Origin of the sequence: Psychrobacter sp. AH5, from assembly GCF_040371085.1 — a bacterium.
Lineage (GTDB): Bacteria > Pseudomonadota > Gammaproteobacteria > Pseudomonadales > Moraxellaceae > Psychrobacter.
Genome location: NZ_JAMBMT010000001.1, coordinates 1 through 461373, shown reverse-complemented (window position 1 = coordinate 461373; position 461373 = coordinate 1). Strand labels below are relative to the sequence as shown.

General features: G+C 43.7%; 380 protein-coding genes, 4 tRNA genes, 3 rRNA genes, 4 pseudogenes and 1 CRISPR repeat array (1 of these 392 only partly in view). Of the genes and pseudogenes, 154 read left to right on the top strand and 237 right to left on the bottom strand.

Going from position 1 to position 461373, the window contains the following annotated elements:
* From cas3f to cas6f, 5 genes are all read left to right on the top strand, one after another.
* Positions 1-3237 carry the 3' portion of a type I-F CRISPR-associated helicase Cas3f gene (cas3f, locus tag M0N77_RS01955; RefSeq protein WP_353103045.1) on the top strand. The gene continues 252 nt to the left of window position 1, outside the view, so 3237 of the gene's 3489 nt are visible here — the last part of the coding sequence; the start codon falls outside the window, past its left edge; it ends in the stop codon at positions 3235-3237.
* 263 nt (positions 3238-3500) lie between these two features.
* A complete protein-coding gene (csy1, locus tag M0N77_RS01950) occupies positions 3501-4862 on the top strand; it encodes a type I-F CRISPR-associated protein Csy1 (RefSeq protein ID WP_353103043.1) in 1362 nt (453 codons plus the stop codon).
* On the top strand, positions 4859-5809 hold the full coding sequence (gene csy2 / locus M0N77_RS01945) for a type I-F CRISPR-associated protein Csy2 (protein WP_353103041.1): 951 nt from the start codon (positions 4859-4861) through the stop codon (positions 5807-5809). The genes csy1 and csy2 overlap by 4 nt, the downstream gene beginning before the upstream one ends.
* A gap of 53 nt (positions 5810-5862) precedes the next feature.
* Entirely contained in the window at positions 5863-6879 is a 1017-nt protein-coding gene (csy3, locus tag M0N77_RS01940; RefSeq protein WP_353103039.1) for a type I-F CRISPR-associated protein Csy3, read from the top strand.
* Positions 6879-7484, top strand: a complete 606-nt coding sequence (cas6f, locus tag M0N77_RS01935; protein WP_353103037.1) for a type I-F CRISPR-associated endoribonuclease Cas6/Csy4 — start codon at positions 6879-6881, stop codon at positions 7482-7484. Before csy3 ends, cas6f begins: the two co-directional genes overlap by 1 nt.
* A 177-nt stretch (positions 7485-7661) precedes the next feature.
* Positions 7662-12370: direct repeats of the CRISPR family, unit length 28 nt; unit sequence CTTCATCACCGCATAGGTGACTTAGAAA.
* 88 nt (positions 12371-12458) lie between these two features.
* Here the strand turns inward: cas6f and M0N77_RS01930 are convergent.
* Both M0N77_RS01930 and M0N77_RS01925 read right to left on the bottom strand, forming a co-directional pair.
* Positions 12459-13103, bottom strand: a complete 645-nt coding sequence (locus M0N77_RS01930) for a transposase (RefSeq protein WP_353103035.1) — start codon at positions 13101-13103, stop codon at positions 12459-12461.
* On the bottom strand, positions 13003-13452 hold the full coding sequence (locus M0N77_RS01925; RefSeq protein ID WP_353103033.1) for a transposase: 450 nt from the start codon (positions 13450-13452) through the stop codon (positions 13003-13005). Before M0N77_RS01925 ends, M0N77_RS01930 begins: the two co-directional genes overlap by 101 nt.
* A gap of 254 nt (positions 13453-13706) precedes the next feature.
* Between M0N77_RS01925 and M0N77_RS01920 the strand changes: the two genes are divergently transcribed.
* The 3 genes from M0N77_RS01920 to M0N77_RS01910 all read left to right on the top strand — a co-directional run bounded on the left by M0N77_RS01920 (position 13707) and on the right by M0N77_RS01910 (position 21447).
* Positions 13707-14018, top strand: a complete 312-nt coding sequence (locus M0N77_RS01920; protein WP_353103031.1) for a transposase — start codon at positions 13707-13709, stop codon at positions 14016-14018.
* Positions 14015-14896: an IS3 family transposase gene (locus tag M0N77_RS01915; RefSeq protein ID WP_353105546.1), complete on the top strand. Its 882-nt coding sequence runs from the start codon at positions 14015-14017 to the stop codon at positions 14894-14896. Before M0N77_RS01920 ends, M0N77_RS01915 begins: the two co-directional genes overlap by 4 nt.
* 872 nt (positions 14897-15768) lie before the next feature.
* Positions 15769-21447 (top strand): UvrD-helicase domain-containing protein, encoded by a 5679-nt coding sequence (locus M0N77_RS01910; RefSeq protein ID WP_353103029.1) that lies wholly within the window; start codon positions 15769-15771, stop codon positions 21445-21447.
* A 94-nt stretch (positions 21448-21541) separates the two neighbouring features.
* On the opposite strand, the gene modB is transcribed toward M0N77_RS01910, so the two are convergent.
* The 7 genes from modB to moaB (M0N77_RS01875) form a co-directional block, all read right to left on the bottom strand.
* Positions 21542-22240, bottom strand: coding sequence for a molybdate ABC transporter permease subunit (gene modB / locus M0N77_RS01905; protein ID WP_353103027.1), 699 nt, complete (start codon positions 22238-22240; stop codon positions 21542-21544).
* Positions 22241-22374: 134 nt separating this feature from the next.
* The gene (gene modA, locus M0N77_RS01900; protein WP_353103025.1) at positions 22375-23331 is read right to left on the bottom strand and encodes a molybdate ABC transporter substrate-binding protein; all 957 of its coding nucleotides are present in this window, start codon (positions 23329-23331) and stop codon (positions 22375-22377) included.
* Between the two features lie 214 nt (positions 23332-23545).
* Complete coding sequence (locus tag M0N77_RS01895) at positions 23546-24010, bottom strand: molybdenum cofactor biosynthesis protein MoaE (protein ID WP_371834212.1); 465 nt, start codon at positions 24008-24010, stop codon at positions 23546-23548.
* Positions 24011-24039: 29 nt separating this feature from the next.
* Positions 24040-24321 carry a MoaD/ThiS family protein gene (locus M0N77_RS01890; protein WP_353103021.1) on the bottom strand — a complete coding sequence of 94 codons (282 nt, stop codon included), beginning with the start codon at positions 24319-24321 and terminating at the stop codon, positions 24040-24042.
* Positions 24322-24412: 91 nt separating this feature from the next.
* On the bottom strand, positions 24413-24910 hold the full coding sequence (gene moaC, locus M0N77_RS01885; RefSeq protein ID WP_353103019.1) for a cyclic pyranopterin monophosphate synthase MoaC: 498 nt from the start codon (positions 24908-24910) through the stop codon (positions 24413-24415).
* 31 nt (positions 24911-24941) lie between these two features.
* On the bottom strand, positions 24942-25643 hold the full coding sequence (locus tag M0N77_RS01880; RefSeq protein ID WP_353103017.1) for an NTP transferase domain-containing protein: 702 nt from the start codon (positions 25641-25643) through the stop codon (positions 24942-24944).
* A 52-nt stretch (positions 25644-25695) separates the two neighbouring features.
* Positions 25696-26226, bottom strand: coding sequence for a molybdenum cofactor biosynthesis protein B (moaB, locus tag M0N77_RS01875; protein WP_353103015.1), 531 nt, complete (start codon positions 26224-26226; stop codon positions 25696-25698).
* Between the two features lie 65 nt (positions 26227-26291).
* Between moaB (M0N77_RS01875) and M0N77_RS01870 the strand changes: the two genes are divergently transcribed.
* Positions 26292-26948 (top strand): IS1595 family transposase, encoded by a 657-nt coding sequence (locus M0N77_RS01870; protein ID WP_353103013.1) that lies wholly within the window; start codon positions 26292-26294, stop codon positions 26946-26948.
* Positions 26949-27109: 161 nt separating this feature from the next.
* On the opposite strand, the gene moaA (M0N77_RS01865) is transcribed toward M0N77_RS01870, so the two are convergent.
* From moaA (M0N77_RS01865) to M0N77_RS01815, 11 genes and pseudogenes are all read right to left on the bottom strand, one after another.
* A complete protein-coding gene (gene moaA, locus M0N77_RS01865) occupies positions 27110-28225 on the bottom strand; it encodes a GTP 3',8-cyclase MoaA (RefSeq protein WP_371834181.1) in 1116 nt (371 codons plus the stop codon).
* Positions 28226-28518: 293 nt separating this feature from the next.
* On the bottom strand, positions 28519-29832 hold the full coding sequence (gene glp, locus M0N77_RS01860; RefSeq protein WP_353105545.1) for a gephyrin-like molybdotransferase Glp: 1314 nt from the start codon (positions 29830-29832) through the stop codon (positions 28519-28521).
* A 57-nt stretch (positions 29833-29889) separates the two neighbouring features.
* Positions 29890-30618, bottom strand: a complete 729-nt coding sequence (gene torD / locus M0N77_RS01855; RefSeq protein ID WP_353103009.1) for a molecular chaperone TorD — start codon at positions 30616-30618, stop codon at positions 29890-29892.
* A gap of 180 nt (positions 30619-30798) precedes the next feature.
* Complete coding sequence (gene torA / locus M0N77_RS01850) at positions 30799-33312, bottom strand: trimethylamine-N-oxide reductase TorA (protein ID WP_353103007.1); 2514 nt, start codon at positions 33310-33312, stop codon at positions 30799-30801.
* A 94-nt stretch (positions 33313-33406) separates the two neighbouring features.
* Entirely contained in the window at positions 33407-34651 is a 1245-nt protein-coding gene (gene torC, locus M0N77_RS01845) for a pentaheme c-type cytochrome TorC (RefSeq protein WP_353103005.1), read from the bottom strand.
* A 130-nt stretch (positions 34652-34781) separates the two neighbouring features.
* Positions 34782-34952 carry a hypothetical protein gene (locus tag M0N77_RS01840; RefSeq protein WP_353103003.1) on the bottom strand — a complete coding sequence of 57 codons (171 nt, stop codon included), beginning with the start codon at positions 34950-34952 and terminating at the stop codon, positions 34782-34784.
* 656 nt (positions 34953-35608) lie between these two features.
* Entirely contained in the window at positions 35609-36874 is a 1266-nt protein-coding gene (ccmI, locus tag M0N77_RS01835; protein ID WP_353103001.1) for a c-type cytochrome biogenesis protein CcmI, read from the bottom strand.
* On the bottom strand, positions 36871-38862 hold the full coding sequence (locus tag M0N77_RS01830; RefSeq protein WP_353103000.1) for a heme lyase CcmF/NrfE family subunit: 1992 nt from the start codon (positions 38860-38862) through the stop codon (positions 36871-36873). Before M0N77_RS01830 ends, ccmI begins: the two co-directional genes overlap by 4 nt.
* A 350-nt stretch (positions 38863-39212) precedes the next feature.
* The gene (locus M0N77_RS01825; protein WP_353102998.1) at positions 39213-40229 is read right to left on the bottom strand and encodes a formate dehydrogenase accessory sulfurtransferase FdhD; all 1017 of its coding nucleotides are present in this window, start codon (positions 40227-40229) and stop codon (positions 39213-39215) included.
* Positions 40230-40239: 10 nt separating this feature from the next.
* On the bottom strand, positions 40240-42630 hold the full coding sequence (locus M0N77_RS01820; RefSeq protein ID WP_353102997.1) for an FdhF/YdeP family oxidoreductase: 2391 nt from the start codon (positions 42628-42630) through the stop codon (positions 40240-40242).
* A gap of 57 nt (positions 42631-42687) precedes the next feature.
* A pseudogene (locus M0N77_RS01815) lies at positions 42688-43428 on the bottom strand (IS5 family transposase).
* Between the two features lie 344 nt (positions 43429-43772).
* Between M0N77_RS01815 and M0N77_RS01810 the strand changes: the two are divergent.
* Both M0N77_RS01810 and M0N77_RS01805 read left to right on the top strand, forming a co-directional pair.
* Positions 43773-44264, top strand: a complete 492-nt coding sequence (locus M0N77_RS01810; RefSeq protein WP_353102995.1) for a M48 family metallopeptidase — start codon at positions 43773-43775, stop codon at positions 44262-44264.
* Between the two features lie 148 nt (positions 44265-44412).
* Positions 44413-44883: a hemerythrin domain-containing protein gene (locus M0N77_RS01805; RefSeq protein WP_353102993.1), complete on the top strand. Its 471-nt coding sequence runs from the start codon at positions 44413-44415 to the stop codon at positions 44881-44883.
* Between the two features lie 6 nt (positions 44884-44889).
* Here M0N77_RS01805 and M0N77_RS01800 read toward each other — a convergent pair whose 3' ends face one another.
* The 11 genes from M0N77_RS01800 to M0N77_RS01750 all read right to left on the bottom strand — a co-directional run bounded on the left by M0N77_RS01800 (position 44890) and on the right by M0N77_RS01750 (position 59609).
* Positions 44890-45132: a MoaD/ThiS family protein gene (locus M0N77_RS01800; RefSeq protein ID WP_353102991.1), complete on the bottom strand. Its 243-nt coding sequence runs from the start codon at positions 45130-45132 to the stop codon at positions 44890-44892.
* Between the two features lie 59 nt (positions 45133-45191).
* Positions 45192-45722 (bottom strand): molybdenum cofactor biosynthesis protein B, encoded by a 531-nt coding sequence (gene moaB, locus M0N77_RS01795; RefSeq protein WP_353102989.1) that lies wholly within the window; start codon positions 45720-45722, stop codon positions 45192-45194.
* Between the two features lie 82 nt (positions 45723-45804).
* A complete protein-coding gene (gene moaA, locus M0N77_RS01790; protein ID WP_353102988.1) occupies positions 45805-46875 on the bottom strand; it encodes a GTP 3',8-cyclase MoaA in 1071 nt (356 codons plus the stop codon).
* 206 nt (positions 46876-47081) lie between these two features.
* Complete coding sequence (locus M0N77_RS01785; protein WP_353102986.1) at positions 47082-48371, bottom strand: molybdopterin molybdotransferase MoeA; 1290 nt, start codon at positions 48369-48371, stop codon at positions 47082-47084.
* Positions 48372-48493: 122 nt separating this feature from the next.
* Positions 48494-49525, bottom strand: coding sequence for a peptidylprolyl isomerase (locus M0N77_RS01780; protein WP_353102984.1), 1032 nt, complete (start codon positions 49523-49525; stop codon positions 48494-48496).
* A gap of 56 nt (positions 49526-49581) precedes the next feature.
* Positions 49582-50769: a globin domain-containing protein gene (locus M0N77_RS01775; protein ID WP_353102982.1), complete on the bottom strand. Its 1188-nt coding sequence runs from the start codon at positions 50767-50769 to the stop codon at positions 49582-49584.
* Positions 50770-50957: 188 nt separating this feature from the next.
* Positions 50958-51683, bottom strand: a complete 726-nt coding sequence (gene narI, locus M0N77_RS01770; RefSeq protein ID WP_353102980.1) for a respiratory nitrate reductase subunit gamma — start codon at positions 51681-51683, stop codon at positions 50958-50960.
* 14 nt (positions 51684-51697) lie between these two features.
* Positions 51698-52495: a nitrate reductase molybdenum cofactor assembly chaperone gene (gene narJ / locus M0N77_RS01765; RefSeq protein WP_371834211.1), complete on the bottom strand. Its 798-nt coding sequence runs from the start codon at positions 52493-52495 to the stop codon at positions 51698-51700.
* Between the two features lie 64 nt (positions 52496-52559).
* Positions 52560-54098: a nitrate reductase subunit beta gene (narH, locus tag M0N77_RS01760; RefSeq protein WP_353102976.1), complete on the bottom strand. Its 1539-nt coding sequence runs from the start codon at positions 54096-54098 to the stop codon at positions 52560-52562.
* 65 nt (positions 54099-54163) lie between these two features.
* On the bottom strand, positions 54164-57922 hold the full coding sequence (locus M0N77_RS01755) for a nitrate reductase subunit alpha (protein WP_353102974.1): 3759 nt from the start codon (positions 57920-57922) through the stop codon (positions 54164-54166).
* Positions 57923-58229: 307 nt separating this feature from the next.
* Positions 58230-59609 carry a NarK family nitrate/nitrite MFS transporter gene (locus tag M0N77_RS01750; RefSeq protein ID WP_353102972.1) on the bottom strand — a complete coding sequence of 460 codons (1380 nt, stop codon included), beginning with the start codon at positions 59607-59609 and terminating at the stop codon, positions 58230-58232.
* Positions 59610-60045: 436 nt separating this feature from the next.
* Here M0N77_RS01750 and M0N77_RS01745 point away from each other — a divergent pair, with 436 nt between their 5' ends.
* On the top strand, positions 60046-62025 hold the full coding sequence (locus tag M0N77_RS01745) for a histidine kinase (RefSeq protein WP_353102971.1): 1980 nt from the start codon (positions 60046-60048) through the stop codon (positions 62023-62025).
* Between the two features lie 102 nt (positions 62026-62127).
* Entirely contained in the window at positions 62128-62787 is a 660-nt protein-coding gene (narL, locus tag M0N77_RS01740; RefSeq protein WP_353102969.1) for a two-component system response regulator NarL, read from the top strand.
* A gap of 77 nt (positions 62788-62864) precedes the next feature.
* Here narL and M0N77_RS01735 read toward each other — a convergent pair whose 3' ends face one another.
* Positions 62865-64349 carry an MFS transporter gene (locus M0N77_RS01735; protein WP_353102967.1) on the bottom strand — a complete coding sequence of 495 codons (1485 nt, stop codon included), beginning with the start codon at positions 64347-64349 and terminating at the stop codon, positions 62865-62867.
* Between the two features lie 406 nt (positions 64350-64755).
* Here M0N77_RS01735 and M0N77_RS01730 point away from each other — a divergent pair, with 406 nt between their 5' ends.
* The 3 genes from M0N77_RS01730 to M0N77_RS01720 all read left to right on the top strand — a co-directional run bounded on the left by M0N77_RS01730 (position 64756) and on the right by M0N77_RS01720 (position 68705).
* On the top strand, positions 64756-65697 hold the full coding sequence (locus tag M0N77_RS01730) for an acyltransferase (protein WP_353102966.1): 942 nt from the start codon (positions 64756-64758) through the stop codon (positions 65695-65697).
* 181 nt (positions 65698-65878) lie between these two features.
* Complete coding sequence (locus M0N77_RS01725) at positions 65879-67507, top strand: long-chain fatty acid--CoA ligase (protein ID WP_353102964.1); 1629 nt, start codon at positions 65879-65881, stop codon at positions 67505-67507.
* Positions 67508-67937: 430 nt separating this feature from the next.
* Entirely contained in the window at positions 67938-68705 is a 768-nt protein-coding gene (locus M0N77_RS01720; protein ID WP_353102962.1) for a DUF305 domain-containing protein, read from the top strand.
* Positions 68706-68848: 143 nt separating this feature from the next.
* Here the strand turns inward: M0N77_RS01720 and M0N77_RS01715 are convergent, their stop codons facing one another.
* Entirely contained in the window at positions 68849-69754 is a 906-nt protein-coding gene (locus M0N77_RS01715; RefSeq protein WP_353102960.1) for a LysR substrate-binding domain-containing protein, read from the bottom strand.
* 226 nt (positions 69755-69980) lie between these two features.
* On the opposite strand from M0N77_RS01715, the gene M0N77_RS01710 reads away from it, so the two are divergent.
* From M0N77_RS01710 to M0N77_RS01655, 12 genes are all read left to right on the top strand, one after another.
* Positions 69981-70367, top strand: coding sequence for a RidA family protein (locus M0N77_RS01710; protein ID WP_353102959.1), 387 nt, complete (start codon positions 69981-69983; stop codon positions 70365-70367).
* Between the two features lie 95 nt (positions 70368-70462).
* Positions 70463-71938 carry an aldehyde dehydrogenase family protein gene (locus M0N77_RS01705; protein ID WP_353102957.1) on the top strand — a complete coding sequence of 492 codons (1476 nt, stop codon included), beginning with the start codon at positions 70463-70465 and terminating at the stop codon, positions 71936-71938.
* A gap of 138 nt (positions 71939-72076) precedes the next feature.
* Positions 72077-73066: a membrane dipeptidase gene (locus tag M0N77_RS01700; protein ID WP_353102955.1), complete on the top strand. Its 990-nt coding sequence runs from the start codon at positions 72077-72079 to the stop codon at positions 73064-73066.
* A 263-nt stretch (positions 73067-73329) separates the two neighbouring features.
* Positions 73330-74988, top strand: coding sequence for a BCCT family transporter (locus M0N77_RS01695; RefSeq protein ID WP_353102954.1), 1659 nt, complete (start codon positions 73330-73332; stop codon positions 74986-74988).
* A gap of 102 nt (positions 74989-75090) precedes the next feature.
* Positions 75091-76887, top strand: coding sequence for a hypothetical protein (locus M0N77_RS01690; protein WP_353102952.1), 1797 nt, complete (start codon positions 75091-75093; stop codon positions 76885-76887).
* Positions 76884-77609: a DUF3726 domain-containing protein gene (locus tag M0N77_RS01685; protein ID WP_353102950.1), complete on the top strand. Its 726-nt coding sequence runs from the start codon at positions 76884-76886 to the stop codon at positions 77607-77609. Before M0N77_RS01690 ends, M0N77_RS01685 begins: the two co-directional genes overlap by 4 nt.
* A gap of 235 nt (positions 77610-77844) precedes the next feature.
* Positions 77845-78519, top strand: a complete 675-nt coding sequence (locus M0N77_RS01680) for a 2Fe-2S iron-sulfur cluster-binding protein (RefSeq protein WP_353102948.1) — start codon at positions 77845-77847, stop codon at positions 78517-78519.
* Positions 78516-79523 (top strand): xanthine dehydrogenase family protein subunit M, encoded by a 1008-nt coding sequence (locus M0N77_RS01675; protein ID WP_353102946.1) that lies wholly within the window; start codon positions 78516-78518, stop codon positions 79521-79523. Before M0N77_RS01680 ends, M0N77_RS01675 begins: the two co-directional genes overlap by 4 nt.
* A 2-nt stretch (positions 79524-79525) precedes the next feature.
* Positions 79526-81988, top strand: a complete 2463-nt coding sequence (locus M0N77_RS01670; protein WP_353102945.1) for a xanthine dehydrogenase family protein molybdopterin-binding subunit — start codon at positions 79526-79528, stop codon at positions 81986-81988.
* An 8-nt stretch (positions 81989-81996) separates the two neighbouring features.
* Positions 81997-83223, top strand: a complete 1227-nt coding sequence (locus M0N77_RS01665) for an XdhC family protein (protein WP_353102943.1) — start codon at positions 81997-81999, stop codon at positions 83221-83223.
* Positions 83216-83899 (top strand): nucleotidyltransferase family protein, encoded by a 684-nt coding sequence (locus M0N77_RS01660; RefSeq protein ID WP_353102942.1) that lies wholly within the window; start codon positions 83216-83218, stop codon positions 83897-83899. The genes M0N77_RS01665 and M0N77_RS01660 overlap by 8 nt, the downstream gene beginning before the upstream one ends.
* Before the next feature lie 652 nt (positions 83900-84551).
* Entirely contained in the window at positions 84552-85412 is an 861-nt protein-coding gene (locus M0N77_RS01655) for a universal stress protein (protein WP_353102940.1), read from the top strand.
* A 3-nt stretch (positions 85413-85415) separates the two neighbouring features.
* Here M0N77_RS01655 and M0N77_RS01650 read toward each other — a convergent pair whose 3' ends face one another.
* The 5 genes from M0N77_RS01650 to M0N77_RS01630 form a co-directional block, all read right to left on the bottom strand.
* On the bottom strand, positions 85416-87599 hold the full coding sequence (locus M0N77_RS01650; protein ID WP_371834210.1) for a transglutaminaseTgpA domain-containing protein: 2184 nt from the start codon (positions 87597-87599) through the stop codon (positions 85416-85418).
* Positions 87600-87664: 65 nt separating this feature from the next.
* Positions 87665-88720, bottom strand: coding sequence for a DUF58 domain-containing protein (locus M0N77_RS01645; RefSeq protein ID WP_353102937.1), 1056 nt, complete (start codon positions 88718-88720; stop codon positions 87665-87667).
* A gap of 36 nt (positions 88721-88756) precedes the next feature.
* Complete coding sequence (locus M0N77_RS01640) at positions 88757-89743, bottom strand: MoxR family ATPase (protein ID WP_353102935.1); 987 nt, start codon at positions 89741-89743, stop codon at positions 88757-88759.
* Between the two features lie 86 nt (positions 89744-89829).
* Positions 89830-90372 (bottom strand): c-type cytochrome, encoded by a 543-nt coding sequence (locus M0N77_RS01635; RefSeq protein WP_353102933.1) that lies wholly within the window; start codon positions 90370-90372, stop codon positions 89830-89832.
* A 77-nt stretch (positions 90373-90449) separates the two neighbouring features.
* Complete coding sequence (locus M0N77_RS01630; protein WP_353102931.1) at positions 90450-92543, bottom strand: EAL domain-containing protein; 2094 nt, start codon at positions 92541-92543, stop codon at positions 90450-90452.
* Between the two features lie 151 nt (positions 92544-92694).
* Between M0N77_RS01630 and M0N77_RS01625 the strand changes: the two genes are divergently transcribed.
* Positions 92695-93621 (top strand): IS30 family transposase, encoded by a 927-nt coding sequence (locus M0N77_RS01625; RefSeq protein ID WP_353102929.1) that lies wholly within the window; start codon positions 92695-92697, stop codon positions 93619-93621.
* 124 nt (positions 93622-93745) lie between these two features.
* Here the strand turns inward: M0N77_RS01625 and epmB are convergent, their stop codons facing one another.
* Entirely contained in the window at positions 93746-94753 is a 1008-nt protein-coding gene (gene epmB, locus M0N77_RS01620) for an EF-P beta-lysylation protein EpmB (protein WP_353102927.1), read from the bottom strand.
* Between the two features lie 158 nt (positions 94754-94911).
* Here epmB and efp point away from each other — a divergent pair, with 158 nt between their 5' ends.
* Complete coding sequence (efp, locus tag M0N77_RS01615; protein WP_353102926.1) at positions 94912-95484, top strand: elongation factor P; 573 nt, start codon at positions 94912-94914, stop codon at positions 95482-95484.
* Positions 95485-95591: 107 nt separating this feature from the next.
* Here efp and M0N77_RS01610 read toward each other — a convergent pair whose 3' ends face one another.
* The 12 genes from M0N77_RS01610 to M0N77_RS01555 form a co-directional block, all read right to left on the bottom strand.
* Positions 95592-97331 (bottom strand): ATP-binding protein, encoded by a 1740-nt coding sequence (locus M0N77_RS01610; RefSeq protein ID WP_353102924.1) that lies wholly within the window; start codon positions 97329-97331, stop codon positions 95592-95594.
* A 14-nt stretch (positions 97332-97345) separates the two neighbouring features.
* Positions 97346-98215, bottom strand: a complete 870-nt coding sequence (locus tag M0N77_RS01605; protein WP_353102923.1) for a tRNA threonylcarbamoyladenosine dehydratase — start codon at positions 98213-98215, stop codon at positions 97346-97348.
* Between the two features lie 75 nt (positions 98216-98290).
* Positions 98291-99049: an IS5 family transposase gene (locus tag M0N77_RS01600; RefSeq protein WP_353102921.1), complete on the bottom strand. Its 759-nt coding sequence runs from the start codon at positions 99047-99049 to the stop codon at positions 98291-98293.
* A gap of 114 nt (positions 99050-99163) precedes the next feature.
* Positions 99164-100216: a TatD family hydrolase gene (locus tag M0N77_RS01595; RefSeq protein WP_353102919.1), complete on the bottom strand. Its 1053-nt coding sequence runs from the start codon at positions 100214-100216 to the stop codon at positions 99164-99166.
* An 82-nt stretch (positions 100217-100298) separates the two neighbouring features.
* The gene (locus tag M0N77_RS01590; protein ID WP_353102917.1) at positions 100299-101237 is read right to left on the bottom strand and encodes a hypothetical protein; all 939 of its coding nucleotides are present in this window, start codon (positions 101235-101237) and stop codon (positions 100299-100301) included.
* Positions 101238-101435: 198 nt separating this feature from the next.
* Positions 101436-101606, bottom strand: a complete 171-nt coding sequence (locus tag M0N77_RS01585) for a hypothetical protein (protein ID WP_353102915.1) — start codon at positions 101604-101606, stop codon at positions 101436-101438.
* Between the two features lie 82 nt (positions 101607-101688).
* The gene (gene gspD / locus M0N77_RS01580; protein WP_371834180.1) at positions 101689-103962 is read right to left on the bottom strand and encodes a type II secretion system secretin GspD; all 2274 of its coding nucleotides are present in this window, start codon (positions 103960-103962) and stop codon (positions 101689-101691) included.
* A 70-nt stretch (positions 103963-104032) separates the two neighbouring features.
* A complete protein-coding gene (locus M0N77_RS01575; protein ID WP_353102911.1) occupies positions 104033-104950 on the bottom strand; it encodes a type II secretion system protein N in 918 nt (305 codons plus the stop codon).
* Entirely contained in the window at positions 104947-105753 is an 807-nt protein-coding gene (gene gspN / locus M0N77_RS01570; RefSeq protein WP_353102910.1) for a type II secretion system protein N, read from the bottom strand. The genes M0N77_RS01575 and gspN overlap by 4 nt, the downstream gene beginning before the upstream one ends.
* 149 nt (positions 105754-105902) lie before the next feature.
* Positions 105903-106226 (bottom strand): H-NS histone family protein, encoded by a 324-nt coding sequence (locus tag M0N77_RS01565; protein WP_353102908.1) that lies wholly within the window; start codon positions 106224-106226, stop codon positions 105903-105905.
* A 443-nt stretch (positions 106227-106669) separates the two neighbouring features.
* Complete coding sequence (ssb, locus tag M0N77_RS01560; RefSeq protein WP_353102906.1) at positions 106670-107254, bottom strand: single-stranded DNA-binding protein; 585 nt, start codon at positions 107252-107254, stop codon at positions 106670-106672.
* A gap of 357 nt (positions 107255-107611) precedes the next feature.
* On the bottom strand, positions 107612-108976 hold the full coding sequence (locus M0N77_RS01555; RefSeq protein WP_353102904.1) for an MFS transporter: 1365 nt from the start codon (positions 108974-108976) through the stop codon (positions 107612-107614).
* Positions 108977-109633: 657 nt separating this feature from the next.
* Between M0N77_RS01555 and uvrA the strand changes: the two genes are divergently transcribed.
* From uvrA to M0N77_RS01535, 4 genes and pseudogenes are all read left to right on the top strand, one after another.
* A complete protein-coding gene (gene uvrA / locus M0N77_RS01550; RefSeq protein ID WP_353102902.1) occupies positions 109634-112528 on the top strand; it encodes an excinuclease ABC subunit UvrA in 2895 nt (964 codons plus the stop codon).
* Positions 112529-112898: 370 nt separating this feature from the next.
* The gene (locus M0N77_RS01545; protein WP_071002207.1) at positions 112899-113339 is read left to right on the top strand and encodes an IS5/IS1182 family transposase; all 441 of its coding nucleotides are present in this window, start codon (positions 112899-112901) and stop codon (positions 113337-113339) included.
* Positions 113340-113347: 8 nt separating this feature from the next.
* Positions 113348-113731, top strand: a pseudogene (locus M0N77_RS01540) (transposase family protein); the annotation flags it as partial.
* Positions 113728-115341, top strand: coding sequence for an AIPR family protein (locus tag M0N77_RS01535; RefSeq protein ID WP_353102901.1), 1614 nt, complete (start codon positions 113728-113730; stop codon positions 115339-115341). The pseudogene M0N77_RS01540 and the gene M0N77_RS01535, both read left to right, overlap by 4 nt.
* A gap of 197 nt (positions 115342-115538) precedes the next feature.
* Here the strand turns inward: M0N77_RS01535 and M0N77_RS01530 are convergent, their stop codons facing one another.
* A complete protein-coding gene (locus M0N77_RS01530) occupies positions 115539-115820 on the bottom strand; it encodes a DUF503 domain-containing protein (protein ID WP_353102899.1) in 282 nt (93 codons plus the stop codon).
* A gap of 117 nt (positions 115821-115937) precedes the next feature.
* On the opposite strand from M0N77_RS01530, the gene M0N77_RS01525 reads away from it, so the two are divergent.
* The 4 genes from M0N77_RS01525 to M0N77_RS01510 all read left to right on the top strand — a co-directional run bounded on the left by M0N77_RS01525 (position 115938) and on the right by M0N77_RS01510 (position 119022).
* Entirely contained in the window at positions 115938-116726 is a 789-nt protein-coding gene (locus M0N77_RS01525) for a threonine/serine exporter family protein (protein ID WP_353105544.1), read from the top strand.
* Position 116727: 1 nt separating this feature from the next.
* Positions 116728-117180 (top strand): threonine/serine exporter family protein, encoded by a 453-nt coding sequence (locus M0N77_RS01520; protein WP_353102897.1) that lies wholly within the window; start codon positions 116728-116730, stop codon positions 117178-117180.
* A gap of 177 nt (positions 117181-117357) precedes the next feature.
* On the top strand, positions 117358-118713 hold the full coding sequence (gorA, locus tag M0N77_RS01515) for a glutathione-disulfide reductase (RefSeq protein WP_353102895.1): 1356 nt from the start codon (positions 117358-117360) through the stop codon (positions 118711-118713).
* A gap of 93 nt (positions 118714-118806) precedes the next feature.
* Positions 118807-119022, top strand: coding sequence for a hypothetical protein (locus tag M0N77_RS01510; protein WP_353102893.1), 216 nt, complete (start codon positions 118807-118809; stop codon positions 119020-119022).
* 11 nt (positions 119023-119033) lie between these two features.
* On the opposite strand, the gene M0N77_RS01505 is transcribed toward M0N77_RS01510, so the two are convergent.
* The 3 genes from M0N77_RS01505 to M0N77_RS01495 all read right to left on the bottom strand — a co-directional run bounded on the left by M0N77_RS01505 (position 119034) and on the right by M0N77_RS01495 (position 122060).
* Positions 119034-119654: a GNAT family N-acetyltransferase gene (locus tag M0N77_RS01505; RefSeq protein WP_353102892.1), complete on the bottom strand. Its 621-nt coding sequence runs from the start codon at positions 119652-119654 to the stop codon at positions 119034-119036.
* Positions 119655-119726: 72 nt separating this feature from the next.
* Entirely contained in the window at positions 119727-120341 is a 615-nt protein-coding gene (locus tag M0N77_RS01500) for a GNAT family N-acetyltransferase (protein WP_353102891.1), read from the bottom strand.
* A 111-nt stretch (positions 120342-120452) separates the two neighbouring features.
* Positions 120453-122060 (bottom strand): FAD-dependent oxidoreductase, encoded by a 1608-nt coding sequence (locus M0N77_RS01495; protein WP_353102889.1) that lies wholly within the window; start codon positions 122058-122060, stop codon positions 120453-120455.
* Positions 122061-122366: 306 nt separating this feature from the next.
* On the opposite strand from M0N77_RS01495, the gene truD reads away from it, so the two are divergent.
* Positions 122367-123572: a tRNA pseudouridine(13) synthase TruD gene (gene truD / locus M0N77_RS01490; protein WP_353102887.1), complete on the top strand. Its 1206-nt coding sequence runs from the start codon at positions 122367-122369 to the stop codon at positions 123570-123572.
* Between the two features lie 51 nt (positions 123573-123623).
* Here the strand turns inward: truD and M0N77_RS01485 are convergent, their stop codons facing one another.
* Positions 123624-125102, bottom strand: a complete 1479-nt coding sequence (locus M0N77_RS01485; RefSeq protein ID WP_353102885.1) for a GGDEF domain-containing protein — start codon at positions 125100-125102, stop codon at positions 123624-123626.
* Positions 125103-125254: 152 nt separating this feature from the next.
* Positions 125255-126136 carry a PHP domain-containing protein gene (locus M0N77_RS01480; RefSeq protein WP_353102883.1) on the bottom strand — a complete coding sequence of 294 codons (882 nt, stop codon included), beginning with the start codon at positions 126134-126136 and terminating at the stop codon, positions 125255-125257.
* Between the two features lie 248 nt (positions 126137-126384).
* Here M0N77_RS01480 and M0N77_RS01475 point away from each other — a divergent pair, with 248 nt between their 5' ends.
* The 5 genes from M0N77_RS01475 to M0N77_RS01455 all read left to right on the top strand — a co-directional run bounded on the left by M0N77_RS01475 (position 126385) and on the right by M0N77_RS01455 (position 130570).
* Entirely contained in the window at positions 126385-126936 is a 552-nt protein-coding gene (locus M0N77_RS01475) for a septation protein IspZ (protein WP_353102881.1), read from the top strand.
* Between the two features lie 83 nt (positions 126937-127019).
* Entirely contained in the window at positions 127020-127328 is a 309-nt protein-coding gene (locus M0N77_RS01470; RefSeq protein WP_353102879.1) for a YciI family protein, read from the top strand.
* A complete protein-coding gene (locus M0N77_RS01465; protein ID WP_353102877.1) occupies positions 127328-127792 on the top strand; it encodes a hypothetical protein in 465 nt (154 codons plus the stop codon). Before M0N77_RS01470 ends, M0N77_RS01465 begins: the two co-directional genes overlap by 1 nt.
* A gap of 47 nt (positions 127793-127839) precedes the next feature.
* The gene (gene mnmC, locus M0N77_RS01460) at positions 127840-129894 is read left to right on the top strand and encodes an FAD-dependent 5-carboxymethylaminomethyl-2-thiouridine(34) oxidoreductase MnmC (RefSeq protein WP_353102876.1); all 2055 of its coding nucleotides are present in this window, start codon (positions 127840-127842) and stop codon (positions 129892-129894) included.
* 73 nt (positions 129895-129967) lie between these two features.
* Positions 129968-130570: a hypothetical protein gene (locus M0N77_RS01455; RefSeq protein WP_353102874.1), complete on the top strand. Its 603-nt coding sequence runs from the start codon at positions 129968-129970 to the stop codon at positions 130568-130570.
* Positions 130571-130615: 45 nt separating this feature from the next.
* On the opposite strand, the gene M0N77_RS01450 is transcribed toward M0N77_RS01455, so the two are convergent.
* From M0N77_RS01450 to ffh, 7 genes are all read right to left on the bottom strand, one after another.
* Positions 130616-131263: a DUF4112 domain-containing protein gene (locus M0N77_RS01450; protein WP_353102872.1), complete on the bottom strand. Its 648-nt coding sequence runs from the start codon at positions 131261-131263 to the stop codon at positions 130616-130618.
* Positions 131256-132194: a 4-hydroxybenzoate octaprenyltransferase gene (ubiA, locus tag M0N77_RS01445; RefSeq protein WP_353102870.1), complete on the bottom strand. Its 939-nt coding sequence runs from the start codon at positions 132192-132194 to the stop codon at positions 131256-131258. The genes M0N77_RS01450 and ubiA overlap by 8 nt, the downstream gene beginning before the upstream one ends.
* A gap of 14 nt (positions 132195-132208) precedes the next feature.
* A complete protein-coding gene (locus tag M0N77_RS01440; protein ID WP_353102869.1) occupies positions 132209-132448 on the bottom strand; it encodes a hypothetical protein in 240 nt (79 codons plus the stop codon).
* A gap of 57 nt (positions 132449-132505) precedes the next feature.
* On the bottom strand, positions 132506-133366 hold the full coding sequence (locus M0N77_RS01435) for a class I SAM-dependent methyltransferase (protein ID WP_353102867.1): 861 nt from the start codon (positions 133364-133366) through the stop codon (positions 132506-132508).
* The gene (locus M0N77_RS01430) at positions 133356-134198 is read right to left on the bottom strand and encodes an undecaprenyl-diphosphate phosphatase (RefSeq protein WP_353102865.1); all 843 of its coding nucleotides are present in this window, start codon (positions 134196-134198) and stop codon (positions 133356-133358) included. Before M0N77_RS01430 ends, M0N77_RS01435 begins: the two co-directional genes overlap by 11 nt.
* A 179-nt stretch (positions 134199-134377) precedes the next feature.
* The gene (tsaB, locus tag M0N77_RS01425; RefSeq protein ID WP_353102863.1) at positions 134378-135070 is read right to left on the bottom strand and encodes a tRNA (adenosine(37)-N6)-threonylcarbamoyltransferase complex dimerization subunit type 1 TsaB; all 693 of its coding nucleotides are present in this window, start codon (positions 135068-135070) and stop codon (positions 134378-134380) included.
* Between the two features lie 115 nt (positions 135071-135185).
* Entirely contained in the window at positions 135186-136742 is a 1557-nt protein-coding gene (ffh, locus tag M0N77_RS01420; RefSeq protein ID WP_353102861.1) for a signal recognition particle protein, read from the bottom strand.
* Between the two features lie 243 nt (positions 136743-136985).
* Here ffh and M0N77_RS01415 point away from each other — a divergent pair, with 243 nt between their 5' ends.
* Complete coding sequence (locus tag M0N77_RS01415) at positions 136986-137777, top strand: cytochrome c biogenesis protein CcsA (protein WP_353105543.1); 792 nt, start codon at positions 136986-136988, stop codon at positions 137775-137777.
* Between the two features lie 101 nt (positions 137778-137878).
* Here the strand turns inward: M0N77_RS01415 and purU are convergent, their stop codons facing one another.
* Positions 137879-138772: a formyltetrahydrofolate deformylase gene (gene purU, locus M0N77_RS01410; protein WP_353102860.1), complete on the bottom strand. Its 894-nt coding sequence runs from the start codon at positions 138770-138772 to the stop codon at positions 137879-137881.
* A 149-nt stretch (positions 138773-138921) separates the two neighbouring features.
* Entirely contained in the window at positions 138922-141000 is a 2079-nt protein-coding gene (locus tag M0N77_RS01405; protein WP_353102858.1) for an Ig-like domain-containing protein, read from the bottom strand.
* 481 nt (positions 141001-141481) lie between these two features.
* Between M0N77_RS01405 and rpmB the strand changes: the two genes are divergently transcribed.
* Together rpmB and rpmG are read left to right on the top strand one after the other, a co-directional pair.
* On the top strand, positions 141482-141718 hold the full coding sequence (gene rpmB / locus M0N77_RS01400; RefSeq protein WP_353102856.1) for a 50S ribosomal protein L28: 237 nt from the start codon (positions 141482-141484) through the stop codon (positions 141716-141718).
* A gap of 60 nt (positions 141719-141778) precedes the next feature.
* The gene (gene rpmG / locus M0N77_RS01395; protein WP_068037488.1) at positions 141779-141934 is read left to right on the top strand and encodes a 50S ribosomal protein L33; all 156 of its coding nucleotides are present in this window, start codon (positions 141779-141781) and stop codon (positions 141932-141934) included.
* Positions 141935-142131: 197 nt separating this feature from the next.
* Here rpmG and M0N77_RS01390 read toward each other — a convergent pair whose 3' ends face one another.
* The 12 genes from M0N77_RS01390 to ispH all read right to left on the bottom strand — a co-directional run bounded on the left by M0N77_RS01390 (position 142132) and on the right by ispH (position 153880).
* Positions 142132-142443: a hypothetical protein gene (locus M0N77_RS01390; RefSeq protein WP_353102854.1), complete on the bottom strand. Its 312-nt coding sequence runs from the start codon at positions 142441-142443 to the stop codon at positions 142132-142134.
* A gap of 213 nt (positions 142444-142656) precedes the next feature.
* Positions 142657-142968 carry a hypothetical protein gene (locus tag M0N77_RS01385; RefSeq protein WP_353102852.1) on the bottom strand — a complete coding sequence of 104 codons (312 nt, stop codon included), beginning with the start codon at positions 142966-142968 and terminating at the stop codon, positions 142657-142659.
* Between the two features lie 94 nt (positions 142969-143062).
* Positions 143063-143416 (bottom strand): hypothetical protein, encoded by a 354-nt coding sequence (locus M0N77_RS01380; protein WP_353102850.1) that lies wholly within the window; start codon positions 143414-143416, stop codon positions 143063-143065.
* 102 nt (positions 143417-143518) lie between these two features.
* Positions 143519-144211: a ribulose-phosphate 3-epimerase gene (rpe, locus tag M0N77_RS01375; RefSeq protein WP_353102848.1), complete on the bottom strand. Its 693-nt coding sequence runs from the start codon at positions 144209-144211 to the stop codon at positions 143519-143521.
* A gap of 202 nt (positions 144212-144413) precedes the next feature.
* Positions 144414-144665 (bottom strand): TIGR03643 family protein, encoded by a 252-nt coding sequence (locus M0N77_RS01370; RefSeq protein WP_353105542.1) that lies wholly within the window; start codon positions 144663-144665, stop codon positions 144414-144416.
* 228 nt (positions 144666-144893) lie between these two features.
* A complete protein-coding gene (fghA, locus tag M0N77_RS01365) occupies positions 144894-145784 on the bottom strand; it encodes an S-formylglutathione hydrolase (RefSeq protein WP_353102846.1) in 891 nt (296 codons plus the stop codon).
* A 127-nt stretch (positions 145785-145911) separates the two neighbouring features.
* Positions 145912-147399, bottom strand: coding sequence for a C13 family peptidase (locus M0N77_RS01360; protein WP_353102844.1), 1488 nt, complete (start codon positions 147397-147399; stop codon positions 145912-145914).
* A 258-nt stretch (positions 147400-147657) separates the two neighbouring features.
* Positions 147658-149622 (bottom strand): molecular chaperone HtpG, encoded by a 1965-nt coding sequence (gene htpG / locus M0N77_RS01355; protein WP_353102842.1) that lies wholly within the window; start codon positions 149620-149622, stop codon positions 147658-147660.
* 264 nt (positions 149623-149886) lie between these two features.
* Complete coding sequence (locus M0N77_RS01350; protein WP_353102841.1) at positions 149887-151407, bottom strand: catalase; 1521 nt, start codon at positions 151405-151407, stop codon at positions 149887-149889.
* A 300-nt stretch (positions 151408-151707) separates the two neighbouring features.
* Positions 151708-152523, bottom strand: a complete 816-nt coding sequence (locus M0N77_RS01345) for a thioesterase family protein (RefSeq protein ID WP_353102839.1) — start codon at positions 152521-152523, stop codon at positions 151708-151710.
* Positions 152524-152580: 57 nt separating this feature from the next.
* Entirely contained in the window at positions 152581-152826 is a 246-nt protein-coding gene (locus tag M0N77_RS01340) for a hypothetical protein (protein WP_353102837.1), read from the bottom strand.
* A gap of 94 nt (positions 152827-152920) precedes the next feature.
* Positions 152921-153880 carry a 4-hydroxy-3-methylbut-2-enyl diphosphate reductase gene (ispH, locus tag M0N77_RS01335; RefSeq protein WP_353102835.1) on the bottom strand — a complete coding sequence of 320 codons (960 nt, stop codon included), beginning with the start codon at positions 153878-153880 and terminating at the stop codon, positions 152921-152923.
* Positions 153881-154191: 311 nt separating this feature from the next.
* Here ispH and gmk point away from each other — a divergent pair, with 311 nt between their 5' ends.
* Entirely contained in the window at positions 154192-154818 is a 627-nt protein-coding gene (gene gmk, locus M0N77_RS01330) for a guanylate kinase (RefSeq protein ID WP_353102833.1), read from the top strand.
* A 152-nt stretch (positions 154819-154970) separates the two neighbouring features.
* Here the strand turns inward: gmk and M0N77_RS01325 are convergent, their stop codons facing one another.
* Entirely contained in the window at positions 154971-156491 is a 1521-nt protein-coding gene (locus M0N77_RS01325) for a YadA-like family protein (RefSeq protein ID WP_353102831.1), read from the bottom strand.
* Between the two features lie 551 nt (positions 156492-157042).
* On the opposite strand from M0N77_RS01325, the gene rpoZ reads away from it, so the two are divergent.
* From rpoZ to M0N77_RS01290, 7 genes are all read left to right on the top strand, one after another.
* A complete protein-coding gene (gene rpoZ, locus M0N77_RS01320) occupies positions 157043-157303 on the top strand; it encodes a DNA-directed RNA polymerase subunit omega (protein ID WP_353102829.1) in 261 nt (86 codons plus the stop codon).
* A 370-nt stretch (positions 157304-157673) separates the two neighbouring features.
* Positions 157674-159854, top strand: coding sequence for an HD domain-containing protein (locus M0N77_RS01315; protein ID WP_353102827.1), 2181 nt, complete (start codon positions 157674-157676; stop codon positions 159852-159854).
* 68 nt (positions 159855-159922) lie between these two features.
* Positions 159923-160303, top strand: a complete 381-nt coding sequence (locus tag M0N77_RS01310; RefSeq protein ID WP_353102825.1) for a RidA family protein — start codon at positions 159923-159925, stop codon at positions 160301-160303.
* Between the two features lie 200 nt (positions 160304-160503).
* A complete protein-coding gene (locus M0N77_RS01305; protein WP_353102823.1) occupies positions 160504-162759 on the top strand; it encodes a primosomal protein N' in 2256 nt (751 codons plus the stop codon).
* A gap of 119 nt (positions 162760-162878) precedes the next feature.
* Complete coding sequence (locus tag M0N77_RS01300; protein WP_353102821.1) at positions 162879-164063, top strand: cation diffusion facilitator family transporter; 1185 nt, start codon at positions 162879-162881, stop codon at positions 164061-164063.
* A gap of 202 nt (positions 164064-164265) precedes the next feature.
* Complete coding sequence (locus tag M0N77_RS01295) at positions 164266-164970, top strand: hypothetical protein (RefSeq protein WP_353102819.1); 705 nt, start codon at positions 164266-164268, stop codon at positions 164968-164970.
* 63 nt (positions 164971-165033) lie between these two features.
* Positions 165034-166923 (top strand): monovalent cation:proton antiporter-2 (CPA2) family protein, encoded by a 1890-nt coding sequence (locus M0N77_RS01290; protein WP_353102817.1) that lies wholly within the window; start codon positions 165034-165036, stop codon positions 166921-166923.
* A gap of 19 nt (positions 166924-166942) precedes the next feature.
* Here M0N77_RS01290 and M0N77_RS01285 read toward each other — a convergent pair whose 3' ends face one another.
* Positions 166943-167872 carry a DUF2628 domain-containing protein gene (locus tag M0N77_RS01285; protein WP_353102815.1) on the bottom strand — a complete coding sequence of 310 codons (930 nt, stop codon included), beginning with the start codon at positions 167870-167872 and terminating at the stop codon, positions 166943-166945.
* 249 nt (positions 167873-168121) lie between these two features.
* On the opposite strand from M0N77_RS01285, the gene trmB reads away from it, so the two are divergent.
* The 3 genes from trmB (at position 168122) to M0N77_RS01270 (ending at position 172295) form a co-directional block, all read left to right on the top strand.
* Positions 168122-168898, top strand: coding sequence for a tRNA (guanosine(46)-N7)-methyltransferase TrmB (gene trmB, locus M0N77_RS01280; RefSeq protein WP_353102813.1), 777 nt, complete (start codon positions 168122-168124; stop codon positions 168896-168898).
* 1074 nt (positions 168899-169972) lie between these two features.
* On the top strand, positions 169973-171037 hold the full coding sequence (gene recA / locus M0N77_RS01275; protein ID WP_353102811.1) for a recombinase RecA: 1065 nt from the start codon (positions 169973-169975) through the stop codon (positions 171035-171037).
* A gap of 46 nt (positions 171038-171083) precedes the next feature.
* Positions 171084-172295, top strand: coding sequence for a regulatory protein RecX (locus tag M0N77_RS01270; protein WP_353102809.1), 1212 nt, complete (start codon positions 171084-171086; stop codon positions 172293-172295).
* A gap of 164 nt (positions 172296-172459) precedes the next feature.
* Here the strand turns inward: M0N77_RS01270 and M0N77_RS01265 are convergent, their stop codons facing one another.
* From M0N77_RS01265 to M0N77_RS01240, 6 genes are all read right to left on the bottom strand, one after another.
* The gene (locus M0N77_RS01265) at positions 172460-173188 is read right to left on the bottom strand and encodes a YidB family protein (protein ID WP_353102807.1); all 729 of its coding nucleotides are present in this window, start codon (positions 173186-173188) and stop codon (positions 172460-172462) included.
* Between the two features lie 184 nt (positions 173189-173372).
* Complete coding sequence (locus M0N77_RS01260) at positions 173373-173858, bottom strand: hypothetical protein (protein ID WP_353102805.1); 486 nt, start codon at positions 173856-173858, stop codon at positions 173373-173375.
* 24 nt (positions 173859-173882) lie between these two features.
* Complete coding sequence (locus tag M0N77_RS01255) at positions 173883-174158, bottom strand: succinate dehydrogenase assembly factor 2 (RefSeq protein ID WP_353102803.1); 276 nt, start codon at positions 174156-174158, stop codon at positions 173883-173885.
* 10 nt (positions 174159-174168) lie between these two features.
* Positions 174169-175074, bottom strand: coding sequence for a dihydropteroate synthase (folP, locus tag M0N77_RS01250; RefSeq protein WP_353102801.1), 906 nt, complete (start codon positions 175072-175074; stop codon positions 174169-174171).
* Positions 175075-175348: 274 nt separating this feature from the next.
* Complete coding sequence (gene ftsH / locus M0N77_RS01245; protein ID WP_353102799.1) at positions 175349-177244, bottom strand: ATP-dependent zinc metalloprotease FtsH; 1896 nt, start codon at positions 177242-177244, stop codon at positions 175349-175351.
* Positions 177245-177626: 382 nt separating this feature from the next.
* Positions 177627-178259, bottom strand: a complete 633-nt coding sequence (locus M0N77_RS01240; protein WP_353102797.1) for an RlmE family RNA methyltransferase — start codon at positions 178257-178259, stop codon at positions 177627-177629.
* A 303-nt stretch (positions 178260-178562) separates the two neighbouring features.
* On the opposite strand from M0N77_RS01240, the gene M0N77_RS01235 reads away from it, so the two are divergent.
* A complete protein-coding gene (locus M0N77_RS01235) occupies positions 178563-178874 on the top strand; it encodes a YhbY family RNA-binding protein (RefSeq protein ID WP_353102795.1) in 312 nt (103 codons plus the stop codon).
* Positions 178875-179030: 156 nt separating this feature from the next.
* Positions 179031-179765: a hypothetical protein gene (locus M0N77_RS01230; protein WP_353102793.1), complete on the top strand. Its 735-nt coding sequence runs from the start codon at positions 179031-179033 to the stop codon at positions 179763-179765.
* Between the two features lie 119 nt (positions 179766-179884).
* Here the strand turns inward: M0N77_RS01230 and M0N77_RS01225 are convergent, their stop codons facing one another.
* Entirely contained in the window at positions 179885-180613 is a 729-nt protein-coding gene (locus M0N77_RS01225) for a CHAP domain-containing protein (protein WP_353102791.1), read from the bottom strand.
* A 216-nt stretch (positions 180614-180829) separates the two neighbouring features.
* On the opposite strand from M0N77_RS01225, the gene M0N77_RS01220 reads away from it, so the two are divergent.
* On the top strand, positions 180830-181345 hold the full coding sequence (locus M0N77_RS01220; protein WP_353102789.1) for a hypothetical protein: 516 nt from the start codon (positions 180830-180832) through the stop codon (positions 181343-181345).
* A 288-nt stretch (positions 181346-181633) separates the two neighbouring features.
* On the opposite strand, the gene lpxC is transcribed toward M0N77_RS01220, so the two are convergent.
* The 12 genes from lpxC to M0N77_RS01160 form a co-directional block, all read right to left on the bottom strand.
* Entirely contained in the window at positions 181634-182551 is a 918-nt protein-coding gene (gene lpxC, locus M0N77_RS01215; protein WP_353102787.1) for a UDP-3-O-acyl-N-acetylglucosamine deacetylase, read from the bottom strand.
* A 384-nt stretch (positions 182552-182935) separates the two neighbouring features.
* Positions 182936-184126, bottom strand: coding sequence for a cell division protein FtsZ (ftsZ, locus tag M0N77_RS01210; protein ID WP_353102785.1), 1191 nt, complete (start codon positions 184124-184126; stop codon positions 182936-182938).
* A 184-nt stretch (positions 184127-184310) separates the two neighbouring features.
* The gene (gene ftsA, locus M0N77_RS01205; RefSeq protein WP_353102783.1) at positions 184311-185645 is read right to left on the bottom strand and encodes a cell division protein FtsA; all 1335 of its coding nucleotides are present in this window, start codon (positions 185643-185645) and stop codon (positions 184311-184313) included.
* A 117-nt stretch (positions 185646-185762) separates the two neighbouring features.
* Positions 185763-186575, bottom strand: a complete 813-nt coding sequence (locus M0N77_RS01200; protein ID WP_353102781.1) for a cell division protein FtsQ/DivIB — start codon at positions 186573-186575, stop codon at positions 185763-185765.
* 413 nt (positions 186576-186988) lie between these two features.
* Positions 186989-188095, bottom strand: coding sequence for a D-alanine--D-alanine ligase (locus M0N77_RS01195; RefSeq protein WP_353102779.1), 1107 nt, complete (start codon positions 188093-188095; stop codon positions 186989-186991).
* A 56-nt stretch (positions 188096-188151) separates the two neighbouring features.
* Positions 188152-189591: a UDP-N-acetylmuramate--L-alanine ligase gene (gene murC, locus M0N77_RS01190; RefSeq protein ID WP_353102777.1), complete on the bottom strand. Its 1440-nt coding sequence runs from the start codon at positions 189589-189591 to the stop codon at positions 188152-188154.
* A gap of 76 nt (positions 189592-189667) precedes the next feature.
* A complete protein-coding gene (gene murG / locus M0N77_RS01185; RefSeq protein WP_353102775.1) occupies positions 189668-190753 on the bottom strand; it encodes an undecaprenyldiphospho-muramoylpentapeptide beta-N-acetylglucosaminyltransferase in 1086 nt (361 codons plus the stop codon).
* A 169-nt stretch (positions 190754-190922) separates the two neighbouring features.
* Positions 190923-191900, bottom strand: a complete 978-nt coding sequence (gene gshB / locus M0N77_RS01180; RefSeq protein WP_353102773.1) for a glutathione synthase — start codon at positions 191898-191900, stop codon at positions 190923-190925.
* A 76-nt stretch (positions 191901-191976) separates the two neighbouring features.
* Positions 191977-192705: an orotate phosphoribosyltransferase gene (gene pyrE, locus M0N77_RS01175; RefSeq protein WP_353102771.1), complete on the bottom strand. Its 729-nt coding sequence runs from the start codon at positions 192703-192705 to the stop codon at positions 191977-191979.
* Between the two features lie 74 nt (positions 192706-192779).
* A complete protein-coding gene (locus M0N77_RS01170; RefSeq protein WP_353102769.1) occupies positions 192780-193817 on the bottom strand; it encodes a hypothetical protein in 1038 nt (345 codons plus the stop codon).
* Between the two features lie 96 nt (positions 193818-193913).
* Positions 193914-194780: an NAD-dependent epimerase/dehydratase family protein gene (locus tag M0N77_RS01165; RefSeq protein WP_353102767.1), complete on the bottom strand. Its 867-nt coding sequence runs from the start codon at positions 194778-194780 to the stop codon at positions 193914-193916.
* 74 nt (positions 194781-194854) lie between these two features.
* Complete coding sequence (locus M0N77_RS01160; protein WP_353102765.1) at positions 194855-197017, bottom strand: DUF4105 domain-containing protein; 2163 nt, start codon at positions 197015-197017, stop codon at positions 194855-194857.
* Positions 197018-197177: 160 nt separating this feature from the next.
* Here M0N77_RS01160 and ampD point away from each other — a divergent pair, with 160 nt between their 5' ends.
* The 3 genes from ampD to M0N77_RS01145 all read left to right on the top strand — a co-directional run bounded on the left by ampD (position 197178) and on the right by M0N77_RS01145 (position 200251).
* Positions 197178-197819: a 1,6-anhydro-N-acetylmuramyl-L-alanine amidase AmpD gene (gene ampD / locus M0N77_RS01155; protein WP_353102763.1), complete on the top strand. Its 642-nt coding sequence runs from the start codon at positions 197178-197180 to the stop codon at positions 197817-197819.
* A 122-nt stretch (positions 197820-197941) separates the two neighbouring features.
* Positions 197942-199492 carry a murein biosynthesis integral membrane protein MurJ gene (gene murJ / locus M0N77_RS01150; protein ID WP_353102761.1) on the top strand — a complete coding sequence of 517 codons (1551 nt, stop codon included), beginning with the start codon at positions 197942-197944 and terminating at the stop codon, positions 199490-199492.
* 120 nt (positions 199493-199612) lie between these two features.
* The gene (locus M0N77_RS01145; protein WP_353102759.1) at positions 199613-200251 is read left to right on the top strand and encodes a hypothetical protein; all 639 of its coding nucleotides are present in this window, start codon (positions 199613-199615) and stop codon (positions 200249-200251) included.
* A 30-nt stretch (positions 200252-200281) separates the two neighbouring features.
* Here M0N77_RS01145 and M0N77_RS01140 read toward each other — a convergent pair whose 3' ends face one another.
* Entirely contained in the window at positions 200282-200881 is a 600-nt protein-coding gene (locus tag M0N77_RS01140) for an N-acetyltransferase family protein (RefSeq protein WP_353102757.1), read from the bottom strand.
* Positions 200882-201037: 156 nt separating this feature from the next.
* Between M0N77_RS01140 and M0N77_RS01135 the strand changes: the two genes are divergently transcribed.
* Positions 201038-202186 (top strand): bifunctional riboflavin kinase/FMN adenylyltransferase, encoded by a 1149-nt coding sequence (locus M0N77_RS01135; protein WP_353102755.1) that lies wholly within the window; start codon positions 201038-201040, stop codon positions 202184-202186.
* A gap of 115 nt (positions 202187-202301) precedes the next feature.
* On the opposite strand, the gene M0N77_RS01130 is transcribed toward M0N77_RS01135, so the two are convergent.
* From M0N77_RS01130 to M0N77_RS01115, 4 genes are all read right to left on the bottom strand, one after another.
* Positions 202302-202541: a DUF2789 domain-containing protein gene (locus tag M0N77_RS01130; RefSeq protein WP_353102753.1), complete on the bottom strand. Its 240-nt coding sequence runs from the start codon at positions 202539-202541 to the stop codon at positions 202302-202304.
* Positions 202542-202795: 254 nt separating this feature from the next.
* Complete coding sequence (locus M0N77_RS01125) at positions 202796-203779, bottom strand: malate dehydrogenase (RefSeq protein WP_353102751.1); 984 nt, start codon at positions 203777-203779, stop codon at positions 202796-202798.
* 378 nt (positions 203780-204157) lie between these two features.
* Positions 204158-204916, bottom strand: a complete 759-nt coding sequence (locus tag M0N77_RS01120; protein ID WP_353102749.1) for a hypothetical protein — start codon at positions 204914-204916, stop codon at positions 204158-204160.
* A gap of 323 nt (positions 204917-205239) precedes the next feature.
* Entirely contained in the window at positions 205240-207288 is a 2049-nt protein-coding gene (locus M0N77_RS01115) for a transglycosylase SLT domain-containing protein (RefSeq protein WP_371834209.1), read from the bottom strand.
* A gap of 518 nt (positions 207289-207806) precedes the next feature.
* On the opposite strand from M0N77_RS01115, the gene miaB reads away from it, so the two are divergent.
* Entirely contained in the window at positions 207807-209297 is a 1491-nt protein-coding gene (gene miaB, locus M0N77_RS01110; protein WP_353102746.1) for a tRNA (N6-isopentenyl adenosine(37)-C2)-methylthiotransferase MiaB, read from the top strand.
* Positions 209298-209428: 131 nt separating this feature from the next.
* Here miaB and M0N77_RS01105 read toward each other — a convergent pair whose 3' ends face one another.
* From M0N77_RS01105 to M0N77_RS01080, 6 genes are all read right to left on the bottom strand, one after another.
* The gene (locus tag M0N77_RS01105) at positions 209429-209674 is read right to left on the bottom strand and encodes a hypothetical protein (RefSeq protein WP_353102744.1); all 246 of its coding nucleotides are present in this window, start codon (positions 209672-209674) and stop codon (positions 209429-209431) included.
* Between the two features lie 174 nt (positions 209675-209848).
* Positions 209849-211063 (bottom strand): RtcB family protein, encoded by a 1215-nt coding sequence (locus M0N77_RS01100; protein WP_353102742.1) that lies wholly within the window; start codon positions 211061-211063, stop codon positions 209849-209851.
* 698 nt (positions 211064-211761) lie between these two features.
* Positions 211762-212532, bottom strand: coding sequence for a LysE family translocator (locus M0N77_RS01095; protein ID WP_353102740.1), 771 nt, complete (start codon positions 212530-212532; stop codon positions 211762-211764).
* 218 nt (positions 212533-212750) lie between these two features.
* Positions 212751-214043 carry an acetylornithine deacetylase gene (gene argE / locus M0N77_RS01090; protein WP_353102738.1) on the bottom strand — a complete coding sequence of 431 codons (1293 nt, stop codon included), beginning with the start codon at positions 214041-214043 and terminating at the stop codon, positions 212751-212753.
* A gap of 30 nt (positions 214044-214073) precedes the next feature.
* Entirely contained in the window at positions 214074-214556 is a 483-nt protein-coding gene (locus M0N77_RS01085; protein WP_353102736.1) for a nucleoside deaminase, read from the bottom strand.
* 168 nt (positions 214557-214724) lie between these two features.
* On the bottom strand, positions 214725-215378 hold the full coding sequence (locus M0N77_RS01080) for a UPF0149 family protein (RefSeq protein WP_353102735.1): 654 nt from the start codon (positions 215376-215378) through the stop codon (positions 214725-214727).
* A 189-nt stretch (positions 215379-215567) separates the two neighbouring features.
* On the opposite strand from M0N77_RS01080, the gene M0N77_RS01075 reads away from it, so the two are divergent.
* Complete coding sequence (locus M0N77_RS01075) at positions 215568-216029, top strand: hypothetical protein (RefSeq protein WP_353102733.1); 462 nt, start codon at positions 215568-215570, stop codon at positions 216027-216029.
* 86 nt (positions 216030-216115) lie between these two features.
* Positions 216116-216565, top strand: coding sequence for a cell division protein ZapA (locus M0N77_RS01070; RefSeq protein ID WP_353102731.1), 450 nt, complete (start codon positions 216116-216118; stop codon positions 216563-216565).
* Between the two features lie 19 nt (positions 216566-216584).
* Here the strand turns inward: M0N77_RS01070 and M0N77_RS01065 are convergent, their stop codons facing one another.
* The 4 genes from M0N77_RS01065 to M0N77_RS01050 all read right to left on the bottom strand — a co-directional run bounded on the left by M0N77_RS01065 (position 216585) and on the right by M0N77_RS01050 (position 220801).
* The gene (locus tag M0N77_RS01065; RefSeq protein WP_353102729.1) at positions 216585-216908 is read right to left on the bottom strand and encodes a hypothetical protein; all 324 of its coding nucleotides are present in this window, start codon (positions 216906-216908) and stop codon (positions 216585-216587) included.
* Positions 216909-217081: 173 nt separating this feature from the next.
* Positions 217082-219175, bottom strand: coding sequence for a glycine--tRNA ligase subunit beta (glyS, locus tag M0N77_RS01060; RefSeq protein ID WP_353102727.1), 2094 nt, complete (start codon positions 219173-219175; stop codon positions 217082-217084).
* Positions 219176-219184: 9 nt separating this feature from the next.
* The gene (gene glyQ / locus M0N77_RS01055) at positions 219185-220165 is read right to left on the bottom strand and encodes a glycine--tRNA ligase subunit alpha (protein WP_371834208.1); all 981 of its coding nucleotides are present in this window, start codon (positions 220163-220165) and stop codon (positions 219185-219187) included.
* 423 nt (positions 220166-220588) lie between these two features.
* Entirely contained in the window at positions 220589-220801 is a 213-nt protein-coding gene (locus M0N77_RS01050) for a PspC domain-containing protein (RefSeq protein ID WP_353102723.1), read from the bottom strand.
* Positions 220802-221196: 395 nt separating this feature from the next.
* Here M0N77_RS01050 and nadR point away from each other — a divergent pair, with 395 nt between their 5' ends.
* The 3 genes from nadR (at position 221197) to M0N77_RS01035 (ending at position 223659) form a co-directional block, all read left to right on the top strand.
* Entirely contained in the window at positions 221197-222261 is a 1065-nt protein-coding gene (gene nadR / locus M0N77_RS01045; RefSeq protein WP_353102721.1) for a multifunctional transcriptional regulator/nicotinamide-nucleotide adenylyltransferase/ribosylnicotinamide kinase NadR, read from the top strand.
* 50 nt (positions 222262-222311) lie between these two features.
* Positions 222312-223055 (top strand): nicotinamide riboside transporter PnuC, encoded by a 744-nt coding sequence (gene pnuC / locus M0N77_RS01040; protein ID WP_353102719.1) that lies wholly within the window; start codon positions 222312-222314, stop codon positions 223053-223055.
* A 151-nt stretch (positions 223056-223206) separates the two neighbouring features.
* The gene (locus M0N77_RS01035; protein ID WP_353102717.1) at positions 223207-223659 is read left to right on the top strand and encodes an Mpo1-like protein; all 453 of its coding nucleotides are present in this window, start codon (positions 223207-223209) and stop codon (positions 223657-223659) included.
* A 141-nt stretch (positions 223660-223800) separates the two neighbouring features.
* On the opposite strand, the gene M0N77_RS01030 is transcribed toward M0N77_RS01035, so the two are convergent.
* Positions 223801-224601: a glucose 1-dehydrogenase gene (locus M0N77_RS01030; protein ID WP_353102715.1), complete on the bottom strand. Its 801-nt coding sequence runs from the start codon at positions 224599-224601 to the stop codon at positions 223801-223803.
* Between the two features lie 331 nt (positions 224602-224932).
* A tRNA-Gly gene (locus tag M0N77_RS01025) sits at positions 224933-225007 on the bottom strand.
* A gap of 515 nt (positions 225008-225522) precedes the next feature.
* Between M0N77_RS01025 and M0N77_RS01020 the strand changes: the two genes are divergently transcribed.
* The 4 genes from M0N77_RS01020 to M0N77_RS01005 all read left to right on the top strand — a co-directional run bounded on the left by M0N77_RS01020 (position 225523) and on the right by M0N77_RS01005 (position 227722).
* Positions 225523-226335, top strand: coding sequence for a M48 family metallopeptidase (locus tag M0N77_RS01020; RefSeq protein ID WP_353102714.1), 813 nt, complete (start codon positions 225523-225525; stop codon positions 226333-226335).
* 167 nt (positions 226336-226502) lie between these two features.
* The gene (locus M0N77_RS01015) at positions 226503-226832 is read left to right on the top strand and encodes a BolA family protein (RefSeq protein ID WP_353102712.1); all 330 of its coding nucleotides are present in this window, start codon (positions 226503-226505) and stop codon (positions 226830-226832) included.
* 54 nt (positions 226833-226886) lie between these two features.
* On the top strand, positions 226887-227246 hold the full coding sequence (locus M0N77_RS01010) for a SirB2 family protein (protein ID WP_353102710.1): 360 nt from the start codon (positions 226887-226889) through the stop codon (positions 227244-227246).
* A gap of 74 nt (positions 227247-227320) precedes the next feature.
* Entirely contained in the window at positions 227321-227722 is a 402-nt protein-coding gene (locus M0N77_RS01005) for a hypothetical protein (protein WP_353102708.1), read from the top strand.
* Between the two features lie 107 nt (positions 227723-227829).
* On the opposite strand, the gene trxC is transcribed toward M0N77_RS01005, so the two are convergent.
* From trxC to M0N77_RS00985, 4 genes are all read right to left on the bottom strand, one after another.
* Positions 227830-228267, bottom strand: coding sequence for a thioredoxin TrxC (trxC, locus tag M0N77_RS01000; RefSeq protein WP_353102706.1), 438 nt, complete (start codon positions 228265-228267; stop codon positions 227830-227832).
* A gap of 54 nt (positions 228268-228321) precedes the next feature.
* Complete coding sequence (locus tag M0N77_RS00995) at positions 228322-228942, bottom strand: methyltransferase domain-containing protein (RefSeq protein ID WP_353102704.1); 621 nt, start codon at positions 228940-228942, stop codon at positions 228322-228324.
* A gap of 81 nt (positions 228943-229023) precedes the next feature.
* Positions 229024-229215 carry a DUF2892 domain-containing protein gene (locus tag M0N77_RS00990; RefSeq protein ID WP_353102702.1) on the bottom strand — a complete coding sequence of 64 codons (192 nt, stop codon included), beginning with the start codon at positions 229213-229215 and terminating at the stop codon, positions 229024-229026.
* 38 nt (positions 229216-229253) lie between these two features.
* Positions 229254-230120, bottom strand: coding sequence for an MBL fold metallo-hydrolase (locus tag M0N77_RS00985; protein WP_353102700.1), 867 nt, complete (start codon positions 230118-230120; stop codon positions 229254-229256).
* Between the two features lie 414 nt (positions 230121-230534).
* On the opposite strand from M0N77_RS00985, the gene M0N77_RS00980 reads away from it, so the two are divergent.
* The 5 genes from M0N77_RS00980 to M0N77_RS00960 all read left to right on the top strand — a co-directional run bounded on the left by M0N77_RS00980 (position 230535) and on the right by M0N77_RS00960 (position 234254).
* Positions 230535-230822, top strand: coding sequence for a metalloregulator ArsR/SmtB family transcription factor (locus tag M0N77_RS00980; RefSeq protein WP_353105541.1), 288 nt, complete (start codon positions 230535-230537; stop codon positions 230820-230822).
* A 74-nt stretch (positions 230823-230896) separates the two neighbouring features.
* Entirely contained in the window at positions 230897-232606 is a 1710-nt protein-coding gene (locus M0N77_RS00975) for a sulfate permease (RefSeq protein ID WP_353102698.1), read from the top strand.
* 311 nt (positions 232607-232917) lie between these two features.
* Complete coding sequence (locus M0N77_RS00970) at positions 232918-233244, top strand: beta-lactamase hydrolase domain-containing protein (RefSeq protein WP_353102696.1); 327 nt, start codon at positions 232918-232920, stop codon at positions 233242-233244.
* Between the two features lie 240 nt (positions 233245-233484).
* Entirely contained in the window at positions 233485-233817 is a 333-nt protein-coding gene (locus M0N77_RS00965; RefSeq protein ID WP_353102694.1) for a TIGR01244 family sulfur transferase, read from the top strand.
* Between the two features lie 164 nt (positions 233818-233981).
* Positions 233982-234254 carry a hypothetical protein gene (locus M0N77_RS00960; RefSeq protein WP_353102692.1) on the top strand — a complete coding sequence of 91 codons (273 nt, stop codon included), beginning with the start codon at positions 233982-233984 and terminating at the stop codon, positions 234252-234254.
* Between the two features lie 81 nt (positions 234255-234335).
* Here M0N77_RS00960 and ahpF read toward each other — a convergent pair whose 3' ends face one another.
* Positions 234336-235922, bottom strand: coding sequence for an alkyl hydroperoxide reductase subunit F (ahpF, locus tag M0N77_RS00955; RefSeq protein WP_353102691.1), 1587 nt, complete (start codon positions 235920-235922; stop codon positions 234336-234338).
* A 472-nt stretch (positions 235923-236394) separates the two neighbouring features.
* Between ahpF and M0N77_RS00950 the strand changes: the two genes are divergently transcribed.
* Positions 236395-236631 (top strand): DUF465 domain-containing protein, encoded by a 237-nt coding sequence (locus M0N77_RS00950; protein WP_353102689.1) that lies wholly within the window; start codon positions 236395-236397, stop codon positions 236629-236631.
* A gap of 103 nt (positions 236632-236734) precedes the next feature.
* Here the strand turns inward: M0N77_RS00950 and M0N77_RS00945 are convergent, their stop codons facing one another.
* Positions 236735-237601: a glucose 1-dehydrogenase gene (locus M0N77_RS00945; protein WP_353102687.1), complete on the bottom strand. Its 867-nt coding sequence runs from the start codon at positions 237599-237601 to the stop codon at positions 236735-236737.
* A 261-nt stretch (positions 237602-237862) separates the two neighbouring features.
* Positions 237863-238429: an alkyl hydroperoxide reductase subunit C gene (gene ahpC / locus M0N77_RS00940; RefSeq protein ID WP_058369458.1), complete on the bottom strand. Its 567-nt coding sequence runs from the start codon at positions 238427-238429 to the stop codon at positions 237863-237865.
* A 346-nt stretch (positions 238430-238775) separates the two neighbouring features.
* Between ahpC and M0N77_RS00935 the strand changes: the two genes are divergently transcribed.
* Positions 238776-239684 carry a hydrogen peroxide-inducible genes activator gene (locus M0N77_RS00935; protein ID WP_353102685.1) on the top strand — a complete coding sequence of 303 codons (909 nt, stop codon included), beginning with the start codon at positions 238776-238778 and terminating at the stop codon, positions 239682-239684.
* 7 nt (positions 239685-239691) lie between these two features.
* A complete protein-coding gene (locus M0N77_RS00930) occupies positions 239692-240345 on the top strand; it encodes a hypothetical protein (protein WP_353102683.1) in 654 nt (217 codons plus the stop codon).
* Here the strand turns inward: M0N77_RS00930 and M0N77_RS00925 are convergent.
* From M0N77_RS00925 to M0N77_RS00895, 7 genes are all read right to left on the bottom strand, one after another.
* Positions 240326-240928: a methyltransferase domain-containing protein gene (locus M0N77_RS00925; RefSeq protein ID WP_353102682.1), complete on the bottom strand. Its 603-nt coding sequence runs from the start codon at positions 240926-240928 to the stop codon at positions 240326-240328. The two genes, M0N77_RS00930 and M0N77_RS00925, sit on opposite strands and share 20 nt — an antisense overlap.
* A gap of 17 nt (positions 240929-240945) precedes the next feature.
* Positions 240946-241623, bottom strand: a complete 678-nt coding sequence (locus M0N77_RS00920) for a M48 family metallopeptidase (RefSeq protein WP_353102680.1) — start codon at positions 241621-241623, stop codon at positions 240946-240948.
* 12 nt (positions 241624-241635) lie between these two features.
* On the bottom strand, positions 241636-243198 hold the full coding sequence (locus M0N77_RS00915) for a DUF1513 domain-containing protein (protein ID WP_353102679.1): 1563 nt from the start codon (positions 243196-243198) through the stop codon (positions 241636-241638).
* A gap of 106 nt (positions 243199-243304) precedes the next feature.
* Entirely contained in the window at positions 243305-244441 is a 1137-nt protein-coding gene (locus M0N77_RS00910; RefSeq protein ID WP_353102677.1) for an imelysin family protein, read from the bottom strand.
* An 86-nt stretch (positions 244442-244527) separates the two neighbouring features.
* Positions 244528-246069 carry a di-heme oxidoredictase family protein gene (locus M0N77_RS00905; protein ID WP_371834207.1) on the bottom strand — a complete coding sequence of 514 codons (1542 nt, stop codon included), beginning with the start codon at positions 246067-246069 and terminating at the stop codon, positions 244528-244530.
* A 325-nt stretch (positions 246070-246394) separates the two neighbouring features.
* A complete protein-coding gene (locus M0N77_RS00900; RefSeq protein ID WP_353102673.1) occupies positions 246395-247840 on the bottom strand; it encodes an imelysin family protein in 1446 nt (481 codons plus the stop codon).
* A gap of 251 nt (positions 247841-248091) precedes the next feature.
* Positions 248092-248748 (bottom strand): OmpA family protein, encoded by a 657-nt coding sequence (locus M0N77_RS00895; RefSeq protein ID WP_353102671.1) that lies wholly within the window; start codon positions 248746-248748, stop codon positions 248092-248094.
* Positions 248749-249301: 553 nt separating this feature from the next.
* Here M0N77_RS00895 and M0N77_RS00890 point away from each other — a divergent pair.
* From M0N77_RS00890 to minE, 5 genes are all read left to right on the top strand, one after another.
* The gene (locus M0N77_RS00890; protein WP_353102669.1) at positions 249302-250258 is read left to right on the top strand and encodes an acyltransferase; all 957 of its coding nucleotides are present in this window, start codon (positions 249302-249304) and stop codon (positions 250256-250258) included.
* A 2-nt stretch (positions 250259-250260) separates the two neighbouring features.
* Complete coding sequence (locus M0N77_RS00885) at positions 250261-251310, top strand: hypothetical protein (protein ID WP_353102667.1); 1050 nt, start codon at positions 250261-250263, stop codon at positions 251308-251310.
* A gap of 161 nt (positions 251311-251471) precedes the next feature.
* On the top strand, positions 251472-252299 hold the full coding sequence (gene minC, locus M0N77_RS00880) for a septum site-determining protein MinC (RefSeq protein WP_353102665.1): 828 nt from the start codon (positions 251472-251474) through the stop codon (positions 252297-252299).
* A 385-nt stretch (positions 252300-252684) separates the two neighbouring features.
* A complete protein-coding gene (gene minD / locus M0N77_RS00875) occupies positions 252685-253497 on the top strand; it encodes a septum site-determining protein MinD (RefSeq protein WP_353102663.1) in 813 nt (270 codons plus the stop codon).
* A gap of 2 nt (positions 253498-253499) precedes the next feature.
* A complete protein-coding gene (minE, locus tag M0N77_RS00870) occupies positions 253500-253790 on the top strand; it encodes a cell division topological specificity factor MinE (RefSeq protein ID WP_353102661.1) in 291 nt (96 codons plus the stop codon).
* Positions 253791-254000: 210 nt separating this feature from the next.
* Here minE and M0N77_RS00865 read toward each other — a convergent pair whose 3' ends face one another.
* The 6 genes and pseudogenes from M0N77_RS00865 to pilG all read right to left on the bottom strand — a co-directional run bounded on the left by M0N77_RS00865 (position 254001) and on the right by pilG (position 263666).
* Positions 254001-254564: a hypothetical protein gene (locus M0N77_RS00865; protein ID WP_353102659.1), complete on the bottom strand. Its 564-nt coding sequence runs from the start codon at positions 254562-254564 to the stop codon at positions 254001-254003.
* Between the two features lie 75 nt (positions 254565-254639).
* Complete coding sequence (locus M0N77_RS00860; protein ID WP_353102657.1) at positions 254640-260636, bottom strand: Hpt domain-containing protein; 5997 nt, start codon at positions 260634-260636, stop codon at positions 254640-254642.
* A 108-nt stretch (positions 260637-260744) separates the two neighbouring features.
* Positions 260745-261794: pseudogene (locus tag M0N77_RS00855) on the bottom strand (methyl-accepting chemotaxis protein); the annotation flags it as partial.
* Positions 261795-262274: 480 nt separating this feature from the next.
* Complete coding sequence (locus tag M0N77_RS00850) at positions 262275-262805, bottom strand: chemotaxis protein CheW (RefSeq protein WP_353102655.1); 531 nt, start codon at positions 262803-262805, stop codon at positions 262275-262277.
* A gap of 3 nt (positions 262806-262808) precedes the next feature.
* Positions 262809-263171 (bottom strand): response regulator, encoded by a 363-nt coding sequence (locus M0N77_RS00845; protein WP_353102653.1) that lies wholly within the window; start codon positions 263169-263171, stop codon positions 262809-262811.
* Positions 263172-263288: 117 nt separating this feature from the next.
* Positions 263289-263666 (bottom strand): twitching motility response regulator PilG, encoded by a 378-nt coding sequence (gene pilG, locus M0N77_RS00840; protein WP_353102651.1) that lies wholly within the window; start codon positions 263664-263666, stop codon positions 263289-263291.
* 375 nt (positions 263667-264041) lie between these two features.
* Between pilG and M0N77_RS00835 the strand changes: the two genes are divergently transcribed.
* From M0N77_RS00835 to M0N77_RS00810, 6 genes are all read left to right on the top strand, one after another.
* A complete protein-coding gene (locus M0N77_RS00835; protein WP_353102649.1) occupies positions 264042-265385 on the top strand; it encodes an HlyD family efflux transporter periplasmic adaptor subunit in 1344 nt (447 codons plus the stop codon).
* A gap of 478 nt (positions 265386-265863) precedes the next feature.
* The gene (locus tag M0N77_RS00830; RefSeq protein ID WP_353102647.1) at positions 265864-266586 is read left to right on the top strand and encodes a response regulator transcription factor; all 723 of its coding nucleotides are present in this window, start codon (positions 265864-265866) and stop codon (positions 266584-266586) included.
* A 37-nt stretch (positions 266587-266623) separates the two neighbouring features.
* The gene (locus tag M0N77_RS00825) at positions 266624-268795 is read left to right on the top strand and encodes an ATP-binding protein (RefSeq protein ID WP_353102645.1); all 2172 of its coding nucleotides are present in this window, start codon (positions 266624-266626) and stop codon (positions 268793-268795) included.
* Positions 268796-269017: 222 nt separating this feature from the next.
* Positions 269018-269788 carry a methionine ABC transporter ATP-binding protein gene (locus M0N77_RS00820; RefSeq protein WP_353102643.1) on the top strand — a complete coding sequence of 257 codons (771 nt, stop codon included), beginning with the start codon at positions 269018-269020 and terminating at the stop codon, positions 269786-269788.
* 114 nt (positions 269789-269902) lie between these two features.
* Positions 269903-270499 carry a methionine ABC transporter permease gene (locus M0N77_RS00815; protein ID WP_353105540.1) on the top strand — a complete coding sequence of 199 codons (597 nt, stop codon included), beginning with the start codon at positions 269903-269905 and terminating at the stop codon, positions 270497-270499.
* 224 nt (positions 270500-270723) lie between these two features.
* Positions 270724-271710: a MetQ/NlpA family ABC transporter substrate-binding protein gene (locus M0N77_RS00810; protein ID WP_353102642.1), complete on the top strand. Its 987-nt coding sequence runs from the start codon at positions 270724-270726 to the stop codon at positions 271708-271710.
* A gap of 100 nt (positions 271711-271810) precedes the next feature.
* Here M0N77_RS00810 and M0N77_RS00805 read toward each other — a convergent pair whose 3' ends face one another.
* Both M0N77_RS00805 and M0N77_RS00800 read right to left on the bottom strand, forming a co-directional pair.
* A complete protein-coding gene (locus tag M0N77_RS00805; protein WP_353102641.1) occupies positions 271811-273067 on the bottom strand; it encodes an amidohydrolase family protein in 1257 nt (418 codons plus the stop codon).
* Between the two features lie 55 nt (positions 273068-273122).
* Positions 273123-274337 (bottom strand): MFS transporter, encoded by a 1215-nt coding sequence (locus M0N77_RS00800; RefSeq protein ID WP_353102639.1) that lies wholly within the window; start codon positions 274335-274337, stop codon positions 273123-273125.
* Between the two features lie 351 nt (positions 274338-274688).
* Here M0N77_RS00800 and M0N77_RS00795 point away from each other — a divergent pair, with 351 nt between their 5' ends.
* Positions 274689-275537, top strand: a complete 849-nt coding sequence (locus M0N77_RS00795) for an aldo/keto reductase (protein ID WP_353102637.1) — start codon at positions 274689-274691, stop codon at positions 275535-275537.
* A gap of 130 nt (positions 275538-275667) precedes the next feature.
* Here M0N77_RS00795 and ccmE read toward each other — a convergent pair whose 3' ends face one another.
* The 5 genes from ccmE to ccmA all read right to left on the bottom strand — a co-directional run bounded on the left by ccmE (position 275668) and on the right by ccmA (position 279238).
* The gene (ccmE, locus tag M0N77_RS00790; protein ID WP_353102635.1) at positions 275668-276168 is read right to left on the bottom strand and encodes a cytochrome c maturation protein CcmE; all 501 of its coding nucleotides are present in this window, start codon (positions 276166-276168) and stop codon (positions 275668-275670) included.
* Between the two features lie 244 nt (positions 276169-276412).
* Positions 276413-276628 carry a heme exporter protein CcmD gene (ccmD, locus tag M0N77_RS00785; protein ID WP_353102633.1) on the bottom strand — a complete coding sequence of 72 codons (216 nt, stop codon included), beginning with the start codon at positions 276626-276628 and terminating at the stop codon, positions 276413-276415.
* A gap of 74 nt (positions 276629-276702) precedes the next feature.
* Positions 276703-277491: a heme ABC transporter permease CcmC gene (gene ccmC / locus M0N77_RS00780; protein WP_353102632.1), complete on the bottom strand. Its 789-nt coding sequence runs from the start codon at positions 277489-277491 to the stop codon at positions 276703-276705.
* A gap of 202 nt (positions 277492-277693) precedes the next feature.
* Complete coding sequence (locus M0N77_RS00775) at positions 277694-278413, bottom strand: heme exporter protein CcmB (RefSeq protein ID WP_353105539.1); 720 nt, start codon at positions 278411-278413, stop codon at positions 277694-277696.
* Between the two features lie 123 nt (positions 278414-278536).
* The gene (gene ccmA / locus M0N77_RS00770; protein WP_353102630.1) at positions 278537-279238 is read right to left on the bottom strand and encodes a heme ABC exporter ATP-binding protein CcmA; all 702 of its coding nucleotides are present in this window, start codon (positions 279236-279238) and stop codon (positions 278537-278539) included.
* 253 nt (positions 279239-279491) lie between these two features.
* Between ccmA and M0N77_RS00765 the strand changes: the two genes are divergently transcribed.
* From M0N77_RS00765 to M0N77_RS00755, 3 genes are all read left to right on the top strand, one after another.
* A complete protein-coding gene (locus M0N77_RS00765; RefSeq protein WP_353102628.1) occupies positions 279492-280568 on the top strand; it encodes a hypothetical protein in 1077 nt (358 codons plus the stop codon).
* A gap of 104 nt (positions 280569-280672) precedes the next feature.
* Complete coding sequence (locus M0N77_RS00760) at positions 280673-281452, top strand: YbjN domain-containing protein (protein ID WP_353102626.1); 780 nt, start codon at positions 280673-280675, stop codon at positions 281450-281452.
* A gap of 19 nt (positions 281453-281471) precedes the next feature.
* Positions 281472-282389 carry a histone deacetylase gene (locus M0N77_RS00755; protein ID WP_353102625.1) on the top strand — a complete coding sequence of 306 codons (918 nt, stop codon included), beginning with the start codon at positions 281472-281474 and terminating at the stop codon, positions 282387-282389.
* A 40-nt stretch (positions 282390-282429) separates the two neighbouring features.
* Here the strand turns inward: M0N77_RS00755 and M0N77_RS00750 are convergent, their stop codons facing one another.
* Both M0N77_RS00750 and coaBC read right to left on the bottom strand, forming a co-directional pair.
* On the bottom strand, positions 282430-283203 hold the full coding sequence (locus M0N77_RS00750) for a sulfite exporter TauE/SafE family protein (protein WP_353102623.1): 774 nt from the start codon (positions 283201-283203) through the stop codon (positions 282430-282432).
* A gap of 51 nt (positions 283204-283254) precedes the next feature.
* The gene (gene coaBC / locus M0N77_RS00745; RefSeq protein WP_353102621.1) at positions 283255-284625 is read right to left on the bottom strand and encodes a bifunctional phosphopantothenoylcysteine decarboxylase/phosphopantothenate--cysteine ligase CoaBC; all 1371 of its coding nucleotides are present in this window, start codon (positions 284623-284625) and stop codon (positions 283255-283257) included.
* A gap of 193 nt (positions 284626-284818) precedes the next feature.
* Here coaBC and radC point away from each other — a divergent pair, with 193 nt between their 5' ends.
* Complete coding sequence (gene radC, locus M0N77_RS00740) at positions 284819-285502, top strand: DNA repair protein RadC (RefSeq protein WP_353102619.1); 684 nt, start codon at positions 284819-284821, stop codon at positions 285500-285502.
* A gap of 299 nt (positions 285503-285801) precedes the next feature.
* A complete protein-coding gene (locus M0N77_RS00735; protein WP_353102618.1) occupies positions 285802-288687 on the top strand; it encodes an acyl-CoA dehydrogenase in 2886 nt (961 codons plus the stop codon).
* Between the two features lie 159 nt (positions 288688-288846).
* Here M0N77_RS00735 and M0N77_RS00730 read toward each other — a convergent pair whose 3' ends face one another.
* A complete protein-coding gene (locus tag M0N77_RS00730) occupies positions 288847-289602 on the bottom strand; it encodes a TSUP family transporter (RefSeq protein ID WP_353102616.1) in 756 nt (251 codons plus the stop codon).
* A 433-nt stretch (positions 289603-290035) separates the two neighbouring features.
* On the opposite strand from M0N77_RS00730, the gene nhaA reads away from it, so the two are divergent.
* Together nhaA and M0N77_RS00720 are read left to right on the top strand one after the other, a co-directional pair.
* Entirely contained in the window at positions 290036-291235 is a 1200-nt protein-coding gene (gene nhaA, locus M0N77_RS00725) for a Na+/H+ antiporter NhaA (protein ID WP_353102614.1), read from the top strand.
* Between the two features lie 204 nt (positions 291236-291439).
* Positions 291440-292801, top strand: a complete 1362-nt coding sequence (locus M0N77_RS00720) for an oxygenase MpaB family protein (protein ID WP_353105538.1) — start codon at positions 291440-291442, stop codon at positions 292799-292801.
* Positions 292802-292829: 28 nt separating this feature from the next.
* Here M0N77_RS00720 and M0N77_RS00715 read toward each other — a convergent pair whose 3' ends face one another.
* Positions 292830-293603, bottom strand: coding sequence for a CoA pyrophosphatase (locus M0N77_RS00715; protein WP_353102612.1), 774 nt, complete (start codon positions 293601-293603; stop codon positions 292830-292832).
* A gap of 330 nt (positions 293604-293933) precedes the next feature.
* Here M0N77_RS00715 and M0N77_RS00710 point away from each other — a divergent pair, with 330 nt between their 5' ends.
* On the top strand, positions 293934-294497 hold the full coding sequence (locus M0N77_RS00710) for an NUDIX hydrolase (RefSeq protein WP_353102610.1): 564 nt from the start codon (positions 293934-293936) through the stop codon (positions 294495-294497).
* A gap of 79 nt (positions 294498-294576) precedes the next feature.
* On the opposite strand, the gene M0N77_RS00705 is transcribed toward M0N77_RS00710, so the two are convergent.
* Positions 294577-297633 carry an insulinase family protein gene (locus tag M0N77_RS00705; protein ID WP_353102608.1) on the bottom strand — a complete coding sequence of 1019 codons (3057 nt, stop codon included), beginning with the start codon at positions 297631-297633 and terminating at the stop codon, positions 294577-294579.
* Between the two features lie 254 nt (positions 297634-297887).
* Between M0N77_RS00705 and M0N77_RS00700 the strand changes: the two genes are divergently transcribed.
* Together M0N77_RS00700 and M0N77_RS00695 are read left to right on the top strand one after the other, a co-directional pair.
* Positions 297888-298349 (top strand): universal stress protein, encoded by a 462-nt coding sequence (locus M0N77_RS00700; RefSeq protein WP_353102606.1) that lies wholly within the window; start codon positions 297888-297890, stop codon positions 298347-298349.
* A 182-nt stretch (positions 298350-298531) separates the two neighbouring features.
* Entirely contained in the window at positions 298532-298987 is a 456-nt protein-coding gene (locus tag M0N77_RS00695; protein WP_353102604.1) for a universal stress protein, read from the top strand.
* Positions 298988-299164: 177 nt separating this feature from the next.
* Here M0N77_RS00695 and M0N77_RS00690 read toward each other — a convergent pair whose 3' ends face one another.
* Positions 299165-300091, bottom strand: coding sequence for a LysR substrate-binding domain-containing protein (locus tag M0N77_RS00690; protein WP_353102602.1), 927 nt, complete (start codon positions 300089-300091; stop codon positions 299165-299167).
* Between the two features lie 304 nt (positions 300092-300395).
* On the opposite strand from M0N77_RS00690, the gene M0N77_RS00685 reads away from it, so the two are divergent.
* Complete coding sequence (locus M0N77_RS00685; protein WP_353102600.1) at positions 300396-301478, top strand: YeiH family protein; 1083 nt, start codon at positions 300396-300398, stop codon at positions 301476-301478.
* A 219-nt stretch (positions 301479-301697) separates the two neighbouring features.
* On the opposite strand, the gene M0N77_RS00680 is transcribed toward M0N77_RS00685, so the two are convergent.
* The 6 genes from M0N77_RS00680 to M0N77_RS00655 form a co-directional block, all read right to left on the bottom strand.
* Complete coding sequence (locus tag M0N77_RS00680; RefSeq protein WP_192524164.1) at positions 301698-301907, bottom strand: cold-shock protein; 210 nt, start codon at positions 301905-301907, stop codon at positions 301698-301700.
* Between the two features lie 238 nt (positions 301908-302145).
* The gene (locus M0N77_RS00675; protein ID WP_353102598.1) at positions 302146-302568 is read right to left on the bottom strand and encodes a YbaN family protein; all 423 of its coding nucleotides are present in this window, start codon (positions 302566-302568) and stop codon (positions 302146-302148) included.
* A gap of 237 nt (positions 302569-302805) precedes the next feature.
* Positions 302806-303294 (bottom strand): hypothetical protein, encoded by a 489-nt coding sequence (locus M0N77_RS00670; RefSeq protein WP_353102596.1) that lies wholly within the window; start codon positions 303292-303294, stop codon positions 302806-302808.
* A 320-nt stretch (positions 303295-303614) separates the two neighbouring features.
* Entirely contained in the window at positions 303615-304622 is a 1008-nt protein-coding gene (locus M0N77_RS00665; protein WP_353102594.1) for a hypothetical protein, read from the bottom strand.
* A gap of 41 nt (positions 304623-304663) precedes the next feature.
* Complete coding sequence (locus tag M0N77_RS00660) at positions 304664-304900, bottom strand: hypothetical protein (RefSeq protein WP_353102592.1); 237 nt, start codon at positions 304898-304900, stop codon at positions 304664-304666.
* 169 nt (positions 304901-305069) lie between these two features.
* Positions 305070-308030, bottom strand: coding sequence for a valine--tRNA ligase (locus M0N77_RS00655; protein WP_353102590.1), 2961 nt, complete (start codon positions 308028-308030; stop codon positions 305070-305072).
* Positions 308031-308222: 192 nt separating this feature from the next.
* Between M0N77_RS00655 and M0N77_RS00650 the strand changes: the two genes are divergently transcribed.
* Complete coding sequence (locus M0N77_RS00650; protein ID WP_353102588.1) at positions 308223-309398, top strand: formate/nitrite transporter family protein; 1176 nt, start codon at positions 308223-308225, stop codon at positions 309396-309398.
* 110 nt (positions 309399-309508) lie between these two features.
* Here the strand turns inward: M0N77_RS00650 and M0N77_RS00645 are convergent, their stop codons facing one another.
* The 6 genes from M0N77_RS00645 to M0N77_RS00620 all read right to left on the bottom strand — a co-directional run bounded on the left by M0N77_RS00645 (position 309509) and on the right by M0N77_RS00620 (position 314104).
* Positions 309509-310432, bottom strand: a complete 924-nt coding sequence (locus M0N77_RS00645) for a bile acid:sodium symporter family protein (RefSeq protein ID WP_353102586.1) — start codon at positions 310430-310432, stop codon at positions 309509-309511.
* A gap of 93 nt (positions 310433-310525) precedes the next feature.
* Positions 310526-311011 (bottom strand): heavy metal-binding domain-containing protein, encoded by a 486-nt coding sequence (locus M0N77_RS00640; RefSeq protein ID WP_353102584.1) that lies wholly within the window; start codon positions 311009-311011, stop codon positions 310526-310528.
* 33 nt (positions 311012-311044) lie between these two features.
* Positions 311045-311488 carry a YbjQ family protein gene (locus M0N77_RS00635; RefSeq protein WP_353105537.1) on the bottom strand — a complete coding sequence of 148 codons (444 nt, stop codon included), beginning with the start codon at positions 311486-311488 and terminating at the stop codon, positions 311045-311047.
* A 72-nt stretch (positions 311489-311560) separates the two neighbouring features.
* Complete coding sequence (locus M0N77_RS00630) at positions 311561-312121, bottom strand: YecA family protein (protein WP_353102582.1); 561 nt, start codon at positions 312119-312121, stop codon at positions 311561-311563.
* Between the two features lie 126 nt (positions 312122-312247).
* On the bottom strand, positions 312248-312490 hold the full coding sequence (locus M0N77_RS00625; protein ID WP_353102580.1) for a PA3496 family putative envelope integrity protein: 243 nt from the start codon (positions 312488-312490) through the stop codon (positions 312248-312250).
* Between the two features lie 126 nt (positions 312491-312616).
* Complete coding sequence (locus M0N77_RS00620; protein WP_353102578.1) at positions 312617-314104, bottom strand: hypothetical protein; 1488 nt, start codon at positions 314102-314104, stop codon at positions 312617-312619.
* Positions 314105-314599: 495 nt separating this feature from the next.
* Between M0N77_RS00620 and serB the strand changes: the two genes are divergently transcribed.
* From serB to hemJ, 6 genes are all read left to right on the top strand, one after another.
* Positions 314600-315799, top strand: a complete 1200-nt coding sequence (gene serB, locus M0N77_RS00615) for a phosphoserine phosphatase SerB (protein WP_353102577.1) — start codon at positions 314600-314602, stop codon at positions 315797-315799.
* 172 nt (positions 315800-315971) lie between these two features.
* A complete protein-coding gene (locus tag M0N77_RS00610) occupies positions 315972-317006 on the top strand; it encodes a DUF368 domain-containing protein (protein WP_353102575.1) in 1035 nt (344 codons plus the stop codon).
* Between the two features lie 122 nt (positions 317007-317128).
* Positions 317129-317533: an AciT family ciprofloxacin tolerance protein gene (gene aciT, locus M0N77_RS00605; protein WP_353102574.1), complete on the top strand. Its 405-nt coding sequence runs from the start codon at positions 317129-317131 to the stop codon at positions 317531-317533.
* Positions 317534-317813: 280 nt separating this feature from the next.
* A complete protein-coding gene (locus M0N77_RS00600) occupies positions 317814-318320 on the top strand; it encodes an SCP2 sterol-binding domain-containing protein (RefSeq protein WP_353102572.1) in 507 nt (168 codons plus the stop codon).
* A gap of 152 nt (positions 318321-318472) precedes the next feature.
* Entirely contained in the window at positions 318473-319684 is a 1212-nt protein-coding gene (bioB, locus tag M0N77_RS00595; RefSeq protein ID WP_353102570.1) for a biotin synthase BioB, read from the top strand.
* 72 nt (positions 319685-319756) lie between these two features.
* Positions 319757-320191, top strand: a complete 435-nt coding sequence (hemJ, locus tag M0N77_RS00590; RefSeq protein ID WP_353102568.1) for a protoporphyrinogen oxidase HemJ — start codon at positions 319757-319759, stop codon at positions 320189-320191.
* A 128-nt stretch (positions 320192-320319) separates the two neighbouring features.
* Here the strand turns inward: hemJ and M0N77_RS00585 are convergent, their stop codons facing one another.
* From M0N77_RS00585 to M0N77_RS00565, 5 genes are all read right to left on the bottom strand, one after another.
* The gene (locus M0N77_RS00585; RefSeq protein WP_353102566.1) at positions 320320-321087 is read right to left on the bottom strand and encodes a hypothetical protein; all 768 of its coding nucleotides are present in this window, start codon (positions 321085-321087) and stop codon (positions 320320-320322) included.
* Between the two features lie 224 nt (positions 321088-321311).
* On the bottom strand, positions 321312-321812 hold the full coding sequence (locus M0N77_RS00580) for a hypothetical protein (RefSeq protein WP_353102565.1): 501 nt from the start codon (positions 321810-321812) through the stop codon (positions 321312-321314).
* Between the two features lie 62 nt (positions 321813-321874).
* Positions 321875-322591, bottom strand: coding sequence for a ribonuclease PH (rph, locus tag M0N77_RS00575; RefSeq protein WP_353102563.1), 717 nt, complete (start codon positions 322589-322591; stop codon positions 321875-321877).
* 205 nt (positions 322592-322796) lie between these two features.
* Positions 322797-324638 carry an AMP-binding protein gene (locus M0N77_RS00570; protein ID WP_353102561.1) on the bottom strand — a complete coding sequence of 614 codons (1842 nt, stop codon included), beginning with the start codon at positions 324636-324638 and terminating at the stop codon, positions 322797-322799.
* A 212-nt stretch (positions 324639-324850) separates the two neighbouring features.
* The gene (locus tag M0N77_RS00565) at positions 324851-326578 is read right to left on the bottom strand and encodes an AMP-binding protein (RefSeq protein ID WP_353102559.1); all 1728 of its coding nucleotides are present in this window, start codon (positions 326576-326578) and stop codon (positions 324851-324853) included.
* A 386-nt stretch (positions 326579-326964) separates the two neighbouring features.
* Between M0N77_RS00565 and parC the strand changes: the two genes are divergently transcribed.
* Complete coding sequence (parC, locus tag M0N77_RS00560; protein WP_353102557.1) at positions 326965-329259, top strand: DNA topoisomerase IV subunit A; 2295 nt, start codon at positions 326965-326967, stop codon at positions 329257-329259.
* Between the two features lie 61 nt (positions 329260-329320).
* Complete coding sequence (locus tag M0N77_RS00555) at positions 329321-329680, top strand: hypothetical protein (RefSeq protein WP_353102555.1); 360 nt, start codon at positions 329321-329323, stop codon at positions 329678-329680.
* A gap of 64 nt (positions 329681-329744) precedes the next feature.
* On the opposite strand, the gene M0N77_RS13180 is transcribed toward M0N77_RS00555, so the two are convergent.
* Both M0N77_RS13180 and M0N77_RS00545 read right to left on the bottom strand, forming a co-directional pair.
* Positions 329745-329900, bottom strand: coding sequence for a hypothetical protein (locus M0N77_RS13180; protein WP_371834179.1), 156 nt, complete (start codon positions 329898-329900; stop codon positions 329745-329747).
* Positions 329901-330536: 636 nt separating this feature from the next.
* Positions 330537-331136, bottom strand: a complete 600-nt coding sequence (locus M0N77_RS00545; protein WP_353102552.1) for a hemerythrin domain-containing protein — start codon at positions 331134-331136, stop codon at positions 330537-330539.
* Positions 331137-331452: 316 nt separating this feature from the next.
* Between M0N77_RS00545 and M0N77_RS00540 the strand changes: the two genes are divergently transcribed.
* From M0N77_RS00540 to M0N77_RS00530, 3 genes are all read left to right on the top strand, one after another.
* Positions 331453-332301, top strand: a complete 849-nt coding sequence (locus M0N77_RS00540; RefSeq protein WP_353102550.1) for an HAD family hydrolase — start codon at positions 331453-331455, stop codon at positions 332299-332301.
* Positions 332302-332364: 63 nt separating this feature from the next.
* Positions 332365-333888 (top strand): cryptochrome/photolyase family protein, encoded by a 1524-nt coding sequence (locus M0N77_RS00535; RefSeq protein ID WP_353102548.1) that lies wholly within the window; start codon positions 332365-332367, stop codon positions 333886-333888.
* Between the two features lie 99 nt (positions 333889-333987).
* On the top strand, positions 333988-334818 hold the full coding sequence (locus M0N77_RS00530; RefSeq protein WP_353102546.1) for a Cof-type HAD-IIB family hydrolase: 831 nt from the start codon (positions 333988-333990) through the stop codon (positions 334816-334818).
* Positions 334819-335567: 749 nt separating this feature from the next.
* Here the strand turns inward: M0N77_RS00530 and M0N77_RS00525 are convergent.
* On the bottom strand, positions 335568-335870 hold the full coding sequence (locus M0N77_RS00525) for a hypothetical protein (RefSeq protein ID WP_353102544.1): 303 nt from the start codon (positions 335868-335870) through the stop codon (positions 335568-335570).
* Positions 335871-336032: 162 nt separating this feature from the next.
* Here M0N77_RS00525 and M0N77_RS00520 point away from each other — a divergent pair, with 162 nt between their 5' ends.
* Positions 336033-337190: an extracellular solute-binding protein gene (locus M0N77_RS00520; RefSeq protein ID WP_353102542.1), complete on the top strand. Its 1158-nt coding sequence runs from the start codon at positions 336033-336035 to the stop codon at positions 337188-337190.
* A 91-nt stretch (positions 337191-337281) separates the two neighbouring features.
* Here M0N77_RS00520 and M0N77_RS00515 read toward each other — a convergent pair whose 3' ends face one another.
* From M0N77_RS00515 to M0N77_RS00505, 3 genes are all read right to left on the bottom strand, one after another.
* Positions 337282-338526 carry an FUSC family protein gene (locus tag M0N77_RS00515; protein WP_353102540.1) on the bottom strand — a complete coding sequence of 415 codons (1245 nt, stop codon included), beginning with the start codon at positions 338524-338526 and terminating at the stop codon, positions 337282-337284.
* 178 nt (positions 338527-338704) lie between these two features.
* On the bottom strand, positions 338705-339697 hold the full coding sequence (locus tag M0N77_RS00510) for an IS110 family transposase (protein ID WP_353102539.1): 993 nt from the start codon (positions 339695-339697) through the stop codon (positions 338705-338707).
* 227 nt (positions 339698-339924) lie between these two features.
* The gene (locus M0N77_RS00505; RefSeq protein WP_353102537.1) at positions 339925-341346 is read right to left on the bottom strand and encodes a glutamate synthase subunit beta; all 1422 of its coding nucleotides are present in this window, start codon (positions 341344-341346) and stop codon (positions 339925-339927) included.
* 28 nt (positions 341347-341374) lie between these two features.
* On the opposite strand from M0N77_RS00505, the gene M0N77_RS00500 reads away from it, so the two are divergent.
* Positions 341375-341557, top strand: coding sequence for a hypothetical protein (locus M0N77_RS00500; protein ID WP_353102535.1), 183 nt, complete (start codon positions 341375-341377; stop codon positions 341555-341557).
* Between the two features lie 11 nt (positions 341558-341568).
* Here M0N77_RS00500 and gltB read toward each other — a convergent pair whose 3' ends face one another.
* From gltB to M0N77_RS00455, 9 genes are all read right to left on the bottom strand, one after another.
* On the bottom strand, positions 341569-346032 hold the full coding sequence (gene gltB / locus M0N77_RS00495) for a glutamate synthase large subunit (RefSeq protein ID WP_353102533.1): 4464 nt from the start codon (positions 346030-346032) through the stop codon (positions 341569-341571).
* Positions 346033-346926: 894 nt separating this feature from the next.
* Complete coding sequence (locus M0N77_RS00490) at positions 346927-348036, bottom strand: hypothetical protein (RefSeq protein WP_353102531.1); 1110 nt, start codon at positions 348034-348036, stop codon at positions 346927-346929.
* Between the two features lie 46 nt (positions 348037-348082).
* Entirely contained in the window at positions 348083-349228 is a 1146-nt protein-coding gene (gene aroB, locus M0N77_RS00485; protein WP_353102529.1) for a 3-dehydroquinate synthase, read from the bottom strand.
* Positions 349229-349300: 72 nt separating this feature from the next.
* Entirely contained in the window at positions 349301-349873 is a 573-nt protein-coding gene (gene aroK, locus M0N77_RS00480) for a shikimate kinase AroK (RefSeq protein ID WP_353102527.1), read from the bottom strand.
* Between the two features lie 376 nt (positions 349874-350249).
* Complete coding sequence (locus M0N77_RS00475) at positions 350250-352634, bottom strand: type IV pilus secretin PilQ family protein (protein WP_353102525.1); 2385 nt, start codon at positions 352632-352634, stop codon at positions 350250-350252.
* A gap of 26 nt (positions 352635-352660) precedes the next feature.
* A complete protein-coding gene (locus M0N77_RS00470) occupies positions 352661-353191 on the bottom strand; it encodes a pilus assembly protein PilP (RefSeq protein WP_353102523.1) in 531 nt (176 codons plus the stop codon).
* Positions 353191-353946, bottom strand: a complete 756-nt coding sequence (locus M0N77_RS00465) for a type 4a pilus biogenesis protein PilO (RefSeq protein ID WP_353102521.1) — start codon at positions 353944-353946, stop codon at positions 353191-353193. Before M0N77_RS00465 ends, M0N77_RS00470 begins: the two co-directional genes overlap by 1 nt.
* Positions 353943-354623 (bottom strand): PilN domain-containing protein, encoded by a 681-nt coding sequence (locus M0N77_RS00460; protein WP_353102519.1) that lies wholly within the window; start codon positions 354621-354623, stop codon positions 353943-353945. The genes M0N77_RS00465 and M0N77_RS00460 overlap by 4 nt, the downstream gene beginning before the upstream one ends.
* Positions 354623-355678: a pilus assembly protein PilM gene (locus tag M0N77_RS00455; RefSeq protein WP_353102517.1), complete on the bottom strand. Its 1056-nt coding sequence runs from the start codon at positions 355676-355678 to the stop codon at positions 354623-354625. The genes M0N77_RS00460 and M0N77_RS00455 overlap by 1 nt, the downstream gene beginning before the upstream one ends.
* A gap of 186 nt (positions 355679-355864) precedes the next feature.
* Here M0N77_RS00455 and M0N77_RS00450 point away from each other — a divergent pair, with 186 nt between their 5' ends.
* Positions 355865-358561, top strand: a complete 2697-nt coding sequence (locus M0N77_RS00450; RefSeq protein WP_353105536.1) for a transglycosylase domain-containing protein — start codon at positions 355865-355867, stop codon at positions 358559-358561.
* 109 nt (positions 358562-358670) lie between these two features.
* Here the strand turns inward: M0N77_RS00450 and M0N77_RS00445 are convergent, their stop codons facing one another.
* The 15 genes from M0N77_RS00445 to M0N77_RS00375 all read right to left on the bottom strand — a co-directional run bounded on the left by M0N77_RS00445 (position 358671) and on the right by M0N77_RS00375 (position 379251).
* On the bottom strand, positions 358671-359198 hold the full coding sequence (locus tag M0N77_RS00445; protein ID WP_353102515.1) for a DUF6586 family protein: 528 nt from the start codon (positions 359196-359198) through the stop codon (positions 358671-358673).
* A gap of 189 nt (positions 359199-359387) precedes the next feature.
* Positions 359388-363608: a DNA-directed RNA polymerase subunit beta' gene (rpoC, locus tag M0N77_RS00440; RefSeq protein WP_353102513.1), complete on the bottom strand. Its 4221-nt coding sequence runs from the start codon at positions 363606-363608 to the stop codon at positions 359388-359390.
* Positions 363609-363786: 178 nt separating this feature from the next.
* Entirely contained in the window at positions 363787-367905 is a 4119-nt protein-coding gene (rpoB, locus tag M0N77_RS00435) for a DNA-directed RNA polymerase subunit beta (protein WP_353102511.1), read from the bottom strand.
* Positions 367906-368527: 622 nt separating this feature from the next.
* A complete protein-coding gene (gene rplL, locus M0N77_RS00430) occupies positions 368528-368899 on the bottom strand; it encodes a 50S ribosomal protein L7/L12 (RefSeq protein WP_353102509.1) in 372 nt (123 codons plus the stop codon).
* Between the two features lie 124 nt (positions 368900-369023).
* Positions 369024-369551: a 50S ribosomal protein L10 gene (gene rplJ / locus M0N77_RS00425; RefSeq protein ID WP_353102507.1), complete on the bottom strand. Its 528-nt coding sequence runs from the start codon at positions 369549-369551 to the stop codon at positions 369024-369026.
* Positions 369552-369952: 401 nt separating this feature from the next.
* The gene (rplA, locus tag M0N77_RS00420) at positions 369953-370654 is read right to left on the bottom strand and encodes a 50S ribosomal protein L1 (RefSeq protein WP_353102505.1); all 702 of its coding nucleotides are present in this window, start codon (positions 370652-370654) and stop codon (positions 369953-369955) included.
* The gene (gene rplK / locus M0N77_RS00415) at positions 370655-371086 is read right to left on the bottom strand and encodes a 50S ribosomal protein L11 (RefSeq protein ID WP_068405081.1); all 432 of its coding nucleotides are present in this window, start codon (positions 371084-371086) and stop codon (positions 370655-370657) included.
* 104 nt (positions 371087-371190) lie between these two features.
* Positions 371191-371721: a transcription termination/antitermination protein NusG gene (gene nusG, locus M0N77_RS00410; protein WP_353102503.1), complete on the bottom strand. Its 531-nt coding sequence runs from the start codon at positions 371719-371721 to the stop codon at positions 371191-371193.
* Between the two features lie 119 nt (positions 371722-371840).
* On the bottom strand, positions 371841-372329 hold the full coding sequence (secE, locus tag M0N77_RS00405; RefSeq protein ID WP_353102501.1) for a preprotein translocase subunit SecE: 489 nt from the start codon (positions 372327-372329) through the stop codon (positions 371841-371843).
* Positions 372330-372381: 52 nt separating this feature from the next.
* Positions 372382-372457 (bottom strand) — tRNA-Trp (locus M0N77_RS00400).
* A 235-nt stretch (positions 372458-372692) separates the two neighbouring features.
* On the bottom strand, positions 372693-373883 hold the full coding sequence (tuf, locus tag M0N77_RS00395) for an elongation factor Tu (protein ID WP_353102499.1): 1191 nt from the start codon (positions 373881-373883) through the stop codon (positions 372693-372695).
* 240 nt (positions 373884-374123) lie between these two features.
* Positions 374124-376247 (bottom strand): elongation factor G, encoded by a 2124-nt coding sequence (gene fusA / locus M0N77_RS00390; RefSeq protein ID WP_353102497.1) that lies wholly within the window; start codon positions 376245-376247, stop codon positions 374124-374126.
* 399 nt (positions 376248-376646) lie between these two features.
* Positions 376647-377120 (bottom strand): 30S ribosomal protein S7, encoded by a 474-nt coding sequence (rpsG, locus tag M0N77_RS00385; RefSeq protein ID WP_353102495.1) that lies wholly within the window; start codon positions 377118-377120, stop codon positions 376647-376649.
* Between the two features lie 218 nt (positions 377121-377338).
* The gene (gene rpsL, locus M0N77_RS00380) at positions 377339-377713 is read right to left on the bottom strand and encodes a 30S ribosomal protein S12 (RefSeq protein WP_025646352.1); all 375 of its coding nucleotides are present in this window, start codon (positions 377711-377713) and stop codon (positions 377339-377341) included.
* A gap of 353 nt (positions 377714-378066) precedes the next feature.
* The gene (locus M0N77_RS00375; RefSeq protein WP_353102493.1) at positions 378067-379251 is read right to left on the bottom strand and encodes an EcsC family protein; all 1185 of its coding nucleotides are present in this window, start codon (positions 379249-379251) and stop codon (positions 378067-378069) included.
* A gap of 481 nt (positions 379252-379732) precedes the next feature.
* Between M0N77_RS00375 and M0N77_RS00370 the strand changes: the two genes are divergently transcribed.
* Positions 379733-380968, top strand: coding sequence for a beta-ketoacyl-ACP synthase II (locus tag M0N77_RS00370; protein ID WP_353102491.1), 1236 nt, complete (start codon positions 379733-379735; stop codon positions 380966-380968).
* Between the two features lie 3 nt (positions 380969-380971).
* The gene (locus tag M0N77_RS00365; RefSeq protein ID WP_353102489.1) at positions 380972-382621 is read left to right on the top strand and encodes an anthranilate synthase component I family protein; all 1650 of its coding nucleotides are present in this window, start codon (positions 380972-380974) and stop codon (positions 382619-382621) included.
* Between the two features lie 54 nt (positions 382622-382675).
* Here M0N77_RS00365 and hisC read toward each other — a convergent pair whose 3' ends face one another.
* The 8 genes from hisC to M0N77_RS00325 form a co-directional block, all read right to left on the bottom strand.
* Entirely contained in the window at positions 382676-383779 is a 1104-nt protein-coding gene (hisC, locus tag M0N77_RS00360; RefSeq protein WP_353102488.1) for a histidinol-phosphate transaminase, read from the bottom strand.
* 188 nt (positions 383780-383967) lie between these two features.
* On the bottom strand, positions 383968-385263 hold the full coding sequence (gene hisD / locus M0N77_RS00355) for a histidinol dehydrogenase (RefSeq protein WP_353102486.1): 1296 nt from the start codon (positions 385261-385263) through the stop codon (positions 383968-383970).
* Between the two features lie 365 nt (positions 385264-385628).
* The gene (gene hisG, locus M0N77_RS00350) at positions 385629-386312 is read right to left on the bottom strand and encodes an ATP phosphoribosyltransferase (RefSeq protein WP_353105535.1); all 684 of its coding nucleotides are present in this window, start codon (positions 386310-386312) and stop codon (positions 385629-385631) included.
* A 58-nt stretch (positions 386313-386370) separates the two neighbouring features.
* On the bottom strand, positions 386371-387639 hold the full coding sequence (gene murA, locus M0N77_RS00345; RefSeq protein ID WP_353102484.1) for a UDP-N-acetylglucosamine 1-carboxyvinyltransferase: 1269 nt from the start codon (positions 387637-387639) through the stop codon (positions 386371-386373).
* Between the two features lie 67 nt (positions 387640-387706).
* Complete coding sequence (locus tag M0N77_RS00340) at positions 387707-387958, bottom strand: BolA/IbaG family iron-sulfur metabolism protein (protein WP_353102482.1); 252 nt, start codon at positions 387956-387958, stop codon at positions 387707-387709.
* A gap of 179 nt (positions 387959-388137) precedes the next feature.
* Complete coding sequence (locus tag M0N77_RS00335; RefSeq protein WP_353102480.1) at positions 388138-389136, bottom strand: alpha/beta hydrolase; 999 nt, start codon at positions 389134-389136, stop codon at positions 388138-388140.
* Between the two features lie 277 nt (positions 389137-389413).
* The gene (locus M0N77_RS00330) at positions 389414-390313 is read right to left on the bottom strand and encodes a BON domain-containing protein (RefSeq protein ID WP_353102478.1); all 900 of its coding nucleotides are present in this window, start codon (positions 390311-390313) and stop codon (positions 389414-389416) included.
* Between the two features lie 85 nt (positions 390314-390398).
* Positions 390399-390905 (bottom strand): YraN family protein, encoded by a 507-nt coding sequence (locus tag M0N77_RS00325; protein WP_353102476.1) that lies wholly within the window; start codon positions 390903-390905, stop codon positions 390399-390401.
* A gap of 128 nt (positions 390906-391033) precedes the next feature.
* Between M0N77_RS00325 and rsmI the strand changes: the two genes are divergently transcribed.
* Both rsmI and M0N77_RS00315 read left to right on the top strand, forming a co-directional pair.
* A complete protein-coding gene (gene rsmI, locus M0N77_RS00320; RefSeq protein WP_353102474.1) occupies positions 391034-391969 on the top strand; it encodes a 16S rRNA (cytidine(1402)-2'-O)-methyltransferase in 936 nt (311 codons plus the stop codon).
* 99 nt (positions 391970-392068) lie between these two features.
* Positions 392069-393088: an adenosine kinase gene (locus tag M0N77_RS00315; protein WP_353102472.1), complete on the top strand. Its 1020-nt coding sequence runs from the start codon at positions 392069-392071 to the stop codon at positions 393086-393088.
* A 161-nt stretch (positions 393089-393249) separates the two neighbouring features.
* Here M0N77_RS00315 and M0N77_RS00310 read toward each other — a convergent pair whose 3' ends face one another.
* The gene (locus M0N77_RS00310) at positions 393250-394554 is read right to left on the bottom strand and encodes an aminotransferase class I/II-fold pyridoxal phosphate-dependent enzyme (protein WP_353102470.1); all 1305 of its coding nucleotides are present in this window, start codon (positions 394552-394554) and stop codon (positions 393250-393252) included.
* Positions 394555-394751: 197 nt separating this feature from the next.
* Positions 394752-395441, bottom strand: coding sequence for a Fe-S biogenesis protein NfuA (nfuA, locus tag M0N77_RS00305; RefSeq protein WP_353102468.1), 690 nt, complete (start codon positions 395439-395441; stop codon positions 394752-394754).
* Between the two features lie 548 nt (positions 395442-395989).
* Here nfuA and M0N77_RS00300 point away from each other — a divergent pair.
* From M0N77_RS00300 to M0N77_RS00275, 6 genes and pseudogenes are all read left to right on the top strand, one after another.
* Positions 395990-396335, top strand: a pseudogene (locus tag M0N77_RS00300) (carboxymuconolactone decarboxylase family protein).
* A gap of 221 nt (positions 396336-396556) precedes the next feature.
* Positions 396557-397462 (top strand): alpha/beta fold hydrolase, encoded by a 906-nt coding sequence (locus tag M0N77_RS00295; protein WP_353102466.1) that lies wholly within the window; start codon positions 396557-396559, stop codon positions 397460-397462.
* A 113-nt stretch (positions 397463-397575) separates the two neighbouring features.
* Positions 397576-398217 carry a glutathione binding-like protein gene (locus tag M0N77_RS00290; protein ID WP_353102465.1) on the top strand — a complete coding sequence of 214 codons (642 nt, stop codon included), beginning with the start codon at positions 397576-397578 and terminating at the stop codon, positions 398215-398217.
* 191 nt (positions 398218-398408) lie between these two features.
* On the top strand, positions 398409-399452 hold the full coding sequence (locus tag M0N77_RS00285; protein WP_353102463.1) for a bifunctional nicotinamide-nucleotide adenylyltransferase/Nudix hydroxylase: 1044 nt from the start codon (positions 398409-398411) through the stop codon (positions 399450-399452).
* 106 nt (positions 399453-399558) lie between these two features.
* Positions 399559-400968 (top strand): nicotinate phosphoribosyltransferase, encoded by a 1410-nt coding sequence (locus M0N77_RS00280; protein WP_353102461.1) that lies wholly within the window; start codon positions 399559-399561, stop codon positions 400966-400968.
* Positions 400962-401771, top strand: coding sequence for an SGNH/GDSL hydrolase family protein (locus M0N77_RS00275; protein WP_353102460.1), 810 nt, complete (start codon positions 400962-400964; stop codon positions 401769-401771). The genes M0N77_RS00280 and M0N77_RS00275 overlap by 7 nt, the downstream gene beginning before the upstream one ends.
* 122 nt (positions 401772-401893) lie before the next feature.
* On the opposite strand, the gene M0N77_RS00270 is transcribed toward M0N77_RS00275, so the two are convergent.
* Positions 401894-402163 carry a type B 50S ribosomal protein L31 gene (locus M0N77_RS00270; RefSeq protein WP_353102458.1) on the bottom strand — a complete coding sequence of 90 codons (270 nt, stop codon included), beginning with the start codon at positions 402161-402163 and terminating at the stop codon, positions 401894-401896.
* A 394-nt stretch (positions 402164-402557) separates the two neighbouring features.
* Positions 402558-403004, bottom strand: coding sequence for a hypothetical protein (locus tag M0N77_RS00265; protein WP_353102457.1), 447 nt, complete (start codon positions 403002-403004; stop codon positions 402558-402560).
* A gap of 574 nt (positions 403005-403578) precedes the next feature.
* Here M0N77_RS00265 and M0N77_RS00260 point away from each other — a divergent pair.
* Positions 403579-405156, top strand: a complete 1578-nt coding sequence (locus tag M0N77_RS00260) for an FAD-dependent oxidoreductase (RefSeq protein ID WP_353105534.1) — start codon at positions 403579-403581, stop codon at positions 405154-405156.
* A 199-nt stretch (positions 405157-405355) separates the two neighbouring features.
* Here M0N77_RS00260 and M0N77_RS00255 read toward each other — a convergent pair whose 3' ends face one another.
* Positions 405356-406033 carry a TIGR00730 family Rossman fold protein gene (locus M0N77_RS00255; protein ID WP_353105533.1) on the bottom strand — a complete coding sequence of 226 codons (678 nt, stop codon included), beginning with the start codon at positions 406031-406033 and terminating at the stop codon, positions 405356-405358.
* 179 nt (positions 406034-406212) lie between these two features.
* Between M0N77_RS00255 and M0N77_RS00250 the strand changes: the two genes are divergently transcribed.
* Positions 406213-407166, top strand: coding sequence for an alpha/beta fold hydrolase (locus M0N77_RS00250; RefSeq protein ID WP_353102455.1), 954 nt, complete (start codon positions 406213-406215; stop codon positions 407164-407166).
* Positions 407167-407182: 16 nt separating this feature from the next.
* Here the strand turns inward: M0N77_RS00250 and M0N77_RS00245 are convergent, their stop codons facing one another.
* Positions 407183-407881 (bottom strand): putative quorum-sensing-regulated virulence factor, encoded by a 699-nt coding sequence (locus M0N77_RS00245; RefSeq protein WP_353102453.1) that lies wholly within the window; start codon positions 407879-407881, stop codon positions 407183-407185.
* 133 nt (positions 407882-408014) lie between these two features.
* Between M0N77_RS00245 and M0N77_RS00240 the strand changes: the two genes are divergently transcribed.
* A complete protein-coding gene (locus M0N77_RS00240; protein ID WP_353102451.1) occupies positions 408015-408650 on the top strand; it encodes a M23 family metallopeptidase in 636 nt (211 codons plus the stop codon).
* 18 nt (positions 408651-408668) lie between these two features.
* Here the strand turns inward: M0N77_RS00240 and dtd are convergent, their stop codons facing one another.
* Positions 408669-409124, bottom strand: a complete 456-nt coding sequence (gene dtd, locus M0N77_RS00235; protein WP_353102449.1) for a D-aminoacyl-tRNA deacylase — start codon at positions 409122-409124, stop codon at positions 408669-408671.
* A 164-nt stretch (positions 409125-409288) separates the two neighbouring features.
* On the opposite strand from dtd, the gene asd reads away from it, so the two are divergent.
* Positions 409289-410122: an archaetidylserine decarboxylase gene (gene asd, locus M0N77_RS00230; RefSeq protein ID WP_353102447.1), complete on the top strand. Its 834-nt coding sequence runs from the start codon at positions 409289-409291 to the stop codon at positions 410120-410122.
* Between the two features lie 32 nt (positions 410123-410154).
* Here asd and M0N77_RS00225 read toward each other — a convergent pair whose 3' ends face one another.
* The 6 genes from M0N77_RS00225 to fadB form a co-directional block, all read right to left on the bottom strand.
* Positions 410155-410814, bottom strand: a complete 660-nt coding sequence (locus tag M0N77_RS00225; protein WP_353102445.1) for an HD domain-containing protein — start codon at positions 410812-410814, stop codon at positions 410155-410157.
* Between the two features lie 36 nt (positions 410815-410850).
* Positions 410851-411378, bottom strand: a complete 528-nt coding sequence (locus M0N77_RS00220; RefSeq protein WP_371834206.1) for a DUF1287 domain-containing protein — start codon at positions 411376-411378, stop codon at positions 410851-410853.
* A 109-nt stretch (positions 411379-411487) separates the two neighbouring features.
* Positions 411488-412063, bottom strand: a complete 576-nt coding sequence (locus M0N77_RS00215) for an isochorismatase family protein (RefSeq protein WP_353102441.1) — start codon at positions 412061-412063, stop codon at positions 411488-411490.
* Between the two features lie 203 nt (positions 412064-412266).
* A complete protein-coding gene (locus tag M0N77_RS00210) occupies positions 412267-413061 on the bottom strand; it encodes an acetoin reductase (RefSeq protein ID WP_353102439.1) in 795 nt (264 codons plus the stop codon).
* A 178-nt stretch (positions 413062-413239) separates the two neighbouring features.
* Entirely contained in the window at positions 413240-414412 is a 1173-nt protein-coding gene (gene fadA, locus M0N77_RS00205; protein WP_353102437.1) for an acetyl-CoA C-acyltransferase FadA, read from the bottom strand.
* Between the two features lie 140 nt (positions 414413-414552).
* Positions 414553-416712 (bottom strand): fatty acid oxidation complex subunit alpha FadB, encoded by a 2160-nt coding sequence (fadB, locus tag M0N77_RS00200; RefSeq protein WP_353102435.1) that lies wholly within the window; start codon positions 416710-416712, stop codon positions 414553-414555.
* A gap of 509 nt (positions 416713-417221) precedes the next feature.
* On the opposite strand from fadB, the gene M0N77_RS00195 reads away from it, so the two are divergent.
* Positions 417222-418238: a polyprenyl synthetase family protein gene (locus M0N77_RS00195; RefSeq protein WP_353102433.1), complete on the top strand. Its 1017-nt coding sequence runs from the start codon at positions 417222-417224 to the stop codon at positions 418236-418238.
* A 38-nt stretch (positions 418239-418276) separates the two neighbouring features.
* A complete protein-coding gene (locus M0N77_RS00190) occupies positions 418277-419095 on the top strand; it encodes a DUF72 domain-containing protein (RefSeq protein ID WP_353102431.1) in 819 nt (272 codons plus the stop codon).
* Positions 419096-419428: 333 nt separating this feature from the next.
* Here M0N77_RS00190 and M0N77_RS00185 read toward each other — a convergent pair whose 3' ends face one another.
* Positions 419429-420058: a superoxide dismutase gene (locus M0N77_RS00185; protein ID WP_353102429.1), complete on the bottom strand. Its 630-nt coding sequence runs from the start codon at positions 420056-420058 to the stop codon at positions 419429-419431.
* Between the two features lie 448 nt (positions 420059-420506).
* Here M0N77_RS00185 and rdgB point away from each other — a divergent pair, with 448 nt between their 5' ends.
* The 6 genes from rdgB (at position 420507) to M0N77_RS00155 (ending at position 428000) form a co-directional block, all read left to right on the top strand.
* On the top strand, positions 420507-421166 hold the full coding sequence (gene rdgB / locus M0N77_RS00180) for an RdgB/HAM1 family non-canonical purine NTP pyrophosphatase (RefSeq protein WP_353105532.1): 660 nt from the start codon (positions 420507-420509) through the stop codon (positions 421164-421166).
* Positions 421167-421510: 344 nt separating this feature from the next.
* Complete coding sequence (gene tig, locus M0N77_RS00175; protein WP_353102427.1) at positions 421511-422851, top strand: trigger factor; 1341 nt, start codon at positions 421511-421513, stop codon at positions 422849-422851.
* A 323-nt stretch (positions 422852-423174) separates the two neighbouring features.
* Positions 423175-423867 carry an ATP-dependent Clp endopeptidase proteolytic subunit ClpP gene (gene clpP, locus M0N77_RS00170; RefSeq protein ID WP_371834178.1) on the top strand — a complete coding sequence of 231 codons (693 nt, stop codon included), beginning with the start codon at positions 423175-423177 and terminating at the stop codon, positions 423865-423867.
* A 97-nt stretch (positions 423868-423964) separates the two neighbouring features.
* Positions 423965-425242 (top strand): ATP-dependent Clp protease ATP-binding subunit ClpX, encoded by a 1278-nt coding sequence (clpX, locus tag M0N77_RS00165; protein WP_353102425.1) that lies wholly within the window; start codon positions 423965-423967, stop codon positions 425240-425242.
* A 292-nt stretch (positions 425243-425534) separates the two neighbouring features.
* On the top strand, positions 425535-426581 hold the full coding sequence (locus tag M0N77_RS00160) for an SDR family NAD(P)-dependent oxidoreductase (protein WP_353102424.1): 1047 nt from the start codon (positions 425535-425537) through the stop codon (positions 426579-426581).
* A 411-nt stretch (positions 426582-426992) separates the two neighbouring features.
* A complete protein-coding gene (locus M0N77_RS00155) occupies positions 426993-428000 on the top strand; it encodes a c-type cytochrome (RefSeq protein ID WP_353102422.1) in 1008 nt (335 codons plus the stop codon).
* Positions 428001-428107: 107 nt separating this feature from the next.
* Here M0N77_RS00155 and M0N77_RS00150 read toward each other — a convergent pair whose 3' ends face one another.
* From M0N77_RS00150 to argS, 3 genes are all read right to left on the bottom strand, one after another.
* Positions 428108-429202 (bottom strand): PTS sugar transporter subunit IIC, encoded by a 1095-nt coding sequence (locus M0N77_RS00150; RefSeq protein WP_353102421.1) that lies wholly within the window; start codon positions 429200-429202, stop codon positions 428108-428110.
* 143 nt (positions 429203-429345) lie between these two features.
* On the bottom strand, positions 429346-430149 hold the full coding sequence (locus M0N77_RS00145) for an SPOR domain-containing protein (protein WP_353102420.1): 804 nt from the start codon (positions 430147-430149) through the stop codon (positions 429346-429348).
* Positions 430150-430382: 233 nt separating this feature from the next.
* Complete coding sequence (gene argS, locus M0N77_RS00140; RefSeq protein ID WP_353102418.1) at positions 430383-432212, bottom strand: arginine--tRNA ligase; 1830 nt, start codon at positions 432210-432212, stop codon at positions 430383-430385.
* A gap of 353 nt (positions 432213-432565) precedes the next feature.
* Here argS and M0N77_RS00135 point away from each other — a divergent pair, with 353 nt between their 5' ends.
* Positions 432566-432784, top strand: a complete 219-nt coding sequence (locus M0N77_RS00135; RefSeq protein WP_353102417.1) for a DUF2788 domain-containing protein — start codon at positions 432566-432568, stop codon at positions 432782-432784.
* A gap of 24 nt (positions 432785-432808) precedes the next feature.
* Positions 432809-433027 (top strand): DUF2788 domain-containing protein, encoded by a 219-nt coding sequence (locus M0N77_RS00130; RefSeq protein WP_353102415.1) that lies wholly within the window; start codon positions 432809-432811, stop codon positions 433025-433027.
* Here the strand turns inward: M0N77_RS00130 and M0N77_RS00125 are convergent.
* The 3 genes from M0N77_RS00125 to cmoA all read right to left on the bottom strand — a co-directional run bounded on the left by M0N77_RS00125 (position 433019) and on the right by cmoA (position 436264).
* Positions 433019-434221, bottom strand: coding sequence for a DUF1176 domain-containing protein (locus M0N77_RS00125; RefSeq protein WP_353102413.1), 1203 nt, complete (start codon positions 434219-434221; stop codon positions 433019-433021). The two genes, M0N77_RS00130 and M0N77_RS00125, sit on opposite strands and share 9 nt — an antisense overlap.
* Before the next feature lie 36 nt (positions 434222-434257).
* Entirely contained in the window at positions 434258-435301 is a 1044-nt protein-coding gene (cmoB, locus tag M0N77_RS00120; RefSeq protein WP_353102411.1) for a tRNA 5-methoxyuridine(34)/uridine 5-oxyacetic acid(34) synthase CmoB, read from the bottom strand.
* A gap of 141 nt (positions 435302-435442) precedes the next feature.
* Positions 435443-436264: a carboxy-S-adenosyl-L-methionine synthase CmoA gene (gene cmoA / locus M0N77_RS00115; RefSeq protein ID WP_353105530.1), complete on the bottom strand. Its 822-nt coding sequence runs from the start codon at positions 436262-436264 to the stop codon at positions 435443-435445.
* A 262-nt stretch (positions 436265-436526) separates the two neighbouring features.
* Between cmoA and msrA the strand changes: the two genes are divergently transcribed.
* From msrA to M0N77_RS00095, 4 genes are all read left to right on the top strand, one after another.
* Positions 436527-437048 carry a peptide-methionine (S)-S-oxide reductase MsrA gene (gene msrA / locus M0N77_RS00110; RefSeq protein ID WP_353102409.1) on the top strand — a complete coding sequence of 174 codons (522 nt, stop codon included), beginning with the start codon at positions 436527-436529 and terminating at the stop codon, positions 437046-437048.
* Between the two features lie 158 nt (positions 437049-437206).
* On the top strand, positions 437207-437863 hold the full coding sequence (gene tmpT / locus M0N77_RS00105; protein ID WP_353102407.1) for a thiopurine S-methyltransferase: 657 nt from the start codon (positions 437207-437209) through the stop codon (positions 437861-437863).
* 38 nt (positions 437864-437901) lie between these two features.
* Entirely contained in the window at positions 437902-438615 is a 714-nt protein-coding gene (locus M0N77_RS00100) for a DUF1499 domain-containing protein (RefSeq protein WP_353102405.1), read from the top strand.
* A gap of 158 nt (positions 438616-438773) precedes the next feature.
* A complete protein-coding gene (locus M0N77_RS00095; RefSeq protein WP_353102403.1) occupies positions 438774-440216 on the top strand; it encodes a lytic murein transglycosylase in 1443 nt (480 codons plus the stop codon).
* A gap of 109 nt (positions 440217-440325) precedes the next feature.
* Here M0N77_RS00095 and M0N77_RS00090 read toward each other — a convergent pair whose 3' ends face one another.
* The 4 genes from M0N77_RS00090 to M0N77_RS00075 form a co-directional block, all read right to left on the bottom strand.
* Entirely contained in the window at positions 440326-440625 is a 300-nt protein-coding gene (locus tag M0N77_RS00090) for a hypothetical protein (RefSeq protein ID WP_353102401.1), read from the bottom strand.
* 323 nt (positions 440626-440948) lie between these two features.
* On the bottom strand, positions 440949-441959 hold the full coding sequence (locus M0N77_RS00085) for a DUF4062 domain-containing protein (RefSeq protein ID WP_353102399.1): 1011 nt from the start codon (positions 441957-441959) through the stop codon (positions 440949-440951).
* Positions 441960-442039: 80 nt separating this feature from the next.
* A complete protein-coding gene (gene murI, locus M0N77_RS00080; RefSeq protein ID WP_371834177.1) occupies positions 442040-442912 on the bottom strand; it encodes a glutamate racemase in 873 nt (290 codons plus the stop codon).
* A 222-nt stretch (positions 442913-443134) separates the two neighbouring features.
* The gene (locus M0N77_RS00075; RefSeq protein WP_353102398.1) at positions 443135-443821 is read right to left on the bottom strand and encodes a DUF1285 domain-containing protein; all 687 of its coding nucleotides are present in this window, start codon (positions 443819-443821) and stop codon (positions 443135-443137) included.
* A 741-nt stretch (positions 443822-444562) separates the two neighbouring features.
* Here M0N77_RS00075 and M0N77_RS00070 point away from each other — a divergent pair.
* A complete protein-coding gene (locus tag M0N77_RS00070) occupies positions 444563-446200 on the top strand; it encodes an electron transfer flavoprotein-ubiquinone oxidoreductase (protein ID WP_353105528.1) in 1638 nt (545 codons plus the stop codon).
* A gap of 89 nt (positions 446201-446289) precedes the next feature.
* On the opposite strand, the gene M0N77_RS00065 is transcribed toward M0N77_RS00070, so the two are convergent.
* On the bottom strand, positions 446290-447786 hold the full coding sequence (locus tag M0N77_RS00065) for an alanine/glycine:cation symporter family protein (protein ID WP_353102396.1): 1497 nt from the start codon (positions 447784-447786) through the stop codon (positions 446290-446292).
* An 888-nt stretch (positions 447787-448674) separates the two neighbouring features.
* Here M0N77_RS00065 and M0N77_RS00060 point away from each other — a divergent pair.
* The 3 genes from M0N77_RS00060 (at position 448675) to M0N77_RS00050 (ending at position 451507) form a co-directional block, all read left to right on the top strand.
* The gene (locus tag M0N77_RS00060; RefSeq protein ID WP_353102394.1) at positions 448675-448935 is read left to right on the top strand and encodes a DUF4212 domain-containing protein; all 261 of its coding nucleotides are present in this window, start codon (positions 448675-448677) and stop codon (positions 448933-448935) included.
* A 4-nt stretch (positions 448936-448939) separates the two neighbouring features.
* Entirely contained in the window at positions 448940-450808 is a 1869-nt protein-coding gene (locus tag M0N77_RS00055; protein WP_353102392.1) for a sodium:solute symporter family protein, read from the top strand.
* A gap of 153 nt (positions 450809-450961) precedes the next feature.
* Positions 450962-451507 carry a hypothetical protein gene (locus M0N77_RS00050; RefSeq protein ID WP_353102390.1) on the top strand — a complete coding sequence of 182 codons (546 nt, stop codon included), beginning with the start codon at positions 450962-450964 and terminating at the stop codon, positions 451505-451507.
* Here M0N77_RS00050 and M0N77_RS00045 read toward each other — a convergent pair.
* Together M0N77_RS00045 and M0N77_RS00040 are read right to left on the bottom strand one after the other, a co-directional pair.
* On the bottom strand, positions 451494-452099 hold the full coding sequence (locus tag M0N77_RS00045; RefSeq protein WP_353102388.1) for a rhomboid family intramembrane serine protease: 606 nt from the start codon (positions 452097-452099) through the stop codon (positions 451494-451496). The genes M0N77_RS00050 and M0N77_RS00045 overlap by 14 nt on opposite strands.
* Positions 452100-452150: 51 nt before the next feature.
* Entirely contained in the window at positions 452151-453200 is a 1050-nt protein-coding gene (locus M0N77_RS00040) for a 5'-nucleotidase (RefSeq protein ID WP_353102386.1), read from the bottom strand.
* 277 nt (positions 453201-453477) lie between these two features.
* Here M0N77_RS00040 and M0N77_RS00035 point away from each other — a divergent pair, with 277 nt between their 5' ends.
* Positions 453478-454371 carry a pirin family protein gene (locus M0N77_RS00035; RefSeq protein WP_353102384.1) on the top strand — a complete coding sequence of 298 codons (894 nt, stop codon included), beginning with the start codon at positions 453478-453480 and terminating at the stop codon, positions 454369-454371.
* A gap of 242 nt (positions 454372-454613) precedes the next feature.
* Here M0N77_RS00035 and M0N77_RS00030 read toward each other — a convergent pair whose 3' ends face one another.
* From M0N77_RS00030 to M0N77_RS00005, 6 genes are all read right to left on the bottom strand, one after another.
* Entirely contained in the window at positions 454614-455324 is a 711-nt protein-coding gene (locus M0N77_RS00030) for a hypothetical protein (RefSeq protein ID WP_353102382.1), read from the bottom strand.
* Positions 455325-455540: 216 nt separating this feature from the next.
* A 5S ribosomal RNA gene (gene rrf, locus M0N77_RS00025) occupies positions 455541-455655 on the bottom strand.
* A gap of 121 nt (positions 455656-455776) precedes the next feature.
* Positions 455777-458634 (bottom strand): 23S ribosomal RNA (locus tag M0N77_RS00020).
* A 318-nt stretch (positions 458635-458952) separates the two neighbouring features.
* Positions 458953-459028 (bottom strand) — tRNA-Ala (locus M0N77_RS00015).
* Positions 459029-459035: 7 nt separating this feature from the next.
* A tRNA-Ile gene (locus tag M0N77_RS00010) sits at positions 459036-459112 on the bottom strand.
* An 85-nt stretch (positions 459113-459197) separates the two neighbouring features.
* Positions 459198-460737, bottom strand: a 16S ribosomal RNA gene (locus M0N77_RS00005).
* The 16S, 23S and 5S rRNA genes sit together here with 2 tRNA genes alongside, the layout of an rRNA operon.
* Between the last annotated feature and the right edge of the window lie 636 nt (positions 460738-461373).

The window sequence follows — 461373 nt, the reverse complement described above, 5'->3', positions numbered from 1 at the left end:
GTAGGTGTGGTTCCTGTTAACCGCACCAAAAGAAATATTCTGCACAGTGAGTGGGAGAATGAATGGAGTTATGCCAGTAGTATTCAAATTATTGCTACTATATCTGCATTACTCCACGACATTGGCAAATCAACCGTTGGCTTTCAAAAAAAGCTCCTTATCGGTAGCAAACAAGGGGATTCTTATCGCCATGAGTGGATATCGTTAAAGTTGTTTGAGCTAATAATTGAGGACTGCAAGACTGATGAAGCATGGCTTAACCGTTTAATGCACTTAAAAAAATGGCTAGATGGCAATAATATAGAAAAGCTACTATCTAGTGCTAATCAAGATGCTGTCAATGTAAGAGTGATGCCGCCCCTAGCGCAGTGGGTCGCTTGGCTGATTGTCACTCATCATCGCTTGCCACCAATTAATAAAGTCTATTATCCTCCAAGACAAATAGAGCGTCTCAGAAGCCCTAGAGGTCTAATAGATATTAAAGTTCAATTGAATCAGTTTTATAGCAAGTTAACTCCTATCGACTACTGGGTTAAAAATCCAAAATCACTAGAGGAGATGACTAAAACTCAGTTAAACAACTTTTGGCAATTTGAGCAGTTAGTGATAAATAGCCTCGCTTGGCAAAAAAATATCAGACGTTGGTCTAAAAAAGCTTTGAATGACCCTGCTTTAATGCAAATAAGCCAGCAAGCGGTTGATGACAATAAAGCCATTAGCGACCCCTTCTTACTGCATTTATCCCGTCTGTGCTTAATGGTAGGCGATCATAACTATTCTAGTCTCAAGCAAGACGACTCTCGCTGCATCAAAGTCGATAGTAGCTTCAAAAATTTAGCCGCTAATACTGATCGGAGCGCTAGCACACCGACGGTTAAACAGTCTCTTGAAGAACACTTATTAGGTGTTGGTGCTTTTACCGCGCACATCGCTCGTGCGCTGCCTATCATCGCTAGTGAGATGCCGACACTGCGCAACCATGACCCATTAGCCAAACCTACTGGAATTGAACGTTTTAAATGGCAGAACCAAGCCTTCAAAATGACCTATGCTTTGGCTGATACAACGCGCGAGCATGGGTTTTTTGGGGTCAATATGGCATCGACAGGCGCGGGTAAAACGATTGGTAATGCTCGTATTATGTACGCCTTAGCTGATCCCAAAAAAGGCGCACGCTTTACTATTGCGCTAGGTCTACGGATTCTAACCTTGCAAACCGGCTTAAGCTTTCGTAAAAACTTAAAATTAGCAGGTGACCAATTAGCCATACTGGTCGGCGGTAGCGCCAACAAAAAGCTGTTTGAAATGGCATACGACAATAAAAACGATGAGTTTACCGATATTATTGGCGAATATAAAAAAGACGATGAGCCTGATAATGAATCTAAAAGCTTTGGTAGTGAATCTAGTGAGGATTTGTTAGATGAAATCGTTGATAGTGATATTGATTATCAAGACTATGAAGCGCTGAATCTCGATACGGTCATCGCTAGCCCTAAAGCACGCGATTTAATATTTGCGCCTATCGTGACCTGCACCGTTGACCATATTATCCAAGCCTCTGAGTGCAAACGCGGCGGTAAATATATTGCCCCCATGCTGCGACTGCTTAGTAGTGACTTGATACTCGATGAGCCTGATGACTTTGATCAAGCGGACTTGCCTGCGCTGTCGCGTTTAGTGCATCTTGCTGGACTTTTTGGTACGCGGGTGCTGTTATCGTCTGCGACCTTGACGCCTGATTTGGTAACAGGATTGTTTGAGGCTTATATGGAAGGGCGCAAATTGTTTAATCAAAGCCAAAATAAACCTGCGCCAAAAGTGGTTTGTGCTTGGTATGACGAACAGCCCAAAGCGATGCTGTCCGAGCAATGTGCCGACGTTGTTGATTTTTATCAGGCTCATAACACCTTTAGTGAGCAGCGAGCCAGCTATTTAGCCAAACAACCTATTCGCCGCAAAGCAGAGATTTTACCCCTGAGTTTAATGAGCTATAACAAAAACCAAGATCATCAGTTTTATAGCAAGCTTGCGCAAACACTGGTTGATGGTGCAATCAAGCTACACCAGCATCATGCGCTCACTCATCAGACGACAGATCAAAAAGTGAGTATCGGGCTTATACGTGTCGCCAACGTCAATAATATTACCAGTATCGCCCAGCAACTCTTTACGCCTGACAATGTACAGCTGCCCGCAGACACTTTCATTCATATTACTTGCTATCACGCCAAGCAGCTTTTGCTACTGCGCAACGCTTTAGAGAATAAGTTGGATAGAATCTTAGACCGTAGCGATAGTAAAGTGAGCATATTTAACCATCTTGAGATTAAGCAAGCCATTGCTAATAATCCTGCCAAAAATCATATCTTTATGGTACTTGCCACCCCTGTCGCAGAGGTCGGACGCGACCATGATTATGACTGGTCAATAGTAGAACCCTCCTCTATGCGCTCTATCATTCAGCTGGCAGGTCGTGTCTGGCGACATCGTCCTGATAAGGTCGCTAATGAGCCAAATATCCTACTGCTGCAATATAACATTCGTTATTTTAAGAAACGTCATGCAAAAGCGCCTATTTTTACTCATCCTGGGTTTGAAACTATTACTATTAAGCCAAAAAGTTATGACTTGAACGAGCTGATAACTGGTGAGCAATTGGCACATGTTGATGCGCGGCCAAGAATTATTAGCTCAATCAATACCGACGAGCGTAAGCACAAAAAAACTGAAACCTTGAGTGAGCTTGAACATCAAGTCATGCATGAACTGCTGAATAGCAGCAAGATAAACTATGTGAATGCTTATTGGCACTCTGACGCTACAGCAAACCGCGCCCATACTCATTTGCAGCAAATCACACCCTTTCGAGCAGGTACTCCACAAGACGATTGGTTGTTAATTCCGCGCATGGTCAATGATGATGAAGATACGAACGAGACTACACAAGGTTTTGATGCTTATTATAGCGAAGACGTGTTTGAAAAAGGCTTGACTCATACCAGTCCACATAATAAAGAGCTGCAAGTATTAAATTTTGAATTCACCCACCCTTATATTAAACCTTGGCTACTGACAACGACTCAAGCAGCGCTCAAAGACATACAGCGCAAACAACCTGATAAAAGCCTGCGCTCGCTTGCTATTACTTACTCGTCTGTATCCCTTGATCGAATAACGCTGAGCAATAACAGAGGCTGGAGGTTTCATGAATTTTTTGGATTTATGCGTGAGTAGGCTGAGTTTAAGTGTGACAGGCATAAAAAAGCACGGCGCTAACCGTGCTTTGCGATAAGCCACCTATGCGGTGGTGAAAAAGTTTTTTACTGTAATAGCATTTTCTAAGTCACCTATACGGTGATATTGCATTATAACAGTTTTAAACAGCCATCTTAAATTATGCTAAAAAAGTGTTTACTATTTATCTTGTTAGTTCTATAGTAGCGGAAAGCCTATATTAGTTTTTAAATGTAACAGCATGGATAAAAAAGGATTTAATAATGTCAGATATCTCCCCTGAACAAGCAAAAGATGCTGTAAAAGCATTTCTATCTCATCTATATGATAAGAAAACTGAGAAAGAACAAAAGCAACTCGCTAAAGCTATTGAAGATGATGATATTGATAAAATATCTGAACTGAATGAATCATTGTCTAAATTCAAAGAGAAATACGAATTAGAGACTTGGATGGATTATGCCGCTAATAAAATGACCAATCAAATCGGCTTTGGTACTCATATCTCAAAAGGAGTACATTCAAGCTCAAAAGGAGATAATATCAATTTTAGCCCTAAAAATGACTTACCAGAGAGCTTAGTTGGGCATCAATCTATCAATAATCACAATCTAGATGCGAGTGGAAACGCTGCTGCTCTTCCACTATTTTCATTTTATGATTATGAGGTTATAGGAGATAAGAAAATTAAAGACCTCATTATTGAAAATAATGAATCATTTAAACAAGCTTTATCAAAAAACACTGAACTCTCAGAACAGTATTTTGAAGTGTTTAGACAGTCTCTTATTGGAGCAAACTCTCAGCCACATACCAGTGAATATAATAAACAAACTCTATGGCATATTAACGATTATGAGTACATATGCATAGTTCCTCTCTACCCTTCTTCTTTGACAAATTATGTTCACAAAAAAATCAATCACATTAAATATTCTGAAGAAATTGTTGCAGCAAAAAAGAATAGATTTTCTAAAAACACTGAAATCGAACAACTTTCTTATCTTACTCTTTCAGAGTTAGCTATTGTGCGAATAGGAGGAAGTAATCCACAAGGTGTCAGTAGACATATGAGTTCACAGGGTGGAATTAACTATCTCCTCCCCTCTCTACCACCAATGCTGAACATAGCAAATAGCACTTTTAAGCCTTCTAAGTTTGCTAGCACTATCTTTGCCAAGTCGTTAGCTAATAAGGTCAATCCTATCATTCAAGATATCTTCTACGTGGTAAAAAGTGCCAAGAACAATGTCGATATTCGCGATGCACGTAAAGAGGCGATGGATGAAATTTTGAAGCGCATTTTTGAGTTTGCCAATTATATGCGTAACGATCTGCCCGCTGGCTGGACAAAGGATTCTGAGCTGGATGAGTGTGAGCAGTTTTGGTTAGACCCCAAGCGTGCCGAATTGCCTGACGAAGAGGAATGGAGTACTCGCCGCGAGCAGACAGAGTGGCACAAAGAAATTATTCATCGCTTTGCTCGCTGGATGAACGCTCTATTGCAAGAGAAGTTTAAGGATATTCGTACCGAGATTGCTGATCCTGAGCACAACCAGTGGGAACGTGATATTGAAGCTATGAAGAGCTTGTATGAGCGAGCAGGTAAAGGAGTGTTTTTATGAGTGATTCAGTGATCGGTTATTTATTGTTCAAAAAAGTAGTTATTGAAGGTGCTAATGCTATCTCTAGCCCACTAACCTTTGGCTTCCCCGCTATCACTGGGTTTTTGGGTAGCTTTCATGCGATGTCGCGTAAAGTAGCAGCACTTGATGAGTTAGATAATTTGTCTCTATGCGGTGTATTGCTTGCTTGCCACGAGTGCCATCCACAGATATACCGAGACAAGAGCTATAGCAACTATACGTTTAATCAAACACGAAACCCTATCAAAAAAGATGGCAAAACCGCTTCTATTATCGAAGAGGGTAAATGCCGATTGGTCATGAGTTTTGCGGTTGAAGTATTAGGCAGCAATAGACCTGATGAGGCGAAAACTGAAATCCTGATGACCAAAACTAAGCAATGGATTCAGCAACAACGCATGGCTGGCGGTAGCGTGCAGGGTATCGATCGTTTCAATCCTGTGCAGTTTATTAGTTATGATGATGTCGATGCTATCACAGCTCATCTATTACCTGCCTTTGTACTGATGGACGCGCAAGAGGAGTTTACTGAGATTATTAATGAGGTACAAGCCGATAATCCAGACGCTACGCCGCTTGATGCATTAATAGAGGTTTGCGCGTTGCATCATATCCCTGAAACCCAAAAAAACGGCGATACTAAATGGGCAGCGGCTTCTCGTAAAACAGGGCGCGGCTGGTTAGTACCGATGCCGATAGGTTATCAAGGTATCTCTGAGCTTTATGATGCGGGCGTCATGCAAAATGTGCGCAATCCTGAATACCCCAGCCAGTATGTCGAAGCCATTTATAGCCTTGGTAAGTGGGTGTATCCGCAGCGCTTAGGCGGAGCCTATAGCGAATATGATATCACTAATGCGTTTTGGCGTTACCATTATGATAATGAACAGAATCTGTACCTAGTAACCCAAGAACCTGAATTTTAATCGCTTTTTTTATCATACTTTTTACCTAAGTTTTAAACCACTGGAGCACTACTATGAGTAAATTAAAAACCGCTAGCGTATTGGCTTTTGAGCGTAACCTCGACATCTCTGACGCTTTTTTTGCCCAACAAAACATTCAAAACAAAGACAGCAAAGCGCAACCTGTTACTATTAAAGAAAAATCAGTGCGCGGTACGATTAGTAACCGTCTAAAAAACCCTGAAAAAATTGACCCTGCCAAATTAGATGCTGAAATCGAAAAAGCTAACCTACAACGCGTAGATTCTGCCGCGTTAGACGAGGACTGCGACACCTTGGTAGTAACTTGGAGCTGTAAGGTATTACCTTTCTCAGGTAAGCCTAGCGTTTGTAACAACCAAGATTATCAACAAGCTTTAGTTTCGACTGTACAGGATTATTTAGAAAACCAAGGTGTCAGTGAATTGGCACGCCGCTATGCTACTAATATCGCTAATGCACGCTGGCTGTGGCGCAACCGCGTAGGCGCTGAAAGTATTCAAGTTAGTGTTAGCTGTACCGTTGATGGCAGTGCGCAGCGCTTTGATTTTGATGCTAAATCAATCTCGCTACGTGGCTTTGATGAGGAGGCGGCACAAAACGATGATATCAATCAACTTGCCAGCCTTATTGAGCAAGGATTAAATGATGACGCTTTTATCATTTTATACGTCAAAGCTACTGCTATCATGGGCTACGGTCAAGAAGTCTATCCCTCGCAAGAGCTAGTACTTGATACTGGCAAAACGAAATCTAAAGAGCTTTATCAAATTAATGGTAAAGCGGGCATGCACTCACAAAAAGTCAGCAACGCCATTCGTACTATCGACGACTGGTATCCTGATGCCGAGTTCCCTATCGCCGTTGAGCCTTATGGTGCCGTAACCACTTTAGGTACTGCCTTTCGCCAGCCCAAAGCTGACATGGACTTTTACACCTTGTTTGATAATTGGGTATTAAAAGGTGAGGCGCCAGACGTCAACCAACAGCATTATGTGATGGGTGTACTTATCCGTGGTGGCGTATTCGGTGCCAGCGCCAAGGAGAAATAATGTCTAACCTTACCCATTACCAAGAAATCACCCTATTACCTGATCCTGAAATCAGTAGCTACTTCATTTGGAGTAAGCTATTTACCCAATTGCACATTGCCTTAGCGGAGATGAAAAATAATCACGGCATCGACTCCATCGGTGTCAGCTTCCCTGATTATCATTATGATGAAAAGGGTAAATCATCCAAGCTGGGACTAAAGTTACGTGTCTTTGCACCTAATCAAAAGGAATTAGAAATTTTAAACCTTGATAAATGGTTAGAGCGATTAACTGACTACGTGCATGTAAAGCGCATCAATGAAGTTGGTGACAAAGCCAAAGGGCACATCGTAGTCAGACGCTACCGCAATAAAAACGTGTTCAAGCAAGCTGAAGCCTTCGCTGAGCATAAAGGCATTACGCTGGAGGCGGCGCTAATACACTGCGCCAAACACAAGCAGGATAATAAACCCTATCCGTATATTAACTTAAGGAGCATTAGCAATAATCAGCCCTACACTTTATCTATTATTCAAGAGATGGTAGATAACGAGGTCAAAGGGTCGTTAAATAGTTATGGCATTAATAATGCGGCAGATACGGTTACTGTACCGCATTGGTAAGTCAATAAAATGGTCATGACGAATGACCCAAAAATTGGGCAAAAAACCCTTTTTTTGAGCTGTTTAAAAACTTGTAATGAAATCAACCAGTTACGATAGAGCGAAAAATGGAGGGTGAAATAGGGTGTTCTGCCCTCCATCCCTTATCGTAGCTGAATTTTTTGAGGTATAATTCCTCTTCATCACCGCATAGGTGACTTAGAAAGCCTAAAAAGCCAACACTAGAGCCAAGTCGAGCTTCATCACCGCATAGGTGACTTAGAAAAATGACTTAAACATTGAGCCGGCAGCACTTAACTTCATCACCGCATAGGTGACTTAGAAATGACATGCCAACTAAGCAGCCGACAATAACAACTTCATCACCGCATAGGTGACTTAGAAATTAATTCGTCCGTTATGCGTCCTAATCGAGCCCTTCATCACCGCATAGGTGACTTAGAAAGGCAACTCAGTAAATAGCATACGTGTGGCTTGCTTCATCACCGCATAGGTGACTTAGAAAGCTTTGGTGCGCTTGCTATAGCTGAGCTTGAGCTTCATCACCGCATAGGTGACTTAGAAAATCGACCACGACCATAAGCGCCCTGTATATTCCTTCATCACCGCATAGGTGACTTAGAAATCAAGCGATTATCGCTCATGGGGCGTGACAGGCTTCATCACCGCATAGGTGACTTAGAAAGTGCTATCTTGCGCGAAGCGCGTGTCGCTGACCTTCATCACCGCATAGGTGACTTAGAAAAGTGGTCTTGACGAAGATAATGCGCTTAATTCCTTCATCACCGCATAGGTGACTTAGAAATAAAAACGGCACTACATAACTAATTGTGTTAACTTCATCACCGCATAGGTGACTTAGAAACTCATCATAAGTCGGTGGTTGTGTGTATTGCTCTTCATCACCGCATAGGTGACTTAGAAAGATATGTCGCCGCCTGTCTGCTCGTAGAAATACTTCATCACCGCATAGGTGACTTAGAAAGATATACCTGCCACCGCGATAATAGCTACTGACTTCATCACCGCATAGGTGACTTAGAAATTTCATAAAATTATCTACGTCATAACTTCGTTCTTCATCACCGCATAGGTGACTTAGAAATGATGCGCTAGGGAGTTTAAATGCCTGATTATCTTCATCACCGCATAGGTGACTTAGAAACTCTCAAATCCCTGTTTGACTATATCTATTATCTTCATCACCGCATAGGTGACTTAGAAACATAGCTGTCACTACCGTTGCGATAGCACTATCTTCATCACCGCATAGGTGACTTAGAAACATAAGCCTATCTACAAGCGCGTTCGGACATTCTTCATCACCGCATAGGTGACTTAGAAAGTAATAGAGTTCTCAATGTCATCAGCACCTTGCTTCATCACCGCATAGGTGACTTAGAAAGTTATCGGACAAAGTGGTGATTGATCAAGGCTCTTCATCACCGCATAGGTGACTTAGAAATGATCCTTGTCTTTATTAATAACCGCTGTTAACTTCATCACCGCATAGGTGACTTAGAAACAAGTCCATGTCAAACTTAGCGTTAAATAACTCTTCATCACCGCATAGGTGACTTAGAAACACTAGAGGGCGGTATCAGATGGGAGTTATTTCTTCATCACCGCATAGGTGACTTAGAAATTTGATGACCGCCTTGATAACGTCTAGCACTGCTTCATCACCGCATAGGTGACTTAGAAATCGTTAAGCAGTAAGACGGTTTCGGCTGTCTCCTTCATCACCGCATAGGTGACTTAGAAAGCATACCTGATATTTACGGCGAGGTTTGGTCACTTCATCACCGCATAGGTGACTTAGAAATCATACTCAATACTAATTGGTTGCATAAACCACTTCATCACCGCATAGGTGACTTAGAAAGCCAACAGCGCCAGCCGATTTTCTAGCACTAGCTTCATCACCGCATAGGTGACTTAGAAATACCCTACGCGCTAGATACATCGAATGACGCTCTTCATCACCGCATAGGTGACTTAGAAATCAATTAGCGATTACAGAGCGAGTAATGGTATCTTCATCACCGCATAGGTGACTTAGAAAGATGTGCAGCGCGTCACAGAGTTTGCGAACCACTTCATCACCGCATAGGTGACTTAGAAATGTGACATCATCAAAACCGCCTTGACTCGGTACTTCATCACCGCATAGGTGACTTAGAAAGCTTGGCAATCTAGCAAGTATCACGCTGTAATCTTCATCACCGCATAGGTGACTTAGAAAGCCTTGTGATACCACTTGATTTTGAATTCGTACTTCATCACCGCATAGGTGACTTAGAAAAACCACGCTAGAGCCTACTGACTTAATGCCATCTTCATCACCGCATAGGTGACTTAGAAATATCTTGCCTAGTGGTGTTTCTTCCTCGATAGCTTCATCACCGCATAGGTGACTTAGAAAATTACCTTATGCTGACTATGATGGTCGCTATGCTTCATCACCGCATAGGTGACTTAGAAATCAAAAATCGCTTCTCTTATCCCTGATAGAGTCTTCATCACCGCATAGGTGACTTAGAAAATCACCGTTGCCATGTTAGATTTGCAACCTAGCTTCATCACCGCATAGGTGACTTAGAAATATCAAATCGTATCTGAGCAAGATGCTGACCGCTTCATCACCGCATAGGTGACTTAGAAATCATTAATCATATCGACTGCGACCAGCACCTTCTTCATCACCGCATAGGTGACTTAGAAAAAGGAGGCTGTTGATAGATGGGGCAGAAATAACTTCATCACCGCATAGGTGACTTAGAAATCAATGCTATGCGTAGAGGCGAGAATCCAAAACTTCATCACCGCATAGGTGACTTAGAAATATTGGCCCAGATAGCGCCATAATCGCTATCTCTTCATCACCGCATAGGTGACTTAGAAACTAAAGCGCAAGTATTTACCAGCACTCCAATGCTTCATCACCGCATAGGTGACTTAGAAAAAAGCGTTGATGACAGCGAGCGAGTTGGTTGACTTCATCACCGCATAGGTGACTTAGAAACTCTGTATAACTAAGCTCGTCTGCGCCTGTGACTTCATCACCGCATAGGTGACTTAGAAAACCGCATTACAAAGATGCAAGCGGCATTGAGTCTTCATCACCGCATAGGTGACTTAGAAAATACAAGCGCGTTTTGACAAGCTCAAAGCTGACTTCATCACCGCATAGGTGACTTAGAAATGTGACAACTAACCCGTAAATCAATATAGAGACTTCATCACCGCATAGGTGACTTAGAAACACAAGACAAGCTCTATAACTTAACTTGTATTCCTTCATCACCGCATAGGTGACTTAGAAAATCAGTTACTCCTAGCTATCATCTAACATTATCTTCATCACCGCATAGGTGACTTAGAAAGTTTAGCGTTAATTAGGTCTTGGTTGTAAAAGCTTCATCACCGCATAGGTGACTTAGAAAATTGGTGGTTAACATCATCCAAAAGCAAGTAGCTTCATCACCGCATAGGTGACTTAGAAAGGGGTCGCCATAGATAAACGTGATAATGTTCTCTTCATCACCGCATAGGTGACTTAGAAAGTTTGAAATGAGCGGTCAAGACTTACTGAGTGCTTCATCACCGCATAGGTGACTTAGAAAATTAACAGAGACAGCAGCAAAAAGACTAATCACTTCATCACCGCATAGGTGACTTAGAAATACAAACTCCTCAACCGTTAAGCCTTGCAGCTCTTCATCACCGCATAGGTGACTTAGAAATTGAATTGCTTTTTCTGCCATGTCATAATCGCCTTCATCACCGCATAGGTGACTTAGAAATGCTAGTGTTGCGGTATTTAACAGTCACAACACTTCATCACCGCATAGGTGACTTAGAAAAGTACATCAAGTACGGACTTGAGCGCAACGAACTTCATCACCGCATAGGTGACTTAGAAATAACAGACTCACCTAAATTTGTTTTTGGTACGCTTCATCACCGCATAGGTGACTTAGAAATGATGGTTTTGTGCTGCCATTAACCCAACTGCCTTCATCACCGCATAGGTGACTTAGAAAGATACTGCAACTGATATAGCAATAGCAATCAACTTCATCACCGCATAGGTGACTTAGAAAACGCCGCTTTGAAGCGCGCCCACCAATTTGTGCTTCATCACCGCATAGGTGACTTAGAAAATAAAGCCCTTAGGGTTTAATGCAGAGATAGCCTTCATCACCGCATAGGTGACTTAGAAAGCCCTCCAAGACTTCTTGAGATAATCCGCCCCCTTCATCACCGCATAGGTGACTTAGAAAATACTCTGTGCGATAAGCGCTCGCTGTAAATGCTTCATCACCGCATAGGTGACTTAGAAAAAACTATGAACAGTAAGCATTTGACAGGCGATCTTCATCACCGCATAGGTGACTTAGAAAAGTATAAGATAAATTAATATTCTTTTAGTTCTCTTCATCACCGCATAGGTGACTTAGAAAGTTGGTTTGGCAAAACACAAGCAACAGCGACTCTTCATCACCGCATAGGTGACTTAGAAATCTGGCGCTGGCTATCGAAATTGAAACCGAGGCTTCATCACCGCATAGGTGACTTAGAAATGACGACTTGTGCAAGTTTGAGCAAGATATTCCTTCATCACCGCATAGGTGACTTAGAAATGAGGCAGACGGGGACGGCTATAAATACCGTGCTTCATCACCGCATAGGTGACTTAGAAAAGAATGAGCCTAACACAAGAAATCTTTGCAGACTTCATCACCGCATAGGTGACTTAGAAATACGTGGCAACAGGTGGCAAGGCAGAATTTAGCTTCATCACCGCATAGGTGACTTAGAAAGTAAACTCAGGGGATAGCTGAGCAACCACAATCTTCATCACCGCATAGGTATAGTGGCATAATTAAATCGGACCATGTTTAAGAGGTTATTATAGTGGCACAATTAAATCGGACCATGTTTAAGAGATACCATCTTAAAAAAGCCAAATCAAGTGCTAATCAGCTCAACTCTTGCTTGGTAAGGTTGCTGATGTTTAACCACGCCGAAACAAATATGCACAAGCTTACGCATCGCCGCACAGACAGCCTGCATTTTGCACTTACCGTTAGCAAGCAGTCGCTCATACTGCGCCTTAATGTCGGGATTATGCTTAATGGCGACTAGCGCCGGCATATACAATTTAGCTCTTACGGCACTTGAGCCATTCTTTGCTAAGCGAGACTTGCCCTTAAATAGCCCTGATTCACTATGCTTGGGAACTAGACCTAAAAAGGCTGCCATTTGCGACGCTTGACTAAACTGCTTATTATGCATCAGCGACATCATCTGCTTTGAGACAACAGGGCCGACGCCTTTAATAGTTTGTAGCAGATATTGGTCTTGCTTTAAATTGGAATGACCATCGATATGGTCATCAATATCACCATTGAGCTTAACAATGGCGGCTTGCAAAGAGACTATCATCTGCTCAATAGACGCTTTAACGATAGGAGCGGTGTCTGTGGCCTCCGTTTTTTCCAATCGATTCAGCTCACGTTGTAAGTCTTCTTGTAGCACGTCTAAGCGCGACAGTAAAGACTTGAGGTGACGCGCCTCTGCTGGGCGGCGGTGTCCACAATTTAGGCTTAGCACTATAGGTGTAGCGGGCTAATAACATACTATCTTTCTTATCCGTCTTGTTGCGACTTCCTAAACTAGCAGCATAGCTTTTGACGTAAGCAGGATTGATGATGCTGACGTTAAGCTTTTTATCAAATAGGTAGTAGGCGATGTTCTCGTGATAGACGCCTGTGGCTTCAAGGGTTATGTGGATGTTGTTTAAGTCATCAGTAATGTTAGCAATTAGCCAGTTGATAAGAGTAGCATAGTCACTGTGATCATTTTTAAAGACTTTAGTTTTGAATTTTAGTTTGTCAGTGTCTTTGAGCCATGCAATATCTAGCTTATTTTTACTAACGTCTATGCCTATATAATGTGTCATCTTATTGTCTTCCCTTGTTTATGCAGTGTCACTCATGGCATCTGATAAGATGTCGAGGCACTTGGATACCATTCAGAATATTAAGATGATAGGATGAGCATTGGGCATAATCTCTTACACAGTGTCTAGGCACTAAGGTTATACTCATACTCTCAATGCTCATGAATAACTGCTTTATTTTATCAACTTTCATCGATAGTATTAAGCGATTATTCAAGATACAAGGTTATACTACCCCAAAGAGGATAACCAGTATGACTACCAAACGCAGAGAATATACCCGAGAATTCAAATTAGAGGCCGTAAGCCTAGTCGTTGATCACAAGCGCAAAATAGCAGAAGTGGCAGAATCTTTAGGGGTTGGTGCATCAACCTTAGATAACTGGGTACGCAAATATAAAAAAGAGCAGCAAGGCATTGCACCAGCTACAGGTTTAGCCCTCACCGATGAGCAAAGAGAACTACAAGAGCTACGTAAACAAGTTAAACGACTGACTATGGAGCGCGACATTCTAAAAAAGGCTTCAGCTCTGCTAGCCTTGGACAGCCTGAACGGCTATCGCTGATTAAGACTTTAGCAGAGCAAGACAAACGACTGAGCAAACGTAAGCTATGCACCCTGTTTGGTGTGGTCAGAAGCAGCTATTACTATGGCATACAGACTAAACCTATCGATATAAAGCGGGTCAAACTCAAAGCCTTGATACGCCAAATATTCAACGACTCAAAGCAATCAGCTGGCGCTCGCACCATCATCGCCATACTATGGAATGAGCATAACATCAGACTGACGCGTTACCTAGCAAGCACTCTCATGAAGAGTATGGGACTTAAAAGCTGTCAGTTTAAGACCCATAAGTACAAGCATGCGGATCAAGAGCATAAAACCCATGACAATATCTTAGACCGCAATTTTAGTCCTGATGCGCCTAACCAAGTCTGGACAGGGGATGTAACCTATATTCGCATCAAAGGCGGCTGGTGTTACCTAGCGGTAGTGTTAGACCTGTTTGCACGGCGTGTGGTGGGCTTTAGTGTCTCAGACTCTCCCAATAGTACTTTGACCGCCAAAGCGCTACAGATGGCGTATCAGACGAGACTCAAGCCTAATGGAGTGCTGTTTCACTCTGACCAAGGCACGCATTATACCAGTCAAGAATTCGCTGAGTCAGTCGCGAGTTGTAATGGCATGGTTCAAAGTATGAGCCGAAAAGGAAACTGTTGGGATAACGCCCCAACTGAGCGTTTCTTTAGAAGCTTTAAGAGTGAGTGGATGCCAAAGGGTGGCTACGAGGATATGGCTGAAGCATCAAGTGCTATTAGCGACTATATTTGGGGCTATTATCAAACTGTGAGACCGCACAGCTTCAATAATTATTTACCACCAGTAGAAAAAGAGAAGCGCTACTTTAATCAAAACCTCTTATCAGGTGTCCTAAATTAGTTGACCACTACAATCAGTCACTTCATCACCGCATAGGTGACTTAGAAAATCCCGCGCTTGCTTTAGTACCATAGCCAGTTCTTCATCACCGCATAGGTGACTTAGAAATACGCTCGGTAAGGCAGTCCTTATCAACAGTACTTCACCACCGCATAGGTGACTTAGAAAAACTCTAGGACATAGGCGCGTTTTTCATACTTCTTCATCACCGCACAGGTGGCTTAGAAAGTTTATAAAATCGCGGTCATTTTGATAGTATTCTTCACCACAGCACAGGTGACTTATGAGAGCCGTTAAAAAATTGCATGCCAATTTTAGGCTCGCAAGGAAAATCCTTTAAATAGAATTTTCAGAAGTTATGACTTCAAACGCGATTTGATAAAATAGATTTCACCGCTTAGGTAACTTAGAAATCTGTCACTTTCATAATCATTTATCCATAAAACTTCATCACCGCATAGGTGACTTAGAAATTTGGCGGACGCACCCGCCAGGACACCTCACCCTTCATCACCGCACAGGTGGCTTAGAAATTTTAACATCAGTGTGCATCGCAACACCCGAGCTTCACCACCGCACAGGTGGCTTATGAGAGCCGTTAAAAAATTGCATGCCAATTTTAGGCTCGCAAGGAAAACCCTTTAAATAGGATTTTCAGAAGTTATGACTTCAAACGCGATTTGATAAAATAGATTTCTCCTTGCGACGAGCTGAACATCTTTCATGTGTTCAAATTACTCTTCTCTGAGATACTTATAGCCAAAAAATAGATAGTCTATAAACGACAATAGTTAGCAACCCTGCCATACCTAAGAGGCAGAAATCTATATAATATAGATTATTTATTTTTTTACTATTTAGAAGCTACAACTATGTCAGACTTACCAGACTTTATTCACCCTACTGCTTTTTCATCTTCTAAAGTATTTGAGCAGATAAGTCCTCAAAACGATCAAAATAAGCGCTGTTATCACCTCAGTGACTCAAACCTATCGATAGCAGATAACCAGTCGCCCAAGCCAAGTAGCCTAGCCGAATTTTTACGTCTTAATGCCACCAATAAGATAGAGAAATTAATAGCCGTTCAGCACGCTTCTCAAATACTTGTGAAACTAGACCAACCGCAGACGCTGTGGCTGGATTTGGAGATTAATCCTCAAGATAACACCCTAATAGATGGCGCGTTTTTAGTTGATAACTACTATTGGCACTTTAACGCTCAGCAGTTTAAGCAGCAGGCAAATAGTATTTATGAGCTCTTGAATAAAGCTCGTTTTTTGGGAGGTCATCATCTTATTGAATTTGATTTGCCTCATCTATATTCGCTATTAAAACACGCGTTATTGAGCACTAGTGATGAGCATAATTTATTAGCAAGTCAACTTAATAACTCCAATATACTGCGCGGCTGGCAAGCCAAGGCTTGGGACACTCTAATACTAAGCTGCTTATTGATTCCGCATCAGCCTAGTCATGCCCTTGCCAAGCTCTATAAAGCCAATGTAGATTATAATAATCCTGTGCTTGATTGTTTAGAGAGTCGCTGTGTGTTTGAGCTTTGTACACAAACATGGCAGCTTTTGCCAGCCACTATGCAGATTTTATTGCATAAATTATTACCGCAGTTGTCACAGCTATGTAGTATAGGCAATCATCGCGACTTTGCTATAGATAAAGACAATATCTTTGATATAGAGTCCATCTTTGATGACCTGCCAGCAGGCAATCGGACTGAGCTTATCAGCTTATTACAAGACTGTATGAACAATGCTCATTTAATCAATAATGACAAAGAGCATACAATGCTATGGCAGCATCTTGGCGTAGCTACCTTTATGAATTGGCTAAGATATTTTGATAAACCGCAAGCACGTCGTCCGGTTTGGGTTATCAAGCATCCTCTTCATAGTCGAAGCTTTATTCAAGCTGAACATGCTTTTTGGCGCTTATGTAAGCCAAGCGAAGATTGGATCAATGAGCAATGCCAGCACTTTTTTGGCTTTAAGCGTTTGCGCGATGGACAGCTGTCTATCGTCAAAGCGGTGCTGATGAATGAGGATATCCCTCTGGGTATATTGCCAACTGGCGGTGGTAAAAGTTTGACCTTTCAGCTGCCAGCCTTGATATTAAGCAAATATCAACGTCAGCTAACCGTAGTAATCTCACCGCTCAAAGCTCTAATCGAGGATCAAGTCGTCAATCTGCATGCCGATTTGCCAGATTACGCCAGCCGTATTGCTTATCTAACTTCAGGGCAGTCCATAGAAACCCAAAAAGAGATTTTAGACGGCATTTGGCAAGGCGATATAGATATTATTTATATGAGCCCTGAGCGTTTGCGCACTCATAGTATTCGCCAACTTCTTAAGAACCGCCCACCAGCATTTTGGGTATTGGATGAGGCGCATACGCTTAGTCAATGGGGTACTGATTTTCGCCCCGACTTTTTGCGTATCGCCGATCATATGATGGCTTGTTATAGCGATGAGCTGCGAGCGCATTTTGCACAGCAGCTCGAGCAGCAAAGCTCTACTAAACCAACTCAACCTCAGCTTGATATGTTAGATCTGAACTCTGATCAACAAATTACTCAACCGCTAAACGCTAGCAGTAACTTAATAGAATTTGTGCCGCCTACTATCAGCTTGGTGACCGCTACCGCCAGCGCGCGTGTCAAAGATGACTTGGAAAGTGAGCTGGTAGATAAGCTGACTACCTTAACGGCTAACAAAGCCTTGGTACAATATGGCACTCCTATCGAAAGCCTTAAGATTTGGCGGGATGATATTAGCGCGCATTTTATAGAAGCAGCCAAAGAGGAGCGCGAAGCCCGCAGCTATAAAATCATCAATGAACGCAAAGTCTGGTACGAAAACCAGTATCCAGAACATCCCGAAAAAGGCGTAGCTATAGTCTACTTACGTAATCGTAAAGGCTGCGATCAATATGCTGAAGATTTTGCCCAGCAAGGCTTGGCAGCGGCGGCTTATCATTCCAAATTAAATGATGGGCAAAAAAAGAGTGTCCTTGAAAAATTCAAAAACGATGAGCTGGACGTGGTGGTCTGTACCAATGCTTTTGGTATGGGTATCGATAAAGAAGGAATCCATACTGTCATTCATAGTGGCCCGCCCAATAACCTTGAGTCCTATATTCAGGAGATTGGCCGAGCGGCGCGTAAGTCTTATGAGACGGGTAGCGCCTATATGCTTTGGGATCAAAAAGATATCGAAGCGCTTTTTTTTCAAGAACGACAGTCGCGAATACCCAATACCAATACCTTGCGCGACTGCTGGACCGCCATACGTCCAGCGCTCAATAAACCAATGCAAGATCAATGGTTCCCTAGTAGTACGCTTGCGCCCATACTAGCAGCAGATGATGACAGCGAGCAGCTAAATACTCAGGTACGAGTGGCTTTGTTAGCGCTTGAGCGTTACGGGCTATTAACTGAAAAAGACCAGCAACCAGCTTGGGTCAGTATCAAACTCTCAAGTCAAGCGCCTGCCAGTGGTCATACCAGTACAGCGAAGCTCTATACTCAATTACAGCAGCTTGCCGATGATACCTTACATACAGCGGCAACAAATCCAAATAGTAGTCAAAGTAAAACTAATGATAATGGTCTAACGCGCTATCATTTGCCTGAGCTAGCACTAGCGCTTGGCTATTCTGTTAAAACGCTGTTAAAAGGGCTGCGCGAGCTCGTCAATCAAGGTCACGCTCAGTGGCAGGTTATCGTGCGCGTGCGTCTAAAATATACCCATCGCTATCTAAAAGGCGAATTTAATCGTTTGAGCCGAATTATTATAGCTATGGAAGAGTGCCTAAATAGCAGTTATGGCGCGCTAAGTGGCACTGAAACGATAGACGCGATTGAGAGCCAAGGCACTACTCAGCTCAATACCAAAGCACTGGATAACTGGCTAGCTCAGCAGCGTCACAACTTAACGACCAAACGCCATATTCTGCCAATGTTTCGGGCGCTTGGTATTTTAAAAACGCGCAATCATAGCGCGGCACAAGTATTTGTCTCCTCCACCAATCACACTAAATTATGGCAAATCGATGCAGAGCTGCCAGACAATTGGGAGAGCTGGGTACGTCAGGCAAAAATGCTCTTAGCAGACTTAACGCCTTTATTTGAGGAGCAGCTATTACCTGCCTTGCCGGATAAAAAAGATGGTGAGGGTAAAGATTTTCATTTAGATAGCCTAGCAAAAAAACTACAGCGCGATGCTGATACTATCTTGACTCAGCTTGAAAAGTTACAACGCTTAGAGCTGATTGAGCTTAGTCGTTTGGACGATAGCCAAGATGCTATTTTCTTTATTGGCAAGCACCGTAAATCCACTTCAAAATATCATGAAAACGCTTATCAGTATCTACAAAGTCACTATCAGGATCGCTGCGCCCGTATACATATGCTGAGCTTTTGGCTACAAGCAGATGCTAAAGTCCAACAGGCACTAATTGAAGATTACTTTACTCAGCCGCTCTCCAAAGTCATCAAAACCTATATCGATAACGGTATTGATGTACATAAACCTTATATTAAGGATTATGAAAAAGAGATTTTGCCGAGTTATTTTAGCGCTACTCAAAAACAAATTATCAAAGAGACCAGCCGTGCCGCTATGGTGCTTGCCGGCCCCGGCTCTGGCAAAACCACGGTCGTAGTACATAGGGTGGCCTATTTATTGATGATAGAGGAGATCAAGCCTGAGAAGATTTTGATTTTGGCTTATAACCGTTTGGCGGTAGCTGAGCTTAGATCGCGATTGCTCGCTTTGATCGGCTATCATGCCATTAATGTCACTATTCAGACTTTTCATGGATTAGCGCGTCAAATCACCGGACTTAGTGAAAAAGATGCGCCCGATGCCGCACTTGATGAGATTGCTGTACGTATTGAGCATTTAGCACAAGAAAAACATCTGCAAAAACGCCGTGATAATGCGCGCTATCAGTGGATGATTGAGCAAGCCATCAGTCAACTGCAAGAGCGGCCACAACACTTTCAATACATTATGGTTGATGAGTTTCAAGATATTGATGAATACCAGTATCAGATGATTGGGCTTTTGGCGGATCTACAAACACAAAACGACGATAATAGTGACGCAAACGATAGCTATATTGCCATAGACGCTGAGAGTGATACCGATGATGACGACTTTGAGCAGCGCGGTTATTTGATGGTGGTTGGTGATGATGACCAAAACCTATACGCCTTTCGCGGTGCTAGCATTAAGTATATTCAGCAGTTTGCCGATAATTATCACGTGAATACTGAGCACAAATTTTATTTATTAAATAACTATCGTAGTGCCGATAATATCGTCGAGCTTGCCAATGCCTTTATCGCCTCTGCTCTACCAAATGAGGAGCGTCTAAAGCAGGCCGAGCATAGTATCAAAGCCACGCAGCCTTATTCAAACCGTCCTATTCGTTATTGCTATTATAAGCAAACCCAAGGTATTGATATGGCCGCTTGGATGGCCTCTGATATTGAGCAGCGTTTAGCAGACAATAAACAAAAAAACGCCCTACCACAAACCATAGCCGTACTCGCGCCTAAGTGGTCCTATTTTGATGCTATCCAGCATTATTTGGAAGCATTGAGTATCAGTAGTCAACGCTATAATGAAAGCGAACAAGTGACTCCTCTCAACAGCTTTATAGGACAAGCGCTATTTAACTATTTGAGTGACAAGCGTTTAGACTTAATAAAAGGCAATGTAGCGACATTTTTGCAGCAATGGCGTAGTGAGCAAAAGCTAAACCCTTTAGATAAAGCTTGGGAGGCGATTATTAGTCGTACCCAAGAGATGGCAAATGTGACTTATGAGCAGGTGCTACAAGCGCTTGAATCCACTCTATACGATAATAAAACTCAAGTGATCTTAATCACTTATCATAGCGCTAAAGGTATGGAGTTTGATCATGTCTATGTGATTGATGAGCAGTCGTCTACTGCAACCGATCATAGCCATGATAGACCCTTATATGTAGCCATAACGCGAGCGAAGCAAACCTTAAGCCTACTACTACATCATAAAGCGCATCATCCTACCCTTGCCAAAAGCCTATCTACCCATGGCGAACAAATCAACTTACCTCTAGTCAATCCGCCTGCCATGCTGACTTTTCATCGCTTTATGCGCTTAGATGAGCTTGTACTAACGCCGCGTGCACTAGTTAATGATGCAGGACGGGCGTTTATAGAACAGACGTTTTGCGCTGATAGCTGGACGCAAAATCGTCTTGATATCAAGGGATTATTTGATGTTGCTTGCTATCGAAAGCAGACAAAGAGCGATGGCTTTTACTCAAAAAGAGGCCAACAAATTGCTCAGTTTGCAACCGCTTTTGCCAAGGAATATTCTTCTCAAGGGCAAGGAAATCAGCACCTAGCTATGACGGGGTTTACTACTACGCTATTTTATCAGCAAGATATTTCTTGGTATGAAAAAGCAGGCTATCAGGGCAGTGAAAGCAGTCATTATCTGATCGTGCCTTATGTACAATTTAATATACCCTGTAGGTAAATTCACACTCAAGCGAGCTATACACTTTCTTTGTATAAACTGGTTTTTTATAAAGACACCTAGCCAAAATAAGTTTTATCGTCCATAACTATATTCATGGCTTATTCAATCGATTGACGCTCGCGATCAAAGCTACCATAATCATGCCAACGATAATCAGCATAAAAGACATGGCATGAGCCATATCATAGTTCAGCGCCTCCACTTGCTCATAGATGGCAATGGAGATGACTTTTGTCTCGCCCTCGATACTACCGCCTATCATCAGCACCACCCCAAACTCGCCAATAGTATGGGCAAAGCTGACTAGGCTGCCTAAAATAATTCCCACTCGCGCTTGCGGTAAAGCCACGCGCATAAACCGGCGCAAGCGACTAGGTTCTAATAAGCTAGCCACCTCCATCACGCTTGGAGGAATACGCAAAAACTGCGCGTAGACAGGCTGCACATAAAACGGTAGAGAATAAATGATAGAGCCAATCACTAGCCCTTCAAAGGTAAAAATAAAGGTCTTGATATGATGAGCAGCAAACCAGCCCCCTATGCCAGTAGTCGGACTCATAAGCAGTAATAGATAAAAGCCAATAACCGTAGGAGGCAATACTAAAGGCATAGCGATGACGCCCATAAGTATGACTTTGAGGCGACCAATGAGGTAACGATGACTCGGTTTGGCTAACCAGTACGCTAAAGGCGTGGCAAATAGCATTAGGCACAGCGTGGTGATACCAGCAAGCTTTATACTTACCCAAAACGGCACTAGCATCGCTGATAACAGCGCTTGATCTATCATAGTGTCACTACTGTCTGCTCATAACGGGCTATTTACTCATGATAGCTTATTATTAGGGTTTAACTTAGCTAATAATTTATCTTAGCTTTAGCGCTAAAGCTTAGCTAACTTTGCCGTTTATTTGAGCCAGCCGCTTATTTAACTGCTAAGTAGCCTGCGTCGGCAAAGTATTTTTGACCAGCAGGCGATAATAGATAATGGGTAAAATCTGTGGCCGCGGCGGCATCACTGATCACTACGCCATCTTGTAAGATAGCAGGATAAGCGTCTTGATTTAGGATATAAAACTGCTCGGGCGTGGCTTTGATAGCCGTTACTTGTGATTGAGCGACAAAGCCATAGTCCACACTACCGGTATTGGCATATTGGAAGGTTTGACCGATATTTTCCGCTTGAATCAGGCGTTTTTGCTGGTTCAATGGCTCATAAATATTTTGTGATTGCAGGTAAGCTTTGGCAGACGCGCCATAAGGAGCCAGATCGGGATTGGCAATGGTAATTTTGCTATCAGACGCTTTGGCTAATAGCTCAGCTAAGCTTGCCTCATTAAGCTTTGCTACCGGATGTTTGACACTATAAAAAGTCAGCTGTCCTTGGGTATAAGTAAAAGGCTTGTGCTTTGGCGCATCGGCTGGTCTCTCGTTCGCCCATTTTGCTGGAAACTCTTGGTTAGCCGATAAAAAGATGTCATAAGGGGCGCTGGCCTGCATTTGCGCGTAGAGCTTTCCTGAGGAGGCAAAGGTTAGCTCAATCTCTTGATCGGGTAAATTGTTATCAGTCTTATAGCCTTCGACGATTTTGGGTAGCACATCGGATAAATTCGCCGCCGCTGCAATGCGTATCTTCTCTCCTGCCTTAACAGCTTGGCTTGCCGCTACCGCCGTTTCCTCATTCTGTACAATCGCTTCATCAGTAGTGACGGGCGCTTGCTCGGCGGTATCGGAATTCTCTTTGGTACAAGCCGCTAAGCTCAGAGCCACACAGGCTGACACACTAACGGTCAAGACCGTCTTTGATGCTTTTGTTACGAGCTGCATCAAGGTTTTATGGCTTTGTTTATCATCATAACCACTGAATTGACTACTTTTCATAGCTTATCTCCTTTATCCACTATGATAGCGGCAAGCTAGTAATACCAAAGTCATTGCCTGCACAAGGTTGGCAACTTTTTTAACTTACCCAAAAAAATTGCTAAAACGACTAAGCAAACATAGTTTTATAACTATGCTTACTTAGCCGTGGTCATATTTTTATTATTTATAAACTGCTATCATTTATAAACTGCTTTAATGGCTTAATCATGACTTAACCATTATTACTAAGCCATTTAGAAGAGTCGTCATCATAATACTCTTGTTTCCATACCGGAATATCGGCTTTGATGGTATCGAGTATCCAGCGACAAGCATCAAAAGCCGGATAACGATGCGCGGATGACACCCCTACCCAAATAGCGACATCGCCAATATCTAATGCGCCAATACGGTGGATAGCCGCCGCGCCGATAATATCAAAGCGCTGTTTGGCCTCCTCGATAATGAGCCGACCTTGGTTAATGGCCAAATCCTCATAGCCATAATAAGTCAAACGATCAACGCGGCTTGCATTATTGTGGTTACGCACCCTGCCCTCAAAGCTGACAAAAGCGCCGCAGCCATCATCATCAAGCATGGCTTTGAGCCGAGCCTCATCAATATCGATATCCAATAATGCAAAACCATCACGCTCTGCTAATGCATAAACCTCATCGACGCTACGCTTAATGGTCATTGACTGACTGTGTACATTATCTGTCATGTTTAGCCCCCGGCCACTGGTGTGATAAATACTACATTATCGCCCTCTTTAATCTCATCGCTCCACTTGGCAAAATAATCGTTCACTGCTACGCGCAGATCAGATTGCGGGCGACTAAAGCGGTGCTTGTTACGCAATTGCTCATAAAGCTCAGCCAATGAAGTCGAAGGGGCGACAGCGATTTTTTCTTCATTACACTTAGCTTCATCAGCTAAGCTAGCAAAATACAACACATTAATAGTCATTAGAGTATCGTTATTGGTATTTTCAGCTATAGCGCTCATTATTATATCCCTCTTTGTTCAACACAGTGTTTTACTATTAATCCTATTGCTTTAAAGCCGTAGCCTACTACTGTACTTTTTAAGCTAAAACCTAGCTATACTGATAATCGGACTTACCGCCAGTCTTAGTGATCAGGCGCACATTATCTATAGTAATGTCATGGGAGATGGCTTTGGTCATATCATAAATGGTTAAGCAAGCGACGCTAACTGCGGTCAAAGCTTCCATCTCCACTCCGGTTTTGTGAGTGACTTTGACTGTTGCAGTTACATGAATACTGCTATTCTCATCGTCATAGTCAAAGCTTAAACCAATCTTGTCGAGTGGTAGGGGATGACACAGCGGAATAAGGTCATGCGTGCGCTTGGCAGCCATAATACCAGCAATATGCGCCGTTTGGGTGATACTGCCCTTTTTGGTCATGCCATCAGCCGCTTTTATTTGCTCATAAATAGCACTTGGAAAGCGCACCAATCCTGCCGCATAAGCCTCGCGCGTGGTTGGTGTTTTGCCACTGACATCAACCATAGTGATATCACCATCACTGTCTAAATGCGATAAAGTGGCGTTTTTATTAGCAGCACTCATAAATTCAACCTTGTTATTTTTTATTCTAAAATCACATCAAAGCAGTACACGCCCGCTTGAAGTCGTCAGGGGTATTAAAATTGGTCAAAGACTGCCATTTTGCTGCTACCGGCACAGCCTTAGTAATAGCTCTAATAAACCTCATCACTTGTCGCTCGCCGCTATCTATATAAGCTTGTAGCTCCGGCTCAACAGTCAAATGATAAAGGCCTAATAGTGGATATAAATGGGCGGTATCGGTCAGACAAATAACTGACTGATCATGAGCTATCGATACCGTGTAAGACCCTAGCATTTTCCATAAATCATAAGCGCTAATCAAGCTATCACAGCTAATAACCATTAACCATGAAGCCTCTGCGCGCTCTACTTTATCTGCTTTTTTGAGTTTAGCTAGCTTTTGCAAAGCCGACTCAATAGCCACCAGTGGCCCCTGTGTTTCGCTCTTTGCTACCACGGAGGGAGAATCATAATCGGTGATATGGCAAATAGGCGTCTTTGCCTCTGCTAATTGCGTCTTATCGACTAAAAAACCGCGGCCATTATCGGCAATCATAATAGGTATGCTTTTATCAGCTACGCTTGTATTAGCGGTCAAAAGCTTAAGCGCTTGGCGTACATGATAGTCAAGTAAGCGCTCGCCACTCGGCAAAATCAGCTCGGCTTTGGATGTACCCATACGGCGAGAAGCGCCGCCTGCTAGGATAACGATTCCTGCCAAATTTGCTATCAAAATTGCATCCTTATTTAAATGAATCAAACGCTCTAAACCTTTTATAAACGGTTTAACCATGGCTAGGATTAACGCGCATAAAATGCGGCACAAAGTTGCAAGGACGAGTACGATTATCGAACTGCTCTTTTAAGATATCGCTCCAACCGGTACGGCAAGCACCCGTAGATCCTGGCAGACAGAATATACCCGTACCATTGGCCATGCCAGCTACCGCGCGCGACTGCACCGTCGACATGCCGATATCGTCTTTTGAGAGCAAACGAAACATCTCGCCAAAACCATCAATCGACTTATCGAACAAGACGCCGACCGCCTCTGGCATACTGTCTCTGATATAAAAACCCGTGCCGCCGGTAGTGATTACCGCATGGATAGTAGGGTCTGCTATCCAGCCACTGATAACCGCTCTGATTTGATAGATATCATCTTTGATCAATTGACGATCTGCCAGATGATGACCGGCCGCTTTTAACTCATCGACTAGATACTGTCCTGAGCTGTCCTCAGCGATAGTACGGCTATCAGAAACCGTCAAAATAGCGATATTAAGCGGGATAAATTCAGCAGCAGGCTTAGACATGGATAATCCTTAATTAATATAGTTTTTGGGGCTGTAGTAGATAAGCACTATGCTAGACTACTTTTATGAAGATAACCCATTGTAAACTCAGTAAAAAAGTACAGCGAAGGCTGTTAGAGTTTTTCACAGCTGAAGTGACTGCTAGAACAGCCGCAGATTTGCTTGATATTCAGCCTAATACTGCTGCACTTTTTTATCATAAAATAAGACTTGTGATAGATTACCATCTCTCATTAGAAGCTGATGAGCTTTTTGATGGTGAAGTCGAATTAGATGAAAGTTACTTTGGCGGTGTACGCAAAGGTAAAAGAGGTCGCGGGGCTGCTGGTAAAACCGCTGTATTTGGTATTCTAAAACGAAACGGTAAGGTTTATACCATTGTCGTAGCAGACACCAAACAGACTACTCTAATGCCTGTTATTAAGCGTAAAATCAAGCCTGACAGCTTTGTTTATACGGATAGCTATCGAAGTTACAACGCATTAGATGTGAGTGAGTTTAAACATTTCAGAGTCAATCATTCTAAAGAGTTTACTTGCGGTAAAAACAATCACATCAATGGCATTGAGAACTTTTGGAACCAGTCTAAACGAACTCTAAGAAAGTATAATGGGATCGATAAGAAGAACTTCCATTTATTTTTAAAAGAGTGCGAGTTTAGATTTAACTATGGCTCACCATCTAATCAGCTGAAAACCTTGAGAAAATGGTGTGATATTTAATCCTTATCTACTACAGCCCCTAGTTTTTAGTATTCAATTTTTTTGTTTAGGCTGGGTTTTTAACCCAGCTTTAAACCTTTGCAAAAGTATGATGCTAGGTCAAAACCTATCCTAGGTTAGTTAATTTTAAGTGGTAAGTCAGACTTTAGCTCAAAATAAAACTAACCCCCAATCATTGATAAATTATTCATCATACCGCTGTTAGACTCATGCAAATGATGATGCTCGGGTTTTATCGGCATAAAGCTATGTAAAGTATTAATCAAACCCTCGACATCATTGGTTTTTAGATAATGACGAATATCATAATTACCTTCATCAAATAAACACAGATGCACGCGACCTTGGCTACTCACTCGCAAGCGATTACAGTTATCACAAAAGTGCGCAGCATAAGGCGCAATCATACCGATACGGCCGAGATAATCAGGGTGGCTATATTCTATCGCTGGGCCATCACTACTACCCCGCTCGTTTGGCTGCCAACCGTGCTCTAATAAATACGCAACAATGCTATCGGACTGGGCGTGCTGAGCAAAAAACAAGTCGCTATTGTCGCTGGTTTGCATAAATTCGATAAAGCGATAAGTAACCGGCCGATGTTTTACATATTGCATGGCATTTAACAGATTCTCAAAAGCGGTCTCAGCCATCAAGATGCTATTTATTTTTAGCTTGATATCGGTAGTAGCTAACAATTTATCCATGTCTGTCAGTAATTGCGGCAGCATATTAAAACCGGTCATTTTATAAAAGACATCCGGCTCAAAGCTATCCATACTGATATTAATCTGATTCAGCCCAGCAGCGTTCCAATTGGCCAAATGTTTGCCCAGCTTGTAGCCATTACTGGTCATAGCGATGGTTTCGATACCGGAGGTTTGCCTAATCGTATCAATAATATCGACTACATCACGGCGAATTGAAGGCTCACCGCCAGTGATTCTCACCTTTTTGGTACCAACATCAGCAAAAGCGCGGATAAGGGTATCAATCTCAGCGACGCTGAGCTCATTCTCCGGCGGTTTGCCTTGATAGCCATTAGGCAAACAGTACTCACAGCGAAAATTACAAAAATCAGTAATAGACAGACGCAAATAAGTCAGCTGACGGGCAAAACCATCGGTCAGTGGCTGGGTGGTATCAAAGAGAGTATTAGTTTGATGAGCAGATGTGGCTTGAGTAGATGGAGCGGGCGGCGTGACGTGAACAGGTGCGGCTAGAGCATAAGATGTTTGACCATCAAAAATAGTAGGTACGGCACTAGGTGAATACATTTGCGTACTCCCTGTTATTAAGCTTTGAGAAGTCATAGTGGTTTATCGCTAAGGTTATGTACTTTTAGGCGTTGCCTCAGGTTATGAGTGAGTCTATTAATGTTACGACTGATTATAGCATATTGTCTTTATTATTATGGATTACGACCAAAAGCTAGTCATAAATAGCACCAAAAATTACAATAACTGGCTTAACTCATGGTTAAACCAGTTGCCAGTTAATCAGGCCAATTACTCCTAAATAGCTATATTATTGTATTATCGCGCTACTGTATTATTGATCTAGTTTGCTACTATGCCCAAGGAAAAGGCTGGACTTGGACTTGACTGCCAGCGCATACGTCACCGCTCTGTTGCGGCAGTACGATAAAGCAATTGGCCTGACTAAGCTGTTTGATACGGTGCGACTGCTGCTTATGAAAGCTTATGACTTGATAGTCGCCCTGCTCGTTTTTGGATAACACGCCGCGCTGAAAGTCTTTGCGGCCAACAGACTTACTGATATCATTTATAAGCGTAGCCTCTAGGCTCAAAGTCATAGGCAAATCATCAGCTTCCACACCAGATAAGCGCCATAATGCAGGGATGACAAATTGTAAGCTACCTACTATGGTGGATAAAGGATTACCCGGCAGACCAAAATACAATACTGGCTTAGCTAGGTTTTTACTTAGCTCACCAAAGACAAAAGGCTTACCCGGCTTCATAGCAACTTTATAATGATTGATTTGACCCAATTGCTCAATAACCGTAGTTAAAAAGTCATAATCGCCAACCGAGACTCCCGCAGTAGAGATCAGCACCTCACAATCCGTCATCGCTTGATGCACCGCTGTCGTGGTCTGCTCAAGATTATCGGCAATGATGCCATAATCACGGATAACCACAGGCAAATCAGCTAGTAAGCTTTTGAGCGTTGGCGTATTGGAGTTGTAGATTTGCGCTAAGCTTGTAAGCGGATTTCCTATCGCGACCAGCTCATCCCCTGTGGCCAAGATACCAACGGTCAACGGCTGGTAAACCTTAACTTTATCTACTCCTAAGTTTGCCAATAAGCTGATATCGGCAGGATTTAGGCGCTTGCCTTTATGCAGCACGATCTCGCCGCGCTCAATCTCCTCGCCTTGCTTACGAATATTATTATCCATCTTAGCGGTTTGAGTGAGAGTAATAGTGTAAGGTTTTGATTTGTCGATATTGGCTCTTAGCTCAGCAAAATCAGTATTTTCTTGCATAATAACGGTATCGCAAGACTCTGGCACCACCGCGCCAGTAAAGATACGCACCCCTTGGCCGGCTTGCAGCGTCTGAGCACAGCTATCTAAGAACCCTTGGGTAAAAGGCTTACCCGCTTGCGACTCACCCACGATGGTAATACTGCTATGCGCTGCCAGCTCGCTACCTTTGGCAATCGCATAGCCATCCATAGCTGATATGTTTTGTGTTGGCACATCCAAATCTGAGGTGATATCTTCAGCTAGTATATGATTTTGACTCGCTAGCAGGGCACAAGTTTGGGTGGCTCTATCGGCTAAAGGGAAATCCTCTGTACAGTAAGTAGCGATACGTTGGGTGATCGCTTGCTGGAGCTGCTCGACGGTAATCATTATTATGGTACTCACTTATCAATACTATCTAAGACTCATATTAAAGCACACTGCTTATTAAGCTTCAGCGATCACTGCCGCTAGCGCCTGGCTATCGGCCAATACGAATTGCTCAGCTAAAGCTGCTAGCGCCGGATAAAAATCCGTCTGCACCTTAATCTGCTGACAACGCGCATTAAATTTCGGTAACCAGCTCATAAAAGCATTATCCAAAAAGCTAAGCTGCTGATCGGCACTACTAATCATCTCTTGGTTTTGGGCACTACTACTCTCAATCCACAGACTCATAACCATAAAGTAGACGCTAAGATGGTCATCAGGCTCTCGAAACTCAGTATGCAGACTTAGCTGCTGACTCTGCAAAAACTGACGCATTTGCTGAGTCGGCTCGCCGTATAGGTGCTTATCACTACTGAGATAATAAGAGGCATAAGGCGGCGCGCTCTCATCGCCACTAAGCAAGAATATCTGGGCAAAGTCGGCCGCCAATTCCAAAGCACGCTCGCTTTTGGGTAATTTGCCAAGCGCTTCGATGGCATCTTTGACCCGAGCGCTACAGCTTTGTAAATCTAGACTAATAAAAACTTCATGAATAGGGTCATAAGTGCGCTCAGCTAACCAATTCTCAACAGTAGCGGCGGTCAGCTCCAAAGCAAAGACATCGGCAAACCAGCGATAGAGCGCTGAGCGTGCCAAATTTGCTTCTTGCCACTGCTGCGCGGTGGTCATGGGGGCGGTTGTTGTTGGAGTGGGAGACTCAGTCGTTGAGGCGGTAGTTATAGTCATTTTGTATCCTGTTTATAGCGGATTGGCTCTAGCAAATTGTGCATGAATCACAGTATCATAAGGAGTAATGCCTTTATAAATCAATACTATTTTCTTAATAGCATTGAGATACAAAGGCATGGTTTAGCATTTTTAGCAGAGCTGCACGATTAACTTAGGCGCTTCAAACCAAGGCTATCGTTAAATCGCTTTGGCAGGGCTACCATCTGGGTTGACGTACTTAGGTCCGCCAAAAGAGGTCACCGCAGGCGCTTTGCCGACAAACTTCTCCATCTCTACAATACAAGTATTGGCGCTAGGGCCTTGCGCTAGACTAGAAGTACCGACATCCAAAGATACTGTATTAGGATCGCCATAAGTGTCTAAAGCACCAATCTCAGGACCTGTTGGCCCATACCACGCCCCCTCTTGAATACGGATAATACCCGGCGGGAAGTTATCTGAGATCACCGCTCCTGCCAGTAGTTGTCCGCGATCATTAAACACTCTGACCAGATCCCCATCTTTGATACCGCGAGCTTTGGCATCTTCAGGGCCCATGTAGCAAGGTTCGCGCTCTTGTACCGTATAAGTCGCGCGGCGCTCCTCAGACTCACAAGTCTGCGAGTGCAAACGGGTATCGGGGTGCACTGATTGTAACCAAAGCGGATACTTATCAGAACCCGGACCTCCGTGTGAGCGCTCAATTTTTTCCATCCAAATAGGATGACCCTTACAATCCTCATAGCCATAGCTTGCAATTTTTCGGCTGCTAATCTCGATAAATCCTGAGGGCGTACCTAAGGCATTGACCTCAGGATCTTCGCGAAAATCAGCGTGGCGAACCCAGTTCTCCCCTTCAGGAAATAGCACATAGCCTTTTTTCCAAAACTCTGCAAATGGCGGCATATAGAAGTCTTTTTTCAGGTTATCCGCGCGGCAGTCTTCATAAATTTGTTCAACCCACTGCATCTCATCCATCTGCCGGCTATATTCCCAATCGCGTTTCATGCGTTTGGTAAACTCACGCCAGATATCAAAGTCGGATCGAGACTGATATAGCGGATCAATCAATTTGTGCATAGCGATGACGCCGCGGTTACTGTATGAGCCATAAGCATCCAAGTCGTTACGCTCAAAAGGCGTACAAGCCGGCAGGACAATATCAGCAAAGCGGCAAGTCGCCGTCCAGTTATAATCCACCGCTACAACTGTCTCGACATTGCGATAACCCTCTTTCATGCGGTTACGATCTTGATGACGATGCCACTGATTACAGCCGGTAAAGATGCCCATTTTATAAGGAGGGAGAGTGACTTCATGACCATTAAAATTAATCTTTTTGCCCGGTTCTAGTAAGCAGTCGATAGCGCGAGCGACTGGAATCACTGAGCTATAGCCCTTAAAGTCTTCATTATCGTACTTAGGTTTACGCCCTGTATCTAAGTTCAGTGGGAAAGCGCCTGGCATGGTAGCTCCTGATGAGGAGACGCCAACCGAGCTATAATGGTGCGAGTAGCTGATACCGCCGCCTGGTAAACCGATTTGACCGAGCATAGCGGCAATAATAGCGCCCATCCAATAAGGTTGCTCGCCATGCTGCTGGCGCTGAATCGCCCAACCAAAGATAAGCTGAGTACGATTGCTCGCCATCAAGCGCGCAAGCTCCCGAATACGCTTGGCATCCACACCGCAAATAGGCGCCGCCCACTCTGGGGTTTTTTCAACCATGTCTTCGGTTTTACCCATAAGATAAGGGGTAAACTCATCAAAACCTAGCGCGTACATATCCAAAAACTCTTTATCATAAAGATTTTCAGTATATAGCGTATGCGTCAGCGCTAGCATAAACGCCACATCAGTCAATGGATTGACGTATTGGTGCTCACATTCTAGATAGTTTTGCGTTTTACTTTTGACCGGATCAATACAGATGACTTTGATGTCATCGTTTCTAACTTTTTCGCGTAATTTTTCTAGATACTCGTAAGCTTCGTGGGTTTCAGTATTCCAGCCGACTTGCAGGTTTTTCACCGGATCATTGGCCCAAAAGATGATCACCTTTGATTCATCGAGGATCACTGGCCATGAGGTGCCTTGCGAATAAACTTCCGTGGAGCCAAGCACATAAGGCATAATGACTTGGCCGGCACCGGTGGAGTAATCTCCGGCTGTACCGACGCTACGCCCATGCATTCCAATAGCGCGTAGCATATGGTTGCCACAGCTATGAATGTTACCTACTGAGCGCCAACCGACGTTAGCGGTATGCAGCGCCCAAGGACCATGGTTTTTTTGGATACGCTCAAGCTCTTCGTAGAGCATATCTAGCGCTTGATCCCAGCTAACACGCACAAAACGGTTATCGCCGCGTTGACTGGTATCGCTTTTATGGCGATTTTTGAACCAGTCGACTCGTACCATAGGATAACGTACTCGTGACGGGCTATAGATGACGCCCAAAGTACCGTCTAAGATCTTGGTTGGGTATTGATCAAACTCAAAAGGTACAATCTCAACGACTCTATTGGCTTCTACTTTGGCACGAAAAGCTCCCCAATGCGCGCCGGATATCTTCCAGCTACTTACATCGACTTTTTTGCCATTTGCAGTGGTTACGATACTATTATCAGCCAATAAAGGCATGGGCAATAATGCTGTACTAGACAAGGCGGCTAGTGACTTCAGAAAGCCTCTGCGATTCATCTTTTTCATAATACCTTCTCCAATTACCAAGGTGTGCTTTAATATAGTTAGGCTTTAGTCGTTAATGCGGTTTATGATAGGCTTATACCTTATCTTTACTCGCTTAACTGGTACCTGGTCTGGCATCCTGAATAGTATTTTCAGGTGAGCCGCCCGCTTGTGAGTCTTGGCCAAAGTCTGAGGAGTTTAGCTGCAAATACTTGAGTACTAAAGCGGCGCTATCCCCTTGTAGGCTAGTGAATCCGACCATGCCACTGAACAGACCTGGCCATTGGTTGGCATCATGGCCGCTTGGAGCCGGTTGACGGTGACAAGTACTACAGTTATCTGCATAAGTCTGACTAGCAATATCCCATGCCGGCTCAATACTCTTCATCAAACCTCCATCAGCAATCCAAAGCTTAGCGCTTACTTTTTGCCACTCAAGGCCGGTTAATGGATCTTCTTTTGACTCTTTTACAGTGACTAAACTCTCATCACGTGCTAGTTCTTTGTCGATAGTGACATCTGGAATATTTAGACCAAAATAGGTGTACCAAACGCGGCCAAAGCCTTTATTTTTGCGCCACATATCAAGCTCAATTTGAGTCATACCTTTTTTGTGGGCCAGCACTTTGACAGGAGTGGCAATCTCAATTACCCCGACCTCAGTTTCTTTTTTATCACTGAGATACAGCGCTTGTGGCACGACGTTATAGTAAGTTTTACCTTCTTTGACTTTGACATGACTGGCTTCAGATAATAAAGAGTCAAAGGCAGGATCGTGCATGCCCTCCGTATTAGGCAGTTCATGAGCGATGCCTTTATGACAATCAACACAGCTGGCATCACGCTCAGCGGCGCTACGCATAATCATCTGTGAAGTCACGCGCATTTTACTAAAATCCATGCTCTCATAGTCGTGACAAGAGCGGCATTCTTTGGAATCGTTAGCCTTGAAGCGGCCCCACTCACGCTGCGCTAGAACAATACGGTGATCCAAGAACTTCTCGCGCGTGCCGATATCACCCACTACATGCGATAACACCTCACGCGAGGCTTGCATCTTGCGCGCCATCTTATCGGTGAAATCATGCGGTACGTGACAATCTGAACAAACGGCCCGAACGCCCGTACGGTTTTTGAAATGCACAGTCTTTTTGAGCTCAGGCAACATGTTGTCCTCCATAGTATGGCAAGACAAACAAAACTCTTCGGTGTTGGTCGCTGACATGGCGGCAGTAAAACCGGCCCAGAACCAAATACCGCCGGCAAACCCGATAATGAGCAGTAACCCCAAACCAATCTTGGCGGAGGGTTTTAATAGCAGGCGACGCAGCCAACTGAATAAGCGTTTAATGGCGTTCATGGCGATTCCTTACCGCGTGTCACGGTAATTTAAGCTGTGATTTATTTGAGATTTTATAAAGGGTCGTGGCTTATCAATATAACCTTGAGCTTGATTACCCTAAGATTAATAATCCTTAGTTAAATAGCCGTTAGCTTGGTGGGCCCCAGAACCACATTTGCCCAAACCAGACGATAAAGCCATAAGCACAAAGAAACAGCAAGGCAATAATAGGTAGGGCGACAAAGGCCATTATAATTGCGGTAAGCCATTCATGTTTGATGGGTTGCTGCTCTTGCTTTAGCTGTTTTTCAAGTGCCATAGCTCACCTCTTTATATCGCTATCGTAGTTATAAAAACTGTTCTAACTCACTTTTAAGAGTCATTACTTTTTGTGTAGGATAGTATTTATTTTATGATTATTATTAAGCTATAATTATTATTAGCTTATCAACGCCATTATAAACTTTATTATCCTACTAATAGCTTTGCAAAAGCTGTAGCTAAATGGATTATTTATAAGCGGTTAATAGCTAAATTCCCTACTAATGGTAATTATAACACGAAAGCTTTGTTTCTAAAACATCTCATTAGCGTATCAAAGCGCTATAAAGCCCTGGATTTTATAGCTTGGCGTATTTGCACTGCCATTGAAAGCTAGTTTTATTTTTAGGCTGTCTTTATAAATCCGATAAGTTAAGCTAAACCCTTGTTTATTATAGGGATAATAAATATGTTTAATATTTGGAAGCGTAAGTTAAGGCAGATTTTTACCCAATGGAGAAGTAAGACCTATTACAAAAATAATTAGACCTATGAGTCATATATTATTAGTTAGTTATACTTCATAATTAACTCTTATAAATGTGATACCTCAATGATAGGCTTAGAGTTGATATGAGTATTAAAAAAATGAAACCTATAGCGCTATCAAATAAATAGCACTATAGGTTTTGGGGTGGATAGCAGGCTAAAAAACTAAGGGACTTGTTGATTAATCTGAATATTGATTTGATTGTCGGTGAGCACTACCGGGTTGGCAGATAAATCGCCTGATTGTGATGTGGCATTGCCAGAATGACTAATCCGAGCGCTAACAAGCAGCTGCTCACCTGAGGCGCGCGCAGAGCGTAGCGTACGTTCTGGCATCATCGCATCACGATCACTTAAGGTCACAAAGATAGCGCCTTGTTGTAGCTCGCTAATGGCAATGCGTTTTGCCGCATAAGGTGGCCCTCCTACCGCCGCGCGAATAGCGACAAATAGCACATCGTCGGCTTGTATTAACGGCAGTAGGCTGGGATTAATAGTCACGGTAATATCAACATCTTGTACCGCCTCAGCTTGTTGACGCTGCAGATTAGCCGTTAAATTATCCAAATCAGCCAGCTCAGCGCTTTGATCGCCAGGTTTTTGTGCTATCACCTCACGCATTTTGGCAATCCAGTGTTGAGCCTGTTGATAATTGCCCATACGCGCCTCACCCATCACCATGAGCATTTGCGCCTCTAGTTGCTGAGGGTTGGCTTTTAGCACATCGAGCAGTACGCGGCGATTGCTATCGTCTAACATCCCCTCTGCCACAAAGAAATTCATCTGCGCGTAAGCCATCGCAATCTCCTCGTTATGAGGTGAGAGCCGATAAGCTCTGGCTAGCGACTCAAGCGCGGACTCAGTTGCCTCAAAAGATAAGAAGATATTGGATAAACGCATCCAGCGCTCTGAATCATGAGCATTATGATGAACGTTGGTTTGCATGGCTGAAAATAGTCCAGCTATATCCTCAAGCGCCCACTCTGGTGGCTCATTAATCTTACCGGTTAACAAATCATCCGCCACTTGCCCGACACTATCTTGCGCTTGCCAAAGCTCGTAGACACTGCTGCGATCACTGATAAAAGTATAAGCAAGGCCAGCTATTATCGGGCCTCCTATAACGATAGCTAACTTACTAGCTAGGCTTGGCTTATGCATGACAGCGGCAGGCTGCTTAGCGTCCAATAATTGACGCTCAAGCTCTGTTTTTTGCGCTTGATAGTGCTCAGCGTGAATCGTTCCTGCTTGTTTATCAGCGGCAAGCTCATCGAGTCTGGACTTGTAGACATCGATATTGAGCGTTATAAGCTGATTATCAGCGGCAGTATCTTTTTTTGGGCGCAGCCATGGCATGATAATGAGCACTGCTGATAAGATAGCTATAGCTAAGCTTAGCGCCACAAATAAAGCAAAGGTTGAGATACTCATAAAGCGCCTCCTTTATCTGCGCTGACACTTGGAGCGCCTAGCCGTGCGCTGGGCTTAAAGCGATAACGACGATCAAACATCGATAACAGCGCGCCTAAAGTCATGATAATAGAGCCAAGCCAAATCCAGCGGATCAAAGGCTTAACATAAATACGCACCGCCCACTCCTCACCGCTTTGAGTAATAGGCTCGCCTAAGGCCACATAGACATCTCGGCTAAATTTATCATCGATAGCCGCCTCGGTCATCGGCATCATACTAACGATATAAGTGCGCTTTTGAGGATATAAAGTCGCAACTGCTTGCCCTTCTTTGGTCACCACTATCTGGGCTTGAGTAGCATCGAAGTTGCTGCCTTTGACCTCTTGTAACTCTCTAAACTCAAAGTCATAGCCCTGTACGTGCACGCTGTCGCCCACTCTCATCGCCACATCGGTCTCAATACTCATGCTACTGGTGACCGCCACACCCATTGCTAGCACCAGTACGCCCAAATGCGCGGTCTGCATACCCCAGTAGCTGCTCTTTAGTCGTCTTACACCTGACCAAAGACTACTAGCGTTTTTGGTTTTATCTTTGATATCGACCAGCATCCAAGCTAATACCCAAAAACTAAGAGCCAGTGTGACTGCTATGTTGAGCATAGCGACCGGATGGACAAAATAGCTGATAATAGCGCCAAGCAGCGCACTGCTGATAGCTATAATAACCGTAGGACCTAGTAAGGGTCGGCTGTCTTTTTTCCAGCGGATATTTGAGCCCATCCCCATCGCGAGCATAATCAGCCACGTTAAAGGTACAAACAGCGCATTGAAATAAGGCGTGCCAACAGAGACCTCCCCTAGACCAAAAGCATCGGCAATAATAGGATATAGAGTGCCTAATAGGACGACTAAAGTCGCCACAAGAATGATGACGTTATTGATCACCAAAAAGCTCTCACGCGAGACCAGTTGATACTGACTCTCCACCGTCAAGCGCCAACCGCGAACGGCAAACATCAACAGGCCGCCGCCGATGACCACCCCCAATATCACTAAGATGGCAAGACCGCGAGTAGGATCGGAGGCAAAAGAATGTACCGAGGTAATCACCCCCGAGCGCACTAAAAACGTGCCTAGTAAGCTCAAAGCAAAAGTGAAAATCGCCAGCATAATAGTCCACGCTTTAAAGACGCCGCGCTTTTCGGTCACTGCCAGCGAGTGTAGCAGCGCCGTACCCGCCAGCCACGGCATCAGTGAGGCGTTTTCAACTGGATCCCAAAACCACCAACCGCCCCAGCCCAGCTCATAATATGCCCACCAAGAACCAAGGGCGATCCCTAAGGTTAAAAATCCCCAAGCCGCTTGTGTCCAAGGCCTTGACCAGCGTGTCCATACCGCATCTAGCCTGCCTGCCCACAATGCCGCCATACAAAAAGCAAACGGCACGACCATACCGACATAACCCATATACAGCATCGGTGGATGAAAAATCAGACCGGGGTCTTGCAATAGAGGATTGAGATCAGCGCCATCGACTAATAAGTGCGGTAAAGTGCGCTCAAACGGCGAGGAGGTAAAGATCAGCATCGCTAGCATCATTAGCTGTACGCCTGCCAAAATCACTAATACCCGTGCTCGCATCGATAACGGTAGACCGCGACTAAAATAAGCAACCAGTGCTGCCCATGCTGCAAGTATAGTTATCCATAATAAAAGCGAGCCTTCGTGACCACCCCAAGTGGCTGAGAGACGGTAATACCAAGGCAATAAAGTATTGGAATGCTGAGCGACATACTTTAGGCTAAAGTCATTGAAATAAAAGCCTGCCATCAATGCCAAAAAGGACAATAGCATGGCCAAAAACTGCACCCCGGCTAAGCTAGGAGCGAGACGTTGCCAAGCGATATTATGATGGAGAATACCGACAGTCGGTAGTACCACTTGCAAGATAGCGATGACAAAAGCCACCACCAAAGCGAAGTAACCCAACTCTGTGATTAGCATAGACCTGACCTTGTTTGACCTACTTAAGTCATCCTTGACAGTAGCCCGTTTCGTTGAGGGTAATTAGGAGATGTTCAGAAGCTAAGAGGGGCTCAGTAAGCTTTCTTGATTAAAACTCAAGCTTTTTTGACTCAATTCTTAGCGCTACTATAGTCTAGCATTGATTATTCTATATTGACATTGCTCGCTGTGTTTTTAGTCACGAGTTTTAGTAATATTGCCGCTTTAAACAGGTTTCCAGCTTTTTTATAAAACGCTACAAAAAAGCGCTCTCCTACTATTAGGATAGCGCTATTGGATGACTTTAATAAATACTATTAGGATTTAAAACTGGGATTTAAAACTAAATTTTAAAACTTGGAATAATAAGTCACTCTATCCTCTCGCAAAAACCCTGCTAGTCCCAGACCGTAACGCTGTGCCACTCGAACCGCCGTACTAGTTGGTGCCGACATTCCTATTAACCAAGGCAGACGTATGCGAATAGATTTTTGTATCAGCTCAATAGATAGCCTTGACGTCATTACGACATAGGGCACTTGTTTTTTGTGCCGCAATTGCCAACCAATGAGTTTATCCAAAGCATTATGGCGACCGACATCCTCAAACAGACAAAGCTCACTACCCTGCATAGTAGCCGCCGCATGGACCGCTCCTGTCAGCTGATGAGTGTGCTGCAAGTCGCTAACTTGCGCGCGGATGCTCAATAGGCTATCGAGACTAGGTTTGGTAACGCAGGTTTCACGCCTACCTACAGCATCAGTCATAGAATCGGCCATATAATCACGTAGATCAGGTAGCGCTTGACTCAATCCTGTAATGCCGCACATTCCGCACCCAGTACGCCCTGCTAGCTGACGCTTTTGCGCTTGAATGCGCTGATGGCAACGCTGATTTAATACCAGCTCCACCACATAAGTATCATAATCGAGTAGATGCTCAAAACTTGCGTTATCCTCTAACTGAGCCGAATGTAGATTGGCTGAAGTTGACTGAGCTGACTCCCGGATTATCTCTTCATTATAGGCTTGACGCTTTTGTGCATCGGTCAGTTTAATCACTTCCCAATCTAGTAGCTCGTGGCTATGAGCAATCAAGCCTTCGCTATACAAAAACCCTATTGCCAAATACTCTAGCTGATGAGGACTAGCCATCAGTACCGCATAATGAATACCATTGATGACGATAGCAACAGCCGCCTCCACCGCTAAGCTTGCCGCTTGATTATAGATATCAATCAGCTTAGCTTCTGTAAAGTTAGCATAATAATGCTTTTGTGCTAGATGCTCGCGAGCCAGCGGTGTAGCGCAAGATGCTGTCATTGCTATGGTTTCAGACGCTGCTATTTGAGCGCTATCTTTATTCATCAAATCCTTCTTAAGTAGACGCTACAAGCTTATCAGCACTGGTAATACTCTCTGCCTTAGCAGGCGTACGCTCATGACTTTGGGCAGCAACACGTTGCAAAATCACCGTCAATGACTTATAAGCGGGTATATTAGAATCCGGCGCATGCGTATGTAGATCAAATAAGTCATTACATTCAGGATAATAAGTTGCTACCGCGTTGGCAGCAATATCCATCTCGGTTAAAACCAGTGGTCCTAAGCTACGCGGCTTATCACTACTCTCATGACGCGTGACCATCACTTGATCGCCTTTTTGCCACCCCAAGCGGCTCATCTCATCTGGATGCATAAACAATACATCACGGCGTTCGGTCTGGCGATAGCGATCTTGATAGCCAAAGATCATAGTATTAAACTGATCGTGACTGCGCACACTGGTCAATTGCCAAATGCTTTGCTCGCTGGGCTTATGACTAGAGCTACTACCAGCTGCGCTATTGTCTGCTGACTGTTGCGACTCTGTCGTCTCCATCATCTGCATAGCGACATAATTGATTGGATACTGAGGCACCTCAAACTGCGCCTTACCGCTTTTAGTTTTCCAAATGCGGTGACGAGCCGGATGATACAAATGAAAACCACGATCGGCTGCGCGAATCCGCTCATTAAAATTCTCAAAGCCCTCGATGGTTTGCGCGACATAATCTCTAATAATATCGAAGTCTTGACTCATCGCTTGCCAAGGAATATTCGTATCCTCCAATACCTGCGTGGCTAAATCGGCGATGATTTGTACCTCCGATTTTATCTCATCGCTAATCGGTTTGAGATTACCTTGCGTACGTGATATCTGACACATCGAGTCCTCAGTAGTGGCAAACTGCTCGCCCTTAGCGGTTATTATCTTCTCCGTACGGCTAATACAAGGCAAAATTATATTATTAGCGCCGGGGTATAGCATAGTCTCATTGAGCTTGGTACCCACAAAGACATTGAGCTGATTGTTTGTCAGTGCTTGCTGTATCGCGCTAGGATCAGGAGCGGCGGCGGCATAATTACCGCCCATACTCATAAAGGTTTTTATCTGCCCCTTGATCATCGCTTTTGCACCAGCGACCACATCAAATCCATCCTCACGCGGCATAGGACGCGCAAATACCCGCTCCAAGCTATCGAGCAGCTTTTTATCAGGACGCTCATGCACGCCCATCGTCCGATCGCCTTGCACATTGGAGTGACCACGTACTGGGGAGGCGCCTGCCCCATCGATACCTATCATCCCCATCATCAAAAGCAAATTGGTAATCATCGCTACATTATCATCGCCTTGCACGTGCTGAGTGATACCCATACCCCAGGTACAAATCGTCTTTGGACTCTGTGCAACGAGCTTTGCAAGCTCGATAATCTCTGGTTTACTAATACCAGAGCCGCGCTCAACGTCCTGCCAAGATTGTTGACGCAGCCATTGATCCAGCTCATCATATCCTGAGGTATGCTGCTCAATAAAATCGGTATCTATCTTATTGTTTTTGGTCAGCCACTTCGCCATACCTGTCAATAAGGCTGTATCGCCGCCGATTTGGATTTGTACTACACTATCAACCATATCATCGCTTTGTCCGGCGGCCATATGCGCAGGTTTTTGCGGATTTCTAAAGGCCGTTAAGCCTTGCTCACGCATGGGATTAATGGAGATAATCTTGCAGCCCTTTTTATGCGAATGAGCCAGCATCTCAAGCATACGCGGATGGTTGGTCGCCGGATTTTGTCCAAACATCAGGATTAATTTAGCTTGCTCAAAATCCTCAAGCATCACTGTTGCTTTACCCACGCCTAACTGCCGCCCTAGCATCACTGAGGTGGGCTCATGACACATATTGGAGCAATCTGGCAAATTATTGGTACCAAAGCAGCGCACAAACAATTGATATAAAAATGCCGGCTCATTGGTCACGCGCCCTGAGGTATAAAACAGCGCCTCATCAGGGGTATCAAGCTGGTTTAATTGTTCAGCGATAATCTTGTAGGCCTGTGTCCAAGCAATCGGCAAGTATTTATCTTGCTTGGCATCATAGCGCAGCGGCTCAGATAAGCGCCCACTGTGTTCAAGCTCGTAGCCGCTCCACCCTTGCAGCTCTGTAACGCTATGACGAGCAAAAAACTTGGCATCAGCCTTAACTGACATAGTCTCGCTAGCTAGTACTTTGATACCCGTCTCGCAGACATCAAAGGTCTTGTGCGACTTATGATCCGGCCATGCACAACCTGGACAATCAAAGCCGCCATTAGGCTGATTGCTTTGCAGCACACTTAAACTACCTCGCAAAAAAGACTTATAATCCATCAGTTTACGAGTGGAGGCAATCAAGGCTGGCCAACCAGCAGCAGGGTGTTTATAAATCGGAATCTTGCGCATAACAGACCTCACATCTCACTAATAAATAACGCTGATAAGGAGTATTAGGGCGTGTCTTCAATTCATCTTACAATGAACGATAGTACACGCCAGATAAAGCATTGACTTAAAATTACGCGCTAACTTCTCATAGCGAGTAGCGATACTACGAAAATGCTTAAGCCTTGCAAACATATTTTCAACAAGATGACGCAGTTTGTACAAATAGCTATCAAACTCTGGATTAGGCTGTTTGGCATTTTTCCTTTTAGGAACGACAGGTATCATATTATGGCTTCGAGCTTTGTCTCTGATAGACTCTGAGTCATAGCCTTTATCAGCGATAAAGTAATCAGCTTGCCCAATCATCTCAATCAATTCACCTGCAATTTGACTGTCGTGGACGTCACCCCCAGTGATTTTAAAATGGAGCGGATATCCATCGGCATCACAGGATAGGTGTATCTTTGTAGTTGCGCCGCCACGGCTTCGTCCAATTGCTCGCTCTTCACCACGCCGAGCTCCACTTGCATGCTGATGACAGCGAACATAGCTTCCGTCTGTGAATACCCATTCCGTATCAACTTCTGCTCAAAGCCAAAAAAAAATCCGCCCATAAGCCAGTTTTCGACCAGCGGTTGAAACGACTATAGGCTGTTTTCCACGAACATAATTCTTCAGGTATGTCACGCCAAGGCGTAGTTTCCACAGTATGGCTTCCATGATCTCTCGGCTGTTTTGAGTTTGATAGCAGCCGTACTTTATCATCGTCGATTGCAATTGATCCCAAAGCGTATCTGTTAATGCTTTTCTTGCCATAACTTGTATTTCTCGCATCGTCTCAATAGATGCGGTATTGTAACTATTATTTAGGGCTTATCCAATTGAATACACGCCCTAGGAACGAGCAATGAATAATGAGTAGGAGCGTCCCTAAAGGATAATGCAAACTTTCACTAACTTACTTATGCCATGATTAGCGGATGCAATATCGGCCAGTAAAAGTCGCTAGTTTTCTTACTTTACCAGTATTGTCGTTGCTATAGCAGAGAAGGATTAAAAAATGCTACAAAATAGTACCGATTTATAGCTTTATTCAAAAAAGACTTCTGCCATTAGCTATAATAGTCGCTTTAATCGCTCAACTATTGAGGATACCTGCAGTGACTCTAAAATATCTCGCTCATTATCCTGAGCCTATCCAACTAAAGGCGCGCTTATTGATAACTAGTGGCCAGTTGGAGGATTATCTTAGTAACAAATATCCGAGCTTACATGAGGTACAAAGCGACAAAGCTTTGTATCAATATATTAATGAGATAAAAAATAACTACATGCGTAATAGTCGCTCTTTATCGCAAGTGAGTTATAACAGCAAGCTTAAAGTGCTCAAAGAAGCGCTGGGTATCCATACTTATCAGTCTAGAGTGCAAGGCAGTAAGCTAAAAGCGCATAATAGTATTACGGTAGCGAGTTTGTTTAAGGAGGCGCCGCCTGAGTTTTTGCGGATGATTGTGGTGCATGAGTTAGCCCACTTTAAAGAAAAAGATCATAACAAGGCTTTTTATCAGCTATGCTGCCATATGGAGCCTCAGTATCATCAGTTTGAACTCGATACTCGTTTATGGTTACACTGGCGTGAGCAGTCACCCTAGTAGCTGAACTGAGATTAGCTTAGCTTAATAGCTATTATGCCGAAGTTATAGGCTGGAGTAATGATGATAAACTAAGTATGGTAAAGTAATACCGACTAAAGTTTTTTAGCTGATACCCGTTTATGTTGATGTATTGAGGTGGATAATTATGAAACGTGCTAAGCAGTTACAGCCCCTATCACGCGAGCATCATCTTGGCCTAAATTTATCTCGTCACGCCAAAGACTGTGCAGATACGCCAAATGAGATAAAAACGCATTGGCAGAAGCTGACGGCTTATATCGATGATATGAGGCATCATTTTCAAATCGAAGATAACTTAATCGCTATGGCTTTGCAGCCTTACAAAGACTCCGTACCTAAAGTCGCAGCGGCACTGGCTACGCTTAGTGAGCAGCATATATTACTTCATAAACAAATAGAGCAGACTCAAAAAGCTGAAGGCCAACCAATAACGGCAAATCAAGTCCGAGAGCTTGGCAGCCTATTGTATGAGCATATTCGTTTTGAGGAGCGAGAGTTATTTTTGTTAGCTGAGGCTTATTTGAGCCAAAGCGAGCTCGACGCTATCTATGAAGCGAGCTCAGAGAAAGTAAAGCGTTTGGATGAAAACCGTTAGCGCGCGTTAGCCGCCTGCCACAGGAGTGATAAATACTACGCTATCGCCATCTTGCACCTCATCCGTCCATTTAGCAAAATAGTCATTCACTGCCACTCGCAGCTCAGACTGCGGACGACTAAAACGGTGCTTGGTGCGTAATTGCTCATAGAGCTGAGATAAAGACGTCGATGCGCTCACGGCGATTTTTTCTTCATGGCAGTGGGCTTCATCGGCTAGGCTAGCAAAATATAAAATATTGATCTGCATTATTGAGCCTCCAAAGTAGTGGATATGGGCGTGTTGGCTATTTCAGTGTTTAACTTTGTTTAACTGTGGCTAGGATTCACGCGCATAAAGTGCGGCACAAAATTACAAGGGCGCGTACGATTATCAAACTGCTCTTTTAAGATACCCTCCCAGCCAGTACGGCACGCTCCTGTTGATCCTGGCAAACAAAATATCCCGGTGCCATTAGCCATACCCGCTATCGCACGCGACTGTACCGTCGACATACCGATATCCTCTTTTGAGATAAGACGGAACATCTCGCCAAAGCCGTCGATAGACTTGTCGAATAAGATACCTGCCGCCTCTGGCATACTATCTCTGATATAAAAACCTGTGCCGCCTGTCGTAATCACAGCGTGTATGCTGGCATCGGCTATCCAGCGGCTCAATACCGCTCGAATCTGATAAATGTCATCTTTGATCAGCTCACGATCGGCCAAATGATGACCGGCAGCGCTCAGCTGATCGACCAAATACTGTCCTGAGCTATCTTGCTCAAGGGTGCGGCTATCAGAGACCGTCAAAACAGCGATATTAAGCGGAATAAATTCAGCGGCAGGCTTGCTCATGGATAATCCTTGATAAATACAATGGGTAAAAGTAAAAAGCTATAAAATAAAAAACTATAAAATAAACAGCATAAAAGCCATTCTAACCGCCAATCAGCGATAAGTTGGACATCATGCCACTATTAGCCTCATGCAAATAATGATGCTCAGGCTTGATTGGCATAAAGCTATGCAGGCTCTTGACTAAACCTGCCACATCATCCGCGCGTAAATGCTCACGAATATCATAATTGCCCTGATCAAATAAGCATAGATGTACCTTGCCTTGACTACTGACCCGCAAGCGATTACAGCTATCACAAAAGTGTGCAGCGTAAGGGGCAATGATACCAATGCGGCCAAGATAATCGGCGTGACTGTATTCTATCGCCGGACCACCAGCACTACCGCGCGCGTGTGGCTGCCAGCCTTGCTGCAATAAATAATGGCTAATCATATCGGACTGCGCGTGCTGAGCAAAAAACAGCTCGCTATTATCGCTCGTTTGCATAAATTCGATAAAGCGATAAGTGACAGGACGCTGCTTGACGTAATCGATAGCGTTGATTAGGTTTTCATAAGCGGTCTCAGCCATCAAGATGCTGTTTATTTTTAGCTTAATATCAGTCGTCTCAAGCAATGTATCCATATCGCTCAGCAACTGCGGCAACATATCAAACCCAGTCATTTTATGAAAAACTTTGGCATCAAAGCTATCCATACTGATATTGATCTGATTGAGTCCCGCAGCCTGCCAGCTGGCCAAATGCTTGCCAAGCTTATAGCCATTACTGGTCATCGCTACCGTCTCGATACCGGGAGTCTGCTTGATGGTTTTGATAATATCGACCACATCACGGCGAATAGAAGGCTCGCCGCCGGTAATTCTAACTTTAACGGTTCCTACTTGTGCAAATCCGCGTACTAGCGTTGCTATTTCTGCGACCGTCAACTCTCCTTCAGGCGGCTTACCTTGGTAGCCATCCGGCAAACAGTACTCGCAGCGAAAATTGCAAAAGTCTGTGATAGACAGACGCAAGTAAGTCAGCTGCCGCGAAAAATTATCGGTCAGCGGTTGTGGTTTGCTAGGACTGAATAGGGGCGTAAGCGATGTAGATGCGGGGCTAAGAGCATAGCGCGGCTCATTGCCTGATATGGGGGCAAGATGGGTCATATGGGGTTACCGTTAATATAGATAAGTGGTTGGCTCTAAGCGTTGCCTCAGGTTATGAATAGAAAAAGGGTTATTAAGTGGCTATTATGACAAAAAACCAGTCCTTACAAAATAACCCTAAGTGATCCTCGCTCTACTCCTTAAGGAGTACATAGTAGGTCAATTAGGGCTCATTGATGTAAATTAACTAGCTTGAGATCTTGCGTTTATATCCAAGGAAAAGGCTGTACCTCTACCTCAGTTCCTGCGGCAATATCGCCGCTGTCTTGCGCTAACACAATGAAGCAATTAGCATGACTAAGCTGCTTGATTCGGTGCGATTGCTGACGGCGAAAACAGTCAACTTGATAGCTGCCATCTGCCGCTTTTGATAATAAGCCGCGCTGAAAGTCCATCCGACCTACCGATTTTTTGATATCGTCCTTTAGTGTGGCTTTTAGGGTCAGCTGCATGGGCTGCTCCGGCTTACTGACTCCGAGTAGCTGCCATAAAGCGGGAATGACAAATTGCAATGAGCCTACCACGGTAGATAGCGGATTACCCGGCAGACCGAAATACAGGACAGGCACCTCAACATTTTTTGTCAGCTCACCAAATACAAAGGGCTTGCCAGGTTTCATCGCTACTTTGTAATGGTTTATCTGACCCAATTGCTCAACGACGCTAGTCAAATAATCATAATCACCAACCGAAACCCCAGCCGTTGAGATTAGCACATCGCACTTTTTCATCGCTTTTGTCACCACTTTAGTGGTCTGCGCCATATCATCAGCAATAATGCCGTAATCGTTGATGATTATCGGTAATGGCTTGAGTAAACTTTTGAGCGTAGGGGTATTGGAGTTATAAATTTGGGCGGAATGCTTGAGCTTATCCCCAAGCGCGACTAGCTCATCGCCCGTTGCTAGCAAGCCTACGGTGAGCGGCTTGAATACTTTGACCTCACAGATTCCCAAATTGGCAAGCAGACTTATATCAGCCGGATTAAGGCGTTTGCCTTGCTCGAGTATCAGCTCGTTTTGCTGAATCTCCTCGCCCTGCTTACGAATATTGGCGTCAACGTCAGCGGCTTTGGCTAAGATAATCTCATAAGGCTGCGACTTATCAATTTTATCTTTTATCAGCTCAAAGTTAGTATTCTCTTGCATGACTACTGTAGTGCAGCTATCGGGGACAACCGCGCCGGTAAAGATGCGAATACCCTGCCCTGCTTTTAGTACGCCAGTATAAGGACTGCCAGCTTGTGATTCGCCCACAATCTCAATAATACTAGCGTTAGATAGGCTACTCTTACTGGCAATAGCATAACCATCCATCGCTGAGACGTTCTGCCTAGGAATGGCAAAAGGGGCGATGATATACTCTGCCAATACCTGCTGATCACTCTGTAACAAAGGGCAGCTTATTACTGGCCTTTTAGACAAAGCAAAGTCCTGCTCATTATAGCTATGTACTCGCTGCTTTATCGCCGACTGTAACGCTTGTACTGTAATCATAATGACCTACTTATTTTATTCACTCTACTTTTAGCTACTACTAGCTGCTATCAGCTTGGCTATAAATAGAATTATCAAAAAAAGAGTGCTTAACCTTAACTATTCACATTAAGCAATAACCATTAGCCTCGAAAGATATTTTCTTGCTCAAGGCTCATTTCAATACCTTCTATATTAGCCTCATTGGCTAAAGTGAAAAGATAATCGCATAGCGCTTGGTGAAAGGCTTGTTGGCTCAGCTTATTGTGAATAGCAGGGCTTACCTGCTCATAAGTCATTTGAATACCAGGCTGCTTATCTAGCACCTCAACGATATGAAAACCGTAGCGGCTCTCAATCGGACTAGGGGCCAGACCTGCCTCTAACTTAAAGAGATGGCTTTCAAACTCAGGAACGGTTTGACCTTTATCAATCACACCTAACTCTCCACCTTGCTCTTTTGAGGGACAAGCAGAATATTGACGGGCTAACTCAATAAACTGAGCACTAGGATTGCTATCGGTTTTGATCTGCTCAATCAGCTCATAAGCGCTCTTTTTGAGCTTGAGACGCTCGTCACCGTCATCAGGCGCGCAGGCTAATAAAATATGACGCACCGACATAATAGGATCGGTCTTAAAGTCTGCCATATTTTGTTGATAATAACGCTCACAAGTCGCGGTATCGGCGATAGTGGCTTGTACGTTTTTGTCAATCAATGCAGAGATGGCTTGTTCTTCATCTTTATCCCACGCCGCTGCGCCTAAACTTGGCTCGTCTAACACCGCTAGCCTTAGCAGCTCGCGCACGACCAAAGCTTGTGTTGCCAAAAACACCGCATCTTCTTTATTAGCCGCCGGATGGTACTGTAGCTCTTGGGCGATAGCTATTCTATCAATCATTACCCCATTGACCGTAACACAAGGCAGCTCATCACGGCTTGAGGCGATTAGGTTTTTGTGATTACTTCTCTCCTCTGCCATCGCTCTTTCGATAAACTCTTTATCCGAATGCGGTTTTTTTAGATCGTCTGTCGTCGGCATGATACGGATAATATCCTCGTCACTACTCACTGGTATACGGTTAGCAGTAGTGGCCTGATGACTATGGGTACTGTGAGTACTATGGCTATTATGATTAGCGTGTTCAGTTGGGTTATAGGTATTGACCGTCATAAGGGTTACTCCACTACTGATAATAATGAGATTAAAAAAGGGTTATGAAAATTAATTTAAGACGCTTGCAAACTCATCTTAGGACCAAATGGCTCATAATGAACCTTATCCAGCCCATGATTTAGAGCCGTTAAACCATCAATGATACTTTCCATAAATGGCATTGAGCCGCAGACATAAATATCGGCAGGTTCTGGCAAAGTTGCCAAATAACGATCATCCAAAAGTTTTCCAGAATCAAAATAGAAAACCTGTTTTTCTACGTCTTTTGCTGACGCTAAAAGCTGATTTACTTGCTTATCAAAGGCGTGATGCTGCTCATTTTGACAAGCATAAGCCCAAATAATAGGACGCTTTGGATTGCTCGCTATTTGCGCTTCTAATATTGATAAAATAGGCGTAACTCCAACGCCTGCACTAATCAGCACTAATGGAATATCATTTTGTCCCATCAAATCTTGATTTAGCGCAAAGTCGCCGGCAGGCGCTGATAACAAAATAGTATCGCCAACCTCTACCTCATCATGCAAATAATTAGAAACCAGACCATAATGCTCATTACGATTATCGCGTCTTACCGCAAACTTAATACCTTCATCGGTATGGGCCGAGTATAAAGAGTAGTGACGCAGTGCTAAATTATCGCTGTCTGTAGGATCTGTTTTTACGGTGATATATTGACCCGCTGTCAGGGTAAATTTATCCAAATCAATAACTTGGTTTTCATCTACTGGAATCACGGTAAAAGCAGCAATATCAGTAGCTACAGCAGACTTCTCTACTACTTTAAAAGTAGCAAAACCATCCCATAATGCTTGCTCATACATCGTCTCTTCTAGCTGAATAAAAACATCAGCAATCTCGTCATAAGCCTCAGACCAAGCGTTAATAATGTCGTCGTTAGCCGCCTCGCCTAGCACCTCTTTAATAGCGCCTAATAGATGATGACCTACAATAGGATAATGCTCGGGCAAGATTTGTAGGGCGCGATGTTTGTGGCTAATTTGCGTCACTTGTGGCAATAGCGTCTCTAACTTATCTAGATGTTTGGCTGCCGCTAGTACCGTTGTCGCAAGCGCCGTCTGTTGTCGGCCTAATTTTTGATTGGTTTCATTAAAGATATCTAATAGCTCAGGATGCTCATTAAACATATTTTTGTAAAATACAGTGGTAATGGTAGCCCCATGCTCTTCAAGCACAGGAACAGTTGCTTTGACAATCTCAATAGTTTGTACAGAAGCCATGAGCTTCCCCTTGTTAAGTCAGTTCTTTGATAAATTGAGAGATTATTAGCGAAAGTAGCCAAACTTTTAAAAAGTAATTAAAAATGTAAAGCTGAATAAATAACTAATGACTATAAGATTCATTTCAAATGAATCTTATAGTATTTCTCTTAAAATATCAATGTGCTATCACTACCAATCTCTATTTTTTATTGCGATCTTTTTTGTCTAACGATCTGATAACGGCGACCAAAATACCACACTGGCGCGCTAATGATATGAATCAATCTGGTAAACGGGAAGATCATGATCAGCGTAATACCCAGTGCCATATGCAGCTGATAAATCAGATCAGCCTGCTCGATACGGGCAGCGGCTTGTACCGGTCTTAAGATAGTAATGTCTTGTGCCCAGCCTGCTAGGTTCATCATCGTTAAGCCATCTAGATGCTGCATAGAGGTAAAGATAGAGATTAGACCTAGATTGAGCTGCACAAATAATAAGACTAATACCAGCTTATCCGAAAAATTTGAGGTATTGGAGATACGGTCATCGGTGAAGCGGCGCCATAACAACATCGCCAAACCAATCCAACAAAACACCCCAGCAATACCGCCGACTACTACTGCAACGACCTGCTTTCGACCCGCACTAATAAACGACTCATAAAGAAAATGCGGCGTCAGCATGCCAAACAAATGGCCTAGCAGTACGATAATAATACCTACGTGAAATAAGTTACTCGCCCAGCGCATATTTTTGGATCTTAGCATCTGTGAGGAGCCGGTTTTCCACGAATACTGCGACAAATCAAACCTTACCCAAGTACCAACGATAGCGATAGCCAGCGCAATATAGGGGTAAACACCAAACAGGAATATCTGTAGCCAACTCAAATTAGCCAAAGACTCAAAACCAGTACTTGCAATTTCCATGTCCTTTCTCCTAATTACGATTTAACCGGTTGAGCGGTTTTAAAGTCTACCCAGTGCACAGGGGCATCAACCAATTTTGTAGGCTGGCTATTGGCTGATTTGGCGGCGCGGTTTTGGGTACTGGTTTGTGAGGGGCAACGCTCTTCTTGCTGAGCATCCAAAAAGGTCACTACCTCCTCTTCCCACTCTTTGTCTAAAGCATCAAAGGTATCGTCGCGCTGCTCTTCGCTGATTTTTTCTTGATACTCTTCAACCACTTCAAGTGGCTTGCCAGCAATCTGTAATAGCGCGTTAAAACAGCCTTGATAAACACTGCCGCGATCTTTGAGTCTTGCCGCTAGCAGCGCAATAATATGACTGACATCAGCGATATCCATACGAATTTGAATATCATCTTCAATCACTGTCGCTTGATAAGCCAAGAATTCCAGATACAAAGGTAGGAAATCTGGCAGCTCTTTGACGCTAATCTCAAAACCCGCTTGTTGATATTGGTTCATCAAATCGACCATCGCTTGACCGCGATCACGCGATTCGCCATGCACATGCTCAAACAGCCATAGTGATAAAGAACGACCGCGCTCAAACAGACCGTCGTAACGAGCTTGGGCTTCTAAAGAGCCGGTATCGATCAGATCTTCGATTAAGTCGATGATTTGAGTACGCACCGCTGGGCTAATTAGCGTCGAGCGCGCCACAATCTCGGTACAGTCGGCTAAAGTGTCCCCAGCAAATAGCTCGTTGCTGGGATAGTCTATAAGTAAGCTGAGCACCTTTAATATCTTTAGCTCTGAGCCGCCAATATTTGGCATAGCTATTGGCTCATCAATGGCGCTACTCACAAACTGAGTATTATGAATTTGAGTAGTTTGCATCTTATGACTCCCACTTTTGGACGGTATCAATAAAATCGCGGCGATTGGCTTTACGTTGTCCAAACATACTGTTATCAGAATGTCCTGAACAGCCTTCACCAAAGCTAAATCCGCAACCGTTACGCTCAGCAAACGCATCACTTAACGCCTCTTCACGGTGCGCAGTTGGAATCACAAAACGATCCTCGTAATTGGCAATCGCTAGATAGCGATATATCTCTTCCACTTGATGCTTAGTCAAACCGACATCATCCAAGATGCTTTGGACTTCTTGCTTCTCAACCAATTGCATCCGCTTATAGCTACGCATAGCCAGCAAGCGTTTGAGTGCCAAACGAACTGGTTCTTCATCACCAGCGGTCAGCATATTGGCCAAATAACGCAGTGGAATACGTAGGCTATCGACATCGGGGATTAGACCATCCATACCCACTTTGCCTGCTTCAGCCGCGTTTTGAATCGGTGATAGTGGCGGTACGTACCAAACCATCGGTAAGGTGCGATATTCAGGGTGTAGTGGCAGTGCCAATTTCCAATCCATCGCTAGCTTATAAACAGGTGATTTCTGTGCTGAATCGATAACCGATTGCGGCACGCCATCTTTTAACGCTTGAGCAATAACCGCAGGATCATTAGGATCCAAGAACACGTCTAACTGTGCTTGATACAGATCTTGCTCGTTTGGTGTGCTCGCCGCTTCAGCGATTTTGTCCGCATCATATAGCAGCACGCCTAGATAGCGGATACGGCCGACACAAGTCTCTGAACAAACCGTTGGCAAGCCTGCCTCAATACGCGGATAACAGAAGATGCATTTTTCTGACTTGCCCGATTTCCAGTTGTAGTAAATCTTTTTATACGGGCAACCTGAGATACACATACGCCAGCCGCGGCATTTTTCTTGATCAATCAATACAATGCCATCTTCTTCACGCTTATAAATCGCGCCACTAGGACAAGCCGCCACGCAAGTGGGGTTTAAGCAATGCTCGCATAGACGCGGCAAATACATCATAAAGGTGTTTTCGTACTGTCCATAGATATCGGCTTGAATGCTATCGAAGTTTTTATCCTTGCGACGTTTTTCAAACTCTGAACCTAAGATCTCCTCCCAGTTCGGGCCCCATTCAATCTTTTGCATCCGCTTGCCAGTGATGGCCGAACGCGGACGCGCGATAGGTTGATGGTTACTAATAGGCGCGGTATGCAGATGTTGATAATCAAAATCAAACGGCTCGTAATAGTCATCAATCTCTGGTAGATCAGGGTTGGCAAAGATATTCGCTAGTACTCTGAATTTACCACCGATACGTGGGTTGATACTGCCATTAGCGTTACGTATCCAGCCGCCGTTCCATTTGTTTTGATTCTCCCACTCTTTGGGATAACCGATGCCGGGTTTGGATTCAACGTTATTGAACCAGGCATATTCCATGCCTTCACGGCTGGTCCAGACGTTTTTGCAGGTAACTGAGCAGGTGTGGCAACCGATACATTTATCGAGGTTAAGCACCATGCCGACTTGTGAACGAATTTTCATGGGGTGTGCTCCAAGTTTTTATATAAATAGTACTAATATAAAAAGCGTTAGTATAAAAAGTGGGATTAACCATCGATGCTAGTAGGTAGCGGACGAGGCAGTGCGTTATCGGGTTTGTCTTCTAACCAATCGATCTTTGACATTTTTCGAATCACCACAAACTCATCACGGTTACAGCCCACGGTGCCGTAGTAGTTAAAGCCGTAAGACTGCTGCGCGTAGCTACCAATCATGTGCGTCGGTTTCAAAATAGTCCGCGTGACCGAGTTATGAATACCGCCGCGCGTTCCGGTTTGCTCAGAGCCTGGGATATTGACCAGTTTTTCTTGCGCGTGATACATCATGGTCATACCCTCTTTGACGCGCTGACTAACGATAGCTCGAGCGGTAATCGCGCCGTTGGCGTTAAATACCTCAATCCAGTCGTTATCAACGATACCGGCTTTTGCCGCGTCAACCTCTGATAGCCAAACACAAGGGCCACCGCGGCTGAGCGTTAGCATCAATAAGTTTTCAGAGTAAGTACTGTGGATACCCCACTTTTGGTGCGGTGTTAAGAAGTTCAGTACAATCTCTTTATTACCATTGGGTTTGGCGTTTTTGATAATGTCCGTGGTCTTAGTATCGATAGGCGGACGATATTGCTGCATCTGCTCCCCAAACGCCTGCATCCAAGGATGATCTTGATAAAACTGCTGGCGGCCGGTAATGGTGCGCCAAGGGATCAGCTCATGAACGTTGGTATAGCCGGCGTTATAGCTCACCTCATCAGACTCAATACCTGACCACGTCGGGCTTGAGATAATTTTGCGCGGCTGAGCAACGATGTCTTTGAAACGGATTTTTTCGTGTTCGCTAGATTTGGCTAAATGCGTATGGTCACGACCAGTAAACTCCGATAAAGCGTTCCAACCTTTGACCGCGACATGACCATTGGTCTCAGGCGCTAGCATCAAAATCATCTCAGAAGCATTGACCGCGGTATTTAGACGTGGACGGCCCTCAGAGATACCCGGCTCAGTGACACGGTGGTTTAAGTCGCCCAATTGTTTGACTTCTTTTTTCATGTCCCAATTCAAACCTTTAGAGCCGTTACCTAGTACTTCAAGTGCCGGACCCATCGAGGTGAATTTTTTGTAAGTGCTCGGATAATCACGCTCAATGATTTTGATCATTGGACAGTTTTTGCCGGGTACAGGTTTCTCCCCTGCCGTCTTCCAGTCGGTACCACCGAATGGCTGCGCTAACTCGCCTGGGGTGTCATGCTGCATAGGCAGGGTCACGACATCGGTCTCGACTCCTAAGTGACCTTTTGACACCTCAGAGAAGCTCTTAGCGATGCCTTTGTAGATCTCCCAATCGGTTTTAGATTCCCAAGCAGGATCAGTAGCCGCCGTTAATGGATGAATAAACGGATGCATATCTGAGGTATTCATATCATCTTTTTCATACCACGTTGCCGTTGGCAGTACGATGTCAGAATACAGACAAGTCGAGGACATACGGAAGTCCAGTGTTACCACTAAATCAAGCTTGCCTGTAGGTCCTTTTTCGACCCAATCCACCTCTTTTGGCTGCAAAAATCCCTCAGGGTTTTCTTCATTGAGCAAACCGTTTTTGGTGCCAAGGAAATAATGCAGCATATACTCATGGCCTTTACCTGATGAACCCAAAAGGTTTGAGCGCCAAATAAACATATTGCGTGGGAAGTTAGCTGGGTTATCAGGCGACTCACAAGCAAAGCGTAGGCTGCCATCCTCTAGCGAGTCGACAACATAGTCCTCTACCGCTTTGCCACTGTCGGCTGCTTTGGCAGCGATGGTCAATGGGTTACGGTTGAGCTGCGGCGCTGAGGGTAACCAGCCGGCACGCTCCGCTTGAATGTTGTAATCTAGCATATGCTCAGGGAAGAACTTTTTATTGGCATTTGGCGATAGTATTTCATGCGCTGAGATGCTTTCATGACGCCACTGCGAGCTATGAGCATAAAAGAAGCTAGTCCCGTTCATATGACGCGGCGGACGGTGCCAATCCAGTGCAAAAGCAAGTGGCAACCAGCCGGTTTGTGGACGTAGTTTTTCTTGACCGACATAATGCGCCCAGCCGCCGCCTGATTTACCGATACAGCCACAAAGCATCAACATATTGATCACGCCGCGATAGTTCATATCGAGGTGATACCAGTGGTTCATACCCGCGCCGATGATGATCATCGATTTGCCATGCGTTTTGTGCGCGTTTTCAGCGAACTCACGCGCCACTTGAATGACGCGCTCACGGCTAAGGCCGGTAATCACTTCTTGCCAAGCGGGCGTACCTGGTACGGTGGCATCGTTATAATCATCAGTGACATGCTCGCCGCCCACGCCATTATCAACGCCGAGGTTAGCCACGGTTAAGTCAAAGACAGTGGCGACGATAGCGCTGCTGCCATCAGCCAGGGTAATGGTTTTGCAAGGAACGGTTTTTTGCTGGATAGGCTCGCCCGGTACTGAGGTAAAATGCGGATGATCAACGTGACCAAAGTAATCAAAGGCAACCTTACAAGTCTCGCTGCTGTCTTTTAGCGTCAGCGTTAGATCGATCTCTGCGCCAGTAGTGCCGTTTTTACTCTCTAGATTCCACTTGCCTTTTTCGCCCCAGCGATAGCCAATAGAGCCTAGCGGTGATACCAGCTCACCATCATTATTAAGGGCGATAGTTTTCCACTCAGGGTTGTTTTCTTGACCTAAGTTATCGACCAAATCTGAGGCGCGTAGATAACGACCCGCACGGCGCGCGCCCTCTTCACCCTCTAACATCACTAGCACTGGCAAATCGGTATAACGCTTGGCATAATCCAAGAAATAATCGCTTGGCTGCTTGAGATAAAACTCTTTGATAATCACATGACAAAACGCTTGCGCTACTGCCGCATCCGTCCCTTGCTTAGGGTTTAACCATAAATCAGTAAGTTTTGACACCTCAGCATAGTCAGGGGTAATAGAGACGGTCTTAGTACCTTTATAGCGAACTTCGGTGAAAAAATGCGCGTCAGGTGTCCGCGTTTGTGGCACGTTTGAGCCCCAAGCGATAATGTAGTCAGAGTTGTACCAATCAGCGGATTCTGGCACGTCTGTTTGCTCGCCCCAAACCATCGGTGAGGCTGGCGGCAAGTCACAGTACCAGTCATAAAATGATAAGCAAACGCCGCCGATTAAGGACAAATAGCGACTGCCCGCAGCATAGCTGACCATCGACATCGCTGGAATCGGTGAAAAACCTACGATACGATCAGGGCCAAAGGTTTTGGCGGTATAGACGTTACTAGCGGCGATAATCTCGTTGACCTCCGCCCACGTTGAGCGGATAAAACCACCTAGGCCGCGTTTGGATTTATACTGTTCAGCCTTAAGAGGATCTTGCACAATACTGCCCCAAGCATCGACGGGATCAGGGTACTGAGCTTTGGCTTCGCGCCATAATTTAAGCAGCGGCTTACGTACTTTTGGGTATTTGACGCGGTTGGCTGAATACATATACCAGCTATAGCTTGCGCCGCGAGGACAGCCGCGTGGTTCATGGTTTGGTAGATCAGGACGAGTCTCTGGATAATCGGTTTGCTGAGTCTCCCAAGTCACTAGGCCGTTTTTGACATAGATCTTCCATGAGCAAGAGCCGGTGCAGTTGACGCCATGCGTTGAGCGCACAATCTTGTCGTACTGCCAGCGGCTACGATAGACGTTTTCCCAAGCGCGAGACTCATCACGGGTCTCACCATGTCCATCGGCAAATTCGCCCTGTTTGCGTTTAAAAAAGCGGAATTGGTCGAGTAAGTGACTCATTTGGCTATCCTCTACTTGATGACTTATAGGGTAAGAAGTAATTAAGCACTAAAGTTATAGAACAAGATGTCAACTAAAAGCTCTATGTCTAAAGAACATACATACTGTTATTTCGATATCATCATTCTAAGCGAGCTTGAATAAGGTTGGTATTAGCTAATATGAGCACTGAGCTACCCCCTAAGTAGTAGTTAAGATCAGAACCTCTTTAGCAAAAACCGTCAAATAAACCAAAAATAAAAAATGCCACTTACCTATTAATAAGTAAGCAGCATCTGTATTTATTTATCAGAGTTTAGTTTTGGCTTTAGCAAGGAATCTCAGCATTACCGCGGCTGTAATACCACCAAGTCAGCACAATGCAGATGATATAAAAGACAATCAAAGCAATAAAGGTGCCGTTGATACCTAACCCTGAGCCAAACATTTTGGGTACAAAGAAAGCGCCATAAGCGGCAATAGCAGCGGTAAATCCCACCACCGCAGCGGACTCTTTACGTATCTCAACGAATAGCTCTTCTGTGCCCACGCGGCTAGGATGCAGACGCTCCAAAAAGGTTTTAAAAATATTAGGAATCATCGTAAAGGTAGAGCCATTACCGATACCAGTCGTGATAAACAGCACCATAAATGAGATGAAATAACCAATAAAGCTACCCGGATGAGTATCGCTAGGTAAGAAATACATCACGCTTACCACCGCTAGTACCATGACGATATAATTCCAAAAAGTTACTCTTGCTCCGCCTATTTTATCTGCTATCCAGCCGCCTAGCGGACGAAATATCGCTCCGACAAATGGCCCCAAAAAAGCGTATTTAAGCGGATTAATATCAGGAAAAGAGTTTTTAATGAGCATTGGAAAGGCGGCTGAGAAGCCAATGAACGAGCCAAAAGTCGCCATATAAAGGATACACATAATCCAGTTATGTTTGCGCTTAAAGACGACAGATTGATCCTTGAAAGACGCTTTGGCTGAGGAGATATCATTCATCATAAACCAAGCCAAGACTGATACCAGTGCGATAAAAGGCACCCAAATAAAACCGGCGTTTTGTAGATACAGCTCTTTGCCTGCTGCGGTCACTTGCGGAGCGCCGCCTAAAGCGCCAAAGACACCCAAACCAATAACGATGGGAATCGTAAACTGCATGACCGATACGCCCAAATTACCAAGTCCGGCGTTTAGACCTAGCGCCGTTCCTTGCTCAGCTTTGGGATAAAAAAACGAGATATTAGACATTGATGATGAGAAGTTTGCACCGCCAAAGCCGCACAACAGCGCAATGATAGCAAAAGTCATAAACGGTGTATTAGGATCTTGTACCGCAAAGCCCATCCATAACGCCGGCAGCAATAACGAGGCGGTCGAGATAGCGGTCCAGCGTCTACCCCCAAAGATAGGCACCATAAAAGAGTAAAAAATACGCAAAGTTGCGCCTGTCAATCCGGGCAACGCTGCTAGCCAAAACAGCTGACTATCATCAAAACTAAAACCAATCTCTGGCAAATTAACAATGACCGCGCTCCAGACCATCCAGACAGCAAAGGCTAGTAGCAGCGCTGGAATAGAGACCCATAAGTTACGCGTCGCTACTTTTTTGCCGCCATTTTGCCAAAACTCATCTACCTCAGGCCGCCAATCCGTAATGAGCTTACCGCCTTTTGTATGATATTTACCGCTCATTTTTTCCTCACTTAGTAGAATATACTCAATTATTATCAGGGTGCTTCGCTCGTTAATTAGTGACAAAAACCAAAAGCGGGCAGTAAATCCCTATCATTGGCTAGCAAAAGTAGCTAGCCAGATCGTTATCCGCTGTATTTGCTTAAGCTCTTTTTAAACACTATCACCGCTTAACAAAAAGTAATGTCTTACCTTACCTAGTTACCTTTTTGATTGGTATTCACACATGGGGGTAGACTATTATCTAAAAGGGGTAATCGGCGTACGCCAAAGCGTCTACTGCTTTAGAGGTATAGCTAGTCATCAGCGCTCAGTGATAAGGTAGATTGGCGGCTTTTTAACTGGTTTTTGGGGCTTTATAGATAGCGATTAAAAATACTGATTGAGAGGCGCGGATTTACCACAGCTTATTAATAAGGGATAGATTTTTTATTTTATGAAAAACGGCTTACGACATTCTCTACCCGTACAGGCGCTGGCATCAGTCATTGCTATTGCTATGCTGTGCTTCATCTCCGCTATAGGCAGCGGCGTGCTGGCGTGGGTCTCTCAAGCAGATGCTCAAGCTATCAATACGGCAGGCTCGATACGGATGGCGACTTATCGCATCAAGTTTCAGACAGCCACTGACTTTGATAATCTCTCATCCTCTGATTTGAGCGTTAGTACTGAGACCAAAGCAAGCAAGCAAGACTTTGCAAGTGCAGCAGCGGCGTTAGAGTTTTTGCTTAGCGATATGGAGCAGCGACTAGCAAGCTTACGCGATTATCAGCAATATCATGGCAATGAGCATGACGGGATCAACCGGCAATTGCATAAAATTGAGAGACAATGGTTTGATGAGTTAAAACCCTCTATCTTAGCTAACGATCAAAGCGCTTTTTATCGCGCCTCAAACTCTTATGTCGAAAATGTAGATGACTTAGTTGACGCCCTACAGTACCGCAATGAGCAAAGGCAGACTTGGCAACAACTGCTACAAGTCGCCTCTTTGTTATTGACCATTATTATTATGCTGGTTGGTTTTTATAAGTTACAAAACAACGTTTTGTTGCCTGTGCAGCGCCTTATCAAAGCCAATAGTCAGTTTCGTCAAGGCAAAAGCGAGACTAGGGTTTCGATATCAGGCTATAGGGAATTTAAAAAACTGGGCAACTCTTTTAATGCGATGGCCAGCACCATCGAGACTTATCAGCAGTCCTTAGAAAACGAAGTACAAACTAAGACCCAGCACTTAACGCAGGCCAACCAAGCGCTAGGCTTGTTTTATGATTTCTCCAAACAGCTAACCATTAGTCCTGTCAGCCTGTATAAGTTGGATAAATTGATTACCGATTTTGGCACTATCTTTCCTCACTTAGATCTCACTTTGTGTATACAAAACGATATCTTAAATGGTAAAGATTCTATTGCTCTTCACGATGATAAAATGAAGGAATTATGCACAAAGCTTAACTGTGACAATTGCTTTATCAAAAGTAATATTTATACCAAGACTTATTCTATCTCTCATCAAAACTTTGAGTTTGGTGAGCTTAAAGTTAGACCCAAATCTATTTTGATGATGAATAATGAGCTGGCGATTGATACTAAAGACAGCGCTGATCCTCATTTAGAGCGTCATTTAGGACGTATTCAAACCCTAACGATAGATGGCGACTCCCTACAAACGGATTACTTAGAGAGTCAAAACACTGATAATGATGAATTAATAATCTCGCTCACTAATCTTGTGGGTACGGCTTTGTCATTACGCAAACAGCGCCAACAAGAACATCAACTTATTTTGCTTGAGGAGAGATCTACTATTGCAAGAGAGCTCCACGACTCTCTAGCTCAGTCATTGTCTTATCTAAAGATTCAACTCAGCGTATTAGAAAAACGCTTAGAGCAGTCCTCTGACAAATGCGATAAACAAACGGTACTACAAAGTATTGACCAGATAAAACTAGGGCTAAACTCCGCTTATCAGCAGTTAAGAGACTTATTAGTCACTTTTCGCTTAAGTATTGATAGCAATAATTTCGATGAAGCCTTGCATGAGACGACTGACGAATTTGCAACACGAGGCCACTTTAATGTTCAAGTTAACAATAGCATTATGTCTCTTAATTTAAATGCCAACGAGCAAGTCCATCTGATCCAAATCTTAAGAGAGGCTCTATCAAACATTAGCCGTCATGCTATGGCTGAAAATGTAATCGTTGATTTGAGTTATGATGAGAGTAATTATGTCGTTATGATAATCAGAGACGATGGCGTGGGTATCATAGGCGATGTCGATCAGACCCAGCATCATGGACTAATGATTATGCAAGAGCGCGCTCATAATTTGGGCGGGGAGCTGAGTATCATGGACAACAAACCATCAGGCACTAAAATTATAGTGAAATTTTCTCCTAATTTTTTTGATTAATATTTAGCTGAAAAATCTAAAGCTAGTATAAAAAATAAATTATCCTAAAGGGTTAATGCTTGATTATCTAATTTTGTATAACTTTGAATTTGTGAGCAACTTATGAGCCTTAATGTCTATACCCCAACCTCTCCTGCCAAATTACTACTGGTCGATGATCATCCGATGCTGCGCCGCGGTATTGCTGAATTATTAAGCCTTGAGAGCGATGTCGAAGTGGTTAGTGAAGCTAGTAACGGTCAAGAAGCGCTAGATTTTTTGGCTAATAATAGCGTTGATTTGGTAATACTGGATCACAAAATGCCGATCATGACGGGCATTGAGACTTTGAGGGAGATCAAATCTAGAGGCATTGAGGTCAAGACGTTACTATTTACCGTATCCGATGCTGGCGAAGACGTACAAGAGGCGCTGGAGCTGGGAGTAGATGGTTATTTATTAAAGGATATGGAGCCTGAGCTGATTATCGTCAATATCAGAAAGGTGCTACGCGGAGAGCTGGTAATCAGCCCTAATCTAGCGGCAATACTAGCGCAAACGTTACGCAAACCGACTATCGATGATATCGCTGGCAATTTGACCAGTAGAGAGCTGCAAGTGATTCAGATGATCGCTGAGGGTCTTAGTAATAAGATGATCGCTAATAAATTAAATATCGCTGAATCAACGGTAAAAGTCCATGTTAAGCATATTCTTAATAAAACAGGACTGCGAACGCGAGTAGAAGCGGCGGTATGGACGGTCAATCATTTATCAAAATAGCTTATCCGTATTGTAAATATTAGATAAAAGCAAAACCCATCTAACCTTAAGCTAGATGGGTTTTTGTTAGGTAAAAACTAAGTCCGTGCTTGCTCAGCAGCGATTTGACGATCGACCGATGACATTTGATACTCATCGCCAAAAGCACCCTCAGGTTCTTTGAGCCAAAAGAAGCACAGTATCCAAGCGACAAAGGCCCCAATAGCGATAATAAAGAAGAACTGATTGGGCTCTACTAAAGTAAAGACAAACAAGTAAAATACCGCGCCGACGTTACCATACGCGCCTGCCATACCCGATATCTGACCGGTGAGACGACGTTTGATCGATGGAATAATACCAAAAGTGGCCCCCTCCGCTCCTTGCACAAATACCGAGCACAAGATAGTAAATACCACCGCGATAAATAGCGGCCATTCTGCGTTTAATAGCCCCATCAGTGCAAAGCCAATACCGATACCGAACATATAGACCAGCATCACCAAACGACGATTGCCGATCTTATCGGAGATATAACCGCCAAGCGGTCGCGCCCATAAGTTCACAAAGGCAAAGGTTGAGGCAACCAAGCCTGCGACTGTAGGATCAAGCTTCCAAGTAGCAGCAAAGAACATCGGTAGCATAGAGACTACCGCCAGCTCAGCGCCAAAGTTGGCAAAATAAGTCACGTTTAGCGCCGCAACCGAGGTAAACGGGTATTTATCATCTTCAGGAATACGCGCTTTGATAATCGGTACGTTGACACTAATGGCTTTGTAAATTTGGTAAATCACCATCAAGCCAATGATTACGTAGCAGATCAATGCGCCGTTATCGCTCAAAAACCCCATACCCTGAGTGCGATAAACCAGTAACGATAATACCCCATATAAAGGAATAATAAATAAGCAATAAAGCAGCAGATCCGCCCAGTTAGAGACCTCTAACGCCCCAGCCTTACGTGATTTTTGATGAGTGTCCGCCTTTGGACCATCGGTAATCAAAAACCAATACGCCACCCCATAAGCGGCCATCAATAATCCTGACAAGGCAATCGCCCAGCGCCAACCATCATCACCGCCAAAGAACTGCAGTGCAACGGTTGGAATAGTAATCGCCGCCGCTGCCGAACCAAAATTACCCCAACCGGCATAAAAGCCTTCCGCAAAACCAATGTCTTTGGGCTTGAACCATAGGGCTGTCATGTGAATACCAACGACGAAGCCTGCTCCGACAATAGACATAAATAAGCGCGCAACGAACAGCTGCATCGCTGAGGTACCAAAGGCAAAAAACCAAGTCGGTATCGCCATCACTACCATCAAGATAGAAAACACCCGCCGAGGACCAAAACGATCTAGCGCCATACCGACAATCACCCTACCAGGAATGGTTAGCGCCACGTTGGCAATCAAAAACAGCTTGATGTGATCAGGGGTCAAGTAGCTCTCAGTCGCTAGCATCGAGGTTGCGAGCGGTGCCATATTAAACCAAACATAAAAGGTAAGAAAAAAAGCGATCCACGTGTAGTGAAGCGCTCTTATATCTCGCCGTTCAATCTCAAGTAGCTCTTTTGCATGCATGATAACTATCCTCCACCATAAAATTTTACAATTTTTATGAGGATAATTTAGCAATAAGCAAAAGTATTAACTATTGAGCAAAAGCAGTATAAATCCTATAACAAGTACTCCTTTAGGAGGATTAGCAAGTTAGTTTTTATTAGCTAAATCTCTCCCCTCATTCTAATCAGTTTTATTCAGCTAAATCTATCGATAAAAATGAGTAGTCATATTTTGATTTTATTATCAAAGACTAGCTTATTATTAGCTTTACTCTGCTCTTTGCTGTGTTATCACCAGTCACGCTAGCTAGGCTACGCTACGCTTTTTTTCTGTTAGAATTATTTCGTAATATTATTACTATAACCCATAGCAAATATAATAGACCCATCAATATCCACAGTAATAGGGAGAGGATAAGTTGGTTATGCGACTAAACTCACTTTTTCAAAAAATGCATGAGCGCGCGCCTAGACTTGGTAAGGCCGTGTCATTGGCAACGGCAACGGGCGTCATAGTTGGCAATAGTTTCGCTGGTAGTATTCCTATTTGGCTGATGGGCGCAACCAAGATAATGACTGGCGCTGATATCGCTGATAAAACAGTGATAAAGATCGCTAATTATTGGATCAATAGTAACAATGCTTTGATAGATACTATTTTGCCAAAAAAAGATTGGCGTATTAGCCTACCAGATGATGTGAATATCGATGGTCAATATCTGCTAGTGAGCAACCATCAGTCGTGGGTTGATACTAGTATTGTGCAGTACATCAGTGAGAATCGTCTGCCTCTGACGCGCTTTTTTACCAAGTTTGAGCTGATATATATCCCCATCGTCGGTCAAACCTTCTACTTTTTAGACTTTCCGATGATGCGCCGTCACTCCAAGCAAGCGGTAGCAAAAAACCCAGCATTAGCTGGCAAAGATATCATTGAGGCCAAACGCGCTTGTGGGCTACTAAAAGATAAGCCTTTTACCCTGCTAAATTACTTAGAGGGTACTCGCTTCACCATCAAAAAGCGCAAAGCCCAGCAGTCGCCTTATACTCATCTGCTCAAGCCACGAGCGGGTGGTCTAGCATTGGCCATAAATGCGCTAGGCGATGAGATCGATGGTATCTTGGATATGACGATTGTCTATCCAGATGGGGTGCCAAGTTATGGCGATTTGTGGCAAGGCAATATCAAGCGCTTAGGCGTAGATGTGCGTCATATTGAGATACCGAATAAGCTATTGGTTAGTCTTAAAAATGGCGGTTATGAAAAGGATAAGGCGACCAAAGAGCAGATGTTTGCTTGGGTGGAACAGCTTTGGCTTGAAAAAGATAAACGTATCGCGATGATGTTAGCTGAGTTTGATGACTAGGTTTAGATGTTATTAGGTTCAAATCTTGAGGTCATAGTTTTTAATTTTACTTTGGCTAATAAGCTAAGCCATTAGCTCAATGAAAAACCTTTTAGAATATGAAGAGTGACGTATAATAATAGCGGTTACACCAAAAATGGACTAAGGATAAGTACCATTCACTCACTATAGGGATATGCATATGTTAGGTAAAATGATGTATCAACCGCTGCTGATTAGCAGCCTCATTGAGCACGCTGCTAGATATCATGGCGATACCGCCATCTACTCCAAAGAAGTCGATGGCACCATGACCCAAAGCGATTGGGCGACTATCTCAGATAACTCAAAACGTCTGGCCAATGCCCTGCAAAAGCTAGGGCTGAAACCCTCAGAGCGTATCGCCACTCTTGCTTGGAATAATCGTCGCCACTTAGAAGCTTGGTATGCCATCTCCGGCAGCGGTCTGATTTGCCACACTATCAATCCGCGCCTTTTCCCTGAACAGCTCGCCTACATCATCAACGATGCTGAGGATCAAGTGCTATTCTTTGATGAGACTTTTTTGCCCCTTATTGCTGCTATCCAAGATCATATTAAAGGTATTAAGCACTTTATCTTGTTAGGCGATCGCAGCGAAAAAGTATTAGAGCAGCTACCGAACGCGCTATTCTTTGATGAGTTAATCGCCGAGCAAGCGCCAAAATTTGATTGGCCAAAGCTTGATGAAACCACCGCTAGCTCGTTATGTTATACCTCAGGCACCACCGGTAACCCCAAAGGCATTCTGTATTCGCATCGCTCCTCAGTGCTACACGCTATCGCGCTGTGTATGCCCGATGTCTCCTCCTTATCAGCGCAAGATGTGCTATTGCCCGTGGTGCCGATGTTCCATGTCAATGCTTGGGGCACGCCATACGCCGCGGCGATAGTGGGCTGCTCGTTGATACTGCCAGGCCCCAATCTTGATGGCGATAGCCTGGTGTCAGTGATTGATGATTATAAGGTAACCATTGCGCTAGGCGTACCAACTATTTGGCAGGGTCTATTAACCGCTGCCAAAAAGCGCGGTAGCAAACTTGAGAGTATGACCCGTACTATCGTTGGCGGCGCTGCTTGCCCGCCATCGGTGATCAAGACCTTTAGAGAGGATTTTAATTGTGACGCTATCCACGGCTGGGGTATGACCGAGACCAGTCCGCTGGGGACGATGAATCAGATCAAAGCAAAGCATAAGTCGTTAAGCCGCGAGGAGATCAACGAGTTACGTAAGTCGCAAGGCCGTCCGCCTTACGGCGTTGAGCTGCGCCTAATGGATACCGAAAATCCAAACCAGCCGGTAGCAGAGGATGGCGAGTCACAAGGACGTTTGCAAATTCGCGGACACTGGGTCATCGATGATTATTTTACCCATAGACCAGACGCTATCACCGAAGATGGCTGGTTTGACACCGGCGATATCGCCACTATCGACGCGGATGGCTATATGAATATTCGCGATCGCTCTAAGGACTTGATCAAGTCAGGCGGCGAGTGGATATCCTCGGTTGAGCTTGAGAATATCGCTGCCGGTCATCCTGATGTAAAAATGGCGGCGGCTATTGCGGCTAAGCATCAGCAGTGGGGCGAGCGTCCAGTATTGATCGTCGTCAAACAAGAGGACTCAGAAGTAGATGAGGCGCAGATTTTGGCGTTTTATCAAAATAAAGTTGCCAGTTGGCAAATCCCTGATAAAGTAGTTTTCGTTGATAATATTGTCTTAAATGGCGCAGGCAAAATGATGAAAAACAACTTACGTGATGAGCATGGTGATGTGCTGCTTAATTCATAATAGCTTAATTAAAACGCATTAAATAAATTATAATTTTGTATTAAAGAAAAGCCTGCCTAGTGGCAGGTTTTTTGGTTCGTTTTTACGCAATTAAACACGCTTATAATAAAAAGTAGCAAAACTACTAAAGCTAGTACCATGCCAATGAGAGTAATAGCTTAAACTACTCATCTAATAAATAATTCATTCGTTATTAGCTTTTTAGGCTTGGCTTAAAGTAATTAGCCTAATTACAGGTTTGCATAACCTTACTTTTATAACCGCTCCCTATTTTTATTAGTTTTATACCTCTTCACTCTTATCTTTACTATTAAGTAGGTAGGCCTTAGCAGGCTTGCCTAGTTGTTTTTTAGTCTTATAACTGACTATATAAAATCTTTAACCCTAGTGTATCTCCATATCGACACTTTTTTATGAAGGATAGTTATCTATGAAAACTCTCAAGCGCGCGCCAGCTATACTTGCTGCTAGTATTATTACTGCTATGGCTTTGAGTGCTTGCCAACCTGCTAACGAACAAGCGGCTTCTGAGAATACAGTAGAGCCGACGACAGCGACTAACACCACGGTAGATCCTCATGCTGGTCATGATAGAGGTGACACCGCGATGGCTATGAATGATGACAGCGCCCATCATGGCTCGGCATCGCCTATGCTACAAGAATATACCGATTCTATGACTCAGATGCATAATGAGATGATGATGGGAATGGCTTATAACGATCCGGATTCTGCTTTTGCTCAAGGGATGTTAGGTCATCATATCGGTGCGGTCGATATGGCAAAGATTGAGCTAAAGTACGGTACCGATCCAGAGATGAGAGCTTTGGCACAAGAGATTATTGACGCTCAGCAGCCAGAGATTAAGCAAATGCAAAAGTGGTTAGAGAGCCATCCTGACATATCGGCTCCTATTGCTGAGACTGGCGCTATGCAGCAAGCGTACGCGCAAGGTATGAATGCTATGCATGATGAGATGATGCTAGGTATCGCTGATCCTGTGGCGGATATGGCCTTCGCTCGCGGTATGTTGCCGCATTATAAGGGCGCGGTCGATATGGCGCAGGTACAGCTACAGTATGGCAAAGATCCTGAGATGCGTCAGCTAGCGCAGCAGATTATCGATGCTCAGCAGCCAGAGATTGAGCAGATGCAAAAGTGGATTAAGACTAATGGCGGACCAGTGCCGGGCGCTTAATAGTCTTTGCTTAATAGGTTTTAAAGTGAGTCAACTATATTCTATTTAGTAAGGGTTTTTTATGGCTCCTAATTTTGAAATAAAGTTTAAGTCAATAAAATATACCTTATTACTTATGCTAACTAGCGGTTAGTCCTGTTTTATTACAGCAAATAATAATCCTGCACATACTCCACGCACCAGTCATGAAAGGTTTGGACGGCAGGCGAGATAGTCTTATTTGCTAATTTAAAAATACCAATCTGCCGAGTCAAGGACGGCTCTAGCAGCTCAAGCCAAACCAGCTCAGGCTCGTTAGTCGGAAAGGCCAGCTTAGGCAGCGTGGTAATGCCAAGGTCATGACGTAATAAAGAGAACAGGGAAGTAATATTCTCAACCGTGTAGCGAGCTTGGCGATTGAGCGCTTCAGCGGGCGTATTCTCGAGTAGGCGACAAGTACCATTATATATAAACGGCTGCTCTAGCAATTGCTGCCATTTTAGGCCTTTGGCTGTCTTTCCTTTTGCAGAGGATAAAGTCTGATGTAGCGGATTATTTCGTAAACACACCACCCCTATCGGATCCGCTATCAGCGGCGTAAAATCGATGTCCGCCTGATTGATGGTATTGCAATTACCCAGCGCCAGATCCACCTCGCCTGCCAATAGCCGATTGGTCACCCCAGTTGAGTTATCATCTATTAATACAATCTCGATGTCGGGATATTGTTTGGAGTATTCAAATAACACGCTAGGTAATAATTTGGTCACCAATGACGGCACACTAGCGATTCTTATTTTACCTTTATCACCTATCGCTAGTGACTTTAGATCCTCTGCTAATGCTTGATAAACCGCCATAAACTGCTCAATTTTGGGCAAGCAAGCTTCACCAAAAGCGCTCAAAGTGGCTTTATTCCCACTCTCAAATAACGGCTGACCGAGCGACTTCTCAAGCTCTTTAATCGAAGCTGATAATGCCGCTTGCGTGCGATGCGCGCGCTCTGCGGCAGCGCGAAATCCGCCTTCCTCAACAATTAATAAAAAATGGCGTAGCTGCTGTATTTTCATATCCTTGCTCATTCAAGACGGGCTTAGAGTCAATCTAACTTAATTGATAAATTAAATCTATCATTATTAATATTTAACTCGTTAGATTTATCAAGGTTAAACGAGTAGCATCAATGCTAACCACAAATACGTTTAAGTTTTTGTAAAAACTTGATAACCAAGACACTCTATAAAATCAAGCCAATAAACCAGTTATTAAACCAAGATATCAAAAGGAAATAATCATATGTCTACCCACTCAAAACAAGCCGTCAAAACCTCGCTTTATGCCTCAAAAGCGCCTCTTGAGTGGGCGGTCACTAACAATGGCACCTTATACACTGCGCAAATCCCGATCGATGATAAAGGAGAGGTGGTTAGCGGCGGCATTGAAGCGCAAACTCGGCAAACGCTTGAAAACCTTAAGCATACGTTAGAGTGTGCTGGCACTGATATGAATTCGGTATTACAAGTGCTGATCTATGTCACCGATCGTGAGTATCTAAAAACGGTCAATCAAGTTTATGCTGAGTACTTTGCCGCTCCTTACCCTAACCGCGCCGCGCTGGTGATAGCGGGTCTTGCGCGCGAGGAGATGCTCGTTGAATTGGTGGTCTATGCGGCAGTACCTTAAATTCTAAATGAATCATCTTACACAACACCCTATTTAAATAAATATGAAAATTGGTAGCCTGTTAAATTTTTGATAATCAAGTTAAGGAATATCCTATGTCAGCCACAATCGCACAAACCACTCTCAAACAAGACCTAAGCAAGTCCCTTTATATCAACGGCGAATGGCAAAGTGGCAGCGATACTATTGCCAACATTAACCCATCAGACACTAGCGAAAACATCGGCGACTTTGCGCAAGCTAGCAGCGAGCAAGTCAAAGACGCTATCGCTGCCGCCCGTGCCGCACAGCCAAAGTGGGAAGCGACGCCACTTGAGAAAAAACAAACTATCCTGCAAGCGATCGGCGATGAGATGATCGCCCGCTGTGATGAGCTTGGCACCCTACTATCTCTAGAAGAAGGCAAGCCTTTTGCCGAGGGTCGCGGTGAGATTTATCGCGCTGGTCAGTTCTTTCATTATTATGCTGCCGAAGTGCTGCGTCAAATCGGTGATACTGCCGATTCGGTACGCCCCGGCGTCAAGATTGAGGTCACCCGTGAAGCGGTGGGCGTGGTCGCTATTATCTCGCCTTGGAACTTCCCAACCGCCACCGCCGTTTGGAAGATCGCTCCGGCGCTAGCCTTTGGTAATAGCGTCATTTGGAAACCGGCCAACTTAACGCCTGCCAGCGCGGTCGCTATGGCAGAGATTATCCACCGTCAAGGTCTGCCAGAGGGCACCTTTAACTTAGTACTAGGTGGCGGTTCCTCAGTCGGTGACGCGCTCATTAACTCAGCCGATATCGATGCGGTTAGCTTTACTGGCTCCGTACCCACAGGTCGTAAAGTTGCGGCCGCTACCGCGCCGAACTTTGTGCGTTGTCAGCTAGAGATGGGCAGTAAAAACGCTCTCGTTATCGCCGATGATGCCGATCTACAAGTGGCTATCGATGCCGCGGTCGCTGGCGCGTTCGGCGGCTCAGGACAAAAATGTACTGCCTCCTCACGCTTGATTGTGATGGAAGGTATTCATGATGCTTTCGTCGATGGCGTTGTAGCCAAAATGAAAACACTAAAGGTCGGTCATGCGCTCGATGACGGTATCTTTATGGGGCCAGTCGTTGATGACAAGCAATTAGCCGCCAACATGGATTGGATTGAGAAAGCCAAACAAGCGGGCGCACATTTAGCCTTTGGGGGCGAGCGCTTAGAGAGGAAACACGATGGCTATTATATGGCACCAACGCTGTTCACTGAGACCGATAACAGCTGGGATATCAACCAAGAAGAAGTGTTTGCGCCGCTCGCTTGCGTGATGCGCGCCAAGGATTTAGAAGAAGCGATTGCCATGACTAATGACACCCGTTTTGGCTTGACCGGCGGCATCATCACCCAAAGCCTGCGTAATAGCGCGATGTTTAAAGAGCAAGTACAAGCCGGCTGCGTCATGGTCAATCTGGCGACGGCGGGTACCGATTATCACGTACCGTTCGGTGGCCGTAAACAATCAAGCTTTGGCCCGCGTGAGCAAGGCCAATACGCCAAAGAGTTTTATACCATTGTCAAAACCGCTTATCAGAAAGCATATTAATAGGATAAAGGATAATCGGCGTATTTTGCGTAGGGTGCGCCTCGCGCACCAATTTGAAGAGATAAGTTTTTTTCGGTGCGCGAGGCGCACCCTACGACTTTGCTCATAAAAATTAAGAAAGCACAAAAGGACACGGATATGTACCAAGACCATATCGTCATCGACGGCTTGCAATATAGTAACTGGGATCGCGACTACTTCAAGATGCTACAAGTCAGCGGCATCAATGCGGTACACGCCACCTTGGTCTATCACGAAGACGCGCGTCAAACCATGACCCGCTTTAGCGAGTGGAATCGCCATTTTGAACAAAACAGCGACTTAATCTTACCCGTCTATGAGGTCAGCGATATTAAAACCGCAAAAGAACAAGGCAAAGTCGGTATTTTCTTTGGCGCACAAAACTGCTCGCCTATCGATGACGAGATCGGTCTTATTAGCGTGATGCGCCGTTTAGGCTTGCTGATTATGCAGCTCACTTATAACAACCAAAGCTTGCTAGCAACGGGCTGTTATGAATCCACCGATAGCGGCGTGACCCGCTTTGGTCAGCAGGCGATAGCGGAGATGAACCGCGTCGGTATGATTATCGATATGTCGCACAGCGCTGAGCAATCAACGCTTGAAGCGATAGAAATCTCCTCGCGGCCAATATGTATTAGCCATGCCAATCCTACTACCGCTCATGAGGCGCTACGCAATAAATCAGACACCGTTATTAGCGCTTTAACTCAGGCGGGTGGACTATTGGGCTTTAGTTTATACCCATTTCATTTGCCAAACGGTAGCGACTGCACGCTAAACGACTTTTGCAGCATGATTGCTAATTGCGCGGATAGATATGGCGTGGAGCATTTAGCCATCGGCAGTGATCTGTGTCTAAATCAGCCCAAATCCGTGCTGGAGTGGATGCGCAATGGTCGCTGGTCAAAGGCGATGGATTATGGCGAAGGTAGTGCTAATAATTCAGGCTGGCCGGATAACTTGCCTTGGTTCGCCGGCGAAAAAGGTATGGAAAATATCTATAACGGCCTGCTCAAGCACGGTTTCGATGAGACTGATGCGGGTAAGATAATTGGTCAGAACTGGTTTGATTTTTTAGAGCAAGGATTAAAACCTTTATCCTAAATTTTTGATCTTCAAATTTAGCAAAGTGACGATTTAGTGCGCTATTTTAATAAACCATTTCAATATGTTATTTCAGTACGCTACTTCTTTACGCTATAAGGCATTAGATGTTTTGAGCGTTAAAGATTATTTAGAGTTAAAGACTATTTAGATTGGCATCATTAAATACAGAGTTTTATTAAAACTTGCGGTAAATTCGCTTGATGCCGCTCTGATTTAACTTAACGCATAACGATATCATGACAACTACAGGAAGCCAGACTATGGCCGTTATAAAGGGACTTAAACCAGACGAGCTCGGACGCTCAACCTCAACGCCGCCAGTAGTAGAGAATACCGATACTTTGGGACTAAAAAACCCCGCTTTTTGGTACAGCGGCGGTTTTATTACGGTATTTGTATTGATGGCGATTTTTGCTGAAGAGCAGTTAGCAACAGTCGTCAATACTGCCTTTACTTGGTCAGCGGATATCTTTGGGCCTTTTTGGCAGATACTATTATTAGCTACTTTTGTGATTGCTCTAGCCGTCGGCGCGGGTCGTACGGGTCGGGTCATTTTGGGTAATTTGCCAAAGCCTGAGATGGACAATTTTAAGTGGATGGCGATCTTATTTTGTACGCTACTAGCAGGCGGCGGGGTATTTTGGGCCGCAGCTGAGCCTATAGCGCATTTTGTTTCAGCGCCGCCAGTTTATGGTGAGGCATCAGATCCGCAGCAGCGGGCTTTTAATGCCTTATCACAATCTTTTATGCATTGGGGTTTTTTGGCGTGGTCGATTGTAGGTAGTTTGACCGCTATCGTGGTTATGCATTTGCATTATGATAAAGGTCTGCCGCTTAAGCCGCGTACGCTGTTGTACCCTATGTTTGGCGAGCGCGTACTTACGGGACAGATTGGCGCGATCATTGATGCTTGCTGTATCGTGGCGGTGGCTGCCGGCACTATCGGCCCTATTGGATTTTTGGGTTTGCAGACCAGCTATGCTTTAAATGAGCTTTTTGGTATTCCTGACACCTTTGTCACGCAGCTGATTATCATTATTTTCGCGATTATTCTTTATACCATCTCCGCTATTAGTGGCCTTGCGCGTGGTATGCAGCTGCTTAGCCGCTTTAACGTTATATTAGCGGTCGCGCTGATGTTGTTTATTCTACTTCTTGGGCCGAGTAACTTTATCGTCAATGGTTACATCCAAGGTGTCGGCACCATGGTGCAAAACTTTATCCCGATGGCGACATTCCGCGGTGATGAAGGCTGGCTTGGCGGCTGGACAGTGTTTTTTTGGGGCTGGTTTTTGGGCTATGGGCCAATGATGGCGATCTTTATCGCGCGTATCTCGCGTGGTCGTACTATTCGTGAGCTGATTACCACCGTTTGTATTATTGCGCCGCTCGTCACTTGCTTTTGGTTCACCGTAGTCGGAGGTTCAGGACTTGCTTTTGAGATTGCTAATCCTGGTGTGGTTAGTAGCGCTTTTGAAGGCTTTAACTTACCCGGCGCGCTATTAGCGATTACCCAGCAGCTACCATTTCCTTTGATAATATCGATCTTGTTTTTGATTTTGACCACGGTGTTTATTGTCACCACAGGCGACTCAATGACTTATACCATCAGTGTGGTTATCAGTGGTGAGCGCGAGCCGAATGCCATGATACGCAGCTTTTGGGGCGTGATGATGGGGGTTACCGCTATTGTGCTAATATCGCTAGGATCTGGCGGCGTCAGTGCTTTGCAATCATTTATTGTGATTACCGCGGTGCCAGTGTCTTTTATCTTATTACCCTCATTATGGAATGGGCCGCAAATCGCTAAGCAAATGGCACGTGATCAAGATCTCTACCGTCCCAATCGCGTTGAGACCGATCATCTGATAGCCGAACAAAAACTGCAACAACAAGCACTTATAAAAGAACCCAAGTAAATCTAAAGCGTTTAGCCAATAATCACTATTTCAGCCGATACTCTAGTGATGCAATTTGCTACTACAGTATCGGTTTAATACACCACTTAGTATGGGGGCATTATGAATTTATATCCTAGCGATGATTATAGTATTGATCATAGTATTAGTAGCATTGAGCTGGCAAAACGTTGTTCACGTGCTCCTAGCGTAGTGATGAACGCTGAGAGACTAGGCGCTATGCATCAGACGCGTATTAGCTTTGTGCGTACCCTGCTGCGTAAAATAGATAAAGAAAAATGGACACTCAAGACCTATTTATGGGACTTAGATGACAATGGTTATGGCCAAGTTATCTACCGCTTGCAGACTGATGAGCACGTTTATCATTTAGTAGTGTTCTGTAATGAGCTGGCAGATGATGAGCGTAACGATCGAGTGATTGCGCAAAAATGGGACGTCACTTTTGGGCTAGTTTATGGCGAGATTGGCCAAGAGCTACTCGATAAGCTCAAAGCTAATGTGCCTTTGCAAGAAGCGGGGCGCAACTCCAATATGGTGATGGTGCTAGCGCGCGCCAATAAGAGTATGCGCGTCTTTGAGCATATTGTCTCCTCTTTAGCGACAGGTCAGCAGCCTGATTTGGAGGTATTGGCACAAGTGGGTTATATCCTGCGTACCACCGCCGTTTATGGCAATGGCAAATTTGGTATTTATGATTTTGAGCCGCTTAATCATAGCGAGGATTTTAATCAGTCTTTTCGCGCGCAGATGTGCGCCGTCTACCTATTACGTGAATTTAGTCTCGATTGGGTCGATTATCTGGCGCATAAACGCGGCGGTGATAAAGCAGTGACGCTGCACCCTGACATCAAGCGTTACTTAGGTATTGGCAATGCCACCGGTTTAGGTATGGCGCCTTATTTGATTAATCATCCATGCATTGTCGATCAGTGGCTGACCACTCGCGAACAGGCGCTACAAGCTACGCTAGTCAATGAGATTAATTCCAAAAAGCTCGCTTATTTTTCTAGTTTACTAAGCCGCGCTATTGAGCATTTTAGTCAAATCGTGACTATTAATGAGCCACAAGTACTACGCAATGAGACAGTGGTTAAAGAGCTGACGCTACTACAGAATAATTTATTGACAATGGTAAAAGACCATCAGACTTGGGCAGACTTTTTGCAAGCTCATAAGGACTTAAGTTATGAGAGCCAAGAGGTCATTATCTCTTGCTTGATGGAGCTATATCCTGAAGAGGTGGATGCTTTTGAAGAAGATATCAATGCTGACGAGAGCCTATCACTGCCCAAAGCCAAAACCATCAACGACTTATTAGCGCTATTAGAGAGCCGCTATCAGTGGGCAATCAATATTGACTTTGATGAGCCGGATAATAGCTACTGGTTTTGGTATCGCTCGATTGATAAAGAAGAGCCGCGCATGGGCGTACGTGGACAAGAGCCGGGCGCGGATCGTGAGCTCTCTTTGGACATTGCCCGTCAAGTTAACCGCTTATATCAGGCGGTAAAACAAGCTCCCGCTGAGCAGCTTATTACTGAATTTGTACTAAAACAGCCCAAGTACCGCGCTATTACCAGACGCGTTTGGACGCTAGGCAATAAATCCATGGGCGATATTCAGATGAATGTGCTGCAAAAAGATACCTTGCCTATTCACCTACTGCGCTGCAAGCTATCGATGTTTGGCGCGACCAAGTTTGATCCGCGCTCTGATCGCTGGGTACGGGTTACTTTATTTCAGGGCGCGCCACTATTTGATGAGGTACATAGCGATGAGTGGCTGTTTCCGCTATTGCCTACTTTGCCTCTAACGCCAGTACCTACGCCTACCCTAACCCCTGCTTTGGCCGCTGCCGAAGCCAATGGATCGCTACCGACCACGGAGGAGCTATGATCGTCTCACGCAATGAAATCGTCAGCACTGTTTATAAAGCCTTTAGCGGTATGCACCGCGAAGTGGGCGAAGCTGATTTGATCGCTACTATGGTCGCTGAATTACAAATGGCAGGGCTTAATGGCGTTGAGCAGTTTAATAATGCCACGCCGTTTATATTAACAGAACAAGATACCCCTATTGATATCGTATCTGAGAGGGCAGGCGCGATTCGGTTTAATTTGCATAGCAGCAGCCTAGCCTGTCATCTGCCGACTATTATGGACTACGCTTTAGAAAAAATGGGCGACTTGGCTCATTATAAGATTTATATCGAGAACTGTCATAATCGCTGGCTAGCTTATAGCGAGCTGGTCAATCTATCGACCAAAGGCATGGCTTGTCTTGCCAAATGGGATAATGGTAGCGCGCCCAAACATACTTTATTTACCTTAAATAAAGGCTTTACTTATCCCGATATTTACTTTTTTAATGCCGTGCAGGCCAATTACAATACCAATGATATGGTGATTGAATTAGCAACCTTTAATTTTGATATCGAAAACGAAAGCCGAGATTTTGATCATAAAATCTCAACCGATGAGCTGTTCGAGAAGCATCAGCGCGCTTGGAAAGAGGGTATCTACGTTGATGATGAACAGTGGGCTATTCTCAAACAAACCGCTACGGCGATCTTAGTAGAAAATAGTGAATCCTCACATCAAGGCGCAGGCGGGGTGTGATATAGCATAACCCTAAAGCTCTATTCATTGGTTAAAATTATCAATATGACCCTTACTAAGCTTAACGTTTGGTAAGGGTTTTTTGAGCCCAAACCAGCGCTTTGGGATAAAATAATAACTAAGGTTCTGTGATTATAGTTTTGTAAATATCAATATATTAATTAACACTTAATCTACAGACTGCCTGCGATGCGCCCTTTATTCTTTTATTATCATCCGCCAGCGAGAAGCCAGCATGTCTACTTTAACTTTAACCATCAATAGCCAAGACTATCATTTTGATGATCTTGATCCGCGCACTACCTTACTTGACCTGTGCCGTCAGCATCTACAAATAACCGGTCCCAAAAAAGGCTGCGATCACGGTCAGTGCGGCGCTTGTACCATGCTTATCAATGGCGCGCGTATTAATTCTTGTCTAACCTTAGCGGTGATGCATGATGGTGATGAGATTACCACTATCGAGGGCATCGGTATGCCAGCATCGTTATCAGATTTGCAACAAGCCTTTGTCGATCACGATGCTTTTCAGTGCGGCTACTGTACACCGGGGCAGATTTGTTCGGCGACAGCGCTGATTGAGGAGGTCAAACAAAACTGGCCAAGCTATGTGACTAGCGATTTGCAAAACCCCAACGGCTTATTAGTACAAGAGCTTGCTGAGCGTATGAGTGGCAATATTTGCCGCTGCTCGGCTTACCCCAATATTATCAAAGCTATCTCGCAAGTTCTAGAAAACGAGGTGAGTAAACAGACGGATAATAGCTCTACTCCTCAGACAGACGCCAAAACAAGCTCTCAAGTCACCGGAATTTGGTCACCGCCGCCAAGCGAGACCCAGCTAGGCAATCAATCGACGGCCAATAAAAATAATATCAATAGCGCTAATGCTTTGGGAGGCCGCTTATGAAACGCTTTGACTATGTCCGTGCCAGCGCTCCTAATGAAGCGTCCAGCGCCATAAACAGTAAAAATGACAGCTTTATCGCTGGTGGTACTAATCTGCTTGATTTGATGAAGTTTGAGATTGAGACGCCCATCAAGCTTGTCGATATCACCCGCCTAGAGCTTGAGCAAATTGAGAGCACGGAAGACGGCGGCTTGCGTATCGGCACTTTAGTCACCAATAGTGATTTGGCCGCGCACCCTGAAGTGATTGCCCATTATCCAATATTATCGCGCGCTATTTTGGCGGGCGCGACAGGGCAGCTGCGTAATAAAGCCACCACTGGTGGTAATTTTTTACAGCGGACTCGCTGCTACTATTTTTATCAGCCTGATAGTCCTTGTAATAAGCGTAAGCCTGGTTCAGGTTGCCCGGCTATCAATGGCGAAAACCGCTCTTTGGCTATCTTAGGCACCAGCGATTCTTGCATTGCTCAGCATCCCTCCGATATGGCAGTGGCTATGCGTCTATTGGATGCCACTATCGAGACCGTCAAAGCTGATGGCTCAACTCGTCAAATTCCTGTAGCAGATTTTTATGTGCTGCCAAAAGATACCCCGCATATCGAGACGGTATTAGAGGTGGGCGAATTGATTACTCATGTCGTGTTGCCTGCGCCGATCAAAGGCATACATACTTATGACAAAGTGCGCGACCGTGCTTCTTACGCCTTTGCCTTGGTCTCTTGCGCGGCAGTGATAAATAGCGATGACAACGGTCAATTAACCACGGTACGTCTAGCTTTTGGTGGTATCGGCACCCAGCCTTGGCGCAACGAAGCGGTAGAGGCTTTATTAACCGGTACGGATGGCAATGCAGACGTTATCGCGCAAGCGGCTGATTTATTATTAGGCGAAGCTAAAGGTAGCGGTCAAAATAACTTTAAGATTGCGCTCACTCGCCGTCTGCTTAAGCAAGTTATTAATCGCGCGCAGGCCAGCCATTTATCATCGAATAAGGGAGCATAATCATGTCAGTATTGGATACTTTATTACCCAAAGAGCCCACCAACAAGATGATGATGAATGAGCCTGTCGATACCTTGTTTGATAAGACCGCAAGCCAGCTGGTTGGCAAGCCTATTAATCGTGTTGATGGCCCATTAAAAGTCAGCGGTCAAGCCCCTTATAGCGCAGAGTTTCATCTAGACAATCAAGCCTATGGGGTATTAGTTGGCGCCACGATCGCTAAAGGTGAGGTTAGAGAGATTGACACTAGTAGCGCTGAGTCTATCCCTGGCGTTATCAAAGTCGTCACTGACCCTGAGCATTTTTTGCGTAATGGTCAACAAGGCGGCGCTATGCAGGCACCTACTCAAGGGGCAAGTGAGGTATTTTATCATGGGCAGCCTATCGCGGCGGTCATTGCTGAGACTTTTGAGGCGGCAACAGAGGGCGCAAAAGCATTAAAAATTAGCTATAAAGATAACACCGAGCTTGCAGCCTTAGATTTTAATAAAGAGCTGCCCAAAGCCCATGATGTCGATGAGTCGGGCGGTTCTGATAAAAATGCCAAACAAGGTAATCCGGAACAAGGACTAGCTGACGCCGAGGTGACCCTCGATCGCTTTTATCATACCCCCAGTCAAAGTAACTCGCCGATGGAGCCGCACGTAACGCTTGCGCATTGGGAAGACGATAAGCTGATTATGTACTCCTCCAATCAGATGCTCTCCTCTTGCAAAAAACAAATCGCCGATGCTCTAGATATGGACGCTGATAAAGTGCAGCTCATTGCCAAGTACGTGGGCGGCGGCTTTGGCAGTAAGCTTGGTATCTCCCCTGAGTCTATCGCAGCAGCTATTTCTGCTAAGGAATTACAACGTCCGGTACTCATCGTTATGAGCCGCCCGCAAGTAATGGAGGCAACCATTAGACGCTCCAACACGCGCCAGCGCATAGCTATCGGCTGTGATAAAGACGGTATTATCGATACTATGATTCATGAGACCATCTCTAGTAACTTGCCCGGTGAGAGCTTTTTTGAGCCAGCAGCTTTGTCTACCCATTACCTTTATCGCGGGGAAAATCGTCTGGTAAACTATCAAAAGGTTGAGCTCAATCAAGTGCTATCAGGCTCTATGCGCGCTCCTGGAGAAGCGGTCGGTCAGATCGCGATGGAATGCGCGATGGATGAGTTGGCTGAAAAATTAAAACTTGACCCTATTGAATTTCGTCGCCGCAATGAGCCTGAAAAAGACCCTAGCCAAGATATCCCCTTCTCCACTCGTCAGCTGATTGCTTGTATGGAGCAAGGCGCTGAGCAGTTTGGCTGGGATCAACGTATCGCTCGTCCTGCTAGTCGTTTAGAAGGCGATTGGTGGCTGGGAGTCGGCATGGCAGCAGCTTCTCGCGGTAATAATTTAGCGCCTTCTGAAGCGCGAGCTATTTTGCAAGTTGATCATTCCAAAGCGCTTGGCGTCAAAGCCATTATCGAGACCGACATGACTGATATCGGCACCGGCTCTTATACGGTGTTCACTCAAGTTGCCGCTGATATCTTGGGGTTGCCCGTTGATCATATCGAGATGAGTTTAGGCGACACTAGCTTACCGCCAGCAGCAGGTTCTGGCGGTAGCATGGGCGCGGCAAGCTCAGGCAGTAGTATTTATCTCGCCTGTCAGCAGCTGCGGGAGATGCTAGCCAAAAAGGTGGGGCTACACAGCGACACTATTCAAATCGATAACGGACAAATAAAGAAAATCGGCGAGCATAAAGACAGTGTTATGGAGTCAGCGTTAGCCGCAGGCAAGAGCTTGGCTAGCGGCGTGGCAGATAACGCGCTGCATCAGCTTAAAGAAAAAACTGGCTTTACTACCTCTCAGCCAAAACGCGATGTTGATGCCGATAATAAAAGTGACAAAGGTAGCTATGACTTTAGTGACTCAAAGTCTTACTCACTAGCCGAAGTCATCGCTAGCTATAACGAGCAGCGAGTCAGCGCTAAAGGCTTTATCTCGCCCGGCAAAAACGGTAAAAGTCATCGTCAAGCCTCTTATGGCGCTAATTTCGCTGAGGTGGCGGTGCATAAAGTCACTGGCGAGATTCGCGTCAAACGTATGACTGGCGCGTTTGCTGCTGGTCGTATTCTTAATCGTAAGACCGCGACTTCGCAGTGTTACGGCGGTATGGTGTTTGGTATAGGCTCAGCGCTGATGGAGCAAGTCATTTATGACAAGCGCGATGGACGTCTTTGTAATCACGATTTAGCCGAATATCATGTGCCCGTCAACGCTGATGTACCGCAGCTCGATGTCATACTCGTCGAAGAAGATGATCGTTATACCAACCCTATGCACATTAAGGGGATTGGCGAGACTGCTATCTCCGGAGCCGCTGCCGCTATTGCCAATGCCATCTACAATGCTATTGGGGTACGGGTCTATGACTTCCCTATCACTTTGGACAAAATCTTAGCCGATATGCCTGAGTAGGGATAGCTATGAACCAAATCGCTGATGTTCTTAGCCTTGCTGCTGACGCGCAAAAAAATGACGTTGATGCGGTGCTAGCGACGGTCGTGCATACGGAAGGTTCCGCTTATCGCAAGCCCGGCGCGATGATGCTGATTTGCGCGGACGGTCGCTCAGTGGGCATGATTAGTGGCGGCTGCCTTGAGCCGCATATTATCAAGCGCGCTTTTTGGCTGACCCGCAATGGTGCAAGCGTACAAGTGTATCAAACCGGTGATGAGCAACAGGGCGAGCAAGATGATGGGCTAAGTAGCCCCTCATATTTAGAAGATGAGTTAAATTTTGGTTTAGGCTGTAATGGCAAACTTCATGTCTTATTTGAGCGTTTATCTTCGGCTATGGCCTATTTACAATTGATCAAAAAAGTCCGGCAAAATGCCCAGCCTGCTACTGTCGCCACTTTAATCCGCTCTAATAGTTCTGAGATGACAGTAGCAGCACGAGTTCATTTAAACGGCAGTTTTTTAGATGACAGCATAGCCTTAAAACCCATAGCGCAGCCGATCATTGATCAATTAGCAGTTTATCAAGTCAGTCATAAAAACGCTGATTATCTCGTGATTAAAGACTCTAATCCAAGTGCTGATAACCCAACTATAAATATACAAAGCGAGTGGCTAGTGCAGCGCTTACAACCACAAATTCGGCTACTGATTTGCGGCGCAGGCAACGATGTCATGCCGCTAGTCACCATGGCAAAGCTGCAAGATTGGCACGTCACAGTAGTGGATAGCCGCGCGCAATACGCTACTCGCCAGCGTTTTCCGCAAGCCGATGCTGTACTCTCATTACCTTTGGAGGACAGCGAAACCTTGCTTGAGCTAAGCCGTAATGCCGCAGTAGCGCTAATGTCGCACAGTCTGAGCCAAGATCGCGCGCGCTTAGCTGTCTTACTCAAACATCCTGAGATCTATATCTACCTTGGACAACTAGGGCCACGCTATCGCACTGAGCGTCTGATCAGGGAGATTAGCTCGACTTGTGACAACCCTACGATATTAGCAGATGGTATCAACCAATTACACTACCCTATCGGTTACAAGCTCGGCGGTGATGGCCCCGAAGCCTTGGCATTAAGTATCATGGCGCAAATCAGTGCGGTGGTTCATGAGCAAATAGCAGTCAATAGAGAATTAGCGCAGCCAAAACCCTCATCGAAAGCAAACAAGCTTGCCAACGCAGTCAATTATGAATAATGGCGACACACCTTTAATGACCCAAAATCACGCGGTTATTATTTTAGCCAGTGGTCTTAGTCAGCGATTAGGTCAGGCTAAGCAGCTGCTACCCAAAAATGGCAAGCCGTTAATTCATTATGTGGCTAACTTAGCTGTGGCCAGTCAAGCAAAAACTGTCATTATCGTCATTCCTCAGCATAATACAGCCATTTACTCTACGGTTAATAAGCTAACATTACAATATTCAACCCTGCAAATTATTAATAACCCAAGCCCACAAATAGGAATGGCGCAAAGCTTATCTCTAGCTATGGATACTTTAAAGGTTCAGCAAAACTTAGCCATCAAGCGCGTATTGATTATGGGCGTGGATCAAGTACTATTAGACGCTAAACATTTAAACCAGCTTCTAGCAAAAAACCATTTAGTCGTCGCTAGTCGCTATCCAAACTTAGATGACAATTACGCTCTTGATGATTCTAAGAGTGACATTATCGGTCTACCGATAGTGATTGATTATCAGTTATTAAAGTCATGGCAAGCTTCATTAAGTGGCGATAAAGGCTTACGACATTTGATTAGAGCTTTGCCTGCTGAGCAAATTAGTAGCGTGGATAATTCACAGCTAAGCTATGATATCGATACGCCTTGGCAATTGGCTTATGCTCAAGCGCAAGGTTGGCTTGACTGTTGATATAGTCAGTTGTAAATAAAATCGATACGCTAATATATTTGTGCAGTTGGTATAAATTTTCCTAGTGTACTGTGTCTACGCTGACAGAGGCTACGCAACTTATACTTAAAAAAAGCATCCCAACCGCACTGTATCGTTTTTAAAGTGGTTTAACTATATAAGAAATTGCTAATTAACTATATTAACAATCGCTCCTACGAAACCCACAATATCCTTACTGAGAGCCTTATCATTACCTGTCAAAATATAAGCGAATTCATAAAAAAGGATGACTTATGACTAAGATTAATAAATCGATATTAGCAACTATCGCTATTCAACAAAAAACTTGCACTTGTTCTAAATGTGGTTGTAGTAGTGAAGCCACTTGCCAAAAATGTGATAAATGCAGTAAGTGCTGTACTTGTAGCTCATAGCTATAGCTGCTAAACAAGCTTAGTAAACACAGCAAAGCGTTGTAGATAATTCTCTAGAACGCTTTTTTTGAGTCCGTTGTCCGCTACCGCTGCTAATTTGTTATAGTGAAATCTGACATTAATAATAGCTTTTAATAGCAACTGTTAATAATCAATAAGGCATGTGCTCGTTTTAATGAGGCAAAGTAAACATACCTAAAGTCAGCCAAGAGTTTTTCTATTTTTGAGGACAGCTTATGACTAGCGAACCGCACATTTTAGCTTGTATTGATGGCTCGACCGTCACCCAATCCGTCTGTAGCTACGCGGCGTGGTATGCCAGTCGTTTAAATTTACCAGTAGCCTTACTTAATGTCGTCGATGTGCCAGTGTCCTCAAGGCGCGACTTATCTGGCACCATCGGTATCGATAGTCGCCAAATTCTGCTAGAAGAGTTGACGCAATTGGATGAAAAAAGAGCTAAGGTGGTCAACAGCTATAGCAATGCGCTAATCGAAGACGCCAAAAGCCATATCACCAATAACTTTGATGTCGAGGTAAAAGCCTATAGACGCCGTGGTAAGCTGCTGCCCGCCATTGAGCATTTTAAAGATGAAAATCGCGCTATTGTATTAGGACGCCGCGGCACCGATCATCAAAACGATCGCCTCAATATCGGTAGCCAAATCGAAACCGTCACTCGCGCCTCAAACCGCCCGATCTTAATTTGCTCTGAGCAGTTTAATACGCCTGCCTCTTATCTGATAGCTTTTGATGGCAGCAAGACGGCGATTAAAGCGGTAGATAGGGTCGCAGGTAGCGAGCTATTAAAGGGTATGCAAGGTCATATTGTGATGGTGGGCCGAGATGATGATAATGCGAAAAATAGCTTAGCTAAAGCCACTGAGCAATTAAGCCAAGCCGGCTTTAGCGTCAGCGCGCATCATTTACCTGATGATGAGGTAGTTGAGAGTTTATTACAGTTTCAGGCTAACAATGCTCTTGATCTTATTGTCATTGGCGCTTATGGCCATTCTAAATTTCAGCAGTTATTCATCGGTAGCACGACCACTAAGCTGATTACCAAAACCTTATCGCCGATACTGTTACTGCGCTAATCTTTACTTTAGCAGCTGCCTGATGCTGTATTTAAGCTGCTTGAATAACTGTTGATACTCATCACTACTACTATCAGTAGCGCTTAGACATCCATAGCGTAGCTGTCGATAGTAGCTTTTAATCTCGCCCAAATGCTGCTTATTTAGTTTAATAGCTTCATTGCTCTCTAAACGCTCAAGCCAAGCCAGCTGCCCCTCGTTATCAGCACGAGCTAACGCTTTATCGCGCTTAGCTAAACGCTTTGAGAGCTTCATAAAAGGCCGATCTAGCGGATGCCAAAGCTTACGGCGACGATACCATATCAGCACTACTATAAGTCCCATCACCGCAATAGCGCTAGCGGCAAGCCAAGCGATTTGCTCCGTAATAGACCGGATATTGAACCATTTTAGTAACGATCCGGCCTGCTTGTCTTGATCATAACCGACCACCTCTCTTTGCCAATAGTAGCTTGCTTGATCTGATAAACGTCTTAAAGTTTGTAGCATTTGGTACTGCTGATAGCTGATTTGCGCGCGCGCGCCATCACCAAACATACTAGCGCCGCGTGCTTGCGTCAAAGCGTCCATCCCTTGCTCCACTCGCTCTGGCGCCACAAAAGCTGTCGGGTCAACGCGCACCCAGCCTTGGCCCTCAAGCCAAACCTCGCTCCAAGCGTGGGCGTCCATTTGCCGCACCTCCCATACCGTACCGCCGCGACTCAGCTCGCCACCTTGATAGCCTGCCACTACCCGTGCTGGAATACCAGCGGCGCGCATCATAAAGGTAAAGCTTGAGGAATAATGCTCACAAAATCCGGCTTGGGTTTCGAATAAAAAACTATCGATGCGATTATCACTGAGCCGTGGCGGCGATAGTGTATAGCGAAACTCGTCCTTATTGATCCAGCTTTGGATAGCTTGCATGTAGCGCACAGGATCTGAGCCTGCTTGTGCAAACAGCTGCTTAGCAAGGGCACGCGTTTTTGTATTACCGGTGGCAGGCAAAGTTAAATTAACCTCGTAGCTGACCTCATCAAGTAGCGGATCTATCTTTATAGGGGTAAAACGTAGCACCTCATAACGCAGCTGCTCAGTCACTGGTTTATTGTTTAATAAGGTAAAATCTGAGGTTAGACTGATACCTTGCTCTTGGGTAAAAGGATAATCAAGCCCAAATAGCCACTGCTGCTGGGTGGGCTCCAAGATCACCTCATACTGGTTAGGTGCCAGTTTTACCGCATCGGCAGCGGTAGCCAACGACTGCTCTAGCCACTGCGGCGTTTGCCGATTAGACTGCCATTGCCACAGCTGCTGTATGCGCTGATTGGGACGCCAAGTCACCCCATCAAAGTCGCTAAACACTAAGCCGCGCCAATATAGCTCACTCTGCTGCGGGCGAAATTCATCAAATTCAACGCGAAAGGCCAGTTCGGTCGATTGGCTCAAATTAGCAAAATCGCCTGGCGACATACTATCAGAGACGCCAGTAGTTGCTTGGTTTGAGGACAGCTGCACTGACCATAACGGCGGCAGACGCGGAAAGAATAAAAACAGCACTATCAATAAAGGTAGCGCCGATACGCCTAACATGCCAAGCGTACGCAAGCGGCCATCACCGCGAGTATTACCATCATCATTGAGCGCAATAAAAGCTAGTAATACTACCAAAGTAGCGAATATCGCCTCTATGGTGGTCAAAAGCCCTTGATCTAATAAGAATAAACCGGCGATAACAAACAGCGATAAGTTCAGTACTACATAAGCGTCGCGGCGCTTATAAAGCTCCCAAAGCTTACTGATTAGACACAGCAGCAAAAAAGCCACGCCCATATCGAGACCAAAAGAAGTGCCATAAGTGAGCGATAAACCTGCTAAACCTAATAGGAACCCTAGCATCTGCATCGCTTGATAATAACGCTTTAAGCGCTTGGGCTTGAACCTAGCTTTGATAAAAGGTAGCTGCGCGCCAATAGTAATAATGCCAAAACCTATCAGCCATAGAGGCAGATAAAAAGCGTGCGGCAAAATAACAAACAGCTGGGCGATCAATACCCAATAATAAGCGGGTAGTGATAACAGCCGCTGATACCATTTATTCTTAGTAACCTCGTCATCACCGCGCTCATCATTTATTAAGCGAGTAGAGATCAGTTGGCCATAAGCGAGCCGCTCAAAGCTAGCGTCGCTACCATTAATAGCTTTCATAGGATCTGGTTGGTTAGCCAAGCTTTGCGGCGAGCGTTTTTTACTGGAGAATAAGTTAAATAAACTCATGGGACTTGCGCCAACCTTAGTAAACAGGCTTGCGCGAACGCATCGCCTTGCCCTATAACGGCAGCGTTTGGCGCATCATTAGGTAGTTGCAGCTGAAACGGTACCTCACTCTGAGCTAAAGTAAGCACCCCATAAGCCAGTTGCGAGAGTTTTTGTTCATGAGTCAGCGCTGGCATATCGTCGTAAGCTAAGCGCTGCTCATAACCGACAGGATCGGCGAAATGCTTGGTAAACATGCCCTGCCCGCGCGCCACATGCGCCCAAGAGACTCTCGCTAAGGATTCACCAGCGATATAATTATCGAGACGCTCAAAGTCATCTTGGCCTTGGGTGTACTGTCCACCAGTGGGCAGATCTGTATTATTAGCGCTTAGATACTGCGCTTGCCATTCAAAGGCTTCAGCTTTTGGATAGACCCAAGCGGGGCGCGCGAAATAAACGTAGGACCAAGCGCGCATAATTCCTAATGGGTAAACGGTTTTGATTTGCAAACGTGGCAGCTCAAGCTTACCACGCTGATGAGTCGCTACTGGCAGACGTATAATTTGCTCATCTTTAAGACGCGATAATAGTATGGAGGTTGGCAGCGATGTTGGTGATGAGCTAGGTGACGCGGCTAGCTGTTTACTCGCTGATTTTTGGCTATGTTGTTTGTTTTTTGGCTCAAAGCTGACCAGTAGCTGACGCCTAGGCTGACGGCTTTTATTGAGCAGCTGCACCGTTACCCAAGCCGGCTCGCCTGCCTCTGCCATGGTCACCTCAAGCAGTCGTACTTGCAATCCTGATACATGGGCAAAAGTGACATGAAAGCTAATTAGCCAGACACTTACTAGATAAAAACATAGCCCCAATACCAAGTTATTGCCGTAATTAACACCGGCGATAAAGGTAATGGTAAGTAGCAACACAAACAGCATACCCTCGCGGCTAAAAAAAATATAGACATTACGCAAGTTAAGGGTAGCGCTGTCGCTTTTGGGCGCGCGCTTGGCAAACCAGTGACTGAGCATTGCCGCTAAGGGCTGTTTTATGGTCTGAGGCAAAATGGTCATATTCACCCTATAAAGTGAGGGTAGTCTAAACAGTTATCAGACGACTACAGCGACTTCGGCCATAATGCGCTGAGCTATAGTCGATGGTGCCTGGCCACTTACTGCATTGGCTGATACAAATCGCTGTCCTAATCGGTGGTCAGTGACCGCGGCAAATACTGCTTGAATATCCTCAGGCGTCACTTCTTGATGACCTGAGACATAAGCATAAGCTTGCGCGGCGCTTTGTAGCGACAGTACTCCTCGCGGTGATAGCCCATGATAGTCTTGGCTAACACGGGTCTTGGCGACCAAACGCTGTAAGTAGTCGAGTACGGCATCTGCCACATAAACTTGCTGCACACCGCGGCGCGCTAGTAGTACCTCTTCAGTGCTTAGTACTGCTGACAGCTTAGCTAATAGCTCGCGGCGATCTTGTCCGCGCAGTAGAGCGCGCTCCGCCTCAAGCGAGGGATAGCCTAGCGACAAACACATCAAAAACCGATCCAACTGTGATTCTGGTAATGGATACACTCCAGCTTGTTGCAGAGGGTTTTGGGTAGCAATCACAAAAAAAGGCTTTGGTAGCGGGTACGACTGCCCATCTTGGGTGACTTGCCGCTCCTCCATTGCCTCAAGTAGCGCACTTTGGGTTTTGGGACTTGAGCGATTGATCTCATCGGCTAATAATAACTGCGTAAATATCGGCCCTTTACGAAATTCAAAAGCCATCTTCCCTTGGTCATAAAGTGTCATGCCCAAAATATCAGCAGGCAGCATATCATTGGTGAATTGCACTCGACTAAAGCTTAACCCTAATAACTGCGCAAGCCCTTGAGCCAGCGTGGTTTTACCCATACCAGGCAAGTCTTGTAGCAATAGATGTCCTCCGGCTAATACGCAGCTAAGCGCTAGCTTGAGAACTTGCGGCTTATCCAAAACCACCTTATTGAGCTTGCCGAGCAACTGAGCTATTTGTTGTTGATTGTGCTCATAGTTATCAGCGATCATAGCTTTGGATGAGGGGGCTACTTCTACGGTCATAGGCTTGGTATCATAAAAAAAGAGTGATAAAGAATGGCATAAGAGTTATAAGTAAGAGCGTTAATAAAGCTTTTATTAAGGCTTATTTATTGAAAATCGGCAGCTGGTTTTTCTGATGCCTCATCTGATATATCGATAGCCTCATTGGTCATCTGACTAGGCTCACTAGCGTCATTGGCTTGAGCATCTGCCACTATTGTTGGCGCACGCAGCGTTGATAAATAAGCGATAACATCGGCGCGTTCACTAGCATTGGGCATCGGATCAGCAAGCATTTTGGATTCTGGCATAGCTTGTTCGGCATCTTTTATATAACGATCTAGCTTTTCGGCATTCCATACCCAGCCTGAGGTTTTTAAGCCTTCGCTATAATCATAATCGTTTAATTGAGCCGCTTTTGCGCCATAAATATTCATCAGCTGCGGCCCTTTTTTATTGAGTCCCGGGGTGAACTGATGGCACTGAGCGCAGGCCTCTTCATAAATCAAAGCACCGTTATCCGCGTCCCCTTCGGTATACTCTGGCAAAGTTACCGCGGCGCGACTATCTGGCGGCAAACGCTCTCCACAAGCACTGAGTAAAAGCATAGCCGTAACGATAATGCTTATTTGACGCATAACAATAGACATGAGCGGATCTTTTTTTATAATGATAAGGATAGATGGAGGCTTTAATCGATAATGCAAACCTTCTTAGAAAGACTTTTTTAGACTACATTTATAGTACTGCTTGGCTCTTCTAGATAATAGCCTTGCAAGTAGCGCGCGCCCACGCTCCAAGACACTGACATCGTCGCGGCATCTTCGATATAGGGCATTAATACATCGATATTAATCTTATTGACCTCGGTAATGAGCGACTTGACGGTATCCAAGTTATCATCAGTATGAATATCTTCTACATAATTTTTGGCGATACGTATCATATCAGGCTGCACAAACTCAGCGGTATCAAGAGACTTAGTAGTGCTACCAAAATTATGAATAGCGACTCGGCAATTGATCTTACTAAGCGCTGAGAATTGAGATTTTGCTATCGTCAAATGATTACGAATATCTTGCTCATTAAACTGTATAGTCAGCGCCCCTGCCGGACCGCCTACCGCTTTGATAATCTGACTAGCGACACTAGCCAGCTTTTTATCGACTAATGAGGCGCTAGTTAATTGTACCAAAAGCCTTGCTTGAGGATGAGACTTGCGTACCTCGCTGAGCTGTTTAAAAGCATTGATAAGCACCCAACGATCTATCTTCTCTAATAAGTTATTAGATTTTGCTACCGACAAAAACTGATCCGGCGTCAATACGGTATTATCAGCATCACCAAGAGGCAGACGCAAATAAACCTCAAAAAAGTCGCTACGATCAAGAGTTATATCGTAAATAGGCTGGAACATTAGCTCAAAACGATTATTGTTGATAGCGTTGACTAAATATTCAGCTAAAGCGCTATCGTCGTCGGTCGCATGTTTACTCAAATCATAGAAGTGATAAGCATCCCCTTGATTGCTAGTTTCGATACCGATATGATGAATAGCTTCAAGCGCACGCGCTAATAAAACCTTCGGCTCAGGAGCGTTTCGATCGATTTTTACCACCCCAATACTCGCCGTAGTACTGATGGTACGCTTGCCAACGTTGATAAGTGTCTCACTGATACGCTGACGAATACGCTCAGCTAACTCCTTTAAAGCCTGAGTTGAGGTATCACTAATCAGTACGGTAAATGAGGTATCACTAAAGCGGCTAACCGGATAATCAGCCACCAGCTCATCTAGTAAAGCCGCTATTTGTTTGACAGCGGCATCTACTCCCTCTAAGCCCAAGCTACTACCGATTTTGCCGGTACTATCTAGCTGAATATACAGTAGTCCCGCTTCGCTACCTGACTTAGAGGCTTGGGTGGTTACCTGCTGATGCAAGCTTGCAAGACGCTCCTCAAAGCCGCGGCGGTTCGTAAGCCCAGTCAAGCTATCAATACGCTCTGCTAATGCTAGTTGCTTATCAATATCAGCGCTACTATTGTTTTGTTGAATAATAATTTGGGTCACAGGCTCGCCTTCTAAAGTGGCAGTAGCCAGCTGTAGCTTAACCTCAAAGGTACGGCCCTGTTTAGTCTTACTACTCGAATTAAACTCAACTTGCTCGCGATTACCTTTATCAAACTGGCGAAGAAAGTGTTTAAACTCTTTTATATTATCAGAGCCTGCTATGAGGTCAATCACTGGCATGCCAATGATGTCATCCATTGACTCAAAGTTAAACAGCTTAAGATAAGAATCATTAGCAAAAATATGAATTCCTTGATCGATATAAGCCACCGCGCTTTTAGAATTTTTAATTAACAGATTAGCGCGCTGCTCAGATTCATTAAGCACTTGCTGCAAAGTAGCGATTTGTCGACGGTTACGCAAATTATCGTGTAATAAGCGAATTGCTAGCACCACTTGCGTTCTCTCATTAGCTACTAATGCTTTCACCATAGTGCCGTCAATGACCATCGGCAATCCATCATCATTACAAGCTGCGTCAGCCAACTCCTCGCTTATCAAACCGATTATCGGTAGATCAATATTATGTTGTTGGACAATACTGACAACATCAGTAAAGCTCAAATCGTACGCTCTACCAAATACTAAGACATCCCAGCTCTGACGTAGCGACTTTAGCAGCTCTTCTTTATCATCCAAAAACCCTAAAGTCACTTCACTATAATAGGCTTTTAATAGATTTATCAAACCCTCAGCGTAGAGCTGATCATCGTCTATCACTAATAAATTCAGAGTGGTCTCGGTTCTCATAAACTTCCTCATAAATTTTGTCACGGCGATTAAGGGGTTTTATTTTACTTAGATTAACACATGAAGTGCAATTTCAAAGAGCAGGTGAAAAAAAGACCTAGATGCGCTAGCATCAAAGTTTTTATCCACCGACCAAAGTGAGATTGCAACCATGAGCTATACGCATCTAAGCCTAGGGGAACGATACCAGATTTATGCCCTAATAGGGGCAAAACATAGTATTAATTTCATAGCTCGAGAGTTAAACAGAAGTCCCAGTACCATATCAAGAGAGCTTAGACGCAATAAAAGCCTACGAGGTTACCGAGCAAAGCATGCTAATAACAAGGCTTGTGACAGACGGGCTAACAACGCCACAACTATTGTGGCTGACATCTGGGTATGGGTGACAGACAAGCTTAAAGAGAACTGGAGTCCTGAGCAAATATCTGGCGTTCATGCTGGTATCAGTCATATGAGCATTTATCGCTATATTTGGCGTGATAAGAGGCAGGGCGGCACATTGTGGCAGTGTCTCAGACGTAAAGCCAAACCATACCGGCAGCGTCTAACCGCTGAGACTCGAGGCCGTATCAATGACAGAGTCTCAATTCATGAGCGCCCTTGTATTGTTGAAGAACGTACGCGAATTGGTGACTGGGAAGCGGATACCGTTATCGGTCAGCATCACAAGCAAGCGATTGTCACGCTCGTTGAACGTAAAACGGGGCTGCTGAAGATGAAGCGTGTGGGTCATAAAACAGCACAGCAAGTATCAGAGGCAATGATAGAACTCTTAGCGCCAGTGAGTTTGCAGGTTAAGACCATTACCTCTGACAATGGTAAAGAGTTTGCTCAGCATAAGAAGGTGAAACAAAAGCTCTTTAGCCCTTTCTTCTTTGCCGATGCTTATGCGTCATGGCAGCGAGGAACCAACGAGAATACCAATGGCCTTATCAGAGAGTACTTGCCTAAGGGTTGTGACTTTAGACAAGTCTCTGATAATGAAATACAGGACATTGAGAACAAACTAAACAACAGACCAAGAAAACGATTAGGGTTTAAGACGCCTATGCAGGCGTTCTATAATATTAATTAGCGTTGCACTTGGTGTGTTAATCTAAGTTACTAAATATCGCAGCTTTTATTTTTTATCATACTAGCACAACTCAATATTAATAAGCATAAATTCATGTTAGCTGCGCTGTTTACGATTAAAGCTTTTATGCGTACTTGTAAACATCTATTGGCACTTTAAAGGGTCTATTAGGTAACTCGCGCACCAGCTTAGGAACTAGATAGCCAGGCAGCTTTGCTAACAGCGCCCAGTATAATTCGATAGCAGCGCGCTCATCGAGGTCAAAATGAGCACCACCAGCGACTTTATCTAACAGGTGCAAATAATAAGGCAATACTCCTGCGGCAAACAGACGCTTACTAAGAGCCGCTTGCGTCTGTATATCATCATTAATATCACGTAATAATACCGTCTGATTGAGTAAGGTAATACCCGCTGCACGGGCGCGTTGTAAGTGCTGGGCGGTCAACTCATCAATCTCATTGGCATGATTGCAATGAATGACCATAACGATCTGACAGCGACTGCTCGCTAATCTCTCAAGCAGTGCTTCATCTAAGCGCTCAGGGATGACCACCGGCAGGCGCGTATGTAAGCGAATAGTCGTTATTTGCGCTATAGCTTCCAAGATATCGAGCCACTGAAATAGTCTACGATTGGACACGCTAAGCGGATCGCCGCCACTTAAGATGACCTCATCAATCTCAAGATGCTTATGAATATAGTCAATGATAGTATCTTGCACTGATGGGTTAGGCAGATTAGCTTGATAGTCAAAATGCTGACGAAAACAGTAGCGACAATGGATAGCGCAGGCTCCTGTCACCGTCAATAGCACTCTAGATTGATACTTATGCAGTAAGCCTTTGGTTGGATTATGCGCATTTTCAGCTAGCGGATCGGCGATATAACCACTGATGGCTAGCTGCTCTTTTTTATCAGGTAGCACTTGTCTGAGTAGGGGATCATTGGCATCGCCTACTCTCATTTTAGCCACAAAAGCGCGAGGAACTCTTAATACAAAATGGCTTGGCACATAAACGTCAGCGCGCAGATGCTCAAGCTTTAGCAGCGCTAATAGCTCATCAAGCGAAGTTATGACAGTGGATAATTGTGTTTGCCAGTTTTTTTGTATGATTAAATGGTTTATCATGACAACCTAATACTTTGCAGCTAAAAACCGCCATTATACCCTTATCATCATAGTGTGCTAGTGAGCTCTAAAAATTTAGCTATTTAGTCTGGTTTTTTATTAACGCCTTTTTATCACTACCCTTTATTATTAGCTGTACCTACTAGGAGTCTGTTCTTATGGCAAGTTTTTCTACTAATGAATTCAAAGCCGGTCTAAAAGTAATGCTCGATGGCAACCCTTGCGCCATTATGGAAAATGAGTTTGTAAAGCCCGGTAAAGGGCAAGCTTTCAACCGTGTCAAACTACGTAATCTGCGTAGTGGTAAAGTGCTTGAGCAAACCTTTAAATCAGGAGATAGCTTAGAGGCTGCTGATGTGGTCGATACTGAGATGGATTATCTATACAACGATGGTGAGTTTTGGCACTTTATGGACTCTGAAAGCTTTGAGCAAATTCAGGCGGATAAGACAGCGATGGGTGATAGCATTAAGTGGCTAAAAGAGAACAGCAATGCCACTTGTATCATCACCTTATTCAATGGCGTGCCTTTATCTGTTACTCCGCCAAACTTTGTTGAGCTACAGATTACTGAAACGGATCCCGGCGTACGCGGTGATACTTCAGGTGGCGGCGGCAAGCCTGCTACTCTTGAGACAGGTGCCGTAGTTCGTGTGCCCTTATTTGTACAACAAGGTGAGGTAGTACGGGTTGATACTCGCACTGGCGACTACCAAACGCGCGTAGGTTAAATCTCTGTAGATTAAGTCTCTTAAGTTTCATAATTCAAGTAAAAAAGCTTAATCGATTGTCGGTTAAGCTTTTTTATTTAACTATTTTTTAATGGTTTAAAGCTAGACTAGGATCTCATGGCTTGCTTATACATCAGCCAGTATTGTACTAAGGCACTGAGCTGCTCTTTTTTGAAGGGCTTACTACAATAATCTTGCATACCTACTTGTAGATATTTTTCGCGCTCACCGTCCATAGCATTGGCTGTCAAGGCAATAATAGGCGGTAAGTCTTCAGCATCGAACATCTCTTGTAGCTTAATGGTGGCCTGAATTCCATCCATAATAGGCATATGATGATCCATTAAAATCACATCATAGCGCTTGGGACTGATACAAAATTCGTCAATAGCTTTTTGTCCATCTGTGACATGAGTGACTATATGACCACTATCACGTAGCGCTTTTTTGGCAATCATAGCATTGACGTTATCATCTTCTACTAGCAGTATCTGACCGCTATAATGCCACTCAGGTTCAACATCGATATGATTGGCTAGTTGCCAAGCGTTATACTGCTCTTTATCGATAATCTTTAGCGGTAACAGCACTTTAAAGGTAGTGCCTTTGCCTACCACACTATTGGCCCAAATATGTCCGCCCATCATCGCTACTAGTGATTTGCAGACTGATAATCCTAAACCAGTACCTCCATACAGACGGTGCGTTGATTTGTCTGCTTGATTATACGCATCAAAGATAGCGTTGAGCGACTCTTCTTTGATGCCCACTCCAGTATCAGTAACTTTTATACAAAAAGTTAACTCAGCATGATTATTGATGCTATGAACAGTCTCTGCAGCATTGCCTCTAGTCATCAATTCTTCACAGTCACAACGTTTTGTAGGTCTAATGTCGATAGAGACGCGGCCCCCTTCTCGAGTGAATTTGATAGCATTACTAACTAAATTAGAAAGAATTTGTTTAAGTCGTACCGGATCCCCTTCAACGTAGCAATCAAGTTTTTTATCATAATGATAATCTAAGGTTAAACCGCGCTGAGAGGCCTTACCGGCAAACAAATTAACTACCTCGTTACAAACAGCAGCTAAACTCATGGGCACTTTATCTATGGTCATCTTGCCCGCTTCCACTTTGGAGAGATCCAAAATACCATTGATAATAACCAGTAAATGATCAGTCGATACTTTTATATTATCAATATAGTTTTTTTGTTCATGCGTCAAAGTAGTCTCATCGAGCATATCAATCATACCGATGATACCGTTCATAGGAGTGCGAATCTCATGACTCATATTAGCCAAAAAATCTGATTTCATATCATTAGCAAGCTTAGCAAGACGTTGCTTCTTTTGTAGCTGTAGAGCATCAGCCGCCATCATAGCAAACTGCTGTAAATGCTTAGCTTGCTCTTGGGTAAAGTCATAATGAGGCTTTGTGTCCATTAAACATAAGGAGCCTAAACGGTAAACTCTATTATCCTCGTGCAAAATAATGGGCGCGCCAGCATAAAAACGCAAATTAGGATCGGTGGTGACTAAGCTATTATTGATAAAACGTTCATCGACTGATAAATCCTCTACCACAAACACCTCATCAGATAGCACGGTATAGTTACAGACCGCTACACCACGAGTGGTTGTACACACTTTTAGCCCATGCGCCGATTTTAGATATTGTGTCTCCTCATCCATAAAGGTGATAGCCACGATAGGTAGACCAAAAAAAGTCTTTACCAAATTAGTTAGGCGCTCAAAAGTAGGCTCGACATCATCATTAAGCACCTGATACTCATGTAATTTTTCAATACGAGCTTTTTCGTCTGTAGCTTGCGGATAAGTTGTCAATACGTTCTCCAAAACTAGTGTGAAGTCAAAGGGTTAGCAGCTGCTTGCACTGTTAGCATTTGCAAAGCTTCACTGACCATTATCATAGCAATCACTGAGGTAACCGCCACTGCTGAACCGTAACCGCCGCAGTTCAAACCAGCCGCCTGACTACTCTTGTCAACACGTGGCGGTTCAGTGGAATAGACGCATTTGATGCCAAATCTCTCTTTTAGCTGACTGTTAATGCCTTTTTCATGTCGCAGCTTATTACGTAGTCTTGCTAACAAAGGATCTTGATAGCTGTCTTTTAAGTCGCTAACGGTAATTTGGCGGGGGTCTATTTTTCCACCAGCCCCGCCTGCACAAATCAGCTTTAATTTATTAAACCGGCAATGTAGCGCAATCGCAAGCTTAGCACTCATATCATCGACACAATCTAAGACAATAATAGAGCGCTTATCTGCCAAGGCTTGCTTCATCTGCGCGCGTGTGGGCAGTATTTGTGCAACGTTATCTGGCGTTAAAAAATCATCAATCAGCTGTAGCTCAATCTTTGGATTAATCTCGCGCATACGTGCGCCCATTGTCGCGATTTTACTTTGACCAAAGTGACTATCGAGCGCTGGTAGCTGACGATTGACATTGGAGGCAACCAGCACATCCAAATCTACTAAAGTAACGCGACCTACAGCGGTTCGTGCTAAAGCTTCAGCGACCCACGAGCCTACGCCGCCTACACCGATGACATAGACATGCGCGCGCTCAAAGCTAGTAAATGCTTTGGTGCCATAAAGTTTTTGGGTGCCCTGAAAACGGCGCTGATACTGACTGTCATCAGTCTTTGTCTCAGTCGATACTGGTAGATCGCCATTTTGGTTTTTTATAACGGCTTGTTCATTCATTCATTAAAACTCTATTCGTTAAAACGCTATGGATTAAAATATATTTTGTGCCAAAAACTAGGGGCTGTATAGAATTCAAATCAGGGGCAACCAGATAAAGACACAAGCGAGCATTACCGCCGCTGCATAGCTATCTTTGAGCTTATCATATCGCGTGGCAATGCCCCTAAAATGTTTCAATCTAGCAAAAGCGTTTTCTACCAAATGACGGCAACGATACAAATACCAATCTAGTGTGTCGTTGCGGCTTTTAGAGTTCGACTTAACAGGTATGACTGACTGAGCACAGTGCTTGAAGACACACTCTCTAATATCGCTACTATCGTAGCCCCTGTCTGCAATCACCGCTTTAGTCTGGTTGTTAATCGTGCTACATATCAACGCCTTTGCCATCTTAGAGTCATGTACTTGCCCACCTGACAGCTCAACATGTATAGGGTTGCCACAAGCATCGACCACTAAGTGCTGTTTGCTGCTATTACCTGCAACGCTTTTACCAATGGCCTCATCAAGATGACTGGCTGCGCCTGTACTATGCTGATGAGCTTTAACCACGCTACCGTCTATAAATAACCATTCACTATCATAGTTTGCTGTGACTATCTTCATGAGCTTTTGCCATTTACCGGTTTTACGCCAGTAACGGTATTGATGATATATGCTAGACCAATGACCAAAATAAGAAGGTAAGTCTCGCCATGGACAGCCTACTCGTATACGGTACAACATGCCTTCAACGGTACGTCTTAGATTGGGCTTGTTATAGACGTTAATTTGTCGCAATATAATAAATAGATTGTGCCAATGTTCATCGTTGAGCTTGGTGCGAGCCATAAGTGACGCCTTGTTTCTTTGTTGTGGTAAACATTAGAGTAAGGCGTTGCTTATTTTTTTCAATGTTTTCTCAATTCTATACAGCCCCTAGTCTATAGATTATTACTCATCTACTTAGTCTAAAGGATAAGGCCAAGACTGAGCCAGACTAGCTATACTATTGTGCCAAAGTTGCCGTGCCAAAAGTGCCTTATCTACCTTGAGTAGCTCACTCAAGCTCTCTAATACCCAAGGCAAATTTGCTGGGACATTACGATTATAGTCTTGCTGATTTTCGTCTTTTTGCCATTCATCATTTGGGCTTTGGCCGCTATTTTTGCCTAATGCTGAGGAATTATCACCACTCGTTTGGCACATAATAGGCGTCATATCCGGACAATCAGTCTCTATCACCAGACACTCGATACCATATTCAGCGACAGCGGCTTGAATGGCGCGGCGTAGTTTTTTGGCGTTGGGGTTGGTTATCTGGCCGGTAACTCCAAGTTTAAAGCTCAATTTAACAAAAGCCTTTGCTTCTTGCTCGCCACCGCTGAAGCTATGAGCAATACCGCCTAGCGCCTTAGCATCATAAGCATGCTCTTTTAGGATAGCTAAAGCGTCAGCATGCGCTTTACGGATATGCAGCATCACTGGCAGTTGATGCGCCACTGCCATATCCAGCTGACTGATAAAAAAATGCTGCTGCTTAGCAAAGTTCTCAGACTCCTTCATCTCTTTAGTAAAAGTATCCAGCCCAATCTCGCCAATAGCAATAGGACGCTGCTTATCAAGCATTTTTGCCATGGCCTGCAGATGCGCTTCGGTATGCTGCTCAATATAAAAAGGATGTAAACCAAGAGCGATATGAGCTTTGGGTACTATCGTCTCTAGCTGGCTTGCAGCTACTGACTCTACGCTAGTCTTTTCTGACTTGATCTTGGAGTAACCACTAGACTGCAACTGTGACTGAGACTCAAAAGACCGCTTAACTTTATAAAGCCTATCAAAATGCCGATATAAATAACCGACTAGTACTAGATGTTCAACGCCATTTTTATAAGCACTTTGCGCCTCAATCTCTCTATCTTCATCAAATACTGGCGCATCAAAGTGAGTATGAGTGTCAATCAAAGGATAACGGCTCTGAGCTTGATGCGCTGCTACAGACTGTGATACATCGGACATAAATGCTTCCTAGTGACTTTGTGGCTTTGTGGCTTTATGGCTTTGTGGCTTTATGGCTACTAACGTTATTTTGCTACTACTATCAAGATGAAGCGATCTTATACTCGGGCTTGATAATACCTTGTAGCTGGCTAAAAGGAACGACTAAGTCCACCGCATAAGGCTTATTATTGAGCAATTCTCCCGACTGATACACTAAGTGCAGCCCTTGCTGATCTATATACCACTGTTTAGCTAGAGGCAATGGCCAAGCTTCTAGATACTGCTGCTCAACGCCTTGCTTACTAAGCCAAATCTTTTTTGGCGCTTGAAAAGTGTTAAGTAGTTTATCCATATCTGCATCTGGCAATAAAATATCTTCTAAGCTGAGCTGTAGCTTTTTTTGCATATCTAGCATGATGTAGTTAAGCTGCCACTGCTGGTGAGTAGCGCCGCGCTGCTGCGTGGATTCTACTAATAAATAGCCAGTAATTAGCTTGTTGCTATTTTCATGCTCATTAATCGTCAAGTCCGTATTAACGCGCTGATAAATAGGCTGTGAGCTGACTCCTTCGCTACTAAATTCGATTTGTTTTAGTACTGAGGCAACGCTATCTTTGGCAACTTGCTGTTGACTGGCAAAGGGCGTATCTGGCGACAATACTCGCGCTATAGTCTGCCACATGATACCGCTTAGCCAAGGCTGCGAAGGGTTAAACCCTAAAATGTTTAACTCCAAATACTGACAAGTCGCCTGCTGTGAGTCACACTTTGGCTGACGTGCGATAATTTGTTGTTTACTAATCTCAATAGACGGTGCTTGCTGACTGGCTACGCTACCATCAGCAGCAGCTACAGGTTCCGAGAGTGGCGAGACCTCTGAGGGTTCAGGGGTTTCTATCTTGATATCAGCGCCAATCTCATTAGCCGCCTCTGCTTCAGCCTGCTGCTCAAACATAGACTCAGGCTGCGGCGCACAGCCTAATAACAAGCTGCTACTCACTGTCATCGTTAAAGCAACAAGTAAATATCTGTTGCTCATAGACAACGAGTTTAGGAAGTTTGACGGATGTTTATAGCGCTTCATGGTATCGACTACGATAAGAGACTAATCAAAATAATAGCATAATGCCCGTTTATATTACGTAGCGTTAATTTTGGCTATTAGTAATAAAGGTAAAGACTTAGCCACTATTTTTAGCTATTAGTAGTCTCAATCAGTCTGTTAAACAGACAGCCGTTATTGGCTATCCTTTACTGTACACTCTTTAGTTGACGGCTGACTTTTATTCTCATTGATCGGCGGCAAATTATCTTGAGCAACAGGGAGGGTCTGGCGGCTACTGCGTCTAGGTATCAATAGCAAAGCTGCCCCTACTAGGCTTAAGGTGAACCATTTTTTCTTAGTCATACTCTCTCTTTATGATACTTCTTAAGATTACGGTTAGCGGTTACGCTTTTGGCCGTTGTTCTTTGTCTCTACCTATTGGTAATTACTGATTTAATGGATAAGTAGTAATGCCAGCATTTGGGCTATCTACTCGAGTAAAGCCCTGCGGCGTAGTGGTTTGTGGTAATTGGTTACGCTTAGGAATCAGAGGATTAAGCGGCATTAATTCATAGTCTTTATTGACCTCGCCATTCCAGCCTTCGGTACCGCTAAGAGGTAGCTGCTTGATAGTGCCGTTTTTGTCGATGACCAGTTGTAGCACGCGCATCTGATTAAATTTGCGCTCAGTGACTGAAGCCACGGCGCCGCCATCTCGCAAGATAGTCGGCTGCAAAAATATAATTAGATTACTCTTTTGCGTACTGTCATTATCTGAGCGAAACAAACGACCGATAACAGGAACGTTACCTAAGCCTGGCACCTTTTGTTGACGCGTAGTCGAGTTATCACGCATCAGGCCACCTAGTGCTATGGTTTGCTGATCGTCTGCTAAGATAGTGGTATTAATCAGGCTTTTATTGGTCACGATACCCGTTGAGTTACCAAAACTACCTGGCACTACTGAGGAGACTTCTTGCGAGACCTCTAAGCGCACCGTACCGTTTTCGCCGATATGCGGTATGACGTTGAGATTGATACCAATATCTTGGCGCTCGATAGTCTGGAAGGGGTTGTTTGAATTATTGCCGCTAGTAGTAAAAGAGCCGGTGACAAAAGGCACGTTTTGACCCACCAAAATACTAGCTTTTTCATTATCCAAAGTCAAAATAGAGGGCATAGATAAAAGGTTTGCACTGGTTGAGGAGTCAAGCGCTTGTAAGATTGCGCCATAAAACTCAGTATTGCCATTGCTATCTTTACGACTATCGCCGATTCCTATCAAGGCGCCAACAATTGAGTTGGCAGCCGCGCTAATCCCTGCCGCTCCTGCTGCGCCGCCGCCTGCTAATGCCGCTGCCGCAAGAGCAGTGGCACTCGCACCAACGTTAGTAAAGTTAACGACCCCTAAACCGCTATTAGCATTACCAAGCGCCCACTGTACCCCTAACTGCGTAGCATCATCGCCTGATACTTCAACGATAGCCGCTTGAATAAGCACCTGCGCGCGGCGATTATCTAACTGATTGACCGCCTCTTCAATCTCAAACATCAGCTCAGGTGCGGCATTAACGATAACTGCATTTTGCGTCTCATCAGCGATAATGCTAAAAGGTTTGCCGGTAGTGCTAACACCAGCGCCGCCAGTACTATTATTGGTAGTAGCGCTGGTAAGGTTGGTACTCGTAGCGTTATTATTGTTACCTAGCAATTCATTAGCAGCCCCATTAAGGGTAGCGCCAGTGGTACTGGCATCTGTCAATGAAGCGGATTCTAAGGTAGATCTTGCCCCTGAGCTATTGATAGATTGATTGGCCAATAAACCACGCAGCATATCGGCGATGTGACTAGCGCTGGCATACTTTAGCCGAAATACTCGTAAGCCGCTAAGCCGACGTGATGGCGTGGTATCTAGCTGATTGACCATCTCTTGTACTTTGGCAATCATCTCAGGACTACCCTTTACTAGCAGTCTATCGCTTGCGCTATCGGCAATAACTTTGAGCTGATCTCCTCCGGCTGCTTGGCCTCCGCCCGTACTCACCAAAGCGCTGATCAGATCCATCATACGCTCAGAGTCGACATGGCGTAGCGGAATCACTCGCAAAGTATCATTGATGTTGCTATCCAAATCGCGAATAAGCGCGGTTAGCTGATTAAGGCTATCAGCGCGATCCGATAAGACTAGCGCATTGACGCCCGGAACGGCAGCAGCATGGGCCGACTGCGGCATCAAAGGGCGAATAACGCCCAATATCTCAGCGGCCTGAGTATTAGTCAAATAAATGACTCGCGTAGCCAGCGACTCACCGACACTATCACCGCGCAGATCTACCGCAACGCCAGACTGCTTAGCAATATTGTCAGGAACTAGTTTGATAGTGTTGCCAGAATCAATAGCAGCTATGCCATTGACCTGCATTACGCTCAAAAACAGCTGATAGATCTCATCACGGGATAAGGCGCGGTTAGATATCACAGTGACATTGCCATTGATACGCGGATCAAGGACAAAGTTTTGGTCAGTAATCGTCGCCACTTCATTAATAAAAGCTTTTATGTCCGCATCTTGCAAATTAACTTTCCAGCTCTCAGCACTGGCAAAACCGCAGAAGCCTGCCCATAAAGGCAACGCTAAATACAGCGGTCGACACAGACGCAATAAACGCTGTAAACCTAGGCGTAAAGGCGTCATTGAAAATTTATCCAAACTTACCATGCTGATAGTACCCACTGTGATGTCACAAAAAATAAAGCTTATTACAAATAAAATGTATTGGCAGTGAAACCTAGAACTGCTGACGAATAGTGATCACTTGATCACCACGTTGCACCTCGATTTGAGCTTCACCTGATTGCTGAGCTTGTTGTAATACATTGGCGTCTTGGGCAGGACTATTTCCTACAGTTTGACCATTGACTGTCAGCACCTTATCGCCCGCCTCTAGCCCTAAGCGATTACGCAGTGCTGTTGGCATAGCCGCTGTCACTTGATAGCCCTCGCCTGAGGCCATTACCCCCATTCGGCTCAAATAGCTGGCTGGGTTTTCTTTTAGCGCCGTTACCGCCTCATCAATAGCAGAGCCTGTATCAGCAGGTTGGCTTGCCCCCACCTCATTATTATCATTAGTCATCGCCGCACTTTCAGGTAAAGCTAGGCCGTTATTAGTAGCTGATAGCGGATTATTATTAGGCAAGCGCTGATTGGCAATAGCATTAGTATCAAGCCCTCTTTGATCAAGAGGTAGCAGCTCTGGCAAACTGATAACCGTTTGCTGATCTGCAGCGTCAGCGATAATCACTGCATTCCAGTCAACCGCGATGAGGGTAAAGCCCGTCTCTTGTAAGCTATCGCCAATACGATAGTTTTTGACTTCGCCATTGACGTCAAGCATAGCAGATGACAAACTCTCTGGTATGGCAATCAGCACCCCTTTTAACAGCACATTTGGCGGCGGCTGCGGCGCGACTGTAGCGGCTTCAGACTCAGCAAAAATAGCAAACGTATTGCGGTTATCAGCTGAGAGATTGGTATTGTTTTGAATGGCTTGTAGCGGCAACGCTGGCGCTACAGGCGGCGCGAGTACTAGCCACAATATCCTTGCTGCCACCCAGCATAACCAGATAATAGCCAATAATAATAACCATGCTGAAAAGCGATTGAGAGTGTCCATCAGCGGCTTTATTCGTGCGCTTATACTCATCATTCATTCGCCCCTAAGCCGTTCAATAGCGGCTGGCGAACACTGATCACCGGCGTATCTTGCGGAGCTTGCCCTTTATACTCTGCCATATTCTCAAGCAGACGCTGCGTCAGACTGACATCTAGCATATTATCACCGTCTAGATATAAGTCGCCTAAACGCTTGTCTTGATTGTTTAACAAATTTACATGCAACAACTGCTTATTGTTTTTTTGCTCGCTACTGAGCTGGGCGCGCATCGATGGCATAGTGATATAAAGTACTTTTCCAGCATTAGGATAACCCACCTCGCCGCCCACCCAAGTCAGTTGCCCATCCGCTTGACTAAAACCTGCCGGCTTATCGCCTGTTGCCGCTCTGCGTTGTAGTGAGACGCTATTGAGCTGAATAGGTGTATTGGGTAATTGCCAATTGACTAAGCTGGCCAAAGTTTCAGCAGCAATCTTACCGCTCATATCATCAACTTGCCAACCGCTAGGGCGCATAGCAAGCTGTCCATTAAGTCGGCTTTGCCCGGTGCTAATATCGACATCGGCCGCTAGTTTTCCTAAAAATAATTGCCACGGCTGCCACGACCAACTAGCAGCGCCGCTTAGCGCTGTACTTGTTTGCGGCAATTGCCAAATCAATGAGCCTTGCCAAATATTACCTGAGACTTGCTGAACATAAGGGGACTGCGGCGCATATTTCTCGATTATCCATGCCGCTGGCATTTGTAATAATGCAAATAGTGCAAAGATTATCACTCCTACTAACCACCAGAGCTTGCGCGGACGCTTATGGGAAGAGGCTGACAGTTTTGGCACAAGTAGAAGACTCTTTTGGCTAGGTTAAAGGCTTATTATCATAGCAAATAAACGGCTTTAGGTGACATAAAAAAGCCAGTATCTTTAAATAAAAATACTGGCTTTTTCATCATTTTCACTATTAAAAATAGCTAGAGCTTTAGTATTTATTAGATAGCAAAGTCATTGAGATGGCGCCCTGCCGATAATGCTTCTACTAACCAAGTTGGCTTGCGTCCACGGCCTGTCCATGTCTCTTCATGATTTTCGGTATTGCGATATTTAATGCTACGTTTTTTCTCAAGCTTCTCGCCCGCTTTTAAAATCTCATCAATGCTACTGTTGCTCTCTTCAGCAATTTTTTCAAACTGCATATAAGCATCATAAAGACGCTGATGCTGTTTTTGGGCGATAAGCTGTTGAGCGTTTTCGGTAATAGCACGTAACTGGTCGACATCTAGCGCTTCTAAATTAATAGTATCGTTGTTACTCATAATAGCCTCGGTATAAAAGTGTCAATTATAGGGAATAGATTCTAATAATCTAACAATAGCCTGGTGTATAAAACACAAACTGCTGGCTAATTATAGATTAAAAATACAAAACATTAATTCAATCTAAATACAGACTGTATTAGGCATAAGTATTATATTGAATCATAATCGCAATAATAACATAGTTATAATTCATTGGAGTTATAATTGCCTTTTATAATAGCAATACTAACTATTAATTATTTATTTTAGGATATATCTTTATTATATTAACGACATTACCGTTATTTAACCTTATTACCCTCTCTTTTATAAGTCAGGCATTGCCCTACTCTGCAAAATAAAAACCACTTTTTTATTAGGGATATTAAAAACTTTAACTATAAAATAAAAAAGAGCCTATATTAATATAAGCTCTTTATAATTACTTCATGTTGTATAAATTAAAATGGAATATCATCATCGACAGGACCATCTGGCATAGCTGTTGACTTACTTGGCGTAGCTTGTGAGGGCGCATTAAACTGATTTTGTGGCGCTTGAGACCCTTGGTTATTAAAGCCTCCTTGATTGTTATAACTGCCTTGATTACTCTGCGCTATACCTTGAGAACCATGATTGTTTTGGCCTTGATTAGCGTAGCCTTGATTGTTCTGATTATTATTGTAGCTATTATCTTGATTTTGGCCGCCACTAGCACCGTCTAGCATCTGCATCTGGTCAGCACGGATTTCGGTAGCATAACGATCGCTACCATCAGGCGCTTGATACTTACGTGTGCGTAGACTCCCTTCAATATATACTTTGCTGCCTTTACGCAGATATTGAGCGGCGATTTCACCTAAGCGATTAAACAACGAGACGCGATGCCATTCGGTCGCTTCTCTTTTCTCGCCGCTTTGCTTATCTGTCCATTGCTCAGAGGTCGCCACTGAGATATTAGTAACGCTACCGCCATTACTAAATTGTCGGGCTTCAGGATCGGCACCGAGGTTTCCGATAATGATGACTTTATTAACTCCGCGCATAATATTATCCTCTTTGATGAATGATTTTATGAATAAGCTCTAGCAGTAAACACTAAATGGCTTATTTTAATCTATTTTTTATAAGGTCAATAATCATTAACCTTAGTTTATAATCAATAATATAGTTTTACTTTATAGGTTTTTTTATTAAATATCTACTAAAGCTTAATTAAATACGTCAGCTACTGTCGCAGAGGGTTTTAGCTTGGTGTTGAGTTATAGCGGCCAGCCTTTAGTCATTGCTACGCGGCATACTCAGAGTCACACTACCAAGCTCCATACCAAACTTGCTTATCACTGCTTGATTCAGCGTCATTTTTTATAAGCAGCAGCTTTGAATAACATCGAGAGATAAAGTTAAATATCAAGTGGACTTTGTGCCAACTGTGATAATTGTTGCCGGGATAGATCGGTTAATTGAGTCTTGTCCAGCTTGAGATAAGCGACCTGCTCTTTGGCCATTACGACTAATTCATCAACGCCGGCAATCGCGGTTATTTGCTGCGACCAATCCTGAATATCAATGTCTTTAGGGATAGTGACCGTAGTGCTAGACAGATAAGGAGGATCGGCAATAGGAATAATCAGCAATAAAGCTAGCGCCATAATAGCGGCTAGGATACTCCAAGCTAATAGGTTGGATTGACTTAATAGTAAGCCACCCATCGCGCCGCCAACAAAAGCGCCGAAGAACTGACTAGAGGAGTTCAGCCCCATCGCAGTCGCTTTATTAGCGACCGGTGCGCGCTTAGATATCCAAGAAGGAATAGTGGCTTCGAGTAAATTAAAGCCCATAAAATACAGCAGCAAGCCCAAGATGATACCAACACCAACTTGACTACCCAAAGCCAATAACGCTAGCGCTGCTACCATCAATCCAATTGCTCCTAAAAACACTTGGCGCATCTTGCGTTTTTTTTCAGCGATAATAATAAAAGGTATGGCAACAGCAAAACCAATAAATAATAGTGGCAAATAGACCAGCCCTTGCTGACGAACCGATAGTCCCATCACCTCACTAAGCTGATGTGGCAAGATTACAAATATAGCGGTCATAGTTAAATGCAGCGCAAAGATACCCACATGCAGCCGGTTTAAGTCGCCAATTTTGAGGACGGTAGCGAGTTGCTCACCGATAGATTTATTATCCAAATTATGTTTGAGCACGCGCATAGGTGACGGCACTACGGCTAACAACAACATTGCCAATATCGCAAAGCCTGCGGTCAACCAAAACAGTCCTGAGATCCCCAACGAGCCAACTAATAATGGCCCAAAAGCAAAAGCTAGCATAATGGAGGTTGCAATAGTCAAACCCATAGTCGCCATCGCTTTGGTGCGCATCTCTTCACGGGTCACATCAGCTAGCAGCGCCATTAGTACCGCAGAAACCGCGCCGCTTCCTGCTAGTGCCCGTCCGATAATGACTTGGTAAATATCAGTAGCATTGGCCGCAATGATGCCGCCTAGTGCAAACAATATCAGACCGAGCATAATAATCGGCTTACGCGGGAATTTATCAGCTGCTAGGCTCATTGGAATCTGAAAGATAGCTTGGCCAAGACCATAAATACCAACGGCTAGACCAATCAAAAAAGGCGTGGCATGGGCATAATTATCACCATAAACCGAAAAGACGGGCACAATCATAAACAGGCCAATCATTCGCAAGGCAAAAATACCACCTACCCCTAAGATTGCCCGTTTCTCTACGCTATTCATAATTGCCTCACTGTTACCCTATAACGCCTGATAGCTATGTGGCCCGGCAGTTAGCACCACTTACTCTAAAATAAGTAGGCCGATTTTAAAGCAAGACTGCTTTGATATCGTAGCGCATTATCAGCAGCGCCGTTAGCCTTAGCCATCAATCAAACCCCATAGTATAAAACATTCGCCGTTTTCTTGCCGAGACTTTTGTCTTCTAAGATTAGGCGCACTCTACCTAGCTAAATTTGTTACTAAGTGCATCTAATACGCAACCTTACCTTGAATAATCGACTAATCATGACTATAAAGTAAGGCGTTGTCGACATTGTTTATTTATCCATTAGCGATAAATAGGACAAACCCATTTGTAGTTAATGTAATACGCATAATCCCTTTAGCGCTTTAATATAAAATTTAAATCATCAGTAAATTTAAAAACTTTTGTTTATTTATAAAATACAACTTGATAGAAAATATTTTAAAAATCGAAAATTATATACCTTCATTATGGTTACAGATTTATCTGCGATTTAATTTATTCTTTTAATAAACCTGCTTCATTATTATTTTTAATCTCCTTAGCTTTTAACTTTACAATTGTTGGTTTAGGTTACTAGATATTATTATTTCAGTAATAGCCAGCTTTAAAAAATAGGAAACCTATCATCGATGGCACATGACCATATTGCAATACGCGGCGCCCGTACTCACAATCTAAAAAACATTGATCTCGATATTCCACGCGATAAGTTCGTGGTCATTACGGGTTTATCAGGTTCTGGTAAATCCTCACTCGCCTTTGATACGCTTTATGCTGAAGGGCAACGTCGTTACGTCGAGAGTCTGTCGGCCTACGCGCGTCAGTTCTTATCACAGATGGAGAAGCCTGACGTTGATAGTATCGAAGGCTTATCGCCTGCTATTGCTATCGAGCAAAAATCGACCAACCATAACCCGCGCTCAACCGTTGGTACCATTACTGAGATTTATGATTATTTGCGTCTGCTTTATGCGCGTATTGGTACGCCTTTTTGCCCTGAGCATAATGAACCGATGGTAGCGCAGTCAGTCACTGAAATGGTCGATCAGGTTATGGGCTTGCCTGCCGATACTAAGCTGATGATTCTTGCGCCAGTTATTCGTGAGCGTAAAGGCGAGCATACCGTTTTATTAGAGCAGCTCATCGGCCAAGGTTTCGTGCGCGTGCGTGTCGATGGTGATGTCTATGATACCGACGAGCTACCCACCCTTGATAAGAAGAAAAAGCATACTATCGAGGTGGTCGTGGATCGCTTCAAAGTGCGCGATGACTTAGGCAACCGCGTCGCTGAGAGTTTGGAGACCGCTCTACGTCTAGGTCAAGGTCTTGTGACGCTACACTTTATGGATGGTAATCTTAAAGAGGGCGGCGCTGATAATCAAGTCATGTCGGCTAAGCACAGCTGCCCCGTTTGTGATCGAGCGGTGTCCGAGCTTGAGCCGCGTATGTTCAGCTTTAACAATCCTTATGGTGCTTGCCCAAGTTGTGATGGTCTCGGTAAACGTCAATATTTCTCCGCAGAAAAGTTAATCACTCATCATGATAAGACCCTCAATCAAGGCGCTATTAATGGTTGGGATAAGCGCCACTCCTACTATTTTGGTCTGCTAAATACTGTCTGTAACCATTTCAAAATTGATATGGATACGCCTTGGAAAGAGCTAACTAAGCAGCAGCAAGATTTAATCATGCAAGGCTCAGGTAAAGAGAAGCTAACCTTTAACTTCACCGATGAGCGCGGGCGCAAGACCAATAAGACTATTCCTTTTGAAGGGGTGTTGCCTTATCTTGAGCGCCGTTATGCGAAGACCCAAAGTAATTTAGTACGTGATGAGCTGGCCAAATATTTAGCTGATACCACCTGTAATGTCTGTGATGGCGCGCGTCTCAACGAGATATCACGTAATGTCCGCGTTGATGATCAAACGATTGCTGAGATTGTTAAGCTATCGATTGGCGATGCTGCTGATTATTACAAGACGCTTAAAATCAGCGGTCATAAAGGCGAAGTCGCTGAAAAAATCTTTAAAGAGATTAATGAGCGTTTGAACTTCTTGGTGAGCGTTGGCCTTGATTATTTATCACTCGCCCGCTCTGCCGAAACCTTATCGGGCGGTGAAGCTCAGCGTATTCGTTTGGCTAGCCAAATCGGAGCCGGTCTAATGGGCGTGATGTACGTACTTGATGAGCCCTCAATCGGCTTACATCAACGCGATAATGATCGTCTATTGAAAACTCTAACGCGCCTGCGTGATTTGGGTAATACCGTCTTAGTCGTTGAGCACGATGAAGATGCTATCCGTCAAGCCGATCACGTGATTGATATCGGCGTTGGCGCTGGCGTGCACGGCGGCCATATCATCGCTCAAGGTACGGTCGAAGATATTATGGCAAATAAGGAATCGCTGACTGGACAATATATGTCTGGTAAAAAGAAAATTGAGATTCCACGCCTACGTCATAAAGCCAAAACGATAGAGGTCGAAGGTAAAAAGAAAAAACTGCCGATGACTATTGAGCTAAAAGGCGCTACTGGTAACAATCTAAAAAATGTCGATCTAACTTTACCTGTTGGTATTATGACTTGTATCACTGGCGTCTCAGGTTCGGGTAAATCGACCTTGATTAACCGTACTTTGATGCCATTAGCTGCGACGCAATTGAACAACGCTTCAACGCTAATCGCTGATAAGTACGAAAGCATTAGTGGTCTTGATCATTTAGATAAGATGGTCGATATCGATCAAAGCCCAATCGGTCGTACCCCGCGTTCCAACCCAGCCACTTATACCGGAGTGTTTACGCCGGTACGTGAGATGTTCGCGCAAACGCAAGAAGCGCGCGCCCGTGGTTATAAGCCAGGTCGCTTCAGCTTCAACGTCAAAGGCGGGCGCTGTGAGATGTGCCAAGGCGATGGCCTAATCAAGGTCGAGATGCATTTTTTACCGGATATGTACGTGCCCTGTGATACCTGTGAAGGCAAACGCTATAACCGCGAGACTTTAGAGATTCACTATAAAGGCAAAACCATCGCTGACGTGCTCGAGATGACGGTAGAGGACGCCACTGAGTTCTTCTCGGCGATTCCAGCGATCTATCGTCGCCTGCAAGCGCTCATGGATGTGGGACTGAGCTACATTCGCTTGGGTCAGTCCGCGCCAACCCTATCGGGCGGTGAAGCGCAGCGGGTGAAACTGGCACGCGAGCTTGCCAAACGCGACACGGGACAGACGTTATATATCTTGGATGAGCCAACCACAGGTTTGCATTTCCATGATATTGATAAGCTGCTCAACATCTTGCATGCGCTACGCGATAAAGGTAACACCATCGTGGTCATCGAGCATAATTTGGATGTTATCAAAACCGCGGATTGGGTGATTGATCTTGGCCCTGAAGGCGGTAAAGGCGGCGGCATGATTATCGCGGAGGGTACGCCAGAAGAGGTCGCAGAGGTCGAAGGCTCACACACGGGTGAGTTTTTGAAGCCGATGCTTGAGGAAGGACTCAAAGACGTCAGCTAATACCGTTAGTCATGATTGATAGAAGGCCACTCTTTATAGGGTGGCCTTTTTTTATATTTAAAATTTATACTATTCTTGCTATTCCCGCTTTTTTTATGTGGTTTACAGTGTGCAATTAAAACTTTAAACATTAATATAATTCTGTAATAATCTAATGAACATTGTAGCTAGAGTGGTAAAAGGTCACTACTAACTCATCAGCTTTTACATCTGAGAAACCATATGAACTTAAGTTATCCTAACCTACTGAAAGAGATAGAATTTTATAAGATTAAAGGACGGTCAGATAGTGCCGCTTTCTTAATAGACCTCTTGCAAAAGTAGTTGTAAGACACAACGTATATTATTGAACTCTACTTACTTAATAGATATGCCAAACATAGATAAGCTACTCAAACAAAGTGACGCTGGTTTTAAACGCTACACTGGCATTCATAAAGCCACCTTTTATGACATGCTTGAGGCCATGCAAGAGCATGAAGCATCTAAGACCAAATCAGGTAGACCAAGTGTACTCAGTCTTAAGGAGCAGATACTACTAGCCCTGACTTATTGGCGTGAATACCGCACGCTTTATCATATCAGTATGGACTTTGGTATTCATGAGTCTTCTGCTAGCCGTATCATTCGTAAAGTAGAAGACACACTGATTGACTCTGGCAAGTTTGAATTGCCTAAAAAGTTGCCTAGTCGTGTCGATGAGGACATCAATTGGTCAGTCGTCATTGTCGATGCCACCGAAACCCCAATTGAGCGTCCAAAAAAAACCAAAGAGACTACTACAGCGGTAAGAAAAAACAACACACCTTAAAAGCGCAGGTTATCGTTCATTGGCAAACCGGTTTGATACTTGATGTGCAAACCTGTAAAGGGTCAATCCACGATTTTAAGCTGTATAAAGATACTTGTCCTGATTGGTTACCTGAGAATACTAACTATCTAGCAGACAGTGGTTATCAAGGGTTAGCAAAGCTACATAACCAAACTTTCACACCATTTAAGAAACCTCGTGGTGGTCAGTTATTGGAGATATGCAAACAGGCCAATCACTATCTGGCAAAGTTCCGTATTGTGGTTGAGCACAAAATAGGCTTAATCAAGTTGTTTAAAATCGTGGCTCATAAATATCGCAACCGTCGTCAGCGCTATGATCTTAGAATGAAGCTGTTTGCTGGTATCATTAATTCCGAGCTTAGAATATGACTTTTGCAAGAGGTCTAATGTGGTATCTAGAAAAATACTTTAGGTTAGACCCAGAAATTGCGATTGATGCTGTCTGCGATAATAGCGGTGATAAAGGTGTTGACGGTATTTATCTTAACGAAGGTGCTGGTACTATTGATATATTCCAATCTAAAATAGTCCAAAGTGAAAATAAGTCAGTTGGAGATACAGTTTTAAAAGAGTTCTTAGGAACACTGGATCAATTTAGTTCAAGCGAAAAACTTCAGAATTTAGTTGATACGGCAGGCAAAGCAGAAGTTGCTTCATTAATAAATCGCTTAAATCTTATCAGCAACCTTGATGCCTATAAGGTTAGAGGAATCTTCGTTGCTAATACTGAGCTTTCCAGTGATGGGAAATCTTTCCTGTCAGAAGTCGATAATATAGAGTTTTTTGGTAGATACATACTAGAAGATCAATATATTAGCGATCAAAAAGAAGTGACTACGTTAGAAGAAGCCACTTTCGACATTTCAGAAAACGAAACTACTATTTATCATGCTGATACAGAAACAATAACTTATATTGCTCCTATCAAAGCTAGTGAGTTAGTCGAGCTGAAAGGTATTAATGACCAGTCAATATTTGACTACAATGTTCGTGGTGCTTTAGGCAATACTAAAATAAACAAAGGTATTGTAAATAGTATTAAGAACTCTGCTCTTCATAAGCAGTTTCCTTTGTTCCATAACGGAATCACCATTGTTGCTGAAAACGTTGAACGAACTGAAGATAAAATAATAATTAAGAATTTTTATGTAGTAAATGGCTGTCAAAGCTTAACGTCTCTTTATAGAAACAGTCAACATATTACTGATGATTTGAGAATATTGACTAAGGTTATTAAGGTACCTATTAATTCTGATCTATCCTCTAAAATAACCGAATATTCTAATAGTCAAAATGGAGTTAAACCGAGAGACTTCAAATCTTATAGTCAAATACAAGTACGCTTACAGAATGAAGTAACTAGTAAATTTGGTACCGATTATTATTATGAGATAAAACGAGCAGATAATACGCCTAGCAATTTAGAAGTGATTTCCAATGAAACTACAGGCGTTATACTAATGTCATTTGACTTAGAAGAGCCTTGGAATACTCATAGGAAGTATCGAATATTTGAAGACGCTCACAATGACCTTTTTGCTAGGCCAGAAGTAAACGCATCGAGAGTAGTATTCTTAAAATTATTGGACAATATATCTTCAGAAAAAATACTAAGTCTCGAAAACCAATTAATTGCTAGATACGCTCTTACAAGATACACTTTAATTTATATTATAAAAAATATACTTAAAAAAGATGAACTTGGTCAAAAGCTAATAGCTAATCCTGAGCCTTTTGTTAAAAATTCATCATCAAGAACCAAGCTTGTTACTGCTCTGTCAGCCATAGTTGATGAAATAATTATTGACTTAGATGCAGAAATTAATGATTTGGATGAAGAATTTGATTATAAATCTAACTTGAGAAATGAGTCTTGGGTCAAAAACTTAAGTAAAGTTATCAGCGGAAGTTACTTAAAACAGGTCAAAAGAAATAGAAGTCCTAGTTTCAAAGACGAATGGGAAGAACTAAATCCATAACAACTTAGGTAGTAGGTTAGATGAAGTTTGCTAGACTCGATTTCTTTTAATGTCTGATTATAATTAATAGATGGTTGAGTCTAGTACTTCGACATAAACATTCTAATTAACTCAAGTTCAATAAAAATAGCTGACTTGAGACGTAGCCTAGTCCCTATCGTAGCAGTTATCTATACTTACAAATATAAATCTACTTCCTAAACAAACTCCCGCTCCACATTAATCACCCGCGCATCTACCGTGCGTTCTATTTTTTCTTCGATCTGACTGCATTGCGACTCGATGTCCCGTTTATAGAGTCCGACTATGACGAATGTCCATTCGCTAGCATCATGGCGATCGCGCTCACCGCTCTCACAGACGGCGACGCTTGGCGTATTGCCAAAACGTGCGTGCAGGCCGCCCATACGTTGGCGCTTTTCTTTAAGTGAGCTACAGCCAGGTAAAGAAAAGGTCAAAGTTAGAATGACGATATGCATTTTATTCTCCTTGTGACAGTGGTTTACGCTTTATAATAGTAGCAAATAAGCACAGCAAGTTATGCTATCTTTACCTCTATCCATATCGATATCTCAGCCAATATGCATATTCCTTCAATGACCTCTATCAGCTACGTACAGCAACAGCGCATTACTCGATTATGCGTACGCTGCGGCTTACTGCTTATGCAGTATGGCGCTGAGTCTGCCGTGGTGGTGGACTTATCGAAGCGTTTGGGGTTTGCATTGGGAATGAGTAGCGTCGAGTGTTCGCTGAATTTTAACGCCATTACCCTGACTACCATCTGCGATGAGCGCTGCATTACCACCACAAGAGACACGATCAATCAGAGTATCAATGTCAATTTATTGGTGCAAATCCAGCAAATCATCAATAAAACCGAAGCCACTATCAATAATAATGATTTGATTGACCGCACAACCCTTGCGTTTGATGAGTTGGATAAAACGGTATATCCGACATGGCTAGTGGGCATATTTGTGGGCGCATCTTGTGCCGCGTTTGCTTATTTAAATGGCGGCAGTTGGTCGATTACCGCCGTAACCTTTATCGCGGGTATGGTGGCGATGTTTACTCGTATCTATTTATCCAAGCATCACTTTAACCCTTTTATCACCGTCATTGTGACGGCTTTTATTGCCTCGCTCATTGGCGCGACGACGTATTATTTTGATATTGGTAATAATGCCGATATTGCGGTGGCCTCTAGCGTGCTGCTACTGGTACCCAGCTTTCCTTTGATTAACTCTTTCTCAGATATCTTAAAGGGCTATGTCAATATCGGTATTGGACGTGCGGTTTTTACTTATATGCTGACCTTATCCGCCTGTGTGGGCATCGTGATGGCGCTAGTTTTACTGCAAATACAGCACTGGGGGTTTTGATATGTGGTTTATTGAGACCGTCGTACTGTCTTGTATTATCACCCTTGGCTGGACGCTAATGTTTAGCGTACCCAAACGCTATATTTTGCCGTGTCTGCTGATGACGGCGTTTGGCTTCGGACTAAAAACCGCCCTTGTCTATCAGCACATTCATCTGGCGGTGGCCAGCTTTTTTGGGGCGATGCTTGCCAGCTTTTTGGGCGTGTATTTTTCTAAGAAATATACCTTACCGCCCAAAGCCTTAATCTCACCCAGCGTCATCTGTATGATGCCAGGTATCGCCGCTTATAAGGCGATGGTCAGTATGGTGCAGATTGGTTACTTTGGCTTTTCAGACGAGTTATTTAGCCAAATGATGGTGTATTTATTCGAAGCCTTGTTTGTGACTTCAGGGTTGGTACTCGGCTTGTCCATTCCTGGGCTGTTATTTTATAGACGGCGTGCCATAGTCTAGGCAGGTTTAAGTGGGTTTAAATGAGATTATTATGTGTTAGGCTATTTTTGTTTAAATACTTTTATAAACTGATGCTAGCTGGCACACCCTTATGATAAAAAACTTGTAAGATGGATTATCCATACCCATTACAATAGAGTTCAAAACTGTACCGAAACTTAATGAAGAGACATAACAATGACAAAGCATTACGATTATATTTCTATTGGCGGCGGTAGCGGCGGTATTGCCTCCATTAACCGTGCAGCAAGCTATGGCAAAAAGTGCGCGATTATCGAAGCGGAGGAATTAGGCGGCACTTGCGTCAATTGGGGCTGCGTACCCAAAAAGGTGATGTGGTACGGCGCGCAAGTCGCCGAGGCGATTGAGAAGTACGCGCCAGACTACGGATTCGAGGTTGAGTTAAAGAATTTCGATTTTCAAAAACTCATTCAAAGCCGTCAGCAGTACATCGAGAATATCCATCGCGCTTACGACAATAACTTAGCTAAAAACGGCGTGGAAGTGATTAAAGGCTTTGCTAAATTCGTCGATACCAATACGGTTGAGGTCAATGGCGAGCAAATCACTGCTGACCATATTTTGATTGCGACGGGCGGTCATCCTATTTTCCCTGATATTCCAGGCGCAGAGCACGGTATCGATTCTGATGGCTTCTTTGAATTGACTCATTTGCCCAAACGCGTCGCTATCGCAGGCGCAGGCTATATTGCTGTTGAAATCGCAGGCGTGCTCAACAGCTTAGGCGCTGAGGTGCATCTATACGTGCGTCAGCATTCGCCGCTACGCTCGTTTGATCACACTATCGTTGAGACCTTGCTCATAGAGATGGAGCAAGACGGTATTCATTTGCACACCAACACTACGCTCACTGAAGTCAATAAAAACGAAGATGGCAGCTTAGAGCTATTTACCAAAGATGGTACGCTAGATACGGTTGATTGTCTGATTTGGGCGATTGGCCGCGCGCCGTCTACTGACAACATCAACCTACAAGTAACGGGCGTAGAAACCACCGAGTTTGGCAAAATCAAAGTCGATAAATTCCAAAATACCAATGTCGATGGTATTTACGCGGTCGGTGATATTATCGAAAATAGTATTGATCTGACACCAGTTGCCATCGCCGCTGGTAGGCGTCTGTCTGAGCGCTTGTTTAACAACAAGACCAATGAGCATTTGGTTTATGATTTGATACCGACGGTTATATTTACTCATCCCGCTATCGGTACTATTGGTTTATCTGAGATTGACGCGGTGGCGCTACATGGCAAAGACAACATTAAGTGCTACACCTCGACCTTTACCTCGATGTATAGCGCCGTGACTCAGCATCGCCAAAAGTGCGTAATGAAGCTGGTGTGCTTAGGTGAGGAGGAAAAAATCATCGGCCTACATGGCATCGGTTACGGTGTTGATGAGATGATTCAGGGCTTTGCGGTAGCAGTGAAGATGGGCGCTACTAAAGCTGATTTTGATAATACTGTTGCTATTCACCCGACCGGTTCAGAAGAGTTTGTGACCATGCGTTAGCTGCTATTATTTAGTAGTGACTTAAATACAGGTAATAGTCTGTTGTTACTGCTATTATAGCAGCACTATAAATCGTTATAAGATGGTCACAAAATGATTGGATGGCAGGTATATCTTTATATCTTACCCGTGGGTTTAGGAATTATGACATTAGCGGCCAGTCTACTGTGCTTGTTTGCTTATTTAATGTCTGATGATAACGCCACTCGCCTGCCAGCCTTTACTTGGTTTAAACGTCTTATCATTGTGGCCTTTGTTTTACTAAGCATTGGTATCTTTATGACGGTTAAATACTTTTGGGTGCGTTAACTATTCAACACTCAGCTTGGTAGTGGTAATGCTTTTTTTATCTCGATAAAGTATAAATCGCCGTTGTTGGACTCACCCTTACTATCATTTTCCAAAAAAGGCTGGGTGTTGCCCGTACAAACATAACCGCGACGCTGATAATAAGCTAGCATTTTATCGCGGCCTTTTAAGACTAGCATCTTAATCGAATTCTCATTTGCTGAGCTCTCAGCTGCCGATTGTGCAAAAGTTGTATTGTTATAACAAAAATAGCGCTGTATAAAGACCTCTGCTTCTGCGAGCAGCGCACTACCAACCCCACTGCCTTGCAAGTCAGGGTTGACTGCAAACAAGCCAATATAAGCGCTATTATCTTCAATCGCTACGTTGATACAGCCTAATATCTCACCAGTTGCTTGACCATTCTCTGTCTGCGGATAGACAAATAAATACTGCTGATTATCCTCAATTACGGATGTCAATTCGGCTACATTGGTGCGAATACCGCCAACTAATTCAGTTTCATGGGTCCAGCCTTCAAAACGATAGCTACGATTGAGTAAAGTTTCAAGCTTTGAGATATCTGATGCTAATGCCGGACGCAAAAACACTGGGTTAGGTTTTGATTGATTAGCTATAGAACTAGTAGTCATAGTATTCTCATTTTTAGTGACGATAGCCAAACGAACAACTTGTCCAAATGCTAGAAAAACCAATAATAACTTTTATTCCGCTATAAGCTTTTCTAACTCCAACAGCTCTAAGCCTGCGCGCTTAGGATCGCCATTATTGCCATCGATTGGAAACGGCTCGCTATGCCCGGTCAGTTGATAGCCGCGGCGCTGATAATAAGCGAGTAGCTCAGGACGATGACTTAAGATACTCATGGTTAAACGGCTAGGCTGAGTAACTAAGGATTTGTTATTAAGCAAATGACGCTTAGCAAAACTCTCAGCAGCCTGCAAAATGACATTACCTACTCCCGCTCCTTGCAAGTCTGGATGCACTGCAAACATCCCGATATAGCCATCGTTACTTTTATCAGACTGGGTTTTTAGCTCAACTGCTATAGAGCCTAATAGCTCGCCGGTCTCAGCTCCCTCGCGTTCTCCTGTCTTAGTTTTTGGATAAACAAAAACATAGTGCTTAGGGTTATCAATGACGCTGGCAAGTTCGATCTGTGTGGTGCGAATACCCGCGACTAAATCGGCTTCATTGGTCCACCCTTCGGCTTGACGATAGCAGCGATTTAATAGGGTTTCTAAAGCGCTGATATCATCGGTAGTCGCTTGGCGTAAAAAAATATTTTTATTTTTGTCGCTATCAGCATTATTTGTCATTATTATCTTCTCAATTTTTGCAGTCAAAATTTAAATAAAAAAGGCTGACCTAAAAAATTAGATCAGCCCTTATCATAATTATTAGAATAGGGTTCGTCTATGTAAATTATTTTACGGTGATAGAGCATGTGCCTGATCGATGATATCGAATCCAGCATTAAGCTGCGCTCTAGTAGGAGCCACTCCGCGGCGCAGCAACTCACCAAAGGCGATCAGCTCTTTGTCGCGGCCAAGAGAGCTTGCCGCCGTAGCCCGTGTATTCTCGCCTTCATCATCAAAGTAGTATTCGATATAGTCCATCTGATCTGGCGAGCCAAATAAGATGCCTTTATCTGGAGTTGCCGCATGACCGCTATAGCGTAGGCTTTTGCCGTACTGCATGGTCCAAAAGAACGGTACGCGCTGTTCAAGGGAGACGACATTGTCTTCATTTAAGATAGCAGCTGCAGTTACTAGGCCATGCTGCAGTGCCACGCGCCAATGCTCGATACGCAGACGACCCATTTGACCCTCAGCCTTGGCAATATCGCCAAGCGCATAGACGCCGTCTCGTAGTTGCAAGCGCTTATCGACCTGTACGCCGTCAGGATCATTGACCTCAGCTAAGAGCTCTGTACGTGGCGAGACTCCTGTTCCTAAGATGACAACGTCGGCGTCAAGGCGAGTACCATCGCTTAGCGTCACGCCGCTTACGTTATCCTCTGTACCGTTGATCTCACTGACTCCAGCGCCAAAAGCAAAGGTAACGCCTTTATCTTCATGAAGGCTAATCAAGGTATTGCTCACTGTCTCAGAGACGATGTTTGCCATGACGCGCTTACTTCTACCGACAACGGTGATAGAAGCCGCTTTGCCTGCCTGTATTAGCGCAGAAGCCACCTCCATTCCTATAAAGCCTGTGCCTACTATGACCACTTTTCTGCCGTCAGTCGCTTGTTTGATAGCTTTGGCATCATCCATAGTGCGTAGGGTATAGACACCCGATTGCTCAGCGCCTTTGATAGGCGGTATGGTTGGCTCGGCTCCCGTTGCTACTACTAAGAAGTCAGCGGTTTGAGTCTCGCTATTGCCATTAACGTCTTTTATGATAATACTACTCTCATTAGGCAGTACTTCACTGACGACTTGATTGAGACGCAGATCGATGTTGTGTTTTTGCGCCCAGTCGTTACCACCTAGCATAAGATGCTTCTCATCCATCTTTCCGGCCAAAAACATCTTCGATAACAAAGTACGGTTATAAGGCGCTTTATCATCTTTACTAATAATAGTAATCTTGCCGCCATAACCTATTTGACGCAAATGATGCGCTGTCATAAAGCCTGCTGCCCCGCCCCCAACGATCATAGTGTGCGTCTGAGCTAATTTGTCGTTATCAATTGAATGATCTATTTTGGCAGCGGTATTGATAGTCAAATTATCGCCATCATCACTTAGCTCATATTGGGTCAAACCGCTGGTCGCTACTGGTTCTAACAACCGGCCATCAGTACTATCAAAGGTACCATGATGCCAAGGACAGACGATGCGATTACCACAGCGTAAGCCCTCACCTAAATCGGCACCCGCGTGAGGACATTTACCATCAAAAGCGCGAAAGCTGTTATTATCACGAGTGATTAACAAAATGCTATCATCTTGTTGTTTAAAAGATTTCATGCCACCATCTGGGATGTCGGCTTTGCTAATAGTGATTGTGTGAATCTTATTGTCAGTCATAAGTTATCCTTAACGGTGGCGATTGCTGCCGAATAAATGAACGGCCTGTTATTGAGGTTTAATAATTATTAAGCTAAGCTTTTATTACTATATTGATAAATAAGTAGCAGTAATAGGCCTAATCAATAGTAACAATCCTACAAAGCCTACGATGTTTTTTTGTATATCTAGCGCGTTGCAAAACGTAACTTTTATACTTAATCTCAAGTCTTTTAAATTCAATTTATAAAAACTGACTCAAACCTAATGCTATTCACCTCTTAGACTATTTACCCAACCTTTTTTTAACGAGTTAATGACTATTTTATGACTGTTATAAATCCACAAAATTTTGAATCTACTATTGATTTGGCAGCGGCGACTAATACTGCCACTCTCCCGCAGCCTATGACGCCGCCTATTGAGCAAGCTACCTATAAAGCTCAAGTAGCCGACTTTGTGGTTAATGAGCGATTACCGCTAGACTTTACTAATGAGGGCGAGCATCTTTGGCTGCATATTGAAAAATCAGGCATCAATACCGCTTATTTAGCCAAACTACTATCAGAATGGGCAGATATTCCCTTGCGTGATGTCGGCTACTCCGGTCTAAAAGATAGGCAAGCGCTCACTACCCAGTGGTTCAGCCTACGTATTCCCAAAAAACAACTGCCTGCTACTGAGTTTGCACCGGTTGATATCAAAGAGCAGGAAACTATCAGAATTCTTGCACAGCACTGGCATAATAAAAAACTAAATCGCGCTACTCACGATGCCAATCAGTTTGTAATTACTTTGCGAGATTTAGTGTTTACCGATGATTCAGGGCTAGCCGATAATCAAGCTCTCGTTGAGCAGCATCTAGCAACGATTAGCAAAACTGGGGTACCTAATTATTTTGGTCCGCAGCGCTTTGGTTTTAATGGTAATAATATTACAGAGGCGCTAAAGTTATTTGCTAAAGAGTCTGATAACAGGTTGGCAAACCCCGCGGCTAATACAATGGCTAATACAACCTCAGCTAAAAAGAAACCTAAGCGTAAAGGTGCTCCCCGAGAACAAAACTCAATGGAGCTATCAGCAGCGCGTAGTTTGATCTTTAATAAAATATTGGCAGCAAGAGTACGAAATGGTAGCTGGGATACAGGGTTAAATGGCGAGGTTTTTAATCTAAACGGCTCAGGCTCAATATTTGCCAGCGAGCAAATAGATGATACCTTACGCGAGCGCTTAGCTAGCGGTGATATACACCCAACAGCGGCAATGTGGGGTACTAGTAATGATAAAGTAACAGCAGCTGCCGCCGAGCTTGAAAATGACGTAGTGCAGCAAGATTTTTTGTTAGCTCAATTAGCGCGCGGCTTAGAGCAGCGGGATATCAAAGCGCAAAGACGGGCGCTGCGTTTGCCTGTAGAAGACTTGAGCTGGCAATGGCTTGCGGGACGTACGCTAGTATTAAGCTTTACCCTGACAACTGGCAGCTTTGCAACTAGCGTTTTAGCAAGTTTAATTAAACATCTAAAGCTACAGTAACTTTAAATCTTAAGCATTAGAGTCCTTGACTATAGGTAATTAGGTAAAGCTCTAAGTCACATAACTCGATTTGACGCTTACTATATCCTGTTTTTCTTCTGCCAATAAATCATTGGCACTGATCACTTGGTTGCGGCCTCTACCTTTCGCCTCATAAAGCGCTTTATCAGCGATACTGATTAAATATTGGCAAATATCTTTGGGCAATTGTTGCTGTGAGTGCGATGAAGAAACTATTTTGGGATGATTTGAATTTAATTGTCGCGATTTAAAGAAACCAAATCTATTAGGTCTAAAGGAACTAACTTCAGCTGAACTATGATGCCTTTGTTTAATCACTATAAGCTCGTCTGAGGTTAGCGTATAAAGGCCTAAACTAGTAGTAACTTTGAAACGATCCCCTTCATCTGTTTCAATAAGGTACTGTCCAACGCTTTGTCTTAGGTGTTCTGCGATTTTCATGGCCTCATCATGTGCGCTATTAGGTAATACAATCAAAAACTCCTCACCACCATAGCGACTAATAATGGCCTGCGTAGTCGATAATGAGTCGATTAGAATTTGAGCGACTTCTCGTAACACCTGATCGCCCGCTTTATGACCATAATTATCATTGACTTGTTTGAATGAATCTAAATCCAATAACATCACACTATAATCTTCAGTATCTTTGATTTCAGCCAAGGTCTGCTGCATTTTAGTTAGTCCGTAGCGGCGATTATCTAAAGTGGTGAGCTCGTCTTGATTGGCATGCTGTAATATCTCTTTTCTACTGTCATCTAAGATCAGTAGCAGTTGCTGAAAGGTATAAACCATAAAAATAGCTTTGGGTATCGCTAAGTAGACATGAGTTGAGCGCCAAAAAAAAGTCGATGAGCGCTGTAGCTCACTAATATGCTTCCAGCCTAAGCTCTCTTTACTAAAGCTCGAGCTGGCAATAGCGTTTTCTATAACCATAATCTCGTTATAGGTAAGACCATCGTAAACATCAACTAAAGGAGAGATAACCGGTATTTGGCGCAAATTAGGCAAATCAATACCGAAATAAGGAGAAGTGATAGCTAATAGAATGAGTAGTATTTGTAATAAAAACACTCTCCAAACGTAACGACGCCTCATCAGCATCATACCCAGCATAGCGCCGCCAACTAAAGACACTCCTGCAACTAGGCTACTATAACCTACTACTACAATGATAGAAGTAATATAAATGGTATAGAGAATAACCAAGATGATTTGCCATCGAAGCAGTCGCTGATAATCATTTTTTATATTTACTAAATGCCCAACCATCCACCAAAAAATAAATGCAGCAACAGTGACGCCTAACCACATGGGATATAGCAAGGCCATATTGACGTAGTTATCTGCCGCCCCCCGATAGCACCAAACAGATAAAAACCACAGCCAATGCGAAACCACTTCTATCACGATAAATAAAGCTAGCAGGGAGGTACGATCTGCTAGCTGCCATTCAAATATAACCTGAGAGAGTTTCTTATAACCTAATTGGTGTATCGAGATAGCCATTAATACGCAGCCGCATATGGAGTGATGTATATTAAGTTAATATTATAGAATATTCTTGGTATTAACAATAACATTGCGACCAATGGACTAATTAGAAGTAAACAAAAGTACATTAAAAACTTAATTTGTTATCTTAGGCTTTTGGATGCTATTTATAAGGTATGCTTAAAAGACTGCCAAATACCTCGCTGGTTTGCCTCCAGTTTGGGTACATCGCCCAAACGACGCCAAGGCATATTACTACCATGAAAGTCGCTACCAATAGAAGCGGCCAGCTGATGCTCTTCGATACTACGATCAACCATACGCCGTGTGCTTAGCGGCTCACTATTAGCGGGCAGCTCACAAGCCTCACCGCCGAGCGCTGCAAATTCGCTGATCAATTTACGAACTCGTGTCGCTGAGAGATGATAACGGGTGGGATGAGCTAGCACTGCTTTACCGCCGCAAGCTTGAATAAGCTCAATACCACGCTCCATACTCAAGGCTTCAATGGGGACATAAGCTGGCTTGTTATCTGCAAGATATTTATCAAAGGCTTTTTGCACCGTTTTGACCTCTCCGCGCTCGTAGAGTACTTGACCGATGTGCGCTCGTCCTACCGCTTGCGGATTGTTACCTGCTTTGACGCAGACTTGCTGCCATAGCTCATCGTAATCAATAGCGAGTAGCTCGCTAAGCTTTTCGGTAATACGCTGACCACGACTGGCGCGGCTGTCTTGCAATTGCTGTAAGGTCTCATGCATCTGCTGACGATCGCTAAAGTCTAAACCCAACACATGGATGATTTTATTAGTTGATTTATTCTTGCCATAACCGCCACTTAGGGTATGCTCACAGCTTATCTCAACACCGTTAATGAGCTGCATACCGCAAGCATTAGCGGCAATGCTAGCTTCATCAATGCCTAATAAAGTATCATGATCGGTCAGTGCCAATACCTCAATTCCTGCAGCATGAGCGCGTTGCACTACCTCAGTAGGAGCATAAGTACCGTCAGAACAAGTGCTATGACAGTGTAAATCTATTTTCATGAAATTGGCCTTAGGTTGGTTTAGCAGTATTAGCAAATGAGAATTGAGTGTGAATAAAAAACAATAGATAGCTCGTGTTTCGGTAGTTTTTTTAATCTTTATGACAGCTGATAGTCATTTTATCGTGTTTTGAGCGCTCATTGACATAGAGCATTGTTATATATGACTATCACAGCGTTGATTGCTTTTTTTTAGCTCAGTAGAGGTGTAAACTAGGCTCTACGTTTTTGTTGGACACCCCATTCGTTATGAAAGCCTTACTAGACTTTATCCCCTTAATTGCTTTTTTTATAGTAGCCAGACAAAATGGTATTTTGGCAGCGGCAGGTGCTCTGCTTATTGCTACTGTGCTTGTTTATGCTATTCATTTTATTCGCCAAAAAGGTAAGTTTGACAAGCAGCAATGGGTAGTTTTATTACTCACGATCGTCTTTTGCGGCGGCACTTTATTGCTGCGTGATGACGTTTATTTGCGTTGGAAATCACCTATTATCAATGGCATTTTTGCCCTAACGTTATTTGTTAGCGCCGCTATTAATAAGCCGTTGATGCAGCTGGCTATGAAAGAGGTCTTTACCCTAACTATGGCGGGTTGGAAAAAGCTGACGATCGCTTGGGCTTTATTTTTTGTATTAATGGGAACTCTTCATTATATCACGGCCTTTACTATGTCTGATGAAGCTTGGATTAATTTCAAAACTTATGGCTGGGTACCTATTATGATAGTCTTTGTGATCGCGCAGTTTGCGGTATTAAAGAACCATATCAACCCTGCTCTCACCGATAAAACCAGCAAATAGCTTAACTCGTATAAAAACACGCTATTTAACTGCTAATGTTAATATTCATTAACCGTTATTACTATTATTTTTGAGGAGAACTAATGTCCTTATTTGTCATTATTGGTCATGATGTGGCTAATAGTAGCGCTAAGCGGCAACAAACTCGCGCTGAGCATGTTGAGCGTTTGCAAGCACTAGAGCGCGAAAATCGTCTTGTTGTCGCTGGCCCCACTCCTATCGAACACGGTCTTGAAGCTATGTCAGGTAGCGTGATTATCGCTGATTTTGACTCTTTAGAGGCGGCGCAAAATTGGGTAAACGCTGAGCCTTATCTGCGTGATGGCGTGTATAGCCATGTAGATATCAGAGCTTTTATTCATACACTACCTAGCGATAAGGTTATCTCATAGTGAGTCAAAGTTATTCCTCTCTCGTTTTGCCAGCGCTTAGATACGCTTTAGCTAGCCTATTGTCTATAAGTCTAATTATCGGCTCTTTTGGCGCCCACGCCGCCTCAGCGATACCTGCCTCTGAGCCTAATGTAGCAGAGGCTGAAGAGATAGCAACGACACCAGCCACGTCAACGCCGAAGAACAAGGTAAAACCAGCGGCGACTACAGATGCTGATGGCAAACCTACTCTAGCAGCAGAGCTACAACCGACCGATAAAGCGCTATCTGCCGCCAATCAACAGCTCCTTAGTCGCAATGCGCAATTACAAAGACAGGTCAACGACTTACAAACTCAGGTCAACGTCTTAGTTTATGAGAGCCAAGGTCAGCTGTTTTTATACGGCGCTTTTACGGTATTGATAAGCTTATTAGTAGGTATTTTTATCTCTTGGCTAGTCTTTGTCCGCCGTGAGCGCTGGTAGCGGTTAGTTAGTGATTTTAGTTCATAAGTTTTGTTATTGAGCCTGTTATGTCTACTCCTTCTCTAAGCTCTACAGACTATTCAAACATTATTCGCCCTGCCAATATCAAGTGGGAGAGTGATGATACCGGTAATAAAGTGCCGGTATCTGGTGAGTTTGGTGATGTTTACTTCTCTCATGCTGATGGTTTGGCAGAGTCGCGCCACGTTTTTATTGCTGGTAATCAGCTCCCTGAGCGGTTAGCGGCACTTGCCTTTGATCAATGCTTTACTATCGCCGAGTTAGGTTTTGGTACGGGTCTAAATTTATTAGCCATCTGGCAGTTGTGGCAGCAGTTACGCCGCAAAAACAATCATCTAGCCACAGCGCGCTTGCATTTTATCACTACCGAAAAGCATCCTATACCGCTAGATGATCTGACAAAAATACTGGCTATATGGGCGCAGCGTGCTCCTGAGCTGACAGATACTATTAACCAGCTATTAGCGGTTTATCCTACGCTTATCGCAGGCTGTCATCGTCTGCATTTCGCTAAAGATAATCTAACCGTTGATATCTGGCTTGGCGATGCAGCGCTAAGTTTGACCAAGTTAGCGACGGATACTTTAGTAACCGATAGCTTAGACAAAAAACCGCATGTCGATGCTTGGCTGCTAGATGGTTTTGCGCCTTCGTGTAATGAGTCTTTATGGGCAGAGGCAGTATTTGAGCAAATACAGCGCTTATCTACGACTGGTACTACCGCTGCCACTTATAGCTGTGCAGGAGTGGTAAAACGCGCGCTACAGAACAACGGCTTTAGCATCAAAAAAGTCAAAGGTTTTGGGCGTAAGCGTGAGATGCTCACGGCTATTATGGAAGAGAGATCAGCGCTAAATAACCCTAATAGCCAGCATAGCAATGACCACAGCACCCACCATATCGTTATCGGCGCAGGAGTTGCTGGATTAATGATAGCTTGGTCATTAGCCAATCGCGGTATCAAAATCACCTTAGTCGATAAAATAGCTCCCTTGGCGGGCGCTTCAGGTAATCCACGTGGCCTACTTGCGCCGAAGATGACGCCTATTCATCATGTTGATGAGCACTTGCATACTATTGGCTATCTTTATAGCAGCCGCCGCTATCGTCAGTTTAATGAGCAAGCAACAGAGCACGATATGTCTCCTATTATCGAGATGACCGGCGCGCTTGATTTACTACTCAAAGCCAACATCGATAGTCGTCAAGTTGCTGATTATCCTGACGATATAGCCACCACTTTATCTATTGATGAAGCAAAAGTGCTTACAGGTTTGCGGCAGCAGGATTTGACCGAAAACCTCTATCTACCGCAGTCAGGCTTAGTTAATCCGCAAGCTTTAAAGGACATCATCCTTAGTCATCCGCTGATTCGTTTTGTACCGTTAGAAGTTACTCAAATAGATGAGAAAAAAGAGCATGTAAGCGTTAGCGGATATCAAAATTCTGAGAAAACCGCTCCCAAACAGCTTACCTTAACCGCCGATAATGTGGTGATTTGCGCCGCGTTTGAGAGTCACAGGTTAGATCAGCGTATCTTTGATTGTCGCAAAATTCGTGGGCAGCTGTCTTGGTTTATCCCTACTACTGAGCAGCTAGCAAACTTGCCAAAATTACCGCTGAAATATGGCGGCTACTGTGCGTTATTTACCCCAAAAAGGGGCGATAATCATTTAAATCCAGTAATCGAAAATGAGCCGCAGTTTTTACTGGGGGCAAGCTTTGTGCGTAATGATATCGATACCGCTATTCGTACAGATGAGCATGAGCTTAGCCGTAACAAGTTAATCAAAGCCATTCCTGAGCTTGAAGCTGTGATTCCAGCGGATACTAGTCATTGGCAAGCGCGCGCTGGTATTCGCACCCAAACCCCTGACTATCATCCTATTGCCGGACAATTGGCCAATAGCCAGCGTTTATGGGTGATGAGTGCGATGGGTGCTAAAGGTTATGCTTATGCGCCGATATGCGCTGAGGCTCTAACCGCTATGATGCTAGGAGAATTTGGCCCTTTATCTAGTGAGATGCTTGATAAATTATCGCCAAGTCGCGAGAGATTAAAAACGTCTTTAAAATCGTAGCAAGATACTTTTATGCCTCTCGTTTATTTTTACTACCTACAGCGCTTTGACTACAAATAATAAGATATTCACTATGAAAAATGTATTGATGACTCAAGCTAAAGCCTTTTTGCGGCCTATTATCATTTTAAGCTTATCTAGCTTGGTAATAACCGCTTGCCAAAAAGAGCCCGAAACCGAAACCGTAATAGTAGAAGAGCAAGCAGCGCCTATCACTACTAGCGCTGACGAGGCTATCGCCCAAGATGCGGCAGTCGAGCCAGACACTGCATTAACTGACAAGCATGATGTTAAGCTAGAATCGCTTGAGAATAATATCGGCGCGGCAGGCGTGACGCCAAATGCCCAGACCACTACCCCTAGTCCAGAGCAAGATATCAAAGGCACACAGATCACTGATGTGACTTATCGTAGCGCTAGTGGTGAGACTTTATCGGTAGTTTTTGAGACATCAGCGACTGGCGTGTTAAACGCTATTGTCACTTTGCCCAATAAGCCAAAGATGACTTTAAGCGCGCCTGAAGGCCAAGGTAATAATCCAACTTATCGCTCAAAAGACGGCAATATAGAGCTCGTCAGTCATGGCGGCGGTAGTAGTATAGATTTGCTACAAAACGGCAAAGTGACCAGTTACGAAGCCACTAGCGCTGAGGCTGAAGTCGTCACTCAGCCTTAGTACTCAGCCTTAATTTTGGGTCTAATGGTGGCTAATAAAAAAGCCTTAAGAAAATAGGCCAATCAGCCATTTAATCATTGTCCAAAGTCCTAAAACCACCAAGAGGATGATAATTAGCCCTAAAATATCAGGAATGTGCAAATAAATCCAAGCGACGATAGGATTGCGCCAAATAGCGCTTTGACGCTGCTTATCTTCCAAGCTTTGATGCAAAAATGGCCTATCTAAATGCGTCGTCTCAGTGATGCCGTACTCGTCTTGTAAGTGCTGATGGACAATGGTTAAGGTTTTGCGGCTAGGACGAATAAAGATATCAAGTAAAGTGCCAATGCCGGGCACTATTCCTACTACGGTATCAACCAGTGCCAGCTGCACCGCTGGGGTCATTTTACTAGCCGGTACGCCTAATTGACGGCCTAATATAAAGGCGTAACTGGTCAATATCAGACCGGCTATATCACCTGCTAACGGAATGGTTGACAGCGCCGCATCCGCGCCCAAACCTTGCTGAGTAAAAGGAATGCGGACTACCGAATCCATAGTATTAGCAAACTTGGCAAGCTTACGCTCAGTGGCAATTACCTGCTCGCGTGTCAAGCCATGTTCGGCAAGATTGATCTCATAAGCCGTTTGTATCTCATTAGCGACTGGTTTCTTTGAGTAACGTTTGAATGAATCGGATAGTTTAACCATTAAAGGTGGTCCATATACAAGATATAGCGACTAAAGCAAATAGATAGCGTCCGACCCAAATATTAGCTAAAAAAGCTTGAAAGCATGGTATAGGCTGACGACTAGCGCAAGCACTGTTTTGTTTGGTAAACATCATCGCTACTAACGCTAAGCCAAAGACCGGAATAATGCTCAAGCTAGTCAGCGCAAAGTAATGCCACAGTACCACGCCCATAATTAATAAAAAAGTTACTTGCAGGATAGAGATAATAACGATGTCAAAACGCCCAAATAAGATAGCGGTGGACTTGACGCCAATTTTGAGATCATCTGCGCGGTCTGCCATTGCATATTGGGTATCATAGGCGACCGTCCAGCACATATATGCAATGAACACTAGCCAGCACCAAATATCTGGCGCGCCTTGTACTGCTACATAGGCCATCGGTATCGCCCAACCAAAGGCGGCGGCCAAAAACACTTGCGGCAAGTGGGTAAAGCGTTTCATAAACGGATAAATAAAAGCTAGCACCACCGCAGCAAGCGACCAGTAAAACACTTGTATCGGTAAGAACAGTAACAGGCTAGCACTAAGTATAACCAACACTAAAAATGCAGCGATAGCCTCACGCCCAGAGAGGCGACCATCCGCTAAAGGGCGACCTTTAGTGCGTGTTACATGACCATCGACTTTACGATCGGCAAAGTCATTAATCGCACAGCCCGCTGCTCGCATCAATATTGCTCCAAGCGCAAAGATGATAAATAGCTTTAGACTTGGCAGGCCAGCTACTGCCCCTTGCTGCTGCGCTTGCCCCATAGCCGCTAGCATCACTCCCCACAAAGTTGGCCATAGCAATAGCTCAATACCTACTGGCTTATCAAAACGGGTTAATTGCATATAAGCGTATAATTTTTGTTTTAAGCTCAAAGGCATGCGAGTAGTAGTCATAGGTTTACGGCTCTTTACAGATTTTGGTACAGACGGTTGGCTTCCACCATAGAGATTTCAGGATACTGCTTACGCAGTGCTTTGATAGCGGCAACTTTATTACCTTGGACGTTTTGCTGACGCAGATAGCTTATATATGCCTGCGGCGCACGTAGCTTTTTGAGCTCCCCTTCCAAACGTAAAATGCGAGTACGCAGAATAATATTAATAAGCAATAATGCAGCCCCTGCTGCCCAAATAATAATAATTAACATTGCTCTCTCCTAAGCTAGCTGCTACAGCTGATAAATATAAATAACAATAATATACCGCTAAATAAAATAACCATCGAAACGCACTGCCGCATTATGCCAGCTCTCATCGGGCGCTTTATTAGCCAAAAATGGCGCTTGCTGGGGTCTTTTTACAACAACTCGACCTTGCTTTTTTGAGCTTTGACTAACGAGAGCTTGAGCGCTTTGTAATAACTGCTGCTCCTCAGCTAGGGTTGGCGGCTCGGCTAATTGATGCAGCGCTTGCATCTGCTTGCCTACTTTAGCGCCTTTGCCAGTCTTGCTATCTTGATAGCTATCTGCTGGAAACATGGGATCTAAATAAACCACATTAACAGCTCTTTTTGCTTCGTCAAAATTATTAGGCAAATGAGCAAAATAACTTAGCGCGTCGCAATTGATGATAGTTAAGCGCGCCATAAGCTTTTGCCAGTTGGGCTGCTGACTCATGCGCTGCTGCTCAGCCAGCAATAATAATGCCATGAGCGGCTGCTGCTCAAGCATCAATACTTGCGCGCCCGTGCTCGCTAATATCAAGCTATCATGACCAAAGCCAGCGGTGGCGTCTAGCACTTGAGAGTCTGCGCTAATCTTGGCTGCTTGCAAAATCAGCTCCGATTTGCGCCCTGCACTGACCACTCGCCGCTGCAATTTATCCCACTCTGGCGCGACGCTTAGACCACCGCTTACTAAAGACAATTTATGTTTATTATCTAATATTAAAGCCGCTTGCTCAGCTGCAGTGTTTAACTGTACTAAGCGCTGCTTAAGCTTTCCCTCAATCAGTTCAGGAATAAGTACTATTGGTAAGTTATGGTCGCTGATTAAGGTTTGCAGACTGTCAATAAACGACAGCTGCGCGTTATCCACATAAAGGAGTTTGGTATGATTAGCCAGCAAATTGATACCCAAAACCCCAAGCGGCGACTAATACAATGACGCCTGTGACAATACGTAGCCAAGCAAAGATAGTGAAATCACGACGACTCACCCACGCCACTAGCCAGCGAATACACAGTAGTGCCACGATGAAGGATACTACCGTTCCTATCGCTAACACTAGCCAATCCTCGCTATTAGTCAGCACCTCATGGTGTTTGAGCAAATCAAGTAAACCGGCACCAACAATAACCGGAATACCCAAAAAGAAAGAAAACTCTGCCGAAGCTTTACGCGAGACGCCAAGCCAAAGCGCGCCAATAATAGTCGCACCAGAACGTGAAGTACCTGGTATCAGAGCTAAGCATTGAAACAAGCCTATCTTTAGCGCGGTTTTGAAACTGACGTCTTCCGCCTCTTTTGCAACGATAGTTTTGGGACGCTTTTCGACATAAAAGATGAGTAAACCGCCGATAATCAGCATGATAGCAACGACGATAGGATTAAACAGATAGGTTTTAATCTCATCGGCAAAAGCGAAGCCGACTATCATCACTGGGATGGTAGCGATAATCAGACTAAAGCCCAGCTGGCGCGGGTTTGCCATCGTATCGGATTGACCGGTAATCAAGCCCATCAGCGCTTGCCACAGCCTGCCCCAATAGTCGTAAATTACCGCGAGGATAGCGCCTAGCTGCACTACCACCACGAACAGATCGACTTTTTCTTTCGTCCAAAAGCCCATTATATCAGCGGATAAAATTAGATAGCCGGTGCTAGAGATGGGTAAAAACTCAGTGATACCTTCAACAATACCCATGATGACGGCTTGAATTAATAAAATAATATCCAAAATCGCTTTCCTAACGACAGACGCAGTGCCTGATTGATATGAATTAAAGTTTACTGCTAAATAAAGCAGATTTATACCGCTATATAGTGGATTTATTATAAAAATGATACAGCGAAACTAAGATGAATTTTGCGCTGAAATATCATGTATCTATTTTATTTAGGATCGACTATAGAATCTTAAGCTTTGCCTTGCTCTTTTAAGGTTTTCCAAGCCTGATTGCGCAGATACTTGGGTAATGCTCTCGCCGCTTCTGTGCCGCCATCTACCCTAAACTGCACAATACCGAGTTGCCCGATAACGCTAGCATCTGGCCAAACATCTTCATGACTAAGTTGCTCATTATGCAAAGTGAGCAGGTTTGAGCCATTACCTACTATTGGCAGCTTAAGCTTAGTTTGACGCTCATAATCTACTAGTCGCTCAGTGCTGTCTGCTTCTGCATCAGTATGATTGAACACGGGCTGCATTATCGATTGATCTAGCGCGTACTCACCAAAGTAGACTTGCTGCATGCGCGCATCAAGAGCGCTATACACATGGGTCAAGCCGTATAGCTGATAAGCCCTTTGCGCGATGGCTTGCAGGCTTGAGACGCCAACACAAGGCAGATCATGAGCCACAGACAACGCTTGCACCACCGCAGTATTGATTCGGATACCACTAAAAGCACCCGGACCACGATTAAACATCAAAGCCTGTACATCGCTAAGCTTAAGATGACTAGCTTGTAAAGCGGCGTCTATCATTGGCAGTATTTGCCGAGTTTGCTCACGTTTGCCTTTTTCGGTTTGGCTAAAGAGGACTTCACCTTCGCCGTCCAAGATGGCAATTGAGCACTGATCAAACACGGTATCCATAGCTAAAAACATAATGACCTCAACAGTGACCTCAATGATGCTTATATAATAATGACAGTTAGATAGTTAAAGCCTCAAAGCTAGGACTAGCTTTGAGGCTTGGCGATCTGTACTGGTAATGATTAATCTAGAAACGCTTCTTAAATCCTTTTGGTGCTTGGTTTTGCATCTCTTGAATTTGTTTTTGCATATCCTCAGTGCTTGGCATGTTATTGGGATCGAGTCCCATTTGTTTGGCTAAGTCGGCTTGATTGACATTTTTTATACCGCCTTGTCCTTTAGCATTGCCACCGCCAAATAACGGACCACCGCCGCCGCTACCTGCAGCGCCGCCACCCATCAGCCCTTGCATAGATTTCATCATCTTACCGATACCTTCGGGCTTGGAGATCATTTTCATCATTTTTGCCATCTGCTTATGCTGCTTTAAGAGGCGATTGACGTCTTGAATCTCACGACCGGAGCCAGCGGCAATACGGCGTTTGCGGCTAGGATTGATCTTATCAGGGTTTTTACGCTCATAGGGTGTCATTGAATTAATGAGCGCTTCCATTTCGCGCACTTTTTCTTCAGGTTTGGCTTCTTCGACCGCTTTTTGCATATCAGAGCCGCCCATTCCTGGCATCTTGTCTAAAAACCCTGCCATACCGCCCATACTTTTCATTTGTTGGAACTGGGTCAAGAGATCCTCAAGGTCAAAGTCGCCACCTTTTTGCATCTTTTTCGCCATTTTTTCGGCTTTATCGCGGTCAATTTTTTGCTCCACCTCTTCCACCAAGCTTAAAACGTCGCCCATACCAAGGATGCGTTGGGCAATACGCTCAGGGTAGAATAGCTCTAGCGCATCTAACTGCTCGCCGCGACCTAAGAACTTGATCGGCTTACCGGTGATAGCACGCACCGATAAAGCGGCCCCGCCACGCGCATCGCCGTCAGTTTTGGTTAAAATGACCCCCGTCAATGGCAGCGCATCATTAAAGGCTTTGGCGGTATTGGCCGCATCTTGACCCGTCATGGCATCGACGACAAACAGCGTCTCAGAAGGATTAACCGCCGCTGTTAGCGCCTTAATCTCATCCATCATCACCTCATCGATAGCCAAGCGACCAGCGGTATCGATAATCAGGATATCTTGATATTGAATCTTCGCCTCTTCAATAGCGCGGCGAGCGATATCAATTGGGTTTTCATCGGTTGTCGAGTTGACAAACTTAGCGTTAACTTGGCCTGCGACTTGCTCAAGCTGCTTGATGGCGGCTGGACGATAGACGTCAGCGGAGACTAGCATCACCTTTTTCTTTTGGCGCTCTTGTAGATATTTAGCAAGCTTACCAGCGGTTGTGGTTTTACCCGCCCCTTGTAGACCGGCTAGCAAGTAGACCACTGGCGGCTTGCCCGTCATCTCTAACTGCTGATTGGCGCTACCCATCATCTCGGTCAGCTCGTCATGGACGATTTTGACAAAAGCTTGCCCTGGCGCTAATTCTTTGAGCACCTCAGCCCCTAGCGCTTGCTCTTTGACGCGCTTGACAAAATCGCGAGTGACAGGCAGTGCTACATCCGCCTCCAATAGCGCCATGCGCACTTCACGCAAAGTGTCTTTAATATTATCTTCGGTCAACTGTCCTGTGCCTGCGATATTGCGCAAGCTCGATGACAGTCGTTCGGTTAAGGTATCAAACATAACTTATTCCCATTGTCTTATTTCTTAATTTTGGTGAATGTTCTATATTCTGTGCTTTAAATACTGTTTTGGCTATTGTATATTTTTTAGTAAAAAAAGAATAAATGAGATGATTCTCAATTAGGGGCTATTTTATGATAAATTGGACTCTTATTCTAATCATACCATTTTAGCAGTAACTTGAGCGCCACTGCGTCATAATTGCAATACTGCCGCGCTCTTGATACTCCATGAGGCATGCCTGTGTTACTTGCGTTTGTGATTGCCAGTATGGCTTATATCGCGGTCAGTCTTTATTTGGGTTGGGCGCTGACGACTAATAGAGTTATTCATAAAACCCTTAGCCTTGGTCTATTATTGATAGGGATGGGGGCGCATGCGCTGTTGTTATACCCTTATATTGTCACCCTTTATGGCCTAAATTTTAATCTATTTAATGTGCTTAGTCTAACTAGCCTATTTTTCTTATTGTTTTATGTGCTGTTTTCATTATACCGACCTATTGTCAGTTTAGGTATTTTGGCCGCTCCAACTGCGCTACTAGGTATGATGGTAGGCTATTTTGGCCGCGCACCTTATCAGCCGCTAACTAATGTCAGTCTCGGTCTTGAAACTCATATCATTCTATCATTTGCCGCCTACTGCGTGCTGCTTATGGCAGCGGTACAAGCGCTATTTTTGCGTCTACAAATCCGTGAGCTCAAACACAAAACCATTCACCGCTTTTGGGTCAACAAACTGCCCTCACTACAAAGCATGGAAGGCCTACTATTTGATATGATCTTGGTCGGCTTTGTACTGCTTAGCGTTGCGCTAGGTTTTGGCTTTATTTATGTTGAGGATTTATTGGCGCAGCATATCGCGCATAAAACCGTATTTAGTATCCTATCTTGGTTATTATTCGGCGCATTATTGATTGGGAATTGGCGAGGCGGCTTACGAGGCAAACGTGCTGCCAATATGACCATTTATGCGTTTATACTATTAGCAATTGGCTTTATTGGCAGTAAGTTTGTATTGGAGCTTGTGATTTGAGCGGGTTATTTAAGTCGCAGGTTATTTAAGTCTTAGTTAGCAAGGTTTATTAAAGGCTAATAGCGTCAAAAAACCCTCAATAAATCTCAAAAACTGTTTTATTAATTAAAAACCACAGTCTTATTACCAGCGACAATTACGCGATTTTGTACATGCCAATTCACCGCACGTGCCAGCACATTACGCTCGACATCGCGGCCTATGGCTCGCAGCTCAACAACTCCTTGTCTATGCGTGACTCGGTGCACATCTTGCTCAATGATAGGCCCTTGATCGAGCTCTGCGGTCACATAATGAGCGGTCGCGCCAATGAGCTTCACGCCTTTTTCATAAGCTTGCCGATAAGGATCAGCGCCTACAAACGCTGGCAAGAATGAATGGTGAATATTGATAATTCGCATTGGCCACTTTTTTACAAAGTCCGAGGATAGTATCTGCATATAACGCGCAAGTACTAATAAATCATTATCTGCCATTAGCTTATTGATCTGCGCTTCTGCCGCCGCCTTAGTATCTTTAGTCACTGGTACATAATGAAAATCGATACCGAAATTCTCTACCGCTTGGCGCAAGTCCTCATGATTACTCACCACTATCGTAATAGCGCAGTCGAGTAAACCACGCTGATGACGCCATAATAAATCAAGCAGCGCATGATCAAACTTTGACACCAAAATACCGACTTTAGTCTTGATAGCATTGTTATGCAGCCGCCAAGTCATATGATAACGCTTGGCTACGGTATGAGCGAAGCTGACTTCAAAATTCTCAATAATAGCGCTCAGCTCTGCTAGTGCAAACTCCAACCGCATAAAGTACTGTCCACCCTCATGCGCGGTTGAGTACTGATCAAGCGTAATAATATTACCGCCATAGCGATGAATAAATTCAGAGACCGCTTGCACGATGCCAGCTTGATCGCGGCACTTTATTAGGAGGGTGGCGGTATCGGTGGTAATGTTATTGTTAAGCTCTTTCGATTGTTTATCTGACATAGTGTGCTCTATTAGATTTTAATAACTTAGGTTAAGGTGGTTTATAAATAAAAAACCCTCAATTAATACTGAACTGACCCCCATAAGTTGTGTCCAACTTATGGGGGTCAGTTCATACTGAGGGTTTTTTATTTATAAAAACTTAAGGTTTAAATGATAGAAAAAGTGGTTGTCTTTGAAGAAGGTGCTGGCGTTGTAACGGTTAGTTTGACTTCATCTCCATTGGCACAACCTGCCGTAGATACCTCATAACTAACTATATCAGTTCCTGCGAAAAAATTCTGATTGGTAGTACCGTTCACTTGTCTCAAAGGCATTACCCTAGGCAGAGTAATATTACCATCGAAGATTTCAGGCTCACAACTCACCTCATTCTCAGTGTTGTCTTTTGTCTGTAGACTAAAAGTAGTCCCAGAAGGCATGGGAACGGTTCTCATACTATTGCCATATACTTCAAAAGAGATAACCCCAGACACAGTATTGAAATTATAATTGGTCAATGTGGGCGTATCGTTAGCAAAGCCCATGATGACTTGTTTACGTAGTACGGTCGCAAGCGAGTCATTGCATTGAGTCTCAACTTTATCTCCTCTTACTATAAAGTTCGGTAGGTTAGGCTGAGATAAGGTACTAGTTGCACACTCTGCTGCTTTGACATTTGTTGGAAATTCGCCTCTTCTATAGACAAATTCACCTGGATTAAATTTCAAATCTTCATTATCATCACGGAAAAAATAGCCAATATTGTCTAGCAGCTTATCTACGCCTGCTGTGTAGACATTGTCACCGTTGAGATCAGAGTAATCCTTGTCTCCTTCAACATAAGCAATCACACTTACTCGACCGTTTGCAGGTCTTGGATTTTGCGAAGTAAAGGTTACTGAACAATTACCACCAGAGGTCGCGCAGTTTGGCGTAATAGTACCGCCTTCAGATACAAAACTTACGACAGTGCCATCAGGAACAAAGTTGCCTTGACGGTCAGTAAGATAGACGGAGACAGAAGTAGAGTCAATAAAATTATCTACTAATACGTTTTTACCTAGAGCTAAAGTAATCCCACTTTGACTAGGTCTACCTGTAGCTACCGCGATGTTTTTTGCAAATGCAAAAATATTCTTGTTAGCGCTTAGTGCAGCACTGATCTCTACGGGTCCAGGTATATTACCAGGGTATAAATTTATAGTTACTTTTCCAGAAGCATCGCTTTTAACTGTTTGCGTATTACGGTTATTCTGTGAAATAAATCTAAAATCACTTGGAGACTTTACTAAGCTTAGCTCCACTTGCTGATTGGAAGCTGGTACACCATTGGCATAAACTGTGAACTCTACTTGACCTGATGAGGAGGAACCACTATTTTTTGCACCTAATATTATATTTTCATTGGTTGTATAAACTATAGAACTTGCGGCAATAGCTCTAACATTAACTGTAATACTCCGAGATGGCGTACTATTATTAGCAGTAGCAGCAGTAATAGTCTGTCTACCTTCACACAGATTACCATTGCTATCTATAGCTTTATAAATGGTGCTAATACTGCCTTGGTTTGAGGATGTGACGCTCGCTACTTCAAACGAACCACAGGTGGTAGAAAAATTCACAGTAACGTCATTCTGAAACTGATTGGTTCCAGTATCTCTAGTTTGTAAAGTAATAATAGTAGAAGCACCTGAATCTATGTTGCTCTCTCTAGACGTTAAATTCACTAACGCTATTTTTACTGGTTGTAATGAATAGTTGTACTGAGCAGAGGTCGCGCTGATACCGTTATAATTTGCCGTTGCAGACAAACTATAACTTCCTGTATCTTCAGCAGACAAAGGGATTAGAGAAGTCGTTGCTATACCATCACCATTAGTAAGAACAGCACCATTAGAAGTACCGAACTTAACACCTGAGCCGTTAAAAGTCACTAGTGCCCCGCTGAGGCCATTTCCATCAGCATTGGTTACTTTCACTCTAGCGGTTGCTGATGACGTCGATATAACACGTGTGGGATTACCGTTATTATCTAATAGTGTAACAGGTGTAATATTGACCTCATTGACTGGTATCACCGGTCCGCCACCGCCACCACCAGGCTGCGTCACTCCCGTATTCGGCTTTGGCGGCAGTATATCTGTACCCCCATCGCCACCACCACAACCTGCTAAAGTTAACGCTAAAGACAGCGCGGTAAAGTTAAATAATTTAGAGCTGAGGGTTAGTGAGCCATAGGACATATTTAGAACTCCGCGCAAGCGATAAGGGTTGCTGAAAAACAGGGCAGTGAATGAGGTAACCTAAAAACATAGGTAAAAGTTAGATAGGATCGAAGTAATATACTATATATTAATAGCTTGTATCATATTTATTACAGCAACTTTACTGAATTTTGTTAAAACTTACAATCAAAACTTATAACTTTGAGTCATTTAATGACCTGCACACAGGAGTAATTAAAGGTATAATGACGCTCATTAATAACGACTATTATTGTAAAATAGTTTGAGTAATTCGCTATTTTATGGTATAAATGTCGCCTTTAAAATTTTCTGAATTGGTGCTCTGTTATTTGCCTTTAGATGACAGTTTTGCCAGCTCAACCTTCATATAGTTTTGTTTGGTGCAAAGATGCCGCTTGCTGTGTCCATGCCGCATATTCGCGCAACTTGCCCAGACTGGTATGGGAATACCCCATACCTCATAGATTAGGAGTTCGCCATGTCTAGAGTTTGTCAAGTGACTGGAAAGCGCCCTATGGTGGGTAATAATGTTTCGCACGCGAACAACAAAACCCGTCGTCGCTTCCTACCAAACCTTCATCACCATCGTTTTTGGGTTGAATCTGAAAACCGTTTTGTGCGTCTACGCGTCTCTACCAAAGGTATGCGTATCATCGACAAACTAGGTATTGATACCGTGCTAGCAGATTTGCGCGCACAAGGTCAAAAAGTTTAAGCCAAGTGCTTCGCCACTTCTAAAGGCCAAGTGCTATAGCACTTCTTAAGGAAAATTATCATGAGAGATAAAATCAAATTAGTATCAACTGCTGGTACTGGGTATTACTATACTACTACTAAGAACAAGCGTACGATGCCTGGCAAAATGGAGATCAAAAAGTTTGATCCAAAAATTCGCCAACACGTCATTTTTAAAGAAGCAAAAATCAAATAATACTTTTTAATTTTGTATAATTTCAAAAGTTAAATTATTTGATAGTAAGTTTAAGACAATAAAAAAGGGTTTATCTACTGATAAACCCTTTTTTATATGCTGTGTTTTAGAAATAGCTAAAAAAATAGCTAGTTTCTATGTTTAGATTAATATCAATGAGTCATATATTGGCTTGCAAGATATTAATTTTCAAAGCATTAACTATAGTGCGTAGGCTCTTTATCATAAACGTGAGCGTGCCACTGGCTCATCTGCTTTTGCATGATGACTTGAATAGCGGCATGAATCATATGCTGACCGATGGCTTGCGTATCACTACCCAATAACTCTTTTAACTTATCAGAAAAATCGATAGTCATTAGAGGCGCTTCATCTTTATTGGTATCACGTAACAGCAATACTCCATTCTCAGCTTCGACTAACTCAAGGGTAGTCTCTTTGGCAAAGCCCGAAAACTGATCATTGCTATCATGATCGACTTCTATCTCATTATCAATATCATATGGCATTTAGTGTCTTCCTTATTATCCCGCTAGTAACTGCTATGAAAACTAACTATTTAGCTCCCTACAGTCTCTCGGGTAAACTCTTTCTTACTCATACAATGGACGCTTTGTACTTAAATTTCAAGGTGCTTAAATTTCAAGGTGCTTAGTTTTCAGGGGGCTTAAATTTTAAGGTCTAGCTACAAGCTTTAAAATCTATATATTAGTAACCCTACTCTAACGCCAGTAACGCAGCTTGGCTATGGTGAATAAGAAAGCCACAAACATGCCTAGATAATACATCAGCTTTAACTCTAAGCTCGGATCACGGTATTTGAACGGCAACGCTACCGCAGCCGTAGCGGTTGGCAATATCAGCAGCATCAGTAACCAGTTTTCTATAACGTTGAGCCACCCTTGCAGGCCCGTACCGTTACGCAAAGCTGCCAGTCCCAATAGTAAACAGGCGACAATGAGAGTAGTAAATAGGCTATTGGGCAAATCTTTGGGATAAATAATATTAGCAATACGGGCGGGCATGATTTGCATACAAAATTCCAGTCGCAAGTAGCTTACGACTTAGTAAGGATTCAAAAATTAAAAGACAATTAAAATAGTAAGAACTGCTATCTAAAGCTCAAAGTCAGCTATAAGTACCCATCAACCACAATAATGAGATGCAAGAAGTCAGATAACCCAGACTAATAGCATTCCAGCCTGCAATATGAGTACCATTAAACTTATTAAAGGCACGCGAACCCAGCCAAAATAGTAACGGAATACCGACTACGAACGCTGGTACTAATACCGCTGCATGTAACATAACCTCGCTTACTTCGTGACCTGCTATCAGACGAAAGCCATAACCGGCTAAGCTTAAAATCAAAGCAAAAACGGCTAAGCCAATAGTAATGCCTTTAGGCACTAAACTACGAGGCTTAGAGTGATCTGACTCAGATTGCAAGTTAGTATTTTGCGTATTGGTTTGAATGGTCATAAGTCACCTCAGTTAGTTATGCGCTTAAATCGGCTAATAATATTTTACTAGTGCTCTATAAATGGAGACTTATTGATGAAAAGCAATAGTCAAAGCTAATGGCTAACGGTTAGTAGCTACTTGCTCGAGTTCTGCACGCATAGCATCGATAGCCGCTTTGTAATCTTCTTGATTAAAGATAGCAGAACCGGCGACAAACATATCTGCCCCAGCTTCAGCGATAGCGCGTATATTACTCGCTTTGATACCGCCGTCGACCTCAAGTCTAATATCACGGCCACTTGCATCAATACGCTGACGGACTTCGCGTACTTTGTCTAAGGTTGAGTCAATAAAGGATTGCCCGCCAAAACCTGGGTTGACACTCATTAGCAAGATTTGATCGACCTTATCCATTACATAATCTAAGTAATGCAGCGGCGTAGCTGGATTAAACACTAGCCCGCATTTCGCGCCGCCATCTTTTATCAGCTGTAAAGAGCGATCAATATGGCTGCTGGCTTCGGGATGAAAAGTAATAATGCTAGCATCTGCCGCTAAAAACTGCTCAATCATGCCATCGACAGGCGATACCATAAGATGGACATCGATAGGTGCTGTGATACCGTAATCGCGTAATGCCTGACAGATCATGCTACCAAAAGTTAGGTTGGGCACGTAATGATTATCCATCACATCGAAATGCACCACATCGGCGCCAGAAGCCAAGACTTTTTCTACCTCCTCCCCTAAACGAGCAAAATCAGCAGATAAAATAGAGGGAGCAATAAGATACTGCTTATCAGGACAAATCATAAAAGAGCTACCTACTTAATGGGTATAAAAAACTCATGACTCTCAACTTGATATAAGTCAATGTAGGCTGCAGCTTTAGGCAACATTTTTGGCAAATTATCACCAGCTAAACTACCGCCTACGCTCACAATCCTACTAGTTAAGAGTTAAGTTAAAAAGCTATTATCCATAAAAAAAGCTATAGAACTAATGAATCTATATATTAGCGCGGTTTATATTGAGTTTTACAATAAGCGCGGCCAACTTCAAAGTCGCGTTTGGCCTCGTGCTTAGTGTTACGCCCAGTGACGCGCTCACGCCACAAGCGAAAAGAGGACGGCTTCAACTCTTGTCGCATCAATTTAATCACTGCTGCTTCATCCAGCCCATAGCTATGCTCAATCGCGCTAAATGGTGTTCTATCTTCCCACGCCATCTCGATGACTCGCGAGGTTTGCACCTCATCGAGTATGATAGTACCGTCTGCATCCGTGAGGTAGTCAGCGAGGTCTGAATGCTCAGCGCTATCGGTATTATTAGCTTGCGTCTCATCATCGATCTGCTTTTGTTGTAGCGCCGCTTGCATATCAGCTTTCATAGTCGCCAAAGACGACTGTGCATCAGTATCAGTATCTATCACTGCTTTAGTCTCTGTCATAAATTTTGCCTCGTTATTAGCTATAGATAGAGTTTTGCGACAAGTTTAACTCAGCTGCGCCATACGGTAATGATGCCAAATATGATCGTTTATAACGGTTTGAATAAAGTAGTAGCTGTGATCATGACCCGCTTGATAACGCAGCGTCAAAGGCTGCTTAGCCTTATCGCAAGCTTGCTGTAGCTTTGGTGTCTGCAATTGACCCTCAAGCAAAAAATTATCAGCCGCGCCTTGATCAACTAGCAGACTGGCGTATTGTCGGCCTGACTGCTCAATAACCTTTGCTGCATCAGCCTGCTCCCAAAGCGACTTATCTTCACCGAAATACTCGCTAAAGGCCGCCTGTCCCCAAGCTGATTCACTCGCTGAAGATACCGGTGATAAGGCAGAAACGCTAACGAATTTACTAGGATATTTAAATCCTAATAACAGTGCGCCATGGCCACCCATAGAGTGTCCCGTGATACCAGTGCTGCTTATCGGAAACTCACTACGCAGTAAGTCATAAAGCTCATCCACGATATAACTTTGCATATTGAAATGCTCTGACCAAGGCGCTGCTACTGCATCGACATAATAGCTTGCACCCTGACCCACAAAATAACGCTCATCGTTGGCCACCACTATAGTGTCGGTGCTACGGGGCGAGGTATCAGGGGCAATAAAGATCATTCCAAGCTCACTACATTTTTGTTGAAAGTGAGCTTTATGAGTGACATTATCGGCGTTACAGGTCAAACCTGACAAGTATAGTAGCGCTGGGCAAAGATGACCGGCTAATGCCTCATCCGGCAAGTAGATACTAAAAGTCATCGGAGTGTTAGTCGCTGATGAGTCATGACTATAATAATGCTGCTCACCATCAAAACAGCGGTTGGCACTGATTTGAGTCAGCTTTGAGCTAACAGATAATTTATGGCTAGAATGATGACTCATCTTTTAGATCCTCTGTAGATTTAGAGCTTAGGAGAGTTGATAGGATTTGATGACTATTATACAAACTATCCGTCGACTATCCATGGGCTTTGTTTAGCTGTTTGTTAAGATAAGGTTATGGTCAATTTCACTCATCGATAGTAACGCTGACTGCAGATTCTGGCTCCAAGGACAGTAATGCTGCGCTATTGGATAGACTATTACCATTACTCTGGTCATTGTCAATAGTTAAGTCGACTCTACGTGATTGATCAAACAATACGCGCTCAAAGGCAGGCAAAGCGGTCTCCATAAGACTACCTATTACCATTTGCGGCTCTGAGGGCTCAAAACCCATATAAAGCTCACGCTGCTGGATTTTGTAAGTTGCATCCTTAAAAGCGCTAGCAAAGCTAGTGTTTTCTCGTAGACTCTCAGCAAAAAACGCTTGACCAAAATAAGTCATCTCAGCGGTATTGGTACAGCCAAACGACATCTTATCAGCTGCTGATGCGGTAATAATAACTGTGGTAGGAGAAGCTAGCTCATCTATAAAAGAGCCTGAATAACAAGCTGAGACGATAATCACTCGCCAGCGTATTCCTGACTCATCTAAAGCTTCGCGTAACCACTCGGCTTCTAGATTATCCATTTCAATAGGCGCATTATCTAACTGCAATACATCAGCATCACCATGTGAGGTTAAGGTCAGTAGCAACACATCTTCATCAGCATTCATCTGCTGACCGATCTTCTTTAGTCCTCGCAAAATACTAGTTTTGGTCGCTATCGGCTCGTCCATCCAGCTATAGGTATTATTAATCAGCGACAAAGAGCGACCACTAGTACCAAAACGCACCTCAAATAATTCGCGAGCGTTGTTAATCTCAGAGCGAAACACATCTTGTCCTGCAAAACCTGCTACTCCCATAAAATACCATTCTGTCTTGCCAGGTATGCTAGCATCAATACTATTCAAAGCATTCTGAAGTAAATTTGCTTGCTCATAAAGAGCGGCCTCCTCCAATCGCGGCTCTACGGGTATTGGCTTAAAAATAGGCTGATCAGCAACGTTTTTTTGCCAAATCGTCATCAGCGCTACAGCGCCTATCAGCACAATAATTCGCTCCCACCAAGGAGTCCGCAGGCGCCGAGAAAATATCCATAACAGCGCTAGTGTTTGCCACAAAAATAACAGCAAAAACAGTATCGGTAAAAATGAATAGCTCCAATCTGGCAGCCAGCCTCGACTACCAAACAGTTGCACTAAGCTTTGCAGTAGCGCCGATATGGTATCCGCCACTAACCACAGCACCACAGGCACAAACAATAAAGACTGATTGCCTGAGCGCCGCGCTAAAATAATACCCACTAATAAAATAATAGTTGGCCAAATCAGATAGCTGACCAAGCCTTGCTCATTAAAAACGCTACCACTCTCCGCCGCTAACCAAGAAAACAACACATTACTAGCCAGACCCAATAAGGCAAATAGCGCAAACTGTACAAAGGTAGGTTTTACCCAAGAAAAAGCCCGTGTCGAGCCAATCAACATCCAACAAGCGGCAATAATATTGGCTGCAAAATTAAGAGAAAAGCGCTGTAGCGAGATGGTTTTTAGAGAAGAGAGTGACAAAGACGTAGACCTCTATCGAGTCGAGAAAAGGGAAAACATAATGCGTGGTACAAAAACAGAGCTTATTAGCTAAAAAAGGTGAATAAATGCTAATAGCTTAAACTAACGCAATTGTAACGGATTGTCAGTTAAGACGATAAGATTGATTTGTAAAACAGTGATAAAACTAGAGTTTTTATTTACTAATAGCCAAAAAAAGGAGACCTATTATAAGATCTCCTTTTTGGCTAAAGCTGACAATGAAAAATAAAGTAAATTCTAGCGCATTAATAGCTCATTAACTCGCTTTAGATAAGCGGCTGGATCGTCTAATTGTCCGCCATCAGCTAACAGCGCTTGGTCAAAAATAACTTGCGCCAAATCATCAAACTGCTCGCTAGATTCTAGCTTTTTGATCAAAGGATGCTCAGGGTTCACCTCAAGCGTCGGCTTGCTCTCTGGTACCTCTTGACCCATTTGCCTTAGCATCTGAATCATTTGCGGTGATAGCTCGCCCTCGCCCACCACTAAGCAAGCTGGGCTATCGACCAAGCGCGTGGATACTTTGACGTCTTTGGCACGCTCGCCTAACGCTGTTTTTAGCTTATCGACCACAGGCTTCATGCTCTCTTCAGCTTTTTGCGCCTCGGCTTTTTCTTCTTCATCCTGCAAGTCGCCTAAATCCACCGCGCCTTTAGCGATGTTTTGTAGCGGTGTACCATCAAATGCGGTTAAGAAGTTCATCGCCCATTCATCAACACGGCTAGTCATCAAAATGACTTCGATACCTTTTTTCTTAAATAGCTCAAGTTGTGGGCTGTTTTTTGCCGCAGCAAGGTTATCAGCGGTGAGATAGTAAATGGCCTTTTGACCCTCAATCATGCGCGCTTTGTAGTCCTCAAAGCTGGTCTCCACTTTCTCATTTGTACTAGTGGCATAGCGTAGCAATTTAGCGATACGCTCTTGATTGCCCATGTCCTCGCCAAGACCTTCTTTGATCACGTCACCAAACTCGCTATAAAACTGAGCAAATTTTTCTTGTTTGTCGCTATCCTCGCTATTAGCCAGACTTGCTAGCATCGTAAGGACTCGACGCGCGTTGCCGTCGCGGATGGATTTGACATCACGCGACTCTTGTAATAGCTCGCGGCTGACGTTCAGTGGTAAATCTGCTGAATCGATAACGCCTTTGACAAAACGCAGATACATCGGCAGTAGCTGCTCGGCGTCATCCATGATGAACACGCGTTTGACGTAAAGCTTTAGGCCATGCTGCTGCTCGCGAGTGTAGAGATCCATTGGTGCTTTTTTGGGTACATATAATAGCTGAGTATACTGCACCCGGCCTTCGACGCGATTGTGTGTCCAAGTTAACGGCTCATCAAAATCATAAGTGATGTTTTTATAAAAATCGATGTACTCATCGTCTTCAATTTCAGAAGCTGAGCGTGTCCATAGCGCACTGGCTTTGTTAATGGTTTCCCACTCATCTGTCAGTACCATCTCGCCGCCAGTTGATGATTTGCTATCTTCGCCTTCTTCAGCATTTTCATCAACGACATCTTCTTGCCAGACCTCTTTACGCATCTGAATTGGTAAGCTGATATGGTCTGAATATTTATTGACCAAACGCTTGATTTTGCCGCGGTCTAAATAGTTATCTTCGCCATCCGTGTACTCTTCTTTGAGATGCAAAGTGATCGCTGTGCCGCGCGTCTCTTTGTCAATGGTCTCAACGGTGAAGCTGCCGGTGCCATCAGAGACCCAGCGCACGCCTTTGTCGCTAGGGTCGCCCGCTTTACGCGATTCGACTGTAATAGTATCAGCAACGATAAAGCCTGAATAAAAACCAACACCGAATTGACCGATAAGCTGACCTTCTTGCTTTTGTGACTCGGATAATTTATCTAAAAAAGCCTTGGTACCTGATTTGGCAATGGTGCCTAAGTTCTCAATAGCATCGGCCTCGTTCATACCAATACCATTATCGATAAAAGTGATGGTCTTAGCCTCTTCATCGATAGCAATACGAATCTTCAGCTCACCATCATCTTCGTATAGGCTATCATCATTGGTCGCCTCAAAGCGTAATTTGTCGCAAGCATCGGATGCGTTTGAGACCAATTCACGTACAAAAATATCCGCGTTAGAATATAGCGAATGCGTTACTAAATGTAGTAGCTGGGCCACCTCTGCTTCAAAGGTATGTTTTTTTACAGCAGGGTTTTGATTCTCTTCACTCATAAAAACTCCTTTAGGTTGTACAAATCTTAAATCAAAAAACAGCTCGTTAGCTCTAGCAAATAGCTTGACACTAAGCGCATAAAGCGGATTTTGCTAAAGCTAGACTGTCTATACTAATAAGGCCACAAGGAGAAATTTCAAGATCAATGGCGCTATTAGATAACAAAACACCGCCTTAGTTTCCTAAAGCGGTGCGGAAAATTATAAACTAAGCTTTTTATTGACAGACTGATTATCAATTATTAACTCTATATCAGTAATTTACTACAGACAGCTTGGCAAATCACGAGCCGGATCTGAATCGCGAGCCTTCATAGCATCCTCAACGCTCATGCCAAGAGCTTTGGCAACGCCTGCGCCATAGGCAGGATCACACCAATGACAATTACGAATATGACGATATTTAATAAAGTCTAAAGCATCGCCCATCGCTCTGGCAGTATTATCAAAAAGCACTTGCTTTTGTTCATCATTCATTAAATTGAACAGCGCGCGCGGCTGGCTAAAATAATCGCTATCATCTTCACGGAAATCATAATGCTCGGCATAGCCATCCACCTTTAATGGCGGTTCAGCATACTGCGGCTGCTCTTGCCACTGCTGAAAGCTGTTTGGCGTATAGTGCGGACGACCACCATAGTTATCATCAACGCGTCCTTGACCATCACGGTGGTTACTGGTCACAGGACAAGTTGGTTTATTCACCGGTATTTGCTTGTGGTTGACCCCGACGCGATAACGCTGGGCATCAGCGTAGCTAAAGAGGCGCGCTTGTAGCATGCGATCAGGGGAGGCGCTGATACCGGGAACTAAGTTATTGGGTGCAAAAGCTGCTTGCTCAACATCTAAGAAATAGTTCTCTGCGTTTTTGTTTAATTCAAACTCGCCAACTTCAATCAGCGGATAATCGCCTTTTGGCCAGACTTTGGTCAAATCAAAGGGGTGATATGCCACTTTATCAGCATCCATTTCTGGCATGATTTGCACGTACATCTTCCACTTTGGAAAATCGCCATTGTCGATAGCATTAAGCAGATCTTGTTGATGACTTTCACGATTACTAGCGATAATCTCAGCCGCTTCTGCATCGGTTAAGTTTTTGATACCTTGCTGAGTAACAAAATGGAATTTGACCCAAAAACGCTCATTTTCACTATTGATAAAGCTATAAGTGTGCGAGCCAAAGCCGTGCATATGTCTATAAGATGCTGGGATACCGCGCTCACTCATAGTGATAGTAACTTGATGCAAAGACTCTGGCAATAAGGTCCAAAAGTCCCAGTTATTGGTCGCTGAGCGCATATTGGTACGCGGATCACGCTTGACCGCTTTGTTTAGATCTGGGAATTTGCGTGGATCACGTACAAAGAATACTGGCGTATTATTCCCGACCATATCCCAAATACCGTGATCGGTATAGAACTTTAGCGCAAAACCGCGAATATCACGCTCAGCATCAGCGGCGCCGCGCTCGCCTGCGACCGTACTAAAACGGGCGAACATCTCAGTCTGCTTACCCACTTGGCTAAACATATCAGCACGCGTATATTTAGTAATATCGTTAGTCACGGTAAAGGTACCAAACGCGCCCGAACCTTTAGCGTGCATACGGCGCTCAGGGATAACCTCACGGTTAAGATCGGCCAGCTTTTCGTTAAGCCATAAGTCCTCGGCCAATAGTGGGCCGCGCTTGCCAGCCGTTTTGCTGTTTTCATTATCGACAACAGGGGCACCATTACTCATGGTAAGTGGTGTAGTATCAAAAGGACATTTTTTATCGGTCATGATAGCGCTCCTTAAAAAAGCAGTGGAATTAAAATACAAGTCTTATTCTGAATACGCTTCTAGCAACTTATCTAAAAGAGTAGTCATTGTTTTTGACAAACGATTATCTTTTTTCATAATAACCTTCAATAGTAGCCTTTAGTTATCTAACATCGTTTCGTTAGATACTATTACAACCGATTACTATATATTTGTAAAATCAATTAAAAACATTCTTTCGTTTTGTATTTTAAACCAATGGAGCATCTACGGCTTTGTACGCTCATGGATTTTCAAATTTAGCTGTATGAGCGCATAAAGCTACTGCGGCATAGGACGGATAGTAAGTATTTGCTCACTACGTCCAAAGGGTCCATGCACATCATGCAAGACAGCACTGGTCAAGCCAATACCGTCAGCACCGTACTGCTGCACTGCCTCAATACCAAGCCATTGGCCTTTTGGCGCGCGATGCATATGGATCTGTAGATCGGTATTAGGAAACATCCATTGCAGTTTTGATAAGCCCATACCCAGTCGTGGCACCACGCCATTAGCGGTATCGACCATACCTAGCAGTTTCACCAAATCGGTCGTCGGCTCGCCTTCTACCATCTGTTTTTCATTAGTAATCCACACCATCCCCTTGCCGGGACGACGATCGGCCTCTGAGACTAGATGAACACTTTCAATAAATTTGCCCGGCCAGCCTTTCATTCCCTGCCACTCGCTTAGCTGTTCAGGGTTATGTTTGGCTTGTTGATCCTCAAGACCGGCAATCTGGCTAGTATCTTGGGTCATCAGTCGCCAAGCTCTAGCAATAATACAATCACGTCCACGGCTACTCATCACCGCTTCAATCAGCTCAATAGTCCGGCCGGGACGAATGCAGCGCGTAGTAATAGTAAACTCATCAAAAGGAATAAGGCCCAAAATATCAAGGCTGATGCGTGCAATACGCATGTCATCTTGCGCAGCAAACTGACTGAGCTCATGAGTTAAAATACCAGTTGCAGGTGCCATATGTTGCTCATGCTCATTCCAAGCGCCTTGAGCATGTTCAGTCGGCTGATAATGGGCAATGCATCTACCATCTGCTTGTGGCTCGCGATGGCTAAAAGTGTAGTAAGCGGTCATAACAGTCCTATAATTTTATACTTTATTAATGCTCTATTAAGCGGCTTGCCAAGCTCATTACTCAGTAAGCTGCTGTTTTCTTGATTTTAGAATATTACGAGCTTGAGCTATAAAGAACAATAATAAAAGCATTAGCACTGATAAAAAAGCATAAAAGATAGTCTTGTGCTTCAAAAACTGCATGACATTCATAGCAAGTATCGCTATGACCACCGCCATAACCAATAAATTGATACGCAGCTGCTTATTAACCTCATCGATACTAGCCTCTGCTAATACAAACTTAGCTTTATCTTTTTTCATGATAATGACTCTTTAACAATGGTCAGTAGCTCCTGTTATTTAGAGCGATAATTGACTCAATAAGTTATTAAAGCTAACGCAATAAGCTATCTATTTATTTACCACTGACTTGAGTCACTGGAATACGCAGGGCTTTTGGCAAGCTAAAAGTAACATTCTCCTCAATGCCAGATAGCTCATCAGGACGCTTACCGCCCCAATCTTGCAATTGCTGTAGCACTTCTTGGATAAGGATCTCAGGCGCTGACGCACCAGCGGTAACACCGACCGTCTCTACATTATCGAACCAAGCTTTATTCATCTCGCTAGCATTATCAATTAGATAAGCCTGACACCCCATACGCTGCGCTAACTCACGCAGACGATTGGAGTTTGAAGAGTTTGGTGAGCCCACTACTAACACCACCTCACAGCGACCCGCTAAGTCTTTGACGGCATCTTGACGGTTTTGAGTGGCATAGCAGATATCATCTTTTCTTGGCCCTTGAATGTTGGGAAATTTATCGCGCAGCGCGTCAATCACTCGCGCCGTATCATCCATCGACAAGGTAGTTTGAGTCACAAAAGCCAAGCTATCAGCATCTCTTACTGTAAGTTTGGCGACATCCTCTTCGTTTTCGACTAGATGAATCTGCCCCCCATAACGCTGATTAAAACGGCCCATCGTGCCTTCGACTTCAGGATGGCCAGCATGACCAATAAGCACCGCATCCATACCTTCATGAGCGAATTTTGCCACTTCGATATGCACTTTGGTCACTAGCGGACAAGTGGCATCAAACACAGTGAGGTCGCGGCGACTGGCTTCATCTTCTACCGCCTTTGAGACCCCATGCGCTGAGAAAATAACGATTGAGCCATCAGGCACCTCGGTCAGCTCTTCAACAAATACCGCGCCGCGATTGGCAAGATCTGACACCACAAACTTATTATGCACAACTTCATGACGCACATAGATGGGGGGCTCAAAACGAGTTAGGGCTTCGTTGACAATCGCAATCGCGCGATCCACACCAGCACAAAATCCGCGTGGATTGGCAAGATAAATTTGCATAAGACGGCCTATCATTGGATAATTTGAGTTTAAAAATTAAGCGAATATCATTAGCATGCAAAAATGCTATTTAGCAGCTTTTATTGCTGCTATCAGATATATGCTCTTACTTTATCATATTTTACTTTTATTACCGTTTATAATGCTACCGCGTTAGTATTGCAAGCTCATTATTTACCAGCCTCATAGCTTACCTAAATGAGCATTACCATTATTTAGCTACCTTAAGCCAAAAACCATTTAACTCGATCGCGATAATAACGATTACTCTTATTGTAATAATTAAAACCAATCATTTTATTAGGACACTTATGACAGGCTCATTATTTATTATTACTGCCGCCTCTGGCACAGGTAAGACCTCTTTGGTCAAGCAGCTGCTTGCCACTACCAATGACTTGACAGTGAGCATCTCTCATACTACGCGCGCTCCACGTCCGGGTGAAATAGACGGTCACGATTATCACTTTATCGAAAAACAGAAGTTTATTGCCGCTATCAATGAAGGTAAATTTTTAGAGCATGCCCAAGTTTTTGATAATTATTATGGCACCTCAGAAGCAAGTGTAAGAGCGCAGCTAGAAGCGGGTATTGATGTAATTTTGGAGATTGATTGGCAAGGAGCGCTGCAAGTCAAAAAAATATTTACCGACGCCATTATGATCTTTATTTTGCCGCCTAGCCTCTCAACCCTACGCCAGCGCTTATCGACTCGGGCGCAAGACAGCGTAGAGGTTATCGAAAAACGCTTAGCAGGCGCAGTCTCTGAGATGGCGCAATACGTGCATTTTGACTTTGTCATTATTAATGATAACTTTGAGGTGGCTTTGACCGAGCTTAAAGCGATAATAGTTGCGGATAGACAGCGACTCAGTCGTCAGCAGCGCCACCATCGCCGTATTATAAAAGCGCTACTTGATAATGAAACCGAGGATTAAAATTTAGAGTATTAGTATTGAGCTATAGCGGATACTAAATAAAGTCGACAAAAAGCTCTCATTGATATGAGAGCTTTTTTATAATCTACTAGCGGTTTTTAACTTTCGGCTAGCTTCTTTGAATGACATAATACTATTAAAGCGGTAGCCTATTAAAACTGGTAACCTGCGCCAACTGAGCCGCCAAAATTACTTTGAGTATCTACTGTAGCGCCCGCTTTAATGACCCAGCGACCACTATCTGTAATAGCAGAGATACCGATAGCAAGAGCACCTTCGTCATTATAGGTTCCCATAGCGCCACTGACCATAGACATGCCTGGAGTATAAGGTTGTGGTAGTGAGGCCATCGCTAAAGCACCAGAGATACCGGCATTGGCATCATCTTCGACTTGATTCACTTTGTAACCAAGAGCGGATAGTTGACCAAAATTAGCGGCATGATTGGGCGCTGTGCCGTTAGCGACACCCGTTATGACTTGATTACCAGCATTGATACCACCTGTCGTCATACTAGGCCCGCCAGCGATGGAAACGCCGCTACCATTAACAGTAGTGCTACCATTAACGAAGCCATTGTTATTAATAGTGGTATTACCAGTCTTGACACTACCATTAGCGCCAAGATTGATATCTTTAGCTAACCGAATGGTTAGATTGTTAGTTCCATTAGCGACTACACCAACGTTATTGCCAGCGGCTAAGTTAGCACTGTTGGTTTCGCCGCCAGTAATAGTGAGCTTATCGCCCAATTGACGATTAACATCTGCGCCACTGTCACCGCCAAAATCTAAACCTTTAGCGATATTGGTAGTATTTGTTGCTATATTAGTGACGTTAGTCGCGATACCTGTAGTATTCGTTCCTATGCTAGTCACATTAGCGGCGATACCCGAAGCATTGGTTGCAATACCTGTAGTATTCGTTCCTATACTAGTCATATTAGCTGCAATACCCGAAGCATTGGTTGCGATACCTGTAGTATTCGTTCCTATGCTAGTCACGTTAGCAGCGATACCCGAGGCATTGGTCGCGATACCTGAGGCATTAGTACCTATGCTAGTTACGTTAGCGGCGATACCTGAGGCATTGGTCGCGATACCTGAGGCATTAGTACCTATGCTAGTTACGTTAGCAGCAACGCCTGAAGCGTTAGTTGCTACGCCTGCGGTGTTATTGGATATGGTGGTCTTAATAGCCGGACTTAGATCAATAACGAAGTCAGTAACGTTGGTGGTAGTGTTTAAGTTACCAACGACTGTCACATCTCCAGAGCCTGCAGAGGCTGTCGTACCATCAGCATCGATGGTATAGACGTTTTGACCATTAAGACCTGGATTATTATTGACGCTAACGTTAGTACCTGCAACAACCTCCGTTCTAGAGGCATTCGCAGCAATAGTGACTTGCTCTTGCGTGGCGGCTTGCCCGCCTGTGTAGGTCGCATTTGGATCAAAGGTTGTATTGGTTAAGCCAGTGATAGTACCACCAGTTGCTCCCCCATCAGTATCTACGGTAATAGGATTGGCTCCGGGAATAGTAGCGACTATTGCGACTGCTTGCATGCTAAAACTAGCCATAGCTAATCCGGCACATAGTGTACTTAAACGTAAAAGGCGCGTCCCTGTAGTAGCCGTATTTTCTTTTGAGATAACTTCATAATTAGTTTTCATAATATTACGTCCTGTAATGTTTTTGCTAGTGCTTATAGGGATAACTAAAAGCGTTAGCAGATTAATAAAGACAACTGTATTGATACGTTCCAGAATATTTGTGCTAAGTGTTTCATGCAGTCGCTTCACTTAGCTTCTTCCATAAAGCTGCTAAGATTGGCAATGGTTAAAAACTGTGACGTCAAGCATTGATTATTAAAAATATCTAAACAATTTTTTGACCACAGATTTATCATAACAAGCTAAAAATAAAAATGTACCTGTAGGTATCTACAGGTACATCGTTTAAATAAACTTACAGGAGGCAAAGTCTAGAGTTAAGTTATTAGATTAAATAACTAGGAGCTAAAATTTAAAGGGATTATCATGACGGGGCTTTATAAGACGTAGTTTAGGAGGGGTTACTTTAAAATACCTCAAACTATCGATTGATGGCATACTTTACAAAAATTAATGCTATAATAGCGGGTTACTTCCCCTTATAAATTCACTTTTATTTTATTAGTAAATAGACCAATTCTAACTAATAGAGACAATTAAGGTAATTAACTATGGCACGTGTCACAATTGAAGATTGTTTAGAGAATGTAGACAACCGTTTTGAGCTGGTTTTAGTGGCTAGCAAGCGTGCTCGTCAATTGGCTAAAGGTATCGCTGAGCCGCTAGTTGAAGTGGATAATGATAAACCAACGGTTTTGGCCCTACGCGAAATTGCGGCTGGCAAAATCACTCGTGATATCTTAAACCAACCTGAGCATAGTTTTGCTACAAGCTCACTGGACTTAGCCTTATCAGGTGATCATAGCTTCTAGAGATCTGAGCCTGGCATTTAGCTGCTAGAGCTGGACTTTTAAAGCAAACCCTTTTTAGCGCATAATAAGCTCTGTTTGACTTAGATAGCTTATAAAAACCACGGTGTTATGCTGTGGTTTTTATGGTTTTAAAAAACTGTTTTTTGTTATTTACGAATTGCGTGTGCTTAGTAGTTGACATTGAATACAATATACGATTAATTAGAGAGTGCAGAAAGACACTAACAGATGGTAGATTTTGATAATTGTATATGGTTTATTTTAAGATTAGCTGGATACAAAATACATTGAGCATAGTCTCCATACTGGCGTAACAAAGCTCTCAATCCATTGCCAAGCTATAGGCACTCAATCATAGGACAGTCCCTGTATGACTCAAACTCTTCCCAAACTTAGTCATCGTTTAGTTGACGACGCTCAATATAATTTGCTGCGCTCGGTTGGGTATTTGAGTAGCGATGATCGCCGCGATATTATTGACGCCTGCAAGTTTGGCGATATGGCGCATATCAAAGATAAGCGCAAATCAGGCGAACCCTATATCACTCACCCTATTGCAGTTGCCGAGATATTAGCGGGTTTTCGCTTAGATAGAGATACTATTATTGCCGCTATTTTGCATGATACGGTCGAAGATACTGAGGTTACCGGTGAGCAAATTGAGGAGCGTTATGGCAAAGTGGTTGCCAGATTAGTCGATGGTGTGACTAAGCTTAAATCCTCAAGACATAATAAACAGCAGAATAAAGCGGCAACTTTTCATAAGATTTTGACCGCAACCCTACTCGACCCAAGAGTACTTATTATTAAGTTATCAGATCGCTTGCACAATATGTCAACGCTAGATGCGGTGAGCTCTGAGAAACAGCGCGCTACAGCACAGGAGACCTTAGATTTTTATGTGCCTTTTGCCCGCTTAATGGGCATTAATGATATTGCTGATTATATTGAGGTACTTTGCTACCGTAATCTAAATTCGGTGATGTATAACAAGTTCTCTGATAAATTATTGCAACATGGCCTTGGACGCAACTTTCAAAAAGAGGCCATTCATCGCTACCTAATCATAGTACTAAATAACTTGGGGATAAATGGTCACGTCAAAATCTTAGACAATCGCGTCTCTATGTATCGTCAATTCTTCCGCAATCGCGGCGAGATTAATGCTCTGCTGCGTAATTACTCTTTTGAGATCGTTGTTGATACTGTAGAGGCCTGTGATAAGCTGGCTTATTATTTAATCAAAAAATATCAGATTGAAGATGCTCACATTCAAGATAATATTCGTCGGCCTCTGCCCGGGGGCAACCAATCTTTGACGCTACTTTATGAGCGTGATAATGACTGCATCAAAGTCATCATCATGACCAAAAAAATGCAACATGCGGCGCGTTTAGGAGTCATTGGCGCGGAACATGCCTCTGATATTAGCCAATCGGTTATTCAGGCCTCCTTGCGCAATATGAAAGATCTGGTTGATAACGATAGTCTTAATGAGAACGATCCTGACTTCTCAGCTGCAGTGTCGACCATTAATGAGCTGATGGATTATCTGCATTCAAGTAAAATTCTTTGCTACAGCCCGCAAGGCCGAGCTTATGAGCTACCGCAAGGCTCAACCGCGCTAGATTTTGCTTACGCTGTCGGGCCTTTGGTGGGTAACGTCGCCGTTGGCGCTAATATTGATAACGAAAAAGCTAAGCTTGGTACTGTGGTCAAAAACGGACAAATGGTTGAGATTGAGGTCGATAGTGACTCTGAGCCAAAAGCAGAATGGCTGGGCTTTGTAGCTACCAACAAGGCTCGACAAGAGATACTGCGCTGGTTTAAGGATTTGTCAGATAGCGACAAGCAAAGACATGGACAACAAGCTTTAGATCGCGCGCTAAAAACCTATCAAAAAAGCCTTGATGATTTGCATGAAAGTGAATGGGATAATTTGCTTGAATGGCGCGGTTTGAGCACTAAAGAGGCTTTTTTTGAGCAAATAAGCTCCGGGACTTTGTTGCCACAACTCGTAGTTTCGCGGCTCTTTAGCGATGAGATGACGAGCTTAAATGCTGATGACAACGAAGCATCACAGCCGCAGCAGCTGATTGTCAATGCCGCTGGGGTCGAGCTTGATTTTGCTAATTGTTGCCATCCGATTTATGGCGATCCTATCGTTGGCCATTTATCGCGTAATGGATTAGTAGTACATCGGCATAAATGCTTTTCTTTAGACGATATACGTAAAGATAATCCATACCAAGTTATTCAATTGAGCTGGCGTGATGATAAAGCGGTTAAGCAAAATGAATCTGATGATGCTAGTAAAAAGGTGCGTTTCCCAGCTTATCTAAAGCTATCTATTGCCTTGAGTGACGAGCAAATCAGTGAAGTGGTTTATCATCTGCGTCAATTAAATATCGGGGTTGAGACTATTGATGTGCGTAATACGGATACCATTATTCATGTGATCGTTCGTAGCCGAGTGCATTTAGCGCAAGGCATACGTGAGCTAAGATCGCTACTCGGTTTCCCAAATATCATACGCTTATACCAACTCTAAGTGCTGCTTTTATAAATACAACCTCCTATACTATTTACTATTTATTTTATTTTATTTAAGGAATGATTATGAGTCGTCAAACTATCCAAACCGATAAAGCGCCAGCTGCTGTTGGCACTTATTCACAAGCGGTCAAAGTAGGCAACACCGTTTATATCTCAGGTCAGCTTGGTTTTGATCCTAAAACCATGGAGCTAAAAGAAGGCTTTGAAGCACAAGCTAAGCAAGTGTTTGAAAATATCAAAGCGATCTGTGAAGCCGCTGGCGGCACTATCAATGATGTGGTCAAATTCAATGTCTCTTTGACAGACTTAAATGATTTTGCCGCTTTGAATGAAGTATTTGTAGCCAATCTAAGCGAGCCTTATCCAGCACGTGCAGCGGTACAAGTTGCAGCGCTCCCTAAAGGCGGTGTGGTCGAGATTGAGTCTATTTTATATCTAGAATAACTGCTTATAACCTATACTAGAAGCGTGACAAAGAGTATAAATAGTTATCAAAGCTTAAGCCCAAAATGCAGTTATTAACAACGGCACTTTGGGCTTGTTTGTTTTAGAGCATGAGTTTTGGCACAACTACAGCACTCTTTAGTTAGTCCCTACTATTTTGATATGAGTTATAGTCCTTAATAAGGTTGCGAGCATTATTTATGTTGCTACAAGTTGCCCTACCGGTACCCCTTTATCGGGTATTTGACTACAGCGTGCCCGCAGACTTTGCCCTACCCAAAATAGGTAGCCGCGTAGAGGTGTCTTTTGGTAGGCAAACCTTGATTGGTATTGTAGTGACTCATAGGGCAAGATTCGATAGCGATGTACCTGTAAATAAGCTCAAAGCTATCACTCGCTGTTTGGATGATGAGCCTATCGTCGATAGTCCTTTACTAAAGCTGGCGCATTGGTTGGCGCGCTATTACCATTATCCTTTAGGTGATGTATTATCAGTCATGCTACCAAGCTTAGTGCGCCAAGGTAAGCCACTGGACTTGCTAATTACCCATTGGCGTATTTTACCGCACGTTACTGATGCTGATTTTCATCCAAATGCCAATAAACAAAAACAGCAATTTGATATGCTAAAGTTACATGGCAAGCGCGGTGCAAGTGAAGATGTTTTATTGTTAGAAGGGATGCAGCGTAGCTTTTTAAAAACGCTAGAAGATAAAGGTTTGATTGAGCGCTATATTGAGCACAAATCGGCTCCAAAGCTAGTAAGCTTAGCCAAAATGCCTCTCACTCTCAATGATGAGCAACAGCACGCGGTTGAGATTATTGTTGCCGCTCACCAAGCTGAGCACTATGCCGGTATCTTACTCAACGGCATTACTGGTAGTGGTAAAACCGAAGTGTATTTGCAAGCGATGCAAACAGTATTGGAAGCGGGCAAGCAAGTGCTCATACTAGTGCCAGAGATTGGCCTGACACCGCAGACTCGAGCGCGTTTTGCCAGTCGTTTTGCCGCGCAAATAGTACTATTACATTCAGGCATGACGAACACTTATCGCTTGCAAGGTTGGCAAGATTGCCGCACCGGTCACGCTCAAATCATCATCGGTACCCGCTCAGCGGTGCTTTATCCTTTTGCCAATTTAGGGCTAATTATCGTCGATGAGGCGCATGATGGCTCGTATAAACAGCAAGATACGCTACGCTATCATGCAGCGGATGTGGCGCTATATCGTGGACTCCAATACAAGGTTCCAGTAGTGCTAGGTACCGCTACACCGACACTTGAGCACCTAAAGTTAGTTGAAGAGGCCAAGCTTATTGAATGTCGATTGATTAGCCGTCCTGGAAGTGCCAAACCTGCCACGATGCAGCTAATAGATGCCCGTTTGCAAAGTACTCACCAACAAGTCCAAGATAATGGCGCGCGTTTCGATACGGGACTGACTGACGATCTGATTAACGCCATTCGCCAAACCTTAGAAGCTGGCGATCAAGTACTTATATTCCTAAACCGCCGCGGCTATGCCCCCGTCCTGCTTTGTGAAGCTTGTGGCTGGCAAGCGGACTGTCCGCGCTGTGATGCTCATTTGACCGTGCATTATAGTAACCAAAATCATAGCAACTCTTACCTCAAATGCCATCACTGTGACTGGCAAGCTTATATCCCCACTGCCTGTCCGGACTGCGCGAGCCAAAACTTAGACGCCAAAGGCATAGGCACCACAAGGCTTAGCCAAAATCTGCACGCGCTTTTTGCCAATCCGCAAACCAGCAAGACTCTCTACCCTATTATTCAAATTGATCGTGATACCACTAGGGGTAAAGACAGTTGGGAGAATATCTATCAGCGTATCAACGAAGGCAAGCCTGCGATATTAGTCGGCACACAGATGGTCGCCAAAGGTCATCATTTTCCTAATGTTACGCTGGTTTGCTTGCCTAATGCTGATAGAGGCTTTTTATCGGCAGACTTTCGCTCGCCTGAGCATACCGCTCAGCTAATGATCCAAGTCGCGGGGCGTGCTGGACGCGGCGATAAAGCCGGTCGCGTGTTAATTCAAACGCTCCAACCTGATAATCCGCTACTGCTTAAGCTTGTCAAAGATGGCTATCAATCCTTTGCCCAGTCCTTATTACAAGAGCGCAAAATGATGGGGCTGCCTCCCTTTAGCCATGCCGCATTGATTCGCTGTGAAGGCAAAACCTTAGCCGCCACTACCCAAGCGCTCAAAGACGCGGTAGCTAATTTACCTACAGATCATAAGCTTGCCGTGCTAGGCCCTATTGATGCGCCAATGAGTAAAAAAAATAGCCGCTATCACTCGCAATTACTGCTGTTAGCTAAAGATAGAGCTCAGCTTCATCATATTCTTAACTTATGGTGGCAGCCAGTGCTAGCTTTACCTAGCACTAAGTATCTCAAGCTTACCTTAGATATTGATCCTGTCGGTTGGTAAGGGCTTAAGCGCTTAACTGCTAAATGGATACCTTTGCTAAGGCTACGCTTACTCGGTGATTACAGCGCCCAAAATAGATATGTGTTAAATTTAAACCGTTAACCATATAGGGCGTATTTATGAGTGCCAATCATTCCAACCATAAAGACCACAATCCTCTTGATAATGATACCAATAATCATCGCTACGATGATGAAGACCATCATGATCACGACGAGCATTTAGAGCAGACTACTGCGCCGCGAGATACCAAAGGCTATCAGCGTACTTTACTGATTAGCTTTGTTATCATCACCGGCTACATGATTATCGAAGCTATTGGTGGCTGGCTCACCGGCAGTCTAGCGCTACTCTCTGATGCCGGTCACATGCTTAGCGACGCCGTAGCCTTAGGCGCTACTTTGATGGCGTTCAAGATTGGCGAAAAGGCCGCCACTCATCAAAAAACCTTTGGCTATAAGCGTTTTGAGATTTTGGTCGCTGGTGTCAATGGTGCCACGCTGGTCATTATCGCGCTGATGATTTTTTATGAGGCTATCAAACGCTTTAATTCGCCGCCTGATATCGCCACGCAAGGCATGCTTATCATTGCCACTATTGGTATGTTAATAAACATTTTAGTAGCATGGCTGATGCATAGAGGTAGCAGCGCTGGTAATGGACATGGCCATAGTCACGCACATGATAATGATAACAATAGTGCAAAGTCAGCATCATCTAATCTTAATAACGCGCTAGATAATAAAAAAACAGAGACAAAAGAGCCAGTTAATCTAAATATGCAAAGCGCTTATCTGCATGTTTTGAGCGATTTGATGGGTTCTGTGGCAGCGATTATTGCCGCGCTACTTATGATAGGATTTGGCTGGTTATGGGCCGATGCGCTCGCTTCGGTCATTGTCGCTATTTTAATCTTAATCAGTGGCTATCGGGTGGTACGGGATTCGGTGCATATTCTTATGGAAGGTACGCCTGCGGGTATCTCTTTGGTTGAGGTTGAGGCGCAATTACTTAGCCATCCGCTAGTGCATAGGGTTCACGATTTGCATGTCTGGAGCATCACTAGTGGTCTAAACGCGCTATCTTGTCACGTCGTGGTTGATGGTGATATGAGCATCTCTGAGTCAAGCGTACTGATTGCAAATTTGGAACAAAGCCTATTAGCGCTTAGTATTCATCATGCTACTATTCAGGTCGAAAGTCTATCGCATCCCCAAACCATGACTCATAGTGACGCGCTAGTTTGTGACATCTCTGAGCGCCCAGTAACAAATACAGGTAGCCATATGGGGCACAATCATTGATCTATAAGACTGGTTTTGATAGTGCTTTAGCATCTCTTTAACTCCAAAAAACATAAAACCTGTTTGCAAACAACTTGAACGTGTAGACGTTTATAAGGTTATAATAACTATCGCTTTATCTATAATGAACGGCTTTTTAAGATGTTATTTGACCAAAAAACGGTTGTTATTATCTTTACTTATTTACGAATGAGCCATTGCCATGTCTAGACGCTCAGCAGCTTTTGTTGCCCCCGACTACATCGATGACCCTGTCTCAAAAGACGGTAAAAAGCAGGCGAAAGCGCTGTTATCGGCGCTACAAGAAGATATTGCCAGTTTTCGTAACGAGCAGTTTCCGCCTGATATTCTGCGTCAAATTCGCGATATGCCTATCTTTGAGGGCAATCTGAAGGAGGTACAAGCGTATCGGCAGCGCTGGCAACCGCTAATAGATAGAGCCATGGCTTTTTATCCTGCCGCTTATCTGCCTCCTGATTATCTGCCCCTACCTGCCAGCTTAGAGATACCGCAGTTTATCTTTCATGTGCAGCGCCTACACCTAACCAAAACTCGTGCCAAAGAGTCCAAAAGCTTTGGCTCAGTAGCCGCTTTGGTTGAAAAATGCGGTGATTATAGTGAGCAAGAGCTTGAGCGTATGGCAGCGGTTTTTGCTAATGATGATGAAGCGCGTTTGGTAGCCCATCGCGAGTTTATTGATTTGCGCGCCTATGTCTTTTGCCGAGATAGTAAGGGCGAGATGTTAGAGCCTGAGCGCGTCCGCTTTTATCGTACCGGACTGATTGTCCATGCTTTGCCTGATTTCAAAATTGTCGATAGTCGGCAAACACCGCGCAAACGTCGTAATGATGCCTATAGTAATCCGATTGCCGATAACTCAATGTGGAAAATTTATCGAAAAAAATAAGCCAATAGCCTTTTTTTGATTAATAATAACGTTACGTTTTATATCGACCGCTAAGGATTTACTATGTTCGCAGCCGCCACCGGCTCTCCAAACTTGATGTTACAAGCGACTATTTTTTTGGGAGCAGCATTACTATTCGTGCCTCTTGGCAAACGCTTTGGTATTGCTACGGTTTTGGGCTATCTAATTACGGGACTGATACTAGGGCCAAGCGCGCTAGATGTCGCAGGTGATGCCGAGAGTTTGCTGCATTTCTCCGAATTTGGCGTAGTTATGCTGCTGTTTATCATTGGCCTTGAGCTACAGCCCTCGCGTCTATGGGCGCTGCGTCGTTCCATCTTTGTGCTTGGCGGCTTACAAGTGGGTTTAACCGGTGTGCTACTGATGGTTATCTTGCATCAGCTTTTCGCTTTAGCTTGGGACACCGCTTTTATCGTCGGCTTTGGTTTAGCGCTCTCCTCTACCGCTTTTGTCTTACAGATACTCACCGAAAAGCAGCAGCTCTCTAGCACTCATGGTCGCGAAGCTTTTACTATTTTGTTATTTCAAGATATCGCCGTTATTCCACTACTCGCCGTCATTCCTTTTTTATCAGGGGTACGCGAACAAAGTTATGACTTGATTTATTTTGGCAAAGTATTCGCCGTTTTTGCCGGTCTAATTTTCTCTAGCCGTTATATCGTCAGGCCTTTTTTCAAATTCGTAGCCTCTAGTGGCGCAACCGAGCTGTTAACCGCTGTGGCTTTATTTATTGTGATGGGCGTCTCTATTTTGATGGAGCAAATCGGTCTGTCGATGGCTTTAGGAGCGTTTTTGACAGGGGTACTATTGGCGGATTCAGAGTACCGTCACGAGCTAGAAGCAAGTATTGAGCCCTTTAAGGGGCTGCTGTTAGGGCTGTTTTTTATGTCAGTCGGTATGCTCACCGATGTCAAGCTCATTATGGCAAAGCCGGTGTTTATTGTAGGCTGTGCGATGGCCTTGATGTTTATTAAGTTTGCAGTGGTAGCGGCTATTGCCAAGCTCTCAGGGAATCGCTCACCGACCAGTATCAGACTTGGGGTGACTTTAGCGCAGGGCGGTGAGTTTGCCTTTGTGTTGTTTAGTGTGGCAAGCGCGCAAAATGTGTTACAGCCTGAGCTGGCTAATACTCTTAATTTAGTAGTGACCATCTCTATGGCACTGACACCACTGGCTTTTTTATTGTTAGAAAAAGTCGGCGAGCCTTTATTTGCTAAGCGTAAGCCTAGCCGCGAATACGATACCATTCCTGATCATGAGCATCAGGTCATTATCGCCGGTTTTGGCCGTATTGGTCAGATTATTGGCCGCGTGTTACGGATGCACAATATCGAATTTACTGCTATTGAGCGCTCGGCTAATCGAGTGGATTTTGTACGCAAATTTGGTAATCAGGTCTATTATGGCGATCCCAAAAACCCTGAGATTCTGCGCGCCGCTGGCATTAGTAAAGCTAAGCTATTCATTTTAGCCATTGATGATTTAGAGCGCTCTATCACCACGGCTGAGTATTTGCATAAGAACTACCCTGATTTAATTCTTTTAGCCCGTGCCCGTGATAGACAGCATTATTACCGCTTACGCGAAGTAGGCGTCCGTCACATTTGGCGTGAGACTTACCTCTCATCGTTAGATATGTCACGCGAGTCGCTACAACTATTAGGCATCTCTCCTGAAAAAGCACGCGAGACGGTACAGACGTTTCGTGATTACGATGATGATCTCATCGAGCGTCAACAAGCCATCTATGACGATGAAGCCAGCATGATTGAATCAGCACAATCAGCGATGGCAGAGCTTGAAAGCCTATTTGATGAAGATATCGACAAGGCGCGCAAAATGGACTTAAGCGAGTTTTACGAAGAGCTTAGAAACCAAGCTATCGTTGTTGATGATAAAGAAAAAAGCTCGGTACCAGACTCCAACGGTTAATTATTGTTTTGCGCTATTATTAGTCCGCTATGCAGTAAGCCGGAGCTTGCTTCTCATTAAGCGAGCTGGTGCAACGCCAATTATCATTCTCAGGTAGATGATAAAAAACTAGTGTCTGACCATTGAGATAACGCAGCGGAAAATGCACGTTTTGGATAGTCCCTGTTACTGTACAGTCGGTTTCTGGTACGCCAGCAGCTTGAGTAGCAACAGTGACTTTTATTTTATTGTTGCCCATATCTATAGGCAAATCGACCGGGCAGCGACCGGTTTTTTGATAAGCCAAAGCCACTTTATTTTGCGCCGTTTTGGTAATATCATAAGCATCAAATAGCACCTCATTCTCTTTGGGCTTAGCAATAATGGGCAAAAACTGCACCTTGATAACCATCAATGCAAAAGCGAAGATAGCAAAGCCTAATCCTAAACCAAATAAGCTTACCCCACCCTCACGGCGTAGATGGGCTTTTTGCGCGGCCTCATCGCGCGGATGATTATCTAACGCATCGGCAATCTCACGCCTTGCCATTCGGTAGTAATAAGCATCTGTCCAGCGTGCCACCATAAACGACCAGTAGAACCAGATAATCGCTGCAATAGCTATGCGTACGGGCATCTGGTAAGCATCTGGGATAAATGACATGGCGGCAAATTCAAAAAACACCAACACGATAGTAATAGTTAGCTGAATAAACGACCAACCAGCGACACTATAGACGATAGCATCCATATAACGCTTACGGTACAGCAGCCAGGGAAAGGTAATAAAAAAAGCCGCCCAATGCCATTTAGGTGATAAATAGCCTTGCTTATCAAACTCTTCAAAACGTTTGAGATAATACTGCTGGGTACGATGACCAATAAACCACTGATCTAACTGCTTGCGTCGCGCTGGCGTTAGCTTTTCTTGATAAAAAGGGGGCGGCGAATCCGTCTCGATAAATAACATAGCATTGGGCCTTGTTGCTTTTGAGGTTAGGGAGCTGTTCGATTGTCAAAATTGTCGATCTTCTTGAATGATTAACTCATCAAATACCTCTATGATAGCACTATAAATACGCTCAATTAATGCCTCAAGTCTTTCAAATAATCTCTATATTACCGCTTATTAGCAGCAACTTAGATTTCACTTAAAAGTCAGCTAGATTTAACTTATAATAGCGATCTATTTATCACTTTATAAAGTTCTAGTAATCCTATGAGTCCACAATCTCACCCTAATAGCTCTGCTAATAACAGCCCTACTGACGATAACGCGGATAACGATAAGCATATTCGTATCGTTAACACCTTTATGAAACGCCGTACGCACATGAATAAAAATGCTGAGCAAGCATTGACTGATCCTCAATTTGCTCAGTATTTGGTTAATAATAGTTTTGGTGATGGTAATCTGCAAGGTATCGATGATTTGCGCGTATTATTCGCTGATAGCCCCAATGGTAGCGCCGCGCCATTGACGTTAGAGATTGGTTTTGGATTGGGCGATTCATTTATTGAGATGGCTATTGCCGACCCTACCCGTAATTTCGTTGGTATCGAAGTCCATGAGCCGGGTATCGGTAAATGTGCTTATATGGCGGGCAGCCAAAATCTAACGAATGTCAAAATCATCAATGGCGATGCTATTCAATTACTCAAGCAGTTACCTGAGAACCATATTGATCGTATCCAGCTGTATTTTCCTGATCCGTGGCAAAAAAAGCGTCATTACAAACGCCGTTTTGTGAGTCCTGAGCGCATGGCTATTGTCACTCGTAGCCTAAAGCAAGGTGGCTGGTTTCATACTGCCACGGACTGGGAGCATTATGCTTTTTGGATGCTTGAGGTACTAGATAATTTTGCAGGACTAAGCAATCAAGCGGGCAGAGGTAACTTTACCCCGCGTCCAGACTTTCGTCCAATGACTAAGTTTGAGCGCCGCGGGATAGAGCGCGATCATGGAGTATGGGACTTGATCTACATTAAGCACTGACCACTATTAGCTTAATTCTTTGAAACTACCTAGCGACTGCTAAAAACAGCCGTTTTTTTGTGTCTATCGTTGCAAGTTTACTATAAAGCTTATACAGTGAGAAGCACCTGCTCTATTAGTTAACTGCTACCTCACTACTGGCGAAGTTTAGTAGCAAACCGCTTCTATCATAAGCTTAGCTGGTGCTAAACAGTCAAGTTATGGCTCTTATAGTATGTGAAACCTTGCTTATACCAGCCTTATTATCATAAGATACTAATAATAATCCTAGCCTTTCATCGGCTTTCACAATTCATGGCTAGTTCTATGATCTGCGCAAACATCGATAGTATAAGGGCTTGCAGAGTTCTCCCCATAAGCTGTGGATAACCCTGTGGATAACTAGCTACTTGACAGCGATTTAAGTTGATAGCCTAAAGGGTTAGGTAAAATTGGTCATTTTTTATACAATTTATAATGATAATAAAATCAATAACTTATAATCAATTCAAATCCTAAAAAATTTATTTTGAATTATTTTAAAATAAATTCTATTATTATCTATGTTTCACAGCCAAGAAATAATTGTACTTTTTTCGCTGTGGATAACTCCCTATTCTCTTGACAAAACAGAGCAAAAATGTTGTTAATTTAATAAAGTAAAAGCCTATAATTTATGCGACATCTACTGTCGCTTAGAGTAAGTTGACCCTCATTATCGCCCTTGGTTTTTGTTATAATTACCTTATCTAATTAACAACGAGAGGCTGAGTTTTTAGTTCTTTGTCTTATCTCTTTTACCTTCATTATTCTATTATGTAGAAGCGTTTTAGCAATAATATCTTAATAGATAAAGCTCTACTAATAGTTGATTGACGATTCAGCTCTCGTTGTTTAATTAACTTCTATAAACTTAATTTCACTCTTACTAAGTTGTTTTTTTGCTGTATAGTAAAGTTAGATGTGACGTTTGTGCCTAGTATAGATATCAATATACTGTGCTGCTGCTATGCTGACAGGTTATTATCGACTTAGTACTCTCTATATCTTTAAATTATTTACCTTAAATTATTCATGAATAACAAGGAGTCCATAATGGACGAAAATAAAGCTAAAGCTCTAAAAGCGGCATTAGGTCAGATCGAAAAGCAATTTGGTAAGAACACCATTATGCATTTAGGTGATGACTCAGCAGCGTTAGATGTCGATGTGGTCTCAACTGGTTCTTTAGGTTTAGATATCGCTTTAGGTATCGGCGGTTTACCTAAAGGCCGTATTATTGAGATTTATGGCCCTGAAAGCTCAGGTAAAACCACTATGACTCTACAAGCGATTGCCCAGTGTCAAAAGCAAGGCGGTACTTGTGCCTTTATCGATGCTGAGCATGCGCTAGATCCGGTTTATGCTCGTAAGCTCGGTATTAATACTGATGATTTGCTAATCTCTCAGCCTGATAATGGCGAGCAAGCATTAGAGATTACCGATATGTTAGTTCGCTCAGGTGCTATCGATCTAATCGTTATTGACTCGGTGGCGGCATTGACTCCGCGCGCTGAGATCGAAGGCGAGATGGGTGATTCACACATGGGTCTACAAGCGCGTTTGATGAGTCAAGCGCTACGTAAGATTACTGGTAATGCCAAACGCTCTAACTGTATGGTTATCTTTATTAACCAAATCCGTATGAAAATCGGCGTTATGTTTGGTAGCCCAGAGACCACTACAGGTGGTAACGCTTTGAAGTTCTATGCTTCAGTACGTATGGATATTCGCCGTATTGGCGCGGTGAAAAACGGTGATGAAATCATTGGTAACCAAACCCGTGTCAAAGTGATCAAAAACAAAATGGCACCACCTTTTCGTCAAGCCGAGTTTGAGATTACCTATGGCGAGGGCACTAACCATTTAGCTGAGGTTATCGATCTAGGGGTTGAGATTGGCGCGGTTGGCAAAGCAGGCTCTTGGTATAGCTATGGCGATGAAAAAATAGGTCAAGGTAAAGCCAACTCGGTTATCTATTTAAAAGAAAACCCTGCCATTGCCGAAGAGATTGAAGCCAAGATTCGCGCTGAAAAGCTTGGAGTCCCGGGTTACAACAGAGTCGAAGCTGATGAAGTTGCCGCTGATAGTGAGGCTGAGCAAGAGATGCCAATAGAGTAGTTATTTACTACTTTATTAGCACGACAAAGATAATTGTAGGTTAAAGATGCAGATTAAAACATTAGCCGAAATACTAGCCGAGTCGGATACCGATTCGGCTAGCTCTGCTGTGTCCAAAAGTAAACAGCGAAAGCAAACAAACTCAAAGCCCTCCTCAAAATCGGGTTCAAAACCTGCAAAACTGACTCAAACTGAATTATTTCATCGCAGAAAGTCAAAAAAAGCACGACGCTCAACTCAACAGAATATTAAGACTAATTGTACTAAAAATGACTCCAACACCTCGTTTGAAGATAAAGCAGATAACACTTCTTCGATAGATGTTAGCGATCCGCACTTTTTTTCTGATGACTTATCTGATCCTAATTCATTGTCAAAATCTGCTAAGCGCCTATCCAAAAAGCGTGCTAACAATAAAAAACGCTTTCATGCTGCCGCTACCTTTATAGCTGAGCCTAACGATACCCCTGCTTATGAGCCACCAGAGCCGCAAAGTATCCAGCAGATGCTAGCAGAAGTTAAAGGCAACGTTCATAGTACTAGTAATAATGCCAAAAGTAGGACTGAAAACGATGATAATCAAATAGCTACTAACCACAAAGGTGCTAATGACGCTACTAGCCATGGCTATATCGATACTTTAACCACGAGCGAAATAGACAACTTACCCTCAGCGTTAAAAGCTTATCTGCGTACCCCTGAACAAAAACAAAGCGAGATTGATGCTATCAAGGCGGAAAGTCGTCTGCGCTGGTTAGCTTTTTATTATTTGTCACGCCGTGAATTTGGTAAAGCTGAGTTGAAGCAAAAGCTCATCGATAAAGAACAAGACGAGGATAAAATCGACGCTTTATTAGAAGAGTTTAGCGACAAAGGCTATCAAAGTGATTACCGCACTACTCTTATGCTAATCCGAGAAAATATTCGAAAAGGTCGTGGTCGCGAGCGTATTAAGCAAGAGTTTTATAAGAAAAAAATAGCTATGCCGAGCAACCTAGATGAGCTAATTGATATGGCCAATAGTGAGTCGGAAGAGTTTAGCGAGTTCGTGGATGATAGCGCGGATAGTTTAGTGGCAGGAGTGGACTGGCTAAAATTAGCAGTTGAAGCTCGCACAAAAAAATATGGTAATGAGATTCCTAAAGAGCAGAAGGATAAAGCCAAGCAATTACGGTTTTTGCAATATCGCGGTTTTAAAAGTGATATCTGCTTTCAAGCGTTAAACTATACCTTAGAGACGCTAGAAGAGCGTTTCTGATTTAGAGTACTTCTGATTTAGAGCGTTTAATTAAAAGCTTATTGAACATTCATCAAAACTAAAAAACCGATTTATAGTTCAAGATTGTGGAAAACTAATCATTAAAAAAGGAGCCTCTTTTATACAGAGCTCCTTTCTTAATGATAGCTTGGTGAATTATCATATTATCTTAAGGTTCCCAAACGACTGGATAACTGGCTAATGATTTGCTCAATCTCTTGATTGGCCTCGTTTTCATTCTCCAAATTGCCATTGGGAGTTAGCTGGTTCATCACCTCAGGTAATAGCTCGGCTAGGCCTTGACGGACTTCACTATCGTTGGCTCCTGTTCGCGCGGCAACTTGCTGAATCTCGTTTTCATCGAATAAGCGGTTAATCTCATTAGGATCTAGATTATCATTAAGCTCATTATTACTCATCCAAGAGCGAGCCTGCTGCTCATGCCCTAGGCTAGTAATCTTCGATAACGCACCGCTAAGACCGCCATTACGTTGTATCCAGCTAAGTACCATTGGTAGTAGTGCCGCTACCAGCATACCTTTACCGCCAAAGCCGCTTTTATTAGCCTGTCCGCCGCCTAATACGCTTCCTAATATATCGCCAAGTCCACCAGCACCAGAGCTCATGCCGCTGCGCTGACTACTACCTGTTAAACCACCCAAGATATCATCTAAACCAAAACCATGATCGGGCTGACGCTCATATTGCTGGGGATGATAACCTCCGGCTCGGTTATTAGCGGTTGTCTGTCCTCCTAAAACGCTACCTAAAATATCGCCAAGACCACCTGTGCGACGTGGGTTTATACGCTGATTGACTGGGTTGCGCTGGGCATCATCAGGTGCCATAGCGCTGCGCGCCACTTGCGTGACTAAATTGCCTAATAAACTCATATCCCTATCCTTTTTTGGTTATTTATAATAATAGTTAATAATACCTGTCAAAATCTGAAACTTAATAAAAAACAGCATTATGGCTTAAGCATTTTTTGACTATATATTCTTACTATTTCTTAGCCGTCAATATAACAAATCCGTTTGTATAACTAGGAGGCTGTTTTGTTATGGCTTGTATAAGCTATATAAATTTGGAATCCTGCTCATGCTGACTAGAGGTGTCTATACTATTAGCCAAGATACTCAATTGTCGCCACTGCTCAGCATTGACTTGATCCCGAAATATCGTCACGGTAAAAGGGCGTTTATAAGGCTCAATTATCACCATTTTTAAGTGTATTAACCAAGGATAAGATTTAACACTAGATAGCTTAGCTTGCCAGAGCTCATCAGCGCGGCTAGTACGCATCAATAGCTGCCAACCGCTATCTACTCGCTTGCTAAGCGGAGGCTGACTGATATGCAATAAAATAGGTCTTGATAGAGCTAGATAACTGACCACTGCAGCCGCGCTAATTAATATCAAAATATACTGCCAAAGCCATAATTTTGCTAGCCAAGACAGTATGACTAGTGCCGTAGTCAAAGTGATATAAAGCAACGCGCGCAGATAACTGTTAGGCTTGATAGCACTATCAATTCGTAAAGATAATCGCGGCATTGGCATTTAACTACTCTCTATAGGGAACCTCTATACTAAATCCTTGCCATGACGCCAGGTTTTTATTTTATTAACGAGCTCCCACACTGATTTATCCTCAGGCTGGCTTTGATTAGTAAAATAGTCAAGTAGATCAGGATCTTCATAAGTAAGCATTTCAGCGAAAGTGGCTTGTTCATCAGCAGGAGCGGTTATATAAATCTCTTTGACATAAGGATCGATATAAAAATCTAGCTCTTTTAGGCCGCGGCGAGCTTGATAAATAATGCGGCGCTGCTCAGTAGTGGGTTCTGGTTGGGTAGTCATAAATGGATCTCTATAGGTTGTTTTGGTTTTTATAATCGGTTAATTGCTGCCATAATGCTACGACTTGCTGCATCATAGCTACATTATGAGTACGAATAATACTAGCGCCTTGTTGTAGCGCAAACAAGCTAGCAGCGCTGCTAGTAACATCACGCTCCACAGCTTTTGAGTCTTGAAAGGACTTTATATGGCTACGATTAAGCACTTGCGCCAAAAAGCGCTTGCGCGAAATACCAAACATTAGCGGTAAATCTAAACGCTGTAGCTGATCTAATTGTGTTAATAGCGCACAATGGTGCTCATAGTCCTTGGCAAAGCCAAAACCTGGGTCAATGATAATCTTATCACGTTTGACGCCAAGGCTTATCACTTCCTCAGTACGCTCGACTAGCTCCGTTATTACTTCGCCGACTACATCCTCGTAGTGCGCTAAGTTATTCATGGTAGTCGGCTCACCACGCATATGCATTAGCATCACTGGGATATCAAGCCTTGCTGCCATTGCTGCCGCCCCTGCTCGCTTTAGCGCGCGAACATCATTCCAAATATCTGCTCCAGCAGCAAAAGCCGCTTCGATCACTTGCGGATTACTAGTGTCGATAGATAGCCAAATATCGTCACCAAATTGCTGTCGAAGCGCTTTGACGACTGGGATGACACGTTGTATCTCTTCTTTAGTAGCTACGGCTTGCGCATTAGGACGCGTGGATTCGCCGCCAATATCGATGATAGTAGCCCCTGTTGCCATCATCTCTTGAGCATGAGCAACAGCGTTATCAACAGCATTAAACTGACCGCCGTCTGAAAAAGAGTCTGGAGTGACGTTTAGGATACCCATGATGTGTGGTTGTGATAAATCTAGGGTTTTATGGCGCGCCGTTATACTGTAGGCAGGTAAAGGCTTAAATAATGACATAAACCGTCCAATTTAGATAAATAGTTATAGATAAAAGTGTTGGAGTTTTTAGGACATCATATCAGTAAATGAGCCGCATTTCTAAACTCTAACTATGAAATCGCTACTAACAAAACCTAATTGCTAATCGATCCTGACTGATAGCGGCTAAACAATAAGTTCTAAATCATAAACTCCAAGTCATAAAACCTAAGTCATAAACTCTAAATTTTAGCCACAAAAAAGCCCTTTACTAATAAAGGGCTTTAATAATTCTATTAATGAGCTACTAATACTACATTGCCGGTAGTGGAGGCGGAATAGTACCTTCAGGTTTACCTCTATCTTTAGATAGATTAACTTCGTTATGCTGATAAACCTTGGGTGGACGTGGCTCTTCACCCGCTAAGATATCTTGGAGCTGGTCACGATCGATCGTTTCCCACTTCATCAGCGCATCGACCATCTCATGCATCTTATCTTGGTTGGCTTCGATAAGCTCGCGAGCGATATCATATTGCTCCTCTAACATCCGGCGTACTTCTTCATCAACTTTTTGCTGAGTGGCCTCAGAGATAGTACGGCCGCCACCACCAAAGTAACCTTGCGAGCTATCATCATCTTCATAAACCATAATGCCTAGCGCGTCTGACATACCGTATTTAGTAACCATTGCTCGTGCCATCTTGGTAGCACGCTCAAAGTCATTAGAAGCACCGGTAGACATCTGATTGATAAACACCTCTTCAGCGATACGACCACCAAACAAGATAGCAATGTCGCTGAGCATTTTTGACTTATACATACTTGTCTGATCATGCTCAGGAAGCTGCCAAGTTACTCCAAGCGCAAAACCACGCGGCATAATGGTAACCTTATGCACCGGATCTGTACCCGGTAGTAGCTCAGCTACTAGAGCGTGACCCGCTTCATGATAAGCAGTAGCTCGGCGCTCCTCTTCACGGATAACCATCGATTTACGCTCAGGGCCCATATATAGCTTATCTTTGGCATCTTCAAAGTCGTTCATATCAACACTACGCTTATTGCGACGTGCCGCAAACAATGCCGCTTCGTTCACTAAGTTAGCTAACTGCGCGCCGCTAAAACCGGGTGTACCGCGAGCTAATGCACGAGCATCTACGCTAATAGTATTAGGTAGCTTTTTCAAATGCACTTTAAGGATTTGCTCACGGCCTTTGATATCTGGCAAGCCCACTTGTACTTGACGATCAAAACGACCCGGACGTAATAAAGCTTTGTCTAACACGTCAGCACGGTTGGTTGCTGCAATGACAATAACGCCCTCATTACCTTCAAAGCCATCCATTTCAACTAGTAACTGGTTAAGCGTCTGCTCACGCTCGTCATTACCGCCGCCCATACCTGAACCGCGGTGACGACCGACTGCATCAATCTCATCGATAAAGATGATACAAGGAGCGCTTTTTTTGGCTTGTTCAAACATATCACGAACACGCGAAGCACCAACACCGACGAACATCTCCACAAAGTCAGAACCTGAGATTGAGAAGAACGGTACTTTAGCTTCACCAGCGATAGCACGAGCTAGCAAGGTTTTACCAGTACCAGGAGGACCTACCATCAAAATACCACGAGGGATAGTCGCACCAAGCTTAGTAAATTTGTCAGGGTCACGCAAAAACTCGACCACTTCAACGACTTCTTCTTTAGCCTCTTCACAGCCTGCTACGTCATCGAAGTTCACTTTGATTTGATCTTCGGTTAGCATCTTAGCTTTGGATTTACCGAAGCTCATCGGGCCACCGCCTTTGCCACCTGCGCCGCCTTGCATATTACGCATGAAGAATAAAAACAAACCAATGATTAACAGAATGGGGAAACTGGCAATCAATAGCTGCATCAATACGCTTTGACGCTTCGGTGCCGTACCTTCCACCTCGACTTGATTTTCACGTAGCAGTGGCATCAGCTGCTCATCAGCCACAGCGGGTCTAATGGTCTCAAATGCTGAACCATTTTTCTTCTCACCAGTGATCTGTTCGCCATCGATCTCAACTCTAGCTACCTGATTTTCGGACACAGCGGTCACAAATTCAGAGTAATTAAGGTTATCAGGCTCAGATGATTTATCAAAGCCACTGAAAACTAGCACTAGAACGCCGATTACTACCAGCCACAATAAGGTATTTTTTACCATGTCGCTCACAAGCTTTCCCATCCCTACTTATTAGTGTGTTTATTAAACACGTGACGCCTTCAAAGCGTTAACTGATTATTTAATTTAGTGTCTTTTATATATGGTGACTAAAGGTCACTATTAAAAGATAAAACTAATATAAATAAGCGGTTATTATTAAATAACTTCATCTCATAACAGCTTCAAATAAAGTTAATATACCATGATATATGATTCTAGTCGGCACAATTCAACCGTTAGACCCTATTATTCGGTTAACTATTGTAGCAGTCTCAATATTGCTCAAAGACGTTTAAAATGCCCTTTTTAGCGCTATTAAAATAAACCAGCTTATTGGCTAAAACCTTGATAACTAAGCCTTAAAAGCTACAGCTGCTAGCCATAATTTATACTATTTTATCGCTACCCAGAACATCTCTTTGGAGCGCGCTCTAGAAGCTGCCGGTTTTATACTGCGAATCTTGCTAAAATCTTGCTGCATTTGCTGACGTAGCTCTTGGGTGCCCTCGCCTTGAAACACCTTCATAATAAGCGCGCCGCCTGTAGGCAAAGTCGCTAATGCAAAATCTACTGCCAACTCACACAAGTACATCATACGCGGCTGATCAACTGCACTATTACCAGCAGTATTTGGTGCCATATCCGATAACACCACATCGACTTGTCTTTGGCCCACCTCAGCCATGATACTCTCAAAAACATCGGCTTCACGAAAATCACCTTGAATAAAGGTCACATCAGCCAAAGCATCCATCGGTAAAATATCAGAGGCAATTAACGTGCCTTTTTCGCCAACAAGCTTACTTGCCACCTGCGACCAACTACCTGGCGCACTGCCTAAATCTACTACCGTCATACCTTTGGTAATGATGTTGGTCTTATCATTAATCTCCAGCAATTTATAAGCGGCGCGCGCCCGATAACCGTCTTTTTGTGCTTGCTTGACATAATGGTCGTCTAGATGCTCTTTCATCCAAGCACGGCTACTTTTTGATAGTTTTTTATTTTCAATGCGGGTAGCCAAAACACTTGCTCCTATAGTTACTAACTATGATTTAACTATTATAAAATGCTGAGTGTGATAGTTTTATTTGATATTGACTCTATCAACCTACGCTAAGCGTCTCTATAATGCAGCAATAAACGCAGTTTAACATTTCCCTCACCTAAAATCGTGCAAAATCCTGCCGATTTCATGCAAGATAGTCTTATATTACTTATAATGCTAATTAACTTTTTTGTAGAAGTAATCCTCGTGCTATAACAGCCGCTATTGGTTATTTCACTACTAAAACTACTCTTTATTTAAATAAACATAAGGAATTTTATGGAACTTGATAACGCTACTATTAAACGCTTAAAAAGCATCGGCCATGAGCTAAAGCCTATCGTGATGATTGGTAATAAAGGTGTCACCCCGGCTATCGCTGAAGAGATTGACAGAGCTTTAACGGATCATGAGCTCATTAAAGTAAAGCTACCAGCAGGCACAAAACATGAGCGCGATATCGTGAGTAATGAGATTGCAGTAGCTGCTAAAGCCAACGTTATTCACACTATTGGCCGTATGGCACTGCTGCTACGCCAAAACCCTAACGCTAACCCTAAGCTGTCAAACTTAGCTCGTCATTCTCAATAGTGATAGCATCGACGACTTTATAATCGTCACAGTTTTAATATCAAATACAGTGTCAATATCAAGGTCGCAACTTTAATCATTTGCGGCCTTATTTATGCGGTTTATTTATTAGCTTTATCCATTTAGCAGTTTAGCCCGTTATAGAGAATGATTAGCATGAGTCAGACTTTTACCCTTAAACTTGCCACCGATAACTTAAGTCATGATGCCAAAGAGATCGGCGTGACTACGGAGCAGTTATTACAGATTAAAGTAGAAGTAACGGCTTATATTTCTCAGCAGGCCGAGAATGAGTGTTTAGATAATGAAGGTTTAAAAGACAATGCCACAAACGCTTGTTTAAAGCTAAATTATGAGATTAAGTTACCTAAAAAAGCTTTGGCTGAGTCATTACAATGGTCTTTATGGCAGCAAAACAACGTAGCTTTTGATGATTATCTCTGGGAGCAGACTTGCCTTGAGTGTTTTATCAGTATGAGTGCAAACCGCTACATTGAGATCAATGCCAATCCAGATGGTCGCTATGCTCTCTATCAGTTTGAGAACTATCGTCAGCCAGCTACTTTGCCGCCTGTGGCTTTATTACAGCCTGGCAGTAACCTGCGAGCACAAATCCATTGGCTAGATGCTCATTCTACTCAGAGGGCTATTCCCACCGATACTACCCATACTAATATGATCAAAACCGATAACTATAACTATCGGCGAAGTTTATGTTTGCCATTAGCACAGCTGCCTTATCCCTTAGCAATAAATGATAAAACTCTAATACATCCGTGTGTGATTCTTTATTTTGATCAGGTGGCGCTCTACTTTGCTCCGGCTCATGCTGCTCCAGCTGACTTTCACCAGCGCCAACATTGGAGCGTTTTTAGCCATAGTAAACATTAGCTTTTAATTACTTTTTTACTTAAACTATTATCTTAAACCATAAAAACCCAGTAATGTCATTGAGAGCATTACTGGGTTTTTAGTAGGCTTTAACGGTTATAAGCTTAGGGTTTGCTGAGTTATTTATCAGCCATAGCTAAGTAGATACCACGGTTTGATGCATCATCAACGTATTTTGAATCGCGCCAAGTAGTATAGCTGTGTGTACCGCTATAAGGGTTGATGCTGTTTTGGCGGAAGTCAGAAACCCAGCCACTGCCATCAAATATCTGAATATGGCCATGTGGACGGCTTGAGGTGCGATTGAAGACTACTACATCACCGATTTGCGGCGGCGTATCATTACTGATTTTACTAAAGCCTGCATTAGCTAGCGTACCACGGGTAGCATACTGATAAGCAGACGGGTTTGGAGTAAACTCATAACCGGCAGATTGTAGCGCTTTACGCACATAACGAGCACAGTAACCAGAGCTTCTAGATAAAGCAACTCTTGAGGCATTAGCAGCGGCGATAGCTGGTGCTGAATTGCTGTCTGGAATATTACTACGAATTTGTTGTTGACGCTCGTATGATAAACGACTTGTCAATGAAGCAAGCTGGTATTCTTTTTGCTTGGCATGGGCGCTTAGATTATCGATAGCTTGGCTGATTTCATCATTGCTGTAAACGTGAGCACCGCTGTTAGTGCTGTAGATGTTCTGGCTAGAACCGTAGTTCGAAGCAGCAGAGATATTGGTGATGGTATGACTCAAGGTATTATTTGGTTGAAAGGTCGTTTCGACAGCACCACTCGTTTGTGCTATGCCCATTCCCAGTACTGACAAAATTAATAAAGCTTGTTTCATAAATTTTACTACCTATTGTTAATACAAGAGCGCCCGTCATCCATAACGAAGCATCAATTAATTTAAAGGATATAACTATCAAACAATCGTGATAAAATCCTAGGTATCGCAGTTAACCCTCTAGTCTTAAGCGCTCGACACTAGCATCATTACTAGTCCTGTCATACGCCTCGTAGATTGACCGCTTCAACCTTATGTCTAGCCATGAGCAATACGATGTCAAAAAAACAACCTAATCAACTCGCTCAGCTTATCGATCATCAAGCTTTTGCTGGTAGCGCGCTACCTCGAAGCTTAAGCGATAACATGCGTCTATTTACGCAAGCCACCACTGAGATAAAAAAGCTATTGGTAGAGTGTCTACCAGAAGAGATACTTAATAGCTGTTGGGTGGTTGGTCTAACCAATGAGCAATTGACGCTTAGTGTGAGTTCGGTAACAGCTGCTAATCATATTCGCTACTTACATAACGCTTATTTATCAGTGTTAACCGAGCAGTCGATTACATTTCAACAACTCAAACAAATCAACGTCGTGGTAACTCACTTACCTGCTAATTTATCTAAAGTTTCCGATAAATCAGTCTCTTCAGCAGCCGTCTCAACCTTGCACCAAGCCAATGTAAATCAGGCTCTTAGCCAAAACACAAAGCGGACTATATCACAGGCTGCAAAGCATGTCACCACGGATAAAAACCTAAAAAAAGCACTTTTGCGGCTGATAAAAGACTAAAATAATCTGCTTTACATTGTAAACTTATGTAAAAATCGCTCTAAAAAACTGCTCATATTGAACTAATATCACAAAAATTTCAGGCGAAAAAAAACGCTTAATGAAAATTACCATCAATCTGGCTTCTTCATTAAACGTTACTTGATAGCTGTCAGCTTTTGTATTACCTAACTTTCAGCAATTCTACTTATTATTAGCTTTTTTATATAGTAAAAATTGAGGATGTTTTGCTTCGTAAACTATGTAATATTGCGTAAATGTTGCGATACATCCTGTATATTCGTGTATTTATCCTTCAACAGCTAATCTTGAAAGCGGTAAATATTCGATAGGACAGCTTACATTGTCATCAAATGTTACAATTTCAAAGTTACTAGCATCAAATAAAATCTCACGAACCAATAAATTATTCAACGCATGACCCGATTTATAGGCACTAAAACGACCTAATATAGGATAGCCAATCAAATATAAATCGCCTAGTGCATCCAATATCTTGTGACGCACAAACTCATCATTGAAGCGTAGTCCTTCAGCGTTCAACACTCTATGCTCATCAATAACGATGGCATTATCCATACTACCGCCTAGAGCTAGATTATTTTTGCGTAGTGCTTCTATGTCTTTGATAAAGCCAAAGGTACGAGCTTCACTGACCTGTTCAATAAAATTCTGTGTCGAAAAACAAAACTGCGCATGCTGAAAGTTTTTATTAAAAGCAGGATGTTCAAAGTCGATCTCAAAGTTCATCTCAAAACCTTCATATGGACGCAGCTCTGCCCATTTATCCTCTACTTTGACACGTACTGGTCTAACTATTCTCAAAAACTTCTTTGGTGCTTCTTGTTCGATAAAGCCAGCTTGTAGTAGTAACCCAACAAAAGGAGCGGCGCTACCATCCATAATAGGAATCTCACTAGCTGAGACGCGAATCAACAGGTTATCTACCCCAAGACCCGCTATAGCACTCAATAAATGCTCAACCGTACCGACACGCGTACCACCGAATACTAGATTGGACGACATCATAGTGTCTTGTACCAAAAAAGCACTAGCAGGGATAGGAGCTGACCCCGGTATATCTGAGCGCTCAAAGACCACGCCTGTATCGATAGGCTGTGGATGAAACTCTAAATTGACAGGCTCGCCACTATGTAAGCCGGTACCAGTGACCGCTATAACTGTTTTAATAGTTCTTTGATTCATGGCTGCTCTCTCACATATTTTGTTACAATTGGCCTAGTGTACCATTAGCATGCCCCCGTTCGCTATAGTAAAAAAACACTAATTTGTCTATTATAGTCATTAACAATACTTGTCATAACCATTTTTCTAGTTAGATTTAATCATCTATAGGTAGTAAACCATAATAAAATCAAGGGCTGCAGAGTTTTCGATAATGACTAATAACGCTGTTACTATCGATGTTTCAAAATGTAAATTATTTAATAATAATTATAAAACTTCACAAAAAAAGTCAGTTCTGATATTTATTTATGCTGGAGATAATAATTTTTAGGCAAAAAAAACCAGCGCTTAGACGCTGGTTTTAGTCATTTACAACTGAGAGTAAAGAGCGGTGAGTTAATACTATTTGTTTTGCTGACGTTTTAGATAATCTTGAATGCTATTAGTCTTTGTTTGTGGCTGCTCTTTGACTGATGCTCGTGGCGCGCTGTCTTGATACTGCTGAGCCTGATTCTGTTTTTGGCTATTTAAAGCGCTAGTATGCAAGCTTGGATCTACTGACTGCGTACTATTAACCGAAGGCACTGGCGGCTCTTCAACCTCTTTGCCTGCATTCTCATCCAAAGTTAGACCTGTTGCAATAACGGTTACATGCAAATCATCGCCCATCTTCTCATCGATAACAGAACCATAAAAGATATGCGCTTCATCTATATCGGTAATCTCATCAACAATGGCACTGATTTTGCTCATCTCATCCAGAGATAGTGACTCAGAAGAGATGACGTTAACGAGTAGGCCTTTGGCATTCTCTAACCGTAAATCATCAAGCAGTGGCGATCTAATAGCCTTTTCAGTCGCTTGACGGGCGCGATCATCACCGCTAGCACGGCCAATACCCATCATCGCATGACCCTTAGCAGTCATAGCGGTACGAATATCGTTAAAGTCAATATTGATCATACCTTCGCTAGCAATAGTCTCAGCGATACCTTGCACCGCGTGCAGTAATACATCATCCGCTTTTTTGAAAGCATCTTGCATGGAGATATTGCCATAGACGCTCATCAACTTATCATTAGGAATTGTGATAATAGAGTCGACAAAATTAGTCAACTGCTCGATACCCGCTTTGGCAGCTTTGATGCGTTTACCACCTTCAAATTTGAATGGCGTAGTGACTACAGCAACGGTTAGCACCTCTAACTCTTTGGCAATACGAGCCACAACGGGAGCCGCTCCAGTACCAGTACCACCGCCCATGCCTGCGGTAATAAAGACCATATCTGAGTTTTGTAGCAATTCGCGAATGGCTTCTTCTTCGCTCTCAGCAGCTTCACGCCCTACCTCTGGATTGGCTCCAGCACCAAGCCCGCGATTGGTTTTTGCGCCAAGTTGTAGCTTATTTGGAGCAGTTAAACGATCAAGAGCTTGTCTATCGGTATTAGCACAAACAAAAGTAACGCCTCTAATACCTTGCTGAACCATATGTTCAACCGCGTTACCACCGCCACCGCCGACCCCAAATACGGTGAATCTTGCTTGGCCATTATCTTGAACTTGACTATCATCTGGCATAGTATATTTTGACATAAAAAGGGTTCTCCAGTTGCAAATAGCTTAAGGGTCGACATACGCTAGCCATAGACTACTTCTAGCTATCTACGATGCTATCGACTTACTATATATAAATGTATTTGAATAAAATAATCAAAAAAAGGGTACCAAAATAATATAGCACTAATCCGCTTTTAATAAACTTATCGCCATAAAAGCATTACAGTATTTTTTTGAACACATTAGTAAAACGCTGACCTACCTTTTGAAAGGTGACTTTTACGCTACTCTTTTTAATAGCTTCAGGCTCGCTTTGTTCACTATGGCGAAACTGCTCGCTTTGACTATATAACAAAGTTCCAAAAGCGGTATGATAAGCGCGGTCATTAACCTGAGTACTAAGCTGCTTAAAGGTGTCTTCACTATCAAAGTGATTATAGGCACTAATGTCCGGATGAGTATTAGACATCACCACTGGCATCTTTAATAGTTTTTTGGCAAAGGGTATCATGCCTTTAATCGTACTACCGCCCCCTGTTAACACAATACCGCAATCGATAAAGCCTATCAGTTCTGCTTGATGTAGTTGGCGCGCCACCTCAGTGAATATCTGAATATAACGAGCTTCGATAATACGGGCTAAATTATGCAAACTGACATTAAATTCATCACCACTTGTTTGTGGTTTAAACAGATGAAAAGCGCCAGGGTCAACGCTATGAATATCGACTGTACCATGAGATTTTTTTAGTCGCTCAGCTTCTATCATCGAGATACCGATATCGGCTGAGATATCCATAGTAACCTCGTGACTGCCACTAGCGATACAATGCGTAAAGATAAGCTTATTCTCTTTATAAACGCAAATGCTAGTAGTACTCGCGCCTATATTAACCAAACAAACCCCTTGCTGGCGCTCTTCGCTTATCAGGCTGTATTCTGCACTAGTAACAGCATCAAAAACAATATGATCGATGCCGACATCGCAGCTTTGTAGCAGTTTTTGAATATTTTGGCGACTAGCGACTGGCATCATCATCATGTGATAAAGAACGGTGATGTTTTTGGCGATCATCTCAATGGCGTCATCGACCATAGTGTCGGTATCATCGATATAGATACCTTGCTGACAGCAGTGCATTAAATAATAATCAGACGGTAAATCTTGCGCCTTGGCACTGGATAAAGCCTGCACCATATCTTTTGCTAGAACGACCTCCTCCTCTACAGCGACTTGCCCGATACTATTCTTACTCAAGAGCTCAGGAGTAGCTAGAGTTAGCCAAACACTATGTACGCGGCAATTTGCGGTATCTTCCGCTTCTTGAATGGCTTGTTTGATAGCGCCTTGTAGCCGTTCGCGATGCTTGATTCGACCTTGATAAAAATCGTTGTTTTTGACTTGACCGACACCCATGATACGAATGTCTTTTGCAGAGACGACACTGCCGATTACCACATAGACTGCAGTGGCACTTAGATGAACAACAACGAGGTTTTCAGTATTTTTCATGTTACCAGACAAATTATCGCTAATCAGGAGACTATTAGGCATCCCCATTAATCATTAAAAAATTACTTGCAAATGAACTTATCTAACCAATAGCGTTAAATTATCCTTTAGAGAGATCTAAAGTAAAAATCCATTTTACAAAGATGAGTAAAATATCAGTTAAGAAGTAGCAGTAGCTCCGGTAGTAGCCGTAGTATCCGCCTCCTTAATATTCCAAGTAATGGTAAAACCGTTCTTATAACGTAAATCTATTGATTGCATCTCACTGAGTCGATTATTAAGCTGAGCGGCTAACAATTGACTTAAACTCAATAATTTTTGCGCCGTGTTTTCGTTATCAACAATAACACGCAGGCCATTATCAAACCGAACTAGCCAAGTCATACGCGGCGTCAAAATAATATCTTCAACTTGCACATCAAGCGGTGCATACCATTCATTAATCTGCTGCATTTGCTGCATGATTACCGGGGCTTGCTCAATAGAACCTTGTAAAGTAGCGAACTGCTGTTGACGCAAATCACTACTATCAGCCGGTACAAACACTTTGCCTTTGGCATCCACTAATCTTTCGGTACCAAAATTGGCGATAGCTTGTTTGGGTAATGCAGTAATAACTATACCGCGCTGCCAATCGCGAGTCACACTCACCTGATCGACCCAAGCCAATCCCATCGCAATATCACGTAAAGACTGTAAATCATTAGTAAAAAAGCTGCTTACCTTTTGTTGGCTCATGGTCTGCTGTAAGCTTTGATACTGAGCGGCACTCAACCCTTGAGTATTGACAGCAATAGTAGCAGGCGGCGCATCGCGTAAAGCCTTAACCCCCATAGCTAATATCAATAATAATAAAGCCACCACTACCGCTGTAAAGATATACTTAGCTGAATTTAGCAAAGGTAAGCTTGGTTTTTTATTATCCATTTCAGTATTCATTAGCTCAGCCACATCATCGACAGTTTGAGCCATAATTGTATTCGCCCCTATCCTTTATTAACGCTATTCATTCACTAAATAAAATCAATTGGTTTTGTTAGATTAGATCGCTATAAATATCATTAATAGTATTTATTATCAAATGGTTATTAAAGTTTATAATAAAACTAACAATACTAGCTATTATTAACAGAAACTACCAAAAATAAAAGCATCTATAGTGATATTTTGGACGATTATTATCAAATAATTGGATTAAACCTAGCCAAAATAGCATAATCACTGCAATGTTAACGTATTTTGCAATCAAACAATAGCTTAACCCGCATCAAGGCTAATGAATTTACACAAGTTTACACTAAGCTGTGTTATAGCAAACTCTAAGACACTTTGCGCTGTCTGGTAATCGCTATCTTACGATAAATGATGATCAAATCGACTAGCTATCAAAGCGTTTGCGATAAGATATGCCAGCATAAGTGCTCAAAATCCATACCGCGAGCTTTGGCAGCCATAGGCACTAAGCTATGACTAGTCATGCCTGGCACAGTATTAATCTCTAATAGCCAAAAATTACCATTATTATCCTGCATAGCATCGATACGGCCCCAGCCTTTGGCATCTACCGCGCGAAAAGCCGCTAAGCTCAAAGCTTGTAGATGCTGCTCATCGTTAGCACTTAAACCACAAGGAATATAGTAGCTAGTATCATTACGATTATATTTGGCTTCAAAATCATAAAAATTACTGATATCGGCAGGCTCTAAGCGAATGACTGGGTAGGCCTCATCATCAATAATAACAATAGTAAATTCGCGTCCAGTAATCCAGCGCTCCGCCATCACCGCATCGCCGCACTGCACGGCCGTGGCATAAGCTGCTGGTAGCTCATCTAAATGATTTACTTTAGTCATGCCAATGCTAGAGCCTTCATGTACGGGCTTGATAATCAGCGGCAAGCCCAGCATATTGACCACTTGCTGCCAATCGGTATCTGCAGTCAACAACGAAAAGGGCGCTGTTGAGAGACCACAGCCTTGCCAGAGCTGCTTGGTGCGGACTTTATCCATGCCTAAAGCAGAAGCTAATACCCCAGAACCCGTCTGCGGAATGTCCAACCACTGTAAGACGCCTTGTAATACGCCATCCTCACCGCCGCGGCCATGCAATACATTAAATACCCGATCGTAGTTACGCAGCTCAGTCACGTCTTGATCTCTAGGATCAAAATGCTCAGCATCGATGCCTTGGTTTTGCAGCGCTTGCAAGACAGCCGCGCCGCTATCTAAAGAGACGCTACGCTCATTGCTATTACCGCCATACACTACCGCAACTTTACCAAATACGCTGGCGTCTTTAGCGACTGAATCAGCCTTAACCGCTTTCTCATTATTAGCCGCTTTATTATCACTAGCCTGCTTATCCGCTAAGTCTTGTTGTTCGATATGAGCGGCTACTAACGCTGGTTCTGGGTTTTTTATATTAGTAAGCTGATTATCATCGCTATTATTTTGCTGATTGATAGTAAGGTTTTGCTGATTTTGATTACTCATAAGGACTATTCCTAAAGTTCTTTTAAGGCTTAGGGCTAAATATCATTGTAGGCCGATTATTTTAGATATAAATCATTCGCTGCCAAGTCAATAGCAATCTGCCCAACATTGCCCGCTCCTTGAGTTATCAGCATGTCATTGGCTTTTAGCAGGCGCTGCATTACTGGTGCGATATTGTCTTTGTCCACGATAGTCGGCTCAACTTCACCGCGCAGACGGATACTACGAGCCAATGATTTGGTATCAGCGCCGTTGATATGACTCTCACCTGCTGAATAAACATCAAGGAGTAATAATTCATCAACGCTCGATAAAACTTCAACAAAGTCATCGAAGCAGTCACGAGTACGGCTATAACGATGCGGCTGAAACATCATTACCAAACGGCGATCTGGGAAGCTTTGGCGCGCCGCTTTAATAGTGGCATCGACTTCTTTGGGATGATGGCCGTAGTCATCAATCAGGAGGATATCTCCTTCATCAACGGCTACCGCTTCATGCTGCTCAAATCGCCGACCAACGCCTGCAAACTTTTGTAAAGCTCGCTTGATAGCTTCATCATCTACCCCTTCATCGGTCGCCATAGTAATGGCAGCCAGAGCATTATAAACGTTATGAATACCCGGAATATTAAGGGTCAAACGCAGCGGCTCTCGATCACGGCGCAATACAGTAAAATGCGTTTTAGTGCCTTCGACTACTACGTCAGTGGCTTGCACATCATTAAAAGGCTTGAGTCCAAAAGTCAATACTGGGCGGCCGATGTCATCGATCATCGCGTACAGCTCAGGGTCATCACCGCAAACCACTGCTAAGCCATAAAAAGGCATATTTTGTAAAAACTGAATGTAGGCCGCTTTTAATTTATCAAAGCTGTTTTCATAGGTTTCCATATGATCTTGATCGATATTGGTCACAATAGCGGCCATCGGATGTAAGCTCAAAAACGAGGCGTCTGACTCATCAGCTTCGGCAATCAAAAAGCGGCTGCTACCTAAAGCGGCGTTTTTGCCCGAAGCATTAAGCTTGCCACCAATAACATAAGTAGGGTCTAGTTTGCCTTCAGCCATCATAGTGGTCAGTAAGCTAGTGGTCGTGGTTTTACCATGAGCACCGGCTACTGCAATACCATGACGATAACGCATCAACTCACCTAGCATATCAGCGCGGCGAACCACTGGCAGACGTGCTTTTAGCGCCGCCTCAATCTCAGGGTTACTGCGATCAATAGCTGAGGACACCACTATAACGTCAGCGTTAGCAATGTTTTTTGAGTCGTGACCGATAAAAATCTCAATACCAATACTCGCTAAGCGCTTGGTAACTAGGCTGTCAGTAATATCAGAGCCACTAACTTGATAACCTTGATTATTCATCACCTCAGCGATACCGCACATCCCTGAGCCGCCGATACCCACGAAATGTAGATGCTGAATACGGCGCATCTCTGGAATCTCAATCAGACGTTTGGGTAAGGCTTTGGCAGAGGTTGGCATAAGGATATCTCTTGTATAAAAAGTTAAAAATTAGTAATAAGCAGCAACTGGGCTTTAGAGGCTGTATAGAATAAAATTATAAATGTTGCCAAATAATATCAACGACTTGTTCGGTGGCGCTGCGGTTGGCAAGCGCATGGCCTTTTTCTGCCATTTGTAAACATTTGGCTCGATCAAACGTTGCCAGCTCCGCACTTAGCCGCTCAGCGCTCAGCTCCGATTGGGGTAATAAAATGGCAGCGCCGTGCTCGGTCAGCGCCCGTGCATTAGCGGTTTGATGATCGTCTACTGCATGAGGTAGCGGTACAAATATCGCCGGTATACCGACATTTTGAATCTCTGTCACCGTCAATGCGCCAGCGCGGCAAACCACAATATCCGCCCAATTATAGGCCGCTGCCATATCCTCAATAAAAGGCTGTACCGTAACTTTATGACGGCTTAACGGTTGACTATCATAAGCAGCTTGCGTCGCTTGTTCATTATTGCGCCCGCACTGATGATACACCGCAAACGGTTTATCTAGCATAGCTAGTGCTTTGGGTACATTAGTATTGAGCACCTGCGCGCCTAATGAGCCGCCCACGACTAATAAACGTAGCGGTGAGCTGTCATTAACATCATAACGAGCCTCGGGCGCGGCAACCCCAGTGATAGCATTACGTACCGGATTGCCTACGGTTACAAGCTTACTGCTGCTTTGACTATTGGCAAAAGTATTGTCAAAGGCTTGCAATACTTTGGTTGCCATCTTTGCCAAATAACGATTACTCATGCCAGCAATAGCGTTTTGTTCATGGATGATAAGCGGCGTGCCAGTCATACGCGCTGCTATACCACCAGGCGCAGTGACGTAACCGCCAAAACCCACCACCATATCAATCTGGTTACTACGAATAATCTTCATCGCCGCCATCGTCGCTGACAATAAAGTTACCGGCATTTTAAGCAGCCGTGCAACACCTTTACCACGCAGACCTTGCATAGCAATTGAATGAAAGGCATAGCCTGTCGGTGCAACCAAAGCGTTTTCCATACCAGACGCTGTACCCAACCAATGAATAACCGCGCCGCGCTGAGTCAACTCCTCGCTCACAGCTAGTGCTGGGAAAACATGCCCGCCTGTACCAGCAGCCATCATCAATATATGCGGTGTCTTCATGGGGATCTGCCTATCTTTTTTATGATGTCAATTTGGAGTGCTAAAAGCCGCTGGCCAAAATTTGCCATAGTATAGAGTAAATCATTCGCCTATATATAGTGTTTTCTATGACTAAAAAATATTAATTTAATCTATTGTCAGCTAGCGTCATTAAGGGTTATTTTTACTACTAAATCATTAGTTTTTGTTCGATAGCGATTATAAAGTCAGTACCGATATCGGTGCCACATTGATCATCAATCTCACGCACACAAGTTGGGCTAGTGACATTGATCTCGGTAATGCGGCCACCAATTAGATCTAAACCGACAAACATCAGCCCTTTTTCTTTGACAATAGGCGCAACCGCTAAAGCCACTTGACGTTCAGTATCGCTCAAGGGCATAGCCACCCCGCTACCGCCAGCGGCTAGATTACCACGAGTCTCGCCTTTGACTGGAATACGCGCTAGGCAGTAATCGACCACTTCGCCATCAACGATAAGTACCCGTTTATCGCCCTCACTAATCTCCGGCAAAAACCGCTGCGCCATAATAGGCAGGGTCTCAAGCTCGGTTAAAATCTCAAGGGTAACGCCAATATTAGGGCTATCAGCAGTAAGACGGAAGATGCCAGTACCGCCCATACCATCAAGCGGTTTGACAATGACATCTTGCTGCTCAGCGATAAACTTACGAATATGGCTTTGCTTACTAGTGACAATCGTTGGGCTCATATAATCGCTAAACCAAGTGGCAAATAGCTTCTCATTACAGTCACGAATGGCTTGCGGGTCGTTAACTACTAGCAAGCCCGCCGCTTTGGCATGATCGAGCATATAGGTAGCGTAAATAAAGCGCATATCAAACGGCGGATCTTTACGCATCAAAATCACATCATAGTCGCTGACGTTAGCGGTTGATCTGTCACCCAAAGTATAAAAATTCTCTGGATTACGATAGACCGTAACAGGCTGCGAATCGATCATCAGCTGACCGCGATCGAGCCACAAGTCATGAATCTGACAGTAGCCTAGCGTATGACCGCGATCTTGCGCCGCCCACATCATCGCCAGACTGGTGTCTTTTTTATAATTAACACGCTCGATTGGATCCATAATCACTAGAATATTTAACGATTTGGAAGCTTGTTGATTGTTTTTACTCATAAGAGATCTCGCTGTTTTTATTGTTATGATAATTTCAAAATAAAGAAAAGGCTTCGCTTAAAGATAAGCTTAAAAACTAAACGCCGTATTGTTCGCGGTACTGCTGCATTTTTGCTAGCTGCTCAGCGTTTTTATACTGACTACTATCATCAGCAAGATAGCCGATCAAATCGTCAATATCGACCAAGGCTTTTACGGGCACTTGCAGACTAGCCGTCAACTCCTGAATAGCAGAGTGCTCATTTTGACCTTTTTCTTTGCGATCAAGCGCCACAATGATACCAGCGACGCTAGCGCCTGCTTGCTGCAAAATCTCTATCACTTCTCGCATCGCCGTACCGGCGGTAATCACATCATCTAATATCCAGACCGACTTACCCTCAACATCAGCGCCGACTAAATTGCCGCCTTCGCCATGGGTTTTGAATTCTTTGCGGTTGTAGCCCCAATCGGCATTGATACCATGATGCAGCCATAGTGCTTGCGCGGTAGCAGCGACAAAAGGAATGCCTTTATAGGCGGCACCAAAGATCACCAGCGTATTATCATTATTGTTTGCTTGATTAAGCGCCATTTGCTCTGCTAAGGCGTCGGCATAGCCGCTAGCTAATAATGACAACATCTCACCTGAAGCAAGCAAGCCTGCATTAAAAAAATAAGGGCTAATACGGCCAGATTTGAGCACAAACTCGCCAAATTTTAGTACTTTATTCTTAAGGGCAAGTTCAATAAATTTTTGCGCTGAAAAGGTGTTTGCGGCAACGTTTTGCGCGCTGTTGTAAGCGGTATCATGAGTAGTAGGCATGAGCATTCCTGATGTTATTAAAGAGATAATGAAGCATATTGAAGATAAAACTTGTGCAAACGCAAAATAGCCATCTAACTTGACCAGCCGTTAATCAGATAGTCATCCATATTGGCATAGCGAGTAAGCAAACCACAGCGCGAGGAGATATTAAAATAGGCGTGGCCCTCAGCACTTATTTGTATCTCCCAGCCTAGATAATGCGCTGCCACGATAATGTGGCCAGCGAATAGGCGGATTTGGCGATAATGATAACGGCTAGCAGGCGAATGATAAAGCTGGCTTAATAAATAACTACGCACATAATGGCAAATCTGCTCGGCGCTATAGCTTTGATTGATCGTTTTACGCGTAGGGCATTGCTGTAGCGCATGAACCGCAACACTACAAGCGAGAATGTCTGTCGCTAAACTGCCCTCGCCGGTTTCAAAATCTTGCGGCTGTAAAATCACTTGCCAATCATCGGCATAAAGGCTATTGAGCAGCTCATCAGGATTGTAGCGCTTAGTCAATACGCGCAAAGATAGCGCTTGATTAAGCGACTTTTCAGTGTCTTGTTTATTGGCGCTATTAGCATCAGTATTAATAAAATTATTAGTAGTTGCCATAAAACCATAGCGATTAAGCTTAGGATACTGATGGATAGCGTTTTGAATATCTGCCAAATCTAGCAACGTCATCTTCTCTATTGAAGATAACAAGCTTTGAGACGAAGAGGCATTTTGCTCTTGTTTGGGACAACGGCGATAAAAACTCTCTGGCAGCTCAATCAATTGTGCCGCACTAAGCAGGGCTAAATGCTCTGCAAAAGGCTTTGATGCTATTAACTGCCATTTGGATAAAGACTGCGCTTTGGGTTGAGCAAAGCGTGCCGATTTACCATAAAGTCGACGTAGCTGATCGTTATTACTTCGGGCAGGCTCTGGGATGTCACTCAAAGGTCGCGCTGGATCAAGTGGCGTTTGCTTGGGGTCGAAGTTAGGATGAATAATAGCGGGTTGCTCACTACTCGCTCCTTGCGAAAAATCAACCTTATTCTGTGCAAGTTTGTCCAGCTCAGCACTGAGCTGAGTACTCGGTAAACTAGTATCAGAGATAAAAGGCTGAGTCATAGCGGCTCCATATAGTTGAGTAAAATTGCGGTTTAATAGGTAAATAAATAGCGGTTATTAACAGGCGTGGTGCTAACAGGCGTGGTGCTAAAAAATTTACTCTTGCCGATGCTGTAAAATATCATGATAACCGCTTTGCCAATCAGGATAATCCAGCCAAGTTAGCGGAATGTTGCTGTGCAAGCGTTTACCGGTAGCGAAGCTTTTATCGTTATCAATCTTAGCAGGAGTAGTGCCTAATTGTTTACTTAACCAAGCATCAAGCTCAAGCGTGGTCACAGGCCGATAGTCGGTGGCGATATAAAGCGGTTTTAATAGCTTTGCTTGCTCGGTATCAGCGCTATCTAGCGTTAAAACCTTGCAAATAATCGTCACCAAATCGCGATCCACAATGCGATTGCTCCAGTGCTCAGCAGCGATAGCCTCTTTATGGCTCTCGCGCGCTTTACGCAGGCGCATCAAACGCTCGCGGCCATAAATACCACTAGGACGAATGATAACCGCTTTATCATCGAATCCTTGCTGCAATGCTTGCTCTGCTTGCAAAATGACCTTTGAGGCGCCGCGCTCAGGCTCAATAGGCGGGGTATGCTCATCAATCCATTCGCCACTGTCTTGACCATAAACCCCTGTCGAGGAGATAAAAATGATACGCTCAAGCTTTGGTAGCTCACCGGCTAGGCTCGCTAAATGCTCACAAATGGCTAGATAGCTAGCGTTATAGCCGCTCGTTGAATACTCATCAGGCGTGACAATAATAGCGATGCGCGTAAAGTCTTGTAGCTGCTCGCAAGTTAGGCTCAAGGCATCAGCCTGCATAAACTTAGCTTTATCAGCCAAATTATAATGCGCGCGTGTGCTACGGGCCAGACCAGTCACCGATAAGCCTTTAGTAGCTAGTTGATTGGTCACTGGTAGACCGATATCCCCTTGACCGATAATCAGTAAGTTCTGAGTATTCATAATGCTTCCTTTATTTAGCATGGCAGCACGACTTTTTGCCCTTATACTTTTTGCCCTTATTATAAAAAACAGGACTAAAAATAGCGTCTGTATGATAGCTGCACATCGTCATTGGCTTTGACCCTATCTTGCCAGTCGTAGTTGGCATTGATGCGCACTGCTTGTTTTTTATCGATATCGTATTGTAGACCTAAGCTTGAGATAGGCTGCCAATAGTGACCGCGAGCGTTAGAGTCATCGCTGCTGCCATGATACCAATATGGCAATTGTAATTGTGCCTGCGCGCGTAACTGATTGTTAAGCTGATAACGGCAGCCTAGATTGACGCTAGCGCCTACGCGGTAACCTTTATTAATACCGCGCCCTACTTGTCCTGTCCCTGCTAATAAAGCGTAGCAAAGCTGCGGCGGCATCTCGCCAGTACCCGCGCTAGGGCTGCCAAACGCCCACGACCAGCCTGTCTCATAACCGACACTACCCACTAAATGGTCGCGCCCTCTCTCTTGTGAGCCATCATTGACCCTTTTTGCCTCGACACTTGCACCCCAAGTCTTGCCTTGTTTGGCGGTATTGACTGGATTAAAAGAGCGTCCGCGCAGTACCGTAAGGTTCTGTAAGACGATGCTATCAGGTTCATTATTTTTGCTGCTATCGCTATCATAAAAGCGTAGCGTGGCTGCTAACGCTTCTAAATTAAAGAACTGCGCATATCCTGAGGCGCGATCTAAAGTATCATGAAAGCCCAAGCGTACCCCAAGATCAATATAGTTATTATCACCGCGCTGACCCACCCCAATTTGCGCCACTTGTAAAGGATGGCGATCAATGGGGTTATTATCCGAGGCAATAATATTATGATCGATAATTACTTTAGGCGCACTTGCAGAGATACTCGATAACGCATTACGTTTTGCTGACTTAATAGCGTCCGCATCATCTTTGCTTAAATTCTGATACCCCAGCGCCGCTGCGGCTTTTGCCTTATTCAACTGCGCTTGGCGCACCGTACTATCCGCTGGCGTAAAGTGCGCATCCATCAATGTCGATTCATTATCAAGCAATTGGATGACATCGGAGGGAATCACTACATAAGGCAGCTGACTGAGCAAATCCTGCTCAGGGCGCACCACATCAATCAAGCGCAAAATCTCAGAAGCACAGTTATCGGTAGTGAAGTAATAAGGAATATCTAACTCTTTAGTCTCCCAAACATGCAAGATAATCTGCTGCACCTCAGCAGGAGTCAGATCTAATTGATAAGTCCAAGCATCGCGCTCATCGTCTTGTAGATACTTAGCAAGCTTCTCTGGATAAGGATCGATCTCAATTCTATTATCATAGCCGCCACTAGTGGCCTTGATAGCATAAATGGCAAAAGCATCATCAGGATTGCCATCGACAGTATCGTTGAGCGCATAAGCATGATAAATCTGGCTTGGATCGGCTGCGCTGGCTGGCGAGTCAATACGTAGTAAAGTGTGAGCAAAAGCGGAGATCGGATTATCTAGATACTCTTCAGCAAACATAATCGATAGCTGCTCAGGATTGAGCATGGCCAGCCATTCTTTAAGCTCTTGGCAATCAGCCTGCAAACTTGCGCTATCAATACCTAGCTTCTCTTTGAGCCACTGCGTACGCGCTGGAAAACGGCAAATCGCTGAATGGCTGCTAAGCGCTGTGTTCTGGACGGTTGTCGTTTTAGGCGCAGCGATATGATTAGCAAAAGCGACGAGCATCGCATCCAGCTCGCGACTGGCATCAAACTGTCCATCGGCACTGATAAAAAACCTAGAGTCATCGATTAAGCTTTTGGGGGCATCTTTATTAAATAATGATCTTTTATCATCCAAAAAATACAACAGTCGTCGCCATGTCGTATGCTCAGCAAGATTGTCCGCTTGTACTTGCTGACGCCAAGTGGCTAATAACCGCTCTACTTTTTGATTTTGCTCATTATTGACAGTAGTATTCGCGCTAATTGCTGTGTTCACTGAAGTATTATTTAGCTTTGGCAAAGGCGCTGTCGAAGCGCTTAAATTATCGGCTGCTAATGGCGTCTCTTCTACTGCTAACGCGCCATCCTCTACTAGCGATGACGGTGTCGGTAAAAAAGCTTGTGCTGGAACGCTCAATAGCAGCCCGGCAATGGCGAGCGCTAAACGAGCTTGGCTAGCTGTATGTTTTTGCGTGATGTGTTTTGGATGATCAGCCACAAACTTTAAGTTAGGATTAAACATAGGTTAGGATCTCGTGTTTTACTTGGTTTATGGCTAAATGAGCGAAAAGTTACTGATGATAGTTTAGGGCAAACGCTGGCTTATATTTCGATTAGCTAGAGTGTATGATAGTGCAAAACCTACTCTTACCCCTCCTTCTCTTATTATAGCAGAGACTACTATGCCCACCACGCCAATGATTATCTCTAATGGTCAATTGTCCTCGGCTACTTGGCTACCCTCGCCTAACCAAAATGCTCGCCCTAATAATAAGCATGACGATATAACTCATAACGATACAACCATAAACGCTAAAGATGGTATCAATACTATCGTCATTCATAATATCAGCTTGCCGCCTAATGAATTTGCTCAAACGGATAAAAATGGTCTGCATTATGTTAAGGCATTGTTTACCAATCAATTAGACTGGAACGCTCATCCCTACTTTCAAACCATTAAGGGCGCTGAGGTGTCCGCGCATTTACTTATTGAGCGCGATGGCAGTATTACTCAGTTTGTCAATTTTGCTAAGCGTGCTTGGCATGCGGGCCGATCAAGCTATTTGGGTCGGCAAGAGTGCAATGACTATAGCATCGGTATCGAGCTTGAAGGCTCAGACTTTACCCCTTTTACAGATATTCAATATCAAGTGCTAAGCGAAGTCATCATAGCGATATATAAGGCTTATCCCAAAACTCGTCGGCACTTAACCGGACACAGTGATATTGCCCCAGGCCGTAAGACTGATCCGGGCGATTATTTTGACTGGGCAAGGTTACGCGCGCTGCTAGCGAATAAGCTTAGCAATGAATCACTATAAAAGCGTAAACAACAACACGCGCTATTGCACATTCAATCCATTTATCAAGCGTCTTAAAATGCTATAATCCGTCAGTTTTTTGACATTATCCAATCAGTAAACCCACTAGCAAATAGGTTCCCATGGCAAAAAGTCGCTTGTTCCGCTCCACCATGGTCGTCAGTAGCATGACCATGCTGTCACGTATTTTAGGCTTAGTGCGCGATATAGTACTGCTAGGCGTGTTTGGTGCCGGCGGCCTGATGGATGCCTTTTTGGTCGCTTTTAAGATACCTAACTTCTTGCGAAGGCTTTTTGCTGAAGGCGCTTTTAGTCAAGCTTTTGTACCGGTACTCTCAGAATACAAAGAGAAGTATAACTTGCAAGAGGTACAACTATTAGTCAGTCGAACCTCTGGCGCGCTACTGCTGATACTATCGATGCTAACGGTAGTGGTGATCCTACTAGCGCCTTGGGTGGTGACTTTATTTGCGCCCGGTTTTGCTGATCAGCCGGACAAGTTCGCGATCACCGCTGAATTATTACGTCTAACCTTCCCCTATTTGCTCTTTATCTCGATGACCGCTTTTGCTAGCGGTATTCTGCAAAGTTATGGACGCTTTGCCGCGCCGGCCTTTGCACCGGTGTTATTAAACTTATGTATGATTGGCGCGGCGCTTATATTTGCACCGATGTTCGATACGCCTATTATGGCGCTTGGTTACGCTGTCGCTATCGCCGGACTCTTGCAGTTTTTGATACAGTTGCCGCAGCTTTGGCAACAAAAGCTGCTGGTTGCGCCAAAAGTCGATTTTAAGCATGAAGGCGTTAGACGTATTTTAAAGCTCATGTTACCGGCTATCTTTGGGGTTTCAGTCACTCAGATTAATTTATTATTAAATACGGTATTTGCCTCATTGATGATAGGCGGTTCGGTCTCTTGGTTATATGCCGCTGAGCGCATGAGTGAGCTGCCATTAGGTCTCATTGGCGTGGCGATTGGTACGGTTATTTTGCCGAGCCTATCGGCAAGTGAGGCCAAAAAAGACGACATCACCTTCAAAAAAACCATTGATTGGGCAGCGCGGCTGATTATCTTAGTCGGTTTGCCAGCAGCGGCGGCGCTATTTATCCTCTCAGATGTGTTGATGCAAGCGCTGTTTTTGCGCGGTGAGTTCCTATTGCGTGACGCACAAATGAGCGGACTAGCCCTGCGTAGTATGGCAGGCGGTATTTTGGGCTTTATGCTGATCAAAATATTTGCGCCAGCCTTTTTTGCTCGTCAAGACATTAGAACGCCAGTCAAAATAGGGATTATCTCGGTTTTTGCTAATATGTTATTTAGCGTGGTTTTTATTGGTATCTTTTATTTTCTTAAGATTCCTCTACACGGCGGCTTGGCATTAGCGACGACTGGCGCCGCTTTTGTTAACGCCGGTCTGCTCTATTACTTTTTACACAAGCGCGAAATCTTCCGTTTTGGTAGTCACTGGAAAAAGTTATTTACTCAGTTCGGTATTGCTACTGGATCTATGGTAGCCGTGCTCTATGTGATGCTGCCTTACTTCCCAACTGACTCTGCACAGTGGCGACGTATTGTGGCCTTAGTGATTATGTGTGTTGTTGGTGCCGCAGTTTACGGGGTAGTATTGTTAGCAACGGGTTTTCGCCCGCGTCAGCTCAAACATGGTTAGCTTACCAAAAGCTTACAACCTTAGAATAAACCTTGACTGTCACTATACTGTAAATACTCAAGAGACTTGGCATACTTAGTGAGATGGCAAACCTATCATTTACTAATATTAAGGTTTACGATGAAAACCAATTTTTTAATATCCTCTATGAGCACCACTTTATCAGCAAAACCTTCACTATTTGCGACTGGTTTATTAGCCACCAGCCTACTGCTTAGTGGCTGTAGTAATAACGATAGCGCTCAGACAGCAGCGCCTAAGGACAATGATGAGCAAATAGTCGTTGCCAATAGCAATGGTCCGGTAGAAGAAGCGGTAGCGGCGAATACGCAAGGTGTTGTCGCTGATGATAATGAACCCGTTAGCACTGATCTAGCAGCTGATACTAGCATGACTAATGATACTATCCGTCCGATGGCTACTGCTTCTGAGTCGCCAAGCTTAGTGACCAATCCTACTGAGCCCGGTACGCCTGAAGACACAGTCAAACAAGCGCTAAATACCTTATATTATGGCGATGCTAAAGAGGCTGCCGACTACTATCAGGTCGATATGGCCAACTTTGAGGTGGAGCTTGCCAATACTCAAAGCGCCTTTCAGCAAACGGTTGAAAGCGTAACTATGACCAATACGCAGTATAGTGTCGACAAAACACGCGCCACCATCACCGGCGAGCTAAAGCTAAAAGGGCAAAGCGAGCCGGCTCCTTTGACTTATGAGCTAAGAAAAGTAAAGGGTCAATGGAAGATTTTGGGTTAATAAGCTAATAAAATAACGAGCCGACAAAATTTATACGTCGGTTGTATCGGTAATCTTAATGGCTAACCCCAGCATCACCACATCAGCGATAAAGCCCTGCATATCGCAAACTTGCGGCATATAGCCCCATTGCTCAAAACCAAGCTTTCGAAATAATCCTAAGCTTGGCGTATTATGAGCAAAGATAAGCGCAACAATATTGTAGATACCCAAACTTGGCGCTTGCGTCAGCATCCATCCGATCAATAAGCTACCCAAGCCCTGACCCTGATAATCGTGATGCAAATAAATACTAATCTCACTGCTGATATGGTAGGCGGTGCGCGCGTATAAATCGCTAAAGCTGCCCCAAGCGACGATTGTCGCCGATGCTTTACTATCTGACTGGGCTTTTACTACATAAATGGGACGTTTTGGATTATTTATATGCTCATCAAACCACTGCGCCCGCTCTACACTAGTGACCGGCGCTAAGATAGCAGTCGCTTGCTTGCCGGCGATACTTTGATTATAAATGTCTACTATAGCTGCCAGATCATTATGACTAGCGCGCTGTACTATAAATTTATTATTAAGCGCGACTGTATGACTGTCCTTGCTTTCATTAAGGATAATTGCATCATTGAGCATAGCTTTATTAGCCTGATAGTGAGTTATCTGTAGTTTGCAGTGTGAGACTGACTATTTTACTTTATAATGGCAAACCTTAAAGCCTTTTGAGGCGAATAATATTATCTAAAACGCTATTTTTCTTTATTTCACTGCTCTTATCATAGCTGCAAATTTATGAATACCTATTTTTTAGAACAACTGATTGCTCCGCCCTTTATTATCTTGGCTGATAAGGCGGTAAATAGTGCAGATAGTAAGGATAACAGCCTTACTGAGCTTGCGCCTTGCGTGCTGACTATCGGCAATTTTGATGGCGTGCATTTGGGTCATCAGGCCATGCTTGCAAAAGTTCGAGCGTTGGCTGATGAGCGACAGCTAAGTGCGGCAGTTATGATATTTGAGCCGCAGCCGCGTGAATTTTTTGCTCCGCAAAAAGCTCCTGCTCGCCTGACCAATCTAGCAGAAAAACAAGCGCTATTAGCAGAATATGGTGTCGACACTTTGATTGTGGCAAGCTTTGATAGCGATTTTCGAGCGCTGTCTGCCACCGCTTTTGCTGATCTATTAGCGCTACGATTAAAGGTAAAAGCTTTGGTGTTAGGCGATGATTTTCGTTTCGGTCACGACCGTACTGGCGATAGTCAATTTTTGCAAAACTATGGCCTGCAAGTCACAGATCTACATACCATTACTGATAAAGTGAGCACTAACAACCAAGCGGCAGACTTTGATACTGCCAAAAATGATAGTGCTAATAAAGCTACCGCTGATGATAATAATGAAAGCACGCGCATCAGCTCTACCCGTGTCCGCGATTTATTGTTAGCTGGCAATATAGAGCAGGCCAATCGACTACTGGGCCGCGACTATACCATTATGGGTACTGTGGTTAGTGGGGATAAAATCGGTCGAACCATGGATTTCCCTACGGCCAATATCGATCTAAATCGTATAAAACCAGCTTTGCACGGTATCTTTGCGGTAGATGTAGTACGTCTTAATAAACAAGGTGAGGTGATTATCAATGGTTTGAGCGCTCTTGCAGCAGAGGGTCAAACTGGGGTGCCTGGTCTACGTGCGCATAGTCTTTTTGGTACGGCTAGCGTTGGCATTAGACCTTCGGTGAATAAAGGCGATAACTGGCGTTTGGAAGTACATTTCCCAAACTTTAAAGCTGATTTGTACAATGAGACGCTCCAAGTCCGGTTTTTACATTATTTGCATGGTGAACGTCATTATGATGGTTTAGAAGCCTTGAAGAAGGGCATTCATCAAGACGTTGCTGATTTACTAGCTTGGCGAGAAGAGCAGTTAGCGCCCTAATTAAGAGCGCTAAATTGGATATAAAAAAGCCAGCTTAGCGAACAAGCTGGCTTTTTTATGATTTCTAGTATTATGTTTTCTAGTTTTTAGTCTATTAGTGGTCTATCAAATATTATCAAGCATCAGGATGCAAACGTACATTTAGCTCATCAATGACTTCGACCCAAGCGGCGTCTTTTTTCCATTCCTCTTCTAAAAACATGCGCTGGCTATCCGTCCAAATATCTGCCTTTTTTAACTCTTCGTTTTTTGCTAATTGATTACTAGCGATAAATTTCTCGATAGCTTCATCTGAATTGTCTAACCCTAATTGCGCAAATAATTCGTTCATATTGTAGTCAACTTCACCTAGCATATCCCTTCTCCTTCAAGTTAATCGTAATTAGATTATTTTATTATCGGTTTTCTTAGTGAACATCCTAATTGTAGCAACTGTATTTTTAAAAGCTGTTAGTCAATGTTTATCTAAGCTTACCATTTGTGTTAACAGCGCTCTGCAACAGACCTAAGTTATTTTACAAAAGTACACTTGCACAAAAAAAGCCCTGCCAGATAGACAGAGCTCTTTGCTTATAAATTTTCAATTTCACTGCTATCTATAGCAATGGCTTATGGTAGCAAGTGAGAAACCGCATCACGCTCTTCGCTAAGCTCTTGCTCGGTCGCTGCCATCTTCTCTTTTGAGAAGTCAGATGACACGTCAACGCCTTCAACGATAGACCAGTCGCCATCTTTGCAAGTGCATGGGAATGAGTAGATCAAACCTTTAGCGATACCATATTCGCCGTTTGAGTAAACACCCATAGAGACCCAATCATTCTCATCAGTGCCCATCGCCCAAGTACGCATGTGCGCGATTGCAGCATTGGCAGCAGAGGCGGCAGATGAAGCACCGCGAGCTTTAATAATAGCCGCGCCGCGCTGTTGTACTTCTGGGATATAAGTGTTTTCGTACCAATCGCGATCGACTAGATCTAGCGCTGGCTTGCCGTTAACGGTACATTCGGTTAGATCCGGATACTGAGTTGAGGAGTGATTGCCCCAGATGATCATTTTTTTCACGTCATTAACCGTGCTGTCCGTCTTCTCAGCCAACTGGGCGATAGCGCGGTTATGATCCAAACGAGTCATCGCCGTAAAGTTACGTGGGTCTAGATCTGGTGCATTACGCTGAGCGATAACGGCATTAGTATTGGCAGGGTTACCCACGACTAAGACTTTGACATCACGGCTAGCAACGTCATTTAATGCTTTACCTTGCGCTGAGAAAATAGCGGCGTTAGCTTCTAATAGATCCTTACGCTCCATACCTGGGCCACGAGGACGCGCGCCTACCAGTAGTGCATAATCTGCGTCTTTAAAAGCGACAGTAGCGTCATCAGTCTGTACGATATCGGCTAATAATGGGAAAGCACAATCTTGCAATTCCATGACGACGCCTTTTAGCGCATCAAGTGCTGGAGTAATCTCTAGCAATTGCAAAATGACTGGCTGATCTTTACCTAGCATCTCACCAGAAGCAATACGGAATAACATAGAGTAGCTGATATTACCAGCAGCACCAGTGACGGCAACACGTAAAGGCTGTTTCATAGAGTATTCTCCAATTAATAATTACAAGGATTAGACAGTATCTTTTTCGACAATATCTTTATTGACTGATAGCTTTTTGCACAATAGCTATTGAGATCATGACTTATTAAAGACTGCTTTTATGCAAAAGCATACTTAAAACGAGAGCTAGTGTAGCACTTCATTTAGGGAATCGTCTAGCGACAATAGCAGGCAAGATTGCTAGATAAGCACTATTTGCGCTTAATTTAAAGGTTATATTGTTACATTTTATGCTAACAAAAGTCAGTGAGTCGCTATTAACAATAATAATAGGCTTGTGTTATTCAGAGTTGAATAAGCTTTAAGAATGGTTCAGCGATGAGAGAGCTTTTTTAGTGGTATAGGCTAGAGCTACTATTATCGGCCACCAGAGATGATAAATTTTTTGCCGCAGCTATCGATAGTATTACTACAACTTGCAAAACTATTACCCTCATAGCAAATATGAATCTCAGTCAGAGTAGACTGACGACGACTTCCAGCCTGACAAATAAGATCAATACTAGCTGAGCTCATACCACTATTTAGACTTGTCATTTGTTTCAGAAAGCTGGATTTAGAGACGGTATAACTGTTGCCAGTAGTAAGCTCATTAGGCAGCTTTAAATCTCCAGCATAATTGATAATTTGGCGAAAATAACTATTGGCACTAAGCGGACTACAAGTCCCGTAGCGATGCCAGACTTGGCTACGAACGGTAGTATCTGGCATGATACGGTTGACTACTTTTAGCTGTAAAGGGGTTAGACGCGGCTCACTACCACGGCCGCAGCGCTCGCCATACCCTAAGTCTAAACCTGAGATAGTAAAAGAGTAGCCCTCTAAGCATTGACGCATGCGCGCGCGCGTAGGCTGCACACTGCATAGTGCTGGCGTCATCTCAATCATTAGCACGCGCTGACTACTATTCACAGCGCTGGCGGCCTGCGCTGGTAGCATCGCCACCCCTTGTAGCACTAACAACAAAGCTACAAGCGATAGCTTATGATGGCTTAAAACTACTGTATCAATAAATACTTTGGCGCTATCATTAGCCTCCGCATAACCCTGAAGCTCAACAGACGATCGATGGCTATTAGACTGATGTTGTACGATATTTAAATATTTCTTTATCATAATTTCACAAGTATTCAGTAGTTATCGAACAAAGTTATCGCGTATAAACAGTAGGGCAAGTAGCGGCTAGAACTGCTAAATAGCTAACCATTGCTACTATTTAGCTCAGCTTATGCCATACTAGCAAACCGTCCTTTTTAATATATAGCAGAAACGTAAATTCAGCTTGTACGTCGTTATTATCAAAGAGTATCAAAGCTTGCTTAATAGCTGCAATAATAAAAACGACCTACCCTGTTCACATAAAAAAAGTCATCAATAAATTATCATTGATGACCTTTTGACGCTATTACTGATAAGCTAATAGCCTTAAGCTGCTATCGCTAAAAGCCTGCCGGAACGACGCCCATACGCTCGGTAATCGCTTGCGGACGACCCAATAAACTACTGTAGATGGTAGCATTTTCCATCACATGTTTGACATAGTTGCGCGTCTCAGGATAAGCGATAGACTCAACATACTGATCGGCTGCAAGCGAGCCATAAACAGGCTGCCAACGTTTGGCATTATTGGGACCTGCATTATAGCCTGCGGTTGCAAGCACCGGCTGATAATTAAGCTTACCTAAGATATCGCCCATATACCAAGTCCCATAGCGAATATTGGTATCGCCGCTGTTGGCGCGGCTAGCGCTATAAGTTTCGCCTAAATTACGAGCAATATATTTTGCAGTATCTGGCATCACTTGCATCAAGCCGCTAGCACCAACGTTAGAGCGTGCTGAGGGTACAAATCGGCTTTCTTGACGCATGATACCATAAGCCCACGCCGGATCAATACCCGCATCACGGCTATAACGAACTACCGCGCTTTGATGCGGCATCGGATGAGAAAGCGCTAAGCTATCGACTCTATCGGTATTGTCAATGGCATAAATGGCGCGGTCAAGCCAGCCCATATCATAGGCTACTCGCGCGGCTGCAACGATCAGATTGTCATCGCGCTTATCACGCGCAACCTTCACCGCCCAGTTCCACTCACGATTAGCAAAAGAGCGATTGGCATCGCCATTATAGAGCGCAAAAGCGCGAGCAAAGTTAGGATCTTGCATCACTCGAGCACGCTCACTGCTACTTATATTAGGCAGATTATTGCCGCCCAAACGACTAGCGTCAAAGCGTTGACCTACTTTGTCTTTGGCCATTAGACCATAATAATCGTTACTCTTGGCTAATTGTTGATACATTCTTTTGGCAGTGCTGCGCTTATTAGTATCGCTTGATTGCTCATAAGCGCGCGCTAACCAATATTGCCATTGATTGGACTTTTGGGTCTCACTATCCATCTTGGAGATAGCCTCCACCACATCGTCCCAACGACTAAAACGAATGGCAGCAATAGCGTAGTCTTCTGCTTCTTCAAAATTAAAATCATTATCTAAGCTGGCGCGGAACCAATCGACTGCCTCGCTGTTAAAACCGTCATCAGTATTATAATTCATACGCTTGACCCCGATAATGCGATAAGCATAGCGGCGCGTGTCCTCGTTTAATAGACGTCTGCTGCGCTGATTGTCTTGCTTGATATCAAAGTCTAATTGTAGCGCAGCTTCACGATAAGACTTGTCCGCCAAACGCCCTAACGCATAAAGATAAAGGTACTGATTGGTTTGGCTTACCGGCTCTCTTGTAAACTTACTAAAAAAAGACGATGGACTCAGCTGAATCTCGCTTAAAGCGGAATAAGGAATAGGCGTACCTAAGCGCGAAGATAACGCCATGATATCACCAGTCTTACCCTTACGTAGCATACGTTTAAGCCGAGAAACCCGGTCTTGATTACTAATTAGCGCGTTGTTATTCATCTCCATCGCTAGCTGATCACATAAAGCGGGCTGCTTTTTGGTGGTGAGCCAAACATCGGACTTAGCCGCCATAGCACGAATAGTGTCACCGCCATTATTGAACCCTAAGGCAATAGCGCAGCGCTCAGAGCTATCGGCATTAGTAATCAAATTAGCCACTTGCCGCACGGCAGCATAATCATTGGCACCCGCTTTGGTCTCAGCAAAATCAGCTACTAGTTTTTCTGCCATGACGGTGTTTGGATACTGACGTACAAACTGCGAGACGCTAGCAGCGCTTTGAGAATTTAGATCTAAATTCATCCGCCAATAAGTGGGATACATCGCAAATAGCCCCCCACTCATCGATTGCTCATAACCATATAAGGCGCTGACATCGCCGCGATTTTCAGCTTGCGCCGCCGCGTTGAATAAGTCAATGTCACTACTTGATTGAAAGCTGCCTGACTGATAACCCTCTGACTGATAACTATTGGTTGAATAAGAAGTAGCGGATTGCTCTAAGCTCTCGCCCTCACCCCATGTCAATTCAGCACAAGCGACTTGTGATAAGCCTAGCGCCCCCATAGCAGTAGCGACGCTCAAAGCACTGACACGCCATCTGGTAATATTAACGCGCTTTAGTCGCTTTGAGCTTGAATACGGCTTGGTTTTAATCGGTGATGTGCTGTGGTGAGCTACGCGCAACTTTGTCATACGGACTCTCTTTATAATAACTTTACTAGCGTGTGAATAGCGATATTGGCTATTTTGCCTATCAATGCTGGAGTAACAAAACTCATCATACTATATTTGCTCGACTTTCAACCATTAGCTTTACCATTTATCCCTAATTAGGACAGCGCCCTGTAACAACAAAGTGATATTGATGACCAATGAGCGTAGATTGGCAGTTATAAACGCAGTGGTAAATAGAGTAACGTTTAAGCAAGCAAGGATAAGCGTTTGATACTACTATAAATAATTAGCCCATATCAATACTATTAGCTTGGGGTTACTTTTCACTTTATACCCTTATTATGATAAAATACGCCACTTGCTAACCACCTGCAACCGTTATACTTTTTAATCATGGACTTCTTCTTATGAGTGTTACTGTATTTGATCCCCGCAACGATGACACGGTTATTGCTAACTTGGAGGTCACAACGCCTGCTATTGACGCACTCAAAGAGACTCACGCTGTAGCCGCTCCGGTCAATGCACAGGTAAAAAAGGTCTTTATCACCACGCAAGGCTGTCAGATGAACGTTTATGATTCTGACAAAATGCTTGATGTGCTCGGTGATAGTCATGGTATGGAGGTCACGCACGATATTGATGAAGCGGATGTCTTGTTGATGAATACTTGCTCTATTCGCGAAAAAGCGCAAGAAAAGGTATTTTCAGAGCTGGGTCGCTGGCGCAAACTTAAAGAAAAACGTCCTGATTTAGTGATTGGCGTGGGCGGCTGCGTCGCCTCGCAAGAAGGTGATAATATCCAAAAGCGCGCGCCTTATGTCGATATGGTGTTTGGTCCGCAGACTTTGCATCGTTTGCCTGAGCTCTACGATCAGTCTAATGAGCAAAAAAACATCGCCCCAAAAAACCGCATCGGCACTATCGATATCTCTTTTCCTAGCATTGAGAAGTTTGACTTTTTGCCTGAGCCTAAAGTTGACGGGTTTAAAGCCTTTGTCTCCATCATGGAGGGCTGCTCAAAGTATTGCTCATTTTGCGTGGTCCCTTATACGCGCGGTGAAGAGCTATCACGTCCGCTTGATGATGTGCTCGCAGAGATTGATAGTCTTGCTGAGCAAGGCGTACGCGAGATTAATCTATTAGGTCAAAACGTCAATGGCTATCGCGGTCAAAAAGACGATGGCAGTATTTGCCGTTTTGCAGAATTACTGCATTATGTCTCGCACATCGATGGCGTTGAGCGTATTCGCTATACCACCAGCCATCCGCTAGAGTTCACCGACGATATTATCGATGCTTACGCGCAGTTGCCTGAGCTGGTCTCGCATTTGCATTTGCCGGTTCAAAGCGGTTCAAACGCTATCCTTGCGGCGATGAAACGCAATCATACTATCGACGTCTATATTAATCAGATTAATAAGCTCAAAGCGGTACGCCCTGATATTCATCTATCGAGCGACTTTATTATTGGCTTCCCCGGTGAGACCAATGAGGATTTTCAAGATACGCTAAATTTGGCTAAAGAATTAAACTTCGACCATTCGTACAGCTTTATTTATTCTAAGCGTCCAGGCACTCCAGCAGCAGAGCTAACTGATGATGTCAGCTTTGCTACCAAAAAAGCACGTCTAGCAGAATTTCAAAAAGTGATTATCGATTCGACATTAGCCAAATCGCATGAGATGGTTGGCACTACCACTCGAGTGCTGGTCGAGCAAGTCGCCGATCGTCATCCTGACTGCCTAATCGGTACCGCGGATAATACCCGTACAGTAATGTTCAAATATGACTTAGATAAAATGGATGAGCTACTCGGTAAAATTGTCAGCGTGCGTGTGACCGATTTTGTTAGTCCGCATATGGTGAAAGGTGAGCTGGTTGAGGTGTTGGCTTAACTCTTACCTTGCAACAACGAAGCTTTGTAGGCCTCGTAAAACTTGCAACACCCAATAAATTTAAATAAAAAAGCCGTTCGCTATTAATAGTAAACGGCTTTTTTGTGCGTAAAACTTAATAAAAATCATCATTACTCCGACAACCAATCGGTCTGCCGCAAACGCTGCTTCGTCTCACGGCGGCGTTTTTTGCGGACAATATCGATATCCTCCTTTTCATGGATACCGCCCTTTCTTAATAGCGGATCAAGCGCTAAATAATTACGCGGTTTAATAGCGCCTAGCGTTTGCTGAGTTGCAGTATTATTAGCATTATTTTGTTGCGCTAATTGCCGCTCAATTTGTTTAGCTTTTTTTAAAGTTTGTTTTAAGCTCATAATTTGACCTACTTTTTATCTTGGTGGTGTTTTAAAAAGTATGCTGGCGATAAAAGTCAATAAGAAATCTATGCTAAGTTCTCTGATTCTATAGGGCTTTCAAGGCTTCAAAAATTGTTCAAATTTTAATCAGCATACTTTTTGACACACCACCTTTATCTTTTATAAAACTGACTAGCCTTTTATACACATCACCTGCTTTAGGGTATGCACCACTTCCACTAAGTCGCTTTGATTGGCCATCACCTCATCGATGTCTTTATAAGCGCCCGGTATCTCATCGATAACGCCTTTGTCCTTGCGACATTCAACGCCAGCGGTTTGTGCTTTTAGCTCATCGATAGTAAAAGCACGCGTCGCTTTACCTCGGCTCATACGTCGCCCAGCACCATGCGAGCAGGAACAAAACGACTCGTCATTGCCAAGGCCGCGCACGATAAAGGACTTTGCGCCCATTGATCCGGGGATAATGCCTAGCTCGCCTGCGTAAGCACTAATAGCGCCTTTACGAGTGACGTAGACTTGCTCGCCAAAGTGCATCTCTTCATTGACATAGTTATGATGACAATTAATCGCCTCTTTGGTCAGGGCAAACCTTGGCAAGCCTGCTTGCGGCGATTGCAATACCTTGATAATCAAACGCATCATCTCACGGCGATTCTCTAGCGCGTAATCCTGCGCCCACTCGACCGCCTCAAGATAATCAGCAAAGCTATCGGAGCCCTCGGCAAAGTAAGATAAGTCGCTATCAGGCACATGACCAAAGCGTGCTTGCCGCTCTTTTTTAGCCAAATTAATAAAGTATTGACCAATACAATTACCAATACCGCGACTGCCCGAATGCAACATCACCCAGACATCTTGGTTTTCATCCAGACACAGCTCAATAAAATGATTACCGCCGCCTAAGGTGCCGAGCTGCTTTGCCCAAGTGCGCTCAAAACCTCTGAGCATTTTGAGTAATCCTGGGTGCTTGTCGGTAATCGGCTTTAGGCGTTTGGCCAGTGGATCTAAAGTAGAGTTTTTGGCTTGAATTTGCTTATGCATGTTAAAGCCCACAGGCACTTGTTGCTCAATCGCCAAGCGTAGCGGCTTTAAGCTATCGGGCAGATCGCTTGCCGTTAGTGATAAGCGCACCGCGTTCATGCCGCAGCCAATATCAACACCGACCGCTGCTGGAATAATGGCAGATTTAGTTGGAATCACACTGCCGACCGTCGCGCCTTTGCCAACGTGCACATCAGGCATCACCGCAATGTGTGAGTGAATAAACTCTAACTGGGCTAGATTACGCAGTTGTTGCATGGCGCTTTGTTCCACATCAGTGGTATAAATCTTCACCGGAACACCATGTTTGCCACTTTTATTTAATACTAATTGAATGCTCATTATTTATTATTTCCGTTTTTTATTTTAAATCTATAAAATTTAGACGCGACCTTTTGTCCTAATTTAATAAGAAATAAATTTATAATCTATAATTTATAAATACTAGACAATAAAAAACTATTAACTTTATTATTTTAACTTTAATAAAGTTAGAGTTTATTTATTAGTAGCGTTTTAAATAATTTTTACCAATAACCATACTAGCAACCCCAGCATAAAGTTATGCCTATAGGTAGCACAGGTAAAAAATAGTGGAGGTATAAATAACAATAGCGACTATTGAGCTTAGTGATGTAAGCTGGCAAAGAGAGATAAAGTGGATAGCTATCTATAAAAGAGTAGCTCTAAATAGCTATTGAGAACTAGCCATCAATAAATCACTGCTCTATAAGCTTAGCCAAACCTTTGCGAGGTCGTCATTGCTGTCATGTTACTTACACATTTATTCTTTAAAAACGTTGTAGCTGGTAGATAAGACACGATGATTCCTCCGTCGGTTATGGCTATTAGCAGAGCGGTAATAGCAGACGAATAAAAATGATTTATAGCTTTTAGTAGCTTACTAAAAAGACAGTAACTAAAGCTAAGTTGAATTATAATAACGCTTTAAAATATAAAGTCAATATTTATTTTATTAAAATATAATAGATTAAATTTAAAATTCAAATAGCCAAAACATTAAAGAGTAAAATTATTCTTTAATTTATAAAGTGGCTAGCGACTTCAACTAATAAAGCGGCGGCAATTACCATAAAGATAATCCCACAGGCTCGATTAAGCCAAGTTAAACGATTGCCCACATCAAGCCAGCCTGCTAATTGCTTACCACCTAATGTATAAATGATTTGCCAAATAGTTTCGCTCAAGAATAGCCCTAGAGTAAGAAAGATATACTGTGGCCAAAGCGGCGCGCTAAAATTGATAAATTTGGGGAAAAAAGCGGCAAAGAATAAGATAGCTTTGGGATTAGACAATGACACCCAAACGCCTGTACGAAATAACGTTAGATTAGTAGGACTAATCTTAACTGCCGCGCTGGACAAGGAGCGCGGCTTTTGCTTTGCAGCACCTACACTAGCAAAACCAATACTACCATTACCATTACTACTATTGCAGTCACTATCTAAGTAATCTGCCGCTACTTCAGCACTCACAGTGCGAGCATCTTCCATCAAGCTACTATTACCCGTATCGCGCCATGACATAACGCCCAAATAAATAAGATAGATCGCGCCGACGGTTTTGATAACCTCTAAGGCCCAGGGCTGTTGACGACTAATAACATCCAAGCCTAGCAGCGTTGATAACAGTAAAATAAACAGACCCAGACTCAAGCCTGCCAATGTCCAAAGGGTACGTTTTACGCCATAATTTAGCCCGTATTGAAAGGCTAACAGCATGTTAGGGCCTGGAGTGGCTGAGATAAAAAAGGTACTAACAAAAAATATCGTAAATAGATGCCAAGACATCAATAACCCCTACTTTGCTGCATAAAAATGATTAAAATGGTGCCAAAAAATAAACACCGCCATTTGGACGGTGTATTTTATAATAGCTATTATACGCCCAACTACATTTAATAGATCGCTGTATCCTAGACACTTGCTAACCCTTACTCATAAGTAGGACTTTGTATCATTAAAACATTTTATGATAGTGCGCGAGGCGACACCCTACAAAAGTATAATTAAACCATGCAACTATTTAATAACTTTTGCAAAAATTCATCACAGCGCTTAATCTCGCTCAGGGCCACAAATTCATCAGCTTTATGCGCCTGCTCAATACTGCCAGGCCCACAAATAATAGTCGGAATACCGGCATTAGTGAACTGACCGCCTTCGGTAGCATAAGCCACTTTATGACGTTTCTGGTCTTGAGTAAGTGCCGCTATTAGTTGTTGCAGCTCGTCATTGCTACTATCGGTCATTGCCGGTACGCTCTCTTCTTGCAGTAGCTCAATGCCTGTCTCCGGCGCGCGCGCTTGCATCTGGGCGTTTAATTCAGCAATTTTGGCTTGAATAGGCGCGAGAATATCGTCTTGCGTCATATGCGGCAGGTTACGATAATCAAAAGTAAACTCGCAAAGATTGGGTACAATATTGGTCGCACTGCCGCCGTGAATAGTGCCTACCGACAGCGTCGAATAAGGCACATCAAATAATTCATCATTATCCTCCCGGCTAGTGAACTCATCAGCTAAGCTATCGACATAGCCAACCAAACGACTGGCATAACTGATCGCGTTAACGCCTTGATGAGTCAAGGAAGAATGCGCTGATTTACCATGAACGCGGCAACGATAAACGGCAATGCCTTTATGGGCGACCACCATCGTCATCAAAGTCGGCTCACCGACGATACAATAATCAGGGGTAATACCGCGAGCTTTTAGATCAGCTAGTATCAATGGTGCGCCTAGGCAGCCCACTTCTTCATCAAAAGATAAAGCTAAATGTAGGGGACGACGTAATTGACCGTTGTTTGATAACTCCACCGCTTTTGGTAGCAAATTTAGGGCACAAGCAATAAAGCCCTTCATATCGCAAGATCCGCGTCCATAAAGCTTGTCACCGCGAATTATCGCCTCAAATGGATCGGAGCTCCAATCTTGACCATCGACTGGCACCACATCGGTATGACCGGACAATACTAAGCCGCCACTAGTAATATCAGCATCTTTACCCGCCGGTACGGTGACAAATAAATTGGCCTTATCTTGCGTCTCATTAAAGGTCAAAGCAACGGTCAAGCCTAAATCCTTACAGTAAGACTCTACCTCACTAATAAGGGCTAGGTTTGAATGACGACTGACGGTATCAAAGCCAATTAGGCGCGTCAGCCAATCGATACTGTTATTAGGATAACTGATACTAGGAGTATTGTTACTAGGAGCATTGATACTAAGAACACTGTTACTAGCAGTATTAGAGTTCGACATAATTTGCTTGCTGCTTTTATAATCAGGGTTGACAGACATAGGATATCCTTATCAAAGTAAAAAAAGCCATTAGCCTTTTTGCATTGAGCGTTGTTGCAATCTTTTTACTTGCTCATCCAGACCTGCAATCGGCCCTTCGACAGGTATATTTGGCGCGACCTGTTGAATAGCTAAAGAATTGATTGGAGAGGTTGATTCTATACCCATCTCCTGCAGCCACTCGCCTAATTGCTTCGATGAGCTGATATAAACGATGCGGCCAAGACCGGCCCAAGCATGCGCGGCTGAGCACATGGCGCAGTGCTCTCCTGAGGTGTAGACCACCGCTTTTGCCCGATCCTCACTAGTCATGTTTTTCGCCGCCCAGCGCGCGACGGCAATCTCAGGATGATAAGTGGCATCAACGCTATTGGCACGGTTGCGATCCTCGTTCAGCACGACGCCATCGGCACTAACCAATACACTACCAAAAGGCTCATCCCCTGCCTCTAAAGCTTCTGTCGCCAGCTCAATACAGCGCTTAAGGTGTTTTTTATCGTCATCATTTATCATGATTTATACTCCTGCTATTAACTTGAGTTTCAACTTAATATGAACTCTTAGAGGCTGCAGCTTTAGCCCAGCGATTTTATTTTGCAAACTTGTAAGCTGGGCTAAAGTCACAGCCTACGCAAACTATTAATGCCAAAATCTAAGCGTTTAACATTAAGACTTTGATAATCAAGAAGGATTATTTTGATTCATAATATCGATAACCGGCGGCATAGGTTTAGGCAGTTTGCCTTCAGCCTGTAGCTCTTTAGTAGTTTTGGCATCTATTGGCAAGCCGGCAATCAAGGCTAGCTCTTTGACTGGTTTACGCTGGCGCGTAGCAAAGCTCACTGGTATCATCCGCGCAAACTCATAAATATAAAGGTAGGACTCCTCGCCGCCTTCAAAATCCTCATCCTCTGCTAAGCGAATAGCGCCAATCTTGGCCAAGTCTGAGAGCATCTCGTTCTCTTCGCTAGTCAAACTACAATCTGTAATGCCAAACCCGGTCATAAAACCATTAGCCCACTGTTTCAATGCCATCACACGCTCGTACAAATCGTGTTCATCATCAGGCACTAACGGCGTATAGGCGTAAGCATCGTCCTTATCTTTTAGCTGAAAGACGGTGTCCTCTGCCTCTTCGGTCAGTAGGGTTAGGGCCTCTTGTGGTAAAGCTTCAAAGCTCAGCTCGCTTAATACCGCTGCCCATCCTGCTTCATCAGGCGCATGACAAGCGGTCATCAGCCCAGTCATCAAACCGTGTATCTCACTAATAGTCACATCCGTCCAGTTCTCAAAAGCTTCTGACCAAGTGTTCCAGCCTGAGATGTTATCATTCATAAATAAATCCTGCTTAAAAAGTAAGTTGATGTTTAGATAATAAAAATAAGTGTCAACCATAATTATTAGCGCTTAGACTATAAGCGCCAATTACTTTGTTGATATAGATATTATGAGGCCACTTATGGCATTATTAAACGCATAAACTCCGTTCATTCACATAACGCCTATTAGGGATAAAAACTGACTATGTATGATCAATTAAAAATCTTAGAAAAAATGATACTCGACATAAAAAAACAGCATCAACTTGTCAGTGATGAGCTCAGCCAACTAAAAAAACAACCGCACACCGATCCAAAAGAATTATCGACTCTAAAATCACAACTTAATAGCAGCATAAATGAGCGTGATAGTGCCAAAAAACAATTAAATGATCTTGATAAGCGCTATCAAAGCTTAGCTGAAGCACATCATATGATTGGTGAGGAGCAAGATAAACTCAATCAACAATTAAGCGATTTGCAACAAAAAAACATTGAGCTAGAACAAATCAACAAACAGCTTGAGCAACAAAATAAAGAAGCGCATCAGCAAATAAAGGACGTCAAACAACAAAACGATGACTTACAACAAAAGAACCAGCTAGCTGCTGAACGTACTCAAGTGGTTTTGCAGCGTTTGACTCGTATCGACCAGATGGATAGCTAATAGCTTTTGTAGCTAATCTAATTCGCTATTTCACGCGCTACTTTTACTATATGACTATATGACTATATAACTTTGTAGGATTTTTTATGACTGATAACCGTACCGATACTCAAAACGCTAGCAACGAAAAAGGCACTAAGCTTGAGACAAAACCAGCGGACAAGAGCGCTAGCTCTGTGAGTAAAGACAATAAAGCTGCTGATAACAGTGCTAATAAAAGCGCTAGTACCAAACCTGCTGCGCCGCAAATCAAAAAGCTCGATATCGTCATTGCTGGCACTACGTATGCTATTTTTTGCCCGGCCGATGAAGAGGACGAGCTAAGAGCCGCTGAAAACTATCTTAATACCTTCGCTAGTAATATCAAAAAAGATGCGCCAAATTTAAATCAAGAAAATCTGTTAGTGCTTTCTTGCTTAAACTTATATGAAAAGATTAATGCGCACAAAACTAGCGAGTCTGAGCATCAGCAGCAAAGCAAACAAAACGAGCAATTATTAAATAAAATAATGCAAGAAGCGCATTCTATACTTTAGTTTTTTAACACTATTGGTTTTATTGATAGACCTTACCGGCATGATAATCGGCTTGATGTTCGTAGTTACAAAAGAATAGCTCATTGCTTTTATCGGTAGTATCATCGCTAGTGCTGTCGATAGTTGCAGCAGCTGTTTGGCTATCCGTAGTCGCTACTTTACTTTTAGTCTCTAACACGCCGCGGTATTCGGCAAGACTATGACCACAAAAGTTGCAATTACGCGGCGTTGTAACGTCGCCTTTTTTTGGCATCATGCTCTTTGGCGCACGAGGATACATGAACTTATAAAAAATCCACATGCAGATCCAGATAATAATAATAGTAGTAATAACAGCGAACACGGCAATACTCCTTTGAGTAGCAGGTAACGGGCTATTTATTTTAGGGCAAATTTAGAGCGGGTTAAATAGACACCCTTAACATTTTACGGTAACTGAGACGCTTAGCATAGGACACATTCACATAAAAAAACTGGCCTTATTAAGCCAGTTTTTTAAACATTAGCTCAAACTCGCTATAACTGCAACTCACTAATATCGGCCACTGTCAAAAACAGCGCTCGTACTTGCTTTAATAGCGCTAAGCGGTTTGCTTTTAATACAGCATCTTCACTATTGACCATAACGTTATCAAAGAACTGCGTTAGTGGCGCGTCTAATTGCGTTAACACCTGTAATACTTGCGTGTAATCTGCCTTAGCTAACAGCGGCGTCACTGTCGTTTGCGCTTGCTGAACAGCTTGATACAAAGCTTGCTCGGCAGGCTCAGAGAGTAGCGACTCATCGACTTTATCAGCGACTTTTGCCTCTGATTTGGCAATGATATTTGCCACGCGCTTATTAGAATCCGCTAATTGCTCGGCCTGTGGCAGCTCACTAAAAGACTGTACCGCGCGAATACGCTGATCAAAATCTAGCGGCATATGCGGGTTTATCGCTTGTACCGCTTGAATAGTATCGACGCTGACGCCTTGCTCAGTGTACATCGCGCGATAACGCGAATTTAAAAAGTCTAGCACTTGGGTAAAGGTGTCGCCCATTTTAGCAATCTTGCTACCCTTGCTACTGCTATAGTTCTTTATCGCCTGCTCAACGAGTGCCACTAAATTAATAGGCAGCTGCTTTTCGATCAAGATACGCAAAATACCAATAGCGGAACGACGCAAGCTAAACGGATCCTTTGAGCCGGTTGGCGCTTGATCAATAGCAAAAATACCCACTAGCGTATCCAGCCGATCGGCTAACGCTAAGCAAATACCAATAGGCGTTTCTGGTAACGTGTCCCCGCTGAACTTGGGCAAATACTGCTCTTCGATACTGGCCGCCACCGCTTCAGGCTCATCGTTAAGGCGCGCATAATAAGTACCAGCGATACCTTGTAGCTCTGGATACTCGCCTACTAACGAGCTGGTCAGATCCGCTTTTGCTAGCATAGCGGCGCGTACGGTTTCATCAATATCGATAGTCTGGCCTTGCTGTTGCATTAAACTGGCAATAAAAGCGGCAAGCTTAGCGATACGCTCAGACTTCTCCCAAATAGTGCCTAGCTGATCTTGGAACACGCGCGTTTTGAGACTTTCAGTCATTGCAAATAGCGGCTGTTTTTGATCCTGTAAAAAGAAAAACTCAGCATCAGCCAAACGCGGGCGTACTACTTTTTCGTTACCTTCGATAATTTGGCTAGGATCTTTGGACTCGATATTAGTAATAAAGATAAAGTACGGTTGCAGCTTGCCTTCTTTGTCCGTCAAACAAAAATACTTTTGGTCAGCCTGCATGGTCGAGATAAGCGCCTCTTGTGGCACTTGCAAAAACCTTGGCTCAAAGCTAGCTCGCAGCGCAATAGGAAAATCAACTAACGCCGTTACTTCGTCTAATAAATCACTTGGCACGATAGCCTTGGCATTGACTTGATCGGCTAAGGTTTTGACCTGATTATTAATCAGCATTCGGCGCTTATCAAAATCGGCAATCACCTTTAGGCTATCTAGTAGTGTCTCGTAATTATCGGCATCATCTATCTTATGATAATCAGGACTGTGGAAGCGATGACCGCGTGTCTGGTTGCCAGTTTGATGATCTTGGATAGTCGCTTCAATGATTTTATCATCTTGCATTAACACTACCCACTGCACCGGACGCACAAACTCTGCTTTTGAAGCACCTGAACGCATGCGCTTAGCAATGGGTAGATTATCAAGCGCCGTCTGAAAAATATCTGGAAGCAACTCAGTGGTCGCTTGACCCTGAATGGTTTGTTCGAACCCGACATAATCGCCTTTGTCGGTATTGATAGTGGTCAGCTCGCTGGTCTCAATGCCTAAACCTTTAGCAAAGCCTATCGCCGCACGGCTGGGATTACCCTCGCTATCAAAAGCTGCCTTTATGGCAGGGCCGCGCTTTTGCTCGGTACGGTCAGGTTGCTTGTCGCTGATACCGTCAATTTGAATGGCCAAACGGCGCGGCGCGGCAAATGCTTTAATACTGTCAAAGCTAATATTAGCCTCATTTAATTGCTCAGTGACGCTCGCTTGTAGCGCATCACGTAGCGGTTTTAGGCTTTTAGGAGGTAGCTCTTCACACCCCAACTCAAACAATATAGTACTCATGGGATGCTCCTATTTATTATTAGTATGGGTAGTGGTTTGATCTTTAGCTAAGTCATCAGTAGTCGCTGCAACTTTTGGCAAATACTTATCGATAGCAGCCTGACGATGGGCTTCATCGGCTAACGGAAAGCCTAATTTAGCTCGTGCCTCTACATAGCCTAGCGCCACTTTTCGCGCTAAAGTACGTACGCGCAAAATAAAGCGCTGACGCTCAGTGACTGAAATAGCGCCGCGAGCGTCAAGTAAGTTAAAGGCATGCGAAGCTTTTAATACCATCTCATAAGCGGGTAATGGCAAGCCTGCCGCGACCAGTTTATCCGCCTGCACCTCATAAAAATCAAAGAACTCGCCCATTTTAGCTACATCGGCATGCTCAAAGTTATAAGTGGACTGCTCTACTTCGTTTTGATGAAACACATCGCCATAGGTGACGCGGCCAAACTCGCCATCCGCCCATACCAGATCATAAACACTATCTACGCCTTGCACATACATCGCTAGACGCTCAAGACCATAGGTAATCTCGCCTGTGACTGGGAAGCATTCGATACCGCCAACTTGCTGAAAGTAAGTAAACTGCGTCACCTCCATACCGTTTAGCCAAATCTCCCAACCCAGTCCCCAAGCGCCAAGCGTTGGTGATTCCCAGTTATCTTCTACAAAACGGATATCATGTACTAAAGGATCGATACCGATAGCTTTTAGAGAGTCCAAATAAAGCTCTTGAATATTGGGCGGATTGGGCTTTAATACCACCTGAAACTGATAATAATGCTGCAAACGGTTCGGATTATCGCCATAACGACCGTCAGTAGGGCGACGCGAAGGCTGCACATAAGCGGCGTTCCAGCGCTCAGGCCCTAATGAGCGCAAAAAAGTAGCGGTATGAAAAGTACCAGCGCCTACTTCCATATCATAAGGCTGCAACACTACGCAGCCTTTAGAGGCCCAATAGTTTTGTAGCGTCAAAATCAAATCTTGGAAACTCAAAGGTTTAGCGTCTCCATTTTCAGTGTGGAAGTTAGAGTCATTGCTTGGAATATTAGCTTGGGAGGTCATAAGAGAATCACTATGAAATAAAGAAGGATGGATCGAATAAGATCATCAAAAAATCAAGTTCTGGTAGCGCATTTGGCTACGCATCCATTTGTCTGCCTACCTTACTAAAAAACGGCTATTTTATCCATATATACAGTAACTAAATTTTTGCTAAGTCTAACTAGCGTCTTATAAGACAAAAAAATACCCAAATGCGTAAACATCTGGGCAGGAGGAAAAGTGTGTAGCTGGTATCCTGTTATTGCAGGCTTTTTGTTTTTTATAAGCTATTATTTTTATTATGGTTATCTAACTGCTGATTTCACTAATGGTTGACGGATCATGGTACTAATAATGTAGCTCTATTGCTGATTCTCATTGATAAGATTGGCTATTAGCCTTTGGCATGACAATCCATAAAATGATGTAAATTAAAATACCAGGAACCGCAGCACTGAGTGAAGATACAATAACGAATAATAGACGTACCCACATCGGTGACCAACCCAAGTATTCTGCTATTCCGCCCATCACACCAGCAATCATACGGTTGTTTTTTGAGCGATGTAATTTTACTAATTTCGCCAAAGCTTAGACTCCTTTTTGAGTAACTTAACTTATAAATGATTATAGCAATCTTCTACATTTTATCTGTTGACTGTTTAGGCGTGCTTTGTGAGTTTATGCTAATCAAAGTTGCCGTAACCTGTCATAACGCATGGTAACTCCCTGATTTTAAATAAGTATTTCAAAACATTTCAGAATAAGCTTTGTTTCTTGTTTCTTTCTCGGTTATATCTAGTGGCGCTTAAGCGATTATCACTATGATTTTCAATTACTTATAAATTCTTAATGATAATGAGACTGTCTTTACATTAAGCCACCTGTATAAAGTCGCTAGATTTTATACCCTACTTATCATTGATTATTGTTACCTGCAAAGTAGGTCAAGCAAATACTAAAAATAACGCTTGTTCATAATAATGAGTAAAGGAGATAGTATGTTAAAAACTGGCTTAATGATTGGACATTTTGAACCGCTACATCTAGGGCAGATGCGAAGTATTTTGGCCGCTTCAGGACAGGTCAAAAACCTACATATCGTCATTACCAATCATCCCTCACCTCATACTAATTTTGATATTACTTTACAAGATAAGGCGCGCTGGCTACAGATGGCTTGTGCCGACTTACCTTTTATTCATATTCATACCACTGATGAGATTGACTTACCTGTCCATGAGAGCTTTGAGACTGTAGTTATTGAGGTCGCTGTCACCAATGCCAAGCTACAGCTTATAATCAATGAGCTGGATTTACCTAGTGATACGGTGCTGTTTGTCGCGGCTAATCATCCTCTAGCTCAAGAGCGCTGCCAGCAGCAGTTGGTCATTAAAGTACTGACAACGCCGCTACAAACTGAGTTCGCCTCTTATGACATCGCCAAAGACCCGGTAGCACACTGGTCGGCTATTCATCCAGAGGCACGCGCTGACTATACCAAGACCGTAGCTATCGTTGGCGGTGAGAGCTCCGGCAAGACGACTTTGGTGCATAAGCTTGCCAATTATTATGGTGCAAGCTTTGCCTTAGAGATGGGTAGAGTTTATGTCGGCACTGATTTGGGCGGTAAAGAGATTGGTCTGCAATATAGCGATTATGGACCGATAGCTTTGGATCATGCTGAGGCTATCCGCCAAGCTAAAATCACTGCTACCGCTCCTGTCACTATCGTTGATACCGACTTTGTCACTACGCAAGCGTTCTGTGAAGAGTATGAGGGGCGTACCCATCCTTTTGTCACGGCCTGTATTGAAGAGTTTCGCGCAGATTTCACTATTATGCTCGATAACAATACGCCGTGGATCGATGATGGCCTACGCTCGTTGGGTAGCAGGGACGCACGCGGACGTTTTGAGCAGCGGTTATTAGCTATCTTTCATCGGCATAATATCAAGCCGTATTTGATTGATGCGCCAGATTACGACGCGCGTTATCGTGAAGCCGTAGCTTTTATTGATAAGCATATTTATGGCAAAACATTATAAAAACAGCCTTAGCTACTAGTAATAATAAAAAAACAAAGGATAACCGCCTTATGCGTATTCAATTCTTGGACAACATCACCGGAAAATGGTCGCTGCAATGGATTATTGGCTGGTTTATTTCTGGCGTATTGGCGCTATCAGCTGGGTTTTGGCTGACCACTGAGCACAGTGCGTTAGACTGGTTTTATTTGCTCGTCTCTTTTATTGGCCTCATCTGCGTAGTGTCTTTATCCTTTCGCAAGAACGTCGCGGGTAACGGCTTTGGTATGGCGGCGACCGCAGGCGAGGTAGTCGTACAAGGAACGGCAGGCTCAGTCGGCTTAATGCTCGCGCCTTTATTTAACTTTTTTACTCACCTATATGGACTTTTTTATTGGTCAAAAAACACCGACGCTGATGGTGATATGATTCCAAAGTCCGCTAACAAGTGGGTTTGGCTCATTACCATTACCTTTATGATTATTGGTTTGGCGCTTTTCCCAACGGTTAATGCTCTGCTCGCTAGCTATGGTTATGCAGTGGTCGAAAACGACAGCAGCCTGTTCTTGGGCTTTATCTCTTTTTTTTGGATTAATGTCATTGCTTTTATCTTATCTATTACGGCGCAAGCGGCGATGATACTGCGCTATTCGATTAACTGGTGGTTATGGATAATCTCCAATTTCGTGTGGCTAACGGTAAATCTGATGTCAGGTAATTACATTTTTGCTATTCAAACCATGGTCTATCAGATCAATTCCTTTGTCGGTCTATATGAGTGGTATCGCAGCGAGCGAGACGCTGTGACAGGATGATAATAATTGTAAAAGCAAACGGTTATGACGCTAGGGTTTACTAGATAAAGTGGTAGAACCCGTCAAATAGTGCTAAAAATAGAATGAGAGAAACACTTTATGCCATTTGTAAGTTTCTTAATAAACTTAAATCACTAACAAGGAGGTTAGTATGTCTCGTACTCAAAAACGTCCCTCGAAACGCTCGCTTGAGCAGTGGCTGAGCGAATATGCCGTTAGCCACCAAAACCTGGTCAATAAAAAAATCCATTGGCTTTGCGTGCCGACTATCTTTGTCAGTATCTTAGGAATGGGTATGTCGCTGTCTGTGTGGATTACGCTAGTGCTTAGCGCTCTGGTTTTGCTATTTTATATGCAGTTATCGACGCCGCTATTTTTGGCGATGGGCATTTTTATCTTGATTTGTTTATCAGTGATGGCAGCGCTACCCGTTGGCTTTAAAGTCTGGGCTACAATATTTGTAGTTGCATGGATTGGGCAGTTTATTGGTCACAAGATAGAAGGCAAAAAACCATCTTTCTTTGAAGACTTACAGTTTTTGTTAATTGGCCCAGCTTGGGTTGTTAATAGCCTGATGGGCGGTAAAAATAAGCAAACCGCTTAGGACAGACCCTAATATAAAAGCGCGACCTTGTTAGCAAGAACGCGCTTTTACTTATTCTAAAATCCGTAGCTGTGCTATGTAAGTGTAGTAACTATTAAATGTAGTAACTAATAAATATAGTAGCTAATAAAACTTTATTTTTTAGCTAAGCGTTTGTACCCCGCCACCATTGACAAAGAGAGTCTGACCGCTAACCCAAGTCGAGATAGGAGAAGCAAAGTACAGCATAGCGCCAGCGATATCATCCGCTTCACCCAAGCGCTTGATAGGGGTATGCGCGAGCATTTTCTTCTCAATCTCCGGCGTCAGTACGGATTTTAGAGCATCAGTACGGGTAGCACCTGGCCCCACGGCGTTAATGCGCACCTCTGGACCATAGTCATGCGCAAGGTTGGCGACCATGTGATTGACGGCTGCTTTTGAGCCGGCATAACCACTCATGTTTGGATCTTTATTGATACTCGACATTGAGGTCGTAAAGACGATAGAGCCATAGCCTGACTTTTTCATATGCGGCACACACAACTGGCATAAGCGCCAGCCACTAAAAACGTTTAGCTCAAAATCACGGCGAATATCATCGACTGATATCTTAAACGGATTCTCTTTACCGCCGCCACCGCCGCCACCGCCGCCAGCATTATTGATCAAAATATTAACCGTACCAAATTCAGCTACCACTTTATCGACCATAGCCACCAGATCATCATCTTTTAGAATATTGCACTCTACCGCCAAGCCTTTAACGCCTAATTCTTCGATATCTTTGATGGCGGCTTTGGCATCATCAAGCTTTAGATCAGCAATAGCGATATTAGCGCCCGCTTGGGCTAAGCGCATAGCGGTAGCTTTACCAATGCCGTTAGCTCCGCCGGTGATAATCGCCGTCTTACCTGTCAGGTCAAACAACTCATTAAAAGCTTTAGGTTTAAATTCTTGCATAAAAAGTAATCCTTATGGTTATGAACTTTTGATTTAATATCGTTAGAGTCGCACTATCTAGACTTAGGCTGTTTAAATAGCTCTGAGCTCAATATAAGTTCAATAAGTATGCGCCTTATCACTTAAGTTGCTGTGACAAGTTGACTTAGTTTTGTAATTTGTCATATATGCCTACTTAATACAGTCAAGCAATAAAGTCAGACACTAATCTTTTATACAAGAAATGGTTTTTACTCAAAAATGAGACAAAAAAAAGCCTCACTACTCTTTAAGGAGTAATGAGGCTTTTTGCTCTGTAACGTACAAAAATATAAGATACTAGAGCCATATTTGGAGCGGGATAAGAGATTCGAACTCTCGACCCCAACCTTGGCAAGGTTATGCTCTACCACTGAGCTAATCCCGCATATATCAAAACGTTATGTCACATTGATGACACTACGTCTCGGTAGGTGGGCTATTCTAGCAAATTTTTTGCTAGTGTCAACGCCTTTTTTTCACATTTTTGGCCTTTTAATAAATTTAATAGTTGCTACATTGCTAGCTACTAATCTACATGATTGATTTTCAATGAAAATTATCAACTAACGCTATTATGTGCTGAATAATTATTTTCTGTTATTAAGCTAATAATTTACTACTTTTGGACCAGCTTAGCCGTTTGTCGCCGCTCGGGGCAAAAGTGGATAGCGTAATCTTACTTACACTAGCACGTAGTAATGTTACTTTTACTGCATTGGTTTTGTGGTCAGACGATTATTATACTAACGATAAAATGGCATCAGCTACAAGCTGTCATGGTAGGTTAGTTGTGATTGTAGGGATGCCAAAGAACCATTGTAGCTCAAATGCTTTTAGATTTATTTTGTTCAATTTTAATTATTCATTATCAGTATTATCTACTGACCGCGAGGATTTATTATGAAAAAACTACTCACTACCTCTCTTATGGCCGCTTCATTATCAACGCTCGCATTAGTGGGCTGTACTAGTACAACTGGTACTGGTGCCGTTGGTGTCGATCGTCAGCAGCTTTTATTAGTATCAAATGAAGAAGTGCTACAACTCTCCGCCAAAAGCTATAATGAGGTTTTACAAAAGGCGCGTCAAGCTCGTGTTCTAGATACCAATCAAGCCCAGCTTAATCGCCTAAAAAACATTGCTAATCGCTTAGTAGGCCAAGTAGGCGTCTATCGTCCTGATGCCGCGAAATGGAACTGGGAAGTTCATGTTATTAAGTCAGAACAGCTCAACGCTTCGGTATTACCTGGGGGTAAGATTTTGTTTTATTCAGGTATTATTGATCGTCTTAATTTAACGGATGATGAGATTGCCGCTATTATGGGTCATGAGATATCGCATGCCTTACGTGAGCACTCTCGTGAGCGCCTCTCACGCGAATATGCAACCCAAACTGGCATTGGTCTAGCGGCTAGCGTCTTTGGACTATCGCAAGGACAAGCACAGCTAGCCAGTGTCGCTGGTGATTTGGGATTGAGCCGTCCCCATAGCCGTACTCAGGAGTCTGAGGCTGATCAGATCGGATTAGAGCTGATGGCGCGCGCCGGCTACAACCCACAAGCAGCTATTACGCTATGGCAAAAAATGCAGCGTGCTAGCCAAGGTGAGCCGCCACAATTCTTAAGTACTCACCCTACAAGTAGCGCTCGTATCGCGCAGATGCAAGCGCTAATGCCCAAAGTTATGCCTCTTTATCAAAAATCGCGTCGTTAAAATTATTTTAGGGGCTGAGGGTATAAGCTAATAACAGAGTGTGAGAAGTTATTCATACTCTGTTTTTTATGGTCTTTAGGATTTGCAGCTAGCGCTCTGTTATAATGATTTTAATTATTTTTGATTGAATAACTTCAGCATTTTATCTTGCTTATCAAAGGATTGTTATGAATAACGCCGAACCCACTGCTACTGCATTAAGATCAGCTTTAGAAGATTTACATCCTAGCTATGTAGATCTACTTAATGAGTCGATGAACCATGCTGGTTACTTTGAGGGTAAAGAGAGTCACTTTAAGCTAACGATCGTGAGTGAAGCTTTTGAGGGTAAGCGCTTAGTTGCGCGTCATCAGCTAGTCTATAAGACGGTAGATCCGTTATTGACGTCTAAAGGCGGGAGTATTCACGCTTTAGCTATCCATGCTTATACGCCAAGCGAATGGCAACAGCAGGCTCAAAGTCCTGATAGTCCGCTTTGCGCCGGACAAAATAAGTAGTCAATTTGCTGATAGTTAGCATCATCATAAATACCGCAAAAGGAATTTTATTTAATGAAACATCTACATACGCTATTGGTATTTATATTAATCGCGATATTTATCTATCAAAGCTTTTTGGTGTTGAGCGCCAATAAACGAGCGCCGCGTCCGATAAAGATTAGCAGTCATATCCTCTACGCGCTAGTTATCATTACAGGGGCTTGGATGCTGATGCAGCTCATGGCAGTCAATGCGCCAGTACAGTGGGTCTTTGCTAAGATTATTTTATTGATAGCGGCCATTAGCGCTAGTATTAAAGCCTTTAACGCGCAGGCAACCGCTAGCCAAAGCAAGGTGGGTATCGTTATCGCTGGTATCGCTTATATAGGTATCGTCATCTTAGCTTATGTTAAACCTGACAATTTGTTTTAGCACTAAATTAGTATCATAAGCGCTTTACATTTGTTATCTTAATGACTATTACGCCTTGGTTTAACGGAGTCATTATGAAAACATTTACTGCAACGACACTATTAGCAGCGGCTAGCATCTTTGCGCTCTCAGGCTGTGCGACTAGTGGTAATTTAACGCCGCAATATGTCCCACCCAGCACCTATCAAAGCTATGATTGCCAGTCGCTCGCTCAAGAGTACAATCGAGTGGAGCGTTATGTTGAGGCGGCGCAAAAACAGCAGTCGACTTTATCATCCTCAGGGGTTGGCGTAGGGATTTCAGCTGGGCGCTGGGGTATCTCGCCTAATATCAGCTTTGGTGTTGGGAGAAGTAACGATAATAAAGCGCGTGATGCCAAGCTATCTCGTCTATACGGCGAAGCGGACGCTATCATTCAAACCGCGCGGATGAAAAATTGTAGCTTCGCTAACGGTATCAAGATTTATGGTGAGTAATACTGGCTAAAAAGTCTTATACCATCCAAAAATTTTATAATTAAACAAAAAGCCAATACGCTATTTACGTATTGGCTTTTTTTAATGCTTACATTTTAATAGCATAACTAAGTTTGCAAGCTTTGCACCCACTGCACGATCTGATTGCTAGGCAGCGCCCCTGATTGACGAGCAACCTCTTTACCACCTCGGAACGCTACCATGGTCGGTAAACTGCGAATATTATAAGGAGCAGCGGCTTGCTCATACTTATCAGTTTGTAATTTGGCAAACACCACTTGTGGCAGCTGACTGGCCGCAGCTTTAAATTGCGGCGCCATCATAAGACACGGCTGACACCAGCTGGCCCAAAAATCTATAATCGTGAGTACATCGTTTTTTTGAATAGTCTTAGCAACCGTTTGTGCGGTCAATTCTTGCGGACTTGCTGTTAATAACGGTTGCCCACATTTGCCACAATTAGGCGCGGCGCTTAGGCGCTCACTTGGTAAACGATTGGTCGCCTGACAGTGTGGACAGACAATATGAAAGTTCTGTATAGTCATAAAATAGTCCTATTTTAATTATTATATTTATGGCTTTTCTTTAAATACCGTTGTCTAAACGGCTTTTTGTGCCGAACCACTATAGATATAGCTCATCAATTTTGGCCCCGGCAGATATTCAGTGGTTAACGCTTCGATAGTAAAGCCGCTTGCCCTGATCAAAGCCGCTATATCACGATCTAAATGGCAACCGCCCGCTATAGGTTTCCATAGCGGCGTCAAACGGCGCTGCCAACGCTCAACACTTGCCTCTGGTGCAAGACCATGCTCACAAAATAGCAAACGGCCTGTTGGCTTTAGCACTCTTGCCATCTCTTTTAGCGCTGGTATAGGATTATCAATACTACACAAGGTAAAAGTCATCACTATAGTATCAAAGCGCTCGCTTTCGGCGTCAATACCATAAATATCAGCGGCTAGGGTTTCTACCGGAATATCAATACTAGCGGCGCGTTTATAAACCAAAGATTGCATTTGCGCGGCAGGGTCGATACCGATAATAGAGCTGACTTTATTAGCGTTATAAAAGGCTAGATTAAGACCACTGCCAATACCAATCTCTAATACCTCGCCTATCGCCTGCGGCACAATTTGGGCACGCGCTTTCATCACATTGCCAGTACTACACGCCATATCGATCATCTTAGGCAAAACATATTGCTGATAAATAGTCATAGTTATGGCCTTATCCTAAACCGAGTCTACTACTAGGCAATTAGTATGGCATTAATGGCTTATAAATTCAGTTAGCAAATATTACGATGACGGGCGCTCACAAGTATTGATACCGAGTATCGAATAAAGCACGCAAGAGCGAAATATACCGGTCAATAAAGGAATCAAGCCGATAACACCCCACCAGCTTTGATAGTAAAGACCTAATCCAATAATCACTATACCAGCGATAATGCGTATGGTTCTATCGGTATTACCTACATTGGTTTTCATAACTCACTCCTTAAAATAATAAAATTTATATGATCAGCTTATAGCGCGTTAATAGGTACTTTTAGATAGCGTGTGCCATTAGCTTCCGGTTTGGGCAAATTACCAGCATCGATATTGACCTGTACAGAAGGAATAATCAGCCTTGGCATCTCAAGGGTGGCATCACGGCGCTCGCGCATCTGTACGAATTCTGCCTCGTTAATGCCGTCTTTGACGTGAATATTGCTTTGCTTTTGTGCCCTAACCGTAGTGCTTGGACAGTGCTGACGCCCTTGACTTGGATAATCATGACATAGATACATCACCGTATCTTCATCCAGGGATAATAGCTTTTGAATAGAGTGGTATAAGGTTTTGGCGTCGCCACCAGGAAAATCGCAGCGAGCAGTACCGACATCTGGAGCAAATATCGTATCGCCAGTGAAGACCACTTGCTTCTCACTATCCTTTGCCACATAAGCCATATCTGCTGGCGTGTGACCCGGTACGTGCAAGACTGTTATTTTGATATCTCCTAGCTCTAAAACGCTATCTTCATCGGTCAAGATATCGAACTGACTAGCATCGGTACGGAAACTGGTATCAAAGTTAAACACTTGCTTAAATATCTTTTGGACTTCAGTGATATATTTGCCCATCACTAGCTGCCCTCCTAGCTGCTCTTTGACATGGGGGGCAGCTGAGATATGATCGGCGTGAGCATGGGTTTCTATGATATAAACCAGCTGCCAACCTTGACTACGCACAAAAGCGATCACCTCATCGACACTATCGGTACTGGTATGACCGGACTTAGCATCAAAATCTAAGACCGGATCGACAATCGCACACAGCTGCTGCTCTACATCGGCTAAGACATGAGTATAAGTTTCGGTATCACCATGTAAAAAAGAATGTACTTGCATAAATACCTCGTCTTTGAAATCTGTAATGAAAAATATTTAATTATTATAATTAGCTTACTATTAGTTAATTTCAATATAGCAAAAATATAACAATTTATCAATTTATATAATGTAATTAATGATATAATATTTATTATTAAACGTCCTTAGTTATTGAGTGCTAAAATACACTGAGCTTAAGAAATGTTAGCGCCAATATTTAAATCACTTAATCATTATGACTAATTATTATTCATTAAGGAGATTATTCTGATTACCTCTACCTTAACCAAGACGACATCGACAGTAGATGCTCATGAGTCGATGAATAATTCCTCTATAAATGCAGATACTACAATGACCAATCAAGATATAAAAGATATAGCTACAAGTAATGATGACAGCGACTTTACACCGACAGATCTAGCCAAGCAGATGCAGCAATCCTCGCAGCAGGCCAGCCAGTTACTAAAATCACTGTCGCATCCTGATCGCTTATTATTACTGTGTCAGCTGACCCAAGGAGAATACTGCGTCGGTGAGCTTGAGACGCTGGTTGGCGTCGGGCAGCCAAGCCTCTCGCAGCAGTTAGGTATCCTACGTAAAGATGAGCTGGTGGCGACTCGCCGCGAGGGCAAACAGATCTACTATAGTATCGCAAGTGAGGATGCTCTGGCAGTACTACAGCTACTGTATCAGCGTTTTTGCGCTAAAGATGACTAAGCCAATTAAATGATTTAAATGGCTTTAATTTTATAGATTATTAAAAGATATTGTTAGGATACTGACGTACTGATATGTCCTCTATTGCCACTCGTCTAATACCAGCTTGGCTGCGTCGCTACCAGTTAGCAGAGCTATCCACTGACGTTATCGCCGGTATTGTGGTTGGCATCTTAGTTATTCCCCAAAGCTTGGGTTATGCGGTGCTTGCAGGCTTGCCTCCTGTGTACGGGCTGTACGCTGCTATCGTGCCGGTCATCGTCTATGCTTGGATAGGCTCCAGTAATGTACAGGCAGTTGGCCCGGTAGCTATCACCGCTATCATGACCGCTAGCGCCCTACATGCCTATGCCGATCAAGGTGCTCAGCAATACGTGCTAATGGCAAGCTTGCTCGCTTTGATGGTAGGAGCGCTGCTATCGATTGCAGGCTGGTTAAAGCTTGGCTGGATTATGCAGTTTATCAGTCGCGGCGTCTCAGCGGGTTTTATCAGTGGGGCGGCAGTGCTGATATTTGTCAGCCAGCTAAAGTATGTCACTGCCATTCCAGTCACAGGTAATAGCTTAATAGGCTATTTATCAAGCTTGCAGGCTTACTTAGCACAGCTACATCCGCTAACTTTAGCTATCGGTCTCGTCTCTTTTGGATTATTGATTACCAATCGCTATGGCAACCAGTGGGTATGGCGCTCATGGCTATCGGCAAGCTACGCTAAGTGGGCTGAGCGCCTATTTCCTTTACTACTTTTGCTGGTAGCTATTGTGCTAAGTATCGTACTGCAGTGGTCATCGTTTGGAGTGGCGACTATCGGTAGTATTCCGCAGGGGTTACCAAGCTTTACGCTGCCATATATTCCAGATTTTCGTGAAGCGGCAAACTTACTGCCGACCGCCGGACTGATGGCGCTGATCGTCTTTGTCTCTAGTAGCTCGGTTGCCAGCACTTACGCTCGTCAACGTGATGAGAGCTTCGATGCCAATCGTGAGCTGACAGGATTGGGGCTAGCTAATATAGCTGGCGGTCTATTTCAGAGCTTTGCAGTAGCGGGCGGTTTTTCGCGAACCGCTATCAATGCCGATTCTGGCGCTAAAACGCCAGTCGCTAGCCTAGTCACTGTGATAGTAATGATCGCCGCACTAATATTCTTTGGTAACGCCCTTGCTCCTCTCCCCTATGCGATATTGGGCGCGACTATTATGGCCTCTATTATTGGCCTGATCGATTTTGCAACTCTAAGATCAGCTTGGCAGCGCGATCGTCTAGATGCCGCTAGCTTTTTTGCCGCCTTCATCGGTGTGTTAATTTTTGGATTAAATACGGGCTTAGTTATCGGCCTTATGGTGTCTTTTGCTAGCCTTATTTGGCAATCGAGTCATCCGCACGTAGCTATTGTCGGACAACTGGCTGAAACTGGTCACTTTCGCAATATTCATCGCCATGACGTGATCACTTATCAGCATCTACTGATGATACGTATCGATGAGAGCTTGTTCTTTGGCAACAGCGAGTCGATCCATCGCCGTATCTTACAAGCGACTAAAGACTACAGTGAAGCGCGAGAGATTATCTTGATCATGTCGGCGGTCAATCATATCGATCTAACCGCGCAAGAGATGTTAATTACTTTAAATAAAGAGCTAGTCGCGCAAGATAAGCATCTGCATTTTAGCTTTATCAAAGGGCCAGTAATGGATAATATCGAACATACTCCGCTGATCACCGAGCTCTCAGGACAAGTATATCTAAGTACTATTGATGCGGTAAACGCGCTAAAAGACATCTAAATCTGATCTTACCTATAGTTGATTCACTTTAAAACCGATACAGTGCGGCTGGAATAAATTTTGCGCAGCCTCTGTCAGCGTAGACACAGCACGCAAGGAAAATTTATACCAGTTGCACGATTAATATTAGTGTATCGATTTTATTTCGTACTAACTATATTAAGACTTTAGGCTCCATGATCTTTTGGCGAATTAATTCAACTTTTTAGGTAATCTGAGCGCTTTATTGTTATTATAGATTTGCTATCTTTATTAGGGTCTGTTGAACATTCGACCTTAGCACTCCTTTTTTTAAATCTTCGATGCCTTTTATGACTAATGATCTGACTATCTATAAACAAATCTATCCGGTGCAGTGCGCTAAGCTTGCTGAGCTTGGCTATCGCTCGATTATCAATATTCGTCCTGATGACGAGCATATCACTCAGCCAACAAGCCTTGATTTGGAAACGGCTACTAAGCAAGCGAATTTGGTTTATCAGCATCTGCCCTTTGATGATGAGCGCTTGAGTATGATGACGGTTGAGCAGTTTACTAGCTTTTATCATGCTTTTCCCAAGCCGATACTGCTGTTTTGTGGGACTGGCGCGCGTGCCAAACTCTTATATCAAAGCGCTTTGATGCAAGGATTATTATAAAATTTACATAGCTTATCTTTTATTCTACCGCTATTCGGCCTACCCTATTGACTTACTTTATAGCCAGCTCAAAGTAAAATTGTTATAAATTTAAACGCGCTACTGGTATAAATTTTACTGGCGTGCTGTTATCACAGAGGCTGCGCAAAATTCATCCCAGCAGCGCTATACCATTTTTAGAGTGAATTGACTATATTAAGCAATTAAATTCTTTATATAAACAATAAAAAAGGAGCTCGTATGAGCCATCAAATCAGTATTACCGGACAAATCACCCCTGATCAAGTGCCCATGATTGCCGAGAATGGCTTTAAAACCATTATCAATAATCGTCCTGACGGTGAAGAACCGGGTCAACCTGCCAACGCCGATATTGAGGCTGCTGCTATCGATGCCGGATTGGCTTATAAAGAAGTATTATTTGCTGGTAATGAGCTTAATCAAAGTCACGTTGAAGAGTTTGCAGACTTTTTTAATCAAGCTGAGCAGCCCATCTTGATATTCTGCCGTACCGGTAATCGCTCAACGGGTATCTATGAAGCCGCTAAGCAGATGGATTTATTAGATGATTAAGATGATTAAAAAGTAAGCTAATTAAAATTATCACTGGACAAAACAGCAACGCCTATCTAGATTTAGATAGGCGTTTTTTATAGGCTTAATAAAAGTTTGATTACTAGGGCAGAGGTTAAATTAGTCAAATATCCTTTTCTTATGCTATCGTTTATTTAAAGGTTATGAGCACAAGGATAAAGCGCTCTCAAAACTTGTTTCGATATATTTATCAAGGCTATAAAATAGCTCGACTATTGAGGCTCAGCTGGTTCGATACCAAGACCATCTCGATAGAGACCAGTATCCAAAACAGCACCACCGCTATTACTTTAGCGCCCATCATTATGGCAACAACTGCAGGCCTGCCAGCTATCGCCTTACCCGCCGCTGTCTACGGGGTGCTGATGTATATAGTAGCTATACCAGTGATCGCTTTGATTCGTAATAAGGAATAAAAATAAAAGGCACAAAAAAGACCCTCTTAACTTATAAGAGGGTCTTTTGGATTGCTTATTTAAATTATTAGAGCAGATAGTTTATTGCATTACCAAATACTCAAAAGCACTTAGCGCGGCTTTAGAACCCTCGCCCATAGCAATATTAATCTGCTTAAATGGCACAGTGGTTACATCCCCACAAGCAAAGATACCTTTGCGATCAGTACGGCATTTCTCGTCAATCTCAATCTCGCCAAAGCGGTTTAGATCGACAAAACCTTTGATAAAATCAGTATTTGGCACCAAGCCAATCTGTACAAATACCCCAGCCAAATCGCGCTCATGAGTCTCGCCAGTTTTGCGATCTTCAAAGACAATAGAGCTAACCTTGCCATCAGTCGCTTTGATCTCTTTGGTCGCCGCACTAGTGATAAACTCGATATTTGCTTTTTCTTTGGCCTTATTAATGAGCACCTGATCTGCTTTTAGCTCATCAGCGAATTCAAGAACCGTCACGTGCTTAACAATACCTGCCAAGTCAAGCGCCGCCTCAACTCCTGAGTTACCACCGCCGATCACTGAGATCTCTTTACCTTTAAAGAAAGGCCCGTCACAATGCGCACAATATGCCACGCCTTTACCGACGTTTTCTTCTTCACCCGGTACGCCAAGCTTACGCCACTGCGCGCCAGTCGCTAGGATGATACTACGCGTTTCAAACTGCTCGCCGGTGTTTAGATGAATACTGTAATTCTCATCTTTAGTCTCACCGATCTCTTTGACCGTCACGTGCTGCTTGAGAGTAATATTGTACTCTTGCAGATGCTTTTCAAAGTCCGCCGATAGATGCGTACCGGTGGTTAACGGCACAGAGATCAAGTTCTCAATATCTTGGGTATCTTTGACCTGACCACCGATACGATCCGCAACCATCGTTACTTTCAGACCTTTACGGGCGGTATAAATTGCGGCGGCAACGCCAGCAGGACCGGCACCGATGATAGTGACATCTTGCTGCTCTAATTGCTCTGCGTCATCGCTACTACCTTCTAACAAGTCAGGAAATTGCTCTTGCAGCTTTTCAATCAGCTTAGCAGTATCGATAAGACCATTAGCAAAAGGCTTACCATTTAAGAATACCGCTGGTACGCCTTGGATATTATTGGCTTCTACTTGTTCTTGGAATAGCGCGCCATCGATCATCTCGTTACTGATGCCTTCGTTTAGCAGTGAGAACTGGTTTAACGCTTGCACCACTTCTGGACAACTATGGCAAGATAGCGACACATAAGTCTGAAACTCTAGCGGCTTATTAAAGCGTTTGACTAGCTTTTGAATGCCTTCATCAAGCTTTAGTTTATGACCGCCAGCCTGCAAAATAGCTAAAATCAGTGAGGTGAATTCGTGACCACCCGGAATACCACTAAAGACAATACCGTTATCGACTATCTCGCTATCAACGTGACTACGCACCGCAAAACTAATCGGGCTTGGCAAGCTACTATCGATATAATCAACGTTATCTACCTCAAAATTAATCTTCTCAGTAGTACCGGCGATTTTAGTCAAAAAATCGACTAATTCGCTACGCTTTTCGTGCTCGCCTGTGCCTAATACAAAACTAATAGGACGAGTCATATTTTCGCTATAACTTTTTACGGCGTCTAATAAACTTTGATCTAACATGATAAATCCTCATTTTTATAATTTAGATAATAATAGGTTAAAGAGTTAAAGTGGATAGTTAACTGAGTTAATAGGCTCTAAATGGCTTACTATCACTCTTTGATGGCTCTATTATCGGAGGTTTTAAGAGTGACGACAAGCGGATAAACTCAAAGGATATGTTTTATAAAACCAATCGTTAAACATTAATATTATTATTTTATAAATATATTTATGAGCGCTGCAGTCAGGATGGGCCGCTTTAACACATAGATTTATTTCGCTACAATCAATAAGCACAATACTATCAAAAGATTAAAGTTATGCTGCTATGCTTGTGCTCAATAGTAAAAACTTAGGCTGAAAAGCTTTAAGAGATAGCGGATATAGTTTTGATGTTTTTAGTATGTTGATAGTACTATGATGAGCACAAGGATTATATTTGGCTATAGTGACAAGCGCTAAGTCAGCGATTAACTACAAGGATGAACCTATGAGAAAAACAGATACCTTACAAGATAATAAAGAGATCATTAATGAGCTAAAACAAAAAGATAGCCACTTTGCGGTTATCTTTGATGAACATACTCAGCTCGATGAGCAAATTAATAGGCTTGAGAAAGATCGGGTCAAGCAAGCCAGCTGTGATGATGAGATTGAGCAGATGAAGCGCCGTAAGCTGCAGCTCAAAGACGAGATCTATAGGATAATCGATAAAAATAAAGTATAGCTCTTCTCTCCCACCTGTTTTTTAGTAAGCTATATTTTAAAAACTCGCTACCATTTATCATTAACCATAGTATTGATAAACCGTAGCGAGCTTTTAGGCTTTGTTAGCCGCCGATTATCTCTCCGCCGTTGACGTGGATGACCTGTCCTGTCACGTAACTGGCATCATCGCTTGCTAAGTATAAATAAGCTGGCGCGACTTCATTAGGTTGACCGGCACGTCCCATAGGGGAGCTCTTTCCAAACTCTTCAATCTCATCGGGGGTGAATGATGCGACGATTAGCGGCGTCCAAATTGGTCCTGGCGCGACTCCATTAACGCGAATACCTTTATTATTACTCATCAAATTATTAGCCAAAGCGCGGGTGAAGGATAAGATTGCGCCTTTAGTCGCAGCGTAATCCATCAGATGATCGCTGCCGCGATAGGCAGTGATTGAGGTAGTATTAATAATGCTACTGCCCGCTGACATATGCTCTAGTGCATATTTACTGAGCCAAAAGTGCGGATAAAAGTTAGTATGAATGGTCTTGTCAAGCTGCTGAGTACTGATATCTGATAGCGTTTGCTGCTCCACTTGTCGACCGGCATTATTGACTAAGATATCAATATGACCAAACTCAGTAATTGCCTTGTCTACAAGCGCTTTACAATTGGACTCTTTTGCTAAATCTGAGGCGACTAGTAGACAGCGGCGCTCATAAGACTCGATATGCTCTTTAGTTACTTTTGCGTCTTCATCTTCACAAAGGTAGCTTACGATGACATCCGCGCCTTCTTTGGCAAATAAAATAGCGACGGCCTGCCCAATTCCACTATCGGCGCCTGTGACAATAGCCACTTTGCCAGCGAGCTTACCATTTGGATAGTCGCGCGGTAACACTTCGGGGCTTGGGTGCTGCTGTTGCTGCGAGCCGGGTAGCGACTGCTGCTGCTTTGGAAAGTCTTTATTTGCTGATTGATCCGTCATGATTTTACTCCTATATTCTAAGACCTAACACTAAATAACCTATAGCTTTTTAGCTCTCTTTTTGTCTCTTGAAGCTTGTTATTAGCATAAATACCTTAAAACACGCTGTTGGTAAAATCTGGTTTCAACCTGTAGATGAGATGTAAAATAAAAAGACCCCATCAACTATAGCTGATGGGGTCTTAATAAATACTATGGGTTTTAGCCGTTTAAGGGCAATAACCCATACTATAAAGCTCTGTAAATGATGAATCTAACAGGTTAGATTTTACCAACTAAATCAAGACTTGGCTTAAGCGTTGCTTGACCTTGTTCCCATGCTGCTGGGCAAACTTCACCGTCGTTATCACGGACATATTGTGCCGCTTTGATTTTACGCACGACGTCTTTTGCACTACGGCCAATACCTAGATCATGGATCTCAGCAACTTTGATTAGGCCATCTGGATCAACGATGAAAGTACCACGAAGAGCAGCGTTGTCTTCTTCGATCATGATGTTAAAACCGCGAGTGATTTTACCCGTACCGTCGCCTAACATTGGGAAAGTGACTTTACCAATAGCTTCTGAAGAGTCATGCCATGCTTTGTGCACAAAATGCGTATCCGTAGATACTGAGTAAACTTCTACGCCAAGCTCTTTTAGCTCTTCGTAGTGATTTGCCATGTCTTCTAATTCTGTTGGGCAAACGAAAGTAAAGTCATGTGGATAGAACATGAAGACTGCCCAGCTGCCTTTAACATCTTCTGAGGTAATGGTTTTGAACTCACCATTAACAAAAGCTTCGGTTGAGAATTCTGGAATTTCTTGATTAATAATAGCGGCCATGTGTGGCTCCTTTTTTGTTAAGTTTAGGGTTAATAGAGATAGTAACGTTGGCTAATAACTCTCCTAAAATAGCGCTTTAAACAAAACTACTTTTGCTATTTGTTAGCAACTTTTTATTAGCAACTTACTATCGATTTATCTGGGTTACAGGACAAACTATACGCCAATTCTATAGTTAATCCAGTTAAAAGTTTTTAATTTGATGTTTTGTTTTATTAATCTTGTTAAACTATTCTATCTGCTGTTACTCATCAGGCAAGGTCGCGTAAATCTTCGATGATTCTATCTTTACTCATTACTAAAAAATGCTAATATTTTTAATAAAAATCAACCAAAGAGAGCCTATATGATCACCCTACGTCAACTTGAATTCGCCTTAGCGGTGGCCAAACATCGTCATTTCAAACGCGCCGCTGAAGACTGCAATATCTCGCAGTCTGCACTAAGCTTAGGCATAGCGGAGCTTGAAAAGCAGCTTGATACGCAGATATTTGAGCGTAACAACAAGCAAGTGCTGATCACCCCTATCGGTCAAGATATCTTGACCCGGGCGCAGCGGATATTTTCTGAGGTCAATGACTTGACTACTCGCGCGCAAAGCCACCAAACCCCGCTGACTTATCCAATGACGGTCGGTATTATTCCAACTATCGCGCCTTATCTATTGCCTAAAGTTTTGCCCGCGCTTCGAGCACATTATCCTGAATTTCGTATGACTATCATTGAGCAACAAACGGAGCGCTTACTTGAGCAAGTGCGCTACGGTCATATTGATACCGCTATTATTGCCTTACCTTACGCGGTCGATGGTCTGCATAGCTTTGAGTTTTGGGCCGAGAACTTTTTTGCGGTATTCCCAAAAGATGATATCCATGCCAAGCTCGCTAGTATCAATTCTGATGAGCTGACCACAGCTAATTTGATGCTCTTAGGCGAAGGTCATTGCTTAACCGATCAGACTTTATCCGTTTGTCATTTTGATCGCGAACAGATGAAATCAAGCTTTTCTGATGCCAGCTTAAATACTTTGATTCAGATGGCGCTTGCTAATATGGGCACGACTTTAGTCCCTGAGATGGCCTTAGATCAGCTACACTTGCAAAATCAAAATGCGGTTGCTGTGCCACTAGCTGAGGCAGGCCCGCATCGCCATATTGCCTTTGTCACGCGCCTAAATTATGCCCGTGTTGATGATGTCAATCTACTTGGCAATGTCTTTAAACAAGCTTTAGTAGAGGCGGCTAATAAGGGTTAGAGCCGATATGATAGACAGGTTACAAACTTATGCTGATCTTAGCAAAGTCTTTAGGCAGTATCTAAAGGCTATTGATAATAATATCTCGCTTATAGAGCTAAAATCGCTTTGGCAAGATATCGTTAGTCGTTATAGTGAGCCTCTCCGCGCTTATCATACGCTAGCGCATCTGCAGCAGCTTTTTGCTGAATTTGAGCAGATCAAAGATAAGCTACAACAGCCGTCTATCATCGCTTTAGCGCTGTTTTACCACGATGTCATTTATCATCCTCAGCGTGATGATAACGAATTAAAAAGCGCTGAATATGCTGTCAAGGTATTAAGCCCCTATCTAAACGCTGAACAACTTAGAGGTATTTATAGCTTAATCATAATGACCGCCGACCATCAAATTAAGGATAAACCTAATCTTGATGCTGCTTATCTATTAGATATGGATTTAAGTATTTTAGGCGCGCCTTGGCCTGAGTATGCGCGCTACGCCAAAGCGGTACGCCAAGAGTATGCTCATGTTACCCAAGCGGATTATCGTCTAGGTCGAACCAAAGTATTAGCACAATTATTAGCGCGTCCTAGGCTCTATCTTACTGACTATTATCAGCGCTTAGAGGCGCAGGCGCGTGATAATATTGAGCGTGAGATTACTTCGCTCGCAGTTTGATAAATAGCTCACTACCTTGGCGAGCCGGATGCGAATTATAGCAAGGCTGCATAATCTCAATCGCAAAATGCGTCTCAAAACGCTGCTGATACTCTTCAAGATGACCACCGAATGGCGGCTGATTACCGCTAAAATCCCTATCAAATAGTAATCCTACCAGCTTACCTTTTGGCTTTAACAATCGTGCCATCTGCTGTACATACTCGTCACGGCGCTGCGGATTTATCGCACAAAAAAAAGTCTGCTCAAGTATCCAGTCAAACTTATACTGATTAGGAGACAATTCAAAAAAATCGGCGCAAACTAGCTGATCTTTAGGAAAATCAGGATAGCGCTTAGCAAAATCTGTGATTGGCGCAGGCGCAAAATCAACCAGCGTCACATTGGTAAAGCCTTGCTCATACAGATAGCCAACTTCATAAGCATTGCCCGCTCCGGGTACTAAAATGGCGTCATGCTTAGCGCCGTTAGGTAGTTGATCGATATAAGCTTTGAGCGGCGGTGAGACCTCACCCATATCCCAACCGATACTGTCCGACTCGTAGCGCTGTTGCCAAAAATTGGCTTGATTGACGTTGTCCATAACTTATCCTGATATACTTAGTCTAATTTTCCATTTTTACCTGCTAGCCTATCATGCCACTGCCGATAATCCGGCATTGCAGTGGCCACCGTTTGCCAAAAGGCACGGCTATGATTGGGGTGATGCAGATGACATAATTCATGAACGATGACGTATTCGCTGCATTCTACTGGATAAGCTGGCAAATAAACCGATAACCAGATACGAGCTGCGCGCGTGTTACAGCTGCCCCAACGCGTATGCATCTTTTTAATGCGAGTCTCTTTTGCCTGAGCACCGACTATCGGCTGCCATTTGTCAAATAATTCTGGCATCACATGCGCTAGTTGCTGACGATAAAAAGCGATTTTCTCTTCATAACTGAGAGTGAAGTCTTGCTCTTCTCCCCATAACCATAGCGGCTCAGAAGATTTGGCTAAACTGACTTGCGACTGTTGCTTACGCTGATAAGTATCAAGTACTTGTTGATGATAAGCTAGCGCCCATGAGACGCGCTTATCAACGAACGGCGCTATTTGAGTCGCACTAATAGAGACGGGAACAGAGACCGCTAATAGATTAGGGGTTAAGCGAAAGTTGATATTCTTAACGCGTTTTTTACTAATATGCAGCTCAATATTAGCCGCTGCTAAACGCTCAATAGCGCTTTGTAGTAGAGGCGTCATAACGCTTGCCGATATATTTTGGCTAGACATAAAGCAAGCTCATCAAAGCGCCTGCAAATGATTGTCAAAAGACATTTTATGCGTTTTGCTATCGCTATAAATAATTGGGTTTTTCTCCATATTAGAGCTATAAGCCATTGAGCTATTAGCGTACAAAGCAGTCAGCTGCCCTTGCCCGTCACTAACGATAAAGCCACTGAGCTTATCATTTGAGTAGCTCGCGTCATTGGCGCTCTCCGCCATACTTATAGGCGTTTTTAATTTATGCAGGCTGTTTTTGTCACTGACAGTCATGACTGACGCTCCAGCGCAATCAGGTAAAGTTATGGAATCGATAAGTTTATAAGTGGTTAAGTCATAAATCGCCGCGCAGCCACCGATAGGAGTCGTGACACAAAGCAGATTACGCTCGTTATCGACCGCCATGCTAGCAATATACTGATGGAAGCGTTGCCATTGATTATTAGGCATAATTAGCGGGGTAAATGCTTTATCGCCGCGTTGATGAGTCAGCACTAACGGCACATTGATATGTTTCTCGCCTTGGAACTGAATGCCAATCATCACCGTACTATTATCATGTATGGCTAGATGACGAATACTCATCTGATTGTGCTCAGGCGTTATTTGTTCTAGTAGCTCGCCTGTATGCCGATTAATATAGACCAGTGAGGGGCGCATACTATCTAAGTTCAGCTCCTCGCGTGAGGCTTGCTCGGTCTTAATACCGCCATTTGCAACGATCAAAGTCTCGCTGTCAGGATGCATAATCAGCTCGTGCGGGCCGATCCCATAGGAGTCAAATTCAGCAATTTTTTGATAATCATTAATAGCGTCATAAATACCGACTTTACCATCCAAACTAACGGTATCGTTTTCAGTGACGTACAATTTTGAGCCATCTAAACTGTAGCAGGCATGACCATAAAAATGACGCTCTGACGCCGCTTTGATAGCATGCTTTACCTCACCAGTAGCGGTATCTAATACCCAAAAGCGCGCGCTTGGGCGGCGACCCATCACCACTACATGACGCGATTGAACACTTTTAGAATTATTATCGATAGGCTGTACCACGATGTCATGGACGCGCTCGGGCATAGTGGTTTGCCAAACCAGCTGCCGATCAGCATCGATACCAACAACGCCAAAATCGTTTTGGTCTGTGCTTTGGTCTATATAGTCACTATGGGTAGGTAACCCTTTAGGCATAGCGGCCACCCCACTTACCCAGCAGACTGGGCGCGGCAGTATAGTGGTGGTATGCAGCGCTGCTAAATTGGAGCTGGTAGCGGTAGTCGCTGCAACATCGCCCTCAAAACTCTTTTCGTTGTAGTGTAGATAAGCGTGCTTGGCCTGCTGATAGCTGTGCTGCAAGCGCGGTAGGGTTGCCGTTGATAGCGAGCCTAATTGCGCATTAACGCCAGTCAAATAGTCATACAAACGCGCTTGGGGCTGCTGCTTTTTACGATAGTAATGGTGAATACCTACTAAAGCGGCCGTAGCCGTTATCGTAGCTGACATAGTACCTAGCAGGCCACTTGCTAAACTAGCTGCTGTGTTCTCTGGCACTGATAGACTTTTAGACTCTTTATAATTATCCATCGCGTTAAACCCTTATAACTAGCATTACCAACATGACTACTAACTGTACTATTTACTATTAAGCAAAGTACTATCGATCAAAGTACTATCGATCAAAAAATAACCGCTAATCGCCATCGGTACTATTAAAACCCACCCGAATGCCAAGCGTTGGAATCAGTTGTCGTTTGATGACTCGCGTGATTTTAGCTAATTGCTCAAGCAGCTGCTGTTGCTCAGCTTTATCCGCTTGCGTGATATCTTCTGGCATTTGCGCTAATAAGGTGGTGGCCTCTGCCAACGCAGTCGATAGCTCATCGCCGACTTGACTCTCTGCGTTACTATTCAAGATAGCGCTCAATACTGGATCAGTCAGCGCTTTATTCAGCGTAGCTAGCTTGGCATTGATGATCGCACGGCTCTGGCCAGCGGTAGCGGCAGGTACGTGGCCTTTGGCTTTACCGCTCAGTCCTAAGGGCTGATCAATAGCGCTTGATTTCATAGTCTCAATGAGTGATAGCAACGAGTTGAACCATTGGTTTAGGCCTTGATCGCTCTCGGCTGTTTTGTCGATAGCCAATAGCTCGGTGGCATTACTTTTCCAGTTATTTTCAATCGATTTTAGACGATCAGCCAAAGCGCTACTGGCACTCATGACATAAGCACACTGCCCAGCATCAAGACTTTCATTCGCGTATAAAGCTTCTTCTAGACCAGGAACTCCTTGTACAATAGCGCTCTCGTCAGCGAGCTGCTCTTTGGTTAGCTTAGGATTAGCCGCTATCAGATCCGCAACGCCGCCATGAACTAAACCGCGCTCATCAGGATAATAATTGATATACAAGTTGCTCATACTCATCGTAGCCGGGCCAAAATTTATCATCTCAGCGCTAGCCCATGCTTGCGCCAACACTAGCCACTGCTCACGTAGCTGTTGCAGCTCTTCCCCCGTGACTGGCGCTTGCTGGCAGTGATTTTGAGCCAAGTCGTGCAAGATAGTGCTTTGCTTAGCAGCATCAGCATAAGCTGGAATGACGATTTCATTAGCCACATGGGTTAGATAAGTGCTTTCGGTCTCAGCGCTTATCTCTACCGGGGTGATTTGCTCTGTAGTAGTATTAGCGGGTACTGCAGTATCTTGCGGCGCTACTTCTTGAGTGTCGTTATCAGGCACTTTGTTTTCTTCGGCAGGCTTGACGCAGCTGATAAGGATGCCAGCACTCAAAGCGGATAGTGCCATAGCTAAAGCAGGGTTTATTCTCATAGATTTCTCGGTAAGTTTTACTCAATTTATTAAGTTAATAATCAAAGATAAATGTAAATTTTAAAGATAAGATAATCCTTTTATCGCTATAGCGATTTTAGAAAGGCATTGAGCTCAGCTCGGCCTTGTTTATCAAGCTTTAATACTTTTTGTTGTTGTTTTTGTGCCTCGCCGCCATGCCAAAGCACCGCTTCCATCAAGGTACGCGCGCGCCCATCATGCAAAAACGTCGCTTGCGGATCGACCGTTTGGGCCAGCCCTATACCCCACAATGCTGGAGTACGCCACTGATAAGAATTGGCTAGAAACTCAACTTGCGCGCTTTTGGGTGGCAGCTTGCCAGCGATAGTCCGATCGGCTAAGTCATCGCCCATATCATGAAGCAATAAATCGGTATAAGGATAAATCACTTGGCCATGCTGCTCAAGATGATCATCATCAGTTTTTGGTAACTGATATCTAGGCGTATGACAGCTTTGACAACCCATATCATAAAAGCGCTTTTTACCAGCGAGTACCAGCTCATTATCCGCATCACGGCGATGCGGTACCGCTAAATTACGGGTATAAAACTCAACAAATTTAGCAACTTCGTCACTGACTTCAACGGGCGACTTGCCATCACCTTGATTATCAGCGCCCGTAGTAGCGTTAAGACAAGCGGTTTGTAGCGGCGTGCAAGACTCAACCGGACGAATTCTTGAAGTCAGCCCCATATCTTCATTAAAAGCGCTTTGGTTTTGAGTCAATAGCTTGGTTTGCCCTGCTTTCCAACCGAAGCGGCCAAGGGCTGTTTTGCCAGTCTGTGGATCCATCACCCAGTTAAAAGTACCGCGAATACCGTCGTTATTTTTATCTTCACTATCTGCTTGAGCTTTTATATCGGCGTCCGGGATTTGCTCAAGTAGACCTAATCCTATCATCGGTAAAGCAACTCGTGGTGATACCATCATTTGCTCATCAAAATCGCCATAGCCAGGATTAGTCAACTTAAAAGTCGGCGCACGCAAAGTCTCGACATGACCGTCGGCAAAGGTGACTGGTTTATCGTTCCAAGTGACGGCTATGCGTGCTTCGGCAGGCACACCTTGAATACCTCGATCTTGCAGCTGGCCACCATACATCGGGTGGGCAACTTTTTCGATTAATGAGTTACGCAGCTGCTCGCGCTGCTCATCAGTGGTCGCTGGCATAGCTAGGCGGATCAACAAGCTATCGGCATCGTCTACACTAGTCATCGGTGCATGACCGCGGCCGTCTTTGACATGACAAGACTGACAAGCCGCAACGTTAAATAATGCACCTAGCCCATCACGGCTATCGGTGCTAGCAGGCGCGATCACCCAAGGCTGCTTAAAAAAAGCATTGCCAATAAAAAAACTACCTTTGCGAGAAGCGCTTAGATTAGACGATGGCTTAGAGTAGCTCTCACTACTAGTGATCGTCACGCCTGTATCACCACCTTGCTTAATCTCTTGCGGATCAAAGGTAGCTAAAGTCTGCATTGGCACGCCTGCCAAGCTCTCTATAGTTTTGGTACGCTCAGCCGATAACGCTGAGTCGGCTATAGCATCGTTATCTGTGGCATTTTGATTAGGCTGGCAGGCTGCTAACGTTAAAGCGGCCATCAAGCTTACTACTATAGCTGGTGATACTTTATTGAGTGGAAGGGAGATGGTGCTCATAACGTGACCTTATCTGCTAACACTCCATAGAGGAGTATGTGTGATATAGAACGTCTAATCTCAAACCCTTAGCGGGGACAAGTTAAAATAATTAAATAAAAAAAGCACGCTACTAATAGTCATTAGCAACGTGCCTGTTGTATAAATAGTAATGTGCAGTATAACAAGATTAAGGCGTTATGAAAATAATTCTCATTCAATAATAACGACTCAGCAGCTATATTTTTGAGCTCAATTGCAAGTTAGCTGTCAAGTGATACTCACTTTACTAAAACTGCGAACCTGCATCAGCATCTAGATTATCGATACCAACTGCTTTGGCCGCGTTCTCAATACCAGCGGTTAGCTCTTGTAGACTATTGATACCATTTTCAATCCAGCCGCGGCGCTTATTTTGCTCTTCAGCGGTTAGACCCTGCTTGGTGGCCTGACCCACTGTAGCAATCATCTGATCGACTTTGATACCTTCTTTTTCGCCCTTTTCAACTACCACATTGAATGCATCTTCAACGCGTTTAAAATCAGCGGTTAGCTTATCAGCGGCAGGCTTATTATTAGTATCAATTAGGTATTGCTTAATGCCATAACCGCCAACATTATCGCCCGCCACGGTTTTATAGCTACCATTAAAGACGTTTTGGATACCCCGAGCATTATTAGCATAGCTAAGATGCGTCAAATCGCTGAAACACTCATGCTCATCTTCGGTAGAACCGGTCACAAAAGCGACCTGCATACGCTCAGATGCCAGCTCACCAAGAGCTAAGCTCCCCATTTGATACATGATTTGACGTAAAGCGTTTTTATCTCGGCGCTCTAATAAATCGCTACGTAAAGTGTTTTCGCTATCCGTTTGCCACTGCGCTTCCATCGCGGTCAAATCATCGACCAATAACTCAGTAGCCGCTTTTAAATACTGGCCACGGCGCTCGCATACCTTTGTATCAGTATTGACGGTATCGCCACTAGTGCATTGACCTTCGGTAGTCATATAGTCACTAACCGGACGATTGCCAGCCCCTTCGCCGACACCATTGGTATCTTGACCCCATAATAAAAACTCAATCGCGTGATAGCCCGTAGTAACGTTAGCTTCGCTGCCACCGATTTCACTCATCTGGGCTAATAACTCAGGGGTAATAGTGCTAGTGTCTTGGTTTAAGCTGCCAACCGTAATGCTATTACTATTAATGATATTATTTTTACTATTGTATTCGCCTTCATAGTCGTCACTAACATAATCGATTAGCGCCTCATCAAGCGGCCAAGCATTAACCTGACCTTCCCAGCCATCGACGCTACCTACCTCACGCTTATCGTTAGCAGTAACAAAACCTTCATCAAAACGAAAAACCTCTGTTTGTGAATAAGGCTGACGCGCCGCTTTATAAGCCGCTTTTGCTGCTTCAAGATTGGCCTCAGTTGGCTCATCGACATAAGTATTGACCGCAGCCTGTAGCTTTTTGGCCTCTTCTAACGAGTCTTTGTAAGCGGCGTGCGCCATATCTGCATAACTCAATAACAATCTATCCAGATTAGCTTGCTCGGCAGTTGCGCTCTGAGCGCTTTGACTATCTTGTGTTTGCGCTGAGGTATCAGCAGTAGCGACTTCCTCGTTTTGCTTGGTACAGCCTGATATCGTTAGCATTGCTGCCAGAGTCGCCGCTAAAGTAGTGGGCAGAATTCTACGGCTCGTAGCGGTTTTGATAATCATGAGCATCCTTAATAAAGTATAAATGGGATAAAAAGTAAAAAATTGTCTTTGCGAATTATAGTGTTATTGATAACTATTATCAAATGGTAATTTATACAATCATTATCAGTGGCTACTTATTTTATCTATCTGGTCAAACCTCAAATAAGCGGCTAAACCTACTTATAAAACCAAAAAAAGCCAACATAGCGTTGGCTTCTTTAAATAATTAATCTATCTGTTAATAAAATGCTACTACTTTAAGTCAATGATTAGTTGACGCTTTGTGGAGAGTTAATAGTTAGCTCAACACGGCGGTTTTGTTGACGACCATAATCAGTATCATTAGTAGCGATTGGACGCGACTCACCGTAAGCTACCACGTTGATACGGTTAGAAGCGACACCGCGAGCACTTAAATAGTTCGCTACTGAATAAGCGCGATCTTTTGAGAGACCCATGTTATAAGAAGCTGCGCCTCGGCTATCCGTGTGACCTGCGATATTGACGGTTGTCTTGTTATATTGGTTCATAGTCGCCGCTAATTTATCAAGCGTTGGCTTGAAAGACGAGCTCAAAGTAGCATCATCAAATGCAAAGGTGATGTTACCTGGCATAACTAAATCAATGTTACCAGTAGTTGGGTTTTGCTCAACAGTAACGCCCGTTCCAGCCATTTGCTGCTCAAGCTGCTTGGCTTGACGCTCCATATAATAGCCCACACCTGCACCTAATGCAGCACCAATAGCCGCGTCACGGCCTGTTTTTTCGCCACCGGTAGCTTTTGAGATAACCGCGCCGCCTGTCGCCCCTGCTAAGGTGCCAAGAGCCGTTTTATTCAAACGCTGTTGCCCCGTGTTAGGATCGGTAGTACAACCGCTAAGGGCTAGGCCTGATGCTACTGCTACAATCATAAGTTGATTACGCATAAATATATCCTCTCAAGTTAAATGAATTATCTTATATAATTTTAGTAAAAAAAGATGCTATTTTATTTAAATGCTAACTTCTATAATCCAAAATAAGCTTTAACTTAAAAACGTCTCTTATTCAGATAAACTAAAAGCTTAACTACGATAAAAATAAAAAAATAGCTTATTGGTTTTTAGCTTTGTTTATTGCTTTAGTTACCGCGATTACTTTATATTCGCTACTATTATGAATGGCTAAGTCTGACTATGTGTAATATTTTGTCATACCTCTGTACAAAATCTGCATAAATTGTCTCGCGTACCATAGCTGAGTTTTTATAAAAAATGAGAGTTAAAAGATTGAAAATGAGATAAATAGCTTATTAAATAGTCATTTTGGACAAATGCCTAGCAAGATGATGGAGCATTTATCTGACTAAAAACTATTAATTTAGTCTTATAGTTTATGTTTACACTCGTACACTGATAAAAAAACCTGCTAAAATCGAAACCCTTATTTAAAACTCTTATCTGGTAGTATTGGCTTACTATAGATATTTAAGGAAACATCATGCAGCTAGCATCGTTAATGCAAAAATTACATCAAAAAACACCGAAGCTTGGTAAGGCGGTTTCGTTAGCGACTGCTACCGGAGTGATAACGGGGACTAGCATGGCAGCGGGTCTGCCAGTATGGTTAATGGGCGCCGCTAAAGTCATTACTGGCTCAAAAGTGGCTGACAAAACCGTAATCGAGGTTACTAATCGCTGGATAAAAGCGAATAACGCTCTAATAGATAACATCCTGCCCCATAAAGACTGGCGTATTAGTTTGCCAGAAAACGTCAATACCCAAGGCAAATATCTGCTGATTAGTAATCATCAGTCTTGGGTCGATACCAGTATCGTACAATATATCAGTGAAAACCGTTTGCCACTGACGCGGTTTTTTACTAAGTTTGAGCTGATTTATATTCCCGTAATTGGACAAGCTTTTTACTTTTTGGATTTTCCGATGATGCGTCGACATTCAAAAGAAGCCATTGCCAAAAACCCAGCGCTCAAAGGCAAAGACATTGAAGAAGCTAAACGTGCCTGCGCTTTATTAAAGCACAAACCTTTTACCTTACTTAATTATTTAGAAGGCACACGCTTTACCAAAGCCAAACGCGATAGTCAGCACTCTCCTTATAAGCACTTGCTCAAACCACGCGCCGGCGGACTATCATTGGCACTCAACGCTTTAGGCGCTGATATTGAAGGGATATTGGATATGACTATCGTCTACCCTGATGGTACGCCAAATTATAGCGACTTGTGGAAAGGTAATATCAAACGCTTAGGCGTAGATGTTCGCTATATAAAGATGCCAGAGGGTTTGCTTAGTAGTATGCAAAACGGCGATTATGAAAAAGATAGCGCAGTAAAAGAGCAGTTTTTTACTTGGATTGATACTATTTGGCAGCAAAAAGACCAACTCATTACTAAGATGCTAGCTGACTTTGAGACTAATCCACAAAAGGGATAACTGTGTCCGTACCTAATACCGCTACTATGCTAGATCCTGATTCAGCATTGCCGCCCTGTAAGCCTAATCGCCTAAAACTCATTTACGATATCGTGATGCTGATTGTCATTACTATTGATTTAGTGTTAATCAGTTTTGATGCTATTTTGATGAGTAGCTTTAGTAGTAATGTGGCAGGATGGCTAGCGCTTAGTGAGGGCCTGAACTGGTATCGAGAAGAGCTACACGATCCTCTACGAACGGCTGGCGGGTTTTTTACCTTATTTTTGATTTATGAGCTGCTAGGACGCTGGGCGATTGCTATCAAACAAAAACTCTATTATCGTTGGTTTTTCTTTCCTTTTGTCCATTGGTACGAGGTGCTTGGCTGTTTTCCTCAGCTGCGAGCGCTACGCTTGTTTCGAGTGGTAGTCATCGGCCGCAGTTTGTATCAGCTTGGCTATCAAGTTTTGCCGCAGCCTTGGCTGAACCGTATCAAATTCTACATTGATCTGTTATTAGAAGAGTTATCGGATCGAGTGATTTTGACAGCTATAGATAATTATCGGCAGCAGCTGACCAATCCTGAAATGCAAAAATCGCTTATTGAGTCAACGATTGGCCGTAACCGTCAGGAGATTGAGTCAGTGCTATTAGCACTATTACGCACTCAGCTAGCGCCGCAGCTAAAAAAACTTAGTGGTCAAACTGCTAGCGACGATATTATAGCGCGTGAGGTGGGCAACGCTATCGAGGACGGCATCGCTAACACGCCAGAGCTACATCGCTTATTACGTCTGATTCCTATCGCTGGTAGTCTTATTGAATCACAGCTGCAAAGTATAGGCCACAGTATCGGACAGAATGCTGCCGCTTCGCTTAACAAGCGCTTGCTTGCTGATAAGAACTTGGACCCGCTGATGATAGCTATTGCCAAAGGTGTAGCGCAATTGGATGTTGATAATAGTGCGTTTGATGCACTGATTGCTCAAATTATCGCTGATAGTCTCACTGAATTTGAGGCGCAAATAAAAGTGCAGCAGTGGAAGCATAAAGATATGCTGAGATTTTAATAAATTTTTTGTCGATAGCGCTAATATTTATTGGCAAAGACTTGTTAATCTCTAGTGACCCTTAGTACACTGTCAACTTATCAACACCCCCTAAATAAAAAGCAGATTTTTAATTTTATCCTCCTCGATGCTTTAAGCTTAGTCTTTTAAGGATTTGTATAATGACCATGACGGATACTGATAATCAAGCATCCACCGCTGCTCCTGCGATGAATTTTTATGGCAAGATGTTGACTTTTTCACGCTTACAGCTAAATACTAATGATTTGAGTCTAGTAGAGGCGCAGTTAGCCAAAACTCATAGCAATAAAGCTAGCAATATACCGGTGATTATTGATAGTGGTGTCGAGCAAGATCTGCCTGCGTTAACTGAGCTATTGTGGTCATGGGGACTACAGCCCATCGGCGTAGTAACAGGTATCTTAGAAGAACAAGCACGGGCGCAGCGTTTGGCGATATTTCCAGCGGACGGTAAGCGTATCGAGCGTATTTTGCCGACCAAAAAATCTATAGTTAAGCCAGTAGTTTCTGACAGTGCAGAAGCTGTAACTACTGATCCTTCTATCGAAAATCAAACCGCTGTAACCAGTGCTAGCAATCAAGTAGCTGAGCTCCCCGATACTCACGAGACTTTGCTTAGCAGCGAGCATATAACCAGTTTGATTTATGATCAGATGCTACGCTCAGGCCAAAGCCTAAATCATGTTGGTGGCGATCTGATCTTAACCAATAGCATAAATAGTGGCGCTGAAGCTATCACTGATAATAGCTTACATGTTTATGGCCGTGCACAAGGACGTCTGGTAGCTGGGGCCACAGGCGATAAAGATGCGCGTATTTTTTGCCAAGTCTTCAACCCCTCTTTAGTTTCGGTAGCAGGTACTTATTGCCTACGGGATAACTTGCCTGAAGATATTATCGATAAGTCGGTACAGGTGCGTTTTGTTGAAGGAGAAGGTTTGGTCTTTACCGTTATGGATGGCAGCTGATTGTACTGGTATCATAATGCTGGTATAGCGTTAACAGTATAAATAACAGAGCCGTAATTTTTAGTAACAAAACTGCGCTATCATAAGCCTGATAATCCGCCATTATTGTCCTTTGTTTTTTATACTATTAGTAAATACTGAATTAACCTTTAGTAAAAGTCACTGGCTATAAATAATCACTAAATTATGCTAGGCTTACGAGTGCGGGCAGTGAACGGCTCATAAGTATCTACTAGGTATCTGCCTTTATTTAGCTTTGTTGGCTAGGATGAAAGTAGTTAGCGTTACCTTAAGATTTATTACTAATTTAAAATCTATCACCAAGATGTTTTATTAGAGTCAAAAATCGATTCTAACTCTCAATTATTCATAGGAGTGTGCCACTGTGGCAAAGATTGTTGTAATCACTTCAGGCAAAGGCGGCGTTGGTAAGACGACGACTAGTGCCTCTTTTTCCGCCGGCCTTGCATTACGTGGCTATAAGACAGTGGTCATTGATTTTGATGTAGGTCTGAGAAATTTGGACTTAATCATGGGCTGTGAAAACCGTATCGTTTATGATTTTGTCGATGTCATCAATGGCAATGCGCGTTTATCGCAAGCTTTGGTTAAAGATAAGCAGCTTGAGAATTTATATATCTTGCCGGCTAGTCAAACCCGTGACAAAGATGCGCTTACTGATGAAGGCGTAGCTGAAGTTATGGCTGAGCTATCTAAGCAGTTTGATTATATTATCTGCGACTCTCCTGCTGGTATCGAGCGCGGCGCTCAACTGGCTATGTACCATGCTGATGAAGCTATTATCGTTACCAACCCTGAGATCTCCTCAGTCCGCGACTCTGATCGTATCATCGGTATATTACAAAGCCGCACTAAAAAGGTGGAAGATAACCAAGGCTCAGTGCGTGAGCATCTGGTGATCAGTCGCTATAATGCTGAGCGCGCCGCCGCTAATGAGATGATGGATATCGATACTATCTCAAACGATATTCTAAAAGTGCCATTACTTGGCGTCATTCCTGAAAGTCATTCTGTGCTTGAAGCTTCCAACCATGGCGAACCGGTTATCCATTATACCGATTCGGTAGCAGGTCAATGTTATGACGATATTGTTGCTCGATTCTTGGGTGAAGAGCGTCCCCTTCGTCATATTGACGTGAAGAAAAAGAGTTTACTACAGCGCTGGTTTGGAGGTTAGGAATGAGTAAGAAAAAAGGATTTTGGAGTAGTCTGTTTGGTACTGACGATGGCCGTAGCGCCGGTAGCGCTAATATGGCTACTGAACGTCTAAAAGTGATTGTCGCTAGTGAAAATCGACTAAATAATCGCTTAACAGCCGATCGTATCGAAAAGATGAAACGTGAGATATTAGAAGTAGTCAATAAGTATGTCAATGGCGTACAGATTGATGATGTTAATATCAATCATCGCTCTGAGGACAGTCTTGATGTGTTAGAGATGAACATCAACTTACCTGAGCATAAACGCTAATTGGTTTAGCTACCGACTACTTTCAGCACTTTGGTATTAATAGTATATTATGAGTTATAAAAAGCCCCTAAATAGATATATTTAGGGGCTTTTTGAGCTTTATGATGTTCGCTAAAGCTTTATTGTTTATTTATAAGTGTTGTTTATAGTTGTTATCGATATCTACTATCAATAGCTACTATTGATAACTACTGTCTTTAAAAAATAAAACTAGGCTTGAGTCTCGTTAATGAGCTGATGAACGATTTTATCTAAATCTGGCACCATATATACCGTTTCATTGATTAAGATCGTTTGGAACAAGTACGAGCTGAGCTGATCTTCACTAACGACTTCTGCATCAAGATCGGTATTAGTATTAGTATTAGTAGTATTAGCGTCACTATCGTTGATTAGACTCTGCGTTGTAGTGCGGTATTTTTTTGGCAATTCACAATCTTGAACCTCTGAGATACTAACCTCAATCTCACGGCTTTGACCTTTAGTTTTTAGCGCTAAGCGCTGCTCGACACTATTACCTTCTAATATAAAGACGCTATTTGCCAGCTGATCTGTTGGTAATAAACGAAAAACCGCCACTGGTTGCTGTTGCCATAAGTAAAATTTTGCTTTATCAACGTCTTGGCGGCTATCTTCTATGCTATCTAATATTAGCGAGCTTGGTACAATCCAATCTGGCTGATTGATCGCTGGAATAATAGTAGCTTTGAGCATACCGTTAGCCGCAGTCAATAAGCTAACCGCTTCAAACGCATGTTTCTTAATCTGATTCATAGACTGCTCACCGTAATTAAAAGTACTCTGCTAATAAGAGATGACCATAACGTTATTTGATGAAACGCTTAATCTTTATGCTTTTTGTTCAATATCTAGTTGGATATCCAATAAAGCTTGAATTTTTTCTAGTAGCTCGTTTTCTTGGAAAGGCTTACCCATATAATCGTTAACCCCAGTCTCAAACGCCCGCGTACGATGCTTATCACCCGTGCGTGAAGTAATCATGATAATTGGGATTTGTTGTAAGCGCTGATTATTACGGACTTGCGCGGCTACCTCAAAACCATCCATACGCGGCATCTCGATATCGAGTAATATCAGATCGGGCGTTGACTCTTGTAAAATCTCCATGGCATCAACCCCGTCTTTTGCGACCACAGCATTAAGACCTTGACGCTCTAAGAAACGAGACGTCACCTTGCGTACTGTCACCGAATCATCAACCACTAAGATTGTAGGTTTGCGCTCTAATGCAGCGCTAGTCTTAGCTTCAACCGCTTTGGCAGGCGATACTGTTTTGAGCGTTGATTGACGTAACAGCGCGATGATATCTAGTATCAGCATCACTGAGCCATCACCCATAATCGTAGCCGCCGAGATGCCCGCTAAATGTGATAGCTGCTGACCCATAGGCTTAACTACTACTTCGATACGCGATCCGGCGATTTGATCGACTTGCAGAGCTAGATTTTGACCTGAGCTATTTTTTACGATAATCACCGGTAAGCTGATGTTAGTATTCATCATTAGCTCATTGAACTTGCTACCTGATATCAAGTCGTTTAGATAGCGAACTCGATAAGCTTTACCTTCAATCTGCATAGTAGCCTCAGCAGATTGATAATAGTTATACAATTCCTCCGGACTAACCCGCACGACTCGCTCAATCTGAATCAAAGGAATAGCATATTGGCGATCCGCTACTCTTACTACTAACGCATCAGATACCGCTACTTTTAGCGGTATGCGCATGGTGACGCGTGTGCCTACTCCCACCTCAGAGTTGACCAATACCGAACCACCTAATTGGCGAACCTCGCTAGCCACTACGTCCATACCAACGCCGCGTCCTGATATTTGCGTGACGTTGTTGGAGGTGGTTATACCTGCATTAAAGACGTACTGCATAATCTCTAAATCAGTATATTGGTACTCATTTGAGTTTATCAGCCCTTGCGCAATAGCTTTTTCACGTACTTTGTTAATATCAATCCCGCGGCCATCATCACTGAGGTGAATGACTACCTCACTGCCCTCGCGTAATACCTCCAAAACTATATGACCACTACGCTCCTTGCCTGCTGCTAACCGCTCTTGCGAGCTCTCAATGCCATGATCCACCGCATTACGTAGCATATGCTCTAAAGGTGAGGTGATACGCTCCAAGATTGTCCTATCCAGCTCATCATCAGCGGTGATAATACTCAAATCTACCGACTTATTAAGCTCATTGGCAGTTTGACGTACGATTAAGTCCAAACGAGGTTTTAGGCGTAAGAACGGTATCATTCTTGAGTTCATTAGCCCGTCTTGAAGCTCCGTTTGAGTACGTGACAGCTGCAATAGTAAGTTTTCGTTATCGCGTGTTTTTTCGAGCAAAGTATTATTAATATCGCTTAGATCTGAAGCGGACTCTGTCAATGATTTGGACAGCTGGTTTAAAGAGGAGTATTGATCCATCTCTAGCGGATCAAAATCATCAGACTCCATCAGTTTTTCATCAATTTGCGATAAAATCTGCGCCTCAAGCTCAATCTCCATACGGCGAAGCTGATCTGTGAGACGCTGTACAGTGACACTCATCTCGCCAAGACTACTAGTAAGGCTACTCATGCCCATATCGATACGTGCACGGTTGATAGCTGACTCACCCGATAGATTGATCATATGCTCAACGAGGCTACCAGATATACGTATCATCTCATCGCTGTTATCTATACTGCGCTCAGGCTCAGCGAAACTGCCTGTCATAGTCGGCATTTGACTAATATCTATATCGCCGCGCACCGCTACTTGCTGGGCTTGTACGCTTAGAATGACGCTAATCTGGCTTTGTAATGACTCAATAGGTACGTGTCTGGCCGAGACATTATCTCTGCTAAAATCTTGCAACGCTTTGATAAGCGCTGTTGGCATAGTAGGGTTGACTCGATGCTTTAAGATAAAGACTGCATCTGTCAGCCAGTCATGACAGCTCGTTAATAGCTCAGAGATATATTGGGTAGCTGGGCGACGACCAATAGCCAAAGCCTCATAGACGCTTTCCATCTGATGCGCTAGATCGGCAATACCATTAGCCGCTATCATACGCGCGCCACCTTTTATGGTGTGTAGGTCACGCTGCAAGGTTTGTACCGCTGCAACATCGCTCATATTATTTAAGAACAGTTGCAGATATTTTTGGCTGTTCTCAACGAGCTCTTCAGCTTCCTCTAAAAACACCTCCAAGATGTCAGCATCAGGCAAGCCATTTGGCCAAGATTCTTCAATTAAAGCCGCTAAGCTCAACGTTGCCGCTTTTGCTGATGACTCATCATTGTTATAGGTACTAGCCTCTGTAGGACTCTTTAAAATAGGCAGCTTTAAGACCACTGTGTTTGGTAAGTCATCTTGTTGCTCAAGCTGTTTTAATTGCTCAATAAGCTCATAAGTCCAAAACGACTGCTGATAACGGGCGACATATTCTAGCTGTAAAGATAAGGTCTCTTGTACCATTTGCATGATACTGACCCACTGCAAGCTGACGGTTATCTTATTATCAATAAAAGACTCATACAGACTTTCAGCGGCATCGGTCAGATCCCCAATACTAACAATGCCAGCCATACGTGCGCCGCCCTTTATAGTATGCAAATGACGTTGCAATACTTTTAGGGTATCACTATTAGCAATTTGTTGACGCCACTGATTAAAGGTTTTGGCAATAGCGCTATCAAGCTCTTGCGCTTCTTCCAAAAATATCTCTAATAGCTCGACGTCAGTATTTACGACCTCTAGTTGTAGCTCTTCTACCGCAGTAGTTTTGACTGTCGCTTCAGACTCATAACGCTCTGCTGACACCTCTGTCAATGTCAGTGCTTTATCATCCGCACTACTTTCTTTGAAACTACTTTCAATGTCAGAGTGCTCAGTATCATATTCAAGACTACTTTTGATACCGTATTCGATATCAGCGCTATGACGTTGTTGATAGCTACTGAGCGCCGCTTGCAAATCCTCAAGTATAGACTGATCGACCTTGAACGACATTCTTCCTGCTAAAGAATCAAACAAAGCCACTAACTCGGTATGTTCAGCGATTAATGCTTGCTGAATATGAGAGTCCCGAGCCGCTTCAGGATGGGTGCAAAGATAACTATAGGCACTCTGTAATCCTGATAGTATTGAGGCAAATTTAGGTAACGCGGTGGTGTTTTTTGCTAAGCGTGAAATCTGATCAGCTATTTTTGTGATGTAAGCTCTTAATAATTCAGCATCAAGCTCAGCAGCTTTGTCTTCTAGCTTCCACTCTGCATCTAATAAATCGTCAATATCTAGAGCCAATAGCTGCTCTATACTTAATTCATTATCGGTTTGAGGGCTTGATTCTTCTGAATTATCTAATATCGCTTGTAGCGACTCTACATCATGCTTACTTTGAGTAGCGGGCGTAGAGGCATGGGGCTGCACACTTTGCTCGTAAGTATTTAGATAACCTTCAATTAACGCCACTGACTGAGTTAATGCTTCTATGTGCTGAGCATTCATAGGAGTATCATGCTTTTGCAAATGCTCCAAGCTTTGCTCGATAGTAGCACTTACCTCACTAATAGCAGTAAGAGCATTAGTCCCTGAGGCGGCCCGTAAAGTATGAAAAGCTCTAACAATCTCATCACTCACTGGTACATGAGGTTGATGTTGATGAGTGGTGATAAAGTCATTAATTTGTTGCAGCAGCTCTCTTGCTTCTTCGATAAATATCTCAAATATTTCGCGTTCTTCATAACTTTGTTCTGTGGCAACAATAGCGGTATCGCTTATCATATCATTGAGAGAGTAGATGGTTTTTAGCATCGCATCAGCGCTATCGACTTCATCAATAACTGCGCTATCAGCAGCATTATTATCAATGCTACTCATTAAATCGTGCGCGCTATCTATAATATTATCACTAGACGTTGTCTCGTTAGCAGCACTAGTAGCACGCGTCCATTGGCTATGCAGCGCGCTATAACTAAAGTCGTCTCCTAAGTGCTGAGCATAGGCATTTGCAGCAGCGACCCATAGGGACACGATAGCTGGATAATCATGCTCTCCTTGAGCAAAAGTATCAATCATATCAGGATAAGCGGCTAAGACATCGGCAATCAATTGCTGCATATCTACTGATGGCATTAGGCTTTTATCCAATATTTTATTGAGTATATTCTCTATTGCCCAAGCAAGCTCAGCACTATAGTTAGCGCCTACCATACGACCTGAGCCTTTTAGAGTATGAAAACCACGTCTGACATCAGTCAGGCTAGCAAAATCCGATGTATCTAGCTGCCAATGATTATACAGCGGGGTAATCTGCTCCAACACCTCATAGGCTTCTTCAATAAATATCTCTTTGATATCCGGATCAGCATCACTAGCATCCGTAGACATCGCCGCTGTCTTTTCTATAAAAGGTCTTAAAACCGCAGGTATAGATATAGGCAAAGCCTCGCTACAGTCCGCCTCAACAGGACTAGTCGTTTCTAGCTTATCCTTATCTGTAGCAGTATCGGCAGTAGCGTTTAATAACTGCTGTGATTGAAGAGCTGATTGAGAGAAGTCTGACTGCAATGCTTTTGCTTCAGTAGCATTTTCTTCGGCTTCATTATCTTTAGCTGAATTATTTTCAGTCGGCACGCCATGAAGTAGCGGCAAGCCTGACAATAAGTTATTACTCTGCAAAATAATATTAGCAGGATTTACAGCTGGGGGTTGTGAGTGACTAAAATTCTCAATCAAAATCGGTAATTGCTCAAGCGCCTGCGCAACTAAAGCTATAAGCTCATCATTGACGGCTAAAGACTTGTTTAATACATGAATAAGTAAGTTTTCTATAGCCCAAGCCATCTCACTGATACTAAAAGCGCCAATCAAGCGCCCTGAGCCTTTGAGGTTATAAAAGTTACGATGGACATCTGTCACTAGCGCTAAATCTTGAGTCTCTTGTTGCCAAACGGGCCATATCTTTGCTAATTCGTCTAGGCTTTCTGTCGCTTCTTCAATAAATATCTGGCGGATATCTTCGCTCATATCAAAGACATCCGGCTTAGCTTGAGCTTGTGCCGTTTGCCACGCATCAGTAGAGTCCACTTCGCCGCTATCGTCATAACGTACGACATCGTTAGTATGAGACTTTACGCTACCTTTATCACGGGCTATAGCTATCTTTTTGGATAACTCACTAATTAATGTCCCTGTAGGCTCATCTAAAGTGGACAAGGTCGTAATAGTAATATAAATATCTATCAATAACTTATCGACAAAATAACACTCTAAAGCTTGTGGTGTTTCTATATCGTCAGAGTCTTGCTCCGCTAAGTTAGAGTCTTGCGGCTTTAAGGAGTGCTTATAGCTTGCCTCAAGCAATCGATCTAGATCTGACAATAGCGCCACATAGCTCATCGGTTTTGGCAAAGGATTATGGGCCAGATTATGTAGCCAAAGCTCAGCTAGATACCATAAACGCTGTTGTTTATCAGCTTGATTGTCCTGCGATAAGTCTATAGCTTGCCATAGATAATGGCAGGATTTTTTTAGAGCTGATAAGATCGCTGGCTGGTTGCTATTATGCTCTAAGAGCTGCTGGACTTGCTGACGCCATCCTACCAATAGTTTTTTATAGTGCTGAGATTGTAAAGACTCAGTTGCCACATAGTGAGGCAAATAATCAGCTTCAGTTAGACAAAGACTGATGGTCTTATACAGCTCGATTATAGGCTCAATAGTAGTCTCTGAACCGCTTTGCCAGCCTTTAGAGAACTTTGATAATTGCTCTTTAGATAAAGGCGACAACAATCTTAATATCTCGATATCATTAGGCTGGTTTTTCATGGCGAGTTCCAAATCGTTTATATTTCGATTTTATTAAATATGAGCTTATTGAAGATAGTAAATAAGAGACTAGTATTAGGTACCATAATGGTACTCATCAGTAGTTTATTAAATAATTTCTTCAATATCTCCAGAATCCTCTTCATCATTAGAGACTTTAAAACCAGTTACCGATTGCTGCAAGGCGGCTGCCATCTCGTTTAGCTCACCAACCGAGCGCGCAGTTGCCATGGTACCCGATGAGGTTTGCGAGGTGATATCTTGAATAATGGTCATAGTGTTAGAGATGTGACCGGCAGAAGCAGCCTGTTGCTGCGCTGTTTTTGAGATACTCTCGATTAGATTGGCCAGGGTATTAGAGACTTTTTGCACCTCTTCTAGTGCTTCACCTGCATCTTTTGCTAAGCGCGCACCGCGGACTACCTCAGAGGTTGTTGACTCCATTGAAGTTACCGCTTCACTAGTATCAGCCTGAATGGTTTTTACCAGAGTCTTAATCTGCTTGGTGGCATTTGCTGAGCGCTCTGCTAGACGCTGTACTTCGTCAGCAACGACAGCGAAGCCTCGACCTGCCTCCCCTGCCATTGATGCCTGAATAGCTGCGTTCAATGCCAAAACGTTGGTTTGATCAGCAATATCGTTAATCAAACTAACGATATCGCCAATCTCTTGTGAGGACTCGCCCAAGCGCTTGATACGCTTTGAGGTTTCTTGAATCTGATCGCGGATAACGTTCATACCTTCAATCGAACGCTGTACGACTTCAGCGCCATTATAGGCAATGGCAACCGAGCGCTGGGCTACGTTTGCTGATTCAGCAGCATTATTGGAGACCTGATCAATTGAGATGGTCATCTCATTAATAGCTTTGGAGACGCTAGCAATCTCTTGAGCTTGATTGTCAGAGGCCTCAACCAGCTCTACGGCGTTGACCTGAGTTTGTTCAGTGGAGCTAGATACTCTATCTGCGGTCTCGTTAATGACTAGTACCAACTCGCGTAACTGCTCAATAGCAAAGTTAACGGAGTCGGCAATAGCGCCGGTAAAATCTTCTGATACTGTCGCATTAACCGTCAAATCACCATCGGCCAAATCTGCTAGCTCATCAAGCAAGCGCAAAATGGCCATCTGGTTACGCTCATTCTCTTCTTGGATTTGACTAGAGCGCTCTGACTCAATGTTTGCCTCTTGGCGGCGACGCAAGGTTTCTTGTTCAATCAGCAAGCGCTCGTTACTACCGCGATGCTTGATAAGCTGTGACAAGGCATAAGCTATGGCAACTAATCCTAGCAAAAATATTATGCCAGGCAAGACTATAAGCTGATTAAATTCGCCTATACTCCCACTTATTGATAATAGTGAGCTGATTAGCCATGCCAAGCAAGCAAAGCTTACTAAGGCAAAAATGGTTAATAAAACTCTCCACATGCTGGCCGCATCTTTAACAGCTGGTGCTTGATTATTGACACCAGTACTAGGGCTTTTTATAACATCGCTCATCGTGCTTATTCCTTTCAAACAGTGGTCAGAGTTTTACTATTACTGAATTTGCTAGTTACTTTTATAGCCGATAATTTATTCATTGTTATAGCTACTGCTTTTCAATCTAGCTATCTTCAATCCATCTTTATACCAAGCTTATATTGCAGCATCTATATAGCGTTTATCTTGCGCTAATAAACTTGGCATAAACACAAACCAATCCTCATTATCTTTAGAGAATTTACCATGGTTATAAGGCGCGAACGCTGAATCGCTAGGGAGCGCTTCTGCGCGATATTGGTCTTTGGTAAATTGCTCAATGCCAAACACTTTATCTACCACAAGGCCAGAAAATATGGTGTGATGGTCAATAACCAACACTTTACGGGTACTATCTTGGGTGGATGAGCTACGAATATGTAAAAACTTTGCCAAGTCGGTCAGTGGTAAAAGTCGTCCGCGTACATTGGCAATACCGAGTAACCAAGGCTGAACTAAGGGCATACTGGTATATTCTGGTATAGTGAGTATTTCAGCTACCTCTCCTAGAGGCGCAACCATACGTTGTCCGCTAATCTCAAACACTATGCCGCGCCAGTCATAATCTTTTGACCCTTGACGACCACTACGACGCGCATTCGCCAAATCGGCTAAACGTAATAGCTCAATAAACCCTCTAGAAGCCACACTCTACTCCATAACTTTACGAATAATACGCATCAGCTCAAGCTCATCAACAGGCTTGGTCAGATACTCAGTAGCCCCTTGACGCTTGCCCCATACCCGATCTGTCTCTTGACTTTTGGTACTAATGATCACTACTGGAATATGCTTAGTAGTACTATCGCGAGTAATTTTGCGAGTCGCTTGAAAGCCGTTCATTTCAGGCATGACTACATCCATCAAAATCAAATCTGGGATATGCTTAGTGGCCATCTGATAGCCTTCAATGCCATTAGCAGCCTCTAGGATTTGAAAATTGTTTTTAGCCAATATATCGCGAAATTTTGCCATCTCAGACGGCGAGTCATCAATGACCAAAACAGTTGTCATGATTTTTTCCTTTATGGTTAGTCTCTTTATTATCTAAAGCAGCCAAAATCTACAGCAGCTAAAATAGCTATTATAAAAGTGCGCTCAGTGATTAGCATAGAAAAATATAAAAAGTGTTTAACGATAACGATTGATAGCTTCAAAAAGCTCATCTTTGCTAAAAGGCTTCGTTAGATATTCATCAGAACCGACGATACGTCCTCGAGCCTTATCAAATAGACCATCTTTTGATGACAGCATAATAACGGGTTTATCGGCATAATTAGGATTATTTTTTATCAGAGCGCAAGTTTGATAGCCATCTAAACGCGGCATCATAATATCGACAAAGATAATATCTGGATTGTTATCCACAATTTTTGCTAGCGCATCAAAACCATCAATAGCGGTAATTACTTCACAACCTGCTTTTTTTAATAAGGTTTCTGCAGTGCGGCGCATGGTTTTTGAATCATCAATCACCATGACAGTTAGCCCTTCAAAATTACTTTCCATTATGATTGTCCTATAAATTTGCAGTTTACTAGCACAAGTCAATGTACTATAGCTAGCTATCGTTGTGCGCTGTTATACTCTTATTATTTTTATTAATCTCATTTATTTTAACCGCATTGCTTTCAAATTATTTATCTAAAACCAACTATTCATCGTATGACAGTGATTTAACGGCGTTATTATAGTCTTGTAAGTAATGTTACACCTATAAAACGAAAGTTATAAAGTTTTTGATAATATACTAAACAAAGCGTTGTTAGTACAAGGTTGATTTTAAATTAATAAAACCGCTTAAGTCATATTTTGTACCTTTCATATTAAAAGGTAGCTATTCTTTGACTTCAAATCTGCAACTATCTTTTTACGGTACCTAGTATGAGACGTCTTTTTTATAGAAAAAATAGCATTTTATTAATCAGCGCTTTATTACTAGTGGCTTGTCAACCGCCTAGTGATAATAGTCAATCGGCTATAGCAAAGACTAAATCTGCTGACGAAAAAGCTGATGCTGACTTATCATTTGTCATAGAGGGCGATACTATCACCTTAACATCCGATAGTATTTTGAATATCAAATCTTCACGCTATCAGCCCAGTCTTGGTCTAAAAGGTCAGATAAAGCCGCTTCAACAGTCGCGTTTTGTAAGCGCAAAAGATGTTACTGTAGAAAAAGTACTGGTGCAACAAGGCCAATGGGTAGAAAAAGGGACGCCGTTATTTATTTTACAACATCAGCCTAGCTCTGCCGATAAAGCCCCTAGTGATAAGCAAACAAAAGCTATCGCAAACCAGCAAGCGGCTGAGCTAAAGACTACTAATAGCTTATCTACAGTAGATCAGTCCAATACTAAAACTAATAATGAATACAAATCCGTAGAGAGTCCTAAAGCGCAGCTGTCAACTACTGACCCTAAACCAGTAAAAACTGATAACGATAAGGTTAGTGGCAATGCTAACACCAACGCTGAGGCTAGTACTGAGGTCAAACAAAATAGTTTAAACAGTAATGAGAATAATAAAATCAATTTAGCAAAAGACACCGCTCCATCAACTCGCTTAGAGCCTACAACGCAAGCGCCGACCTCCCAAGCAAAAATGGCTACTGTTATTGTTCGTGCCAGCTTTTCAGGCCGAGTAAAGCAATTAGCTATTAGCGATGGTGAACGAGTTCGAGCAGATAATCTACTGTTGTCTTTAGCGGATGACAGCCATTTAAAGTTTGTAGCTACGTTGCCTATTGAGGCTGAACCGCAGCTTTCTGTAGGCCAAAGCGTCAACTTTACAACTGAGAATAGTGATCATAAATATACCGGACAAGTTAGCAAACTAAGCGCTGCTAGTAATCCCAATGAATTACAGGTTCATGTGCAAGTTCTCAAAAACGATGTCAGTCGCGAAAACCAGCTGCAACCCAACCTAATGGTCACTGGCCGTGTTGATTATGGACAAATAGCGGTGGGTACTGTGGTTCCCAAAAATGCAATTCACGATGCGGATCTAACCGCGCTACAAAACCCACCTTACCAGCCTTTAGCACTGCTTAGCGCCAATGTTTGGATTATCAAACAAGACCAGCGTTTGACTCGTCAACCCGTCGAGGTCATCGAGTACGACCCAATCACTGAACAGTATCTGATTGCTGGAATTAACAACGACAGTCTTATTTGCTTGGCGGATTTACCTATCGAATCTGCTGGCAAAAAAGTGGTAATCTCTTAACCCTCTTCAACAACTGATTTAATTCAAAAATTGGCTTAAAATCTATTATCTAATAGCTACTATTGAAAGGGTTGGATAACACGCTATTTATGCGTTATTGGAGCGCTATAGCTTAGCGTTAAGCTTGATATTTATTAGCTTTATAAGGCTTATTGATAACGCAGTTACATTGTGTAGAAATATTAACAAAGCGCGTCTTGTTTGCAAAGGTGCTTATTTGGCAAACTATCACTCAGCTTTATCAGGGTTTCATTATATTAAGTGCATGACTCAGTATGTGATTCAATGTGATTCAGTGACACTGATAAATTGATAATAAGTAGCATGTCAATAAGTAGCATGATAAAGAGTAAAGATAATAAAATATAGCTTTAAAAAGATTAGAATATTTAAAAATCTCAATATAACTAACGATAATATAGCTATAACAGCAGCTGTAAGATAAGCCATTACTATAACTACTATTAGGGGATAAACTATGAGTAAACAGATTTTATTAATAGAAGATGATCCAGATCTAGCCGAACTCATCAGTGATTATTTGACGATGAATTACTATGATGTTCATCACGCTGGGCTCGGTCAAGAAGGTTTGGATATCTTAGACACCAAAGAGCGCGATATTGATCTAGTAGTGCTTGATTTGATGTTGCCTGATATGGATGGTATGCAAGTTTGTCAAAAGATTCGCGGTAATAAAAATAATATGACCAATAAAGTGCCTATTATTATGCTCACCGCCAAAGGCGATACTACTGATCGCGTATTGGGGCTCGAGATGGGCGCTGATGATTACATTGCTAAGCCCTTTGAGCCGCGTGAGCTATTGGCTCGTATTCGCGCGGTTATTCGTCGCCATGAGCAGCCAAATCAAGCCGATAGTCAATCCGATAGTTTAACCTTTGGGCGTTTGAGCGTTTTTCCTGATAGTCATGAGGTCACTATTGATGATCAGCCCGTACGGCTGACTACCCATCAGTTCCAGTTGCTACATTACTTTGCTACCCATTCAGGTAAGGTGCTCAATCGTGAGCAGTTATGGCAGGCGATGCCCAATGATGATAGCTCAGACAATATTGATCGCGCTATTGATGTGCATATCTCACGTCTACGAGCTTTAATTGAAGACAATCCTCGTCAGCCCAAACGTATCATCACCGTACGCGGTGTTGGCTATCAATTTGCCACCGATCAGGTATGATAGCGTTTTATAGGCGCTTGATAGTAGAGACTCATTGATGCAGCAGCTCGGTTTTCGTTCTGTTTTTGCCAAGTTATTTGCCAGTGTGATGCTGGCACTTATCTTATTTGCAGTCGCTATGGTGCTCCTCACCCAGCTCGTTCATGATAAAGACGCTGGTATCCGCTCAGAGGTATTAGCGACGCAGATCCTCGGACAGATAGATCCTTTTTTGAATGATTTAAATGTCGCTATGAGTAATGATAGCCGCTTACAAGCTCGTTTTATGCTAGCTGTAGTCAAAAAAAGCTTTGATATCTTTGATGAGTCATTGCAAGCAAAGATGGGTTTGTATGATAGCGAAGGTCATCTGCTCATGCAGACTGACAATAGTGATCTGCCATTACAGCTTCCTGAACCGCCCTCGCTATTGATGCGTATTTTTCCCTCATTCTCAGATACCCCGCCTACTCAGCAAGCGCAAGTGTATAGCAGTACAGGCTACACTTTATTGTATGAATCTCGCTTGCCACCCAAAAAACCAGTGCTCTCAGCGGCCTTAAATTTATTTACAGGGACGCTACTGCTATTAATAATCATGGCAGGTGTACTATGGCTGATTGCGCGGACCATGACTTGGCGTATTAACCAATTAAGCCAGCAAATGGTGCAATTAGGTGATGGCGACTTTAGTGTACGGGTTAACGCTCGCGGGAATGACGAGATTGCTTCTTTAGCGAAAGGTTTTAATCAGGCGGCGCAAAAAATTGAGCATCTCATCAATGCCAATAATTTATTGTTAGCCCACGCCTCGCATGAGCTGCGTACTCCTATCACTCGTATTCGCTTGCAAATCGAGATGATGGACATGCTTGCCCAAGTGATGCCCTCAGACATAAAAGCTAAGTTTGATAAACGCGCGCAAGCGATCAATCGCGATTTATCTGGGCTTAATGATTTGGTGGAGAGTATCTTATTGGTCAGTCGCTTGGACGCCGGTCATGTGCTCCAACAAGTAGAGCAGCTAGACTTGTATGATTTGGTCAATCAGGAGCGGCAACATTATCCTGAAGCAACCCTAATCGGTGAGCATCTGATCATCGAGGGTCAATCTGTTATGCTCACTCATTTGATCCGCAATTTATTAAATAATGCCATGCTACACGGCGTGCCTCCTATCACCGTTTTTCTCTATGGCGTACAGCAGATCAGCGAAGCCGACACGGTACCGGACTATCTATTGCAATCGGTACTGACTAATAGTTTTGCTGATTATGATAATTTAGCGTACAAAGATTACGAAGCATTAACGGAGGGCGAGCAAGCCTTAGACAATGAGCTTGATCTTTATCTCAAAGTGCCAGCTAATGAAAAAACGCTCACTGAGACGGTAGATGACCACGATAGCGCCCTGCCAATTCCAACTATTTATCGTAACGGCGAGACTATAAATCTAGATGGTAATGCTGATACCACACCGGCTTTGACAGGCGATAAGACAGACAATATCAATCAAAACTTGGATAAAACAGCAGCAGTGTTGTCTGATAGCGCCGCCAACTCAGCAGCTACTGATCCTATTATGCTCGATAGCGTAGCAAATAGCCGCTATCAGCACCTTAGCACTGAGCTGATAGGCAGAATTAAAAAGATGATTTGGCAAGCTATTCCTGTCGAGGTTGCCACTGAAAAGACAGATAATCATAGCAAAGTCAGCGACACTGCTAATAATGCCGATAATAGTACTAACAATATTACTAACAATAGTACCGATAATAATTTGCTGCTCAAAGACAGCAATAATGAGCCATCTACCCCGCCAAGCTTAGAGGATAAAAACAAGACTCTCGTAGAGGAGAGTAAAAACGACGCCGCTGCTACACCTAAAAAAGAGGGTCTATTTAAAAAGCATTTGAAAAAGGCCAAAGCAGACCCTGTGCGCCCCGATCCCAAATATGTCGTCCTTGCAGTTATTGATGAGGGCTCAGGTATACCAGAGGATAAGCGCGAAGAGATCTTTAGCCCTTTTGTACGCTTGCAGCAGAAGAAAAAAGGCTCAGGCTTAGGCTTATCTTTAGTCTCGCAAATCGTTACCGCTCACCAAGGCCGCATTCTTACCGATACCATTAACGGACATACCCGATTTTTGGTAGTGATACCTGTCAAGCACGATTCTCATTATAGCTATCAAGAAAGTCAAAACCTGCAACACACGCTTCTTAATTCATAGCTAAGATCAGCTAGTGCTGAGCCTAAATTTAGCTTGAACAGCTAGAGTGATAGTTGTATGTGTAATACAGCTTCATAATATGCTATATTATCGCCCCTTATTCTATAGCTAATAGTAGTGCTGATTTGATATTGATAGCGCCGTTATCCTCCAAGCTATTAATCAATATACTAGTCATTAGCCAACCCCTTATTTAACTATTCTTCAGATTTTGAGCCTTTTATGAGTGACATGATCGTCCTAAATGATGTGACTAAAAGCTTTATGAGTGACCGCTCTATAAAGGGCGCAGATGGTAAAGCCCACTGGTTTACGGCGGTTGAGCCGACCTCTTTGTCTGTCAAGCAAGGCGAGATCTTCGGTCTTATGGGCTATTCAGGCGCCGGCAAGTCCACTTTATTGCGCCTGATTAATATGTTGGAGCGACCCGATAGCGGTCAAGTTATTATTGATGGAACTGACTTGACTACCTTGTCAGCCAGTGACTTACGTATTGCCCGTCACAATATCGGTATGATTTTCCAGCAATTTAATCTAATGTCTAATCGTACGGTTTTCGATAACGTAGCGTTCAATCTGACCGTTTCAGGCTATCCTAGTCGCGATATTCATAAGCGGGTGATGGAATGTTTAGAGATTGTTGATCTCACAGATAGAGTAGGACACTACCCCGCGCAGCTCTCTGGTGGTCAAAAGCAGCGTGTCGGTATCGCCCGCGCCATCGCCCCTAATCCTAAAGTGCTCCTTGCTGATGAGCCAACTTCTGCGCTTGACCCTGCTACAACCCGTAGCTTACTCAGCTGTCTGCGTGATATTAACCAAAAACTTGGTGTCACTATTGTGATTGTGACGCATGAGATGAGCGTGATTCGCAGGTTGTGTCACCGCGCCGCTTTATTGCATCAAGGTCAATTATTAGAAGTTGCTGATATTCGCGACGGTTTAATTCAAGCCACTACCCCTATAGGCCAAGGCCTAGTCCAAGAAGATTAATAATACGTGTCAGGAGAAAAAGTGATGCTAACTGGCGCTGAATTATCCGCCTCTATAGACAAGCTGCTAACACTACGCAAAGAGATCTGGCAAGCCACCTTTGATACTTTTATCATGCTTGGCATCTCTACTACCGCCGCTATCGTCATTGGCGGCTTATTTGGCATCTTCTTATTTTTATCAAGCGATAGGCAGTTTTTACAAAATAAAGCGTTATATGCCGTACTAGGCGGTATCACCAACTTTATGCGCGCCTTCCCGTTTGTGATTTTGATGATTGCTATGAGTCCTTTTACCAAAGCTATCGTCGGTACTGGCATTGGCCCTATCGCCGCCTCCTTAGTGCTAGCTATCGCAGGCTCGTTTTATTTTGCGCGCCTTGTTGAACAAAACCTACGTGAAGTGCCACGCGGTATCATTGAGGCGACTGAGTCGATGGGCGCGCGTCCTTTCACGATTATCAAAGTACTGCTCAATGAAGCGCGCTCAGGGTTAGTATTATCAGTAACTATTTTATGTATTAGCTTATTATCCTACTCTGCAGCGGCGGGTATGATTGGCGGCGGTGGTCTTGGTGATTTGGCTATTCGTTATGGCTACTATCGTTATCAGACTGAGGTGATGATATTTATCGTTATCATGCTATCGATCATGGTCATCTCGATTCAGGCTTTTGGTAACTGGTTAGCGACACGTTTGGACAAGCGTTAACTGCTAAGATTAAACATTAAGACTCTGTCTTTATATAAGCTACAAAGTCGTTTGAGCTAAAGCCCTCACGTAAAAAATGACTTATGAATAATATTCATCTTTTGATGCTTATTACTCATAAGTAAAAACCTTGACTTTATAGTGAACTAAAGTTACTTTTGTCGCCACTCTAGCAGTCTTATATTTGGCAGCATTAGCCTAATTTATTTTATTAAGGATTATTCATGAAATTAACAGATATCAGCCGTCAACTGGCACTTGGTCTTGCCACTGTCGGCGTATCAGGCCTAGTATTGGTCGGTTGTAATAACTCATCAGCACCAGAAGCTACCAAAGAAGCGCCAACGACTGAGGGCAGCACTACTGAGACTGCTGAAAATACTACCGCAGCTGGTGATATCGATCCTGAACATAGCAAAATCATCATCGGTACTACCGAAGGCGATTTTGCTGATATGGTCCGTAATCAAGTTAAAGGCTCGTTAGAAGCACAAGGTTATGAAGTTGAGCTGATTACTTTTACCGATTATGTTCGCCCTAACTTGGCTTTGGCTGATGGTGATTTGGATATTAATATCTTTCAGCACAAGCCTTATTTAGATACTTTCAAAGCTGAAAACAATCTTGATTTGGTAGAGATATTCCAAGTTCCTACCGCGCCACTAGGTATTTATTCGGGTAAAAAGACTAGCCTTGATGAGGCCTATAAAGGCATGAGCGTCTCAGCTCCTAACGATCCTAGTAACTTTGCTCGTGCCCTAGTAATGATGAATGATCTGGGCTGGATTACGCTAAAAGATAATGTTGATCCATTGACCGCCTCAAAAGCAGATATCGCTGACAACAGCAAATATGAGATTAAAATCGTTGAGTTAGAAGCGGCGCAGCTACCGCGCGCGCGGGATGAAGTGGATTTTGCGGTGATTAATGGTAACTATGCTACCGATGCTGGTATCGAATTAACTAGCGCACTATTCCAAGAGCCAAGCTTTAACTATATCAACTGGTCAGCAGTAAAAGCCGCTGACGTTGGTAAAAAATGGGTTAAGGATGTGACAGAAGCTTATAATTCTGAGGCATTCAAAACTTACGCTCATAAGACTTTCCCAGGCTATAAATATCCAAAAATCTGGAACCCTGAGGAATATGCAGCTAAAGTTAAGGCAAGCGCCGGTACTGCTAGCGCAACGGGTGAAGTCGCTGCTGAATAAGCTATCAATAAGTAACTTATTAAGTCATAACAGTAAAAAGCTCGCTACTCAAAGTAAAAGTAGCGGGCTTTTTTTAGAGAAGAGTACTAGTTAGCAAAAACTACTTAGTGGCTCTAAACACATCTAACTCAATCTCGTAGCTCGGCTCTGGCTTTTTGAACAGATACTTGCCATTACGAACGGATGCTAGCACGTCAGCACGTTGACGCACCGCTTCAAACGGCGTATCAGCATTTAGCACCAAAAAGTTTGCCGCCTTACCCACTTCTATACCATACTGATCTTCGATGTTTAGAGTCTTAGCGCCATTAAAGGTAATAAAGTCCAAGCAGACATCGAGCTGCGGCAAAGACATGGTTTGCGATAGATGAATCCCATTATCTAAGATATTCATCATATTGCCATTGCCGGCTGGATACCAAGGATCATTGATAGAGTCTTGACCAAAGCTGATATTAATACCGTTTTCCCAAAACTCTTTGACGCGGGTCAGACCACGGCGTTTTGGATAAGTATCTTGGCGACCTTGCAAATAAGCGTTTTCAGTCGGTAGCGCGATAAAGTTCATACCGGATTGTTCAAACAGACCCATCATTCGAAACGCATAAGCATCATCAGCAGAACCAAACGAGCAAGTATGACTGGCGGTAGAGCGTGCGCCAATATCTTCGATCATCACCAAAGCATTTAGCAGTTGCACGTGGCGACTTTGAGGATCATCAGTTTCGTCACAGTGCACATCGATCAGCTTGTCATATTTAAGCGCTAATTCTACCGTTTTGCGCACGGAGTCTTGGCCAAACTCATACGCCCATTCAAAATGCGGAATACCGCCGACACAGTCTGCGCCCATCTTTAGCGCTTCTTCCATCAGCTCAACTGCGCCTTTATAGGCATACATACCTTCTTGCGGAAAAGCAACAATTTGGATAGTGACGTTGTCTTTTAGCTCTTCGCGCAGCTCTAGCATCGCCTTAAGACCGGTCAGGTCTGGATCGCAGACGTCGATATGAGTACGAATGTATTGCACCCCTTTTGACACTTCTTCTTGAATGCCTTTGAGCATCCGCTGTTTGGCATCTGCAAAGCTCTGAGTCTTTTTGACATCATGCCAGCGAGCGATCCCTTCAAATAAGGTGCCCGAAGCGTTCTTAGCATCAGCGCCGCCGCCGGTATAGACATAATCAAGATGCAGATGCGAGTCCACATAAGGCGGGACAATTAAACGATCTTTGAGGTCAATCTCTTCATCAGCGCTAGGCAAATCTGTACCCATTTGTTGAATGACACCATCTTTGACCAAAATCTCAGTGGCTTCGCTATTGCGATAGATATTGGCATTGATAAATTTAATCATAATGAGCTCCTACTCTTTATTAATAAACGATTGATTAGTGAATGAATTAAGCGCCCTAAATCGTAGGGGCATCTAAAGTTTTCTTAGATAAAAAGGTGATAATAATAGCTGGAACAAAACATAGAATAGAGAGATAGACGATTCCGAAAACCCCGGTTTCTGGCATATTGATTAAGATCAGTCCCGCCAGCCAAGTAGCAATCATAATGGAGAAGTTAAAGACACTAGATTGTACCGAAGTGGCAATGGCTTTGGCCTCAGTAACCTGATGACTGACGGCAGTTTGAAACATCGTCACTAGGGGGCCAAAGGCCAGTCCCCATAATAAAAAAGCGATATGTGAGAAGCCATTGGCACCCTTAAACAACACAAATAGCAACATCGCGATGACGCCGCCGCCTAACATACCAACGATGAGACCACGCAAGTGCGTATCGATAATTTTGGCTGATAAAATGACTGAGATCACCGAACCAATACCGAAGATCAGCAGCGCCAGACTAATACCACCGCTAAAGGCAATCGTTTCGACCAGTAAAGTAATATAAGTATAAGTACTATAGTGCGCGACTACGGCCAAAAAGGTCAGCGCCAATACGATCCAAACGCCAGGTATCTTTAGGACAGCTAGTGGCGAATTGCTCTGAGTTAATCTCTCACCTTTGACTGCGGGCAAAAACTTCATCGCGAGCAGTGCAATCAGCGCTCCTAATCCACCTAACACCAAAAATGACATGCGCCAACCGACATGCGTACCAATAAAAGTCATAATCGGTAAACCTAAACTAACGCCAAAGGTATTACCGGCCATAATGATAGTAATCGCCTTACCATGCATATTTTCAGGCACCAGCGCGGTACCATAAGCGGCAATCATCGGCCACATAATACCGGCACAAATGCCGCCCAAAATACGCATCGCAACAATCAGATAATACGATGAGGTCAGTCCCACTACGATATTAGAGATGGCAAAGCCGGTGAGTAACGCTAGCAGCAGAATTTTTCGATTCACCCATAAGGTGGCACTGATTAAAGGAATGGCAAATATCGCTGAAGCTAGCGCATAAATACCTACCAAAAACCCTACTTGCGTCTGTTCAATGCCAAGACCAGCGGTCATTTGCGGCAAAATACCAGATGGCATAAGCTCAGAGAGAATGCCGACAAAAGTGACACTTGCCATGAGGCCGAAAATAAACCATGAGATCGGTTTTTGACTTAGAGAGTTATCATCCTCTATAGAGCTATCGGTCATAATATCTGGCATAGTTACTCATAAAAATATAGCCCTATAGCTATATTATCTTTCATATTTTTTTATAAGCACTTGATTCATATACTCTTTAATTCAACTATAGCATAAGGGTTATCAATAAAGCCTTTATACGGGTAAGGTTTTGTAATAAAGATATTCAAATTAATTTAGCGGTAAACAAAAGGATGTGTTTATATTCTAAAAGACGTTAACGCCTTGTTTAGGCTTTGTAGGAAAGCGTCATCTACCTTATCGTCTAGAATGATTTTTTCTTATAGTGATGGAGCGCTATAAAAACTCTCAAGTTCAATGAGAAGTTAATTAGCACCGATCACTAACCTATACAATAATAAGGACGATAATATGAGCACAAAAACCTATAACATTCGTACCGCCGGACAAGCTAATATTCCCGTATTAGGTTTAGGCACTTGGCAATCGACTGGTCAAGACTGTATAGACATCGTCAGTAAAGCTCTGCAAATGGGCTACGAGCACATCGACACCGCGCAAGCTTATAATAATGAGCAGCAAGTCGGAGAAGGTATTAAGCAATCAGGCGTGGCTCGTGATAAATTCTTTTTGACCACTAAGATATTCCCTGATGATATGAAATTTGAGCCTGAAAAGCTGATGGCAGCAGCCAAGCGCTCGCTAGAAAATCTCGACACTGATTATGTTGATTTATTATTGCTACATTGGCCAGATGATCGTGTGCCTTTATCTGAGACTATGCCAGCCTTGTGTGAGCTACAAAAGCAAGGTTTGACCCGTCATATTGGCGTTTCTAACTTTAATATCGCCAATATCATAGAAGCTAAAAAATACGCTGACGTGCCTATTGTGGTCAATCAAGTCGAGTTTCATCCCTTTATTAAGCAAAACAGCTTACAGACTTTTTTGAATAATCATCATATTTTACTAGAAGCCTACTCGCCACTCGCGCGCGGTGATGTGTTCGACAATGACACTATTAAGCAAATTGCTGATAAGCACAATATCACCCCAGCGCAAGTTTCTTTGGCTTGGATACTCTCTGATAAAGACCGTATCGCTATTCCAAAGACCTCTAATCCTGATCATTTACAAGGTAACTTGGATGCAATAAAAGTTGAGCTAAGCGCTGATGAGATTAAAAAAATAGCTACTTTGGCGCGCAGTGATGGGCGCAAGATTGAACACCCTGACTATTCTCCAAAATGGGATGACTAAGTTTAAACGCTAACTCTTACTGAGTCAGATACTACTGACGGTCAAAACTAAAAAAAGCCACCGATAGCGTTATCGGTGGCTTTTTGATTTGAGATTAGCGGTGAGTGTTTATAGTTATAGTAAATACTAGCTACTGTTGTAAGGTTTGAGTTTGATGAACCTTTTCAGCAGGATTATATTGCTCAGAAGGCGGAATCACCGCCGCGCGATTATTCTCCTTCATCGATCTGGCAACTTCAGGCGGCATGTAGTTTTCGTCATGCTTAGCTAACACTTCACCAGCGACAAAGGTCTCCCCTTGCATCTTACCAGTAGCGACTACTCCTGAGTTTTCAGCGAACAAGTCTGGCAAAATACCTTGATAAGTTACCGGTACTGTCGATTGAAAATCAGTAATGGCAAACTCGACACTCAAAGGATCGTTGGGAGCACGCTGCACACTGCCAGCCACTACCATACCGCCTGCACGAATACGCTTATCTTGCGGCGCTTCACCTTGAGCAATGGCAGTGGCATCAAAGTAGTAATCTGTCTGCTGTCCGATAGCATAAATAACTAATACCACGGCTATAGCGGCACCTGCCAGCGTAAACATGACCCACATGAGTTTTTTACGTCGAACGGCGTTCATAGTTTACCTCATTTATAAAATAGCTATTTTGCAAAAATAAGATTTGCAGGTAGCAGTAGATAGCAAGCATTGGCGAAACTGGCTAAGCTAGTCAAAGCTTACTGTTGTTGAGCTTACAATAATTATATGGTAGCGCGGCTTGTACAAATCAATGATAATTTTTGATGTTCGTATTGACTAAATAAACTGCTGCATGCAGAGATTCTAAATAAATAGCTTAGCCGACAAGAAACTAAAAAATATCTTATTTGATAGCGGTTTTAGCCTTTTTATTAGGATTACGCTGGGCTTGGCGAGCTTGTTGAATGGCTAATTGCTTAAGTAGCGCTTTTCTCTGGTTACGGCTATAAACTATGAAAGCGAATATCATACCTACGGTAATCGCCCAGCATGACCAAACAAAAACCCCGTGATCACCCATAGTGATAAATTCAGTTAAGCTATAAAAATAAGGCTGCATTTTTTCTCCTACACGACTTTTTACAAGGCATACTGCAAACAATATTATTCATAAAATTTACAGCAGCTAAGCACTTATTTACGTTGGCTACGAATGTATTCTTTTACCCAAGCTTTGCCTTGATCGCGGTTTAGGATAAGGGTATTAGTGCGATAAACAGCTAAAGCTGCTACCAAGAAATAACTGCCTACTACCATCAACAATAACGGCATCCACATATCTGCTGACATCTTTGGTGCTTCGGTTAAGGTAAAAGTCGCGCCTTGATGCAGGGTGTTCCACCACTCAACAGAATACTTGATGATAGGTAGATTCACCGCGCCAACAATAGATAAAATCGCTGCTGCTTTACCGCGATTGGCTGTATGCTCAAAGGCGGCAAATAACGCCATAACGCCAGCATACAAAAAAGCCAAAATAAGCATGGAGGTCAAGCGCGCATCCCAAACCCAGTACGTGCCCCAAGTCGGTTTGGCCCAAATAGAGCCTGTTAGCAAACTAATGACGCACAGTAAAAACCCTAATGGTGCCAATGCCTGCGCTACTAAGCTTGCGGTTTTAATTTTCCAAACCATAAAGATTACCCCTAATACGGCAAGGGCAAAATATATCGAGATGGCTAAGCTGGCGGCAGGCACATGAATGAAGATAATGCGGTAGCTATTGCCTTGCAGATAATCAGGTGGCGCAAAAGCTAGACCCCAAATACTACCGATAGCTAAGCAAATAGCAGCTAAAATGCCAAGCCATTTGACCCAAGGCGCAAACAGGCGAAAAAACTGCTTGGTACCAACAGTGGTCAAGAAGCCTTGCCAGATACGCTGCCACAGGCTAGGAGATGAGACGTTATTTAGGTTGGGCATGGAATAAACCTATTGCACAGCATATGGATTGATCACTACAACTCGCTAATTACAGCGCTAATGTTAAGGCGGCTAATAGCGAGCTAGTCTTTATAGCTCTACTATGAATAATAGCCTTTGTCCGTATTAAGTAAGCGGCAAAAACTATAGGCTTCTATTATAGCAAAGTTCGCGCGCTTCAACACGCCCTAGTAGGCTAGCTTTAATTTAACCACGACATTCTTAAGGTCATAGCAATGACCCATGGCATCACTAATACCGAGACAATACTGCCAGCCAGTAGCAAAGCTAAAATAGGCAAACCATTGAGACCGGTGGCAAATAAATCCACCGCGCCAGTCGCAAAGATCAATACAGGGAGCTGCATCGGTAGCGCAATCAGCGGCACAAGTACCGCGCCATTTTTGAGCGATAAGGTCAAACTGCTAGCGATAGCCGATAACATCAGTAGCATCGGACTCCCAGCGATAATAGAGGCCATCAAAATCCCTGCCTCAAACCAGCTCAAGCCAAATAGCGGCACCGCTAATAAGCTCAGTAGCGCCACTATGCCACTACTAAAAATCCAGTGAATCACCAAGCGCATTAGCACCCATAAAGGTAGCGAGGCTTTGGCCACCACCAACTGCGCAAGCGTGCCATTATCGAGTGCTGGCTTGAAAAGTCCATCAACGCCCATTACTAATGATAGCAAGGCGGCAATCCACACCGCTGAGACTCCCAAACGCTGCAATAACTGCGGCTCACTGCCGACCGCTAATGGAAACAAAGTAATAATCACCAAGAACAGCACTAGCGGATACAACCACTGCACCGCTCCTTGCTGCTTGACTTGCCATTCGCGTTGCCAAAGCTGGATGAAGCTAATACCGCGCGCCGCAGAGCTCCTTTCGCTGATGCTTAGGGGCTTAGCGTTTGTCATATCGTTATCGGCAGCTTGTACACGGCTGTCTGTCATTGGTTATCCTTTCTAGCCTTTTTAGCTTTTGTCATACTGATGCTAGCTGTTTATCTACTTATCTAAAAAGTTACAGTTTAAGCGTTACTAGTCCAAAAAATCACTTTCTAATAAATCGTCTTCTGAAAAATCGTAATCTAATAAATCAAGATACTCTGATAAATCAAGCACTTGATTAGCCACGCCTACCGCTTGATGGCTAGTCATCAATATCGAGCCTCCAGCTGCGGCAAAGCTATGCAAACGCTGCTCCATCCGCGCCACCATATCGATATCAAGCGCGGTAAAAGGCTCATCTAGCAGCCATAAAGGTGTCACCTCTACGCTCATTAAATACAGCCGAGCCAAAGTAATACGCCGCGTCTGCCCTGCTGATAAGTGACTTGAGCTGATCGTCTCAAAACCCTGCAAGCCTACCCAAGCCAAAGCGGCATCGATATCCGTAGCGCTTGGCGTTATGCCGTAGAGGTTTAGCAAAAAGGTTAGGTTTTGTGAGACCGTCAGATTAGGGTGAATGCCTAACTGATGCGAGATATAGAGCGGCTGTATCGGTAAGCCGGCTCTTCCTTGATAACGGATAGTGCCACGCAGCACAGGCAACAGACCGGCAAGTTGCATAAGCAGCGTGGTTTTACCAGTACCATTAGCACCAATCAAATGACAAATACCGCCAGCCGCTAGTTGCAGCTCAACCCCTGCACACAAAGCCGTCTCACCGCGCTGTACCGTCAGATTATCTATCGTTAATAAAGGCGCAGCTTTAGGAGTAGAGAAAGGCGACTGACTCATCAAGACCTCTTATAATTTTAATATTTTAACGACTCAGCAGTTAAAAAAGCGCAACTGAGCCCTAATACATGTCAAGCTGATTCATAAAACAAAGCCAAAAAAGTCATAAACTTTTATCAAAAACATCCGCTACCCTCATGTCATAATACGCTATGCTAAGCAAACCGATAAATAACTTAGGCGATGTTGGATTTTTAATACGCCCTAGTATAGCAAATAGTCGAATATCATAACCTCAAATATGGCTGCAAATATGACCGCGAATAACCACTTACCACTTGATAATGCTCAAAACCTACAAAACAACGATGCAAATAAGCCATCAACGCCTATCTCTTCCTTACATGATTTGATAGAGGCGCAGATAAGCTTTATGCAGCAGTGGCTCACTCAGCAAGCGCAGCCTTTAGCTGAGGAAGCTTGGCAGTGGCTTAGCGCGCAGCAAATGAGTCGATATGTGAGTAGTGAGGACTTACAGCGCCTCATTAATGGCTGGTTACTCAGTCAGCCAATGACTGAGATCATGCGCACCGATATTCGTGCTATTTTGCAAACCGTTATCTACCATCCTGTCAATGACAACATGCCGCTACGCGAGCTGGTTGATGACACACAAATTGAGACTCTCGCAAGTTATATCGGCAGTCATGACGAGCAGCGTAATGCTTTAATTCATAGCTTTATCGGTAATGATGCTTTTGCCGATCTATTGACTCAGACCCTTTATCACGCCATCAACGACTTTATGGAAACCACCCTTGATAAAGCAGGCGGCGTTGGCAAATTGATGAAAATAGGGCGCAGCTCATTTGAAAAAGCCACCAATAGCAATCTCGATGGCAAACTACAAACCTACTTGCATCGTAATATTAAGGATTTGACGCGGCGTGCTGAGCGTAATGCGCAGGAGCATCTGACTAATGACGAAGTGACGCGGCTGCTCACCGCAGGCTGGACACGTATCAAAGATAAGCCGGTCAGCGAGCTACAGACTTATCTACGCGATGAACCCGGTCATAGTAGTATCGATCATATAGAGTCGAGCGTACAGCAAAGCTATAATCGTCTGCGTCTCTCGCCTTATCTGCATAGCTTAGTCGCCGCTAGTGTTGAGACTTGGTACCAAAATCATCAAGCTGACTCTATCGCTACTTTGGCAGCTAGCCTAAATATTAATAAGCTTGCGATGACAAAATTGACTACAGCGCTGCGGCCTATCATCCAAGACGCTATCAGCAGTGACTGGCTAAGCGCTCATCTACGTGAGATGCTACAAGCTTTTTATACGCAGCCTAATATCAAAGCCGCTTTAGCAAAAAAAGACAGCTAATTGCTTATTTAATGTTATGCTTAAAGTCAGAAGATAACGGATTATCTTTTGCTTTAAGAGCCCAAACTCTAAGCTATTAAGTCCAAAATTATGAGCCAAAACCTATGAGTAACCATCATAAACTCAGCTTATGGCAAAAACTAAAACGGTTACTGACTAGTCGTGCACCGCAAGATATCATTAACCCTAACGATACTCATTCTGCTAATCATGTTAATGCTCCCGACTTGCCAGCGGCCGCTACAACTACTGAGCAAACAAAGAAAGACAATACTGACGATAGCTATAGCGAGCGCAAAAACACGGCTAAGAGTGTTAAGCTGTCTTTAATAAAACAAGGTGCTAATAGCGGTAGTGAGATGGCTATTATCGACTATTTAAAGCTCTATTGCCGTCACAAACACTGGCACTATACTCATTATAAACCTCGGCTCTCAGACCCACAGCAATCGCATCATCTCTCCTTACGTCTAAAAAACCGCCGAGTAGACTGTGGCTATCTGTTTCGCGTACAAGAAAAAGAGGGTTTGCTAGCGGTCTATGGTATTTTGCCGTTTTTGATACCAGAGAGCCATCAAAGTGCCGCCATGTTACTCATCACTCAAATCAACTATGATTTGATGGTCGGTAACCTTGAGATGGATATTAATGATGGCGAGATACGTTACAAAAACGCGATTGATGTTGAAGTCGTAGGACTTAATGATGATATTATTGAGCACTTATTACAAAGCGTCATTGCTATGACTACCGTCGCTTATGAGGTGTTTGGCGACTTAATAAACACGCAAGATCCTAGCGAGGATATGCCCACCCTACTAGGCGAATTACGCGCGCAAGCCGATGCTCGCACTTTTTTTCTACCCACCAAAAAAATGCAATAACGGTCTTAAAAATAATACTATGCTAAAAATTGCCTACTCTGAGATTTTTCGTTATTCAGTACCCGAAAAACATCGCTTCCCTATGCAAAAATACACCATGATTCCTGAGCGGCTGCTGGCTGAGGGTACTATTACCAGCGATAACTTCTTTGCGCCAAAGCGGCTTAGCGAAGATGATATCTTGACTACCCATACCGCTGAGTATTGGTATAAGCTCAAAACCCAAACTTTGACTCGTAAAGAGGCGCGGCCTATCGGATTTGAGATGACGCCTGCCTTAGTCGATCGCGGTCGTCATATCGCTCATGCTACCTATGAGTGCGCGCTATATGCTCAGCAGTATGGGGTAGCGATGAATGTCGCAGGCGGCACCCATCACGCTTTTGCCGATCACGGCGAGGGCTTTTGTGTATTTAACGATGTCTGTATCGCTAGCAACTTATTGTTAAATCGTGGCCAAGCAAAGAAGATATTGGTTATCGATTTAGACGTGCACCAAGGCAACGGTAACGCCAGTATTATGCAGGACGAGCCGCGGGTGTTTATCTTTAGCATACATGGCGCCAAGAATTATCCTTTTCGCAAACAAGTCTCTGATCTTGATATTGAGCTGGCTAATGATACCAGTGATGAAGACTATTTAGCCATTTTATACGATACCTTGCCGCGCCTCATAAACGAAGTCGCGCCCGATATGATTTTTTATCAATCGGCAGTCGATGTGCTAGCAACCGATAAACTTGGCAAATTAGCACTGACGCAAGAGGGCTGCAAAGCGCGTGATAAATATGTATTGCAGCAAGCCAAAGACGCCAATATCCCAGTCGCTATCGTCATGGGCGGCGGTTACTCAGAGGATATCGAAGATGTAGTCGAGGCGCACTGTAATACTTTTAGAGTGGCGCAGCAATTGTATTTTGGCAAGATAATTGGTTAAACAGTAGTGGTTGTAAAACGCTAATGCTAAAACAATAATATTAAAACAAAGCGCTAAGCGCCTGCCAGCCTACTCTTATTCCAAGTACGCTTAATATAAGTAAAATAAGTTGACGAAAGCGCGCTTGTGGTAGATAGCGGCGCAGACGAATACCTATCAATAAAGCGGCGATGGATAAAAGGCTAAGTAAAACAATCAGCTGCCACTCACTGCCACTTAGCGCCATAATAGGCTCACGCAAAACGATAATCTGCGCAATCTTGCCTAAGAAATAGCACATATTTCCTACTTTGGCGATGGTATCTTTATCATCACTTGCTGATAATAAATACATCATCAAAATAGTCGACATAGCATTGGTCGCACCGCCAATAATACCCGCGCTGATACCTACGATAATAAGCATAGGCTGAGTATTCGGCAGACGGATCTGCTTGCCTAGTAGACTAGTAATCACATAAAAGCCAATAACCAGCGCCAAAACTAGCAAAATATAAGCACTATCGACCCATAACAACAGCTTTGCGCCAAGCAGACTACCGAGTAAACTCATTAACGCCAGCAGCCAATAGCGCCTGCCATAATAACTAAAATTCTGCCAGAGACTACGACCACCGCCACTTAACCAAGTCATAGCATTGAGCAGTAATGAGGGAAATATCACTAGCACGATAGCTTGCGGCAAAGGATAAATACTCGCTAGCGCCGAGGTCGTGACTAAAGTCACCCCTAAGCCGCTAATCCCATGTAACAAAGAAGCAAAGGCGAAAATAGCCAATAACAGCCAAGTCTGAGTATTATCACTATCTAACATAAATATTAGCTCACAGCTCAAGGCTAGGTCATAGCAAAAGTGATAGTAATTCTAAGCTTTATGGCGCTGCGCGAGCGTCTCACCGATAATAGCGGCAAGTTGTTCGGCGATGTTATCTTTACTGGCTTTATCTAAAACGATGGAATCATGCTCATAATGATCGGCAAAAAATACTTGCATAGCATTATCATCGCTAGCAAAGCCGATATCGGCGCGCGAGACATCATTACAGGCGATCATATCTAAATCTTTGGCGGCTAATTTGCCACGGGCATAACGCTCAACATCTTGAGTCTCTGCAGCAAAACCCACTACAAATAGCTCTGGGTGTGCCAAAGAGATGGTCGCTAAAATGTCAGGGTTTTTAACCAGATCGAGATTCATGGCCTCCTGAGTTTTTTTGATTTTTTGTGGAGCTGCATCGCGAGTACGATAATCAGCAACCGCTGCTGTCGCAATAAAGATATCGGCAGGTTTATTTATAGTCATATCTTCTATAAAGCTGTCCGTTTCATCACAATCACAGTCGCCATGCTCGTGATCGTGATGACGCTCATGTTCATGGTCATGATTTTGCCGGTCGAACGTTATAGTTGGCATCGTTTGCAAAGCGCTATGACTGCCATCGACACACTGCTGCGCGGCAATGAGCATTTGCTCGGCGGATAACACATCGATACGGGTGACACCCAGTGGCGTCGGTAAGGTCACTTTACCACCAGCGATTAAAATTACCTGCGCGCCTGCATCACGGCAAGCTGTCGCTAAAGCAAAGCCCATCTTGCCAGAGGAGTGATTGGACAAATAGCGTACCGGATCTATCGCCTCTACCGTTGGCCCGGCCGTAATAACCACGCGCTTGCCAGCCAAACGCTGCTCCGTATTAAGCTGTGCGCTGAACAATTGCACTTCGCTCAATAACTGCTCAGGCTCAGGCAAACGCCCAGCACCAACATCACCGCAGGCCTGCTCGCCACTGGCTGGCATGATGATATGATAATTCATATCGCGTAAAGTCTGCACATTAAGACTCACCGCAGGGTGCGCCCACATTTGCTGATTCATCGCCGGAGCCAAGATGACAGGCGCGGTAGTCGCCAGACAAACGGTGGTCAGCAAGTCATCCGCCATACCCATAGCCAATCGCGCTAAAGTATTGGCAGAAGCTGGCGCGATAACAATTAGGTCTGCCCACTTTGCCAGCTCAATATGACCCATACCCGCTTCCGCTTCTTCATCGAGCAAAGAGGTATGCACCTCATTACCGGTTAGAGCTTGCAAAGTCAGCGGCGTAATAAAGGCCTGTGCGCCGGTGGTCATAATAACCCGCACCTCAAACCCTGCTTTGATAAGCAGACGGGCAAAAAAAGCAGATTTATAAGCGGCGATACCGCCAGTAATAGCGAGTAGAACTTTTGACATAGGCGTGACATCGATCAGTAGAAGGTAAAAGAAAGAAGATAAAAATTGCGCTTATAGTAACAATTATGAGATAAGTTAGGGAAGGTTTTATAAGGCTATTGCAAACAAAGCCTTTTTTTGAGTACTTTTCAAATATTTTTTGAGTATTGAGTCTAAAGCGAAACTAACAAACTAAGTCAAAAAAGGAAAACTGATGGCTATCAAAGACTGGCATGAAGATGATAGACCGCGCGAAAAGCTATTAAAATTTGGCGCCAGTCATCTCTCTGATGCTGAGATATTAGCGATATTTTTGCGTACTGGCACTCAGTCGCAATCGGCCATTGAGCTTGCAAGGCATTTAATTGACGAGTTTGGCACGCTTGCTGAGCTATTGGCCGCCCCAAAAGAGACCGTACTCGCCTGCCATGGCATCGGTCCTGCCAAGTACGCGCAAATGCTTGCCTCGCTTGAGATGGGTACTCGTTATTTAGATAGTCAACTCAAGACCGGGCAAGCGCTTGGACGCTCGCAAGTGGTCAAGGACTATATCAGTACCCAACTGCGCGGGGAGCCTAGAGAGGTTTTTGCCGTGCTGTGTTTAGATAACGCCTTAAGTCTACTAAATTACGAGATCTTATTTACCGGTGGTATCTCCTCGTGCTCGGTGTGTATCAAACACGTGTTACGCCATGCGCTCACTCACGCCGCCAGCCAACTGATTATCGCCCATAATCATCCTCATACTGATGCTACCCCTTCCACAGCGGATAACGTATTAACTTATGAGCTCAAAAAAGCTTGCGACTTATTAGATTTATCTTTAATTGATCATATCATTGTCGGCCGCAACGACACCTTATCTTATGCCGAAAAAGGCTTGGCACCCTTTAGCTAATGGTTTATCACTATAAAGCATTATAAAGATTTTTATAACCAAACCAGCTGTTGTTAGCAGTAATAAGACTACAGGTTTTGACACTCCCTTTATTCTTTAATCCCCTTACGCTGATGTTTATCGAAAGTTATTGGCTAACTGATACATATTCTCGACATGTGGCAGCATTTTTGTGGTTGATAATTGTCAAGTAATATTTCATATTAATAGATAGAATTATCAAATAATAATGTTAATGGCGTTTTGGCGTTATTTATAAAAAAAATGTCATTTTATTAGCCCTTATTAAGGAGACCATCATGGCGATTGGCTTATTTATTTTGGCAGTATTTATTCAGCTAGCCATGGTGTTGGCCCTCTTTTTAATGTCCTTATCTAGGGTGACTGGCAGTATTGTTGCTATTGCTACGGTGATAGTGACGGCTATTATTAGTCCATGGTCACTTATTTTGGGCATTCCTATTGCGCTACTTTGTTTGGTGCTGCTCATTACCCCTCTTCGTCAAGCGCTCATTACCAAGCCCGTCTATAAGACTTTGGGCGGCGCGATGCCAAGTATGAGTGATACGGAGCGTGAGGCACTCGATGCAGGGACTAGCTGGTGGGAAAAAGAGCTGTTTATGGGCGCGCCGGATTGGAGTACCTTTGCTCAGTATCCTTATCCGCAGCTCTCTGAAGAAGAACAAAGCTTTATTGATAATGAAGTCGAAGAGCTTTGCGCTATGCTTGATGAATGGCAGATTCAGCACGAAGAAAAAGACTTATCGCCAGAAGCTTGGCAATTTATCAAAGACAAAGGCTTTTTGGGACTCATCATTCCTAAAGAATTTGGCGGTCTTGATTTTAGCTCTTACGCGCAAAGCCGAGTGATGAGTAAAATTGCTTCGCGCTCGCCAACCGCTGCCGTCAGTTGCATGGTTCCCAACTCCTTGGGCCCAGGTGAGCTACTGATGCATTACGGTACGGATGAGCAAAAGCAGCGCTGGCTACCCGGTCTTGCCGATGGTACTGAGATTCCCTGTTTTGGGTTGACAGGGCCCGAAGCGGGCTCAGATGCAGGCGCAATACCAGATACGGGTGTAGTTTGTTATGGCGACCATGAAGGCAAGCAAGTGCTTGGTCTACGAATGAATTTCTCTAAGCGCTGGATTACGCTTGCGCCTATCGCTACTGTGGTCGGTTTGGCCTTTAAGATGTATGACCCAGAAGGCTTACTTGGCGATCCTAACAAAACAGATTATGGCATTACTTGTGCGTTAGTGCCGGCTAGCCATGAAGGCGTTATCACCGGTCCTCGTCACAATCCAAGTGGTTCGCCCTTTATGAATGGTACTGTCGATGGCACCGATGTTTTTATTCCTTTAGATTATATTATCGGCGGTATTGAGAACGCAGGACGCGGCTGGCGGATGCTAATGGAGTGCCTAGGCGTTGGCCGCGGTATCTCCTTGCCAGCGTTATCGACTTCAGCTAGCGAGATGACTTATCTGTCGGTCGGCGCTTTTGCCAAAGTACGTGAGCAGTTTAAGATCTCAGTCGGTAAATTCGAAGGAGTGCAAGACGCTACTAGCCGTATGGCTAGTCAAACTTATATGTTAGAAGCCTTTCGGCACCTCGTCACTTGTGGTCTAAACCAAGGCGGTACACCGTCAGTGATGACAGCGATGGCTAAATACTATGCGACTGAAACCATGCGCGAAGTGGTTAATGATGGCATGGATGTGCTTGGTGGCCGCGGTATTCAGATGGGCCCCCGTAACTTTTTGACCACGCCTTATCAAGCTATTCCGGTGTCTATTACCGTTGAAGGCGCTAATATTCTGACGCGTTCACTGATGATATTTGGTCAAGGCGCTATGCGCTGCCACCCTTATTTATTTGATGAGCTGCAATTATTGCAAAGCGAAGATAAACAAAGCGCAGTCAAAGAGTTTGATACTTTATTTTTTAAACACTTAGGTTATACCTTTAACCGCGGTGCTAGAGCCTTTGTCGCCGGTTACATCGGTGGTAGCAGTGACGCGCCAAGCTTTGCGGACAAATTCACTCGCCCTTATTACCAACATATCAATCGTTTGAGCGCTAGTTTTGCCTTAACCGCTGATATGGCATTAGGCTTATTAGCTGGAGATTTAAAGCGTAAAGAGATGCTCTCTGGCCGATTAGCGGATATTCATGGTCATCTGTTTATCGCCACTGCTATTTTGCAGTTCTACGAAAATGGCGGTAAATCTGAGACCGAGCGTTTGCATGCAAAGGTGGCTTTACAAGATAGTTTGTACACTATTCAAGAGGCCTTTGTGTCGTTTTTTGCTAATTTCCCAAATCGCATGGCCGCAAATCTAGTAGGTTTTGTCACTTTCCCAATTGGACGTATCTTTACTCCTACTAGCGATGAGCTAAAAGTTAAGCTTGGCGATACTTTCATGGATGACTTTGCAGCTAATCCATTTCGGGATTACCTAAAAACCATGGTTTATTATAATACCGATGCAGACGATGTCACAGGCCGAATGGAACACGCTTATCAGTCTTTACTTGAGATAGAACCGCTCTGGCAAAAGTTCAAAAAAGCAGAGCATAATGGCGAGTTTGCAGGGTTAACGTTTGAAGATCACGTGGTGCAAGCTAGCCAAAGCGGTGATATCACTGAAAGCGAAGCTGAGCAATTGATTCATTATAATGGCTTACGTTATGACTCATTATTGACAGATATCTTTGATGAGCATCTACAACAAGTACAACAGCGCGATAATCCTCATAGTCTTGAGAACGCTGTGCGTAAGCTCACCGATTACGCCCAGCTCAAAAGTGAAGCTGGTAAGCCTATTGATGAAGAAACGGGCGATGCCAATCCTAATCATGGTTATGAGAGCGATGGTGATGTTGAGAGGGTTGATGAGCAAGATACGCTCAAAGAAGCGGCTGAGCAGACTGATTTTAGTAAAGCTCATCCTGATGAAGAAGCACTCAAACACCGTCATCGTGATGCTGAGTCTACTCTCAAAGAGCGTATGAGCTACAATCATAGTCGTGACCAAGTCTTACAAGCGGACGACTTAAATGACTCAATACCACAGCCGCACGCAGAAGAGTTAGAGCCAAACCAGCTTAGTGCTACTGAAAGCGGTAAATGGCAAGACGGTTTGCGCCGAGAAGAGATAGATGAGAGTGATAAAGCGTAAATAGCTTGATAGAGCAGGGATTTACAATAGGTTAAATCAGCCCATAAACTCCATTTTGCAGAGTCCCAGCCTTTTTAGACTAAGTAGGTTGGGATTTTTTAGCGTTATATTTTTTAGGCCAATTACAGAGTAATGCTTTTAATAATGAAATAAATCAGCTTATCCTAGAACATATTTAGTTACCATCGCCAAACACACTAAGACGATCACCGGACGAATGAGTTTGCTCCCGCCTTTTACCACCATGTGCGAGCCAAAATAAGCGCCTATGGTCTGTCCAACCATCATCGCTAGTCCCACTGTCCATAGCACATTACCGCCTAAGATAAAAAAGATAAGTGAGCCGACGTTGGTGGAGAGGTTAAGCACTTTAGCGGCGCCAGTGGCCTCAATAATTTGTCGGCCCCTTAGCGCAACATTGCCCAAAGCAAAAAACATGCCGGTGCCAGGGCCCATGTAACCATCATAAAAACCAATCAAAGGCGAGGCAACCTTCTGCCAAGCCGCCTCTGAGATGCGCGGCGCGGCTTCTACTTCTCCAAGTTTTGGTGCAAACAAGGTATAAATGCCGATAGCGGCAATTAAAAAGGGAATCAGCTTTTCTAATAAATCAGGCGGTGATAATTGTACGGCGATAGAGCCAATAATCGAGCCGATAAACGCAGCAATAATAGCGGTCTTAATACGTGCAGGCTTGATTACCCCCTTTTTTATCATGGTAATGGAAGCAGCAAGCGCTCCTGAGGCAGCCTGCAACTTATTGGTGCCTAAAGTCATAACTGGTGGTATATTAGCTAATAGCATTGCCGGAATAGTCAGTAAGCCACCACCGCCAGCAATGGCATCAATAAAGCCCGCTAGCGCCGCTACTGCGGTCAGCATCAAGATAATCTCCAAAGAGAGAGTTAGGTCCATGGAACTGGCCTTGTAAGAGAATTGATGATAAAAATAGCCGTAAGTGTTAGGCTGTATCCACTATAAGACCATAACAGTAATGCAGCAATAAGCGGCAAACACGCTTTTTTAACCACTAAGCGCTGTCTTTTTTTAAAAACGGCTTGGTGATGATGGTCGTAACTACTGATAATGTCAAACGCTATCTATGAGTTGATTCATAAGTCTAGCGCCAACTCCCTAACTTTTTGTTGGGCATATTGATAAAATTATGAGAGACTCAAAAGAGGCTAATAAAAGAGCTTTATCAGATAAATAAATTATATATCATGGATTGATATAAAAGTTTATAACAAAGTTTGCAGGGAATAAATAATAAGATTACGTGCCTATTACGCTTGAGACGTAAGATAGCGCTTTGGTTTACTGATTAGACTTGGAATATGAGGATAAAATGGCAATAAAGAGAATTAAAGCGTTTTTTGAATTCGAGGCAGCTGGCGGAATTATTCTAGCGCTAGCGGCTATCGCTGCGATGATTATTGCTAATACGCCACTCAACACTTGGTATGAAGCCTTTATTCATGCTCCTGTTGCCATTCAAATCGGCGACTTTGCCATTGCCAAAGACGCGCATCACTGGATTAATGATGGTCTGATGGCGATATTCTTCTTTTTAGTCGGCCTTGAGCTCAAACGCGAAGTCCTAATCGGCGAGCTCTCAAACGTCAAACAGATTATCTTACCTGCAGGCGCGGCTATTGGCGGGATGATCTTTCCGGCTATCGTCTATATTTTGTTTAACATCAATAACCCAGAGTACTGGAAAGGTTGGGCGATTCCGGCAGCAACTGATATTGCCTTCGCGTTAGGGATCTTAAGTCTACTGGGTAGCCGTGTTCCAAACTCCCTAAAAGTCTTTTTGGTATCGATTGCTATTTTCGATGATATTGGCGCAATCTTAATCATCGCGCTGTTTTATACCAATGAGCTCTCGCTTGGCTCATTAGCTTTCGCCGGTCTCTGCCTACCTATATTATATTTATTAAATCGCCGTAACGTCACTAGCATCACGCCCTATATTTTGGTTGGCGTCATCATGTGGATTGCCGTGCTTAAATCTGGTATTCACGCCACTTTAGCTGGCGTAGTACTAGCATTATTTATCCCCATGTTTGATCGTACCGATCCTGAGCACTCACCGCTAGAAGAGCTTGAACACGATCTACAAAACACCGTCTCTTACGGCATTTTACCGCTATTTGCTTTTGCCAACTCAGGCATCTCTCTAAAGGGCGCAGGCTTCGCTGAGCTTTTCCATTCAGTGCCGTTAGGTATCGCCGCCGGCTTATTTATTGGTAAACAGCTTGGGGTGATGCTAGCTTGCTGGTTAATCTTCAAACTTGGCATCTCAAAAATGCCTAATGGGATGAACTTCAAGCAAATCTATGGTGCTGCTTTATTGTGCGGCGTCGGCTTCACCATGAGCCTATTTATCGGCGGCTTAGCCTTTGGTGGCGGCTCACCGCTATTCGACGAGCGCTTAGGTATCATTATGGGTTCAATCGTCTCGGGTGTCGCAGGCTACATCATGCTCAAAGTGACCTTAAAAGAGAACGTCAGCAGCACCTCTGTTGACTTAACTCGTCACTGATATCACTCCTTTTTTATAAAGTTAGCGCTTGATGAATGAATGCTGGTCTCGTCACTAATGTATGAGACTAGCATTTAATACTCGCTTATCTTTTTGATTATAACTGCTATACTTTCTATTAAACGCGATTAGCTATTAAACGCGATTAGCTATTAAACGTAATTAGCTATTAAACGCGACTGGTTATCATGGTAGATTATGCAGATGAAGATAAAAAAACCTCGCTCAAAAAACTTTACTGGTAACGACCATTCTCTCAACCATATCAACTATCAACGCCATGGTCGTACCACTGCTATCGATGATCATAGTGATTTGCAGGTTCTAAGGCGCATCAAACGCTATTTATTACCCAAAGACTTTACAATCTCGCCTACTTTATTGGCAGAAATAGTCGACGGTTATGATATTGGCGATCCGCTTGCTGATAGCTTAGCGGCTGATGGTATTCGCTTTGCCAAGCCTTTACAGCAATTGATTTTGGATGATGGTTTAAAGAACTATAGCTTAAAGCTTAGCGATTTTGCAGACATCAAGCATCCTGCGTTTATGGCCATGACTGAGCAATTTAGCACTCATCCAGACTGGTTTAATCCAAAGCTGGCTGAGATTGGCGCTATCGCCTATCGTCGTTATCCGCTCATGCTGATTTGGCTGCTACGTAATGTGGCGCTAATGGCTGGTTATAGTATCCCTGCCCTCTCCTTACCATTGATTCAAACGGGGGCATTAATGCATGATGCGCTACCACGTCTGATGCGCACTTATGCCTATATTCTAGCGGTTTCTGAGCATCCGCAATTAAATGATAGCTTGCAAAATAAAACCCCTATCTCACAAGTATTAGCGATTGGCTCTGAGGGTTGGCGGCAGTCTATCAAAGTGCGGCAAATTCATACTTTAGTACGCCAAAATCTACTCAAGGGCAAGCTAATGGCAGCCGATGGCATTATTAAGGATAGCTATCAGCATCATAATGCCGATGGTAGCTGGAATAGTGAGTATTGGGGTCTTCCTATCAATCAGACCGATATGATCGCCACGCACTTGCAATTCTCATTGCTTATTATGCGCGGGCTTAAGCTATTAGGCGCGCGTATCAGTGATGAAGAAGCCGAGGGCATCTTGCACTTATGGAATCTTGCCAGCTACTGGATGGGAGTGGATTTGCAGCGCTTACCACAGACTGAAGTCGCTTGTTGGGAGTGGTTATATACTTACCTATCTATTCAACAGCTTGATTTTGAGATGGGACAGCCATTAGCAAAAGCGCTCCATGATTTGCCGCGTCAGCTCATGGGTGAGGATAATCGCAAAGGTCGTTTTGTGGAGATGGTTAATGCTAGTGTCACCCGTACCTTGGTCGGCGATGATATCGGTGATGGTCTTGATCTGCCAAAGTCGAAGATACGCTTTGGGGTACTCTCTTCGGTGCCTATTCTTTTCGCCCTCGATACTGCGCGGCAATATAATAGTAATGTCGCAGAAAAGCTTGAGCAGTTCCGGGCTAAGCGTCAGGATAATATGAATTGGTGGCTAAAGAAAAATGACAATTATTATAAATAATAATTAACAATAACTATTATATAAACCATTAACGATCCAACTCTATGTCTGTATTTTGGATTCGATAATACCAGTCGAGCCGCCGATCAAATCCGGTCTCTAACAGATTAGCAATCACCTTACCCGTTAAGCCCCAAACGGTCTCGCCATCCACCTCCCAACTTGGCGTTACTATCTTTGCGGTTTGCTCAAGCATGGTGTAATCTATCGCGTATTCAATAGTAGGCTGAGTAATTAGCGTCTCAAAATCTGCCCAAAAAATACGTGAGATCTCCCCCATCTCTGGCACTAAGGGCAAATCTGGCGCAATAAGCGCGACAATAGGGCGAACACTCATGCCGCTCTTTGAGGTTTGAATAGGCAATTGACCCAGTAGCTGCACTTTATTGGGCGGTAGCGCGGTCTCTTCACAAGCTTCACGCAGGGCGGTGACCACGTTATTACCATCGCCAAGCTCATACTTACCGCCAACGCAAGATACTTCACCAGCATGACTATTCATGTGATCAGCGCGGCGAGTCAATAATAGTTTAGGCCGACTCTCACGAGTAATCGCTACCAATACCGAAGCATCAGCGATAGGCGTCTGGTATAGACTCTGTAAGATACGCTGACTATGTAACTCACTATAATGACCTAACTGCTCATCGTTTTGAGCGAGCATCAACTCTGGAGATACTAGCGTATTCAAAGTCTCATACTGCACTCGTTCAGCCAGTTGCCTGAGCGTAGGATGACGAATAAAAGAAGGCAGCGCCACTGACAAGTTATCAAAATTTGCAGACTGCAAGGCTATCGACATTATTATTACCTATTATTTTATAGAGCGTTTTTTATATTCATTAATTCGTAAACAACCATATTAGCATGTCACAACGTCGCTATTAATGACTCAGCAGACTAGTGTTTATGGACTATATATAGATAGCTATTTGCATAAACCCTAGTATTTTTTTGTGCCTTAATTGAGTCATTACCCTTATCGCTACTTTTTATCAGTAAAATATATGCTATCTTAACAGTCTTAATTATAGTCACTATTTACATTTACTATTTATAGTCACTATAAATAACAACAATAAATAAGAGCTTATTAAGCTTGTCACCTTTTAAATACAACAAGGCAGCTGTTATGCAATATTGTCTCGAATGTGGTCATGAAGCTGAGCGCAAAATCCCTGCTACGGATAATATGCCGCGCTTGGTATGCCCCAATTGCAACTACATTCATTACGAAAACCCAAAAGTGATCTGTGGCTCATTAGTGGTGCATGAGCATAGAGTGCTGCTGTGTCGCCGCGCCATCGAGCCACAATATGGTCTATGGACCGTGCCAGCAGGCTTTATGGAAAACGGCGAGACTATCGCTGAGGGCGCCGCGCGCGAGAGCTTTGAAGAAGCCGATGCGGTGGTGATCAATCCGCAGCTTTATTGTATTTATGACATACCAGATATCGGTCAGATCTATATTATTTATCTCACCGATCTAAAAGACGGCGCTTATGGTATCGGCTCTGAGAGCTTAGATAGTGCGCTATTTAAAGAAGAGGATATCCCTTGGGATAAGATTGCATTTGAAGCGGTTAAGCGCACGCTAAAAAACTACTTTGCCGATCGTAAACGCTTTGATAAGCGCGCAGACTTCCCTATCCACCAAGATCAAATCGATAAAGATAAGAGTATCAAGCGTTATTAAAATAAGCGTAAAACACAGATTCTCTCGTTAACATAAAAAAGCCAAGCACCTTGCTTGGCTTTTTGCGCTTTAGATAAGGCTAGCTTTTTATCTTGCATACTTTAAAGCCAAGCTCCTTAACCTTCTGCTCCTTATCATAAGGCGCTAATACTGCCCGCACGTGCTTTTGTCCTTGCAGGTATTGCTTGGCAACGCGCTGTAAGTCCTCAATCGTCACCGCCAATATCGAGGCGCGCATCTTACGTTGCCACTCCTCCCCGCGGTTATGCAGATTGGCAAAGCAAGCTTTTATCGCCTCCCCAGCAGGAGAGCCAGGCTTATCCATACCCGAGATGATACCTAAGATAGCCTCTTCTAACTGCTCGTCAGTCTGCGGCTCATTCAATAACCAGTCGATGCTGGCCTCAAAGTGCTCAAAGGTCTCTACGCAGTGCGGATCACGGTAGCTAAAGAATTTAAAGGCGCAAGCATTGGCGTCATAACCGGCCCCACCACCATAAGCGCCGCCTTTCTCACGAATAGCACTATGCAAGTAGCCATTACGCAGATATGGCGCTAGTACCATCAGCGCTGCGGTGTCCGGATGATCGGCCGCTGGCACGCTATAAGCACTAGCGTTGTGATAAACGTTGGTCGCCACTAGCCAAGCCAAATCTTCGACAATAGCATCACTCTCTAGCGCTTTTACCGTATCAGTCTCACCATTTAATGTAGGATCTAATTCAAGCTGAGTAAACTCGCTTGGGATATTATCATTATTCAATTTAGAATTTGCGTCAAACTTTGACGCATCACTATCCTTCCAGCTCTCAACAATTAGCTTGCTCAAGCGCTCGGTTTGCTCCGCTTCACAGATAATGACCGCGTGCTTTGGCAGACTGATTAGACGCTGATGCAGCGCCATTAGGCTTGTCGCAAGCTCATCCCACATAGTCTCATCATCGCTAGCATGAGTCAAAAAGTCTTTGAGCGCATTGAGCGCAGGCAAGCCGCTACGTACATACTCTAATTGTGCTTGGCGACTCATCGCCCGACTCGCGGTTTGTAGCGCATAAGCATGACCTGCCCCTGCCAAACGCGACTGCCAACTGGCCTGACGCTGCTGCAAGATCTCTTTAATACGAGCGTGTTCGCTAAAGACGCTATGCTCCATCACCTCTTTGAGCAGCTCTATCGCCTCAACCTTACGATTGAGTGCGCGCGTGGCTACCACAAAATAGCTGCTTATCGCTTGGCTATCATCGATGGTGGTGCGCTGACTGACTCGCGCGGTGACGCCGGAGGAATGCGCGGCTTGTTTGGCCTGCATCTCATAGGCATCCATTGAATCGGTGCCAAGCTCTGACAATAAACTCAAATAAATCGGCAGCAGCGGATGATTAATCACGTCATTCGCAGGCAACTTATCGGCATTGGCTTCATTGATAGCGTCCGTCAAAGGTACAATGATTTGATAATAATATAAACCGTTGGTACCCGCTTCGTATTCAAACAGCGTGCTGTCTTGCCCGCTTAACATTATCTGCTTTTGGCTACCTTCTTTAAAGCTAATGTCAGTAGGGATATCTTCCAAACCGACCTTGGGCAATAAGCTCAAGTCATCAGGCACGGCTTGACGCGCGGCCAAATCAAGCGCTTGTTTGTGCAAGATAGCCTTGTCATCAGCAGTAAGGTTCATAGCGATAGTATCAAGACGGACTTGCTCAGCTGCCGCTAGACGCGCTGATTTTTCGCTATCTGGCACCATAGTGACGCGTACCCGATGAGTATTGTCCAGCAGATGGGTCTTAATTAACTGAGGCAGCCACTGCTCATCCTTGACTTGCTCACGCAGCCAAGCTAGATGTTCGTCCACTTCCCAAACGTCAATAGGGTTACCATCATGAATCGCGGTACTAAAGCCCTCAAGCATTAAGTTGAGACCATAAGGCATGCTATCACCGCCGATATGACGCTGATCGATCTCAATCTGATGCAGTATAGTCTCAATGGTTTCCTCATCGATAGGATGGCTTGCAACCTTGCGCAATAAGTCCATAATGCCTTGCTCTACGCTGTCTGCATGTTCAGGCTCAGAGCCCCGCAGACCAGTATAAAACACCATTTCATAGTGGCTATCATCAAGCCCTAATAAGGGGCTTGGCGATGTGCCTAGTGGATGACTGTCAAGATAGGCGCGTAGTGGCGAGCCGGCATGCTCAATCAATACCCCTTCTAATAAGCGCAGTGCCAAGCGCTGCTTGGGATCAGTAATCGAGGGCAGTAACCAAGCGATGACATGATGCGTTTGATTGGGACCTGCTTCGTCTGCAGTATAAGTATCGATGGCACTAATAGGAGCAGATAGGCGCACTTCAGGGCGTGAGACATGCTTTTTGCCTGCCTCAAACTGAGTCAAAGCATCTTCGTGAATCTTCGCTTGCGTCTCGCTTACTGGAATATTACCAAAGCTCATAATTACGCTGTTAGACGGATGATAATGGCTTTGATGAAATTCAACTAATTCAGGATGAGTCAAATCAGGAATATCAGCAGGATCACCGCCAGAGTTATAATGATAAGTAGTGGTCGGGAATAAATGATGCGCTACAGTATGATACAGCTGATCAATCTCGCCGCTCATCGCGCCTTTCATCTCATTAAAGACAATGCCCTTAAAGTGCGGCTTATCGTCCTCATCTAATTCAACGCGAATGCCTTCTTGCGCAAAATCAAGCGGATGAATATTCGGGAAAAAGGCGGCATCAAGATAAACTTCTAACAAATTAAAATAGTCGTTTTTATTTTGCGTGGCATAAGGATAAGCGGTCCAATCAGCCGCCGTCATCGCATTCATAAAGGTGTTTAATGAGCGCTTAATCATCGAAAAGAACGGATCACGCACAGGGAATTTGGCTGAACCACAAAGTGCTACGTGCTCTAAGATGTGCGCTTCACCTTTTGAGTCCATAGGCTGGGTACGAAAGCCTACCAAAAAGGCGTTTTCGTCACTAGGGTGCGCTAAATGATAATGCATAGCGCCCGTCTTGACGTGTTGGCTGATCAGCACGTCGATAGATAACGCCTCAATATGGCGATGTTCAAGTAGCTCAAACGCTGGATGTAGCGTCAAATCAGCGGTAAAGGTGTCAGTCATAATTATCCTTGAGGCTTATTATTTCTATAAGTTACTATTATAAAATATCGTTAGCGCTAGATGGGGTTGAGAGGGGGATAAGTCAAGGTAGCAAGCATTGCTAAAGCATCCTACTAGAGATTAAGCAAACTGATAAAAATAACCCTAATTAAGTTATGGATTTAGTCCTTAACAAAGGCTGGTCGCACTGTTACTATGGAGTAATAACTAATAAGCCTAAACCTTTAGCGATTTGATTATAACAAGGAGTCTTTATGAGCTACCAACATATCTTACTAGTCACTGATCTATTATCCGATGCTGATATCGTGGCGCAAAGAGCCAAACGTGTCCTCGCGGGCTCGCCAGAAGCAAAATTATCGGTGCTGCATATCGTTGAGGATGACATGGTACGCTTTGGTTACGAGCTAGTCCCAGCTTCTAGCTTGTCAGGTGAGACAGACGGTGAACATTGGCAACAAGCACGCGCCAAGTTAGCTGAGTTCCTTGATCGTAACGGCTTACACGCTTATAAATCTGAGGTCACCGCCGCTATCTCTAATGACAAAGGGATTGTCAATTATTGCCATAATAATGAGGTCGATCTGTTGATTATCGGTCGCCACGAGCGCCGCGGTATCGCTGCGTGGTTAGTGGGCGCAACGGCAGATAATATCTTACCCAACGCCCCTTGCGATAGTCTCGTCGTCAAACTTGATCAGCCAGTCGCGAACTAATTTATCTATTAGTATGACTTATAAAAGTATTATATAAGTCATCTAAACAACCTCTATATAAAAGAGCGCTAAATAAGCAATAATATAAATTATCATAAAAGCGCTGCAAGACCGCCGAGAGCTACTTAACAGCAGCTATCAGTAGTGCTATAGTAGATGCTATATGACACGAGGAAGACTTTATGAGCTATCAACATATTTTATTGGTTACTGATCTTTTGCCAGACGCTGATATCGTGGCACAAAAAGCCAAGCATATTGTCTCAAACCGCCCTAACTCTAAGCTATCGGTGCTACATATCGTCAAAGATACTATGGTCGGCTTCGGCTATGAGCTAGTGCCTGCCTCTAGCCTCTATGATGAGATTGACGATGAGCGCTGCCAAGAAGCGCGGGCAAAGCTCGCACAGTTTTTGGATCGCAATGAGCTAAATGTAGTGAATTCAGAGGTGACTACCGCTATCTCCAACAGCGAAGGCATTGTCAATTACTGTCATAAACACGACGTTGATCTATTAGTCATCGGCCGCCATGAGCGTCACGGTATTGTCGCGTGGCTAAGCGGCGCTACCGCTGATAACATTTTGCCTAATGTACCTTGTGACAGCTTGGTAGTTCGACTGGACAAACCTGCTTAATAATCAATAGCGAGTGTTATGATAAAAGTGAGTTTGTTATCAGGTCTACCATAAGAGAAGCGCAGCGTTATTATACGTTGCGCTTTTTCTTTAGCTTAATAATCGTAGTTAAGAGGTTAAAAGATAACAACCTTTTATTTAAGTTATTAATAAATCTATTAACCGACAAACAAACCTTTAAATAATATCAATAAACCTCTGCCATATCGGACTTTGATGCCGCGCCTTATGCCAGACCAGCCACCACGTTCTGGATAAATCTATCCCTACGACCTTTACAGGTACTAAGCTAGTATCCTTAAGCTCTTTGTCAATCACATGCTGCGAGAGGCAGCCCAGACCAATATCAGCACTGACCATGTTTTTGATCGCCTCTGACTGCGAAATCGCCCGAATCACCTCAGCATGGGGCAAATACTGTAATAGCTGCTCGTCGATAATTTGCCGCGTCCCTGAGCCCGCTTCTCTTACCAATAAAGGCAGCTTGGCGAGTTGCTCAGTGGTCAGCTCATAACTACCCTCCTCGCTATTATATTGAGCTATCCCTTGCAGCCACCGACTCCCCCTTTTGGCAAAAACCATTAGAGTATCGGTACGCCAAGCGCGCTGCTCAATTACTTTGCTATCGCTAGGCCTTGGCATCCCCTCCACTAGCGCAATATCGATATTGAGCTGTTCAATCTCGCTTATCACCTCACGCGTGTTGGCGATATATAGCTCAATACTTACCTTAGGTAGCGCCTGATACATCTTAGCTACCAGCTCAGGGAGCACATAATTACCGATAGTGGTGCTGGCACCAATATGCAGCTGTCCCGCTTGATGCTTGTGATAGTGCTCAAGCGTTAAAGCCTGTCCTAAGATAGCTTGCGCTTGTACATAAATGGGATGAGCATTGGCATGAGGATTGAGACTACGGCCCACCCGCTCAAACAAGGGCAGCTGCAAACGCGACTCTAAGGCAGCTAGAGCGCTGCTGACCGCTGATTGTGATAAATGCAGCTCTTCACTGGCGCGGCTAGTACTGCCCGTCTGATAAATACTAACAAATACGGCTAACTGCTTAAGAGTAAGCTTTGGCAAAGTCTGCGCTGTAGTCTGCATAGGTTTCTCGTCGTTATAGCTGTATTTAATGGTTAGAGGGTGGGTTACGCTTTGCTAACCACACCCTACGCGATATTAAATAATTTTATCTGCTGTAAATAGGAGATCCTATAAGTAAATTTTATTATATAGAATCAAATACGGCTTACCCAAAAAATAGATAGCTTCTATCTTATCAATCTGTTTTTATTATAAGAGTGGTTTATTTATAATGTCTATTCATAAGTTAATGCTGATATAGACTATAAATAAAAAACATAAAAGAGCATTTAACACCACTTATAACGTCTGTTAGGGACATAGTATGCCAACCTTTGCTCAAGCCGTAACTGATTATATTCCTCGGACCCGCCATCTCACCGGGTTGATGGTAGTGCTGATCGGTAGCTTATTTTGTTTATGGCTGAACACTAGCTTGGATGTCTGGAGTCACGGTCGCATTATCGGTCTGTCTTCATTAACGCTAGCTATTTTAATCGGTATGGTACTGGGCAATACTATTTATCCCAAGTTTGCACCAAGTTTGGCCGAGGGCGTTGGTTTTGCTAAAGCTCAGATCCTGCGCTTAGCTATCATGTTTTATGGCTTTAAGCTGACTTTGACAGAGGTAGCTAGCGTCGGTATGCCAGCTGTGATGAGTGATGCTTTGGTACTGAGCTCGACCTTTTTATTGACTTATTGGATCGGTACTAAGCTGCTAAAAGTCGATAAACAAACCACTCTACTTATTGGCTCAGGCGCTAGTATCTGCGGCGCGGCAGCAGTAATAGCCGCTGAACCGGTCATCAAAGCGGAGGCGCATAAAGTCACTATTGCCGTTGCCACTGTCGTGGTGTTTGGCACCATTGCCATGCTGCTCTACCCTTTTCTTTATCATTTAGGCTGGCTGCAAATTTGGCTCTCACCGCAAGATTATGGCGTTTATACCGGCTCCACTATTCACGAAGTCGCGCAAGTGGTGGTCGCGGGAAATGCCGTCAGCGATGAGGTGGGCGACACAGCGGTGGTGACCAAAATGATTCGCGTGATGATGCTTGCGCCTTTTTTATTGATACTGTCGTTTGCGCTCACTAAAAGCGGCGACAGTAATGGCGAAAAGCTATCTATCATGAGCCGAGTAAAACAAGTCAAAGTCCCTTGGTTTGCCTTTATCTTTATTTTGATTGTATTGCTGCACACGTGGTTACCGATGTCTGCTACTTTTGAAGCTACTATGATCTTGGTTGATGATATTTTGCTGACTATGGCGATGTTCGCCCTAGGTTTGACTACTCATCTAAGCGCTATCAAGCAAGCGGGCGCTAAACCGCTTATCTTAGGCGCTATCATGTTTGGCTGGTTACTGCTTGGCGGCGGTCTGATTAATGTTGGTATTAGCTTTATCTAATAACTTGCAGAAGCTAATTGCAAAAATAAAAACCTACGCTATATAAATAGCGTAGGCTTTTTAATGCTCATTATAATCGGTGGGTTACGCTTTGCTAACCAAACCCTACAAAGATAGCTCTCGACAGCCAGATCTTAAATTGCAGACATAAAAAAACGAACCCTAAGGCTCGCTTTTTTTAACACTTTACTTTCTAATTATTCATCTATAAAAGACAAATTAGATAGCAACGATGTTATGTGCTTGTGGGCCTTTTTGGCCTTGAGTTACTGTGAACTCAACTTCTTGGCCTTCAGCCAAAGTTTTGAAACCTGAACCAGTGATTTCGCTGTAATGAGCAAAAACGTCTGCGCCGTTTTCTGGAGCGATGAAACCAAAGCCTTTAGCTTCGTTGAACCACTTAACTGTACCTTTTTGAGTATCTGACATATCGATAATCCTACTTTTTAATTTATTGGTGGTCACATGACCGGTAACGCTTGCAAATAGCTACTGAACGATAAATATTAAAACGAAGGATTATAACTAATACTACGAGGTAATGATTTGGTGCAGAACTGCTCTTAAGCTTGTGCGTATTATAAGGGGCGTATTCAACTATCGCAAGTAATATATAGCTTTTTGTGTAACTGGTTACAAATAGCCTCTTTTTATTGATAATAAAAGCTTATTTGGCGTTTGGTAGCCGAAATAAATAGATAGCTACGCCGCTACAGACAGCCGCTATAACCCAAGCTATCCATAGGTTTTTATCTGGCAGACGAAAAAACAACATCGTAGTAGATAGCGCCATCATAATAGTACCCAGCCATTTGGCATAAAGAGGAACGGCGTGATTTTTTTCCCAGTCTCGAACAAATTTGCCAAAATATTTATGATTAATCAGCCAAAAATGAAAACGTCTTGAGCTACGCGCCCAGCATCCCGCCGCTAGTAGTATAAAAGGAGCAGTCGGCATCACTGGTAATACTACGCCAATGATACCCAGTACAAAAAACAACCAGCCTAGTATCACAAACGTCCAGCGCACCGTTGGCCTGTTAGACTGATTGGTCTTGGGACGATAATAAAAGGCTTTTTTGTCGGTCATATTGATTACATCAATGCTAGTGGGCGTTTAAGAGCTATTTTTATAAAAAAATAATCATGCAACAAAGACTCATTTGGCTCAATATTGTTTTTGCGTTTTTATGTGGTTATTTCATGTCTAGCGGTCTGCCTCTACCATCTGCCCATAAAAAAACCACTACTAGCAAAGGCTAAAGTGGTTTTTACTTAGTATAATTACGCAAACTAGCCGCGCATTGATAAGCATCAAAAAAGGTGCTTATACTAATAGCAGCACAATCACCGTAAAGATGACGAAGTACACAAAGACGCCAGCGGTCGCATAAAACGTCTTAATCTCTTTATTATTAATCTTAATCTTACTGAGCGTCGTGCCAAGCTTGAGCATAGAGATGGCAAAAAAGTAAAACGCCAAAGCCAGTAGCGTGATACTGATAATAAAGATCACCACAGGAGCGACGATACCAAAAAAGGTCTCGGTGCCCGGGAACAACATCTTACCTTTGATAACCAGTATCAGCAGTACAGCAGCCAGCCCTGATGCCGAGGCATGAAAAAAGATAATATCGTGCCAAGAAGCATCCGTTCTATAAAAGCTATTTTCGATACCGAAATGACTATCAGCATGGTCCACTTCGGTCGCCCCTCTTTTTCCGACGGCTCGATAAGCGTTTATCTTACTGACCGTAATCAGAAAGGTAAAAAAGGTAAAAGCAATCCACAAAAAGACGTACAAGTTCAAGCTCATAACTACCTCAAGACTTATATAATTATGCCTTTAATATAGCATTTATATATACCATATTATGTATTAATAAGACTAACGAGTGTACGGAGTGTTTATAAGTCTCGCTACATGATGGTTAGTTTGCGAGTATTAAGGTGGTCGAACTTGTTTGCTTTATCTTATTGGCATAAACAAACCGCTATGGCATTGGGCTGTAGCGGTACTTTGCCCTAGGTAGCTAAAGCTTAATTTTAGATACTAAGGGTGAGTTGTAAGTTAAAGTAGCTAATAGATGTATGAATGCCATTCTTTAGCCTATTTACTGACATATAGTTCAATCTTTACATACAAACTGACATTGCTTTCAACCTAATAACAGGACCCTTCATTTTAAGTTCAAGTAATTCGTACTCATTTAAAATAGTTTCTCCTAAACTAGTGAGATTAGCCCACTGCTCTGTAATATCTACATCTTGTTCTTGATTTTCTGGACTATCTGAGTCTTTCGTTGTAAATAGACTTATTACAGACACTATTTTATTAAGTTTATCGGTAATTACAGATAATGAGCTTCTTTGAGTTAAACTAAGTTCGGAGTCTTCATCAACATATCTCACTATTTTTCCAAAAATAATAAACTCACCATCTGTTAACTGTGCTTTAATTTCACTTGGTTCTTTACCTTTTACATCAATATCTAAAACGCCTAATTGATTTCCTTCCTCATCTGTCATAATCATTTCTAACTGATTTGAACTAAGGTAATCATCTTTAAGTTCTTTAATTAGCTCTCCTAGCGCTTTAGCAATACCTTTATATTTATCTACTTTTTCTTCGATTAACTTTTTATTTTGGTTTTTACCTTTTTGAGGCTTAAATACAGTTTCACCTGCCAAATCAAAAAATTTTTCAAGTTGAGGTAAAATAAGTTTCAAAATCTCTAGAACAGTATAAAAATCTATTGGTTTTAAAATAGCTTTGACCTTAACATAATCATATGTAGAAGGCTTTTTATTTAAAAAACTATTATCTACAATTTTGAGTCCTTCATTATTTAATGTATTAATAACTTCCATATGCAAAGAACCTAACGTAATACTTCTCTCCATCGTATTTTGATAGTTTTGAAGGTTATTATTATTCCCTTGTAAGCTTAACCCCCCTGAAATTTTAGCTATATTACTTAAAAAATTTAATCCTCCCTCAGTATTGCCATCTACCTGACCTTCTATACCTTTAGTATTTTCAGTAGTAGATACTGTTTCAGCTTTTAAACTAACGCCTTTAAATAAATAAGACGCACAATTCATCAACATCACTTCATTTAAATATATAGGTTCTAAAAACATTGATTGAATCCTTCATATAGTCCGCAATAGTGAATGTACTTCTATCTCTCTTGAATATCTGCTAGTAACTCTTCTAGTTGATCTCTAAGAGCAGGGTCGACAGCATTCATAGTTAAGACACTAATAAGATGGCTTTCAGTATCTCTCATACCTTTTTCAGGTACATCACTTATACTCATGTTTGATAGCAAAGTGTTTAATCTTTGTACTTCATCAGCGCAAAAAACATCTTCCCTATCAGCAGTAAAAAATCTTCTTAATAAATCTCTATCTGTCATACTAAATTCCTTTAAGGTATAAAATGTCTAAATGAAGATACATTTTTGCTTTTGCGCGAGGGACGAGCGCCGAGCTAAGTCGTTAAAGAACACTGCCCCATGCATCGCATATTTCTATGGTGTAAAGAACTCCGATGCTGAGGCTAGTCTTTTTAGTCTTCTGCTTTTTTTATAACGCTTTCAACTGCTCCATCTGCGCCGTCATCGCGGTCAGCTGCCCTTCTAACTCAGCCAGTTTCGCCTTCTCAGCATCGACTACTTCGGCTGGCGCTTTACTAACAAAGCCTTCATTGCTCAGCTTTCGCGAGATACCTTCGGCTTGCTTTTGTAGCTTATCAAAAGATTTACCCAGGCGTTTTAGCTCAGCGGTCGGGTCAATCAGCCCTTTCATGGGTACGAGGATGCGCAGCTGCCCGACCATGCTCGATGACGATAGTGGCACCTCATCACCGTCTTTTAGAAGGGTTAAGCTCTCGACTTTCGCTAATGCCTTAAATTGATTGGCAATGCGCGATAGGCGCTGCTCTTCCTCATTAGAGATATTTTGTAGTAGCACAGGCAAGCGCACCGCGTTACCCAGTTTCATCTCGCCTCTGATATTACGGACGCTAGCGATCAGCTCTTGTAACCAGTCCATATCAGACTCGATTTGCTCGCTAATCAGCGTGCTATCGGTTTGCGGATAATCAGCGATGACGATGCTGTCGGTGTTTTTACGGTCTAACAGTGGCGCGATGGTTTGCCAAATCTCCTCGGTCAGATACGGCATAATCGGATGGGTGAAGCGCATGGAGCTCTCAAGCACATGTAGCAGTACGTAGCGGATTTGCGCTTTACGCTCGTCTGTCACTGAGTCATCATTGAGACTGGCTTTGGCAAGCTCAACGTACCAATCGCAGTACTCGTTCCAGATAAACTCATAGATATCATGGCTGACCATGTCAAGGCGATACTGGTTAAAGTGCTGATGGATATTTTGGACGCTAGAATTTAGACGACTCATAATCCATTTTTCGGGTAGCTCCCACACCTCAGGCTTCGCGCTTTGGTCAATAGGCAGCGCGCTCCCCTCTTTATCGACACAGTTCATCAGTACAAAACGGCTGGCGTTCCAGATTTTATTACAGAAGTTACGATAACCCTCGACACGCTTGAGATCAAAGTTAATATCGCGGCCCGTGCTCGCCAAGGAGGTAAAGGTGAATCTCAATGCATCCGTACCGTAAGCCGCGATGCCCTCAGGGAACTCTTTACGCGTTTGCTTCTCAATTTTCGCCGCGTCTTTTGGGTTCATCATATTGCTGGTACGTTTTTCTACTAGCGTCTCCAAATCGATACCATCGATGATATCGATTGGGTCGAGCACGTTGCCTTTTGATTTGGACATTTTTTGTCCTTGGCCATCACGGACGAGACCATGGACATAAACGGTCTTAAACGGTACTTGCGGCGTGCCATCTTCATTTTTGACAAAATGCATGGTCAGCATAATCATCCGCGCCACCCAAAAGAAAATGATGTCAAAGCCGGTGACCAATACGCTGGTTGGGTGGAAAGTCTCGAGCACTTTTTTGTCGGCAGATGGATCGGCCCAACCCAAAGTACTAAAGGTCCATAGCCCCGAGCTAAACCAAGTATCAAGCACATCATCGTCTTGGCGCAGTTTTACGTCGTCGCTTAAGTTATATTTACTACGTACTTCCGCCTCATCGCGGGCGACATAGATTTCACCAGTCGCATCGTCGTACCAAGCTGGAATGCGGTGTCCCCACCACAGTTGACGGCTGATGCACCAGTCCTGCAAGTCGGTCATCCACGCCATATACATGTTTTTATATTGCGCGGGGACGAATTCAATATGGCCATTTTCTACCGCGTCAATGGCAGGGCCTGCAAGTTTATTGACCGCCACATACCACTGATCGGTGAGCCACGGCTCAACGATGACGCCACTACGATCGCCACGCGGCGCTTTTAGGGCGTAGTCTTCAACGGCCTCAAGCCACTGCTCTTCTTGCGCTTGCGCCACCATCTTTATACGGGCAGTAAAGCGCTCAAGGCCGGCATAAGAATTGCCTTCATGATCGCTAGGCGTGGCCTCTAAGCTAGGCTCGCGCGTTTGCAGATCCGGATAGACTTCCATCTCCGCCAAGACATTGGCATGGGCGTCTAATACATTGATAAGTGGCAAGTTATGACGGCGACCTAACTCATAATCATTGAAATCATGCGCTGGAGTGATTTTGACTACGCCAGTGCCAAAGTCTTTTTCGACATAATCATCAGCGACGATTGGCACGACGCGACCGGTGATAGGCAGAGTAATCGTCTGGCCAATTAAGTGCGTATAGCGCTCATCGCTCGGATTGACCGCGACGGCGGTATCGCCAAGTAGCGTTTCAGGGCGAGTGGTGGCGACGACTAAGTAGTCTTTGCCGTCTTGGGTGCGCGTATCTTTGTCGGTGAAGTGATAGCGAAAATGCCAAAGATTGCCTTTTTCATCGTGATTTTCTACTTCCAAATCAGACAATGCGGTTTGAAACTTAGGATCCCAATTAACCAAACGCTTACCACGATAAATCAGCCCTTCATCGAACAGACGCACAAACACTTCTTTGACTGCGTTTGACAGCCCATCATCCATAGTAAAGCGCTCACGCGACCAGTCAACCGAGCTACCCAAACGGCGAATTTGGGTGGTGATATTATCGCCAGACTCCTCTTTCCACTCCCAGACTTTATCGATAAAAGCCTCACGAGTTAAATCATGGCGTTTGATGCCCTCAGCGTTTAGACGGCGCTCAACTACCATTTGAGTGGCGATACCAGCGTGGTCGGTACCTGGCTGCCATAAAGTATTATCGCCATCCATCCGGTGAAAACGCGTCAAAGCATCCATAATGGCATTGTTAAAGCCGTGACCCATATGCAAGCTACCGGTGACGTTTGGCGGTGGCAAAGCAATAGAAAAAGACTCCTGTTTATCAAAAGTCGGCTGAAAATAGCCGCTTTGCTCCCAGCCTTGATACATGCCAGCCTCGACATCCTTCGGATTATAGGCATTCTCTAATTGGCTCAGCGCAGCTTGAATGGATTGGGTTAGGTTGGTATTAGAATTAGGGTTACTCATAATGGATTGGTCTTTTATTAATGATGAATTTGAAAAATATGAATATAAAATAGGAAAAAGTGTAATAGGGTGATTTTAACGCAGATAGCTAGATTTTGTTAGAGGCAAGGTGATTTAAGCGTCTAGTTTCAGCCGTTAAATACGGCCGCTATTAAACAATCAACAACAGCAATCGATACCAGGCCAAATATAATGGAGGCTAACTCTTGTCTTTATGACAAAGCCCATCTCTTAAACAGCGAGCGTACCGTGCCCCAAAAACCTGACCCACAAGCTAATGTAAACCCAAATGCTACAAAATCTGTGAACCGTGAATCTCTAGCAGAGGAGCGGGCAGCCGCTAAAACTGGTTTGGACAATGAGGCGAGCTTAGAGAATAGACCAAAGAGCGCTAATAATAATGAAGACAAAAACCAGCAAGCCAATACCGCCGTCACCGAAAACTTAACGGACGAGGATTTTCCAGAAGACTTCTCCGACGAGGACAAAGAGACGATCAAAAAAGTCGCCAGCGACGATAATTTAAGTAAAGCCAAAAGCTCTGCTAGTATTTTAGTTGAGCAGTTCATCGATGCCAAAGAAACCTTTAATCGCTCATTAGGCTCATTATTTACCAGCGCCTTTACCGCAGGGCTTGAGATTGGTATTAGCTTTTTTGTTATCTTATCGGCATTTACGTTAATTGGCGACTTTATACCGAATAAATACGCCATGGTACTAGCCTCACTCCTCTACCCCATTGGCTTTATTATCGTGGTTATTGGACAGTCCTTACTGTTCACTGAGCAGACCTCTTTACTGAGCCTACCGGTACTTAACAAGATTGAACCTTTGCACAAATTATTGCGGCTTTGGGGTATCGTCATTGCGGGTAATATCGTTGGCGGCTGTCTGTTTGCCGCGCTAATGATTGGCTTAGGTCTCAATATGGATCTATTTACTGTTGCCAATATCGATGCTTATGCCGAGCATGTCCTAGGCTTTAAGTGGTGGGTAATCTTTGGCAGCGCTATATTAGCAGGCTGGATGATGGGTATTGCCGCTTGGCTTGTGACCTCCGCACGCGATACCATTAGCCGCATCGTGCTCGTGGCGCTTATCACTGGCAGCATTGGCCTTTTGGGTTTGCATCATAGTATCGTCGGCAATATCGAAGTATTCGCCGCGCTGCTTTATGGCAATACGGTCAGCATCTTGAGTTATTTGACATTCTTAGTGGTGGTATTGGTGGGTAACACGGTGGGCGGCGTAGTGTTTGTCGCGGTACTCAAAAACCGCACCTTCTTGTTTGATATTGCTAAAGTTAGAGAGGAGAGCGCTGAGGACAAGTCTGATAAAATAGCAAGGTTAAATGGTGGTAAGCGTTAGGAAGTGCGCTAATAGCAATTATAATAACCACGGTTAACGCCTAGAATATTCTATAAAAAACTCTATAACTAGCTGCTCTAAAACCGTCATAGAGTTTTTATACTGAGATATTAAAGCGGATTAGTGGCTAAATTACTACTATTACCATTGGCATGTTGTTCATTATGATACTTTTTACTAAATACCTTTACTAAGATACCAGCGGTAAAGAACATAATTAAAGTGTAGATAGCTGGAGTCATCGACATGTCGTAATTGGCTAATAGCGTTAAGGCCATAAATATCGATAAGGTACTGTTTTGTAGGCCAACTTCTAAAGTAATAGAAGTCCTTTGCGCCAGATTTAGACCAAACCATTTACTAGTATAGTAGCCTAGCGCCATAGTAACTAGGTTGAGTATTAGCGAAACGGGTCCGGTATTGATAAAAGCATCAACGATGATATCTCTTTGAACATAACTCAAAAACACCACTAACAAAGCCAAAAACGTCACCCCAAACCGAGAGACCCAGACTTGTGATTTATCCGCGGCTCTTGGTGCAAAGCGTTTGATGAGCATACCGATACTGATAGGCACAATGGTTATGACTATTAATGAGATCATAGTCTTTGCAATAGGCAGCTGAAACTCAGTGCCAGCGCCCATAAAGTGAATAAGCGAATAGCTAAGGACTACCGGAATGGTAAAAACGGTGATAACACTAGCAATCGCCGTCATCGTCACTGATAGAGCGACATCGCCTTTGGCTAGGTAAGTAAAAAGATTGGAGGTGGTGCCGCCTGGACATAGCACTAGCAGCATAACCCCTACTGCATACTCTGGGCGTAGCGGCATGATATTGGCTAAGGCAAAGCCAATAACAGGTAATAAAATTAACTGATTGGTTAGGCCTATACCGACCGCTTTGGGAAATTTGACTACTCGTTTAAAGTCATTTACTTTTAGTGATAAACCCATGCCCATCATAATCAAAAACAGGCACAGCGGTATAACCACTGAATTTACTAACGTCACTAACTGAACACTATCCATAACTACATCCCTGTAGACATGACCTAGAAGGTCATCTGTTGATAAGTTTATTCAGTATAACGGTATCGGTATTTATCAGCTCAATTGTTTTAACTACTCTCCAGTCAATAACGAGGACGCTTCCATTTTTACCGCGGTACCGTAAGCGATAGCCTCTACCATGCTGCCTAACTGATTGATATTGCTAACCTCAAGACGCAGCCCGTAGATATGGTTGTAGCCTTTTTGATGAGCTTGGGTACGCATTCTTACTACTGCTTCCCGGCGGGCGCGATCGAGTAAAGTCTCATAAGTGGTTAAGTTTTTGCCAAAAATGCTTAATACTTTGGCAATGACCATTTTGAAATAATCTTGTGCAATCACCACGCTACCAAGTACCAGCTCGCCATCACTACCTGTCATTATCTTTGGCTGATAAAAACGCTCGGTTGAGACGATAATATGCCCAAGCTCCTGTTCCGACAGCACCAAACGCGCTAAATGCTGGCGCTCATGACGCGCACCAAAGAACCAACCGACTACGAATAATACAATAAGCGATGCGTAATTGAACAGCATTTGCGAAAAGGAGTTATTCATAGCACGTCTCTTCTCATAAAACGACTTGGCCGCTTAGCCAAAGGGATTAAAACGTGGTAAATCGTCTACTGGCGTTTGCTCATAATCGGCTTGAGTATTTGGCTTTTGATAGGACTGATAGCCAGAATCGCTAGGCGGCTGGCTTTGCATCGGCTGCACGGCTCGAATGGCTTTGACTGCGGTGCCATAGACAAATAATTCAGAGGCACCTTGCGCGATGCTAGAGGTCGAAAAACGCAGACCAACTACCGCATCAGCGCCTAATGCTTCAGCCTTAACAGTCATTCTATCTATCGCCTCTTGACGCGACTCCTCTAGTAGCTCAGTGTAGGCGGTAAGCTCGCCGCCGACGATGTTTTTTAGGCCGGCAAATAAGTCTTTGCCGACGTGTTTTGAGCGCACCGTACTGCCATAGACCACATCTAAGCGTTCAGTGATCTGATAGCCTGGTAAGTGCTCAAGATTGGAGAGTTGCACAGTCATGGTAGTCCTTTATCAGTGGTTTACAGCATGCAGAGGCTTATGAAGTAATGGCTTTTTAATGGCTGATTAGTCCTTGGTATGAAACAACAAGAACAGCTCCGTTAGATTACCCTCGATACTATTGGCCATTTGCGCCATTTTATCTTTATCATTACGCATTTGCGCAAGCTCTGCATCCTCGTCATCGATACCACTGAGCACGATCATAGGCAAGGTCAAAACCGCCACATCCTCCGCGGTATCTTCATCTTCAAACCAATCCTCAGCGTCATCAGCATACATTGCATCGACAAAACCTATCGACCAAGCGACGATATCCGACTCTTCTGAGAATTCGGCAACCGCTTGCTCACTCTCTTCATCGGACCCAAAAGGCAGCTCGATAGGCGTCTCATTTTTTAGCTCAGCGATGATAGCCTCGCGCCAACGCTGCACACCGTCAACCACGTTTTCAGGTACTTTGTCGGTTTGACCTTCAAACAAGGCCTGCTGCCAATTTGCTAGCGCAGGACCAATCACTGTGGCAGTCAAAAACCCGTGAGTGGCGACGCTATCGAGCACGTAGGGGCTCTCTTGATTATCCAAAAAATCGAGCAGTTGATCAAAGCTTAATGGGTTAGTACTCATAGTACCTCTCCTTGTCAAAAGGTTGCAGAATCGATAGACAGTAATGTCAAAATATCTATTTACAATAGCATGATAGGCGCTACGACCTTGTTGTCTAAATGCGACATTACTCAAACGTTTGGACGATTATAAGTCTTCATCGTTCCAGTCCGCATCCCAGTCGTCATCTAAATCATCATCGCCATCATCTTCTAAGTCGTCTTTTAGAGCCTTTGCTAAGCGCTTCTCTTCTAACAAATTATCGATGAGACGACGCTTCTCCAGACTACTCAAGCGCGTGCGTATACTCGTTTCTGCTTCTTCAACCATCTTTGCATCATCATCGTCAGCAAATTCATCATCAAAATCATCAATATCAGGATCGCTCATGACAAACTCCTATTATTTGTACCAAAAATTTAAAAGAAAGTACTATATACATGCCTTATAAAGTCTCTACTAAGCCTTGTCAATACTTTTCGTCATTAGGATGATTTTATTTTGATAATAAGGCTTTTATGAAGGGCTACTTTCCGTAGTTAGCACTGAGTTACGCACATCGGCTAAGCGCTGCATCATAGCGTCATTACCGCCATCAAACACCGCACACTCACGCTCATAAACGGTGGTGGGACGTTTGACACTTTGTAATTGCACGTAGCTGCCGATTTGTCTCATGCCTGCACTGGGTAATAAAATCAGCATTTGCTCTTTTTTACCGACTGTTTTTAGCAGTTGGGTCATCGCAGCGCTTTGTGCTTCATCGCTAACCCCAGCTTTGGCAGGTAAAGCAAAACGCGACAGCTCAACGTGTTTATCATGAATGATCTTATTAAGCATCAAGTATAGCTTCGCCAACATCACCCCAGCTAACGCTACTTTTGCGTGGCTGTTCTCCGCTTTTAGTACTATCAAAGCCCCGTTTTCATCAAAATAAGGCTTGTTAACAGCGCTAACCCCTAATAGCAAAGGCTGCTTTAATAATTCAGCTAAGGCTTGCTGGAGCAGCTGCGTACATAACGCCAAATACGGTGTGCGAGTCTCTGGAGCCAAAAGCTCAAGCATCTGATACTCATCGTGGAAGGTAATATGTACCCCAACCCTCTCAAGTGGCCGAGAAGAGGATAGATTGGCTGTCGTTGATGACTTACGGCTATCACTTGTGACGCTAGTAGCATTGCTATTAATAGGGGCTTTATCGCTAGCAGGCGTTGTAGCATTATTGGTTTGCGCTTGCTTGTCTTGCTCGTCAACGACGCTCTCGCTAGCCCCATCCTCCTTACTACCTGCCTGCTGTGATTTTAGATAGGCGTTTAGCTCATTATGAATATTGGTAGTGCTAACGGGCGCTACATTAGCCGTCTCTGCTGTATCGGCCAACGGCTCATTTATAGCGCTATGACTATCATTATTGGCATCGCTAACCGTCTCACTACGATATCTACTATGAGTCTGCGCCCTAAGCGCATATTGATCGCGGTGGATATTTTCTATTTCACGGCTTAAGGTATTGATCTGCTCTTTGGTCGGACGCGCCACATAGCTATAGACCAACAATAATAGCAGATGCAAAATTATCGAGCCGATGACAAAAGGCCACTGCATAGTAATAATCTCGCCTTTGCTAACTTCTTTTAAAGTTAGCGCGACACTACCAATGACCGCATCACCATTGGTAGCAATCTGGCTGATGGTCTCGCCTTGCTGCAAAGGCGCGTTGCCAACAGGGACTAGTATCTCATCTTTATTATTTTTGATGACTAGCCGAGCCACATCTTGCTCACTAGTATAGCGATTAGCAATCACGCTGAGGCTGACACGATCTTGATTTTCTAACGATAAACGAGCTTCATCGATAAGCTGAGCCACCATCTGCTCGCCTTTTAGCTCACGGCTTTTGCTCAATTGCTGATCGGTACTAATGACTAACAATAAGGTCTGCAAACAAAAACTGACTAGAATAATAATGGCAAACAATCCTTGCCGCGGCGCTAAATAAGTCATGATATGTTAAACTTTTTGAATAAGAGAAATTAAAAAACAATACTATCGATCGTTTTTGGGAAAAGTATGCAATCAAACGCCAGTTAGCTAATGATGCTTTTGAGCCTATGCGCTGTGGTACTGATGATTCACAGGGTACTTGTCGCTAGTGGCTTGTTGCTAGTGATTAGTCGATGCTTACCATCAGTCACTATATCATTATCATGGCTGTCATAGTTTATGCTCATAATAATTTTAATGCTTTACTAAATTAGCTTTTAGCGCAGCAAATACCTTTATCATCAATGTCAGTATAAATAGCGCTTGATAAAAGCCTTTGTTTTAGCCTTATAGCTGTAATTCTAGTTATGCCACAGTTATGTCACAGTGATGCCGCTTAAGTTTAGTTATAAACCCTGTTCGCCAGCAGACAGTTTGTGTTTCACATATAGGCGCAGCTTGCTAAAGCTGTTATTATTCCTAATCTTATTTGCGCATACAAGGGACAATTGAGCCATGCCAGAAAATACGCCTTATTCGTTACCAAAAGACAGCAAAGCATGGCAACAAGCCGTTGATTCTATTGCTTCGTTGCTACCGGAAGATATCAGCTTACACGATTTTGATGCTTTGCAATCCCTGCCAGTTTTTGCTTTGATTGTGGTGCTGCCAGCCAAGGTGCCTGCATTAGATATTCATCACTACGTGCAGTCATGGGTCGATGAGCAGCCAAGCTGGCATTTGGTAACGGTAGCGGAAGATGCTGAGGCAAGCTTTGTTGACGTTGATGTCGCTACGAATGGCTCTACTGGTACTCAGCAGCCTTTCACGCCAGCGCAAGTGTTTCGCTATTTGCTAGTGCCGGTGACTGATACTTTGATGCATCCTGGCAAAAAAACGGCCGCCGCTCATATCATTGATGATCAGCTAACTACCCGTTTGCGTCATGATCTTGCCAAAAACTATGCCAATGCTCAAGCTACTGACCATCCAGAGAACGCGGCATTAGTGCATGATAATTTGGTTGATTGTCATATTTTATCGATTGGTCATATGCTACGTACTCATAAACTTGCTTGTTTTGATATGGACTCCACGCTAATTGAGCAAGAAGTCATCGTTGAGCTGGCCAAAACCGCTGGTGTTGGCGCAGAAGTTGAAGCTATCACTGAAGCGGCTATGCGCGGCGAGATTGATTTTGATGAGTCTTTTGTTAAACGCGTAGCTTTGCTTGAAGGAATCTCTACTAGCGTCCTTGATGAGATTTGCGCCCGTCTAACTTTATCTACTGGCGCTCATACCACTATTACCGCGCTAAAAGCTTTGGGCTATCATACGGTGCTAGTCTCAGGCGGCTTTAGCTACTTTGCTAATTATATTGCCAAGCAGTTAGGTATAGATGAGGTTCATGCCAACCACTTAGATATAGAAGATGGCCAAGTGACCGGGCATATCCAATTACCTATCGTTAATGGTGCCAAAAAAGCCGCTATTGCACAGCACACCGCTGAGCACCTAAATATTGAGATGTCACAAGTGGTCTGCGTAGGTGATGGCGCTAACGATTTACCGATGATGGCTATCGCTGATCTAGGAGTGGCTTATAATGCTAAGCCTATCGTTCAGGCGCGTGCGGATGCAGCGGTCAATGTCACCGGTCTTGAGGGTGTACTTTACGCACTGGGTTATCCGGCATTGGTCGCTAGCAAATCATAGCTAGCAAACAGTAACTCGCGCTAATAAAAGGCTAAAGCAGTAGGTTTTTATCCGTTATTATCACTATTACCAATAGACGATAAGCTAGGTTAATATGAATTGACCTAGCTTTTATTCTTTTACTTATTACTCAAAACAAACTTTGTTTATCATTAATCACCAAGGAATGTCCATGACGGCATCACCCTCACCGCGGCCAGAGACGTCGGCGCTAGACAAAAAACCCGCTTCAACACTCCATCCATCATCACCTGAAACACCAATTGAAACATCACGCAGACTATCAGCTACAACTGATGGGCCAAAACAGCTGCTAGGCGTTTATATAAAAGGTATGGCGATGGGAGCGGCTGATATTGTACCTGGAGTTTCTGGGGGCACCATAGCACTGATCGCGGGTATTTATGAGCGGCTTATTAACGCGCTTGGTAGCATTGATTTTAGCTTGTGGCGTACTTTTCGCGCGCATGGCGGTCTCAAAGGTTTATTGGCGGTTTGGCGACAAGTTGATGCAACTTTTTTATTGTGCTTATTATTAGGCATTGGCACTAGTATTGTCACCTTAGCAGGAATTATTAAGGGCTTATTGGACAATCAGCCGCTGATTATTTGGTCATTCTTTTTTGGTTTAGTAGTGGCGACTGTCCTATTGTTATTGACTGAAATTAAGCGCTGGAATGTAGCCCGTATTGGCTTATTTATTGCTGGTTTAGGGTTTGCGGTAGTGATTAGTAGCTTACCAATACTCACTACTACTCCAAGCTTGCCCTATTTATTTATCGCCGGCGCTATTGCGATTTGTGCGATGATATTGCCCGGTATATCAGGCTCATTTATTCTATTGTTGTTAGGGGCTTATGACACCGTTTTAGAGGCGGTACATACTCTTAATCTCACTATTATTATCACTTTGATGGCCGGTATGCTAAGCGGCTTATTATTATTTACGCACCTGCTCAAATGGCTATTATCTCGTTATTACCAAGGAACCCTAGCGCTATTAACTGGCTTTATCGCCGGCTCTTTGGTCAAAGTTTGGCCATGGAAAACTGATGCGCTAGGCACACTCAATAGCGAGGCTGTTTATAATGTAGCGCCTTGGCACTATCCTAACGGTGCTCAGTGGTTGACCACTGTGGGGCTAATGATATTAGGAGCGGTTTTGGTCTCGCTGCTGTCTTGGTGGGGACATCAAAACAAAAAATGAGCTAAAAGTGGCGACAAAAACAGACGTCAACTGTTGTCGTAACCTCGCCTCTACCCTCTTTAGCTTTAGCCGTTTTGCTTTCATAATGAGGTTTGGAATTCACCTTATGAATAGCGAGATGAATGATGTTATTAGCTGTATTTTCTGTAGCTAGTGTTGAGGCCTTGAGCATTCCTTTGAGCACTAGCGCTCTGTTAGGCTATGGTTTATTAGCCAGCTTAATAGTAGTAATCCTGTTATCTTCGCAGCGCTGGCTGCTATGGTATGTCTTTGGCGGTATAGCCTACTGGTCTGCTATCGAGCTTATTCACAGTGGCCTGATGATTTGGTCAGCGCTCGATGAATGGCATGGCTATGTGGCGGCGATGGGACTTAGTTGGCTACCGTTATTTGCTTGGGTGCTTTATCGCGCCCTACGTTATGAAGATATCAGTAAAGCATTAGCAGAAGAGCGCGCGTTGGCAGCGGCACGTTATGTCGAGCACTCGCCTATTTATGATGACGATTATCGCCCTCGTTTTCAGTAATTACTTTAGCTTGATACAAAATGCGCCAATATATTGGCGCATTTTTTATGTAATAAAAGCAGTAGTTAAACCATACTGCAATGCTACTTAGATAATACTAATCACACCATAAACAGTCACTGTTACACGATACTTAATGGTCTCTACGCAACTACTAATGAATTGCTTTAAACGCGTAAGTTATAATTTAACCATATGATTATGATTGTAATTACTATAAAGTACGCTTAATTTATCGACCATACGTTTAATTTTTTATTTAACTTTCAGGAGTTTGTCTATGTTTACTGTCCCGGTTTTAGATGTCAAATCTGATCCTTTAGATGTTTTATTAGCGCTAGTAGGTTATCGCTTATCTATGCTTGCTGATAGGGACAATGAAGAATTCACTAAATTACTAGCCGATCGCCAAGTGGTTATCGAAATCACTAGTGAAGAAGCTGGAATCGCGCGTCATTTTAGTTTTGATAATGGCGATTTTGAGCAAAAAAGCGGCTCAGCCGAAAAAGCGGATTTGACTATCAAATTCAAAGACTCAATGACTGGGGTTAAGCTATTGACCAAAGGTAGCCTGCCCGCCTTTATGACCGCGGTACAAGAGGGTAAGCTTAGCATTGAGGGCGATTATAGCTTGATGATGTGGTTCAATAAGCTTGCCAAGCATATCGTACCTACTATTCCAGAAGAGTATGAGCCTTATATTACTAAAGCTAAACCTTATGCTTATAAAGCGCAAAAATTCGCTGAGCATTGGGTTGGCGTTGCTAAGCATAAACTAGGTAAATAGTTTTTATTTAGAAGACAGTCGCAGATATTTGTACGTTGGGTATTTTGATTAGGGTTACGGTATACTAATTGCCGTAACCTTTTTTATTGCCTGAGATTTATTTTCTCACGCGAGTAGTACTTTAATAATTGGATATCATTGAAGGATTGATTATGGCAGGATTGCTTAGTATCTCAGAGCCCAGTGCGCGTAATAATAAAGAAGATAAAGATATTTTTGCCAGCGCTAGTGATTTTTCGATAACGACCCCACTTACAAATAACAATAGCTCATTAGCCGCAAGCTTGGCGACCGACGCCACTAAAAAGCCTCTTAAGTCCAAAGTACAGCCGCAAAAACACAGCCGAGATGCGATAAAAAAACTGTTTGATTTGCCGTTGATGGATTTATTACTACAGGCGCAAACGGTGCATAGAGAGCACTTTGTGGCTAATGAAGTGCAGATTAGTACGTTATTGTCTATTAAAACCGGTAACTGTCCAGAGGACTGCGGCTATTGCTCACAGTCCGGCCACCACCGTGATAAGACCCAATTGACTGCCGAAAAACGCTTAGCCGTAGATAAAGTTATTGCAGCTGCCAAACGCGCCAAAGCTAGCGGCTCATCACGGTTTTGTATGGGCGCGGCTTGGAAGCATCCTAGCGATAAAGATATGCCTTATGTCATTGAGCTGATAAGACAAGTCAAAGCTTTAGGGCTTGAGACTTGTATGACCCTAGGGATGCTTGACTCAAAGCAAGCTGAGCAATTGGCCGATGCTGGGCTTGATTATTACAATCATAACCTAGACACGTCAAGGAACTATTATCAGCAAGTGGTCAGCACGCGCAGCTATGATGATAGGCTTGAGACCATAAATAACGTACGCCACTCTGGTATTAATGTCTGTAGTGGCAACATCGTTGGCATGGGCGAGAGCCGTGAGGATCGCATCGATTGGGTGCATGAGCTACTCAAGATGCCGCAAGCGCCGGAGTCTATTCCAGTCAATTTATTAGTACCTATTAAAGGCACGCCGCTTGGTGATAAGGTATTAAGCGAAGGTCAGCTACCGGTGCTTGAGTGGATTCGTACGATTGCGGTGACACGCATTTGTTGTCCGACAAGTTACGTACGACTGTCAGCTGGGCGTGAGAGCTTATCAGATAGTGAGCAAGCCTTAGCTTTTATGGCGGGCGCGAACTCCTTTTTTTATGGTGATAAGCTGCTAACAACGGGCAATGCTAGTCAAGCCAATGATAATAGACTGATGCAGGAGCTGGGCTTAACCGCGCAAATAGCCGCTCCAAAAGCGCCTAAAGTGGTGGTTACCCTAGATGCAATGAGCGGTCATCACTCAAAGATTATAGTGACACAGAGCTAAAGTTAAATAATAGATTTGGCTCTGATAAAAACCAACAACAGCAATCAAAAATAGAGTTTAAGAGATCAGATTATGGCAGATTATTTTAATTGGATTAAAGCGGCGCATATCATCTCGGTGGTCTGCTGGTTTGCAGCGATCTTTTATTTACCAAGGCTATTTGTCTATCATGCGATGAGTGATGATTTGATTAGCCAAGAGCGCTTCATTGTCATGGAGCGTAAACTCTATCGCGGTATTATGACGCCCTCGATGATAGCTACTTGGATATTTGGTCTTTGGATGGTGGGACTGGGCTGGGAGGTGTATAAAACTCAAGGCTGGTTACACCTCAAAATAGTGCTAGTGATTCTGCTATCGGGCTACCACGGCGCTTGCGGTTTTTATCGTAAAAAACTAGTCAATAATCCGCAATATAAGACGCATGTATTTTGGCGCTGGTTTAATGAAGTGCCCGTCTTTGCCTTAGTGATTATCGTCATTTTGGTCGTGGTAAAGCCATTTTAACCCTCATTATCTTTTGGTATGAATTTTGTCCATTACACCTAACTAACATAAAAAGCGTCCGTAGCTCACGAGAGTTACGGACGCTTTTTGTGATCAGTGTATTAAGATAGGTTGAAACGAGAGACCTATTAGATTGCTGGACGCATGATTTGATAAACGTTACTTAGATCATAAACCTTATAACGCGCAGGCTCACGGCGGTTTTCACCAGCATAGCTTAGCATTAATGCTTGCTTAGCAGACTCATCGACCCAGCCTACAAATAGGCCACTGTGCTCAATTCCTTTATAGCCATGATTGATATAATAAAGCCAGTCTCCTGCTTGTATCTCGCTACTATTGGCGTACGGGCCTTGTCTATAAGCGCCCTTGTGCACGGTATCACGAGTCACCCCTGCCCGTTTAAATACTGCATTTAGATAGTCCCAACAGCCCCCTTGAATGATAGTACGCTCATTGAGCGCCATAGCGCGCGCGGTACTGATAACCTCTTTAGCCGCGCGGCTGCTTTGCGTCTCCGCTTGACCTAAGATAGGCAAATACTCACTATCGATATTATCGTAATTACCTGTCAAAAAAGCCGGCAATACGCTCGGACGCTGATAGCTGCTATTAGGATATTGGTAGCCATCATTGTGACTGCTAGCGCCAGCGCGCTTGATAGTTGAGCGCGTCTCTATTCTAGCTGAAGGTACTGATAAAAACATCGAAGATGAGGGCGGACTATAACGAGCGCTTAATTCTGCTGATGCTGACTTTTGCGCAATAAGAGCGCTCATACTATCCGCATGAGCCTGACCCATGGTCGCCAGCAATAATGCTAGAGTGAAGCTAGAAGTACCAAAAACTGCGAGCTTTATATTAGAAGTATTCATATAGATAGACCTACGCGGCATGACCAACTCCCTGTCAATATAATACCCTCAGTTATAAACTATTTGGCTAGCCTGCTGCAAGCTTTATTGGTATTAATTAGACGATAAAGGCTATGGAAAAGTTGATGGTCAGTCAAATAAGACTTTGGAGGGATAGGATAAAGAGCTAACGAAGTGGCTCAAAAAGAAGGAAAAAAAACAGCGATAAACTAAAGAGGAAGCGACAGCTATATAAAAAAAGGCTATCAGTTAGACGGATTGTCATTCATCTTAATATTAACATGACGCTTAGTAAGCGCTTGGCCTTGCAAGATAGCTTGAGTCGCCGCGGCTTCTTGGCTACTTTCAAAACCACTAATGTGATATTTGCGGTTGTCATTGGCATCGACGATTTGTAGCTGCTCACCAAACAAGGTGATTTTGTCGCCTGCACTGAGCACAATAGCCTCACGCTTACCTTGATTGTCGTGTACCAACTCGCCTGCTCGTACCCATAACACACCACTATTGATGACGCCGCTGAGCTGGTTTTTGCGTTGTTGACGCTGTCTATTAAAGAAAAAACTACCCACAATAAGTAGTGCCAGCGCGCCTATGGATAAGCGCTCAGGCAACAAACTCATGGCCATAGCTACGGCAATAGCGCCAACTAATAACGCCGAGCCAAACCAAAACAGCCCATTATCACCGCTAGGAGGCGGTGATTGTAAGGTGATTTTTGCGCCGTCGTCAGTCAGCTTGAGCATACGGATAACCTATGACAAGAGAATAAAGTAGCTAAAGCTCAATTAAGCTCTAGCCAAGTGCACTACCAGCCCAATGCTGTTTTTTGCATAGTCACCAGCTCAGCGATGCCTTTTTCGGCTAATACCAACATCTCATCGGCCTGCGCGCGAGTGAATGGCTTATCTTCAGCCGTTCCTTGTAGCTCAATGAACTCGCCTTTTTGGGTCATGACCACATTTAGATCGGTATCACAATTCGCATCTTCTTCGTAGTTTAAGTCCAAAAATGCCTTGCCGTCTTTCATGCCCACTGACACTGCCGCCACTAAGCCAATCAGAGGATCAGCTTTGAGCTTTTTGGTTTTTTGTAAGCTCTCTAGCGCATCAATCAAGGCTACCGCAGCGCCAGTCACACTAGCCGTACGCGTGCCACCATCGGCTTGTAATACATCGCAATCAAGATAAATAGTGTTTTCACCTAATTTACTCAAATCTATCATCGCACGCAGGCTACGACCTATCAAACGCTGAATCTCTTGCGTACGGCCAGATTGCTTACCGCGCGCCGCTTCACGTTGGTTACGGGTATTGGTCGCTCGTGGCAGCATACCATATTCAGCGGTAATCCAACCTTTACCTTTGCCCTTTAACCAGCGCGGTACGCCCGACTCGACACTAGCAGTACAGAGGACTTTGGTGTCGCCAAAGCTTACCAATACTGAGCCTTCAGCATGTTTGGTGTAGTGGCGCTCAAAGCTAACTGAACGAAGTTGATCGAGCTCACGGTTGTCATTACGCATACAGTATCCTAGGGTAAGGTGGTGATAATAGTATAAAGATTATGATTTTAGATTAAATAAATGGCCAAATAACCAGCTAAATTATCAAAAAATAAAGACGATATCCTAACGTGACAGCGCGGTAATAGCAAGATTGGCAGTTATTGCTACCTTGCTGCTTGCACGATCCGTAGATAACAAAACGGCTCAAAAAAGCACACTAAACTTATTGTAGGCCTTCCATTTTACGCAGCTCTTTACGTAAGATTTTGCCAACGTTTGATTTTGGCAATTCCTCTACAAACTGCACATGGCGAGGACGCTTATAGCCGGTTAATTGTTTTTTACCAAAATCTAGTAACTCTTTTTCGGTAACATCACCTTTTTTGACCACAAATATCTTGGGATCTTCGCCGCGATCATCGTTTGGAATACCGATAGCGCCCACCTCTTTGACCGCTGGGTGCTCGCTCATCGCCTCTTCGATCTCATTAGGATAAACATTAAAGCCTGAGACCAAAATCATATCTTTTTTGCGATCAACGATTTTGATAAAGCCTTTTTCATCCATAATGCCGATATCGCCAGTTTTTAGATAATCGTTGTTGGTGAAAGTTTCAGCGGTTTCTTCCGGGCGGTTTTGATAGCCAATCATCACTTGTGGACCTTTTACACAAATCTCGCCGCGCTCGCCCATCGCCACTTCATTTTCGTCATCATCAATAAGGATAATGTCAGTACTTGAAGCAGGAATACCTATTTTGCCAGTGAATTTGGCAATGGTCATCGGGTTAAAAGCCACTACTGGCGAGGTTTCTGATAAGCCATAACCCTCAACGATAGGTAGGCCTGTAACTTTATGCCACTCTTTGGCTACGCTTGGCAGTACCGACATACCGCCGCCAATGGACGCTTTTAGGTTAGAGAAATCCAATTTGGCAAAGTCATCGTGATGAACCAAACCGTTAAATAAGGTGTTGACCGCTGGAATAAAAGAAGGCTTGTATTTATCCATCTCTTTGATCAAGCCATCAAGGTCGCGCGGGTTTGGAATCAGCAAGCCAGTATAGCCTTGATACATACCATACATGCCGCAGACCATAAAGGAGAACACATGATACAGCGGTAAGGCGGTCAAAATAACGTCGTCACTGCTAGCGTCATCGTCAAAAGCACTGGTCATCAATACGCTTATTTGTAGCATGTTAGCGACTAAGTTGCCATGCGATAGCATTGCACCTTTGGCAACACCAGTAGTACCGCCAGTGTACTGCAATAAAGCCACATCGCTTAGACTTAGATCAGGACGCTTATATTTACTTGCCGAGACCGAATTTAGAGCTTGCTTAAAAGAGGTGCTATTTGGCAAATGATAAGCGGGGATCATTTTTTTGATATGACGAGCGACTAAGTTGACCACTAAGCCTTTTACTGATCCGAGCATATCACCGATTTTACAGACGATGACGTGCTGCACTTGACCTTTATCTTCGGCGTCCTCATAAGTCTTAGCGAAGTTCTCTACGATGAATAAGGCTTTAGTGCCACTATCATGGAGCTGGTGGGACAGCTCACGGCTGGTGTAGAGCGGATTGACATTGACCAAAATCATGCCAGCACGAATAATACCTAGAGCAACGATAGGATACTGCAATATATTCGGCATCATTACACCGACTTTATCGCCTTTTTTTAAGCCTAACGACTGCAAATAACTAGCGATTTGACGACTATAAAGATCTAATTCCTTAAAGGTAATTGACGCACCCATACAAATATAAGCGGTCTTTTGACCATAACGGCGGAAGTTACGCTCAAAAACCTCTAATAAAGAAGTATCGTCTTCTGGCATATCGATAGTAGCATCGATGTTGTAGCGCTCATAAGCAGTTAGCCAAGGTCTATCACTTGGTATCTCCGGCATCGTTGGAAACTCATTTCTTTTAAAATTTGCACCAGCGGCTTTATTTTTTGGGCGATTGTCACTATTAGCGTCAGTATTAAAATCCTTACCAGCATCATTACTAGCATCGTTATTTGCAGTGCTTTTATTGGTATTATCGGTCATGGTTTTTCCTAAGTAGTGCTATTGAACCTATATTCTTTTATAAAATTACAGGAAGTTATGGCTAGGAACTATAGCATTTTTGCTAAAACTTCTCTATTGCTACCATAAAACCTAAAGATAAATAAAAAAAAGATAAGGCGGCCTGTAAGCTACCTTATCTTTAGGGCTTGTACTATCAGCTTAGCTATTTAATAGCGCAGCTCAAGACTAAATTAAGCGCTATGCTTAGACTCGCGCTCACGTAAGTCTTTATGTAGGATCTTACCAACGTTTGATTTTGGCAACTCGTCAATAAACTCAACATAACGAGGACGCTTATAACCAGTTAGATTTTCTTGACTATAAGCCAAAACCTCTTCTTTGGTTAAGCTCTTATCTTGGCGTACCACAAAGATCTTTGGCACCTCACCGCTTTTTTCATCTTCGACCCCGATGACGCCGCATTCTAGGATTTTGGGGTGACCGGCCATCACCTCTTCAACCTCATTAGGATAGACGTTAAAGCCTGATACCAAAATCATATTCTTTTTGCGATCAACGATAGAGATAGTGCCCTCTCCACTCATGATACCGATGTCACCGGTCAAGAAATAACCATCCGCAGTCATCGATTCGCTAGTGGCATCCTCGCGCTTCCAATAGCCTTTCATAACCTGTGGGCCGCGAATAGCAATCTCACCGCGCTCGCCTAAGGCAACTTCATTACCTTCTTCATCAATAATAGCTACCTCAGTTGCTGGCATCGGTAAGCCGATATTGCCACTGAATGTCGCACTATTGATAGGGTTAGCCGTAGCAACTGGCGAGGTTTCAGACAGACCATAACCTTGAACGATAGTATTGCCTGTCACTTGTAACCATTTTTTGGCCGTATCACTGAGTACTGCCATACCGCCGCCCATCGATACGCGCAATTTGCTATGATCTAACGCCTTAAATTCATCGTTATTGGCTAGCACATTAAATAAGGTGTTGACCGCTGGGAATAGCGCTGGTGGATGACCTTTATAAGCTTTGATTAAGCTCTCTAAATCACGCGGGTTTGGCACCAACAAGCCAATACAGCCGCGGTATAAGCCAAACATACCACACAGAGTAAAGGAGAAAATATGATACAGCGGTAAGGCCGTCATAATCACTGGCTGCTCGCCGGTACCTTCATACTCATCAAAGGCGCTACCTAAGAAGGTGTTACATTGAATAAGGTTTGCCACTAAGTTTCTATGCGTCAGCATCGCGCCTTTAGCGACGCCTGTGGTACCACCGGTATATTGCAATACGGCAATATCATCGAGGCCAATATTATCAGGACGCTTGTACTTTTTGGCAGAGACTTTTTTGAGCGCATCTTTAAATTTGACGCTACCTTTAATATTATAATCCGGCACCATTTTTTTGACATGACGCACGACAGTATTAACCATAAAGCCTTTGAGCGTACCCATCATATCGCCCATGCTAGTGATAACTACGTTATCAACGAGACTACGACCGATATCTTGATAAGTTTTGGCGAAGTTTTCAACCAAAATAAGCGCTTTAGCGTCCGAATCCGTGAGCTGATGCTCAAGCTCTTTGCTAGTATAAAGCGGGTTGACGTTGACTAACGTAAGACCTGCGCGTAGCACACCGATGACAGTAACTGGCAGCTGCAAGATATTAGGCATCATAACCGCAACTTTATCACCTTTGGATAATCCTAAGGACTGTAAGTAAGCGGCAACTTGTAAGCTATATAGATCAACCTCTTGGAAGCTCAAGCTTGAACCCATACAAACAAAAGCGGTCTTATTACTATACTTAGCAAAGCTTTGCTCAAAGATTTCAATCAATGAGGTATCGTCCGCTGGCATTTGTATATCGTAAGTTAGCCCCATCTCTTCATAAGTCTTTAACCAAACTGGGCTGTTATTGCGTACTAAGTTTGCTTGATTTTCCATAATCTTCCTGCTCCAAATAATAAATAGGTGACAAATAGTTGGTTAAATACCCTCTTAACTCTTAACATACACACTTTATACAAACTACTCAATACAAAAGAATGTTACTGGAGTTTGCAAACTGACTTGACGGTTATTTTTTATTTAAAAAAGTCGCGTCATGTTCTGTCGTGTATCCTACCATCCCCCTTTTTAATTAGCAGAAATTGCTTTACGATAGCCTTAACCCATCTCTATACTTTTTATAGCCCTTTTTTATAACTAGCCCTCTTTATAGCTAGTGCGCGCTATAGCCTTAAGGCACTATGTCGAAACTGTAGTTACCCCTTAGCTAGAATACAACTTTAACAACTTAGAATGTAAAACTAATAAGCGAAACCTATTTTATGCCTGATATTATTGATAATAATGCTGCCCTCTTAGCCGACGATGCGATGGACAGTCGCTCTGTGGCTGAATTCACTGAGCAAGCCTATCTCAACTACGCCATGTACGTCATCATGGATCGCGCGCTACCTAATATTGCCGACGGTCTAAAGCCCGTACAGCGCCGTATCATCTATGCCATGAGCGAGCTTGGCCTCAAATCTAGCGCTAAACCCAAAAAGTCGGCGCGCACCGTCGGTGACGTGCTGGGTAAATATCATCCGCACGGTGATAGCGCTTGTTATGAGGCGATGGTGCTGATGGCGCAGCCGTTCAGTTATCGCTATCCGCTGATTACCGGTCAAGGTAACTGGGGTAGCCCTGACGATCCCAAATCCTTTGCCGCTATGCGTTATACCGAAGCCAAGATGTCCGCTTATGCCAATACGTTGCTTAGCGAGCTTGGTCAAGGAACCGTCGATTGGCAAGATAACTTCGATGGCACGATGCAAGAGCCTGTAACCCTGCCTGCGCGCCTGCCCAATATTTTATTAAATGGCACTACTGGTATCGCCGTCGGTATGGCGACCGATGTACCGCCGCATAATCTTAATGAGGTGGTACGCGCCGCCATTCGTCTGCTCAAAAACCCTGAGCTGTCGGTCAAGCAACTCACTCAGTCTATTCCTGCGCCTGATCTGCCAACGGCTGCTGAGATCATCACCAGCAAAAAAGACTTGCAAGCGATGTATGAGAGCGGACGCGGTAGTTATAAGATGCGCGCCACTTACCATGTCGATGCCAAAGAGAAAAATCTGGTCATCATCGATGCCCTGCCCTATCAAGTCTCCGGTAACAAGATTCAAGAACAAATCGCGCGGCTAATGACCGATAAAAAACTACCTTGGGTGGTCGATATCCATGATGAGTCCGATCACGAAAATCCTTGTCGAATAGTGCTGGAGCTCAAATCAACCCGTGTCGATGTCAAACGGGTGATGAGTCATCTGTTCGCTAGCACCGATCTTGAGAGTAATTACCGCGTCAATATGAATATGATCGGCCTAAACGGTAAGCCGCAAGTCAAAAACCTCAAAGAAATCTTGGATGAATGGCTGGTCTGCCGCCGTTCGGTGGTCACGCGTCGGGTACAATTCCGCCTTGATAAAATCGACAAGCGCTTGCATATTTTGGCCGGTTTATTAATCGCTTATTTGCACATTGATGAAGTGATTCGCATCATTCGTGAAGAGGACGATCCGAAAGCGACTTTGATGCAAGATTATGATCTCACTGAGATTCAGGCCAATGCCATCTTGGATATCCGCTTGCGTCAATTGGCAAAACTTGAAGAGATTGAGCTACGTAGCGAGCAAGATGAGCTAGCAAAAGAGCGCGCTACCTTACAAGAGTATCTCGATAACCCTGAGAGCTTAACCAAGCTAATCATCGATGAGCTCAGCGCGGATATGAAGGAACACGGCAACGAGCGCATGTCGCCCCTCATGGAGCGCGATGAAGCGCAAGCGCTAAAAGAGTCCGATCTCATCCCCAGCGAGCCGATCACCGCTATCTTGTCCAAAGCAGGCTGGATACGCGCCGCCAAAGGTCATGAGGTCGATGCCGCTGGCATGAGCTATCGTTCTGGCGACAGCTACCAAGCGCACGTGCGCGGCAAATCCAATGAAAAAATCTATGTACTCGATAGCACCGGACGTAGTTATAGTGTTGACGCGCATAACTTGGCTTCCGCGCGTGGTCAAGGCGATCCGCTGACTAGTGTGCTGAAACCACCAGCCGGCGCAAGCTTTGAGCAGCTCCTCACTGGTAGCGATGAGCAGCGTATCATCCTCGCCAGCTCGGCAGGTTACGGCTTTATCAATAAACTCGGTAACCTCGATACCAATCAAAAATCAGGTAAGAACCTAATCAATCTTGCCGCTGATAGTCGCCTGTTACCTGTCGCACGTATCGATGCCAGTGCAGTGACTAATGGCGATGATAGCGAAGCGGTAAGCGCTATCCCTGATCACGTTGCTGTCGTTACTAACGCCGGATATTTATTAATCTTTGCGCTCAATGATCTGCCCGAGCAAGCGCGCGGCAAAGGTAATAAGATGATTACGCTAAAAGGCGATGAAGAGGTATTGGCTGTCACGCCATTAAGCTTACAGGACAGCTTAGTGATTACCGCTGGAAAACGTCATGTGACCTTAAAGCCAATGGACTTAGCGAATTATACGGGAACGCGTGGTAATCGCGGTGGTCAGCTGCCGAGAGGCTTTCAGAATGTGACTGGGGTTGAGGTTGGGTAGTTGGTTTTGGGTTTTAGAATGCTGGGCTAAAAGCCCAGCCTACGCTTACTGGGAGAATATTATGAGTGAACAACACGTTTTTATTTATATTGAAGACCAAGACCATGTTTTAACTGATGAACAAAAAGAAGAAGCATTTTCACTTTTTGACGAAAATATTATCGAATGTGAACATGAACCATATTTTGATACAGTTGAAAACCTGCAACTGACACATTCAGATATTATTATTACTAGCCCGTTCATGATGAGCGCTGGAGACTTTATAGCAACTAATAAATTTTGGCAATTAGATGACAATGAAGATGAAGAGTTTGAAAGCGACATTAATGAAACTATCTCCATTCGTTCAGAAATATTAAAAGAATTAGAAGATACATTGGGTACTAAGATTACTGTTGTTTGGGAGCATCGAGATTAGCTAGCGTAGGCTGGGCTTTTAGCCCAGCAAAACTATGCTAAAAAGCTAACCCTCAAATTGAACATCAATCATAATCAACCTTAATCCCATCGATACCTACCCCGCCCCAATCTGACGCATAAATACCTTCTGCAACGCATTTTTCAAAAGTTGAATACGGCCAATCAATAGGACGCGCGACATAACCGTGTTTGACCGCGTTGTAATGGATATAATCCATGTGTCGCCTATAATCTAACTCATCTCTAATTCTATGTTCCCAAAATCGCCGTTGCCAAATACCGCGTTCTCTTTTTTTGCTTCTAGAATGATTTATAATTTCATCAGCTGACTTTTTAATCTGTCTTGAAAAATGCGTTTTTATACTAGAGATGATAATAGCGTAATCGTCGCTATTATTTGCTAAAGTGATGAGGATATGCACATGATCAGGTAGCGCGTAGGGTGGGTTAGTTTTATAAAACTCTTGTAGAGAGTACTTATAAAATGTAACCCACCATTTAATCTTGCTAGAATGCGGTGGGTTACGCTATCGCTAACCCACCCTACACATAACTTTGTTTTTTAATAACAAATAAAACCCTCACCACAACAAATAATTAAAAGAATATAAACTCACCGCTAGCTCCTGAGCGAGGAGATAACAAAACACTGCTTTGTCCGAGTGCAAGAGAATTTGCATTTTCGCAAATTCTACAGCGGTATCCTCCTTATTTGGGCGAGTTGTGAAGTCTAGGTTTTGGGGTGGCTCGCAGAGCAAAAGACAGCCCAAACCGTAGCCCTTGCCTCGCACAGATGAGCAGATATAAGCGGAAGGCGGGACAAGCTGATAAAGACGTTTTCCATGCCCAAACCTCTAACTCTGCCGCAGCCCCAAAATCGGAATGACTAAATCCTCTTCATCGGTCAGATGCTGTTGCAATAAATCCGTTACTTTGACTAGGGTGTCGTGCAGCTCGCGAGCCAGCGCCTTATCCTCTTCCTCACTTCTCGCCAGCTTATCATTTTGAATTTGCAATTTATCCAGTAGCTCGTTGAGATAGTCATGATCCTGCCCTAACACTTCAAAAGCAGGGGCGAGCTGAGGGTACATAGCGATAAATTCTGGGAAAAACCCTTCGTCCTCGACCCCATGATGCTGATGCAACTTGAGAATATGCATATTGATACGTTTGAGGATTTGTGAGCGATATTCCGCCCAGTCAAACTCACCGTTTTGGTACGCCTCGCTAATTTGCGTCAGGATACGTTGGCGCTTACGAATATTGGTATGTACCTTGAGCCACCCTGAGGTTTTATACGCGTAGTCGGCGCTAAACCACTGATCGGGCGGCAACTTGTTATACAAAAACAACCAATCCGCCTCTAGACGGCTGTCATGATGCCTTGGAGATAGGCTAAAGAGATCATCATCGCGGCCCGGTTTGTCAGCATGGTTTTGAGTAATCGTGCTCATTGAGTTATCCTAGTTTTATTATCCGTTCTCGGTTTAATACTTATATATATGATGGTTTTCGTCCTCAATTTATACAGTAGCTAGAGCAAAACACCTTTCTAGTATCCGCAACAATAAAATACTAAGCGCTATTTTGAAGGTTAACAAGTAACATAACCGTACCTTACAACGCCGCATTGGCTCATTTATAATGATTGATCTTAGCTGATGATAAGCTTATGTATCTCCAAAAAAGTTAGCCTAATCTTCTTGTACCGCTAGTTTGCTGACAGCCTTATCTAGTAAGAGGATAGCAACTTTAATAAAAAGGACTTTTATGCCAACTGCCAATCAGAGCAAAAGCATAGGGAAAATAAACCCCACCTCCATCCCTATCCCTACGCCAAAGATGATTTTTTTTGATATTGACGATACTTTAAGCCGAAATGGCGAGATTGACCCGCATAATAAAGCCACCCTCGAAGCTATCGCCAAATCAAATCTGGATATTAAGCTGGTCATCTCAACCGGGCGCTCAAAAGCGATATTGCCGCTCGATATTCTAGCGTTACTAGAGGCGGGCGTACTGGACGCCGTTATCTGCATGAATGGTCAATATAGCTTTAATAATCAGCGCATTATCAGTGATTATCCGCTATCTATTGAGCAAGCGACTACCATTGCTGAGCTTTGCCAAAAGAGCAAACTGGTCTATAAGTTCGATGCCGAGTCGCAAATTGTTTGGTCAGATGAGCACGAATGGCAGCACAGGTATCACGATAAAATCAAAAGCTGTAGCATTATTGACCCTGAATATTGCAAATTTAACACCGTTTATCAGTGCTCAGTATTTTTTGATAATCAGCAGGATAAAATGCAAGACGTTAACTTTGCCCAGCATAATCTAAAGCTAGTGCATTGGCATGAGAGTGTCGGTGATATTCTGACTAGTGACGCCTCAAAAGCGCGCGGGATTTTGGATGTTTGTCAGCATTTTAATATAAATGCTGCGGACTGTATGGCGTTTGGCGATGGGCTCAATGATTTAGAGATGTTTGATTTGGTGGGCTTTGCCGTAGCGATGGGCGACGCTAAAGATGAGCTAAAACAGCGCGCCAACCTCATTACGGGCACCATTGAAGAGCAAGGTATTCAAGCGGTGTTAACACCTATTATGCAAGCTTAGGCGTAGTCAGTGTAGGGTGACATTTGGTTTACAACCCTTTTTTAAAACAGCAAGAGTCTAACAATGAGCAAAAAAGTCAGCTTAATCTTCCCGCATCAGCTGTTTGCCGATATATCACTTTGGCAAGAGGACTGCTACTTGATTGAAGAAGACTTATACTTTACCCAGTATCCGTTTCATAAACAAAAGCTGGTGCTGCACCGCGCCAGTATGAAAGCCTATGAGCAGACCTTAATTGACGCGGGTAAAACCGTGCATTACATCGAGTCGTCGCATAAGCACAGCGATTGTCGCAAGCTCATTGCTAGCTTTATCAGCAGCAATGATGAGCCTGATAATAAAGAGAGTATTGACAAAATATACTGCATCGATGTGGTGGATGATTGGCTACGAGGACGAATACAAGAGGCTATACTGGCAGCCGATATCGACTTTGATGTTAGTCCGACACCGATGTTCCTCCATCCGCTAGCTGTCTATTGTGACTTTTTTCGTGACAATCGCTTGTTTCACCATGACTTCTATATTGAAGCCCGCAGGCGTGAAAAGATCCTTATTGATGAGGACGGCGAGCCTATCGGTGGCCAGTGGTCTTTTGATGAAGACAACCGCAAAAAGTATCCGCGTAAAGAGGAGCCGCCTGCGGTCAAGTTTCCTAAACTAAGCGAGCATTATAAGGAGGCGCTGACTTACGTTGAGGACAATTTTGGCGCGCATTACGGCAAGGCCAATCCAGACTTTCGCTATCCGACTACCCATGACGAGGCGGAAGAGTGGCTAGAGGATTTTTTAGCAAAGCGCTTTAAAGACTTTGGTCAATATGAAGATGCTATCGTCGCGGACGCGCACCTTTTGCATCATAGTCTTTTAACACCAATGCTCAATACCGGACTGCTAACGCCTGAGCAAGTCATCACGCGCACTTTAGAGATCAGCGAGGAATATAATATTCCAATCAATTCACTAGAGGGCTTTATCCGCCAGATCATCGGCTGGCGTGAGTTTATGTATGGACTCTACGAGTCTATCGGTCGTAAGCAGCGCAGTACTAACTTTTGGGGCTTCAAGCGCAAGATACCGCCGAGCTTTTATACGGGCGATACCGGTATTGTGCCGATTGATAGCACTATTAAAAAGCTGCTTAAAACGGGTTATGCGCACCATATCGAGCGGCTGATGATCTTTGGCAACTTTATGCTACTGTGTGAGTTTGACCCTGATGAGGTCTATCAGTGGTTTATGGAGCTGTTTATCGATGCTTACGATTGGGTGATGGTGCCCAATATCTATGGTATGAGTCAGTTCGCCGATGGCGGTCTAATGGCAACCAAGCCTTATATTAGCGGTAGTAATTATATCAATAAAATGAGTGATTATCCCGTCAAATCTAAAGGCGAGCTGCTCGAGTGGGCAGCCATATGGGATGGGCTATTTTGGCGCTTTATGCAGGTGCATCGTGATTTTTTTGAGAAAAATCCGCGTATTGGCATGCTGCTATCGATGTGGGATAAGATGGACAAGGATAAGCAAAAACAGCATTTAGATCATGCCAATGCGTTTTTGGCAAAGCTAGATAAAGACGTTTAGCATGACACATTGAATACATGACGAAATAACCGAAACTAATATACGACAACCAAGTATAAAAAAATGTAAGAGACAAAACGTAAAAGACAAAGGATAACTATGTTTACCGAATACAAAGCTGGCGGCGCGATGACTAATACCGCTATACCAACTCCGAAAATTATCTTTTTTGATATTGATGATACTTTAAGCCGCGCGGGTATTATCGATAAAACCAACCAAGCGACTTTAGAAGCTTTAGCGGATAGCGATATTAAGCTAGTGATTTCTACTGGACGCTCAAAAGCTATATTACCGCCTGATATTTTGGCGCTGTTACAAGCCGATGTGCTAGACGCCATTATCTGTATGAATGGGCAGTATAGCTTCGATACTCATCATAGAATCAGTCACTATCCGCTATCGGACAAGCAAACGGCAAAAATCGTCGATCTATGCCAAGCCAGCCGGCTTATTCATAAGTTCGATTCTGCCACTCATATCGCTTGGTCGGATGAGAACGAGCGCTTGCGTGAATTTAATGCGCGTACGCCGAACTCCATCGTGGATCCTGATTATTATAAAGATCATGAGGTCTATCAGTGCTCGGTGTTTTTTGATAATCAGACGGATAAGATGCAAGAAGTCAACTTTGCTCAAGAGGGCTTAAAGCTAGTACATTGGCACCATATCGGCGGCGATATTTTGCCTCTGGAGGCTTCTAAAGCGCGCGGCATATTGGATGTTTGTGAATATTATGGGGTAGATGCCAGCGACTGTATGGCTTTTGGCGATGGAATGAATGATTTGGAGATGTTTGATTTGGTGGGCTTTGCAGTAGCGATGGGTGATGCGCAGCCTGCGTTAATTGAACGCGCCGACTTTGTCACCGGCACTATTGAAGAGCGCGGTATTCAGTCGGTGCTTGCGCGTTTGGATATGGCATCTTAGAAAGCGCTGATGTTATTTGTTTTTGTAGGCTGCGTTTTTAACCCAGCATTGTAACTCTGAAAAGTTTTTGTAGGGTGCGCCCCGCGCACCACTTAATATTCGGATTTCGGAATAGATAAACATTAAAGAATAAATAGCGGTTGGATTACTTGGGTAAAGAGGTGCATTTATTTTATAGCATTACAATAATAGAAAATCCTATTTAAAGGATTTCCCTTGCAAAACTAAAATTGTAGTACAATTTTTGGTGGTGTGTCAAAAAGTATGCTGATTAAAATTTGAACAATTTTTGAAGCCTTGAAAGCCCTATAGAATCAGAGAACTTAGCATAGATTTCTTATTGACTTTTATCGCCAGCATACTTTTTAAAACACCACCCAATTTTTTAACGTTTTTCAGGTGCGCGGGGCGCACCCTACCCGCCCCTAACTTCTATTCAAATCGATATAGAATTTCTGCTTTTGCGTGGGTGAGGACGGAAATAACAAAGTACTGCTTTGCCCGTCCGCAAGGGGAGAGCTATGCGCGAGTGAGGCCGGAAATAGCAGAGCACTGCTTTGCCTATTCGCAAGGGGAGAGCTATGCGTGAGGGACGAGCGCCGAGCGAAATCATTAAAGGTAGATGGCTCATAACTTGCATATTTCTATCTATTAAAGCATCTAATGCTGAGGCCATTTTTAATCTTTTTCTTTTTATATTCGCTAAACTAAGCACTCACGCTACACGCCAAACGTCACAAATAACTCAATCAGCCTCGCCTTGCCATTATCTTGTAAAGTCCAGTACCCAGCTTATAACAGACACCGATAACCACCACGAACACCACAATCGCTAGCAGATAAGATAACCAATCCGGCGCTCTGGTGAGCCAACCGATAGTAAATACTGTACCGAGATAAGCCTCCATTGGCCAGTTGATAATAGGGGCAGAGGTGCTGGCGTTTAACAGCGCTATCAAAGCCACTAAGCCAATCAGGGCAGTTATAATTCCTATGCGTTGTTGATTATTCATATTGGCTCTATCACCGTTTACATAAATTTTAGCAATCATAACATACCTTATAGCGCTAATTGAGGATGCCGCTTGTTACCAAAAAGCCGCTATTGAAAACAGCTGATTTTAGCGCTACCCTTTAAATGACAGCAAATCATAACCATAAACAGATAAATAGGCTGAAAGCGACTCATTTATATTTATTTTAGGAGAGATATTTTGACCCGATTATCATCTGGACTATCATTTGAACTATCAGCGAAACCTGTAGAGCACTCTGTGAAAGGCACTTTTGGTAGAATAATACCAAAAGTATTACTCAGCGCGGCGATAGGTTTAGCGCTCGCTAGCTGTAGCAACTCTGATACTGCTGCGGTTGATGGCGCAGCGGACAGCGATGTGACCCTTAATTTGTATAACTGGTCAGAGTATATGCCGCAAGAGATTCTAGATGGCTTTAAGGCTGAGACCGGTATTTCGGTCAATTACACCACTTTTGACTCAAATGAGGCGATGTACGCCAAGCTTAAATTGCTCGATGACTCAAGCCAGTACGATTTAGCTATTCCTTCTACTTATTACGTTGAAAAAATGGCCAAAGAGGGCTTGCTGCAAGAGCTTGATAAGTCAAAATTGAGTAATTTTAGTAATTTAGATACCTCCTTTACCAATACTAAAGTCGATCCTGAGAATAAATACTCGATTCCCTATATGTGGGGCAGCACCGGTCTAGCTATCAACGGTGACGCGGTTGATGCCTCCAAGGTCAATAGCTGGAACGATCTATGGCGTCCTGAGTATAAAAATCAGGTCATGCTGATGAATGATATGCGCGAAGTCTTTGGTATGGCCCTATTGACGCTAGGCTACTCAGGCAATAGTAAAAACCCTGATGAAATCAAGGCCGCTTATGAGAAGCTCACCACTCTTATGCCTAATGTCAAAACATTTAATTCAGATGCCACCCGTATCCCTTATATCGAAGGCGAAACCAATCTAGGCATGACTTGGAATGGTGAGGCGGTGATGGCCAATGATGAAGGTTTAACAAGCCTCGTTTATAAGTATCCAACCGAAGGCGCCATCCTATGGATGGATAACTTTGTGATTCCAAAAAATGCTAAGAACGTCGATGCCGCGCACCAGTTTATTAATTATCTCTTGCAGCCTGAGAATGCCAAAATCGTTAGCGAAGAGATTGGCTATGCGTCACCGAATTTGGCGGCGCGCGAGCTGATGGAAGAAAGCGTGCGTAACAATCCAACAATTTATCCTGATAAAGAGACGCTAGCTAAAGCAGAGTTTCAAGAAGATGTCGGCGATGAAGCATTGAAGGTTTATCAGCAGTATTGGGATATGCTAAAAACAGGGCGCTAATACGCTACCAGCTCATTGATGAGTCCTGCATATAAAAAAAACGCTAATGAGTAATCGTTAGCGTTTTTTATATGCTGAGTGATTTGTTCCGCTATAGATGCAAATCCGTCTCACCGCCATGATCTTCGATACGGCGCTGCTCACGGCGCTGATAGCGAAGACCCGAGGCCGAATACCACTGCGAATTTGTGGTTTGTAATAGATCGCTGAGCCGCTGCAACTGCGCTTGTAAGGTTTGGGTGAGCCAAAAATAACCCTGCCACTCAAAAGCGAGGTGCTGTACGCTTGGATATTCGGAGACCGCAATGCGAGTAATGGGTCGAAACACCTCATCGCTAGGACTACGCAGCACCGCTGCCATATGCTGCATAGCGTGGGTCAACTCATGCTGATAGTGCATCAATAAAATATGATTGTCCTCATCGATCTCAATATTGGCCAAACGCGGCGCGGCGCTTAATAATAAATCAATAGTGCCAATGATATTGCGGTGCGAGCGCTGAATGGTCTCAAGCGTTTCTTTATCGATACCAGACTCGCTCGCGGTTGCGGCGATATGCGGACGCACGGCAAGCAGGCGTTTATTGATCTTTTGTAGCTCTTTAATCAGCGCCTTATTGACAGGCACATCAGGGATAGCGCTACTAGGGGGATAAGTGGGATGAATAAGGTCGGCAATAGTGGTGACATCGGCATACTGAAATGGCTTATCGGTCATACTCTCAGCATCGATATGATCGCCGACCCCGGCATACAGATTACTACAAGATTCTAGATTATTGGCTAATAAAAACCGCCACATCAGCGTTGATTTGAGTGGCAAAATTAGCGTTGCCGCGACCGCCACTCCAGCGCCTAGCAAGATATTAAATGCGCGGTACAGACCGTCTTGTCCGATGTTGCTTTGATCAGGGCTAGACACTATCATCAGCATCGTAATACCGGTAAGCAAGCCAATATAGCCCAATTGCTTGACCGCGACGTAACCGATAATGCCGCTAATCATTGCGATGGAGAAATAATAAAGCCAAAGCCACCCGCCAATATCTTTACTGAGCCAAATAAAGCCTAGACCGACTACGACGCCAAGTAACGTTCCTAAAATACGCTCTTTGGCCTTAGTATAGATCGCCCCTTGATACTGCAATAACCCCAAAATCACAAACACGGTGATCGTCGTCCACTCGCCATGCGGCAAGTGTGTCAGCTTATTAAGTAATAAAGCGCTCAAAACCGCCACGCCTAAGCGTATAGCATGCAACACATCGGCATGTAAGTAGCGAGCATAAGGCTCAACAAAAGGCGCACTGATACGCTGCCAGAGGGACGCTTTCACTTTACAACACTCTTATTCATCAAAAAGGATAAAAACAATGCCTCTTATCCACCGAAGAATAAAAGGCATTATGGATGTCAACATGCTAGCACAGAATATAAAGTTTGCGACTCACAAACGCTAAGATGGGCTAATCTTTAGCGTATACTGAAAGAGATACCATCTTAAAAAAGCCAAATCAAGTGCTAATTAGCTCAACTCTTGCTTGGTAAGGTTGCTGATGTTTAACCACGCCGAAACAAATATGCACAAGCTTACGCATCGCCGCACAGACAGCCTGCATTTTGCACTTACCGTTAGCAAGCAGTCGCTCATACTGCGCCTTAATGTCGGGATTATGCTTAATGGCGACTAGCGCCGGCATATACAATTTAGCTCTTACGGCACTTGAGCCATTCTTTGCTAAGCGAGACTTGCCCTTAAATAGCCCTGATTCACTATGCTTGGGAACTAGACCTAAAAAGGCTGCCATTTGCGACGCTTGACTAAACTGCTTATTATGCATCAGCGACATCATCTGCTTTGAGACAACAGGGCCGACGCCTTTAATAGTTTGTAGCAGATATTGGTCTTGCTTTAAATTGGAATGACCATCGATATGGTCATCAATATCACCATTGAGCTTAACAATGGCGGCTTGCAAAGAGACTATCATCTGCTCAATAGACGCTTTAACGATAGGAGCGGTGTCTGTGGCCTCCGTTTTTTCCAATCGATTCAGCTCACGTTGTAAGTCTTCTTGTAGCGCGTCTAAGCGCGACAGTAAAGACTTGAGGTAACGCGCCTCTGCTGGCGGCGGTGTCCACAATTTAGGCTTAGCACTATAGGTGTAGCGGGCTAATAACATACTATCTTTCTTATCCGTCTTGTTGCGACTTCCTAAACTAGCAGCATAGCTTTTGACGTAAGCAGGATTGATGATGCTGACGTTAAGCTTTTTATCAAATAGGTAGTAGGCGATGTTCTCGTGATAGACGCCTGTGGCTTCAAGGGTTATGTGGATGTTGTTTAAGTCATCAGTAATGTTAGCAATTAGCCAGTTGATAAGAGCAGCATAGTCACTGTGATCATTTTTAAAGACTTTAGTTTTGAATTTTAGTTTGTCAGTGTCTTTGAGCCATGCAATATCTAGCTTATTTTTACTAACGTCTATGCCTATATAATGTGTCATCTTATTGTCTTCCCTTGTTTATGCAGTGTCACTCATGGCATCTGATAAGATGTCGAGGCACTTGGATACCATTCAGAATATTAAGATGATAGGATGAGCATTGGGCATAATCTCTTACACAGTGTCTAGGCACTAAGGTTATACTCATACTCTCAATGCTCATGAATAACTGCTTTATTTTATCAACTTTCATCGATAGTATTAAGCGATTATTCAAGATACAAGAGTTATACCTCTAAATAATCTAAGATACCCTCAGCGGCTTCTCGGCCTTCCCAAATCGCCGTCACTACTAAGTCAGAACCGCGCACCATATCACCGCCTGCAAAGATCTTCGGATTCTTAGTCTGAAACTTATAGGTCTGATCCTCGACAGCCACTACGCGCCCTGAGGCATCCATCGCAACTTGCTGAGTCTCGAACCAATCGGCGGGGCTCGGGCGGAAACCAAACGCCATAATTACTGCATCACACTCAATAATCTCTTCTGAATTCGCTATCGGCTCGGGGCGCTGACGACCACGGTTATCAGGCGCGCCTAATTGCGTAGTCACGACTTTGACGCCTTTGACATTGCCATTGAGACCGATAATCTCAGTCGGCTGACGATTAAATAAGAACTCAACGCCCTCCTCGCGAGCATTAATCACTTCGCGGCGCGAGCCTGGCATATTTTCTTCATCGCGGCGATAAGCACAAACGACGCGCTGGGCCCCTTGGCGAATGCTAGTACGGTTACAGTCCATCGCTGTATCACCGCCGCCAAGTACCACTACTCTTTTGCCTTTTAGATCGATGTACTCGCTAGCGTCTTTTTCCCAGTCGTTGCAGCGATTAACATTAGCGATCAAATAATCAAGCGCGTCATGTACGCCCTCTAATTGCTCACCAGCAAAACCGCCACGCATATAAGTATAAGTGCCCATACCCATAAATACCGCATCGTAATCGCTCATCAGCTCATCGATAGTGATGTCCGTGCCGATTTCGGTATTGAGACGAAACTCGATGCCCATATCTTCAAAGATAATGCGGCGATTGCGCATAACGTCTTTTTCCATTTTGAACTCAGGAATACCAAAGGTGAGCAAACCACCAATCTCAGGACGCTTATCAAAGACGATAGGCTTGACGCCGTTTCTGACTAAGATATCAGCGCAGCCCAATCCTGCTGGCCCTGCGCCGATAATAGCAACCTTTTTATCGGTCCAGACCACATTAGACATATCAGGACGCCAGCCTAAAGCAAAGGCGGTATCGTTGATGTACTTCTCGACATTACCGATAGTCACCGCGCCAAACCCGTCGTTCAAAGTACAAGCGCCCTCACAAAGCCTATCTTGTGGACAGACACGGCCGCAGACCTCAGGCAAAGTGTTGGTACGATGGCACAGCTCTGCTGCCTGAAAGATTTGTCCTTCGGTCGCAAGCTTCAGCCAATTGGGAATATAGTTATGTACGGGGCATTTCCACTCACAATAAGGGTTACCGCACTCAAGGCAACGGTGCGCTTGGTTAGCTACCAGCTCGGTGTCTTGCGGCGTATAAATCTCTACAAACTCAGTGGCGCGAGTGACGATGTCCTTTTTGATAGGCTCTAATCTGGGAACATCCAAAAACTGAAAACTATTTTCTAAACGTTTTGCCATGATAAAATCTCTTTGATAGTGGGTAGTGATGACGATAAATCTTGCCCGCTTATGTCCAGTACGTCTCTACGGGCTCGCCGCATCACTGACCTGCTTAAAGCATCTGCGTTGGTATAGCGCAGTGGTTCTAGTCTACTTTCAGGACGGCGCTCGCTTGTGCCCCGTCCCTGTCAAACCTTTAGCTGATGATGTCGATAGCTATTATAGCTAGTATCAATAGCGCTACTGCGGATCTGCCATGGTAGTATTAAGTAAGTTAGCAATACTCGCCGCTTTGGGTTTAACCAAATAAAACTTGCGCACATAGTAATCAAAATCTGCCAAGATAGTCTTACCCCAAGCGCTACCTGTTTTGGCCACATGGCTCTCAACGACTTGCTGCAAGTAAATACGATGGGTCTCTGTCTGCTCGCTTGAGATACGATTGAGATCGATAAGCTCATGGTTACAGCGATCAAAGAAGTCGCCTTCCATGTCAAGGACATAAGCAAAACCGCCCGTCATACCCGCGCCAAAGTTTAGGCCCGTACGTCCCAGCACAGTAATGATACCGCCAGTCATGTACTCGCAGCAGTGATCGCCTGTCCCTTCCACGACCGCATGCACTCCCGAATTACGTACCCCAAAGCGCTCGCCTGCGGTGCCAGCGACGTATAGTTTACCGCCTGTAGCACCATATAGGCAGGTATTGCCAATGATAGCGGTATCCTTTGTGACAAAGTGCGAATCTTTTGGCGGATAAATGACAATCTCGCCGCCTGCCATGCCTTTACCGACATAATCGTTGGCATCGCCTTCAAGCTCTATGTGCAAGCCGCCCGCGTTCCATACGCCCAGACTCTGCCCAGCAGTACCCGTCAAATGCAGCTTGATAGGCATATCGCTCATGCCTAGATTGCCCCACTGCGCGGCAATCTCGCCGGAGATACGCGCGCCAATAGAGCGATCACAGTTGCCGACATAATAGCTATAATCTCCGCCTAAACCTTGACGAATCGTCAGCATCATATCGCTAATCATTTGCTCTGCGAGCAGTCCTTTATCGAATGGCTCGTTACGCTCGACCTGACAAGTCTGCGCTTTGCCGCTACTGGCAGGATGGCTAAATAGCAGCGGCGTCAGATCTAAATGGCGCTGCTTGTCGGTAGTGCCCTCGAGTATCTCCAGCAAATCGGTACGTCCGACTAGCTCCTCCATACTACGTACCCCGAGCAGCGCTAGCCATTCACGCGTTTCGGTGGCGACAAATTTGAAAAAGTTAATCAGCATCTCCGCCTCACCAATATAATGCTCATCGCGCAATTTGGCTTTTTGGGTAGCAACCCCTGTCGGGCAGTTATTTAAGTGACAGATACGTAAATACTTGCAGCCGACCGCAATCATCGGCGTGGTACCAAAACCGAAGCTCTCAGCGCCTAGGATAGCCGCCTTAACTACATCTAAACCCGTTTTGAGACCGCCATCGGTTTGGATACGCACTTTGTCGCGTAGTCCATTGACCCGTAGCGATTGATGAGTCTCTGCCAGTCCTAACTCCCAAGGCGAGCCGGCATGATGAATAGAAGACAATGGCGATGCGGCGGTACCGCCATCATAACCTGAGATGGTAATCAGATCGGCATAAGCCTTGGCAACGCCGGTAGCGATAGTACCGACGCCGGGGCGCGAGACTAGCTTTACTGACACTAGCGCATCAGGGTTGACTTGTTTGAGATCAAAAATCAGCTGCGCTAAATCCTCGATAGAATAGATATCATGATGCGGCGGCGGTGAGATCAAGGTCACCCCAGGCACTGAATAACGCAAACGCGCGATCAGCGCATTAACCTTACCCCCTGGCAGCTGACCACCTTCACCCGGCTTTGCGCCTTGTGCCACTTTGATCTGCATCACCTCAGCTGAGCGCAAATAGGCAGGCGTCACGCCAAAACGCCCAGAGGCCACTTGCTTAATCTTGGAGTTACGCAAAGTGCCATAGCGTACAGGATCCTCCCCGCCCTCACCTGAGTTTGAGCGTCCGCCGATAGTATTCATCGCCATCGCTATCGACTCATGCGCCTCAGGCGACAAGGCTCCTAAAGACATACCGGCTGAGTCAAAGCGCGATAGGATGTTTTTTACGTCCTCCACTTCATTGACATCGATAGGGTTATCGGTTTTGAGCGCCAACAGATCCCGTAAAGTCGCAATCGGGCGGCTATTCACTATATCAGCATAGCGCTGATAATTATCATAATCACCAGTACGCACCGCCGTATGCAAGCTGTTAATCACATCCGGGTTAAAGGCGTGGTACTCTTTGTTAAATACAAACTTGAGCAGCCCGCCCTGATCGAGTGGCGCGCGGCGCTTAAAGGCATTGGCGGCTAACTGCGCTTGATCGGCTGCTAAGTCCTCAAAAGTCGCGCCCTTAATACGGCTCTGCACCCCTTTAAAGCAAAGATTGACCACCTCTTCAGAGAGACCTACCGCTTCAAATAACTGCGCGCCGCGATAAGAGACTACCGTTGAGATACCCATCTTTGAGAGGATCTTTAGTAGGCCTTTATCTAGACCCTTACGAAAATTGACTCGCGCCTGAATCGGATCACCTAATAACTCACCTGTCGCGACCAAGTCGCCAATGACATCATAGGCCAAATACGGATAAACGCAGGTCGCGCCAAAGCCAATGAGCACCGCGACTTGATGAGAATCTCGCGCCAAACCCGTCTCAATAATTAAGTTGGCATCGGTACGAATACCCTCAGCAATCAGATAATGATGCACCGCACCGGTGACCATGATAGCGTTGGCTGGAATTTTATCAGCATCAATATTTTTATCCGATAATACGATCAGCGGATGACCACTACGAATGGCCGCTGCGACTTGCTCACAAATCGCTATAATCGCTTCGTCTAGCGACTGCTCACGCGCATAATTAAGGTCAATACGCGCCATTTTGAAGGCTGGATCGTCCAAGGCTTCGATCTGCTGCATTTTGCTTGCTGATAGTACTGGCGAGGATAAGATAATACGGTGCGCATCTTTAGCCGAAGGCGCAAAGATATTAGTCTGAGCACCCAAACAAGTCTGCAATGACATGACAATAGACTCGCGTAGCGGATCGATCGGCGGGTTAGTGACCTGCGCGAACTGCTGACGAAAAAAGTCCCCGACATGACGGATCTGCTGCGATAGCACCGCCATCGGCGTATCATCGCCCATAGAGCCGACAGGCTCTTGACCGTTTTCAGCGTTAGGGCGAATGATCTCTGTGCGCTCTTCATTGGTAATGTGATACATCTTTTGTAGCGCTTTTAGGCGCTCACCGCGATAAGCTGCGCTCGCTATTTGCTCCTCAATACGCTCATCATCACGGATACGCGTGGCCTGCTCACGTAGCCACTTACGATAGGGATGCGCTTTTTTGAGCAGCGTCGCTATGGTCTTAGTGTCCATGATCTGACCGGTCATGGTATCGATGACTAGCATCTGACCGGGGCCCACGCGGCCTTTAGCAATCACATCTTTTGGCGCATAATCCCAAACGCCAATCTCTGAGGCCACGGTGATATAACCGTTCTTGGTGGTGACCCAACGCGACGGACGTAGGCCATTACGATCGAGCATACACACGGCGTAACGACCATCTTGAATCACTAGGCCAGCGGGCCCATCCCACGCCTCCATGTGCTGCGAATAAAACTCATAAAAGGCGCGTAGATCCATATCCATGCTATCGACATTTTGCCAAGCAGGCGGCACCAGAATAGACATCGAATGAAACAGATTCATCCCGCCTGAGACTAGTACCTCAAGCATATTATCAAGGCTTGATGAGTCCGAGCCGGTGCTATTCACCAGCGGGGTAAGCTCATTCAAATTAGGCAATTTACCCGATTTAAGCTTCGGGGTACGCGCCTCAGACCAGTTACGGTTACCAGTGATAGTGTTGAGCTCGCCATTATGAGCCAAGTAGCGAAAGGGCTGCGCTAAAGGCCAGCGCGGCAGGGTATTGGTGGAGAAACGCTGATGGAAAACCACAATATGCGAGGCCAAACGCTCATCTTGCAAATCTAAAAAGAACGCCGGCAAGTCCGAGGGCATCACTAGCCCTTTATAGATAATAGTCTGACAATTTAACGAGCAGACATAAAACAGCTCATCATCTCTCAAGCGCTGCTCGGCTTTTTTGCGCGCCACAAACAGCTTACGATTAAAATCCTCTGCCGCAAGCTCATCAGCGGCGTTAACGAATACCTGTTTAAAGTCAGGTAAAGTCTCACGGCCGATATCACCGACGATACTAAGATCTAACGGCACCTCGCGCCAGCCAGCGACTTCTAAACCTTGAGCGCTAATCTCTTCGTTTAACACTTGCTGACTATAAGCCGCTTTATCACTATCTAAGCTAGTAAACACCATCCCAACGGCAAAATTCTCACTGATAGATAGCTTTTGTTCAGCAGCAATCGTTCTAAAAAAATCAGTCGGGGTAGCTAGCAATAAGCCGCAGCCATCACCCGTCTTGCCATCCGCTGCCACACCGCCGCGATGGGTCATACAGCTTAGACTATGAATGGCGGTTTTTACTAAGTCGTGACTGGCTTGTCCCTCAATGTGAGCAATCAAACCAAAACCGCAGTTATCGGAGAAATCATCTGGAGTCGCTAGATGAGTATGCGAGGAAATCATTGACATAATCTGTCCTTTTAGGTGAACGGGCGGCCTGTATTCAATGCAATATCAGTGCCAGTACGAAGCGCGTTACTACCGATAGAAAAGCTGGAGCTAATCAAAACGTAGCTAAAACGCGCTACTATTACTACCAAGCAGTTATCAAAGCGTGTTTATTGAACCTAAAGCTTAAAATCAGTGCCAAAACTAGTTTTAGAGCCGATTAAATAGCTAATTAAACAAACTAGACTAGACAAATTAACGCTTTTTAAATTATTATTAACCTTATATTCATTTATCCGGATTAATAGAACGCGTGATTTATTATCTGCTATTAGGAATTAACATCCTCTTTTATGACTATTTATCAATCTTTATCAGCATTAGCGCATCATAAATATGGTTGGTTACTAAAACCAATTAGCCAAACTTATCAAAAAACATCGGTAGGCCTTTTATTTTAGCGACAGCGTCAATTCAACGCGCGTCCTAAACGACACTTTATTCCCTTAATATTGATAAATTGAGAGCTAATAAATGTAATGCTACGACTGCTATGACAGCCTCGAATATCAAAAGCTAATAGTAATGCTTTGATATCTTTAGAGAAAAACCAATAAAAGCCGTCAAACTGTTGATTATAACTAGGCTAAAAACAGCGTTGCTTAAAAAAGATAAATTATAGCCAATACTGCAGCAAGCTATAACATAAGTTGCTATTTACGATAACTATACATAACTTGCTGTTATTTATAATAGTTAATGATAGATGAAAAATCTAGTCTTTTCTTTCGCTCAGTAAGTCAGCGTTTATAATAAATCGCTAGATTACTATTAAACAAAGAGCGCTCTACGCCTTTAATTTAAGCTGAACCATAAAGAAAAAGGGGCTAAATATTTAGTATTAGCCCCTTTTTATTAATTACTTTTATTTTCTATCAGCTCTTTTATGGCGTCATTATTAGCTTTGGGAGCAGCAGCTTTATTACTGCTATTATTGGAGGAGTTATTGGCACTGCTATTGTTATTAGCATTCGCAGCTGGCGCTTTAGCAGTGTTTGACGCTGGTGGCTTGGGAGCGGCTACCACTGGCGGCTTTTTGACTTCAGCCTCATTTTTGCGCGGAGTGTCTGTTTTTTGCGGTTTATTATCGTTCTCAGATTCAAATGAGCGCTCTTCATTGACAGACAAAGTGGCTGAGGTATCCTCTGATTGGCGGATGCTCTCTTCGCTATTGGCAGCTGAGCCATTACTATCATTGGCCATGTTGCGCTCAGCTCTGTCTTTGATAGCATCGGCAGAGATGTTTTCGCTATCGGTGGCGCTATTATCGACAGTCGGTGCTTTTTGGCGTACCGGTACTTCACGTTGGGTGCGCTGTAACCTGACTGAACGAGCACGCTGATTACCCAAATCTTTGATAGGTTCTGGGCGCTCATAATTATCGATAATACTGACATAGCGATTGATCTCTTCTGGCAATACCCGCACATCAGCTGGTAGGTTAAAGTCGATAAGTTTGGCTGCGCCAACCGCTTCTTGTGGACTACTCATAATGCCGTAAGTCAGCATGTAGCGTACTTGCTTGTTTTCATCTAGGTAGCGAAAGTAAGCAAATTTTTCGCGATCGTCTCGGCCTTCTAGATAGCTGACGATGACTTCATTTTCGGCCACATTCATCACTTGCACGGTCCATTTGCCTTTATTCGCTGATAAATAGCGCTTATCTTTAAACTCGTCAGGATAGCTGCGCAAATCACGCACCGTCGCTGCAAAATCTATCGGCTGTACGTCAGTATCAAGCTCATGCAAAGACTCAATAGATAATGGCTGCTTGAGCTCTTCTACGGTAGCTTGCGGCGCGGCAATCGGTGCATTCTCAATCTCTGTGCCTATAGCTGACGTCTGGCTAAACATCCAAACCAAAGCGGTCACTACCCCAAGCAGCAAAGCCATCATTAGCCATAAAAGCGCTTGACGGCGATAAGTGTTCTTTGGAGCAACGGTCGATGGATACGATTCTGCCATGAGTATTCCTTGGTAAAACAGGTTATAGAGATATTATAACGTTTTATTAATTATGTTGTGATAATACCTCTACTAACAAACGCTCATCAAAGTCATCAGTCAGTACCGCCTCACCCAAAGATTTGAGTAAAATAAGACGAATCTTACCGCCTTTAACTTTTTTATCATGACCCATCAAATTCAGCGCTGTGGCCGTTGCAATATTAGGAGGGATAGTAGGAAGATTGGCAAGGGTCAATAGACGCTTAACTCGATCGACCTCATCCTCAGTTATCCAGCCAAGCTTTTGTGACAATTGGGCGGCTTGTACCATGCCAGCTGCTACCGCTTCACCGTGTAGCCAATTACCATAGCCTTCATGAGTCTCAATGACATGACCAAAAGTATGACCAAAGTTCAATAATGCTCGTATTCCTGACTCTCTCTCATCTTGAGCGACCACTTTGGCTTTATAGTCGCAGCAGCGTTTTACCGCCGCGCCTAGTACTGCCAAGTCCAGCGCCATCATCGCCGGCAAATTGTGTTCAAGCCAAGTCAAAAACTCGCTGTCCATAATCAGCGCGTACTTAATGACCTCAGCGATACCGGCTGATAGCTCACGCGCTGGCAAAGTCTGCAAGGTAGTCATGTCTGCAAGTACCATTTGCGGCTGCCAAAACGCACCAATCATGTTTTTGCCTTGTGGGTGGTTAATACCGGTCTTACCGCCAACGCTTGAATCTACTTGTGCCAAAAGCGTGGTTGGTATTTGAATAAAATTCACCCCACGCATAAAGCTTGCCGCGGCAAAGCCAGTCATATCGCCAATGACCCCGCCACCAAGCGCCACTAAGGTGACATCGCGATTAAAATGCTGGGCCATTAACGCATCATAGATTTTATTAATGTGATCTTGGTTTTTATACTGCTCGCCATCGGGCAAAATACAAACCGCTACTTGAAAGTCAGTCGATAGCTGCTGTTGCAAAGGTTGTAGATATAAAGGCGCGACCGTATCATTAGTGACAATTAATACTTGCTGACCAGTAATATAAGGGTTAATACGCTCCGCTATAGTGCTAAATTTAGCAGCGCTTGATTGATCATTAGCTTGCTCAGTACCTTTTTTGTGATACTGTGCGGTAATAACAATAGGGTAATCATGGCTTTGGGTATGTACTATTAAACTATCATCGAGTAGTGGCTTTGCCATAGCGCGTTCCTGATTATAACCAGCTGTTTTAGTTTATATTAAATGCGGTACTTTTTAGCTATTCGCTGTCTGCTATTTATTATCTTCGGCAGCTGTCTCTACCGTTGTTTCAGTGCTAGCTGATAAAAACAGCTCAAGCTGCTGCATTAATTGATTGACCATATGGCGCGGGTAAGTGTGACCGGTTGGCAAGATAATATGCGCAACTTGCCGATACAGAGGGTCACGGATTTGATATAGATTTTGTAAAATTTGTCTAGGATTGGGCTGCTGTAATAGTGGGCGCGATTTATCCTTGGCGGTACGTGCCATTTGTACATCGACTGGGGCATTGAGATAAACCACTATCCCGCGCTCATGCAAAAACTCACGGTTATCGCTACGCAAAACTGCGCCACCACCCGTAGCTAGAACGATCTGCGGCTTTTGAGTAAGCTCATCGATGGCTTTATTTTCGCGCGCGCGAAAGCCTGCTTCACCTTCTTTGGCGAATATCCATGCAATATCAGCGCCGGTTTGCGACTCAATATACCAGTCGCTATCGACAAACTCACGTCCTAACTGCTTGGCAAGCAAACGGCCAATAGTAGTCTTTCCCGCACCCATCGGACCTACTATGAATACCGACGGTAATTCCTCCAACATAACAGTTACTCAGCTAAATCAACTATCATACAACGTCATCGATAATCTGGCTAGTAAGCAGGGATGATTATTAACAGTAAAAACTCTTACAGCTGATTTTAAAGTCCCCTGCTGCCTGTTATAACTATAGTCAGTTGAAAGTAAAACTGTTATCGATTTAAGGGCGCTACTGGTATAAATTTTGCTGGCGTGCTGCTTACATTCGAGCCTGCACAAAATTCATCCCAGTAGCGCTATGTCATTTTTAAAGTGTATCGACTATATAAGCTAGAATTATTTTGCACAAAAAAAGCAAGCGCTTAGGCCTGCTTTTCTCATATTTAAATAACTAGTACTAGACGGCTATTGCTAAAGGATTAAGCAAAAATACAAGTCTTTAATCTAAACGGCTGATACCATCATTGATAAGCTTTGGTGTCACAAATATTAGCAGCTCTTCCTTGTTATTGCTGCGTACATCGCGGCGGAAGGCACGACCAATATAAGGCAGATCTCCTAAGAATGGTACTTTATCTACACCGTTATTGGTACGGTTTCTAAACACCCCGCCTAACACGATAGTCTGTCCATCTTCAACGATGACATTGGTTGAGATCGAGTCTTCATTAATAGCAACATCACCATTGATAATAGTAGGAGTGCCGTTAGTAATAAGTAGCTGCAAGCCAATTTTGCCATCAGGGGTAATATTGGGAGTGGCTTCTAAACTGAGTGCCGCTTCTCTAAAGCTTGTGGAAGTTGCACCACTAGCCGCCGCTTCTTGATAAGGAATTTGCGTGCCGGATGAGACTTTGGCCGTTTGTTTGTCCGCAGTCAAGATCTTTGGCGTGGAGATAACTTCACCACGATTATCCGCTTGTAGCGCTGATAATTCCAGATCTAACATCACATCTGATAAGCTTAGCAGCCCAAAAGCAATGCTACCAGCGGCAGGGTTAGTCACTCCTAAGTCTACGTTCAAATTATCCGGTCTAGTGATATCATAGCTAGGATAAGAGACTGTCTGCCCATTGATAGTAGTGGTTTCAATATCAAAATCCTTTAGATCCGCTAGCGTTTGATTGCTACCGCCCACTAACAGATTACGGTTAGTAGCCGCGCCGCTAGATAAAATACCCCAGCGCACGCCAATCTCTTTACTAAAGCTATCAGTCGCACTGACAATACGTGCCTCAATCATCACTTGGCGTACTGGAATATCAATTTTGGCAATAAGCTCGCGGATATTTTCGATACTATCAGCGACATCTTTGATAATCAAAGTATTAGTACGCTCATCAATGGTTACCGTACCGCGATCAGACAATAAGGTATTATTATCTTGAAGATTACCGATATTGCTTGTGCTATTAAGTAGCCCGACATTGCTATTAGTAGGACCACTACCATCAGAGATAAGCTTCAACACGTCTTGTGCTTTGGCATAACTGAGGCGAATATATTCTGTCCGCAGCGGAGAAAAAGAGTCCACCGCTCTTTGAGCTTGTAGCTCTTCAGCTTCTTGCTGAGCCAGCTCAGTAGCAGGCGCCACTAAAATAACGTTACCGTTCTCACGCTTACCTAAGTTTTTACTTTTTAGAATGATATCTAAGGCTTGATCCCACGGCACATTGATCAGTCGCAACGTGATATTACCAGCGACTGAATCACTAGCAACTATGTTCATCTGGGTGAACTGCGCTAAGATATCCAGTACACTGCGAATCTCAACGTCTTGGAACTCCATAGATAGCGCTTCACCAGTATAGACCTTCTCTTCTAACGTAGGCTCGCGTAACAGCTCAGGCTTGGTGATGCCGATGTTTAATTGATTACCTGATTGATAAGCTTGATACTCGTAGTCGCCAGTCATATTGATAGTAATAGTACCGGTTTGACCTTGGTTTTTGGTATCGACACTAGCGACTAGGCCACTATTTATATTTAGACGACGTAGCAGATTTCTAGGCACAGTGCTGCCCGTTAGGCGGACTACCAGCTTACTACCCTGACGCTGCACGTCTACCGGCATCGCTTCGTTGGTCAAAGTAATACTGACATTACCACCGCCATCAGCGCCCGCGGCAAAGTTCAGCGCGCTTAGTCCATCATAGCTATACTGGCGGCTTACTTGCGAGGATGCAAGATTAGGATCTAGTAGTGGATTGACTCTAACTACCATAGTATCAGCAGGCACTTGAGCCTTTATTTTAGTTTGACGAGCGACTACTGGCGCTGTAGCTACACTATTAGTTTCAACAATAGGAGTCACGACAGCGGTGCTGACTGGAGTGGTCACAATAGCGGTATTATTATTTAGCACATCAGCGACGGGATCATTGGTAGTGATTGGCGCAGTAGCATCATTGATTGTTAGCAATAAATCATTGCCATCAATCGCGGTAGTGTAATTGCCGCTTTTTTTTAGTCCAACAATAAGGCGGGTGGTACTATCATTACTTAGCGTAGTAATATCATTGACCATACCGATATTGTAGGCATTGAATCTACTAGCCAAACCATTTTGGATTTGTTCGAAGTCCAAGACCAAACGACTGGGATTATCGAGCTGATAAGCGGTAGGCAAGCTTGGTGTTTCATTAAATCCTAAACGTAATTGCGTAGCTGCTGGCGACGTTTGAATCACCGACACATTGTTGATACGCGGCTCAGCATAAGCATTGCTCATTATAGCGAACATACTCAGAGCCAATGCAGGAGCGGCGAAAGTAGAGGAAACACGACTACTAATCGTCATTGCCTTGTTTTTACGTACAGTCATTACTTATTCCTCAAAAATCTACCATCTTAATTTATAGGAGAGACCAGCGACTGCGGTCTTTCGATAAACCCTGCGCGGCTGTCGGGTACAATTTCAATTAGATTAATCTGTGTTGGCGTAATCTCTACAATGCGCCCATCATTAAGGCCAAGATAATTTCCTACTGTAACGCTAGCTACCGAGCCATCTGGACGCTGTACTAAAGCGTACTGCTGACCTTCAGGTGAGATGACCATACCGCGAAAAGTCAGCTGAGCAATCTCATACTGCTCTAACGGCTCCTTTATACGATTGATATCAGGTCGTACGCCATCAATAGCAGTAGTTGGTCCTTGTACATTGACTAAACTTGGCGGCAAAAACGGGCTGCGTAAACTACTGGCACTGTAGACAAAATCCTCCACCAATAAAGCCTTGGGCGGTGGTTCAATAGGCTGGGCAGTTGATGCGCGTATATCAGCCATTGCCTGCTCAGCCATACCAATCCTATCAGTACAGCCGTTAAGTATAAAAGCTGTCATCGCTAGTAGGATAATATTTGATAGCGGTTTAATCATCAGTTACCTCCAGCACTAGCGTCAGTAGGTACCGGCGCATCAGTAGCAGCCTCTTCCCCCTCGAGCGCTGGCTCTTTTGAGCGATAGGTCTTGGTTTGTAATACCAAATTTAGCTCTGGTATAGCCTCTAAAGTGGGCTGCGGATTACTCACCTCAAAATCATGCATAGTAATGATACGTGGTAGCGCCGCTAAACCACTGATAAAGCTACCAAATTGATGGTACTCTCCTAAAGCAGCAATACGAATAGGCTGCTCGATAAAGAACTCATTTTCGATTTCAGGCTCAACGGAGATATCTTGAAAGCGAATATTGCTTCCAACTCCAGTCATATTGATACCCTCTACTAGCTCAGACACTCGCGTCTCTTTGGGTAGCTGATCGAGTAAGGTATTAAATTCAGTGTCCATTTGTTCAACTTGAGCTTTATAAGTCTCTAAGTGCCGCGCTCGAGACTCTTTTTCGCGATAGCTATCGAGTAAGGTTTGCTGCTCACTCTCGCTTGCTCTAATCTCATCAATTTTACTACTTATAGGCAAAGCCCAAGAAAGAGCAGCAATAAAACTGACTACTAATAATAATACGGTGATTTTGACAGGAACCGGCCAATTACCTGAATTATCAGTATCTAACGACTCAAAACTGCGTCGAAACTCATTAAAATCAAAAGACTTTTTTGGGCGTTGCCGTCTATCTTGCTTTTTAATAAAGCTTTTTTTAGTTTTAATTAGGCTTTTTTTGCGCATAGGTTTCATAAAGCGCCTCCAGAGCCGTTGGTACTCGCGACAATATCTGCTGACTCTACAGGCTCAGGCAATGCTGATTGCACTTGCGTAGTAATTACAAACTGTACATAGCTGTCTTCAGGATATATAGGGCGCGGCTGTTCACTATTAGTAGTGTTGGTGGTTGCAGCGCCAAGCTCAGGAGCAGTCTCATAAGCGCTGATGTTTTGTTGAATATTACGCACCGCAGAATTCCCCATCCATGGGCTACTATCTAAGTTACGAATCAGGCTTGAGACGACATTCGGGTTATCTGCCAGCCCAGTAAAGGTCAGCAAATCACCTTCGCGTTTTAGATTGTTAAGGTAAAGAGCAGTAGGAATGGCTTTGGCAATATCATCCCATAAACGCACTGGTATCGGACGACGTCCTTGCAAATCTTGAATGACCTGCATGCGCGAGATAATCTCTTCTCGGCGCTGCTCAAGCGTATCAATCTCTACCAGTACTGCATCTAGTCGACTGTTTTCTTGCGTAATACGATCGTTGGCATCACGTTGCTCTTCTAGCTCATTGTTAAAATAGCTCCAAGTAGCAAAAGCTGCCAACAGTGCTAGCAAAGTTACCGCAATGACTAACGTTAAAAATTCTTTGTTGCGACGCGCGCGTTCTTCAGCACGCCAGGGTAATAAGTTAATGCGAGGCATCAGTTAAAACTCCTAAGCGCCAGCCCGCAAGCGGCCATTAAACTCGGGGCATCAATAGCTAACTGCTCACTATCAATATAGGGGCTGATAGTCATATTGATAAATGGATTGGCAACCGTAACTCCGATACTCAGTTTTTGTTGTATCATGCCAGCAAGTCCGGGTATGGAGCTACTACCGCCAGCTAGCACGATATGATCAATACGACTATGCTGGCTTGAGGAGAAGTAAAACTGTAAAGAGCGGGTAATCTGCTGAACCATATTTTCCATAAAAGGGGTCAACACTTCAGGATAATAATCCTCAGGTAACATACGCTCATGCTTGTTTGCCGTAGCTTCCTCAAAAGATAAGCCATAACGATCTTGAATAGCTTCGGTCAACTGTAAGCCGCCAAACAATTGCTCTCTGCTATAGATAAAATTATGACCTTTGGCGATATATAAAGTAGTCTGATTGTGTCCAATATCGACTAGAGCGATTAATTCTGGCATGTTTGGTAGATCGTCTACCATCAATTTAAAGGCACGCTCTATGGCATGTGATTCAATATCCATGACCTTGGTCTTAAGACCGCCAAAAGCTAGGGCATCGACACGCTGATCGACTTTCTCAGAACGCGAGGCTGCCAATAATACCTGCACCATAGTATCATCCACTATCGAGGGGCCGAGCACCTCAAAATCGAGATTAACCTCATCTAAAGGGTATGGAATATACTGATCGGCATCAAGGCGGATTTGCGCTTCACGTTCAGCATCGTTCAAACCTGCATCCATGTCGATGATTTTGGTAATAACCGATGACCCTGAAACCGCGGTAACCGCCTCACTGCTAGTCACTCGATTACGACGCACTAAGCTAGAGATGGCATCACCTACGGCTTCTGTATCGACAATAAGTTTGTCGACAACTATGCCTGGAGTTAATCTCTCAATGCCATAAGACTTGAGATGAAATACTCCTTGTTGCCGACTAATGTCAACCAGTTTGACTGAGGTTGCACAAATGTCAACTCCAATCAAACCTTGATGCTTAGAAGAAAGTAGCTTCACAAACTCTACACCTTATATAGAACGTACGTTACGACGGTTTTTTAATATTGGAATACAATACGTTACTTAATAGACATATTCAAGCATTTAAAAAGATTTATCAGATACTTACACATTTAATGTGACCGCTACTTTGGGTTCAAGGTATAATGACTGGTGTTAAAACTCCTAATTGATAAGCCTATTATGACCAAAAAAAACGCCACTGTCCGTCTCGTTCATTACTTGGTGGGGCTTTTTATTGCCTTTTTAGCACTAATTGTAGTCTTAGCACTTGCAGTACCGATCGGGTTTTATGGCATGGCAATGTATCTATCGCCTACTTTGCCTAGTATTCAAGAGATAAAAAAAGCAAATCTTGAGATGCCATTACAGATCTATAGCCGCGATGACAAACTCATTGGTCAGTATGGTAATCGCTTATCTTTACCCGTAGCTTATGAAGAGATTCCTAAAAGCTTAACCAATGCATTTTTGGCCGCTGAGGACTCTTCTTTTTTTCAGCATAGCGGCATTAGTATTAAAGGTTTAGGCCGAGCAGTCACTGAGGTGGTGACCGATGATGAGGGTCAAACCGGTGGCTCAACTATTACCATGCAAGTTGCCAAAAATTACTTTTTGAGCCCTGAGCGCACCTTAAATCGAAAATTAACTGAATTGTTCGTCGCCCGTAAGATGGAAGATGAGCTCAGTAAAGATGAGATTTTGACTTTATATGTTAATAAGATATATTTGGGGGAAGGCGCTTATGGTATCCGCGCCGCCGCCAAAAAATACTATAGTAAGTCGCTTGATAGTTTAACTATCGCTGAGATGGCGATGTTAGCGGGCCTACCAAAAGCACCTTCAAAATATAACCCAGTGGCCAATCCTAGTCGAGCACTGACCCGCCGTAATTGGATTATTGGCCGCATGCACGAGCTTGGCTACATTGATCAAGCTGAGCATGATGAAGCTATAAACTCTCCTATCGGCTTGAATTTATATCAAGAAAAACTCGATGTTAATATGCCTTATTTGGCAGAGATGACCCGTTATGCCTTGGTCAATCGTTACGGTGAACAAGTGGTTAATGGCGGCTGGCGAGTGCGTTTAACTGTTGATAGTCAAGCGCAGCAAGATGCTGAGGCGGCGGTGTTAAAAGGTCTTATTGCCTATGATCATCGCCACGGTTGGCGCGGTGCTGAGGCTAATGATAAACCGCTTGAGGACTTTCGCCGTTATGGCAGCCTCTATCCTGCCAAAGTCACTAGTATAAAATCGCGTAGCTTTGACGCGCTTATGCAATCGGGCGAGACTGTCACCGTAGATTGGTCGGGTATGAGCTGGGCCAAAAAGTTTATCTCCGCTGATCGTTTTGGTAATTTGCCTAGTAACGCCTCTCAAGTTGTCAAAGATAAAGATATTGTACGCCTGATAAAGACAGAAAGTGGTAGTTGGCAATTGGCTCAAATCCCTGATGTCCAAGGCAGTTTGGTGTCATTAAATCCGGATACTGGTGCTCTTAATGCTTTAGTCGGCGGCTTTGACTTTAACTATAGTAAGTTTAATCGCGCGCTACAAGGTTGGCGGCAACCGGGTTCTACTATAAAGCCGCTTATTTATACCAGCGCTCTTGAAAAAGGCTATAGCCCCGATAGTATAGTCTCTGACCGTCCCATTCAGGTCGGCGATTGGCAACCTAAGAATTCTGACTCACGCTTTTTAGGAGATATTACTTTACGCCGCGGGCTTTATTTGTCTCGTAACTTAGTATCTATTCGCTTATTACAGGCAGTAGGTATATCTGATACGCGTGATTTATTGGATCAATTCGGTTTGGATAAAGAAAAACTGCCCACTACCCTCTCACTAGCCTTAGGCGCTGGTCAAGCAACACCTCTACAAATGGCAACCGCCTACGCCACCTTTGCAAACGGTGGTCATCGCATTCAGCCTTACTTTATTGAGCAGATTTATAATTATCAAAACGAGTTATTGTTTCAGGCCAATCCGCAGCAAGCTTGTGCACTTTGTTTCAACGAGCAGCTAGAAGAGCGTAATAAGCAGCTTATTGAAGAGGCAGAGCAAAAAGCGAATAAGACAGATAGTACTGATAAAGTTGCAGCTAATGATAATGTCAATAATGATAATCAAAATGACAGCAGCGAAGCGGACGAGCAAGCCACTATTGAAACCAGCGCTAATGATGAAGATCTGGCGAATAATGAATTAATCAATACCAAAATCTATGATGCGAGTCCATTATCAGATCGCTTGCAAGCACCTGTGGTTCAGTATGTCACCGCCACCCAAGCGCCGCGTATCTTAAAACCAAGAGTGGCTTATGATATGGCAGATATTTTGCGAGATGTAGTGCAGCGCGGTACTGCTGTGCGAGCCAAAGCGCTGGGTCGTAATGATATTGGCGGAAAAACAGGAACCACAAATGAAGCTAAGGATGCTTGGTTTGCCGGTTTTCATCCGACCAACGCTACCGTAGTATGGATGGGTTTTGATCAACCATCGACTCTGGGTCGTCGTGAGTATGGCGGCGTTGCTGCCCTTCCCGTTTGGATGGACTTTATGAAAGCGCAGTTAGAAGATACTCCTGTTCAATGGGTGTCGCTCAATAATAAGTCCAAGTCTAAGAAGCAAAAGCAGCAGATTATTGAGATGAAAGATGGCGGTATCATTACCGGCGATGTTGATGAAGAAGAAGACACTAGCGCTACTAAGCCGGTTAAACCTATACCTCAGCAGCGTAAGCCTCCAGAACCAATAGAAGAGGAGTCAAAACCTGAAGCACAGTCTACGGGCTCTAGCAGTAGCAATAGTGGTGGCGCTACTACAAGACCATTAACCCCAACGCCTACAGAGCGTATGCCAGCCATGCCCGAATAGCAGCGGCTAGCTCCTCTAAACTATGGCTAAAACAAAAAAGGGTACTCATCGCTGAGTACCCTTTTTTATATTGTAAAGCTTATGCGGCTAAGCTAAGATGATACTTTCATTAAAACTCAACCATACCGCCACGTAGCTGCTCAATCAAAGCTAGTAACTGACTGCGCCATTCTCGAATAGTAGCTTCATCAGGTAACCACTGATTTGACAGCGTTACCACATTAACAATAAGATCTTTGGGCCTAGACTCAAGCGCTTGATGATCATCACTATTTGGTTTATCAGCTATTAGCGCATAAAGACAGCGCTGATAAGCGTGCTCAATATCAGCCAAAAAACCTTGCTGTTGTAGCTGCTGTAATTGCATAACCTCAGGAGAGACTTGAGTACGTAAGCTCAAAGCTTGCTCTATCTGCTCTAAGGTAGGAGCGGCCAGCTCTAAGTCATAAAACTGAGATAGCTCTTGCATGAAAGCCAAAAAACTCCCGTATAAGTGAAAAATAGCGGTTTCACAATGTGCTTGATAAAGCTGCTTGTCATGACTGCTATCAGCGGCTTGGCAAGCTAGACGACAAAAATAAAGCTTTTGATTGGTACGATCGGCATGATACTTGGCAACGCGGGTTTTACCTGCCATGGGTAAGTTATCCTTTTATTAAATATAAATATTTGTAATGTGATCTTAAGTGTACTATTTTTTAGTAGTAATAATGAGTCGTTTTCTTTATTTATCATAAACCACTAAGTTATTAAAAAACCTACAACCACAAAAAAGCCAGCACTAAGGCTGGCTTTTTCACTATGAAATAACAATCAATTAAGACGATTAATTATCTTGATTAAGCTCTTGCGCAAAAGCTTCATCAAAGCTAGTAAAGTCTTTGCTATCGCTGCTAGCGGTACCCATATCAAAGGCTGCATTGAGATCTTTATCCTGCAGCTTTTGCTCAGCCTTATCTTTACGCGCTTTATGATAAGCCAAGCCTGTACCAGCAGGGATCAAACGACCTACCACGACGTTTTCTTTGAGGCCGCGAAGCTCATCAACTTTACCAGTAACAGCAGCCGCCGTTAACACACGCGTAGTTTCCTGGAACGAAGCGGCTGAGATAAAGCTTTCAGTAGCAAGGCTCGCTTTAGTAATACCCAGCAATTGACGCTCATACTGGACTGGGAATTTATCTTCTGCCACTAGCTTCGCATTTAATGCTTTGACATCGGCATATTCGACTTGATCGCCTTTGAAGTGACCAGAATCACCACCGTCAGTGACCTCAACTTTACGCAGCATCTGACGAATGATGACCTCGATGTGCTTGTCATTGATCTTCACGCCTTGCAAGCGATAAACGTCCTGCACTTCGTTAACGATATAATCAGCAAGTGCCGTTTGACCTTTCAAACGCAAGATATCATGCGGGTTTTGTGGACCATCAGCGATAATCTCACCGCGCGCTACCGTCTCGTTTTCAAAGACGTTGATTTGACGCCATTTTGGGATCAGCTCTTCATGCACTTCGCCATCTTCATTGGTAATGATAAAGCGGTTTTTGCCCTTAGTCTCTTTACCAAAGCTAACCACACCCGTCATCTCAGCCATGATAGCGTGATCTTTCGGGCGACGTGCTTCAAATAGATCAGCGACTCGTGGTAGACCACCGGTAATATCTTTGGTACCAGAAGACGCTTGTGGCACACGGCCTAAGATCGAACCTGCAGCTACTTTTTCGCCATCACTAACGCGAATGATGGTTTCAGCAGGTAAGAAGTAAACCACTTCTTTACCGGCATCGGTATTCAAGATAATTGCCGGACGTAAGTCTTTGGCGTTACTTGAACGATCACGCGTGGCTAGAATCTCAAACGAGCTCATACCGGTCGCATCATCAACTTTTACCGTCGCGGTCATACCATCAGTGATATCGCTAAAGCGCGCGGTACCAGCGAATTCAGTGATAATAGGATGCGTATGCGGATCCCATTTAGCGATAGTCTGGCCACCTTCAACTTTGTCGCCATTCTTCACCAGTACACTTGAACCATAAGGCACTTTATAACGCTCACGCTCACGGCCTAACTCATCGGTTAAGGCGATTTCAGCAGAACGAGAAACAATAACTAAGTGACCATCGGTATGCTCAACAGTTTTCATATTCTCAAAATGCGCTTGACCAGCGTTACGTACCGAGATGCTGTTATCCACTGACGCGGAACTCGCCGCCCCGCCCACGTGGAAAGTACGCATCGTCAACTGAGTACCTGGCTCACCGATAGACTGCGCGGCCATAACCCCAACAGACTCACCGATATTGACTTTATGACCACGAGCCAAGTCACGACCGTAACACTGTGAACAAACACCGTGCTCGATATCACAAGTGATGACTGAGCGTACCCAAATATCATCGATAGCGTTTTCGTCTAAAATATTGACCCATTGCTCATCAATCAGCGTACCTGCCGGGATCAATACCTTGTCAGCATCATCGTTATAAGTCACATCACGAGCGGTGACGCGGCCTAGTACTAGTTCGCCCAATTTCTCAATGATCTCGCCACCTTGAATGTGCGGCGTCATCAAGAGGCCTTGCTCAGTACCACAATCTTCGCTAGTGATAACCAAATCTTGTGCCACATCGACAAGGCGACGAGTCAGATAACCCGAGTTAGCGGTTTTTAGTGCGGTATCGGCAAGACCTTTACGCGCGCCGTGAGTTGAGATGAAGTACTGTAGTACCGTCAAACCTTCACGGAAGTTGGCTTTAATCGGCGTCTCAATGATTGAACCATCCGGCTTAGCCATTAGACCACGCATACCAGCAAGCTGACGAATCTGCGCGGCGCTACCACGAGCACCAGAATCTGACATGATAAAGATTGAGTTGAAAGATTTTTGCTCTTCTTCCTCACCTTTTGCATTGATAACTTTATCAGTAGCTAAGTTATCCATCATCGCTTTGGCGACTTTATCATTGGTACGTGACCAGATATCGACAACTTTGTTATAGCGCTCACCCGCAGTGACAAAACCCTGCTCAAACTGATCTTCGATCTCGCGAACTTCAGCATCAGCGGTTTCGATGATTTGCTTTTTGCTTGGTGGAATAACCATATCGTCTAGACCGATGGATACCCCAGACAAGGTCGCTTGCGCAAAACCTAAATACATAAGCTGATCGGCGAACATAACGCTGTCTTTGACGCCCATCTTACGATAGCAAGAGTTGATCAAGCGCGAGATGTTTTTCTTAGTCATCTCTTGGTTACACTCATCAAACGCCATACCTTTTGGCATGATGTTCCAGATAAGTAGACGACCAGCAACCGTGTCTTTTAGACTAGTCGATTCAGTCTGATTACCCTCTTCATCAATTTGCGTCTCAGTCACACGCACTTTAATCATAGCGTTGACATGCAAATCATTAGAGCCGATCGCGCGCAACGCTTCATTAACGGTGGCAAAAATCATGCCCTCGCCTTTAGCATTAATAGACGAGCGGCTGATGTAATACAGACCCAAGACCACATCTTGTGACGGTACGATAATTGGATCACCGTTAGCAGGTGACAAGATGTTGTTGGTTGACATCATCAAGGCACGTGATTCAAGCTGAGCTTCTAGGGTCAATGGCACGTGCACGGCCATCTGATCGCCATCAAAGTCCGCGTTAAATGCAGTGCAAACTAGCGGATGCAACTGAATCGCTTTACCTTCGATCAATACTGGCTCAAACGCTTGCAGACCTAATCTATGCAAAGTTGGCGCACGGTTCAAGAGCACTGGATGCTCGCGAATAACCATCGCTAGCATATCCCACACTTGCGGCTCTTCACGCTCGACCATCTTTTTGGCCGCTTTGATAGTCGTTGCCATACCATGCGATAACAGCTTGGCATAAGTAAACGGCTTAAATAGCTCAAGTGCCATTTTCTTTGGTAGACCACACTGATGCAAACGTAGCGTTGGACCTACCACGATAACCGAACGACCTGAATAGTCGACACGCTTACCTAGTAAGTTCTGACGGAAACGACCTTGCTTACCTTTGATCATATCCGCCAAAGACTTTAGCGGACGCTTGTTACTACCAGTGATAGCACGGCCGCGACGACCATTATCTAGTAGCGCATCGACGGACTCTTGCAGCATACGTTTTTCGTTACGCACGATAATATCAGGCGCACTCAATTCTAATAAACGCTTGAGACGGTTATTACGGTTGATAACGCGGCGATACAAATCGTTTAGATCTGAGGTTGCAAAACGGCCGCCTTCTAGCGGTACTAGCGGACGTAGATCTGGTGGTAGTACTGGCAAGATATTCATTACCATCCACTCAGGCTTATTATTAGAATCACGGAAAGCTTCTAATAATTTTAGGCGCTTAGACATTTTTTTGAGCTTAGTCTCAGAGCCAGTTTGCGGGATCGCTTCACGTAGCTCATCAATCTCAATATCAAGATCAATGTCTTTGAGCAAGTCTTGTACCGCTTCTGCACCCATCTTGGCAACGAACTCATCACCGAACTCTTCAAGCGCGCGGTAGTAGTCTTCGTCATCAAGCAACTGATACTTCTCAAGACTAGTTAGACCCGGTTCAGTAACAATATAGCTCTCAAAATAAAGCACACGCTCGATGTCACGTAGCGTCATGTCTAGCAAAAGACCGATACGGCTTGGCAATGATTTTAAAAACCAAATATGCGCCACAGGACTGGCAAGATCAATATGACCCATACGATCACGGCGAACTTTGGCAGTTGTGACTTCAACGCCGCACTTCTCACAAATCACGCCTTGGAACTTACGGCGCTTATACTTACCGCACAAGCATTCAAAGTCTTTTACGGGGCCAAAGATTTTGGCACAGAATAGACCGTCACGTTCAGGCTTAAAGGTGCGATAGTTAATGGTTTCTGGTTTTTTGACTTCGCCATGTGACCATGATTTGATCACATCAGGCGAAGCTAAAGTAATTTGAATACTATCAAACTCACGATTACCGCTTGCGGTAGGGCTTTGCATGATATCGAGTAAATCTTTCAAGTTGCTTCTCCGTTATCTTTATAATCCTCTAAGCTGTATTTAGTATACAAGCCACTTTGAGGACTGAAGGCAATGAATAGGGATGAGATAGAGAACTAAAAGCAGCAGCATTTATCCTTTAGTATTTGTAAAAATAAACCGGCTGCCTTTAGCAGAACTACTAAGCTTCAATAAGGACTTAGTTATTCTCTTTTAACTCAATATTTATACCCAGTGATTTGATTTCTTTGGTCAGTACGTTGAACGATTCAGGCATACCTGGATCCATATACTGCTCACCATCAACGATGTTTTTGTACATACGAGTACGGCCTTCGACATCATCCGACTTCACCGTTAGCATCTCTTGCAAGGTATAAGTCGCGCCATATGCCTCTAGTGCCCATACTTCCATCTCACCGAATCTCTGACCACCGAACTGCGCTTTACCGCCAAGTGGCTGCTGAGTAACTAGTGAGTAAGAACCAGTAGAACGCGCATGCATCTTGTCATCAACTAAGTGGTTCAATTTGAGCATGTACATATAACCGACCGTGACTTTACGATCAAACTTCTGACCGGTACGACCGTCATAAAGTACCTGCTGGCCATCACGATCAAGCCCTGCAAGCTCAAGCAAGTCTTTGACCTGATGCTCATGAGCACCATCAAATACTGCGGTACCCATCGGCACACCGCCGCGTAAGTTACCTGCTAAAGCCATAATGTCATCATCAGAGAGGCTATCCAAATCAACTTGCTCGCCGCCGACTTTGTTGTAGATCTGATCTAAGAAATCACGCAGATCTTTGATAGCCGCTTGCGCTTTGAGCATATTGTCAATCTTCTCGCCCAAACCTTTGGCTGCCATACCCAAATGGGTCTCAAGCACCTGACCGATGTTCATACGTGATGGAACACCAAGTGGGTTTAGCACGATATCAACTGTGTTGCCATGCTCATCATAAGGCATGTCTTCGACCGGCATAATGCGCGAGACCACCCCTTTGTTACCATGACGACCCGCCATCTTGTCACCCGGCTGAATCCGGCGTTTAACCGCTAGATAGACCTTAACGATTTTTTGCACGCCGTGTTGCAAGTCATCCCCAGCGGTTAGTTTGCGTTTTTTCTCCGCAAACTTACTATCGATGTCTTTTTGCTTATCGACTAAATACTCAGCGATTTGGGTGAGACGCTCAGCGATGTCTTCTTCGACTGGTTGAATATCCAGTAAAGTCTCAAGGCTCATCTCTTTCATGTCAGCCGCTTTCATCACCGTACCAGCTTTTAGACCGGCACCGCCACTGACTTTTTGGCCATCAAGCAACGTACCAATACGACCACGCGCCGCTTCTTCAAAGATGCGTAGCTCTTCTTTTAGATCTTTGCGGTAGCTATCGAGCTGCGACTTCTCAATGGCGCGAGCACGGGCATCTTTTTCGACGCCATCACGAGTAAAGACTTGTACGTCAATAACCGTGCCTTTGCTTGAGGTTGGCACCCGTAACGAGGTGTCTTTCACATCAGCCGCTTTTTCACCAAAGATTGCCCGCAGTAGTTTCTCTTCTGGCGTTAACTGCGTCTCACCTTTTGGTGTGACTTTACCGACTAAGATGTCACCAGCATCAACCTCAGCACCAATGTAGACAATACCCGCTTCATCAAGGCTTGATAACGCGGCTTCGCCAACGTTTGGAATATCAGCGGTAATCTCTTCGGTACCCAACTTGGTATCACGCGCCACACAAGTTAATTCTTGAATATGAATAGTAGTGAAACGATCTTCTTTCACCACTTTTTCTGATAGCAAAATTGAATCTTCGAAGTTATAACCATTCCACGGCATAAAGGCGATACGAATGTTCTGACCTAATGCTAGCTCACCTAAGTCCGTTGAAGGACCATCAGCCAAGATATCACCAAAAGCAATCTCATCGCCTTGGTTGACGATAATACGCTGGTTAATACAAGTGTTCTGGTTAGAGCGCGTGTATTTGATCAAGTTATAGATATCGATACCCGCTTCACCTGCGACCATCTCATCTTCGTTAACGCGTACTACGATACGTGAGGCATCAACGTCTTCGATCACACCGCCACGTTTAGCAATGACACAAACACCAGAGTCGCGCGCTACGTGACGCTCCATACCCGTACCGACGAGCGGCTTATCCGCACGTAGGGTTGGAACAGCCTGACGCTGCATGTTCGAACCCATGAGGGCACGGTTAGCATCATCATGCTCCAAGAATGGAATAAGACCTGCTGCTACCGATACCACCTGACTTGGCGACACATCCATATGCGTTACTTTATCAGCAGGCATACGTACAAATTCGCCATAGCTACGCACACTGACCATATCGTCAGCGAGCTCGCCTTTATCGTTCATTGGCGAGTCGGCTTGTGCAATCACCGTACCCACTTCTTCGATCGCTGATAAATATTCAATCTCATCAGTAACCTTACCATCAACCACCCGGCGATAAGGAGTCTCTAAGAAACCAAAGCTGTTAGTTTTAGCAAAAGTGGCTAATGAGTTAATCAGACCAATGTTTGGACCTTCTGGCGTCTCAATCGGGCAGACACGGCCATAATGGGTGTCATGAACGTCACGGACTTCAAAGCCTGCGCGCTCACGCGTTAAACCGCCGGGGCCTAATGCTGAGACACGGCGTTTATGCGTCACTTCTGACAACGGGTTGTTTTGATCCATAAACTGTGACAGCTGACTTGAACCAAAGAATTCTTTCACTGCAGCCGCAACGGGTTTTGAGTTGATCAAATCTTGCGGTGATAAATTATCGGATTCCGCTGATGATAAACGCTCTTTTACCGCACGCTCAACACGTACTAGACCTACGCGGAATTGGTTCTCTGCCATCTCACCTACTGAGCGAATACGGCGGTTACCTAAATGGTCAATATCATCGACTTCGCCGCGACCATTACGGATCTCAATCAGCTCTTTTAATACGTTAACGATGTCGTCATTGGTTAGAACGCTACGCTCGCGCTGAATGTCAGGATCATCAGTATTCTCAAACTCTAAACCTAAACGGCGGTTAAACTTCATCCGGCCGACGTTAGATAAGTCATAGCGATCAGCATTGAAGAACATGCTCTCGAATAGTTTTTCAGCCGTCTCAACCGTTGGCGGCTCACCGGGACGCATGACTTTATAGATCTCAATCAACGCTTCTTCACGGCTTGAAGTGCTATCAGCGCGCAAGGTATCAGCGATATAACTGCCCTGATCGATATCATTGGTGAATAAAATGCTAAACTCTTTGATAGAGTCGCTAGCTTCAAAGGCACTTAATTTAACCAATAATTCATGGTCAATTAAGGTGTTTGCCTTGGCGATAACTTCATCATTGACGACAATGTCTTCCGCCAAAATACGCTCATATAGATACTCATCAGGCACAGCAATCTTAGTCATACCCGCTTCTTCGATCTGACGGATACGGCGAGCATTGATACGCTTGCCTTGCTCAACTATTACCTCACCGTCAGGAGAGACGATATCGAACTGTGCCATCTCGCCGCGCAGACGATCAGCAACAATGTCAATCTCGAACTGCTCATCACCTTTATAGACCGAAACTTTATCAAAGAATAAGTCTAAAATCTCACTAGTCGTTAAACCAAGCGCACGCAAAATGATAGAGGCTAATAATTTACGGCGACGGTCAATACGAGCGAAGACTAAATCTTTAGCATCAAATTCAAAGTCGAGCCATGAACCACGGTAAGGAATAATACGCGCGTTATAAAGCACCTTACCACTTGAATGCGACTTACCTTTGTCATGATCAAAGAACACGCCAGGTGAGCGATGTAATTGTGAGACGATCACGCGCTCAGTGCCATTAATAATAAAAGTACCGTTAGCCGTCATTAGCGGCATCTCGCCCATATAGACGCTTTGCTCACGAATATCTTTGATAGCCGCTTTACTATCTTTATCTTTGCTATCTTTGTCTTTGATAATAAGACGAATCTTGACCCGCATAGGAGCGGCAAAGGTTGAACCACGCAAAATACATTCACGCTCATCAAACTCAGGATCCCCTAAATAGTATTCGACAAATTGCAGCTCTGCATTACCAGAGTGGCTCTCAATTGGGAAGATAGAAGAGTAAGCGGCTTGTAGACCAATATTCTCACGAGCTTTAGGCTTTTTATGCTCTTGCAAGAATTGCTCATAGGAATCTACTTGAATAGACAGTAAATAGGGAATGTCCATCACAGTGGGCAATTCAGCAAAACTTTTGCGAATACGCTTTTTTTCAGTATAAGAATATGCCATCGAGAGTCCTTACAGTAAACATGGAGATAAATAAAATCGTAGCTAGATTACAACAATACTAGGTGATACTATGCAAACTTAGCGACGCATACGATAATAACAACAGCTTTACAAATGAGATAATAATAAAAAATCATCTTAAAGTTAAAAATCATTGATCTATACTAATACATAGACCAACGCATAACGCTTACAACATAATCAAAAATATTGGTCATCAATAGTATTGAAACGTAAAGTTATCAAGCTCTTAGATAACCGTATCAATCGGATAAACAGTAAATTAAAAATAGGTAAATAACAGTCGGAAAAATAGGATTAAGATTTCAATTAAACGCTATTTGCAAGAAAAGCATGCGGACACAAAAAAATGCCAAACATCCAGTGACGTTTAGCCTAATTCAAAAGGGTATTCAAAATTACTGTGCTTGTTTGCACTGTGTTTAACTGCATAGCTATCGTGTGTCCTTTTGATGAGTATCCACCGCTAATAATAGGGCTTTTGGTAGACACAAAAGGTCAAGCCAGTAATTATAATAAAAAAAAGCTAGCAATGCAAGGCATTACCAGCTTTTTTATGTCGAACTAACTTGTCTAACTAAAATATTAAGTTATTAAAAACTTATTTTAGCTCAACAGTAGCACCAGCTTCTTCAAGTTTCTTTTTCAACTCTTCAGCTTCAGCTTTGTTTGCGCCTTCTTTGATTGGTGCTGGAGCACTTTCAACCAAATCTTTTGCTTCTTTCAAGCCAAGGCCAGTCGCTTCACGTACCGCTTTAATGACCGCAACTTTCTTCTCGCCAAAGCTAGCTAGAACAACGTCAAACTCGTCTTTTTCTTCAGCAGCAGCAGCAGGACCAGCAGCAGCAGGTGCAGCAGCAGCAACAGCAGCAGTTACGCCGAATTTTTCTTCCATAGCGCTGATTAATTCAACGATATCCATTACTGACATTTCAGCGATTGCGTTTAACACATCATCTTTAGATAGTGCCATGAGAACTCTCCGTTATCTGATAAAATTAATTGATTTTAATAGCTACTAATTGCTTGTCGAGTAGTTAAATAGGTTTGACAATAAAAGGTAATTAGTGCTGTAAAATTTACGTTAAAACCAGCAATTAAGCGGCTTCTTTTGCGTCTTTGATTGCTGCTACCGTGCGAACGAACTTGCCAGGAACTGCGTTCATAGTCTGGACAAGCTTGGTCACTGGTGCATTCATAGTAGCCATCAAGATAGAGATTGCTTCGTCGCGAGTTGGTAGCTTCGATACGCGCTCTAGCTCTTCTGGACCATAAACTTCACCACCGACTGATACTAATTTGGTCTCTAAAGCTTTGTTATCTTTGCTAAAGTCGAAAACGACTCGAGCGGCAGATCCCAAATCTTCCATAGAGAAAGCCAAAAGTAGTGGACCAGTCATACGATCTGACATGCTCTCAAACTTAGTGCCTTCAAAAGCGCGTTTTGCAAGTGTATTTTTTACTACTTTTAAAACGACGCCTTTTTCACGGGCTTGCTGACGTAGCTGAGTAAGCTTCGCAACACCAATACCATGATATTCGGCAGCTACTGCTGAGTAAGCATTAGCAGCAACTTCAGACACTTCAGCCACAACTTGTTGTTTTTGCTCTAGCGTTAATGCCATAAGTTGACTCCTTTAATCTAATCAATCCTCTTGTAATCAAAACCACAATGCAGATCGACTTGATACGACACGCTACATTCTATAAATAAAATGATAGCGACTGATTACGGCACCGTTATCAGAATGACGTCGAGTAGTAGGTTGCCCTATTCTCTAGTCTTAAACTGGGTGGGTCACCGTCTGCGTAGGACAATTAAGATTTTCATCTGTCATCGATTAACAAAATCAGCTTATTGCTGTGTCATTCTCTTTAAAAGCCTGAACTGTTAAGGAGCTATTCATAGCTATAAACTGCTTTCTACCTACGGTCTTAGACAGCGTAGCTTATGCTACACTGACCTAATTGATAAAATTCTTTTGGTAGTTAAGTTTAAATCCATAAACTTAACTACTGATATAAATTACTTAGCCATACGATAAGGAACAGGATCAATTGTTAGACCTGGGCCCATCGTGCTAGATAAAGTGATTTTCTTAATAAAAACACCTTTAGAGGTAGCAGGCTTAGCACGCTTAAGATCAGACAATAACGCTTGCGCGTTTTGAATAACTTGATCAGCAGTAAAACCAACTTGACCGATAGTGGTGTGAATAATACCAGCTTTATCAACACGGTACTGCGCTTGACCGGCTTTGGTGTTAGCAACTGCTTCAGCAACATTAGGCGTAACTGTACCGACTTTCGGGTTAGGCATTAGACCACGTGGACCTAAAATAGTACCTAACTGACCTACCACACGCATAGCGTCTGGAGCGGCGATAACCACATCAAAGTCCATGTTACCGGCTTTGATTTGATCGGCCAAATCTTCCATACCAACGATGTCAGCACCGGCCTCGCGGGCAGCTTCAGCAGCAGCGCCTTGAGCAAATACCGCCACGCGTTTGGTTTTACCAGTACCGGCAGGTAGATTGGTTGCACCACGAACGACTTGGTCAGATTTACGTGGATCAACCCCTAGGTTTACCGCGATATCGATAGACTCTTTGAATTTAAGAGGTGGCAAATCATTTAAGATTTGTACCGCTTCTTCGATAGTGTATTGCTTTTCGTTATCGATACGGCTGTTAATTTCTTTTTGGCGTTTGGTTAGCTTACTCATTTACACACCCTCCACGGTAATACCCATTGAACGAGCGGTACCAGCAATGGTACGGACAGCAGCATCAAGACCAGCAGCAGTCAAATCTGCATCTTTAGTCTTAACAATCTCTTCTAATTGAGCGCGATCGACTTTACCGACTTTAGCAGTATTAGGCGTACCTGAACCTTTAGCGATGCCTGCTGCTTTGCGTAGCAAGTAAGCCGCTGGTGGCGACTTCATGATAAAAGTAAAAGACTTATCACTATAAACGGTAATCTCTGTAGGAATAGGTAGACCCGGCTCTTGGTTAGAAGTTGCCGCGTTAAATTCTTTACAGAACGCCATGATGTTCACCCCTTTTTGACCCAATGCTGGACCGATAGGTGGTGAAGGATTTGCTTTACCTGCTGGGACTTGTAGTTTGATGTAACCATCAATCTTCTTAGCCATGATTTTCTCCTAAATGGGTTATAGCGCCAGTTGCTCAATAATGATAAAAAAGTGCAATTGCTTGCTAATTAATAAGCAACAACAGCTCCCCAGTTGATGTCTGTTTAGTCTAGTTTTTCAACTTTACTAAACTCAAGCTCGACCTGAGTAGGTCTATTAAATACGTTTACGGTCAATTGTAGCTTAGACTTCTCATAATCCACTTTTTCGACCATACCTTTAAAGTCAGTAAAGGGACCATCGATAACCAACAGCTCTTCGCCTGGCTCAAATAGAGTCTTCGGACGTGGCGCCGTTTCAGTTTGATTGAGTCTATTGAGAATGCGATCTGCTTCCGCTTGAGTGATAGGTGCTGGGGTCTCTGGCGTACCGCCAACAAAGCCCATGATACGTGGACAATCTTTGACAATGTGCCAAGTATTATCGTTCATCTCCATTTGGATTAAGACATATCCTGGAAAGAACTTACGCTCACTTTTGCGCTTTTTGCCGTCTTTCATCTCGACCACTTCTTCGGTCGGCACTAACACATCGCCAAAAGAGTCCGCGAACTCACTACGATTGATACGATCAGTTAATGAACGTTGTACTTGTTTTTCATATCCTGAAAACGCTTGGACAATATACCAACGCATATCACGCTCCTGATCTTTATAGGTGTAAAATTAAACCGTCATAATCATAACGGCGGTTAAAAAACTTATAACTTTATAACCATTAAATTAATAAGTAGCTTTAGCTCATTAATAGCTTATTAGCCAATAAATAAGCCAACGAACCAATTAAAAAAGTTATCTAAGACCCAAATAAAAAACCCTACAATAGCAATCACGACAATCACTTGCCATGTGTATTGAAAGGTTTCATCTTTACCGGGCCAGGTCACACGGCGTAACTCAACCGCCGCATCTTTTAGTAATATTTTAAAAGCGCGTCCTTGATTAGTCAGTGCTAGGCAGACTAAGGCAAATACCGCAAGGGCGACAATAATACCAATACGTACCCAAACATCATTGGCCGCTTGCCAATAACCTGGTAAGTACTGATTAGAAAAAGTCGCCGATATTAAAGCAACTATGGCTAAAAGCCATAAAATCATATCTTTTGCTGAGCCAGTTTTGGCCACTTCGACAGCAGTAGTGTTATTACCTGCTGAGACGTGCTTTCCTTTAGTTAACATTGAGCTAGCCGTAGCTTTGGCATCAGATAACTTAGAATCGAGGTTATCCTGATTGTTGCTCATAAAGGACTCGCTTAGGAGATGGTAACGTCAGATAAAGATAGGATAAAAAAGATGGCAGGCGATGTAGGACTCGAACCTACAACCCTCGGTTTTGGAGACCGATGCTCTACCAATTGAGCCAATCGCCTATGGGTGTTAAGGCTGACAATTATACAAGGTTTAAATTTAAATGCAAGATCTAAGACAAAATTTATTTAATAATTCTCTATAGTTAAGCATTATAAAGATAAAACCACTTTTATTTCTCTTCTTTTGCCAAACAGCTCTACCTTATTCATTGCCCATAAAAAAAGCCACTCTCAATAAAGAGAGCGGCTTTTCATGTTTTAGTAACTGTAAAGCAAGTTACTTAAGCATCAGCTATTAGTTGCTTACGTTAGCAACTACACCAGCACCTACCGTACGGCCACCTTCGCGAATAGCGAAACGTAGGCCTTTGTCCATAGCGATTGGGTGGATAAGCTCAACGCTCATCTCAACGTTATCACCAGGCATAACCATTTCAGTACCATCTTGTAGCTGGATTGCGCCAGTCACGTCAGTGGTACGGAAGTAGAACTGTGGACGATAGCCGTTTAGGAACGGAGTATGACGACCACCTTCTTCTTTGCTTAACACATATACTTCTGCGTCAAACTTAGTATGCGGAGTGATTGAACCTGGCTTAGCTAGTACTTGGCCACGTTGTACGTCTTCACGCTTAGTACCACGTAGTAGGACACCACAGTTCTCACCAGCACGACCTTCATCTAGCAGTTTACGGAACATCTCTACACCAGTACAGGTAGTTTTTTGGGTGTCACGGATACCAACGATTTCGATCTCGTCGCCTACGCGGACGATACCTGATTCAACACGGCCAGTAACAACGGTACCACGACCTGAGATTGAGAAGACGTCTTCGATTGGCATTAGGAATGCTTTGTCGATGTCACGCTCAGGCTCTGGGATATAGGTGTCTAGGATGCCTAGTAATTCTACTACCGCTGGTTCGCCGTATTTGCCTTCGTCGCCTTTTAGGGCTTGGGTGGCTGAACCTTTAACGATTGGGGTGTCATCACCTGGGAAGTCATAGTCGTTTAGTAGTTCACGAACTTCCATTTCTACTAGCTCAAGTAACTCTTCGTCGTCTACTAGGTCACATTTGTTCATGAAGACGATGATGTACGGTACGCCAACCTGACGAGAGAGCAAGATGTGCTCACGAGTTTGTGGCATTGGGCCGTCAGTCGCTGATACAACTAGGATAGCGCCGTCCATTTGTGCGGCACCGGTGATCATGTTTTTAACATAATCGGCGTGACCTGGGCAATCAACGTGGGCGTAGTGACGGCTTTCGGTGTCATACTCTACGTGTGAGGTGTTGATGGTGATACCACGTGCTTTTTCTTCTGGAGCTGAGTCAATAGACGCGTAGTCTTTGGCTTCGCCGCCTGAGGTTTTAGCAGCTACGGTTGCGATAGCGGCGGTAAGGGTGGTTTTACCATGGTCAACGTGTCCAATGGTTCCGACGTTGACGTGTGGCTTGCTGCGTTCAAACTTGGCCTTTGCCATGAGTGTATCCTTTTTATTGGGGTCCGTTTTTAGACTTTATACTGATAGTATGTCTAAAATAATACTGACCACATTGATATAAGTATTTAGGGTTGCACTAAACGTGCAGATATTATAAGAAAATAATCACTAATAACAAGTCTTTTAACCAATTATTAGTGTATTCAATCATTAACAGTAATAATGACTAGTAGCAATGCTCCTTAAACAGAGCACTCTAACTAGTCATTAGTCACTTATTTATTCTTCATCTTTAGAGTTGAACTTAGAGATGATTTCAGCGGCTACTGATTTTGGAATCTCAGCGTATTTCTGGAATTCCATCGAGTAAGTAGCACGGCCTTGTGACATTGAGCGCATTTGTGTGGCATAACCAAACATCTCTGCTAATGGTACTTCAGCACGGATCTGCTTAGTGCCACCAGGCAGATCTTCCATACCTTGTACTAGGCCACGACGACGGTTCAAATCGCCCATGATGTCGCCCATGTAGTCTTCTGGGGTCTCAACTTCAACTTTCATCACCGGTTCAAGTAGCGCAGGGTTTGCCGCTAAGAAGCCTTTTCTGAAGGCCATAGAACCAGCCATTTTGAAAGATAATTCATCAGAGTCAACGTCATGGTATGAGCCATCATATAGAGTCGCTTTTACGCCAACCACTGGATAGCCTGCCAATACGCCGTTTTTCATGCGCTCTTGAATACCTTTATCGACCGCACCGTGGAATTCTTTTGGTACCGTACCACCAACGACCTCTTCAGCGAATTCGTATTCAACATCACCCGCTGGATCGAGTGGCTCAAGACGTAACCAAACGTGACCGAATTTACCACGACCACCTGTCTGACGTACGAATTTGCCTTCTTGTTCAACCGTGTCACGAATCGTTTCACGATAAGCAACCTGCGGCGCACCGATGTTGGCTTCAACGTTAAACTCACGCTTCATACGATCAACCAAGATCTCAAGATGCAGCTCACCCATACCACTGATAATTGTCTGACCAGACTCTTCATCAGTATGAACACGGAATGATGGATCTTCTTTTGCCAAACGGCCTAAAGCGATAGACATTTTTTCTTGGTCAGCTTTGGTCTTAGGTTCAACCGCCAAAGAGATAACAGGATCTGGGAATTCCATACGCTCAAGAGTGATAACGTTGTTCTCATCACATAGAGTATCACCAGTACCGACATCTTTCATACCGACTAGGGCGGCGATATCACCAGCGCGGATCTCAGATAACTCTTCTTGTGAGTTAGCATGCATCTCAACGATACGGCCGATACGCTCACGCTTCATCTTCACCGGGTTATAAACACTACCACCTTGCTGCATAACACCTGAGTAAACACGAACGAAGGTTAAGTTACCCACGAATTTGTCATTCATGATTTTGAATGCTAGCGCTGAGAATGGCTGGTCATCAGAAGCTTCACGAGTGCCTTCAGACTCTTCTTTATCATCCAAAATACCACGGATTGCTGGTACATCTTGTGGTGCTGGCATATAGCGGATAACCGCGTCTAGCATCTTTTGTACGCCTTTGTTTTTGAAGGCAGTACCACAAAGCATAGGAATGATTTCGTTAGCAATAGTACGCTCACGAATAGCGGCATGAATCTCATCTTCAGAAAGCTCTTCGCCTTCTAGATACTTATTCATCATCTCTTCACTAACTTCAGCAGCCGCTTCTACTAGCATTTCACGATACTCTTCCGCTTTGGCTTGTAGCTCACTTGGAATTTCACGCTCTTCAAACTTCATGCCTTGAGACTCAACATCCCAATAGATAGCTTTCATAGTGATTAGATCAATAACGCCTTCAAAATCTTCTTCTTTACCGATTGGAATAACGACCGGTATTGGATTACCACCAAGACGAGTTCTAACCTGCTCTACCGCACGATAAAAATCAGCGCCAACGCGATCCATTTTATTTACGAATGCTAGACGAGGAACTTTATACTTATTTGCCTGACGCCATACGGTTTCAGACTGTGGCTGAACGCCGCCAACCGCACAGTAAACCATACACGCGCCATCAAGAACACGCATAGAACGCTCAACTTCGATAGTGAAGTCAACGTGACCTGGGGTGTCGATGATGTTGATACGGTGTTCATCAAACTGGTTGTCCATGCCTTTCCAGAAACAAGTGGTTGCAGCAGAGGTAATAGTAATACCACGCTCCTGCTCTTGCTCCATCCAGTCCATCGTTGCGCCGCCATCATGGGTTTCACCGATCTGATGGTTTTTACCAGTATAGAATAAAATACGCTCGGTAGTGGTCGTCTTACCAGCATCAATGTGCGCTGAGATACCAATGTTGCGATAGCGCTTTAGGGGAGTTTTACGAGCCATAGTATTTTCCTAGGAAAAGTCGTGTATGTATTGATATAGGGTGGTGCTCTACCTCATCATTCAAATAAAAAGCTCTTTTAAAAGCAGTCGGCTTTTATTTAACTTTTACATAGTGCTCAAAGCTATCTGTATGCTAGGTTAATAAAAGAGATAATATGAAAGTATGGAGGCATCAAATTTGGAATACTATAAATTTTAATACTGTAATTTTGCAATATTGCAGTTATAACAGTCCGTTTAATGAATAGCATCAAGATAGATGGCCGCCATCTAGACTTTAGTCTTAACAGACTTTTATGCTGCTAAAAGTCCCTAATATAAAAAGTCTAAATAGTGATGGCGGTAATCAGTAGAACGAATAAATAAACTAGCACCCAAAAAAGGGCTTAAAACCATAGCTTAGAAGCGATAATGTGAGAACGCTTTGTTAGCATCTGCCATACGGTGAACTTCGTCACGCTTTTTCATAGCATTGCCTTTACCTTCTGACGCATCACTCAATTCGCCCGCTAGACGCAAAGCCATTGATTTTTCAGAACGCTTTGCAGCCGCTTCAGCTAACCAACGCATAGCTAAGGCAGTACGACGGGAGGGACGTACTTCCATAGGTACTTGATAGGTAGCACCGCCGACGCGACGAGCTTTTACTTCAACCATTGGGCGTACGTTTTCTAGCACTTCTTCAAAGAAAGCTACTGGATCTTCGATGTTGCGCTTTTGGCTTACAGTCTCAAGTGCACCGTAAACGATACGCTCAGCTGTAGATTTTTTACCATGACTCATGACATGGTTGATGAATTTAGCGATAGTCTGGCTACCAAACTTAGGATCCGGTAGGATCTCACGGGTAGCAACGACGCGACGTCTTGGCATAATAATAATCCTTTTCTTCAGGAGAGTCTGACATTCATAAGCTCAAGCTGCCTTTATAAGAGCATAGCGATGAGTTATCAGTCAGCCTTACTGCATAGCGGTATGTCCATCGCCTATAGAGATATCATTAGATAGCTACTACCTTGAACGCGAACACCAAACCTATGCACAGTTAAATGGGTAATACAAATCAGCTCAAGCATTTACTATATTAAGTATTATGCTTTAGGCTTCTTCGCACCGTACTTAGAGCGACCTTGTTTACGGTCTTTTACGCCTGCGCAGTCAAGTGCACCGCGAACGGTGTGATAACGTACACCTGGTAGATCTTTTACACGACCACCGCGGATAAGAACCACACTGTGCTCTTGTAAGTTATGACCTTCGCCGCCGATGTAGCTTGATACTTCATAACCTGAAGTCAAACGAACACGACATACTTTACGCATGGCTGAGTTTGGTTTTTTTGGAGTAGTAGTATATACGCGAGTACACACACCACGACGTTGTGGGCACGCTTGCAACGCAGGAACTTTTGACTTTTCCTTGATGGTTTTGCGACCCTTGCGAATCAATTGGTTAGTTGTTGCCATAAGGCATCCTTCTCCCGTTTGGTATAAAACAAAAAAATGGGCTAATCTGCTTATACCCACGATAATCGCGGCTATTGGCAGTACCCATTTTTAGGACAGTGTATTATAAAGATATGTTGCTGCTATTTCAACTACTTATCAGCAATTTCACTTTACAACTATTCTTCAATGTGCTTCAAGCTATTAGGCTTGTAAACTCTAAATGGCGCTATTCTAGCATTTTTCAAGAGCTATTAGCCGCTAAGCCACTTTTAGCTCTAAAAAAGTTTATAACAGCTATTGAGTAGCCGTGATAACCTAATAACCCCTATCTAGATAACATCTTTGCTAGCTTGAATCATTGGTTAGTTACATTACTTTTTAACTTCATCTTTTTGCTTATCTTTACTACGGTTAGTGCTTTTATCTTCGGTTTTAGCTTTATTAGCATCTTTGTCTGTCTTATCGGCGTCTTTATTTGTTTTTTCCGTCTCTTTAGCGCTGTCGTTAGCTTTTTCTTTGCTGGCTTGTTTGTTGTCTTTATTGTCAGCATCGTTATCACTACTATCTTGCTCAGTGTCAGCTGGTTTTACCGCCGCTTCGCTAGCACTGTCATCGGTAATGGCTTTATTATTAGCAAGTTTAGGCTCAGGACCAAAAGTCGCTTTGGCAACGCCAATCACTTCATCAATCAAAGCGCTGTTATAACGCATACCCACGACTACAGCCGTAGCTGGCAATAGGCGACGTAACCACGATAGATTAATTTTGTCCAAATCAATGCCTACTTGACTGGCAATATTATCGACTTGTTCAGCGTAGTAATTGACGTTTTTGTTTTTTAACCCTAAGTTTTTTAGCTCACTATGCAAACCTCGGCTTTGGGCGTTATCGAGCAGTCCTTTACCTACACCAATACCAGCTAGCAGAGCTTGTTTTTCTTGCATTTTACTCAAATCAGCATTGGCGAGGAGCTCATAGGCCATCTTCACGCCTTGCTTACCTGTTAACGGCTTGTCATAGGCGGCCGCTATTTGGTAAACGGTACGTAGTGATACCAGTAATAACCATAAAGTATCGGCTAACAACCCTGGCAAGCCTGCCAAACCAGTGATACCGCCTAATGTCGCTAATGCGCGGTTTTGGTTAGCGATATCAGTCGCTAGGGCATAACGCTGCTCATCGTCCAAACTAGCGACATCAGCAAAGCGGTGCTCGCTAGGCAGATCTAATTTACTCCAAGTTGAGGCAAGATTAGCCACTTGCGCAAATGCTCCATCCACTGTTGACTCAAATAGACTATTGGGCACGACTTTTTTGGCATATTTGCCATAAGTAGCAAAACGCGATCCTAATAATTGCTGAGTGGCCTTTAGCGTTTGCTCACGAAATAAGTCTTGTTGATAGTCATCATCGCCTAAATTTACCGCTTTATATTGACGCGGTTTACCCGTCTTGGCATTGGCGCTGTCAATAAATGACCCCATGCGCTCAAGATTATTGCGAGTAAAATGTCCAATAGTGCTAATACCTTTAGAAAGACTGTCACGCTTTGCCATAGTTATATCCTTAAATGAAGAGTAGTGATCATTAAATTTAGTTTTTATTAGATTTTCGCTTATTAGAGTAGCCAATTTAGACGACTACTGTCAGTGTGAACAATGTTATTAGCAACATAAAATTTGTATCTTAAAATATCATTTTATAAAGATAATAATTCAAAAACATTTCTCGAATTATTCTATAATTCAGCCTTTAACTATTATGACTATTTTAATTAAACTTACCAGTCAATAAAAGATATTGCATAGCTTATGCTTTATTATAGTGAGAACTAAGGTATTATTAGCACTACTTTATCTAATGCTTGAGCTGACATAAGGATTATCGTTCTCCTATGTAGCAAACTACCGTTATCAGCCGCGTATTTTTAGTAAGTTTAAGATTTATTTCATTGACTTTATAAACAATACTATCGCAAAGACGGTCAATAAAGCATCCAAACTTTGATTAAAACACAGCTATTACAAGGAATATAATATGCGCCGAGTAGTTATCACAGGGGCTGGGATTGTCTCTTGCATCGGTCATGATTTGGCTAGCGTTACTAAGTCTCTTAAAGAAGGGCAATCTGGCATTACCTTTAATGAGACTTATGCTGAGCATGGTTTTAAGTCGCAAATCAGCGGCAGTATCGACAAGTCGGCGCTGGATACCTCAGCTATCGATCGCAAGCTAAAACGCTTTTTTAGTGATGCTAGTCTCTATGCCTACGTCAGCGCTTTAGATGCGATTGAGCAATCAGGCTTGTCGCTTGACACAATTAATAATAATCCGCGTGTGGCACTAGTCGCAAGCTCTGGCGGTGCCTCTAGTGAAAACATCATGAACGCAGTAGACGCTATGCGCGAAAAAGGTCTGCGCGGTGTTGGCGCGATGGCAGTTCCCAAAACCATGGGCAGCTCAGTATCAGCGGCGCTAGCTACGGGTCTAAAAATCCAAGGCGTCTCCTACTCTCTTGCTTCAGCTTGTGCTACCTCCACTCACTGCATAGGCCATGCCGCCGAGCTTATTCAATTAGGTAAAGCTGATGTGGTGCTCGCGGGCGGTAGTGAGTCTGAGCACTGGACGCAGTCTTGTATGTTTGATGCGATGGGCGCGGTCAGCACTCAGTATAATGAGACGCCAAAGCTTGCCTCTCGTGCTTATGATAAAGATCGTGACGGTTTTGTGATTGCTGCAGGCGGCGCGATGGTAGTGGTTGAGAGCTTAGAGCACGCCAAGGCGCGCGGCGCTAACATCCTAGCTGAAATCGTCGGTTACGGCGCAAGCTCAGATGGCGCTGAGATGGTGGCCCCAAGCGGTGAAGGCGCGGTACGCTGTATGCAGCAAGCGCTAGCGGAGGCCGGCCTTGAGAGCGTTGATTATATTAATAGTCACGGCACTAGCACACCATTAGGCGATGTCACTGAGCTTAAAGCCATTGCCAAAGTGTTCGGCGATGATGCTAGCAAAGTACCGCCCATCAGCTCGACTAAATCGATGACGGGTCATAGCTTAGGAGCCGTTGGCGCGCAAGAGCTTATCTACTGCTTACTTATGCTACAAGAAGGCTTTATCGCACCAAGTATCAATGTTGAAAACTTGGATGACGAAGCCGCTGGTTTTGACATTGTCACCCAAATGCGCGAAACACCTCTAAAGACGCTAATGAGTAATAGTTTTGGCTTTGGTGGTACTAACGCGACTTTAATTATCAAAGAGTACACTGCTTAACCTATGAGTAATCTAAATCTTCTTATAAATGAGACGCCAGTTATGCAAGGTCATAGCTGGCGTTTTAATCATTTATCCGCAGCACAGTTATTGCCTGTATTGCAGCAGCATCTGCTCGCTTGCAATTCTAAAGCCAACTGGCAATTGGCTTGGCTAAATAATGATGGCAAGCCTATCATTGCGCTGTTGCCAAAAGTAAGCTGGCAGCTTTATGCTACTGCTGATTCTCCATCGACTTATCAAGTCATTCAAAACTATCGCCATACAGATAAAGCCACTACTAGTACTCTAATGAGTTATGAGGTTTGGCAACAACAGCTTATCAGTTATAGTCAAAGCTTTGAAGATAAGGGCTATAAAGATAACGAGCCAGTAGTACTAGAAAAACCTAACTCTAATCAGCCTGACTACTCGCACGGCCTTATTGGGTTTATTGGTTATGACGTTGCCGCTAGGCAGCTAAGTCCGGCCACAAACATTCAAGCTGCCAAGCAGCCGCTTGCCGTAATGGGTCATTATGATATTTATTTGACGGTTGTCACGACTAATAACCTAGACAATGCTCAGCAATTATTCTGGCAATTAACCATAAAAGATACTGGGGTTACCAAAGAAACAACTGACAGCGAGGCCGCGATAGCCGATCTTATTGGCTATTTAGAAGATCTAGATAATAAAATATCTGTAACTAATTATCCCAAATTACCGTCTGCGTTACTAGCGCCTTTAGTGTTAGAGTCGCAATGGTCTAAGAATGACTATCAACAAGCATTTGTACAGACTCAGCGCTACCTTCAGCAAGGCGACTGCTATCAGATCAATCTAACCCAAGCTTGGCAAGGTCAATTAACGACTCCGGTCAGCTGTGATGATAACCCGCCAGCGTCCTTAAACTTGATAGATTATCTGCCAAGCTTACAGCGCAATACGCAAGCGCCCTTTGCCGGCTACATAGGCGTTAGCGCGGCTCGTAGTGATAATTCAACCCCTTTAGATTTTGAATTATTAAGCTGTTCGCCAGAATTGTTTTTTACTTTTACCAAAGACGCTGAAAGTGGGCACCACTCCATCACTACTAAGCCGATTAAAGGCACTATGCCGCGCGGCTTAACTAATGCAGCAGACGAAGTGTTTAAGCAGCAATTACTTGCTAGCGATAAGGATCGCGCAGAAAACGTGATGATCGTTGACTTACTACGCAATGATTTGGGTAAACATGCGCAGACCGGTAGCGTAAAAGTACCGCAGTTATTTGCGATTGAGAGCTTTAGCAATGTGCATCATATGGTTAGTACCATTAGCGCTAAATTAAAGGCCGACACTCATCCCTTGAGCGTGTTATTTGGCAGCTTGCCGGCAGGCTCTATCACCGGCACTCCCAAAAAACGGGCGGTCGAGATTATCTCAGAATTAGAGATAGCAGCGCGCGGTGCTTATTGCGGCACCATGGGTTATATGAATTTTGATGGCAGTGGTCAGTGGAATGTACTGATTCGCAGCTTACAAGCGACAAATTTAGCAGATGGCCATAAACAAGTCAGTTTATGGGCGGGAGGCGGTATTACCGTAGCCTCAGACGTTGATGCCGAGTATCAAGAGTGTCTAGATAAAGTAGGAAATCTGCTTGCGGTGCTGGCACAAGCAGATTCTTAATAGAGATTTATAGTAATAGTTAAAGGCTGAGTGTGAGTAAAAATTAAACTTTAACTAAGCGTTCAGCTCTTTTAGCGCGGTTATCAGACGCTGATGCTGCTCAGCGGTACCCACGGTAATACGCAAATACTCACTAATACGCGGCGTATTAAAATGCCTTACAATAATACCTTGCTCGCGTAGAGCGCTAGCTACGCTACTTGCATCACCATCATGAGGACGGGCAAAGACAAAGTTAGCTTGCGATGGCAATACTGTAAAATCTAAGGCCGTCAGTTCACTAATTAGAGACTGACGTAGATCAATCACTTGCTGACAAGTGTCTTTAAAATACTCAGTATCCAAAACGCTAGCTGTCGCTCCTGCTTGCGCAAGCTTATCAAGCGGATAGCTGTTAAAGCTATTTTTCATCCGCGTTAGAGCTTCTATCAACGAGGCATTACCAAAAGCCATCCCTACTCTTAGGCCTGCTAAAGAACGCGATTTTGAAAAAGTCTGCGTCACCAGTAAATTATCTAGCTCATTGATTAGGCTAATCGCTGAAACCGAATTTGCGCCCTCAACTTGCGCAAAATCGATATAAGCTTCGTCTATAACCACCACAGCATTAGGATGCTCGCTCGCTAATTTACGAATATCTACAAGCGATAATAACAAACCGGTTGGCGCATTGGGATTGGCAATAATAATGCCGCTACAAGGCTGACGATAAGCATCGGGATCAATACTAAAATCCGCCTCTAACGCAATCTTGACTAGCTCAACACCAAAGGTTTGCGCATAAACAGGATAAAAACTGTAGCTAATATCAGGCGCTAATATCGGGCGCTCTTTCATAAAAAAGCTAGCAAACACTAAGGCTAGTACTTCATCAGAGCCATTACCAACAAAAACCTGATTGCTATCAAGATTATGGCTATTAGCCAAAGCGGCGCGTAATTCGTCAGACTCAGGAGCAGGATATAAGCGCAGCTCATCCGCTTGTTTGGCAAGCAGTGCACTAATAGCTTCGGCTACTTTTTTTGAGGGAGGAAAAGGGTTTTCGTTAGTATTGAGCTTACACAAATTATCATGTTGTGGCTGCTCACCTGGAACATAAGGTGATAAATTACGTGCTTTAGTGGACCACAGTCTATCGTCTATTTTTAATTCGCTCATAAATTATCCTACAATTATCCTGCCATAACTCCCTTATTACTCATACTGTAATAGTCAATATCGTAATAAGGCGTCAAAAACTCAATTAACAAATAAGCTAAAACAATTAGCGTCTCACCATGATGACTTTTTATTATCCATAAAGGGTTTATTATATTTGCTAATACGTCCGTAACTTCATTGTTTTATTACTGATAACGATACCGAGCTGAACGCGCATGCGCTTCTAAATCTTCACGCTGAGCTAAAATATCAGCCGTCTTGGCTAAAGGCTTACTACCGGCTTTAGTACAATAAATAATAGAGGATTTCTTTTGAAAATCATAGACTCCTAATGCTGATGAGAATCTAGCCGTACCAGAAGTTGGCAATACATGATTAGGCCCAGCACAATAATCGCCAATAGCCTCTGGCGTATGACGACCCATAAATATCGCTCCAGCATGACGGATATCATCAAGCAGCGCGTCAGGCTCATCAACTGAGAGCTCTAAATGCTCAGGGGCAATACGATTAATAAGCGCCATGCCCTCCGCTCTATCTTTAACTAATATCAAAGCGCCACGATTTTGTAGAGAGTCACTGGCGATATCTGCTTTGGGTAACTGCGCCAAAGCCTTGTCAATCTCAGCCGCTACCTCAGCTAGTTGCTCATGACTTGTGGTGACAAAGATAGCTTGCGCGATACGGTCATGCTCGGCCTGTGACAATAAGTCCATCGCCAGCCAATCAGCTCTATCTGCCGCCTCGCCTTCTGCATAGACTAATACTTCAGAGGGCCCAGCAATCATGTCAATGCCCACTTGTCCAAATACCGCGCGCTTAGCAGCCGCTACATATTTATTACCAGGGCCAGTGATTTTATCCACTGCTGGAATGGTCTTAGTACCATAAGCCAATGCTGCCACTGCCTGCGCGCCGCCAATGGTAAAGACACGATCCACTTCTGCTAAATGCGCGGCGGCTAGTACCAATGGATTAAGCACCCCATTTGGCGCGGGTACTACCATAATAACTTCTTTGACCCCGGCGACTTTTGCTGGAATAGCATTCATTAATACCGAAGAAGGATAAGACGCTAGTCCGCCAGGCACATAGATACCGACTCGATCTAGGGGAGTGACCTTTTGGCCCAAACGGTTACCTAAGTCATCAGTATATTGCCAGCTTTGTTGCACTTGGCGCTCGTGAAAAGTTTTGACTCGCGTAGCGGCAGTGTTCAACGCTTCTTTTACTTCGGTATCAAGATTAGTAAAAGCTTTTACTAATGACTCTTGTGATACCTCAAGCTCAGCCATCGAGGTTGCTGGATGCTGATCGAGCTTTTGGGTTAAGGCTAACACCTCGCTATCGCCATTAGCGCGCACCTGCGCAATAATATCGTCAACGGTGTTTAATAGAGCAGCATCGTTGACGGTTTCAAAAGCTAGTAAGGTGGACAGCTGCTGTTCAAAGTCACTATCTTGGGTGGTTAATTGGCGCATAACTGAATCCTATATTTGAGCAAATAAGCAGTCGCTCAGCAAATTACAATCAACTCTAAACGCTTAGCTATAGCTATAAACTTCCATTAACTATCAGAGCTTTATATCCTAAAGTTAGGCGTATAATCTTTCTTAAAAATATATAACCCTATCGTCTTTACAGACTATTAATATCATAAAACCAGTGTAGCACGCACTATCAAAATTAGGGCACTAAACTGGTTTTCAGAGTTAGATAATAGGATTAAATATTATCAATCATAAAGTAAACCGCTATAAAAATCTAAACTAGGCGCTTAAGCACAAAGCTTTATTTATAGGCTTTAAATAAGGCTTAACTTAAAGATCTAAATCAAAGCTTAAACCTAAGCTGCGGCAGCGATACTCTCTTTAAAGCTATTTAGGATAGGCTCAAGTAAGGCAAATTTGCGCTTATAACTGACTTGATTGACAATAAGCCGCGAGGAGACATCGCAGATATGATCACGTGGCTCAAGGCCATTAGCTATCAAAGTATTACCAGTATCGACCACATCGACAATCAAGTCGCCAAGTCCCACTAGTGGCGCAAGCTCCATTGAGCCATAGAGTTTGATGACATCCACTTGCTGACCTTGACTAGCAAAATAAGCGCGAGCCACATTGACGTACTTAGTAGCGATACGCAAACGGCGATTAGGTAAAGTCGCCCCTTTTACGCCAGCCGTCATCAGCTTACATTGGGCAATCTGCAAATCTAGTAGCTCATAAAGATGATTGGCACCGTGCTCAAGCAGCACATCTTTACCTGCTACACCAAAATCAGCAGCCCCGTGCTCTACATAAGTAGGTACATCGCTGGCACGCAAGATCAACACCCGTACGTTTGGGTTAGTCGTTAGGAAAATTAGCTTACGCGAGGCGCTAGGATCCTCTAATAAGTCTACCCCAGCCGCTTGTAATAATGGCATGGTCTCTTCTAAGATACGGCCTTTAGATAACGCTAAGGTCAGACCATTAAACTCATTGTCTACTTGGTTTAGCAAATCAGCATTGCTTTTGGAGGTCATCTGTTCAGTCATATTAGCTAAATCTTCCTGTCGTTTTTAGTAGCAAAACCCTATGCGCTTAATCGTTAGTATTGATACGCTCGATATTAACGCCTAAAGCACGTAGTTTATTTTCCACGTCTTCATAGCCGCGATCGATATGATAAATGCGATCAATTAGGCTCTCGCCTTCTGCAGCGGCGGCGGCCATTACTAGTGACATAGAAGCGCGCAGATCGGTTGCCATCACCGGAGCTGCGGTAAAATTCTCAACGCCTTTGACTACTGCGGTATGACCATCGACTTGGATAGAGGCACCCAAACGATTGAGCTCTGGCACATGCATGTAACGGTTCTCAAAGATATTTTCGATAAAAGTGCTGGTGCCGTCAGCTAAGCAAGCGATGGCCATTAGCTGGGCTTGCATATCAGTCGGAAAACCTGGATGCGGCTGAGTACGGATATCAACAGGCTGCGGACGACCTTTCATTTGCGCGCGAATCCAGTCATCACCAGTCGTGATAATAGCGCCCATGGATTCAAATTTTTCTAGCACTGGGATCAGTAATGCTGATGAGGTTTTTTTGGTTAATACATCTCCGCAAGTCATCAAGGCGCCCGCTAGATAGGAGCCGGTCTCGATACGATCAGCAACGACCGAATACTCGCAGCCGTGTAGGCTCTCAACGCCTTCAATCGTCATCGTGGAGGTACCAATACCGCTTATCTTCGCACCCATTGCAACTAGCATATTGGCCAAGTCAACCACTTCTGGCTCAAGAGCGCAGTTGCCAAGAACGGTCGTGCCTTTGGCTAAAGCTGCGGCCATAATGACGTTCTCAGTACCGCCGACGGTGACCATATCAAAAGAGTAGTTGCAGCCAATCAGCTTGCCGCCTTTAGGCGCTTGCGCTTTGACATAACCGTTCTCGACACTAATATCAGCTCCCATCGCTTCAAAAGCTTTTAGATGCTGATCGACCGGACGTGAACCAATAGCGCAGCCACCCGGTAGTGATACTTCCGCTTCACCAAAACGCGCGAGCAAAGGTCCTAGTACTAGGATAGAGGCGCGCATGGTTTTTACCAGGTCATACGGCGCGTAGAAGTTGTCAATGTTTTTGGTATCACAAGTCACGGTATCGCCATCCTTGGTGATATCGATACCCATACCAGCGATCAGTTGAATCAAAGTACGCACGTCTTGTAAGGAGGGCACATTATGCAAAGTGATTGGGGTTTCGGCCAGTATCATTGCTGCCAGCAGTGGCAGTGCGGCGTTTTTGGCGCCTGAGATAGTGACTTCCCCGCTAATACGACTGCTACCGGTAATTAAGAACTGATCCATAAAGTGACAACCTAACTGTGATTATGAGGATAAATAAAAGAAGAGAATTAGCTTTGAAGATGGCATTTTATGCTTTTTGCTGAGCTTCCCACTCGCTAGGTGTCAAAGCTTGGATATTGAGCGCATGAATATCACCGCTAGCAATTTTATCATTGACCAAAGCATATATAGCTTGCTGACGCTGTACGCTACGCTTGCCCTCAAAGCTGGCGTCAACAACGCGGACATCAAACTTATTACCTTGATTAGCGGCTTGAATAAAAGCGTCTGGATAATGCGTTTGTAAAAATGCGATTAAGTCTTCAGCGTTCATGCTCATAAGATATCCTGTTTGATATAGAGATGTTTTATTTAAGTATTTTATTTGGTGGCGACATTATAACAAGAGTTTGACCATCTTACAGCACTGTCTACAGCTAACTATTGATAGGAATAACTACAGATGACTGAGCTTGGACAACTATAGCTTTAAAAAACGTTGCCTCTGCTTACTAAAGCCTAATTAAGCTCTTTATTTAAATAGCTCAATACTTGCGCGCGCACATCATTGATCCAGCGCAGTGGTGGCGCCATAGCTCCGATACTAGTAGCATGACTGGCGCCTTTGATCTCACCTGTCTCAACTCTAGCGCCAAAATCTTTTAGCGCTTGGGTCATCTTTACCGTATTAGTATCATAAACCGTTTTGTCATTTTCAGCGGTTAATAATAGATACGGTGGCTGCGGCCCCTTTAGCTGTCTATCTGGCATCACCTGATCAGGGTTGCTATCTGAGGCAAAAGCGCTAGAGCCGCCATATTTACGAAAATCATAGCTATAAGGGCCTGCGATACCGACTACTGCTTTGATAGCATCAGGGCTGATGCCATAAGGCGCTAAAAAATCTTCGTTAGAGACCGCGGCTACTACATTAAACGCACCAGCAGAATGCCCTACTACTGCTAGACGATTAGGATCAACGTGTAAGTTTGGAGCGTTATTATAGCTCCAAGCAATAGCTTGCGCGGTATCTTCGACGTAATCAGGATAAACATGCTTAGGCGCTTTACGGTAGTTGATAACCGCAGTGACATAGCCTGCTTGTGCAAAGCTTTGTCCGACAAAAGCATACTCTTCTTTACTGCCACTCTCCCACGAGCCACCATGAACGAACACCACCATAGGATAACTCTCAGTAATAGTCTGCTGAGATCTCATCGCCTGCGCTAAGGGTTTGGGATAATAAATATCCAAATCTTGGTTAGGCTCATCGCCATACATCATATCTTTGCTGACGGTGACGCCGCCACTAGCAGTAAGACCATTGACTATGGCAAGTGCTGACAAAGCTTGGGCTTGTTGCGTGGCCAAAGCTATGCCGCCGACCGCTATTGCCGCTGTCACGCCTGCTTTTACTAGCTTAAACTTAGGTGAGTGACCAGTCCTTTCATTGCTATTATTGTTAGCCGCTAAAGGCTGTTTATTAGTGAATGGTGGCTCATTTGTAGTGTTTTTCATCGCCTATTTCCTTATCTTTTTTGTTTGACTCTCAGCAATAAGCTAAAGCTCATTTTTTGGCTTCACTGCCAGTAACTATGTGACTATGTATAAGGCCTACCTCTAATCAATCAGCTTATTCTTTTATAGTACTGTTTTATGACACTGTTTTTATAGCCTTGCTTCTATAGCCTTTTGCCAGTAATTATTGTAACGGGTTAATGAACCGCTAGCAGATAATTACTGTTATAACCGTTAGCATTCTTGTGAGTGTAAACACCGATCAACAATAAAGCCTTTACTGATCTTGATACAGGTCGATATAAGGGCTCGATGATTCTGATGGCGCTAGATTATCAATAGGCGCTTCTGCATTGTTAGTCACCACAGGAGCCAAAGTAGGGTTATCCGTGGGCGCGACCATTGGCGTTCTAATTACCGCGGTAGCACTTGGTGCAGCGCCCGGTATGGTAACGCTGATATCCGATCTCAGACTAGGGTCAGGCATGATATCTTCATTACTAATAGCAGCGCCGGCATCGTTCACTAAGGTAGTAAAGAGCACCAGCTCTGTGATACCCGCTGTGCTGTTAGCAATATCGATAAGATTGCTTTGCTGCGTAGGTGTCATCCGCCCCATAACGTAAGTGACGCCGTTATTGGTCACCGCTTTGATTTGTGAGGATTTTACTCCATTGCTAGCTGCTACTTTTGCCAACAGCTTTGAGGTGATATAACCATCTTGTACTGTCGAGCTATAACCACGAGCCACGCTGACTTGTAGCTCATTATAAACTTGACGCACATCCGGCATGGATTTTAGCACTTGCTCGATTTGTGATTTTATCGCTTCGCTCGGTACCTCGCCAGTTAGTAACACCTCGCTGTTGAAGCTATCGATGCTCATACGGCTGTTTTGCTGCAAGTTTTCTTGCAAGCCATAAATATTGATTTTGGCGGTATGCTCAATACTTCTATCAAGTAATCGCTGCGGAATAGTACGCTCCGTCATAGGCACGCCGTAAGTGCCATTGGTACTATTGGTCAGATAATTAGTGGTACAACCGGTTAGCGCCATACTACTTACTATTAAGCCAGCTAACATTTTAGTAGTTGCCACTTTACTAAAGATTATTGTGCTAAGCATTTTGTGTTGTGGTCGTTGTGAGCGAGCAGTGAGCAGATGCATCCTTGTCATTAGTTATCTCCTAAAGCGTCATTGATGTCATTAATCTAAATAAATTAAGTCCAATAAATAGGCGTATAAGCCCTATATAATATCATTACCAAGCCTTGGCTATAAAAGCTCCTGCTAACCACTCAGGCTGAGCTAGCTGTGAAGCGCCTGCCGTAGTCGATTGATTTATATTATAAGCAATCACATCAAAACGGCAGTCAAGATCTGCGTATTTGGGATGCTTGTATAAAAAGTATTTGGCAGTTTTGATAATTTTATTTTGTTTGGCAGGGGTGACACTGAGGGCAGCATCGCCAAAAGCTGACAGCCGGCGCTGACGTACTTCAATAAATACCAAAGTCGACCATGTCGCGCCAACCTCTAACATCACCAAATCTAGCTCGCCAACTTTGGGCTGTTGCCAGTTTTGAGCAATAAGAATTAGCCCTTTTGCTTGTAGATACTGACAAGCTTGGCGCTCATAATGGCTACCTTGACGCTGCTTGGGTGAGCTTAATACTAGGGGCTTATTATCTGCCTTTTTGTCTACCTTTCTATCCGCCATAGCGCTAATTAGTCTGCTCAACATTTCAGAATTATCATAGCACAACATGCTAAACTAGCTAGGTTTTTGGCGCATGCTATTATTTATAACATTTACTTAAATGCACTAGTTACTCAATAAAGGCGCAACTTGTACCTCCTTGAGAGGCTATTTTTAATTTTTCTAATGAGGTTTTCATGTCTACCCCTACCAAGATGCCGGCGTGTTTATACATTGTGGCGACCCCTATTGGCAATATGGCCGACATGACCCCTCACGCCATTGAGACGCTAAAGCAAGTCGCTATTATCGCTTGCGAAGACACTCGCACCTCAGGCAAGTTACTATCACATTTTGGTATAAACACTAAAGCTGACAAAGTAGCCGATGTTCGCAATGACGAAGCAGATGCTTTAACAGATAACGACGCTAATAAAAAAGGCCATAATAAGCTTTGGGCTTATCATGAACACAATAGCGCTATTCAAACCCCAAAAATCATTGAGATGATCCAGCAAGGCCATTCGGTGGCGCTAATTAGTGATGCTGGCACGCCATTAGTCAGCGATCCGGGCTATCAGTTAGTACAAGCTGCTCACGATGCCGGAGTCACCGTCTCGCCTATTGTTGGCGCTTCAGCCGCTATCGCTGCGCTATCGGTTGCAGGCCTACCCTCCAATCGCTTTAGCTTCATTGGTTTTTTGAATGCCAAAACTCATGGCCGTCAAAAACAACTTGAGGCGCTAAAGTCGCGTACAGAAACCTTGATATTTTATGAAGCGCCGCATCGCATCATCGCAAGCTTAACCGATATGGCGGCCGTCTTCGGTGCTGAGCGCGAGGCGACCTTTTGTCGCGAGCTAACCAAAACCTTTGAAACGGTACATAAAACCACACTTGCTGAGCTGATTGAGTTTGTCAAAGCTGATGATAATCAGCAGCGCGGCGAAATCGTAGTAGTGGTTGCAGGAGCAGCTAGCGTCCAAGATAGCGATGATATTAGTGTCCATGACCAACTACTAATGCGGCTACTAGAGGACTTGTCAGTAAAAAAAGCTGCAGCTTTGGCCGCTGATCTCACTGGCGTCAAAAAAAATGCCTTGTATCAGCGTTTACTTGAGCTGCAGGCGTAAGATAGTTGATTGGTGATAACAATTTGATAGATTTTAAACTACTTATCTTAAAACATAGGTTTTAAAACACAGTTTTTAGCTCATTTAAGGAGGCAAGTCATGTACGATGTAATAGCAGTAGGTAACGCTTTGGTGGATCACGAATATGTGCTTAGCGATGCTGAATTAGAAGAGACGGCATTAACCAAAGGCAATATGACGCTAGCGCAGTTTGAAGATCAGCAGCAATTGCTCGCCTATTTTCAATTAGCAAATATTGAACCCTCAAAGCAGGCCGGTGGCGGCTCAGCAGCTAATGCTATGTACGCTTTTGCCAGCTTAGGCGGTAAGCCTTTTTATGCTTGCCGCGTAGGCGATGATGAGCCGGGTCAGTTTTATTTGCAAGATCTAAATAAAGCAGGAGTAGCGACCTCAGAGCAGTCAGTTCATAGCGGCGGTGTGACAGGCTCTTGTGTGGTTGCGGTGACTGACGATGGTGAGCGCACTATGCAAACCTATCTTGGCACCTCTGCTGATATCGCAGAAGAAAACGTCAACTTTGAGGCTTTAATAAAAGCAGATTGGTTGTATTTAGAGGGCTACCTAGCGATGTCTGCAACCATTCAACCGGCTATGACCAAATTACGTCATCAAGCCGGTATCCATAATGCCAAGATTGCCGTAAGCTTTGCAGATCCTGCGGTAGTGAAGTTTGCCAAAGAGGGCCTGCTCAATATGCTTGGTAACAAGGTCGCGGTGATATTTTGTAATAGCGAAGAGGCCAAGCTATTCACGGAGAAGAAGCAGATTAAAGCCGCAGCTCGCGCCCTTCTCGATTATTGCCACATCGCGGTAGTTACCGATAGCGCTAACGATACTATGATCGCTCATAAGCCTGATAATCAGTCAGAGGTAAGCGTTCATCAAGTGCCTACTCCTAAAGTAATCGATGTCATCGATACCAATGGCGCTGGTGATAACTACTCTGGGGCTTTTTTGTACGCGTTGTCTCAGCATTACTCCTTACCCGAATGCGGACGTCTGGCGGGCGAAGTATCGGCGCAAGTGATTCAACAGTTTGGCCCGCGTTTAGAGTCGCAAGTGTACAAAGACATTGCACGCAGAGTACTGAGCGCGTAACTAGCTATAGTGCTAACCTATAATGCTAGCTGATAATGACAACGACAGTTATATCTATAGTTGTGAGTGGTTTTGAGCTTTAAGCTGGTAAATAAAAAACTCCCATCTCAATAAATGAAGTGGGAGTTTTATTTTGAGTAACTACTATGTTTATTATTGTATTAAGCGGCAGCCAAAGCTTGTTCTAAGTCGGCTTTGATATCTTCAATATGCTCAATACCGATCGATAATCGTATCATATCTTCGCTCACGCCAGCTTGCTTAAGCTCCTCAGCATTTAACTGACGATGGGTGGTGGTGGCCGGATGGCTTGCCAAAGATTTTGCATCGCCAATATTGACTAGACGGGTAATCAATTGCAAAGCGTCAATAAAGCGCGCACCAGCTTCGCGGCCCCCTTTTACGCCAAACGTTAAAATAGCAGATGGCGTGCCTTTCATGTATTTTTGCGCCAGCTTATGATCGGGGTGATCTGCTAGGCCAGCATACTTAATCCAAGCGACTTTATCATGGCCTTTTAGATATTCAGCGACCGCTTGCGCGTTTTGTACATGGCGCTCCATTCGTAAACTTAAAGTCTCGATACCTTGCAAGATACTAAAGGCATTAAGTGGGCTTAGTGCTGCCCCTGTATTACGTAGTGGTGCTACGCGCGCACGCGCAATAAAGGCCGCTGCGCCCACATCTTTGACAAAATTTACCCCGTGATAGCTCACATCTGGCTCGTTTAACAGCGGGAAACGCTCAGGATAGTCCCCCCAAGCAAATTTGCCACTATCAATGATAGCGCCGCCGATAGAGGTGCCCGTACCGCTCATATACTTGGTCAATGAGTGAATGACAATGTCAGCACCGAACTCAAAAGGACGGCAAAGCGCTGGCGTGGCCACAGTATTATCAATCACCACTGGTACGCCATATTCGTGCGCGATATCGCTTACCGCTTGAATATCGATGATATTGCCAAGTGGGTTACCGATACTCTCAGCAAATACCATCTTGGTCTTATCATCAATTAGATCACGGATAGACTCAGGGTCGTTATGATCAAAGAAGCGCACCTCAATACCTTGGCGCGGCAACGTATGAGCAAATAGATTATAAGTACCGCCATATAGCGTCGATACTGCGACGATATTATCTCCTGCCTGACAGATAGTCTGCACCGCGTAAGTAATCGCTGCCATGCCAGAGGCGACTGCTAAACCGCCAATACCGCCCTCTAATGCTGCAACGCGCTCTTCTAACACTGCGTTAGTTGGGTTCATAATGCGGGTGTAGATGTTGCCAGCGACTTTTAGATCAAATAAATCTGCCCCGTGCTGAGTATTATCAAAAGCATAAGAGCTGGTATGATAAATAGGCACCGCTACCGCTTTGGTGGTAGGCTCTACGGTATAGCCGGCATGAATAGCTAAAGTCTCTAAACGTTGGCTATTGCCGTTTTCTAGTTGTTCTGCACTCACAAAGTACTCCTTATTCGTTATAATCATTAAAAAAACATTTTGCCAAATGATAGGCATAAAAAAAGCTGAGTTAATCATAACCCAGCTTCCTTATGAAAAGAATAGCGAATTTTTCATTACTTAATGAATATATCTCATAAGCAAAGTCAATTCATACTTTATCTTTACTCAGAGCTTGCTTATTTTTCACTTAGAGCCTACTTATAATAAGCGTTTTCAGTACGAGTATGGTCGGTATCATCGACCACTTGCGTCAGCTCTGGTATTTGCTGCTTAAGCTGCACCTCAACCCCTTGACGTAAAGTCATATCGACCGCTGAGCAGCCCTGACAACCACCACCGAATTTCAGCACAGCAGTCAGGCCGACGCCTTCTTCTTCGATCAGCTCCAGCAATTGCACATCGCCACCATGCGCCGCTAAACTTGGGTTAATCTCCGATTGCAGCACATAGTTAATACGCTCCTCAATGCTCGCATCAGCGCCTACTTTTGGCACTTTTGAATTGGGCGCGCGGAAAGTCAGCTGCCCACCGAAACGATCTTTATTATAATCGATGACTGCATCTTCTAAATAAGGTACAGAGGCGGCGTCAATAAAGGCCTCAAAGCTATCATAGCTGAATTTGAGATCGGCGCTATCTTCTTCGCCAGGTTGGTTATAGGCCATACAGCACTCAGCGCGCGGCGTACCTGGATGCTCAACAAAAATACGTACACCAATGCCGTCAGTATCTTGCTTGGAGAGCAAATCTGCTAGATAACCTTGGGCAGCTTCGGTGATAGTAATATTGCTCTTGATCTGGGTTTGCTCAGTATCAAGCGCTGATTCAAATTCTGCTGATTCAGCGTTAGCAGGAGCGGCTGCGCTTGGGTTTTGATTACTCATAATGCTTCCTATATGTTAGGACACTAGTGCGCTTTTTTTGCAGCTTGAGTGTCTTTAAGGGGTAATAATGGTCAGATAAGTTAAACAGAATTACTGTGTAAACAGCTATTCATTAGCTAAAGCTGTTAAAGCTAAGTAAGCATCCGTCTATAAATCATCAGTATTTATTATTAGAATTGTTCAATACTAACGAGCTAGGGTTTTGTACGTTCAGTATGCTCATTATAACGCAATAAACAGCCAATTCCGACTGCGCCACTATGAATTAATAAAAACTAACAAAATCGTTGCATAAAAGTAGCTCTGACCTTAACGGACTATCGCTAACAAAGCTTTAAGCTGTTCATTTATATGTAGCCGATGACTTTAGTTTCAAGTATCTCCTATCTTTACAAAGTTTACTGTTAAGTCATTCTCACTCACTCTCTGTTGGCTTTAATTTTATAACAAATCCGCATTAAGGGGCTTGATATAATATATTTATTTATATATTATAATAATTAATATTAAATATATGGTCTAAATGTCAAACCAAAGAGGAGTAACCCATGAGTAAATCATTCAAAGATATCACCAAACACGTCTCCACCAACATGGCAAAGCTACATAAAAACATACCCGAAACCACCAAAGCTTTCTCACAGCTTAGTGCCGCGGCCACTGCTGATGGCGTACTTGATCTAAAAACCAAAGAGCTAATTGCATTGGCATTAGCCGTTGGCGGTCGCTGTGATGCTTGTATTGGCTTTCACACCAAAGCTTTGGTTAGACTTGGCGCGACAGAGCAAGAAGTCGCTGAGACTCTAGGCGTTTGTGTATATGGGCGGTGGCCCCTCGATGATGTATGCAGCAGAGGCGGTCGCGTCATTTAACGAATTTAGTAAAGCGGACTAAAAAGCAACTGAGTTATACAATAAAAGCTAAGCAAACTAGCTAAATACTATAAAAAGTACTATAAAAAACAAAGCACTGTAAAAACAAAACCATTAGCAGCCAGTAAGCAACTCTCTTACTGGCCTTTTTTATAATAATAAAAAGAGGTAAAAAATATACTAATCAAAATAAGTTAAGATAGTGCTTTTACTCTGCCCCCTTTATCGCCCTGAGCTGCTTTTATGATTACCGAAACTCTAAAGCTAGTAACTACGAGAGATAATGAGCAAGTTGCCGTTTGGAAAGTCACGGCTGCTGGTGAAAAGTCTACAACGCATAGAGCGCATAAAGCACAAAACATCTTTTTAACCCATGGTACTTTTTCAGATAAAAAAGTCTGTTTAGGAATTGCCAGTTACTTATGCCAATTAGGTCATACTTGCTACGTCATGGAATGGCGCGGTCATGGTCATAGCTCCTCACCAACCGAAGAATTTAACTTCGAAACGGTAGCGACTTATGACTATGAAGCAACTTTTTGCTATTTATTCGATGAGCTAAAACTCGATAACCTGCACTGTGTGACTCATAGCGGCGGCGGTGTTGGACTGGCGATGTTTTTAGTCCAATACCCTGACTATATCGATAAAATAAACAGTATTAGCACCTTTGCTTGTCAAGCCTACGGCGCCGTAACCACTCCTATCAGATACACCCAAATACTGGCACTGAAATTAGTCACCAAGTTACTGGGCTATATACCTGCCAAAAAGCTGGGTTTAGGGCCTTTTAACGAGAGCTACTACACCATGAGCCAGTGGTATGACTGGAATCTACAGAAAAATTTTAAAAGTAGCTTTCTTAAAGATAAAGATAAAAATCAGTATTTTGATTATCGAGCAGCTATGGTAGATATAACTCCTCCTGTCTATGCTATCAGCGGCAAAGGCGATCGTTTTGTCTCGCCTACTCGCGGCTGTAAGCTATTTTTTGATAATTTTGGTAATGCTGATAACGTCTTTATCGAATACTCGTTGGCGAACAGTCATTTGGAAGATTACGATCATACGCGAGTGCTAATGAGCCGCCATTCATCGAATGAGATTTGGCCTACCGTTGCTGCATGGATTGATAACTATGCAAGTTAAGCTTAATCAGTAGCGCTACAACTATTATTACTAACTTCACAGAAGGTAACGGACTTACCTAAGCTCGCTGTTTAGACTTTATAATGATAATCAATAATTAACAGGAGTAAATTATGAAGTTATACGTCATACCAGGGACTTGCGCAGTCGTGCCGCATACCGCTTTGGAGTGGACTGGCGCTGATTATGAGCTTGAGTTGCTAGATCATGATTCAGTCAAATCAGAAGAGTATTTGCGTATTAATCCACAAGGCGCTGTACCTGCAATTGTCGATAACATTGAAGGCTCCGACATCATCGTCACTCAAAATATCGCCACCCAAGTCTATATCGATGCCAATTATCCTGAGGCTAATATTTTTGGTATGGATACCTCAGCGGCGGGCAAAGCCGATATTATGCATTGGTTAGCTTTTATTAACGCTGACGTTCACAAGGCTTTTGCGCCGCTGTTCGGTCCTGATGGTTTTGTGGAAGGAGAAGCGGCACAAGAGAGCTTAAAGAAAAAAGCCAAAGACAATATTGCTCATCTTATGAGACTGCCTAATGAGCAATTGGGTAAACAGGACTATTTAACAGGCACCAAAACCACGGCTGATGTCTATCTCTATATAACGCTAACCTGGGCGAAGAAGTTTGAGATTGACTTATCCAAATACAGTAATATAAATGGCTTTATCAAACGTATGGAGGCTGATGATGGCTTGACTGCCGTCATTGAACAACAAGGTCTAGAGAAGATTGAATCACTATAGATCAGTCTTAGCTTGATAAATAATCACTATAAAGCCCTTCTATTTTTAGAGGGGTTTTTTATAAAGCATCTATTTGTGCTTCCACAAAACATCTTTACACTTGTCAGCCACTCTTAAGCTGTGTCAGTATTAGCGTCATTGCATACACTTGTCGCCATAATAAATAAGTTTGTCGTAGGGAATGGAGCTATATGAGCCAATCATCAGCCAAGAAAAATAATAAAAAACATTATAATTATCTAGTTTTTATCGGCCGCTTTCAGCCTTTTCATTGCGGGCATATGGCCGTCATCAATGAAGCCCTAAAACGCGCAGATGCGGTTATTATACTTATTGGCTCTGCTAATCTGCCGCGTAGTCTGCGCAATCCTTTTTCGGTCAGCGAGCGCACTGCTATGATCAAAGGCGCTTATGCAAAAGCTGAGGCGGATAGAATCCACTGCGTAGCGCTTGATGACGCGCTTTATAACGACACGCGCTGGCTTAAATATGTCCAAGCTAGCGTACGTTCGGTTACCGGCGATCTAAACGCTGATATTGGTCTTATCGGTCATTCAAAAGACAGCTCTTCTTACTATTTATCGCTATTTCCTTATTGGGCCTCAGTCTCGGTGCCAAACTATCATAATCTATCCGCCACTCCTATTCGTGATAGCTATCTGATGGGCGCGATGCCAACCCCTGAGCGTACCCCTGAGGCGACTCGTCAAGTGCTCAGCGAATTTAGAGAAACCTGCGAGTATCAGCGCTTGCATGAAGAGGCGGGATTTATTGATAAGTATAAAAAACAATGGGAAGCGGCGCCCTATCCGCCGACCTTCATGACCGCCGATGCTTTGGTGGTGCAATCTGGACATATCTTACTTGTTGAGCGCCGCAGTATGCCGGGACGTGGTCTTTGGGCCTTGCCGGGCGGGTTTCTCAACCCCAAAGAGACTCTATTTGATGCCTGTATCCGTGAGCTACGCGAAGAGACCCGTCTCAAGGTACCAGAGCCAGTACTGCGTGGCTCATTTCACAGTCAGCATACCTTTGATGATCCTTATCGCTCCGCACGTGGACGCACCATTACCCAAGCTTTTTATTTACAATTAAAGAGTGATGCCGAAGGTCTACCAAAAGTCAAAGGCGGTGATGATGCCGCTCGCGCTTTTTGGTTACCACTGGCTGAGCTTGATGCCAAGATGATGTTCGAAGATCATTATGCCATTATCACAAAGATGGTTGGGCTTTGATTGATTACTACGTTTTACCACCTAAGCCGATAGACGGCAAGGGTCAACTGCCGTAACTGCCCCTTAAAAAAGCAGCTACGGTATTTTAAAGCAGAGGAGTTCTGTGATGTACACCAGCAATTTTAAAAATTTAATCTTAAATTCTGACAGTTATAAAACCTCACACTGGGTGCAATACCCAAAGGGTAGCGAGTATATGTCAAGCTATGTTGAGGCTAGAGGTGGCGATTATGATGTGGTGTTCTTCGGTCTACAAGCCTTTATCAAAGAGTATCTTAGCCGCCCTATTACTCAGCAAGATATCGATGAAGCGGAGTTGGTGATTAAGGCACATGGCCTACCCTTCAATCGTAGCGGTTGGCAGCGTTTGCTTGAGAAGCACAGCGGCTATCTGCCAGTATGTATCGAGGCTGTGCCTGAAGGTAGTATCGTGCTAGTCTCGAATGTGGTCTGTCAGATTGTCAATACTGATCCTGAGTTCTATTGGCTGCCAAGCTATCTTGAAACCGCCCTACTACGCGCTATTTGGTATCCCTCAACGGTCGCTAGTATCTCCTATTATTGCAAAGGTATTATTCGTAAAGCATTAGAGAAGTCCGCTGATAATACTGATTCGCTACCTTTTAGATTGCATGATTTTGGCGCGCGCGGAGCCTCAAGCTTTGAATCAGTAGCGCTAGGCAGTCTTGCAAACTTAGTTAATTTCTCGGGTACCGATTCGATGACCGCTTTGGTGGCTGCTAGTCGCTGGTATGGAATGGATAAAGACATGGCAGCTTTTTCTATTCCTGCCGCTGAGCACAGCACCATGACTGCTTGGGGACGCGAAGGCGAAACGGCGGCTTTTGCTAATATGATTGAGCAATTTGGCGGTAAAGATAAAGCCTTTTCGGTAGTTTCAGACAGCTACGACTTATGGAATGCTATCGACAATATTTGGGGTGACGCGCTAAAGGAGGCGGTCAAAAATATGGGCGGCACTTTAGTTATCAGACCTGATAGTGGCGAGCCGATTAAGGTGGTGCGAGAAGCTTTAGAGCGTTTAGCGGTGAAATTTGGCACTACTATCAATAGCAAAGGCTATAAAGTGCTGCCTGATTATGTACGGCTCATTCAAGGCGATGGTATCAGCGCGCAAAGCTTAGGTAAAATCATCAATGCGGTCATGGAAGCTGGCTTTAGCGCTGAAAATATCACCTTTGGCATGGGCGGCGGTTTGCTGCAACAAGTCAACCGCGATACGATGAGCTGGGCGATGAAAGCTAGCGCCATCTGTATCAATGGCGATTGGCAAGATATCTATAAAGATCCAGTTACAAGTCATTCTAAACGCTCCAAAAAAGGACGACTGGCCTTAATAAAAGATAGCAAGGGTCAAGTAAGAACGGTTAAGACCGAGCAATTAAAAGCTGATACTCACGCTAATAGTGAAAGCTTACTGCGTAAGGTCTATGTCGATGGCAAATTAATGGTTGATGATAGCCTAACAGTTATAAGAGAGCGTACAGGATGGTAGTAGCAGTTAAATTATCAGCGAAAGATGTGCTTCTTGCGCCTATTTATATTTATCAAGGGCGTAAAGTAAAGCGTGATACCGTGCGCTTGCCTGAACCTGAGGGCGAGCGTCATGGTCAGCTTCATCTTAGCCAAACTGGTAAGCTGACAGCCGCTAGAAGACTGACTCTGATGTTAGTTGGCGACTCTGCAGCCGCAGGCGTGGGTAGTAAGACGCAGACAGATGCGCTAATCGGCAAGCTCATACCGGTCTTACAGCAGCAAGCGATTATCAACGCCCAATTCGATATGATTGATTGGTCACTACAAGCGACAACCGGACATACTAGCTTCGATATTTTGCGCCGCTTGTATGTCATGCCAGCGCCTAAGCTGCCAGTCGATGTCATGGTGCTAAGCGTCGGGGTCAATGACACCACGACCAATATCGCTAAACACCACTGGCAAAAGCATTTGGAGGAGATTATCGCTGTTGCTAAACGCAAATTTGGCGTACGTGTGCTTATCTTTTCAAGCTTACCACCGATGGCGCAGATGCCTGCCTTGCCAGCACCGCTAAATGACTTTATAGGAGCCATCGCGACAAGTTTAGATAAAGTATTGCAGCAAGTGTGTGCTGAGCACGGCGGCGTCTACTACATGGAAGCGGACTTTAAGCGTATGAGTGAAGAGCATAGCAATGGTCAGCCCATCGACCCCGCTACTATGTTTGCTAGTGATGGTTTCCATCCTAGTCCCATTACTTATAAGTACTGGGCTCAGCAGTTAGCTGAGCTTATTAGCGAGCTGCTAAAGGCTAAATAAAGGCTAAAATTTGTCACCTTATTGTAGGATGGAACCCATAAACACAAAAAACCGCTGAATATTCAGCGGTTTTTTGTATGTTTTGACTTATTATCATAACAAGCCAAATCCAGTCGTAAAGCTTACTCAGCGGCTTTTTTGCTACGACCACCAAACGCACCAAAGCGTTTGTTGAAGCTAGCAACACGGCCTTCAGTAGAGCTCTTACGCTGCTCGCCTGTGTAGAATGGGTGTGACGCACTTGAGATATCAAGCGGATAGTATGGGTATTCTGTGCCTTCATACTCGCGAGTGGTCTTGGTCTTAACGGTTGAGCGAGTTAAGAAAAACACGTCAGCGTTAGTGTCATGGAATAAAACTTCTTGGTAATTAGGATGGATATCTTTACGCATAATAATCTCTCTAGGTCCGATGTATGTCTGCTTAATACTTTAAGCTCTTAAACATACGTAACTGAGGCACTAAGCACATCTATCAGTCTAGCCATTGTGTCACTGGCTTATTCCAGTACCCAACACCACACCACTGCTCCTTAGCCTATCCCCAGCGGGAAAATTGAACCGCGATTTTAACGGTTTTTAAGCGCTAATGCAAGTAGCGTCTATGCTAGCTGGCACGGTTACCACTAGTCAGTAACAGCACAAAACTTATCTTAATATAGTTGTTAATACAATTACTACATATTAGTTACTCCACAAGCAAAAAAGCAGCTATCTCAAGGAGTAGCTGCTACTGTTTTTAACCTTAATAAGGTTTAAAGGATTTATCTTAAAAGCTGCATTTTTATTATTTGGTTTTAACAACATGCCAAACGTTTTTGACATTATTTCCCATCATATCGCCCGCTTTTTTATCTTTGACAAAGTAATATAAAGGCTTACCATTTACCGCCCATTGATAGCTACCATCATCACGCTGAAAAGTGGAATACTGCCCTAAAGTAGTATTACCTTTGGTCGCTTTTAGTGCCGGCCAAGCCTTTAAGCAATCTCCCAAACAATTTGACTTATTCATTGTATCTTTATCAAAGGTATATAAAGTCATATTGTTGCGAGAGTCAACCAGTACACCGTTCAAACTGCTCACTGGTACAGCATTATTCATACCCATACTACTAGTGGCTTGCTTATCGTTCATACCCGCCAAATTCGTTCCTAGTACATTATCTATCGTTGAGCAGCCTGTTAGGCTCAAAACACCTGCAACAGCTGTGAGTATCATAATATTTTTCATAATAACTTCCTTATCGTTATGAGTTTTATTGTTATTTGCATTTTTAGGACAATGTTAATGGCAAGCCTAATACTTTAAGTATGCTTTATAAATATGCTCTAAATACCGCTTTAATCCATTTTAATATAACACAGTCCTGCAACAATCTATTTTGTTAATCAAAAAACTTACAAAACCTATAACAACTCTATTGTTAACCTAGTAATCATTCTTATTATGGCGCTTTAAAAGCCGTCCATTAATGCCTTTTGGTAAGCTTGGGATGCTAGGTTTTTAGTGACAAAACTAATGCATCTTCTTACGTAACTGCTATGATATATCCTTTAGTTTTTTATAAAATAGTTCTAAAGAAGATAAGTATTTCTACATAATAAGTTAGGGTTAAAAGAGCTGTTAAAGTTTGTAGATTTGATTGAATTAAGCTTTTAACGGACGCATATCCTCTATAACTTCAAAAACAGTAACACTTGTCGATATCAGTCAAAACGTATAAATAATGAGATATCGAATTTTAAACTGCTAAATAAATAAGAGCACACTAATGACCATACTCTCTAATCAGACACAGTCTTCAATGCTTACTAGCCTTACCAATACTACAGCAAAAGATCCCTCTAATCCTGCTAAGCGAGTTGGTATTTTGGGCGGTGGTACGGCTGGCGCGACTATTGCTATTCGCTTAGCGGCTTTAGGTCTTGAGACTTATTTATTTGAAAAAAAGTCCTCACTGATTGACGGCCCGCCTATGTGTCATTTGCATGCTGGCGGCAATCTGTATCGTGAGATTCCTGATGAGGACTGCGTAGCCCTACTTAAGCAGTGTATCGATATTTTGCGCCTGTATCCTCATACTATCGATGTGCGTCCTACTGTCTTTGCCGTACCAACCCGCGATGAGGGTTTGCCGGAAGACTTGTTACCACGCTTGGATATACTAACTGAGGCTTATCGTGAGCTGATCGCTGAGGATCCCAAAAATAAAGTGCTAGGCGAGCCTGAGGACTACTATCAGCTTTATAGTCAGGAGCAGCTTATTGAGTTATCTAACCGCGAGCAAGTAGCTGTACCTACCACGGTTGATGAATGGGTTATTCCAGCGGCTAAATACTTGGATCTAAATAAGGTCAAGTATCCGCTGATAGTCGTGCAAGAATATGGCTGGAATATATTTCGCTTAGCCGCTTCTGCGCAATTGGCTTTGGAGGGCTATGACAATGCTCATGTCTTCACCGATACTCAAGTCGAGCAAGTCGTCGCCGTCGAGTGTACAGACTGCACCAATGCCAATCACCATGTTAGCAAATGGCGCGTGGATTACCAACAAAAAGCTAACGATAATAACTCTACTAGTCAGACTGAATCTATCGAAGTAGATTATTTAATCAATGCGTGCGGCTTTCGTACCGGTATTATCGATGATATGGTTGGAGTCGATGTCGAGCGTATGGTCGAATTCAAATCCTCCTACATTACTCATTGGGATGATGCAGGCGGGCAAATTCCAGAGATTATCGTTTATGGCGCTCGTGGTACCCCTGAGGGCATGGCGCAGTTAACCCCTTATCCGGGCGGTTATTTTCAAATTCATGGTATGAGTAAAGCCATCACTTTATTTGATGACGGCCTAGTAGCCTCTACCAAAGACAGCGCTCAACCTACGCTTCCTGCCCAGTATGTCCATTATATTGAAGATGGCTGGGATAAAGCACCGCTACAAGCGCGAAGTCAGCAGTCGATTGAATATGTAGCAGAATTTGTACCGACTTTTAGTAGTGCACGCACGGTAGGTAATGCGCTATACGGAGGTCAGCAGATTCCAGGCAAAGACGATACTTTGCGAGTCGCTGATGTTAGCCTGTATGGTCATTTGCATTATGCTCGTGCTGAGAATGTCAAAGCCTCCTCTACTCTACTGGCCGCTGACGAAATCGTTAGTCAATTGATAGATATCGATTTATTAGCGCCAAACTTAGCCGCCGATAAACAGCGTTACACTCATAATTGGGCTTATCTAAAGCATAATAATAAGGCTGATATTGATAGAGTAGCGCGAGAATTAGCTCAGCAGCGCGGTTTTCCTTTGGCGATGGCGGCGGTCAATCATAGTATCGATGAGGTAATACTGGATGACTTGACTGCTGTTCACGCCTAAAACTAACTGTAATTGGTTAAATTATAGTTTGTTGATCAATTAATTATGATTCAGGCTATAAATAAAACAGCCACTCTTTAATAATAAGAGTGGCTGTTTTTATGGCTTATAACTAGTAGCTTATGATTAGTTATTGATAATGAGTTGTTAATCATTAGTGATTGGTCATCAATAGCCAACTACTGCACCTAGGCGGGTTTTAATTACCGACCATTTTTTTGGTATCGACTTCTTCATCAATATTGACAATGGTTTGCAGCTTTTCGATAGCTTCATCGATAGTATTACATACCACCAAGCGCTCAAGGTCTTGCGGCTTCATAAACCCTTGTTCGGTGGTGAACTTGAGATGCTCTAGCATCCGATCATAAAAGCCATTGATATTAAGAATAATCATCGGCTTTTCGTGCTGATACAGCTGTCGCCAAGTGGCAATCTCCATAATCTCCTCAAGCGTTCCTAGACCACCGGGCAAGGTAATAAAAGCATCGGCATACTCAGCCATGACCGTTTTACGCGTATGCATAGTATCGGTCAGATGTAGACGGGTTAAGCCTTGATGGGCGATTTCATGCTTGAGCATAAAGGTTGGGATAACGCCTACTGCTTGGGCGCCACCATTGATTACCTCATCGGCCACCGCTCCCATTAGACCGATACTAGCGCCGCCATAGACTAGACCCATAGCATTATTGGCTAGAGCGCTGCCAAGCTCACGGGCTGCTTTTTCATAAATCTCACTATTACCCAAACGCGAACCGCAATAGACCGCTACTAACGGCATAGACAAGCTAGATTTATCAACCGCTTGCTCTATATCAGCGATATCGTGGCTAGTAATCACCTCATAATTTTGATTATTAATCTTCATTTGCATCATATTATTTCCTAGATGTTATAGCAGCGCTTTTTTATAAGTAGCACTACAGTCATTTAAATTCTTTTATTAATTAGCTTCAATTGTTATATATTTTACCATAAGCTTTATCAACAGACGCTCGACAACGATTGATCACTACGCAACACCTACACTCTTAAGCCGACTAGGATATAACCATGCTCAATAATGACCCTGCCACTCCTGTAGATTGCGCTCATAAAAATGCCAATAGTAGCACTGATAATAGTATTGATAGCTATCAGTTGACGATCATGACTGAGCGCAATCATCCGTTAGCAGCTAGCGTCTATCGGCCTAGCACTAAAGCCAGTAATGAGATAAAAGTGGCAGTAATGATAGCACCAGCTACCGGTATCAAGCGTCAGTTTTATCATAACTTTGCTACTTTTCTGGCCGAACAAGGCTTTGGGGTCCTCACCTTTGATAACGAGGGGATTGGAGAGTCGCTAACGACCTCGCTGGCAAAAAATGACGCTTCATTGATAAGCTGGGGTCGTCATGATATGCCAGCTGTGCTCGATGCTTTGCAGTATGAATTTGCGCAGGCAAGCTACCATCTAATAGGTCATAGCGCTGGTGGTCAGCTCATCGGTCTGATGCCTAACTATCAGGCAATAAGCTCAGTATTCAATGTCGCTTGCTCATCAGGGCAGATCAAAAACATGACTATGCCCTACAAAGCCAAAGCGATGGGATTTATGGATGCTTTTATTCCTTTAAGCAACCTAGTGTTAGGCTACACCCCAGCTGACAAAATCGGTATGGGCGAGCCTTTACCTCGCGGCGTGGCGCGTCAATGGCGCGAGTGGTGCAATGGCGCCGGTTATATTCAAACCGCTTTAGGTAAGACGGTACATAATCATTTTTATAATGAGCTAACTATGCCCTCGCTATGGTTAGGCTTCACTGATGATGAGATTGCTAATAGCAAAAATATCGACGACATGATCAGAGTGTTTCCCAATATGCCAGTCGAAAAGCACTATTTAGATCCAAAAGGGTTAGGGGTCAATCATATCGGACACATGCGCTATTTTAGTCGTAAAACTTATGCCAAAGCACCACAGCTTTGGCAGATGGCGGTCGATTGGTTAAATAAAGATCACTGAGAGTAGCACGCCACATTTATCCCTCTTTGAGCTTTTCTGCTTCGATACGCTTAGTCAACGCTGAATACAAGGTTGGCTGCATATTATGGATGTTACCAAGCATCCATTTGACATAGCTGATAGGCACATCCTTGATTAGCTTGCCTTTGTGTTTACCAAAAGGCATTTTGCTCACTGGATGGGCGCTGTTGGATATTTTATGAGCGGCCGCAAAGTCAGTTGGTTCAATTTGCAAGCGCGTGCAGCAAGCTTTGTAAAGCAAGTAGCACATCCGCGCATCGCCTAAGGCATCGTGGGCGGCAATGGTCATCTCACTAGCCTGTTCTTTACCTAATAGCTGCTCGATACACTTTGATTGACCATAGTAGCGCCATTCTGGAAACGCCACTCTTGCTAGTCTAACGGTACAAATAAGCTTAGCAGACGGCCTACCAATCACCCGCCAGTCAAAGCGCACGTTGTGACCAATTAAATACTCTGGTAGCGCAAACTGTTCTAATTCAAAACGTTCGCAGTCTGCGACATCATCATCAGTAATACCATGAACTTTGATAACTATCGGTGATATGCTGCGGCCGCTATTAAAATACTTCATCCACTCAAAACCAGTCGCCACATTAATAGTCGCCACTTGAATAGGACGCGGATCACCGCCTTGATCGGTTTCGGTATCGATAATAAGGGCTGTCGCCAGCTTGTCTATAGGTTCTATCATAAATGTATCAGTCGTAGGTTATCGCTAAGAGCGTCTAAAAGCAGGCTGTCAAATTATCTCTGCCTTAGTCGTATTTTAGCGTCAAACAGCATAAGATATATATTATACCAATCACCTAAATTACAAGAGCGCGATGCCACCTAATAAGCCATCTAATAAACTATCTAAGCCACCGGCTCTACCCAAAACCGCTAAAACCAAAGCGCCTAAAGCCTCGCTGATAGGATGGCTGTTAAGCGTACTTATTAGAGCGTCTTTATTATTTGCGCTGTTATTTATCGTCGATAAAGTATTGCCGACGCTACGTTTGCAAACCCAGAGCTTTGTGGTTGCCAAGTGGCAGCAGGTTAATCTATTACAAGAACCGCTGCCCACTGAGAATAGCTTACCTAGTCCATTGCCTGGGCAGCATCTAGCCGACACTTGGGGAGCCGTTCGTAGTGCAGGCCGCTCGCATGAAGGCATCGATATCTTTGCCGATCGCGGTAGCCCTATTCAAGCGACTACTCACGGCGTTGTCAGTAAGGTGGGTGATGATAGCTTAGGCGGTCGCGTGGTAGTCATCGTTGGCCCCGGCGGCGCAGGACATTACTATGCGCACCTGCAAGAGTACGGCGACATTGCGGTCAACGATTGGGTTGAGGCGGGAGATATTATTGGTTATGTCGGCGATAGCGGTAACGCCAAAGGTACACCGCCGCATGTGCATTACGGCATTTATATCAATGGCAGGGCGGTCAATCCTTATCCATTATTAATAAAAGAGTAAAGCACTATTAATAAACGTTTAAACGACTTCTAAAATAAAGTTAAGGGGCCCATCGTTAATACTTGCAACTTGCATATTAGCGCCAAATTGGCCAGTGGCGATATCAGCATGCTGAGTTTTGGCATAAGCGACTAGTTGGGCAAATAACTCTTCTGCAGCAGCAGGGTGCATCGCCGCGCCAAAATCAGGGCGACGACCTTTATCAGTCTTTGCCATTAGCGTGAACTGCGAGACTAATAGCAAGCCGCCGCCCACTTGTTGCACGTTTTGATCCAACTTGCCGGCCTTCTCAGGATCGTTGTTATTTTCAAAAATACGATAAGTTAGGATCTTATCTATCATACGCTTAGCGGCCTGCAAATTATCATCAGGTGCAAGTCCGATATAGGCTAATATACCGTGCTCGATAGCGCCAACCTCCTGCTCAGCAACTATCACCTTAGCCTGTGTTACGCGCTGAATCAGGGCTTTCATTGCTAATGCCTCCTTTTAATTATGCCTTATTTTAAAACTTATTTTGATAACTTATGCTCACACAGATAGAGTCTTAGCATGATAAAATAGCGTTATTCATTGGTCTAATTTTATACCCTACTCAATTCTTCGTTATTTTTTTAAACCACTTTTGGTACCCCGTTATGACTTTATTTACCACCATGCAACAGTTTGTTCCTCAGCAAAAGCTCAGCCGCGCAGCCGGACGTTTAGCCGCTAGTCGTCACCCGCTAGTCAAGCGCGCTTTTATCCGTAGTTTTGCCAAAGCTTATCACATAACGCTTGATGAATATGAGCGTGACAACTTCAATGCTTATGAGAGCTTTAATGACTTTTTTACCCGTGAGCTAAAACAGGACGCGCGTCCTATAGACAACACTGCAAGCGGCATCGTTAGTCCTGCCGATGGGGTCATCTCGCAGCTTGGGCAAATAAACGATCATAAATTATTGCAAGCCAAAGGCCGAGATTACGATATTGGGCAATTATTAGCCAATAGCGCTGATGGTGATTATTTTGCTGGTGGCAGCTTTGCAACCGTTTATCTAGCGCCGAGTAATTATCACCGGGTACATATGCCCTTTGACGGTACTTTGACCACGGCTCGCTATGTACCAGGCACCTTATTTTCGGTCAATAATACCACGGCCGCTAATATACCTGATCTATTCGCGCGCAATGAGCGTTTGGTTTGTCTGTTTGATACCCAGTATGGCAAAGCGGCGGTAGTTATGGTCGGTGCGATGATTGTCGCAGGTATTGAGTCTGTCGCTACTGGTAAAATCAGCCGCACTGAGGATATTCAAGAAACCACTCATAATATGCCGCTTACCAAAGGCGATGAGTTAGGACGGTTTTATCTTGGTTCAACCGCTATCGTCATATTGCCTAAAGCGGCGAAGGCCAACTGGCAAAATGAGCTAAGCGCGAATAGCGTGGTACAAATGGGTCAGCTATTAGGCGTAGCTAAGGTTTAGAGCCGGTTTGAGGCCGATAGTTATATCTATCTCTAGTCCTCAATTAACCAGCCCTGTTTAGTCGCATAATCAATCTGGGCGGCGAGCCACTGATGGATAGCAGGGAAGCTATCTTTGATAAAAGCATGAGCGGCTACTACTTGTGAGCGCTTGATACCCAGCGCTATCCAAGTTTTGCCTTGGGTATTTAAGTTTAATAAAAAAGGCAGTAGTCGATCGACCACCTTTATCAGTTGCGTCTCAGGGCTACACCCGGTCTCTTGTTCTTCCCAAAGCTCGCTTAAATTATAAATACCATTGCCAGGCTCGCTTTGCAGACGCGTGATACCGGCGCGCTCGTCTATATGTGCGTCCATTCGCGTATCAGCGTATAAAAAAGTATCGCCAGCATCGATCTCCCCTAGATCATGAATCAAGGCCATTTTTAATAACTGCTCATGATTGACCTTTAGCTCAAATAATTCTGCTATCGACCAACAAGCCATGGCTAAGTGCCAAGAATGCTCAGCAGAATTCTCTACTCGCACCTTACCTGACTGATCTGCAGTGATATGATTACGGCGGTTCACCTGCTTTAGGGCGTCTAATTCTAATAAGAAACTGGTGATGCTCTCCATGTCTTTAGAGCGACTGGCCTTGTTAGTATAAACATTAAAGTTTTGCAGAGTAGTAGCAGCTTTATCACGGAACATAAAAAACTCGTTGATTGGCAGTGTTAGTTTCAATAACTAGTAGCGATAGTGTTTATGGATAGGATACGCAAAAAGAATATTCTCTTCTTGCGTCCCTTGTCCAATATTATAAATAATAAGCGGCGTACCATCATTAGCTTTATTATTTGAGACAATACTGATATGCGGCAAATTACTGTCAGGCAGTCGCCATGTCACAATGTCGCCCACCTCAAAAATGTCTTTATCAGTAGTCGATAAGGTTTGCCCATGACGGGCTAAAAAGGTCTCAATATTGGGTACACGGCGATGATCGATATTTTTATCGGTGGTTTTAAGCCCCCAAATATTAGGATAAGCCGAAAAATTAGCTTTCATATCGACATTGATGAGCTGCTGCAAGTCAATATTTTGTAGACGATAAGCGCGAATGACCACATCGGTACAAACGCCGGTATTTTGTGGCACATCACCGCGCGGAAAATCAAGCTTGCGATAAGCAGGGTCATAACTCGTCGTCACCCCTATTTGCTTTTTAGCATCTTTGACTAATTTATCGGCGCTACTGATAGGACTTGCCGCCATCACTGGTGTTATTAATATCAAAGACAGTACCGCCACAGATAAAATTTTTATCCGGTACTGCCTTAAGTTTTTCACTGATTTTCACTTTTTGGTAAATTTGCTTTAATAGCTACTTGATCAGATTGCTAATAGTCTTAAAAGCGGGATCTTGACTTGAGCGGCACAGCTCAAACAATATGGTCTCAACCGTGGTAATCACGCCCCCTGCGCGGCGGATACGGCGAATGGCTTGTTTTTTATCATAAGGAAAGCGCGAGCCTACCGCATCACCGATAATGACCGGCTGCATCCCATTATCAAGCAAATCAAGCGCTGTTTGCAAGACACAAACATGAGTCTCAACCCCGCATAGCAGCACGATACTACGGTTTTGTTGAGCCAAATGATGCCATGAATCATCCGTATCACAAGCGCTAAAAGTCACTTTTTCAAAGCCTTTGGCATTACTCTCTTTTAACACCTGTTTAATCTCAGGTAACGTCTCTCCTAAGCCTTTTTTATATTGTTCATTAAGCATGATAGGGATATCGAGCGCTTGGAGACCTTTAATCAAAGTCACTATCTTTTTAGTGATCTTATCGTGATCTAAGATATGCGGGGTCAGGCGTTCTTGGACATCGATGACCATAGCTTGGGTATTTTCGCGGGCGATACGGTAAGTCCGATCAGTAATCATAGTAGGCATATTACACTCCTTGTACGACTGTAGTCGTGTACTACAGAATCTTATAATATAAATTTATTCTCTACTCTTATTTAGGCATAGTTTACTTAGGGCGTCAATGAGATAGTCTATCTTAATAAAAGAAAAAGACCTTGCAGTTGATGCAAAGCCTTTATTTCATCATCACATTTCATTATTTAATTAGCTTAGATCAGCCTCTAGCCCTATCTAAATACCATGCCACCATCGGTAAGAATCGTTTGTCCTGTAATGTAGTTGGCATCCTCCGATGCTAAAAATGAGACTAAGTTTGCGACATCTTCAGGCTGCTGAGGACGACCTACTAAGATTCCAGCTGTGAACTCGTTCCATGCTTGCTTGGGCTCATAGCCTTTATGATCAACGAAAGCTTGATCAATTCGCTCCCACATCGGCGTATCAGCGACTCCTGGGCAATAGGCGTTCACACGGATGTCGTACTCTGCCAATTCTTTCGCAGTAGCGTAAGTAAAAGAGCGTACCGCAAACTTAGTGGCACAGTAGAGACTTAACATCTCGTAAGACTCATGACCGGCAATACTACAAGCATTGATAATTTTGCCGACGCCCTCTTGCTGCTTCATTTGCTCAGCGGCCGCTTGCGTTCCAAAGATGACACCTTTGACATTAACATCGAATAACTTATCGACTTCTTGTTCTTCAATCTCTAAAAAAGGCGCTACCGACTCCACACCTGCATTATTGACAAACACATCTATCTGACCAAACTTGTCTACCGCCTGTTTCACTAAGTTAAACTGATCATCGCGATTTGCGACGTCACCTACTACCGCAGTAACCTCAAAACCGGAATCCTTAAGTGTCTTTTCTGCTTGTTTAAGACTGTCTTCATCAATATCATGAATAACGACTTTAAAACCGTCTTTGGCTAATCGGGTTGCAATAGCGTTGCCTAAACCTGCCGCAGAACCCGTGATAACCGCAACCTTTTTAGCGGTCGATGTTTTATTAGCTGACATAACTGACTCCTTGTTATTGAGATATGTTCTTAGAGCATAACACTTTCATAATCAACTCATATTGTAAACTCACCAACAAACACTAAAAAGCCCCCAATCATTACAATTAGGGGCTCTGCACTAAGAAAATCAGTATTTAAACATAAAATGCTATCTGATCATTAAATAGCATTAAGGCTTAAACGCGCTCAATAACGGTAGCAATACCTTGACCTAGACCGATACACATGGTCGCAAGGCCAATCTCCGTATCCATTTGCTCCATCGCGTTAAGTAGAGTTACAGTGATACGCGCGCCCGAACAGCCAAGTGGATGACCTAAAGCAATCGCGCCACCATTGATATTGATGATGTCTTGCTTGTCCTGCAAGCCCATGGACTTGATAACGGCTAAGCTTTGTGCAGCAAAGGCTTCGTTGAGCTCGATAGTCTGAATATCGTTAAGGCTTAGACCTGCGCGCTTTAGTGCTTTTTGGGTAGCCGGAACTGGGCCATAACCCATGATAGCAGCATCACAACCAGCGATACCCATGCTACGAATACGAGCGCGCGGCTTAAGACCTAAGTCTTTGGCTTTTTGCGCGCTCATGACTAGCATTGCAGAAGCACCATCCGATAAGGCTGAGGAAGTCGCCGCCGTTACCGTACCGCCTTTTGGGTCAAAGGCTGGACGCAGTTTTTGCATTTGCTCCATCGTTGCATCAGGACGAATCACTTCATCAACCGTACACAGCTGCAAACGACCCTCAGCGTCATGACCTTCGATACCGATAATTTCATTATCAAAACGACCTTGGGTAGTCGCCTCCCAAGCGCGGCGATGTGACTCTAGACCAAAGGCGTCTTGCTCTTCGCGCGTGACGTTATTCATACGCCCTAACATCTCTGCGGTCAGACCCATCATGTTTGAGGCTTTGGCATAGTGCTTAGAGGCGGCAGGATTTATATCGATACCGTGCATCATACCGACGTGACCCATGTGCTCAACGCCGCCAATGATAAAAGTGTCGCCTTGATTAGTCATGATCTGCGCGGCAGCGGTATGCAAAGCCTGCATGGATGAGCCGCAAAGACGGTTCACGGTTTGGCCACCAGTGGTCTTTGGAATATCAGCCAGCAGACCAATATTGCGACCGATGTTCATGCCCTGCTCTAAAGTTTGGTTGACGCAGCCCCAAATGATATCTTCGATGTCATTGGTATCAAAATCATTACGCTCTACTAGCGCGCGTACTAATTCGGCCGATAAGCTATCAGCGCGGACATGACGAAACATACCGTTTTTGGTTCTACCCATCGCTGAGCGTACACCGTCAACGATGACTACATCTGTTGGACTTAAAGTTGTCATACTATCTTCCTTTTAATTTTGTGGTCAGCGCCGTCGCTTCTTACTGATTGATCATTATTTTTAATAGTCATAATGAGCTGTCTGTTAGCAAACACGCGGCGCTTATCCTAATAAGCTATCTAGATGATTAATGGAGCGAGTTATGCAGCTGGGTAGAAGGTCTCGCCAGCGGCTGCCATATCGCGAATTTTTTGCGGGGCTTCATAAGCTTTGCCAAGGTGCGCATATTTTTCGCACAGTGCTAAGTAATTCTCTAAGCCCATCTGATCGATATAACGGCAAGGGCCACCGCGGAATGGTGGGAAACCTACACCCATAATCATCGCCATGTCCGCTTCAGCTGGCGTCGAGACGATATTGTCTTCTAAGCAGCGTACTGTCTCATTACAAAAAGCTAGCATAGTACGGTCAATGATGGTTTGATCATCAAACTCTTGGCTTTGACTATCGGTAGTGGCTTTTAGCAGCTCATAAGTGGCTTCATCAGCGGTCTTTTTCGGCTTACCGCGCTTATCCATCTCATACTTATAAAAACCAACGCCGTTCTTTTGACCTAGACGCTTGTTCTCGTATAGATGCTCGATAGCGCCTTTATAATCAGGCTTCATGCGATCGGGGAACCCTTCTGCCATGACTTCCGCGCCATGGACGCCAGTATCTAGACCGACCACGTCGATTAGGTAAGCCGGACCCATAGGCCAGCCGAATCTTTCCATCACTTTATCGACATGAGCAAAGTCAGCGCCTTGCTTGAGCAGTAAATCAAACGCGCCAAAGTATGGGAACAGCACACGGTTGACTAAGAAGCCTGGGCAATCATTGACCACGACTGGCACTTTACCCATTTTTGAGGCGAGTGCAACGGTAGTGGCAATGGCTTCTTCTGAGGATTTCTCACCACGAATCACTTCTACTAGCGGCATACGATGTACGGGGTTAAAGAAGTGCATACCCACGAAATTCTCTGGACGCTTAAGCGCTTCGGCCAGATAAGTGATAGAGATCGTTGAGGTGTTTGAAGCGATAATAGCGTCGTCTTTGACTAACTCTTCAACCTCAGCGAGGACTGAGCGCTTGATTTTTGGATTTTCGACAACCGCTTCGATAACGATATCAGTCTCGCCAAAATCACCATAGTTCAAAGTTGGACGGATACGGCTTAAAGTTTCGCCCATTTTCGCTGGCGTCATCTTGTCGCGTTCGACCATTTTGCCAAGCAGTTTGCTCGCCTCACCCATACCCAAATCTAGTTGCTCAGACTTGATATCTTTCATAATGATTGACAAGCCTTTGCTCGCGGCTTGATAAGCGATACCGCCGCCCATGATGCCTGCACCTAATACTGCTGCCTCATCGATATCGTGCGCTTGCTTGCTGTGTTTTTTGGCAAGCTTTTTGACCAGTTGATCATTTAAGAATAGACCAACCAAGCTTTCTGCTTGTGGCGTTTTTGCCGCTTTAGCAAAGTAAGTGGCTTCTACTTCGATAGCTTTGTCACGTGGCAGGTTCACGTGCTTCTCAATCGCCTCGATCGCTAGCGCAGGTGCTGGATACTGCTTAGGATTGGCTTTTGAGAAGATCATGCCTTTAGCGCTATTAAAGGCCATTGCTTGCTCTAATTGGTTTAATTTAACCGGATTGAGCTTCTCTTCACGCTTAGCTTGCCAATCAAGCTCGCCTGAGATACATTTTTTGACCAAGTCAATGGCTGCATCTTGCAAGTCATCAGCGGCAACAGTAGCATCAACCAAGCCTAGTTTCAAAGCTTCTAGCGGCTTTTTAGGCTTACCAGTTGCGATTAGCTCTAACGCATTGTCGATACCGATAACGCGAGTACTACGTACCGTGCCGCCGAAACCTGGGAAGATACCCAACTGAGTTTCTGGCAGACCGATGATAGCTTTTTCGCTCATAACACGATATTCACAAACGAGTGTCATCTCACAACCGCCGCCGAGTGCTGCACCGTTGATAGCGGCAACTTTTGGAAATGGTAGGTCTTCAAAGCGGTTAAAGTCCTCATTAATTTTGACGACCCAGTCTTTGATGCTTTCTTCTTCTTGCTTAAACGACGCGACAAACTCAGTAATGTCAGCACCTGCAATAAATACGCCTTTGCTTGAGGTGACAATAAGACCTTTTACCTCGTCCGCTTTTTCTAAAGCGCTGATAGCCTCGCCGAATTGTTTATTGGTTTCGGTATCGAATTTATTAACGCTCTCACCCTCGGCGTTATATTGCATGTTGGCAATGCCATCTTCTAACATGCTTACCGTAATGCGATTTCCTTGATAGACCATTTGGAACTCCTTGCTGTTTGTATAAAATCTAGGTGTTAAAATGAAAGTGTAAAACGCAGTTTATCAGCGCTTGCACCTCTAAGCTGTCTGTCTATGTTTATTATTAAAATTCCAATCTGACTTTTAGCGCTGTAAAACCAAACCGTCAAATAGCCAGAGTTAAATCATCAGACTTTTGACCTCAATCAGTGCCAATCAGTTTAGGGGATTATGCCCCTGACTGTCACAAGCTAATGCCAGACTCGCAAGTCACTAATAGGCTAAGGACGATCATTTACATCTGTCCTTACCCCTTTTATGCCGCTATCTTTGTATAACTCTTTAAATAAATACTTCTACTTTATGAAAACACATTCATTTGATAAATTAAATCATCAAAACGTAACTGATAACGTGACTCATAACCTAACTCATAACCTAACTAAGGCTAATGAAAGCGGTATAGAAGCCAATGACTAACATGCTACACTAGCTTTATTTTTATTCTTGCTTATTTGATGGGTCGAGTTATGACTGTTACTACTGCACCGCATTTCACTCCTTTTCGCTGTTTTGAGCAATTTCAAAGCACTCTTCGTGCGCAGCTAGCACAAGATATCGAAGCTTTATTTTGCTATGCCAATCTACCAAATCCGCTAAATGACGCTTGCCGTTATGTGATGACCTCTCAAGGTAAGCTGGTACGTCCGCTGTTGGTTGCTAGTGCCTTTGCCAGTGTTTTGACGGCTATTGAGGGCACTCAAGCCACTACTATCAGTACCGATCAATGGGCACAAGATAATGCAGCAAATCTAGACACTGTTTTAAATAATGAAGCTCATTATGATATGTGCCGGCGAGCGGCTTTGGCAGTCGAGCTGCTACATAGCTACTCCTTAGTGCACGATGATCTGCCTTGTATGGATGACGATGAGCTACGCCGCGGTCAGCCCACCGCTCATATTGTCTTTGATGAGGCAACCGCGCTGTTAGCAGGTGATGTTTTACAAACGCTTGCTTTTGAAGTTCTGACGGCAGAGATACCGAGCTTTACCCCTTTTGATAATGTAATAGCCAGTAAGCTTATAGCTATTTTTGCGCCGCGAGCACGGCGTATGGTGGCAGGGCAAATGCTCGATCTCAATGCCGAAGCTAGCAGCGATATTAGCCAAAGCGACTTAGAATCCATCCACCGCGATAAGACCGGCGCTTTAATCGAAGCGGCGCTGTTAATGGGCGGTATTTGTGCTGGAGCCACCGCGCTGCAGCGCATGGCATTACAAGAGTGCGCGCAGTATATAGGCCTTGCCTTTCAAGTCCAAGACGACATCTTGGATGTGACCACTAGCACCGATGCGTTAGGTAAGCCTGCTGGTAGCGATGAAAAGCTGGACAAATCTACTTATGTCAAACTGATGGGAGTTGAGTCGGCCAAAGACTATGCAGAGTCGCTATTTACACAAGGGCGCTCGGCAATAACTCGTGAGCTCGGTAGTGATAACGCTTTGCTAGCAGTTATTGAATGGCTCTGGCAGCGACAAAAATAGAGCTCAATCCATAATAAGAAGGGTTAATAATAGTCGTTATGAATACTGATTCTACTCCGCGTATTTATCTAGGCACGGGCGGTTATAGCGATACCGATCTATTGGGCACCCTGTATCCTAAGGGCACCAAAAAGAGCGACTTCTTACGTGAGTACGCTAAGCAATACGGCGCGGTGGAGATTAATAGCACTTTTTATGCGCCTATTGGTCAAAAGGCCTTTGCTGGTATGGTCAATAAAGCTTATGTGCAAGCCGATAGCGAGCTGAAGTTTGCGGTCAAGCTGCATCAAGACTTTACTCATGCTAGGAAAGGCACAAGCGAGCATGCACAGGCTTTTCTCAATGCTTTAACGCCACTGATTGAAGCCGCTGCTTTAGCGCCCTTATTACTCCAATTTCCGCACGGTTTTGATCGCACTCGTGAGCACAGGCTATATCTAGCCAATTTGGTAAGCTGGTTTGGCGATTATCCGCTAGCGGTTGAGTTTCGTCATAACGCTTGGCACACGCCGCAAGTCATCGATAGCTTTAAAGAGCAAGGTTTGATTTGGTGTAGCGTCGATTATCCCAAAGTCAGCGGTCTACCGCCATCAAGGCTGATATTCACCCAGCGTACCGGTTATCTGCGGATGCACGGCAACAATCTGAACTGGTGGGATGCGATGAGCGCCGCCGACCGCCATGATTATCGTTATAGCGAGACGGAAATGCAGGACTGGGCACAAGCGATTGCCAATCAACGTCAGCATTTTGATACGCTGTATATCTTCTTTCAAAATACCGTCAATGCCCATGCTTATTATAATATTGCGATGTTGAGAGAAGCTTTAAGCGCGTATAACTTTGAGGTTTTGTAATCTCGTAGGGTGTCGCCTCGCGCACCTTTAGAAACGCAATATGAATGCTCAAGCATTCAACAAATATAATTTGCGTAGGGTGCGGTTAGTTTTATTAAATTCTCGTAGAGAATGCAGGTAAAGCATAACCCACCGTTTTGAAGCTCTAATTAAGTCTAGTAGAAAATCTTATTTAAAGGATTTTTCTTGCAAACCTAACGAAGCAGTGCTCTATTTTTACAGCTTTTAGGTGACGCTGCGCTAACCGCACTCTACAACTACCTCCAAAACCCAGACTAAAAAAAAGGACGCCAAACAGCGTCCCTTTTTTTAAATCAACTACTAAATTAAAAGTTACTCTTCAACACCAGCATCTTGACCTTTATACTTCGCATTCGCGTAGTCCCAGTTCACCAGCTTATCTAGGAACGTATCAACATAATCAGGACGACGGTTACGATAATCGATGTAGTAAGCATGTTCCCACACGTCACAAGTCAATACCGCTACTTTGTCATGCGCAAGTGGGTTATCTGCATCGCTTGTTTTCATGATAGATAGTTTGCCGCCGACTTTATCAGTCACTAGCCATGCCCAACCTGAACCAAATTGCGAAGTTGCTGCGTTTTTGAACTCTTCACGGAACTTATCGTAGCTGCCAAAATCTTCTTCGATTTTGCCTTTTAGATCACCAGTAGGTTCGCCGCCACCATTGTCTGGCGTCATGCAGTTCCAATAGAATGTGTGGTTCCAAACTTGCGCCGCTTGGTTAAACATAGTCTGTTTGCTATCGTCTTCTGCTGTACCTTTGATAATCTCTGGTAACGTTTTACCCTCGTAGCCTGAACCTGGTAGCAATTCGTTTAGTTTATTCACATAAGCGGCATGATGCTTATCGTGATGATACTCTAGCGTCTCGGCACTGATATGCGGCTCTAGCGCGTCTTTTGCATACGGTAGGTCTGGTAGTTTAATATTTGACATAGTTATTTTATCCTTGCTTGGTTAGTCATCAAATCGTTTATAGTTAATTTTGCGTTGTTGTTGCACTATAAAAGACACTCTAAAGTGCTGGACTAAATTGGCTGAGTTTATTGTTAGTGAATGTGTAAGACAATTGAGCTGACTTATACACTTTATTATAAATACAAAAGTTATAAACCTAAAACAAGCTGAAGCGAAATAATCATAAGCCTCATCACTCTTGAGAGTCACTAAAGCTTCAAACTAACTAGTAGATTCTCAATCGATAAATACTTAATAATAACTTCACTAGCTGTGAGCTATAATTCACTGTAGCTTATGGCGTAGTATAGCAACACTCGCTACAAATATCAGTTACTGAATGTTATAGAGCGTATGATAAATATACGATTGCTTAAAAATAAATTTTAGGAGGTGGAAATACCTTATGAATCATAATAACCCGCAAATGCTTAAAGACACTGTGTCAGCAGTTAAAGAGGGTGAGCAAGTAGAGCAGCAATGGGTGCTGGCGAGCAATAATAAAGGTAAATTAGCTGAGTTTGAGCGGTTATTTGCAGCCGCTAATCTAAACGTTACTATTATTCCTCAAGGTCAATTAAATATAGAGGATGCGGTAGAGGATGGTTTGAGCTTTGTAGAAAACGCTATTATCAAGGCCCGTCATGCGAGCCGTATTAGCAGGCTACCGGCTATCGCTGATGATTCAGGGCTGTGCGTGCCAGCATTGGGCAATGCGCCGGGTATTTATTCAGCGCGCTTTGCTGGCGAGCACGGGAATGATGCCAATAATAACGCTAAGCTAATCAATGATTTGCAGCCTATTCGCGCGCAAAACCGCCTTGATAATAAGGACACGCCGATTAAAGGGATATTTGTTTGTGTTCTAGCCTTCGTGCGTCATGCTGATGATCCGCTACCGATTATCGCGCAAGGATTATGGCAAGGTGAGATTTTAGAGACGCCACATGGCGAGGGTGGTTTTGGTTATGATCCGCTATTTTGGTTACCGGAGCTTGGGGCGACGGCAGCAAGTTTAGATAGCGCTGATAAAAACCGAATGAGCCATCGTGGCCAAGCGATTCGTCAGTTATTGCAGCAATTATGAAAGTATAAAGGGTAGTTTTTGCTAATTTATCACCCAAAGCTAAGGCTAGCCGACAGATAGCTTTTACTTTAATTAGTAGATAGATTATACTGTTCTACTTTTAAATTTTATTGCTGCCCTATTTTTTTTGCCCCTTTTAATTATTAGATAGTGATCAAATTATTTTTAAGAGAGTGGTTATGGCATACGGGCTGCTATAATTGACCTTAGCTGTTGATATTCAAAGCTGATGTCTGCGAAACCCTATTCATTCTAACGGCAATCGATAACCCGTTTATTGCTATCTATTTATAGGTATAAATAAGCGCGATTGGCTATTATTTATCATCAAAGGTGTAATTAACATGGCTACAGATTTGCAAGTCACAACCAACAAGCTCTCTAACAAAGAAACTCAGCTAACGGTTAAAGTTCCTGTCGAAAAAATCCAAAATAAAGTCGAAGGACGTATTCGCCAAGTAGCAAAAACGGCCAAGATTGACGGTTTCCGTAAAGGTAACGTCCCTATGTCGCACATCCGCTCACAGTATGGCGCTGGTATTCAGCAAGAAGTCATCAATGATGTGATCCGCGATACCGTTTTTGAAGCGATCAAATCTGAGGACATCCGCGCCGTTGGTATGCCAAATATCGATGACGTCAAACTAGAAGATGATTTCTTAGTTTATCAAGCGACGGTTGAGATTTTTCCAGAAATCGACGTCCAAGGTATCGATGAGATTGAAGTTGAGCGTCACACCGCGACCGTCAGCGATGAAGATGTCGACACCATGATCGAAAATCTACAAAAGCAGCGCGCTGAGTTCGTTGAGAAAAAAGGCAAAGCGGCAAAAGACAATCAAGTCACTTTTGACTTTGAAGGCTCAATCGATGGTGAGAAGTTTGAAGGCGGATCTGCTGAGGACTTCAAACTCGTTATCGGTAGCGGTCAGATGATTCCAGGATTTGAAGATGGTATCAAAGGCATGAAAGCTGGCGAAGAAAAAGTCATCGATGTCACTTTCCCAGAAGATTATCAAGCTGAGAACTTAGCGGGTAAAGAAGCTCAGTTCAAAATCAACGTAAAATTAGTTGAAAAATCAAAGCTACCTGAGATTGACGAAGAGTTCCTTGAGCTATTTGGCGTAAAAGAGGGCGGCGTTGAGAAGTTAAAAGAAGACGTGCGTAAAAACATGGAACGCGAAATCAAGAACGCCGCGCGTAGCCAAGTCAAGCAAGCGACTTTTGATGCGTTACTAGAAAAGAACGAGTTCGATGTGCCTAACGCTATGCTAGAGCAAGAGATTGATCGTCAGCGCAGCATGATGATGCAGCGTTTTGCTCAGCAGTTTGGTTCAAGTGCTGATAGCTTCGATAAAGATATGCTGCCAAATGAGCTATTTGAAGAACAAGCGCTACGTGCCGCCCGTTTGGGTATCATCGTTGCTCGCGTTATCGATACCAAAGGCTTAGAGGTCGATCAAGATCGCGTTGAGACTTTCATCAAAGAAGCGGCTGAAAACTACGAAGATCCAGCGGAAGTTATTGAATACTACACTAACGATAAGCAGCAACGCGCGAATATCGAATCAGTAGTACTAGAAGATCAAGTGGTTGATTACTTGATTGGACAAGGTAAAGTCACTGAAAAAGAAGTGAGCTATCAAGATTTGCTAGCCGCTCAGCAGCAACAACAAGCTATGTAATAGCTAATTAGCACTTATCAATTAGTTGTAAGATTAAATAGCTGTAAGACAAAGAAAAATGCCTCAACAAATCTTGTTGGGGCATTTTTGTTAGCTGAGTTTGCCATAAGGCTACTTTATGAGCGGTTTTTTATTATCTTTAGCGCTGACCCTTGATAAATGAAGCTATACGCCCTATTAATAGGGAAGAATTTATCATTTGTTACGCTAAGCATTTACTATTACTGACTAAAAAAGTTACTATTACTGCACTTTTTATAACCATCATTACTTTATCTCAATACTTATCCTCCCTACTTTTATTTTAATACTAGGATCTCCCTATGACAGATTATGATCGCATCACTGCCAATCCTCATTTTGATATGCTCATGAGCGCGCACGATAATGTGCAAAGCGCCGCGCAAGCGCCCCAAGCGGCATTAGTGCCGATGGTCGTTGAGCAGTCGGCACGTGGCGAGCGCTCTTTCGATATCTTCTCACGCCTATTACGTGAGCGCGTTATCTTTTTGACCGGTCAAGTCGAAGATCACATGGCGAACTTAATTGTCGCACAGCTGCTATTTTTGGAAGCCGAAAACCCTGACAAAGACATCCATCTGTATATCAATTCGCCTGGTGGTTCGGTCAGTGCTGGTCTCGCTATTTTTGATACCATGAACTTTATCAAGCCAGAAGTCTCAACGATCTGTATGGGCGGCGCTTATAGCATGGGCTCATTCCTACTAGCTGCGGGCGAGAGAGGTAAGCGTTACGCCTTAGCCAACTCTCGGGTGATGATTCATCAGCCTTCAGGCGGCGCACAAGGTCAAGCGACTGATATCGAGATTAATGCGCGTGAAATTTTGAAGACTCGTGCGCGTCTCAATGAGATTTTGGCTGAGCGTACCGGTCAACCCGTAGAGAAAATCGAAAAAGACGTTGAGCGTGATTTTTGGTTAGATGCTCGTGAGGCCAAAGAGTACGGCTTAGTCGATGAAGTCCTAGAGCGTCGCCCTACTGAGCTAAAAAAATAGTCTGTTATTTAGACTATAGCTAAGATAAAGACAATCGCCAAACTTCGTTTACCGCTAAGTTTTAAACCAGAAAAGCAAGATTTTAGGAGTGCCTTATATGGCAAAAGACAAGACCCCGCAGTGTTCATTTTGCGGTAAAGCTAAAAATGAAGTTAAGCAATTAATTGCTGCTGATGATGCCAATATTTGTAATGAGTGTATTGAGCTTTGTACCGATCTGATCGTCGATAGCAGCGATGATAGCGACGATACTGATAGCGATATTGATACTTCATGGATCAATAAAAAACTGCCAACGCCCAAAGAGCTACGCGCCAAACTCGATGATTATGTCATCGGCCAAGACGCGGCCAAAAAAGCCTTGTCGGTCGCGGTTTATAATCATTATAAACGTCTAAAAGTCAGTCAGACTCTAGCCAATGACAAAAGAAAAGCTAAGATTGGCGCGGATGACGCGATGGTTGAATTGGCCAAGAGTAATATCTTGCTTATCGGCCCAACCGGCTCTGGCAAGACCTTATTGGCACAAACGTTAGCGCGACTGCTTGATGTGCCCTTTGCTATGGCTGATGCCACAACTTTGACCGAAGCCGGTTACGTCGGTGAAGACGTTGAAAATATCGTCCAAAAGCTGCTACAAGCCTCAGATTATGACGTTAGCAAAGCTGAGCAAGGCATCATTTATATCGATGAGATCGATAAGATCAGTAAAAAAGGTGAGAATCCGTCTATCACTCGTGATGTGTCAGGCGAAGGCGTACAGCAAGCTTTGCTTAAGCTTATCGAAGGCACGGTTGCTGCTATTCCGCCGCATGGTGGGCGCAAGCATCCGCAGCAAGAACTGATTCAGGTCGATACTAGCAATATTTTGATTATTGTTGGTGGCGCTTTTGCCGGTCTTGATAAAGTCATTCAGCAGCGTACCGAAAAAACCGGTATTGGCTTTAATGCTGATGTCAGCTCCAAAGATGATAGCCGCCGTAGCTCTGAGCTATTGCAGCAAGTAGAGCCTGAGGATTTAATCAAGTTTGGTCTGATTCCAGAGCTTATCGGTCGTCTGCCGGTGCTTGCTGCTCTAGAAGAGCTTGACGAAGAAGCATTGGTACAGATCTTGACTGAGCCTAAAAACGCTTTGGTTAAGCAGTACGAGTATCTATTTGATATGGAAGGCGCGAAGATCACCTTTACGCAAAAAGCGCTAGATGCTATCGCCAAAAAAGCCATGGAGCGTAAAACAGGCGCGCGTGGTCTACGCTCTATCGTAGAGAATGCTTTGCTTGAGACCATGTATGAGCTGCCTTCAATGGAAAACGCTAAGCTAGTCACGGTCGATGATGAAGTAATTAATGAAGGTAAAATACCTAAAATTGCTTAGTTCACGATTTTAGCTTGTAAAAGTTTTAGCTTGTAAAATCTTAGTCTAAAAAAGTGTCTAGCATACTCCATGCTAGACACTTTTTTTATATGTTGAGTTTCTATATTTTACCTCTGATCATCATGTCAGAGCCGCTTATTAGAGTAATAGAATGACAACCGCGTATACCAATGCTATTCGGCGCTGTTACTAAGTCGTGCTAAGCTGTTCTTACTAGGGTCTGTTCAATAGAACCTAGCACGCTATCACCTCATCACCATCGCTCACTTAACATTACAAAGGATTGTTACTTATGTTAACCGCTATGACTTCAATGACCTCGGCTCTACGACAGCACTTACCCGACTCCCTAAAACCCCACTCTAATAATGCTAGTCAGAGCAAAGATATCCGTACTTTTTATAAAGACCACGTGGCCGCTATTACTGGTGCCGGCTCCGGTATGGGTCGCGCGCTTGCCATTCATCTAGCAAAGATGGGCTGTCATCTGGCGTTATCTGATATCAACCATGAGCAACTGGCTGAGACGCAAAAGCTGATCGAGGGCTATGATATCATCAGCACTATTACCGTACTCGATGTCGCTGATAAAGACGCCGTTTATGACTGGGCTGAGAGCGTAATGGCTGATCATGGCAAAGTAAACTTTGTTTTCAATAACGCTGGCGTAGCGCTCTACTCTACTGTCGAAGGGAGCAGTATTGAGGAGCTTGAATGGGTAATGGATATCAACTTTTGGGGAGTGGTCTATGGCACCAAAGCCTTTTTACCACTGATAAAAAACAGCGTTAAGCTTAGCGAGACTGAATCTAGTACTGAGTCTCATACTGCCAAGGCTCATCATAAATCGCGGCAATTCGCTGAGCACGGTCATATCATTAATATCTCAAGCCTATTTGGTCTGACCGCTCAGCCGTCTCAATCTGCTTATAATGCTAGCAAATTTGCAGTACGCGGCTTTACTGAAAGTCTACGTCAAGAGCTAGATATTCAGCGCTGCGGTGTGTCGGCTACCTGCATTCATCCTGGCGGTATCCGTACCAACATTGCCAATAGCGCACGCGGTAATGATAGTATTAGCGAGCTTGGGATGCGCTCTGGCCCAAGCGCTATTAAAAGCTTTAACAAATTCCTAAAGTTTGATGCCAATGACGCCGCTTGGGTCATTTTAGAGGCTGCCGCTACCAATCAGCCTCGTCTACTAATCGGTAATGATGCCAAGATGATAGATGCGGTACAGCGTGCTTTCCCCACCCGCTATAGCAAGATACTTAACGATGTTAATAAGCTGTCTCGCAAACTAAAAAAAAGACGACAGTCAAAGTCCAGTGCTAATTAATAGCGCATAAATTAACTATTAAAGAGCAGTTATTGAGCCACAAAACGCTTGAACTTTAGGGTTTAGGCGTTTTTTTATAAATAAACTTATTATGTTACGCTTAGCTTACTGAATAACGAATACGAACTAGTATGATATACTTTTATATATTTTATTAAGTCATCACTCTTAACTCACTACTTTTAATGAGATGTTTGCTCAGCTTTGTTGAGTAAGTTTTAATGAACTATAACTATCTAAAGTATTTTGGCTCTAAGCGATAAGTCTTAAAGTGTCTAATAATAATACTAGGCCAGACTTCACTTTATAGTAGATGCTTTAGTGTTTTTATAGTCATTACTCTAATCATCTCATTAAAAGTAGTTCATATGTGCGATATCACATATTATTATTTACGATAAGGATATTCCAATGAACAACCTCGCCCTAAAAAAACCATCCGTCCTTATGGTCGCCCTATTAGCAGTTGGCACTTTAGGTCTCACTAGCTGTAGCGATGATAAAAGCGTTAAAGCGACAGATCGGGTTGAAGAAGCAGCCGCTATCGCCCGTGTACAAGGGCTAGAAGCTCGCGCTGAACAATTAAAGGCTCAGATGCCTGCGGGGATGAGTGGGCCTACGGGTACTGAGTTGACCTCCGGCTCTACGGCTAACGCTGATAGCGTAGCTGGCCCTAAGCCTGCTATCAAAATGCCAGATGAGTCTACTATTCCAGATGACGAATACGGCGCGGCGGTTCGCCGAGGCTTGCTACTTGTCAATAACACTTATAAAGAGATGCCAAACAATGTCGGTAATCAGCTCAACTGTACGAGCTTTCACTTAGCCAACGGCTCAGAAGCGTTCGCTGCTCCATGGCAAAATATGCCTAGTATTTATCCTATTTATCGCTCGCGCTCTGGTCGTATCAATACCATTCAAGAGCGTATCAATGGCTGCTTTGAGCGCTCTATGAATGGTAAAGCTTTAGATCTAGGGTCAGATGATATGAATGCTATTGTCTCTTATATGAGCTGGCTATCAAAAGATCTACCCTTTGGTGTCTCTCCTGAAGGACGCGGTTTTGTCAAAGTAGATAAGAGCCTAGAGCCCAATACTGATAATGGCAAAAAGCTATTTGCAGAAAAATGCAGCGTTTGTCATGGCGAGAATGGCGAGGGCCAATATAATGACGATGGCACTTACGTTTTCCCCGCGGTCGCCGGTGACAAATCTTTCAATGACGGTGCTGGTATGGCGCGTACTTATACCGCCGCCTCTTTTATCAAAGGCAAAATGCCCTTTGGTCAAGGCAACACCCTAACCGATCAAGAAGCGGTCGATATCGCTGGCTACTTTACGCACTTGCCGCGTCCGGTAAAAGCTAATAAAGACAAAGACTGGCCTAATGGCGATGCCCCAAAAGATGTGCGTCGTTAATTGCTGCTAGTCAATCCTTAGCATTAAAAATCCTAGTTATTATGCATAGCTGGGATTTTTATTATTGGTTTTTCAGTAAAAATGGCTTGAATGATACAAAATTGGTATTAAGGCAGCTTCATATCACCGGCTACTAGCCAGCCTAACTTTCGCATCAACCAAGCCACCAATCCGGCGATAATTGCTGGCAATACAAACATCAGTAAGATAATTGCTGTCCATAACTGCGTGGTGCTCATTAGCTCTTGTGAGGCCTCAATCACTCCAAATACCCCTACGAGTCCTGCGGTACCCATACCTGCACCCGTAGCGGTGCAAGCTAGCTCAAACACTACTGTGGCGATAGGGCCAACGATAGCGCTAGCAATCACGGCTGGTAGCAAAATAATAGGTTTTTTTAGCACGTTTGGGATTTGAAGCATACTAGTGCCTAATCCTTGTGAGATGACGCCACTAAAGCCATTATCCTTAAAGCTTGCCACTGCAAAGCCAATCATATGCGCCGCGCAGCCTACTACCGCTGCACCTCCTGCCAAGCCGCCAAGCCCAATAGCTATACAGATGGCAGCGCTAGAGGTGGGCAATGTCAGTAAGATACCAACTATCACCGCTATCACGATACCCATTAATAAAGGTTGTAGCTCGGTTGCTGCTTGTATTGCTTGTCCTATGGCATTGACCGCCACTACTACAGGCGGATTTAAAAATGCACAAACCGCCCAAGCCATGGCGCAGACTACTAACGGCACTAGTAAAATATCAAGCCTGGTTTTTCCTGATATCCAAGTACCAGCACGGTAAGCAAATACTGAGGCCAGATAAGCGCCAATAGGATTACCTGGCAAAGCCAAAAATGTCGCAGGTCCCGTTTCTTGGGCGATAAATAAAGTCCCTGCCATAAATGCTTCGGTATGCGCGCCAAGCATCCCTGCTACCAAACAGCTGAGCATCACCAAAGTTGGCGCTTTTAGATAATAGGCAATACCGACCCCGATACCCGCGCCCATTAATACTGAGGCAAGCTTACCGATAGCCATGAGCGCTGGAATCTGTAACCAGCCGCCAATCTGCGAGATAATAAGTCCAGCAATTAGCGTCACAAACAACCCTAACGCCATACCCGTAAAGGCATCAATAAAATACTTTTGAAAAAACGATTTAATCATTCCAGTAGGAGCTACGGTAGTATCGGCTGAATTCATGGTTATGCTCTTAGTAGGCGTTTGATAATTTGGTTTTGATAGGACTTATTCATTATGCCGCTTTATAAAGGACTCAAGCTATCAAAAAAATAGCATAAAAAAAGCGTCGTAGTGACGCTTCTTTCAAAAATATAACTATAAGCTTAACGGCGCTGCTCAACGATAATAGAATCGATGCCGTTGTTCTGTAGACGCTGCTGGGCATTAGCGACCGCCTGACGATTATTCATCGGCCGTGAGATAACCTGATAAATAGGTAAACCATTACCAGTCGTGTTTTTTACCACTCTAGCATCTACCCCTGCCATCAATACTTGCGCGCGGCGACGATCCGCCTCATCAGCATCACCGAAACTATTGATTTGCAAAATATAAGTGGCGGGCTGCGCTTTTTGTACATTAGCCGTGCCGCTACCAGCAGCGGTATTAGTACTATTAGCTCTCTCATTAGCTGTAGGCGCTGTACCATCATAGGTCGCATTTTCTTCTACAATAGTAATCTCATTATCCGTATTGGCTGCTGCATTATTATCGTTGCTAGGCTGAATAGTCGTGCTTTCAGAGATGCCAAAATTGCTATCATTACTATTACTAGTCTCAGGCTGGGTGACCACTACATCCGCTTCAAAATCATTAATACCGTTTAAGCTATCATTATCTAGCTCGCCAATATCTTCATCCGGAATAGTCGCCATCTCTTGATTAGGCAAAATGTCATAAAACTCATAATCAGCATTATCAGTGTCAGTCTCCACTCGCGGCTCCACCTGACGATTGGGATCGTTAGCAATCTGGCTATCTGCAGGGCTAAAATTAAACAATGGTGAGAGATATAAAAACACTCCAATCATCAGCGTCAATACCGCGCCAACGAACATCCACAATAAGCCTGATACGCTACTTTTTTTGCGTTTTTCAGTGGCACCTTTCGGTTTTTTGGCTAACACGGACTTTCTCCCTACCTTTCTATTAATCTGCTTATCTAGTGAGCGACATCAGCCTAAATTATAATATCAAATGCAGGCTACCTAGCCCCTTTATAGGTCTTTATAGCCTTCATTTCAATAGCCCCCTTGATACTATGCGTTACTAGACGTTTATAGCAACTAACAACTATAGCAACTAACCATTTTGGCTATCAGCACCAAAGGGTATAAATGCTACAGGATATCAATCTAGACTACATACTAGTCGGTGCTGATAGACCCAATAAATTTAGCCCATTGGTCAATACTTGCCCGACCGCTTTCGATAAACGTAGGCGAGCTTGCATCATATTGACTTCATCCTGACTTGGCGTCTCCCCTGAGGTTAAGCTCACCGGCAAGATACGATTGCTATCATACCAACCGTGGAATAAGGCCGCTAACTCTTTTAGATAGTTAGTCAAGATATGCGGCTCGTAGCCAGTTGCCGCGCGCAATAAAGTAGCTGGATAAGCGCCTAAAAGCTTAATCAGCTCTTCTTCGCTGGCAGCGGTTAGTAAGTTTTGCTGAGCTGCACCAACAGCATCATCAACGCTCATACCGCTAGCTGCTAGCTTCTCAAGCACTCTACAAGAGCGAGCATGAGCATACTGGATGTAATAAACCTGATTGTCTTTGCTTTGCGACTTAGCAAGCTCTAGATCAAAGTCGACATGTACCTCAGGCTTACGCGCTACATAATAAAAGCGCGCTGCATCATTACCGACCTCAGAGCGTAATTCACGCAAAGTCACAAACTCCCCTGAGCGCGAAGACATCGGTACTTTTTCATCACCGCGCCATAGCGCCACAAACTGCACTAACACCACATCCAAACGCTCGGCATCAATGCCTAACGCTAATAGTGCCGCTTTGACTCGTGGCACATAGCCATGATGATCCGCACCCCAAACGTTAATGACTTTATCAAAACCGCGATCGAATTTATTTTTATGATAAGCGATATCAGAGGCAAAATAAGTGCTTTGTCCATTAGCCCGGCGCACTACTCGATCTTTTTCATCACCAAAATCGGTCGATCTAAACCAGATATTGCCCTCTTTCTCGTACAGATAGCCTTTGTCATCTAATATCTGTAGTACTGGTTCGATCTCATCGGCTATCGATCTTTCACTAAACCAGCATTCATAATGCACACCAAAATCGTTTAGATCATCTTTGATATCGGCTAAAATACCACTCAAAGCGGCGTTTAAAAACAGCTGATAGCTCTCACCTAATAGCGCTTTACTATTAGCAATCAGGCCATCGATATGCGCCTCTTTATCACCCGATACTAGCTCTTTTTCGCCTTTTGCAGTGATGGTATATTCGGCATCTGCTGGCACATCCAAAGCGATCTGCTCAAAGGTATGCACGTAGCTATCGCCATACTGAGTCTTTAGGGTCTCAGCGATATCACTAACATAATCGCCCTTATAAGCATTGGAAGGGAAAACAACGGCCTCATTATTAACCTGCAAGTAGCGCAAATAAGTACTAGTCGCTAGAATGTCCATCTGCCGGCCGGCGTCATTGACATAGTATTCGCGCGTAACGTCATAACCCACAGCTTCGAGCAAGTTTGCCACACTCATACCAAAGGCGGCACCGCGACCATGACCGACATGCAGGCTTGAGGTGGGATTGGCTGAGACAAATTCGACCTGTACTTTTTGATTGGCAAATTTATCACTAAGACCAAAGCGCTGCTGCTTAGCAAAGATCTCTTCTAACACCGCAAACTTAGCATCCGAATTCAAAAATACGTTGATAAATCCGGGACCAGCGATATCGACTTGGCGAATGTTTTGATTATCAGGCAAAGCTTTGACGATTTGCTCAGCCAAAGCACGAGGATTGGTTTTGGCGACTTTAGCTGCACTTAGCGCAATATTACTAGCAAAATCACCGTGACTAAGATCTTTAGTACGGGTAATCTGGCTGTTATTTTGCCAATCGGCAGGCAGGATACCATCTTGTTTTAGAGTTTGAATGGCCTCTTCAAACAGGGCAGCTAAAGTATCTATTTGGGCTTGTGACATAAGGGTATAAACTCATAAATAAGTCGAAAAAGTGATAACCCGTAAATATAACAATCTTTGGGCCTTATTGCATCATTATTGATAAAAATAGCGTTAAACTTGCTTTATTGACTTGATATATGACTTATCAAAGTGGTTGTGATGTATGGTTTGATTGTGTTTGGTATCTCTTAGTTATTGACCCTAGCTATTGAGCTGAGGTTTATTTATCGGCGATGGCTTAGCGCTGCTGATGACCCCATAGTCGCGCTGAATGTATTATTACTGTCATATTAATGAGCTTAGACATTCATATCAAAACGGTTCCACGTTATAATACAGCCTCTATTTTGTTGCAAATTAAGGACAGAATCATGTTCGCTATCGCCGCGAGTACGATTACTAATTGGGGACTATACATCCTTTTGCCGATATTTATCGCGTTCTTATTTTTTATTATGTTTGATATCTCCAAAAAATCAAACGCTGGGCGCGCCGGTACTTTCTGGATATTTTTAGCTTTGGGTGCAGGTTTTATGGGTTTTTTACTCAAACTACTACTCGAAGTTGCCTTCAAAAAGTGGCTGATATAACTACTAACTTACCGAGAACAGGCTATGTTTGCTATTGCTGCTAGTACCATTACCAATTGGGGTTTGTACGTTCTACTGCCCATTTTTATTGCCTTTTTATTCTTTATTATTTGGGACGTCTCTAAGCAATCACAGTCTGGACGCGCTGGTACTTTTTGGACTTTCTTAGCACTTGGTGCTGGTTTTGTAGGTTTTTTAATCAAAATTATTATGGAAGTCGCTTTTAATAAGTGGCTAATTTAATTTATCGTCAGTTATTTTTATCACTTCACTGACATAAGCGGGTATCTGCCAAGCGCCGCCTGCTTCTATTAAACGGCATAACCCAGTGGTTTTCTCACTAGCCAAAGCGAAATCTTTACCCTCCCAAACCCAACTTTTCATCGACCAACAGTCCCCTAATCCTCGGCCTTTATGCGCGGCGAATATCTCACCTTCGGCATAAGAAGAGCCGGATAAAGTAATCAGCTTGGGCTTGGCGGGTTTATCGTTATCAATGAGCCAATAGCCAGTACCAAAGTTATAAGCTCCTGTCCAGCAAGGGTGACTGGCTAAGGTATGTTTACTATCGATTGGCGTAAAGCGCCAGACTTTATCTTCTTTATCAAACCAATCCTGATCTGAGCTTAGTATGTTACAGTCCTCGCGCCTCTCAGCATCGAGGCTAGCTATACTAGCCTTGACCCACCCCGTCATTTTGCTTTGCCATTGCTTATCATAACGTTCGCTTAATCGCTGATAAAACTTCTGCTCATCAGACCTTTTAGCAGCCTTATCAGTAACCGTGTCATACTCAGCGATAGGATAAGTCTCTGCCGCATAAATCTTAGGTAGCGCCTTTGCTGGTTTTAGATTTTGACGATTAGGATTGTGTTTACTAACTAAAGCGGATGGCGTGCCTACTCGGCCTTGCACTTCATCTAGCTTTAATAACACAGCGGCCATACCGATATCGGATATCTGCCAGCGATAATCGCCAATTCTAAATTCTATTTTAGTAGGCTTTCGAGCGTTATCGATAAGCAGCTTGGTTTGCGCAGTCGTCAATACGCCTCGACCCCTCTCCTCTGTATTTAATGGTACTTTGCCAAAGTATTTATCATTAAGCCACAACTCAACTTGACGGTTTTGCGCCTGCATTTGATCTTCTACCGCTTTAGCATCGTCCCAGTAGTTCAGCACCACTTGCGTAGTGGGTAGCTTCTCGCCTGCCGGCAGGGTCATCATAATGCTGCCCCGTAGCTCTGCAATCTCGCTACTGTAGCCCGCCGCTCGGCAAGTCAAGGTATTGTCACAGACCAGCTGCCAATCCTCGCTGACAAAGCCGCTGCCCTCGAATGGGTCACCATAAGCCGCTAGCACTGGTAGCGAAAGCAAACTAACAGCGCTCACTAACAATGGTTTTATCAGCGTTGGTACATATATCGATATTTTCATAGCGTCTCGTCCGTGAGAATAAGGTAAAGCTAAAAGCTACCTTTTAGCGATAATAGTGGCGCGCTTTGGTGCCGGATAACCTTCAATGGTTTTAGTACAGTCATTAGGATCAAGGAAATCACTCAGCGATTGATACGTCATCCACTCGGTCGCTCGCTGTTCCTCTATCGTGGTGACATCAACATCGACGCAACGCACCTCCTTGAAACCAACCTTTTTGAGCCAGCCTACTAAAGCATCTACTGAAGGCAAAAAATATACATTATTCATCTGCGCATATCTATCATGGGGCACTAGTACCGTATTGGCATCACCATCAATCACTAAAGTCTCAAGCACTAGCTCGCCTCCTTTGATCAGCTGTCCACGCAGCTGCTGTAAGTGCTCAAACGGTGATTGGCGATGATAAAGCACCCCCATACTAAACACCATATCAAACAGCTGACTGCCTTGGTCGCTACTGGCAGGCAACGCCTCTAACGGCACCGGAATATAGTGCGTTCGATAGTTGTCAGCATTGCCAACAAAATGCCTAATCGCCATAAATTGATGATAAAACAAACAAGACGGATCGACAATGATTACCGTCTCTGCGCCCGCGCCTGCCATGCGCCAACCATGATAACCCGAGCCGCCGCCAACATCCAAAACGCGTCTGCCCTTCAACGGACTCAAATGCGGCGCTACCCGCTCCCACTTCCAATCGCTATGCCACTCGGTATCTATGCTAATCCCTGACTCATCGTTACCAATCTGCTTTCCAATATAAAAGGGCCCTTTGCGCCACGGCATTAGCTGCTTGAGTAGCGCTAAAGTTTGCTTGCGCTCAGAGTTACTTAGCTGAGCGTTAATAGTAATAGCCGCGCCATTTAAATCGACACTATCAGCGCTAATAGTAGGTAGTCTTGCTACTGATGCTTGATAGGCTGGTGCATGCGCATAATTACGCTTGTCCTTGATGGCCGTTAGCCAATTGGGTAATAGCGCGAGCCAGTCATAAGCTATCGGCTGGGTCTCAGCGATGGTCAATAAGGTTAAGTACAGTTCACGTTCAGCATTGATAATAGTATCGTTGATCATAAGTGTTTTAATTTTCGTTGATTTGAATTTGGGTGAATAATAGTTAAGATAATAAAAAGATTAGCCTCAAGCTTAGCGTTCTTTAATAGTCGTGAAATTTGCAGGGCATGGGTTATTTATTTTTAAATGTTGGGTAAAATCCTACTTAAACCCCACCACAGAAACAAAGTTCAAAAACTGAAACCAAGTCAAATGCCGCGCAAACCCTACCTGCGATAGCCTTTCGTGATGCTGATCTAAAGTGTCGGTAATCAGCACATTCTCAAGCGCGTTACGTTTACCGCTAATCTCCATCTCGCTATAGCCGTTAGCGCGTTTAAAGTCATAATAACGCTCGACTAGCCAAGCATCATACTGCTCATCTATAGCGTGAGTCTTTTCGGTTAAGACTAAGATGCCGCCCTCGGTTAGCGCGTTATAAATCTTTTTTAGCACCGCTACTCTATCTTCAGTAGGCAAAAATTGCAGCGTTAAATTCAAGATCACCATATCGCAAGGCTCAAGCTCAATATCACGAATATCGGCGGTGATCACTTCAATATCATGCTGCGGATAATTATCCTTGAGTAAAGTGGCAGCCTCAGAAGTCATCGCCGGCGAGATATCTATCGCCTTAATCTGTAAGTCTTGCGCCGCAAACTCGCCCGCCAGCGCCATCGTCGCACCGCCAAGCGAGCAGCCCAAATCATAAATACGGCTGACGCGTTGGCCATCATTATTTTGCTGACGATACTTGCAGTGACGCCGCGCAAAAATCGGCAGCATCGCTAGCACTTGCCCGTAGCCCGGTACACTGCGGCGAATCATGTCAGGGAAACAGGCAACCACTTGCTCATCAAAGGAGAAGCGCGCCACTTTATCTAATGGCGTGGTAAAAGGCTTATCAAACAAGGTATCGTGTTTGACTGAGTTCTGTTTGTGCGCATCATGTTCAATATCGGTAGCTTGCCTAGCTTGTTGCATAGCTTGTTGCACAGCTTCTGAGGTTGATTTAGTGGAATTCATAGCATAACTCTTTTGGACGATGACTTTCATCATTAGATTGACAGCGGTTTTGATAGCACTGCCTTTAGCAAAAGCTCATTATAACATTACCGTTTGTTACTCAGGATTAAAGACACAATTGTTATGCTAAATAGGTAGAATTAAGCTAACTAGAACGTTTAGCAAAATCAGCTTAGTTTCATTTGTTAATAAGTAAGTATTTATAATAATAGGAAAAATTATGCAAACTATCATCTTAGGCGGTGGCTGCTTTTGGTGCACCGAATCCGTGTTTTTATCTCTAAAAGGCGTTGAGTCCGTCGTTTCAGGCTATATGGGCGGTGAGGCAGAAACAGCCAATTACCAAGCGGTCTGTAGTGGTAATAGCGGTCACGTTGAAGTCATCAAAGTCGAATTTGATGAACAAACCTTGCCATTAGAAGTGCTACTCGATGTATTCTTTGGTACTCACGATCCCACCACAAAAGATCGTCAAGGCAATGATGTCGGTAGCCAATATCGTAGCATCGTGTATTACACTGACGAAGATCAAAAACCCACGATTGATCGCACTATTAATAAGCTGCGTGATATGGGATTAAACGTCGTTACCGAAGTGCATCCTGCCGTAGAGTTTTATCGCGCAGAAGAAGCACATCAAGACTTCTTTAATCGCAATCCTGGTCAAGCCTACTGTAACTTCGCTATTCCACCAAAGCTTGCCAAACTACGTAAAGAATTTAGCGAATACATGGTCAGCTAATAACGCTGTTGAGGCATTAACCATAATTAATCTTGCAATAGTAAGCCAAGTGATTATTCTCTTGGCTTTTTTGTGGCTATTGACGTTATGATAACTAGCAATAGTAAGCATTTATTTGATTACAGATTATTTATGATAAAAATTTTGAGGGTAATAGTATGAAGGCTGAATTTTGGCAAGAGCGCTGGCAACAAGGTCGTATCGGTTTTAACCAGCCTACAGTCAATCCGCTGTTAATCCACTACTTTAATCAATTAAAGCTAAAAAAGGGCAGCCGAGTATTGGTGCCCTTAGCTGGCAAGTCCATCGATATGCTATGGTTGGCTCAGCAAGGCTATGAAGTCATAGGCATAGAGTTGGTAGAATCAGCAGTAATAGAGTTCTTTGCCGAGCAAAATAGTGCTGTCACTATCACTCAACCTACTAAAGACTCTTCAATAAAAAATTATCAGGGTCAGCTAGCAGGACAAACGATTAGCTTGTGGGCGGCAGATATTTTTGCGCTAAGTGCTACTGATATCGGTGCTATTGATGCAGTTTATGATAGAGCGGCGCTGATAGCCATGCCGCCAGAGATGCGCCCAAGCTATAGCGAGCAAGTCATAAGCCTTAGCGATAACGCGCCGCAATTAGTACTAACTCTCAATTATCAGCAAAATGAGCGCGCTGGGCCACCTTTCTCTATTAACTCTACAGACATTGAGCGTTATTATGGCGCTCATTATTCAATCAAACCATTAGCACAAAAGCCTGCTACCTTAAACGCTGCTCCAGATCTCACGGTCACTGAGTCAGTTTGGCTATTAACTCCTTAAACTACTGGCTAATTGGCCTATAAAAATAGAGAAACTACATGAAAATATTGGTGAGCTTAGTTAGCCTAGCTGCTTTTTTACTAGTGACTCTGCCCGGTCCGCTTTATAAATTCGCTATTATCGACTTAGCTACTGCGTTTTCAGGCTTTAAATATGCGGTTATTACTGGTGTCGCCGCGCTAATCTTACTTATTATCCAAGCACTATTCAAACGTCAAACCATTAGCTTTGCTAGTGCAGGATTAGCGGTGTTTTTCTCTCTTATTGCCATAGTTATGCCGCTTAAGATGATGAACACCGCAAAAAACGTACCAGCCATTCATGACATCTCAACCGATATGACTACGCCGCCTGAGTTTGTGGCGATTGCTCCGCTTCGCGTCAATGCTCCTAATCCTGTGGCGTATGCCGGCGCTAAGACTGCCGAGCAGCAAAGCAAAGCCTATCCTAAGCTGCAAACTCTGACTTATACGCAATCGAAAGCAGAGTTGGTGACCGCTATTGAGCAAGCCGCCGATAATTTGGGCTGGCAATTAGTCAACACTGATAAAAATGCAGGTCTAGTAGAAGCCACCGATGCAACGCTATGGTTTGGCTTTAAGGACGATATTGTCGTACGCGTAGAAGATAATGGCAACGAGCGCTTAGTGGATATCCGTAGTAAGTCGCGTATAGGGAGCAGCGATTTGGGTAAGAATGCCGAGCGTATTCATGGTTTTATTAAGGAGTTGAATAAGGTTTTGGGGGAATGATCACTTAATCTTATTCAGACCCACTCATAACCTCTCTCATACGTCAGCTTATAGTAACCAAGACCTTCGATAGCTTTTCTTTAGAGTAGATATTAGTTACTCTAAATCAATCTTTAATACTATTGCTGATCTTGCCACTACTTTTATAGGATATCTTTATGCATCTAAATACCCTCTCTACTCTCTCCTTACTGACGGCTGCCATTAGTTTTGGTTTAGCTAGTACCGCTCAAGCTGCTAAGCCAGAAGCCCCCTACTTATCCAACAGTGAATTTCAACAGTGTTTGGATGGTCTAAAAAACTCTAGTAAGTTTCGCGGCGTAGATAGCTATACTTTTAACAATTATCGTCCAAGCCAGCCTGATCCGAGCGTTATTCAATCGCTCAATTATCAGCCAGAATTTCAAAAAGATGTTTGGGATTACCTGTCAGCTCTTGTAGACAAAGAGCGTGTCGAAGACGGTATCCGTGCTAAACGGCAATGGGGCGACACCCTACGTCAAATAGAATCACGCTATGGTGTCAAGCCTGAGCACGTGTTAGGAGTCTGGGGCGTCGAATCCAACTTTGGACAGACCTTAGGTAAAAAACCACTCTTTGAATCGCTTGCTACCCTCTCCTGTTTTGATCGTCGTCAAAGCTACTTTCAAGGAGAGTTTGCTAATGCACTAAAGATTGTGCAGCGCGGTGATATCGCACCTAGTGACATGGCCGGCTCATGGGCGGGAGCTTTTGGACAAACCCAGTTTATGCCCAGCACCTTTTTAGAATTAGCCGTGGATTTTGATGGTGATGGTCGTCGCGATCTCGTTAATAGTGTGCCCGATGCGCTAGCTTCAACGGCTAATTTTTTGGATAACCGTGGTTATCGGACCGGTGAGCCTTGGGGTTATGAGGTAAGACTACCAGATGGTTACTGGGCCGCTTCAGACCGCAAAAACAAAAAGTCGATAAGCCATTGGCGAGATCAAGGCTTAACCTTGGCTAATGGTAGTCCGCTACCTTATGACTTAAGCAGTGCTGGCTTGTTATTACCCGCTGGCAAAGACGGTCCGGCTTTCTTGGTTGGCAAAAACTTCGATACTTTTTATTCTTACAATGCTTCTGAGAATTACGCCTTAGCCATTGCCCATTTATCTGACTTAATTGCTCGCGAGGATAGCAGCAAGACGGACTTTATTACCGCTTGGCCGACAAACGATCCGGGTATCAGCCGTCAACAAGCCAAAGATATTCAGCAAGCTTTATTAGATGCAGGCTATGATATTGGTGAAGTCGATGGCATCATTGGGGATAATACTCGTAGCGCTATTCGGCAATATCAAACCAGTCGCGGTATATTCCCAGCCGATGGACGTGCTGGTCAAAACTTTTATCGTTTAATTACCCAAAATAGCGCTCAAGGTTCTAGCTCTATTCGACCCTCAAACCCCGCCTCTACCGATCGTATGGGTCAGCTGATTCAACAGCGACAAACGGCTACGCCTAACGTCTATTCGTCTGAGCCTTCGGTACAAAGAACAGTGCAGCCTGCTAGCAATGTTCGCTATCGCAGAGTTACTACTAGTGATGGCAGCGTGCGTTTAGAAAGAATTAACTAAATCTTCTTGTCCATTAAAGCGAATAGTTTTGAATAAAACAGCCTCAAACCAAAAGACCACGTCAATTTGATGTGGTCTTTTGGTCTAGAGCTACTGCTTTTGTCATCGTTTAGACAATAGGAGGAGGATTAGGCTCACCGCTATCACCACCCCAGTTTTCACGAGCTTTTTCATCTAGATCAGCAGGCGTTTTAGGTTTCCATTTACCGTTCTCTTTCCAAGTCTCATCGCCCCAATCTGCATCCTCTTCTTTTCTATCAAGCTCCTTATAAGCTTTACGAGGATCAATTCCACGACGCTTCATATCAGCAACTTGCTCTTCTAGAGTATGAAACTGGTTGGCTTCGTGCATAGTTTCGGATAGCGCATCAAGCTCCTGCTTTAATGTATCGCGCTTAGAGTCAGTCATCGTGCTCTCCTTAATCAATGGTTAACTTCGTTTTCTTATAATCGTCTTATGTTATTTTTTATACTTTATAGCTATAGCAGCTATTAACTGTATTTGTTATTAGCTTCTATTATTATGAATATAACGCCCTTTAACAAGCGCTGACACGTATGCTTTGTATTACAAAACGTAGCACGGCTCAATCGGCAGGCAAGCCTAGAGAGTTTTAAGCGATAAGTGGGAGCTGGACTAAATACAGAAGATGGGGCTTACGGCACCATAACTATATATAATCTATGGCATAAGTACAATTGGTACAATAATTTTGCGATTAGGCTAAAATATTATTCAGAATAATGCCTAGTCTGACTTTCTTCTAGTAATTTTTTGGCATAAAAGGTTAGGCTCCACAGCTCTTTGGTAGAGCGTATCTCAGAGCCTGAGCTCTTTATCTGTATCCAGTTGGCTGCTATTAATAATCTTTGCAATTTATCCAAATCGCTTTTTATAATCTGACAGCGAGCGACAGCATGGACTTTAGGCATGAGTTTTTTTATATCAAGCTCAGCTTTGGAGGCGATCAAACGATTGAGTTGACTTTGCAAACCATAACTAGAAAAAAACGCCGGCATCGTCCCTAAAGCCTGCAAAACGTTTTGCCAAGTCAAGGTCATAGTCATAGTGACATCGGTTAGATTACCCTCTTCGTAGGCTTGTGCCATATATTCAATATCAAAAGACTGGGTTAATTCAAGCGTGGTGGTAATAGTGTCAGTAGCCGTATAGTTATTAGTACCGTGCTTATTATTTTGAGCGCTCATACCTCTAAGTGAATTAGCCGCTGGGCTATTAGCTGCTCTATTATCCATGCTAGTCGCGCTGTCTTTAGCGCTGAGCCAACCGGTTACTACCTCAGGTTTTTTTATCATCTCAATGTGTGCAGTATTTAGCAGCTGCTTTATGTCAGTATTATCATCATAATAATGCACATTGCTTTTTTGTTGCTCTACAATCTGAGTAAAAGCTTTGAGCTGTGGATTGAGCTCTTCAGCATCATAATGTCTCTTTATCAGCGCCATCATCGGCTTCGCTCTAGCTTTTGCATTAAAATAGCTTAAATGCATTTGGCTAAAGCCAGTGTTTTGCACTGTGCCATAACTATCGCCGATGAGAATTAATACATAATCGCACGCATCAACGCACTGACGACCATATAGAGCCGACTGTGCTAAATGAGTAGAGATATCATGAGTCAAAAACGCACGTGACTGAAAAAAAACCGCTAGACTATCCAAAACCAGGGGCTGGCTATGAGCAACGCAGATAACATGAATGTGATATCGACGACTTGGCAAAGTAACCTCTATATATTTTGCTGTAACTATACAAGCGCTCTGTACCGAGCACAGCCTACTAATTATTTATATTAATAGCTTTAAGTAAGATAGTGAATATCTACCTTTTGGCCAAGCAGACGCTCGACCAATTGAGCCAATTTGTCATCATATTTGCTAGCATAAAATCGTAAGGGATAGCTTTCATTATCAGCATCTAACAAAGCCAGCATTTTATTATCTATCAGCAAGGACTGCACCCTAGCAGCTATAGCTTGTCCTGAGTCTACCACCGTTATAGCCAGCTGTTGCTGTTCAATCTCTTGCAATAAAAACTCTTTAAAAAAAGGATAATGAGTACAGCCAAGCACTAAATAATCAATCCCCTCTGCTGCTAGATGTAGTAGGCGTTGACGCAAATGACTCGCAGTTTGAGCATTACTAGGCATGCCAGCTTCCACCCAAGGCACCAGCTGTGGATCAAAATACTTACTTACAGTAGTATTATTAGGCGCAGCTATATCGGTGATAACTTGATTAAGTAGCGCCCCTTCAAGAGTGGCTTTGGTAGCTAGTACTGCCACATGCCTACTACGGCTAGCTAATACTGCAGGCTTGAGCGCTGGTACCAACCCTACTATTGGTATCTGGGGATAGCGCACGCGCGCTAAGCTCAGCGCATGGGCTGAGGCGCTGTTACAAGCAATGACGATGAGCTTGCAGCCTTGCTGATATAACCACTCAACTGCGTTTAGAGTAAGTGTCTCTATCTCTCGACTGTCGCGATTACCATAAGGAACATGCAAAGTATCGGCATAATAAACATAACGTTCAGCGGGCAATTGCTGAGCTAAGTGCCGATAAACCGATAGCCCACCTATCCCCGAATCAAATATTCCTATCGGGGCACTAGCCATTACGTTATTAGAAGCTTGCAGATTTTCTGCTAATTGTTGCTCACTGATTTTGGACATATTATTTTTATAAAAAATAGTTTGATAGATAGTAGCGGCTTTTTGAAAATAAACTATTATCTATCATCCTAACCGCTAATAGCTATAAGAATTAAGAGCAACGCTCATCACGACTAGTTTATAGTGAGGATTATATAGTAGACTATCGTTTTGTAAACTAGCTGTCGACAAAATATAGTTAGTAGACGATGAGCTGACTTTTATTGCAAATAATATAGTAAGCTATCCCTCATCAGGCATAAAAAGCTCATAGTCTTGACCACCACTATGTAAGGTCAAGGTAGTCACTCCCTGCTCTGCGGTTAATTTGCCGATTTGAGTCAAATGATAAAAAGTATTGCGTCCTACCAAGGCCTCTAGTCCATTACGCACTAGCATATAGGGACGTACTTGCGGAGTAGCACTAGACTCTGTTGTATCATTGGTATAAAAGGGACGCAGTTCTAATTGATGCTGCTGATCTAAACGGACTATATCCCCTGTTGAGGTACTAAATTCAAGCCAACTAACCGCATCTTCAGTGACAATACCAACATCATTAATCAGTAGCGGCGCATCTTCAACTTTAATACGCAATTTTTGTACCGGTGTTTTTAGGAAGTACTCAACCTTACCGTTTATTTCTTCTTTCCATAAAATAGTAGCAAATAAACTGACTAATGACTCACGCGTCATATGAGTACCCTCATGCCACCATTCACCATTGGCTTTTATGACAAGGTCCATATCTATGGTCTGTTCTGGCTGCCATTGGTCTAATGGAGGAATACTACGAGCTTGTCGAACGCCTGCTACTGACTTTATATAGTGGCTAAGTGCCTCCATATCTTTTAGGTCATTCGGTATATCTGCCGTGACTTCAGCGCTATTTATACTGTTTTTATCGTCAGCTTTATGATTATTATCCATGAGGCATTGTCCTAATGATTGATTTATTATTAGTTAAAGTTTGTTATATACAATACAGTCATTAAATTTAGTTTTAAATGTGATAAATTGTTATCATCCATCAGCTTTAATATTTATAACTTTACCTTAACACTGATGCCCACAAATGCGTATCGTGTTTGTAATGTTTTTCTTTTATAATGAGTAACGATTTTTTATTGAAACAGTCGCGTGAGTATTTTTTCAATGTTTCTCTTAATTAACCATAAGTCTAAGAGCTCAGCATTGATACCGCAAAGACAGTTTTATCGGGCAGCCATATATCTTCGGCTATCAGTAGCGCAAGCCTTATTTGATTGTAATGCTAATAATGTCCAAAGATAAGCCACTAAGAATTTAGGAGTAGGTATGCAAGAACAAGATAAGCAAACGCCAGTCGTGGATGCAGAGACTGTGGATACTAATGAGGTAATAGCTGAGTCTGAGGCTAGTGCAATAGATGAAGAAGTAGCGATGACACAAGTGACTGCTGAAGAGCCGGTAGCTGATAAAGTAGTGGTCGAACAAGATATTACTGAGCCAGTGGTTGAAGATAAAGCGGCTGTTAAAGAAGCAATTGTAGCAGAACCGGTTGCTAATACCGCTGTCGTTGAAGAGGCAACTGCTGAAGAAGCGAGCATTGAACCTGTGACAGAAAAAGTAGCAGAGCCTGTAGCTGCTGAGCCTATCGAAGAGATCGAGCCTGAAGTTGAGCGCGAATCTATGGAGTTTGACGTTATCGTCGTTGGCGGCGGTCCTGCTGGTCTTTCTGCAGCTATTCGTCTGCGTCAACAAGCTATTGCTGCAGGCAACGATGAATTCATGGTTTGTGTGGTCGAAAAAGGCTCTGAGTTTGGTGCCCATATTTTATCTGGCGCGGTCATGGAGCCGCGTGCTTTAGATGAGCTTATTCCTGACTGGAAAGAGAAAGGCGCGCCTCTGAACGTGCCAGCGATTGAAGATCGCTTGTATATGCTAGGCTCTGCAACCAAAGCCACTAAACTTATCGATTCTGTCGTGCCCTCTTTAATGCACAATGATGGCAATTACATTGTGTCATTGGCTAACGTGGTACGCTGGCTCGCTGAGCAAGCAGAAGAGCTTGAAGTGATGATGTTCCCAGGCTTCCCAGCAGCGGATATTCTTTATAATGACGATGGTTCGGTCAAGGGTATTTTGACTGGCGATATGGGCGTTGCTGCTGATGGTAGTGAGAAGCCTAGCTTTGAGCCGGGCTATGAACTACTAGCCAAATACACTATTTTTGCTGAAGGATCACGCGGACATTTAGGCAAGCGCCTGATTAGCCGTTTTGGTTTGGATAATGATTCTGATCCACAGCACTATGGAATTGGTCTAAAAGAGCTTTGGGATATTGATCCAGCCAAACACGAAGAAGGCGTGGTCATGCACGGTTCTGGTTGGCCGTTGACGGATACAGGATCTTCGGGTGGCTGGTGGCTATACTTTGCTGAAAACAATCAAGTCAGCTTTGGTATGGTTATCGATTTGTCCTACTCAAATCCTTATATGTCACCCTTTGATGAGATGCAGCGCCTAAAGCTACATCCGCTTATTCGTAATATTTTGGAAGGCGGCGAGCGTCTCTCTTATGGAGCACGCGCCTTAACTAAAGGCGGTCTCAACTCACTACCTAAGCTCACTTTCCCAGGTGGGGTGTTGGCGGGTGATGATGCTGGTTTCTTAAATCCGGCCAAAATCAAAGGCACACATACTTCAATGAAGTCCGGTATGCTAGCGGCTGAGGCGGTGTTTGAGGCTATACAAGCAGGGCGTCAACATGATGAAGTAGTGGCTTATACCACTATGTATGAAGAGTCATGGTTATATCAAGATAACTATGAGGCACGTAACTTCTCACCTGCCATGCACCGTATGGGTCAATGGATGGGCGGCGCGTTCAACTTTATCGATCAAAACTTGCTTGGCGGTAAGATGCCATTGACTATTCGTGATAATACTCATGATTATAGTCAGCTTGAGCGAGCCGTTCATGCCTATCAGCCTACTTATCCTAAGCCTGATGGTAAGCTGATTTTTGATAAATTATCATCGGTTTTTATCTCCAATACCAACCACGCCGAAGATCAACCCGTACATTTAAAGCTTACTGATCCTACTGTGCCAATCTCGATTAACTTACCGTTATATGCCGAGCCTGCGCGTTTATACTGCCCAGCTGGGGTTTATGAAGTGGTTCAAGATGCTGAAGGAGCCAAGTTTGTCATTAATGCCCAAAACTGTGTGCATTGTAAGACTTGCGATATCAAAGATCCTTCACAAAATATCACTTGGGTAACGCCAGAAGGTGGCGGCGGCCCTAACTATCCAAACATGTAGTTTTAAGCCATAGTCAAAAACCAAAAAACCGCCCTTATTTTTTAAGGGCGGTTTTTTAGTTTAGCAAAGTTTAATATTATCAATCTAAGTTAATCAGACCAAGCATCACGATTAGCTTCATCTTTTAACTTCACAAAGTTATCAGGATTGAATTTGATTTGATCGCCTGACTTACCTTCTTTTATTTGCCGCTCATAATCACGTAGGATTCTTAGCGCTACAGGCGACAATATAACGATAGCGACTAAGTTGGTCAATGCCATCAGCCCCATCGATAAATCAGCAAAGTTCCATATAGCTGGTAAGCTGGCGATAGCTCCAACAAATACCATGCCCAGTACCATAAAGCGGAAAATCATAATCATGACTTTGGCATTATTGCTACCAGAGATAAATTCAAGGTTAGATTCGCCATAACTGTAGTTGGCAATGATGGAGGTAAATGAGAAAAAGAAAATCGCAATAGCTACAAAGATAACGCCCCAATCACCGACATATTGCGATAGCGCTAGCTGCGTTAATTGAATGCCTTCTTGTTCGACGCTAGGATCCACTACCCCGGATAAGATAATAATAGAGGCTGTCGCAGTACAAATAACTAGCGTATCCATAAATACCCCTAGCATTTGCATAAAACCTTGTACCGCTGGATGATCAGGATGACTTTGCGCGGTTGCCGCCGCATTAGGCGCTGAGCCCATACCCGCTTCGTTAGAAAACAAACCACGTTTAACCCCATTAATAATAGCTTGCGCGATACCATAACCCAGTACCCCACCTGCGGCTTGCTCAAAGCCAAAAGCGGACTTCACTATCAAAGCTATAGCTGCTGGAAACTGGCTAAAATTAGTCACAATGATAAATAAGGCTAATAAGATGTATAAAATAGCCATTATCGGTACGATTTTACCAGCGATACGCGCCACCGAGCGTAGCCCTCCAAATACTACTGGCGCTACCAAGACGACTAAGATAAGACCTGTCATCCATGTCGGGATACCAAAAGCTTCATTAGTCGCTTGCGCAATAGTGTTTGACTGCACCCCATTAAAAGCTAAACCAAAAGCTACTAGTAGACAAACAGAGAAAAATATTGCCATCCAGCGTTGGCCCAAGCCTTTTTCTATATAGTAGGCAGGACCACCGCGGTATACATTATCATTGTGCGGTATTTTGTAAGCTTGCGCCAAAGTTGACTCAATAAAGCTGGTCGACATACCCACTAGCGCCGTCATCCACATCCAAAAGACTGCGCCAGGTCCGCCCAAATAGACAGCAATCGCTACCCCAGCTAAGTTACCAGTACCCACGCGCGCCGCTAGAGAGGTCATCAAGGCTTCAAACGAGCTAATACCACCGTCTCTACGTCCTTGATTTGAGACCCATAATAATTTCCACATATGGCCAAAATGTCGAAACTGCATAAAGCGGGTCACCAACGTAAAGTAGAGACCAGCGCCAATCAGCACAAACATCAATAGGCCATACCAAGGATTATTGGCAATCAACCAATCATTATTTCCCCAGATTATACTGACACCATAGTTTACGGTGTCATTGAACCAATTCGCTATTGCTTCAACCATGTTATGACCTTTAGTTATCGTTTATTAATATAAGCTTTCATATTTTGAAAGCGTCTCACTGAGCGGTAACAATGAGAGGTTTAAGGTATTTTTTATCTAATCTCAACAGATCTCAGGTAAATTATCGACACAGTTTATAGCTGCTCGCCTAATGTGGCAACGTAATTGTGTTACCTATTTTTATCCTAAATTAGAACTCTAGTTTTATCACTTTAGCTTATTATCAACGGCGAAGTATTCATTAAATAAATGAGTAATTATAGATTTTATCTTTACTATAGTTATAAAGCCTTGTTAATACCGTGGCTTTATGAGAAATTGGCTTATCAGGCGTCACTTCTCACATCTTTTGTTGATTGAGGTAGAATAAGGTTTACATTAGTTAAATATTAACTTACATAAAGTAACTGAAATATATTTATTGTTAATTGGTTAAATATTGTATATATTCCTAATAGGTTTACGACTGTGAACGCTCTTTGTGTATAAAAAGTACAAATTAGCAGTAAGTTTTAGAGTTTTTAGGTAAAAATATTCGAGATATTGGCTATTAAGCCCTTCTTTAAACTTTTACTTACAAATTTTTCGATTATACATAAATTGAGTTCTTGATAAGCTTTAGCACTAAAAACTTATCAGGACTACTGGTTATAGAGTAAGCTTTTATAATCATAGCGCAAATTATGTTCAATTTTTTAGTGGATTTTTGCTAGTGATATCAACTAAACGCTTTAAGATCGTTGATATAAAATGACTTTTTGGATTTACTTAGTTTTCTTAGTATTTACTGGAGGTGTTTTGATAAACAATGGTCATTTGATAAAGTAATATTATTTACTAGTATTGGATCAACACTATTTATTTATGTCAGGCAAAAGGAGTTGTCCTATGGAGAACCACAACGATCCATCGGGTTATTGGAGCGCCAATATCCGTCTTATTATAGGCAGCCTAATCATTTGGGCATTATGCTCATACGGGTTCGCTATTCTTTTACGTCCATTATTAGCTGGTATCAAAATCGGTGGTACCGACTTAGGCTTCTGGTTCGCTCAGCAAGGTTCCATCGGAGTGTTCATCATCTTAATTTTCTTCTACGCTTGGCGTATGAATAAGTTAGATAAACAATATGGCGTAGACGAGGAATAGCCCCATGAGTCAATTTGTAATTAATATTATTTTCGTAGGGGCTTCTTTCGCGCTTTATTTTGGTATCGCGATTTGGGCACGTGCAGGTTCTACTAGTGAGTTCTATGTTGCAGGTGGTGGTGTCCACCCGGTAGTCAACGGTATGGCAACCGCTGCTGACTGGATGAGTGCGGCGTCATTTATCTCTATGGCAGGCTTGATTGCCGCTAGTGGTTATGGTGCATCGACTTACCTGATGGGCTGGACGGGTGGTTACGTCCTACTAGCTATGCTGCTAGCGCCTTATCTACGTAAGTTTGGTAAATTTACGGTCCCTGATTTCATCGGTGACCGTTTTTATTCTAAGACTGCTGCTATGATTGCGGTAGTGTGTTTGATTATCGCTTCGACCACTTACGTTATCGGTCAGATGACTGGTGCTGGTGTAGCATTTTCACGCTTCTTAGAAGTTGAAAACACTACGGGTCTAATCATTGCCGCTGTTGTCGTATTCTTCTACGCGGTACTAGGTGGTATGAAAGGGATTACTTACACGCAGGTTGCGCAGTATGTGGTTCTGATGATTGCTTATACTATTCCTGCGGTCTTTATCTCACTTGAATTAACAGGTAACCCAATTCCAGGTTTAGGCTTGTTCTCAAACCATGTTGAATCTGGGGTGCCAATCTTAACGAAGCTTAACCAAGTGGTTACTGATCTTGGCTTTGCCTCTTACACTGCTGACATTCCTAACAAGCTAAACATGGTACTGTTTACTCTATCGCTAATGATAGGTACAGCAGGTCTGCCACACGTTATCATTCGCTTCTTCACGGTTCCTAAAGTGGCTGATGCGCGCTGGACGGCTGGTTGGACCTTAGTATTTATCTCGCTATTGTACTTTACCGCTCCAGCAGTAGGCGCTATGGCACGTTTAAACCTGATCGATACGGTTTATCCACAAGGTGTTGAAGCGGAGCCGATTAACTACGATCAACGTCCAGACTGGATGAGAACGTGGGAAGATACCGGTCTTATTAAGTACAATGATTTAAATAATGATGGTCGTATTCAGTTCTATAACGATGGTGGTCTTGGTGCTGCTGAAGCGGCTCTAGCGACTGCTACCGCTGATGATGGTGATGTTGCTGCTGCAACTGCTGCTGTTGATGAAGCTCGTGTCAAAAACAGTGAAGTATTAGATGGTGAACTCGCCGCTCGCGGTTGGGCTGGTAATGAGCTTGATGTAAACGCTGATATCATGGTACTGGCAAACCCAGAGATTGCACAGCTTCCACCATGGGTTATTGGTCTTATCGCTGCAGGTGGTCTAGCTGCCGCCCTATCAACAGCTGCCGGTCTACTCCTTGCTATCTCATCAGCGATTAGTCATGACTTGATCAAGCGTAACCTAAACCCGAACATTACCGATAAGCAAGAGTTGAAATATGCTCGTATCACTATGGGTATCGCTATTGTTGTCGCTACGTACTTAGGTATTAACCCACCAGGGTTTGCCGCGCAGGTGGTAGCACTCGCCTTTGGTATTGCAGGAGCTTCGTTGTTCCCAGTACTGATGATGGGTATCTTCTCTAAGCGTATTAACAACTTAGGCGCTATCGCTGGTATGTTAACGGGTCTGATCACTATTCTAGTCTATATCTTTGTATTCAAAGGTTGGTTCTTTATCAGTGGTACAGCTAACTTCCCTGATACTGAAGAGTACTGGCTATTTGGTATCTCGCCACTATCGTTTGGTGCAGTTGGTGCCCTACTTAACTTTATCGTAGCATTTGCGGTTTCTTACGCTACTGCGCCTCCACCAGTACATATTCAAGAATTGGTTGAAAGTGTACGTTCTCCACGTGGAGCTGGCGGTGCTATTGACCACTAAGCTATAAGTTAATAAGCTTAAGTGTATTGTTATTTCATCTATCACTCACAGGCAGTAACTGCTTGTGAGTGATTTTTTTATCATGCTATTGTGATAGATAACCTTTATGACACACTATCAAAAAACGCACTTTGAGCGTTAAGGACAACTTTTATGCTTTTTGAGTTTATCGCTACCATGGCTGCAGGATTTGGTTTAGCTGGAGTGGCCTTAGTCATAACTCACCTTACTAAGCTAACGGGTAGACGCGCTCCTAAATGGTTAATCCCTTTATTTGCCGCTATCGGTATTTTTGGCTTTCAAATAAACCAAGAATATAAATGGTATGGCCAACAAGTGGCTCAATTACCAGCAGGAGTGACGGTAGTTAAGGTTGCCAAGAGCAGTACTTGGTTTCGGCCTTGGTCTTATATTAAACCGCAAATCTTTAGATTTATCGCTGCAGATACCGGACAAGCGCGTGCCAATACCAATGATCCAGATATATATCTGGTTAACTTATATCTCTTTGAGAGACGTTTAAGTGTGCAGCAGATACCACAAGTAATCGACTGTAAGGCTCCTGCACGTGCAGATTATGTCTTACAAGAAAAAGATAGTGAGCTGACAATTGATGAGCATGTTAAGCAGACCACAGCATGGCGTCCCCTAAGTAAAGACGATCCGTTGTATATCAATGTGTGTGTTAATAAGGCTTAGCGACCATTTTATACTCATGCTTAGAGATAGCCCCTAACAATAAACCGGCGCACAGACCTCCAAAGTGCGCTGCAAAGGAGATACCTTGCTGAGGCATAAGTCCTTGCTTGATGGTCAACCAAAACCCTGCTCCCATAATAATGCAAGCTATCAGATATCCCCAACGCCTTGCAAATACTGCCCCGCCTATCATAAACCCAAGCATCGCAAAACATAGGCCTGAGGCGCCAATATGTATCGATAATGGCGAGCCGATCAGCCAAGTCATAAAGCCTGATGCCACTATAAGCTTCAAAATAGTGCGATAAGCATTACTCTCAAATAAGCCTAATAAAAACAGTATTTGTAAAAGTATTAAGGTATTGCCTATAAGGTGTGAGATATTGCCATGCATCGTCCAAGAGGCAAAAACGCCAACAAAGCTACGCAAATCGATAGTGCGCGGTGCAATACCAAAAATATTCCATAGACCAAACATGAATATATTATTAATGAAAAACATGCCCCACATAGGTATCAATACGAATGCGTATAAACCTATGACCTGTTTTAAGCGTATCAAAACTAAAGAGAGTATAGATTGCCAACTCATTCGCCGCCTCGTGGTCTTTATGAATTCTACTCTTGTGGTTTATTTAGTGTATCAAAGCGTTAATGAAAATATTGACTGAGAAGCAGGTACAAAAGTGAGCTTTGAAGCTTCGATAGTAGAACTTGTATAGCTATCATGCAATAGCGAAGTGGAATGATAAGGCACTAAGGCTGTGGGCATAAAGTTACGAGCGGCATCTATATGCTTGATAGAGTCATCAAAAAAGATATGCGGCGCAAAACTCTTAAGCACTGCTGTTTTATCTAACCCTCCCAAAAAAAACGCCATATCGACATCGACGCCCCAAGTGCGTAAGGTCTTGATAGCCCGCAAGTCAGCTGGCGCATTGCGTGCGGTCACCAAAGCGATTTTTATCGGACAATGTTGTGTTCTGGCGGGCAGTCTTTCTTGTAGTTTAGATAATTTGATCAACAGCTCAGCATAAGGGCCTTTTTCTATAGGTAAATCACGCATTTTAGCTTCACGATCATGAAAAGCTTGTAAGCCTTTTTGTTTGTATAATAACTCACCAGAGTCATCAAACAATACCGCGTCACCATCAAAAGCGATGCGCAGTTGATCGGTATCGAGCTCATAAGTATTCACGGGTGTCGCATCCAATATGGCACAAGCGCAAATATTAGCATCCGCTACTTGCTGGGCATCATCGCGATTGGTGGTCAAAAAAAGATCCACTTTGAAATCTTTGATATAAGGTGCTACAGCACTACCAGAGATAAAGGCGGAGCGTGAGATATTAAGTCCATGAGCACGTATAGCGTTTAGCACTTGAATGCCAGTATCAGGACTACTTTTTGAGACAATAACCACTTCTACTAAAGGCATTTGTATAGCTGACTCTGAGTCGCTACAGCTTTGACAATAGTTGTTGAGATTGAGTAAAGCTTGAATGAGCGGATAGCCGGCACCCATAGTTAACGGATCATCTTCGCGCTCAGCCATATAGTCACGAAATTCCTTTATAGCCTTATCAGGACGCTGTTTGAGCAAATCGAGCAAGTGGTTTTCGGATTCAGATAAATCAAATAAAGCCGTTGCTGATATAGCCACTATCAATGTATTAGTAAAATCGACTGCCATATTTTCCACTCTCTTTTACAGGTATGAGTTATACGCTAATGGCAGGTAGTTTAGCAACTTAACCTGAGTGGGTAAGTAAGATTTTTATTATTGAATATCGTTTATAAAACTCTTCGGTTGCATTAGTATAAAGTTAAATATTTCTTAATAATTGGTAATACTAATATAATAATTCTACATAATACTATTGAATTTTATCCCTTTACCCTCAAAATAGATAACTGAAGATTGATAAAACTCAATGATTATCAATGGTTATTATAAGCAGGAGAGAATAATGAATAACGTAAAAGCAAATAGCGTACAAGATACCGTGACCCAATCTCGTCAAGTGCAAGAGCTTTATGCTGGGGTAGATACCCAAGACGGCGCGGGCGTTAAGCTGACTCGCGTACTCACGCAGCAATTGCAACAGCGTCTTGACCCGTATCTGATGTTGGATAACTTTAAAAGCGATAATCCAGACGACTATGTCGCCGGTTTCCCAAACCATCCGCATCGCGGCTTTGAAACTGTTACCTATATGATTACTGGTCGTATGCGCCACCGTGATAGCGCGGGTAACGAAGGGCTACTACAGAACGGCGGCGTACAGTGGATGACGGCGGCTAGTGGTGTCATTCATTCAGAGCTACCTGAACAAGAAGACGGCGCAATGGAAGGCTTCCAGCTTTGGCTTAATTTACCTGCCAAAGACAAGATGAATGACCCTTGGTATAAAGACTTCCAAAACGACGATTTGCCTAAATATACTACAGAAGAGGGTGTAGATGTTACGGTAATTGCGGGTACATCGCACGGAGTAGAAGGTGCAGTCACTCGCGATATCACTGAGCCGACTTACTTGGATATCCATCTACCAGCAGGAACGAGATTTAGCCAAGCCATTCCAGCCGATCACAATGCGTTTGCCTTTGTGTATCGCGGTAAAGTAGATATTGAAGGTCGGGAAGTGCCGACTAAGACCATGGCTATTCTTGAAAACAACGATAGCGCTGATGGCGTTACAATTACCGCCGATAGTAGTGAGGATACCAAAGTGATCTTAATCACTGGTCGACCACTACGTGAGCCGGTTGTTCAGTACGGTCCATTTGTGATGAACAGTCAGCAAGAAATCATGCAAGCCGTCACTGACTTCCAAAATGGTAAATTTGGTGAAGGGGCTTAATGATTAGCCTAGTTTGTTAACTACTCTATTAAATGTCAAAGCCCGTATTATTTGTTAATATGGGCTTTTTTTGTGGAAGAGATTTTTGATTTGGTTGTTTGCAAAAACATCATGAGCGTCAGCTATGGCATGGAGTCATGACCGAGCAGCGTAAGAATGAACAGTTGGGGTTTGATTTTCAGCCTTTTTTTTAGACTTGATGGTTGTTTTAAATTATATGTAGAATATTCATACTGCATAGTTTATTTATGCATATCTACTATCTGTATGATCTGCTTTCTGCGCTCATTCGTTATAAACTTACAGTCTTTTAGCAGTTTTATTATAGGTAATAGCCTACCATGGTAATATAAAATCGTTGGCGAGAACTTACCTGAATGATTGCTACTATAATCCTGAAGTATTTCTACCATACTTTCTGTAACTTCGTTCAAAGAATAGACATATGACCAAACCACTGAACCCTCTTGTTGTGCAGTATCTACAAACTCTACATAGCTATCACTCCAACTCAAGGGATTATCTAATCGAGCGCTTTCAATACACATATGAAATATTTTCAATATAGGCTGTGTTCCTTCTTCAGAAATAACACAATCTAATAAGAATGAAATTTGAACTTCCGCATTCGCAAGAACTGATAATGTTTCATTATCTTGAGTTTGCTGTCTCGTCAATTCTAAATCGTCAGCAGCAATTTGTGCTGTACTCGCTAAGTGAGTAACTGATTCTTTAAACTCCAGCATTTGAGAAGTTAAAGTCTTATATAACATTATAATAGCAAGCAAAGCTATAAGTGGGCTTAGAACTCCACCAAAAAAAGAGCCAAATTCAGCCCAAGAAGTATGTTTTAAAGAGATATTACTACCGAAAAAGTAAATATATACAGAAGTTACAATCGTAATTAGTACTAGTCCTAACACAGGAACCCACATTGTATTGTTATTTTTCATCTACCAATACACCTTCTCTAAATGAGTAATTTTAACTTATTATATTTAGTTTTGATATTTTATCTCGATAATTTAGAGCTTTAGATTGCACTATGCGCTGTATAACATATCTATATAACGTAATGTCCAAAACTATTAAATAATCTTTCTAACCTCTAACTCCTCAGCCATAAAAAAACCCCCAACAACTTAATGTTGGGGGTTTTTAGAAAAGGGAGCTGACGATGACCTACTCTCACATGGCCGGAGCCACACTACCATTGGCGCAACGATGTTTCACTTCTGAGTTCGGGAAGGGATCAGGTGGTACCATCGTGCTATTGTCGTCAGCAAAGGGGGTTAGATATGAGTCTGATGTTTTACTTAATGACTTAAGTATCACTTATCCTAACTGAATCAAGGATAAAGGTGATATCGATATAATGCTTGGATACAAACCACTTGGGTGTTGTATGGTCAAGCCAAACGAGCAATTAGTACAGGTTAGCTACACACATCGCTGTGCTTCCACACCCTGCCTATCAACGTCCTAGTCTTGAACGGCTCTTTAGGGAAATCTTATCTTGAGGTGGGCTTCCCGCTTAGATGCTTTCAGCGGTTATCCCATCCGAACGTAGCTACCGGGCAATGCCATTGGCATGACAACCCGAACACCAGTGGTTCGTCCACTCTGGTCCTCTCGTACTAGGAGCAGCTCCTCTCAAATTTCCAACGCCCACGGTAGATAGGGACCGAACTGTCTCACGACGTTCTAAACCCAGCTCGCGTACCTCTTTAAATGGCGAACAGCCATACCCTTAGGACCTGCTTCAGCCCTAGGATGAGATGAGCCGACATCGAGGTGCCAAACACCGCCGTCGATATGAACTCTTGGGCGGTATCAGCCTGTTATCCCCAGAGTACCTTTTATCCGTTGAGCGATGGCCCTTCCATACAGAACCACCGGATCACTAAGACCTACTTTCGTACCTGCTCGACTTGTGGGTCTCGCAGTTAAGCGCGCTTTTGCCTTTATACTCTACGACCGATTTCCGACCGGTCTGAGCGCACCTTCGTACTCCTCCGTTACTCTTTAGGAGGAGACCGCCCCAGTCAAACTACCCACCATACATTGTCCTCGGTATTGTTATACCTGAGTTAGAACCCCAACATGACCAGGGTGGTATTTCAAGATTGGCTCCACCAAGACTAGCGTCTCGGCTTCAAAGCCTCCCACCTATCCTGCACAAGTCAGGTCAAAGTTCAATGTAAAGCTGTAGTAAAGGTTCACGGGGTCTTTCCGTCTAGCCGCGGGTACACAGCATCTTCACTGCGATTTCGATTTCACTGAGTCTCTGCTGGAGACAGCGCTGCCATCATTATGTCATTCGTGCAGGTCGGAACTTACCCGACAAGGAATTTCGCTACCTTAGGACCGTTATAGTTACGGCCGCCGTTTACTGGGGCTTCGATCAAGAGCTTCGCATACGCTAACCCCATCAATTAACCTTCCAGCACCGGGCAGACATCACACCCTATACGTCCACTTTCGTGTTTGCAGAGTGCTGTGTTTTTAATAAACAGTTGCAGCAGCCTGGTATCTGCGACTGTCAACAGCTCAAGGAGCAAGTCCTATCACCATCAACAGCGTACCTTCTCCCGAAGTTACGGTACCATTTTGCCTAGTTCCTTCAGCAGAGTTCTCTCAAGCGCCTTGGTATTCTCTACCTGATCACCTGTGTCGGTTTAGGGTACGATTCGTTTATGACTATCGCTTAGAAGCTTTTCCTGGAAGCATGGTATTTGCCACTTCACCCTACAAGTAGGGCTTGCTATCAGATCTCGACCATATAGCAGCCCGGATTTACCTAAGCTGCAAGCCTACATCCTTTCACCTGGACAACCAACGCCAGGCTGACATAACCTTCTCCGTCCCTCCATCGCATCATAAACAAGTATCGGAATATTAACCGATTTCCCATCGACTACGCCTTTCGGCCTCGCCTTAGGGGTCGACTCACCCAGCCCCGATTAACGTTGGACTGGAACCCTTGATCTTCCGGCGTGCGAGCTTTTCACTCGCATTATCGTTACTCACGTCAGCATTCGCTCTTGTGATACCTCCAGCACACTTTACAATGCACCTTCACAGGCTTACACAACGCTCCCCTACCACTTGAAAACAAATTCAAATCCGCAGCTTCGGCTCCTAGTTTGAGCCCCGTTACATCTTCCGCGCGGGCCGACTCGACTAGTGAGCTATTACGCTTTCTTTAAAGGATGGCTGCTTCTAAGCCAACCTCCTAGCTGTCTATGCCTTCCCACCTCGTTTCCCACTTAACTAGGAATTTGGGGCCTTAGCTGGCGGTCTGGGTTGTTTCCCTCTCCACAATGGACGTTAGCACCCACTGTGTGTCTCCCGGATATCACTCATCGGTATTCGGAGTTTGCATCGGTTTGGTAAGTCGGTATGACCCCCTAGCCGAAACAGTGCTCTACCCCCAATGGTGTTCGTCCGAGGCGCTACCTAAATAGCTTTCGGGGAGAACCAGCTATCACCGAGTTTGATTAGCCTTTCACCCCTATCCACAAGTCATCCCCTGGCTTTTCAACGACAGTGGGTTCGGTCCTCCGGTGCCTGTTACGGCACTTTCAACCTGCTCATGGATAGATCACTCGGTTTCGGGTCTATACCCTGCAACTCATCGCCCTATTAAGACTCGGTTTCCCTACGGCTCCCCTAACGGTTAACCTTGCTACAGAATATAAGTCGCTGACCCATTATACAAAAGGTACGCGGTCACCACGCAAGGTGGCTCCCACTGCTTGTACGCACACGGTTTCAGGTTCTATTTCACTCCCCTCACAGGGGTTCTTTTCGCCTTTCCCTCACGGTACTGGTTCACTATCGGTCAGTCAGGAGTATTTAGCCTTGGAGGATGGTCCCCCCATCTTCAAACAGGATTTCTCGTGTCCCGCTCTACTTAATATGTTGATACTAGAATTTAAAATACAGGACTATCACCTACTACGGTCAGCTTTCCCACGCTGTTCTTCTATTCTAATATCAATCGGCTTCTCCCCGTTCGCTCGCCGCTACTTGGGGAATCTCATTTGATGTCTTTTCCTAAGGGTACTGAGATGTTTCACTTCCCCTCGTTCGCCTCTTGTACAAGTACAAGATACCTAGCTTATGCTAAGTGGGTTTCCCCATTCAGAAATCTCCGGATCACAGGATATTGCCGCCTCCCCGAAGCTTATCGCAGGCTGTCACGTCTTTCATCGCCTCTGACTGCCAAGGCATCCACCATGTGCGCTTAATTACTTGACCATACAACCCCAAAGGGTCTATTAGTTTCGCAATTATAACGATATCACCTATGTTTACGCTTGATTCAGTTCTCTTTACTTTTTTAATAACCAACTCTTGGGATAACAACAATGTCGTTAAAGAGCTGATTATTAAGGTTAAGAAGTGCGCGTGAACACGCTCTTCTTAACCCAGACTCATATCTATGTTTTTAAATAGTTCCTAATCCTTCGTCAGGTATTAGGTTCTGTATAAAACAGAAAGAAGTAATCATTTGATAATCACTTGTTTCTGTTTATGCTATTCTAAATATTCTATTTAATCGCGCTTGTTTATTAATGGTGGAGCCAAACGGAGTCGAACCGTTGACCTCCTGCGTGCAAGGCAGGCGCTCTACCAACTGAGCTATGGCCCCTAAATAATGGTAGGCCTGGGCAGACTTGAACTGCCGACCCCCGCGTTATCAACACGGTGCTCTAACCAGCTGAGCTACAGGCCTGTACGAGGCATATACCTCTAGCTAATAAACTAGCTTAAACTAAAGAACAACTTGTTGTGAATTCTTGCCAAGTGAATGCCGTCTATAAGGAGGTGATCCAGCCGCAGGTTCCCCTACGGCTACCTTGTTACGACTTCACCCCAGTCATCAACCACACCGTGGTGAACGCCGTCCTAAAAGGTTCGGCTATCCACTTCTGGTGCAATCAACTCCCATGGTGTGACGGGCGGTGTGTACAAGGCCCGGGAACGTATTCACCGCGGCATTCTGATCCGCGATTACTAGCGATTCCTACTTCATGGAGTCGAGTTGCAGACTCCAATCTGGACTACGATAGGCTTTAAGAGATTTGCATCACATCGCTGTGTAGCTGCCCTCTGTACCTACCATTGTAGCACGTGTGTAGCCCTGGTCGTAAGGGCCATGATGACTTGACGTCGTCCCCGCCTTCCTCCAGTTTGTCACTGGCAGTATCCTTAGAGTTCCCGGCTTAACCCGCTGGTAACTAAGGACAAGGGTTGCGCTCGTTGCGGGACTTAACCCAACATCTCACGACACGAGCTGACGACAGCCATGCAGCACCTGTATTCTAATTCCCGAAGGCACTCCCGCATCTCTGCAGGATTCTAGATATGTCAAGACCAGGTAAGGTTCTTCGCGTTGCATCGAATTAAACCACATGCTCCACCGCTTGTGCGGGCCCCCGTCAATTCATTTGAGTTTTAACCTTGCGGCCGTACTCCCCAGGCGGTCTACTTATTGCGTTAGCTGCGTCACTAAGTCCTCAAGGGACCCAACGACTAGTAGACATCGTTTACGGCGTGGACTACCAGGGTATCTAATCCTGTTTGCTACCCACGCTTTCGAACCTCAGTGTCAATATGATGCCAGAAGGCTGCCTTCGCCATCGGTATTCCTCCAGATCTCTACGCATTTCACCGCTACACCTGGAATTCTACCTTCCTCTCACCTATTCTAGCCTAACAGTATCAGATGCAGTTCCCAGGTTAAGCCCGGGGATTTCACATCTGACTTATCAAGCCACCTACGCTCGCTTTACGCCCAGTAATTCCGATTAACGCTTGCACCCTCTGTATTACCGCGGCTGCTGGCACAGAGTTAGCCGGTGCTTATTCTGCAGCTAATGTCATCGTCTCCGGGTATTAACCGAAGAGTCTTCTTCACTGCTTAAAGTGCTTTACAACCAAAAGGCCTTCTTCACACACGCGGCATGGCTGGATCAGGGTTGCCCCCATTGTCCAATATTCCCCACTGCTGCCTCCCGTAGGAGTCCGGGCCGTGTCTCAGTCCCGGTGTGGCTGATCATCCTCTCAGACCAGCTACAGATCGTCGCCATGGTAGGCCTTTACCCCACCATCTAGCTAATCCGACTTAGGCTCATCTAATAGCGAGAGCAACAAGTTGCCCCCTTTCTCCCGTAGGTCGTATGCGGTATTAATACGAGTTTCCCCGTGCTATCCCCCACTACTAGGTAGATTCCTAAGTATTACTCACCCGTCCGCCGCTCGTCATCTGGGAGCAAGCTCCCAATGTTACCGCTCGACTTGCATGTGTTAAGCCTGCCGCCAGCGTTCAATCTGAGCCATGATCAAACTCTTCAGTTTAATCTGCATGTAACCCTTCACTATAAATAGTAAGATGGATTACGAATCTTGGCTCATTTAATCTGGCAAAATCGCTTTAAAATTATGTTCGTAATGAATTAACTTTGAGTTTTTCTGCTGTCTTAAATGATAATTTTTATAGTTAAAATAAACTCCGAAAAGAAGTTCAAACCAACTTTATTTTTAGCATTCTTGCTCAGCAAAAATCCACACAAGTTGTTCTTTAGTTATGCTTTTAAATAGTGTCTCTTTACTGTCGTCCAGTTAAAGAGTTATAGTGCTAATAATTAAGCTATTTGCTTATTGTTATTAGCGAGCTGACTATCATATCATATTCGATGTGTCTGTCAAGCTTTTATTTTAAATCTTTATAATTTGTATCTTAAGTTAAGAAGTTGATTTGACTAAATTAATTAGTCTTTATCTCGTCCTGTCCCTTAATGAGGTGCGTATTATAGACGCTTTATTTAGTAAGTCAAGAAGTATTTTAATTTAGTTTAAAGTTTTTATCTAATGTAGATTTGAACTTCTCGCTAACGGCTGGTTGGATAATAGCTATGCTATTAAATAGTAAGTGGTAAACCACTTTTCCAATCCGCCTTCCCTCTCGACTGGGTGGCATTATACGCGCTTTCG

What these genes read in the sequence shown, in the direction of transcription:
- rpoB (WP_353102511.1), bottom strand. Translation starts at nt 367,905, where the DNA reads ATGGCATATTCTTATACTGAAAAAAAGCGTATTCGCAAAAGTTTTGCT.
- ccmC (WP_353102632.1), bottom strand. Translation starts at nt 277,491, where the DNA reads ATGCCCAACCTAAATAACGTCTCATCTCCTAGCCTGTGGCAGCGTATC.
- M0N77_RS00245 (WP_353102453.1), bottom strand. Translation starts at nt 407,881, where the DNA reads ATGATAGAACCTATAGACAAGCTGGCGACAGCCCTTATTATCGATACC.
- rpsG (WP_353102495.1), bottom strand. Translation starts at nt 377,120, where the DNA reads ATGCCAAGACGTCGCGTCGTTGCTACCCGTGAGATCCTACCGGATCCT.
- rplK (WP_068405081.1), bottom strand. Translation starts at nt 371,086, where the DNA reads ATGGCTAAGAAGATTGATGGTTACATCAAACTACAAGTCCCAGCAGGT.
- rplL (WP_353102509.1), bottom strand. Translation starts at nt 368,899, where the DNA reads ATGGCACTATCTAAAGATGATGTGTTAAACGCAATCGCTGAAATGTCA.
- M0N77_RS00730 (WP_353102616.1), bottom strand. Translation starts at nt 289,602, where the DNA reads ATGGACCTAACTCTCTCTTTGGAGATTATCTTGATGCTGACCGCAGTA.
- M0N77_RS01440 (WP_353102869.1), bottom strand. Translation starts at nt 132,448, where the DNA reads ATGTTAATTATTATTATTTGGGCAGCAGGGGCTGCATTATTGCTTATT.
- M0N77_RS00810 (WP_353102642.1), top strand. Translation starts at nt 270,724, where the DNA reads ATGAAATTAACAGATATCAGCCGTCAACTGGCACTTGGTCTTGCCACT.
- ubiA (WP_353102870.1), bottom strand. Translation starts at nt 132,194, where the DNA reads ATGACTACTACTCGCATGCCTTTGAGCTTAAAACAAAAATTATACGCT.
- M0N77_RS00865 (WP_353102659.1), bottom strand. Translation starts at nt 254,564, where the DNA reads ATGAATCAGATTAAGAAACATGCGTTTGAAGCGGTTAGCTTATTGACT.
- M0N77_RS01680 (WP_353102948.1), top strand. Translation starts at nt 77,845, where the DNA reads ATGTCTACTTTAACTTTAACCATCAATAGCCAAGACTATCATTTTGAT.
- M0N77_RS00490 (WP_353102531.1), bottom strand. Translation starts at nt 348,036, where the DNA reads ATGGCAGAATCGTATCCATCGACCGTTGCTCCAAAGAACACTTATCGC.
- ispH (WP_353102835.1), bottom strand. Translation starts at nt 153,880, where the DNA reads ATGCAAATTTATCTTGCCAATCCACGCGGATTTTGTGCTGGTGTGGAT.
- M0N77_RS01315 (WP_353102827.1), top strand. Translation starts at nt 157,674, where the DNA reads ATGACTCAAACTCTTCCCAAACTTAGTCATCGTTTAGTTGACGACGCT.
- pilG (WP_353102651.1), bottom strand. Translation starts at nt 263,666, where the DNA reads ATGGAAAGTAATTTTGAAGGGCTAACTGTCATGGTGATTGATGATTCA.
- M0N77_RS00995 (WP_353102704.1), bottom strand. Translation starts at nt 228,942, where the DNA reads ATGACTATTTATCAGCAATATGTTTTGCCTAAGATGATCGATATGGCG.
- gshB (WP_353102773.1), bottom strand. Translation starts at nt 191,900, where the DNA reads ATGAGTAAAAACAATCAACAAGCTTCCAAATCGTTAAATATTCTAGTG.
- torA (WP_353103007.1), bottom strand. Translation starts at nt 33,312, where the DNA reads ATGAAAAAGATGAATCGCAGAGGCTTTCTGAAGTCACTAGCCGCCTTG.
- M0N77_RS00950 (WP_353102689.1), top strand. Translation starts at nt 236,395, where the DNA reads ATGAGAAAAACAGATACCTTACAAGATAATAAAGAGATCATTAATGAG.
- gltB (WP_353102533.1), bottom strand. Translation starts at nt 346,032, where the DNA reads ATGTCAATGATTTCCTCGCATACTCATCTAGCGACTCCAGATGATTTC.
- moaB (WP_353102989.1), bottom strand. Translation starts at nt 45,722, where the DNA reads ATGAGCAAGCCTGCCGCTGAATTTATTCCGCTTAATATCGCTGTTTTG.
- M0N77_RS01625 (WP_353102929.1), top strand. Translation starts at nt 92,695, where the DNA reads ATGAGCTATACGCATCTAAGCCTAGGGGAACGATACCAGATTTATGCC.
- M0N77_RS00680 (WP_192524164.1), bottom strand. Translation starts at nt 301,907, where the DNA reads ATGTCAGATACTCAAAAAGGTACAGTTAAGTGGTTCAACGAAGCTAAA.
- glyS (WP_353102727.1), bottom strand. Translation starts at nt 219,175, where the DNA reads ATGAGTACTATATTGTTTGAGTTGGGGTGTGAAGAGCTACCTCCTAAA.
- hisD (WP_353102486.1), bottom strand. Translation starts at nt 385,263, where the DNA reads ATGCGCCAATTAACCACCCAAGATAGTGACTTTGAACAGCAGCTGTCC.
- ahpC (WP_058369458.1), bottom strand. Translation starts at nt 238,429, where the DNA reads ATGGCCGCTATTATTAATCAAGAAATTCCAGAATTCTCAACCGAAGCT.
- M0N77_RS00035 (WP_353102384.1), top strand. Translation starts at nt 453,478, where the DNA reads ATGAATAACGTAAAAGCAAATAGCGTACAAGATACCGTGACCCAATCT.
- M0N77_RS01755 (WP_353102974.1), bottom strand. Translation starts at nt 57,922, where the DNA reads ATGAGTCACTTACTCGACCAATTCCGCTTTTTTAAACGCAAACAGGGC.
- M0N77_RS01475 (WP_353102881.1), top strand. Translation starts at nt 126,385, where the DNA reads ATGAAAGCCTTACTAGACTTTATCCCCTTAATTGCTTTTTTTATAGTA.
- M0N77_RS01555 (WP_353102904.1), bottom strand. Translation starts at nt 108,976, where the DNA reads ATGAATAGCGTAGAGAAACGGGCAATCTTAGGGGTAGGTGGTATTTTT.
- glp (WP_353105545.1), bottom strand. Translation starts at nt 29,832, where the DNA reads ATGATTACCGTCGAGCAGCTCCAGCAAGCGATCACCCAACGTATCGCT.
- ccmD (WP_353102633.1), bottom strand. Translation starts at nt 276,628, where the DNA reads ATGCAGCCTTATTTTTATAGCTTAACTGAATTTATCACTATGGGTGAT.
- fadB (WP_353102435.1), bottom strand. Translation starts at nt 416,712, where the DNA reads ATGGTCTATCAAGGAAATCGCATTACGGTAAGCATGTTAGAAGATGGC.
- M0N77_RS00600 (WP_353102572.1), top strand. Translation starts at nt 317,814, where the DNA reads ATGTTTACTGTCCCGGTTTTAGATGTCAAATCTGATCCTTTAGATGTT.
- M0N77_RS00285 (WP_353102463.1), top strand. Translation starts at nt 398,409, where the DNA reads ATGAGCCAATCATCAGCCAAGAAAAATAATAAAAAACATTATAATTAT.
- M0N77_RS01640 (WP_353102935.1), bottom strand. Translation starts at nt 89,743, where the DNA reads ATGACCGTAGAAGTAGCCCCCTCATCCAAAGCTATGATCGCTGATAAC.
- M0N77_RS01115 (WP_371834209.1), bottom strand. Translation starts at nt 207,288, where the DNA reads ATGGGGGCGCTAGGCTTATCACAAGTCGCTTGTGCTGAATTGACATGG.
- M0N77_RS00820 (WP_353102643.1), top strand. Translation starts at nt 269,018, where the DNA reads ATGAGTGACATGATCGTCCTAAATGATGTGACTAAAAGCTTTATGAGT.
- M0N77_RS01095 (WP_353102740.1), bottom strand. Translation starts at nt 212,532, where the DNA reads ATGTCTTGGCATCTATTTACGATATTTTTTGTTAGTACCTTTTTTATC.
- M0N77_RS01695 (WP_353102954.1), top strand. Translation starts at nt 73,330, where the DNA reads ATGGCCGTTATAAAGGGACTTAAACCAGACGAGCTCGGACGCTCAACC.
- M0N77_RS01100 (WP_353102742.1), bottom strand. Translation starts at nt 211,063, where the DNA reads ATGAGCATTCAATTAGTATTAAATAAAAGTGGCAAACATGGTGTTCCG.
- M0N77_RS01020 (WP_353102714.1), top strand. Translation starts at nt 225,523, where the DNA reads ATGAAAAAACTACTCACTACCTCTCTTATGGCCGCTTCATTATCAACG.
- nadR (WP_353102721.1), top strand. Translation starts at nt 221,197, where the DNA reads ATGAGTAAAGGAGATAGTATGTTAAAAACTGGCTTAATGATTGGACAT.
- M0N77_RS01725 (WP_353102964.1), top strand. Translation starts at nt 65,879, where the DNA reads ATGTTAGGTAAAATGATGTATCAACCGCTGCTGATTAGCAGCCTCATT.
- M0N77_RS00090 (WP_353102401.1), bottom strand. Translation starts at nt 440,625, where the DNA reads ATGACTGACTCTAAGCGCGATACATTAAAGCAGGAGCTTGATGCGCTA.
- M0N77_RS00860 (WP_353102657.1), bottom strand. Translation starts at nt 260,636, where the DNA reads ATGAAAAACCAGCCTAATGATATCGAGATATTAAGATTGTTGTCGCCT.
- M0N77_RS00805 (WP_353102641.1), bottom strand. Translation starts at nt 273,067, where the DNA reads ATGATTAAATTTATCAATGCCAATATCTATCGCAATAGCGAAGCCACT.
- M0N77_RS00620 (WP_353102578.1), bottom strand. Translation starts at nt 314,104, where the DNA reads ATGACTTATTTAGCGCCGCGGCAAGGATTGTTTGCCATTATTATTCTA.
- rpsL (WP_025646352.1), bottom strand. Translation starts at nt 377,713, where the DNA reads ATGGCAACAACTAACCAATTGATTCGCAAGGGTCGCAAAACCATCAAG.
- M0N77_RS00290 (WP_353102465.1), top strand. Translation starts at nt 397,576, where the DNA reads ATGAAGTTATACGTCATACCAGGGACTTGCGCAGTCGTGCCGCATACC.
- M0N77_RS01120 (WP_353102749.1), bottom strand. Translation starts at nt 204,916, where the DNA reads ATGATAAAGAAATATTTAAATATCGTACAACATCAGTCTAATAGCCAT.
- aroB (WP_353102529.1), bottom strand. Translation starts at nt 349,228, where the DNA reads ATGGCAAAGCCACTACTCGATGATAGTTTAATAGTACATACCCAAAGC.
- M0N77_RS01805 (WP_353102993.1), top strand. Translation starts at nt 44,413, where the DNA reads ATGAAACGTGCTAAGCAGTTACAGCCCCTATCACGCGAGCATCATCTT.
- M0N77_RS00375 (WP_353102493.1), bottom strand. Translation starts at nt 379,251, where the DNA reads ATGGCAAAGCGTGACAGTCTTTCTAAAGGTATTAGCACTATTGGACAT.
- M0N77_RS00765 (WP_353102628.1), top strand. Translation starts at nt 279,492, where the DNA reads ATGACCGCGAATAACCACTTACCACTTGATAATGCTCAAAACCTACAA.
- M0N77_RS00935 (WP_353102685.1), top strand. Translation starts at nt 238,776, where the DNA reads ATGATCACCCTACGTCAACTTGAATTCGCCTTAGCGGTGGCCAAACAT.
- M0N77_RS01630 (WP_353102931.1), bottom strand. Translation starts at nt 92,543, where the DNA reads ATGAGAACCGAGACCACTCTGAATTTATTAGTGATAGACGATGATCAG.
- M0N77_RS01125 (WP_353102751.1), bottom strand. Translation starts at nt 203,779, where the DNA reads ATGAAACAGCCTTTACGTGTTGCCGTCACTGGTGCTGCTGGTAATATC.
- M0N77_RS00220 (WP_371834206.1), bottom strand. Translation starts at nt 411,378, where the DNA reads ATGGCGGCAAGTCCTATCAGTAGCGCCGATAAATTAGTCAAAGATGCT.
- M0N77_RS01195 (WP_353102779.1), bottom strand. Translation starts at nt 188,095, where the DNA reads ATGAGTAATCAAAATCAGCAAAACCTTACTATCAATCAGCAAAATAAT.
- M0N77_RS00470 (WP_353102523.1), bottom strand. Translation starts at nt 353,191, where the DNA reads ATGATTAAACCGCTATCAAATATTATCCTACTAGCGATGACAGCTTTT.
- M0N77_RS00625 (WP_353102580.1), bottom strand. Translation starts at nt 312,490, where the DNA reads ATGAGCGATCCTGATATTGATGATTTTGATGATGAATTTGCTGACGAT.
- M0N77_RS00255 (WP_353105533.1), bottom strand. Translation starts at nt 406,033, where the DNA reads ATGCAAATGAAGATTAATAATCAAAATTATGAGGTGATTACTAGCCAC.
- ccmE (WP_353102635.1), bottom strand. Translation starts at nt 276,168, where the DNA reads ATGAACGCCGTTCGACGTAAAAAACTCATGTGGGTCATGTTTACGCTG.
- M0N77_RS01455 (WP_353102874.1), top strand. Translation starts at nt 129,968, where the DNA reads ATGAAAAATGTATTGATGACTCAAGCTAAAGCCTTTTTGCGGCCTATT.
- M0N77_RS00835 (WP_353102649.1), top strand. Translation starts at nt 264,042, where the DNA reads ATGAGACGTCTTTTTTATAGAAAAAATAGCATTTTATTAATCAGCGCT.
- M0N77_RS00845 (WP_353102653.1), bottom strand. Translation starts at nt 263,171, where the DNA reads ATGACAACTGTTTTGGTCATTGATGACTCGCCGTCTGAGATGGCAAAA.
- truD (WP_353102887.1), top strand. Translation starts at nt 122,367, where the DNA reads ATGACTGTTATAAATCCACAAAATTTTGAATCTACTATTGATTTGGCA.
- M0N77_RS01235 (WP_353102795.1), top strand. Translation starts at nt 178,563, where the DNA reads ATGGAACTTGATAACGCTACTATTAAACGCTTAAAAAGCATCGGCCAT.
- M0N77_RS00525 (WP_353102544.1), bottom strand. Translation starts at nt 335,870, where the DNA reads ATGATTGCTAAAATTTATGTAAACGGTGATAGAGCCAATATGAATAAT.
- rpmG (WP_068037488.1), top strand. Translation starts at nt 141,779, where the DNA reads ATGAGAGATAAAATCAAATTAGTATCAACTGCTGGTACTGGGTATTAC.
- ssb (WP_353102906.1), bottom strand. Translation starts at nt 107,254, where the DNA reads ATGCGCGGAGTTAATAAAGTCATCATTATCGGAAACCTCGGTGCCGAT.
- ccmA (WP_353102630.1), bottom strand. Translation starts at nt 279,238, where the DNA reads ATGAGTCAGTCGCCTTTCTCTACTCCTAAAGCTGCGCCTTTATTAACG.
- M0N77_RS00365 (WP_353102489.1), top strand. Translation starts at nt 380,972, where the DNA reads ATGAGTAATCTAAATCTTCTTATAAATGAGACGCCAGTTATGCAAGGT.
- M0N77_RS01820 (WP_353102997.1), bottom strand. Translation starts at nt 42,630, where the DNA reads ATGCGCAAGATTCCGATTTATAAACACCCTGCTGCTGGTTGGCCAGCC.
- M0N77_RS01775 (WP_353102982.1), bottom strand. Translation starts at nt 50,769, where the DNA reads ATGGCTTCTGTACAAACTATTGAGATTGTCAAAGCAACTGTTCCTGTG.
- M0N77_RS00030 (WP_353102382.1), bottom strand. Translation starts at nt 455,324, where the DNA reads ATGAAAAATAACAATACAATGTGGGTTCCTGTGTTAGGACTAGTACTA.
- M0N77_RS01510 (WP_353102893.1), top strand. Translation starts at nt 118,807, where the DNA reads ATGATTGGATGGCAGGTATATCTTTATATCTTACCCGTGGGTTTAGGA.
- csy3 (WP_353103039.1), top strand. Translation starts at nt 5,863, where the DNA reads ATGAGTAAATTAAAAACCGCTAGCGTATTGGCTTTTGAGCGTAACCTC.
- M0N77_RS00045 (WP_353102388.1), bottom strand. Translation starts at nt 452,099, where the DNA reads ATGAGTTGGCAATCTATACTCTCTTTAGTTTTGATACGCTTAAAACAG.
- aroK (WP_353102527.1), bottom strand. Translation starts at nt 349,873, where the DNA reads ATGTTGGAGGAATTACCGTCGGTATTCATAGTAGGTCCGATGGGTGCG.
- M0N77_RS00265 (WP_353102457.1), bottom strand. Translation starts at nt 403,004, where the DNA reads ATGAAAAATATTATGATACTCACAGCTGTTGCAGGTGTTTTGAGCCTA.
- M0N77_RS01710 (WP_353102959.1), top strand. Translation starts at nt 69,981, where the DNA reads ATGTCTACCCACTCAAAACAAGCCGTCAAAACCTCGCTTTATGCCTCA.
- M0N77_RS01325 (WP_353102831.1), bottom strand. Translation starts at nt 156,491, where the DNA reads ATGAAAACTAATTATGAAGTTATCTCAAAAGAAAATACGGCTACTACA.
- M0N77_RS01260 (WP_353102805.1), bottom strand. Translation starts at nt 173,858, where the DNA reads ATGCCAATGCCGCGATTATCTTTACGAATTGATAGTGCTATCAAGCCT.
- M0N77_RS00715 (WP_353102612.1), bottom strand. Translation starts at nt 293,603, where the DNA reads ATGTCGATAGCCTTGCAGTCTGCAAATTTTGATAACTTGTCAGTGGCG.
- M0N77_RS01385 (WP_353102852.1), bottom strand. Translation starts at nt 142,968, where the DNA reads ATGCAAATCATGCCCGCCCGTATTGCTAATATTATTTATCCCAAAGAT.
- rplJ (WP_353102507.1), bottom strand. Translation starts at nt 369,551, where the DNA reads ATGGCATTAACGCTAGAGCAAAAACAACAAGTTGTGGCTGAAGTGTCT.
- M0N77_RS01390 (WP_353102854.1), bottom strand. Translation starts at nt 142,443, where the DNA reads ATGCCATATGATATTGATAATGAGATAGAAGTCGATCATGATAGCAAT.
- M0N77_RS01595 (WP_353102919.1), bottom strand. Translation starts at nt 100,216, where the DNA reads ATGTCCGATGTATCACAGTCTGTAGCAGCGCATCAAGCTCAGAGCCGT.
- M0N77_RS00555 (WP_353102555.1), top strand. Translation starts at nt 329,321, where the DNA reads ATGAGTGAACAACACGTTTTTATTTATATTGAAGACCAAGACCATGTT.
- murJ (WP_353102761.1), top strand. Translation starts at nt 197,942, where the DNA reads ATGGCAAAAAGTCGCTTGTTCCGCTCCACCATGGTCGTCAGTAGCATG.
- M0N77_RS01010 (WP_353102710.1), top strand. Translation starts at nt 226,887, where the DNA reads ATGAAACATCTACATACGCTATTGGTATTTATATTAATCGCGATATTT.
- M0N77_RS01130 (WP_353102753.1), bottom strand. Translation starts at nt 202,541, where the DNA reads ATGCTAGGTGAAGTTGACTACAATATGAACGAATTATTTGCGCAATTA.
- M0N77_RS00465 (WP_353102521.1), bottom strand. Translation starts at nt 353,946, where the DNA reads ATGAAACCTATGCGCAAAAAAAGCCTAATTAAAACTAAAAAAAGCTTT.
- M0N77_RS00370 (WP_353102491.1), top strand. Translation starts at nt 379,733, where the DNA reads ATGCGCCGAGTAGTTATCACAGGGGCTGGGATTGTCTCTTGCATCGGT.
- uvrA (WP_353102902.1), top strand. Translation starts at nt 109,634, where the DNA reads ATGGCACATGACCATATTGCAATACGCGGCGCCCGTACTCACAATCTA.
- tmpT (WP_353102407.1), top strand. Translation starts at nt 437,207, where the DNA reads ATGAAGGCTGAATTTTGGCAAGAGCGCTGGCAACAAGGTCGTATCGGT.
- modB (WP_353103027.1), bottom strand. Translation starts at nt 22,240, where the DNA reads ATGATAGATCAAGCGCTGTTATCAGCGATGCTAGTGCCGTTTTGGGTA.
- M0N77_RS01295 (WP_353102819.1), top strand. Translation starts at nt 164,266, where the DNA reads ATGTCTAGACGCTCAGCAGCTTTTGTTGCCCCCGACTACATCGATGAC.
- M0N77_RS00130 (WP_353102415.1), top strand. Translation starts at nt 432,809, where the DNA reads ATGTTTGCTATTGCTGCTAGTACCATTACCAATTGGGGTTTGTACGTT.
- ftsA (WP_353102783.1), bottom strand. Translation starts at nt 185,645, where the DNA reads ATGCCTAATAGTCTCCTGATTAGCGATAATTTGTCTGGTAACATGAAA.
- M0N77_RS00260 (WP_353105534.1), top strand. Translation starts at nt 403,579, where the DNA reads ATGCTTACTAGCCTTACCAATACTACAGCAAAAGATCCCTCTAATCCT.
- M0N77_RS00535 (WP_353102548.1), top strand. Translation starts at nt 332,365, where the DNA reads ATGAGCAAAAAAGTCAGCTTAATCTTCCCGCATCAGCTGTTTGCCGAT.
- M0N77_RS00040 (WP_353102386.1), bottom strand. Translation starts at nt 453,200, where the DNA reads ATGGCAGTCGATTTTACTAATACATTGATAGTGGCTATATCAGCAACG.
- M0N77_RS00915 (WP_353102679.1), bottom strand. Translation starts at nt 243,198, where the DNA reads ATGGATAATTATAAAGAGTCTAAAAGTCTATCAGTGCCAGAGAACACA.
- M0N77_RS00800 (WP_353102639.1), bottom strand. Translation starts at nt 274,337, where the DNA reads ATGCCAGATATTATGACCGATAGCTCTATAGAGGATGATAACTCTCTA.
- M0N77_RS00445 (WP_353102515.1), bottom strand. Translation starts at nt 359,198, where the DNA reads ATGGCAGGTAAAACCCGCGTTGCCAAGTATCATGCCGATCGTACCAAT.
- M0N77_RS00640 (WP_353102584.1), bottom strand. Translation starts at nt 311,011, where the DNA reads ATGAATAACTCCTTTTCGCAAATGCTGTTCAATTACGCATCGCTTATT.
- minE (WP_353102661.1), top strand. Translation starts at nt 253,500, where the DNA reads ATGAGTAAGAAAAAAGGATTTTGGAGTAGTCTGTTTGGTACTGACGAT.
- M0N77_RS01655 (WP_353102940.1), top strand. Translation starts at nt 84,552, where the DNA reads ATGACTAGCGAACCGCACATTTTAGCTTGTATTGATGGCTCGACCGTC.
- M0N77_RS01170 (WP_353102769.1), bottom strand. Translation starts at nt 193,817, where the DNA reads ATGACTCAGCCTTTTATCTCTGATACTAGTTTACCGAGTACTCAGCTC.
- M0N77_RS00695 (WP_353102604.1), top strand. Translation starts at nt 298,532, where the DNA reads ATGAGCTATCAACATATTTTATTGGTTACTGATCTTTTGCCAGACGCT.
- M0N77_RS01310 (WP_353102825.1), top strand. Translation starts at nt 159,923, where the DNA reads ATGAGTCGTCAAACTATCCAAACCGATAAAGCGCCAGCTGCTGTTGGC.
- folP (WP_353102801.1), bottom strand. Translation starts at nt 175,074, where the DNA reads ATGTCATTATTTAAGCCTTTACCTGCCTACAGTATAACGGCGCGCCAT.
- M0N77_RS00920 (WP_353102680.1), bottom strand. Translation starts at nt 241,623, where the DNA reads ATGTCTAGCCAAAATATATCGGCAAGCGTTATGACGCCTCTACTACAA.
- radC (WP_353102619.1), top strand. Translation starts at nt 284,819, where the DNA reads ATGGCTATCAAAGACTGGCATGAAGATGATAGACCGCGCGAAAAGCTA.
- cmoA (WP_353105530.1), bottom strand. Translation starts at nt 436,264, where the DNA reads ATGCAACAAGCTAGGCAAGCTACCGATATTGAACATGATGCGCACAAA.
- M0N77_RS01350 (WP_353102841.1), bottom strand. Translation starts at nt 151,407, where the DNA reads ATGACCGATAAAAAATGTCCTTTTGATACTACACCACTTACCATGAGT.
- M0N77_RS00610 (WP_353102575.1), top strand. Translation starts at nt 315,972, where the DNA reads ATGACGGCATCACCCTCACCGCGGCCAGAGACGTCGGCGCTAGACAAA.
- M0N77_RS01635 (WP_353102933.1), bottom strand. Translation starts at nt 90,372, where the DNA reads ATGTCTATTGTTATGCGTCAAATAAGCATTATCGTTACGGCTATGCTT.
- M0N77_RS00945 (WP_353102687.1), bottom strand. Translation starts at nt 237,601, where the DNA reads ATGACGGATCAATCAGCAAATAAAGACTTTCCAAAGCAGCAGCAGTCG.
- M0N77_RS00135 (WP_353102417.1), top strand. Translation starts at nt 432,566, where the DNA reads ATGTTCGCTATCGCCGCGAGTACGATTACTAATTGGGGACTATACATC.
- M0N77_RS01600 (WP_353102921.1), bottom strand. Translation starts at nt 99,049, where the DNA reads ATGGCTCGCACCAAGCTCAACGATGAACATTGGCACAATCTATTTATT.
- M0N77_RS01160 (WP_353102765.1), bottom strand. Translation starts at nt 197,017, where the DNA reads ATGTTTAATCCTAACTTAAAGTTTGTGGCTGATCATCCAAAACACATC.
- M0N77_RS00340 (WP_353102482.1), bottom strand. Translation starts at nt 387,958, where the DNA reads ATGAGCATGAACGCTGAAGACTTAATCGCATTTTTACAAACGCATTAT.
- csy2 (WP_353103041.1), top strand. Translation starts at nt 4,859, where the DNA reads ATGAGTGATTCAGTGATCGGTTATTTATTGTTCAAAAAAGTAGTTATT.
- M0N77_RS00160 (WP_353102424.1), top strand. Translation starts at nt 425,535, where the DNA reads ATGTTAACCGCTATGACTTCAATGACCTCGGCTCTACGACAGCACTTA.
- M0N77_RS01285 (WP_353102815.1), bottom strand. Translation starts at nt 167,872, where the DNA reads ATGTTATTTATCGAGACGGATTCGCCGCCCCCTTTTTATCAAGAAAAG.
- M0N77_RS01660 (WP_353102942.1), top strand. Translation starts at nt 83,216, where the DNA reads ATGAATAATGGCGACACACCTTTAATGACCCAAAATCACGCGGTTATT.
- M0N77_RS00895 (WP_353102671.1), bottom strand. Translation starts at nt 248,748, where the DNA reads ATGCGTAATCAACTTATGATTGTAGCAGTAGCATCAGGCCTAGCCCTT.
- ahpF (WP_353102691.1), bottom strand. Translation starts at nt 235,922, where the DNA reads ATGTTAGATCAAAGTTTATTAGACGCCGTAAAAAGTTATAGCGAAAAT.
- ccmI (WP_353103001.1), bottom strand. Translation starts at nt 36,874, where the DNA reads ATGAGTATCTCAACCTTTGCTTTATTTGTGGCGCTAAGCTTAGCTATA.
- M0N77_RS01645 (WP_353102937.1), bottom strand. Translation starts at nt 88,720, where the DNA reads ATGACCATTTTGCCTCAGACCATAAAACAGCCCTTAGCGGCAATGCTC.
- gspD (WP_371834180.1), bottom strand. Translation starts at nt 103,962, where the DNA reads ATGGTAAGTTTGGATAAATTTTCAATGACGCCTTTACGCCTAGGTTTA.
- M0N77_RS00705 (WP_353102608.1), bottom strand. Translation starts at nt 297,633, where the DNA reads ATGACTGACACCTTTACCGCTGATTTGACGCTACATCCAGCGTTTGAG.
- rplA (WP_353102505.1), bottom strand. Translation starts at nt 370,654, where the DNA reads ATGAGTAAGCTAACCAAACGCCAAAAAGAAATTAACAGCCGTATCGAT.
- M0N77_RS00750 (WP_353102623.1), bottom strand. Translation starts at nt 283,203, where the DNA reads ATGTTAGATAGTGATAATACTCAGACTTGGCTGTTATTGGCTATTTTC.
- M0N77_RS01670 (WP_353102945.1), top strand. Translation starts at nt 79,526, where the DNA reads ATGTCAGTATTGGATACTTTATTACCCAAAGAGCCCACCAACAAGATG.
- lpxC (WP_353102787.1), bottom strand. Translation starts at nt 182,551, where the DNA reads ATGAATCAAAGAACTATTAAAACAGTTATAGCGGTCACTGGTACCGGC.
- hisG (WP_353105535.1), bottom strand. Translation starts at nt 386,312, where the DNA reads ATGACCTCCAAAAGCAATGCTGATTTGCTAAACCAAGTAGACAATGAG.
- M0N77_RS01005 (WP_353102708.1), top strand. Translation starts at nt 227,321, where the DNA reads ATGAAAACATTTACTGCAACGACACTATTAGCAGCGGCTAGCATCTTT.
- M0N77_RS00720 (WP_353105538.1), top strand. Translation starts at nt 291,440, where the DNA reads ATGAAGATAAAAAAACCTCGCTCAAAAAACTTTACTGGTAACGACCAT.
- M0N77_RS01735 (WP_353102967.1), bottom strand. Translation starts at nt 64,349, where the DNA reads ATGCATGCAAAAGAGCTACTTGAGATTGAACGGCGAGATATAAGAGCG.
- M0N77_RS01030 (WP_353102715.1), bottom strand. Translation starts at nt 224,601, where the DNA reads ATGCAAGAATTTAAACCTAAAGCTTTTAATGAGTTGTTTGACCTGACA.
- hemJ (WP_353102568.1), top strand. Translation starts at nt 319,757, where the DNA reads ATGGCAGATTATTTTAATTGGATTAAAGCGGCGCATATCATCTCGGTG.
- M0N77_RS00975 (WP_353102698.1), top strand. Translation starts at nt 230,897, where the DNA reads ATGTCCTCTATTGCCACTCGTCTAATACCAGCTTGGCTGCGTCGCTAC.
- narL (WP_353102969.1), top strand. Translation starts at nt 62,128, where the DNA reads ATGAGCCTTAATGTCTATACCCCAACCTCTCCTGCCAAATTACTACTG.
- M0N77_RS00980 (WP_353105541.1), top strand. Translation starts at nt 230,535, where the DNA reads ATGCAGCAATCCTCGCAGCAGGCCAGCCAGTTACTAAAATCACTGTCG.
- M0N77_RS01720 (WP_353102962.1), top strand. Translation starts at nt 67,938, where the DNA reads ATGAAAACTCTCAAGCGCGCGCCAGCTATACTTGCTGCTAGTATTATT.
- M0N77_RS01545 (WP_071002207.1), top strand. Translation starts at nt 112,899, where the DNA reads ATGCCAAACATAGATAAGCTACTCAAACAAAGTGACGCTGGTTTTAAA.
- nhaA (WP_353102614.1), top strand. Translation starts at nt 290,036, where the DNA reads ATGGCAATAAAGAGAATTAAAGCGTTTTTTGAATTCGAGGCAGCTGGC.
- rsmI (WP_353102474.1), top strand. Translation starts at nt 391,034, where the DNA reads ATGTCTACCCCTACCAAGATGCCGGCGTGTTTATACATTGTGGCGACC.
- M0N77_RS00195 (WP_353102433.1), top strand. Translation starts at nt 417,222, where the DNA reads ATGACTGTTACTACTGCACCGCATTTCACTCCTTTTCGCTGTTTTGAG.
- M0N77_RS13180 (WP_371834179.1), bottom strand. Translation starts at nt 329,900, where the DNA reads ATGGATTATATCCATTACAACGCGGTCAAACACGGTTATGTCGCGCGT.
- rpmB (WP_353102856.1), top strand. Translation starts at nt 141,482, where the DNA reads ATGTCTAGAGTTTGTCAAGTGACTGGAAAGCGCCCTATGGTGGGTAAT.
- M0N77_RS01015 (WP_353102712.1), top strand. Translation starts at nt 226,503, where the DNA reads ATGAATAACGCCGAACCCACTGCTACTGCATTAAGATCAGCTTTAGAA.
- M0N77_RS01700 (WP_353102955.1), top strand. Translation starts at nt 72,077, where the DNA reads ATGTACCAAGACCATATCGTCATCGACGGCTTGCAATATAGTAACTGG.
- M0N77_RS01225 (WP_353102791.1), bottom strand. Translation starts at nt 180,613, where the DNA reads ATGAAACAAGCTTTATTAATTTTGTCAGTACTGGGAATGGGCATAGCA.
- M0N77_RS00645 (WP_353102586.1), bottom strand. Translation starts at nt 310,432, where the DNA reads ATGGATAGTGTTCAGTTAGTGACGTTAGTAAATTCAGTGGTTATACCG.
- M0N77_RS00685 (WP_353102600.1), top strand. Translation starts at nt 300,396, where the DNA reads ATGCCAACCTTTGCTCAAGCCGTAACTGATTATATTCCTCGGACCCGC.
- M0N77_RS01200 (WP_353102781.1), bottom strand. Translation starts at nt 186,575, where the DNA reads ATGGCTCAAACTGTCGATGATGTGGCTGAGCTAATGAATACTGAAATG.
- rpoZ (WP_353102829.1), top strand. Translation starts at nt 157,043, where the DNA reads ATGGCACGTGTCACAATTGAAGATTGTTTAGAGAATGTAGACAACCGT.
- csy1 (WP_353103043.1), top strand. Translation starts at nt 3,501, where the DNA reads ATGTCAGATATCTCCCCTGAACAAGCAAAAGATGCTGTAAAAGCATTT.
- M0N77_RS01080 (WP_353102735.1), bottom strand. Translation starts at nt 215,378, where the DNA reads ATGAATGATAACATCTCAGGCTGGAACACTTGGTCAGAAGCTTTTGAG.
- recA (WP_353102811.1), top strand. Translation starts at nt 169,973, where the DNA reads ATGGACGAAAATAAAGCTAAAGCTCTAAAAGCGGCATTAGGTCAGATC.
- M0N77_RS01750 (WP_353102972.1), bottom strand. Translation starts at nt 59,609, where the DNA reads ATGAGCGGTAAATATCATACAAAAGGCGGTAAGCTCATTACGGATTGG.
- M0N77_RS00775 (WP_353105539.1), bottom strand. Translation starts at nt 278,413, where the DNA reads ATGACAAACGCTAAGCCCCTAAGCATCAGCGAAAGGAGCTCTGCGGCG.
- M0N77_RS00710 (WP_353102610.1), top strand. Translation starts at nt 293,934, where the DNA reads ATGCAATATTGTCTCGAATGTGGTCATGAAGCTGAGCGCAAAATCCCT.
- M0N77_RS01265 (WP_353102807.1), bottom strand. Translation starts at nt 173,188, where the DNA reads ATGAGTTTATTAGGCAATTTAGTCACGCAAGTGGCGCGCAGCGCTATG.
- clpX (WP_353102425.1), top strand. Translation starts at nt 423,965, where the DNA reads ATGGCAAAAGACAAGACCCCGCAGTGTTCATTTTGCGGTAAAGCTAAA.
- M0N77_RS01535 (WP_353102901.1), top strand. Translation starts at nt 113,728, where the DNA reads ATGACTTTTGCAAGAGGTCTAATGTGGTATCTAGAAAAATACTTTAGG.
- narH (WP_353102976.1), bottom strand. Translation starts at nt 54,098, where the DNA reads ATGAAAATTCGTTCACAAGTCGGCATGGTGCTTAACCTCGATAAATGT.
- M0N77_RS00675 (WP_353102598.1), bottom strand. Translation starts at nt 302,568, where the DNA reads ATGACCGACAAAAAAGCCTTTTATTATCGTCCCAAGACCAATCAGTCT.
- M0N77_RS00190 (WP_353102431.1), top strand. Translation starts at nt 418,277, where the DNA reads ATGAATACTGATTCTACTCCGCGTATTTATCTAGGCACGGGCGGTTAT.
- argS (WP_353102418.1), bottom strand. Translation starts at nt 432,212, where the DNA reads ATGTCACAAGCCCAAATAGATACTTTAGCTGCCCTGTTTGAAGAGGCC.
- epmB (WP_353102927.1), bottom strand. Translation starts at nt 94,753, where the DNA reads ATGATAAACCATTTAATCATACAAAAAAACTGGCAAACACAATTATCC.
- M0N77_RS00900 (WP_353102673.1), bottom strand. Translation starts at nt 247,840, where the DNA reads ATGATTATCAAAACCGCTACGAGCCGTAGAATTCTGCCCACTACTTTA.
- M0N77_RS01730 (WP_353102966.1), top strand. Translation starts at nt 64,756, where the DNA reads ATGCGACTAAACTCACTTTTTCAAAAAATGCATGAGCGCGCGCCTAGA.
- M0N77_RS01565 (WP_353102908.1), bottom strand. Translation starts at nt 106,226, where the DNA reads ATGAGTAACAACGATACTATTAATTTAGAAGCGCTAGATGTCGACCAG.
- M0N77_RS01305 (WP_353102823.1), top strand. Translation starts at nt 160,504, where the DNA reads ATGTTGCTACAAGTTGCCCTACCGGTACCCCTTTATCGGGTATTTGAC.
- M0N77_RS01585 (WP_353102915.1), bottom strand. Translation starts at nt 101,606, where the DNA reads ATGACTAAGAAAAAATGGTTCACCTTAAGCCTAGTAGGGGCAGCTTTG.
- secE (WP_353102501.1), bottom strand. Translation starts at nt 372,329, where the DNA reads ATGAGCAACAATCAGGATAACCTCGATTCTAAGTTATCTGATGCCAAA.
- gorA (WP_353102895.1), top strand. Translation starts at nt 117,358, where the DNA reads ATGACAAAGCATTACGATTATATTTCTATTGGCGGCGGTAGCGGCGGT.
- M0N77_RS01785 (WP_353102986.1), bottom strand. Translation starts at nt 48,371, where the DNA reads ATGATTACAGTACAAGCGTTACAGTCGGCGATAAAGCAGCGAGTACAT.
- M0N77_RS01165 (WP_353102767.1), bottom strand. Translation starts at nt 194,780, where the DNA reads ATGAATACTCAGAACTTACTGATTATCGGTCAAGGGGATATCGGTCTA.
- ffh (WP_353102861.1), bottom strand. Translation starts at nt 136,742, where the DNA reads ATGTTTGATACCTTAACCGAACGACTGTCATCGAGCTTGCGCAATATC.
- M0N77_RS01745 (WP_353102971.1), top strand. Translation starts at nt 60,046, where the DNA reads ATGAAAAACGGCTTACGACATTCTCTACCCGTACAGGCGCTGGCATCA.
- gmk (WP_353102833.1), top strand. Translation starts at nt 154,192, where the DNA reads ATGACAGGCTCATTATTTATTATTACTGCCGCCTCTGGCACAGGTAAG.
- tsaB (WP_353102863.1), bottom strand. Translation starts at nt 135,070, where the DNA reads ATGTTTTTAGCTATGGATACCGTGTTTGATCAGTGCTCAATTGCCATC.
- M0N77_RS00155 (WP_353102422.1), top strand. Translation starts at nt 426,993, where the DNA reads ATGAACAACCTCGCCCTAAAAAAACCATCCGTCCTTATGGTCGCCCTA.
- M0N77_RS00275 (WP_353102460.1), top strand. Translation starts at nt 400,962, where the DNA reads ATGGTAGTAGCAGTTAAATTATCAGCGAAAGATGTGCTTCTTGCGCCT.
- efp (WP_353102926.1), top strand. Translation starts at nt 94,912, where the DNA reads ATGGCAAGTTTTTCTACTAATGAATTCAAAGCCGGTCTAAAAGTAATG.
- M0N77_RS00225 (WP_353102445.1), bottom strand. Translation starts at nt 410,814, where the DNA reads ATGTTCCGTGATAAAGCTGCTACTACTCTGCAAAACTTTAATGTTTAT.
- fusA (WP_353102497.1), bottom strand. Translation starts at nt 376,247, where the DNA reads ATGGCTCGTAAAACTCCCCTAAAGCGCTATCGCAACATTGGTATCTCA.
- M0N77_RS01825 (WP_353102998.1), bottom strand. Translation starts at nt 40,229, where the DNA reads ATGAATAAAGATAGCGCTCAAATAGCAGCGTCTGAAACCATAGCAATG.
- M0N77_RS01380 (WP_353102850.1), bottom strand. Translation starts at nt 143,416, where the DNA reads ATGACCATTCAAACCAATACGCAAAATACTAACTTGCAATCTGAGTCA.
- M0N77_RS00795 (WP_353102637.1), top strand. Translation starts at nt 274,689, where the DNA reads ATGAGCACAAAAACCTATAACATTCGTACCGCCGGACAAGCTAATATT.
- M0N77_RS01675 (WP_353102946.1), top strand. Translation starts at nt 78,516, where the DNA reads ATGAAACGCTTTGACTATGTCCGTGCCAGCGCTCCTAATGAAGCGTCC.
- M0N77_RS00240 (WP_353102451.1), top strand. Translation starts at nt 408,015, where the DNA reads ATGCCACCTAATAAGCCATCTAATAAACTATCTAAGCCACCGGCTCTA.
- serB (WP_353102577.1), top strand. Translation starts at nt 314,600, where the DNA reads ATGCCAGAAAATACGCCTTATTCGTTACCAAAAGACAGCAAAGCATGG.
- cmoB (WP_353102411.1), bottom strand. Translation starts at nt 435,301, where the DNA reads ATGATCAACGATACTATTATCAATGCTGAACGTGAACTGTACTTAACC.
- M0N77_RS00700 (WP_353102606.1), top strand. Translation starts at nt 297,888, where the DNA reads ATGAGCTACCAACATATCTTACTAGTCACTGATCTATTATCCGATGCT.
- aciT (WP_353102574.1), top strand. Translation starts at nt 317,129, where the DNA reads ATGATGTTATTAGCTGTATTTTCTGTAGCTAGTGTTGAGGCCTTGAGC.
- M0N77_RS00760 (WP_353102626.1), top strand. Translation starts at nt 280,673, where the DNA reads ATGAGTAACCATCATAAACTCAGCTTATGGCAAAAACTAAAACGGTTA.
- M0N77_RS01495 (WP_353102889.1), bottom strand. Translation starts at nt 122,060, where the DNA reads ATGACTGACAATAAGATTCACACAATCACTATTAGCAAAGCCGACATC.
- M0N77_RS01590 (WP_353102917.1), bottom strand. Translation starts at nt 101,237, where the DNA reads ATGAGCAACAGATATTTACTTGTTGCTTTAACGATGACAGTGAGTAGC.
- nfuA (WP_353102468.1), bottom strand. Translation starts at nt 395,441, where the DNA reads ATGAGTAATCAAAACCCAAGCGCAGCCGCTCCTGCTAACGCTGAATCA.
- ampD (WP_353102763.1), top strand. Translation starts at nt 197,178, where the DNA reads ATGCCCACCACGCCAATGATTATCTCTAATGGTCAATTGTCCTCGGCT.
- M0N77_RS01035 (WP_353102717.1), top strand. Translation starts at nt 223,207, where the DNA reads ATGTCTCGTACTCAAAAACGTCCCTCGAAACGCTCGCTTGAGCAGTGG.
- dtd (WP_353102449.1), bottom strand. Translation starts at nt 409,124, where the DNA reads ATGAAAGCCCTGATTCAGCGCGTAACACAGGCTAAGGTGATAGTTGCT.
- M0N77_RS01920 (WP_353103031.1), top strand. Translation starts at nt 13,707, where the DNA reads ATGACTACCAAACGCAGAGAATATACCCGAGAATTCAAATTAGAGGCC.
- M0N77_RS00540 (WP_353102550.1), top strand. Translation starts at nt 331,453, where the DNA reads ATGCCAACTGCCAATCAGAGCAAAAGCATAGGGAAAATAAACCCCACC.
- pyrE (WP_353102771.1), bottom strand. Translation starts at nt 192,705, where the DNA reads ATGCCTACTACTCATGATACCGCTTACAACAGCGCGCAAAACGTTGCC.
- M0N77_RS00280 (WP_353102461.1), top strand. Translation starts at nt 399,559, where the DNA reads ATGTACACCAGCAATTTTAAAAATTTAATCTTAAATTCTGACAGTTAT.
- M0N77_RS01530 (WP_353102899.1), bottom strand. Translation starts at nt 115,820, where the DNA reads ATGCATATCGTCATTCTAACTTTGACCTTTTCTTTACCTGGCTGTAGC.
- M0N77_RS00215 (WP_353102441.1), bottom strand. Translation starts at nt 412,063, where the DNA reads ATGCCTACTATGATTACTGATCGGACTTACCGTATCGCCCGCGAAAAT.
- M0N77_RS00075 (WP_353102398.1), bottom strand. Translation starts at nt 443,821, where the DNA reads ATGGATAATAATCATAAAGCTGACGATAAAAACAGTATAAATAGCGCT.
- fadA (WP_353102437.1), bottom strand. Translation starts at nt 414,412, where the DNA reads ATGACAACTTTAAGTCCAACAGATGTAGTCATCGTTGACGGTGTACGC.
- ftsZ (WP_353102785.1), bottom strand. Translation starts at nt 184,126, where the DNA reads ATGTCAAAATATACTATGCCAGATGATAGTCAAGTTCAAGATAATGGC.
- M0N77_RS00325 (WP_353102476.1), bottom strand. Translation starts at nt 390,905, where the DNA reads ATGTTGTGCTATGATAATTCTGAAATGTTGAGCAGACTAATTAGCGCT.
- cas6f (WP_353103037.1), top strand. Translation starts at nt 6,879, where the DNA reads ATGTCTAACCTTACCCATTACCAAGAAATCACCCTATTACCTGATCCT.
- M0N77_RS00970 (WP_353102696.1), top strand. Translation starts at nt 232,918, where the DNA reads ATGACTAATGATCTGACTATCTATAAACAAATCTATCCGGTGCAGTGC.
- moaA (WP_371834181.1), bottom strand. Translation starts at nt 28,225, where the DNA reads ATGTATTCACCTAGTGCCGTACCTACTATTTTTGATGGTCAAACATCT.
- hisC (WP_353102488.1), bottom strand. Translation starts at nt 383,779, where the DNA reads ATGAGCGAATTAAAAATAGACGATAGACTGTGGTCCACTAAAGCACGT.
- M0N77_RS00545 (WP_353102552.1), bottom strand. Translation starts at nt 331,136, where the DNA reads ATGAGCACGATTACTCAAAACCATGCTGACAAACCGGGCCGCGATGAT.
- M0N77_RS00930 (WP_353102683.1), top strand. Translation starts at nt 239,692, where the DNA reads ATGATAGACAGGTTACAAACTTATGCTGATCTTAGCAAAGTCTTTAGG.
- M0N77_RS01605 (WP_353102923.1), bottom strand. Translation starts at nt 98,215, where the DNA reads ATGAATGAACAAGCCGTTATAAAAAACCAAAATGGCGATCTACCAGTA.
- M0N77_RS01480 (WP_353102883.1), bottom strand. Translation starts at nt 126,136, where the DNA reads ATGAAAATAGATTTACACTGTCATAGCACTTGTTCTGACGGTACTTAT.
- coaBC (WP_353102621.1), bottom strand. Translation starts at nt 284,625, where the DNA reads ATGTCAAAAGTTCTACTCGCTATTACTGGCGGTATCGCCGCTTATAAA.
- M0N77_RS01870 (WP_353103013.1), top strand. Translation starts at nt 26,292, where the DNA reads ATGAAGATAACCCATTGTAAACTCAGTAAAAAAGTACAGCGAAGGCTG.
- M0N77_RS01650 (WP_371834210.1), bottom strand. Translation starts at nt 87,599, where the DNA reads ATGAAAGCTATTAATGGTAGCGACGCTAGCTTTGAGCGGCTCGCTTAT.
- M0N77_RS01925 (WP_353103033.1), bottom strand. Translation starts at nt 13,452, where the DNA reads ATGACACATTATATAGGCATAGACGTTAGTAAAAATAAGCTAGATATT.
- M0N77_RS01470 (WP_353102879.1), top strand. Translation starts at nt 127,020, where the DNA reads ATGTCCTTATTTGTCATTATTGGTCATGATGTGGCTAATAGTAGCGCT.
- murA (WP_353102484.1), bottom strand. Translation starts at nt 387,639, where the DNA reads ATGGATCAGTTCTTAATTACCGGTAGCAGTCGTATTAGCGGGGAAGTC.
- M0N77_RS00585 (WP_353102566.1), bottom strand. Translation starts at nt 321,087, where the DNA reads ATGCCGCGTAGGTCTATCTATATGAATACTTCTAATATAAAGCTCGCA.
- M0N77_RS01255 (WP_353102803.1), bottom strand. Translation starts at nt 174,158, where the DNA reads ATGACTACCCAACCAGAACCCACTACTGAGCAGCGCCGCATTATTTAT.
- M0N77_RS00670 (WP_353102596.1), bottom strand. Translation starts at nt 303,294, where the DNA reads ATGAGCTTGAACTTGTACGTCTTTTTGTGGATTGCTTTTACCTTTTTT.
- M0N77_RS00530 (WP_353102546.1), top strand. Translation starts at nt 333,988, where the DNA reads ATGTTTACCGAATACAAAGCTGGCGGCGCGATGACTAATACCGCTATA.
- rph (WP_353102563.1), bottom strand. Translation starts at nt 322,591, where the DNA reads ATGCGTAATGACAACCGTGAGCTCGATCAACTTCGTTCAGTTAGCTTT.
- torC (WP_353103005.1), bottom strand. Translation starts at nt 34,651, where the DNA reads ATGAACGCCATTAAACGCTTATTCAGTTGGCTGCGTCGCCTGCTATTA.
- fghA (WP_353102846.1), bottom strand. Translation starts at nt 145,784, where the DNA reads ATGAGTCATCATTCTAGCCATAAATTATCTGTTAGCTCAAAGCTGACT.
- moaB (WP_353103015.1), bottom strand. Translation starts at nt 26,226, where the DNA reads ATGTCTAAGCCTGCTGCTGAATTTATCCCGCTTAATATCGCTATTTTG.
- narJ (WP_371834211.1), bottom strand. Translation starts at nt 52,495, where the DNA reads ATGCCAAATATTGGCGGCTCAGAGCTAAAGATATTAAAGGTGCTCAGC.
- M0N77_RS00825 (WP_353102645.1), top strand. Translation starts at nt 266,624, where the DNA reads ATGCAGCAGCTCGGTTTTCGTTCTGTTTTTGCCAAGTTATTTGCCAGT.
- M0N77_RS01830 (WP_353103000.1), bottom strand. Translation starts at nt 38,862, where the DNA reads ATGCTAATCACAGAGTTGGGTTACTTCGCTTTGGTGGTGGCTTTTGTC.
- M0N77_RS00580 (WP_353102565.1), bottom strand. Translation starts at nt 321,812, where the DNA reads ATGCTCAAGCTGACTGACGACGGCGCAAAAATCACCTTACAATCACCG.
- M0N77_RS01220 (WP_353102789.1), top strand. Translation starts at nt 180,830, where the DNA reads ATGTCAAAAAAACAACCTAATCAACTCGCTCAGCTTATCGATCATCAA.
- argE (WP_353102738.1), bottom strand. Translation starts at nt 214,043, where the DNA reads ATGTCTGTCAACCCTGATTATAAAAGCAGCAAGCAAATTATGTCGAAC.
- murC (WP_353102777.1), bottom strand. Translation starts at nt 189,591, where the DNA reads ATGCCAACCTCTGCCAAAGCCTTACCCAAACGTCTGATTGAGATTCCA.
- M0N77_RS00890 (WP_353102669.1), top strand. Translation starts at nt 249,302, where the DNA reads ATGCAGCTAGCATCGTTAATGCAAAAATTACATCAAAAAACACCGAAG.
- M0N77_RS00815 (WP_353105540.1), top strand. Translation starts at nt 269,903, where the DNA reads ATGCTTGGCATCTCTACTACCGCCGCTATCGTCATTGGCGGCTTATTT.
- M0N77_RS00565 (WP_353102559.1), bottom strand. Translation starts at nt 326,578, where the DNA reads ATGGAAAATCAAGCAAACTTAGTACGCAATAACAGCCCAGTTTGGTTA.
- M0N77_RS01230 (WP_353102793.1), top strand. Translation starts at nt 179,031, where the DNA reads ATGAGTCAGACTTTTACCCTTAAACTTGCCACCGATAACTTAAGTCAT.
- modA (WP_353103025.1), bottom strand. Translation starts at nt 23,331, where the DNA reads ATGAAAAGTAGTCAATTCAGTGGTTATGATGATAAACAAAGCCATAAA.
- M0N77_RS00650 (WP_353102588.1), top strand. Translation starts at nt 308,223, where the DNA reads ATGGAGGCTAACTCTTGTCTTTATGACAAAGCCCATCTCTTAAACAGC.
- M0N77_RS01405 (WP_353102858.1), bottom strand. Translation starts at nt 141,000, where the DNA reads ATGTCCTATGGCTCACTAACCCTCAGCTCTAAATTATTTAACTTTACC.
- M0N77_RS00450 (WP_353105536.1), top strand. Translation starts at nt 355,865, where the DNA reads ATGACCAAAAAAAACGCCACTGTCCGTCTCGTTCATTACTTGGTGGGG.
- M0N77_RS00065 (WP_353102396.1), bottom strand. Translation starts at nt 447,786, where the DNA reads ATGGTTGAAGCAATAGCGAATTGGTTCAATGACACCGTAAACTATGGT.
- msrA (WP_353102409.1), top strand. Translation starts at nt 436,527, where the DNA reads ATGCAAACTATCATCTTAGGCGGTGGCTGCTTTTGGTGCACCGAATCC.
- trmB (WP_353102813.1), top strand. Translation starts at nt 168,122, where the DNA reads ATGAGTCCACAATCTCACCCTAATAGCTCTGCTAATAACAGCCCTACT.
- murI (WP_371834177.1), bottom strand. Translation starts at nt 442,912, where the DNA reads ATGTCCAAAATCAGTGAGCAACAATTAGCAGAAAATCTGCAAGCTTCT.
- mnmC (WP_353102876.1), top strand. Translation starts at nt 127,840, where the DNA reads ATGTCTACTCCTTCTCTAAGCTCTACAGACTATTCAAACATTATTCGC.
- M0N77_RS00735 (WP_353102618.1), top strand. Translation starts at nt 285,802, where the DNA reads ATGGCGATTGGCTTATTTATTTTGGCAGTATTTATTCAGCTAGCCATG.
- narI (WP_353102980.1), bottom strand. Translation starts at nt 51,683, where the DNA reads ATGGAAATTGCAAGTACTGGTTTTGAGTCTTTGGCTAATTTGAGTTGG.
- M0N77_RS01075 (WP_353102733.1), top strand. Translation starts at nt 215,568, where the DNA reads ATGTATGATCAATTAAAAATCTTAGAAAAAATGATACTCGACATAAAA.
- M0N77_RS01085 (WP_353102736.1), bottom strand. Translation starts at nt 214,556, where the DNA reads ATGATAAATGATGACGATAAAAAACACCTTAAGCGCTGTATTGAGCTG.
- nusG (WP_353102503.1), bottom strand. Translation starts at nt 371,721, where the DNA reads ATGCGTTGGTATATTGTCCAAGCGTTTTCAGGATATGAAAAACAAGTA.
- M0N77_RS01270 (WP_353102809.1), top strand. Translation starts at nt 171,084, where the DNA reads ATGCAGATTAAAACATTAGCCGAAATACTAGCCGAGTCGGATACCGAT.
- moaA (WP_353102988.1), bottom strand. Translation starts at nt 46,875, where the DNA reads ATGACCCATCTTGCCCCCATATCAGGCAATGAGCCGCGCTATGCTCTT.
- moaC (WP_353103019.1), bottom strand. Translation starts at nt 24,910, where the DNA reads ATGAGTGCTGCTAATAAAAACGCCACTTTATCGCATTTAGACAGTGAT.
- M0N77_RS01890 (WP_353103021.1), bottom strand. Translation starts at nt 24,321, where the DNA reads ATGAGCGCTATAGCTGAAAATACCAATAACGATACTCTAATGACTATT.
- M0N77_RS01665 (WP_353102943.1), top strand. Translation starts at nt 81,997, where the DNA reads ATGAACCAAATCGCTGATGTTCTTAGCCTTGCTGCTGACGCGCAAAAA.
- M0N77_RS01840 (WP_353103003.1), bottom strand. Translation starts at nt 34,952, where the DNA reads ATGGCACTTGAAAAACAGCTAAAGCAAGAGCAGCAACCCATCAAACAT.
- M0N77_RS01780 (WP_353102984.1), bottom strand. Translation starts at nt 49,525, where the DNA reads ATGACGGTCAATACCTATAACCCAACTGAACACGCTAATCATAATAGC.
- M0N77_RS01910 (WP_353103029.1), top strand. Translation starts at nt 15,769, where the DNA reads ATGTCAGACTTACCAGACTTTATTCACCCTACTGCTTTTTCATCTTCT.
- M0N77_RS00050 (WP_353102390.1), top strand. Translation starts at nt 450,962, where the DNA reads ATGCTTTTTGAGTTTATCGCTACCATGGCTGCAGGATTTGGTTTAGCT.
- M0N77_RS00460 (WP_353102519.1), bottom strand. Translation starts at nt 354,623, where the DNA reads ATGCCTCGCATTAACTTATTACCCTGGCGTGCTGAAGAACGCGCGCGT.
- M0N77_RS01575 (WP_353102911.1), bottom strand. Translation starts at nt 104,950, where the DNA reads ATGATGAGTATAAGCGCACGAATAAAGCCGCTGATGGACACTCTCAAT.
- M0N77_RS01520 (WP_353102897.1), top strand. Translation starts at nt 116,728, where the DNA reads ATGTGGTTTATTGAGACCGTCGTACTGTCTTGTATTATCACCCTTGGC.
- M0N77_RS00910 (WP_353102677.1), bottom strand. Translation starts at nt 244,441, where the DNA reads ATGAGAATAAACCCTGCTTTAGCTATGGCACTATCCGCTTTGAGTGCT.
- M0N77_RS01140 (WP_353102757.1), bottom strand. Translation starts at nt 200,881, where the DNA reads ATGCTCAATGATGCAATTATCCTTAATGAAAGCAAGGACAGTCATACA.
- M0N77_RS01105 (WP_353102744.1), bottom strand. Translation starts at nt 209,674, where the DNA reads ATGAGCTTAAAACAAACTTTAAAAAAAGCTAAACAAATTGAGCGGCAA.
- M0N77_RS00665 (WP_353102594.1), bottom strand. Translation starts at nt 304,622, where the DNA reads ATGTTTTTAGAACCTATATATTTAAATGAAGTGATGTTGATGAATTGT.
- M0N77_RS00185 (WP_353102429.1), bottom strand. Translation starts at nt 420,058, where the DNA reads ATGTCAAATATTAAACTACCAGACCTACCGTATGCAAAAGACGCGCTA.
- M0N77_RS00500 (WP_353102535.1), top strand. Translation starts at nt 341,375, where the DNA reads ATGACGATAAATCTTGCCCGCTTATGTCCAGTACGTCTCTACGGGCTC.
- M0N77_RS00925 (WP_353102682.1), bottom strand. Translation starts at nt 240,928, where the DNA reads ATGGACAACGTCAATCAAGCCAATTTTTGGCAACAGCGCTACGAGTCG.
- clpP (WP_371834178.1), top strand. Translation starts at nt 423,175, where the DNA reads ATGACAGATTATGATCGCATCACTGCCAATCCTCATTTTGATATGCTC.
- M0N77_RS00270 (WP_353102458.1), bottom strand. Translation starts at nt 402,163, where the DNA reads ATGCGTAAAGATATCCATCCTAATTACCAAGAAGTTTTATTCCATGAC.
- M0N77_RS01705 (WP_353102957.1), top strand. Translation starts at nt 70,463, where the DNA reads ATGTCAGCCACAATCGCACAAACCACTCTCAAACAAGACCTAAGCAAG.
- M0N77_RS00830 (WP_353102647.1), top strand. Translation starts at nt 265,864, where the DNA reads ATGAGTAAACAGATTTTATTAATAGAAGATGATCCAGATCTAGCCGAA.
- M0N77_RS00150 (WP_353102421.1), bottom strand. Translation starts at nt 429,202, where the DNA reads ATGAATTCAGCCGATACTACCGTAGCTCCTACTGGAATGATTAAATCG.
- trxC (WP_353102706.1), bottom strand. Translation starts at nt 228,267, where the DNA reads ATGACTATACAGAACTTTCATATTGTCTGTCCACACTGTCAGGCGACC.
- M0N77_RS00965 (WP_353102694.1), top strand. Translation starts at nt 233,485, where the DNA reads ATGAGCCATCAAATCAGTATTACCGGACAAATCACCCCTGATCAAGTG.
- M0N77_RS00660 (WP_353102592.1), bottom strand. Translation starts at nt 304,900, where the DNA reads ATGACAGATAGAGATTTATTAAGAAGATTTTTTACTGCTGATAGGGAA.
- M0N77_RS00060 (WP_353102394.1), top strand. Translation starts at nt 448,675, where the DNA reads ATGGAGAACCACAACGATCCATCGGGTTATTGGAGCGCCAATATCCGT.
- M0N77_RS00210 (WP_353102439.1), bottom strand. Translation starts at nt 413,061, where the DNA reads ATGTCAGCTAATAAAACATCGACCGCTAAAAAGGTTGCGGTTATCACG.
- M0N77_RS01685 (WP_353102950.1), top strand. Translation starts at nt 76,884, where the DNA reads ATGATCGTCTCACGCAATGAAATCGTCAGCACTGTTTATAAAGCCTTT.
- M0N77_RS00630 (WP_353102582.1), bottom strand. Translation starts at nt 312,121, where the DNA reads ATGAGTACTAACCCATTAAGCTTTGATCAACTGCTCGATTTTTTGGAT.
- M0N77_RS00100 (WP_353102405.1), top strand. Translation starts at nt 437,902, where the DNA reads ATGAAAATATTGGTGAGCTTAGTTAGCCTAGCTGCTTTTTTACTAGTG.
- M0N77_RS01500 (WP_353102891.1), bottom strand. Translation starts at nt 120,341, where the DNA reads ATGACAAATAATGCTGATAGCGACAAAAATAAAAATATTTTTTTACGC.
- M0N77_RS01070 (WP_353102731.1), top strand. Translation starts at nt 216,116, where the DNA reads ATGACTGATAACCGTACCGATACTCAAAACGCTAGCAACGAAAAAGGC.
- pnuC (WP_353102719.1), top strand. Translation starts at nt 222,312, where the DNA reads ATGCGTATTCAATTCTTGGACAACATCACCGGAAAATGGTCGCTGCAA.
- M0N77_RS01340 (WP_353102837.1), bottom strand. Translation starts at nt 152,826, where the DNA reads ATGAAAAAAGATAAAGCTAAGTTTGTATTAGCAGAGGCTAGTATCGAT.
- miaB (WP_353102746.1), top strand. Translation starts at nt 207,807, where the DNA reads ATGAGTGTTACTGTATTTGATCCCCGCAACGATGACACGGTTATTGCT.
- bioB (WP_353102570.1), top strand. Translation starts at nt 318,473, where the DNA reads ATGGCAGGATTGCTTAGTATCTCAGAGCCCAGTGCGCGTAATAATAAA.
- M0N77_RS00335 (WP_353102480.1), bottom strand. Translation starts at nt 389,136, where the DNA reads ATGAAAAACACTACAAATGAGCCACCATTCACTAATAAACAGCCTTTA.
- M0N77_RS00655 (WP_353102590.1), bottom strand. Translation starts at nt 308,030, where the DNA reads ATGAGTAACCCTAATTCTAATACCAACCTAACCCAATCCATTCAAGCT.
- rdgB (WP_353105532.1), top strand. Translation starts at nt 420,507, where the DNA reads ATGCTTAAAGACACTGTGTCAGCAGTTAAAGAGGGTGAGCAAGTAGAG.
- M0N77_RS00070 (WP_353105528.1), top strand. Translation starts at nt 444,563, where the DNA reads ATGGAGTTTGACGTTATCGTCGTTGGCGGCGGTCCTGCTGGTCTTTCT.
- M0N77_RS01525 (WP_353105544.1), top strand. Translation starts at nt 115,938, where the DNA reads ATGACCTCTATCAGCTACGTACAGCAACAGCGCATTACTCGATTATGC.
- M0N77_RS00570 (WP_353102561.1), bottom strand. Translation starts at nt 324,638, where the DNA reads ATGACCGATAATACCAATAAAAGCACTGCAAATAACGATGCTAGTAAT.
- M0N77_RS00505 (WP_353102537.1), bottom strand. Translation starts at nt 341,346, where the DNA reads ATGGCAAAACGTTTAGAAAATAGTTTTCAGTTTTTGGATGTTCCCAGA.
- tig (WP_353102427.1), top strand. Translation starts at nt 421,511, where the DNA reads ATGGCTACAGATTTGCAAGTCACAACCAACAAGCTCTCTAACAAAGAA.
- parC (WP_353102557.1), top strand. Translation starts at nt 326,965, where the DNA reads ATGCCTGATATTATTGATAATAATGCTGCCCTCTTAGCCGACGATGCG.
- M0N77_RS00960 (WP_353102692.1), top strand. Translation starts at nt 233,982, where the DNA reads ATGAGCACAAGGATAAAGCGCTCTCAAAACTTGTTTCGATATATTTAT.
- rpe (WP_353102848.1), bottom strand. Translation starts at nt 144,211, where the DNA reads ATGATTTGTCCTGATAAGCAGTATCTTATTGCTCCCTCTATTTTATCT.
- M0N77_RS00095 (WP_353102403.1), top strand. Translation starts at nt 438,774, where the DNA reads ATGCATCTAAATACCCTCTCTACTCTCTCCTTACTGACGGCTGCCATT.
- M0N77_RS00990 (WP_353102702.1), bottom strand. Translation starts at nt 229,215, where the DNA reads ATGAAAACCAATGTAGGTAATACCGATAGAACCATACGCATTATCGCT.
- htpG (WP_353102842.1), bottom strand. Translation starts at nt 149,622, where the DNA reads ATGAGTGAAGAGAATCAAAACCCTGCTGTAAAAAAACATACCTTTGAA.
- M0N77_RS00315 (WP_353102472.1), top strand. Translation starts at nt 392,069, where the DNA reads ATGTACGATGTAATAGCAGTAGGTAACGCTTTGGTGGATCACGAATAT.
- minC (WP_353102665.1), top strand. Translation starts at nt 251,472, where the DNA reads ATGACCATGACGGATACTGATAATCAAGCATCCACCGCTGCTCCTGCG.
- M0N77_RS00055 (WP_353102392.1), top strand. Translation starts at nt 448,940, where the DNA reads ATGAGTCAATTTGTAATTAATATTATTTTCGTAGGGGCTTCTTTCGCG.
- M0N77_RS01145 (WP_353102759.1), top strand. Translation starts at nt 199,613, where the DNA reads ATGAAAACCAATTTTTTAATATCCTCTATGAGCACCACTTTATCAGCA.
- M0N77_RS00125 (WP_353102413.1), bottom strand. Translation starts at nt 434,221, where the DNA reads ATGAAAATATCGATATATGTACCAACGCTGATAAAACCATTGTTAGTG.
- tuf (WP_353102499.1), bottom strand. Translation starts at nt 373,883, where the DNA reads ATGGCAAAGGCCAAGTTTGAACGCAGCAAGCCACACGTCAACGTCGGA.
- M0N77_RS01450 (WP_353102872.1), bottom strand. Translation starts at nt 131,263, where the DNA reads ATGGTTAAACTATCCGATTCATTCAAACGTTACTCAAAGAAACCAGTC.
- M0N77_RS00295 (WP_353102466.1), top strand. Translation starts at nt 396,557, where the DNA reads ATGATTACCGAAACTCTAAAGCTAGTAACTACGAGAGATAATGAGCAA.
- torD (WP_353103009.1), bottom strand. Translation starts at nt 30,618, where the DNA reads ATGACTATAACTACCGCCTCAACGACTGAGTCTCCCACTCCAACAACA.
- M0N77_RS00985 (WP_353102700.1), bottom strand. Translation starts at nt 230,120, where the DNA reads ATGCAAGTACATTCTTTTTTACATGGTGATACCGAAACTTATACTCAT.
- M0N77_RS01290 (WP_353102817.1), top strand. Translation starts at nt 165,034, where the DNA reads ATGTTCGCAGCCGCCACCGGCTCTCCAAACTTGATGTTACAAGCGACT.
- M0N77_RS01135 (WP_353102755.1), top strand. Translation starts at nt 201,038, where the DNA reads ATGAATACCTATTTTTTAGAACAACTGATTGCTCCGCCCTTTATTATC.
- M0N77_RS00250 (WP_353102455.1), top strand. Translation starts at nt 406,213, where the DNA reads ATGCTCAATAATGACCCTGCCACTCCTGTAGATTGCGCTCATAAAAAT.
- M0N77_RS00510 (WP_353102539.1), bottom strand. Translation starts at nt 339,697, where the DNA reads ATGACACATTATATAGGCATAGACGTTAGTAAAAATAAGCTAGATATT.
- murG (WP_353102775.1), bottom strand. Translation starts at nt 190,753, where the DNA reads ATGAAGACACCGCATATATTGATGATGGCTGCTGGTACAGGCGGGCAT.
- M0N77_RS00475 (WP_353102525.1), bottom strand. Translation starts at nt 352,634, where the DNA reads ATGACTGTACGTAAAAACAAGGCAATGACGATTAGTAGTCGTGTTTCC.
- M0N77_RS00905 (WP_371834207.1), bottom strand. Translation starts at nt 246,069, where the DNA reads ATGGCCGCTTTAACGTTAGCAGCCTGCCAGCCTAATCAAAATGCCACA.
- M0N77_RS01690 (WP_353102952.1), top strand. Translation starts at nt 75,091, where the DNA reads ATGAATTTATATCCTAGCGATGATTATAGTATTGATCATAGTATTAGT.
- M0N77_RS00330 (WP_353102478.1), bottom strand. Translation starts at nt 390,313, where the DNA reads ATGACAAGGATGCATCTGCTCACTGCTCGCTCACAACGACCACAACAC.
- M0N77_RS01345 (WP_353102839.1), bottom strand. Translation starts at nt 152,523, where the DNA reads ATGACCGCTTACTACACTTTTAGCCATCGCGAGCCACAAGCAGATGGT.
- M0N77_RS00755 (WP_353102625.1), top strand. Translation starts at nt 281,472, where the DNA reads ATGCTAAAAATTGCCTACTCTGAGATTTTTCGTTATTCAGTACCCGAA.
- asd (WP_353102447.1), top strand. Translation starts at nt 409,289, where the DNA reads ATGACTTTATTTACCACCATGCAACAGTTTGTTCCTCAGCAAAAGCTC.
- M0N77_RS01485 (WP_353102885.1), bottom strand. Translation starts at nt 125,102, where the DNA reads ATGGCTATCTCGATACACCAATTAGGTTATAAGAAACTCTCTCAGGTT.
- M0N77_RS01895 (WP_371834212.1), bottom strand. Translation starts at nt 24,010, where the DNA reads ATGACCATTAAGCGTAGCGTCGATGAGGTTTATGCATTAGCAGAGCGT.
- M0N77_RS00690 (WP_353102602.1), bottom strand. Translation starts at nt 300,091, where the DNA reads ATGCAGACTACAGCGCAGACTTTGCCAAAGCTTACTCTTAAGCAGTTA.
- purU (WP_353102860.1), bottom strand. Translation starts at nt 138,772, where the DNA reads ATGTCAGATAAACAATCGAAAGAGCTTAACAATAACATTACCACCGAT.
- M0N77_RS01505 (WP_353102892.1), bottom strand. Translation starts at nt 119,654, where the DNA reads ATGACTACTAGTTCTATAGCTAATCAATCAAAACCTAACCCAGTGTTT.
- M0N77_RS01715 (WP_353102960.1), bottom strand. Translation starts at nt 69,754, where the DNA reads ATGAAAATACAGCAGCTACGCCATTTTTTATTAATTGTTGAGGAAGGC.
- M0N77_RS01800 (WP_353102991.1), bottom strand. Translation starts at nt 45,132, where the DNA reads ATGCAGATCAATATTTTATATTTTGCTAGCCTAGCCGATGAAGCCCAC.
- M0N77_RS01300 (WP_353102821.1), top strand. Translation starts at nt 162,879, where the DNA reads ATGAGTGCCAATCATTCCAACCATAAAGACCACAATCCTCTTGATAAT.